301 protein-coding genes, 4 tRNA genes, 8 pseudogenes and 1 riboswitch (1 of these 314 only partly in view) are annotated in these 331,827 nt (G+C 70.8%); of the genes and pseudogenes, 108 read left to right on the top strand and 205 right to left on the bottom strand.

Annotated elements, in window-relative coordinates:
- The 4 genes and pseudogenes from F4558_RS31175 to F4558_RS31160 all read left to right on the top strand — a co-directional run.
- Positions 1 to 409, top strand: a pseudogene (locus F4558_RS31175) (sulfonate ABC transporter substrate-binding protein); the annotation flags it as partial.
- Positions 406 to 1,185: an ABC transporter ATP-binding protein gene (locus F4558_RS31170; RefSeq protein ID WP_053660362.1), complete on the top strand. Its 780-nt coding sequence runs from the start codon at positions 406 to 408 to the stop codon at positions 1,183 to 1,185. The pseudogene F4558_RS31175 and the gene F4558_RS31170, both read left to right, overlap by 4 nt.
- Positions 1,175 to 2,059: an ABC transporter permease gene (locus F4558_RS31165; RefSeq protein ID WP_053660364.1), complete on the top strand. Its 885-nt coding sequence runs from the start codon at positions 1,175 to 1,177 to the stop codon at positions 2,057 to 2,059. Before F4558_RS31170 ends, F4558_RS31165 begins: the two co-directional genes overlap by 11 nt.
- A 1-nt stretch (position 2,060) precedes the next feature.
- The gene (locus F4558_RS31160) at positions 2,061 to 2,525 is read left to right on the top strand and encodes an RrF2 family transcriptional regulator (protein WP_167947130.1); all 465 of its coding nucleotides are present in this window, start codon (positions 2,061 to 2,063) and stop codon (positions 2,523 to 2,525) included.
- Between the two features lie 125 nt (positions 2,526 to 2,650).
- Here F4558_RS31160 and F4558_RS31155 read toward each other — a convergent pair whose 3' ends face one another.
- The 7 genes from F4558_RS31155 to F4558_RS31125 all read right to left on the bottom strand — a co-directional run bounded on the left by F4558_RS31155 (position 2,651) and on the right by F4558_RS31125 (position 13,777).
- Positions 2,651 to 2,851, bottom strand: coding sequence for a hypothetical protein (locus F4558_RS31155; RefSeq protein WP_053660369.1), 201 nt, complete (start codon positions 2,849 to 2,851; stop codon positions 2,651 to 2,653).
- A 331-nt stretch (positions 2,852 to 3,182) separates the two neighbouring features.
- Positions 3,183 to 4,496, bottom strand: coding sequence for a DEAD/DEAH box helicase (locus F4558_RS31150; RefSeq protein ID WP_053660371.1), 1,314 nt, complete (start codon positions 4,494 to 4,496; stop codon positions 3,183 to 3,185).
- Between the two features lie 222 nt (positions 4,497 to 4,718).
- Entirely contained in the window at positions 4,719 to 4,922 is a 204-nt protein-coding gene (gene cspE / locus F4558_RS31145) for a transcription antiterminator/RNA stability regulator CspE (RefSeq protein ID WP_007464836.1), read from the bottom strand.
- A 227-nt stretch (positions 4,923 to 5,149) separates the two neighbouring features.
- Positions 5,150 to 8,515 carry an ATP-dependent helicase gene (locus tag F4558_RS31140; protein ID WP_167947128.1) on the bottom strand — a complete coding sequence of 1,122 codons (3,366 nt, stop codon included), beginning with the start codon at positions 8,513 to 8,515 and terminating at the stop codon, positions 5,150 to 5,152.
- A gap of 28 nt (positions 8,516 to 8,543) precedes the next feature.
- Positions 8,544 to 12,218 (bottom strand): ATP-dependent helicase, encoded by a 3,675-nt coding sequence (locus F4558_RS31135; protein WP_167947126.1) that lies wholly within the window; start codon positions 12,216 to 12,218, stop codon positions 8,544 to 8,546.
- A gap of 132 nt (positions 12,219 to 12,350) precedes the next feature.
- Positions 12,351 to 12,896, bottom strand: a complete 546-nt coding sequence (locus F4558_RS31130) for an LOG family protein (RefSeq protein WP_053660377.1) — start codon at positions 12,894 to 12,896, stop codon at positions 12,351 to 12,353.
- Positions 12,896 to 13,777 carry an LOG family protein gene (locus tag F4558_RS31125; protein ID WP_053660379.1) on the bottom strand — a complete coding sequence of 294 codons (882 nt, stop codon included), beginning with the start codon at positions 13,775 to 13,777 and terminating at the stop codon, positions 12,896 to 12,898. Before F4558_RS31125 ends, F4558_RS31130 begins: the two co-directional genes overlap by 1 nt.
- A 154-nt stretch (positions 13,778 to 13,931) precedes the next feature.
- Here F4558_RS31125 and F4558_RS31120 point away from each other — a divergent pair, with 154 nt between their 5' ends.
- Positions 13,932 to 14,096 (top strand): hypothetical protein, encoded by a 165-nt coding sequence (locus tag F4558_RS31120; protein WP_157552980.1) that lies wholly within the window; start codon positions 13,932 to 13,934, stop codon positions 14,094 to 14,096.
- A 35-nt stretch (positions 14,097 to 14,131) separates the two neighbouring features.
- Here F4558_RS31120 and dapE read toward each other — a convergent pair whose 3' ends face one another.
- On the bottom strand, positions 14,132 to 15,205 hold the full coding sequence (gene dapE, locus F4558_RS31115) for a succinyl-diaminopimelate desuccinylase (RefSeq protein WP_053660381.1): 1,074 nt from the start codon (positions 15,203 to 15,205) through the stop codon (positions 14,132 to 14,134).
- A gap of 122 nt (positions 15,206 to 15,327) precedes the next feature.
- On the opposite strand from dapE, the gene dapD reads away from it, so the two are divergent.
- Positions 15,328 to 16,287 (top strand): 2,3,4,5-tetrahydropyridine-2,6-dicarboxylate N-succinyltransferase, encoded by a 960-nt coding sequence (gene dapD / locus F4558_RS31110; protein WP_167947124.1) that lies wholly within the window; start codon positions 15,328 to 15,330, stop codon positions 16,285 to 16,287.
- 51 nt (positions 16,288 to 16,338) lie between these two features.
- Here the strand turns inward: dapD and F4558_RS31105 are convergent, their stop codons facing one another.
- Positions 16,339 to 19,704, bottom strand: coding sequence for a S8 family serine peptidase (locus F4558_RS31105; protein ID WP_167947121.1), 3,366 nt, complete (start codon positions 19,702 to 19,704; stop codon positions 16,339 to 16,341).
- 140 nt (positions 19,705 to 19,844) lie between these two features.
- On the opposite strand from F4558_RS31105, the gene F4558_RS31100 reads away from it, so the two are divergent.
- On the top strand, positions 19,845 to 20,402 hold the full coding sequence (locus tag F4558_RS31100; RefSeq protein WP_167947119.1) for a sugar O-acetyltransferase: 558 nt from the start codon (positions 19,845 to 19,847) through the stop codon (positions 20,400 to 20,402).
- Between the two features lie 16 nt (positions 20,403 to 20,418).
- Here the strand turns inward: F4558_RS31100 and F4558_RS31095 are convergent, their stop codons facing one another.
- Genes F4558_RS31095 through fdxA form a run of 5 tightly spaced genes read right to left on the bottom strand, consistent with a single transcriptional unit; the run spans position 20,419 to position 24,201 of the window.
- Positions 20,419 to 21,066 carry a nucleoside/nucleotide kinase family protein gene (locus F4558_RS31095; RefSeq protein WP_167947117.1) on the bottom strand — a complete coding sequence of 216 codons (648 nt, stop codon included), beginning with the start codon at positions 21,064 to 21,066 and terminating at the stop codon, positions 20,419 to 20,421.
- Positions 21,066 to 21,716 (bottom strand): SIMPL domain-containing protein, encoded by a 651-nt coding sequence (locus F4558_RS31090; protein ID WP_167947115.1) that lies wholly within the window; start codon positions 21,714 to 21,716, stop codon positions 21,066 to 21,068. Before F4558_RS31090 ends, F4558_RS31095 begins: the two co-directional genes overlap by 1 nt.
- 10 nt (positions 21,717 to 21,726) lie before the next feature.
- Positions 21,727 to 22,755 (bottom strand): prephenate dehydrogenase, encoded by a 1,029-nt coding sequence (locus F4558_RS31085; protein WP_167947113.1) that lies wholly within the window; start codon positions 22,753 to 22,755, stop codon positions 21,727 to 21,729.
- A gap of 16 nt (positions 22,756 to 22,771) precedes the next feature.
- Positions 22,772 to 23,878, bottom strand: a complete 1,107-nt coding sequence (dapC, locus tag F4558_RS31080; protein ID WP_053660618.1) for a succinyldiaminopimelate transaminase — start codon at positions 23,876 to 23,878, stop codon at positions 22,772 to 22,774.
- Complete coding sequence (gene fdxA / locus F4558_RS31075; protein WP_030490464.1) at positions 23,875 to 24,201, bottom strand: ferredoxin; 327 nt, start codon at positions 24,199 to 24,201, stop codon at positions 23,875 to 23,877. The genes dapC and fdxA overlap by 4 nt, the downstream gene beginning before the upstream one ends.
- A gap of 79 nt (positions 24,202 to 24,280) precedes the next feature.
- Between fdxA and F4558_RS31070 the strand changes: the two genes are divergently transcribed.
- Positions 24,281 to 25,408 carry a GNAT family N-acetyltransferase gene (locus F4558_RS31070; RefSeq protein WP_167947111.1) on the top strand — a complete coding sequence of 376 codons (1,128 nt, stop codon included), beginning with the start codon at positions 24,281 to 24,283 and terminating at the stop codon, positions 25,406 to 25,408.
- Between the two features lie 22 nt (positions 25,409 to 25,430).
- On the opposite strand, the gene F4558_RS31065 is transcribed toward F4558_RS31070, so the two are convergent.
- The 3 genes from F4558_RS31065 to mshB form a co-directional block, all read right to left on the bottom strand.
- Positions 25,431 to 25,895: a hypothetical protein gene (locus tag F4558_RS31065; protein ID WP_167947109.1), complete on the bottom strand. Its 465-nt coding sequence runs from the start codon at positions 25,893 to 25,895 to the stop codon at positions 25,431 to 25,433.
- Between the two features lie 81 nt (positions 25,896 to 25,976).
- The gene (locus tag F4558_RS31060; protein WP_369814839.1) at positions 25,977 to 26,432 is read right to left on the bottom strand and encodes a hypothetical protein; all 456 of its coding nucleotides are present in this window, start codon (positions 26,430 to 26,432) and stop codon (positions 25,977 to 25,979) included.
- Positions 26,429 to 27,346: an N-acetyl-1-D-myo-inositol-2-amino-2-deoxy-alpha-D-glucopyranoside deacetylase gene (gene mshB, locus F4558_RS31055; protein WP_053660398.1), complete on the bottom strand. Its 918-nt coding sequence runs from the start codon at positions 27,344 to 27,346 to the stop codon at positions 26,429 to 26,431. Before mshB ends, F4558_RS31060 begins: the two co-directional genes overlap by 4 nt.
- A gap of 94 nt (positions 27,347 to 27,440) precedes the next feature.
- Between mshB and F4558_RS31050 the strand changes: the two genes are divergently transcribed.
- Positions 27,441 to 29,585 (top strand): S9 family peptidase, encoded by a 2,145-nt coding sequence (locus F4558_RS31050; protein WP_053660400.1) that lies wholly within the window; start codon positions 27,441 to 27,443, stop codon positions 29,583 to 29,585.
- A gap of 270 nt (positions 29,586 to 29,855) precedes the next feature.
- Here F4558_RS31050 and F4558_RS31045 read toward each other — a convergent pair whose 3' ends face one another.
- On the bottom strand, positions 29,856 to 30,419 hold the full coding sequence (locus tag F4558_RS31045) for a TetR/AcrR family transcriptional regulator (RefSeq protein ID WP_053660402.1): 564 nt from the start codon (positions 30,417 to 30,419) through the stop codon (positions 29,856 to 29,858).
- Positions 30,420 to 30,500: 81 nt separating this feature from the next.
- Between F4558_RS31045 and F4558_RS31040 the strand changes: the two genes are divergently transcribed.
- Together F4558_RS31040 and F4558_RS31035 are read left to right on the top strand one after the other, a co-directional pair.
- Entirely contained in the window at positions 30,501 to 31,385 is an 885-nt protein-coding gene (locus tag F4558_RS31040; protein ID WP_167947107.1) for an NmrA family NAD(P)-binding protein, read from the top strand.
- A gap of 157 nt (positions 31,386 to 31,542) precedes the next feature.
- Entirely contained in the window at positions 31,543 to 31,983 is a 441-nt protein-coding gene (locus F4558_RS31035; RefSeq protein WP_167947105.1) for a nitroreductase family deazaflavin-dependent oxidoreductase, read from the top strand.
- A 112-nt stretch (positions 31,984 to 32,095) separates the two neighbouring features.
- Here F4558_RS31035 and F4558_RS31030 read toward each other — a convergent pair whose 3' ends face one another.
- A complete protein-coding gene (locus F4558_RS31030; protein WP_167947103.1) occupies positions 32,096 to 32,233 on the bottom strand; it encodes a hypothetical protein in 138 nt (45 codons plus the stop codon).
- Positions 32,234 to 32,410: 177 nt separating this feature from the next.
- On the opposite strand from F4558_RS31030, the gene F4558_RS31025 reads away from it, so the two are divergent.
- Positions 32,411 to 33,268, top strand: coding sequence for an ATP-grasp domain-containing protein (locus tag F4558_RS31025; RefSeq protein WP_167947101.1), 858 nt, complete (start codon positions 32,411 to 32,413; stop codon positions 33,266 to 33,268).
- Positions 33,269 to 33,274: 6 nt separating this feature from the next.
- On the opposite strand, the gene F4558_RS31020 is transcribed toward F4558_RS31025, so the two are convergent.
- A complete protein-coding gene (locus F4558_RS31020; protein WP_167947759.1) occupies positions 33,275 to 33,799 on the bottom strand; it encodes a YfbM family protein in 525 nt (174 codons plus the stop codon).
- Between the two features lie 281 nt (positions 33,800 to 34,080).
- Here F4558_RS31020 and F4558_RS31015 point away from each other — a divergent pair, with 281 nt between their 5' ends.
- Both F4558_RS31015 and F4558_RS31010 read left to right on the top strand, forming a co-directional pair.
- Entirely contained in the window at positions 34,081 to 34,944 is an 864-nt protein-coding gene (locus F4558_RS31015; RefSeq protein ID WP_167947099.1) for an alpha/beta fold hydrolase, read from the top strand.
- Between the two features lie 79 nt (positions 34,945 to 35,023).
- Positions 35,024 to 35,602, top strand: coding sequence for a DinB family protein (locus tag F4558_RS31010; RefSeq protein WP_167947097.1), 579 nt, complete (start codon positions 35,024 to 35,026; stop codon positions 35,600 to 35,602).
- Positions 35,603 to 35,755: 153 nt separating this feature from the next.
- Here F4558_RS31010 and F4558_RS31005 read toward each other — a convergent pair.
- From F4558_RS31005 to F4558_RS30975, 6 genes and pseudogenes are all read right to left on the bottom strand, one after another.
- Positions 35,756 to 36,440: pseudogene (locus tag F4558_RS31005) on the bottom strand (nucleoside/nucleotide kinase family protein).
- Positions 36,441 to 36,828: 388 nt separating this feature from the next.
- Positions 36,829 to 38,571 (bottom strand): ABC transporter substrate-binding protein, encoded by a 1,743-nt coding sequence (locus tag F4558_RS30995; RefSeq protein ID WP_167947095.1) that lies wholly within the window; start codon positions 38,569 to 38,571, stop codon positions 36,829 to 36,831.
- 146 nt (positions 38,572 to 38,717) lie between these two features.
- Positions 38,718 to 39,704, bottom strand: coding sequence for an ABC transporter permease (locus F4558_RS30990; RefSeq protein ID WP_053660419.1), 987 nt, complete (start codon positions 39,702 to 39,704; stop codon positions 38,718 to 38,720).
- 8 nt (positions 39,705 to 39,712) lie between these two features.
- Positions 39,713 to 40,720 carry an ABC transporter permease gene (locus tag F4558_RS30985; protein ID WP_053660421.1) on the bottom strand — a complete coding sequence of 336 codons (1,008 nt, stop codon included), beginning with the start codon at positions 40,718 to 40,720 and terminating at the stop codon, positions 39,713 to 39,715.
- Positions 40,717 to 41,823, bottom strand: coding sequence for an ABC transporter ATP-binding protein (locus F4558_RS30980; RefSeq protein WP_231640219.1), 1,107 nt, complete (start codon positions 41,821 to 41,823; stop codon positions 40,717 to 40,719). Before F4558_RS30980 ends, F4558_RS30985 begins: the two co-directional genes overlap by 4 nt.
- On the bottom strand, positions 41,820 to 42,875 hold the full coding sequence (locus F4558_RS30975; protein ID WP_053660423.1) for an ABC transporter ATP-binding protein: 1,056 nt from the start codon (positions 42,873 to 42,875) through the stop codon (positions 41,820 to 41,822). The genes F4558_RS30980 and F4558_RS30975 overlap by 4 nt, the downstream gene beginning before the upstream one ends.
- Before the next feature lie 276 nt (positions 42,876 to 43,151).
- Between F4558_RS30975 and F4558_RS30970 the strand changes: the two genes are divergently transcribed.
- The 6 genes from F4558_RS30970 to F4558_RS30945 all read left to right on the top strand — a co-directional run bounded on the left by F4558_RS30970 (position 43,152) and on the right by F4558_RS30945 (position 50,706).
- Positions 43,152 to 43,700, top strand: coding sequence for a Uma2 family endonuclease (locus F4558_RS30970; protein ID WP_167947093.1), 549 nt, complete (start codon positions 43,152 to 43,154; stop codon positions 43,698 to 43,700).
- Positions 43,701 to 43,733: 33 nt separating this feature from the next.
- The gene (locus tag F4558_RS30965) at positions 43,734 to 45,170 is read left to right on the top strand and encodes a TldD/PmbA family protein (RefSeq protein ID WP_167947091.1); all 1,437 of its coding nucleotides are present in this window, start codon (positions 43,734 to 43,736) and stop codon (positions 45,168 to 45,170) included.
- A 58-nt stretch (positions 45,171 to 45,228) separates the two neighbouring features.
- Entirely contained in the window at positions 45,229 to 46,635 is a 1,407-nt protein-coding gene (locus F4558_RS30960; RefSeq protein WP_167947089.1) for a TldD/PmbA family protein, read from the top strand.
- 262 nt (positions 46,636 to 46,897) lie between these two features.
- Positions 46,898 to 47,704 (top strand): succinate dehydrogenase subunit SdhC, encoded by an 807-nt coding sequence (sdhC, locus tag F4558_RS30955; protein WP_053660429.1) that lies wholly within the window; start codon positions 46,898 to 46,900, stop codon positions 47,702 to 47,704.
- Between the two features lie 12 nt (positions 47,705 to 47,716).
- On the top strand, positions 47,717 to 49,645 hold the full coding sequence (locus F4558_RS30950) for a fumarate reductase/succinate dehydrogenase flavoprotein subunit (protein WP_167947087.1): 1,929 nt from the start codon (positions 47,717 to 47,719) through the stop codon (positions 49,643 to 49,645).
- Positions 49,642 to 50,706 (top strand): succinate dehydrogenase/fumarate reductase iron-sulfur subunit, encoded by a 1,065-nt coding sequence (locus F4558_RS30945; RefSeq protein ID WP_167947085.1) that lies wholly within the window; start codon positions 49,642 to 49,644, stop codon positions 50,704 to 50,706. The genes F4558_RS30950 and F4558_RS30945 overlap by 4 nt, the downstream gene beginning before the upstream one ends.
- 150 nt (positions 50,707 to 50,856) lie before the next feature.
- On the opposite strand, the gene F4558_RS30940 is transcribed toward F4558_RS30945, so the two are convergent.
- Complete coding sequence (locus tag F4558_RS30940; RefSeq protein ID WP_167947083.1) at positions 50,857 to 51,297, bottom strand: (deoxy)nucleoside triphosphate pyrophosphohydrolase; 441 nt, start codon at positions 51,295 to 51,297, stop codon at positions 50,857 to 50,859.
- 183 nt (positions 51,298 to 51,480) lie between these two features.
- On the opposite strand from F4558_RS30940, the gene F4558_RS30935 reads away from it, so the two are divergent.
- The 3 genes from F4558_RS30935 (at position 51,481) to F4558_RS30925 (ending at position 53,150) form a co-directional block, all read left to right on the top strand.
- Positions 51,481 to 51,789, top strand: a complete 309-nt coding sequence (locus F4558_RS30935; RefSeq protein ID WP_053660437.1) for a 4a-hydroxytetrahydrobiopterin dehydratase — start codon at positions 51,481 to 51,483, stop codon at positions 51,787 to 51,789.
- Positions 51,790 to 51,837: 48 nt separating this feature from the next.
- Positions 51,838 to 52,200, top strand: a complete 363-nt coding sequence (locus F4558_RS30930) for a PH domain-containing protein (protein ID WP_030337500.1) — start codon at positions 51,838 to 51,840, stop codon at positions 52,198 to 52,200.
- Between the two features lie 215 nt (positions 52,201 to 52,415).
- A complete protein-coding gene (locus F4558_RS30925) occupies positions 52,416 to 53,150 on the top strand; it encodes a class I SAM-dependent methyltransferase (RefSeq protein ID WP_167947081.1) in 735 nt (244 codons plus the stop codon).
- A gap of 39 nt (positions 53,151 to 53,189) precedes the next feature.
- Here F4558_RS30925 and F4558_RS30920 read toward each other — a convergent pair whose 3' ends face one another.
- Complete coding sequence (locus F4558_RS30920; RefSeq protein ID WP_053660440.1) at positions 53,190 to 53,516, bottom strand: zinc finger domain-containing protein; 327 nt, start codon at positions 53,514 to 53,516, stop codon at positions 53,190 to 53,192.
- Between the two features lie 79 nt (positions 53,517 to 53,595).
- Between F4558_RS30920 and F4558_RS30915 the strand changes: the two genes are divergently transcribed.
- The 3 genes from F4558_RS30915 to F4558_RS30905 all read left to right on the top strand — a co-directional run bounded on the left by F4558_RS30915 (position 53,596) and on the right by F4558_RS30905 (position 56,348).
- Entirely contained in the window at positions 53,596 to 53,970 is a 375-nt protein-coding gene (locus tag F4558_RS30915; protein ID WP_167947079.1) for a VOC family protein, read from the top strand.
- A 194-nt stretch (positions 53,971 to 54,164) separates the two neighbouring features.
- A complete protein-coding gene (locus F4558_RS30910) occupies positions 54,165 to 55,379 on the top strand; it encodes a PP2C family protein-serine/threonine phosphatase (RefSeq protein ID WP_167947077.1) in 1,215 nt (404 codons plus the stop codon).
- 99 nt (positions 55,380 to 55,478) lie between these two features.
- The gene (locus F4558_RS30905; protein ID WP_053660445.1) at positions 55,479 to 56,348 is read left to right on the top strand and encodes an AraC family transcriptional regulator; all 870 of its coding nucleotides are present in this window, start codon (positions 55,479 to 55,481) and stop codon (positions 56,346 to 56,348) included.
- Between the two features lie 85 nt (positions 56,349 to 56,433).
- Here F4558_RS30905 and F4558_RS30900 read toward each other — a convergent pair whose 3' ends face one another.
- Positions 56,434 to 56,943 (bottom strand): GNAT family N-acetyltransferase, encoded by a 510-nt coding sequence (locus F4558_RS30900; RefSeq protein ID WP_053660447.1) that lies wholly within the window; start codon positions 56,941 to 56,943, stop codon positions 56,434 to 56,436.
- A gap of 640 nt (positions 56,944 to 57,583) precedes the next feature.
- Between F4558_RS30900 and F4558_RS30895 the strand changes: the two genes are divergently transcribed.
- A complete protein-coding gene (locus F4558_RS30895) occupies positions 57,584 to 58,567 on the top strand; it encodes an ice-binding family protein (RefSeq protein WP_312877421.1) in 984 nt (327 codons plus the stop codon).
- Between the two features lie 409 nt (positions 58,568 to 58,976).
- Here the strand turns inward: F4558_RS30895 and ychF are convergent, their stop codons facing one another.
- From ychF to F4558_RS30880, 3 genes are all read right to left on the bottom strand, one after another.
- The gene (gene ychF, locus F4558_RS30890; protein WP_053660625.1) at positions 58,977 to 60,062 is read right to left on the bottom strand and encodes a redox-regulated ATPase YchF; all 1,086 of its coding nucleotides are present in this window, start codon (positions 60,060 to 60,062) and stop codon (positions 58,977 to 58,979) included.
- 92 nt (positions 60,063 to 60,154) lie between these two features.
- Positions 60,155 to 60,889, bottom strand: a complete 735-nt coding sequence (locus F4558_RS30885; protein ID WP_053660449.1) for a Type 1 glutamine amidotransferase-like domain-containing protein — start codon at positions 60,887 to 60,889, stop codon at positions 60,155 to 60,157.
- A gap of 140 nt (positions 60,890 to 61,029) precedes the next feature.
- Entirely contained in the window at positions 61,030 to 61,536 is a 507-nt protein-coding gene (locus F4558_RS30880) for a hypothetical protein (protein ID WP_053660451.1), read from the bottom strand.
- Between the two features lie 135 nt (positions 61,537 to 61,671).
- On the opposite strand from F4558_RS30880, the gene F4558_RS30875 reads away from it, so the two are divergent.
- From F4558_RS30875 to valS, 7 genes are all read left to right on the top strand, one after another.
- Positions 61,672 to 62,181 carry a SigE family RNA polymerase sigma factor gene (locus F4558_RS30875; protein WP_053660454.1) on the top strand — a complete coding sequence of 170 codons (510 nt, stop codon included), beginning with the start codon at positions 61,672 to 61,674 and terminating at the stop codon, positions 62,179 to 62,181.
- The gene (locus F4558_RS30870) at positions 62,178 to 62,666 is read left to right on the top strand and encodes a hypothetical protein (protein WP_167947073.1); all 489 of its coding nucleotides are present in this window, start codon (positions 62,178 to 62,180) and stop codon (positions 62,664 to 62,666) included. Before F4558_RS30875 ends, F4558_RS30870 begins: the two co-directional genes overlap by 4 nt.
- Before the next feature lie 139 nt (positions 62,667 to 62,805).
- Positions 62,806 to 64,314: a DNA-3-methyladenine glycosylase 2 family protein gene (locus tag F4558_RS30865; RefSeq protein ID WP_167947071.1), complete on the top strand. Its 1,509-nt coding sequence runs from the start codon at positions 62,806 to 62,808 to the stop codon at positions 64,312 to 64,314.
- A complete protein-coding gene (locus tag F4558_RS30860; RefSeq protein WP_053660458.1) occupies positions 64,311 to 64,820 on the top strand; it encodes a methylated-DNA--[protein]-cysteine S-methyltransferase in 510 nt (169 codons plus the stop codon). Before F4558_RS30865 ends, F4558_RS30860 begins: the two co-directional genes overlap by 4 nt.
- A gap of 37 nt (positions 64,821 to 64,857) precedes the next feature.
- On the top strand, positions 64,858 to 66,699 hold the full coding sequence (locus F4558_RS30855) for an ABC transporter ATP-binding protein (RefSeq protein WP_053660460.1): 1,842 nt from the start codon (positions 64,858 to 64,860) through the stop codon (positions 66,697 to 66,699).
- Positions 66,696 to 68,579: an ABC transporter ATP-binding protein gene (locus F4558_RS30850; protein WP_312877420.1), complete on the top strand. Its 1,884-nt coding sequence runs from the start codon at positions 66,696 to 66,698 to the stop codon at positions 68,577 to 68,579. Before F4558_RS30855 ends, F4558_RS30850 begins: the two co-directional genes overlap by 4 nt.
- A 56-nt stretch (positions 68,580 to 68,635) precedes the next feature.
- Positions 68,636 to 71,200 (top strand): valine--tRNA ligase, encoded by a 2,565-nt coding sequence (gene valS, locus F4558_RS30845; RefSeq protein WP_167947069.1) that lies wholly within the window; start codon positions 68,636 to 68,638, stop codon positions 71,198 to 71,200.
- Positions 71,201 to 71,260: 60 nt separating this feature from the next.
- Here valS and F4558_RS30840 read toward each other — a convergent pair whose 3' ends face one another.
- From F4558_RS30840 to F4558_RS30820, 5 genes are all read right to left on the bottom strand, one after another.
- The gene (locus F4558_RS30840) at positions 71,261 to 71,905 is read right to left on the bottom strand and encodes a hypothetical protein (RefSeq protein WP_053660629.1); all 645 of its coding nucleotides are present in this window, start codon (positions 71,903 to 71,905) and stop codon (positions 71,261 to 71,263) included.
- Positions 71,906 to 71,998: 93 nt separating this feature from the next.
- Positions 71,999 to 72,709, bottom strand: coding sequence for an ABC transporter permease subunit (locus tag F4558_RS30835; RefSeq protein WP_053660464.1), 711 nt, complete (start codon positions 72,707 to 72,709; stop codon positions 71,999 to 72,001).
- A gap of 67 nt (positions 72,710 to 72,776) precedes the next feature.
- Positions 72,777 to 73,688 (bottom strand): ABC transporter ATP-binding protein, encoded by a 912-nt coding sequence (locus F4558_RS30830; RefSeq protein WP_053660467.1) that lies wholly within the window; start codon positions 73,686 to 73,688, stop codon positions 72,777 to 72,779.
- A complete protein-coding gene (locus F4558_RS30825; RefSeq protein ID WP_053660468.1) occupies positions 73,688 to 74,593 on the bottom strand; it encodes an ABC transporter permease in 906 nt (301 codons plus the stop codon). Before F4558_RS30825 ends, F4558_RS30830 begins: the two co-directional genes overlap by 1 nt.
- On the bottom strand, positions 74,586 to 75,500 hold the full coding sequence (locus F4558_RS30820; RefSeq protein WP_053660471.1) for an ABC transporter ATP-binding protein: 915 nt from the start codon (positions 75,498 to 75,500) through the stop codon (positions 74,586 to 74,588). The genes F4558_RS30825 and F4558_RS30820 overlap by 8 nt, the downstream gene beginning before the upstream one ends.
- Positions 75,501 to 75,738: 238 nt before the next feature.
- Here F4558_RS30820 and F4558_RS30815 point away from each other — a divergent pair, with 238 nt between their 5' ends.
- The 4 genes from F4558_RS30815 (at position 75,739) to galT (ending at position 80,879) form a co-directional block, all read left to right on the top strand.
- Positions 75,739 to 77,253: a glycosyltransferase family 2 protein gene (locus F4558_RS30815; RefSeq protein ID WP_167947067.1), complete on the top strand. Its 1,515-nt coding sequence runs from the start codon at positions 75,739 to 75,741 to the stop codon at positions 77,251 to 77,253.
- 88 nt (positions 77,254 to 77,341) lie between these two features.
- Entirely contained in the window at positions 77,342 to 78,871 is a 1,530-nt protein-coding gene (cysC, locus tag F4558_RS30810; protein ID WP_167947065.1) for an adenylyl-sulfate kinase, read from the top strand.
- 110 nt (positions 78,872 to 78,981) lie between these two features.
- The gene (locus tag F4558_RS30805) at positions 78,982 to 79,806 is read left to right on the top strand and encodes a DeoR/GlpR family DNA-binding transcription regulator (protein ID WP_053660475.1); all 825 of its coding nucleotides are present in this window, start codon (positions 78,982 to 78,984) and stop codon (positions 79,804 to 79,806) included.
- Entirely contained in the window at positions 79,803 to 80,879 is a 1,077-nt protein-coding gene (galT, locus tag F4558_RS30800; RefSeq protein WP_053660477.1) for a galactose-1-phosphate uridylyltransferase, read from the top strand. Before F4558_RS30805 ends, galT begins: the two co-directional genes overlap by 4 nt.
- Positions 80,880 to 81,205: 326 nt before the next feature.
- On the opposite strand, the gene F4558_RS30795 is transcribed toward galT, so the two are convergent.
- Positions 81,206 to 82,423, bottom strand: a complete 1,218-nt coding sequence (locus F4558_RS30795) for an NADP-dependent isocitrate dehydrogenase (RefSeq protein ID WP_053660478.1) — start codon at positions 82,421 to 82,423, stop codon at positions 81,206 to 81,208.
- Positions 82,424 to 82,561: 138 nt separating this feature from the next.
- Between F4558_RS30795 and F4558_RS30790 the strand changes: the two genes are divergently transcribed.
- The gene (locus tag F4558_RS30790) at positions 82,562 to 83,359 is read left to right on the top strand and encodes an MBL fold metallo-hydrolase (RefSeq protein ID WP_053660481.1); all 798 of its coding nucleotides are present in this window, start codon (positions 82,562 to 82,564) and stop codon (positions 83,357 to 83,359) included.
- Between the two features lie 78 nt (positions 83,360 to 83,437).
- Here F4558_RS30790 and F4558_RS30785 read toward each other — a convergent pair whose 3' ends face one another.
- Together F4558_RS30785 and F4558_RS30780 are read right to left on the bottom strand one after the other, a co-directional pair.
- Positions 83,438 to 84,388: a malate dehydrogenase gene (locus tag F4558_RS30785; protein WP_053660483.1), complete on the bottom strand. Its 951-nt coding sequence runs from the start codon at positions 84,386 to 84,388 to the stop codon at positions 83,438 to 83,440.
- Positions 84,389 to 84,539: 151 nt separating this feature from the next.
- The gene (locus F4558_RS30780) at positions 84,540 to 85,400 is read right to left on the bottom strand and encodes a bifunctional methylenetetrahydrofolate dehydrogenase/methenyltetrahydrofolate cyclohydrolase (RefSeq protein ID WP_053660485.1); all 861 of its coding nucleotides are present in this window, start codon (positions 85,398 to 85,400) and stop codon (positions 84,540 to 84,542) included.
- A gap of 435 nt (positions 85,401 to 85,835) precedes the next feature.
- Here F4558_RS30780 and F4558_RS30775 point away from each other — a divergent pair, with 435 nt between their 5' ends.
- The 5 genes from F4558_RS30775 to F4558_RS30755 all read left to right on the top strand — a co-directional run bounded on the left by F4558_RS30775 (position 85,836) and on the right by F4558_RS30755 (position 91,600).
- Entirely contained in the window at positions 85,836 to 87,437 is a 1,602-nt protein-coding gene (locus tag F4558_RS30775; RefSeq protein ID WP_053660487.1) for a peptide ABC transporter substrate-binding protein, read from the top strand.
- A gap of 198 nt (positions 87,438 to 87,635) precedes the next feature.
- Entirely contained in the window at positions 87,636 to 88,574 is a 939-nt protein-coding gene (locus F4558_RS30770; protein WP_053660488.1) for an ABC transporter permease, read from the top strand.
- An 18-nt stretch (positions 88,575 to 88,592) separates the two neighbouring features.
- Entirely contained in the window at positions 88,593 to 89,549 is a 957-nt protein-coding gene (locus F4558_RS30765) for an ABC transporter permease (RefSeq protein WP_053660490.1), read from the top strand.
- 7 nt (positions 89,550 to 89,556) lie between these two features.
- Positions 89,557 to 90,585, top strand: coding sequence for an ABC transporter ATP-binding protein (locus tag F4558_RS30760; RefSeq protein WP_053660492.1), 1,029 nt, complete (start codon positions 89,557 to 89,559; stop codon positions 90,583 to 90,585).
- Positions 90,569 to 91,600: an ABC transporter ATP-binding protein gene (locus tag F4558_RS30755; RefSeq protein WP_053660494.1), complete on the top strand. Its 1,032-nt coding sequence runs from the start codon at positions 90,569 to 90,571 to the stop codon at positions 91,598 to 91,600. Before F4558_RS30760 ends, F4558_RS30755 begins: the two co-directional genes overlap by 17 nt.
- Before the next feature lie 137 nt (positions 91,601 to 91,737).
- Here F4558_RS30755 and purH read toward each other — a convergent pair whose 3' ends face one another.
- Together purH and purN are read right to left on the bottom strand one after the other, a co-directional pair.
- Positions 91,738 to 93,309, bottom strand: coding sequence for a bifunctional phosphoribosylaminoimidazolecarboxamide formyltransferase/IMP cyclohydrolase (gene purH, locus F4558_RS30750; RefSeq protein ID WP_167947063.1), 1,572 nt, complete (start codon positions 93,307 to 93,309; stop codon positions 91,738 to 91,740).
- On the bottom strand, positions 93,306 to 93,920 hold the full coding sequence (gene purN, locus F4558_RS30745) for a phosphoribosylglycinamide formyltransferase (protein ID WP_053660498.1): 615 nt from the start codon (positions 93,918 to 93,920) through the stop codon (positions 93,306 to 93,308). The genes purH and purN overlap by 4 nt, the downstream gene beginning before the upstream one ends.
- Before the next feature lie 180 nt (positions 93,921 to 94,100).
- Between purN and F4558_RS30740 the strand changes: the two genes are divergently transcribed.
- Positions 94,101 to 94,397, top strand: a complete 297-nt coding sequence (locus F4558_RS30740; protein ID WP_053660500.1) for a CD225/dispanin family protein — start codon at positions 94,101 to 94,103, stop codon at positions 94,395 to 94,397.
- Between the two features lie 26 nt (positions 94,398 to 94,423).
- Positions 94,424 to 95,014 carry a DUF4190 domain-containing protein gene (locus F4558_RS30735; RefSeq protein ID WP_167947061.1) on the top strand — a complete coding sequence of 197 codons (591 nt, stop codon included), beginning with the start codon at positions 94,424 to 94,426 and terminating at the stop codon, positions 95,012 to 95,014.
- Positions 95,015 to 95,186: 172 nt separating this feature from the next.
- Here the strand turns inward: F4558_RS30735 and F4558_RS30730 are convergent, their stop codons facing one another.
- Positions 95,187 to 96,524, bottom strand: a complete 1,338-nt coding sequence (locus tag F4558_RS30730; RefSeq protein ID WP_167947059.1) for a cell division protein PerM — start codon at positions 96,522 to 96,524, stop codon at positions 95,187 to 95,189.
- A gap of 200 nt (positions 96,525 to 96,724) precedes the next feature.
- Here F4558_RS30730 and F4558_RS30725 point away from each other — a divergent pair, with 200 nt between their 5' ends.
- Entirely contained in the window at positions 96,725 to 96,994 is a 270-nt protein-coding gene (locus tag F4558_RS30725; RefSeq protein ID WP_053660506.1) for a hypothetical protein, read from the top strand.
- Between the two features lie 75 nt (positions 96,995 to 97,069).
- Here F4558_RS30725 and sucD read toward each other — a convergent pair whose 3' ends face one another.
- From sucD to icmB, 3 genes are all read right to left on the bottom strand, one after another.
- Positions 97,070 to 97,957 (bottom strand): succinate--CoA ligase subunit alpha, encoded by an 888-nt coding sequence (gene sucD / locus F4558_RS30720; RefSeq protein WP_053660508.1) that lies wholly within the window; start codon positions 97,955 to 97,957, stop codon positions 97,070 to 97,072.
- A 2-nt stretch (positions 97,958 to 97,959) separates the two neighbouring features.
- On the bottom strand, positions 97,960 to 99,138 hold the full coding sequence (gene sucC, locus F4558_RS30715; RefSeq protein ID WP_053660510.1) for an ADP-forming succinate--CoA ligase subunit beta: 1,179 nt from the start codon (positions 99,136 to 99,138) through the stop codon (positions 97,960 to 97,962).
- Between the two features lie 431 nt (positions 99,139 to 99,569).
- Positions 99,570 to 99,974: a coenzyme B12-dependent isobutyryl CoA mutase small subunit gene (gene icmB, locus F4558_RS30710; protein ID WP_053660512.1), complete on the bottom strand. Its 405-nt coding sequence runs from the start codon at positions 99,972 to 99,974 to the stop codon at positions 99,570 to 99,572.
- A 431-nt stretch (positions 99,975 to 100,405) separates the two neighbouring features.
- Here icmB and F4558_RS30705 point away from each other — a divergent pair, with 431 nt between their 5' ends.
- Positions 100,406 to 101,110: a M23 family metallopeptidase gene (locus F4558_RS30705; RefSeq protein ID WP_053660633.1), complete on the top strand. Its 705-nt coding sequence runs from the start codon at positions 100,406 to 100,408 to the stop codon at positions 101,108 to 101,110.
- 274 nt (positions 101,111 to 101,384) lie between these two features.
- The gene (locus F4558_RS30700; RefSeq protein ID WP_167947057.1) at positions 101,385 to 102,173 is read left to right on the top strand and encodes a M23 family metallopeptidase; all 789 of its coding nucleotides are present in this window, start codon (positions 101,385 to 101,387) and stop codon (positions 102,171 to 102,173) included.
- Positions 102,174 to 102,308: 135 nt separating this feature from the next.
- Here the strand turns inward: F4558_RS30700 and pcrA are convergent, their stop codons facing one another.
- Positions 102,309 to 104,714, bottom strand: coding sequence for a DNA helicase PcrA (pcrA, locus tag F4558_RS30695; RefSeq protein WP_053660516.1), 2,406 nt, complete (start codon positions 104,712 to 104,714; stop codon positions 102,309 to 102,311).
- A gap of 337 nt (positions 104,715 to 105,051) precedes the next feature.
- On the opposite strand from pcrA, the gene F4558_RS30690 reads away from it, so the two are divergent.
- Complete coding sequence (locus F4558_RS30690; RefSeq protein WP_053660518.1) at positions 105,052 to 105,420, top strand: chorismate mutase; 369 nt, start codon at positions 105,052 to 105,054, stop codon at positions 105,418 to 105,420.
- A gap of 147 nt (positions 105,421 to 105,567) precedes the next feature.
- Here the strand turns inward: F4558_RS30690 and F4558_RS30685 are convergent, their stop codons facing one another.
- The 7 genes from F4558_RS30685 to F4558_RS30650 form a co-directional block, all read right to left on the bottom strand.
- Positions 105,568 to 106,581 (bottom strand): ABC transporter ATP-binding protein, encoded by a 1,014-nt coding sequence (locus F4558_RS30685; protein ID WP_053660520.1) that lies wholly within the window; start codon positions 106,579 to 106,581, stop codon positions 105,568 to 105,570.
- Positions 106,574 to 107,602, bottom strand: coding sequence for an ABC transporter ATP-binding protein (locus tag F4558_RS30680; RefSeq protein WP_053660522.1), 1,029 nt, complete (start codon positions 107,600 to 107,602; stop codon positions 106,574 to 106,576). Before F4558_RS30680 ends, F4558_RS30685 begins: the two co-directional genes overlap by 8 nt.
- Before the next feature lie 26 nt (positions 107,603 to 107,628).
- The gene (locus F4558_RS30675; RefSeq protein ID WP_053660524.1) at positions 107,629 to 108,594 is read right to left on the bottom strand and encodes an ABC transporter permease; all 966 of its coding nucleotides are present in this window, start codon (positions 108,592 to 108,594) and stop codon (positions 107,629 to 107,631) included.
- Complete coding sequence (locus F4558_RS30670) at positions 108,587 to 109,513, bottom strand: ABC transporter permease (protein ID WP_053660526.1); 927 nt, start codon at positions 109,511 to 109,513, stop codon at positions 108,587 to 108,589. The genes F4558_RS30675 and F4558_RS30670 overlap by 8 nt, the downstream gene beginning before the upstream one ends.
- A gap of 146 nt (positions 109,514 to 109,659) precedes the next feature.
- Positions 109,660 to 111,300, bottom strand: a complete 1,641-nt coding sequence (locus F4558_RS30665) for a peptide ABC transporter substrate-binding protein (protein ID WP_053660528.1) — start codon at positions 111,298 to 111,300, stop codon at positions 109,660 to 109,662.
- A gap of 776 nt (positions 111,301 to 112,076) precedes the next feature.
- Complete coding sequence (locus F4558_RS30655; RefSeq protein ID WP_053660530.1) at positions 112,077 to 112,763, bottom strand: response regulator; 687 nt, start codon at positions 112,761 to 112,763, stop codon at positions 112,077 to 112,079.
- A gap of 2 nt (positions 112,764 to 112,765) precedes the next feature.
- Entirely contained in the window at positions 112,766 to 114,031 is a 1,266-nt protein-coding gene (locus F4558_RS30650; RefSeq protein ID WP_053660636.1) for an ATP-binding protein, read from the bottom strand.
- Between the two features lie 158 nt (positions 114,032 to 114,189).
- On the opposite strand from F4558_RS30650, the gene F4558_RS30645 reads away from it, so the two are divergent.
- From F4558_RS30645 to F4558_RS30635, 3 genes and pseudogenes are all read left to right on the top strand, one after another.
- Positions 114,190 to 116,241, top strand: a complete 2,052-nt coding sequence (locus tag F4558_RS30645) for a PspC domain-containing protein (protein ID WP_245241380.1) — start codon at positions 114,190 to 114,192, stop codon at positions 116,239 to 116,241.
- Positions 116,238 to 116,492: pseudogene (locus F4558_RS30640) on the top strand (hypothetical protein); the annotation flags it as partial. The gene F4558_RS30645 and the pseudogene F4558_RS30640, both read left to right, overlap by 4 nt.
- A gap of 631 nt (positions 116,493 to 117,123) precedes the next feature.
- Positions 117,124 to 118,377 (top strand): phosphatidylserine decarboxylase, encoded by a 1,254-nt coding sequence (locus tag F4558_RS30635; protein WP_053660535.1) that lies wholly within the window; start codon positions 117,124 to 117,126, stop codon positions 118,375 to 118,377.
- A 78-nt stretch (positions 118,378 to 118,455) separates the two neighbouring features.
- Here F4558_RS30635 and F4558_RS30630 read toward each other — a convergent pair whose 3' ends face one another.
- From F4558_RS30630 to F4558_RS30620, 3 genes are all read right to left on the bottom strand, one after another.
- Positions 118,456 to 119,394 carry a CDP-alcohol phosphatidyltransferase family protein gene (locus tag F4558_RS30630; protein ID WP_053660537.1) on the bottom strand — a complete coding sequence of 313 codons (939 nt, stop codon included), beginning with the start codon at positions 119,392 to 119,394 and terminating at the stop codon, positions 118,456 to 118,458.
- 344 nt (positions 119,395 to 119,738) lie between these two features.
- Positions 119,739 to 120,695 (bottom strand): NUDIX hydrolase, encoded by a 957-nt coding sequence (locus tag F4558_RS30625; RefSeq protein ID WP_209273453.1) that lies wholly within the window; start codon positions 120,693 to 120,695, stop codon positions 119,739 to 119,741.
- A 111-nt stretch (positions 120,696 to 120,806) separates the two neighbouring features.
- A complete protein-coding gene (locus tag F4558_RS30620; protein ID WP_053660541.1) occupies positions 120,807 to 121,757 on the bottom strand; it encodes an NUDIX hydrolase in 951 nt (316 codons plus the stop codon).
- Between the two features lie 143 nt (positions 121,758 to 121,900).
- Between F4558_RS30620 and F4558_RS30615 the strand changes: the two genes are divergently transcribed.
- Positions 121,901 to 122,293, top strand: coding sequence for a PspC domain-containing protein (locus F4558_RS30615; protein ID WP_082377705.1), 393 nt, complete (start codon positions 121,901 to 121,903; stop codon positions 122,291 to 122,293).
- Between the two features lie 7 nt (positions 122,294 to 122,300).
- Here the strand turns inward: F4558_RS30615 and guaA are convergent, their stop codons facing one another.
- Both guaA and F4558_RS30605 read right to left on the bottom strand, forming a co-directional pair.
- Positions 122,301 to 123,857, bottom strand: a complete 1,557-nt coding sequence (gene guaA, locus F4558_RS30610) for a glutamine-hydrolyzing GMP synthase (protein WP_053660544.1) — start codon at positions 123,855 to 123,857, stop codon at positions 122,301 to 122,303.
- A 142-nt stretch (positions 123,858 to 123,999) separates the two neighbouring features.
- Positions 124,000 to 125,703: an FAD-dependent oxidoreductase gene (locus F4558_RS30605; protein ID WP_167947053.1), complete on the bottom strand. Its 1,704-nt coding sequence runs from the start codon at positions 125,701 to 125,703 to the stop codon at positions 124,000 to 124,002.
- A 142-nt stretch (positions 125,704 to 125,845) separates the two neighbouring features.
- On the opposite strand from F4558_RS30605, the gene F4558_RS30600 reads away from it, so the two are divergent.
- Positions 125,846 to 126,967 carry an LCP family protein gene (locus F4558_RS30600; protein WP_053660548.1) on the top strand — a complete coding sequence of 374 codons (1,122 nt, stop codon included), beginning with the start codon at positions 125,846 to 125,848 and terminating at the stop codon, positions 126,965 to 126,967.
- Positions 126,968 to 127,063: 96 nt separating this feature from the next.
- Here the strand turns inward: F4558_RS30600 and F4558_RS30595 are convergent, their stop codons facing one another.
- Both F4558_RS30595 and F4558_RS30590 read right to left on the bottom strand, forming a co-directional pair.
- The gene (locus tag F4558_RS30595) at positions 127,064 to 128,524 is read right to left on the bottom strand and encodes a M1 family metallopeptidase (protein WP_167947051.1); all 1,461 of its coding nucleotides are present in this window, start codon (positions 128,522 to 128,524) and stop codon (positions 127,064 to 127,066) included.
- 106 nt (positions 128,525 to 128,630) lie between these two features.
- Positions 128,631 to 130,052 (bottom strand): M1 family metallopeptidase, encoded by a 1,422-nt coding sequence (locus F4558_RS30590; protein WP_167947049.1) that lies wholly within the window; start codon positions 130,050 to 130,052, stop codon positions 128,631 to 128,633.
- Positions 130,053 to 130,450: 398 nt separating this feature from the next.
- On the opposite strand from F4558_RS30590, the gene F4558_RS30585 reads away from it, so the two are divergent.
- Positions 130,451 to 131,584, top strand: a complete 1,134-nt coding sequence (locus F4558_RS30585; protein WP_167947047.1) for a sugar phosphate isomerase/epimerase family protein — start codon at positions 130,451 to 130,453, stop codon at positions 131,582 to 131,584.
- Positions 131,585 to 131,801: 217 nt separating this feature from the next.
- Positions 131,802 to 135,116, top strand: coding sequence for a ThuA domain-containing protein (locus F4558_RS30580; protein WP_167947045.1), 3,315 nt, complete (start codon positions 131,802 to 131,804; stop codon positions 135,114 to 135,116).
- Positions 135,117 to 135,185: 69 nt separating this feature from the next.
- On the opposite strand, the gene F4558_RS30575 is transcribed toward F4558_RS30580, so the two are convergent.
- A complete protein-coding gene (locus F4558_RS30575) occupies positions 135,186 to 136,304 on the bottom strand; it encodes a GuaB3 family IMP dehydrogenase-related protein (RefSeq protein ID WP_167947043.1) in 1,119 nt (372 codons plus the stop codon).
- Between the two features lie 30 nt (positions 136,305 to 136,334).
- Positions 136,335 to 137,897 (bottom strand): IMP dehydrogenase, encoded by a 1,563-nt coding sequence (gene guaB / locus F4558_RS30570; RefSeq protein WP_053660556.1) that lies wholly within the window; start codon positions 137,895 to 137,897, stop codon positions 136,335 to 136,337.
- A 186-nt stretch (positions 137,898 to 138,083) separates the two neighbouring features.
- On the opposite strand from guaB, the gene F4558_RS30565 reads away from it, so the two are divergent.
- The gene (locus F4558_RS30565; RefSeq protein WP_053660643.1) at positions 138,084 to 138,500 is read left to right on the top strand and encodes a DUF5319 domain-containing protein; all 417 of its coding nucleotides are present in this window, start codon (positions 138,084 to 138,086) and stop codon (positions 138,498 to 138,500) included.
- Between the two features lie 234 nt (positions 138,501 to 138,734).
- On the opposite strand, the gene F4558_RS30560 is transcribed toward F4558_RS30565, so the two are convergent.
- Entirely contained in the window at positions 138,735 to 139,553 is an 819-nt protein-coding gene (locus F4558_RS30560) for a helix-turn-helix transcriptional regulator (RefSeq protein WP_053660645.1), read from the bottom strand.
- 255 nt (positions 139,554 to 139,808) lie between these two features.
- On the opposite strand from F4558_RS30560, the gene F4558_RS30555 reads away from it, so the two are divergent.
- A complete protein-coding gene (locus F4558_RS30555) occupies positions 139,809 to 140,192 on the top strand; it encodes a WhiB family transcriptional regulator (protein ID WP_053660647.1) in 384 nt (127 codons plus the stop codon).
- 136 nt (positions 140,193 to 140,328) lie between these two features.
- Here the strand turns inward: F4558_RS30555 and F4558_RS30550 are convergent.
- From F4558_RS30550 to groES, 4 genes and pseudogenes are all read right to left on the bottom strand, one after another.
- Positions 140,329 to 141,396, bottom strand: a pseudogene (locus tag F4558_RS30550) (molybdopterin-dependent oxidoreductase); the annotation flags it as partial.
- Positions 141,397 to 141,471: 75 nt separating this feature from the next.
- A pseudogene (locus tag F4558_RS32430) lies at positions 141,472 to 141,942 on the bottom strand (molybdopterin-binding oxidoreductase); the annotation flags it as partial.
- 124 nt (positions 141,943 to 142,066) lie between these two features.
- Complete coding sequence (gene groL, locus F4558_RS30545; protein WP_167947041.1) at positions 142,067 to 143,713, bottom strand: chaperonin GroEL; 1,647 nt, start codon at positions 143,711 to 143,713, stop codon at positions 142,067 to 142,069.
- Between the two features lie 70 nt (positions 143,714 to 143,783).
- Positions 143,784 to 144,092, bottom strand: a complete 309-nt coding sequence (gene groES / locus F4558_RS30540) for a co-chaperone GroES (protein ID WP_007465101.1) — start codon at positions 144,090 to 144,092, stop codon at positions 143,784 to 143,786.
- Positions 144,093 to 144,399: 307 nt separating this feature from the next.
- Between groES and F4558_RS30535 the strand changes: the two genes are divergently transcribed.
- From F4558_RS30535 to F4558_RS30500, 8 genes are all read left to right on the top strand, one after another.
- Positions 144,400 to 145,596, top strand: a complete 1,197-nt coding sequence (locus F4558_RS30535) for a THUMP-like domain-containing protein (RefSeq protein WP_167947039.1) — start codon at positions 144,400 to 144,402, stop codon at positions 145,594 to 145,596.
- Between the two features lie 10 nt (positions 145,597 to 145,606).
- Positions 145,607 to 146,086, top strand: a complete 480-nt coding sequence (gene ybaK / locus F4558_RS30530; protein WP_167947037.1) for a Cys-tRNA(Pro) deacylase — start codon at positions 145,607 to 145,609, stop codon at positions 146,084 to 146,086.
- 178 nt (positions 146,087 to 146,264) lie between these two features.
- The gene (locus F4558_RS30525) at positions 146,265 to 147,359 is read left to right on the top strand and encodes a sugar ABC transporter substrate-binding protein (RefSeq protein ID WP_167947035.1); all 1,095 of its coding nucleotides are present in this window, start codon (positions 146,265 to 146,267) and stop codon (positions 147,357 to 147,359) included.
- Between the two features lie 110 nt (positions 147,360 to 147,469).
- A complete protein-coding gene (locus F4558_RS30520; RefSeq protein WP_053660566.1) occupies positions 147,470 to 148,294 on the top strand; it encodes an ATP-binding cassette domain-containing protein in 825 nt (274 codons plus the stop codon).
- Positions 148,291 to 149,553 carry a sugar ABC transporter permease gene (locus F4558_RS30515; RefSeq protein WP_053660568.1) on the top strand — a complete coding sequence of 421 codons (1,263 nt, stop codon included), beginning with the start codon at positions 148,291 to 148,293 and terminating at the stop codon, positions 149,551 to 149,553. The genes F4558_RS30520 and F4558_RS30515 overlap by 4 nt, the downstream gene beginning before the upstream one ends.
- Before the next feature lie 24 nt (positions 149,554 to 149,577).
- Complete coding sequence (locus tag F4558_RS30510) at positions 149,578 to 150,759, top strand: ROK family protein (RefSeq protein WP_053660570.1); 1,182 nt, start codon at positions 149,578 to 149,580, stop codon at positions 150,757 to 150,759.
- Between the two features lie 19 nt (positions 150,760 to 150,778).
- Positions 150,779 to 151,087 carry a DUF1707 SHOCT-like domain-containing protein gene (locus F4558_RS30505; protein ID WP_167947033.1) on the top strand — a complete coding sequence of 103 codons (309 nt, stop codon included), beginning with the start codon at positions 150,779 to 150,781 and terminating at the stop codon, positions 151,085 to 151,087.
- Between the two features lie 126 nt (positions 151,088 to 151,213).
- On the top strand, positions 151,214 to 151,954 hold the full coding sequence (locus F4558_RS30500) for a DUF4142 domain-containing protein (RefSeq protein WP_053660574.1): 741 nt from the start codon (positions 151,214 to 151,216) through the stop codon (positions 151,952 to 151,954).
- Positions 151,955 to 151,973: 19 nt separating this feature from the next.
- On the opposite strand, the gene F4558_RS30495 is transcribed toward F4558_RS30500, so the two are convergent.
- From F4558_RS30495 to tsaB, 4 genes are read right to left on the bottom strand one after another with little or no spacing between them, the layout of a single operon-like run.
- Entirely contained in the window at positions 151,974 to 152,228 is a 255-nt protein-coding gene (locus tag F4558_RS30495) for a hypothetical protein (protein WP_053660576.1), read from the bottom strand.
- Positions 152,229 to 152,242: 14 nt separating this feature from the next.
- Positions 152,243 to 153,289 carry a tRNA (adenosine(37)-N6)-threonylcarbamoyltransferase complex transferase subunit TsaD gene (gene tsaD, locus F4558_RS30490; RefSeq protein WP_053660578.1) on the bottom strand — a complete coding sequence of 349 codons (1,047 nt, stop codon included), beginning with the start codon at positions 153,287 to 153,289 and terminating at the stop codon, positions 152,243 to 152,245.
- Positions 153,282 to 153,767 carry a ribosomal protein S18-alanine N-acetyltransferase gene (rimI, locus tag F4558_RS30485; protein WP_167947031.1) on the bottom strand — a complete coding sequence of 162 codons (486 nt, stop codon included), beginning with the start codon at positions 153,765 to 153,767 and terminating at the stop codon, positions 153,282 to 153,284. The genes tsaD and rimI overlap by 8 nt, the downstream gene beginning before the upstream one ends.
- Complete coding sequence (gene tsaB / locus F4558_RS30480) at positions 153,764 to 154,441, bottom strand: tRNA (adenosine(37)-N6)-threonylcarbamoyltransferase complex dimerization subunit type 1 TsaB (protein WP_167947029.1); 678 nt, start codon at positions 154,439 to 154,441, stop codon at positions 153,764 to 153,766. Before tsaB ends, rimI begins: the two co-directional genes overlap by 4 nt.
- 782 nt (positions 154,442 to 155,223) lie before the next feature.
- Here tsaB and F4558_RS30475 point away from each other — a divergent pair.
- The gene (locus F4558_RS30475) at positions 155,224 to 155,922 is read left to right on the top strand and encodes a helix-turn-helix domain-containing protein (protein WP_167947027.1); all 699 of its coding nucleotides are present in this window, start codon (positions 155,224 to 155,226) and stop codon (positions 155,920 to 155,922) included.
- A gap of 175 nt (positions 155,923 to 156,097) precedes the next feature.
- Here F4558_RS30475 and ung read toward each other — a convergent pair whose 3' ends face one another.
- From ung to F4558_RS30450, 5 genes are all read right to left on the bottom strand, one after another.
- A complete protein-coding gene (gene ung, locus F4558_RS30470) occupies positions 156,098 to 156,799 on the bottom strand; it encodes a uracil-DNA glycosylase (RefSeq protein ID WP_053659544.1) in 702 nt (233 codons plus the stop codon).
- A 69-nt stretch (positions 156,800 to 156,868) separates the two neighbouring features.
- Complete coding sequence (gene tsaE, locus F4558_RS30465; protein WP_167947025.1) at positions 156,869 to 157,351, bottom strand: tRNA (adenosine(37)-N6)-threonylcarbamoyltransferase complex ATPase subunit type 1 TsaE; 483 nt, start codon at positions 157,349 to 157,351, stop codon at positions 156,869 to 156,871.
- The gene (locus tag F4558_RS30460) at positions 157,348 to 158,451 is read right to left on the bottom strand and encodes an alpha/beta fold hydrolase (protein WP_053659532.1); all 1,104 of its coding nucleotides are present in this window, start codon (positions 158,449 to 158,451) and stop codon (positions 157,348 to 157,350) included. Before F4558_RS30460 ends, tsaE begins: the two co-directional genes overlap by 4 nt.
- 55 nt (positions 158,452 to 158,506) lie before the next feature.
- Entirely contained in the window at positions 158,507 to 159,625 is a 1,119-nt protein-coding gene (alr, locus tag F4558_RS30455; RefSeq protein WP_167947023.1) for an alanine racemase, read from the bottom strand.
- A gap of 84 nt (positions 159,626 to 159,709) precedes the next feature.
- On the bottom strand, positions 159,710 to 161,185 hold the full coding sequence (locus F4558_RS30450) for an NAD(P)H-hydrate dehydratase (protein ID WP_167947021.1): 1,476 nt from the start codon (positions 161,183 to 161,185) through the stop codon (positions 159,710 to 159,712).
- 240 nt (positions 161,186 to 161,425) lie between these two features.
- Between F4558_RS30450 and F4558_RS30445 the strand changes: the two genes are divergently transcribed.
- Both F4558_RS30445 and F4558_RS30440 read left to right on the top strand, forming a co-directional pair.
- The gene (locus F4558_RS30445; RefSeq protein WP_053659538.1) at positions 161,426 to 161,722 is read left to right on the top strand and encodes a hypothetical protein; all 297 of its coding nucleotides are present in this window, start codon (positions 161,426 to 161,428) and stop codon (positions 161,720 to 161,722) included.
- The gene (locus tag F4558_RS30440; protein ID WP_167947019.1) at positions 161,719 to 163,314 is read left to right on the top strand and encodes an alpha/beta hydrolase; all 1,596 of its coding nucleotides are present in this window, start codon (positions 161,719 to 161,721) and stop codon (positions 163,312 to 163,314) included. The genes F4558_RS30445 and F4558_RS30440 overlap by 4 nt, the downstream gene beginning before the upstream one ends.
- Positions 163,315 to 163,317: 3 nt before the next feature.
- On the opposite strand, the gene glmS is transcribed toward F4558_RS30440, so the two are convergent.
- On the bottom strand, positions 163,318 to 165,231 hold the full coding sequence (gene glmS, locus F4558_RS30435; RefSeq protein ID WP_053659542.1) for a glutamine--fructose-6-phosphate transaminase (isomerizing): 1,914 nt from the start codon (positions 165,229 to 165,231) through the stop codon (positions 163,318 to 163,320).
- An 861-nt stretch (positions 165,232 to 166,092) separates the two neighbouring features.
- Between glmS and F4558_RS30430 the strand changes: the two genes are divergently transcribed.
- Positions 166,093 to 167,286, top strand: a complete 1,194-nt coding sequence (locus F4558_RS30430) for a pyridoxal phosphate-dependent aminotransferase (protein WP_053653858.1) — start codon at positions 166,093 to 166,095, stop codon at positions 167,284 to 167,286.
- Between the two features lie 126 nt (positions 167,287 to 167,412).
- Here F4558_RS30430 and glmM read toward each other — a convergent pair whose 3' ends face one another.
- The 7 genes from glmM to F4558_RS30395 all read right to left on the bottom strand — a co-directional run bounded on the left by glmM (position 167,413) and on the right by F4558_RS30395 (position 172,857).
- Positions 167,413 to 168,768 (bottom strand): phosphoglucosamine mutase, encoded by a 1,356-nt coding sequence (glmM, locus tag F4558_RS30425; RefSeq protein ID WP_053653860.1) that lies wholly within the window; start codon positions 168,766 to 168,768, stop codon positions 167,413 to 167,415.
- 119 nt (positions 168,769 to 168,887) lie between these two features.
- A complete protein-coding gene (gene rpsI, locus F4558_RS30420; RefSeq protein WP_053653862.1) occupies positions 168,888 to 169,361 on the bottom strand; it encodes a 30S ribosomal protein S9 in 474 nt (157 codons plus the stop codon).
- Between the two features lie 20 nt (positions 169,362 to 169,381).
- Positions 169,382 to 169,825: a 50S ribosomal protein L13 gene (rplM, locus tag F4558_RS30415; RefSeq protein WP_053653864.1), complete on the bottom strand. Its 444-nt coding sequence runs from the start codon at positions 169,823 to 169,825 to the stop codon at positions 169,382 to 169,384.
- Between the two features lie 209 nt (positions 169,826 to 170,034).
- Complete coding sequence (locus F4558_RS30410; RefSeq protein ID WP_167947017.1) at positions 170,035 to 171,414, bottom strand: MFS transporter; 1,380 nt, start codon at positions 171,412 to 171,414, stop codon at positions 170,035 to 170,037.
- A gap of 126 nt (positions 171,415 to 171,540) precedes the next feature.
- Positions 171,541 to 171,834, bottom strand: a complete 294-nt coding sequence (locus F4558_RS30405) for a hypothetical protein (protein WP_053653868.1) — start codon at positions 171,832 to 171,834, stop codon at positions 171,541 to 171,543.
- Complete coding sequence (locus F4558_RS30400) at positions 171,824 to 172,111, bottom strand: DUF6364 family protein (RefSeq protein WP_053653870.1); 288 nt, start codon at positions 172,109 to 172,111, stop codon at positions 171,824 to 171,826. The genes F4558_RS30405 and F4558_RS30400 overlap by 11 nt, the downstream gene beginning before the upstream one ends.
- 50 nt (positions 172,112 to 172,161) lie before the next feature.
- Positions 172,162 to 172,857, bottom strand: a complete 696-nt coding sequence (locus F4558_RS30395) for a class I SAM-dependent methyltransferase (protein WP_167947015.1) — start codon at positions 172,855 to 172,857, stop codon at positions 172,162 to 172,164.
- A 237-nt stretch (positions 172,858 to 173,094) separates the two neighbouring features.
- Here F4558_RS30395 and F4558_RS30390 point away from each other — a divergent pair, with 237 nt between their 5' ends.
- The 5 genes from F4558_RS30390 to F4558_RS30370 are packed head-to-tail and all read left to right on the top strand — an operon-like array spanning position 173,095 to position 180,605.
- The gene (locus F4558_RS30390; protein ID WP_167947013.1) at positions 173,095 to 175,236 is read left to right on the top strand and encodes a molybdopterin oxidoreductase family protein; all 2,142 of its coding nucleotides are present in this window, start codon (positions 173,095 to 173,097) and stop codon (positions 175,234 to 175,236) included.
- The gene (locus tag F4558_RS30385) at positions 175,233 to 176,672 is read left to right on the top strand and encodes an FAD-dependent oxidoreductase (protein ID WP_167947011.1); all 1,440 of its coding nucleotides are present in this window, start codon (positions 175,233 to 175,235) and stop codon (positions 176,670 to 176,672) included. The genes F4558_RS30390 and F4558_RS30385 overlap by 4 nt, the downstream gene beginning before the upstream one ends.
- Entirely contained in the window at positions 176,669 to 179,173 is a 2,505-nt protein-coding gene (gene nirB / locus F4558_RS30380) for a nitrite reductase large subunit NirB (RefSeq protein ID WP_053653878.1), read from the top strand. Before F4558_RS30385 ends, nirB begins: the two co-directional genes overlap by 4 nt.
- Positions 179,170 to 179,517, top strand: a complete 348-nt coding sequence (gene nirD / locus F4558_RS30375) for a nitrite reductase small subunit NirD (protein ID WP_053653879.1) — start codon at positions 179,170 to 179,172, stop codon at positions 179,515 to 179,517. The genes nirB and nirD overlap by 4 nt, the downstream gene beginning before the upstream one ends.
- A complete protein-coding gene (locus F4558_RS30370; protein ID WP_053653881.1) occupies positions 179,517 to 180,605 on the top strand; it encodes a uroporphyrinogen-III synthase in 1,089 nt (362 codons plus the stop codon). Before nirD ends, F4558_RS30370 begins: the two co-directional genes overlap by 1 nt.
- Before the next feature lie 41 nt (positions 180,606 to 180,646).
- Here F4558_RS30370 and F4558_RS30365 read toward each other — a convergent pair whose 3' ends face one another.
- From F4558_RS30365 to F4558_RS30350, 4 genes are all read right to left on the bottom strand, one after another.
- Positions 180,647 to 181,270, bottom strand: coding sequence for a GTP-binding protein (locus F4558_RS30365; protein ID WP_053653883.1), 624 nt, complete (start codon positions 181,268 to 181,270; stop codon positions 180,647 to 180,649).
- The gene (locus tag F4558_RS30360) at positions 181,251 to 181,616 is read right to left on the bottom strand and encodes a DUF742 domain-containing protein (RefSeq protein WP_007465174.1); all 366 of its coding nucleotides are present in this window, start codon (positions 181,614 to 181,616) and stop codon (positions 181,251 to 181,253) included. The genes F4558_RS30365 and F4558_RS30360 overlap by 20 nt, the downstream gene beginning before the upstream one ends.
- 86 nt (positions 181,617 to 181,702) lie before the next feature.
- A complete protein-coding gene (locus tag F4558_RS30355) occupies positions 181,703 to 182,110 on the bottom strand; it encodes a roadblock/LC7 domain-containing protein (protein ID WP_007465177.1) in 408 nt (135 codons plus the stop codon).
- Positions 182,107 to 185,277: a sensor histidine kinase gene (locus F4558_RS30350; RefSeq protein ID WP_167947009.1), complete on the bottom strand. Its 3,171-nt coding sequence runs from the start codon at positions 185,275 to 185,277 to the stop codon at positions 182,107 to 182,109. The genes F4558_RS30355 and F4558_RS30350 overlap by 4 nt, the downstream gene beginning before the upstream one ends.
- A gap of 446 nt (positions 185,278 to 185,723) precedes the next feature.
- Here F4558_RS30350 and F4558_RS30345 point away from each other — a divergent pair, with 446 nt between their 5' ends.
- Positions 185,724 to 186,905 (top strand): ABC transporter substrate-binding protein, encoded by a 1,182-nt coding sequence (locus tag F4558_RS30345; protein ID WP_053653887.1) that lies wholly within the window; start codon positions 185,724 to 185,726, stop codon positions 186,903 to 186,905.
- A 217-nt stretch (positions 186,906 to 187,122) separates the two neighbouring features.
- Here the strand turns inward: F4558_RS30345 and F4558_RS30340 are convergent.
- Together F4558_RS30340 and F4558_RS30335 are read right to left on the bottom strand one after the other, a co-directional pair.
- A pseudogene (locus F4558_RS30340) lies at positions 187,123 to 187,863 on the bottom strand (ABC transporter permease); the annotation flags it as partial.
- A gap of 219 nt (positions 187,864 to 188,082) precedes the next feature.
- On the bottom strand, positions 188,083 to 189,114 hold the full coding sequence (locus F4558_RS30335; protein ID WP_053654940.1) for an ABC transporter substrate-binding protein: 1,032 nt from the start codon (positions 189,112 to 189,114) through the stop codon (positions 188,083 to 188,085).
- 269 nt (positions 189,115 to 189,383) lie between these two features.
- On the opposite strand from F4558_RS30335, the gene F4558_RS30330 reads away from it, so the two are divergent.
- From F4558_RS30330 to F4558_RS30315, 4 genes are all read left to right on the top strand, one after another.
- Complete coding sequence (locus F4558_RS30330) at positions 189,384 to 190,169, top strand: ABC transporter ATP-binding protein (protein ID WP_053653890.1); 786 nt, start codon at positions 189,384 to 189,386, stop codon at positions 190,167 to 190,169.
- A 2-nt stretch (positions 190,170 to 190,171) separates the two neighbouring features.
- A complete protein-coding gene (locus F4558_RS30325) occupies positions 190,172 to 191,122 on the top strand; it encodes an LLM class F420-dependent oxidoreductase (RefSeq protein WP_053653892.1) in 951 nt (316 codons plus the stop codon).
- Complete coding sequence (locus F4558_RS30320) at positions 191,119 to 191,427, top strand: cupin domain-containing protein (RefSeq protein ID WP_053653894.1); 309 nt, start codon at positions 191,119 to 191,121, stop codon at positions 191,425 to 191,427. The genes F4558_RS30325 and F4558_RS30320 overlap by 4 nt, the downstream gene beginning before the upstream one ends.
- A gap of 78 nt (positions 191,428 to 191,505) precedes the next feature.
- Positions 191,506 to 194,502: a hypothetical protein gene (locus tag F4558_RS30315; protein WP_167947005.1), complete on the top strand. Its 2,997-nt coding sequence runs from the start codon at positions 191,506 to 191,508 to the stop codon at positions 194,500 to 194,502.
- Positions 194,503 to 194,507: 5 nt separating this feature from the next.
- On the opposite strand, the gene thiC is transcribed toward F4558_RS30315, so the two are convergent.
- From thiC to thiE, 7 genes are all read right to left on the bottom strand, one after another.
- Positions 194,508 to 196,100, bottom strand: a complete 1,593-nt coding sequence (thiC, locus tag F4558_RS30310; protein ID WP_167947004.1) for a phosphomethylpyrimidine synthase ThiC — start codon at positions 196,098 to 196,100, stop codon at positions 194,508 to 194,510.
- 17 nt (positions 196,101 to 196,117) lie between these two features.
- A complete protein-coding gene (thiD, locus tag F4558_RS30305; RefSeq protein WP_167947002.1) occupies positions 196,118 to 196,903 on the bottom strand; it encodes a bifunctional hydroxymethylpyrimidine kinase/phosphomethylpyrimidine kinase in 786 nt (261 codons plus the stop codon).
- Positions 196,900 to 197,541: a thiamine phosphate synthase gene (locus F4558_RS30300; protein WP_167947751.1), complete on the bottom strand. Its 642-nt coding sequence runs from the start codon at positions 197,539 to 197,541 to the stop codon at positions 196,900 to 196,902. The genes thiD and F4558_RS30300 overlap by 4 nt, the downstream gene beginning before the upstream one ends.
- A 92-nt stretch (positions 197,542 to 197,633) precedes the next feature.
- The gene (locus F4558_RS30295) at positions 197,634 to 198,413 is read right to left on the bottom strand and encodes a thiazole synthase (RefSeq protein ID WP_167947000.1); all 780 of its coding nucleotides are present in this window, start codon (positions 198,411 to 198,413) and stop codon (positions 197,634 to 197,636) included.
- A complete protein-coding gene (gene thiS, locus F4558_RS30290; RefSeq protein WP_053653902.1) occupies positions 198,410 to 198,610 on the bottom strand; it encodes a sulfur carrier protein ThiS in 201 nt (66 codons plus the stop codon). The genes F4558_RS30295 and thiS overlap by 4 nt, the downstream gene beginning before the upstream one ends.
- The gene (thiO, locus tag F4558_RS30285; protein WP_312877419.1) at positions 198,601 to 199,818 is read right to left on the bottom strand and encodes a glycine oxidase ThiO; all 1,218 of its coding nucleotides are present in this window, start codon (positions 199,816 to 199,818) and stop codon (positions 198,601 to 198,603) included. The genes thiS and thiO overlap by 10 nt, the downstream gene beginning before the upstream one ends.
- Entirely contained in the window at positions 199,812 to 200,438 is a 627-nt protein-coding gene (thiE, locus tag F4558_RS30280; protein ID WP_053653906.1) for a thiamine phosphate synthase, read from the bottom strand. The genes thiO and thiE overlap by 7 nt, the downstream gene beginning before the upstream one ends.
- A riboswitch (TPP riboswitch) is annotated at positions 200,433 to 200,541 on the bottom strand. Its footprint overlaps the gene before it by 6 nt.
- 293 nt (positions 200,542 to 200,834) lie before the next feature.
- Here thiE and F4558_RS30275 point away from each other — a divergent pair.
- Together F4558_RS30275 and F4558_RS30270 are read left to right on the top strand one after the other, a co-directional pair.
- Positions 200,835 to 206,678 carry a ThuA domain-containing protein gene (locus tag F4558_RS30275; protein ID WP_167946999.1) on the top strand — a complete coding sequence of 1,948 codons (5,844 nt, stop codon included), beginning with the start codon at positions 200,835 to 200,837 and terminating at the stop codon, positions 206,676 to 206,678.
- Positions 206,679 to 206,748: 70 nt separating this feature from the next.
- Positions 206,749 to 207,294, top strand: a complete 546-nt coding sequence (locus F4558_RS30270) for a hypothetical protein (protein WP_167946997.1) — start codon at positions 206,749 to 206,751, stop codon at positions 207,292 to 207,294.
- Between the two features lie 84 nt (positions 207,295 to 207,378).
- Here F4558_RS30270 and F4558_RS30265 read toward each other — a convergent pair whose 3' ends face one another.
- The 3 genes from F4558_RS30265 to F4558_RS30255 all read right to left on the bottom strand — a co-directional run bounded on the left by F4558_RS30265 (position 207,379) and on the right by F4558_RS30255 (position 210,734).
- Entirely contained in the window at positions 207,379 to 208,341 is a 963-nt protein-coding gene (locus F4558_RS30265; protein ID WP_312877418.1) for an aldo/keto reductase, read from the bottom strand.
- A gap of 67 nt (positions 208,342 to 208,408) precedes the next feature.
- Positions 208,409 to 210,088: an ABC-F family ATP-binding cassette domain-containing protein gene (locus F4558_RS30260; RefSeq protein WP_167946995.1), complete on the bottom strand. Its 1,680-nt coding sequence runs from the start codon at positions 210,086 to 210,088 to the stop codon at positions 208,409 to 208,411.
- A gap of 40 nt (positions 210,089 to 210,128) precedes the next feature.
- Positions 210,129 to 210,734, bottom strand: a complete 606-nt coding sequence (locus tag F4558_RS30255) for a class I SAM-dependent methyltransferase (RefSeq protein ID WP_167946993.1) — start codon at positions 210,732 to 210,734, stop codon at positions 210,129 to 210,131.
- 101 nt (positions 210,735 to 210,835) lie between these two features.
- Between F4558_RS30255 and F4558_RS30250 the strand changes: the two genes are divergently transcribed.
- Positions 210,836 to 211,894 carry a hypothetical protein gene (locus F4558_RS30250; RefSeq protein WP_245241378.1) on the top strand — a complete coding sequence of 353 codons (1,059 nt, stop codon included), beginning with the start codon at positions 210,836 to 210,838 and terminating at the stop codon, positions 211,892 to 211,894.
- Between the two features lie 56 nt (positions 211,895 to 211,950).
- Here F4558_RS30250 and truA read toward each other — a convergent pair whose 3' ends face one another.
- The 57 genes from truA to F4558_RS29965 all read right to left on the bottom strand — a co-directional run bounded on the left by truA (position 211,951) and on the right by F4558_RS29965 (position 255,825).
- The gene (gene truA / locus F4558_RS30245; protein WP_167946989.1) at positions 211,951 to 212,799 is read right to left on the bottom strand and encodes a tRNA pseudouridine(38-40) synthase TruA; all 849 of its coding nucleotides are present in this window, start codon (positions 212,797 to 212,799) and stop codon (positions 211,951 to 211,953) included.
- 68 nt (positions 212,800 to 212,867) lie between these two features.
- Entirely contained in the window at positions 212,868 to 213,425 is a 558-nt protein-coding gene (gene rplQ, locus F4558_RS30240; RefSeq protein WP_053653920.1) for a 50S ribosomal protein L17, read from the bottom strand.
- Positions 213,426 to 213,459: 34 nt separating this feature from the next.
- Positions 213,460 to 214,482 carry a DNA-directed RNA polymerase subunit alpha gene (locus tag F4558_RS30235; RefSeq protein WP_053653923.1) on the bottom strand — a complete coding sequence of 341 codons (1,023 nt, stop codon included), beginning with the start codon at positions 214,480 to 214,482 and terminating at the stop codon, positions 213,460 to 213,462.
- Between the two features lie 98 nt (positions 214,483 to 214,580).
- Entirely contained in the window at positions 214,581 to 215,207 is a 627-nt protein-coding gene (rpsD, locus tag F4558_RS30230; protein ID WP_007465229.1) for a 30S ribosomal protein S4, read from the bottom strand.
- A gap of 13 nt (positions 215,208 to 215,220) precedes the next feature.
- Complete coding sequence (gene rpsK, locus F4558_RS30225; RefSeq protein WP_030329919.1) at positions 215,221 to 215,628, bottom strand: 30S ribosomal protein S11; 408 nt, start codon at positions 215,626 to 215,628, stop codon at positions 215,221 to 215,223.
- Between the two features lie 17 nt (positions 215,629 to 215,645).
- Complete coding sequence (gene rpsM / locus F4558_RS30220) at positions 215,646 to 216,026, bottom strand: 30S ribosomal protein S13 (RefSeq protein ID WP_007465236.1); 381 nt, start codon at positions 216,024 to 216,026, stop codon at positions 215,646 to 215,648.
- Positions 216,027 to 216,292: 266 nt separating this feature from the next.
- Positions 216,293 to 216,406 (bottom strand): 50S ribosomal protein L36, encoded by a 114-nt coding sequence (gene rpmJ, locus F4558_RS30215; RefSeq protein WP_012184307.1) that lies wholly within the window; start codon positions 216,404 to 216,406, stop codon positions 216,293 to 216,295.
- A 91-nt stretch (positions 216,407 to 216,497) separates the two neighbouring features.
- Positions 216,498 to 216,719 carry a translation initiation factor IF-1 gene (gene infA / locus F4558_RS30210; protein WP_007073013.1) on the bottom strand — a complete coding sequence of 74 codons (222 nt, stop codon included), beginning with the start codon at positions 216,717 to 216,719 and terminating at the stop codon, positions 216,498 to 216,500.
- Positions 216,720 to 216,983: 264 nt separating this feature from the next.
- The gene (locus tag F4558_RS30205; RefSeq protein ID WP_053654949.1) at positions 216,984 to 217,565 is read right to left on the bottom strand and encodes a DUF1707 SHOCT-like domain-containing protein; all 582 of its coding nucleotides are present in this window, start codon (positions 217,563 to 217,565) and stop codon (positions 216,984 to 216,986) included.
- Positions 217,566 to 217,648: 83 nt separating this feature from the next.
- Positions 217,649 to 218,500 (bottom strand): type I methionyl aminopeptidase, encoded by an 852-nt coding sequence (gene map / locus F4558_RS30200; protein WP_053653925.1) that lies wholly within the window; start codon positions 218,498 to 218,500, stop codon positions 217,649 to 217,651.
- An 87-nt stretch (positions 218,501 to 218,587) separates the two neighbouring features.
- Positions 218,588 to 219,241 (bottom strand): adenylate kinase, encoded by a 654-nt coding sequence (locus F4558_RS30195; protein WP_053653926.1) that lies wholly within the window; start codon positions 219,239 to 219,241, stop codon positions 218,588 to 218,590.
- Positions 219,242 to 220,570 (bottom strand): preprotein translocase subunit SecY, encoded by a 1,329-nt coding sequence (secY, locus tag F4558_RS30190; protein ID WP_053653928.1) that lies wholly within the window; start codon positions 220,568 to 220,570, stop codon positions 219,242 to 219,244.
- A gap of 235 nt (positions 220,571 to 220,805) precedes the next feature.
- Entirely contained in the window at positions 220,806 to 221,249 is a 444-nt protein-coding gene (gene rplO / locus F4558_RS30185) for a 50S ribosomal protein L15 (protein WP_053653930.1), read from the bottom strand.
- Positions 221,249 to 221,431 (bottom strand): 50S ribosomal protein L30, encoded by a 183-nt coding sequence (gene rpmD, locus F4558_RS30180; protein WP_030329904.1) that lies wholly within the window; start codon positions 221,429 to 221,431, stop codon positions 221,249 to 221,251. Before rpmD ends, rplO begins: the two co-directional genes overlap by 1 nt.
- Entirely contained in the window at positions 221,431 to 222,045 is a 615-nt protein-coding gene (gene rpsE, locus F4558_RS30175) for a 30S ribosomal protein S5 (RefSeq protein WP_053653932.1), read from the bottom strand. The genes rpmD and rpsE overlap by 1 nt, the downstream gene beginning before the upstream one ends.
- A 33-nt stretch (positions 222,046 to 222,078) precedes the next feature.
- Positions 222,079 to 222,468 (bottom strand): 50S ribosomal protein L18, encoded by a 390-nt coding sequence (gene rplR / locus F4558_RS30170; protein ID WP_167946987.1) that lies wholly within the window; start codon positions 222,466 to 222,468, stop codon positions 222,079 to 222,081.
- On the bottom strand, positions 222,465 to 223,007 hold the full coding sequence (gene rplF / locus F4558_RS30165; RefSeq protein WP_053653934.1) for a 50S ribosomal protein L6: 543 nt from the start codon (positions 223,005 to 223,007) through the stop codon (positions 222,465 to 222,467). The genes rplR and rplF overlap by 4 nt, the downstream gene beginning before the upstream one ends.
- Positions 223,008 to 223,023: 16 nt before the next feature.
- Positions 223,024 to 223,431: a 30S ribosomal protein S8 gene (gene rpsH / locus F4558_RS30160; RefSeq protein ID WP_007465270.1), complete on the bottom strand. Its 408-nt coding sequence runs from the start codon at positions 223,429 to 223,431 to the stop codon at positions 223,024 to 223,026.
- A gap of 116 nt (positions 223,432 to 223,547) precedes the next feature.
- Positions 223,548 to 223,733 (bottom strand): type Z 30S ribosomal protein S14, encoded by a 186-nt coding sequence (locus tag F4558_RS30155; RefSeq protein WP_007465272.1) that lies wholly within the window; start codon positions 223,731 to 223,733, stop codon positions 223,548 to 223,550.
- A 1-nt stretch (position 223,734) separates the two neighbouring features.
- Positions 223,735 to 224,301, bottom strand: a complete 567-nt coding sequence (gene rplE, locus F4558_RS30150; protein ID WP_053653936.1) for a 50S ribosomal protein L5 — start codon at positions 224,299 to 224,301, stop codon at positions 223,735 to 223,737.
- On the bottom strand, positions 224,301 to 224,621 hold the full coding sequence (rplX, locus tag F4558_RS30145; protein WP_007465276.1) for a 50S ribosomal protein L24: 321 nt from the start codon (positions 224,619 to 224,621) through the stop codon (positions 224,301 to 224,303). The genes rplE and rplX overlap by 1 nt, the downstream gene beginning before the upstream one ends.
- Positions 224,618 to 224,986 carry a 50S ribosomal protein L14 gene (gene rplN, locus F4558_RS30140; RefSeq protein WP_015619002.1) on the bottom strand — a complete coding sequence of 123 codons (369 nt, stop codon included), beginning with the start codon at positions 224,984 to 224,986 and terminating at the stop codon, positions 224,618 to 224,620. Before rplN ends, rplX begins: the two co-directional genes overlap by 4 nt.
- Before the next feature lie 97 nt (positions 224,987 to 225,083).
- A complete protein-coding gene (gene rpsQ / locus F4558_RS30135) occupies positions 225,084 to 225,362 on the bottom strand; it encodes a 30S ribosomal protein S17 (protein ID WP_053653938.1) in 279 nt (92 codons plus the stop codon).
- Positions 225,359 to 225,595 carry a 50S ribosomal protein L29 gene (rpmC, locus tag F4558_RS30130; protein ID WP_007465283.1) on the bottom strand — a complete coding sequence of 79 codons (237 nt, stop codon included), beginning with the start codon at positions 225,593 to 225,595 and terminating at the stop codon, positions 225,359 to 225,361. The genes rpsQ and rpmC overlap by 4 nt, the downstream gene beginning before the upstream one ends.
- Positions 225,595 to 226,020 (bottom strand): 50S ribosomal protein L16, encoded by a 426-nt coding sequence (rplP, locus tag F4558_RS30125; protein WP_053653940.1) that lies wholly within the window; start codon positions 226,018 to 226,020, stop codon positions 225,595 to 225,597. The genes rpmC and rplP overlap by 1 nt, the downstream gene beginning before the upstream one ends.
- Positions 226,021 to 226,023: 3 nt before the next feature.
- On the bottom strand, positions 226,024 to 226,893 hold the full coding sequence (gene rpsC / locus F4558_RS30120; protein ID WP_007465294.1) for a 30S ribosomal protein S3: 870 nt from the start codon (positions 226,891 to 226,893) through the stop codon (positions 226,024 to 226,026).
- Positions 226,893 to 227,351 carry a 50S ribosomal protein L22 gene (rplV, locus tag F4558_RS30115; RefSeq protein ID WP_053653942.1) on the bottom strand — a complete coding sequence of 153 codons (459 nt, stop codon included), beginning with the start codon at positions 227,349 to 227,351 and terminating at the stop codon, positions 226,893 to 226,895. Before rplV ends, rpsC begins: the two co-directional genes overlap by 1 nt.
- Positions 227,352 to 227,392: 41 nt before the next feature.
- Positions 227,393 to 227,674 (bottom strand): 30S ribosomal protein S19, encoded by a 282-nt coding sequence (gene rpsS, locus F4558_RS30110; protein WP_007465299.1) that lies wholly within the window; start codon positions 227,672 to 227,674, stop codon positions 227,393 to 227,395.
- Between the two features lie 12 nt (positions 227,675 to 227,686).
- Complete coding sequence (gene rplB / locus F4558_RS30105; protein ID WP_053653944.1) at positions 227,687 to 228,526, bottom strand: 50S ribosomal protein L2; 840 nt, start codon at positions 228,524 to 228,526, stop codon at positions 227,687 to 227,689.
- 12 nt (positions 228,527 to 228,538) lie between these two features.
- A complete protein-coding gene (rplW, locus tag F4558_RS30100; RefSeq protein WP_007465304.1) occupies positions 228,539 to 228,841 on the bottom strand; it encodes a 50S ribosomal protein L23 in 303 nt (100 codons plus the stop codon).
- Positions 228,838 to 229,488 (bottom strand): 50S ribosomal protein L4, encoded by a 651-nt coding sequence (gene rplD, locus F4558_RS30095; protein ID WP_053653946.1) that lies wholly within the window; start codon positions 229,486 to 229,488, stop codon positions 228,838 to 228,840. Before rplD ends, rplW begins: the two co-directional genes overlap by 4 nt.
- Positions 229,485 to 230,150: a 50S ribosomal protein L3 gene (gene rplC, locus F4558_RS30090; protein WP_053653948.1), complete on the bottom strand. Its 666-nt coding sequence runs from the start codon at positions 230,148 to 230,150 to the stop codon at positions 229,485 to 229,487. The genes rplD and rplC overlap by 4 nt, the downstream gene beginning before the upstream one ends.
- 11 nt (positions 230,151 to 230,161) lie before the next feature.
- Complete coding sequence (gene rpsJ, locus F4558_RS30085; RefSeq protein WP_007073037.1) at positions 230,162 to 230,470, bottom strand: 30S ribosomal protein S10; 309 nt, start codon at positions 230,468 to 230,470, stop codon at positions 230,162 to 230,164.
- Between the two features lie 350 nt (positions 230,471 to 230,820).
- Entirely contained in the window at positions 230,821 to 232,014 is a 1,194-nt protein-coding gene (gene tuf / locus F4558_RS30080) for an elongation factor Tu (protein ID WP_167946985.1), read from the bottom strand.
- Positions 232,015 to 232,229: 215 nt separating this feature from the next.
- Complete coding sequence (fusA, locus tag F4558_RS30075) at positions 232,230 to 234,326, bottom strand: elongation factor G (protein ID WP_053653953.1); 2,097 nt, start codon at positions 234,324 to 234,326, stop codon at positions 232,230 to 232,232.
- A gap of 75 nt (positions 234,327 to 234,401) precedes the next feature.
- Positions 234,402 to 234,872, bottom strand: a complete 471-nt coding sequence (gene rpsG / locus F4558_RS30070) for a 30S ribosomal protein S7 (protein ID WP_007465317.1) — start codon at positions 234,870 to 234,872, stop codon at positions 234,402 to 234,404.
- A 1-nt stretch (position 234,873) separates the two neighbouring features.
- Positions 234,874 to 235,248, bottom strand: a complete 375-nt coding sequence (gene rpsL, locus F4558_RS30065) for a 30S ribosomal protein S12 (protein ID WP_014440718.1) — start codon at positions 235,246 to 235,248, stop codon at positions 234,874 to 234,876.
- 530 nt (positions 235,249 to 235,778) lie between these two features.
- Complete coding sequence (locus F4558_RS30060) at positions 235,779 to 236,159, bottom strand: phage holin family protein (protein ID WP_053653955.1); 381 nt, start codon at positions 236,157 to 236,159, stop codon at positions 235,779 to 235,781.
- An 875-nt stretch (positions 236,160 to 237,034) separates the two neighbouring features.
- Positions 237,035 to 237,403, bottom strand: coding sequence for a hypothetical protein (locus F4558_RS30055; RefSeq protein WP_053653957.1), 369 nt, complete (start codon positions 237,401 to 237,403; stop codon positions 237,035 to 237,037).
- 92 nt (positions 237,404 to 237,495) lie between these two features.
- On the bottom strand, positions 237,496 to 241,389 hold the full coding sequence (locus F4558_RS30050; protein ID WP_053653958.1) for a DNA-directed RNA polymerase subunit beta': 3,894 nt from the start codon (positions 241,387 to 241,389) through the stop codon (positions 237,496 to 237,498).
- Positions 241,390 to 241,510: 121 nt separating this feature from the next.
- Positions 241,511 to 244,942 (bottom strand): DNA-directed RNA polymerase subunit beta, encoded by a 3,432-nt coding sequence (gene rpoB, locus F4558_RS30045; RefSeq protein ID WP_053653960.1) that lies wholly within the window; start codon positions 244,940 to 244,942, stop codon positions 241,511 to 241,513.
- Positions 244,943 to 245,514: 572 nt separating this feature from the next.
- Complete coding sequence (gene rplL, locus F4558_RS30040) at positions 245,515 to 245,898, bottom strand: 50S ribosomal protein L7/L12 (protein ID WP_007465324.1); 384 nt, start codon at positions 245,896 to 245,898, stop codon at positions 245,515 to 245,517.
- A gap of 52 nt (positions 245,899 to 245,950) precedes the next feature.
- Positions 245,951 to 246,499 (bottom strand): 50S ribosomal protein L10, encoded by a 549-nt coding sequence (rplJ, locus tag F4558_RS30035; protein WP_053653962.1) that lies wholly within the window; start codon positions 246,497 to 246,499, stop codon positions 245,951 to 245,953.
- Between the two features lie 339 nt (positions 246,500 to 246,838).
- Positions 246,839 to 247,528, bottom strand: coding sequence for a hypothetical protein (locus F4558_RS30030; RefSeq protein WP_167946981.1), 690 nt, complete (start codon positions 247,526 to 247,528; stop codon positions 246,839 to 246,841).
- Positions 247,525 to 248,379: an ABC transporter ATP-binding protein gene (locus tag F4558_RS30025; RefSeq protein WP_167946979.1), complete on the bottom strand. Its 855-nt coding sequence runs from the start codon at positions 248,377 to 248,379 to the stop codon at positions 247,525 to 247,527. The genes F4558_RS30030 and F4558_RS30025 overlap by 4 nt, the downstream gene beginning before the upstream one ends.
- A 79-nt stretch (positions 248,380 to 248,458) precedes the next feature.
- Complete coding sequence (gene rplA / locus F4558_RS30020) at positions 248,459 to 249,175, bottom strand: 50S ribosomal protein L1 (RefSeq protein ID WP_053653968.1); 717 nt, start codon at positions 249,173 to 249,175, stop codon at positions 248,459 to 248,461.
- A 76-nt stretch (positions 249,176 to 249,251) separates the two neighbouring features.
- Positions 249,252 to 249,683, bottom strand: a complete 432-nt coding sequence (gene rplK / locus F4558_RS30015) for a 50S ribosomal protein L11 (protein WP_053653970.1) — start codon at positions 249,681 to 249,683, stop codon at positions 249,252 to 249,254.
- Between the two features lie 189 nt (positions 249,684 to 249,872).
- A complete protein-coding gene (gene nusG, locus F4558_RS30010) occupies positions 249,873 to 250,595 on the bottom strand; it encodes a transcription termination/antitermination protein NusG (protein WP_053653972.1) in 723 nt (240 codons plus the stop codon).
- 41 nt (positions 250,596 to 250,636) lie between these two features.
- Positions 250,637 to 251,032 carry a preprotein translocase subunit SecE gene (gene secE / locus F4558_RS30005; RefSeq protein ID WP_053654950.1) on the bottom strand — a complete coding sequence of 132 codons (396 nt, stop codon included), beginning with the start codon at positions 251,030 to 251,032 and terminating at the stop codon, positions 250,637 to 250,639.
- A 213-nt stretch (positions 251,033 to 251,245) separates the two neighbouring features.
- Positions 251,246 to 251,318 (bottom strand) — tRNA-Trp (locus F4558_RS30000).
- Between the two features lie 129 nt (positions 251,319 to 251,447).
- Positions 251,448 to 251,840 (bottom strand): MaoC family dehydratase, encoded by a 393-nt coding sequence (locus F4558_RS29995; RefSeq protein WP_053653975.1) that lies wholly within the window; start codon positions 251,838 to 251,840, stop codon positions 251,448 to 251,450.
- Between the two features lies 1 nt (position 251,841).
- Positions 251,842 to 252,288, bottom strand: a complete 447-nt coding sequence (locus F4558_RS29990; RefSeq protein WP_053653976.1) for a MaoC family dehydratase N-terminal domain-containing protein — start codon at positions 252,286 to 252,288, stop codon at positions 251,842 to 251,844.
- A 126-nt stretch (positions 252,289 to 252,414) separates the two neighbouring features.
- Positions 252,415 to 252,582 (bottom strand): 50S ribosomal protein L33, encoded by a 168-nt coding sequence (rpmG, locus tag F4558_RS29985; RefSeq protein WP_007073056.1) that lies wholly within the window; start codon positions 252,580 to 252,582, stop codon positions 252,415 to 252,417.
- A gap of 132 nt (positions 252,583 to 252,714) precedes the next feature.
- Positions 252,715 to 252,787 (bottom strand) — tRNA-Met (locus F4558_RS29980).
- Between the two features lie 24 nt (positions 252,788 to 252,811).
- Positions 252,812 to 252,884: transfer RNA gene (locus F4558_RS29975), tRNA-Thr, on the bottom strand.
- 93 nt (positions 252,885 to 252,977) lie between these two features.
- The gene (locus F4558_RS29970) at positions 252,978 to 255,503 is read right to left on the bottom strand and encodes a putative bifunctional diguanylate cyclase/phosphodiesterase (protein ID WP_053653978.1); all 2,526 of its coding nucleotides are present in this window, start codon (positions 255,501 to 255,503) and stop codon (positions 252,978 to 252,980) included.
- 61 nt (positions 255,504 to 255,564) lie between these two features.
- Entirely contained in the window at positions 255,565 to 255,825 is a 261-nt protein-coding gene (locus F4558_RS29965; protein ID WP_053653980.1) for a hypothetical protein, read from the bottom strand.
- A 665-nt stretch (positions 255,826 to 256,490) separates the two neighbouring features.
- Between F4558_RS29965 and F4558_RS29960 the strand changes: the two genes are divergently transcribed.
- The gene (locus F4558_RS29960; RefSeq protein WP_167946977.1) at positions 256,491 to 257,420 is read left to right on the top strand and encodes a hypothetical protein; all 930 of its coding nucleotides are present in this window, start codon (positions 256,491 to 256,493) and stop codon (positions 257,418 to 257,420) included.
- A 254-nt stretch (positions 257,421 to 257,674) separates the two neighbouring features.
- Here the strand turns inward: F4558_RS29960 and F4558_RS29955 are convergent.
- Positions 257,675 to 257,758 (bottom strand) — tRNA-Tyr (locus tag F4558_RS29955).
- A 147-nt stretch (positions 257,759 to 257,905) separates the two neighbouring features.
- On the opposite strand from F4558_RS29955, the gene F4558_RS29950 reads away from it, so the two are divergent.
- Positions 257,906 to 258,400 (top strand): YajQ family cyclic di-GMP-binding protein, encoded by a 495-nt coding sequence (locus tag F4558_RS29950; protein WP_053654008.1) that lies wholly within the window; start codon positions 257,906 to 257,908, stop codon positions 258,398 to 258,400.
- A gap of 57 nt (positions 258,401 to 258,457) precedes the next feature.
- Here the strand turns inward: F4558_RS29950 and F4558_RS29945 are convergent, their stop codons facing one another.
- Positions 258,458 to 258,985: a dihydrofolate reductase family protein gene (locus F4558_RS29945; RefSeq protein ID WP_167946975.1), complete on the bottom strand. Its 528-nt coding sequence runs from the start codon at positions 258,983 to 258,985 to the stop codon at positions 258,458 to 258,460.
- On the opposite strand from F4558_RS29945, the gene F4558_RS31840 reads away from it, so the two are divergent.
- Positions 258,984 to 260,075 carry a MerR family transcriptional regulator gene (locus tag F4558_RS31840; protein ID WP_245241377.1) on the top strand — a complete coding sequence of 364 codons (1,092 nt, stop codon included), beginning with the start codon at positions 258,984 to 258,986 and terminating at the stop codon, positions 260,073 to 260,075. The two genes, F4558_RS29945 and F4558_RS31840, sit on opposite strands and share 2 nt — an antisense overlap.
- 32 nt (positions 260,076 to 260,107) lie before the next feature.
- Here F4558_RS31840 and F4558_RS29930 read toward each other — a convergent pair whose 3' ends face one another.
- The 9 genes from F4558_RS29930 to F4558_RS29890 form a co-directional block, all read right to left on the bottom strand.
- Positions 260,108 to 261,367 (bottom strand): MFS transporter, encoded by a 1,260-nt coding sequence (locus F4558_RS29930; RefSeq protein ID WP_053654012.1) that lies wholly within the window; start codon positions 261,365 to 261,367, stop codon positions 260,108 to 260,110.
- 144 nt (positions 261,368 to 261,511) lie between these two features.
- Complete coding sequence (gene htpX / locus F4558_RS29925; RefSeq protein ID WP_053654964.1) at positions 261,512 to 262,387, bottom strand: zinc metalloprotease HtpX; 876 nt, start codon at positions 262,385 to 262,387, stop codon at positions 261,512 to 261,514.
- A 125-nt stretch (positions 262,388 to 262,512) separates the two neighbouring features.
- Positions 262,513 to 263,994 (bottom strand): NADH-quinone oxidoreductase subunit N, encoded by a 1,482-nt coding sequence (locus F4558_RS29920; RefSeq protein ID WP_053654014.1) that lies wholly within the window; start codon positions 263,992 to 263,994, stop codon positions 262,513 to 262,515.
- A 114-nt stretch (positions 263,995 to 264,108) separates the two neighbouring features.
- A complete protein-coding gene (locus F4558_RS29915) occupies positions 264,109 to 265,617 on the bottom strand; it encodes a complex I subunit 4 family protein (protein ID WP_167946973.1) in 1,509 nt (502 codons plus the stop codon).
- The gene (locus F4558_RS29910; RefSeq protein WP_167946971.1) at positions 265,614 to 267,539 is read right to left on the bottom strand and encodes an NADH-quinone oxidoreductase subunit 5 family protein; all 1,926 of its coding nucleotides are present in this window, start codon (positions 267,537 to 267,539) and stop codon (positions 265,614 to 265,616) included. The genes F4558_RS29915 and F4558_RS29910 overlap by 4 nt, the downstream gene beginning before the upstream one ends.
- Positions 267,536 to 267,907 (bottom strand): NADH-quinone oxidoreductase subunit NuoK, encoded by a 372-nt coding sequence (gene nuoK, locus F4558_RS29905; RefSeq protein ID WP_312877417.1) that lies wholly within the window; start codon positions 267,905 to 267,907, stop codon positions 267,536 to 267,538. Before nuoK ends, F4558_RS29910 begins: the two co-directional genes overlap by 4 nt.
- On the bottom strand, positions 267,904 to 268,473 hold the full coding sequence (locus F4558_RS29900; protein WP_167946969.1) for an NADH-quinone oxidoreductase subunit J family protein: 570 nt from the start codon (positions 268,471 to 268,473) through the stop codon (positions 267,904 to 267,906). The genes nuoK and F4558_RS29900 overlap by 4 nt, the downstream gene beginning before the upstream one ends.
- A gap of 37 nt (positions 268,474 to 268,510) precedes the next feature.
- Positions 268,511 to 269,110, bottom strand: coding sequence for a NuoI/complex I 23 kDa subunit family protein (locus F4558_RS29895; protein ID WP_369814776.1), 600 nt, complete (start codon positions 269,108 to 269,110; stop codon positions 268,511 to 268,513).
- A gap of 85 nt (positions 269,111 to 269,195) precedes the next feature.
- A complete protein-coding gene (locus tag F4558_RS29890; RefSeq protein ID WP_167946967.1) occupies positions 269,196 to 269,627 on the bottom strand; it encodes an ester cyclase in 432 nt (143 codons plus the stop codon).
- 86 nt (positions 269,628 to 269,713) lie between these two features.
- Here F4558_RS29890 and F4558_RS29885 point away from each other — a divergent pair, with 86 nt between their 5' ends.
- Complete coding sequence (locus F4558_RS29885; RefSeq protein ID WP_167946965.1) at positions 269,714 to 270,733, top strand: glutathione S-transferase family protein; 1,020 nt, start codon at positions 269,714 to 269,716, stop codon at positions 270,731 to 270,733.
- Between the two features lie 120 nt (positions 270,734 to 270,853).
- Here F4558_RS29885 and nuoH read toward each other — a convergent pair whose 3' ends face one another.
- Together nuoH and F4558_RS29875 are read right to left on the bottom strand one after the other, a co-directional pair.
- The gene (gene nuoH / locus F4558_RS29880) at positions 270,854 to 271,816 is read right to left on the bottom strand and encodes an NADH-quinone oxidoreductase subunit NuoH (RefSeq protein ID WP_053654030.1); all 963 of its coding nucleotides are present in this window, start codon (positions 271,814 to 271,816) and stop codon (positions 270,854 to 270,856) included.
- 236 nt (positions 271,817 to 272,052) lie between these two features.
- Positions 272,053 to 272,649 (bottom strand): annotated as a pseudogene (locus F4558_RS29875) (NADH-quinone oxidoreductase subunit C); the annotation flags it as partial.
- A gap of 117 nt (positions 272,650 to 272,766) precedes the next feature.
- Here F4558_RS29875 and F4558_RS29870 point away from each other — a divergent pair.
- The gene (locus tag F4558_RS29870) at positions 272,767 to 273,813 is read left to right on the top strand and encodes a glucose 1-dehydrogenase (RefSeq protein ID WP_197281483.1); all 1,047 of its coding nucleotides are present in this window, start codon (positions 272,767 to 272,769) and stop codon (positions 273,811 to 273,813) included.
- 15 nt (positions 273,814 to 273,828) lie between these two features.
- On the opposite strand, the gene F4558_RS29865 is transcribed toward F4558_RS29870, so the two are convergent.
- Positions 273,829 to 275,145 (bottom strand): DUF2252 domain-containing protein, encoded by a 1,317-nt coding sequence (locus tag F4558_RS29865; RefSeq protein ID WP_053654037.1) that lies wholly within the window; start codon positions 275,143 to 275,145, stop codon positions 273,829 to 273,831.
- Positions 275,146 to 275,181: 36 nt separating this feature from the next.
- Positions 275,182 to 275,763: an NADH-quinone oxidoreductase subunit B gene (locus F4558_RS29860; protein WP_167946963.1), complete on the bottom strand. Its 582-nt coding sequence runs from the start codon at positions 275,761 to 275,763 to the stop codon at positions 275,182 to 275,184.
- Between the two features lie 199 nt (positions 275,764 to 275,962).
- On the opposite strand from F4558_RS29860, the gene F4558_RS29855 reads away from it, so the two are divergent.
- Both F4558_RS29855 and F4558_RS29850 read left to right on the top strand, forming a co-directional pair.
- Complete coding sequence (locus F4558_RS29855) at positions 275,963 to 276,514, top strand: SigE family RNA polymerase sigma factor (protein ID WP_053654039.1); 552 nt, start codon at positions 275,963 to 275,965, stop codon at positions 276,512 to 276,514.
- Positions 276,507 to 277,712, top strand: coding sequence for a hypothetical protein (locus F4558_RS29850; RefSeq protein WP_167946961.1), 1,206 nt, complete (start codon positions 276,507 to 276,509; stop codon positions 277,710 to 277,712). Before F4558_RS29855 ends, F4558_RS29850 begins: the two co-directional genes overlap by 8 nt.
- A gap of 52 nt (positions 277,713 to 277,764) precedes the next feature.
- On the opposite strand, the gene F4558_RS29845 is transcribed toward F4558_RS29850, so the two are convergent.
- The 3 genes from F4558_RS29845 to F4558_RS29835 are packed head-to-tail and all read right to left on the bottom strand — an operon-like array spanning position 277,765 to position 281,093.
- Positions 277,765 to 279,309, bottom strand: coding sequence for a pyridoxal phosphate-dependent decarboxylase family protein (locus F4558_RS29845; protein ID WP_167946959.1), 1,545 nt, complete (start codon positions 279,307 to 279,309; stop codon positions 277,765 to 277,767).
- Between the two features lie 21 nt (positions 279,310 to 279,330).
- Positions 279,331 to 280,746, bottom strand: coding sequence for an MFS transporter (locus F4558_RS29840; protein ID WP_053654045.1), 1,416 nt, complete (start codon positions 280,744 to 280,746; stop codon positions 279,331 to 279,333).
- Positions 280,747 to 280,778: 32 nt separating this feature from the next.
- Entirely contained in the window at positions 280,779 to 281,093 is a 315-nt protein-coding gene (locus F4558_RS29835) for an MGMT family protein (RefSeq protein ID WP_167946957.1), read from the bottom strand.
- 61 nt (positions 281,094 to 281,154) lie between these two features.
- On the opposite strand from F4558_RS29835, the gene proB reads away from it, so the two are divergent.
- Positions 281,155 to 282,264 carry a glutamate 5-kinase gene (gene proB, locus F4558_RS29830; RefSeq protein WP_197281484.1) on the top strand — a complete coding sequence of 370 codons (1,110 nt, stop codon included), beginning with the start codon at positions 281,155 to 281,157 and terminating at the stop codon, positions 282,262 to 282,264.
- 29 nt (positions 282,265 to 282,293) lie between these two features.
- Complete coding sequence (locus F4558_RS29825; RefSeq protein ID WP_312877416.1) at positions 282,294 to 283,571, top strand: glutamate-5-semialdehyde dehydrogenase; 1,278 nt, start codon at positions 282,294 to 282,296, stop codon at positions 283,569 to 283,571.
- 9 nt (positions 283,572 to 283,580) lie between these two features.
- Here the strand turns inward: F4558_RS29825 and F4558_RS29820 are convergent, their stop codons facing one another.
- The 6 genes and pseudogenes from F4558_RS29820 to F4558_RS29795 form a co-directional block, all read right to left on the bottom strand.
- Positions 283,581 to 284,621: a prenyltransferase/squalene oxidase repeat-containing protein gene (locus F4558_RS29820; RefSeq protein WP_369814777.1), complete on the bottom strand. Its 1,041-nt coding sequence runs from the start codon at positions 284,619 to 284,621 to the stop codon at positions 283,581 to 283,583.
- A gap of 200 nt (positions 284,622 to 284,821) precedes the next feature.
- Positions 284,822 to 286,003 carry an adenylyltransferase/sulfurtransferase MoeZ gene (moeZ, locus tag F4558_RS29815; RefSeq protein ID WP_167946953.1) on the bottom strand — a complete coding sequence of 394 codons (1,182 nt, stop codon included), beginning with the start codon at positions 286,001 to 286,003 and terminating at the stop codon, positions 284,822 to 284,824.
- Between the two features lie 122 nt (positions 286,004 to 286,125).
- Positions 286,126 to 286,953 (bottom strand): DUF3152 domain-containing protein, encoded by an 828-nt coding sequence (locus F4558_RS29810; RefSeq protein ID WP_167946951.1) that lies wholly within the window; start codon positions 286,951 to 286,953, stop codon positions 286,126 to 286,128.
- Positions 286,954 to 287,056: 103 nt separating this feature from the next.
- Positions 287,057 to 287,896 carry a DUF3152 domain-containing protein gene (locus tag F4558_RS29805; RefSeq protein WP_053654056.1) on the bottom strand — a complete coding sequence of 280 codons (840 nt, stop codon included), beginning with the start codon at positions 287,894 to 287,896 and terminating at the stop codon, positions 287,057 to 287,059.
- A 5-nt stretch (positions 287,897 to 287,901) separates the two neighbouring features.
- The gene (locus F4558_RS29800) at positions 287,902 to 288,876 is read right to left on the bottom strand and encodes an alpha/beta fold hydrolase (protein WP_167946949.1); all 975 of its coding nucleotides are present in this window, start codon (positions 288,874 to 288,876) and stop codon (positions 287,902 to 287,904) included.
- 23 nt (positions 288,877 to 288,899) lie between these two features.
- Positions 288,900 to 290,597 (bottom strand): annotated as a pseudogene (locus F4558_RS29795) (hypothetical protein); the annotation flags it as partial.
- A 232-nt stretch (positions 290,598 to 290,829) separates the two neighbouring features.
- On the opposite strand from F4558_RS29795, the gene F4558_RS29790 reads away from it, so the two are divergent.
- The 6 genes from F4558_RS29790 to F4558_RS29765 all read left to right on the top strand — a co-directional run bounded on the left by F4558_RS29790 (position 290,830) and on the right by F4558_RS29765 (position 296,878).
- Entirely contained in the window at positions 290,830 to 291,399 is a 570-nt protein-coding gene (locus tag F4558_RS29790; RefSeq protein ID WP_167942858.1) for a hypothetical protein, read from the top strand.
- A gap of 119 nt (positions 291,400 to 291,518) precedes the next feature.
- Positions 291,519 to 291,773 (top strand): hypothetical protein, encoded by a 255-nt coding sequence (locus F4558_RS29785; protein ID WP_167942857.1) that lies wholly within the window; start codon positions 291,519 to 291,521, stop codon positions 291,771 to 291,773.
- A 747-nt stretch (positions 291,774 to 292,520) separates the two neighbouring features.
- A complete protein-coding gene (locus tag F4558_RS29780; RefSeq protein WP_053654060.1) occupies positions 292,521 to 293,159 on the top strand; it encodes a TetR/AcrR family transcriptional regulator in 639 nt (212 codons plus the stop codon).
- 64 nt (positions 293,160 to 293,223) lie between these two features.
- Entirely contained in the window at positions 293,224 to 293,451 is a 228-nt protein-coding gene (locus F4558_RS29775) for a DUF3107 domain-containing protein (RefSeq protein ID WP_053654062.1), read from the top strand.
- Between the two features lie 490 nt (positions 293,452 to 293,941).
- Positions 293,942 to 295,627 (top strand): DEAD/DEAH box helicase, encoded by a 1,686-nt coding sequence (locus F4558_RS29770; RefSeq protein ID WP_197281485.1) that lies wholly within the window; start codon positions 293,942 to 293,944, stop codon positions 295,625 to 295,627.
- Between the two features lie 87 nt (positions 295,628 to 295,714).
- Entirely contained in the window at positions 295,715 to 296,878 is a 1,164-nt protein-coding gene (locus F4558_RS29765) for a class I SAM-dependent methyltransferase (RefSeq protein WP_053654064.1), read from the top strand.
- 13 nt (positions 296,879 to 296,891) lie between these two features.
- Here F4558_RS29765 and F4558_RS29760 read toward each other — a convergent pair whose 3' ends face one another.
- The gene (locus tag F4558_RS29760) at positions 296,892 to 297,296 is read right to left on the bottom strand and encodes a hypothetical protein (protein WP_231640001.1); all 405 of its coding nucleotides are present in this window, start codon (positions 297,294 to 297,296) and stop codon (positions 296,892 to 296,894) included.
- Between the two features lie 279 nt (positions 297,297 to 297,575).
- On the opposite strand from F4558_RS29760, the gene F4558_RS29755 reads away from it, so the two are divergent.
- Positions 297,576 to 297,992, top strand: a complete 417-nt coding sequence (locus F4558_RS29755; protein WP_053654068.1) for a helix-turn-helix domain-containing protein — start codon at positions 297,576 to 297,578, stop codon at positions 297,990 to 297,992.
- A 17-nt stretch (positions 297,993 to 298,009) separates the two neighbouring features.
- Here the strand turns inward: F4558_RS29755 and F4558_RS29750 are convergent, their stop codons facing one another.
- The 3 genes from F4558_RS29750 to F4558_RS29740 all read right to left on the bottom strand — a co-directional run bounded on the left by F4558_RS29750 (position 298,010) and on the right by F4558_RS29740 (position 303,058).
- The gene (locus F4558_RS29750; protein ID WP_053654071.1) at positions 298,010 to 298,948 is read right to left on the bottom strand and encodes a DUF8832 domain-containing protein; all 939 of its coding nucleotides are present in this window, start codon (positions 298,946 to 298,948) and stop codon (positions 298,010 to 298,012) included.
- A 196-nt stretch (positions 298,949 to 299,144) separates the two neighbouring features.
- Positions 299,145 to 301,289, bottom strand: coding sequence for a RecQ family ATP-dependent DNA helicase (locus tag F4558_RS29745; RefSeq protein WP_053654073.1), 2,145 nt, complete (start codon positions 301,287 to 301,289; stop codon positions 299,145 to 299,147).
- A 56-nt stretch (positions 301,290 to 301,345) separates the two neighbouring features.
- A complete protein-coding gene (locus tag F4558_RS29740; protein WP_167946947.1) occupies positions 301,346 to 303,058 on the bottom strand; it encodes an AfsR/SARP family transcriptional regulator in 1,713 nt (570 codons plus the stop codon).
- Positions 303,059 to 303,201: 143 nt separating this feature from the next.
- Between F4558_RS29740 and F4558_RS29735 the strand changes: the two genes are divergently transcribed.
- Positions 303,202 to 304,011: a hypothetical protein gene (locus F4558_RS29735; protein WP_167946945.1), complete on the top strand. Its 810-nt coding sequence runs from the start codon at positions 303,202 to 303,204 to the stop codon at positions 304,009 to 304,011.
- 70 nt (positions 304,012 to 304,081) lie between these two features.
- Here the strand turns inward: F4558_RS29735 and F4558_RS29730 are convergent, their stop codons facing one another.
- The 6 genes from F4558_RS29730 to F4558_RS29705 form a co-directional block, all read right to left on the bottom strand.
- A complete protein-coding gene (locus F4558_RS29730) occupies positions 304,082 to 304,828 on the bottom strand; it encodes an SDR family NAD(P)-dependent oxidoreductase (RefSeq protein WP_053654079.1) in 747 nt (248 codons plus the stop codon).
- A 98-nt stretch (positions 304,829 to 304,926) separates the two neighbouring features.
- Positions 304,927 to 306,024: a branched-chain amino acid ABC transporter permease gene (locus F4558_RS29725; protein ID WP_167946943.1), complete on the bottom strand. Its 1,098-nt coding sequence runs from the start codon at positions 306,022 to 306,024 to the stop codon at positions 304,927 to 304,929.
- A complete protein-coding gene (locus tag F4558_RS29720) occupies positions 306,021 to 306,911 on the bottom strand; it encodes a branched-chain amino acid ABC transporter permease (RefSeq protein ID WP_053654083.1) in 891 nt (296 codons plus the stop codon). The genes F4558_RS29725 and F4558_RS29720 overlap by 4 nt, the downstream gene beginning before the upstream one ends.
- Positions 306,911 to 307,693 (bottom strand): ABC transporter ATP-binding protein, encoded by a 783-nt coding sequence (locus tag F4558_RS29715; RefSeq protein ID WP_167946941.1) that lies wholly within the window; start codon positions 307,691 to 307,693, stop codon positions 306,911 to 306,913. The genes F4558_RS29720 and F4558_RS29715 overlap by 1 nt, the downstream gene beginning before the upstream one ends.
- 55 nt (positions 307,694 to 307,748) lie before the next feature.
- Positions 307,749 to 308,492: an ABC transporter ATP-binding protein gene (locus F4558_RS29710; RefSeq protein WP_053654088.1), complete on the bottom strand. Its 744-nt coding sequence runs from the start codon at positions 308,490 to 308,492 to the stop codon at positions 307,749 to 307,751.
- A 3-nt stretch (positions 308,493 to 308,495) separates the two neighbouring features.
- Positions 308,496 to 309,695, bottom strand: a complete 1,200-nt coding sequence (locus F4558_RS29705) for a substrate-binding domain-containing protein (protein WP_167946939.1) — start codon at positions 309,693 to 309,695, stop codon at positions 308,496 to 308,498.
- Between the two features lie 335 nt (positions 309,696 to 310,030).
- Between F4558_RS29705 and F4558_RS29700 the strand changes: the two genes are divergently transcribed.
- A complete protein-coding gene (locus F4558_RS29700) occupies positions 310,031 to 311,365 on the top strand; it encodes a TrkH family potassium uptake protein (RefSeq protein WP_167946937.1) in 1,335 nt (444 codons plus the stop codon).
- 17 nt (positions 311,366 to 311,382) lie between these two features.
- Entirely contained in the window at positions 311,383 to 312,051 is a 669-nt protein-coding gene (locus F4558_RS29695; protein ID WP_053654971.1) for a potassium channel family protein, read from the top strand.
- A gap of 47 nt (positions 312,052 to 312,098) precedes the next feature.
- Here F4558_RS29695 and F4558_RS29690 read toward each other — a convergent pair whose 3' ends face one another.
- The 7 genes from F4558_RS29690 to F4558_RS29660 all read right to left on the bottom strand — a co-directional run bounded on the left by F4558_RS29690 (position 312,099) and on the right by F4558_RS29660 (position 320,794).
- Entirely contained in the window at positions 312,099 to 313,724 is a 1,626-nt protein-coding gene (locus F4558_RS29690; protein ID WP_167946935.1) for a serine/threonine-protein kinase, read from the bottom strand.
- A 71-nt stretch (positions 313,725 to 313,795) separates the two neighbouring features.
- Positions 313,796 to 315,358: a fused MFS/spermidine synthase gene (locus tag F4558_RS29685; RefSeq protein WP_209273448.1), complete on the bottom strand. Its 1,563-nt coding sequence runs from the start codon at positions 315,356 to 315,358 to the stop codon at positions 313,796 to 313,798.
- Positions 315,359 to 315,394: 36 nt separating this feature from the next.
- Positions 315,395 to 316,369 carry a coiled-coil domain-containing protein gene (locus F4558_RS29680; RefSeq protein ID WP_369814783.1) on the bottom strand — a complete coding sequence of 325 codons (975 nt, stop codon included), beginning with the start codon at positions 316,367 to 316,369 and terminating at the stop codon, positions 315,395 to 315,397.
- 226 nt (positions 316,370 to 316,595) lie between these two features.
- On the bottom strand, positions 316,596 to 317,405 hold the full coding sequence (locus F4558_RS29675) for an inositol monophosphatase family protein (RefSeq protein WP_053654100.1): 810 nt from the start codon (positions 317,403 to 317,405) through the stop codon (positions 316,596 to 316,598).
- On the bottom strand, positions 317,398 to 317,850 hold the full coding sequence (locus F4558_RS29670; RefSeq protein ID WP_053654102.1) for a response regulator: 453 nt from the start codon (positions 317,848 to 317,850) through the stop codon (positions 317,398 to 317,400). Before F4558_RS29670 ends, F4558_RS29675 begins: the two co-directional genes overlap by 8 nt.
- The gene (locus F4558_RS29665; RefSeq protein WP_209273447.1) at positions 317,847 to 319,589 is read right to left on the bottom strand and encodes a sensor histidine kinase; all 1,743 of its coding nucleotides are present in this window, start codon (positions 319,587 to 319,589) and stop codon (positions 317,847 to 317,849) included. Before F4558_RS29665 ends, F4558_RS29670 begins: the two co-directional genes overlap by 4 nt.
- Positions 319,590 to 319,594: 5 nt before the next feature.
- Positions 319,595 to 320,794, bottom strand: coding sequence for a PP2C family protein-serine/threonine phosphatase (locus F4558_RS29660; protein ID WP_231640003.1), 1,200 nt, complete (start codon positions 320,792 to 320,794; stop codon positions 319,595 to 319,597).
- Between the two features lie 276 nt (positions 320,795 to 321,070).
- Here F4558_RS29660 and F4558_RS29655 point away from each other — a divergent pair, with 276 nt between their 5' ends.
- Entirely contained in the window at positions 321,071 to 323,491 is a 2,421-nt protein-coding gene (locus F4558_RS29655) for a M28 family peptidase (RefSeq protein WP_167946931.1), read from the top strand.
- A 46-nt stretch (positions 323,492 to 323,537) separates the two neighbouring features.
- Here the strand turns inward: F4558_RS29655 and F4558_RS29650 are convergent, their stop codons facing one another.
- Positions 323,538 to 324,479: a threonine/serine dehydratase gene (locus F4558_RS29650; protein WP_167946929.1), complete on the bottom strand. Its 942-nt coding sequence runs from the start codon at positions 324,477 to 324,479 to the stop codon at positions 323,538 to 323,540.
- 40 nt (positions 324,480 to 324,519) lie between these two features.
- Positions 324,520 to 325,539, bottom strand: coding sequence for a hypothetical protein (locus tag F4558_RS29645; protein ID WP_209274858.1), 1,020 nt, complete (start codon positions 325,537 to 325,539; stop codon positions 324,520 to 324,522).
- Between the two features lie 157 nt (positions 325,540 to 325,696).
- Between F4558_RS29645 and F4558_RS29640 the strand changes: the two genes are divergently transcribed.
- A complete protein-coding gene (locus F4558_RS29640) occupies positions 325,697 to 326,056 on the top strand; it encodes a hypothetical protein (protein WP_167946925.1) in 360 nt (119 codons plus the stop codon).
- 79 nt (positions 326,057 to 326,135) lie between these two features.
- On the opposite strand, the gene F4558_RS29635 is transcribed toward F4558_RS29640, so the two are convergent.
- Entirely contained in the window at positions 326,136 to 327,584 is a 1,449-nt protein-coding gene (locus F4558_RS29635; RefSeq protein WP_053654112.1) for an ATP-binding protein, read from the bottom strand.
- A 109-nt stretch (positions 327,585 to 327,693) separates the two neighbouring features.
- Between F4558_RS29635 and F4558_RS29630 the strand changes: the two genes are divergently transcribed.
- Entirely contained in the window at positions 327,694 to 328,143 is a 450-nt protein-coding gene (locus F4558_RS29630; protein ID WP_082377423.1) for a GNAT family N-acetyltransferase, read from the top strand.
- A 24-nt stretch (positions 328,144 to 328,167) separates the two neighbouring features.
- On the opposite strand, the gene F4558_RS29625 is transcribed toward F4558_RS29630, so the two are convergent.
- From F4558_RS29625 to F4558_RS29615, 3 genes are all read right to left on the bottom strand, one after another.
- Entirely contained in the window at positions 328,168 to 328,422 is a 255-nt protein-coding gene (locus tag F4558_RS29625) for a Smr/MutS family protein (RefSeq protein WP_007465523.1), read from the bottom strand.
- 118 nt (positions 328,423 to 328,540) lie between these two features.
- Positions 328,541 to 328,909: a tetratricopeptide repeat protein gene (locus F4558_RS29620; protein WP_053654116.1), complete on the bottom strand. Its 369-nt coding sequence runs from the start codon at positions 328,907 to 328,909 to the stop codon at positions 328,541 to 328,543.
- An 89-nt stretch (positions 328,910 to 328,998) separates the two neighbouring features.
- Positions 328,999 to 329,769: an ROK family protein gene (locus tag F4558_RS29615; RefSeq protein ID WP_053654118.1), complete on the bottom strand. Its 771-nt coding sequence runs from the start codon at positions 329,767 to 329,769 to the stop codon at positions 328,999 to 329,001.
- A gap of 62 nt (positions 329,770 to 329,831) precedes the next feature.
- On the opposite strand from F4558_RS29615, the gene F4558_RS29610 reads away from it, so the two are divergent.
- Together F4558_RS29610 and F4558_RS29605 are read left to right on the top strand one after the other, a co-directional pair.
- A complete protein-coding gene (locus F4558_RS29610; RefSeq protein WP_167946923.1) occupies positions 329,832 to 331,469 on the top strand; it encodes an ABC-F family ATP-binding cassette domain-containing protein in 1,638 nt (545 codons plus the stop codon).
- Positions 331,470 to 331,507: 38 nt separating this feature from the next.
- Positions 331,508 to 331,827 carry the 5' portion of a hypothetical protein gene (locus tag F4558_RS29605; RefSeq protein ID WP_053654123.1) on the top strand. Its footprint extends 1 nt past the window's final position, so 320 of the gene's 321 nt are visible here — the first part of the coding sequence; its start codon is at positions 331,508 to 331,510; its stop codon straddles the right edge of the window (only 2 of its three bases are visible, at positions 331,826 to 331,827).

Below are 331,827 nucleotides of genomic sequence, written 5' to 3'. Positions count from 1 at the left end.
GGTGCTCGTCGACGAGCGCGACCTGTGGCCGGACAAGAAGTTCGTCATCACCAACCTGCTGGTCAGCACGAAGTTCCTCAAGGCGCACCCGGACGTCGTGCAGAAGCTGGTCGAGGGCCAGGTCGCCGCGAACGAGTTCGTCAACACCAAGCCGGACGAGGCCCAGCAGGCCATCTCCGAGGCGATCGGCAAGATCACCGGCAAGCCGCTGGACCCGAAGCTGATCAAGCAGGCGTGGCCGACGTTGGAGTTCACGAACGACCCCATCCCCTCCTCGCTCAAGGCCGGGCTCGACCACGCCGTCGAGGTCAAGCTGACCGACCCGGTGAGCCTCGACGGCCTCTACGACCTGACGTACCTCAACAACGCGCTCAAGGCGCAGGGCAAGCCCGAGGTCGTCCAGCCATGACGTCGACCACGACGACGCCGGGAAGCGCGACCACCTCGGTCGCGCTCTCCGACGTAACAAAGGTGTACGGACGCGGCGAGAGCGCCGTACTGGCTCTCGACGGGGTGTCCCTGGACGTGGCGCCTGGCGAGTTCGTCTGCCTGGTCGGCGCCTCCGGCTGCGGCAAGAGCACCCTGCTGAACCTGGTGGCCGGCCTGGACCGGCCCACCGCCGGGCAGATCGACCTCGCCGGCGACGCCAACCCCGGGCTGATGTTCCAGGAGCCGGCGCTCTTTCCCTGGCTGACCGTCGACGCGAACGTCGAGATGCCGCTGAAACTGCGCGGCCTGCCCCGGGCGCAGCGACGCGAGCGGGTGGCCGAGCTGCTGCGCACTGTGCACCTTGGCGAGTTCGGCCGCAAGCGGCCACACGAACTGTCCGGCGGCATGCGGCAGCGGGTCGCGCTTGCCCGCACCCTGGCCCTGGACACCCCGGTGCTGCTCATGGACGAGCCGTTCGGCGCACTGGACGCGATGACCCGGGACATCCTGCACGACGAGCTGGAACGCATCTGGTCCGAACGCAACCTGTCGGTGCTGTTCGTCACGCACAACGTCCGCGAGGCAGCCCGGCTGGCCGACCGGATCATCCTGCTCTCCAGCCGCCCCGGTCGAATCATCTACTCCACCGAGGTGAACATCCCGCGGCCACGGCGGATCGACTCCCCCGAGGTCGCCGCCATCGCCGCCGACGTCACCGAACGGCTCCGTACGGAGGTGGGCCGCCATGGCCAATGACACCCTGACCAGCACGGCGCGGACCGACGCGCAGATCTCCGGGCTCGACGCGCTGGAGATCGCCGGTCGGGAGAAGGAGGTCTCCCGGGGCAACCGGCTCTGGGCTGCCACCTGGCCCAAGCTGGCCGCGCTGGCCATCGTCATCGCTGCCTGGCAGCTGGTGGTCTGGTCGGGTTGGAAGCCGCCGTACTCGCTTCCCGGCCCACTTGTCGTCGGCCGCGAGCTGCTCAACCAGGCCCAGGGCCCGCAGCTCTGGGAGGGCCTGGTCACCACGCTGCGGCGGGCCGCCCTCGGGTACATCTTCTCCGTCGCCGTCGGTCTACTTGTGGGTCTGGCGGTGGCCCGGTCCAAGGTCCTCCGGGCTGCCATCGGCTCGATGATCACCGCGTTGCAGACCATGCCGTCGATCGCCTGGTTCCCGCTTGCCATTCTGCTGTTCGAGCTGAGCGAGAAGGCGATCTTCTTCGTGGTGGTGCTCGGCGCCGCGCCGTCAATCGCCAACGGGGTCATCTCCGGTGTGGACTACGTGCCGCCGCTACTGCTGCGCGCCGGCCGCAACCTGGGGGCTCGCGGGCTCAACCTCTACCGGTACGTGATCGCGCCGGCCGCGCTGCCGGCGATCGTCGCGGGTCTCAAGCAGGGCTGGGCGTTCTCGTGGCGAAGTCTGATGGCCGGCGAGCTGCTCGTGGTCGGCATCTCGCAGACCTCGCTCGGCGCCCAGCTCACCTACTCGCGCGAACTGTCCGACGCGCCCTGGCTGCTCTCCACGATGATCGTCATTCTGGTGCTCGGCCTGGTGGTGGACGCGGCGTTCGGCGCTGCGGACAAGTCGATCCGCCGGCGCTGGGGCGTACTGGATCAGGCTGGTCAGTGACGTGTACGTCTCCGCGCGCAGCGACTACGCGCTCCGGGCCATGCTCGCTGTCGCCGCCGCCGTCCAAGGCGGCGGCGACGCGGGCAGCGGTGGCGACGGGGGCGAGTTGGTGAAGGCGGCAAGCCTGGCCGAGGTGCAGGGGATCCCGCTCAGTTTCCTCCAGGGCATCCTGCTCGACCTGCGCCGGGCTGGTCTGCTGCACAGTCATCGCGGTGCCGACGGCGGGTACGCGCTGGCCCGGCCACCCGAGGACATCACCGTCGGCGACGTGCTGCGCGCGGTCGGCGGATCGCTGACCACCGTACGAGGGCTGCCCGCCGAACGGGCCGGCTACCACGGGGTGGCCGCCGGCCTCACCGACGTCTGGCTAGCCGTGCACGGGGCGATCGCCACGGTCGTCGACAGCACCACTCTCGCCGACCTGCTCGATCGCGAATCGACCGACCGCGCGACCACCGCATCGTGACCGCCTGATCTGGCGCTCCACTGGGGAGGCGGTGTGGTCGGGCCGGTGCCCCGCCGACCCGACCACACCTCGTACCGATTCGACCGGGCCTGCCCCTCCGCCGGCACCGGTCGGCCGGTCGCTGCTCAGCCCACGTGCGGGACCGTCGGGCCAGAACCCAGATCGCCGGGGCTGTGCAGCTCCACCAGGCCGGCGGGAGCGTTGCCCGCCGGGGTGGCATGCCAGGGCGTGAAGGCCGCAACCATGGCGAGCAGCAACCCGGCGAGCGCGACCGCGACCACCAGGGTCAGTTCCCGCAGCGTCCCCGAGCCGGCTTCGCCCGCCATGGCCACCCCTTCCGCGCCGGGCCCCCCGCCCGGCGTCCCCCCGGTGGTCAGTTTTGACCACATCGGGCCGGAAAACAGTCGGCCAGGCGACCCAACCGAGGCTGATTACCGACTCAGCCGAACAGCCAGATGCGCTGGCGGCGTCGGCCGCGCTGGCGGCGCCAACCCCAGGGCCAGTCGGGCACCTGCCGTCTCCCCCAGGCGCCCTCCCCCCGGGCGCCGCAAGCCGACTGCCGGTCCCGGGCACGGACAAGATCCCGGCCGCGTGAGGGCCGCAGACGAAACCGACCCGCGCCGCCGAAGCGGTGCGGGTCGGTCAGGGTCGAGAAGCTCAGACGGTACGGGGGCGACGCGGCCGGCGGGACCGACCCGACGCGCGGTGCGCCGGCCGGGCCGCGCCATCGGCGACCGGACCACCGGGGCCGCGGCCCCGGCCAACGGCCACCGGCGGGGCCACGATGGTCACCGGAACGCCGGAGGGCTCGCGAGCACCGGTCACCCGGGCCAGCGACCCGTCACCCGGGCGGACCTGGACCGATTCGGGCCGGATGCCGGCGATGGACATCAGCCGGGACACGTCCCGCCGCTGCTCGGGCAGGACCAGAGTGACCACCGAGCCGGACTCACCGGCCCGAGCCGTCCGTCCACCCCGGTGCAGGTAGTCCTTCGCCTCGGTCGGCGGGTCCACGTTGACCACCATGTCGAGGCCGTCGACGTGGATGCCCCGGGCAGCCACGTCCGTGGCGACGAGGGCAGTCACCTGGCCGTTGCGGAACTGCTCCAGGATCCGGGTGCGCTGCGGCTGGGACTTGCCGCCGTGCAGCGCGGCCGCGCGTACCCCCTTGGAGAGCAACTGGCGGGCGAGCCTGTCGGCGCGGTGCTTGGTCCCCATGAACAGGATGGTGCGGCCCTCGCGGGCGGCGATCCGGGTCAGCGCGTCGGGCTTGTCGATCGCGTCGACGTGCAGCACGTGGTGGGTCATCGCGGTGACCGTGGCGGTGCCCGGGTCGACCGAGTGGGTCACCGGGTTACTCAGGAAGCGGCGGACCAGGCGGTCCACGCCACCGTCCAGAGTGGCGGAGAAGAGCATCCGCTGCCCCTGCGGCGCGACCTGCTCCAGCAGCTTGGTCACCTGCGGCAGGAAGCCCATGTCGGCCATCTGGTCGGCCTCGTCCAACACGGTGATCTCGACGTGGTCGAGCCGTGCGTCACCGCGGTTGATCAGGTCGTGCAGCCGGCCGGGGGTCGCCACGACCACCTCGGCGCCGGCGCGCAGCGCGTCCGCCTGGCGCTGCAACGACAGGCCACCCACGACGGTGGCGCAGCGCAGTCCGACGGCGCGGGCGTACGGGGCCAGTGCGGTGGTCACCTGCTGGGCCAGCTCGCGGGTCGGCACCAGCACCAGGGCCAGCGGGCGACCCGGCCGGGCCTTCTGGCCGGCGGTACGCGAGAGCAGCGGAAGCCCGAAGGCGAGAGTCTTGCCGGAGCCGGTGCGGCCCCGTCCGAGCACGTCCCGGCCGGCGAGCGAGTCGGGCAGCGTGGCCGACTGGATCGGGAACGGCTCGTTGATGCCCTGTGCGGTCAGCGCGCTCAGCAGCGCCGGGGCCAGACCGGTGTGGGCGAAGGACGGAATAACTGTGGTCACGCAGAAGCCTTCCTCGACGCGGCACGTGTCGAGGGAGGGCGCCGAAGCCGGCGCTGTCACCAGCGGAAAAGGCCGCCAGGACTCACAAGCACGAACCGATTAGGGTACGGGCCGGCCCGCCGCCGGGCCGCCGCCTGCTAAAGCAGGTCGACAGCGGGGCGGGCCGGTCCCGTCACCGTCACACCCGGAGGGCGCGACGGGTAATACCGATCGATCCGAAGATCAGAGCGGGCGGATGTTCTCCGCCTGCGGGCCCTTCTGGCCCTGGGTCACCTCGAACTCGACCCGCTGGTTCTCGTCCAGGCTCCGGTAGCCGGAGGACTGGATCGCCGAGAAGTGGGCGAAGACGTCAGCGCCGCCGCCGTCCGGGGTGATGAAGCCGAAGCCCTTGTCAGCGTTGAACCACTTCACGGTGCCAATAGCCATGTGTTTCGTCTCCTTGACGGAACGTCGGACCCGCACTTGTTGCCGGTCCGAAGAGGAGCGCTCCGCGCGGGAATGCGCGAATCGCCTGTCGCTTCTGGTCGCCCCGCCCGGAGAGCTCCGGACACAACAAAGAGCGCCTGGGGCCACAATTCCCGCCAGGCGCACACAGAGTCTCTGGTAACCAAAACTGCAACGTGTTCAACCTACCATGGATCTCCGGGCAGGAGTCAATCTTGGGCAGAATTCTCTGGCAACTGCGCGATCAGGGCGGTGAGCCCGGTCACGTCGAGCAGGTCGGCGGGCCGGACCGTCGCCCCGTCTCGCACGTAGTGGAACGCCGCGCCCACCCGATCGACTGGCACACCCGCCAACTCCGCCCACGCCAGCCGGTACACGGCCAACTGCACAGCGGCGACCTCAGCCGCCGGGCCGACAGGCTGCGCGCCGGTCTTCCAGTCGACCACGTCGAACCGGCCACCCGGGCGGGCGAAGACCGCGTCCATCCGCCCCCGCACCACCACGCCGGCGATCACAGTGGCGAACGGCACCTCCACCTCCACCGGCACCCGGTCGGCCCACTCACTGGCCAGGAAACGTTCCTGGAGTTCGGCCAGCGCCTCGTCCGGTGCCGCGTCCGCGTCCGCCGCGCCGGGAAGCTCGTCCAGGTCGAGCAGCCGGTCGGCGCCGAAACGCTGCTCCAACCAGGCGTGGAAGGCGGTGCCCCGGCGGGCGTACGGGTTGGGCTCGGTCGGCACCGGGCGGCGCAGCGTACGGGCCAGCGCCGCCGGGTCACGGCGCAACGCCACCAACTGGGTGACGCTCAACTGCCCGGGTAGAGCCACCTCCACCGCCCCCGACAGCCGGGTCAGCTCGGCCCGCTCGGCCAGCAACAGATCCGCCTCCCGCCGCCAGCGGGCCACCTCCGGATCGTCGGGCCCACCGGCGACCACCACCTCCGCCGGGCCGTCGGACATCAACCGGCGGACCAATCCCGCCGCCTCGGCCAGCTCCGGCCGGCGCCCGCCCAGCGGATCGGCCGGCCACTCCGCACGCAGCACCACCTCCGCCGTCGGGTTCGTGGCGTCCGGCGTCGGCTCCGGCGCCCAGGCGTCGACCAGATGCCCCGGGCCGCCGTCCAGGCAGGTGTCGTACACCTCACTCAGGAAGACCGACGGGCCACGCGGGCGCTTCGTCCCCTCCCCCCACCAGTACCCGGAGCAGAGCAGCAGCCGACGTGGTCGGGTCACCGCCACGTACGTCAGCCGGCGCTCCTCCCGCTCGTCGTGCGCCCGCCACGCGTCGGTGAAGTCGGTAAGCGCCCGGGCCACAGCCCGCTGGTCCGCAGCCTCGTCGAGCGCCAATTCGGGCAACCCGTCGACGTCGCCCCGCAGCGGGAACGGCAACACACCCAGCCCGCCCAACCAGTGGTCGGAGTTGCGTACCGGCCCGGGCCACAGCCCGCGGCACAGCCCGGCCACCGCCACCACGTCCCACTCCAGCCCTTTCGCGGCGTGCGCCGTCACCACCTGCACCGCCCCGTCCACGACCTCGACCTCACCCGGGGCGAGACCACGCTCCTCGTCCTCGGCGGCGGCCAGGTAGGACAGGAAGCCGGACAGGGTCGCACCGGGCGTCTCCCCGCTGAACCGGGCCGCCACGTCGCCGAGGGCGTCCAGGTGACCCCGGGCCAGACCGGCATCGCCGGCGCCGTCCCGGCCGGCCCGCACCGCGACCTCCACATCCAGGCCGATGGTCCGCTCGATGTCCGCGATCAGGTCCGGCAGGGCCTGGTCCAGTCGGTACCGCAACAACGCCAACTCCCGGCCGTACGCGCGCAGCCGCGCGAAGCCCTCTGCCGAGTACGCCTGCGCCGGTCCGAGGTCGGCCAGCGCCTCCACCAGGGTCGCCTCGTCCAGCAGGTCAGGGCTGATCTCGGAGTTCTCGTCGGCGGCTACCTGACGCCGAGCCCTGGCGATCGCCCTCGCCCGCCGGTGCAATGCCACAAGGTCACGCGGCCCGATCCGCCACCGCGCGCCGGTGAGCAGCCGCAACAGCGCCGCCCCGTCGGTCGGATCGGCAAGCACCCGCAACGTGCACACCACGTCCCGCACCTCCGGGGTGTCCAGCAGGCCACCCAGGCCCACCACCTCCACCGGCAGGCCACGCTCACGTAACGCCGACTCGATCGCCGGGATCTGGCTACGGACCCGGACCAGCACCGCAGTGGTCGGCCGCTGCACCACCGGAATGTGTTCGGGGGCGGCACCCGGCATCCGCGCCGCGCCACGCCACGCGGCGAGCACGCTGTCGGCGATCCACGCCGCCTCGTCGGCGTACGTCGGCAGCAGCGCGCAGTGCACGGTGCCGCCGGCCGCCCCTCCGGGGCTGCGGTGCGGGATCGGGTCGCGGACGGTGAGCGCGGACCGCAACTCCGGCACGCGCGCGCCGGCCGCCCGCAGTGGCGTCGAGAGCGCGTTCGCCACCCGCAGGATCTCCGGACGGTTACGCCAACTCGTCGTGAGCCCCAACGCCACGGCCGGCTCCCCGTCGGCCCTGGCGAACTCGGTGGGAAAGCGATCGAGGGTGCCAGCACTGGCCCCCCGCCACCCGTAGATCGACTGGCACGGGTCACCCACCGCCGTCACCGGATGCCCGCCACCGAACAGCGCGTTGAGAAGCACCACCTGCGCGTGGCTCGTGTCCTGGTATTCGTCGAGAAGCACCACCCGGAACCGGTCCCGCTCGATCTCGCCCACCGCCGGATGATCCCGGGCCACCCGCGCCGCCCGGGCCAACTGGTCGGCGAAGTCCATCGCCTCGAAGTCCTCCTTGCGCCGCGCGTACGCCCGCACCAGCGGCAGCAGGCGCAGCCGGGTCTGCTGAAGGGTGAGCGCCTTGCGCACGTCCGCGTAGACCCGACCCGGTCGGGACTGCACCTCCGCGAAGAACCGACCAGTCCAGGCGGCCAACTGGTCCGGGGCGACCAGATGCTCGTCCAGCTCCCCGGCGAGCGCCAACACCGCGTCGGTGATGGTGCTCGGCATCCGGTCCACCTCGGACATGTCGCCGTCGTAGTTGCGCACCAGCAGGTCGACCAACTGCCAGCGGGAGGCCTCGGTCAGCAGCCGCGTGGACGGCTCGTAGCCGGCCCGCAACCCGTGCTCGCTGACGATCCGCCCGGCGTACGAGTGATAGGTGGAGACCGTCGGCTCACCGGCGAGCGGGTCGTCCAGTGGATCCCGCCCCTGCCGGCCGAGCCGGCGGATCAACTGGTCGAGCCGGGTCCGCACCCGATGGGCGAGCTCCCCCGCCGCCTTACGGGTGAACGTCAACCCGAGGATCTGCTCCGGCCGCACGTACGAGTTGGCCACCAGCCAGACCACCCGCGCGGCCATCGTCTCGGTCTTGCCCGACCCCGCCCCCGCGACCACGAGCAGCGGCTCCACCGGGGCGGCGATGATCGCGGCCTGCTCCCGGGTGGGCGCCGGCAACCGCAGCAGTTTCGCCAGCTCCACCGGGGTGTACCGAGGGCCGGAGTCGGCAAGCCGCGGCGTCGGCGCCGGACCGGCCCCGAAAAGGGTCGGCTGACTCACGGTGTGGTCTCGGCTCGCAACACCCGGCTCACTCCTCGCCCTCACTGCTGCGCCGGACCGTCGGAGGCTCGACGACCTGGCGCCCCTGCCCGGACACCGGGCAGCTGGTGCGCACCGGGCAGACCCGGCACTTCGAGTTGGCCACCGCGGCGAACGTGGCGGCTGCCATCGTATCGGCGGTCCGCCGGACCAGCGCCGTCGCCCAGCCGGCCGCCGGACCCTCGCCCGCCGCCGGCTGGTTCTGCTCCCGGGCGTCCTTCGCCGAGGTGCCGAGCTGCACCAGCGCAGCGCCACCGGATTCTTCGCCGAACTCGGCGAACGCCCCCGCCTCCACCGCCGCCTGGTAGGCGCCGAGCTGCGGATGCTCGGCCAGCTCGGTGCCGGTGACAGCCGTCGACTTGCCGGTCTTCAGGTCGATGACCACGAGCCGACCGTCCTCGTCGACCTCCAGCCTGTCGACCCGGCCGGTCAGTTCGATGGGCCGGGTCGGATCGTCCAGCCGCACCGCGAACTCGTGCTCGATGGCTAGCAGCCGACGCGGGTTGGTGGCCAGCCAGCGCAGCAGCTTGTCGACCATGGCCTCGGCACGCTCGCGCTCCGGGCCGGCCATCCACCGGGCGGCCAACTCGATCGCGTCGAACCGGGCCGCCACGTAGTCGAGCAACGCCCCCCGGTCGGCGCTGGCGTCCTCGGCAAGCATCGCGGCGGCGTGCACCAGGTTGCCCACCCCCTGCGCCGTGCTTGTCGGACCGCTGCCGCCGTGCCGTTCCAGCAGCCACCGCAGGCTGCACCGCAACGCGCTCTCCATGGCCGACGGGGTGACCCGGACCGGTTCGCCCTCGTCGACAAGCGGCCTGTCGTCGGAGAGCGCGCGCAGCCCCCACCAGTCGTCGGGGTGCGCGCCCGGCACGCCCGCGGCGGCGAGCCGCGCCAGCTCGGCCGCCGCCGCGCGCCGCCGGCCCGCCGGCGCAGCGGGGTCAGTGATGGCGGTACGCAGTTCCGCGACGAGCGCCGGCAGTGTGAGCGCCCGTGGTGGACGGGTCACCGGCAGTGCACCAGGCCGATCCGGCGCATCGTCGCCGTCACCACCCGCGTCACCGCCGGCCGTACCGGCCTTGTCCGGCGCTCCGCTCTTGCCCGAAGCGCCGTCCCTGCCTGGCGCACCGTCCCTGCCGGCGACGCCGCCGGGCGTGGCGTGCGGATCGTCGCCGCCGGGGGGACCAGCGGTCGGCGGGCCGGTACGCGGGCCGGGCGTCGACGGCGGATCCGCCGGCCCGGAGCCGTCCGGCGGGGCCGGGCGGTCGGTCGGGAGCAGCTCGTGGAGGAAGCGGCTCGGCTGCTCCTCGTGGTCGTCGCCGCCCACCGCCGCCGACGCCACCGCACTTACCAGCAGCCTGTGCCGTGCCCGGCTTATCGCGACGTGGAACAGTCGACGCTCCTCGTCCAGCAGCGCCGACGTCTGTCCCACCACGTTCGCCACGCGGGCGCCCCCCACGAACCGGCCGGCGAGCACGTCGACAAGCCGTTCCGAACCGAGCAGGCTGCCACGCAGTCGCAGGTCGGGCCAGATGCCCTCCTGCACTCCGGCCACCGCGACCAGGTCCCACTCCAGGCCCTTCGCGGCGTGTGCGGTGAGCAACCGGACCGCCGCGCCCCGGTCGGCGGTCGGCGCGATGGTGTCCGCCGGGAGGTCCTGGGCGAGCACGTGGTCGAGGAAGACCTCGGTACGGGCGCCGGGCAGCCGGTCGGTGAAGCGGGCCGCCGCGTCGAAGAGCACAAGCACGGCGTCCAGGTCCCGGTCGGCCGCCTCGGCGCGACGCCGCCGCGCCAGGTCTCCCTCACCGGCCTCGGGCCGCCCCTGGCCGATGGCACCCGCCCAGCGCTCAGCCAACCCGCTGCCGTGCCAGACGGCCCAGAGCACCGTCTCGGCGGTCGCCCCGGGCCGGGCAGCGGCATCGCGGGCGGTGGCGAGCAGCCCGGCCACCGCCTGGGCCGGCTCCGCCCACCGCCGGTCGATGCCGGCCAGCTCCGCCGGGTCGCTCAGCGCCTCGACAATCAACTCCCCGGATGGGCGCCGGTCGCCACCGGCGAGTGCCATCGCGCGCAGTCCCTGCCGCAGCCGCCGCTCGGCCAGCGGGTCCGCCCCGCCCAGCGGGGAGTGCAGCAGCGCTACCGCCGCCTCCTCGTCGAGCCGTTGCGGCTCCAGCGCGCAGCGCAGCAGGAGCAGCAGCGGCGCCACCGCCGGTTGCAGGTGCAACGGCAGGTCCTCGCCGTGCACCACTGTCGGTACGCCGGCCGCGTGCAGCGCCCGTTGCAGGGTCGGCAGCTGCAACACTGTGGAACGCACAAGCACCGCCATCCGCGACCACGGCACGCCGTCGAGCAGGTGAGCGGAGCGCAGCGCGTGCGCCAGCCAGGCCGCCTCACTTGTCGCCGAACGGAACGTGTGCACCTCGACCACCCCCGTCGGGGCATCGGGTAGCGGGCGCAGCCGGCGGTGCGCTGCGGGACCGCGCAGCCGGCGACCCAGCCGGGCGATCGCGGCGAGCAGGCCCGGCCCGGCCCGGTACGAGGTGGTCAGCAGCACCTGCGCGGCCGGTGCACCGGAGGCGGTGCGGAATCGGTGCGGAAAGGTGCTCACCCCGGCCGGGTCGGCACCCCGGAAGGCGTACGTGGAGGAATCGGGGTCGGCGAAGGCGACAAGCGAGGTGCCGCCGCCGGCGATCACCGACAGCAGTTCGAGCTGGGCGGGGTCGGTGTCGGCAAGCTCGTCGACGTACACGTGGGCGAGTCGGCGGCGCTCGGCGGCCAGCAGGTCCTCGTCGTCGCGGAGCAGCCCGGTGGCCGCGCGGACCAGTTCCGCCGGGTCGTACGCGATGGAGCCCCGGTTGCTGACGTCGCGCAGCGCGAGCACGGCGACGTACTCCCGCAGGAAGCGCGCGGCGGCCGGCCAGTCGGCGCGGCCGAGCTTCTCGCCGAGCCGGGCCAACTCGACGGGCCCGACACCGCGCTCGGCGGCGCGCATGAGCAGGTCGCGCAACTGACCGGCGAAGGCCCTGGTCCGCAGGGCTGGGCGCAGATCGGTGGGCCAGCCGACCGGGTCGTCCTCGGGCTCCTCGCCCACCACGTCCAGCAGCTCGCGGATGATCAGATCCTGCTCGGGGCCGGTGAGCAGTCGGGGCGACGGCTCGCCGCGTTCCGCTGCGGCACGGCGGAGCAGACCGAAGGCGTACGCCGGGAAGGTGCGCACCAGCGGCTCGCGCAGCACCCGGTGGCCGTCCTGCGCGACTCGGGCCTCGATGCGTTGGCGCAGCTCGGTCGCACCACGGCGACCGAAGGTCAGGACGAGGATCCGCTCCGGATCGACGCCCTCGGTCACCCGGGCGGCGACCGCCTCGACGAGGGTGCTGGTCTTGCCGGTGCCGGGACCGCCGAGCACCAGCATCGGCCCGTCGGTGTGCCCGATGACCTCCGCCTGCGCCGGATCGACCTGCCGCCCCAGCCCTCCGACGGCCCGCGCGGCCTCGGTGGCCCCCGCGGTGCCGCCGGCCCCGTACTTCTCCAGCTCGGACACAGCGGTGCCCTCGGAGACAGCATGGTCCGCGGGCGCACCGCTGCCGGCGGGCACGACGCCGCTGGCCGGCGCGCCCTCGCCCTCCGGTGCCGGCCCGCCGGACCGCCGCACCAACCGGTACGCCTGCATCAGCTCATCCCATCACGCCCATACGACACCCACCCACCCCACCTACTACCGGCGATCATGAAGTTAGCGGAGCGACACGCCGACAACGGCGCGGCCAACCTCATGATCGCCGGAGCGAAGGGCGGGGCGAGGTCAGATCAGGTGCGCTTCGAGGGTGTTCAGGGCTTCCGGGACGGTGGGGGTCACGGTCAGGAGGTCGCGGCCACCGGGCTTGAGGAACTGCTGGTCGGTGATCGCGTCGAGCCAGGCCAGTAGCGGGCCGTAGAAGCCGTCCGTGTCGACGAGCACCATCGGCTTGCGGTGCAGGGCGAGGGTCGCTGTGGTCCACACCTCGAACAACTCGTCCATGGTGCCCAGCCCGCCGGGCAGGGCCAGGAACGCGTCCGACTTGTCGATCATGACGGTCTTGCGGCTGGCCATCGAGTCGGTCACCAGCAGCTCGTCCGAGGCCAGGTCGGCGACCTCCAGATCGACGAGTGCCTGCGGGATCACGCCCACGGTGCGCCCTCCGGCGGCGCGGGCACCGTCGACCAGGGCGCCCATCATGCCGACACGGCCGCCGCCGCTGACAAGCGTGTGGCCGCGCCGGGCCAGCTCCGCGCCGGTCTCTGTGGCGAGGTCCAGCCAGCGCTGGTCGAGGGTCCGCGACGAGGCGCAGAAGACGCAGATGGCCGCCATCAACCCTCCTCGGCCTCGTCGGCGGTGGACTGTGCGGCGGGCGACTGCGCGGCGGCAGCCTGCTGGTCGGCGCCGGTACGCGCGACGGCCTCCTCGCGGACCGCCTCCTGCTCCACCGAGAGCGCCGCCTCGGCCTCGACGATGTGCCGTACCGCCGCGTTGACGTCGTCGGTGAGGCAGATCAGGTCCAGGTCGACCGGCCCGATCTTGCCGTCGGCCGCCATGGTGTCGCGCAGCCAGTCGATCAGGCCCTGCCAGTAGGCGACGCCCATCAGCACGACCGGGAACCGGGTGACCTTGCCGGTCTGCACCAGGGTGAGCGCCTCGAACAGCTCGTCCATGGTGCCGAAGCCGCCGGGCAGCACGACGAACGCCTGGGCGTACTTGACGAACATCGTCTTGCGGGCGAAGAAGTAACGGAAGTCGATGGCCAGGTCGACCCAGTCGTTGAGGCCCTGCTCGAACGGCAGCTCGATGCCGAGCCCCACGGAGAGGCCGCCGGCCTCGCTGGCGCCCCGGTTGGCGGCCTCCATCACGCCCGGCCCACCCCCGGTGATCACCGCGTAGCCGGCGCGGGCCAGCGCGGCACCCACCTCCTCGGCGAGCTGGCATTCGGCGCTGTCGGGGCTGCTGCGCGCGGAGCCGAAGACGCTCACCGCCGGCGGCAGGTCGGCGAGGGTGTCGAAACCCTCGACGAACTCGGAGAGGATGCGCAGCGCACGCCAGGCGTCCCTGGTCTTCCAGTCGCCCCGGCTGCGCGAATCCAGCAGCCGCTGATCGGCGGTGCTCGTCGGAATCGCCCCTCGACGTAGCGTCACCGCACCCCGGTGCCGCTCCTGACCTGGACCGCGGCCGGCCTCCCGCCCCTTGCTCTGGCTCATGCAGCAACCGTAGTGGAGCCGCACCCGCCCGGTACGCGGGGCGGGGACGCCGAGAAAAACTTCTCGATCATGGGCAACTATTTGACTTCCCCGCACGTCTTACTATTCACATACCGGGTATGCCCCGGCGCGCGCCTTCGGGGGAGGAGACAGCGTGATCAGCAACAGCGAGATGATCCGGATCCGTCGGCAGATGCAGCGACGGATCCGAGACGTGGTGGCCGAGCGTCGCCGCGCCCGTCAGCTGGACCCTGTCCTGTCGCCCGCCACCACCGGAGCCGATCAAGAGGTTCGCGCCGCCGACAACGGGCCAGGCTGACGCGAACCTCTTGATCACCGGGAGCGGGTACCCGGTCAGGCCGAGGCGAGCCAGCGGTGCAGTGTCGCGGCACCGTCGCGGATCTTGCTGATCTCGACATGCTCGTCCGGGTGGTGGGCGAGGTTGGGATCGCCGGGGCCGAAGTTCAGCGCGGGGATCCCCATGGCCGCGAACCGCGCCACGTCCGTCCAGCCGAGTTTGCCGATCGGCGCCGCACCGACAGCGGCCAGGAACTCCTTCGCCGGGGCCGCGTCCAACCCGGGCAGGGCACCGGGTGCCGTGTCGGTGACTGTCAGCTCGAAGCCGGCGAAGACCTCACGCAGGTGCGCCTCCGCCTCGGCCGGAGTGCGATCCGGCGCGAACCGGTAGTTGACCTCGATCTCGCAGCGGTCCGGCACCACGTTGCCGGCCACCCCGCCCTTGATCCGCACCGCGTTCATGCCCTCGCGATAGTCGCAACCGTCGATGGTGACCCGACGCGCCTCGTACGCCTGGAGCCGCTGCAACACCTCGGCGGCGGCGTGGATGGCGTTCACCCCGTGCCAGGAGCGCGCCGAGTGGGCGCGTACGCCGGTCGTGGTGACCACCGAACGCATGGTGCCCTGGCAGCCCGCCTCGACGATCCCGTACGTCGGCTCCAGCAGCACCGCGAAGTCCGCCTCCAGCCACTCGGGGAACGCCTGGGCGACGAGGTTCAGCCCGTTGTACCGGGACTCGATCTCCTCGGCCTCGTAGAAGAAGTACGTCACGTCGTAGCGCGGTTCGGGCAGCGTCACGGCCAGGTGCAGCGCGTACGCGACGCCGGACTTCATGTCGGAGGTGCCGCAGCCGTACATCAGGTCGCCGCGCATCGTCGACGGGAAGTTGTTGTTCAGCGGCACCGTGTCCAGGTGGCCGGCCAGCACGATGCGCTGCGATCGACCGAGGTCGGTACGCGCCATCACGGTGTTGCCGTGCCGGTGGGTGGACAGGTGCGGTACGCCCCGCAGCACCTCTTCGACGAAGTCGGCGATCGCCTTCTCGTTGAGGGACACGGACTCGATGTCGACCAGTACCCGGGTCAGCTGCACCGGATCGGCGAGGACCTCGGGGGTCAGCGGGTTCTCCATGGTTCGCACGGTACCTTCAGGTCTGTCGGCGCGAAGAGCGAGCTTACGGGCCACCGAGGCGAGCGTGAGCGCCCAGCAGTCGTGCGCAGAGGCCGACCCGGCCGCGACCGAGAGGTGAAACAGTGACGTCCGCAGATTCCGCCTGGGGCATCGGCCTGGCCACGGTGACAGCAGACGAGCAGGTGCTCGACACCTGGTACCCGACCGGCAAGCTGGGCCTGGGTGAGCTGCCGCTGGTCGCCGGTGAGGACCAGTCGGACGTGCTCGACCTGCCCCCGGCAGCGCTCGGGGACCGCCCGCTGCCCGGTCTGCGTACCGTGCAGGTGGTCACCGTGATCGGCTCGCTGGACGACCCGATCAAGGACGCCCCCGACGCGTACCTCCGGTTGCACCTGCTGTCCCACCGCCTCGTGCGACCCAACCAGCTCAACCTCGACGGCATCTTCGGCAAGCTGGCGAACGTAGCCTGGACGTCCGCCGGGCCGTGCCCGCCGGAGCGGGTGGACGAGCTGCGGGTGATCGAGCGGGCCGCCGGTCGCCACCTGGCGGTGTACGGGGTGGACAAGTTCCCCCGGATGACCGACTACGTGGTGCCCTCCGGGGTGCGGATCGCCGACGCGGACCGGGTCCGGCTCGGTGCGCACCTGGCCGCCGGCACCACAGTGATGCACGAGGGCTTCGTCAACTTCAACGCCGGCACCGTGGGCACCTCGATGGTGGAGGGCCGGATCGTGCAGGGCGTGCTGGTCGGCGACGGCTCCGACGTCGGAGGTGGCGCCTCGATCATGGGCACGCTCTCCGGTGGCGGCACCGACAAGGTGAGCATCGGCGAGCGGAGCCTGATCGGCGCGAACGCCGGCGTCGGCATCTCCCTCGGCGACGACTGCGTGGTGGAGGCGGGCTGCTACATCACGGCCGCGTCCAAGATCACTCTGCCGGACGGCCGGGTGGTGAAGGCCCGCGAGCTGTCCGGCGTCGACGGGCTGCTGTTCTGGCGCAACTCGGTGACCGGCGCGCTGGAGGCCCGCCCGCGCACCGGCCGGGGCATCGAGCTCAACGCCGCCCTGCACGCCAACGACTGACGTACCCGCCGGGTCCGTGGCCCACGACCACGGACCCGGCGAGGGTACGCGTCAGCGCAGCCGGTACGCCTGGATGATCCGTTGGGTCACCGTGTTGCCGGCGGCGTCCCGGGCGGTGGCCCGCAGGGACGCGTAACCGGGCCCGGCCGGGTGCCGGACGGTGGCCGTCCAGCCGTGCCCGCCCTTGCGGACCTGGGCGGCATGCCAGGTCTTGCCCCCGTCGTAGGAGATGTCGACTGTCAGCTTCTGCACCCGGGCGGCCGGCGCGCCGGGCTGCGGCTCCACCCGCACCGGGACGACGAAGCTCCGCCCGGCCGGAGCGCTGTTGTCGACCCGCAGCGGCGGCGCGAAGCGCACCGCCATCAGAGGCAACCGGACCGGCACGTCGCCAGCGGCGTGCCGCGACCGGAAGGTCCAACTGGACTCCACAGCGGTGCTCAGATCGGTGAAGCTGCGCGTAGCCGACGTGCTGAGCCGGTAGTCCGCCGCGCCCGGCGGCACTGCGAACTCGCCGTAGCCGGCGTACTCGCTCTCGCCGACGAGCTTCCCGTTGCGCCAGAGCGCGGTCCGCTCGGTGTCGGCGAGCGACCCGCCCGCATGCCCGGCGGCGTCACTGAACATCGGCAGCCAGACCAGGATGGTGTCACCGGTCCTGGTGACGCTCTGCTCGGGCCAGCGCGGGGCCGGGAACGACGGCCCGTACGGCGCCTGGTTCCAGTCCTCTCCGACGGTCCGTCCGGCCCGGTACGCGGTGGGTGTGGAGGAGAGCAGCGCCTTCAGGTTCAGCCAGCCGTCCTCGTCCCGCGTGCCGAAGCCGATTTCGGACTCCCACTTCACGCCCCTGGTGTTGTAGTGCTCGACCCGCTGACCGGGCACGGGAGTGGGTAGGGCCAGCGCAGAACTGCCGGTGTTGTAACCCAGCTCGGCGAACACCAACCGTTCGGCCTCCAGCCCCGGGTAGCCGCCCCGGAACCGGTGCACGACTGTGGCCAGGTCCCGCCGCGCGTAGTTCCGGACGAAGCCGGTGGGCATCCGGCCCGGGACCGCTTCGGCAAGCGCGTACAGGTACGGGCTGGGCGCTGTGCCCGGCCTGATCCATTGGCTGCTGACGGTGGCCACGAACCGGGCCGCGGAGACCGGCTTGCCGATCTGGCCGGTGGTCAGGCCGGTGAAGGTGTCCGTCCAGATCCCGATGCCGTACACGCTGCCGTCGTCGGCGCTGAAGACCGAGCTGACATCGATCAGCTCCGGGGTGGCGCCCCGTTCCGGGATTGTCGTTCGGACCGGCTTCGTCCGGCGGGCGTCGATGGTGATCCGCGTATCACGCTCCACTGTCAGCTCGGGCTGCGCCAGCATGGACAGCCCTGCCGGCTCGCCGTCCGGTTCGCCTTCGAAGATCAGGCTGCTCAGGCCGTAGCGCCCCTTGGGCAGTCGTACCGTGGCCACGCCGTCGGTGCCGTAGACGTCCCAGAAGCCGAAGCCCCCAAGCCCGACCAGGGTCGTGGAGTGGCCCGCCGTTCGCTCACCGGCGCGGTTCAGGTGCTCCACCGTCAGCGTGTAGCTCTCCACCTCCCGGTGCACGGCCAGCGGCGTGACAGCGACCGTCGACCCGGAGCGGGCCACGACCCGGCCGGTCCAGTAGCCGTCGACGTCGCCGAGCCGCGTGTCAGCTGTGACGGTGGTCGCGGCGGTGCCGCCCGCCGGCACTGTGAGCTGGTTCGTGCCGAGCTGGAACATGCCGGCCGGAAGCGCCCGCCCGTCGGGGCCCGCGCCCTCGACGCTCAGGTCCAGGATGACCGGGTCGGGACCGTCGTTGCGCCACGTCACAGTGCGGGTGATCGGGGCGTCGTCGCCATGCGGCCAGAGGGCGCGCCCGAACGAAACGCTCACCGGGTCGGTGCTGACCAGTTGGGTGATCGCGTGAGCGACGTCGACCCGACCGGCGCCCTGCTGGTAGGCGGTCTGCGTCGGGTGCGGCTTGGCGGCGGCCATCAGTGTCGCCTTGAGCCGATCGGCCCGCCAGCCCGGATGCCGCTGGGCCAGCAGCGCCGCCGACCCGGCCACGTGCGGGGTTGCCATTGAGGTGCCGGAGATCGCGACGTAGCGCTCCCCCACCGGGTCGCCGATCACGCCGTTTGCGGCCCGCGCGGCGACGATCTCGACGCCCGGCGCGGTGATGTCCGGCTTGAGCGCGTCGTCCCCGACGCGAGGGCCCCGGCTGGAGAAGTCGGCGAGCTCGTCGTCGCGGTCCACCGCGCCCACCGCCAGCGCGGCGTCCGCGCTGGCCGGGGAGCCGACCGAGCCGTCCGCGCCGTCGTTGCCAGCGGCGGTGACGAAGAGCGTGCCGGCCTGCGCGGTGAGGGTCTGCACCGCCTCCTCCAGCGGGTCGACCTCCGGGGTGTCCCAGCCGCTGAGGCTCATGTTGACCACGGATGCCTTCTTCTCCACCGCGGCCCACTGCATCCCGGCGAGGATCGCCGACTCGGAGCACCCGGAGTCCTCGCAGACCTTGCCGTCAAGCAGCGTCGCGTCCGGTGCCACGCCCCGGTACCGGCCGTCGGAGGCCGCGCCGCTGCCGGCGATGGTCGAGGCCACGTGGGTGCCGTGGCCGACCATGTCCCGACCGTCGGTGACCTCGGTGAAGTTGCGCGCCTCGGCCACCTTTCCGGCCAGGTCCGGATGGGTAGCGTCGACGCCGGTGTCCAGCACGGCCACTGACACGCCCTTTCCGGTGAGCCCGGCCGCCCACGCGGCGGGCGCACCGATCTGCGGCACGCTGTGGTCGAGGGTCACCCGACGGCGACCGTCCAGCCAGATCCGCTCGACGCCCCCCGCCGCGCCGAGCCGGGCCGCGCTGGGGCCGCTGGTGATCGTCGCCCAGACCGCGCCGAGGGAGGACTTGCCGGTGCTCAGGGCCGCGCCTCGGATCGCCGGCAGGTCGCGGGTCACCCGGGCACCGGGCAGCGCGCCGGCGGCACTTCGGGCGGTGCCCGCCGAGCCGTACGAGACGAGCAGCGGCAGGGTGTCCCGGTGGACGTCGTCGTAGCCCGCATCGACCAGCTCGGTGACGTCGAAAAGGCGCGGGTCGACCCGGCCCGCGCGCAGCAGTGGCAAGGCGTCCTGCGGCGTCACCGACAGGTGACCGCGCTCGCGTCGAACGAGGAACCGTACGTCCTCTCGGCCGACGCCCGGTCGGACGGCGGCGGCGGACCCGGTGACTGTCACCCGGTCACCGGTGATCAGTGTGACGGTGGCCGACCGGTCGGCGTTTGGCGCACCGGGGACGGCCGGGCGGGCTGACAGACCCGCTCTGTCCGGCGTACCGGGCACAGCGCTGGAGGCGGAGGCGGGGACCGGCGCGGAGAGCGCCAGCACGGACACGAGGCCGAGAGCGGCAAATCTTCTTGCGTGGTGCAACGGATCCTCCTCGATGGAACGTCATTACCACGGGAGACGCATTGACGGTCATCAGAATTGCATACCGAGTATGCAGAAGGAAGTCCCAAATATGACGATCTGAACAACCGTCGCGGACCAGGGACGGCATCATCGACCGCGTGACCTCGATGAAGGACAAGATGCTGGCCGGCGAGCTGTACCTCGCCGACGACCCGGAGATCACCGCCGACAGGGCCCGGGCCGCCCTGCTGATGGAACGCTTCAACACCAACCCCGCAACCGATCCGCAGGCGCGCCTCGCGGCGCTGCGTGAACTGCTCGGCGAGGTCGGCGAGGGCACCTTGGTCCGCCCACCGTTCTACTGCGACTACGGCTGGCAGATCCGGATCGGCCCCCGCAGCTTCGTCAACTACCAGTCGGTCTTCCTCGACGTCGCCCCGATCACCCTCGGCGCGGACGTCCAGGTCGGCCCGAACGTGCAGCTGCTCACCCCCACCCACCCGGTGGAACCCGGGCCACGGCGCGACAAGTGGGAGGCCGCCAAGCCGATCACCATCGGGAACAACGTCTGGCTCGGTGGTGGCGCGATCGTGCTGGCCGGAGTGACGATCGGCGCGAACACCGTCGTCGGCGCTGGCGCGGTGGTCACCCGGGACCTACCGGCGAACGTGGTAGCCGTCGGCAACCCGGCACGACAGGTACGCGAGCTGACCTGACAGCCGGTGCCGGCGATCAGGCCTCCGGCTGCTCGGGCAGGCGGACCACCAGGTCGGCACGATCGGCGGTGGGGGTGATCAGGGCCGTGTTGGCCTCGTCGCTGCCCAACGCCCAGGCCCGCGCCTCCTCCGGCGAACGCCCGAACGCCTCGTGCCGGGCTGTCAACCGGCGCAGGCGCAGCTCGGCGTCCAGGTCGAGGAACCACACCTCGTGCAGCAGCGACCGGACCTCCTGCCACGGGAAGTCCGGCAGCAGCAGATAGTTGCCCTCGGTCACCACCAGGCGGACCGACGGCGGCACCTCGATCGACCCCGCCACCGGCTCCTCCAGCTCACGGCGGAACTCCGGCGCGTACACCGATGTCGGCTCCAGGCGGTGCAGCCGACGCAGCAGCGAGACGTAGCCATTGGCGTCGAACGTGTCGGCCGCGCCCTTGCGGTCGGCTCGGCCCAGCCGGGCCAGCTGCGCCTGCGCCAGGTGGAAACCGTCCATCGGCACCAACCGCGCGCTCGGCCCGATCTCGGCGACGATCCGCTCGGCGAGCGTGGACTTGCCGGCACCGGGTGCCCCGGTGATGCCGAGCAGCTGACGCGGACCGGCGTCGGCCAGGTCCCGCGCCCGCGCCACCAGCTCGTCGAAGGCCAGCACCCGCGCCGGGGTCATCAGCCCAGCACCGGTTCGCTGATCGTGAACCGCGCCTGCACGGCCGCCTGCACTGTCTGCGGCTGCGGGTCCAGCTCCAGATCCGGCACACCGCCACCTCCGCCGTCACCGACCTCGAACGCCGCGCGGGCGAACATCGGCCGGTCCATCGCTCCGGTGTCGGCCAGCTCGATCAGCGCGGTGACCCGGGCGCCGAGCGCCTCGGCGTACTCCCTGGCGCGCAGCAGCGCGTCACTGATCGCGGCGTGCCGTGCCGCGCGATACGCGGGGCTGTCGGGGCGCAGTTCCCACCAGGGCCCGGCCACCTCGACCTGGTCCTGGTCGGCCAGGCGGAGCATCAGCTCACCCAGCGCGGTGAAGTCGGTGACCGTGACAGTGGTGGTGACGCTGCCGTGCCAGGCCACCACGCGCTCGCCCGAGCGTCGGGTTTCCGGCCGGACCCGCAGGTCACCGGTCTCCCGCCGGGCCACCGCCGGCTCCGCGCCGTCCAGCAGCACCCGCACGGCGGCGGCCCGTTCGGCCAGCCGGGCCAGCGTCGCTTCCCGGTCCTTGTCGCGGGCCGTCACGGTGACAGCGAAACGGGCCAGCTCGGGCGGTACCTCCTGGTGTGCCTCACCGCGTACCTGCACCACCGGGCCGTCCGTCGCCATGACTGTCAGCCTAGTCAGCCGCCGGCCGCCACGCGGTGTAGGAGACGGCACCCGAGTCGATCCGGCAGTCGGTCAGGTGCCCGCCCGCCGCGCCCAACCCGCACAGCCAGGCCACCTCGGCGGCATGGTCACCATCGGCCGGGAAAGCCTGCTCCAGATCGACGAACCGGCGGTCGCGCAGCGCGGATCGGGCAGCCCGCGCCTCCGCGTACCCGCCGGTCAGGGCCGGCGCGTCGCCGGCCCGCAGCGCGGCGGCAAGCTCATCCAGGAGTTCGCGCACCTCGGCCAACTCGTGCAGCACCCGGTCACGGTTGCCGAGCAGCATGTTCGCGGTCCGCTCAGCCGGCGTGCCGGCGACCCGGGTGCCGTCGGTGAAGCTGCCCGCGGCAAGCGCCAGCACGGCGTCCCGCAGCGGCGACCGCTGGACCGCCCCGGCCAGCGCACCGGCCAGCAGGTGCGGCACGTGCGAGGCGAGCGCGGCAACCGAGTCGTGCTCCGGCGCGGACATCGGCACCACCCGGGCACCGAACACCTCCACCAGCAGACCGGTCAGCCAGCGGAAGGCGAGCGTCGCGGGGCCCGGCGCCGGACAGAGCACCCAGGCCGCGCCAGCGAGGAGTGTCGTTGAGGCGGCCGTCAGGCCGGCGGACTCCGCGCCGGCCATCGGGTGCCCGGGGACGAACCGGTCGGTGAACCCGAGACGGTCGGCCGCCTCGGCCACCTCAGCCTTGGTGCTGCCGACGTCGGTCAGCACACAACCCGGCGCTGTCAGTTCGGCCACCTGTGCCAGCGTCCGGGGCAGTGTGGGTAGCGGGCCGCAGAGGAAGACCACGTCCCGACCGGCGACGGCCTGCTCGACCGTCTCAGGGGCCGTCAACCCGCGCTCCCGGGCCCGTTCCCGTGTCACCGGGTCCGGGTCCCAGCCGGCCACGTCCAGGCCGGCGTCGGCGAGGCGCAGCAGCACCGAACCGCCGATCAGGCCGGTGCCGAGCACCGCCGCCCGCACTCCGGCGTACCGCCCGGTCGTGCCGTCGGTCATCGCCGGCCGCCCCGGGTCAGGCCCGGAGCCGGTCGGCGACCGCGGCGACGTGCTCGTCGGACTCGGTGAGCGCCACCCGGACGTACCGCTGGGCGGTGGGACCGTAGAAGACGCCGGCCGCGACCAGGATGCCGCGCCGGGCCAGCCAGTCGACGGTCGCCCAGCAGTCCTCGTCCCGCGTGAGCCAGAGGTAGAGGCCGGCCTCCGAGTGCTCGATCGTGAAGCCGGCGCCGGTGAACGCGGCGGTCAGCACCTCACGTCGCGCGCGGTAGCGCTCGCGCTGCTCGGCGGCGTGCTGCTCGTCCCGCAGGGCGGCCACCATGGCGGCCTGCACCGGCGCGGGCACGATCATGCCGGCGTGTTTGCGGACCTTCAACAGCTCGGCGACAAGCGCCGGGTCACCGGCCACGAACCCGGCCCGGTAGCCGGCGAGGTTGGACCGCTTGGACAGCGAGTGCACGGCGAGCACGTTGGCGTAGTCACCGCCGCAGACCTGCGGGGACAGCACCGAGACCGGATCGGCGGACCAGCCCAGCGGCAGGTAGCACTCGTCGCTGGCGACAACCGCGCCGCGCTCACGAGCCCAGTCGACAACCTTGCGCAGGTGCGCCGCGGGCAGCACCTGCCCGGTCGGGTTGCCCGGCGAGTTGACCCACACCAACCGGACGCGGGAGGTCGGCCCGACAGCTGTGAGCGAGTCGGCGCGGACCACTGTGGCACCGGCCAGTCGAGCCCCGTCCTCATACGTGGGGTACGCGATCGACGGCACCACCACCACGTCGCCCGGGCCGATGCCCAGCAGTGTGGGCAGCCAGGCGACCAGCTCCTTGGAGCCGATGGTCGGCAACACGCCGAGCCCGTCGACCCCGGCACCACAGGCGCGGGCCACCCAGGCCGCGATCGCGTCACGCAGCACCGGAGTGCCGGCGGTCAGCGGGTAGCCGGGAGCGTCGGACGCGTCTGCGAGCGCCTGACGGATCACCTCGGGTACCGGGTCGACAGGCGTACCCATTGAGAGGTTGATCAGGCCCTCCGGATGCGCCGCGGCCAGGGTGGCCGCGGCGTCCAGGGTGTCCCAGGTGAACTCGGGCAGCCGCGACGAGACCGGCGCGGGCCGGTTCAGTGGCCCTCGCCGCGCGGCGGCTGCGCGGCGACGAACGTGGCGTCCTTCTCCACCTTGCCGACCTTCGAAGCGCCACCGGGCGAGCCCAGGTCCTCGAAGAACTCGTAGTTGGCGCCCGTGTAGTCCTTCCACTGCTCCGGGACGTCGTCCTCGTAGAAGATCGCCTCCACGGGGCAGACAGGCTCACAGGCACCGCAGTCGACGCACTCGTCGGGGTGGATGTAGAGCATCCGGTTGCCCTCGTAAATGCAGTCGACCGGGCATTCCTCGATGCATGCCTTGTCGAGCACATCCACGCACGGCTCGGCGATGATGTAGGTCACCGGTCTTCTCCTCCGCAAGACGCGCCGCGATCTCCCGCGACGGTAAGAGCCTAGTATCTCGCCGGGGAGGGGGTCGATCGTGCTCCGACAGCAGGATGTGGGACACCGTATCGTGGTCCGCCGTATTGTGGGGATTCGCGAAGGTCGCCCGCTGTTCTCCGATGCCCTCGGTGAGCTGGTGGAGTTGAGCGAGACCCATCTCACGCTTGCCACCGCAAAGGGCAATCTGAGAGTGCCGGTGGCGCAGGTGCACCGGGCCAAGCGCGTACCGCCGACCCGCAGGCCAACCGCCGCAGCGGTGGTGGCGCTCGAACGGGCCGCCGACGAAGCCTGGCCCGCGCCCACCCGGGGCCAGCTCGGCGAATGGCTGCTGCGCTCGGCCGAGGGCTGGACCGGCCGCGCCAACTCGGCACTGCCGATCGGCGACCCGGACCGTCCGCTGCCCGCCGCCGTGGACGCTGTCGAGCAGTGGTACGCCGAGCAGGGCCAACCGGCGATCATCAACACGCCGCTGCCGCTCGCCGCGCCCGTCGGTGCCGAACTGGACGTCCGAGGCTGGACCACCCGCCCGCCGACACTCGTCCAGACCGCGCCGCTGCCCCTGCCATCCGTCGCCGCCCCCAAAAAAGGCGACACGTCCGGTGCGGAAGGCCGGGACGACGAGCTTGCGCAGAGCGGTGCGGACGGCGGGCCCGCGCTGGACGGCGCGGACCACGGGCGGAACCCCGCAGATGGCGACGGGCGGCACCGCGCGGATGGCGACGGGCAGCACCGCGCGGATGGGGACGTCGGTGGGCTGGGCGACGCTGTCGTCGAGTTGGCGACCGCGCCGACCGAGGAATGGCTCGCCATCGCCGCCGGTCGCAAGGGCGGCCTGCCGGACGCCGCCCGACACGTACTCACCGCCGTGGACCAGGTCCGCTTCGCCCACGTGTACGCCCACGGCACGCTCGTGGCGATCGGCCGGGGCACGGTGACCGGCCAGGGGCGCTGGTTGGGCCTCAGCCTGATCGAGGTGCTCCCAGCCGTACGCCGGCAGGGGCTGGCCCGCCGCGTGATCGACGCGCTCGCCGAATGGGGGTCATCGGCGGGAGCGACGCACGCGTTCCTCCAGGTGGAGCAGCGCAACACTGCCGCAGTGGCGCTCTATCGACGGCTCGGGTTCACCACGCACCACACGTACCTGACCCGGGTCGCCCCGCACTGACCTCCGACCAGTTTGGCGGCGGTCAGCGGCGCACGACGCGGCGCGGCTTGGCGGCCTTGACCTCGGCGAACCGCTTGAGCTGCTGGGAGCGGTAGTCACGACCCAGGGCTGTGGCGACCAGGTAGCCGACAAGCGTCCCGGCACCGGTGGCGAGCAGGTAGAGCCAGATCTGGGCGAAGAACGTGCCGGCGCCACCGGCGAACGGGTTGTGGCCGACAAGCAACGGCCCGACCAGCACGGTAAGCGTCATCGCCACCAGCACCACGACGACGACGTCGCCCGCCCAGCTGCCCAGCGGCCGGCGGCACCCCCAGCGGAAGGCGACCACGGCCAGGATCAGGCCGATCAGCAGGAACATCACAAGCGACACCCGGTCGGCTGCGGCGTCGTCGCCGTCGAAACCGAACCGCGTGACCAGTCGGGCGACGACGTTGACCGCGAACAACGCTCCCGCCAGCACGCCGACGTCACGCCACCGTCTGTCCATCGGACGACCTCCTGCCGTACGCCCCGTCGCGGGGCCGCTTCCCTGGCAGGAATATCTACCACCCACACATGGGTGGCGTCATCAGCCGCCAGGGCTGGGAGGTGGAGCGAGGATCTGCCGGAAGCCCATCACGGCGAAGGTCATCGCGCCGGCCACGATCATGGCCAGGCCGACCCAGTTGTCGCCGGCCAACAGGAGGTCGCCCTCGCTGGTGCGGACCGCTGCCACCGCCATCAGGGCAAACCACGGTACGGCCGGCAGCGCCACCGCCCACCGGCGACCGACTGCCTCGTGCGCGAACCAGCTCAGCGCGATGTTCGCGCCGATGGCGAGCACAACCGAGACACCGACAAGCTGGCCGCCGATGCGGAACGTGGCGAGCAGCAACTCCAGCACGCCGGTCACCACACCGGCCACCACCGCGACGATCCCGCCGGTCAGTCGAAGGCCCAGATCCAGCAGTCGCGGCGGCGGCCCCGCCTCGGGCGGGGTCTCCTGGTACTCCACGACCGGCACCGGGGCGGCGGGCAGGGTCACCGGAGGCCGGCTGCCGCGACCGGCGACCGATCCGGGCCGGCCTCCTCGGGCAGCCCGGCGAACAGGTCGTCCTCCCAGCCGTACGGGCCGGTGCCGGGACCCTTCTCGCCGACTGCGAGGGTGAAGAACTCCACCCCCATGAACTCGCCACCGAAGTTGCCGGCGATCGAGTAGAGCCACGAGGTCGCCGGGATCTGGGTTGCATGCGCCCGCATCGCCGCTTCCTTGGCGGTGTGCTGGTCCGTGCCGTCGATCCGCGCGGCGATCTGGTCGTCAGGGGTGCCGAAGGGCAGCTCGGCGGCATCCTTGATGTTGGCGAACGGGTTGTCGGAGGACTCGGCGAAGTGCGTCAGGCCGGCTTCCAGCACGCTCAGCGGCATGGCCGTCCAGTAGACCTTCAGCGGCGCGCAGCCCTCAGCGGCTGCCAGTTCGACAGCGCGCATCGCCACCCGGTGCGCCTGGATGTGGTCCGGGTGGCCGTAGAAGCCGTTCGGGTCGTACGTGATCAGCACCTGCGGGCGTACCTCCCGCATGATCTCCACCAGGTGCCCGGCGGCCTCGTCGAGGTCGGCCTGCCAGAAGGCGCGGGGGTGCTGGTTGGTGGCGAGGCCCATCATGCCGGAGTCGCGGTAGCGGCCGGCGCCGCCGAGGAAGCGGTGGTCGGTGACGCCGAGCGCGGCGCAGGCGGCGGCCAGCTCGGCGATCCGGTAGCCGCCCAGCTGGTCGGCCTCGGCGGCGGCGAGCTGCGACAGAGCCGGTACGTGGATCTCGCCCTCCTCGCCGAGGGTGCAGGTCACGAGCGTGACGTGTGCGCCGGCCTCGGCGTAGTGGGCCATCGTCGAGCCGGTGCCGATCGACTCGTCGTCAGGGTGCGCGTGGACCAGCAGCAGGCGGCGGTCGGGCAGCGTCGTCACGCGGTCACTCTAACTGGCGGTTCCATCGGGGCATCGTCAACGCGTCCGCCCAGGTCGGCCACATCACGCCCGGCGCGGCTCTACGATTTGGTCTGTGGACTTTCCGGAACTGGCCGCCCGCACCCGCCGGTTCAGCCACGGCGCGCCACGCGCGGTCTCGGTGGCCGAGGACGGCTCCCGGGTGATCTTCCTGCGCTCCGCCGGGCCGGAGGATCCGGCGGACGCGCTCTGGCTGCTGGACGTGGCGACCGGCGAGGAGCGGCTGGTGGCCGACCCGGCGACCCTGCTCGGCGCCGACGGTGACGTCCGGGCGCTCTCCGCCGGTGAGCGGGCGCTGCGCGAGCGGCTGCGGCTCACCGCCGAAGGCATCGGCTCGTACGCGCTTGACGCCGCCGGCCGGGTGGCGGTGTTCGCGCTGGCCGGGCGGTTGTTCCGGGCCGATCTGGTGCACGGCGACGTGGTGGAGGTCGAGGCCGTCGGCCCGGTGCTCGACCCCCGTCCGGATCCAACTGGGCAGCGGCTGGCGTACGTGACCGACGCGGCCGAGGGCGTACGCCGAGGTGAGCTGCGGGTGATCGAGGCCGACGGCACCGATACCCTGCTGGCCGGCGAGGACGCCGGGGTGAGCTGGGGGCTGGCCGAGCACATCGCGGCCGAGGAGTTCAGCCGGTACCGGGGCTACTGGTGGGCGCCGGACGGCCGGATGGTGCTCGCCGCCCGGGTGGACGAGTCCCGGCTGGAGCGCTGGCACCTGCACGACCCGGCCGAGCCGGGCAGCGCGCCGACAGCCGTCGCGTACCCCCGTGCCGGTGGACCCAACGCCGAGGTCAGCCTGCACCTGCTGGACCTGGACGACGGCTGGGTCGACGTGCACTGGGACCGGGAGACCTACCCGTACCTGACCGGGGTCAGTTGGGGCGAGGGCAGCCCGCTGATCACCGTGCTGCGCCGTTCGCAGCAGCACGGGCTGGTGCTCGCCGTTGATCCGCGTACCGGTGAGACACAGGTGCACGCCGAGCTGGCCGACCCGCGCTGGGTGGAGCCGATCGCCGGCACTCCGGCGCACCTGCCGGACGGCCGGGTGCTGGTCGGCGGGGAGTTGGCCCACGACGGGTACGACGCGCGCTGCCTGTTCGCCGACGGCACCCTGCTCACCCCGCCGTCGCTGTACGTGCGGCGGGTCGTGGGTCGGCTGCCGGCGAAGAGCGGCCCGGCCGACCTGCTGGTCGAGGCGAGCGACGGTGAGCCGAGCGAGCGGCACCTGTTCCGGGTCCGCACCACGATCGGCGGCGGGGTGGACGCCCGGCGGATCACCACCGACTCGGGGTGGCACACGGCGGCCGTCGGTGGGGACGTGCTGGTGATCGGGACGGCGTCGCTGGACCACGCCGGCGTGCGGTGGACGGTGTCCCGCGCCGGGCAGCAGGTCGCCGAACTGCTGTCGCTGGCCGCCACCCCGCCGTACTCTCCGCTGCCGCTGCTGGAACGGGTGACCGACCGGCGGCTGCCGGCGGCGGTGCTCTACCCCGACAACCACGTGACGGGCCGCCGGCTGCCGGTGCTGCTCGACGTCTACGGCGGCCCCGGCCACCAGGAGGTCGTGGCCGCCCGCGCGGCCTGGCTGGAGCGGCAGTGGTGGGCCGACGCCGGCTTCGCGGTGGTCACCATCGACAACCGGGGTACGCCCGGAGTGGCCCCGTCGTTCGAGAAGGCGATCCACCGGCGGGTGGCCGACGTGATCCTGACCGACCAGGTGGACGCGCTGACAGCCCTCGCCGGCAAACACCCGGACCTGGACCTGAGCCGGGTCGGCGTGCGCGGCTGGTCGTTCGGAGGTTGGCTGGCCGGGTTGGCGGTGCTGCGCCACCCGGAGCTGTTCAAGTGCGGGATCGCGGGCGCTCCGGTGACCGACTGGGCGCTGTACGACACGGCGTACACCGAGCGTTATCTGGGGATGCCGGAGGACGGCATGGACGTGTACGCGCACCACTCGCTCATCGAGTTGGCCGCCGAACCGGTCACCAGCCGGGACCAGGCGCGCCCGTTGCTGCTGGTGCACGGCCTGGCCGACGACAATGTGGTGGCCGCGCACACGCTGCGGCTCTCGGCGGCGCTGCTCAGCACCGGCCGGCCGCACGCCGTACTGCCGCTGACCGGGGCCACACACATGGCCGCGAACGGCACCGCCGAGCGGCTGCTGCCGCTGGAGCTGGACTTCCTGCGTACCCACCTGCTGTGAGCCGGCACTGCGCTGGCTGGCCGCTACGCCGCGCCGTTCCGCGACGTGCCGCGCCGCGCCGCGCCGTGGATCTTGGACACTTTCCGTTCGCGCCTGACGGAAACTGTCCAAGATCTCCTGGTGGCGCAGCCTGGACTGGCCGATGGGCGCGTATCGCGGCCAGCGGTCAGCGCCTTGCGGCCAGCGGCCAGCGGTCAGCGCCTCGCGGTCAGCGCCTCGCGGCCAGCGGCCAGCGGCCAGCGGCCAGCGGCCAGCGGTCAACGCTCGCGGTCAGCGGTCAGCGCCGCGGATGCCGTCGAGCAGGAGGGCCACGTACCGACGCCAGTCGTCGGTGCCTGTCATGTTCGCCATGGCGCCACGGCTGATGAGGACGAAGTCGTCAGCGAGGAAGTCGGCACGGAGGTGGCCGGCGGCAACGGCGCGCTGAACGATGCGTTCGATGATCGTCGCGAACTCTGTCTTCTGGGCGTCGATGTCCGCCCAGTTCGGCTCTTCCGGACCGAGGATCGCGACACGAAACGCGGCGTCGGTCTGCGCGGCTTCCAGATAGCCCAGTAGCAGGGCCTCGAAGGCGGTCCACGGGTCCGCGACATCCTCGGCGGCGCGAGCCAGCGTTGTCATCGCCGTGAACCGGCGACCGATGATCGCGGCGAGTAGCGCCTGCTTGTCGGCGAAATGCCGGTACAGGGTTCCGACGCCCAGGCCGGCGCGTTCGGCGATCTCGTCCATCTGCACCGCGTCGCCCCGCTGGGCGAACAGTTCACTGGCGGCGTCGAGAACGGCTTCGCGGTTGCGTCGGGCGTCGGAGCGCAGCGAGCGGTCGGGAGCAGTCATGGCAGCCCCATCGTAATTGACGTTCAAGGTCGGACGGCGCTAGATTCGGAACCGGAATTCACCTTCAGCTTAGGAGTTCTCATGATCGTGGTCACTGCGCCGACCGGACAGATCGGCAGCCAACTCGTCCGACAGTTGCTCGACCGGGGCAGCCGCGTCCGAGTGATCGTCCGCGACGTCACACGCCTGGACGCCACCGTCCGCGAGCAGGTCGAGGCCATTGAGGGCTCCCACGACGACCCGACTGTGCTCGACCGGGCGCTGCCCGGAGCCGACGCATTGTTCTGGCTGGTCCCGCCGAACCCGCAGGCGCCGAGCGCCGAGGAGCACTACCTGACCTTCGCCCGAGCCGGCGCCGCCGCCATTGCCCGCCACCAGGTGGGCCACGTGGTCGGGGTGACCAGTGCCGGGCACGGCTGGTCCAACCCGGCCGGCGTTCTGTCCGCAGCCTTCGCCATGGATGCCGAGCTTGCGAAGTCGGGTGCCGCCTACCGGGCCCTGGCCATGCCCTTCTACATGGAGAACCTGCTCGGACAACTCGATGCGATCCGCGGGCAGGGCACCTTCTCTCTGACCTGCGCCGGCGACCTTCCGCTTGCCACGGTTGCGACGCGCGACATCGCCGGCGCGGCTGCCGACCTGCTCACGGACCTGTCCTGGACCAGACAGGAGACCCTCCCCCTCTTCGGACCAGACCGCCTCACCCCGGACGACATGGCCGAGGTGATCAGCCAGGAACTCGGCCGGCCAGTCACCTACCGCCGGACGGCCCTGGAGGACTTCGCGGCGATGCTGAGCTCCCGGGGCGCGAGCGATCAGGCGGTCAAGGACCTGACCGAGATGTTCACCGCCCAGAACGACGGCATCTATGACGTCGACTGGGCTCGCGCGAAGCCCGCGCCGACAGACTTCCGGACCTGGTGCAGGCAGGTGCTGACACCTGCCGTCAACTCCCGGGAATCCTGACCCGGCCGGATTCTCAATCGCCGGGGAAGGACCATCGTCTGCGACTCGAGCGCTACGTGCCGTCGTCGCCGGGCTTGCTGAAGCCCAACGCGTGGCACGTTCTGGCCGAGACTGTCAGGATTCGTTGTCGAGTGTCGATGCATGGGCAGGAGAACCGATGAGCGGCTGGAACGACAAGGTCATCGAAGAGTTTCGCGCCAACGGTGGGCAGGTCGGTGGTCAGTTCGCTGGCGCGCCGCTGCTGCTGTTGCACACCGTCGGCGCCAAGAGCGGCCAGACTCGCGTGAACCCGATGATGTACCTGAAGGTGGACGGCGGCTACGTCGCCTCCAGGTCGTCGGCGAGGCCGGCCATCGCCGTGTTCGCGTCCAAGGGCGGTGCACCCACCAGTCCCGACTGGTACCACAACCTGCTCGCCCAGCCTCGGGTGCGCGCGGAGATCGGCACGGAGACTGTCGAACTGGTCGCCAGGGTTGCCACCGGGGATGAGCGGGAACGGATCTGGAACGCGCAGAAGGCCGCGTATCCAGGCTTCGCCGACTACGAGCAGAAGACGACCCGACAGATCCCAGTCGTCGTACTCGAACCCGCGCCGTAAGACCGACAGGGCCCAAGCGCCCGCCGGCACGGGCGCGCTCCCAGGTCCTGGCGGAGCCGGACGAGTGCCGGGCCTGGCCGGACGATGTGCACGTGGTGACGGGCTCCATCGGTCAGCCGTTGACCTCCGCGGAGGTCTTCGCCGACGTGGACGCCATCTTCTTGGCCGGTGCCGTCCCTCGACTGTCGAAGCGTCGTTGGCGCTCGCCCGTGACGCCGGCGTACGGCGGATAGTGCTCCTGTCTTCCCACGGACCGGAGTACGAGCAGTGGAACCCGCACGTACGACGAATGGGTTGTCGAGAACGTTCACCTGTTCCGCTGACCAAGGGAGCAAGCCGCAGGCGGGGCGGTGCACTCTCGTGCCGCTGACGGCGCCGGGCTGGATAACCGTTGGTGGCCATGGCGTGGGTCGGGCAGCATCGGGGCATGATGCTTCTCGTTCCCTGCGACCCGCTGCGGCCGCGCCGCCCGGATGAGCATTTCGCGTCGGAGGTGCAAGCCGCTCGAGAAGCTGGCCTGACTGTCGCTGTGGTCGACCACGACGCGCTGGCCCGAGGCGACGACGTGGGACGGGCGGTGGCGTCCGTGCCCAGCGGCGGCACGGCCATCTATCGAGGCTGGATGCTGGGCAGTGAACGGTACGCCCGCTTCACGCAGATGCTCGCTGAGCGGGGCGTGACGGCCCGTACGACAGGTGAGCAGTATCGGCGGGCGCACGAGTTGCCCCGCTGGTATCCCGTGCTGGCGGCGGTCACGCCACGCTCGACATGGACCACGACCGCAGACCGGGCGGACTTCGACAAGGCCCGGCTCGCTCTCGGTGCGGGCCGGGTCGTCCTGCGCGACTACGTGAAGTCGATGAAGCACTACTGGGACGAGGCCGCTTTCATTCCGGACATCGCAGATGAGGACGCCGCGTGGAAGGTCGCCAGCCGGTTACGGCAACTGCGTGATGACGACTTCGTCGGCGGCTTCGTGCTGCGCGAATTCGAGTCGTTCACCTCAGCGGAGGTACGGACATGGTGGGTGGATGGCCGGTGCGTCCTGATCGGGCCGCATCCGGACACCCCGTACGACAAACCGCCAGGTGACGTCGACCTGCACTGGCTCACTCCATTGATCGGCGCTCTGGGCCTGCCGTTTGTGACCGCGGACCTGGCGCTGCGCGCCGACGGCGTGTGGCGGGTCGTCGAGGTGGGCGATGGGCAGGTCAGCGACAGACCCATCAGCATCGATCCAGCCATGTTCATCGCGGCAATGGTTGGAGCGGTGCGCGCGGGATGAGAAGCCTCAGTCGAGCCAGCAGATCACCGCGTCACCATCTCTGGCGGCTGCCGCGAAGAAGTTCCGGACGTCGGGCAGATAGTGGGCCGCCCACACAAGTTCGTCGGGGCTTTCCCACGGCCCGGGGTAGACGTCGGCCCGTTTCAACTCCTGCGGGTCGACACCCCGGATGAGGTCGTCTTCGGTGAGCGCGGCCAGCTGCGACGCCGCCGTCGCTACTTGGTCCGGCGTCAGGTACGAGGGCGGCCCGTAGCCCCAGTCATCTTCGAGATTCTCCAGGAAATCGAACATCTCCTCGCTGTCGGGTTCGACGTCTGGAAACTCCACGAAGCTCTCCGCGCCGAGGACCAGCGGAATCTCGAAGCCCAGCCGATCGAGGAGGAAATCAAGCGCGTTCCATGCTTTGTCGGTGCCGGCCCAGCGCTCGGAGTCGCCGTCCCGTTCCGTCATGGCGAGTTCGTATGCCCAGTTGAGGTCAGCCCTCGCCTGTTCCAGTTGATCCGGCGAAACGCGCAGCCAGTTGCCGTTCATGCTCACCCCGACAGGCTAAGTGCTTGTTACGACAGCCCTCGTTACCGACGGGTCGACACGGCCGCCAGCCAGGCGTGTCCGGGATGTACCCGCATCAAAAGGCGGGACAGCGGCGTCCAGCATCCCGCCCAACAGGCTTCGAGCGCCGGAAGGTCACCCGGCGATACCCGATACCTCCGCCTGGCAACCGGCCACTCATCGCACGAACCTGTCCGGGACCACTGCCTGCCTCGGCGCGGAGTGGACGTTTGCCTGACGGGCCTTCTGGACACTTGTCGCTCATGTTCGAGGGCTTCGCGGACGAGCGGATCGACGTCGGGGAGGTGGAACTTCGGGTCCGGCATGCGGGGCGAGGACACCCGATCCTCCTCATCCACGGGCATCCGCGTACCGGGTCGACGTGGCATCGGGTCGCACCGCAGCTGGTGGATCGCGGGTTCACAGTCGCCTGCCCGGACATGCGCGGCTACGGGCAGTCGGGGAAGGCGCGGATCCTCTCCGACCACTCTCAGCAGTCGAAGCGAACCGTCGCAGCAGACCTGGTCCGGCTGATGAACACCCTCGGCCACCCGACGTTTTCCGTCGTCGGGCACGACCGCGGTGCCTACGTCGCTCTGCGCCTGGCACTGGACCATCCCCACGCGGTCACCCGCCTGGTCGTTCTCGACGGTGTGCCCATCAGCGAGGCCCTCGCCCGATGCGACGCCACATTCGCCCGCGAGTGGTACCACTGGTTCTTCTTCGCCCAGCCGGACACGCCGGAGCGGGTGATCAACGCCGATCCCGACGCCTGGTACGCCAGCAAGGCTCGGCCCGAAATCATGGGAGCCGAGAACTACAGGGAGTTCCGGCAGGCCATTCACGATCCCGCCACCGTCCGGGCAATGCTGGAGGACTACCGCGCCGGCCTCGGCGTCGACCGGGAGCACGAGGAGGCCGACCGGCGCGCCGGCCGCACAGTCGGCTGCCCGACGCTTTTCCTCTGGTCGACGGAGGACGACATGGAGAAGCTGTACGGTGATCCGCTCGCCGTCTGGAGGCAGTGGGCCACCGATCTCAGTGGCCGCCCTATCGAGTCCGGACACCACGTCGCGGAGGAGAACCCCGACGACCTGACCCCGGCGCTGCATCACTTTCTCACCTGACCGTCCGGCCCGCCACCGTCCGCCCATGCCACTTCGCGCGGGGCACACGGAGGTATCGCGGGGATGGAATCCTGGCGGCATGACGGACCTCGACGCCAAGGCGAATCTCCATCTGTACCTACGGGAGGCACGCGAGGCGCTGCTCGGAAAGCTCGACGAGCTTTCCGAGTACGACGTACGGCGCCCGCTCGTGCCGACCGGCACGAACCTGCTCGGGCTGGTCAAGCACGTGACAGCCATGGCCGCCGGGTACTTCGGTGAGACGTTCGACAGCCCCTTTCCCGAGTTCGTCCCGGGCCTGGACGAGGACGCCGAGCCGAACGCGGACATGTGGGCCACAGCCGACGAGTCCCGCGACGATGTCGTCGGCCTGTGGCACCGAGCCTGGGCGCACGCGGACGCGACGATCGACACGCTTGCGATCGACGCGCCCGGCTCGGTGCGGTGGTGGGGCCACACACCGGTGACCCTGCACCACATCCTCGTGCACATGCTCGCCGAGGTGAACCGGCACGCCGGGCACGCCGACATCGTGCGTGAGCTGGTCGATGGCCAGGTCGGCTGGCGGCGGCCCGGCGACAACGTGGTCGAGGGCGACGAGGCGTGGTGGACCGCCTACCGAGAGGGGCTGGAATCGACCGCCCGCAAGTTCCTCTGAACGACCGGCAGGTCCGACCATTCGGGGAACTGCTCGTCGATCAGGGCGCGTACCTGCTCAACAGCCGATCATGACCGATGGCTCAGATGCCGATAACCTCCACGGCCATCAGACCATGGTCAAGAAGCTCCATGAAAGCGTAGGTGGCTCAGGTCAGCGTGTTTGGCTCTCCCAGACCGGCTGCTGGGGCTCGTCGTTGTGCACGACGATGTCGACGTGCTCGGTCGGGCGCACTGTGTCGAAGTAGAGCTGTTGGGAAGGGATGTACCGCTCGCGCCAGCGCCGTTCGATGTCGGCCCGAGATGACACCCGCCGCTCTCGGATCACGGCACGTTGCACGGTCTTCTCAAGCGCGATCGACAAGGATTCTCAGGTCCCACCGATCAATCAGCTCCGGGCGCATGAGAAAGACGCCGTCGAACACCAGCACGGCGTCGGCGGGGGCCGTGTTGACCGACGGGGACAGCACAGCATCGGCGGTGCGGTCGTACGCCGCGGGTTGGAAGTTTCGGTCTCCGCCCGGGCCGAGAGGATCGAGCAAAATACGGTTCAGCGCGCCGTAGTCGTGGGCGTCGAAGTAGCAGCCTTCGGCCGAGTACTCGCCGCGCGGATAGCGTTGCGCCCGGGGGAAGAGGAAATCGTCGATCGTGGCACGGATGACGTCGCGGCCCTGTTCGCGCAGGACGACGGCCAGTTCATCGGCGAGGGTGGTCTTGCCGGCGGCGGGCGGTCCGTCGACAGCTACCCGTACCGGGTGGGCGACGGTGACGGACCCGACGGCCTGACACAGGCGGCCGAGCAGATCCGCGCGGCGCGACCCACGCCGCTTCTCACTCACCGCAACTGGCAATCTTGGACAGTTTCCGTCATCGCTTGACGGTAAGTGTCCAAGATCTGCCCCGCTGTTCTCCCTGTGCTCGTCGAGCGACAGGTCGAGAGTCGGACTCATTCCGAATCCGTAGCCGGGGTTCGGCCCGCTGAGCCACGTGTAGTCGGTGCCGTTGCACTCGTTTCGGCGGAGAGCGAACGTCTCTCCATCGACGGCAAGAGTGAGCGACGTGGCACCTCCAGTCTCGGGGCGCAGGCCGGGCACAGCCTCCGCAGGGATCCCCTGGTCGCCGTCGCCGTCGCCGTCATCTGGGTAGATCGCCTTCACAAGGCCATCTTCACGGCAAGGTCCCCTCCCGACGACGTGTCGGGAGGGGACCCGCTTGCGGTGCGAGAATTTACGGCTTGACGTACGCGTTGACGAACGACGGGTAGCCGAAGACGCTGGAGATGAAGACACCGCCGGCCTTGGACCCGTGCACGTTGTAGGCCACGTCGACGTACAGCGGCACCACCGGCGCGTGCTCCTTCATGATCCGCTCGTCGAGCTTGGCCCACTCCGGGCCTTGCTCGGACGGGGCCAGCGCCAGGATGCGGTCCATCTCGGCGTTGATCGTCGGGTCGTTGAAGTAGGACTGGTTGCTGTTGCCCGCGGCCTTGATGGTGCGGCCGTCGTAGAGCACCGGCAGGATCGAGGCGCCGCTCGGCCAGTCCGCCGCCCAGTTACCGATGTACAGGTCCCAGGGGTTGTCCTTCTTCTTGATCTCGTCGAGCTTGGCGTCGTCGGAGATGTTCCGCAGCGTGATCTTGAAGCCGGCCCGCTCCAGGTTGGCCTTGAGCTGGGCGCCCTGCTGCTGCTCGGTGGTGTTGTCGGCGACACCGAGGACCAGCTCCGGCGTCTGCCCGCCGAGCAGCTCCTTGGCCTTGGCGACGTCACCGTTGGGGCCCGCCGGGTACGCCTCGTACGCCTTGTAGCCGATGGTGGCCGGCGGCATGAGCGTGGTCAGCGGCGCGGCGACGGTCTGCCCGCCGAGCGCCTTGATCATGCCTTCGCGGTCGATGGCGTAGTTGAGCGCCTGGCGGATCTTCAGGTCCTTGACCCGCTGGTTGTTGATGACGAGCTGGTTGGCGCTCGGCGTCGGCGACAGGATGCTGCGCGACTTCAGCGAGGCGTCACCGACCACCTTGGCGACGAGCGAGGCGGGTACGGCGTTGAAGGCGAGCGCGCTCTGGTCGGCACCGTTGTCGGCGATCACCCGGTTGTTCGCGGCGTCGGCGGTGGGGCCGAAGGTCCAGACGAACTGGTCCGGGTACTGGTGCCGCACCGGGTCGGTGTTCGGGTCCCAGTTGGGGTTGCGGTCCAGGGTGATCTGCACGCCTACCTGGTTCTTGGCGACCTTGTAGGGGCCGGACGAGAACGGCTGCTTGTCCAGGTCGACGCCGGTGTCCTTGTCCGGCGGCAGCGGCGCGGTGGTCGGCAGCGAGACCGCGAACGGCAGGTCGCAGCGGGGCTTGGCGAACTCGAAGCGCAGCGTCTTGTCGTCCGGCGTGGTCAGCCCGGGCGGCAGCGACGTCTTGTTCTTCTTGAAGTCCCACTTGGTGTCGAACTGCGGGCTGTCGGCCAGCCACTCCTGGATGTAGGTGGGGCCGCCGGACAGGTCCGGGTCGAACGAGCGGGCGATGCCGTACGCGATCTCCTTGGAGGTGATCGGCCGGCCGTCCTCGAACTTCACCCCGTCCTTGACAGTGAATTCCCAGACCTTGCAGTCGTTGTTGACGTTCTTGCCCGGGGTCTCGGCCAGGTCACCGACCAGGACCAGGCCGCCCTTGCCGTCGTCCTTCCAGGTGGTCAGGTAGCGGGCGAAGAGCGGGTTGGCCATCAGACCGGCGAACGAGTACGTCCGCTGCGGGTCCAGGTGGGAGATCGGCGACTCCCGGATGATGGTGAAGGTGCCGCCCTTCGCGGCGCCCTCGACCTCGGCCGCCGGCCCCTGCGAGTCCTTGGGGTCGGTCGCGATGACCCCGGTCTGCTTGCGCTCGGTGTCCACAGTGGTGCCCTCGCCCGTGTTCTTCGAGCACGCACCCAATGTCACAACCAGAGCGATCGCGCCGCCTGCGGCAGCCACCACGCGTGGTCTCATGAAGTACCCCCTTCACCCATGTGCCGTGCGGTTTCGTCGGGGCGAGAACCGCCGACGTCCCGAGGATCGTATGGAAGAAAACCTACGAGTTGTGTAACAGTTGTCGATAAATTTCGCCATCGGGCGGCGCGGCGGGCAGCCGACCGTCACCGCAGTCGTACCCGGGGATCGATGGCCGCGTAGAGCAGGTCCACCAGCACGTTCGCCAACACCACGAAGACGGCCGCGATCAGCACGGTGGCCATGATGGTGGGCAGGTCGCCGGAGCGGACGGCGTCCACCGCCGTACGCCCCAGCCCTTGGATGCCGAACGTCGTCTCGGTGATCACCGTGCCGCCCAGCGCCCCGCCGACGTCCATCCCGGCGATGGTCACCACAGGGGTGATCGCCGCGCGGAGCGCGTGCCGCCCGTACACCTTGGGTTTGGCAAGGCCCTTGGCCCGTGCCGTGCGGACGAAGTCCTCCGACAGCGTCTCCAGCATCTGCGCCCTGGACAGGCGGGCGTAGATGGCCGAGAACAGGAAGGCCAGCGCCACCCAGGCGAGCACCAGCCCATTGGCCCACTTCACCGGATTGTCGAAGATCGACGTGTAGCTGGGCACCGGTAGCCACCGCAGGTTGTAGACGAACACCAGCAGCAGCACCGCGCCCACGAAGTAGAGCTGCAACGAGGCGCCGGTCAGCGAGAAGCCGATGGCGGCCCGGTCAAGCCAGGTGCCCCGACGCAGCGCGGACACCATGCCCAGCCCCACACCGAGCAGCAGCCAGAGGATCGCCGCCGGGATCACGATGCTCAGCGTCACGGGCAGCACCCGGGCGATGGTGTCCGAGACAGCCTCGTTGGTGACGTACGACCAGCCCAGGCAGGGTGCGTCGCACCTGCCGCCCTGGGCGCTGCCCAGGTCCCGTCCGGTGACGATGCCCTTCATGTAGCCGGCGTACTGGCTGATCAGCGGATCGTTGAGGCCCAGGTCGTCGCGGACCCGCTCCAACCGCTCCGGGTTGCAGTTCTTCGAGCAGATGCTGCTCACCGGGTCGCGCGGCAGGGCGAAGAACATGAGGAACGTCAGCACGCTCACCGCGAAGAGGGTCAGCACCGCCGAGAAGAGTCGCTTGATCAGAAATCGCGTCATGGGGACCCCTACCGGGACGACTTCGGGTCGAGCGCGTCCCGCAACGCGTCGCCGAAGAGGTTGAAGGCGAACACCAGCGCGAAGATCGTGATGCCCGGGAAGAACACGTACGCCGGGTCGGTCTGGAGGAAGTCCAGACTGCGGTAGATCATTCGGCCGAAGCTCGGCGTCTCGTCGCTCAGACCGACGCCGATGAAGGACAGCGCGGCCTCACTGGTGATGAACTGCGGCACGGCCAGGGAGAACGACACCAGGATCGGCGCCCAGATGTTCGGCAGGAGCTGCCGGAAGATGATGTGCCCCAGCCCTGCCCCGCTGGCCTTGGCCGCCTCCACGAACTCCCGCTCGCGCAGCGCGATCACCTGCCCGCGTACCAGTCGGGCCGTGCTGGTCCAGCCGAAGACGGCGAAGACGGCGATCAGCACACCCACGCCGAAGGCCGCCGACACCTGCCCCCGCTCGCCGTAGAAGCGCAGCGTGAGCGTGGGGGTGAGGGCCAGCGCGATGATCAGGAACGGCATGGCCAGGGTCAGGTCCGTGATCCAGTTGATCACCGCGTCGAGCCAGCCGCCGAGGTAACCGGCGAGCGCGCCGAGCACGACACCTATCGTCGCGGTGATCAGGGCCGCCGCGAGCGCGATGAACAGCGATGTCCGCAGCCCGTAGATCAGCCGGATGAAGATGTCACGACCCAGCCCCGGCTCCAGACCGAACCAGTGGTCCCCGGTGACCCCGCCGGCGTACCCCAGCGGCATGCCGAAGCCGTCCAGCAGATTCTGGAACTGCTCGCGCGGGCCGACGCCGTAGGCCATCTCGATCAGCGGGGCGGACAACCCCAACACCATGAAGAAGATCAGGAGTACGCCGCTGACCACGGCAGTCCGGTCACGGCGCAGCCGCAGCCAGGCGAGCTGGCCGGGCGAACGGCCCACGACACCCTTCGCCGCGGGCTCCCCCGGGTCACCGCCGGACTCGATCTCGGCCAGCGCCACACCCTCCACCGGCGACAGGCTCACGACGACACCTCCTCGATTGCCGCTGCGGTCCCGCGACCCTGCGCGCCGGCCCCGCCGGCCGCTTTCCCTGGGCCGGCCGCCGTCGCCGGACTGGCTGCGGCCTCCGCGCCGGCTGCCTCCGGGCCGGCGCCCGGTGGTTCCGGGAAGTGGCAGGCCGTGGCCTGGTTGCCGCCGTCGCGCGGCACCAGCGCCGGCTCCTCGGTGGCGCAGATGTCCTGCGCCTTCCAGCACCGGGTCCGGAACCGGCAGCCCGACGGCGGGTCGAGCGGCGTGGGCACGTCGCCGGTCAGCCGGATCCGGCCCGCCGGGCCGAGCTGGGTGACGTCCGGGATCGCCGAGAGCAACGCCCGGGTGTACGGGTGCTGCGGGCGCTCGTAGATGTCGGCCCGATCGCCGATCTCCACGATCCGACCCAGGTACATCACCGCGACCCGCTGGCAGAAGTGCCGCACCACGGCCAGGTCGTGGGCGATGAACACGAACGCCAGGCCCAGCTCCCGTTGCAGGTCGCGCAGCAGGTTGACCACCTGCGCCTGGATCGAGACGTCCAGCGCGGAGACCGGCTCGTCGGCGACGATCAGCTTCGGCCGCAGGGCAAGCGCGCGGGCGATGCCGATGCGCTGGCGTTGACCGCCGGAGAACTCGTGCGGATACCTGTTGTAGTGCTCCGGGTTCAACCCGACAAGCTCCAGCAGCTCCTGCACCCGGGCTTTGATCCCGCCCGGCGGCTTGATCCCGTTGACCTGCAACGGCATCGCCACGATCCGGCCGACTGTGTGCCGCGGGTTCAGCGAGGCGTACGGGTCCTGGAAGATGATCTGTAGTTCCTGGCGCAACGGGCGCAGCTCGCGCCGCCCGGCGTGGGTGATGTCCCGCCCGGCGAACTCGATGGTGCCCGACGTCGGTTCCAGCAGCCGCACGAGCATCCGGCCGGTGGTGGTCTTGCCGCAGCCTGACTCCCCCACCAGCCCGAGCGTCTCGCCGGGGCGCACGTCGAAGTCAAGCCCGTCGACGGCCCGCACGAGGCCGGTGTCGCGCAGCCCCTGGCGTACCGGGAAATGCTTGGTCAGACCACGGACCCGCAGCAGCGGCTCCTCGCTCATCGCGCCACCCCCACGGATGCGACGTCCTCGGCGTAGCGCTCGGCGCGCTCCTGGGCGCTCAGGTGGCAGGCGACCAGGTGGCCGTCCGCGCCGGCCGGCAACAACTCGGGCACCTCGGTGCGGGACCTGTCGCCGTTGCGGCCCGCGTACCGGCAGCGCGGGTGGAAGGCGCAGCCGGACGGCAGGTTGATCAGGCTGGGCGGGTTGCCGGGGATGGGCAGCAGGTCCGCGTCCGCGTCGCCGTGCAACGACGGCACGCTGGAGAGCAACCCCCAGGTGTACGGGTGCTGCGGCGAGCGGAGCACCTGCTCGACGCTGCCGTGCTCGACGGCCCGCCCGCCGTACATGACAAGCACCTCGTCGGCGACCTGGCCGACCACACCGAGGTCGTGGGTGATCAGGATGATCGCGGACTGGAACTCGGCCTGGAGGTCGGCGAGCAGATCCAGGATCTGCGCCTGCACTGTGACGTCGAGCGCGGTGGTCGGCTCGTCGGCGATCAGCAGCGCCGGGTCGTTGACCAGCGCCATAGCGATCATCACGCGCTGGCGCATGCCGCCGGAGAACTCGTGCGGGTACTGGTCGAAGCGCCGCGCCGGCTGCGGGATGCCGACCCGGTCCAGCATGTCCACGGCCCGCTGGCGGGCCTCGCGCCGGTTGGCCTTCGGGTGGTGCACCCGGTACGCCTCGGCGATCTGCCGGCCCACCGTGTAGTACGGGTGCAGCGCCGACAGCGGATCCTGGAAGATCATCGCCATGTCCCGGCCGCGCAGCCGGCGTACCTCCTCGTCGGCAAGGCCCACCACCTGCCGGCCGCCGACGGAGATCTCCCCGGTGATCGTGGTGCGCTTCGGGTCGTGCAGACCGAGGATGGCCAGCGAGGTGACGCTCTTGCCGGAGCCGGACTCGCCCACGATGCCGAGGGTGCGACCGCGCTCGACGGCGAACGACACCCCGTCGACCGCACGCACCACGCCGTCGGAGGTGTCGAACCGGACCCGCAGATCACGTAACCGCAGGTAGGCGTCCTGGTCGTCGCGCTGCGCCGGCACAGCGGGATGGTCGTCCGGTCTCCCGGACGGCGCCGGAGTCGAGCTGTCCACGGCCGCCTCCCTCAGTGACGAAGAGAACTTACAGGAAGGTTCTGAGGGTGAAAATAAGCTACGGGCCGGCACGTGTCAGCGGGCCAGAGCGTAACGAGTCGGCATCGGCCCCGCAGTCCCGTCACCTCGCCATCCACGGCCGTTCATCCCGAATCCGCACCCCAGGTGCGACCATGGCGAGAGGAGCCAGCAGAGGATGCCCGTGGCACGAGGTGGAGGTGACCCATGACCGCGGCGGTGTTCGATCACGGAGGTCCGTGGACCGAAGAGGAGTTCCTCGCCCTCGGCGAGACGCAGGATCGCGTCGAACTCTTCGACTGGAGCCTCCACGTGACCCCAGGACCCACTCCACGGCATCAACGAATCTCCCGCAAGCTCGGCAACATCCTGGAAGCAGCCGCGGAGGTGGCCGACCTTGAGCTGCTGGAGGCGGTGAACGTCCGGCTCCGGCCAGGTCGAATACCAATTCCCGACCTCGTCGTGACCAACGCAATCGATCTCGACGAGCCAAACGTCGAGTCATCTGACGTGCGACTGGTGTGCGAGATCATCTCGCCGAGCAACGCGTCCACCGACAAAGTCCTGAAGATGCACTACTACGCCGCAGCCGGCATCGAGTGGTACCTGCTGGTGGAGCAGACGACGGGCGCAATGCGCCTTTACCAGCGGCAGGGCGGCCACTACGTGGAGAGGGCGACGACGAAGCGCGGCGAGGTTCTGGAGTTGACGGAGCCGGTGCGGGCCACGATCCGGCCGGAGGATCTCGTCCCCTGACGGGTGTCGGTCGGCTGGCCTAGGGTCGGTCGCATGACCGAGTTCGACGCGGCAAGCGCCGCCGTGCAGGCCGCCCTCGACGCGGGCGCCCGCTACGCCGACGCCCGGGTGATGCACCGCCGCTACGAGTCGATGACGGCTCGCAACGGCGACGTGGAGGAACTGACCCAGGACGAGAGCATCGGTCTCGGCGTCCGGGCGCTTGTCGGGTCGAGCTGGGGCTTTCACGCCGTACCCGATCTGTCGGACGCCGCCGCCCGCGACGCCGGCCGCCGCGCGGCCCGGACGGCCGCGGCGAGCGCGCGGGTGCCCGGCCCACCGGTCGACCTGGTGCCGGTCGAGGCGGTGACCGCGAGTTGGGCCTCCGACTGCCGGCTCGACCCGCTCGGGGTTCCGTTGTCCGACAAGGGCGACCTGCTTGTCGAGGCGACACGCACGATGGTCAGGCATGGCGCCGACCTGGCCGAAGGGCTCTACCAGATCTGGGACACCGCGAAGTGGTTCGTGTCCAGCGAGGGCCACCGGATCGACCAGCGGACCCGTGAGTGCGGCGGTGGCATCTCGGCCACATCGATCGGCGACGGCGAGACGCAGCGGCGTTCCTGGCCCAGCTACCGGGGGCAGTACGGCACCACCGGTTGGGAGCTGGTCGAGTCACTCGACCTTGGAGCGCACGCCGCGCAGATCGCCGAGGAGTCCCGGGCGTTGCTGACCGCACCGCCCTGCCCGGCCGGCGAGACCGACCTGATCCTCGGCGGCGAGCAGTTGGCGTTGCAGATCCACGAGTCGGTCGGGCACGCCATCGAGCTGGACCGGATCCTCGGCTGGGAGGCAGCGTTCGCCGGCACGTCCTGGCTTGACCTGGCCCAACTCGGCTCGCTGCGTTACGGCTCCGAGCTGATGAACATCACCATCGACCCGACCATCCCCGGCGCGCTGGGCAGCTTCGGCTTCGACGACGAGGGCTCCCCGGCGGTGAAGCGGGACGCGGTCCGCGACGGTCGCTGGGTGGGTGTGCTCGCCGGCCGGGACTCGGCCGCCATGGCCGGCCTCGACTACGGCGGGAGCGTCCGCGCCGACGGGTGGGCGCGGCTGCCGATGGTGCGGATGACGAACGTCGGCCTGGAACCTGGACCGCACACCCTGGAGGAGATCATCGCTGCCACCGACGACGGGGTGCTGATGGATCTCAACCGGTCCTGGTCGATCGACGACAAGCGGCTCAACTTCCAGTTCGGCTGCGAGGTCGGCTGGGAGATCAAGAAGGGTCGGCGGGGGCGGATGCTGCGCAACCCGACGTACACGGGGATCGGCCCGCTCTTCTGGCGTTCGATGGACATGCTCTCCGGCGAGACGGTGTCCTGGGGGACGCCCAACTGCGGCAAGGGCCAACCCGGCCAGACCGGGCACACAGGCCATCCGGCCGCGCCGGCGCGCTTCCGCGGTGTCCGGGTGGGGGTGTCGGCGTGAGCGCGAGGAGTGAGCCGGGTTTGCGAGCCCCGCAGTCGCGAACGAAAGGGGGCTCAGCGTGAACGAGTCGACTGAGATCGAGCTGGCGGGGCAGGTTGTCGAGCTGGTCCGGCGGCTCGGTGGGTCGGGTGCTCAGGCCGAGGCCGTCGTGACCCGGGCGGACCTGGCGCTGACCCGGTTCGCCAACTCGGCAATCCATCAGAACGTCTCCGAATCCACAGTCGGTGTCCGGCTGCGGCTGCACGTGGACGGCCGGACCGCCGCCGGCAGCGGCAGCGTGGTCACCGCGGACGGGCTGCGGGCCCTGGTGGAGCGCACCCTGACCGCGGCACGGCTCTGCCCGCCCGATCCGGGCTGGCCGGGCCTGGCCCCGCCCGTACCCGTGCCGGACGCCCCGCCTGTCGACGAGGCCACCGCGCACGCCGAGCCCGATGAGCGTGCCGATCGGGTACGCGCGTTCGTGGCCGCCGCCGGTGACCTCACCACTGCGGGTTACTGCCGTACCTCGCATCGCTCGTCTGCGTTCGCCAACTCGGCGGGGCACACCGCGTACGGCAGCTCTGTGGAGGCGGCGATGGACGGCATCGCCCGTCGCGACGGCGCGGACGGGGTGGCACGGCGCTGCGCGGACCGGCTGGCCGACCTGGACGGCGCGGAGTTGGGCGCGCACGCGGCCGCGAAGGCGCGGGCGGCGGCCGACCCGGTCGAGTTGCCGCCGGGGCGCTACGAGGTGGTCTTCGAGCCGGCCGCCGTGGCGGACCTGCTGCAGAACCTGTCCTGGTACGGCTTCAACGGCAAGCGGTACGCCGAGCGGCAGTCGTTCGCCGAGCCCGGGGTCGCCCAGTTCGATCAACAGGTGACAGTGGTGGACGACCCGTTGGGCGCGTCGGGGTTGCCGTTCGACGCGGAGGGCACCGGCCGGCGGGCGCTGACACTGGTGGACGCGGGCACCACCCGGGCGGTCGCCCACGATCGGCGGACGGCCGCCGACGCGGGTGCGGAGTCCACGGGGCACGCGATCGCGGGCGGTGCCACCTGGGGTCCGATGGCGCGCAACCTGCGTCTCGCGGGTGCCGTGGCCGGCCCGGCCAGTGCTGTGGGTCGGAGTACCACGGGCACGGCGGCCGGCGCGGTCGTCGACACGGACACTGCCGCGCTGGTCGCCGGGATGCGGCGCGGACTGCTGGTCACCGATCTGTGGTACACGCGTGTCCTCGACCCGAAGAGCCTTGTCGTCACGGGGTTGACACGTAACGGGGTATGGCTCGTCGAGGACGGCACTGTCGTGCGGGCGGTACGCGATCTCAGGTTCACCGAGTCGTACCCAAGGGCGCTCGGTCCGGGCGCGGTGCTGGCGCTCGGCGCGCGGCCCGTGCGTCAACCGGACCGGGTGGACGGTACGTGGTGGACGGCCCCGTCGGTGCGACTGGCGTCCTGGCACTTCACGGGAGGCGCCTCGGGCTGATCAGCCGGGCGGAGAGTGATCTTCTTAACATCGAGCCATTGATCGGCGTGCCAGGGCTTTTCCGCAGGCCAGACACACGGGACACTCCCTTGCGCGGACGGCCCGCAAAGATCGGCGTAACGTGTGTCACTTAGCTGCGCCGGTCATCCGGTGTGGTCGTTGGTGTGCGCATGACGTGGCAGCGGGTGCGGGTTCGCCGGGCCGCGTGCCGACCGGAAGAAGATCAGCCCGCCCGTACGGGCCCGTCGAGGAGACGACTCGAATGACTTCAACGGCAACGAGGCCGAGGGGGGCGCGGGCGCGCGCCGCCATCGCGGCGAAGACGTTGCGTACCGACCGCTGGTGGATCGCCCCGCTGATCACGGTGATCGGGCTGAGCGCCTGGGTCGCGTACGCGACGGTCCGGGTCTTCATGCACAAGTGGTACTGGGTCGACCAGTACCACTACCTGACCCCGTTCTACTCGCCCTGCGTCACCGAGCGGTGTGTCGAGAGCGCCTCACACTTCGGCCGGTTCCTGCCCGGCTGGTGGATCATCCCGGACGCGGCGCTGACCCTGCCGTTCCTGCTGCTGTTCCGTCTCACCTGCTACTACTACCGCAAGGCGTACTACCGGTCGTTCTGGCTGTCCCCGCCGGCCTGCGCCGTCCCGGACGGCCACAAGGAGTACAGCGGTGAGACCCGTTTCCCGCTGCTCGGTCAGAACCTGCACCGCTACTTCTTCTACGCCGCCGCGATCATCTCGCTGATCAACACCTGGGACGCGATACTCGCCTTCCACTCACCACAGGGCTTCGGCTTCGGGCTGGGCAACATCATCCTGTTGTTCAACGTGGTGATGCTGTGGGCGTACACGATCTCCTGCCACTCCTGCCGGCACATCATCGGTGGCCGGCTGAAGCACTTCTCCAAGCATCCGGTGCGGTACAAGGCCTGGACGTTCGTCTCGGCGTTGAACGTCCGGCACATGCAGCTCGCCTGGATCACCCTCGGCACCCTGGCGCTCACCGACTTCTACGTCATGGCGCTCGCGGCCGGCTGGTTCTCCGACCTGCGGTTCATCAACTAAAGGGCCCCCGACATGACCACTACCACTCGCATCGAACGACACCACTATGACGTCGTCGTCATCGGGGCCGGCGGCGCCGGTCTGCGCGCGGCGATCGAGGCCCGGCTCGCCGGCAAGAAGGCCGCGATCATCTCGAAGTCGCTCTTCGGCAAGGCGCACACGGTGATGGCCGAGGGCGGCGCCGCGGCCGCGATGGGCAACGTGAACAGCCGGGACAACTGGCAGGTGCACTTCCGCGACACCATGCGCGGCGGCAAGTTCCTCAACAACTTCCGGATGGCCGAGCTGCACGCGAAGGAGTCGCCGCAGCGCATCTGGGAGCTGGAGACGTACGGGGCGCTCTTCGACCGCACCAAGGACGGCAAGATCTCGCAGCGCAACTTCGGTGGCCACGAGTATCCCCGGCTGGCGCACGTCGGCGACCGCACCGGCCTGGAGCTGATCCGTACCCTCCAGCAGAAGATCGTCTCGCTCCAGCAGGAAGACAAGCGCGAGTTCGGCTCGTACGACGCGCGGATCAAGGTCTTCTCCGAGACCACGATCACCGAGCTGCTGCTCGACGGTGACCGGGTCGCCGGCGCGTTCGGCTACTACCGGGAGTCCGGGGAGTTCATCCTCTTCGAGGCGCCCGCCGTGGTGCTGGCGACCGGCGGCGTCGGACGCTCCTACAAGGTCACCTCGAACTCGTGGGAGTACACCGGGGACGGTCACGCATTGGCGCTGCGCGCCGGGGCGACTCTGATCAACATGGAGTTCCTCCAGTTCCACCCGACCGGCATGGTCTGGCCGCCCTCGGTGAAGGGCATCCTGGTCACCGAGTCGGTCCGCGGTGACGGCGGCGTTCTGAAGAACTCCGAAGGTAAGCGGTTCATGTTCGACTACGTCCCCGACGTCTTCCGCAAGCAGTACGCGGAGACCGAGGAGGAGGCGGACCGCTGGTACACCGACCCGGACAACAACCGCCGTCCCCCGGAGCTGCTGCCCCGCGACGAGGTGGCCCGCGCGATCAACAGCGAGGTCAAGGCCGGTCGGGGCTCCCCCGCCGGTGGCGTCTTCCTGGACATCGCGAGCCGGCGTTCGGCCGAGGAGATCCGGCGGCGACTGCCGTCGATGTACCACCAGTTCAAGGAACTGGCCGACGTCGACATCACGGCCGAGCCGATGGAGGTCGGACCGACCTGTCACTACGTGATGGGCGGCGTCGAGGTGGACCCGGATTCGGGTGCGGCCTTCGGCCACGTACGCGGGCTGTTCGCCGCCGGTGAGGTCTCCGGTGGCATGCACGGCTCCAACCGGCTGGGCGGCAACTCCCTGTCCGACCTGCTGGTCTTCGGTAAGCGGGCCGGTGGGCACGCGGCCAGTTACGCCGACGGGCTGGACGCCCGGCCGAAGGTCGCCGTGGACGCCGTCGAGGCGGCTGTGGAAACCGCTCTCGCGCCGCTGCAGCGGGACACCGGCGAGAGCCCGTACACCCTCCAGCAGGACCTCCAGGTGGTCATGGGGGATCTGGTCGGGATCATCCGTCGCGAGGGTGAGCTGGCCGACGCGCTCGTGCGGCTGGCCGAGCTGCGCGAGCGGGTGGCGAAGGTGAGTGCGGCCGGCGGTCGGCGCTACAACCCGGGCTGGCACCTGGCCCTGGACCTGCGCAACATGCTTGTGGTTTCGGAGTGCACCGCGAAGGCGGCGCTGGAGCGGCAGGAGTCGCGCGGCGGGCACACCCGGGAGGACTACCCGGCGATGGAGCCGAAGTGGCGGCAGGTCAACCTGGTCTGCTCGCTGGACGGCGACACCGTACAGCTGACCCGTAAGCCGCTGCCGAAGATGCGACCGGAGCTGATCGGCCTCTTCGACCGGGCGGAGCTGGCCAAGTACCTCACCGACGAGGAGCTCGCCGACTTCGACGCTCTCGTCGCCGACGCTGGAGAGGCGGACAACCGATGAGCGCGAAGCGTCAGTTCCGGATCTGGCGGGGCGACGAGACCGGCGGCGACCTGCAGGACTACATGGTCGAGGTGAACGAGGGCGAGGTCGTCCTCGACGTCATCCACCGCTTGCAGGCCACCGACGCGCCCGACCTGGCCTGCCGGTGGAACTGCAAGGCCGGCAAGTGTGGCTCCTGCTCCATGGAGATCAACGGCAAGCCGCGGCTGGGCTGCATGACGCGGATGTCGACCTTCGAGGAGACCGAGACGGTGACGGTCACCCCGCTGCGCACCTTCCCGATCATCCGGGACCTGGTCACCGACGTCTCGTTCAACTACGAGAAGGCGCGGGAGACTCCGGCGTTCGCCCCGCCGGCGGACGTCGCCCCGGGCGACTACCGGATGCAGCAGGTCGACGTCGAGCGCTCGCAGGAGTTCCGCAAGTGCATCGAGTGCTTCCTGTGCCAGACCGTCTGCCACGTGATCCGTGACCACGACGAGAACAAGCCGGCATTCTCCGGCCCGCGGTACTTCATCCGGGCAGCGGAACTGGACATGCACCCGCTGGACGCCCGGACCGACCGCAAGGAGTACGCACAGGCCGAACAGGGCCTCGGCTTCTGCAACATCACCAAGTGCTGCACGGAGGTTTGTCCCGAGCACATCAAGATCACTGACAATGGGATCATCCCCATGAAGGAACGGGTCGTCGACCGCAGGTACGATCCCCTTGTGTGGCTTGGTAGCAAGATCTTCCGTCGGGGCGAGACGCCCCAGACCAGCGTGACCACCGCCCGTCAGGGCTCGGCGACGTCGCCGGGCGCGGCAAGGGGCGGGGTTCACTCGCACGCGGGTGGCTCGCACGACCCGCAGGCCGAGGCGCAGGCGCAGAGCGGCGTCAACTGGCACCGGGAGGTGCCCCACCCGACCGCGCCAGCGGTCGACGAGCGGGGCAAGCTGCCGCTCACCGAGTTGACGTTCGACAGGCCTGCCGCGCCGTCGCCGTTCGGCGACGACGTGACCTTCCCGCTGCCTCCGGACGAGCTCAACTTCGCCCACCCGGACCAGGACAAGCACTAAACGGACAGCACGAAGGGCCGGCGGCACAGCCGCCGGCCCTTCGCTGCACCCCGCCCTACCGCGCTCCCCTGCGCCCACGCTTGCGCGCCCTGCGCCCCTGCCGTTGCGCCCGCCGGAGGAGAGCGCCGGCCCCGGAACGGTGGTGCGGAGTTACGGGGTTTCGAGTAGGGGCCGTAGGGCCGCCACGATGGGGGCGTCGGCGGGGAGCCAGGTCACCGAGTCCAACTCGTCGGCGGTCAGCCAGCGCAACCCCTCGTGCTCCAGTGCCTGCGGCTGGTCGTCGTCCACCAGGCGCGCGGCGTACACCTTCAGCACCGAACGACCGTGGGCCATCCGCACGTTGCGGCCGACCCGTTCGCCGATCTCGACGCGTACGGCCAGCTCCTCGGCGCACTCCCGGATCAGCGCGTCGGTCTCGGTCTCCCCCGGCTCGACCTTTCCACCAGGGAATTCCCACATGCCGGCCACCTCCGGCGGGGCGGCACGCGCGCACGCGAGCACCCGCCCGTCCCGGATGATCGCCGCCCCGACGATCACTTTCAGGTCCCGTCGTTCGCCCTGCCCGCCACCACTCGCCCGTTCGGTCTGCACGGGCGTCCAGGGTGCCAGATCAATCGGCGGTTTGGGTGCCGTCGTCGTCCGCAAGGCCAACAGAACACGGAAGTGTGGGCGTGGACACCTCCCACGAGCGGGGACAAACTAGAGAGCACCGACAAGACACGGGATGGCGACGATTTGGCCACAAGCCGACAACGGCGCTTGGGGGGTGCGGTCATGCGGGTGTTGTTCAACAGCCGAGCCAAGCACGATTATCTGTCCGACGCGTTGACCCTGTTATCCGGGTGGACGCGGGAAGGCGAACAGATCCGGCGAACCCTCGTGATCGACGATACCCAACATGCGGCGTTGACAGAACGGGTGAAGGTGGTTGCGGACGCACTGCACCTTCGCCCCGAAATCAGCCGTCGGTCCGACAGCACCCAGATCCGGGTCGGGCACGGCAACGGCGAGCCTCTGACCGAGGGCGAGGTCCTGCTGGCCGCCCGCATCGAGGACGCGTACCGGGCGGTCACCGAGTCCTGAGCCTGACCGCGCCACGGCGGCTGGCGCCGGTTTTCTAGCCTGGAACACATGGCGAACATCGCGTACGACCGCAAAGAGCAGGTCCAGCAGATCGAGAGCGGACTCCTCGAGGGCGAGCAGATCATCGCCGTCTACGACGCCGTGGGCACCGGCACCGGGTTCATCGGGCTGACCGACCGGCGGGTGATCATCCAGGACCGCTCCTTCGTCGGGAAGCGGTTCGCGATCACCAGCATCCCGTACTCGAAGATCACCAGCGTGAGCGTGGTCAGCAACAAGTCCTGGGGCGGGTCGTTCTTCTCCACCGGTGCGATAGCCATCCACGTCGGCACACACACCTACGAGGTGGAGTTCCGTGGCGCACAGAAGAGCCACCACGTACACAACGTGATCCTGCACCACATCTCCTGACCCACACGCGCTGCGGGGCCCGGCCGGCGTAATTGCCTTGCCGGGCCCCGGCCGTCTCTGGTGTCCTCACTCGACAGCCGCCGGAAGGGAGCAGCGACATGCCCAACACGACGAAGTCCCCCGAACCCACCGTCATCCGACTTGAGGAATCGAGACTTCGTGAGCAGACCTGCTCAGAGCACCTGTGACACCCTGACCAACCTCGGAGGCCGCTGATGTCGGTCTTCGATGATCCCGGCCTGTTCGGCCGGCTGTGGGCCGCCGACTACGACAGCGGCGACACCAACCCCGACCCGATGCCCGCCGTCGACTTCCTGGCCGACCTGGCCGACGGTGGCCCGGTCCTCGAACTGGCGATCGGCACCGGCCGGGTCGCACTGCCGCTGGCCGAGCGCGGCCTCACAGTGCACGGCATCGAGGCGTCCGAGGAGATGCTCGCCCAGATGCGTGCCAAGCCCGGCGGCGACCAGATCCCGGTGGTCGTCGGCGACATGGCGGACGTATCGGTGGCCGGTGAGTTCCGGCTCGCGTACCTGATCTTCAACACGCTGTTCAACCTGGTGGACGCCGAGCGGCAGGCGGACTGTTTCCGTAACGTCGCCCGGGTGCTGTCGCCCGGCGGCGCGTTCGTGATCGAGGCGTTCGTGCCCGACCCGCGTGACTTCGACGCCGACGAGCAGGTGCAGGTCCGTGCCGTCACCGAGGATTCGGCGACGATCCGGCTGCACTCCTACGACCGGCCGGCGCAGCGGTTCATCCGGCAGACCATCACGTTTGACGGTGACGGTGTGCACCTGAAGCCGTTCGCCATGCGGTACGCCTGGCCGCACCAGATCGACGAGATGGCGCAGCAGGCAGGGCTGCGGCTCACCGAGCGGTACGCCGACTGGCACCGGCGGCCGTTCGACGCGAGCAGCCCGACGCACATCTCCGTCTACCGCATGCGGTAGTGGCGGTTGGTCGAAGCCGGGCAGGAGAACGTCTGTGGATCAGGCGAGCGGACCGGGAAGCGGCGCTTCCCCCTTCATCGCCTTCTCCATCACATCGACGCGCTGCCGGTGCAGGACGGTGCCGTTCAGTGGTTCGCCCGGCACGTTGATGCAGCGCTGGCCAGGCACGGCATCGCAGACCGGGCAGGCGAGGAACAGCCCCCCGGCCGGCACCAGTTCGACCCCCTGAGCCAGTGCCGCTCTGCCGATCTTGACCAGCGCCCGGTAGAGGTCCTCATCCTGGTGCCGTGCCGCGGCGGCCGCGACATCGTGCATCCCTTCCCAGAACTGCTCGACGGCCCTTGGCTCGTAGATGTCGATACGCACGGCAGCGCATTCCCGTCTGCCGATCGATCAAACATTGACCCGAGCGGCTCCGTCAGACCCGAGGCGCACAATGCCGTGCATGTCTGAACCAACGCCACACGCCCACCACTCCATCGACTACGTGGAGTTCACGGTCACCGACCTCGAGCAGGCCAAGCGCTTCTACGCCAGCGCGTTCGGCTGGCAGTTCAACGACTACGGGCCGGGATACGCCGGCATCCGCAGCCCGCACGGCGAAGCCGCACCCGAGGTGGGCGGTCTGCGTGTGGACCAGGAAGTCCGGGCCGGCGGCCCGCTTGTGCTGCTCTACTCGAGCGACCTCGACCAGTCCGTGCAGGCAGTGAAGGAGGCCGGCGGTCACGTGGTGAACGGGCCGTACGAGTTCCCCGGCGGGCGGCGCTTCCACTTCACCGACCCCAGCGGCAACGAACTGGGCGTCTGGTCGGAGCAGTAGCAGCTCAGGCGGGCCTTCGCAGCGGCCGAAGGCCAGTTCGGCGATCGTCACCGGATCGCGAGGCCATCCGCGCGGCCGGTTCCGGACTGCCGGCCGGTGCCGCACCTCACGGGTGCGATGCTGTCGGCTGCCCCGGGTCCAAGCTTGACCCACACGCGACCAGCAACAGCAGACTGCACGGCTAGGATCATCGCGTGGTTTCGACCAGCGGTGTCACGGACGCGGAGCGGTTACGCCGAATTGAGGCCGTGACCGACGCCACGCTGTCCCGGCTCGACGCCGCCGACCTGTTCGACGAGCTGCTCGACCGTGTCCGTGAGCTGCTGCGCGTCGACACCGCCGCCATCCTCCTTCTCGACGTCCACGCCCGGCAGCTTGTCGCCACCGCCGCCAAAGGGCTGGAGGAGGAGGTCCGGCAAGCCTTCCGGGTCTCCGTTGGCCGGGGCTTCGCCGGTCGGATCGCCCTGACCCGTCAACCCGTGATCATCGAGGAGGTCACCGCCCAGCGGGTGATCAATCCGGTCCTGCTGCAAACCGGGGTGAAGTCCCTGCTCGGTGTGCCGATCTTCGCGCGCGGTGACCTCATCGGCGTCCTGCACGTAGGGACTCTCACGCCACGGCGGTTCGCACCCGACGACGTCCGGCTGCTCGAACTCGTCGCCGACCGGATCGGCGTGGCGAACCAGGCCCGTGCGCACAGCCTGGACCAGAGCGCCGCTCTCGCTCTGCAACGGAGCCTGCTCCCCACCGAATTGCCCAAGGTGCCGAACCTGGAGATGGCCGCCCGCTACGTCCCCGGTCACGTCTCCGGCGTGGGCGGCGACTGGTACGACGTCTTCCCCCTACCGTCGGGGTGGCTGGGTGTGGTCATCGGTGACGTGTCGGGGCACGGCCTCCAGTCGGCAGTGGTGATGGGTCGGATCCGGAGTGCGCTGCGCGCGTACGCCCTGGTGTCGCACGATCCGGCCGAGGCGCTGACCCTTCTCGACCGCAAGGTCAACCACTTCGAGACCGGCAGCCTCAGCACCGCGCTGTACGCGATGATCTCCCCGGACGGTGCGACGATAAAGGTCTCCCTGGCGGGCCACCTGCGCCCCGTGATGGTCGTGCCTGGGGAGCCCGCCGCCCTGCTCCCCGCCAAGGTCGATCCACCGCTCGGCATCCGCCACCGGATTCCGCAGCGGCGCACCACGACTGTGGACTTCCCGCCCGGCGCGGTCCTGGTCTGCTACACCGATGGGCTCGTCGAGCGCCGTGGCGAATCGATCGACACCGGCATCGACCGTCTGGCGGCAGCCGTTCCGCTCGAACCTGCCGACACCGTCTGCGCCTCAGTCATGGCGACCCTCGACACCGAGAACCCGAACGACGACATCGCCCTGCTTGTCATCCGTCGAACGGCGCCCTGACCGCTCACTGGCCACCACGGGCACCTGATCGGATCGGGCCTCTACGGTCGGGCGGGGCCGGGGTCCGTTCAGCCAAGCTCGATGGCGAAGGGAGGTCTCGTGATCGCGGCACTCAACCGACTTGTCGATCTGGTCGAGAAGCACCTCACCGAGGACGTCGACGTCAACGAACTGGCCAGGTCGCTCGGCACTACCGAATACCACCTGCGCCGGATGTTCTCGTCATTGGCTGGCATGCCGCTGTCGGAGTACGTACGCCGACGCCGCATGACAGTGGCCGCAGCCGACGTCGTACGGGGGGACGGCGATCTGCTGAGCATCGCCGTCCGGCACGGGTACGGCTCGACCGAGGCGTTCGGCCGGGCGTTCCGGGCCGTCCATGGCGCCGGCCCCGGTGACGTCCGCCGCGACGGAGGCCCCCTTCGCACACAACCGCAGCTCAGGTTCCGCCTGACAGTCGAAGGGAGCATCCCCATGGACACTCGTATCGTGGACCGCCCCGCGTTCCGGCTCGCCGGACACGCGACCCGGGTCCCGCTCATCCACGAGGGCGTCAATCCGCACATCCAGCAGCACATCTCCGGCCTGCCGATGGAGGCGCATCTCCGGTTGAAGGCCCTCAGCGACACCGACCCGGCGGGGCTGCTACAGGTGAGCGACAACGTCGAGCCCGACGCCGCCGAGGGCAGCGAACTGACGTACCTGCACGGGGTCGCGGTGTCTCAGGACACGCCGGTCCCCGACGACCTCGACGCCATCGAGGTGCCGGCCGGCAGGTGGGCGGTCTTCCGCAGCGCTGGGCCCTACCCGCAGACGCTCCAGAGCACCTGGGCCGCGACCGCCACCGAGTGGTTCCCGTCCAACCCGTGGCGCCTGCGGCCCGGCCCGTCGATCGTTTCGATAGTGGAGCGTGCGGACGACTTCAGCACCGCGACCTGCGAGCTGTGGCTACCTGTCGAACCGACCTGATCGGATCGGCAGGGCCATCCGGACGGCATCCCGGCCCGTGTGCGTGCTGTCGCAGGCACACGGGCGTCCGGGATCCGGCCGGACGTCACGACTCCGCGGGCGCGACGGGGCCGGCCAGGTCCAGGAACATCACATGCAGCCCCACCAGGCCGTGCTCTGGATGATCGAACGCTTCGGGGACGGTGGCGAGCACCTCGAAGCCCAGCGACCGCCACAGTCGCACGGCCACCTCGTTGGTCTCGACCACAGCGTTGAACTGGATGCTGCGGTATCCGCTGCGCCGCGCCCAGTCGACGACGTGCTCGCCCAGGTGCCGACCGACACCACGGCCCCCGTGCGCCGGATCGACAATGAAACTGGCGGTCGCGACGTGGGCACCACGGCCGGGCCGGTTGGGGCCCATCTTGGCGCTGCCGAGCACTGTCGAACCATCAACCGCGACGACGGTACGCCCCGGCGGAGCTTCCATCCACAGCCCACGAGCCTGGTCCAGAGTGAGATCCTCCGGGTAGGCGTACGAGTGCCCCGCTGCGACGATCTCGATGAAGAAGGGGTAGATCGCAGGCCAGTCGGCGTCCTCGGCGTCACGGATCATCACCGGATGACCGTAGGGCCGCTCGACCGGGCGGGCAACGCGATTCAGCCGGGCGTCGAGGCCGGCTGAGAAGCGGCCCGGCACTAGACGTTGAACCTGAACTAATAGCCGCTGTCCGGCCACCAGTGGAAACGTTGCTCGGCGCCTGCTCACACGGAGTCTCGGGCTTCCATCGTCAGTGGCCAGTTGCCGACGTTCGCGATGTCTTGTGCCCCGGTGTGTGCCCCGGACTGGCGGAGCAGACGGTGCCAGGTCCTGGGCGTCCTCGCCAACTCCCCTGCCTCCGCAGCCGTTGACCACCGACTTGGCTCGTAGAGCCCTCCCAGCGGCGGGTTGGGGCGTCCAGGGTGGACTCGGCTGACCCGCTCGCGCAGGTGTTTGCAGCGCAGTAGGCGGGGACCCCAGTCAGGCCCTGGGAGGAACCTTAGCAGTTTGGTCCGTTTCGCTACTTCCGCGACCAAAAGATGATGTCGTGGTCAACGCATGATTTCGCACGGTATATACCGTTTTGAGCAGGAAGCGACGCCCGAGACGTCTCCTGCGAGCAGTCCCCACGGGAGGGTGTTCTGTGAAAGTTAAACCCATTCATCGTCTTCGGCGGGCAGCCCTGCCGACGCTCGCGGCTTCCGCGGCTGCCGCCGTGGCCGCCACCTTGCTGCTCCTCAACGGGACCGCCGCCAACGCCCAGGAAGCACAGGTAGGCCTGGGAACGGCCGGCAACTTCTCCGTACTCGCCGGGGCCGAGCCCACCAACACCGGCCCAAGCTTCTTGGCCCAGAACCTCGGGCGATACCCGGGAAACACTGCGTCGGGCTTCGAGACGGCAACCATCGGCGGCGAGATCCACCTCGGCGACGCGGTGGCTCTACAAGCTCAGAGCGACCTGACGACGGCCTTCAATGACGCCGCCGGCCGGACGCCGTTCACCAACCTTCCGGCAGAACTCGGCGGCAACACCCTCAACCCCGGGGTCTACCGGATCGGGGCAGCGCAGCTGACCGGGCCGTTGACGCTCAACGCCCAAGGCGACCCCCAGGCCGTGTTCATCTTCCAGGTCGACTCCGCGCTGACAACGGCGTCAAACAGCAGTGTCGTCCTCATCAATGGCGCTTCGCCCTGCAACGTGTTCTGGAAGATCGGCAGCTCGGCGACGATCGGCACAGAAACCACCTTCGTCGGCACCATCATGGCTCAGGCGTCGATCACGATGGCCACGGGCGCGACTCTCCAAGGCCGCGCGCTGGCTCGAACCGCCGCCGTCACCCTCGACACCAACGTCATCACCGCGCCCTTGTGCGCCGGCCCGACTGGCCCGCCCGGCCCGACTGGCCCACCCGGCCCGACTGGCCCACCCGGTAGTCCCGGTGCGCCAGGAAGTCCCGGCGCCCCAGGCAGTCCCGGCGCCCCAGGCAGTCCCGGCGCTCCCGGCGCTCCCGGCGCCCCAGGCGCTCCCGGCGCCCCAGGCAGTCCCGGCGCCCCAGGCAGTCCCGGCAACAACTCCGGAATCCTGCCAGTAACCGGTAGTAGCCTGGTCCCGGCCATAACGGGCATGGGAAGCGTCATGGTCGCCCTGGGTGGGCTCATGTTCTTCCTCTCCCGGCGTCGTCGAGCACACCAGTCCTGATTGGATGCCCCGAGGGGGCGCGACAGGGGATCGAGCGACGCAACGCGAAGGCAATTGAGGTCGCCGTGGGCACCACGCAATCGGCAACCTGCCATCACTGTCTGCCGTCGGCCCGCCCTCCTGGGGAGTGCCGCCGCCCGGCCCGTCACGTCGAACGGATCTTTACACAGGTTCGGACGCTGGCGGGTCGGGCGGCAGCCTGCTCGGGTCGATGGCAGGCGGGACGAGTCATCGTGCATGTGGACCAGAGGTGGGACTACCGGATCACTGTTCTCGCTTCCGACTTCGCAACCTTCATTCGACAGCTTGTCGATGAATACGATTACGACACGGATAAGAGGACGAGCGCCCCGGACCGATGACGCCTAGCGTCATGCGGTCGGTTCAGGCAGCAGACGTTGGACCGAAATCAGACGTTAAAGCGGAACTCGACCACGTCGCCGTCCTGCATGACGTACTCCTTGCCTTCGATGCGGACCTTGCCCGCCGCCTTGGCCGCCGCCATCGATCCGTGCTCGACCAGGTCGTTGTAGGAGACCACCTCGGCCTTGATGAAGCCGCGCTGGAAGTCGCTGTGGATGACGCCCGCGGCCTCCGGCGCTGTGGCGCCGACCGGGACGGTCCAGGCGCGCGCTTCCTTGGGCCCTGCGGTGAGGTACGTCTGGAGACCGAGGGTACGGAAGCCGACCCGGACGAGCTGGTTGAGGCCGGGCTCGTTCTGCCCGATCGACTCCAGCAGCTCGCGGGCCTCGTCCTCGGGCAGGTCCACCAGCTCGGACTCGATCTTGGCGTCCATGAAGACAGCCTCGGCGGGGGCGACAAGGGCGCGCAGTTCGTCGAGGAACGTCTCGTTTGCCAGTTCGGCCTCGTCGACGTTGAAGACGTACAGGAAGGGCTTGGTGGTGAGCAGGTGCAGCTCGCGCAGGTGCTCCAGCTCGATCTGGGCGGCGGCGGCCCCGGAGTAGAGGGTCGTACCGCCGTCAAGGACCTCGATGGCTGCCTTCGCGGCGGCGACGGCGGCCAGGCGGTCCTTGCGGAGCTTGGCCTCCTTCTCCAACCGCGGCAGCGCCTTGTCGAGGGTCTGGAGGTCGGCGAGGATCAGCTCGGTGTTGATCGTCTCGATGTCGTCGGCCGGGGAGACCTTGCCGTCGACGTGCACCACGTTCGGGTCGGAGAAGGCCCGGACGACCTGGCAGATCGCCGAGGCGTCCCGGATGTTGGCCAGGAAGGCGTTGCCCCGGCCCTGTCCCTTCGACGCGCCGCGCACCAGGCCGGCGATGTCGACGAACGACACCGGGGCGGGCAGCACCTTCTGCGAGGAGAAGATCTCGGCCAGCTTGCCCAGCCGTTCGTCAGGGAGCCCGACCACGCCGACGTTGGGCTCGATGGTGGCGAACGGGTAGTTCGCCGCCAGCACGTCGTTCTTGGTCAGCGCGTTGAAAAGCGTGCTCTTGCCGACGTTGGGCAGGCCGACGATGCCGATGGTGAGACTCACGACGAGCCAGCTTACGCCGGTGCCGACCGGGCGGGTCCAGCCGGCTCCGATTCGGCCGTTAGGACGGCCCAACGATCATGATCGACGGGCTGTCAGCCGATCAGGCGTGGGGCGATGACCGTCTCCTGAACGCTGCCGTCCGTCGAGCGGCTCACCTCGTACGCGGAGACGCCCTCGCGCTCGGCGACCGCCTCAACCAGCTCGGTCCCCCGGTAGACCAGGCCGACGCCGTCATCCGTGCAGTGGCTGGTCGGCAGCGTCCCGTTGCCGACCAGCTCGTGCATCAACGGTCGCCGCTGGGCCTCGCTGTCGTAGTGCACCCCGTTGCCGTACGGGAGCCAGCCCAGCCCGTCGGTGAAGCCGCGCAGCCGCAGCCCGAAGCTGTCGGTGGCGCCGCCCACATGCCAGCAGATCGAGCCGGCGGACACGCCGCCCAGCACCACGCCGGCCTGCCAGCACTCGTGCAGGATCTCGCCGAGGCCGTGCACCCGCCACACCGCCACCAGGTTGGCGACACTGCCACCACCGACCCAGATCACGTCCTGGGCGAGCAGGTGGGCGCGGACGTCGTCGACGTTCGGCATCGGGAACAGCGCGAGGTGCGACGGCCGGAACCGGGTGTCGGCGAACGCGCCGTAGATGGCGGCCAGCGATGTGGGCTGGTCACCGACGGCCTGCCCGAGGTAGCAGATCCGTGGCTGCGGGCCGGCCTCGGCCAGCTCGGCGGCCAACTCGAAGACCGGGCCGGGACGCAGATCCATCGGACCGCGGTCTCCCCGGCTGAAACCCATGCTCGTGGCGAGGATTGTCGGTGCGCTGGCGGGCATGGGCGTCCTTCCGTTGATGCGGTGCCGTGTCCATCCTGCCCCAGCCCGCGACGGGCCGGGCGCGCACCCACACAGCGGCCGGGGCGCACCCGCACAGCGGCCGATCCCGGCACGCGGGCGCGCGATGAGCTGGTGCGGCGTCAGCTCGGCCGCCGCTGGCGGGGCACCACACCCTCGGGCCAGTGCCCCGGCGGCAACTCGTCGAGCGGCCGGTCGGTCGGGGGCAGGTGCGCGGCGGCGGCGCGGGGCAGCGTGAACCGCTCGGGGGCTGCCGGCCCGGCCCACACCGACTCGCGCAGCATCCAGCGCACCTCGTCGGCCGTCCAGCCCAGCCCGGGTCGGGCGGCGATCTCGCGGACCAGCCGCCGGCCGGGCCGGGTGTCGTCGTCGTAGAACCGCATGCACCAGTGGTGCGTCCACATGCCGAGTGCGCGTAGGCCCGCGTCGTCGAGCGACCGCACCAGCCGGCCGCAAGCAGTGTCGGCGAACGCCTGCTCGGGGTCGGCGGCCCGGTCCCGCTCGATGGCGCCGACGGCGGCCGGCGCGACGGCCCGCATCCGGCGGTAGAAGGACTGCACGACGGCCCGGGGCAGCGGCGGGAAAGCGCCAGGTGTCGACGCCGCCGCCCGATCCGCCACGCTCGCCATCGCCGTACCCCTTCTTGAGTTGGTGGCCGGACGTTACCCGCCACGACCGACACTTTCGGACGGACGACTCCGTCGAACGTGGATAGCGGCGAAGAGCTGGGGCGTCTGTAGAGGTGACAACGAAAGGGGGTGGTTGTGGACGAGGACGAACGACTCCGGCTGGCCGAGTTCGTCAGCAGCCGGACTCCGGCGCTGATGCGGGTCGCGTACCTGTTGACCGGGGACCGAACCGCAGCCGAGGACCTCCTGCAGTCGGCGCTCGCGCGAGCCATCCCGAGATGGGGAACCATCCGCCACACCGACCCCGAGGGGTACCTGCGCGTGGTGATGTACCGCCAGCAGATCAGCTGGTGGCGACGTCTGCGTCGGTGGCGGGAGACGCCGCTCAACCCGGCGGACGAGCCGGTCGGCGCCGACCCGAGCGGTGGGTCGGACGTGCGGTTGGCGATGCGCGCCGCGCTGCGGCACCTACCGCCGGCCCAACGGGCGGTGGTGGTGCTGCGCTACTACGAGGACCTGCCCGAGGCCCGGGTCGCCGAACTGCTCGGCTGCTCGGTGGGCACCGTGCGCAGCCGTACCCACCGGGCGGTCACCCGGCTGCGGGAGTTGCTGCCGGAGATCGAACTGCTGGAGGTACGGCGATGACCGATCCCTTCGAGCACCTCATCCGCTCCACCCTCACCGACCTGGCCGAGGAGGCACCGATCGTGCATGACCAGTTGAGCCGAGCGGAACGGCGGGTACGCAGGCAGCGTCGCGCCACTGTGACGATGGGGGCGGTGGGCACCGTGGCCGCCATCCTGATCGCGGCACCCATCGCCCTCGCCGCTACCGGCTCGGAGCAGCCCCGACCCGCCGCGCCCAGCCCGGTCGGCCCGGCTGCCGAGCCGCCCACCGCGCCCGGGCCGCCCGGCGTGCCGGCTCATCCAACCGCGAAACCAACTGACGTTCCCGCCGCGCCCGGCGTACCCAGTTCGGGTCGACCGACCGACGCGCCGGCCCCACCACCGCCCGACAGCCCGGCGGGACCGCCCGACAGCCCGCCCGGCGCGCCGGGCCGCCCGGCGGGACCTCCGCCGCAGGGAGTTCCGACCGCCAGTGCGAACGCGCCCGGGCAGCCAGCCCGCTGAGCTGCTTCCGGCCGGTCAGTCCGAGTACCGCTCGGGCCTGACCGGCCGGACCGCTTCGTCGACGGCGCTGCTCCCGGGTCCACAGCCAGGTCCGATTCCCGCCAGCCGATGCCCACCCGGGAGGGGCATCATCGGTGGCGTGGAGATGGACTTCGAGCGGTGCTACCGGGCCGTGGACAGCCGTGACCAGCGGTTCGACGGCTGGTTCTATACCGGCGTGACGTCCACCGGCATCTACTGCCGGCCGTCCTGTCCGGCGACCACACCCAAGCGACAGAACGTCCGTTTCTTCCCGTCCGCAGCGGCGGCGCAGGGTGCCGGGCTGCGCGCCTGCCGCCGCTGCCGACCCGACGCCGCGCCCGGCTCCCCCGAGTGGGACGTCCGCGCCGACGTGGTCGGTAGGGCGATGCGGCTGATCGCCGACGGGGTCGTGGATCGCGACGGCGTACCGGGCTTGGCCGTCCGTCTCGGCTACACCGAGCGGCACCTGCACCGGATGCTGCGCGCCGAGATGGGCGCCGGGCCGCTCGCGCTGGCCCGGGCGCAGCGGGCGCAGACCGCCCGGATCCTGATCGAGACGACCGACCTGGGAATGACCGAGGTCGCGTTCGCCGCGGGCTTCGGCAGCGTGCGGCAGTTCAACGACACGATCCGAGAGGTGTACGCGAGCGCACCCTCGGGCCTGCGCACGGCCCGGGGCCGGCCCGAGCTGGCGACCGGGGCGGGAACGATCACACTCCGGCTGGCGTACCGACCGCCGTTGCACGCCCGGGCACTCCTGGACTTCCTGGCGGTACGGGCGCTGCCTGGGGTCGACGAGGTGCGCGACGGGACGTACCACAGGGGTTTGCGGTTGCCGCACGGCTCCGGCCAGGTGGCGCTGACCCCGGCGGACGGGTACGTGGCGGCGACACTGCGCCTGACCGACATGCGTGACCTGGCGCCGGCGGTCGCCCGCTGCCGCCGGCTGCTCGACCTGGACGCGGACCCGACAGCAGTGGACGCCGCACTGGCGGCGGACCCGGCGCTGGCCCCGGTGGTGGCGGCGGAGCCAGGCATCCGGCTCCCCCGGTCGGTAGACGGCTTCGAGATGGCCGTACGCGCCATCGTCGGCCAACAGGTCTCGGTCACCAGCGCCCGCACCACAGTGACTCGCCTACTCCTAGCCGCCCGCCCTCTCCCTCGGCCCGGTGATCATGAGGTTGACGGGCCGGATGGAGATCGAACCCCCCGCCAACCTCATGATCACCGCGGCGGGGAGGCCGGTGGGGAGCCCGGTGGGGGGTTTCTTGGGGCTGAGGAGATTCTGGAGCTGCCGGAATCGGCATTTGGGATGCCTGTTCGGCGGCGGGAGACGATCCGTGGGCTGGCTCGGGCGGTTGTCGACGGGACGGTGGACCTCGCGCCCGGGGGCGACCGGGAGGAGACGGTCCGGCAGTTGCTCGCGCTTCCCGGCATCGGCCCGTGGACAGCGAACTACCTGGCCATGCGCGCCCTCGGCGACCCGGACGTCCTGCTCGACACGGATCTCGCGGTCCGGCGGGGCGCCGCCGCGCTCGGCCTGCCCGACACCACCCTTGCCGCCCACGCCGAACGCTGGCGGCCCTGGCGGTCCTACGCCACGATCAGACTCTGGAGAGCGGCATGAGCATCGACAGCACCGTACTGAGCACACCGACCGGCCCGTTGAGCATCCTCGCCGGCCCGGACGGCGACGTCCTGGCGGCCGGCTTCACACCGGACCCTGCGGCCCTGCTGCCCCTGATCCACCCGACCCTGCGCGCACCGCTGCGGCAGCGCACCGACCTCGGGCCCGTCACCGCCGCCGTCCGGTCCTACCTCGATGGTGACCTCGCCGCCATCGACGCCGTCCCGGTGCGGCAGCACACGGCAGGCGTGTTCATGGCCCACGCCTGGCAGGTGCTGCGTTCGGTCCCGGCCGGCACCCCGGTCACCTACACCGGGTACGCGGCGCTGGCCGGCCGACCACCGGCGGTACGGGCCGCCGCGGCTGCCTGCGCCCGCAACGCGGCGGCGCTTTTCGTGCCCTGTCACCGGGTCCTGCGTACCGACGGCACGCTCGGTGGCTACCGCTGGGGGCTTGACGTGAAGAGGTGGCTGCTCGGTCACGAGCAGCGATTGACAACAAACTGACAGCAACATCGACAGATATTGACGCTACCGTCGGGTAGTGCCTGTGGAGAGCGACGGCGACCCGGCCGCCCGGGCCGCCTCGGGCACCCACCCCGTGCACAACCTCTGGCGGCTGCGCCGCTACCTGCGCCCGTACGCCGCCGAGTTCGCCTGGCTGCTTGTCGCAGGGCTCGCGGGCACGGCCGCAGGGATCGCCGTACCCCTCGTGGTGCAGCGAGTGGTGGACGGGCCGATAGCCCGCCACGAGCCCGCCGGCCTGCTCCAGCTCGGCGGCCTGGCGCTGCTGCTCGGCGTGGCCGAGGCGGTGCTCATCTTCGTCCGCCGCTGGGTGCAGTCGTCCTCGGCGGTGGGCATGGAGGCGACCCTGCGCGCCGACGTCTACGCCCACCTGCAACGGCTGCCGGCGAGCTTCCACGACCGCTGGCAGTCCGGCCAACTGCTCTCCCGGATCACCAGCGACCTGTCGGTGATCCGCCGGTTCCTCTCGTTCGGTGTGTTCTTCCTGGTGCTGAACCTGGCCACCTACGTGGTGGTGGTGCTGCTGCTGATCCGCCTGCACGCCGCGCTCGGGCTGCTTGTCGCGGCCAGCGCGGTGCCACTGCTGCTGATCGCCCGACGGTTCGGCAGGCACTACCACACCGCGTCCCGCCGGATGCAGGATCAACAGGGCGATGTGGCGACGCTCGTCGAAGAGACCGCGCAGGGTCTGCGCACCATGAAGGCGTACGGCCGGGGGCCCGAACTTGCCGCCCGTTTCACCGCCGGCGCCCGGACCCTGCACGACACGGGCATCGGCAAGGGCCGGCTGCTGGCCAACACCGCGGCGCTGCTCGACCTGGTGCCCAACGTGACGCTCGGCGTGGTGCTGGTGGCCGGGGCGGCCGCCGCCGCGCGGGGTGTGCTCACCATCGGCGAGCTTGTCGCGTTCGCGAGCCTCCAGCTGATGCTCATCTGGCCGGTGCAGTCATTGGGCTGGATCATCGCCAACGGTCAGGAGGCGGCGACCGCCGCCGACCGGATCCAGGAGGTGCTGGACACCCCACCGCAGATCGTGGACGCGCCCGAGGCGCTCACGTTGCCCCGCGACGCGGTACGCGGAAGGCTCCGCTTCGAACGCGTCTCCTTCTGCTATCCGGACGCCGCCGCGCCGGTGCTGAGCGAGATCGACCTGACCATCGAGCCGGGCGAGACGCTGGCCCTGGTGGGCGCCACCGGCTGCGGCAAGAGCACGCTGCTCTCCCTCGTGCCCCGGATGCACGAGGTGACCGGCGGCCGGATCACAGTGGACGGGCACGACCTGCGTGACCTCCGGCTGGCCTCGCTGCGTCGACTGGTCGGCGTGGCGTTCGAGGAACCCACGCTGTTCTCGATGTCGGTGCGGGAGAACCTCACACTGGGCCGCCCGGACGCCGACGACGACGAGATCCGCGCCGCCCTCGCGCTCGCCCAGGCCGACTTCGCGTACGACCTGCCGTGGGGTTTGGCCACCCGCGTGGGTGAGCAGGGACTGTCGCTGTCCGGCGGTCAACGCCAGCGGCTGGCGCTGGCCAGGGCGGTGCTGGGCCGACCGGCGCTGCTGGTGCTCGACGACCCACTGTCCGCCCTGGACGTGCACACCGAGGCGCTTGTCGAGGCGGCGCTGCGGCAGGTCCTGCGCACCACCACCGCGCTGCTTGTGGTGCACCGGCCGTCGACGATCTCGCTTGCCGACCGCGTCGCGCTGCTCGACGGCGGCCGGATCGTCGCTGTCGGCCGACATTCCCAACTGCTGGCCACAGTGCCCGCGTACCGGGCGCTGCTCGCCGCCGAGCCACCAACGGGCGGAGGCGAGGGGTCCAACTCCCCCACCTCCGACGGGTGGGGTCTGGTGCGCTCGTGACAGTGCCGCAGCAGGCAGGCCCACCGCCGGAGGAGCAGGAGCCTGAGCTGACGCGCTGGCGCGGCACGGCCACCGATCCGGAGGCCGATCGCAGCCAGGCCGAGGAGAGCACCCCTGAGGCGGTGGCACGGCTGCGCCGGCACAGTCGGGCACTCCTGGCCGACCTGCTCCGCCCGCACCGGCGGTGGCTGGCCGCCGCGGTCGGCCTGCTGCTGGCCCAGAACGCCGCCGCGATGGCCGGGCCGTACCTGGTGATGCTCGGCATCGACCGGGGCATCGGGCCGTTGCGGGCCGGGGACGCCGGGCCGCTCGCCGCCGTCGCCGCCGCGTTCGCGGTCGCCGCGGTGACCGAATACGCGGCCCGCCGCGGGTTCCTGACCCTCTCCGCCCGGATCGGCCAGGCCGTCCTACTGGACCTGCGGCAGCGGGTGTTCGGGCACTTCCTGCGGCTGTCGGTGGGCTTCCACGAGCGCTACACCTCCGGCCGGATGGTCTCCCGGCTCACCAGCGACCTGGACTCGATCGCCGAACTCGTCGACGGCGGCATCGACAGTCTGGTGCTGGCCGCGCTGTCGATCCTGTCGGTGGCCGCCATCCTGCTCTGGATGGACCTGCCGCTGGCGGCGGTGACGCTGTTCGCGTTCCCGTTCCTGTTCGTGCTGTCCCGCTGGTTCGCGCGGGCGTCGGCCGGCGCGTACCGGCGGACCCGGGAGGCGGTCGCGCTTGTCATCGTGCACTTCGTCGAGTCCATGCGGGGCATCCGGGCGGTGCAGACGTTCCGCCGGGAGCCGCGCAACCAGCGGATCTTCGTGGCGCTCGGCGACGACTACAGACGTTCCAGCCTGCACGCGTTCCGGCTGATCGCCACGTACTCCCCGGCGATCAAGCTGATCGGCAACGTGACGATCGCTGTGGTGCTCTGCTACGGCGGCTGGCGGGTGCTCGGCGGGCACACGGAGGTCGGGGTGCTCGCCGCGTTCCTGCTGTACCTGCGCCGCTTCTTCGAGCCGATGCAGGAGCTGAGCCAGTTCTACAACTCGCTCCAGTCGGCCACCGCCGCGTTGGAGAAGCTGGCCGGGGTGCTCGACGAGCGGCCCGCCGTCGCCGAGCCCACCCGGCCGGTTCCGCTGCCGGCCGGCCGCGGCCGAGGGGAGCTGACCTTCCGGGCGGTCTCGTTCGGCTACCTGGCCGGCACCCCGATCCTCGACAGGTTGGACCTGACAGTGCCGGCCGGGCAGACGGTCGCGCTGATCGGGCCCACCGGCGCTGGCAAGTCGACAATCGCCAAGCTGGTCGCCCGGTTCCACGACCCGGACACCGGCACGGTACGCCTCGACGGGGTCGACCTGCGCGACGTGGGCGACGCCGACCTGCGTCGCGCGGTGGTGCTTGTCACCCAGGAGAACCACCTGTTCAGCGGCACCGTCGCGGAGAACATCCGGTTCGGTCGCCCGGACGCCGACGACGCCGAGGTCCAGGCCGCCGCGCAGGCCATCGGCGCGCACGAGTTCATCGCCGCGCTTCCCGACGGGTACGCCACGCAGGTACACAGGCGCGGCGGCCGGCTCTCCGCCGGGCAGCGGCAGCTCGTCGCGTTCGCCCGGGCGTTCCTGGCCGACCCGACAGTGCTGATCCTGGACGAGGCGACGTCCTCGCTGGACGTGCCGACCGAACGGCTCGTGCAGCGGGCACTCGGCACCATCCTGCGGGAACGGACCGCCCTGGTGATCGCGCACCGCCTCTCCACAGTGGAGACCGCCGACCGGGTACTCGTCCTCGACGGCGGACGTCTCGTCGAGGACGGCCCGCCCGCCCTGCTGGCCGAGGCCGGCGGCCGGTACGCGGCCCTGCACCGGCAGTGGCGCGACTCGCTGGTCTGAGCCCGGTGCTGCGCAACTACGTGGCCCGGCGCCCTCGCGGTGCCTACGATCGCAGGATGACCGATACGGCGAGGACCGCCCGCGCCGGCGTCCCCGAGCGTCCGACTTTGGACGGGCTCGAGGAGAGCTGGGCGCGCCGCTGGCAGGAGGAGGGCACGTACGCGTTCGACCGCTCGAAGAAGCGCGCCGACGTGTACGCCATCGACACCCCGCCGCCGACCGTATCGGGCGAGCTGCACATGGGTCACGTCTTCTCGTACACGCACACCGACACCGTCGCGCGGTACCAGCGGATGCGCGGCAAGGCGGTCTTCTATCCGATGGGCTGGGACGACAACGGGCTGCCCACCGAACGTCGCGTGCAGAACGTGTACGGGGTGCGCTGCGATCCGGCGCTGCCGTACGACCCTGTGTGGCGGCCGCCGGCGACGCCTGTCGACGACGCGGCACGCCGGGACCCCACTCCCATCTCGCGGCGCAACTTCATCGAGTTGTGCGAGCGGTTGACGGTCGCCGACGAGCAGGTCTTCGAGGCGCTATGGCGGCGGCTCGGGCTCTCGGTGGACTGGTCGTTGACGTACACGACGATCGGCAGGGTGGCCCGCGCGACAAGTCAGCGGGCGTTCGTGCGCAACCTGCTGCGCGGTGAGGCGTACCAGGCGGAGGCGCCGACGCTGTGGGACGTCGGCTTCGCCACCGCCGTCGCCCAGGCGGAGCTGGAGGACCGGGAGCGCCCCGGCGCCTACCACCGGCTGCGGTTCAGCGGCCCGGCCGGGCGTGAGGTGCTCATCGACACCACCCGACCCGAGTTGCTGCCGGCCTGCGTGGCGCTCGTCTGCCACCCCGACGACGAGCGGTACGCCGACCTGGTTGGCGGCACGGTGCGCAGCCCGCTGTTCGACGTCGAGGTGCCGGTGCACGCCCACCCGCTCGCCGACCCCGCGAAGGGCACCGGCGTCGCCATGGTCTGCACGTTCGGCGACCTGAGCGACGTGACGTGGTGGCGCGAGCTGCGGTTGGACACCCGTGTGGTGATCGGCCGGGACGGTCGTCTGCTTCCCGAGCCGCCGGCCGGTGTGCCGGCGCAGCCGTACGCGGCGCTGGCCGGGCAGACCGTCAACGGCGCCCGCCGGGAGATCGTCGGGATGCTCGCCGACGCGGGTGACCTGATCGGCGAGCCCCGCCCGATCACGCACCCGGTGAAGTTCTACGAACGCGGCGACCGGCCGCTGGAGATCGTGTCGACCCGACAGTGGTATCTGCGCAACGGCGGCCGGGATGCTGAGCTGCGGGCGACGCTGCTGGCCCGGGGTGGGGAGCTGCGCTGGGTGCCGGCGCACATGAAGCACCGCTACGACCACTGGGTGGGCGGCCTGACCGGGGACTGGCTGGTCAGCCGCCAGCGTTTCTTCGGTGTGCCGGTGCCTGTGTGGTACCGGCTCGACGACGCTGGCGAGCCGGACTGGTCCCACCCTCTCACGCCGGACGAGTCGGCGCTGCCGGTCGATCCGTCCAGTGATCCGGCACCCGGCTACGACGAGTCACAGCGCGGCCAGCCCGGCGGTTTCGTCGGCGACCCGGACGTGCTGGACACCTGGGCCACCTCGTCGCTGACCCCGCAGATCGTCGGCGGTTGGGAGACCGACCCGGCGCTGTTCGCGCAGGTCTTCCCGATGGACCTCCGTCCGCAGGGGCAGGAGATCATCCGGACCTGGCTCTTCTCCAGCGTGGTCCGCTCGCACTTCGAGCACGGGGTGCTGCCGTGGCGGGACACAGTGCTCTCGGGTTGGATCCTCGACCCGGACCGCAAGAAGATGGCCAAGTCCAAAGGGAACGTGGTCACCCCTCTGGCGCTGCTGGAGCAGCACGGCTCGGACGCGGTGCGCTACTGGGCGGCAAGCGGCAAACCCGGCATGGACCTGGCCTTCGACCCCGCACAGATCAAGGTCGGTCGACGGCTGGCCACCAAGCTGCTCAACGCGTCGAAGTTCGCCCTCGGGCTGGGCGCCGCCGACGCGTTGCGCGCCCCGGCGACCACCGCGCTGGACCGCGCCATGCTCGCCGAACTGGCCACCGTGGTCACCGCCGCGGGCACCGCCTTCGACGCGTACGACCACACTGCCGCGTTGCAGGTGACCGAGGCGTTCTTCTGGCGGTTCTGCGACGACTACATCGAGTTGGTGAAGGAGCGCGCGTACGGCACGGGCGCGGCTGCCGACTCGGCACGGGCGGCTTTGGCCTCGGCGCTGTCGGTGCAACTGCGGCTGTTCGCCCCGGTGCTGCCGTACGTCACCGAGGAGGTCTGGTCGTGGTGGCGGTACGGGTCGGTGCACCGCGCGCCGTGGCCCACCATGTACGAGGTGGCGTCGACGATCGAAGGCGCGGGCGATCCGGCGCTGCTGCGGCTGGCCGGCGACGCGCTGAGCCAGGTGCGACGGGCCAAGTCGGAGCGGAAGCTGTCGATGAAGGCTGAGGTGCCGCTGGCCGAGGCGCTCGGCCCTGCCGAACTGCTGGAGCAGCTCACGCTTGTCGCCGACGACCTGCGCGCGGCCGGTCGGATCGGCAAGCTCGACCTGCTGCCCGACCGCACCCCGGAACTCGTCATCGCCTGCGCCTTCTGACCTGCAAGGAAGGGCCCCCTGTTAACGCCTGGTGCATAAAAGGGGGCCCTTCCTAACAGCTCACCAGCCGCGCAGGAAGCGCAACCCGAGCAGGAACGCGATCACCGCCGGCCCCACCAACAGCGTGATCGCCTGGAGGCGGTACGGCATCCGGTGCCGGGTCAACTCCCCCGCGTTGCCCAGCACGATGGCCCCGGCCAGCATCAGGAACGCTCCCCACCAGCCGGTCTCCAGCCGGATCAGGTCCACCCGGATCAGTTGCAGTGTCACACCGAGCAGCACGGCGGTAAGCGCGAGCAGGGCCACCGCCCGGTGCAGGCCGCGGGCCAGCGGGTCGGCCGCCCGCCACCCGTAGGTGCCGGCGACCGCCAGGCAGGGCAGCACCACAAGTAGGGGCCAGCCCAGCCCCATCACCCCGAACATCAGCAGCGCGCCCACCGCGAACACGAGGCCACCGACGCACGCGAGCATGTAACCGCCGAAGGCCCGACCTCCGCCCCGGGCCAGCAGCGGCCCACCGCTGGCGGCCATCAACGCGGCCGGGATCAGGATGAACACCGCCCACCAGTGAAACCGGCCGATGCCCTGGGCCGCCGTGGTGACGATGGCACAGGCCAGCCCGGCGGCTGCCAGGCTGGTCAGCCAGGGCCGGCTGCTCCGGGAGTACGGCTCAGTCAACGACGTCCGCTCCGCTTCGACGATCACGTCCACCAGCCTCGCCCGGCGTGGCCCGGCCGGTCCATCCGGCCAGCCCTACCGCCGTGGGGTGGCTGGCCGGAACACCGCCTCGCACCGGCCTCAGCTCGTCTCGCCAGCCACGCTGAACGACCGCAGGCGGTCGATGGCCAGCACCGTGAAGCCGACGCTCACCAACGCGGTCATCACCGACGCCACAGGCACCGACACGCTGGTCTCCAGCAGCCCTGTGGGTGCGAGCCGGTCGGCCAGGGCGATCACGTACTGCTGGATCGAGAGCACCTTCGTTCCGCTGACGAAGTTGCCGAGCAGCCCCTCCCAGATCAGCACGTAGACCAGGCCGAGAAGCACCGGCCGCCGGGTGACCAGGCTGAGCGCGAGGAAGAACGCCGAGTACGCGAGCGCGCCGAGCGCTGCCGCCGCGGCCAGCGCCAGGCCGAGGCGTACCGAATCGGCAAGCACGCCCGCGACGTAGAGCGGCACCGCGACGGTGGCCGCTGTGACCCCGGCGGACACCGCGAGCTTCGGCAGGACGATCTGCCAGCGCGGCAGCGGCTTGGTGAGGATGTGCACCACGGTGCCGTCGTCGATCTCGGCACCGAGCACGCCGGTGCCGATGATCAGCGCGACGACCGGCAGCACGACCGCCAGACCGAGACCGACAAGCACCGGCGGACCCCACTGACCCGGGTCGACGCCCAGCGAACGGCAGAGCACGGCCAGACCGAGCAGCACCAGTGGCAGCGGGAGCAGCAGCAGGAACCGGCGCCGGCCGAACAGCCCGCGTGCGGTGATCCAGGTAATTGTCGACATCTCAGCTTCTTTCGTTCGTGACTGCGGGGCTCACTCGCTGCGCTCGTTCACTCCTCGCACTCACCGGTCAGGCCTCCACGAGATAGGAGAAAACGCTCTCCAGGGACTCATCCGACGGCACCAGTTGGCGCACCCGAATGCCCCGGGTCAGCGCGATCCGGGGCAGCGCCCGGGTGAACGCCCCGTAGTCGCCGGCCCGCACGGTCAGCCCGGTGCGGTCCAGCTCGACACCGTTCACCGACTCCTCGCCGATCAGCGCCACGGCCAACGCCCTGTCGTCGGTGGAGCGCACCGCGAAGACGTGCGGACGGTTGGTCATCAGCCTGCGGATGGTGCGGAAGTCACCGGAGGCGGCGAGCCGACCGGCCACCATCACCTGCACCGTGCCGGAGATCTGCTCGACCTCCTCCAGGATGTGCGAGCTGAACAGGATGGTCCGGCCGGCATCGCCCAGCTTGTGCAGCAACTCCATCATGTGCAGCCGCTGGCGCGGGTCCATGCCGTTGAACGGCTCATCGAGCAGCAGCACCTGCGGGTCGTGCACCATGGCGGCGGCCACCCGGGCCCTCTGCCGCATGCCCTTGGAGTACGTGCCGATCCGCCGGTCCTGCGCCGACTCCAACTCCACAAGGTCGATGGCCCGGCGGGCCGCCGCCGCCGGGTCGGGCAGCCGGTGCAGCTTCGCGCTCGCCAGCACGAACTCGTATGCGCTGAGGAAGCTCTGCACCGCCTCCCGCTCGCTGACCAGCCCCAGCCGGCGGTACACGTCGGGGTTACGCCAGGTCGGCTGGTCGTCGAGGGTCACCGTGCCGCGCGACGGGGAGAGGAACCCGGCCATCATGTGCAGCAGCGTGGTCTTGCCGGCGCCGTTCGGGCCGAGCAGACCGGTCACGCCGGGCCCGAGATCCATGCTGATGTCGTTGACGGCGACCACGTTGCCGTACCACCGGGACACCCCGGTCAGGCTCAGCGTGCTCATCAGGATGCGACCTTCCGGTAGCGGGCCAGCAGGAGGGCGGTCGCACCGGCGACCAGCAGCACCGCGGCCAGGGCGTAGACCGGACCGAAGTCACCGATCATCGCGCCGCCCTGCCCGTTCTCGACAAGCAGGTCGCCGAGCGACCAGATGCCGACGCCCTGCACGAGGGTGGAGGGCGAGGCCAGGCCGGCCAGTTCGTTTGCAGTCGTCGACGGCAGGATGCTCAGCGTGCCCACGATCGGTGTGGTCATCAGGAAGACCGCCACCACGCCTCCGGCCGCGAACGCGCGCTTGCCGGTCAGCGACGCGACAAGGAGCCCGATCGAGGCGAAGACCACCGCCCACAGCCCGGCGTAGAGCAGCCCGGGGAGCAGGTCGAGCAGTTCGTTCCAGACGCCGCTCATGCCCTCCTTGGTGGTGAACGCCGCACCGAGGAACATCACCAGCTGCGGCCCGCCCAGCAGCAGCCACAGCGCTGTGACGAGTGCCAGCAGCTTGGCCAGCGCGTAGTCGTTGCGCGGCAGCGGCCGGGAGAAGTACAGCGGCAGCACCCCGCTGCGCAGGTCCCGCGAGACCAACTCCGGCGCGGCCACCGCCACGAAGAAGATGACGAGCCAGCTCATCGAGTCGGCGAACTGGGCGTACGTGGCGACCGGCTCGCCGATCTGGCTGCGTACCGCCGTCAGGGCCACGGCCACCAGGGTGACGATCCCGACCACGAGCCACGGAAAGATCTTGGCCTTGACGCTGCGTCCGAAGCCGAACGTGGTGCGCAGGCCGTGTACGTAGAGCGCGCCGAAGACGTGCCGACGGCCCAGCCGTGGCCCCGTGTAGCGCTGGTAGCCGATGTCGTGGATGACACCTGTGGGCGTGGACCGCACTGCGGCGGATGACGGCTCAGGCATGGGAGAGCTCCCTCGTGGCGAAGAGTTCGGCCACCCGGTGCCGGCGCTGGTCCAGTCGGTGCAGTGGCAGGTCCAACTCGGCGACCGCACCGAGGATCAGGTCGTAGGTGCTGTCGTCGGCGAGCGGTACGAGCAGCAGCCGCCCGTCCCGCGCCACCGGCAGGTCGAGTGCGGCCAGCCGGGCGGCCAACTCCTCGGTGCCCTCGCTGACCTCGACGGCGAGCACGTCGGTGGCCGAGGTCATCGCGGAGATGCGGTCGGCGCGCAGCAGCCGGCCGCCGTCGATGGCGACAAGCGTGTCGCAGATCCGCTCGACCTCGCCCAGCAGGTGCGAGCACACAAGCACGGAGATGCCGAACTCGGTGCCGATGCGGTGCACAAGCGCCAGCATGGCGTCCCGGCCGGCCGGGTCCAGCCCGTTCGTCGGCTCGTCGAGCAGCAACAGGTCGGGGTCGTGCACAAGCGCCTGGGCCAGCTTGACCCGCTGCTTCATGCCTGTGGAGTAGCCGCCCACCGGACGGTAGCGCTCCTCGTAGAGCCCGACGTGGCGCAGCGCCTCGGAGGCGCGTTCGCGGGCCGTGGTGCGGGGTAGGCCACTCATCCGGCCGAGGTGCGTCACCAGTTCGGCGGCGGACAGGTCCGGCGGGAGACAGTCGTGCTCGGGCATGTAGCCGACGCGGGCGCGGACCGCCGCCGGATCGGCGGTCGGGTCGATGCCGAGCACCGAGACCTGACCGCTGGTCGGGGGAATCAGGCCGAGCAGGATCTTGATCAAGGTGGACTTGCCTGCGCCGTTCGCGCCCACCAGACCGATGATCCCGGGCTCGACGGCAACGGTGAGGTCGGCGAGTGCGGTGACCCGACCTCCGTACGTCTTGGTGAGCGACTGGGTCGCTATCAGTGTCACGACGTCAGCGTATGGAGTCGATGCCCCCGAGGGACACCGGCGCGCCCCCGGTGCTCCCCTGATCCTCGCGACAGTTCGACCCCTAAGGTCCGTCGCGTCAACACGGGACGTTTGCGCCGGTCCGGGCACGCCGTGACACCCCGCCGCGAAAATCGCCGATCCCGGATGGCACGATTCACATTCCGTTCACCGGACGGTGTCCCCGAGGACATTCGGCCGCCGACGCGGGAGGATCGCGATGGTCGAGGCTGGCGCCCCCAAGGTCAGTGTCGTCGTACCTGCCTACAACAGCGGACGGCACATCGAGAAGCTGGTGTCGTCACTGCTGCGGCAGTCGCTGCCCGCCGGCGAGTTCGAGGCGGTCTTCGTCGACGACGGATCGACCGACGACACCGCCGAACGGTTGGACCGGCTGGCCGCCACACACGAGCACATCCGGGTGCTGCACATCGAGAACTCGGGCTGGCCGTCGCGTCCCCGCAACGTGGGCATCGAGCACGCCCGCGGCGAGTACGTCTTCTTCGCCGACGACGACGACTGGTTCGCCGACCAGGCGCTGGAGCGGCTCTACGACTGCGCGAAGACGTACGACGCGGACGTGGTGATCGGCAAGATGGCCGGGCACGGACGCGGTGTGCCCCGGGAGTTGTTCCGCAAGAACCGCTTCGACGCCACCCTGTCCAACGCCCCGCTCATCGACAGCCTCACCTGCCACAAGCTGTTCCGCCGTTCGTTCCTGCTCGAGCACGGGCTGCGGTTCCCGGAGGGCGGCAAGCGGCGGCTCGAGGACCACTCGTTCGTCGTTCGGGCCTACTTCAAGTCGCGCCGCACCTGCGTGCTGTCCGACTACACCTGCTACCACCACGCCCAGCGAGGTGACAGCCGCAACGTCACTGCGGCGCTGATGGAGCCGTCGAGCTACTTCGCGAGTGTGCGGGACGCGCTGGACGTCGTCGACGCCAACACCGAGCCGGGTCCGCTGCGTGACCGGCTGCACCGGCGGTGGCTGCGCAACGAGATGACCAACCGACTGCGTGGCAAGCGGATGCTGGAGGCTCCGGAGGACTGGGTGGAGCAGGTCGCCCTGGAGGTCCAGAAGATCATCCAGGATCGGTTCGCGCCGGGTGTGGCCGCCGGCCTGCCGCCCCTGCAACGGGCCGTGGCCTACCTGGCCGGGCAGGGCCGGGTCGCTGACCTGCGCCGACTGGCCCGCTGGGAGGCGGGCGTCGCCGGGCACAGCCGGATCGACGACCTCCGGCCCAGCGAGCACGCCGTCGCCGTCACCGTCGCCGCCGAACTGCGCTCCGGAGGCCAGCCCATCGGCTTCCGCAGCGACGACGAGCGGGACGTACTGGTGCTCCCGGTCGACGAGATCGACGCCGAGATCCTCGACGCCACCCAGCAGGTCCGCAAGGCGCGGCTGGACCTGGTCGCCCGCCGCCGGGAGACCGGTGACGAGATCTTCCTCCCGGTGACCTTCGAGACCGAGCGGGTCGGTGACCAGGCCGCCGGGGAGATCATCCACCTCGTGCACCGGGCCACCACGACGATCGACTTCCGTTCCCTCAACGGCGGCCGGACCCGGGGCAGCTGGCTCATCAAGGCACGGATCACCAATGCCGGGTGGACGGAGGACTCGCCGCTGCCGTTGATCTTCGTCTGCCGCGCCGACGGTGCCCGTCCGCGCATCCGCGACGAGAGGAAAGTCTGGAACCGGCTACGGTCTGCGGTGGGTCGCCGGGTCCGCCGCTGACCGACCCGCCCGGCTCGTGGAGTGGCGGCCTCGACCGATCGGCGGTGGGCTGCGAAACTGTGTGCCAATCACCGAGTGGGGGGTGTTGATGAGCAACGGCTGGGTGCTTCCCGACGAGGTGCTCCGGGACGCGCCGGCGTACACGCCGCGTCCCGGTGAGCTCGCGGATCTGGAGCTGCTGCTGACCGGTGCGTACGCCCCCCTGACCGGCTTCATGACCCGCGCCGACCTGGTGTCGGTGAGTCGTCGTGGCCGCCTTGCCGACGACACCCCGTGGCAGGTGCCGGTGACCCTCCAGGTGCCGAGCGCGCTCGCGCAGGGCTTCGATCCGCGCGACCCGGCCCGCCGGGCTCTTGTGCTCACCGACGGCGAGGGCGCTCCGGCGGCCGCCCTGGACGTGGTGGACGTCTGGTCGGTCCGCGAGGGCGTGGCCGGAGTCGGCGGTCAGGTGCAACGGCTCGGCGACGGCGGTCACGGCCCGTTCCAGCGGCTGCGCCGCAGCCCGGAGGAGGTCCGTGCGCTGCTGCCCCCGGGCCGGGTGCTGGGTGTCATCGCCGATCGGCCACTGCACCGGCCGCAGTTGGCCCAGATCGCGCACGCCGCCCGTACGCTGGCCGCGCACCTGCTGGTGATGATCCCGGTCGGTGAGGGCGGCGTCGGTGGGCTCGCGCCGGAGGCGCTGGTGCGTGCGATCTTCGCCGCCCGGGACCGGATGCCACCGGCGACCCTTGTGGCGGTGCCCCTCTCGCACCGGCGGGACGAGATCAGCGATGCCCTGCTGCGCGCCCGGGTCTCCGCCGCGTACGGGGTGACCCACCTGCTCTCCACCGGGGAGATGCTCTCCGGCGCCGGGCTGCGGGTGCTGGTGCCCCGCGAGTTGGCGTATGACAACCGGGACGGGCAGTGGCGCTGGCGGGACGACATCCCGCCGCGTAACCGCCGCCTGGCGCTGACCCAGGGCGAGATCGACGACCTGCTCGACAGGGGTTTCCCGCTGCCCGAGTGGCACACCCCTCCCGCGGTGGCGAAGGAACTGGCCCGTGCCCGGCCGCCGCGCCGGCACCGGGGCCTTGTGGTCTTCCTGACCGGGCTGTCCGGCTCCGGCAAGTCCACGATCGCCCGCGGGCTGGCGGACGCGCTGCGGGAGAACGGCGACCGCACTGTGACACTGCTCGACGGGGACGTGGTGCGCCGGGAGCTCTCCGCCGGGCTCGGCTTCAGCAAGGCCGACCGGGATCTCAACGTGCGGCGGATCGGCTGGGTGGCGGCGGAGATCGCCCGGCATCGTGGGGTGGGCATCTGCTGCCCGATCGCCCCGTACGCGGCCGCGCGGGCGACCGCCCGGGAGATGGCGCTGGCCGCCGGGGCGGGCTTCATGCTGGTGCACGTCGCCACGCCGCTGGAGGTGTGTGAGCAGCGGGACCGCAAGGGCCTGTACGCGCGGGCCCGGGCCGGCCTGCTCACCGGGATGACTGGCATCGACGACCCGTACGAGGTGCCGACCGACGCCGATCTGGTGCTCGACACCACCGATCTGAGCGTGGCGGACGCGGTGGAGGCTGTGCTGCACCATCTCACCGAGACCGGGTGGGTGGAGCTCAAGATCCCGTCCGCCTGAGTCGTCGGCCACCCCTTTCCTCCATCACCTCGGCGTTCGCGCTAGTGTTCGTCTTTGTTGGAACACGTTCGAGCGCGTGAGAGTGCGTGGCGCCGGGGAGGAAACGCGAGATGTTCGCTCAACAGCGGCAGGCGGCCATCCTGGATCGGGTCCGCTCGGCCGGCGGGGTGCGGGTCAGTGACCTGGCCACCGAGTTCGGCGTCTCCGACATGACCATCCGGCGTGACCTGGAGGCGCTCGACGAGCGCGGCCTGCTGGCCAAGGTGCACGGCGGCGCCACCGCGACAGGCCCCAGCTCGACCGACGAGCCGGGTTTCCGCGCCAAGTCGGTGCGTCAACTGGCGGAGAAGGCCGCGATCGCGGACCGGGCGGCGAAGATGGTCCGGCCGGGTGCGGCGATCGCGCTGTCCGCCGGCACCACTACCGCCGAGCTGGCCCGAAGGCTGGTGGACGTTCCCGGCCTGACCGTGGTGACCAATTCGCTGCCGGTGGCCGAGGTCCTGCACGCCGCCGGTCGATCCGACCAGACGGTGGTGCTCACCGGCGGTGTGCGTACGCCCTCGGACGCCCTCGTCGGGCCGCTCGCTGTCGACGCCATCCGGACGCTGCACCTGGACCTGCTGTTCCTCGGGGTGCACGGCATCACCGAGCGGGCCGGCTTCACCACCCCGAACCTCATGGAGGCGGAGACCGACAGGGCGCTGGTGGCTGCGGCCGACCGGCTGGTGGTGCTCGCCGACCACACCAAGTGGGGCACTGTGGGCATCTCCTCGATCGTCGAACTGGCAGCGGCGCACGTACTGGTCAGCGACGACCGGTTGCCCCCGCCCGCACGACGGGCACTCGGCGAACAGGTGGGCGAACTGGTCATGGTGAAGGCAACGGGGGCGGGCCGCGCGACGCGCACGCCGACGAGTGAGGGGGCGGCGCAGTGAAGCGCACCGCGATCGACCTGGCCGACGGCCGGGAGCTGATCTACTTCGACGAGAACGACGACGCCGTCCGCGACCAGCCCGACCGCCGGGACCTGCCGCCACCGCCGCCCGCCTCGCAGCTGCGCTACGACCCGCTGACCGACGAGTGGGTGGCCGTCGCCGTACACCGGCAGACCCGCACCTTCCTCCCGCCCGCCAACGAGTGCCCGCTGGACCCGTCGGTCGGCGACCGGCTCACCGAGATCCCGGCCCCCGACTACGACGTGGTGGTCTTCGAGAACCGGTTCCCGTCGCTGAGTGGCCGGGTCGCCGACGAGCCCGGCGAGATCACCCCGTTCACGCCGGTCCGGCCCGGCCTGGGCAGGTGCGAGGTGGTCTGCTTCACGTCGGATCACAACGCGTCCTTCGCCAGCCTCCCCCCGCGCCGTGTCCGCACCGTCCTGGACGCGCTCGCCGACCGCACCGAGGTGCTCGGCGAGCTGCCCGGCGTGGAGCAGGTGTTCTGCTTCGAGAACCGGGGCGTCGAGATCGGTGTCACCCTGCACCACCCGCACGGGCAGATCTACGCGTACCCCTTCGTGACGCCGCGCACCCGGGCGCTGCTGGCCGCGGCACGGCGGCACGCGGAGCGGACCGGCGGGGGCAACCTGTACGCCGACGTGCTGGCCGCCGAGCGCGCCACAGGTGACCGCGTGGTCGTCGAGAACGACCACTGGACCGCGTTCGTGCCGGCGGCCGCCCGCTGGCCGTTCGAGGTGCACGTCGCGCCGCGCCGGGTGGTGCCGGACATCCCGGCGCTTGACGACGACGAGCGGGAGGCCTTCGGCCCGCTGTATCTGGACCTGTTGCGCCGCTTCGACGGGCTGTTCGACATGCCGATGCCCTACATCGCGGCGTGGCACCAGGCGCCCGTCCGAATCGACCGCGAGTTGGGCCACCTGCACCTTCAGCTGTTCAGCATCCGGCGGGCCGCCGACAAGCTGAAGTATCTGGCCGGCTCCGAGTCGGGGATGGGCGTCTTCATCAACGACATCTCCCCCGAGCGGGCCGCCGACCTGCTGCGCGCCGCCTGAAGGAAGGGCCCCCTGTTAACGCCTCATGCATAGGAAGGGTCCCTTCCTAACGCCTAACGCCTGGGGAACAGGGCGCGGGGGGCCCGGGACAGGGCCCCCCGCAGGGAAGGGACGGCTGGCTGTGCACGCCACAGCCGGGAAGGCTGCCTGATCGGCACACACGCAGCGGGTCGACCGCGGTCAACCTTCCGTGGACGCGACTGGCATCTCGTCCACCCTGGTCAACGAGGCGCGCCGGAGGCGGTGACGCGGGAGGCGTGTCCCCTGCCAGACAAGCCGGAGCCCGCCGGCTCGTGCCGGCGGGCTCCGCTTCTGGTACGGCTGGATCAGCCAGCGATCTTGCGAGCCAGGTTCTCGTCGAGCGCGTTCATGAACTCGTCGGTGGTCAGCCACGGCGCGTCGCGCGAGATGAGCAGCGCGAGGTCCTTGGTCATCTGGCCGCCTTCGACGGTGTCGACGATGACCTGCTCCAGGGTGTTGGCGAACTCGGTCACCGCCGGCGTGCCGTCCAGCTTGCCCCGGTGGGCGAGGCCCCGGGTCCAGGCGTAGATCGACGCGATCGGGTTGGTCGAGGTCTTCTCGCCCTTCTGGTACTGCCGGTAGTGCCGGGTGACAGTGCCGTGCGCGGCCTCGGCCTCGACGGTGCGGCCGTCCGGGGAGAGCAGGACCGAGGTCATCAGACCCAGCGAGCCGAAGCCCTGCGCGACGGTGTCGGACTGCACGTCACCGTCGTAGTTCTTGCAGGCCCAGACGTAGCCGCCCTCCCACTTGAGCGCGGCGGCGACCATGTCGTCGATCAGCCGGTGCTCGTAGGTGATGCCGGCGGCGTCGAACTCGGCCTTGAACTCGTTCTCGAACACCTCGGCGAAGATGTCCTTGAACCGGCCGTCGTACGCCTTGAGGATGGTGTTCTTGGTGGACAGGTAGACCGGGTAGTTGCGGTCCAGGCCGTACCGGAACGAGGCGCGGGCGAAGTCCCGGATCGACTCGTCGTAGTTGTACATGCCCATGGCGATGCCGCCGCCGGGGAAGTTGGCGACCTCCATCTCCATCGGCGCGCCGCCGTCGGCCGGGGTGTAGGTGATGGTCACCGTGCCCGGGCCGGGGACGACGAAGTCGGTGGCCTTGTACTGGTCACCGTGGGCGTGCCGGCCGATGATGATCGGCTTGGTCCAGCCGGGGACCAGCCGCGGCACGTTGGACATGATGATCGGCTCGCGGAAGACGACGCCGCCGAGGATGTTGCGGATGGTGCCGTTGGGCGACCGCCACATCTTCTTCAGGCCGAACTCCTCCACCCGGGCCTCGTCCGGGGTGATGGTCGCGCACTTGACGCCGACGCCGTGCTCCTTGATGGCGTTGGCGGCGTCAACGGTGACCTGGTCGTCGGTCTCGTCGCGGTGCTGGATCGACAGGTCGTAGTAGTGCAGGTCGACGTCGAGGTAGGGCAGGATCAGCTGCTCCCGGATCTGCTTCCAGATAATCCGGGTCATCTCGTCGCCGTCGAGCTCCACGACCGGGTTGTTTACCTTGATCTTCGCCATCGGCCGGCGCTCCTCTCGGGGGACACGTGCTCAAGCAGTACGAGCGTACTGCAAATGGGCCGGCAGCCCCCACCCGGCCTGGACCGACCGGGAAAAACCGGGCTGCACGGCGCAGGAGTTCCCTGGCACCATCACCCGATGCCTCTGAGCCGCACCCTCGGGTCTATCACGGTCACCGCACTCACCGACGGGGAGGGTCCGTTCTTCCAGCCCCGCGCCGAGGCGTTTCCGGAGGCCACTGCGGCGCACTGGCGCGAAGCCGACCGGCGCGACCCCGGCTCGGTGACCGCCGACGGGCGGTGGTGGCTGCCGTTCCGCAGCTTCGCCCTGCGGGTCGGCGACGGGCCGGTCACCCTGGTCGACGCCGGCATCGGGCCGGCGGACTCCCCCGCCGCGAGCTGGGCGCCGGTGCCGGGCCGGCTGCCGGCCGAACTGGCGGCGGCCGGCATCGACCCGGACGACGTGCACGCCGTCGTGCTCACCCATCTGCACACGGACCACGTCGGCTGGGCGGTGACCGGCACCCCGGGGCGGCCGCACTTCCCGAACGCGAGCTACCTGGTGCAGCGGGCCGAACTGGACGCCCTGGAGGTGATCAATCCCGGGCTGCGGGCCAGCCTGGTCGCGCCGTTGCGCGCCGCCGGCCAGCTCCGGGTGGTCGACGGCGAGACCACGCTCACTCCCGGGGTACGACTGTTGCCCACCCCCGGGCACACTCCCGGCCACCAGTCGGTGCTGCTGGAGGCCGCCGACGATCGGATGCTTGTCACCGGCGACCTGCTGGTGCACGCCGTGCAACTGGTCGACCCCGACCTGGCGTACGCCCACGAGGAGGATCCGGACGACGCCCGCCGCTCCCGCACCGGGCTGCTCGGCACCCTCTCCCCGGTCATCCTCGCCACGCCGCATCTGGGTGACCCGTTCACCGGGCACTGACACCTCGGGCCGTATCTGGACGAGCGAAGGGCCCGCCGGGGATGCCGGCGGGCCCTTCGTCAACGGTTGGTGCGGTTGTCACATGCTGGCGACGTCGCCCTGCTTGGCGCGGACGGCCTCGGCGGCCTCCTTGAGGCTGGCCAGCTCGTCGGCGTCCAGGTCGGTCTCGACGACCCGCTTGACGCCCTCGGCGCCGATCTCGGCCTCGACACCCAGGTAGACGCCGGAGATGCCGTACTCGCCGTCGACCCACGCGCAGACCGGCATGACCGCGCCGGAGTCCTCGGCGACGGCCTTGGCCATCCGGGCGGCGGCGGCGGACGGCGCGTAGTACGCCGAACCGGTCTTGAGCAGCGCGACGACCTCGGCGCCACCGTTGCGGGTCTTGACGACCAGCTCCTCGATCTGCGCGGCCGGCATCGCGTCACGCAGCGGCTTGCCGTTGACGGTGCTCTTCGAGGGCACCGGCACCATGGTGTCGCCGTGCGAGCCCAGGGTGAGCGTCCGTACGGACGCCACCGGGACGCTCAGCGCCTCGGCGACGAAGTTGGTGAACCGGGCGCTGTCCAGCATGCCGGCCTGGCCGAGCACCCGGTTCTTCGGGAACTGGGTGGCCAGCTGGGCCAGGGCGGTCATCTCGTCCAGCGGGTTGGAGACCACGATGACCACGGCGTTCGGGGCGTACTTGGCCACGTTCTCGGACACCTGCCGGACGATCTTGGCGTTGGTCTCGAGCAGGTCCATCCGGCTCATGCCGGGCTTGCGCGGCAGGCCGGCGGTGATCACCACGACGTCGGAGCCCTCGATGGCCTCGTAGCCCTCGCCGTTCGGGCCGGTGGTCGCGCCGACGACCTTGGTCTCGAAGCCCTCGATGGCCCGCGACTGGTTGAGGTCCAGGGCGAGTCCCGCGGGCTTGCCCTCCACGATGTCGGTGATCACGACGGTGTCGAAGACGTCGTACTCGGCCAGGCGCTGTGCGGTGGTGGAGCCGTAGAAGCCAGCCCCGACGACAGTGACCTTCTTACCCATGGTCGTCCCACTCCCTGCTACCAGTCGGTTTTCCGGACCGTATCAGTCATCCTGGCACCCATCAGGTCAGGGGCGGCGGACAACGGCGGGATGGGGCGAACGTCACCGCCGCGCGGTTCGACACCGTGCGGACGCACCTGCCCGGCGGCGGTCAACCGCGCTCTGCGCGCTCCACGACGTTGGTGAGCAGCATGGCCCGCGTCATGGGGCCGACACCACCGGGCATGGGAACCAGCCCACCGGCCGTCTCGGCCACCTCGGGATCCACGTCACCGGTGTAGCGACCCTTGCCGTCCTGGCCGATCACCCGGGTGATGCCCACGTCGACGACCACAGCGCCGGGCCGGATCATGTCGGCGGTGAGCAGACCGGGTACGCCCGCCGCGACGATCACGATGTCGGCGGCCCTGGTGTGCGAGGCGAGGTCGAGCGTGCCGGTGTGGCAGAGCGTCACCGTGGCGTTCTCGCTGCGCCTGGTGAGCAGCAGGCCGAGCGGGCGGCCGACGGTGTTGCCCCGGCCGACAACCGCCACTGTCGCGCCGCGCAGCGCCACCTCGTGCCGTCGGAGCAGCTCCACGATGCCGCGCGGGGTGCAGGGCAGCGGCCCGTCGTAGCCGAGCACGAGTCGCCCCAGGTTGACCGGGTGCAGACCGTCGGCGTCCTTGTCCGGGTCGATCAGCTCCAGCACCCGCTGGGTGTCGAGGTGGGCCGGCAGCGGCAGTTGGACGATGTAGCCGTGGCACGCCGGGTCGGCGTTCAGTTCGGCCAGGACGTCGTCGACCTGCTGCTGAGTGGCGTCGGCCGGCAGCTCCCGCCGGATCGAGGCGATGCCGACCTCGGCGCAGTCACGGTGTTTGCCGTTGACGTACGCCTGGCTGCCGGGATCCGCACCGACCAGGACCGTGCCCAACCCGGGGATGATGCCGCGTTCCGCGAGTGCCTTCACGCGTATCCGCAGCTCGTCCTTGATCTCCGCCGCGGTCGCCTTGCCGTCCAGAAGCGTCGCCGTCACGAGCAGATCGTCTCATGTCCGGCACCTGCCCTTCAGACGACCTCGCTGGACGGGCACCGGGACCCGCATTAGTAACGGATAGTGACTCACCTCTCGTCACGTTCGGTGACTTTCTGTGGACCTGGTCACGCGGCGGACCGGTCAGAGTGAGCGGTCGGGCAGAGCCCGGACGACGAACCGAGCATTGGCGAATCCGGGCCACACGAACACAGCAGGTATCTGACCCGACTCGAGTATGTCCAGCTCCGGACCTTGGAGTCCGGTTCGATTCAGCCGGCTGTCGCGTGCGTCACACGGCAAAGTATTCCGAGCGTTATGCACCCGCTACCGGGCCGTTGTCGACGACCGGTAGCGCGACCTACCGTTACCGCTTGTTGCGCAGCGTAAACCCAGCGTCGGGCCTGACTGCGCAGCGTGAGGAGATGAGGAGGCACAATGCGAGTTCGTAGACTCGCCGCCTGGACCGCCCTCCCGCTCGCGGTGACGCTGGGCCTCGCGGCCTGCGGCAGCGGCGGAGACGGTGGGTCCGGCGGAAGCGGAAGCTCAGCGGTCAGCATCCAGATCAGCGAGCCGAAGCACCTGGTTCCCACAAACACCACCGAGACGTCGGGTGCGCAGGTCCTCGCCGGCCTGTTCAGCCCGCTCGTCGACTACGACGCCCAGAACAAGCCCTACGAGGTCGCGGCAGAGTCGGTGACGTCGTCCGACAACAAGGTCTGGACGATCAAGCTCAAGGACGGCTTCACCTTCCACAACGGTGAGAAGGTGACGTCCGAGGACTACATCAACGCCTGGAACTACGGCGCGTACGCCCCCAACGGCCAGGACAGCAACTACTTCTTCGAGAAGATCGCTGGCTACGCCGACCTGCAGGGCAAGGAGCCGAAGGCCAAGGAGATGTCCGGGCTGAAGAAGGTCGACGACCTCACCTTCACCGTGACGTTGTCCGAGCCGTACATCGACTTCAAGACGACGCTGGGCTACACCGCGTTCTTCCCCCTGCCGGACGCCGCGTTCTCGGCCCCGGGCGTGGTGAAGGACTCGTACGAGCAGGCCCCGATCGGGCAGGGCCCCTTCAAGATGAAGGGCTCCTGGCAGCACGACAGCAAGATCGAGGTCGAGCGGTACGACGCCTACCCGGGCGAGAAGCCCAAGGTCAAGAACGTCGAGTTCCGGATCTACCAGCAGCTCACCGCGGCCTACGCGGACGTCCTCGCAGACAACCTGGACGTGCTGCCCACGATCCCGACCGAGAGCCTGAGCACCGCGCCGAGCGACCTGGGCGACCGCTACCAGTCCAGCCCGATGTCGTCGTTCCAGTTCCTCGCGTTCCCGACGTTCGACAAGGACTACAGCAACCCGGACGTGCGCAAGGCCATCTCGATGGCGATCGACCGTGACGAGATCACCAAGTCGGTCTTCAAGGACTCGCAGGCGCCGGCACGTTCGTTCGTCTCGCCGGTGCTGCCGGGCTACCGGGACAACACGGCGGGTGCGGCCGGGGAGTTCAACCCGACCGAGGCCAAGAAGCTCTACCAGGCCGCCGGCGGCCCGTCGAAGATCGTCATCTCCTACAACGGCGACGGCGGCCACAAGGACTGGGTCGACGCCACAGTCAACCAGCTCAAGGCCAACCTGGGTGTCGACGCCGTCGGCTCGGCCGAGCCGAAGTTCGCCGACCTACTGACCAAGGTCGAGAACAAGCAGCCGGTGGGCGCCTTCCGGATGGGTTGGGTCATGGACTACCCGACCATGGAGGACTACCTCGGCCCGCTGTACAGCACGAACGGCTCGTCGAACTACTACGGCTACAGCAACCCGGAGTTCGACAGGCTCGTCAAGGAGGGTTCCGCCGCCAAGACGCAGGACGAGGCGATCGCCAAGTACCAGCAGGCGGAGGACATCCTGGCCAAGGACATGCCGGTGATCCCGCTCCGCTTCGGCGAGAACGTGTACGGCCACTCGTCCAAGGTCAAGAACGTCGAGATGGACCTGTTCCAGCGGGTCAACCTCATCAAGATCGAAGCGGCCAGCTGAGCTGACCGAGGTGCGGGCCACCCGAGCGACGACGCCCGGGTGGCCCGAACCGCGCGGTACCCGCCGGCCCGCTGACGCGGGCACGACAGCGGCGGTGCGGACCTCCACCGGGGCCGACGGCACATCTCCGATATTTCGGGTACGACCAGAGATGCCGTCCTGCGACCCTTTCGCATATTTCCGGAGAGACTGCTAAGCATGCTCCGCTACATCCTTCGGCGCCTCCTCCAGATGGTCCTGGCGTTCTTCGGGACCACCCTGATCGTCTACGCGCTGATGTTCGCCGGCCAGGGTGACCCCATCCAGGCGCTCGCTGGCGAACGGCCGGTGACGCCGGCCCAGCGGGCCTACCTGACGGAGAAGTACCACCTCGATGCGACAGGCGTCGGCGGCTTCTTCTACCGCTACTTCGACTACGTCAAGAACCTGCTCCAGGGCGACCTCGGCCAGTCCCTGACCGGCCGGCAGATCGGCGACATCCTCCAGGCAGCCTGGCCGGTCACAGTGAAGCTCGCGCTCATCGCGCTCGCCGTGGCGATCATCTTCGGCGTCAGCGCCGGCGTGATCGCCGGCATCCGCCGGGCCAGCATCTTCGACAACTCGACGCTGGTGCTGACACTGCTGGTGCTGGGCATCCCCACAATCGTGCTGGCGCCGCTCGCCCAGTACTTCCTCGGCGTCAAGTGGCAGCTCTTCCCGCCCACCGCCGGCTCCCAACCGACGTTCTACGCCCTGCTGCTACCGGGCATCGTGCTCGGCTCGCTGTCACTGGCCACCGCGCTGCGCCTGACCCGCACCTCGGTGGCCGAGAACCTCCGCGCCGACTACGTACGTACCGCCCGGTCCAAGGGCCTTGTCAAACGTCGCATCGTCACCGTCCACGTCCTGCGCAACTCGCTCATCCCGGTGGTCACCTTCCTCGGCGTGGAGCTGGGCAACCTGATGAGCGGCGCGATCATCACCGAGGGCGTCTTCAACATCCCCGGTGTGGGCTTCAACCTCTTCCGCGGCATCCGCACCGAGGACGGCCCCCTCGTGGTGGGCATCGTCAGCGTGCTCGTCGTGGTCTACCTGGTCTCGAACCTGCTGGTGGACGTCCTGTACGCCGTACTCGATCCGAGGATCCGCTATGAGTGAGCACAGCGAGGTGCCGGCATGAGTGACTTCGAGACGGTGGCCGCCACCGAGAACCAGGCGGCACGTCGCGGCCCCTCCGGTGAGCCCGGCGCACCCAACCAGGTCGACACGCCGCAGAGACCGCGCAGCCTGGCCGGCGACGCGTGGCGCGACCTGCGCCGCAACCCGATCTTCTGGATCTCGCTGACGCTTGTCGTCGTCTTCACCCTGATGGCCCTCGCCCCCGGCCTGTTCACGGCCAACAGCCCGAACGACTGCCTGCTGTCCCGGCAGCACGCCGGGCCGTCCGGCGGAGCCATCTTCGGGTACGACTTCCAGGGCTGCGACACGTACTCCCGGGCGGTCTACGGCACGCGGGCCTCGCTGCTTGTCGGCGCGCTCGCCGCGCTCGGCACCGGGGTGATCGCGCTGACGGTCGGCATGCTCGCCGGGTACTTCGGCCGTTGGATCGACGCGGTGCTCTCCCGGGTGATCGACGTGGTGCTCGGCATCCCGCTGCTGCTGGCGGCGATCGTGCTGCTCAAGCGCGTCTCCAGCGACAGCGAGAACGCCCGGATCGCCGCGGTGATCTTCGTCCTGGCCATCCTCGGCTGGACCACGGCAGCCCGCGTCGTCCGCTCCTCGGTCATCACCGCCAAGGAACAGGACTACGTGGCGGCGGCCCGGATGCTCGGCGCCGGCAACGGCCGGATCATGTGGCGGCACATCCTGCCGAACTCGTTGGCCCCGGCCATCGTGGTGCTGACGATCGCGCTCGGCTCGTTCATCGCCGCCGAGGCCACGCTGTCGTTCCTGGGCATCGGCCTGAAAGCGCCGACCATCTCGTGGGGCCAGGACATCGACACCGGCCGGATCCACATGCGGGAGGCGGCGATGCCGCTGATCGTCCCGTCGGCCTTCCTCGCGCTGACCGTGCTGGCGTTCATCATGCTCGGCGACGCGATCCGTGACGCCTTCGACCCGAAGCTGCGGTGAGATCCTCATGACCGTCCAACCGACGCCCGCCTCCGCCACACCCGAGGGCGGCCACCTGCTGGAGCTGCGGGACCTGCACGTCGAGTTCCGCACCAACGAGGGCGTGGCCCGGGTGATCAACGGCGTGTCGTACCACCTGGACGCCGGGGAGACCCTCGCGGTGCTCGGCGAATCCGGCTCCGGCAAGTCCGTCACCGCCCAGGCGATCATGGGCATCCTGGACACGCCGCCCGCCTTCGTCCGCTCCGGCCAGATCCTCTACCGGGGTCAGGACCTGCTCACCGGCTCCGAGGAGCAGCGCAGGCAGGTACGCGGCAAGGAGATCGCGATGATCTTCCAGGACGCGCTCTCGGCGCTGAACCCGGTCTTCCCGGTCGGCTGGCAGATCGGCGAGACACTGCGCCAGCGCGCCGGCATGTCCCGGAGCGACGCCCGCCGCCGGGCCATCGAACTCATGGACCTGGTCAAGATCCCCGGGGCCGCCAAGCGGGTCGGCGACTATCCGCACCAGTTCTCCGGCGGCATGCGGCAGCGCGTCATGATCGCCATGGCGCTGGCGCTCGACCCGAAGGTGCTCATCGCCGACGAACCCACGACTGCCCTCGACGTCACAGTGCAGGCCCAGATCATGGACCTGCTGGCCGACCTGCGCCGCGACCTCAACATGGCCATGATCCTGATCACCCACGACCTGGGAGTCGTCGCCGGCGTCGCGGACCGGATCGCCGTCATGTACGCCGGCCGGATCGTCGAGCACGCCGACGTCCGTTCGCTCTACAAGGCGCCCGCCCACCCGTACACGAAGGGGTTGTTGGAATCGATCCCGCGGATGGACGTCCGCGGCCAGGAACTGTCGACGATCAAGGGGTTGCCGCCGAACCTGATGCGCATCCCCTCCGGCTGCCCGTTCCACCCCCGCTGCCCGTACGTCCAGCAGGTCTGCGTGGACGTGGTGCCGCACGACCTGGTCCTCGGCGACGGCCGAACCAGCGCTTGCCACTTCGCGCAGGAGGTCCGTGATGACAGCGCCCGCTAGCCCCACGAAGGTCCGGGGCGAGACCATCCTCTCCGTCGACAACCTCGTGAAGCACTTCCCGATCACCCAGGGCGTGCTGTTCCAGAGGCAGATCGGCGCGGTGAAGGCCGTCGACGGTGTGAGCTTCGAGCTGCGCCGGGGCGAGACGCTCGGCGTGGTCGGCGAGTCCGGCTGCGGCAAGTCCACACTCGCCCGGCTGCTCATGCGGCTGGAGACACCCACCTCCGGGCGGGCCACCCTGGAGGGCAAGGACCTGTTCAAGGCCTCCGGCGGCGAGCTACGTCGACTGCGTCGCAACATGCAGATGGTCATGCAGGACCCGTACACCTCGCTGAACCCGCGGATGACCGTCGGCGACATCATCGGCGAGCCGTTCGAGATCCACCGTGACGCGGCACCCAAGGGCAGCAAGCAGAAGCGGGTCCAGGAGTTGCTTGACGTCGTCGGGCTCAACCCGGAGCACATCAACAGGTATCCGCACCAGTTCTCCGGCGGTCAGCGCCAGCGCATCGGCATCGCCCGTGCCCTCGCGCTGCGCCCCGAGGTGATCGTCTGCGACGAGCCGGTCTCCGCGCTCGACGTCTCCATCCAGGCCCAGGTGATCAACCTGCTGGAGCAGCTCCAGGACGAGTTCGGCCTTTCCTACATCTTCATCGCGCACGACCTGTCAGTGGTGCGGCACATCGCCGACCGGGTAGCGGTCATGTACCTCGGCCGGATCGTCGAGATCGGCACCGAGGACGAGATCTACGAGCGCGCCACCCACCCGTACACCCAGGCGTTGCTCTCGGCCGTGCCGGTGCCGGACCCGGAGGTACGCGACCAGCGCAACATGATCCGCCTGGTCGGCGACGTGCCCAGCCCGGCCGACCCGCCGAGCGGCTGCCACTTCCGCACCCGCTGCTGGAAGGCCCAGGAGATCTGCGCGGTCGAGGACCCGCAAACCGTGCCCCGCGCCGCGGACCCTCACCCGTCCGCCTGCCACTTCGCAGAACTACGCCCCGCAACCCCCTAACCTGTCCGCGCCCCGCATGTCGCGTCGATCATGGAGTTGTGGTGGGCGATTTCTCAGCCGATACCCCTTTTGCGGGGCACCACAACTCCATGATCGACGAGGTGGGGGGTGGGACGGGGCAGGGTGGGGCAGCGCGGTTAGTGGAAGAAGTGGCGGGTTTTGGTTAGGTACATCGTTACGTTGGCCTTCTTGGCCGCCGCGATTACCTCTTCGTCGCGGATCGAGCCGCCGGGCTGGACGATGGCACGGACGCCGGCGTCGATGAGGATCTGCGGGCCGTCGGCGAACGGGAAGAACGCGTCCGAGGCTGCCACCGAGCCGCGTGCCCGGTCGGCGCCGGCGCGGCTGACCGCGAGCTGCGCCGAGTCGACCCGGTTGACCTGACCCATGCCGACGCCGACTGTGGCGCCGTCCTTGGCGAGCAGGATCGCGTTGCTCTTCACCGCGCGCACCGCCCGCCAGGCGAACGCCAGGTCACGCAGCAGTTCCTCGTCCGCGGCCTCGCCGGTCGCCAACTGCCAGTTGGCCGGGTCGTCACCGAGAGCGTCCACCCGGTCGGCGACCTGGGTCAGCACGCCACCGGTCACCGGCCGCCACTCGACAGTCGCCGGGGTCCACACCGGCGCGCGCAGCAGGCGGATGTTCTTCTTGCCCTGCAACACCTCGACCGCGCCCTCGTCGAAGCCGGGAGCGACGACCACCTCGGTGAAAATCTCGGCCACCTGCTGGGCCAGCTCGACCGAGACCGGGCGGTTGACCGCGATCACGCCGCCGAACGCCGACACCGGGTCGCAGGCGTGCGCCCTGCGGTGCGCCTCGGCCACGTCCGCGCCCACGGCGATGCCACACGGGTTGGCGTGCTTGATGATCGCCACGGCCGGCTGGTCGGCGAAGTCGTTCGCGGCCCGCCAGGCGGCGTCCGCGTCGACGTAGTTGTTGTACGACATCTCCTTGCCGTGCAACTGCTCTGCCTGCGCCAGCCCTGCCGGGGCGTCCGGGTCGGTGTAGAGCGCGGCGGGCTGGTGCGGGTTCTCCCCGTAGCGCAGCACCGTCGACTTCCGCAGCGCCGTCCCCGCGAACGCCGGCCAGGAGTCGTCGGCCGGGGCCAGCTCCCGGGCACACCACTGGGCCACGGCCACGTCGTACTCGGCGATGTCGGCGTACGCGCGGGCGGCCAGCGCGCGGCGCTGGGCCAGTGTGAAGCCGCCCTCGCTGAGCGCGCCGAGCAGCGCCGGGTATCCCGCCGGGTCGGTCAGCACCGCCACCGAGGCGTGGTTCTTGGCGGCGGCCCGCACCATGGCCGGCCCACCGATGTCGATCTGCTCCACGCACTCCTCGACGCCGGCGCCGGAGGCGACCGTCGCCTGGAACGGGTAGAGGTTGGAGACCAGCAGGTCGAACGCCGCCACCCCCAGCTCGTCGAGCTGCGCCACGTGGGCGTCCTTGCGCAGGTCGGCGAGAAGACCAGCGTGCACCTTCGGGTGCAGAGTCTTCACGCGGCCGTCGAGCACCTCGGGAAAACCGGTCACCGTCTCCACCGGCGTCACCGGCACCCCGGCGGCGGCGATGGTGCCCGCCGTGCTGCCGGTGGAGACGATCTCCACACCGGCGGCGTGCAGGGCCTGCGCCAGCTCGACCAGCCCGGTCTTGTCGTAGACGCTGACCAGCGCCCGCCTGATCGGGCGGCGCCCGTCCTGAGTGGAACTCACGGAACCGTGACCTTCCTTCCGGTGATGGTCCAGCCTTCGCGGACCAGGCGGCCGACCTGCTCGACGAGCTGGCGGCGCTCAGCTTCCTTGATGCGCTCGGTGAGCGCGTCCACGTCGTCGTCGTCGAGCACCGGCACCGCGACCTGCGCCACGATCGGCCCGGTGTCCATGCCGGCGTCGACGAAGAAGAGCGTGGCCCCGGTGAGCTTCACGCCGTAGGCGAGGGCGTCCCGTGGGCCGTGGATGCCGGGAAACGCCGGCAGCAGGGTGTTGTGGGTGTTGAGGTAGCGGTCACCGAAGGCGGTAAGGAAATGCTCGCCGACAAGCTTGAGGAAGCCTGCGGAGATGACCAGGTCGGGCTGGTGCTTCGCGACGTGCGCGGTGAGCGCCCGGTCCCAGTCCTCCCGCGTCTCATGGTCGCCGACCCGCTCGACGAAGGTCGGCACACCCGCGGCCTCCGCCCGGTCCAGGCCCGCAATGCCGTCGCGGTCCGCGCCGACCGCCACCACCTGCGCGCCGTACGCGGGGTCGGCGGCGGCGTCCAGCAGTGCCTGCAGGTTGCTTCCGGAGCCGGAGACGAGGACGACGAGGCGGGCGGCGGACGCGGTCACCGGGCCACCCTATCGGGCAGGTCAGGACGCTCTCCGGCTGGGCGGCGCGCCGATCTCTGACAGATTCGACGGGCATCGACCAGGTACGCTGCCGGTCGCCCGGGCTGGACACCGTGCCGGCCCCGCACCACGTCACTGTTCCGGCACGCCAGGCGTGTCGTTGGAATGAGGAGCACCCCCATGCAGCCCGATCACCACCCCCAGCAGCAACCGTCGGTCGACAACAACATGACGATGTCGATTGTCGCTGTCTTCCTCTTCTGGCCGCTGGCCATCCCAGCGATCATCAACGCGTCGAAGGTCAACCCGCTGCTCCAGCAGGGCGACTACGCCGGGGCCCAGGCCGCGGCCGCAGAATCACGCAAGTGGTCCAAGTGGGCACTTATCGTCGGCATTGCGTGGTATGTCATCGTGCTGCTGTGCTGCGCGTTGGGCGGTCTGGGCGCGATCATGAGTGAGAACAGCAGCAGTAACTAACGGAACGATTCCAAGGAGCTTCTCGAATGCAGCCCGGCAACCCCGGTCAGGACCCGTACGGCCAGCAGCCCAACCCGGACCCGACCGCACCCCAGCCGCCGCACGACCCGTACGGTCAGCCGCCGGCCGCCCCCTACGGCCAGCAGCCCACCTCGGGCCAGCCGTACGGTCAGCAGCCGACCTCGGGTCAGCCCTACGGCCAGCAGTCGCCGGACCCGTACGGTCAGCAGTACGGCCAGCAGCCCACCTCGGGCCAGCCCTACGGCCAGCAGCCGCAGGACCCGTACGGTCAGCAGCCGCAGTACGGTGGCGCTCCCGGCTACCCGAACGCCGGGTACCCGCAGCAGCAGGGCCAGAACAACACCCTCGGCCTGGTGTCGATGATCCTCGGCATCGCGTCGATCCCGCTGGTCTGCTGCCTGTACCTGGGCATCCCGGTCGGCATCGCCGCTGTGGTGACCGGTTACCTGGGCCAGCAGAAGGCCGCTCAGGGCCAGGCCAGCAACGGCGGCCAGGCCAAGGCGGGTCTCATCTGCGGCGCCGTCGGTGCCGTCCTGGGCATCCTGCTGATCATCCTGGGCATCTTCGCGAACATCAACCTGCCGAGCCAGCCCTGATCGGTCCGGTCCTGACGGGGCGCTCCGGGTTCGTCCGGGGCGCCCCGCGCCGTCCCCGGCACCTGCGGGCCGCGCCCAGCGAGCGATGTCGACCGGGACGGCACGGCGGCGGCGCGCTCCGCCAACGCCTGGGCGCCCTCGCCGACCGACAGACGGTTCACCGCCCGTTCGTCTAGGACAGGTCGCGCCGGTCCGGCTCCGGATCGCGCCGGCGTGGCTGGTTGCCCCGAGGGCTCCGGGTGAGCGTCCGGGTGGCGGCGGCCCCGAGCAGCGCGCCGGCCGTGATGACACCGGCCGTGACCACCCCGACCTGCCAGGCCACCGGCCCGACCTGCGCCAGACGGCCGGCACCGAGCGGCCCTCCGGAGACCGCGGCGGCCACACCGAGGAGTACGCCTGCCACCGGCCCGGCCAGTGCCGCCGGCGCCAACAGCCCGCCCCAGCGCTGCGGGGCCTGCTCCGGCCCGGCGAGGCGGGCCATCCGGCGGGCGAGCAACCAACCGACCACCATCCCGGCCAGCACCGGCACCGCGAGGAGCAGGGCGCCGATGCCGTCCACGGGGCCACGGGGCAGGCCGGCGAGCAGCGGGATTGCCGGCAGCGCGCCCACCGACACCTCGCTTGTGCGGACGGCGGTGTCGACGCCGACCGCGAAGCCCGGCCCCAGCAGATAGCTCGTCGACCAGATCGCGGCGTTCGGCGCGTACGCCATGCTGACCAGGGTGATTCCGGCCTGCCCGGCCACCCCGGTCTGGTACGCGCCGATCATGTCGGCGGCGTCACCGCCGCCGGTGGCCACGGCCAGGCCTGCCGCGCCTGCGCCCGCCCCGAGTAGCAGGAGCGCGGCCACCAGCCCGGTGCGCACAGCGTCCCGCAGCGCACCCGGCAGCCGGGTGCTCAGCAGTCGGGTCACAGCGGTGGTCCGGGTTGCGCCGACAAGTGCGGCGAGTGTGGCGGCCACCGCGAACGTGGCCGCCGCCCGCACCGGGGACACGTTCGGTCCTCCCGCGCCCACCAGCACCGCGGCAAGCGCGCCGAGCAGCGCGTACGCCAGGCCGACAGTGCCTGCGGCGATAAGCGCTTGTCGCGGTGAATAGCTGTCGCGCGCGCCGATCGCGCGGCTGACGTGCACGCCGGCCCGGGTCAGTCGCCAGAGCGCGAGCGCGGTGAGCGCGAGCGGGGCGAGGCCGAACGGGCCGGCGTCGGTGTGCAGCGGCACGCCGTGGCCCACCAGCCAGCCGGCCAGCGCGGTGCGCAGGGTGCCGCTCAGGGTGGTGGAGTCGGCGCCGAGCTGCACCAGGCCGAGCACGATGGCGACCGGCAGGTACGAGGTGAGGGCCGCCCAGCCCGCGGCCACCCCGGCGGCGACGGGCAGCGGTGCCCGCCTGCGCGGCGACTCGCCGGCGCGGGGCGCGGGCACCCGCCGCCGCGGTGCGGCGCGCTCGACCGACCTGTCGTCGGCGCGCACGCCGCCGGGGCGACTGGGATGGTCAGGGGTGACGGGGGACATCCGCTCTACTCTGGCACGTCATAGGGACGGTGGCAGTCCGTTAACCGGCCTGGACTGCGGCGAGTTGGGCGAACCGGGGTCGAAGCCGCCCGGCCCGGTCTAGCCTCGGCCCAGAGGAGGTGGCCTGTCGCCGCCTTCCGGGTCGGGTCCGCCGGTCACGCCCGGGTCGGCCCGCCGCCCATGATCGCCCGGAGGTAGCCGTGACGACCGCATATCCGCCGCCCCCACCCCCTCCGGCCAGGGGCCGGGACCGCACCACGCTCTGGGGCGTGCTGGGCATCGTGCTGGGTCTGATCTGTTGCGGCATTCTCGGCGTCATCTTCGGCTACCTGTCGATCCGCGACGCCCGACGGTACGGCCAGTCGCCGGTTCTCGGTTACCTCGCCATCGCGTTCGGCGTGATCAACATCATCGGCAGCGCGATCCTCCGGTCGACAGGCAACTACCCGTTCTGGAACAACAACGACTGATCCCGGGCCCGGTGGTACGCAGCAGGGGCCGACCGGTTCGATACCGGCCGACCCCTGCGCTGCTGCCTGACCGGCTCAGTTGCCGGACATGATCTCCCGCATGAGCTTGGCGGTCTCGGTCGGCGTCTTGCCGACCTTGACTCCGACCGCCTCCAGCGCCGCCTGCTTCGCCTCGGCGGTGCCGGCCGAACCGGAGATGATCGCTCCGGCGTGGCCCATGGTCTTGCCGGGGGGCGCGGTGAAGCCGGCGATGTAGCCGACCACCGGCTTGGTGACGTTGGCCTTGATGAACTCGGCGGCCCGCTCCTCGGCGTCGCCGCCGATTTCGCCGATCATCACGATGGCGTCGGTCTCCGGGTCAGCCTCGAACGCCTTCAGGGCGTCGATGTGCGTGGTCCCGATGATCGGGTCGCCACCGATGCCGACGCATGTGGAGAAGCCGATGTCGCGCAGCTCGTACATCATCTGGTAGGTCAGCGTGCCGCTCTTGCTGACCAGGCCGATGCGGCCGGAGCCGGTGATGTCGGCCGGGATGATGCCGGCGTTGGCGGCACCCGGGGAGGCGATGCCGGGGCAGTTCGGCCCGATGATCCGGGTCCGCTCGCCCTGCGCCAGGTTGTACGCCCAGAACGAAGCGGTGTCGTGCACCGGCACGCCCTCGGTGATCACCACGGCCAGCGGGATCGCGGCGTCGATCGCCTCGACCACGGCGGCCTTGGTGAACTGCGGCGGTACGAAGATGACTGTGACGTCGGCACCGGTCTCGGCCATGGCGTCCGCCACGGACGCGAAGACCGGCAGCTCGGTGCCGTCGAAGTCGACCTTCTGGCCCGCCTTGCGCGGGTTGACGCCGCCGACGACGTTCGTGCCGGCGGCGAGCATCCGCCGGGTGTGCTTGGAGCCCTCGGAGCCGGTCATCCCCTGAACGATGACCTTCGAGTCCTTGGTCAGCCAGATAGCCATGATCAGACCCCCGCAGCTGCCAGCTCGGCGGCCCGCTCGGCCGCACCGTCCATGGTGTCCACCCGCTGCACGAGCGGGTTGTTCGCGCTGTCCAGGATCGCCCGGCCAGCCTCGGCGTTGTTGCCGTCGAGGCGGACGACGAGCGGCTTGGTGACCTGCTCGCCACGCTGCTCCAGCAGGGCCAGCGCCTGGATGATGCCGTTGGCGACCTCGTCGCAGGCGGTGATGCCGCCGAAGACGTTGACGAAGACGCTCTTCACGGCCGGGTCGGAGAGCACGATCTCCAGCCCGTTCGCCATCACCGCGGCACTCGCGCCGCCGCCGATGTCGAGGAAGTTGGCAGGCTTGACGTTGCCGTGCCGCTCACCGGCGTACGCCACGACGTCGAGGGTCGACATGACAAGACCCGCGCCGTTGCCGATGATGCCGACCTCGCCGTCGAGCTTGACGTAGTTGAGGTCCTTGGCCTTGGCGGCCTGCTCCAGCGGATCCACGGCGGCCTGGTCGACAAGCGCCTCGTGGTCGGGGTGCCGGAACGCGGCGTTCTCGTCCAAGGTGATCTTGGCGTCGAGCAGCAGCAGCTGCCCGTCGCCGTTCTTCGCGAGGGGGTTCACCTCGACCAGGGTGGCGTCCTCGGCGACGAACGCCTGCCACAGCCCGACAGCTACCTCGACGACCTGGTCGGCGACCTCGGCCGGGAACCCGGCAGCGGTGACGATCTCGCGGGCCTTCGCCTCGTCGACGCCCTTGACGGCGTCGATGGGGGCCTTGACCACGCGGTCCGGGGTCTCGGCGGCGACCTGCTCGATGTCCATACCGCCGGCAACGCTGGCGATGCAGAGGAAGGTGCGGTTCGCCCGGTCGAGCAGATAAGAGAAGTAGTACTCGTCGGCCACGTCCGCGGTCACGGTGATCATGACCTTGTGGACGGTGTGGCCCTTGATGTCCATGCCGAGGATGTCGGTGGCCCTGGCCACCGCCTCATCCGGGCCCTCGGCGAGCTTGACGCCACCGGCCTTGCCTCGGCCGCCGACCTTTACCTGCGCCTTGACGACCACCCGACCGCCGAGGCGTTCGGCGATCGCGCGGGCCTCCTCCGGGGTAGTGGCGACGCCGCCGGCCAACACGGGCAAGCCGTGCCGCTCGAACAGGTCCCGCCCCTGGTACTCGTACAGGTCCACGATTGCGCGTCCCGTCCCGTCTCCGCGGCGCGCCGTCGCGCCGCCACCAGCGTTCAAAAACAGTTTGACGCCTGTCATCACTTCACACAGGCCATTGGCGGCAGCCTAGCGAGGTGGGCACGGCCGGCAACCGAGCGGGTGCGCGGTGTGCGGTAATGCACAACCGGACACCTGACGTGGGAGTTCCGGTCACGGCATGGCCGGCGTCAATCGTCCGGGCGATGTTGGCACGGGTGCGTAACCCGGCCGTGAGGGCGTCGTTGAGTCAGGTGTCGGAGCGCTGAACAGCGCGATGACGGGAGACGGCCGATGCCCTGTCGGTCGAGGGGTGGCGGCGGGGCATCGTGCATAGAGGGGCCGGACGTGTGAGGGGTGCGTCCGGCCCCTCCCCCGTGCCCGGCTCCGGTTCGACACCCCCGGCGCACCGCCTTTCAGGCGACGGGCTGTCCGACGTTCTGCCGGACCCACTCGACGATCGCCTGGGTGGTGGCTCCCGGCGTGAAGATCTTGGCGACGCCCATCTTCTCCAGCTCGGGGATGTCGCCGTTGGGGATGATGCCGCCACCGAACACGACGATGTCGCGGGCGTCCCGCTCCCCCAGCAGTTCGAGCACCCGACGAAACAGCGTCATGTGCGCGCCGGAGAGAATGGAGAGGCCGACCGCGTCGGCGTCCTCCTGGATGGCGGCTTCCACGATCTGCTCCGGGGTCTGGTGCAGGCCGGTGTAGACGACCTCCATCCCCGCGTCCCGCAGGGCACGCGCCACGACCTTGGCGCCCCGGTCATGGCCGTCCAGCCCTGGCTTGGCGACGACGACCCGAATTCGAGAGCTCATCAGCGCACACCTTTCACCGGCTACACGGCCTTCACCTGAACGAACGGTAACCCGTCCGACGGGGGGCGGGAAATCCGGGCCGGAAACCGACTGGCATTCCGGCCGCACCGACCCGGCGTCCACGCCGGAGCGCGCACCTCGGCAGGCTGCGGCGTCAAGTCGGACGACTCCGCCGGTCCGGTCACGCTCGGCGACGAACGGGCACTTACGGGGGCACCGATCGACGTCGTGATGCGTGACAATCGTGGACGCAAACGGACAGATCGACACGCCAATTATTCACTCTGGCTTGTGACTCGCCTGGGGGTTGGCTAACGTGTCCACGGTTGTCATCAGGTCCATGGACGGGTGACGACGCGGTTGGCAGACGTTCATCCGAGCTTCACGGACGTCCACCAGCCGCTTCGGAACCCCGACAACGGAGGGTGTGCGTGCGCCAGCGCCTGTCGTCTGAGCCCGATCGATATCGCGGTCGTCGCCGTGTCCCCACCCCCCCGCGTAGCCGCTACGCGGCCGTCGTCACCACCGCGTTCGTCGGTGCCGGCCTCGTCGCCCTCGGCGCGAGTGCCCTGCCCGACGCCAAGGACGTCAGCCCGTCGGTTCTCGACGAGCTCAAGCAGGCGTCGGTCAGCCAGGACGCCGCAGAGCGTGCGGGCAACGCCGAACGCGCCTCCCGGGACAGCCGTGGCAAGGAAGCGGCCGAGCCCGAGGTCTGGATGCTGCCGCTGCAGGGCTACGACTTCAACTCGCCGTACGGGATGCGTTGGGGCAAGCTGCACACCGGCGTCGACCTGGTCGTCCCCGAGGGCACGCCGTACGTGGCGGTGCACGAAGGCCTGGTCACCAAGGCCGGCTGGCTCGGCGGCTACGGCTACGCGGTGATCGTCCAGCACCCTGACGGCAGCGAGGCCATCTACGGCCACTCCTCCGCGCTCAGCGTCAAGGAGGGGCAGCAGGTCAAGGCCGGCGACCAGCTGGGCCTGGTGGGTCAGACCGGCCACGCCTACGGCACTCACCTGCACCTCGAGCTGCATGTCAAGGGCCAGCCGATCGACCCGGTGCCCTACCTGCAGAAGCGCGGAGTGGACATCAAGCTGCAAGTCGAGGCAATCTACAGCGAGGTAGCCGCGTCCTGACGCTGCGTACCGACCGTTGACCGCCCGGATCTGTCGATCCGGGCGGTTTTTCGTTGCCGGCCGCCGCCCGATGTCTGCCGAATCACAGTGGCGGGTGTGACCGACGGCACCACCCCACATGATCGCTTTTTCGGACAGACCGTTTCTTAGCGCCTCATTTCCGGGCAGCCATCGCTGCGGCCGTTGACCGGCCGCCCGGTCCCGATGCCCCCTCCAGCTCGGCCCGACACCAGTATTTCGAGGTCAAGTGCCCCCTCGACTGTGAAGGTCCGCCGTGCAGGAAGACAGCCCCGTCCAGAACGAGAACACCCCCGACACCATCACCGAACAGCCGCGACGCGCCCGCCAGCGAAACCGTCGCATCGCGCTCGGCGCGGCCGCCCTGGTGGCCCTCGGCCTGGGTGGCGTCGTCGTCGCCACCACCGGCGACGACCGTCCGGCGCCCACCGCCGTCTCGCTCGACGCGCAGTCGCGGGCCGAGGCCGCCGGCCGGGCCGACCGCTCCGACCGCGAGGCGACAGCGCCGGACTCCCCGTCGGCCACGCCCAGCGCGAGCCCGACCGTGAGCCCGTCGGCCACTGCCAGCCCCACGCCGACGAAGAAGGCCACCGCCAAGCCGAAGGCAACGGCGAAGAAGGCTGCGACGAAGACCACGAAGCCCACGGCCGCCTGGGTGAACCCGATGTCGGGTGCCGCGATCACCTCCTGCTACGGGCAGCGCTGGGGCACCCTGCACGCCGGTATCGACCTGGCGCTGCCCTCCGGCACGCCCATCCACGCCGCGGCCGCCGGCACCGTCACCAAGGCCGGCGATGCCTACGACGGGTACGGCAACTCCGTCTTCATCGACCACGGCAACGGCTACCTGACCCACTACGCCCACCAGAGCCGGCTCGCGGTCACCGTCGGCCAGAAGGTCAAGGCCGGCCAGGTCATCGGCTACGAGGGCAGCACCGGTGACTCCACAGGCCCCCACCTGCACTTCGAGGTGCACCAGGGCATGTGGAACCAGGTCGACCCCGCGCCGTTCATGCGGGCGCGCGGCGTCGACCTGGGCTGCTGAACGAGCGCACCTCGCAGGTCCGCCTGTTCACGCGACATCATGGAAAGAGTGGCCTCCGGCAGCGCCGAGGCCACTCTTTCCCTGCAATAGCGCGATGCCGGCCGGCCGAGCGGCGGCCAGCCGAGGCCGCCGTGATCAGAGCTTGTCGACAGGGGCGTGCCGCAGCACCAGCCACATGGTCTGGTCACCGAAGTCGATCTGCGCGCGGGCACCCGGGCCGTGCCCCTCGACGGCGAGCACCCGCCCCAGCCCGTAGCGCTGGTGGTTGACCCGGTCACCGGCGGACACCTTCGGCCCCTGCGGCAACTCGCTGGCCGTGGTGAGGCGACTGGCGTCCACGCCGAGCCGCTGGGCCAGTTGCGCCGCCTTCGGCGTACCCCCGGTGAAGGTGCCGCGACCGCCGGGTGCGCGGTCCGCGCGCCCGCCGACGCCGCCGCCACCGCCGGCCCACGAGGTGTACGACCCCTCGGTGCGCTCCCAGCGCACCAGCTCCGGAGGCAACTCCTCCAGGAACCGCGACGGCGGGTTGTAGGACGGCTGGCCCCAGGCCGAGCGGGTCACCGCACGGGAGAGGTAGAGGCGCTGCCGGGCGCGGGTGATGCCGACGTACGCCAGCCGGCGCTCCTCCTCCAGCTCCCGGGTGTCACCGAGCGAGCGCAGGTGCGGAAAGACGCCGTCCTCCAGACCGGTGAGGAACACCACCGGGAACTCCAGGCCCTTGGCGGTGTGCAACGTCATCAGCGTGACCACGCCCTGGTGGTCGGGGTCGTCGGAGGGAATCTGGTCGGCGTCGGCGACCAGCGCCACCTGCTCCAGGAAGCCCGCCACTGTGGCCCGCTCGCCGTCGGCACCGGTCGCTTCGATCCGCTCGGTGTACTCCCGGGCGACGCTCACCAGCTCCTGGAGGTTGTCCACCCGGCCGGCGTCCTGCGGATCAAGGCTCTCCTCCAACTCGGTGAGATAGCCCGAGCGGGTCAGCAGAGCCTCCAGCACCTCTTCCGGGGTGCCGGTCTCGGCCATCTCCCGGGCGCCGTCGAGCAGCGCCACGAAGTCGGCGATGCCGTTGGCCGCCCGGGTGGAGATGCCGGGCGCCTCCCGGGCCCGGCGCAGCGCCGCCCCGAAGGAGATCCGGTCCCGGCTGGACAGCGCCTCGACGCACGCCTCCGCGCGGTCACCGATGCCCCGGCGCGGGGTGTTCAGCACCCGCCGCAGGCTCACCGTGTCGTCGTCGTTCACCACCGACCGCAGGTACGCCAGTGCGTCGCGGACCTCCTTGCGCTCGTAGAAGCGCACACCGCCGACCACCTTGTACGGCAGACCGGCCCGGATGAACACCTCCTCGAAGACGCGGGACTGCGCGTTGGTGCGGTAGAACACGGCGACGTCGCCGGGGCGGGTCTCGTCGGCGTCGACAAGCCGGTCGATCTCCCGGCCCACCCAGTCCGCCTCGGCGTGCTCGGTGTCGGCCACGTAGCCGACGATCCGCTCGCCGTCGCCGGCCTCGCTCCACAGCCGCTTCGGCTTGCGGGAGGTGTTCCTGTCGATCACCGCGTTGGCGGCGTTGAGGATGGTCTGGGTGGAGCGGTAGTTCTGCTCCAGCAGGATCGTCCGCGCGTCGGTGAAGTCCCGCTCGAACTCCAGGATGTTGCGGATCGTCGCGCCCCGGAACGCGTAGATCGACTGGTCGGCGTCACCGACCACGCACAGCTCGGCCGGCGCCAGCCCGTCGGTGCCGGACACCAACTCCTTGATCAGGACGTACTGGGCGTGGTTGGTGTCCTGGTATTCGTCGACAAGCACGTGCCGGAACCGCCGCCGGTAGCTCTCCGCGACGTGCGGGTGGGACTGGAGCAGATGCACCGTCGTCATGATCAGGTCGTCGAAGTCGAGCGCGTGCGCCTCGCGCAGCCGACGCTGGTAGAGCGTGTACGCCTCGGCGAGCGCCCGCTCGTTGGGCCCGCTGGCCCGCGCGGCGAACTGCTCCGGGTCGACCAGCTCGTTCTTGAGGTTGGACACCTGGGCGGCCAGCCCGCGTGCCGGATAGCGCTTCGGGTCGAGGTCGAGCTCGCGGGTGACCAGTTGCATGAGCCGGCGCGAGTCGTCAGCGTCGTAGATCGAGAACGTCGACTTGAGGCCGGCGTGCTCGTGCTCGGCGCGAAGGATGCGGACACACGCGGAGTGGAACGTCGACACCCACATCAGTCGGGCCCGCGGCCCGACAAGGGCGGCGACCCGCTCCTTCATCTCGCCGGCCGCCTTGTTGGTGAAGGTGATGGCGATGATCTCTCCGGGATGCACGTCCCGAGCGGCCAGCAGGTAGGCGATCCGGTGGGTGAGCACCCGGGTCTTACCGGACCCGGCGCCGGCCACGATCAACAGCGGCGAGCCGGCGTGACTGACCGCGTCGCGCTGCGGCCCGTTCAACCCGGCGAGCAGCTCACGCGGGTCGAGGCGGGCTGAGGCCGACCCGGGGCGGTGCGGACGGGCCGGCGCGGACTCCGGCGCGGGCGGGGACGCGGGAATGTCGAAGAGAGGATGCATCGCGCGACAAGTCTATGCCGCCGGCCGGACACTTCCCGACCGCGCCGTCGCCGGGAGCGGGCACCTCTGTCGACGAGCGGTGAGCGCTCCTTTGCCGACGCCTCCGGCTGTGGCAGGGGCCGCCTTTTGCCGCGGAATCCTTGCGCACCCACCGTCGACGTGGGCATACTCGACCGCGTGATCGCTGCGCGTTACTACTTTTACTACGGCACCGGGAGTCCGGCTGCCGTAGGTCGCGCCTGATCGATCAGACCTGCGAAAGCCCCGGGCTCCTGGAGCCCGGGGCTTTTTCGTCCCGGGTTCTGGGCACCGGGCACCACAGCGCGAGAGGTACCCGATGATGACAGACGTGGTGGAGCACAGCAGCGGCCCGACCGTGCCGGAGCCGGACCAGCCCTCGGTCGAGGCCGGCGACACGGCCGGGGCCCGCACCGGCACCGGTACCGGCACCGTGGAGCCGACCGCAGCCGCACGGATCGTGCAGATCAGGGAACGGATCGACGAGATCGACCACGCGTTGATCTCGCTCTGGCAGGAGCGGGCCGCGCTGTCGCAGGAGGTCGGGGTGACCCGGATGGCCTCCGGCGGAACGCGCCTCGTGCTCTCCCGTGAGCGGGAGATCCTGGAGCGCTTCCGAGGTGCGCTCGGCGCGGACGGCACCCAACTGGCACTGCTACTGCTCCGCGCGGGTCGCGGCCCGCTGTGACCACCCCCGGCGTCCCGCCGGGCGCCGGAGGGCACACCGGGTGCCGGTCGGGCGTCTGAGGTCGCACCGGCCCGCTGAGGGGCCACCGGACAGACGAAACCGCCTGCCGGCGTCGTGGTGACGTCGGCAGGCGGTTCCGGTGGCCTGTTACGCCTCGTGGGTGGCGACGATCTCGCGTCGCTCCGCGAAGTGGCAGGCGCTCGGGTGGTCCGAGTCGCGTCGGACCTCCAGCAGCGGGACCTGCTCGGCGCAGACGTCCTGCGCCTTCCAGCAGCGGGTCCGGAACCGGCAGCCCGAGGGCGGGCTGATCGGCGACGGCACGTCACCCGTGAGCCGGATGATCGTCTTGTTGTTCCGCTGCGTCGGGTCCGGCACCGGCACCGCCGAGAGCAGCGCCTGAGTGTACGGATGGGTCGGCCGCTCGTAGATCTCGTCCTCGGTGCCGATCTCGACGATCTTGCCGAGGTACATCACCGCGACCCGGTCCGACAGGTGGCGGACCACCGAGAGGTCGTGCGCGATGAAGACGTACGACAGCCCGAGCTCGCTCTGCAGCTTCTCCAGCAGGTTCATCACCTGGGCCTGGATGGAGACGTCGAGCGCCGAGACCGGCTCGTCGCAGACGATCACCTCGGGGCGCAGCGCGAGCGCGCGGGCGATGCCGATGCGCTGGCGCTGACCGCCGGAGAACTGGTGCGGGTACCTGTTGATGTGCTCCGGGTTGAGGCCCACCAGGTCCAGCAACTCCCGGACCTTCGCCCGGCGGCTGCCCTTCGGTGCCACATCGGAGTGGATCTCGAAGGGCTCGCCGATCAGGTCACCGACGGTCATCCGCGGGTTCAGCGAGGTGTACGGGTCCTGCATGACCAACTGGATCTGCCGACGCAGCCGCCGCAGCGCCCCACCGGAGAGCTTGGAGATGTCCTGGCCCTTGTAGACCACGCTGCCGGCGGTCGGCTTCTCCAGGTTCATCAGCACCCGGGCGAGAGTCGACTTGCCGCAGCCGGACTCGCCGACCACGCCGAGCGTCTCACCAGTACGCAGACCGAACGAGACCCCGTCGACGGCCTTGACCTGACCGACGGTCTTCTTGAACACCACACCCTGGGTGACGGGGTAGTGCTTGACCAGGTCACGGACCTCGAGGATGTTCTCAGACACGGTTCACCAGCTCCTCGGCGAAGTGGCAGGCGCTGGCCCGGGCAGGACCCACCTGCAGCAGCGGGGGGATCTTCTCCCGGCATACCGGCTGAGCCATGGGGCAACGCGGGTTGAACGGGCAGCCCGGCGGAATGTTCATCAGGTTCGGCGGCAGACCCTTGATCGTCCGGAGCTGCTGCCCCTTCTCGTCCATGCGCGGGATCGAGTCGATCAGACCCATCGTGTACGGGTGCGCCGGCTTGGCGTACAGCTCGTACACGTCGGCTTCCTCGACGATCCGACCCGCGTACATGACAGCGATCCGGTCCGCGACGTCGGCGACCACGCCGAGGTCGTGGGTGATCAGGATCATGCCCATCTGCCGCTCACGCTGGAGCTCGGCGAGCAGGTCCATGATCTGGGCCTGCACCGTCACGTCGAGCGCGGTGGTGGGCTCGTCGGCGATCAGCACCTCCGGGTCGAGCGCCAGCGACATCGCGATCATCGCGCGCTGCCGCATACCGCCGGAGAACTGGTGCGGATAGTTGCTGAACCGGCTCTTGGCGTTGGGGATCTTGACCTGGTCGAGCATCTCGATCGCGTGCTTCTTGGCCTCGGCGCGACCCATGCCCCGCCGGACCCGGAACTGCTCGGCGATCTGGAACCCGACGGTGAAGACCGGGTTCAGCGCGGAGAGGGCGTCCTGGAAGATCATCGCGATGCCCTCGCCGCGGATGCGGCGGCGCTCCTCCTGGCCCATGCTGAGCATGTCCTTGCCATGGAAGCGGACCTGCCCACCGGTGACGAAGCCGGGCGGCGTGTCGAGGATGCCCATGATGGTCTGTGCCGTGACGCTCTTACCGGAGCCGGACTCGCCGAGCACGGCAAGGGTCTCCCCCGCGTCGACGTGGTACGTGACCCCGTTGATGACCTTTGCGACGCCGTCCCGGGTACGGAACTCCACCCGCAGGTCGTCGACCTCGAGCAGCCGGCCGGAGGGACGTCCGGATCCGCCGGTTCCCGGCGCGGACTGCTCGGACACGAGAATGTCGGACAACTGGATCTCCCCTAGCGGAGTTTCGGATCGAGGGCCTCGCGGACCGCCTCACCGAGCATCACGAAGCTCAGCACTGCGGTGACGAGGAACGCGGCGGGGAAGAACACCAGACCCGGCGCGACCCGGATGAACTGCTGCCCGTCGCTGATCATGATGCCCCAGGACACCACCGGCGACTTCAGGCCGACGCCCAGGAACGACAGCGTTGCCTCGGCGCCGATGAACGAGCCGACCATGATCGTGCCGTAGACCAGCAGCGGGGCCAGGCAGTTCGGCAGCAGGTGCTTGAGGATGATCCGCCCGGTGCCGGCACCCAGTGCGCGGGCCGCCACGATGTAGTCGGCCTCCTTGGTGGCGAGCACCGAGGAACGCATCAGGCGCATGACGACCGGCCAGCTCAGCACGATCAGGGAGACGGTCACCAGGCCCATGATCTCGGCCTTGCTGTTGCTGGTGCCCGAGCCGTTGAACGTGGTCAGGATGACGATCGCACCAAGCACGAACGGCAGGCCGAAGAAGACGTCGGCGATGCGGCTGAGCAGGCCGTCAACCCAGCCACCGCGGTAGCCGGCGATGATGCCCATGGTGCCACCGACGAGCAGGGTGCCGACCACGGAGAGCACGGCGACCACGATGGAGGCGCGTGCGCCGTAGATGACCCGGGCGTACACGTCGCGGCCCTGCACGTCGTAACCGAACCAGCCGTCGGCGCCCGGCTTGACCAGGCTGCGGGACAGCGCGCCGTTGACCGCGTCGCCCGGGGCGAACAGCGCCGGGAAGGCGGCCATCAGCAGGAAGATCACGATCAGCGTGGACGAGATCCAGAACAGTGGCTTGCGTCGCAGGTCACGCCAGGCGTCTCCGAGCAGGCCACGCGGCTTCTCGTTGCTCTGCGGCGCGCCGGTGGCAGGGGTGCCCGCCTCGGTCGGCTGCGCGGCAGGGGTACTGACGATCGATGCGGTACTCGGGTCACTCATAGCGGATCCTCGGGTCCAGGGCGGCGTAGAGCAGGTCAACCAGCAGGTTCATCACGAGATAGACCAGCACCAGGACAACCACGATCCCTACCACGGTAGCGCTTTCCTTGGTGACGATCGCACGGAAGACCTGGCGCCCGATTCCGTTGATGCCGAAGATGCCCTCGGTGACGATCGCGCCGCCCATCAGGGCGCCGAGGTCGGTGCCGAGCAGGGTGACCACGGGGATGAGCGAGTTACGCAGCAGGTGCACACCCACAACCCGCCGCATCGGAAGGCCCTTGGCGATGGCGGTACGCACGTAGTCGGCACGGCGGTTCTCCGCGATGCTCGTTCGTGCCACCCGCGCGATGTACGCCACTGACGCGCTACCGAGCACGAAGCCCGGCACGATCAGTTCGGAGAGCCGCATCTCGGAGGAGACGGTCGGCTTGATGATGCCCCACTGCACGCCGAGCAGCCACTGGAGCACGAAGCCGATGACGAACACCGGCAACGCGATCAGGAAGAGGGTCGACACCAGAACGAGGTTGTCGAGGAAGCCGTTGCGTCGCAGACCGGTCAGCACGCCGGCGCCGAGGCCGATCACGGCCTCGATGGCGAGCGCCACCAGGGCCAGCTTCAGCGTGTTCGGGTACGACGTGAGGATGATGTCGCTGATCTCGCGCTGCGAGAACGTCTGACCGAAGTCGCCCTGCAGCAGGTTCTTCATGTAGCTGCCGTACTGGACCACGACGTTCTGGTCCAGGTTGTACTTCTCGGTCATGAAGGCGATGTACTGGTCCGGGCAGCGGCGCTCACCGCACTTGCCGGCGAACGGATCGCCCGGAACGGCCCAGACGAGGGCGTAGATCAGGAACGTCGTCCCGATGAAGACGGGCACGAGTTGGAGCAGCCGCCTCAACAGATAACGGCCCATGGGGTGGTCCTCCAGACAGGGGGCGCGTCGGACGGCCGACACGGGGTGACAACGTGCGAGTGCGTGTGGTGACACCCACTCGCGGAACGGCCCCGGGTCGGGCTCACCGGATGTGGCGAGCCCGACCCGGGGTCAGACCGTTCGGATCAGAGCTCGACCGAGGTGATGTCGAGTTCGCCGACGTTGTTCAGCTCGAGCTTCTTGATCTTCTCCGAGTGGCCGGACTGCTGGCCGTAGAAGTAGACCGGGATGCTCGGGACGTCCTTGTCGACCAGCTCGACGGCCTTGGCGAACGCCTCGTGGGAGGCCTCCAGGCTCGGCGCGGCGCTGGCCTGCTTGGCAAGGGCGTCGACCTCCTTGTTGCTGTAGAGGCCGTCGTTCGAGGAACCACCGGTGATGAAGAGCGGGTTGACCCAGTTCTCCACGTCCGGGTAGTCCTGCTGCCAGGCGGCGCGGTACAGGCCGGTCATCTTGTGGGCGTTGATGTTCTGGCGGAAGACCGCGAAGGTCGGCACGCCCTCAGCCCGAGCCTCGATGCCGAGGTTGGTCTTGATCTGCTGGGCAACGGCGTCCATCCAGTCCTTGTGGCTGGAGTCGGCGTTGTAGTAGAGAACCATCTCGCCACTGAAGCCACCGGCCTCGGTGAGCAGCTGCTTCGCCGTGGTCGGGTCGAACTTGCAAGCGGTGCAGTTACCCGGCTTGGCGCCCGGGGTCAGCGGGTTGGCCCAGCTGTCGGCCGGCTTGCGGGTACCGAAGAAGATCTTGTCCGAGATCTCCTGCCGGTTGATCGACAGCGACACGGCACGACGCAGGCGCGCGTCCTGGAAGCGCTTGTCGTAGATCGGGAACGCGATGAACGCGGTCGACGGCGTGACGGTCGACAGGCCCCGGTCACCGAGATCGGTCTTCCACTTGTCACCGGCGAGCGCCGAGGTGGGGACAACCTCCATGAAGTCGAGGTTGTTCGCCAGCAGGTCGTTGTAGGCCGCCGTCTCGTCCTGGTACAGCTTGACGTCGACGTCCTTGATCTTCATCTTGTCGCGCAGGTTGTAGTCATCGAAGCGCGTGAGCTTGATGAGGACGTTGTCGTCCCACGACACGAACTTCACCGGGCCGTTACCGATCGGCTTCTTGCCGAACTCTTCGGGCTTCATGGTGAAGAAGGCGTCCGGCAGCGGCATGAAGGCGCTGTAGCCGAGCTTGGTCGGGAAGACCGCGGTCGGGGCCGCCAGGGTGACCTCGAAGGTCTGGTCGTCGACGACCTTCAGGCCGGACATCTCCTTGGCCGTCGGCTCCGGGGCCTTCTGCGGGCCGTCCGGGCCGTCCGGGTCCGAGGTGTAGGTCTTGTCGAAGCCGTCGATGTCCGAGAAGAAGGTGCCGTTCTGCGCACCGTTCGGGGAGTAGGCGGCCCAGTTCCAGGCGTCGACGAAGTTCTTCGCCTTCACCTCGGTACCGTCGTGGAACTTGGTACCCTTCTTGATCTTGATCGTGAAGACCTTGGAGTCCTTGGTGTCGATGGACTCGGCCAGCGCGTTGCGCGGGGCCCCACCGTCGTTCGGGTACTCGACCAGGCCGGTCCACAGCCAGTCGATGACCTTGCCACCGCCGGTCTCCGTGGTGTTGGACGGGACCAGCGGGTTCTCCGGCTGGACGCCGTGGATGACGATCGAGCCGTCCTTGCTGGTGGCGGCGTCGCCGTCACCGTCACCGCTCGAGCAACCACTCGCGACAAGCGCGGCAGCCGCGCTGAGCGCGATCGCGCTCGTCGCCCGCTTCGAGACTCTCATTCCGAGGGGCCTCCTCTTTCTAACCTGGTTCCGTCGTGGGTTTCACGCACGTTTTGGGGGTGACACCGCCCGACCACCTCGGGGCGGAGGTCGCCGGGACCACAGGGAAGCTGGGGACACCCCTGATGTTCCGATCCGCCGGGCTCCTCACCCGACGGGGCACGACTCTACGCAGGCATCACGACCACGAATCGCCGGGAAACAGCGGAGGTCGTGGTCGCGAGCCGTGCGGAGTGCCCTACACCGAGGGTGAGGTGCTGCCACTGTGACACCTACCTGCCGGTTCCGTGAAGGTGCCGTTATCAAGACGTTAGTTGCCCGCCACGTTGCCGATACTTGAAAAATGATCATAAAGTCGACCAACCAAACAGCTCTGACCAGGAGAAACGTGGCTAGCCGGACGCCGCCGCGCGACCTGGGATCGGGCGTTCTGTGAGCTTTCCCGCGTCCAGTCGCGGCGCATTCGACGTCAGCGCGCAGCCCTGCTAACTGACCATCCGGACGATGTCGCCGTCGTCTGCACGGGTGCCATCACCGGCTGGGCGGATGAAGACGCCGAGGTCGACTGTCTGATCATCAGCGGCGGCAGCGCCGCCGCCCTCGATCGACGCCCGCAACCGAATTACCTCCACCGGGCCGTCGCCCAGCAGCCGGGGCCATGGCCGTCACGGGCGCAGAAAAAATCGACCGGAGCCGTCATCGTCACGAGCGCGGAAGACATCGGCCCCGGCACCGCGAGAGCGGGCCGGGGCCGAAGGTGAAACAGGCAGGACGGATCACACCAACCGACGGTCCGCCGCCCAGCGGGAGAGTTCGTAGCGGTTGGACATCTGGAGCTTGCGCAGCACGTTCGACACGTGCGTCTCCACCGTCTTGATGGAGATGAACAGCTCCTTGGCGATCTCCTTGTACGCATAGCCCCGCGCCAGCAGCCGCAGCACCTCCCGCTCCCGGTTGGTGAGCTGGTCCAGCTCCGGGTCGGCCACCGGCGCGTCCGGTCGGGCCGCGAAGGCGTCCAGTACGAACCCGGCCAGCCGTGGGCTGAACACCGCGTCACCGTCGGCCACCCGGCGGATCGCCGCCGCAAGCTCGTCCGGCGAGATGGTCTTCGTGACGTACCCCCGGGCACCGGCCCGGATCAACCCGATCACGTCCTCCGCGGCGTCGGACACGCTCAGCGCCAGGAACTTGACCTGCGGGTGGCTCCGCCGCATCGCCTCCAGCACCGCGCGGCCACCGCCGTCGGGCATGTGCACGTCGAGGAGCACCACGTCCGGCCCGACGGCGGCGATGCGGGTGACGGCCTCGGCCACTGTGCTCGCCTCGCCCACCACCTCCACGTGGGCGCCCAGCTCCGCGCGTACGCCGGCACGGAACATGGCGTGGTCGTCCACCAGGAACACCCTCAGCCGCTCGGGGCGGGTGTTCGCCGGGTCCAGGTGCTCCGCCGGCTGCTCGGACATGGTCATTTGTTCCTCTCCGCTGCGGACGAGTCCCGGGAGATCGGCAGGATCAACCGGACCTCAGTCCCCTCCCCCGGACCGGACCGTATTTCGGCCCGTCCGCCGTGCCGCTTCATCCGCCCGATGATCGAGCCGCGTACGCCGTGCCGGTGGTCCTCCACGGTATCCGGGTCGAAGCCCGCGCCCCGGTCCCGGACGAAGACGCTTACCTGGTCGGGCTCCACCTCGGCGTAGAGCGACACGGTCTGCACGCCGGCGTGCCGTGCGGCGTTCACCAGTGCCTCCCGCGCGGCGGCGACGAGCGCGCCGACCCGCTCGTCGGTCTCCCGGTCCCCCACCACGACCGTCTCCACGGTGATGGCGAAGGTGTCCTCGACCTCGGCGGCGGCCTGCTCCAGGGCGGCGGCGAAGCGCTCGTTCGGCGACGCGGTGGGCTTGTAGAGCCAGTTACGCAGCGAGCGCTCCTGCCCACGGGCCAGCCGCTGCACCGTCTTGACGTCACTGGCGTTGCGCTGGATCAGGGCCAGCGTGTGCAGCACCTGGTCGTGCACCATCGCCGCCAGCTCGGCCCGTTCCTGCTCGCGGATGCGGCCCTCCCGTTCCGAACGGAGCTGGCTGTACGTGCGCCACAGCACCGGCGCCGCGACCACACCGACCCCGGCCAGACCGACCAGCGCGAAGATCACGCCGTTGATCACCGCGTCGAAGTTCTGCGCCGGCGAGTACACGGCCGCGACGCCGATGATGCCGACCGCGACAAGTACCCCGCCGCCGATGAACCGGAGGACGAAGGCCCGCCGGTCACTCTCCTCGACGACCGCGCCGAGCCAGGGCACCGGCATGGTGTCGCCCCACTGCCGCCGCCGCTCGGGCGCGGACTGGTGCCAGATGACTCCCGCGCCGACCGCGATGATCGCCACCAGCCAGCCGGCGGTACCGGCCGCCCCCACCGAGTCGAAGACCATCACCTGAATCAGCAGGACGCCGAGCCCGATCCCGACGAACGGCAGAAGCTGCCCCACGTCGCGCCGAGGTGGCACGGCGGTGTCACCGGGCCGCAGCGGCACCACCGCCCAGAACGCCGCGTAGAGCAGCAGGCCGAGACCGCTCAGCCCGAGCAGCACCATGAAGGCGACACGCACCCGCAGCACCGAGATGCCGAGGTGGTCGGCGATGCCGGCGGCGACCCCGGCGGCCATCCGATGCTCGGGTGCGCGGTAGAGGCGCGGTGGCGTGGTCACGGTGCTGATCGGAGGCTCCCTGGTCACGGTGTGGTGGGCGGCGAGGTCGGTGCGTCCGATCGTCACACGCTGCGGTGTCCCGCGACCACGGGGAGCCCCCCGACATTCCGGCCGCCCGGATCTCAGGGTGGGGTCAGGGTCGGGTCCTGAGGTCGCTCGGGCGCAGCGGGCAGCAGGATCGAGGTATGACCGAGGAAGCTGCCCCGTCGCCCCACCCCGGGTCGTCACCGCCGGGCGGTTCAGCACCGCCCCCACCAGCCACGACACCCGCCGGCTGGGCCGAGCCCGCCACGTTCGGCCCGCCCACCGGCGCCGGCCCGACCGGCGGGCCACCACCGGGCGCCCCGTCCGGCACGTATGAAACCGCCGCCCCTCAGCCAGGCGGCACGGGCCATCAGCCCGGTGGCGGCGGCTACCCGCCGGGCGCGACCGGCCCCGGGCCCGCTGCCGGGTTCGCGGCCGGCACGGGATACGGACCCGGGTACGGAGCGGGCGGAGGCCCCGGCACGCCGCCACCCGGGCCGGGAGGACCGTCCGTCGGCCCACTGGGGGGCAACGGCTTCACCTCGCGGTACGGCCTGGTCCGGCCCCGCGACGGCCGCTACCTGGCGGGCGTCTGTGCGGCGATCGGACGGGCCACCAACACCGATCCGGTGCTCTGGCGGGTGCTGCTGGCTGTCCTCGGCTTCTTCGGCGGCATCGGCATCCTCGTGTACGTCGCCGCCTGGCTGATCATCCCGAACGAGGGCGACACCGCGTCCCCGGTGGAATCCATGCTGGGCCGCGGCCGTTCCAGCATGTCGCCGGTGACCGTCATCGTGCTGAGCATCCTGGTCGCGGCAAGCTTCGGCTACATCGTCACGGACGCATTCCGCGCGGTCCTGCTCGGCGTGGCCATCCTGATCGGCGGCGCGCTGCTGCTCAACCGAGACGGCCGGGGGCCACAGCCCGGCACTCCGGTTGGTACCCCGCCCGGCCCGTCCGGTACTCCACCCGGGCCGGTCCCGCCGGTTGCCTGGCCGGCCCCGGCGCACGGTGCGGCACCGCCCGCCGGCCCGCTCGCGACGGCACCGCTGGCCGACGGCGGCCCGGCGTACGCCACCGTGGCGGCACCCGAACCACCGACCCTCCCCGCCTACGCGGCGCAACCCTCGACCGCCGCACAATCCGCGACCGTGCAGCCCACGACCGGCCAACCGACGGCCAAGCAGCCGGCGTACGAGCAACCGGGGTACGAGCAACCGACCGAGCAGCCGGTGTACGAGCAACCGACGACCGAGCAGCCGGTGACCGGGCAGCCGGTGACCGGGCAGCCGGTGACCGGGGCGCCTGCCGACTCGACGGCTCCTCAGCCGGCGGGCTTGTCGGCTCCCGCGCCGACCTGGCCGAGCACCGCGCCGACCTGGCCCAGCACCTCGCCGACCTGGCCCAGCACGGGCACGCCGAGCACCGGCACGTCGAGCGCCAACTGGCCGTCGGCTCCGGTGACCGGCGCACCGACCGGTCACCGGAGCGCGGCGACACCGGGCGGATACCGTCCACCGTTCGCGCCGCACGGCCCGTACGCTTCGGCGACTCCGGCCGCGTCCCCCCCGCCCAAGCCACCGAAGCCGCCGAAGCGGCCCCGGGAGCGTTCGCCGCTCGGCGCGGTGACCTTCTCGCTGATCTTCCTGGCCCTCGGCCTGGTCGGTCTGCTCGACCTGCTGGACGTCTTCACCTTCGGCGCGTCGGCGTACTTCGCGGCGGCGCTGGCAACGGTGGGGCTGGGGCTGTTGGTCGGCACCTGGTTCGGCCGGGCCCGCTGGCTGATCGCACTCGGTCTGGTGACCGCAGCCGCGCTGGGAACGGCGACGATCGCCGAGTCCTACGACCGGATCCGCGGCGTCGACGGCGCGGTCACCTGGGCACCTACCACACATCGTGACCTCGCGAACCGGTACGAGAACAGCTTCGGCGACGCCGTGCTCGACCTGCGGGGGATCGACTTCACGAAGCAGGAGAGCGAGGTGACCGTGCAGGTCAACTTCGGTCACGCGACAGTTGTCGTTCCCCCCAACGTGGACGTGACGACGGTGGCCGACGTCAACGCGGGCGACGCCATCATCTTCGGCAAACGCTCCGGCGGGCTGGACGGCGAGCTACGGGAGTCCACCGACCTCGGTGCGGACGGCGCCGGCGGCGGAACACTGCGCCTGTACATCCATGTCAACGCCGGCAACCTGGAGGTGACCCGATGAAGGCTCACCGCACGGATCTGGTCTCGTTCGCCTTCGGGCTGCTCTTCCTGGCCCTCTCGGCATGGTGGCTGCTCGCCCAACTGCTCGGTCTCGTGCTGCCGCCGGTGGGCTGGTTCCTGGCCGGCGCGCTGATCCTGATCGGCGTTTTCGGACTGGTCGGCGCGCTGCGCTCCGGCCAGTCGGGGCGCCCGACGCCGGACGACGTCGCGCCGACCACAGCCGGCACCGAGCCCGGGGAGCCGACCTCCGGGGCACCCACCCTGACCTTCGGCTCGACGCCGACCTGGGACATTCCCCCGGCCCGATCGATGCCGGAGGCCCCGGCCTGGGACGCTTCCCCATCTCGGCCGATGCCCGAGACCCCCGCCTGGGACGCTTCGCCGGCTCGACCGATGCCGGAGGTCCCCGCCTGGGACGCTTCCCCGGCTCGACAAGCGGCGGAGTCTCCGACCGCAGAGTCGCGGACGCCGACGTCGACCCTGGAACCGTCGACGGCGGACATGATCCACCCCGCTTGGCTGGCCCACTCGGCGACGGAACCGGAACCACCGACGGCGGCGGCGGAACCGTCGACGGAGGCAGAGCCGCCGACGGAGACGGCAGGTGCGCCGGTCTCCGGTCCGCCCGGTGCTGACGAGCCGACAGGGGTCGACCTCCGGCAGCCCGACGTCGACCCGACAGATGAGCGGGAGGGTCGGCAGCCGAAATCGTGACAGTGGTGTCACCGCCGACCGCACTGCCGCACCACCACGGCAGTGCGGTCGGCGCGCGCAGGCGCATATGCTGGCCGCTGGAGAGATTTCGCCTCCGCCGGCCGGCCCGTCCCGCCGTGACGGCCCCGCCGCGATTCCCGTCTCTACCCCCGTCAGGAGCCCGCCCGACATGACGCAGTCCCCCGCCGTGCGTACCACCGGCCGGTCCGGTCCGGTCCGCATCGGCGAGCGAGCCGCCCGTACGCTCGTGACCGAGCTGGCCCGGATGAACGACCCCAAGGCCGCCCTGCTGGTCGGCGCCAGCCCGGAGTCCGCGGTGCTGGCCGCGGCCATCGAGGCACTGCTCCCCGGTGACCAGCTCACAGTGGTCCCCGCCGAGGCGTCCGACGCCACAGCGCTCCGCGAGCACGTCACCGCCCAGGGCCGGTGGGTCGCCGACCGGGTACGCGTGGTCGACTCGCTGCCCGAGGCGGAGGCCGCCGCGGTGGTCATCGCCGGCGAGGCGTTCACCGGCACCGCCGAGGAGACCCGCAGCGCCATCGACGGGCTGGCCAAGCACCTGACCGACGGCGCGGTGCTCAGCGTCGCCACCCCGGCGACACCGGGCCGGACCACCGGCGCCGCCGCCGAACTGGCCCGGCAGGACGCCCTCTACGGTGTCGGCGCCGACCTCGTGGTGCGCAACGTGCCCCCGGTGCGCGTCTACCGGCTGCGTTTCACCACTGCCGCTCCCGCTGCGGCCGACCGGCTGGCTCCGGCGTACCGGCCGTCGAGTGTGCCGCTGGTCCGAGGCATGCACATCGACTCCAACGGTGTGGCCGCGGCGGGCATCACGCTGGGCCTGGCCGCACTGGCCCGGGTGGCGCGTCCGTCCTCCAAGCTGTGGCTGCTGCCGGCACTGGCCGCAGGGCCGGTCGCCGCGTTCTTCCGCGACCCGGAGCGGGACGTACCGGAGGATTCGAACGCCGTGGTGGCAAGCGCGGACGGCAAGGTCCTGTCGGTGCAGCGACTGTACGACGAGCGGTTCGGCGACGCCGAGTGGCTGCGCGTCGCGGTGTTCCTGTCGGTGCTGGACGTGCACGTCAACAGGTCTCCGGTCGCCGGCAAGGTGGTCGACTACTTCGTGGCCGACGGCGGTTTCGTCAACGCGATGAAGCCGGACGCCGAGCACAACGTCGCCGCGTACACAGTGCTGGACACCAGCCACGGCACGGTGGTCGTCGCGCAGCGGACCGGCCTGATCGCCCGGCGGATCGTGCAGCGCGCGCCGATCGGCGCGCTGCTGGCCAAGGGCGAGCGCTTCGGGCTCATCCGGTTCGGCTCGCGGACGGACGTCTACCTGCCGGCCGACGCCGCCGAGCCGCTGGTCGGGCCCGGCGACAAGGTCGTCGGCGGCTCCACGGTCATCGCCCGCTGGCGCTGACCCACGACGAGCGAAACGGGGCGCCGCTGTCAGCGGCGCCCCGTTTCGTGTGCTCGGATGTTTCGGGTGATCGGGGGGTCAGGCGGTGCGACGCTGGCGCAGCCAGAGCACCGGCCCGCTGACCAGGTAACCCACCACGATCAGGACGAACGTGAGCTGGACGTCGACAAGCGCGCCGACCACCGGGGCCAGCCACAGCCACGGCGGCAGCTTCATCAGGCGGGCGAGCTTGGCGTACGGGAAGCTGGACACCATCGCGAAGGCGAGCAGAGCCACCCCGGCGACCAGCACGGGGCCGGACACCGGCACGCCGATCGCCACTGTCACGGCGAGCACCGCCGCCGCCATCGTGGTGGGGACGCCGGAGAAGAACCGGCCGTCCTTCGGCGAGACGTTGAAGCGGGCCAGCCGGATCGCGGCACAGGCTGCGACCAGTGCGCAGGCCACCGCGGCCGCAGCCGTCGGAGCGGAGCCGGCGAGCGACGCGTAGACCACAACGGGTGCCGCGAGGCCGAACGAGCACATGTCGGCGAGCGAGTCCATCTGGGCGCCGAACGGGCTGGCCACGCCGAGCCGGCGAGCCAGAGCGCCGTCGAGACCGTCGAAGGCGACGCAGGCGATCAGGCAGAGCGCGGCAATCTGCACCTCACCCTGCATGGCCAGGAAGATCGCCAGCATGCCGAGCATCAGGCTGGCCAGCGTGCAGGCGTTGACCAGGGCGAACTTCATCCGGCGGGCGACAGTGCGCTCGCCGGGCAGCAGCGGGATCGTGCCGGACGACGCCTCGTCGGCGTACGCGGTGGGCGGCAGTGCCGGGCTGACCGGCGTCACCGCCTCGATCTCCGCCCGGCTGGCGGCAAACGACTGCCGGTTGAGCCGGTCCAGGCCGTAGCGGCGACGCTGCCGCTCGGCGTACCGGTGCTCGGGCAGCGCGAGGTCGGTGGGTCGCAGGTCGCCGTCGCGGCGGCCCACGCGAACCAGAAGCACCTGGCGGGCGAACGTGCTGCTGCGGCGCAACCGGCCCGCCCAGCGACGCCCAGCGGGGCGCGGACTGTCAGTCGTACGACGCCGGCGCCATGGGGCTCTCGGCACGTTTCCTCCATCACCGGATCGGCTTACCGCCGTGAGGGCGGGTGTCCGGTCATCTAGTGCCGGACCTTGCGTGGGCCCGGCAGCCGTTCTGCGGAGTACACCATCGCATAGGGGAATGTGGCTTGGCGATAGCTGCCGGCGGTACTTGTAGGCTTAAACCGCACGAATCGCTGTCTTATTCCCATCCTGGGCCTCATCGCCCGTTTCCTCCATCATTCCCACCTCTGACTGTACCGGAGGGTCACCATCTCGGCTCGCCGAGCGGAGGGCTATCGACCCAGCTGTCCGATTGCCATCGCCGCAACCCCGGTCAACGACAGGCCGGAGATCTCGGCCCGGGTGAACCAGCCGGCCCTGGCAGTCGAGCCGCCAGCGGATTCCGTCACCACCGCGTCGGTAGGTACGTCCACGAGCACCCGATAGATCACCCGAACGCCGTGCCAGTCCAGTGGACGGCCTTCCGGGCCGAGCGCGGCGGGATTGTGCAGGTTGTCCACCCCGAGCAGTTCCACCACCCGACCCAGCTGACCGCACTCCTCGACCAACTCACGGAGCAGCCCTGTGGTCGGCTGCTCGCCGTGATCGGTGCCGCCACCCGGCAGGTGCCACTTGCCGGCCCCCGGGTAACCGGGGGCGATCTGGGTGAGCAGGATTCGCCCGGCCGGATCGGTGACAAGCCCGTACGCCCCGAAGCGGAGGCGGCGGTCGGCGTTCGGGGCCGGATCGGGCGGCGGCACCCGGGGAAGACCGGCGGGCAGAGGTGACACCGGCAGCCCGAGCATCTCGGCGGTGAACGGCATCAGCGGTAGGGCCGCCGCCTCATCGGGACTGAACCAACCCAACTCGTCGCTGCCACCGGCGGGCTCGGACCGAAGGTCACCACCCGTCGCCTCGACCTCGAAGACCAGCCGGTCGGTGTGCGCCCTGACATCGGCGGCGGGGAAGCTGGCCACATCGGCGACGGCCGCGCGGATCGCGCCCACCGCGACGGTCAGCCCGGTCCCCACAGCGAACTCGCGCTCGACAGCCCGGGCCGGGTGCTCAGCGTGCTCGACCCCGCCCCCGGGAAACTGCCACACCCCCGGACACGGGGAGTTCTCCGACCCGCGCGCCAGCAACACCCGCCCGCGCTCGTCCCGCAGCACTCCGTACGCCCCGACCTGTCGCCACTCCCGCACCTGCCCGCTCCCCCGCCCACGCGCTTCCCGCCCACCCGCCAATGTCATCGATCATGAGGTTAGCGGGGCCGGGACAGACATATCACCCCGTCAACCTCATGATCAACGGCGCAGGGCGGGGGCAGGGCGGGGCGCAGGGCAGGGGCGGGGCGCAGGCGGTCAGGTCAGGCGGGCTGCTTGCACCGCTTCTGCTGTCACCTCGGTGAGGCGGTCGGTGGGGAGGGCACCCAGCTCGTCGCGGCCGAACCAGCGAGCCTCGCAGGTGGAGCCGCCCACGTCGGCGATGGTCAGCGGGTTGGGCTGGTCGACGACCACGCGGTAGAAGGCGCGGACGCCGTGCCAGTCGATCGGGTAGCCCTCCGGGCCGAGCGAGGCGGCGTCGCGGTGGCTGGCCACACCGAGCAACTCGACGAGGCGACCGGTCTGGCCGGTCTCCTCGACCAGCTCACGGATCAGCGCCGCGCCGGGCTGCTCTCCGTAGTCGGTGCCACCGCCGGGCAGGTGCCAGCAGCCGGCGCCCGGGTAGCCGTCGGAAACCCGGGTGAGCAGCACCCGACCGGCCGGGTCGGTGCACACGGCGTACGCGGCGAAGCGCTGCGCCCGGTGCAGCCCGTCGGGGCCGGGAACCGCGTAGAAGGAGGGGAACTCGGGTGCCTCGTCGGGCACCACGTCGGCCGAGGAGGCGGGCAGCCCGAGGGCACGCGCTGTGAACGAGCGCAGCGGCAGCAGACGCGCCTCGTCGAGGGTGTACCAGCGGGCCAGGTCGGTGGGGCGATCGCCAGCCCGGTCGGCGAGCGTCCCGCCGCGCACCGCGACCCGGTAGATCAGCCGGTCGGTGTGGATGGTGATGCCACGCTCAGGCAGTGCCCGCATGTCGGCGAGCACGTCGGCCAGGCCCGCCACGGCGACGGACAGGCCCGTCTCGGCCGCGGTCTCGCGGACCACAGTGTGGTTGGGGTCCTCGCCGTGGTCGACCGCCCCGCCAGGCAGCGACCAGGTGCCGGGGGTGCCGGAGCGCTCCGATGCGCGGACCAGCAACACTCGGCCGTCTGAATCAGCACAAACTGCGTATGCCGCGATCCTGCGAAGCGGCTCCAGCATGGTGGTCACGGAAGCAAATTCTCCCCGGGTCGGGTTACCGGAACGGAAAAGAGTCGGATTCCTGACTTTATGGCCTCGCTCAGGGATCGGTCAGGGTAAGGATCCGGGCGGTCACCGAGGTCGGACAGGGCGCCAGCGCGGACTGTGGAGGCATGACAACCACCGCCACTCCCCGCGCCCCGTACAAGCAGCTCCGGCGACCCACGACCGACCGCATGGTGGCAGGTGTCGCCAGCGGTCTCGGTCGCTACTTCGACGTCGACCCCACACTGGTCCGGGTGATCTTCGCGGTCACCGGTCTGCTCACCGGCGGGCTGGCGCTGTTCGCGTACCCGATCATGTGGTTCCTGATGCCCGAGGAGCCCACAAGCGCGCCCGCGTGGCCGCACCCGGCGGGCACCGCGCCGCAGGGTCCGCCCACCATGGGCGGCCAGCAGGGGTACGCCCCGACGCAGCCCTACCCGCCGACGGCCCCGCCTAGCGCGACGACGACCCTGCCGAGCATGCCGCCGTCGACCCCGCCCAGCATGCCGCCGGCGGCCTGAGCGGCGCTCACTCCCACTCGATGGTGCCCGGCGGCTTGCTGGTGACGTCCAGCACCACCCGGTTGACCTCGGCCACCTCGTTGGTGATCCGGGTCGAGATCCGGGCGACCACCTCGTAGGGGAGGCGCGACCAGTCGGCGGTCATCGCGTCCTCGCTGGAGACCGGGCGCAGCACCACGGGATGCCCGTAGCTGCGCCCGTCACCCTGCACGCCGACGCTGCGGACGTCGGCGAGCAGTACCACCGGGAACTGCCACACGCCCCGGTCGAGCCCTGCCGCGGTCAGCTCCTCACGGGCGATCAGGTCGGCACGGCGCAGCAGGTCGAGCCGCTCCTGGTCGACAGCGCCGATGATGCGGATGGCCAGGCCGGGGCCGGGGAACGGGTGCCGCCAGACCATCGCCTCGGGCAGACCGAGTTGCAGGCCGAGCGCCCGGACCTCGTCCTTGAAGAGCGTGCGCAGCGGCTCGACAAGCGCGAACTTCAGGTCCTCCGGCAGACCGCCGACGTTGTGGTGGCTCTTGATGTTGGCGGTGCCGGTGCCGCCGCCGGACTCGACGACGTCCGGGTAGAGGGTGCCCTGGACCAGGAACTCCACGTCGCCGTGGGAGGCGATCTCGCGGGCGGCGGCCTCGAAGACCCGGATGAACTCCCGCCCGATGATCTTGCGCTTCTGCTCCGGGTCGGTCACCCCGGCCAGCGCGCCCAGGAACCGGTCCGCCGCGTCGACCACCTTGAGCTTGATGCCGGTGGCCGCCACGTAGTCCTTCTCCACCTGCTCGGCCTCGCCCGCGCGCAGCAGGCCGTGGTCGACGAAGACGCAGGTGAGCTGGTCACCGACGGCCTTGTGCACGAGCGCGGCGGCGACAGCCGAATCCACCCCGCCGGACAGGCCGCAGATGACCTCCTTGTCGCCCACCTGGGCGCGGATCCGGGCCACCTGCTCGTCGATGATGTTCTCGGGCGTCCAGGTCGGCTCGATCCCGGCGATCTCGTACAGGAAGCGCTGGAGCATCTCCTGGCCGTGCGCGGTGTGCCCGACCTCCGGGTGGAACTGCACACCGGCCCGGCGACCGGCCAGATCCTCGAACGCCGCCACCGGCGCGCCGGCCGACTCGGCGGTCACCGTGAAGCCCTCCGGGGCCTCGGTGACGCAGTCGCCGTGGCTCATCCACACCGGCAGGTCGGCCGGCAGGTCACGCAGCAGCACGCCCGGCTCGAGGAGGCGGGGGCGCAGCGGCGTGCCGCCGTACTCACGGTTGCCGGTCTTCGCGACGGTGCCGCCCAGCGCCTGGGCCATGGCCTGGAAGCCGTAGCAGATGCCGAAGACCGGAACGTCGGACGTGAACATGCCGGCGTCGATCTGCGGGGCGTCCGGCGCGTAGACGCTGGACGGGCCACCGGAGAGGATGATCGCGGCAGGGTTCTTCGCAAGCATCTCGGCGACCGGCATCGAGTGCGGCACGATCTCGGAGTAGACCCTCGCCTCGCGAACCCGGCGTGCGATGAGCTGGGCGTACTGGGCTCCGAAGTCCACCACGAGGACTGGGCGAGGCAGGCTCATGTGCACAAAGCCTACCCAGGGCCACCTCCACCCGTGCCACCGGCACGCCGTCCACCGCGGCCTCCCGCGATCTTGCACTTGCTGCCTCGACAAAATTCGCACATGCCGCGTAAGGGCGACCGAAACTGCAAGATCGACGAGATCAGGAGGTGCGGCGCAGAGCTGCGGGGGCGCTTGGCGGGACTGCCGGATTGTTCGGGGGTACGGGCGGGAGCCTGCGGTACGGGGTGCCGAGGGGCGGGCGGGGGTCGTCGTCGCCCTTGTTCGGCCAGAAGGACATCGCCCGCTCCGCCTGCGCGGTGATCGTCAGCGAGGGGTTCACCCCGAGGTTGGCCGAGACCGCGGCCCCGTCCACCACGTGCAGCCCTGGGTGGCCGTACACCCGGTGCCAGGGGTCGATCACCCCGTCGGCAGGGGTGGCGCCGATCGCCGCCCCGCCCAGGATGTGCGCTGTCACCGGAATGTCGAACGGCTCGGTGACCGAGCCGCCGGGCGTACCGCCGATCTCGTCGGCGAGCAGCCGGGCTGCGGTGTTGCCGGCCGGGATCCAGGTCGGGTTCGGCGCGCCGTGGCCGGGGCCGGTGACCAGCCGGCGGCCGAACACGCCCCGCCGCCGGCGGGTGGTCAGCGAGTTGTCCACCGACTGCATCACCAGGGCGATCACCGTCCGTTCCGACCAGCCGCGCACCGACAGCATCCGGGCGGCCAGCCTCGGCTGGCGCGCGATGCTGCCCAGCCAGCGCCGGACCCGGTGCGGGCCACCGTCGACAAGCAGCGACTGGAGCAGACCCATGGCGTTGGAGCCGCGCCCGTAGCGGACCGGCTCGATGTGGGTCTGCGGGTCGGGGTGGAACGAGCTGGTGATCGCCACCCCGTCGGTGAAGTCCAGCCCTTCGGACCGGGCCTGCTGGCGGGCCACCGAGGCGCCCAGGATCGCCTCAGAGTTGGTCCGGGTCAGCTCGCCGACGCGGGCCGAGAGCTTCGGCAGCACGCCGTCGTCCCTCATCGCGTGCAGCAGCCGTTGGGTGCCCAGCGCCCCGGCGGCGAACACCACCTCGTCGGCGTGGATCACCTGACGGCGGTGACGCACCCAGGCGCCGGTGCGGACGGTGTGCACGTCGTACCCGCCGCCTGCCGCCGGTTTGACGGCGGTCACGGTAGTCAGTGGGTGCACCGTGACACCCAGCCGCTCGGCGAGCCACAGGTAGTTCTTCACGAGCGTGTTCTTGGCCCCGTGCCGGCAGCCGGTCATGCACCCACCGCAGTGCGAGCAGCCGGTGCGCTCCGGGCCGGCGCCACCGAAGTACGGGTCGGCAACCCGCTCGCCGGGCCTACCGATGTGCACACCCACCGGGGTGGCGTGGAAGGTGTGCCCAACCCCCATCCGCTCGGCCACCGCCCGCATGGCGCGGTCCGCGCCGGTGTCCACCGGGTACGTGGTGACGCCGAGCATCCGTTTCGCCTGGTCGTAGTGGCGGGCCAGCTCGTCGCGCCAGTCGGTGATGTCCCGCCACTGCGGGTCGGTGTAGAAAGCCGGCAGGGGTTCGTAGAGGGTGTTCGCGTAGACGAGCGATCCGCCGCCCACCCCGGCGCCGGAGAGCACCAACACCCCGTTCCCGGAACGCCGGTCGGCGGGGCGGAGCAGGGTGAGCCGCTGGATGCCGTAGCAGCCCAGCTTCGGCGCCCACAGGAACCTGCGGAACCGCCAGGACGTCTGCGGGAACTCGTCGTCGGCGAAGCGCCGGCCGGCCTCCAGCACGCCGACCGTGTAGCCCTTCTCGGCGAGGCGGAGCGCGGTGACGCTGCCACCGAACCCGGATCCGATGACGAGCACGTCATACCGCATACACGCATCATTACTCGCGAGTAGCGCTCGCGCTAGCGGCAGTTTTCGCGCGACCATGCTCCGGCCAACCGACCCGGAGCCGTCCGGCCGCAACCCGGAGCACCCGTCGGAGCGTTGTTCCGATACGGGGAAGGAAGCAGAGATGGTTCTGGGGTCGATGGCACCGCGCCGACGATGGTTGTTGTTCGGGTTGACCGCCCTGGCGATCGTGGCTCTTGTCGTGGCCGGGACGGTGGTCATCAACCGGCTGGCCGGTGACGACACGCCACAGCGCGCGGCGCCGGCGGCCGGTTCGCCGAGCCCGTCGCCGGTCAGCACGCCCACCCCGAGCCCCACCGGTCCGCCGCCGGGCGCCGACATCACCGGCCCGCTGAACCTGCTGCTGGTCGGGGTCGACACCCGTGTCAGCGTGCCCGGCTGGGAGCCGCACTCCGACGCCGTACTCGTGCTGCACGTACCGAAAGGGCTGGGTAAGGCGTACCTCTTCTCCCTGCCCCGCGACCTGGTGGTGGACATCCCGGCGTTCCCCAAGGCCGGCTATCCGGGCGGCCGGACCAAGCTCACCCACGCCATGAGCTACGGAAGCCGGGTGCCGGGCAAGCCGAAGCAGCCGAACACCGCCCAGGGGTACGAGCTGCTGCGCAGCACCGTCAGCGGCTACACCGGGCTGCGCATCGACGCTGGCGCGGTGCTCACCTTCAACGGGTTCGACCGGCTGGTCGACTCCCTCGGAGGGGTGGACATCTACGTCGACCAGCGGGTCGCCTCGATGCACCGCCGGCCGGACGGCAAGCACCGGCAGAGCGCGCCCGGCGGCTACACCGGGCCGCAGATGGTCTACGAGAAGGGCGAGCGGCACCTCAACGGCTGGCAGGCGCTGGACTACGCGCGGCAGCGCTACATGACGGGCGGGGACTACGCCCGGCAGCGCCACCAGCAGCAGCTGATCCGTGCCCTGACCCGCAAGATTCTCGACGAGGGCCTGGCCCGGCAGCCGGAACGGGTCGACCAGGTGGTCGCCGCGCTGGGCAACACCCTGATCTACGTGGGTGGTCGCCGGATCGTCGACCTGGCGTACGCGCTCAGCAATGTGCCGGAGAACCGGTTCGTACTCGTCGGCCTGCCCGGCTCGGGCGTCGGCAGGGGCAGCGCCTACCGCGGCGAGCAGCTCACCGCGACCGGCCGAGGGTTCCTCACCGAACTCCGCGCAGGCCGAGCCGACGCCTACCTGACAAAACACCCGACCCTGCAGGTAAAAACGTAACCCGGCCTCCCCCGCGATCTTGCACTTGCGGTCCTCGGCTTGTGGCGATTCGCCCCTTCCGCCCCGGCAGAAAGTGCAAGATCGCGGGTTGGAGGGTCAGAGGGGTTTGGGGGCTGGGGGCTTTTTGGTGCCGTAGAGCCAGGCGTCGAAGAGGGGCTTGAGCTTCTTGTCGGAGATGCGCTCCGCCAGGGCCACGAACTCCGCCGTGGTGGCGGTGCCGTTGCGCTTCTCGGCCAGCCAGGTCTTGATGATCTCGAAGAACGCCTTGTCGCCGACGGCCACCCGCAGCGCGTGCACCGTCATCCCGCCGCGCTCGTAGACCGACTCGCTGAACAGCTTCGTCATCCCCGGCCGGCCCGGCGGCGTCCTCCACACCTCGGCAGGCACGCCGGCGTACCGGGCCTGGAACGCCTGCTTGGCTGTGGACTGCCGGGTGTGCTCGGCCCAGAGCCACTCCGCGTACGTCGCGAAGCCCTCGTTGAGCCAGATGTCCTCCCACTTGGCGAGCGCCACACTGTTGCCGAACCACTGGTGGGCCAACTCGTGGGCGACCACATCGGTGTTCTCGCCACGCCTGAAGAAGCCTGCGGAGTAGACCGGCCGGCTCTGGGTCTCCAGCGCGTAGGAGATCCGGCTGTCGGAGACCACCACACCGCCGTACGCGTCGACCGGGTACGGCCCGAAGACGCTCTCCAGGTAGTCGGCCACCTTGACGGTCTGCGCGATCGACGCGTCCGGGGCGCCCTTGGCCACTGTCGAGGTGACCGCGCTGTAGACCGGCCGCCCCTTGTGCTCGCCTGTGGTGATCCGGAACTTGCCGATCACCACAGTGCTCAGGTAGCTGGCCATCGGCGACTTCTCCGACCACTTCCAGGTGGTCCAGCCGTCAGTGGTTGTCGAGCCACCCGGCAGACCGTTGCTGATCGCGGTGAGCCCCTTCGGGACGGTGATCTCGATGTCGTAGGCGGCCTTGTCGGACGGGTGGTCGTTGACCGGGAACCAGGTGCTCGCCGACTCGGGCTGGCCCAGCGCGATTGCGCCGTCGGGGGTGTGCAGAAAGCCGCCGCTGCCGAGCGCCTCGTTCTCCAGCGGCTTCGGAACGCCGGAGTACGCGATCTCGGCGACGAACCCGTTGCCGGTGATCAGGCCGGCGGCCGGCTTGATCACCAGCTCGTTCCCGTCCCGGCTGTGGGTGGCCGGTGCCCCGTCCACCGTCACCTCCCTGACGGTCAGGCCGGCCAGGTCGAGGTTGAACGTCGACAGGTCGGCCGTAGCTGTGGCCTGCACTGTGGCGGTGCCGGTAAGCCGGTCCTTCGCCGGGTCGTAGCGCACCTTGATGGTGTACTGCCCGACGTCGTAGCCGCCGTTGCCGTAGGTGGGGAAGTAGCTGTCGCCGACTCCGGCCGCACCGGCGGTGAACACCCGCGACGGCTTCGGGGACGCGCTCGGTGCCGGTGTCGCCGCGTCCGGCGCGGTCGAGTCGCACCCGGACGTCACGAGCGCCCCGGTCACCAGCAGTGCTGCAGCAACCAGCAGCCTGCGCGGCGTTCCCCGCATCACGAACCCTCCCCGTACGGCAGCGCGGAGGCATCGACCGCCCGCGCGCGACCGGTGCCCGTGCCGATCGCAGGCGGCAGCCTATCGACAGGGCATCACGGGCCCGTCACGGCAGGGTGGGCGCTGTGCCGCCGACAAGCCAGGCGTCCAGGAGTGGCCGCAGCTGCCGGTTCGACACCCGCTCGGCCAGCGCCACGAAGTCCCCGGTGGTGGCGTTTCCGCCAGCCCGCTCGGTGGTCCAGGTACGCAGGATGCGGAAGAACGTGTCGTCACCGACGGTCCGGCGTAGCGCGTGCACGGCGAGCGCACCGCGCTTGTAGACGGCGGTGCCGAACATCCGTTCCCGGCCCGGCTCGACCGACGGCTGCGACCAGTCCGTCACCGCGTACTGGAGTTCGAAGTTGCGCTGCGCCGTCCGGCCACCGTCGTGCTCCTCCCACAGCCACTCTGCGTAGCTGGCGAAGCCCTCGTTGAGCCAGATGTCGCCCCACCTGCTGAGGGAGACACTGTCGCCGAACCACTGGTGGGCCAACTCGTGCGCGACAACGCCCGGGTTGAGCCTGTCGTCGGTGAAGAAGGCGGGTCCGTAGACCGGCCGGGACTGGGTCTCCAGCGCGTAGGAGATCCGGTCGTCGGCAACGGCGATGCCCCCGTACGAGTCGAACGGGTACGGGCCGAAGCGGCTGGCCAGGAAGTCCGCGATCTCGCCGGTGCGGGCCAGCGAGCCGGCCGCGCCACCTGTCGCCGGCAGGCTCGCCGCGACGGCGGTGACCATCGGTCGTCCGGCGTGCTCGCCGTCGACCACCCGGTAGTTTCCGATCACGAGGGTGCTCAGGTAGCTGGCCATCGGGGTGCGTTCCGACCAGCGCCAGGTGGTCCAGCCGTCGGCGCTGCTCCGCGGGCCGGGCACGCCGTTGCTGAGTGCGGCCAGTCCGTCCGGAACGGTCACGGCGATGTCGTAGCTGGCCTTGTCCGACGGGTGATCGTTGACCGGGAACCAGGTGGCTGCGGAGTCGGGCTGACCGAGTGCGATCGCGCCGTCGTCGGTGTGCAGGAAACCACCGCTGCCCAGCGCACCGTCGGTGACGGCGCTGGGCACACCCTGGTAGTCGACAACCACTGTGAACTGCCGGCCGCGTGGCAGCCGGTCGCGTGGGGTCACCACCAGTTCGCCGGCGTCGCGGCGGTGCTCGGCCCGCGCCTGGTCGACGGTGACCGCTCCTACGTCCAGGCCGGCGAGGTCCAGGTTGAACCGGGACAGATCCTGGATGGCGGTGGCAGTGATGGCGGCCCGGCCGCTGAGCCGGTCGGTCGTCGGGTCGTAGCGGACGTCCAGGCCGTAGTGCGTGACGTCGTAGCCGCCGTTGCCGCGTCCGGGCACGTACGGGTCACCGGCGTCGGCGGCACCGGGCCGGAACCCGTCGTTGTCAGCGCCCGTACATCCGGCGGCACCGAGCGCGACGGCGCAGGTGAACGCGGTGACGATGGCCAGCCGGTGGCGGCGCGACGTCCGTCCGGTAAGGACCATGCACGTCTCCTTTCGCCCGGCCGCCCGGGTCACGACGAGCGTAGCCGGCACGGCCGTGCCGGAGGTGTGTATCGACGATCGTCAGTTACTTTCGTTGAAACAAGCAAAAGTTGGCTCACATTGACACTTTCTTTTGGCCACCGCCGACGTTACTGTCTGACCCCAAGATGTAACGCGTTCGGAACATCCCAGTCGATCGCGTCCAGGAGCGGGACTTCGCGTCCCACACCGACACGCCGTGGCGGCGGCGTGCAGTTGTCCCTTCGATGTCACGACACCGCAGGCTTCCGGCCCCGCCGGAGACGCGGACAAGGCGCTCGGCGGCGCCCTGCGACGGACCCTCGTCGCACCCTTGCTGATCGTTATCGACGGCATACGCCGTCGCGAAAGGTGGGACCATGCCAGACCACACCGACGCCACACCGACCAACCGGATCAACCGCCGGTCCCTGCTCGCCGCCTCCGCAGGCGTCGCCGCCGCACTCGGCGCGGCCGGCCTGCCGGTCCTCGCCACCGGCTCCCCAGCCCTCGCCCACCCCAAGGACAAGGGCAAGGACAAGGACAAGGGCAAGAGCAAGCTGCGGGTCGAACCGCTGATCCCGGAGAAGAACCGCGGGATCATCCTCTACAGCGTCCGGGACCGGATCACCGCAGCGCCCGACGACAGCGGAGTGCCGTACGGCTTCGAGCGCGTCCTCGCCCGACTCGCCGAGATCGGCTACAAGGAGATCGAGTTCGCCGGCTACACCCAGCACACCTCGATCCTCGGCCGGCAGATCACCCCGCGCGAGATCCGCAAGATCCTCGACGACAACGGCCTGGTCGCCAACGGCACCCACGCCTCGATCCAGGCGGCCACCTTCCAGCAGCAGCTGGACATCGCCGAGGAACTCGGCATGAAGAACATCGGCACCGGCAGCGACCCCACGAACAGCGCCTACAAGGCCGACTGGGACGCCGCAGCCGACCTCTGGAACGAGCTGGGCCGGCAGGCCCGCGCCCGGGGCATGCGGCTCTACACCCACAACCACGACGTCGCGTACAGCTTCCTGCTCGACTCCGGCCCGCTGGACGCGCAGGGCCGGCCCACCCGCTCGTCGGGCGTCCGGCGGCTGGAGTACTTCTTCGGCAAGACCGACCCGAAGTACGTCTTCTTCGAGTTCGACATCTACTGGGGCTACGTGGCCCGCTACAAGCACCAGAAGTACGTCGACCCGGCCGGCCGTGAGGTGACCGACCTGTTCGACCCGATCCTCAACGTGGCCGACCGGACCACCCGGTTCCCGCTGTTCCACGCCAAGGACGGCGACCGCGACACCAGCGTGCCCAACGGCCACCAGATGGCCCCTCTCGGCGAGGGCGACATCAACTTCCAGCAGTTCTTCCAGACCATCGGCGAGCGGGACTTCCACCACGCCAACTGGGAGATGGACACCGCCCCCGGCGGCACCGCCAACCAGGGACAATCGCTCGACCTCGCGGCGCTCAGCTACCGCAACATGTCCGACCTGACGATCTACCTCAAGAAGTAACACCTCGCACGGCCGGCGTCCGCTCGACGCCGGCCGTGCCCACACTCCGCCGGCCGTCGAGCCGGCGGCGGTGACGGGCGCGGACAACAGCCGTCCCCCGATCACCTTCGCGCTCCCGTACGGCGACGGGACGCGCACGGTCCATCCCCCACCGCAGTCGCGCGGCCGGCCCCACCGGGCCGGGGATGCCGCGCGCCCGCCGAACACCGGAGGAACGATGATCCGACCGACCGGACGACGATGGTTCGCCGTCGCCGCTGGGCTCATCCTGAACGTCTCCCTCATCTCCGCCGCACCCGCCACTGCGGCACCAGCCGACCCACCCCCGACCGGGGCAGCCGTCGTGGAGAACGGCCCCGCCGCCCTCCGCTCCCCCCAGCGCGCCCCGAAGAGCTACCAGGTCCTGGTGTTCACGAAGACCGCCGGTGAGCGCCGCGCGTCCATCAACGACGGCGTCGACACGATCCGGAAACTGGCCAAGGCCAACAAGTTCACTGTCACTGTCACCCGGGACGCCGCGGTGTTCACCCCCACCGAGCTGGCGAAGTACCGGGCCGTGGTCTTCCTCAACACCACCGGCGACGTCCTCAACGCCAGCCAGGAGGCGGCCTTCGAGGCGTACGTGAAGGCCGGCGGCGGCTACGTCGGCGTACACGCCGCGGCGGAGACCGAGCCGGACTGGACCTTCTACCAGGACCTGGTCGGCGCGAAGGTGGCAAGCGCCTCGACGGTCACCCGTGGCGTGGTCGACGTCGCCGACCGCGCCCACCCGGCGTCGGAGACGCTTCCCCGCACGCTCACCCTCACCGAGGAGTGGTACAACTTCGACCGCAACGTCCGGGGCACCTCGCACGTCCTGGCCACTGTGGACGAGAAGACCTACACCGGCGGCACGATGGGGTACGACCACCCGATCACCTGGTGCAAGGACTACCAGGGCGGGCGCTCCTTCTACACGGGCCTCGGGCACAGCATCGAGACGTACCGCTCGGCGAAGTTCCGTGAGCACCTGCTCGGCGGCATCCAGTGGTCCGCCGGCGTGATCGAGGGCGACTGCGGCGCGACAGTGCTCGGCAACTACGAGAAGGTCACACTCAACGGCGAGCCGGGCGAGCCGATGTCGCTGGCAGTGCTCCCCGACGGCCGGGTGCTGCACAACACCCGTGGCGGCGAGGTACGGCTCTACGACCCCGCCACCGGCGCCAGCCCGGTGATCACCACCGTCGACGTGTACCAGCACGACGAGGACGGCCTCCAGTCGGTGGCGATCGATCCGGACTTCGCGAAGAACAAGTGGGTCTACATCTACTACGCGCCGAAGCTCAACACCCCTGTCGACGACCCGAGCACCCCGGGCGTCAACGAGGGCGACGCGCCCGCCACCTCGAACGACCCGACAGTGTGGGACAAGTTCAAGGGCTACAACCTGCTCTCCCGGGTCAAGCTCGTCGAGACCCCCACCCCGCACCTGGACATGAGCACCGAGCAGCAGATCCTCCGGGTCGACGCCGACCGCGGCATCTGCTGCCACGTGGCCGGCGAGATCAAGTTCGACGCCAAGGGACTGCTCTACCTCGTCACCGGCGACGACACCAACGCGGGCGGCTCCGACGGGTACACCCCGATCAACGAGTCGCCGACCCAGGGCCCCGGGTACGACGCGCAGCGCTCGTCGGGCAACACCAACGACCTGCGCGGCAAGCTGCTGCGGATCAAGGTACGACCGGACGGCACGTACTCCATCCCGAAGGGCAACCTCTTCGACGAGGCGAAGGACCAGGCCGGCAAGACCAGGCCGGAGATCTTCCTGATGGGGCTGCGCAACCCGTTCCGGTACGACGTGGGCGCCGACGGCACCGTCTACGTCGGTGACTACTCGCCGGACTCCCGCGTGCCCAGCGCCACCCGGGGCCCGGACGGCACCGGCCGCTGGTTCGCCACCAAGAAGGCCGGCAACTACGGCTGGCCGTACTGCTATTCGCCGAGCCTGCCGTACGTCGACTACGACTTCGTCACCCGGACCTCCGGCGCACCGTTCAACTGCGGCGCCCCGGTCAACGACTCGCCGCGCAACACCGGCCTGCGGGTGCTGCCGAAGGTCGAGCAACCGCAGTTCTGGTACACGTTCGACGCCCGTACCCCGTGCGCCGGGGCGTACCTGGAGAACCCGCCGGTCGCCTGCGACTTCGCGTGGCCGGTGATCGGCACCGGCGGCGTCGGCCCGATGGGCGGCCCGATCTACTCGTACGACCCGAAGTCGACCTCCGAGGTGAAGTTCCCCGAGTACTACCAGAACGCTGTGGTCTTCGGTGAGTTCACCCGCGACAAGATCTTCATGATGCGTACCGACGGCAAGGGCAAGCTGACCGGCGTGGAGCAGTTCCTGCCGGGCTTCGTCTTCGACAACCCGATGGACATGGAGTTCGGGCCGGACGGCTCGCTCTACCTGCTGGAGTACGGCGACGGCTTCTTCCGGGCCAACCCGGACGCGCAACTGTCGGTGATCCGGTACGTCAAGGGCCAGCGGTCACCGGTGGCGAAGCTCGACGCCACACCCACCTCCGGGACGACACCGCTGACCGTGCAGTTCTCCTCGGCCGGCAGTTACGACCCGGACCCGGGCGAGTCCATCTCGTACGCCTGGGACTTCACGAACGACGGCACCGTCGACTCGGCCGACCCGAACCCGTCGTTCACCTACACGGCGAACGGCACCTACAGCGCCAAGCTGACGGTTACCGACTCCAGCGGCAGGACCGCCGTACTCACCAGGGAGATCGTGGTCGGCAACACCGCGCCCACCGTGACAGTCACCTCCCCGGTGTCCGGCAGCTTCTTCAACTGGGGTGACGCGGTGCCGTTCACCATCACGGTGACCGACCCGGAGGACGGGCCGGTGGACTGCTCGCGGGTGACGGTGACGTTCGTCCTCGGCCACGACAGCCACGGGCACCCGGACAGCTCCACCACCGGCTGCACGGGCATCCTGGCCACCCCGGCCGACGGCGGTGACCACGCCGGTGGCTACCTGTACGGCGGGATCAGCGCCTCGTACACCGACCTCGGCGGCGGCGGGCAGGCCCCGCTCACCACCGTCGGCCAGGCGATCATCCAGACGCCTCGCCAGCAGGCCGAGAACGCCCAGGTGAAGGAGGGCGTCACGGTCGCCAACACCGGTGACACCGGCGGCGGTGAGCACGTCAGCTCGATCGACCCGGGCGACCACATCGCCTTCGACCCGATCAACCTGGGTGGGGTGTCCAGCGTGACGCTGCGGCACTCCGGAGGCTCGGCCGCTACCGCGGGCACTCCCCGCGCGGCGGTGGAGCTGCGGCTCGACTCGCCGACCGGCCCGCTCGTCGCCACGGCGACGCTGAACGCGACCACCGGCAACGCGGCCTTCACCAGCACCTCGGTGCCGGTGAACCAGCCGGCCGGGGCGCACCGGCTCTACCTGGTCTACACCGCCGTACCGGGCGGGCCGACCAGCGGCCTGGGCAACCTGAACTGGGTCGAGTTCACAGTGGGCTGACGCCCCGGGAACGACGGAGGCCGGCCCCGCAACGTGGCGGGGCCGGCCTTCCGGCGTGCAGGAGGTAGGTCAGCGGTCGAGGACCAGGCCCACCTTCTGGAACTCCTTGAGGTCGCGGTAGCCGCACTTGGCCATCGCCCGGCGCAGGCCGCCGAACAGGTTGAGCTGACCGTCGGCCTCGTCGGCCGGGCCGAACAGCAACTGCTCCATCGACCCGAGCGGCTCGCCGGAGACCTCGAACGCGCCGCGGGGCAGCGACGGGTGGCTCGCCGCCGAGTGCCACCAGGCGCCACCGGCGGGCGCCTCCTCGCAGAGCGACAGCGGCTCGCCGAGCATCACCGCGTCGGCACCGCAGCCGAGCGCCTTGGCGATGTCGCCGGAGGTCTGGATGTCGCCGTCGGCGATCAGGTGCACGTACCGGCCGCCGGTCTCGTCGAGGTAGTCCCGGCGGGCCGCCGCGGCGTCGGCGATCGCGGTGGCCATCGGCACCCGGATGCCCAGCACCGACTCGGTGGTCGACCACTCGTCGCCGCCGATGCCCACGATCACACCGGCCGCGCCGGTACGCATCAGGTGCAGCGCCGTCTTGTAGTCGGTGCAACCGCCGACGATCACCGGCAGGTCGAGGTCGGCGATGAACTCCTTGAGGTTCAGCGGCTCGTCGGTCGTCGACACGTGCTCGGCGGAGACGATGGTGCCCTGGATGACCAGGATGTCCACCCCGGCGTCCAGAATCACCGGTGCCAGCGCCAAGGTGTGCTGCGGGGACACCCGCACCGCCACAGTGCCGCCGCCGGCCCGCAGCTCACGGACCCGCTCGGCGATCAGGTCCGGGCGGATCGGCTCGGCGTACACCTCCTGGAGCCGCTTGGTGGCGCGGGCGTCCTCGTCGAGGCCTGCCAACTCCTCAAGCACCTTCGTCGGGTTCTCGTAGCGGGTCCACAGCCCTTCGACGTTGAGCACGCCGAGACCGCCGAGCTGACCCAGCCGCACCGCCGACGACGGGCTCATCGTGGCGTCGGACGGATGCCCGACGCAGGGAATACCGAACGGGTACGCGTCGAGCTGCCAGGCGGTGGAGACGTCGTCGACGTCCCTGGTCCGGCGGCTCGGCACGATGGCGATGTCGTCCAGGTGGTAGCCGCGCTGCGCGGTCTTGCCCAGCCCGATCTCGACCACGTCACGCATGGGGGACTCCAGGTGGTTGGGGGTGGTGGGTCAGCGGGTGTGGTAGTTGGGCGCCTCGACGGTCATCTGGATGTCGTGCGGGTGGCTCTCCTTGAGCCCGGCCGCGGTGATCCGGATGAGCTGGCCCCGGTGGTGCAGGTCGGGGATGTTCTCCGCACCGGCGTACCCCATCGCCAGTCGCAGCCCACCGACGAGCTGGTGGGCCACCCGCGACAGCGGCCCCCGGTAGGGCACCTGGCCCTCGACGCCCTCGGGCACCAGCTTGTCGTCGCTGAGCACGTCCTGCTGGAAGTAGCGGTCCTTCGAGTACGACTTGGCCTGACCACGGGACTGCATCGCGCCGAGCGAGCCCATCCCCCGGTACGTCTTGAACTGCTTGCCGTTGACGAAGATCAGCTCGCCGGGGCTCTCCTCGCAGCCGGCCAGCAGGCTGCCGAGCATCACCGTGTCGGCGCCGGCCACAATGGCCTTGGCGATGTCACCCGAATACTGGATGCCGCCGTCGCCGATCACCGGCACACCGGCCGGACGGGCGGCGCGGGCCGCCTCCATGATCGCGGTGATCTGCGGCACGCCCACCCCGGCGACGATCCGGGTGGTGCAGATCGCACCCGGACCGACACCCACCTTGACCCCGTCGGCGCCGGCGTCGACAAGCGCCTTCGCACCGGCGTAGGTCGCCACGTTGCCGCCCACGACGTCGACGCTCACGTCCTTCTTGAGCCGACGGACCATGTCCAGCACGGCCCGCTGGTGCCCGTGCGCCGTGTCCACGATCAGCACGTCGACGCCCGCGTCGACAAGTGTGCGCGCCCGCTTGTAGGAGTCCTCGCCGACACCGATCGCGGCGGCCACCCGGAGCCGTCCGGCGGCGTCCTTGGTGCTCTCCGGGTACTGCTCGCTCTTGGTGAAGTCCTTCACGGTGATCAGCCCGCGCAGCCGACCCGCCTCGTCCACGATCGGCAGCTTCTCGACCTTGTGCTGGCGCAGCAGCGCCAACGCGTCGTCCTTGCTCACCCCGACCCGGGCGGTGATCAGCGGGGTACGGGTCATGATCTCGTGAACCGGGGTGCTCGGCTCGGACACGAAACGCATGTCGCGGTTGGTGACGATGCCTACCAACTGGCCGTCACCGTCCACCACCGGCACGCCGGAGATCCGGTACCGACCGCACAGCTCGTCGACCTCGCGCAGCGTGTCGTCCGGGCTGGCCGTCACCGGGTTGGTGATCATGCCGGACTCGGAGCGCTTGACCAGGTCGACCTGGAGCGCCTGGTCGTCAACGGAGAGATTGCGGTGCAGCACGCCGATGCCACCCTGACGGGCCATGGCGATCGCCATCCGCGCCTCGGTGACGGTGTCCATGGCGCTGGACAGCAGCGGAATGGTCAACTCGATGTTGCGGGTGAGCTTCGTACGGGTGTTGACCCGACTGGGCACCACGTCCGACTCGCCCGGCTGCAACAACACGTCGTCGAAGGTGAGCCCGAGCGGAACCACCCGCGCCGAGCCTGCCGGCAACTCGGGCAGGTGGCCGCCCAGGTCGGCGTGTTCGGCGCCGGCCGGAAGATCGGTGCTGGGCGAATTTTCCACGATTGCTCCCCTGAGCTGCTCGGATGGGCTTCAGCGAGGTGGCGCGGGCGGACACTGGGACACGCCGCGGTGCCGGCCGGTCGTCCCATCGTACCCAGTGAGCTGGGCGACCTCCGGCGGCGGCGGCACTCCCGGCGCGGTGCCGGGGGGCGGACGTTCACCCCGCGTTGGGTCTACGGTGAGGGGGTGCACGACGAGCCCATCGACCCGTTCAACGGCGACCCGGCCGACCCGACTGCGGGGCTTGACGATCCGGGCGACGACGCGACGCCGGATCCGCTGACCGACGTCGAGCGGCAGGACGTGCTCGAAGACCTCGCCGACCTGGAGATCTACCAGGCTCTGCTGGCACCGATCGGGGTGCGCGGGCTGGTGATCGAGTGCGAGGACTGCCGGGAGCCGCACTACTTCGACTGGGACCTGCTGCGGGGCAACCTGCGGCACCTGCTCAACTCGGGGCGTCCGCGCGTGCACGAGCCGGCCTACGACCCCGACCCGGACCACTACGTGACCTGGGACTACGCCCGTGGGTACGCCGACGGGGTGCACGACACCCTGACCGAGGGCACCGAGGACGAGCCAGGCACCCCCACGAACGACTGACTGCCGCGGACTGATCGTGCCGTTCAGGCGACGGGGCGAGCCTGCTCCCGCCGTCAGGCGACGAGGTCGGCTTGTTTCCGCCGTCAGGCGACGAGGTCGGCTTGTTTCCGCCGTCAGGCGACGAGGTCGGCTTGTTTCCGCCGTCAGGCGACGAGGTCGGCTTGTTTCCGCCGTCAGGCGACGAGGTCGGCTTGTTTCCGCCGTCAGGGCGACCAGGCCGGCCTGATCGCGCCGTCAGGCGACGAGGCCGGCTCGGAAGCCTGCGGCCACCGCGTGTGCCCGGTCCCGGGCGCCGAGCTTGCGGAACAGCCGCCGGGCGTGGGTCTTGACCGTGTCCTCGGACACGAACAGCTCCCGGCCGATCTCCGCGTTGCTCTTGCCCTCGGCCATGCCGAGCAGGACCTGCAACTCCCGCTCGGTGAGCCCGATCGACGCCCGGGTGGGGCGGGTGTTCGGGGCCGGTCGGGCGGCGTCGTTCTGGCCGGTCGCCTGCTCGTCGGTGGCCGGGTCGACCTCGTCCTCGCCCCGCTGCACGGGCACGGACGGCATGCCCGCAGAGCCCTCGCCCGTCGCGGCGGTCCAGCCCGGCTCGGCGGAGCCGCGCAGGGACGGCGCCGAGCGGCCCGATCCGCCGACCGACGCGGTGTCCCGGGCCGGGTCGGTGACCCGCTGCCGGGAGGCCCGGCCGGGCGCGGTGAGCAGCAGCAGGGCCTTGGCCACCGCACTGGTCAGGTCATGGTCGACGTTCTGGATCAGGCCCCGGGCGCCGGCGCTGATGGTGGCCGCCGCGGCCTCGGGTTCCTCGGTGCCGAGCAGCAGGACAGCGGCCTGCGGCGCGCGGGCGAGCACCCGGCGAACGAAGCCCGCGCTGTCCGGCCGGGTGAGGGCCGTGTCGGCGAGCACCACGTCGACCGGCCGTTCGGCGAGCCGGAGCATCACCTCGGGATCGGAGACGGCGGTACGGACGATCGCGGACAACCCCAGCCGCGCGGCAGCGGATGTCAGGTGCTGGGCCGCGAGTGGTGTCCGAACGCACACAAGAACAGTACGCACTGTGGTGGTCTCCTCTCCGCACACGAGCAGACCATGACGAGGTCGGCCCCGGAGGGGGTTCCGGGCAATCATCTGAACTTTTCCGACAACTAGGGCAAAAGCCCTAAGTTGCCGAGCGTTTTCGATCACAGGTGTGTGAGTCGGCAACAGCCGGGGTACCGGAGGGGCCAGGCCGGGAACGGTGCGCCTGCGCGGCCCGCCGCCCGGAAGCCGGCCACAAGGATCTCGCGGTGCCGCGCGGGAGGAGGGGTGCTGATGTCGAACGTACGTAGACTGCCCGGACCCATCGTCGACCTCTGGGACTGGCAGCGGCTCGGTGCCTGCCGAGGCCGCGACAGCGCCCAGTTCTTCCACCCCGACGGCGAGCGGGGCTCATCCCGGCTGCGTCGGGAGTCGTCCGCAAAGGCGGTCTGCCGGGCATGCCCCGTCCGCGCCGAGTGCGCGGCGCACGCGCTGTCGGTCCGTGAGCCGTACGGCGTGTGGGGTGGCTTCAGCGAGTCGGAGCGGCTGCGGCTGCTCGCCCTCGGCTGGGAGGACGTCGCGGACCGCCGGCACGCCCGGGTCGACGTCGCACGGCTGGAGGCCCGACTTGGCAGCACGCACAAGTCTGCTTTCCCGGCCCAGCGCAACGTCGCCTGACACCGACACTCTCAAGACAACGCGCGAACCGCGCCCTCGCATCGGAGGGCGCGGTTCGCGCGTTGTCGCGCGCAGATCTTGGACAGTTACCGTTCCGCGCGAACGGTAACTGTCCAAGATCTGCGTGAGCGGGTGCTCAGCGGACCAGGACGGGGACCGTGTGCCAGCCGGTGGCGCCGTCGGGGACGACACCCTGCGTACGCTCGGTCTGGGTCTCGCCTGTCGCGTCGGTGGCCCGGACCTGGAGTCGGTGCTCGCCCGGCGTGGCGTCCCAGCGCCAGGACCACTGCACCCAGGTGTCCACCGACACCGTGGGCGCCAACTCCGCCTCCTGCCACTCGCCGTCGTCGACGCGCACCTCGACCCGTCGGATGCCCCGATGCTGCGCCCAGGCCACCCCGGCGACGGTCACCGGCCCGGCGGTCAGCCGGTTGCGCCTGCGGGGCGCGTCGATCCGCGACTGGGTCTTGATCGGCCCCTCGACGGACCAGCCGCGCGGCACCCAGTACGCGTCGAAGTCCGCGAACCGGGTCAGCTCCAACTCGGTCACCCACTTGCACGCCGACACGTAGCCGTAGAGGCCCGGCACCACCATCCGGGCGGGGAAACCGTGGTCGACCGGCAAGGGTTCACCGTTCATGCCGATGGCCAGCAGCGCGTCGCGCCCGTCGCGCAGAGCCGCCGTGGGGGTGCCGCAGGTCCAGCCGTCGACCGACCGACCGACGACCTGGTCGGCGTCGTCGTCCGGGTCGACCTCGTCGAGCAGCTCCCGAAGGGGTACGCCCAGCCAGCGGGCGTTGCCGATCAGGTCGCCGCCCACCTCGTTGGAGACGCAGGCAAGCGTCACGTAGCGCTCGACCAGCGGCCGGGCCAGCAGGTCGGCGTACGTGTAGGTGCGTTCGGTGCCGACCCGCCCGTGGATGCGCAGCCGCCACGTGTCCGGGTCCACCTGCGGCACCACGAGCGCGGTGTCGATGCGGTAGAAGCCGAAGTTCGGGGTGACGTACGGCGCGAGCTGCGCCAGCGACAGGTCCGCGCCCGCCGGCACCGCCGCCGCGGGTACGGCAGGCGCGGGCAGGCGAATCGCGTCCCGGGCGGCCGACACCCCGCGCCGCCCGGCCAGCCAGCGCCCGCCCAGACCGGCCACCGCGGCCGTGCCGAGCAGCACCCCGGTGCCGGTGAGGAACCGCCGTCGCGACTCCGGGTCGACCGCCTCCGGCCGCTCCGACCCGGCCAGGTTCGAAGGCCCACCCGGAGGCGGCGAGGCGGCCGGGGGCGGCGCGGGTGGGGTTGGTGGCGACCAGGGCCAGGGGTCCATCTCGAACGGGCCGGCGATGAACAGCCAGAGCACCAGCGCGCCCAGCCCACCGCCGACGAGCGACGGCAGGGCGTCGGCGAGGTCAGCGCCGGGACGGGTCAGCGCGGCGGCCACCCCGACGGCGCCCAGCGCGGCGATACCGGCCAGCCCGATCGCCAGTCGACGCGCCGCGAGCACTCCGATGAGCGCCGCGAACCCGCCCAGCAGCAGGGCCGTGCCGACCAGCAGGGCGATCTTGTCGGCGGTGCCGAAGACGTCGATGGCGAATTGCTTCAGCGGCTCGGGAACGGCGTCGACGACCACCCCGCCGACCGCTACCAGCGGCGCCGACCGGGGTCCGGTCAGTACGGCCACCGGTTCGGCGACTCCGATGGCGACGGTGGCGGCGGTGACTCCGGCCAGCGCGGCGTACCGCCGCGACGTGGTGCTCATCGACCCAGTGTGCGCGGTCGGCTCGCCGGGCTGCCAACCGTGACGGCGCTCGATGGCGGTTTCGGGAACAAGCCGGGGCACACCGTCGTGGACGGTGTGCCCCGGAAAGGGTGGTGCTAGCGGGTCAGAAGCCCGGGCCGTGCTGGTGACCGTGACCGTGGCCGTGGCCGTGCCCACCGGCGCCGGCCTGCTCGGCCTGCTCCGGCTTCTCCACCACGAGGCTCTCCGTGGTGAGCAGCAGGCCGGCGATCGAGGCGGCGTTGGTGACCGCGTTGCGGGTCACCTTCACCGGGTCGATGATGCCGGCCTTGACCAGGTCGCCGTACTCGCCGGTGGCGGCGTCGAGGCCGTGGCCCCACTGCATCTCGGCGACCTTCTGGGTCACGACGTAGCCGTCGTGGCCGGCGTTCTGCGCGATCCAGCGCAGCGGCTCGACGAGCGCCTTGCGCACGATCGAGACGCCGACCTTCTCGTCACCGGTGAAGCCCAGGTCGTCGTCGAGCACCGGAAGGATCTGCACCAGGGCGGCGCCGCCGCCGGGCACGGTGCCCTCCTCGACCGCGGCCTTGGTCGCCGCGATGGCGTCCTCGATGCGGTGCTTGCGCTCCTTCATCTCGACCTCGGTCGCCGCGCCAACCTTGATCACGGCGATACCGCCGGAGAGCTTCGCGAGCCGCTCGGCCAGCTTCTCCCGGTCCCAGTCGGAGTCGGAGGCCTCGATCTCCTTGCGGATCTGGGACACCCGGTCCTCGACGTCGGCCTTCTGGCCGCCGCCGTCGACGATCGTGGTGTTCTCCTTGTCGACCACGACGCGCCGAGCGGTGCCCAGCACCTCAAGGCCAACCTGGTCGATCTTGTAGCCCAGCTCCGGGGCGACCAGTTCGGCGCCGGTGGAGATGGCGATGTCCTGGAGCAGCGCCTTGCGCCGGTCACCGAAGCCCGGGGCCTTCACCGCGCAGACCTTGAGGGTCTTGCGCAGCGAGTTGACCACGAGGGTGGAGAGCGCCTGGCCCTCCACGTCCTCGGCGATGATCAGCAGCGGCTTGCTGTTCTGGAGGACCTTCTCCAGCAGCGGCAGCAGCTCCTCGATCGCGGAGATCTTCTGCGTGGTGACCAGGATGTAGGCGTCCTCGAGGACGGACTCCTGGCCCTCCAGGTCGGTGACGAAGTTGGGCGAGATGAAGCCCTTGTCGAACTGGAGACCCTCGGTCACCTCCAGCTCGGTGGTGAGCATCGAGCCCTCTTCGACGGTGATGACGCCGTCGCGGCCGACCCGCTCCATCGCCTCGGCGATCAGCTCGCCGATCGTGGAGTCCTGCGCGGAGATCGTGGCAACGTTCGCGATCGCCTTCTGGTCGGCGACCTCGACGGCCCGACCGAGCAGCGCCTCGGAGATCTTGGTGGCTGCCGCGTCGACGCCCCGCTTGAGGCCAGCCGGGTTGGTGCCGGCGGTCACGTTGCGCAGGCCCTCACGGACCATCGCCTGCGCCAGCACGGTCGCGGTGGTGGTCCCGTCGCCGGCGACGTCGTTGGTCTTGGTCGCCACCTCCTTGACCAGCTGCGCGCCGAGGTTCTCGTAGGGGTTGGTGAGCTCGATCTCCTTGGCGATGGTCACACCATCGTTGGTGATCGTCGGCGCACCGAATTTCTTGTCCAGGACGACGTTGCGCCCGCGCGGGCCGAGGGTGACCTTGACCGCGTCAGCGAGGGCGTTGACACCGTGCTCCAGCAGGTGTCGGGCGTCGTCCGAGAAGCTCAGGATCTTCGCCATAAATGTCCCTTCGAAGCGACGTTGCCCCGGCCCGGCGAGCCGGACCGGGGCAACGACACTGATCGGTTGCTTACTTCTCGATGACCGCGAGGACGTCGCGGGCGGAGAGCACCAGGTACTCTTCGCCGGCGTACTTGACCTCGGTGCCGCCGTACTTCGAGTAGAGGACGGTGTCGCCGACCTGCACGTCAACCGGAACCCGGTTGCCGTTGTCGTCGACGCGCCCCGGGCCCACAGCGAGGACAGTGCCCTCCTGCGGCTTCTCCTTGGCGGTGTCGGGGATCACGATGCCCGACGCCGTGGTGGTCTCAGCCTCGTTCGCCTGGACCACGATGCGGTCCTCGAGCGGCTTGATCGCAACCTTGGTCGCGGTAGTCACGGGCATACCCTCCTGGGGTACTGGTTTCGTTACCGGCCGGCGGGGCCGGCCAGCGTCAATTGCCACATGCCACCGGGCGGGGCCGTCGTCGCGGGTGCCGGTCCGCCTGGCGTTGCGCACCCGGGTCGCGAGACCCGGAAGCTGGCACCCTCGGGGTGAGAGTGCTAATCGCAGGTTATTCCGTGGCTGGCACTCCGTCAAGGAGAGTGCCAACGCACGGCCTGTCGTGTCGCCACAATCTCGGCGCGCCGGCGTCGGTCATCAACCCGGACCGGCCGCCACTGCCGCTGGTCGGGACAATGCTCGGGTGGATCTCGATCAGCTGGCTGCGCTGCGTACCCCCGAGGGGTCGGCCGCACTCGCGGCGGCGGCCGGGCTGGCCGGCGGCGACCCGCTGGCGGCGGCGTCGGCCCTTCGATCGGCCGGGGTGCCACCCGCGCTCGCGGCGGCGGCGCTCACCCAGGCGGAGCTGCGCCACCGGGCGGTCGGCAAGTTCGGCCCGGCCGCCGCCGGGATGTTCCTCACCCGCGCCGGCCTGGAGCAGGCCACCCGCCGGGTCGTCGCGGACCGCCGCGCCGAACGGCTGCACGCGGCCGGCGTCCGCACGCTGGCCGACCTGGGTTGCGGCCTCGGCGCCGACGCGCTCGCCGCCGCCCGCGCCGGCATCCGGGTGTACGGGGTGGAGGCCGACCCGGTGACCGCCGAGATGGCAGCCGCCAACGCCGCAGCGGCGGGGCTGGCCGAGCGCTTCACTGTCGAGTGCGGCGACGCCACAGCGTTCGACGTCTCCCGGGTCGACGGCGTCTTCTGCGACCCGGCCCGGCGTCGGGCCGGCACCGGCCGTCGGATCTTCGACCCGCGTGCCTACTCACCACCGTGGGACTTCGTGACCGGGCTTGCCGAACGGGTGCCCCGCACTGTGGTGAAGGTGGCGCCGGGGTTGGATCACGCGCTCATCCCGCCCGGCGCGGAGGCGGAGTGGGTGAGCGTGGACGGCGACCTCGTCGAGGCGGCGCTCTGGTGCGGCGAACTGGCCCGGGAGCCCCGCCGCGCCACCGTCCACCGCCAGGAGGGCGCCGGGTTCCGCCGCCACGAGCTGACCGGCTCGGGTGCCGTCGAGGCCCCGGTCGGGCCACCACGCCGCTACCTGTACGACCCGGACGCGGCGGTGGTACGCGCGCACCTCATCGCCGAGCTGGCCGGTGAGCTGGACGCCACCCTCGGCGACCCGAGCATCGCCTACCTCTACGGCGACCAGCCGACCCGCACCCCGTACGCGCGCTGCCTGGAGGTCACCGACGTGCTGCCGTTCTCGCTCAAGCGCCTGCGGGCGCTGCTGCGGGACCGCAGGGTGGGGCGGGTGGAGATCCTCAAGCGGGGTTCGGCGCTCACCCCGGAACAGCTCCGCAAGGATCTGCGGCTGGCCGGCGACCAGGCGGCGAGCCTGGTGCTGACCCGGGTGGCCGGGTCGCCGACGGTGCTTGTCTGCCGGCCTGTCGACTAGGTTCTCAGGCGTGGCGGGACAGGGCACTCCGGCGACGGCACTGCTGGTCAAGCATGGCGTCGCGCATCGCATCCATCCGTACCGGGTGTCTCCGGACGCGCCGAACTACGGCGCGCTGGTGGCGGCGGCGCTCGGTGTGGCACCGGAGCAGGTGTTCAAGTCGTTGGTGACCGAGGTCGACGGTGCGCTCACGGTGGCAGTCGTTCCGGTCACCGGAGAACTGGACCTCAAGGCTCTCGCCGCCGCTGCCGGAGGCAAGCGGGCGACGCTCGCCGACCGATCGGTCGCCGAGCGGGCCACGGGCTACGTACGGGGCGGTATCAGCCCGCTCGGGCAGCGTCGGCGGCTGCCCACGGTGCTTGACGAGTCCGCACTGGACCTGCCGACGATCTACGTCTCCGCTGGCCGGCGCGGTCTGCAACTGGAGCTGGCGGCGGCTGATCTGGTGGCCCTGACCGAGGCCCGCACCGCGGCGTTGCAAGCCCACTGAGGGCTTTCATGACGGTCGACGTCTGGCGGATGAGCGATGAGTAACAACCACGTTGCTGAATTGTTATCGCTATCAACAAACTCTGCACCTACGCGGTCTTGTGGACTCGGCGCGCAGCGCAATACGTTGCCGGGCACAACAAACTACACCTCCTCCACCTTCCGAAAGGACCCTGCACATGCGTAAGGGGATCCTCACCATCGCCGCCGTGGGCCTGCTCGCGACCGGCGGCTTGACCGCCTGTGGCGACGACGACTCCGGCGGCCAGGCCAGCTCCGCCAAGACTCCCAAGATCGGCGTGATCCTCCCGGACAGCAAGTCGTCCGTCCGCTGGGAGACCGCGGACCGCAAGTTCCTCAAGGAAGCGTTCGAGGCCGCCGGCGTCCAGTACGACATCCAGAACGCCCAGAACGACAAGACCGCCTTCCAGACCATCGCCGACCAGATGATCACCGGCGGCGTCACCGTTCTGATGATCGTCAACCTGGACTCCGGCACCGGTAAGGCCGTCCTCGACAAGGCCAAGTCGCAGGGCGTCGCGACCATCGACTACGACCGGCTCACCCTGGGCGGCTCGGCCCAGTACTACGTCAGCTTCGACAACGAGACCGTCGGCAAGCTCCAGGGCGAGGGCCTGGCGAAGTGCCTGACCGCGCAGGGCGCCAAGAACCCCGTCGTGTCGTACCTGAACGGCTCCCCCACCGACAACAACGCCACCCTGTTCAAGAACGGCTACGACTCGGTGCTCAAGCCGAAGTTCGACGCCAAGGAGTACGTCAAGGGCCCCGAGGACGCCGTACCGGCCTGGGACAACGCACAGGCCACGACGATCTTCGAGCAGCAGCTCACCAAGGCCAACGGCAAGATCGACGGTGTGCTGGCCGCCAACGACGGCCTCGGCAACGCGGCCATCTCGGTGCTCAAGAAGAACAAGCTCAACGGCAAGGTCCCGGTCACCGGGCAGGACGCCAGCACCGAGGGCCTGCAGAACATCCTCGCCGGCGACCAGTGCATGACCGTCTACAAGGCGGTCCGGGAAGAGGCCAAGGCTGCCTCCGACCTGGCCATCGCGCTGGCCAAGGGCGAGAAGAAGGACACCGGCCAGACGGTGAAGGACCCCGAAGGCGGCCGCGACGTCCCCTCGGTGCTGCTCACCCCGAAGGCCATCTACAAGGAGAACGTCAAGGACGTCATCGCCGACGGCTACGTGACGAAGGAAGAGGTCTGCGCCGGGACGTACGCCAAGCTCTGCGCCGACGCCGGCATCAGCTGACCGACGACGCAGTACCCGCCGGGACGACACCCGCCGCCCGGCACGGGAGCCACCCTCCCGTGCCGGGCGGCGCCCGCCGGCCAGGCCCCGACCCTCCTAAGGAGACCCCCGTGTCCGCGACCCCCCTGCTGGAACTACGCGGGATCGACAAGAGCTTCGGTCCCGTCCAGGTGCTCCGCGATGTCGCCTTCACCGCCCACCCGGGCGAGGTGACGGCCCTCGTCGGCGACAACGGCGCCGGCAAGTCGACCCTGGTCAAGTGCATCAGCGGCATCTACCCCACCGACGCCGGCGAGTTCCTGTTCAACGGCGAACAGGTGAGCATCAGCAGCCCGCGGGACGCCGCCGACCTCGGCATCGAGGTCGTCTACCAGGACCTCGCCCTCTGCGACAACCTCGACATCGTGCAGAACATGTTCCTCGGCCGGGAGAAGCGCCGCGGCATCGTCCTGGACGAGCCCACGATGGAACAGCTCGCCGCCGAGACGCTCGCCGGGCTGTCCGTGCGCACCGTCACCTCGCTGCGCCAGCACGTCTCCAGCCTCTCCGGCGGCCAGCGACAGACCGTGGCCATCGCCAAGGCGGTGCTGTGGAACAGCAGACTGGTAATCCTGGACGAGCCCACCGCCGCCCTCGGCGTCGCGCAGACCGCCCAGGTGCTCGAACTGGTCCGCCGGCTCGCCGACAACGGCCTCGCCGTGGTGCTCATCTCGCACAACATGAACGACGTCTTCGCCGTCTCCGACCGCATCGCCGCGCTGTACCTCGGCCAGATGGTCGCCCAGGTGAAGACCACCGACATCACCCATTCCCAGGTGGTCGAGCTGATCACCGCAGGGCGCTCGGGCGGGCTCGGCCTCGCCACCGACCCGGGTACGGGCGGCAACGGCAACGGCAACCAGCTGGCCGACTCGACCTCAGGAGGCGACCGATGACCACCACCGCCGTGCGGAAGGACGGCCCCGCCGCCGTCACACCGCCGCCGACAATCGAGGGCCACGTCCGCACCTACGTGAGCCGGGTACGCGGCGGCGACGTCGGCGCGCTCCCTGCCGTTCTCGGCCTTCTCGTGCTCTGCACCGTCTTCGCGATCATGCAGCCGTCGTCGTTCCTGTCCGCCGGCAACTTCGCCAACCTCTTCACACAGGGTGCGGCGGTCACGCTCATCGCGATGGGGCTCGTCTTCGTCCTGCTGCTCGGCGAGATCGACCTCTCCGCAGGCTTCGCCAGCGGCGTCTGCGCAGCCGTACTCGCCAACGTGGTCACAGTTCTCGGCTACCCCTGGTGGGTCGCCGTGCTCGCCGCCGTCGCCACCGGCGTCGTCATCGGCACCACTCTCGGCCTGCTCGTCGCGAAGATCGGCATTCCGTCCTTCGTGGTCACCCTCGCCGGGTTCCTCGCCTTCCAGGGCATCGTGCTGATGCTCATGAAGGAGGGCACGAACATCTCCGTACGCGACGACGTGCTTGTCGCCATCGCCAACCGCAACCTCAGCCCCGCCCTGGGCTGGGTCCTGGCCATCCTCGCCGTCGCCGGCTACGCCGCTGTGCAACTGCTGCGCCACCGCAACCGGGTGGCCCGCGGCCTCATCACCGACCCGCTGGCAGTGGTGGCCGTCCGGATCGGCGGCCTCGCCGTCATCCTCGGCGCGGCGGTCTACATCCTCAACCTGGAGCGCAGCCGCAACGTCCTCATCAGCTCCCTCAAGGGCGTGCCGATCGTCGTACCGGTCATCGCCGTTCTGCTCATCATCTGGACCTTCGTGCTCCAGCGCACCAGCTACGGGCGCCACATCTACGCTGTGGGCGGCAACAGGGAAGCTGCCCGACGCGCCGGCATCGAGGTGGACCGCATCCGGATCTCGGTATTCGTCATCTGCTCCTCGATGGCTGCCGTCGGCGGCATCGTGGCGGCCAGCCGAGCCAACTCGGTCGACCCCAACACCGGGGGCAGTAACGTACTGCTCTACGCCGTCGGCGCGGCGGTGATCGGCGGCACCAGCCTCTTCGGCGGCAAGGGCCGGGTCTTCGACGCCGTCCTCGGTGGAGCGGTGGTCGCGGTCATCGACAACGGAATGGGCCTCATGGGTTACAGCGCGGGAGTCAAGTACGTGGTCACCGGCGTCGTACTCATGCTCGCCGCCAGCGTCGACGCCTTCTCCCGCCGCCGGGCAGCCGCCACCGGCACCCGCTGATCACGCGGGGGGAGGTGACACCACATGCGCCCGGCACCAAGCCAGGACGAGGTCCGGCGGCAGAACCTGGGGGCTCTGCTGCGACACGTACACGTCCACGGGGCGACCACACGGGCCGAACTGACCACCACCCTGAGGCTGAACCGCAGCACCATCGGGGCCCTCACCGCCGACCTGACCGCAGTGGGTCTGGTCAGCGAGGGCACACCGAAGGAGACCGGCCGGGCCGGACGTCCGTCACTGGTCGTCCGGCCCGAATCCAACCGGGTGTACGCGTACGCGTACTCCGTCGAGGTTGACCGGCTGCGCGCCGCCCGCGTCGGGCTCGGCGGCGCGGTGCTGGACCGCCGCGACCTGGACCGACCGCGCGGCCTGTTGGCCGCCGAGGCCGCGCCGCTGCTGGCCGGCGCGGTCAAGGAGATGCAGCAGACGGTGCCCGCCGACGCGATCTGCGTCGGCGCGGGCGTGGCCGTCTGCGGCATGGTCCGCCGCGACGACGGCCTGGTCCGGCTCGGTCCCACCACCGGCTGGGTGGACGAGCCGATCGGCGCGGCGCTCGGCGCCGAACTCGGCATCGACGTACCGATCACCGTGGGCAACGTGGCCGACGTGGCGGCGTTCGCCGAGCACACCCGGGGCGTCGCGGCCGGCTGCGACAACGTCATCTACCTGTACGGCGATGTCGGGGTCGGCGCCGGCATCATCGCCGGTGGACGAAGGCTCACCGGGCACGGCGGATACGGCGGCGAGGTCGGCCACATGAAGGTGGTCCGCGACGGCCTGCCCTGCGAGTGCGGGGCCCGGGGCTGCTGGGAAACCGAGATCGGCGAGCACGGCCTGCTGCGGGCCGCCGGGCGCTCCGACGCCCGGGGCCGCGAGGCGCTGCTGGCCGTCTTCGACGCCGCCGACCGGGGTGACGCACGAGCCCAGACGGCGGTACGCCAGGCCGGCGACTGGCTCGGCTTCGGAATCGCCAACCTGGTGAACGTCTTCAACCCCGAGATGCTCATCTTCGGCGGCACCATGCGCGACCTCTACCTCGCCTCGGCAGCCCAGATCCGCAGCCGCCTCAACTCCAACGCGCTTGGCGCGTGCCTGGAGCACGTCCGGCTGCGCACCCCCCAACTGGGCGAGGACGCGCCCCTGATCGGCGCCGCCGAGCTGGCCTTCGAGCGGCTCCTCGCGGACCCCCTCGACGTGGGCTGACGCGCGTACCCTGTCCGGCGTGGATGTCGAGCTGCGCGCCTCCGACGACGACCGCCATCGGGTGGTCGCCGAGCTGCACCGGCACACCACAGCGGGCCGGCTGACGCTCGACGAGTTCTCCGAACGGGTAGGTGCTGTATGGACGGCCCGTACCCTCGGTGACCTCGCCGTGCTGACCCGTGACCTGCCAGCTCTACCCGGCGCCGGCGCCAGCACCCCGGCCGGCGCCGAGCACCTGGGGCACGGCCGCCGGGAGCTGCTGGTGCTCTTCGCCGTCGCCGCTGTGACCCTGCTGCTGCTCGGTGGTCTCCTCGCCATCACCCGCTGATCCGCGCCCGCGCCGATGAACTGATCGAGCGGAAAGTCCGTACCAGTGGGCGGACGGGCAGCCGGTAGGCAACGGCTGCCCGGTCCAGACGCGCGTTTCGGTCCGGACCGAGGAGGCACCCCAGACATGGCACCGCTCAGATCCGCCCGTCGCCAGCCGGGCAACCGGACCCACCGGGCGGCGCTGCTGCTCATCGCGATCGTCGCGGGGATCGGTGTGCTGCCCGGCGTGGCCGTCGCCGCTCCCGCCGGTGGGCAACAGCTCAACGCCGCAGACATGACGTTGCTCAACGGGGTGCGGCTGGCCGGGCTGTGGGAGATGCCCGCCGGCCAGATGGCCGCCGAGAAGGGGCAGTCGGCAAAGGTCCGGGAGATCGGTGCGGGCATCGCCAACGAGCACCAGAAGCTCGACCAGCTCGTCGTGGATGCCGCAAACAAGCTCGGCGCGACCATCCCCAGTGAACCGACCGCCGAGCAGAAGGGCTGGCTGGCCGAGATGCAGAAGGCATCCGGCGCCCGGTTCGACCAGATCTTCGTCACCCGGCTCCGGGTGGCCCACGGCAAGATCTTCCCGGTGATCGGTGCGGTGCGGGCCAGCACCCGTGACGCGACGGTCCGCAAGCTCTGCGACGACGCCAACGGCTTCGTCATGCACCACATGCAGATGTTGGAGAGCACCGGCCTGGTCCGTTGGCCGGAACTGCCGCCGGCCGCCCTGCCCGCTCCGGGCTCAGACGGGCTGCTGGCCGCCGCCGCAGCCAACACCGGCCCACAGGTCGGTGTCAGCAGCACTGTCGTCTGGCTGGTCTTCCTCGCCGCACTGGGCACCGGCGGGATCGCCACCTACCGCATGTTGCGCCGCAACTGACAGTCGTTGGTGGCCCCGTTCAGCGGTCGACCTGGGTGAAATCCCAGGAGTGCGGGGCGCGGGCCACCAGCAGGGCGGGCGGATCGGGCAGCGGGCGCGGGTTGCTGCGCCACTTGGAGATCACCACCACCCGGTGGTCGGTGGAGGAGAAGACCTCACTGGACACGTGCAACGGGTCGTGCTCCAACTCGGGCAGGGCGGTGTCGCACACCCACGTGATCAGGTCCGCGACACCGTACGCCTCGGCCCGCGCCTCCCACATCCGCACGATCATCTCCGGTGCCCCCGTCACACGCTGACCGTTGTCAGCGGCAGCGCCGAGTCGGCCGGCAGGTCCAGCCGGCTCGGCGCGACCCCGGCGGCGACCAGGTGCGAACCGAGCGCCGCCACCATCGCCCCGTTGTCGGTGCACAGTTTCGGCCGGGGCACCCGGACCCGGATGCCGTACTTCTCGGCCCGCTGCTCGGCAAGCGCCCGCAGTCGGGAGTTCGCCGCCACTCCCCCGCCGATCACCAGCGTGTCGATGCCGTTCGCCCGGCAGGCGGCGAGCGCCTTGCTGGTCAGCACGTCGCAGACCGCCTCCTGGAAGGAGGCTGCCACGTCGGCCACCGGCACCGGCTCACCGGCGCGCTGCCGCGCCTCGACCCAGCGGGCGACGGCGGTCTTGAGCCCGGAGAACGAGAAGTCATACCTATGGGCGGCGAGGTCCTTGGCTGCGGTGAGGCCGCGCGGGAAGGCGATCGAGGCGGCGTCACCGGCCCGTGCCTCCCGGTCGATGGGCGGGCCACCCGGGAACGGCAACCCGAGCAGCCGGGCAACCTTGTCGAACGCCTCACCGGCCGCGTCGTCGATTGTCGCGCCGAGTGGGGTCACGCCCCGGGCCAGGTCGTCGACGAGCAGCAGGGACGAGTGCCCGCCGGAGACGAGCAACGCGATGGCGGGTTCCGGCAGCGGCCCGTGCTCCAACGTGTCCACCGCGACGTGTGCGGCGAGGTGGTTCACGCCGTACACCGGCTTCTCGGCGGCCAACGCGTACCCCTTGGCTGCGGCGACGCCGACCAGCAGGGCACCGGCGAGACCGGGCCCGGAGGTGACCGCGATGGCGTCGATGTCGGCCAGGGTGACGCCGGCTTCGGTCAGAGCCCGCTGCATGGTCGGCACGATGGCTTCCAAGTGGGCGCGGCTGGCCACCTCGGGTACCACGCCACCGAAGCGGGCGTGCTCCTCGACGCTCGACGCGAGCGCGTCGGCAAGCAGGGTGTGCCCCCGCACGATGCCGACACCGGTCTCGTCGCAGGAGGTTTCGATGCCCAGGATCAGCGGTTCGTCAGCCATTGTCGTGTGGTCCGTTCCCGGTCGGCTCGGCGACGCGTTGCATGACCAGCGCGTCGGTGTTGCTCGGTTGGTAGTAGCCGCGCCGCACCCCGATCGGCTCGAAGCCGTACATCGCGTAGAGCCGCTGCGCGGCGACGTTGTCCGCGGCGACCTCAAGCAGGGTGTTGCGGGCACCGCGCCGGGCTGCCTCGGCGAGCAGGTCCTCCAGCAGGGCACGTCCCACGCCGCGTCGCTGGGCGTCCCGGCGGACTGCGATGTTCTGCACCCACACCTCGTCCGGCGGGGCTCCGGCGAGCCCGGCGTAGCCGAGAATGGTGCCGTCGGCGTCGACCGCGACACGGTAGTAATGCCCGTTGGCCAGTTCGTTCCAGAACATCGCCGGCGACCATTGTTCGGCACCGAAGAGGTCCGCCTCGATCGGCAGCACCTCGTTGACGTGCCACCAACGGAACGGTTCCAGCCGGACGGTCGTGCTCACGGGAGGACCGGTTTGCGGGCGGTCGCCGCCACCGCGTCCGGTCGGCGCAGGTAGAGCGGGGTGAGTCGTTCACCGGGCGCGCCGGCCCGGATCCGCTCGCCGGCGAGCAGCGCCAGCACTGTGGCATCCGGGTAGCGGGGCTCGACCCGGACCGGCATCTCCAGGACCTCGGCGTACCGGTGTGCTCCGTCGCCCACCGCGACAGTTGCCCCCAACTCCCGGGCGCGTGCGGCGGCCACAGCCGGCGTGGACACCTCTGGACCGACGATTCGCTGGCCCGCGCCGTCGTAGACGGCCCAGTACAGTTCCCGCCGACGGGCGTCGCTGGCCGCCAGCACCGGCTCACCGACGGCCGCCGGGTGGCCGATCCCGTCGAGGGAGCAGACGCCGTACGTGGGGATGCCGAGCACCTGACCCATCGTGGCGGCGGTGACCAGCCCGACCCGCAGCCCCGTGAACGGCCCCGGACCGAGCCCGGCGACGATGGCGGCCAGGTCACCCGGACGCGCGCCGACGTCGGCAAGGACCGCCTCGATCTGGGGCGCGAGCAGTTCACCGTGCGCGCGGGCGTCGACCGTGCACCGGTGCGCACGGGACGTCACGCCGGCAGCCGAGACCTCCACCAGCGCTGCGGTCACCGCGGGGGTTGAGCTGTCCACCACGAGTACGAGCACGGTAAGCCAGCCTAGCCGCCCCACCGCCACCACCCGGTCACGCCCCGCCCCTCCCGCCCGCCCCTCCCGGCCTTGGCCCATTTCCCCCCGACCCGCCCCCGCCGCCGTCCAGCCCTCACCCATCCGCCGACCACACCACCGGCACCACCCGCCTCGCCCGCACCGCCGAGCACTACCGGCACCGCCGGGCACCGCCGGGCACCACCAGGCGCCACCGGCACCGCCAGGCGCCACCGGCACCGCCGAGCACCGCCGAGCACCACCAGGCGCCACCGGCACCGCCGAGCACCGCCGAGCACCGCCCGGCGGCGCGCCGGCTAACTCCGCCGCTCGGACGCGCCAACCGCCGCCAGGCCCGTCGGCAAACGCCGGCTGCCCCGCAGCTCGGACCTACCCATCGCCGCCCGGGCCTGTCGGCAACGCGGCCTCACCTCGCAGCTCGGACTCGCCCACCGCCGCCACCGTTCGGCAGCGCTGCCCTGACTGCCAAGCTCGGCCCTGCCCACCGCCTTCCGGGCCGGCGGGCGGCGCATTCGCTCGTGAGCTTGATACCTGTGAGTCATATTGATGACTCACAGGTATCAAGCTCGTCAGAGTGAGGCCGCAGGCAGGCAGGCCGCCATCGAGTCTGACCAGGCGGCCGCCGGCCACACGGATACCGGTCGGATGGATGCCTGCCCCATGGATGCCGGCCTCACGAACACACCTGCCCACCATGCTGGCGAGTCAGCAATGTGCCACAGCGGTATCGCAGGCAACTCGGGCCGGTCCACCATGCCGGAATGTCATCCACTCGCCTCGGCACCCTGCTGGGCGCCACAGTGCGTCAACAACGGCACCTACGCGAGCTGAACCAACGTCAGCTCGCCGAGATGGCCGGGGTCAGCCAGGCGGCGGTTGCCCGGGTCGAGAGCGGCAGCCGCACTCCCAGCATCGCCATCCTCGAAACGTTGCTCGCTGCGATGGATATCCAGCTGACCGTCGGGGTCGAACCTCTCGACGCGCACCTCGACGCCCGGATCGACGACCTGGCCGCCCGACCGATCGCCGAGCGGATCGATGAGCTGGATCTAGGCCGGTTGCTCGACCGGCTCCCCGATCTCCCGAAGGTGATCACCGGAAGCACTGCGGCGCTGTTGCAGGGCGCGCCGGTGCCGGTCGACGCGCTGGAAATCGCCCTGCGCTGGCAGGACTCGAAACCGTTCACAGGCTGGCTGGAGGCGAACTACGGCCAGCGGTGGAACGCCCGCTGGGGTGAATTCGGCGGGGTGTGGCTGGATCCTGAAGAACCGGGCGAGCACCGTTGGTCGACCCGCTACGGCGAGATCCGGGCCACGATGTGCGACGAGCTGCCCGCAACCATTGAGGTACGCCACGGCGGGCGGGGTTACCAGGTGGTGCCGCTGGTCGAGCTGGAGTTGACCGAACCGCGGGCCGCCGAGCTGCTACGCCGCTACCGGGCCCGACAGCTGGCCAGCTGAGATTGACCCACCGACCGGCAGCCGGGCGCACCTGCACGACCGGCCACACGAAACGGCACTGCCAGCCCGGCGCGGCCAGCCCAGCCCGGGCGCGGCGCGGCCAGCCCAGCCCGGGCGCGGCCAGCACGGCGCGGCGGCACGGCGCTGCGGCGCGGTCAGCAGACGGCAGGCGCGGTCAGCTGGCGGTGCGCTCCCAGTCGATGGTGGGAAGGCCAGCGTCGGCTAGGGCCTTGTTGGCCGCGCTGAACGGGCGGCTGCCGAGGAAGCCTCGGGGGTTCATCGGGCTGGGATGACCGGCCTCCAGCACGACGTGCTGCGGGTTGGTGACCAGGGCCGCCTTCTTACGGGCGTAGCCGCCCCAGAGCAGGAAGACCACCCGGTCCGTCGAGGCGTCCAGCGCACGGATGGTGGCGTCGGTGAACTCTTCCCAACCGGCGTTGGCGTGCGAGCCCGGTGTGGCCTGGCGCACGGTCAGCACCGCGTTGAGCAGCAGCACGCCCTGCGCGGCCCAACCTGCGAGGTTGCCGCCACTCGGCTTGGGCACGCCGACGTCCTCGGCCAGCTCCTTGAAGACGTTGCGCAGGGACGGCGGCACCGCCACCCCGTCGCGGACGCTGAAGCTGAGCCCGTGTGCCTGCCCGGCCCGGTGGTACGGGTCCTGCCCGAGGATCAACACCCGGGTGCTCTGCGGCGGGCAGAGCCGGTATGCCGAGAACAGGTCCTCCAGAGGCGGGAAGACGGTGTGTGTCGCGTACTCCCGGGTGACGAACTCGGCCAGCGCGGCGGTGCGGGCCGGATCCAGGTGGGGAGTGAGCACGGCACGCCACGGCTCCGGCAACAGGGCCAAAAGATCCAGGGCGGGAGCGTCGTCGGGCATCAGGAACCTCTTCCAGCGCGGGTCGGTCCCCCGCACTCTAGGCACCGCGTACGACAGCGGCCCGTCGGCCTAACCCAAGTCGGCGAGCCGCCTGGCCCAGTCGCCGCCCACCGGGTCCAGCTCGATGATCCGAGTGTCGTCGTCGCGGCGGTCGATGCGGACCCGCAGGTGCGCGTCGACCAACTGCTCCACCAGGCCCTCGCCCCACTCCACAACGGTCACCGACTCGTCCACCGAGGCGTCCAGGTCCAGATCGTCGATCTCGGCACGGGGGTCGCTGGCGTCGCCCAAGCGGTACGCGTCGGCGTGCACCAACGACACCTGGCCACCCCGTGCCGGGTCCGGCCGGTGCACCCGGGCGATCACGAACGTCGGTGAGGTGATGTCGCCAAGCACGCCAAGCCCGGCGCCGATGCCTTGGGTGAGTGCCGTCTTGCCCGCGCCCAGCGGCCCGGTCAACAGCACCAGGTCACCGGCGCGCAGCAGACCGGCCAGCCGGCGACCGAACTCGCGGGTGTCCTCGACGGTCGGCAGTTTGACGACGTGACTCACCGGTCCTCCACGCTCTCCAGTGACTCGAGAAACCGCTCCAGCGCGGCGTTGACCTCGTCGGCGTGCTCCAGCATCACCACGTGCCCGCTGTCCTTGATCTTGACGAACTCGGCATGCGGCAACCGCCGGACGATCTCCTCCGAATGAGTCACCGGAGTGATCATGTCCTTGTCGCCGACGACCACCAGCACCGGGGCGTTCGCCAACGCGGCAAGTGCCGGGAATCGCGAGTGCGTGGCAATGGTCCGCAGGTAGCGGGTCACCGTGTCAGCCGACGTTCGGGAGTTCATCATCTCCACGTAGGACACCAACGCAGGGCTGGGCTTACGGGTGCCGAAGCCGTACTTGCGGGTGAGCAGCCAGGCCACGTTCGACGTGGACCTGCGGGCTCTGTCGATCACCTGGCCGCCGTACCGGGTGGCGTTGCTGGCCATGTACAGCACCGGGCCACCGACCCGGCCCAGCAGCGCCGGCGCGACAAGCTTGGTCTCCGCGATCAACCCGCCCGAGGTGGCCATCAGGACGGTGCCGACCACCCGGTCACCGAACAACTCCGGGAACAACTCGGCGAACGCCATGATGGTCATGCCGCCCATCGAGTGGCCGACAAGCACCAGTGGCCCGTCCGGGGCGGTCCGGTCGATCACCTGACGCAGCGTCCGGCCCAGCACCGCGAGGTCGTACTCGCCGGTCTCCAACCGGCCGGACCGGCCGTGACCCGGCTGGTCGTACGCGACGATCCGGTAGTCGCCGCGGGCGGCGAGCATCTGGCGCTGGAAGTGGAATGTGCCCATGTCCAGGCAGAAGCCGTGCACGAGCACCACCGTGGGATGCCCGGGCACCGGGCGGGTCGGCTCCACCACCTCGACGTGGATGTCGGTGCCGTCCGGCAGTTCCAGCCGGAACGCCTCGTCGCACGGCTGCTCGTCGAACCTCTCATGCGCGTAACGGTCGGCGGGGTCGGCCTTGAGCCGCCGCACCAGGGTGCGTTCGGTCGCGACACCGGCGGCCAGACCGGCCGCGGCGACACCCACCGCAGCGCCCAGCAGGCCGGCGACCCGGCCGGCGGCCGTCCGCGGACGAGGGATGCGGTAGCTCATGACGCCAACCCTGTTCGCGACTGCGGGGCTCGCAAACCCGGCTCACTCCTCGCGCTCACGGTCGTTCGCCGTCGTAGACGCGGGGCACCCGGGTGCTGCCGAACCGGGTGACGATCTCGTAGTTGATCGTGCCGGCCGCCTCGGCCCAGTCGTCGGCGGTCGGTGCGCCGTCCCTGCCGTCGCCGAACAACGTCGCGACGTCACCGTCGACCACCGGGTCGTCGCCACAGTCGATCACGAACTGGTCCATGCAGACCCGCCCGGAAATGGTCCGGCGTGCCCCGGCGAGCTGCACTGGCCCGGTGTTGGACGCGTGCCGGGGTACCCCGTCGGCGTAGCCGAGAGGCACCAGGGCCAGATTCGCGTCCGCGTCCGTGGTGTAGGTGTGCCCGTAGGAGACGCCGGTGCCGGCGGGCACCCGCTTGGTGAGCATCACCCGGGCGCGGGCGGTCATCGCCGGTCGCAGCCCGTACGTCTCGCCGGCCACCGGGGACAGGCCGTAGACGGCCAGTCCGGGGCGGACCAGGTCGAAGTGCGTGTCGGGGCGGGTCAGGGTGGCCGCCGAGTTGGCGAGGTGCCGCCAGCGGGGGCGCAGCCCGGCCTGCTCGACCATGGCCAGGCCCTCGTGGAAGACGGCCAACTGGCGGTCGGTGGTGGGGTGGCCGGGCATGTCCGCGTACACGAAATGGCTCCACACACCGACCACCTCGACCATGCCGTCGGTCTGCGCCTTCGCGGCGGCGTCCAGCAGCTCCGGCCAGTCGGCGACGGTGGCGCCACCTCGGGAGAGCCCGGTGTCGATCTTCAGGTGCAGCCTGGCCGGACGTTCAGCGCGGCGGCTCGCCTCGATCATCTCGTCCAGTTGCGGCAGGCTGGCCGCGCTCAGGTCCACCCCCGCGCTGACCCCCTCGTGCAGGGGCAGCCCGGGTGCGAGCAGCCAGGCCAGCACCGGCGCGGTGATCCCGCCCCGGCGCAGCGTCAGCGCCTCGTCGAGGGTGCACACGCCGAGCCAGTCGGCGCCGGCGTCCAGGGCGGCACGGGCGGCCGGGAGCATGCCGTGGCCGTACCCGTCGCCCTTGACGACCGCCATCACCTCGGCGGTCGTGCCGGAGCGGAGCCGGCTCACGTTCTCGCGGATCGCGTCAAGGTCGACACGTACCTCGGCCTGCCACATGTACCCAGCCTACTTTCCGCGCTGATCACCGCGGGCGGCGACGCACGGCCCCGACCCGTCAACCCGACAGTCGACCCGAAACGGTCACGACCCGCTCAACTGGGCGATGACCGGGCGCAGGCCGGCCACCACGTCGGTCGCGGTCACCGGGCCACTCCGGGCCGCCTCCCGACCGGCCAGCCCGTGCAGGTACGCGGCCGCGGCTGCGGCCCGGTCCGCCGGCACCCCGGCCGCCAGGAACGAGCCAAGCAGGCCGGCCAGCACGTCACCAGTGCCGCCGGTGGCAAGCGCCGGGGTGCCGGTCGGGTTGACGTACGCCCGGCCGTCCGGCGTGCCGATCACCGTGCGGTCCCCCTTGAGCAGCACCACCGCGTTCATCCAGGCGGCCAGCCGCAGTGCGGCACCGACCCGGTCGGCGCCGGGCTCCTCCCCACAGAGCCGGGTGAACTCCCTGTCGTGCGGAGTGACCACGATCGGCGCATCCCGGCCGCGCAGCCGGTCGGCGAGGGAGCCGTCCACGAGCAGGGTCAGCGCGTCGGCGTCGAGCACCACAGGCACCGGTGCGGCCAGGACCGCCCGCAGCTCGGCTGCCGCGTCCTCGCCGGTGCCCAGCCCGGAGCCGCACACCCAGGCCTGCACCCGGCCGGCCCCGGCGACCCGACCGGTGGCGATCACCGAGGGGTGCTGGTGCAGCACCTCGCCCCGGGCGCCCCCGGCGTAGCGGACCAGGCCGGTCGGCCCCGCGAGGGCGCCGCCGACGGAGAGCACTGCCGCACCCGGGTACGTCGCCGAGCCGGTCGCCACCCCCACCACACCCCGGGTGTACTTCTCCGACGCCGCGCCCAGCTCCGGCCACCACTGCACGACGTCGGACCACTCGGTGACCTGCAGCGCCGGTGTGCCCCGCAGCCATGGCCGCAGCCCGATGTCGACAAGTTCCACCTGCCCGGCCAGCGCGGCTGCCGGCCCGACCACCAGGGCGGGCTTCAGCGCGCCGAACGTCACAGTCACGTCGGCGCGTACCGCTGTGGGCCGGTCGGACACGGCCGGCGGGACGTGCCCGGTGTCCACGGCCACCCCGCTCGGCACGTCCACGGCCAGTACTGTGGCCCGTCCGCCGTCGCGGCCGCGCAGCTCGTCGAGGCGCTGGACCATCCCGTCGGCGTTCGCCCGCAACCCGCCCGTGCCCCCGATGCCGACGATGCCGTCGAGGACCAGGTCGGCGGGGCCGCTCGGGCGGTTGACCAACCGACCACCAGCGGCTCGCAGCGCGGCCAGGCCCGCGGCATGCGCCCGCCCGGGGGCGATCAGCAGGGCGGACACCTCGACGCCCCGGCGGGCCAGCCGCTCCCCGGCGTAGAGCGCGTCGCCACCGTTGTCGCCGGAGCCGACCAACAGCAGCACCCGTCCGCCGTACACCCCGCCCCGCTCGGCGAGCAGCAGCGCGGCCCGGCGGGCCAGCCCGGCGGCGGCGCGCTGCATAAGCGTGCCGCTCGGCAGCGTGCCCATCAGGCCCGCCTCGGCCGCCCGCACGTCGGCCACCCGCCACACCGGTCTCATGTCACCGTGCTCCGTCCGTTCACGGGTGGGCCGGCGCGGCCCACCCGGCCGATGCCGACGATCACCGCTTCACCCTACCGGCGGCGGGGGCCGCAGATTAGCCGTCGGGCACGCGGTGGGCAACGCCTGTGGACACCCCTGGGGTACGCCGTCAGCCGGCTGTCCACAGGGCACCTCGCCGCCCTCCGACCAGGCCTAGCGTCAGCGCGTCGATGCCGATCGTCCAACGGGGGTGGGGTCATGACCGAGGAGCCGTTCGCCGTCCAGCCGCAGGAGTTGCGGGCCGTGGCCGGCGCGCTCGACGACGAGGCGTACCGGTTGGTGCTGGGTCTGGCCCGGGTGCCCGGCCTGCTGGTGCCGGCGGAAGGCTGGCGGGCCGCCACGGCGCTGGCCGGGCTGGAGGCGGCCGGGCACTCCTGGTTCTGTCGGCTGGGCGCCCAGGTGGCGGCGACCTCGGGTGGGGTGCGGGCGTCGGCCGAGGCGTACGAGACGGTGGACGACCGGGCTGCCGGCCGGTTCACTGGCCTGCCCCGATGACCGGCGTCGGCTACCGGCAGCTCTGGGCCGCCGACCCGGGCGGGTGGCGGGCCGCCGGGGCGGCCTGGGCCGGGTTGACCGGGCCGGTGCAGCAGCGCGTCGACGGCCTGGGATCGACCGCCGGACGGTTGCGGGGCGGCTGGTCCGGTGCGGCGGCCACCGCTGCCGGTTCCCGCCTCAACGGTCTTCGCGACGAGCTGACATCTGTCGCGCCCGCGCTGATCGAGGCCGATCAGGTGCTGGCCGAGCTGGCCGGGCGGCTGACGGTGGCGAAGGCCCGGCTCGCCGAGGCGGTCAGACTGGCCGACGCGGCCGGTCTGGTGGTGGACCGGACGGGCGCGGTGCGGGCCGACCCGTCCCGGGCTGCGCCGACCGAGCGTGCCGGCGTCGCGGCGGCCGGGGCCACGGCGGCGCTGCGGGACGCGCTCGACCGGGCCGGCGCTGCGGACCGGCTGGCCGCCGACCGGCTGGACGAGCTGGCACGGGCCGCCGGGTCCGGTTGGGTGTCCCCGCCGCCGCCCGGCCGGCCCGGTCCCGGTGCCTCGCCGGCCCTGGTGCGCGCCTGGTGGGCCGGTTTGACTCCGGCCCAGCGACGGTGGCTGGTGGTGCGCGAGCCAGCTCTGGTCGGCCGGCTTGACGGGTTACCGGTGTCCGCCCGGGACCAGGCCAACCGGCTGTTGCTCGGGTCCAGGCGTGCGGAGTTGCTCGCCGAGCGGCGGCTGCTGCTGCTGGCGCGGGTGCCTCCCGGGCCGATCGCGTCGGCGCGGCTGCGGGCGGTGGCGGCCCGGCTGGCCGGCCTGGACGCGCTTGTCGAGCGCCTGACGGCATCCGGGGAGCCGCGGGCGTACCTGCTGGGGCTGGACCCCGCAGGCGACGGCCGGGTGGTGGTGGCGCTCGGCGACCCGGACCAGGCCGACCGGGTGTTGACGTACGTGCCGGGGACGGGCTCCGGTCTGGACGACGCCCCCGGCGAGCTGGGTCGCGCGGGGCGGGTGCTGGACCGGTGCGCGGCACTCGCGCCGGGTGAGCGCAGCGCAGCCGTGCTCTGGCTCGATTACGACGCGCCCGATTTCCTCACCGACGCGGCGTCGGCCGGCCCGGCCCGGGATGCCGGCTCGGCGCTGCACCGCTTCCAGGAAGGGCTACGCGCCAGCCACGAGGGGCCGCCGGCCCGGCAGACCGTGCTCGGGCACAGCTACGGGTCGCTGGTGGTGGGGATGGCCGCCCGGGAGCACGGGTTGGCCGCCGACGCGCTGGTGTTCGTCGGCTCGCCCGGGGTCGGTGCGGCACACGCCGGCGAGTTGGGCGTACCGGCCCGGCAGGTGTGGGCCAGCCAGGCCCCCGACGACGTGATCCGCCTGGCCCAGCCGGTGGACGAGTTCGGCCGGCGGGCACTCCTGGGGTCGGCGCCGCTCGCCGCCGTTCTGGGCTGGCCCGACCGCACCGGTCACGAGCTGTGGTTCGGTCACGACCCGGCCGATCCCGGGTTCGGCGGTCGGGTCTTCCGCAGCGGGCGAGGCGGGCACTCCGGTTACTGGGACCCGGGCAACCCCGCACTGGACGGGATGGCCCGGGTCGTGCTGGGCCGCTGAGGGCTACTCGACGGTGACCGACTTGGCCAGGTTGCGGGGCTGGTCCACGTCGTGCCCCCGGGCGGCGGCGATCTCGGCGGCGAGCACCTGCAACGGGACCGTGGTGACAAGCGGCGCCAACAGGGTCGGCGTACGCGGCACGTAGATCAGGTGGTCGGCGTACCGGACGACTGCCTCGTCGCCCTCCTCGGCGATCACGATGGTGCGGGCACCGCGCGCGCGTACCTCCTGGATGTTGGAGACGACCTTGTCGTGCAGCATGCCCCTGCCGACCGGCGAGGGCACCACGCAGATCACCGGGGTGCCCTTGTCGATCAGAGCGATCGGGCCGTGCTTGAGTTCGCCGGCGGCGAAGCCCTCGGCGTGCATGTACGCAAGCTCCTTGAGCTTCAGCGCGCCCTCCAGGGCCACCGGGTAGCCGACGTGCCGGCCGATGAACAGGATGGTGGGCTCGGACTTCAGCTCGCGGGCCAACTCGCGGACGGGCTCGATCCGGGCTAGCAGCTCGCGCAGCTTGCCCGGCATCTCCTGCAGCTGGGCCACGACCGCGCCGACCTCGTCGGCGAACTTGATGCCGCGTACCTGGGCCAGGTGCAGCCCGATCAGATAGCAGGCGACGAGCTGGGTGAGGAACGCCTTTGTGGAGGCGACGGCGATCTCCGGCCCACCGTGGGTGTAGAGCACGGCGTCCGACTCGCGCGGGATCGTCGAGCCGTTGGTGTTGCAGATCGCCAGCACCCGGGCCTTCTGCTCCTTGGCGTGCCGCAGCGCCATCAGGGTGTCCATCGTCTCGCCGGACTGTGAGATCACCACGATCAGCGTGGACCGGTCGAGCACCGGATCGCGGTAGCGGAACTCGCTGGCCAGCTCCACCTCGCACGGGATCCGGGTCCAGTGCTCGATGGCGTACTTCGCGACCATCCCCGAGTGGTACGCCGTGCCGCAGGCCACGATGAAGATCTTGTCGACGTCCCGCAGATCCTGGTCGCTGAGGCGGACCTCGTCCAAGGCGATCTCACCGGTCTCGGTGAGCCGGCCGAGCAGCGTGTCGGCGATGGCCTGCGGCTGCTCCTCGATCTCCTTGAGCATGAACCAGTCGTAACCGCCCTTCTCGGCGGCCGACGAGTCCCAGTCGATGTGGAAGTCCTTACCGCTTGCGGGCTGACCGTCGAAGTCGGTGATCTCGATGCTGTCGCCGGTGATCAGGACGATCTGGTCCTGGCCCAGCTCCACCGCGTCCCGCGTGTGCTCGATGAACGCGGCCACGTCGCTGGCCAGGTAGTTCTCCCCGTCGCCCCGGCCCACCACCAGCGGCGAGTTGCGCCGGGCACCGACGACCGCACCGGGCACCGCAGCGTCGACCGCCAGCAGCGTGAAGGCGCCCTCCAGCCGCTGGCAGACCACCCGCATGCCGGCGGCGAGCAGTTGCGGGCTGTCCGGCTGACCGGCGGCCCGCAGGTCGGCCAGCGCGGCGGAGAGCAGATGCGCGGCGCACTCGGTGTCGGTGTCGCTTGTGAACTGGACGCCGTCATCCTCCAGCTCCGCGCGAAGCTTGGCGAAGTTTTCGATGATGCCGTTGTGGATGACCGCGACCCGGCCGTCGGGGGCGACGTGCGGGTGCGCGTTGCGGTCGGTGGGACCGCCGTGGGTGGCCCAGCGGGTGTGCCCGATGCCTGTGGTGCCGTCACCGATGCCCAACGGGCTGGCCGCGCAGGAGGTCGGATCGTCGGCGGCCCGCTCGGAGAGCACCTTCTCCAGGTTGGCGAGCTTGCCGGCCTTCTTCTCGGCCAGCAGCTGACCGTCACAGACGATCGCGACGCCCGCCGAGTCATAGCCGCGGTATTCCAGCCGCCGCAGCCCATCGAGCACGATGCCCAGTGCGGGGCGCGCGCCCGCGTATCCCACGATTCCACACATGGCCCGCAGCCTAACCCAGTTTCGCTCACCATGGGTGCTCGAAAGTCGGCCTATCAATCACGGAATCTGAGCGATCAGCGGGTAGAGCGACCAGACCGGACAACCCGAGCCACTCAAATACAAGAGCCAAGCCACCCACAGCTCACAACCAGTACCCCTTCCCACTCACCTCACCCACCCCGCTCCAGCCCGACCCAGCCCCAGCCCCAGCCCCAGCCCCAGCCCCAGCCCCAGCCCCAGCCCCAGCCCCAGCCCCAGCCCCAGCCCCAGCCCCAGCCCCAGCCCCAGCCCCAGCCCCAGCCCCAGCCCCAGCGATCATGCAGTTCGTGCCGCCCTTATGAGTGGAATGACCGCTATGCCGAGGCAGCAAGTGCAAGATCGCGCAGGAGGAAGGCCGGAACCGCCGTCCCCACAAGCCCACCCCGTCGATCATGGAGTTGTGGTGCCCAGGAAGTGGTGTTATGTCGCTTTCGCCTACCACCACAACTCCATGATCGACGGGAGGGCGGGATCGGAGCGAAGCTAGGCGGGCCGTGGACAGGGCCGGGGGTGGAGCTAGGCGGGACCGGGCGGAGCTAGGCGGGACCGGGCGGAGCTGGGCGGGACCGGGACAGGGCCGGGGGTGTAGCTCGGCGGGACCGGGCGGAGCTGGGCGGGACCGGGCGGAGCTGGGCGGGACCGGGCGGAGCTGGGCGGGACCGGGCGGAGCTGGGCGGGACCGGGAGTCGATCTGGGCGGCCGGGGACGAGGGCAAGCCGGGCCTGGGACGAGTTGTGGGCTGGGCTGGGCTGGGTTTGCCGGGCAGGCCGTGCCCAATCTCTCTTGTATCGGGGAGACTGGGGTGGCCGTAGGCTGGCGCAGGTGACGAGCACCGATGTCGACCCGCTGGTGGCCCGGATGCGGCCGTTCGGCACGACGATCTTCGCTGAGATGTCCGCTCTCGCCGTGCGTACCGGGGCAGTCAATCTGGGCCAGGGCTTCCCGGACACCGACGGCCCACCGGAGATGCTGGCCGCCGCGGCTGAGGCGCTCCGCACCGGGCAGAACCAGTACCCGCCCGGTCCGGGAATCCCCGCCCTCCGTGCGGCGGTCGCGGCCCACCAGCGGCGGTTCCACGATCTGGAGTACGACCCCGACGGCGAGATCGTGATCACGGCGGGCGCGACGGAGGCGGTGGCGGCGAGCATCCTCGCTCTCTGCGAGCCGGGCGACGAGGTGGTGTGCTTCGAGCCGTACTACGACTCGTACGCCGCATCGATTGCCCTGGCCGGCGCGGTCCGGCGGCCGGTCACGTTGCGTCCCGTCGACGGCGGCCGGTACGCCTTCGACCCGGCGGCGCTGCGCGCGGCGTTCGGCCCGCGCACCCGCCTCGTGCTGCTCAACTCGCCGCACAACCCGACCGGCAAGGTGTTCACGCCGGCCGAGCTGGCGCTTGTCGCCGAGCTGTGCCAGGAGTTCGACGCGTACGCGGTCACCGACGAGGTGTACGAGCACCTGGTGTTCAGCGACGCGTCGAGCGCACACGTGCCGCTGGCCACCCTGCCGGGGATGCGCGAGCGGACGTTGCGGATCTCCTCGGCCGGCAAGACCTTCTCCTGCACGGGCTGGAAGGTCGGCTGGGCCAGTGGTCCGGCCGCCCTCGTGTCGGCCGTGCTGCGGGTGAAGCAGTTCCTCACCTTCGTGAACGCCTCCCCGCTGCAACCGGCCGTCGCCGTGGCCCTGGCGCTTCCGGACGACTACTTCACCGGCTTCCGCGACGGGCTCCAACAGCAACGTGACCAACTCGTGGGTGGCCTGACCGACGCCGGGTTCGAGGTGCTGGTGCCGGAGGGGACGTACTTCGTCACCGCCGACATCACGCCGCTCGGCGGCTCGGACGGGGTGGAGTTCTGCCGATCGCTGCCGGAGCGCTGTGGCGTGGTGGCGGTGCCGACGCAGGTCTTCTACGACGACGTCGAGGCAGGCCGGCGGCTGGTGCGGTTCGCCTTCTGCAAGCGTCCGGAGGTGCTGACCGAGGCGGTCAACCGGCTACGCGCGCTGACCCCGGCCCGCTGACCCGAACCAGCTCGGCCAGCCCTGAATCAGCCCAGCCAGGCCGAACCAGCCGGCCAGCCCAGGCCGAGCCAGCCCAGGCCGAGCCAGGCCGAGCGGGCCGGCCGGGGCACGGCCGTGGGTGCGCTCCTAGCTAGCGGGGCTGGCGGTGCGGACGAGATCCGCGATGCGCTCGGCCACGGACCGCGCCGTCGCCTCGGTGGCCGCCTCGACCATGACGCGGACCAGCGGCTCGGTGCCCGAGGGGCGCAGCAGCACCCGACCGGTCTCGCCCAGCTGCGCCTCGGCCCGTTCGACCTCGGCGCGGACGGCCGGCGCGTTGGCGCCGACGGTCCGGTCGCCGACGGGCACGTTGATGAGCACCTGGGGCAGCTTGGTGATCACGGACGCCAGTTCGGCGAGGGACTGGCCGGTGGCTGCCATGCGGGCCATCAGGTGCAGGCCGGTGAGGACGCCGTCGCCCGTGGTGGCGTGCGCGGGCATGACGATGTGCCCGCTCTGCTCGCCGCCGAGCGCCAGGCCGGAGGCGCGTAGCTCCTCCAGGACGTACCGGTCGCCGACCTTGGTCTCGATCAGCCGGATGCCCTGCGCGGACATCGCGAGTCGCAGGCCGAGGTTGCTCATCACGGTGGCCACCAGGGTGTCCTGGGTGAGCGTGCCGGCCTCCCGCATGGCAAGCGCGAGGATCGCCATCACCTGGTCGCCGTCGACCTCGTCACCGTCGGCGGTGACCGCCAGGCAGCGGTCGGCGTCGCCGTCGTGGGCGATGCCCAGGTGGGCGCCGTGCTCGACAACGGCTTCGCGCAGCGCCTCGATGTGGTTGGAGCCGCAGTCGTCGTTGATGTTGAGCCCGTCGGGCTCGGCGTGGATGGCGATGACCTCGGCGCCGGCCTCCCGGTAGGCGACGGGGGCGACCTCGGCGGCGGCGCCGTTTGCGCAGTCGACGACGACCTTGATCCCGTCGAGCCGGTGCGGCAGGGTGCCGACCAGGTGTTGGACGTAGTGGTCCGCTCCGTCGAGCAGGTCGTGCACGCGACCGACGCCGGCGCCTGTCGGCCGGTCCCAGGCGGTGGTGGCGTTCGTCTCGACGGCCGCCTCGATCCGCATCTCGATCTCGTCGGGCAACTTGTGGCCACCGGCGGCGAAGAGCTTGATGCCGTTGTCCGGCATCGGGTTGTGTGACGCGGACAGCATCACCCCGAGGTCGGCCTTGGCCTCGGCGGTGAGGAACGCCACGGCCGGGGTGGGCAGCACGCCCACCCGCACCACGTTCGCGCCGGCACTGGTGAGCCCTGCCACGACGGCGGCTTCCAGCATCTCGCCGCTGGCCCGGGTGTCGCGGCCGACGACGGCGAGCGGCGGATGGCTGCGATCCGTCTCGGCGAGCGTGTGCGCAGCGGCCACGGCGAGCGCGAGCGCCAACTCGGGTGTGAGATCCGCGTTCGCCCGCCCGCGTACGCCGTCCGTGCCGAACAACCGACCCATACCCGCCAACCTCCGATGAGCACTGCTGATGAGGAGAAAGCGGAACGGCCGGTCCACCTCCCCCGTTTCGAGGGGAGGCGGACCGGCCGTCCGTCAGAAGTACAACGCGCTGGGAAAGATCAGCGCTTCGAGTACTGGGGAGCCTTACGGGCCTTCTTGAGGCCGTACTTCTTGCTCTCCTTGACCCGGGCGTCCCGGGTGAGGAAGCCGGCCTTCTTGAGGGCCGGGCGGTCGTCGGGCTCGTTGATGATCAACGCGCGGGCGATGCCCAGCCGGAGCGCACCGGCCTGGCCGGTGGTGCCGCCGCCACGCAGGTTGGCGATGACGTCGAACTGCTCGAGCTTCTCGGCGGTGACCAGCGGGTCCTTGATGAGCTGCTGGTGCACCTTGCTCGGGAAGTACGCCTCGAGGTCCTGGCCGTTGCACGTGATCTTGCCGGTGCCCGGGACGATACGAACCCGGACGATGGCCTCCTTGCGGCGGCCCACGGTCTGGATCGGCCGGTCACCACGAGGCGCGCGGGCGACGGGCGCCGGCGCCTCGGTGGCCTCAGGGGCTTCCGGGGCGACCTCGGTCTCGGTGATGTCGGTCATGCTGCTTCCTTCGCCCGCGCTCACTGCGCGATCTGCTTGATCTCGAACGGCACCGGCTGCTGCGCGAGGTGCGGGTGCTCGGCACCGGCGTAGACCTTCAGCTTCTTGATCAGCTGACGGCCGAGCTTGTTGTGCGGGAGCATTCCCTTCACAGCGAGCTCGATGGCCCGCTCCGGGCGCTTGGTCAGCAGCTCGTCGTAGCCGATCTGCTTCAGGCCACCCGGGTAACCGGAGTGGCGGTAAGCGACCTTGGTCTGGCGCTTGTTGCCGGTCAGCGCAACCTTGCCCGCGTTCACGATGACGACGAAGTCGCCCGTGTCGACGTGCGGCGCGAAAGTCGGCTTGTGCTTACCACGCAGCAACGTGGCGGCGTGGGTGGCCAGGCGGCCCAGCACGACATCAGAGGCGTCGATGACGTGCCACTGACGCTCGATCTCACCCGGCTTCGGGCTGTACGTACGCACAGGTCTACCTTGTCTCGTCGTCGGTCTGGGGTCGCGCGCCGAGGTGACCAGATCTTGCAGGCCGGACCAGCGCGCACGAACGACCAAGCGTACCTGATAGGGCACGCCTCTGGATGTCGTACAACAGCAGGCAACGATACCCGGCGCCCCGTCCGCAGGTCAAAACGGGGGTGCGGTCCCGCGCGCCGACGCGCCGGCCGTGGTTCAGCTCACACTCCGGCGAGCTGCCCGGCACGTGGACGACGGTAGACGACCCAGGTGACTGCGAAACAGAGCGCGTACCAGCCGATGAAGACCAGGTAGGCGGCGTCGGCGTTGCCGGAGCCGAGGAACGACTGGCGGAACGAGATGTTGACGAGCACCCCACCGGAGGCGCCGACGGCACCGGCGATGCCGATCAGCGAGCCGGTCATCCGCCGCGCCCACCGTGCCGCGGCCTCCGGGTCGCGTCCGGCTACCACCGCGTCCGCAGCCCGGGCCCGGAAGATCGCCGGGATCATCTTGTAGGTGGAGCCGTTGCCGATGCCGGAGAACACGAAGAGGGCGATGAACCCGGTCAGGTAGAGCCCGAAGGAGCGTTCCCGGGCCGCGTACAGCACGGTGCTGGCGCCGGCCGCCATCGCCACGAAGTTCCAGAAGGTCACCCGGGCGCCGCCCAATCGGTCGGCGAGGTGCCCGCCCAGTGGCCGGATCAGCGAACCCACGAGCGGGCCGAGGAAGGTCAGCCAGGCCGCGTCGACGGGGGTGGGGAACCGCTCGGCGAACTGGAGTTGCAGCACCTGACCGAAGGCGAAGCCGAACCCGATGAACGAGCCGAACGTGCCGACGTACAGCAGGGACATGACCCAGGTGTGCGGATCGCGCGCGGCCTCGCGCAGCGCGCCGGGCTCGTTGCGCGCGCCGGGCACGGTGTCCAACCAGCGGGCCGCCGCCAGCGCGGCCAGCACGATCAGCGGCAGGTAGACCGCCGGGACCAGCCGGGGGTACGCGGCACCGGCGGTCGCGAGGACCGCGAGCCCGACCAACTGCACAGCGGGTACGCCCAGGTTGCCGCCGCCCGCGTTGAGCCCGAGGGCCCGCCCCTTGAGCCGGGACGGGTAGAACAGGTTGATGTTCGCCATCGAGGAGGCGAAGTTGCCGCCGCCGACCCCGGTGAGGCAGGCGAGCACCATGAGCGTGCCGTAGGACACCCCGGGTTCCAGCAGCACCGCCATCGGCACCGTCGGTACGAGCAGCAGCAGTGCGCTGATGATCGTCCAGCGCCGGCCGCCGAAGCGGGCAACCGCCAGCGTGTACGGAAGCCGGAGCACCGCGCCCAGCGCGGCGGGTACGGCGGTGAGCAGGAACTTGCCGGCCGGGTCGATGCCGTACTCGGGGCCGAGGAAGAGCACTGTCACCGACCAGAGGCTCCACACGGAGAAACCGACGTGCTCGGCGAAGATCGACACCCAGAGGTTCCGTCGGGCGATCGGCGCGCCAGTGGTCCGCCAGAATTCGGGGTCCTCGGGTCTCCAGTCGTCGAGCCGGTGCCGGGTCGCGGTGGCGGCCGGTGCGCCGGCGGTGACTGCGGTGCTGGTGAGCGTGCTCACGGCGGCTCCTCCTCGTCGATGTGACAGGGAGGAACGCTAGGAACACCGGATTACCCGGCAGTGCCCGTCGCGGGTCGGCCGGGATACGGGGACCGCACCACGGGGCGACGACGATGGTGAGCGCGGTCAGAGTTGCTGGAGGATGCGCAGCGCGCGGCCGACCCGCAGCATGGTGTCGGTGTCGGCGACGTCCACGCAACTGGTGAACCACTTCTTCATGGGTGACGAGATCCGGTCGGGCATCACCACGTACCGGCCCATGGAGACGGCGAGCGGGGAATCCCGCAGCAGCGACTCCTCGACAACCTCGACGACGATCACGATGGGCACGTCGGTGGAGTTGTAGACGTCTGAGCTGATCACCAGGCCGAGGCGTTCCCGGGCACCCTCGATGCGCCAGACCTCACCCCTACGCAGCACGCGGCCGTCCGTCGGCGAGGAGGTCGTTGACCATGCCTGCCTCGCGGGCGTCGGCGAGGGCTGCGGACTCCAGGTCGAGGCTGGCGCGGCCCACTGCGGCGGCGTGCGCGGTGAAGACCTCGCGCAGCGCCTTTTCCCGGGCGGCCTGGTCCATCCACGCCGAGAGCGACAGCCCTTCACGCTTGGCGAAGCGTCGAGCGTCCTCGATTGTCTCGTCCGTGAACGACAACGTCACCTTGGCAGTCATGCCGATGAGACTACCCAGCGGTATGACCATCAGTCATCCGCACAACCGGCGGCTTGCCACTGGCGGCCGAAAGGCGCAATTCACCGGGCCCGGCCGCCGAACACAGCGAAGCGCCACTCCTTGAAGAAACAGTCGACGTCGACCAGACCCGCCTCTTCGAGCCACCGGCACTGGTCGGCGACGGTGGCGGGCCGGTCGTGCCGCATCCGCTCCCGGGCGGCGGCGATCTCGTCGGGAGACGAGCCCAGCTCGGTGATCCGCGCCGTCCACACCTCGTCGTAGCGCCGGTCCAGGGCGGGGGTCGGCCCGGCCACCTGCTCGGCGTTGACGAAGACCCCGCCGGGTGCCAGCGCGGCGGCAGCCCGCCGGTAGAGCCCGCGCTTGCCGTCGTCGTCCAGGTGGTGGATCGCCAGCGCGCTGACCACGGCGTCGTACCGTCCGGCCGGCAGTTCGTCGGCCAGGTCGGCCCGGACGGTCCGGTGCGGCACTGCGCGGGCGCGCAACTGGTCGGCGGCGCGGGACAGCATTGCCGGCGCGGCGTCCACCAGGGTCAGCCGCACTCCCGGCACCGCGGCGGCGAGCAGGAGCGAGAGCAGGCCGGTGCCGGCGCCCAGGTCCAACACCTCTGGGGTACGGCCGGCGGCCAGCGCGGCGCGCAATGGTGGCGCGGCCACCTGGACGGCGGTGCCGTAGAAGGCATCGAAGCAGGGCACCAGCCTGCGGCGCGCCTCGTCGTAGGTGCCGGCCACCGCGTCGAACGCTTCTGCCACACTCATCGCGTCTCCCAGCCTTTGAGACAACTTTCCCAAATAATAGGCTTCCCGAGGTCGGTTCGCGTACCCATTACCGCAACGTGGGACACCCGCCGAACACCTTCCGTGGGGCGGCCGGCAGGTCGGCGGTCAGGACCCAGCCGTCACGTCCGATGCCCCCGTGCGGTGTGAGCCGTACTTGACAGGACCGAAACAGAAGGGACGCCGACGCGAAACCGCCCGGCGGCACGCTTTCCCGACATGACAGACGGTGCATGGTCGGCAACTCGACCGGGGCGGACGCCCCGGGAGGCAGCCACACACTGCCCGTACTGCGCACTCCAGTGTGGGATGACACTGCGGGAGGACGACGACGGAGTGACGGTGCTCCCCCGCCAGTTCCCCACCAACCGGGGCGGCCTCTGCCAGAAGGGCTGGACCGCCGCCGACCTGCTCGACCATCCGGAGCGGCTGACCAGCCCGCTGCTACGCGACCCGGCCACCGGCGACCTGCGCCCCGCGAGCTGGGACGACGCGCTGGGCCGGATCGTCACCGGCATCCGCGCCATCCAGGCCAGCGCCGGCCGGGACGCCGTCGCCGTCTTCGGCGGCGGTGGGCTCACCAACGAGAAGGCGTACGCGCTGGGAAAGTTCGCCCGCGTCGCGCTGCGCACGCGGCACATCGACTACAACGGACGGTTCTGCATGTCCTCGGCGGCGGCGGCCGGGATGCGCGCCTTCGGCGTCGACAGAGGGCTGCCCTTTCCGCTGGCCGACCTCGGCCGCGCCGACACCCTGCTGCTGGTCGGCGCGAACCCGGCGGAGACCATGCCGCCGCTGATGCGCTGGCTGACCGAGCAGCGACGCGGCGGCGGCCGGCTGATCGTCGTCGACCCCCGGCTCACCGCCACCGCCCGTCAGGCCGACCTGCACCTGCAACCACTGCCCGGCACCGATCTCGCGGTTGCCAACTCGCTGCTGCACATCGTGCTCACCGAGGGCTGGGTCGACAAGGCGTACGTCGCCGACCGCACGATCGGCTTCGACGCGGTTCGCCGCAGCGTCGCCGCCTGGTGGCTGGCCCGCGCCGAACAACTCTCCGGTGTTCCGGTGGCCGACCTGGAGGCGACCGCCCGCGCGTTGGGCACCGGCGGACGGGTGATCATCCTGACCGCTCGCGGTGCCGAACAGCATGCCAAGGGCGTCGACACTGTCACCGCGTACGTCAATCTGGCCCTCGCCCTCGGTCTGCCCGGCCGGGAGGGCTCCGGGTACGGCTGCCTCACCGGCCAGGGCAACGGCCAGGGCGGGCGTGAGCACGGGCAGAAGGCCGACCAGCTCCCCGGCTACCGGCGGATCGACGACCCTGCGGCCCGGGAGCACGTGGCGGGGGTCTGGGGCGTACCGGCCGACGACCTGCCCGGTCCCGGCGTGCCGGCCCTGCAACTGCTCGACTCCCTCGGCACTCCCGGCGGCCCCCGGGCGCTGCTGGTGTTCGGCTCGAACCCGGTGGTCTCCGCTCCCCGCGCGAGCAGGATCGAGGGCCGACTGCGCGACCTCGACCTGCTTGTCGTCGCCGACCTGCTGCTCTCCGAGACGGCCGCGCTGGCCGACGTGGTGCTGCCCACCGCGCAGTGGGCCGAGGAGGACGGCACCATGACCAACCTGGAGGGTCGGGTCCTGCGCCGACGCGCGCTGCGTCCACCCCCGCCGGACGTCCGCACCGACCTGGCCATCATCGCCGACCTCGCGGCCCGGCTGTCAGCTGCGGAGGAAACGGGCACCGGCCCGACCGCCTCGGCGACGCGGTTTCCGAGCGACCCGGCCGCCGTGTTCGCCGAGTTACGCCGCGCCTCGGCGGGCGGAACCGCCGACTACGCCGGCATCAGTTGGGAACGGATCGACGCCGCCGACGGCGTCTTCTGGCCCTGCCCCACCGAGGACGGGCCGGACACGCCGCGACTCTTCGCCGACCGGTTCGGCACCCCGGACGGCCGTGCCCGCTTCCATCCCGTGGACCACCGGCCGGCCGCCGAGGAGGTCTGCGACGCGTACCCGCTGCACTTCACCACCGGTCGGGTGCTGGCGCAGTATCAGTCCGGCACCCAGACCCGCAGGGTGGACGCGCTGCGCCGGGCCGCCGGTGAGGCTTTCGTCGAGCTGCACCCCGACCTGGCCGCCCGGTTGGGCATCGACGACGGCGACAGAGTGCGGGTGACCTCGCGCCGAGGTGAGCTGCACGCCCCGGCCAGGCTCAGCCCGGGGATCCGGCCGGACACTGTCTTCGCGCCGTTCCACTGGCCCGGTGCGGCCCGGGCCAACTCGGTGACAAACGACGCGGTGGACCCGATCTCCGGGATGCCCGAGTTCAAGATCTGCGCGGTCCGGGTGGAGAAGGCATGAGCGGCCGCGTCGTGATCGTCGGCAACGGGATGGCCGGTGCCCGTCTCGCGAGCGAACTGCACACCCGTGAGGGCGACCGGAAGGTCACGGTGCTCGGGGCGGAACCGCATCGTGCGTACAACCGGATCATGCTCTCCACCCTGCTGGCGGGCCGGATCGGCGAGCCGGACGTGGAGTTGACCGAGGCCGCCGGGCACGGCATCGACAGGCGTACCGGCGTGCGGGTGACCGCTGTGGACCGGTCGGGCCGCGAGGTCCAGACCGCCGACGGCGAACGCATCTCCTACGACCATCTGGTGCTTGCCACCGGCAGCCGGCCGGTGCTGCCGGCGCTGCCCGGCCTCGACCCGGCCCACCTGCCGGACCGTGTGGTCCCGTTCCGGACCCTTGACGACTGCCGCCGGATCCTCGCCGTGGCCGACGGCGCCGGCACCGCACTCGTGCTCGGCGGCGGGCTGCTCGGCCTGGAGGCCGCCCGAGGGCTCGCCACCCGAGGGCTGGTCACCACAGTGGTGCACCCGAGGGAGCACCTGATGGAACGGCAACTCGACACGGCGGCCAGCGCGGTGCTCGCCGGCACGCTCGCGGGGCTCGGCGTCACAGTCGAGCTCGCGGTGCCGGCGACCGGGGTCGAAGCGGACGCCGACCATGTCCGCCTCGACCTGGCCGACGGCCGGACGCTCACCGCCGACCTGCTGGTGCTCTGCTGCGGTGTACGCCCCGACACCGCCCTCGCGACGGCCGCCGGGCTGACAGTGCGACGCGGCGTGGTGGTGGACGACAGGCTGCGCACCAACGACCGGCGTGTCTCGGCGATCGGCGACTGCGCCGAGCACGACGGCGTACTCACCGGGCTCGTCGCACCCGCCTGGTCGCAGGCCCGGGTGCTCGCCGACGTGCTGACCGGAACCGACCCGCTGGCCCGCTACCGGCCCCGGCCGGTGGTGACCCGACTCAAGGCGGCCGGGATCGACCTGGCGGCCATGGGTGACCCGGTGGGCGTCGGGCCGGGCGAGGTGCTGACCTTCGCCGATCCGGCCCGGGGCACGTACGCGCGGCTGCGGATCCACGACGAGCGGCTTACCGGCGCGATCCTGCTGGGCGACAACCCGGCAGTCGGCACGGTGATCCAGCTCTTCGACCGTGGCCACCCGGTGCCGGCCGACCGGCGGGCGCTGCTGCTGGGCCGAGCGCTCGGCGGCGGCGCCACGGCTCCGGCCGCAACACCTGCGCTCATGCCGGACGCCGCAGTCGTCTGCCAGTGCAACGCCGTCACCAAGGGAACGCTTGTGCGGTGCTGGCGGGCCGGTGCGCGAACTGTCGACGCGGTGGTGGCGTCCACCCGCGCCGGCACCGGATGCGGGGGGTGCCGGGACGCCGTCGCCGGCATCGTCGACTGGCTGTCCCAAGCGGAATCGGTGGAGGTGACGCGATGAGCGGCGGTGACCTGGTCGTCATCGGCAACGGCATGGTGGGGCAACGGTTCGTCGACGCGCTTCGCGCCCGCGATCCCCGGGGGCGCTGGCGGGTGACAGTGCTGGCCGAGGAGCGGCGTCCGGCGTACGACAGGGTGCGGCTCTCGGCGTTCTTCGACGGGGTGGGCGAGGACGAACTCAACGTGCACACCCCGCACGACGGGGTACGGCTGCGTCTCGGCGAGCCGGCCACCGCCATCGACCGTGACCGGCGGGTGGTGACCACCGTCGACGGCGAGTACCCCTATGACGCGCTGGTGCTGGCCACCGGTTCGTACCCGTTCGTGCCTCCGGTGCCCGGCGCCGACCTGCCCGGGGTCTTCGTCTACCGCACCCTTGACGACCTGGCGGCGATCCGGGCGTACGCGCAGGGCCGGCGGGTCGGCGCGGTGATCGGCGGTGGGCTGCTCGGGCTGGAGGCGGCGAACGCCCTGCGACTGCTCGGCCTGAGCACCGACGTTGTCGAGTTCGCGCCCCGCCTCATGCCGGTGCAGGTCGACCAGGCCGGCGCGGCGATGCTCCGCCGGTACGTCGAGGAGTTGGGTGTGCGTACCCACCTCGGGGTGGGCACCACGGCGATCCGGGCCGGGGCGGACGGAGCTGTCGCCGCCCTGGAGCTCTCCGACGGCCGTACTGTCGACGCCGACCTGGTGGTGGTGGCCGCCGGCATCCGACCGCGTGACGAGCTGGCGCGGGCCGCCGACCTGCCACGCGGCCCGCGCGGCGGGGTGCTCGTCGACGCGACCTGCCGCAGCGCCGACGAGCGGATCTGGGCTGTCGGTGAGTGCGCGGCGGTCGACGGCACCTGTCACGGTCTTGTCGCCCCCGGGTACGCGACGGCCGAGGTGGTGGCCGACCGGCTGGTCGGTGGCGCGGCGACCTTCCCGGGCGCGGACACCGCCACGAAGCTGAAGCTGCTCGGCGTGGACGTGGCCTCGTTCGGCGACGCGCACGGCACCACCGAGGGCTGCCTGGACGTCACGTTCACCGATCCGGCCACCCGGGTCTACGCGAAGCTGGTCCTGTCCGACGACGCGCACACCCTGCTGGGCGGGGTGCTTGTGGGTGACGCCAGCGCGTACCCGACGTTGCGGGCCAGTGTGGGCGGCCCGCTGCCGGCCGCGCCGCTTGCGTTGCTCGCACCGGACGGCGGTGGCGCGGACGCCGGCGCGCTGCCCGCCACCGCGCAGGTCTGCTCCTGCAACGCGGTGACCCGTGGCGACGTGGACGCCGCAATCGCCGACGGCTGCGCGGACGTGCCAGCGTTGAAGGCGTGCACCAGAGCCGGCACGAGCTGCGGGTCCTGCGTGCCGATGCTCAAGCAACTGCTGGACGCGGCCGGGGTGGCGCAGTCCGCCGCGTTGTGCGAGCACTTCGACGTCGGCCGGCGGGACCTGTTCGAGATCGTTCGGGTACGCGGCATCCGCACGTTCTCCCGGCTGGTCGCCGAGCACGGCCGGGGGCGCGGCTGCGACATCTGCAAGCCGGTGGTGGCGTCGATCCTCGCCTCGCTGGGCAACGGGCACGTGCTCGACGGTGAGCAGGCGTCGTTGCAGGACACGAACGACCACTTCCTTGCCAACCTGCAACGCGACGGCAGCTACTCGGTGGTGCCCCGGATCCCCGGCGGCGAGATCACCCCGGAGAAGCTGATCGTGATCGGTGAGGTCGCCCGGGACTTCCAGCTCTACACGAAGATCACCGGCGGGCAGCGGATCGACCTGTTCGGCGCACGGGTGGAGCAGTTGCCGCTGATCTGGCGGCGGCTTGTGGACGCCGGCTTCGAGTCCGGCCACGCGTACGGCAAGGCGCTGCGCACAGTGAAGTCCTGCGTCGGTGAAACCTGGTGCCGGTACGGGGTGCAGGACTCGGTGGGCCTGGCCGTGGCACTGGAGTTGCGTTACCGCGGGCTGCGCGCCCCGCACAAGCTCAAGTCGGCGGTGTCCGGCTGCGCCCGCGAGTGCGCCGAGGCGCGCAGCAAGGACTTCGGCATCATCGCCACCGAGACCGGCTGGAACCTCTACGTCGGTGGCAACGGCGGTTTCCGGCCCCGGCACGCCGACCTGTTCGCCACCGACCTGTCGACCGATGAGCTGATCACCCTCATCGACAGGTTCCTCATCTACTACATCCGTACCGCCGACCGGCTGCAACGCACCGCCGGCTGGATCGAGTCGATGGACGGCGGCCTCGACCACCTGCGCTCGGTGATCGTCGACGACTCCCTGGGCCTGTGCGCCGACCTCGACGCGGCGATGGCCCGGCACGTGACCACGTACTCCGACGAGTGGCGCGACGTGCTGAACGACCCGGACCGGCTGCGCCGCTACACCTCCTTCGTCAACGCGCCCGACGTGCCCGACCCGTCGATCACCTTCACGCAGGAACGCGGCCAACCGGTGCCGGCGCACGGTCAGCGCCGGCAGCCGGTGACGCTCGGCCTTCCGGAGGTACGGCGATGAGCCAGCACAGCACACTGGAGTGGACAGTGGTCTGCCCCCTCGACCGGCTGGACCCCGACCGGGGCGTGGCCGCCCTTGTCGACGGCGTTCAGGTCGCCCTCTTCCGCACCGCCGACGGGCTGTTCGCGATCGACAACCGCGATCCGGTGTCCGGCGCGTACGTGCTGTCCCGGGGCATCGTGGGCAGCCGCGCCGGGGTGCCGACTGTCGCCTCGCCGCTGCACAAGCAGGTGTACGACCTGCGCAGCGGCGCCTGCCTCGATCTGCCCGGGGTGGCCGTGACCCGGCACGACGCTCGCTGCCGTGACGGGCTGGTCGAGGTGCGGCTGCGACGGGAGGACTGATGCGGGAGGAACTGGCCGGCTTCACGATCGGAGTGACCGCCGACCGGCGGCGCGACGAGTTGGCCGCGCTGCTCGAACGTCGGGGCGCCCGGGTGGTGCTCGCCCCGGCGCTGCGGATCGTTCCGCTGTCCGACGACACCGAGTTGCGCGAGGCGACGCGCGCCTGCCTGGACCAGCCGCCGGACATCCTGATGGCCAACACCGGGATCGGCATGCGCGGGTGGTTGGAGGCGGCCGAAGGTTGGGGGCTGGCGGAGCCGCTGCGCTCGGTGCTGGGCCGCTCGTACGTGGTGGCGCGGGGCCCGAAGGCACGTGGCGCGATCCGGGCGGCAGGGCTGCACGACCAGTGGTCACCGGATTCGGAGAGCTGCGACGAGGTGGTCGACCACCTGCGTCGGCGCGGTGTGGCCGGGCAGGTGATCGCCATGCAGTTGCACGGGGAGCGCCAGCCGGAGTGCACACTCGCGCTGGAGGCGGCCGGCGCCACTGTGATCGAGGTTCCGGTCTACCGCTGGGCGCCGCCCACCGACCTGGCGCCGCTGCACCGGCTCATCGACCTGATCGCCGGCCGGCTTGTGGACGCGGTGACGTTCACTTCGGCGCCTGCGGCCGAGGCGCTGCTGCGGGCGGCCGGCGACCGTACCGACGCGGTGGTGTCCGCGTTCCGCAGCGACGTGCTCGCCAGCTGCGTCGGCGCGGTGACCGCCGAACCCCTGCTGCGGCACGGGGTGCCGGTGAGCGCGCCGGGACGGGCCCGGCTGGGCGCGCTGGTGCGGACAATCGTCGACGAGCTGCCCCGCCGGACCGTCACGTTCAAGGCCGGCGGTCACCTGCTCACCCTGCGCGGGCACGCAGCGGTGATCGACGGCGAGCTGCGTCCCCTGGCGCCCGCGCCGATGGCGGTGCTGCGGGCGCTGGCCCAGTCCCCCGGACGGGTGCTGTCGCGTACGGCGCTGCTGCGGACCCTGCCCCGGGGCGCGGACGAGCACGCCGTGGAGATGGCGGTGGCCCGGCTGCGGGCCGGCCTGCGCGCGCCACGTGTGGTGCAGACAGTGGTCAAACGCGGCTACCGGCTCCGGGTCGACTGAGCTGTCCGGCCGGCCGGTGTACGCCGGCCGGCCGGGACTTCTCAGCCGACCGGCGTGGGGAACCCGCGGCCGTGCTCGGCCTGCAACCGGAGCATGGCGTGCTCGACAACGGTCACCAGCACCTGCTTGACCGAGTCCCGGTGCCGGGCGTCGGTCATCACCAGCGGCACCTGCGGCGAGATGGCCAACGCCTCGCGGACCTCGTCCAGCTCGTACTGGGGAGCGCCGTCGAAGTGGTTGAGCGCCACCACGTACGGCAGGTTGCGGTTCTCGAAGTAGTCGAGCGGGGCGAACGCGTCGGTGATCCGCCGGGTGTCCACGAGCACCGCGGCACCCACCGCACCCCGGATGATCTCGTCCCACATGAACCAGAAGCGGGTCTGACCCGGTGTACCGAAGAGGTACAGGATCAGGTCCTGGGCCATCGTGATACGGCCGAAGTCCATGGCGACCGTTGTGGTCTCCTTGCCCGGCACCTTGGACGGATCGTCGATGCCGACACCGGCCGCGGTCATCACCGCCTCGGTCGTCAGCGGTTGGATCTCGGAGATCGAACCGACAAGGGTCGTCTTACCGACGCCGAACCCGCCCGCGACAACGATCTTCGCGGAGACGATTCCCCGGCCCGGCCGCCCCCCAGCGGGGTCATAGCCTGCGAAGTCCACTTAGCACCCTTCCAAGCAGTTCCATCCGCTCCTCGAACCCCTCGGCGGGAGCAGCAGTGTGTAACGTCAGCAGGCTCTCGGCCACCATGTCGGCGACCAGCACCCGGGCGACGCCGAGCGGCATCCGGGTGTACGCGGCGATCTCCGCCAGCGACTGCGCCCGGCCCTCGCAGACCGTGGCGATGCGGTGCTTGTCGTGCCCCGCGAAGCGGGACTCGGCAACCTGGGTGGGAGAGGCCGTGAGGACCGCCTCGAGGGCGATGTCCTGCCGGGGCTCGGTACGACCACGGGTGACCGCGTACGGACGTACCAGAGCGCCGCGCGGGTCAGCGCGTCGTTGGTCCATCCCCGATCACCTCCTCGTCGTCGCGGAGTCGGCGCACACCGCCTCCCATCCCTGTTCCGGCACGCGGTCCGCGTCCGGTATCGGCGCTACGAGCGCACCGCGTCTCGCGGCAGCGGCACCAGCGCGGCACCCACCCGCTCCACCAGCAGCGCCATCTCGTAGCCCACCTGGCCCACGTCGCAACTGCGCGCCGCGAGCACGGCCATCGACGAGCCGTCGCTGATCGACATGAGGAACAGGTAGCCGCTGTCCATCTCGATGACGGTCTGCAACACCCCGCCCGCGCTGAACATCCGCGCCGCGCCCTCGGTCAGGCTCACCACGCCGGAGGTGATGGCGGCGAGCTGGTCCGCCCGGTCTCCCGGCAGGTCCCGGGAGGAGGCGAGCAGCAGCCCGTCGGCGGACACCGCCACCACGTGGGCGATCCCCGCCACGCTGTCGGCGAAGTTGGTGAGCAGCCAACCCATGTCCTGCATGGCAGCTGGCCTGTTCATCGGCTCTCCTTGGTCGAGGTGCTGTTCAGGTCCGTGCCGGCCGACCGGCCGCGCTGCACGCCGCGGTGGTAGGCCGACAGCAGGCCGCGTACTTCATCGGGGGTCCGCCGGCTGCGGTCCCGGCCGCCCTTGGGTTCGATGCCGCCCGGCACGAGCTGCGCCTGCGGCACCCGCTTGGGCAGACCCGAGCGGGTGGTGCCCGCCGGCGCCGGCTCGGCGGCCCGGCTGGCGCGGGACCAACCCTCGTCCGCCGCGGTCCGCCAGGCGTCCGGGTCGGGGGCGGGGGGCGGGGGCGGAGGGGTGGCCGCTGCCGGCACCGGCCGGGCGGCCGGCGGCGGCGTGTACGACGGTGGTGGCGTCGACGGCGCGGCGTCGCGGCCGCTGTTGCTTCCGCTGCCGAACCCGTCCATGCTCCCCCCGCCTACCGTTCCGGTGCCGTCGCCGGAGCTACCCGGGGTACGCGTCGGCAGCGGCGGCCGGGCCGGTGTCACCGTCGGCGCGGACGCGGCGGCCGACTGGCCTGCGGTGCTCGCACGCATCCCGGCGTTGGCCAGGCTGGCGTCGGCGGGTGCCGGCGGCGTGTCGAACTGCGGCCGGGTGAAGATCGCGGTGGCGTCGTCCCCGTGTGACCGGAACCAGACCGCCTCCATCTCCCGGAAGATCGGTGCCTCGGCCGGGAAGTCGGGCCGGTTGGTCACCGGGGCGGGTGGCGTCGGCGGCGCGACCGGCGGGGCTGGTGGGGCGGCGGGCGGCGCGACGGCACCGGGGCCGGCGACCGGTCCGACCGGCAGCACCGGCACGTTCCGACCGTCGGCGGGGTCGGCCGTCGCGCTGCGCCGGGGCAGCGGGGCGATGGTCGGGTACGCCACTGTCGGGCTGCCCATCGAGGCGCCCGCGCCATTGCTGTACGCGGGCCGGGCCGGCGGAAGCGGGGCTGCGGGCGGGGCTGCGGGCGGGGCCGTCGGGCGTGCTCCGGCGTAGCCACCGGCCTGCACGGCAGGAGTGGTGTCCCGCGTGTCGAGCGGAGACTGCCACTGTGCCGGTGCCGGCGCGCTGGTCCGCCACTGGTCGGGCAACGTCGGGGCCGAGGTGGTGGCTCCGGCGTACGACTCGGCGTGGCCCACAGGGGTGAGCGGCGTCTGCTCGACTGCCATCGCCTGGCGCGGCCGGGTGAGCACCTGATCGCGGCCCCGGTTGGTGGGCAGCACCACTGTTGCGGCGGGCAGGGTCACCTGGGCGACGGTGCCGCCCTCGACGTTGCGGCGCAGCTCCACCCGGATGCTGTAGCGGGCGGCGAGCCGGCTCACCACGGCGAGACCCATCAGGCGGAACGCGGCGACGTCCACGCTCGGTGGCGCGGCCAACCGCCGGTTGAGCGATTCGAGCTGCTCGTCACTGAGGCCGAGACCACGGTCCTCGATCTGGATCAGCACATAGTCGCGGATGCGGCGACCGTCGGCGACGACAGTGGTGTTCGGCGGCGAGAACCGGGTGGCGTTGTCGAGCAGTTCGGCGACGAGCCGTACCACGTCGTTGACGGCGTGCGCGGCCACCGAGATGTCGGTGTCGACGGTGCCGAACTCGATGCGGTTGTACAGCTCCACCTCGGACTGGGCGGCGCGCAGGACGTCCACGACAAGCGCGTCGTCGCGGCGCGGTACGGCGGAGTCCGCGCCGGCCAGGACCAGCAGGTTCTCGTCGTTGCGGCGCATTCGGGTGGCCAGGTGGTCCAGCTCGAAGAGCTGCGCCAGCCGCTTCGGGTCCTCCTCGCCGCGCTCGATCGCGTCCAGCTCGCCGATCATCCGGTCGACGAGGGTCTGACTGCGGCGGGCCAGGTTGAGGAACATCGCCGAGACGCTGGTACGCAGCGCTGCCTGCTCGGCCGCGACCCGTACCGCCTCACGGTGGACGACGTTGAAGGCCAACGCCACCTGGCCGACCTCGTCGCGGGTGTTGAGCTGGATGGGGTCCCGGACCTGCCGGACGATCTCCTCCACCCCGCCGTCACCGACGCTGCCCATGTTCTGCAGGCGCTGCACGGCGTCGGGCAGGTCGTGGTTGGCTACCGATAGCGCGCCTTCGCGGAGGCGGCGCAGCGAGTGGTTGAGCGAGCGGGCCAGCACCACGGCCAGCGAGACGGCGATGATGAGGGTGAGCAGCACCAGGATCGACTCGACCACTGCCTGCCGGATGACTGCCGCACGCGCCTCGTCGGCCTGCGCGAGCAGTCGGTCCTGAAGTTGGATCTCGGCCCAGCGCATCAGGTCGTTCACGGCGCCGATGGCGGCGGTGGCGTCCTGGGCGCTCACCAGTGGGCGCTGCCCGACCGAGCGGGTGATGTCGCTCGCCACCCGGTCGGCCAGGCCGACCGCGTCACCGGAGACGGTGTTGTTGACAAGGGCCCGCTGCGTGGGGTCGGCGGCGAGCGAGAAGGCGACAAGGGCCTCCTGCTGGCTGGTCAACGTTGCCACGAAGGACGAGAACTGCTCCGGGTCGAGCTGGCCGGCGGTAAGCGCCGAGAAGGCGACCGCCTCCTCCTCGGCGACGGCCGCCTTGGCGCGGGCAAACGCGGCGACCGCCCGGCGGCTGTCCGAGAGGCCTTCGTCGCCGGGCAGCTGAGCCAGCCCGTCACCGTAGGCGACCAGGTCGGTGAGGATGACGCCGTAGCGCAGCACCGCCTCGGCGACCGCCATCTGCCGGCGGTCCAACACCTCCTGGCGGGTGCCGTCCAATGTGGACAGGTGGTCGTCGATGGCCTTGAGCCGGCCCTGTAGCGCCGCGGGCACCTCGCCGATCCGGGCGCGCTCGGCGCGGTACTCGTCCGCCCGCTGCTGCGTCTGCCGCACCCGCAGGTTGTAGGCGTCGGCCGGCTGCTGCGGAGCGGCCAGGTAGGCGGCTGCGGCCATCCGCTCGGCGTGGAGGTCCTGGGTCAGCGCGCTGACGTCGATGGAGAGCGCGGTGAGCGACCGCGCCCGGGTGGCGTCGAAGGCGCCCTCGCCCACCGAGATGAGCCGGACGGTGGCCAGCGCGATCACCGCGGCCACCGGAACGACCAGGATCAGCGCCAGTTTGGACCGGATCCGGGCGTCCCGCAGTCTCGGCAGCCTCCGGCGCGTACGCCCAGCGGCGTCGCCGGGCGCGGGCAGGGTCGTCGGTCCGGTGCTCACGACATCGCCTCCGTCGTTTCTTCCCCGCTTGACCCGCCGAACCATGCCGTAAGCGGAGGGGACCACGCGCGGCACGGCCGCGATTTCATCAGAGAAGATCCTGTTTGGGAAGCCGCAGGGCGGTAGGAAAGGGTCGGACGGCGCGGAACCCGTGATCCGGTCAACTGATACCTTCATTTCCGCAAGCCCCTGAACAGGGCATGTAACTCCAGAGTGGTCACGCGTGTATGCAAAGTGAGCTTTTGCAAACATTGCGCTACCCCAGCATGTGGGATGGCCGTCCCGAAAATGCGACCGGGGTCCGCGCTTGACCACAGCGCCAGCCATTGGCAAGGTTTTGCACGCTTCGCGCACACACCGTACGGCAGAGGAGATCCCGTCCTCCACTGAGGACGGATTAGCGGCGGTGACCGGGCAGCGCCCGCGCCCGCACCTGGAGGACTGAGTTGAGCCCCATCCGCTCCGCGACCATCGCGGCGCTCGCATCGGCCGTAGTGGCCACCACGCTCACCGGCTGCCAGTTCGGCGGAGCGGAGCGGGACACGAGTCCGATCGTGATCGCCGCCGACCTCGAACTGTCCGGCGCCGCCGCACCCGTCGGCCGGGCATACCAGCGCGCACTGGAACTCAAGAGAGACCAGTTGAACTCCTCCGGAGCACTGAATGACCGGAAGATCGAGCTGAAGGTGAAGGACAACCGTTCCGACGCCGCCGAGTCACTGCGCAACATCGCCGACTTCAGCAGCGATTCCCGGGTCAGCGCCATCATCATGGGCGGCTGCAACGAATGCGCTGTCGGCGCGGTCGGCGTCATCAACGAGAAGCGGATTCCCACCATTGCGCTAGCCGCTTCCGGGGCGATCGCCAGCCCGGTCGCCCAGCGACGTTACGTGTTCAAGCTCGGCCCGAACGCCGCCGACAGCGCCGCCGCGCTCACCTCCGAACTGCGCCGCAAGAACATCCGCAAGGTCGGCCTGCTCTACAGCGACGACGATTACGGCCGGGAGGGCGTGGTCGCGCTGCGCCGCGAACTGACAAAGGCCAACATCAAGGCCGCCGGTGAGGAGTCGGTGAAGACCACCGACACGGAGGTCGGCCAGCAGGTCGGCAAGCTCAACCGGCTCAAGCCCGACGCCCTGATCGTCTGGACGCCGCCGGAGCAGGCAGCCCTCACCGCCACCAGCGCCCAGCAGGTCGGCTTCCGGGGGGCGCTCTTCTTCGACGCCGCAGCGGCCGGCGACCTCTTCCTCGGCGCGGCGGCCCGGGCCACCGAACGAGCCACGTTGATCTTCACCCAGACCATGGTGATCGACGACGTGATCGCCACCACACCGGCGAAGGCGGCCCGACGCCAGTGGTTCCAGGACTACACGGCGCGCTTCGGCGGATACAACGGGTCCTCGTCCTTCGCCGCCGACGCGATCCAGCTCATCGCTGACGCCGAACAGCGTGCCGGCGGCCCGATCGGCCAGGTCGACCGCGACGGCATCCGTGACGTGCTGGAGACGTCCCAGATGGACGGCCTGTCCGGCCCCATCAGGATGACGCCCGACAACCACTCCGGCCTGATGCCGCAGGCGCTCACCACGCTTGTCGCCCGCAACGGCCGCTGGCGGTTGGCGGGGTAGGCGCTTCGGGCCTCCTTGGTTCTTGTCGTCCGGCTTTGCTCTCGTCGTGTGCCGGGTGGGGTGTGGCCTACCGTGCCCGGCTCCGGGCGGTCAGGCTTGATCCCTGCGCCGGGCACGGTAGGCCACACCTGCTTGCGCGGCAGCGGTCGAACGGAAGGGCCGGCCCCCTGGTTGGGGCCGGCCCTTCGCGTTATCAGATATTGATCTTGCGTCCGCGTCAGTGGCTGCTTGTTGTTTCGCGGACCCAGGGCAGGGCGATCCGCTCGACGAGCAGCAGCGCCGAGTAGAGCAGGATGCTCACCAGCGCCACCAGCATGATCGCCGCCCAGGCCGTGGCGGTGTCGCCGACACCCGCGTACTGGAGGATCACGTAGCCCAGGCCGTCCTCGCCGGCCTGGAACTCACCGATCACCGCGCCGATCGCGGCCAGCGGCATTGCCACCTTGAGCCCGACGAAGATCTGCGGCAGCGCGGCCGGGAACCGTACCTTGCGGAACGCCTGCCAGCGGGAGGCGTTCCAGGAGCGGACCAGCTCGGCCAGGTCGGCAGGCGTGGTGGTCAGCCCGGTCGCCGTGGAGAGCACGATCGGAAAGAAGCAGAGCAGGAACACCATGGTCAGGATCGGCTTCTGACCCCACCCGAGCGCCACCACAAGCAGCGGACCCAACGTGATCTTGGGTACGGCGTTCACCGCGACAAGCAGCGGCGTGAACATCTGCTCCACGGTGCGGGAGCTGGCCAGGGAGAGTCCGATCAGGACACCGGCCACCGCCGAGAGGGCGAAGCCGATCAGGATCTCCAGCAACGTGGCCCAGGTGTGCTCCAGCATCTGGGCAGGCTTGTCGACGAACGCGGTGAGCACGTCCCCCGGCGGCGGCAGCGCGGCCGGGTGCACCAGCTCCAGCCGGGCGATCAGCCACCACACCGCCAGGGCGATCAGGAGGCCGGCCACGGGCAGCAACGCCGCTCCGGTCCCGGCACGTAGGCCGGAGCCCCGACCCGTCGACCCCGCCACCGGCCCGGTGCCCGGGGATGGGGCCGCCGACACCGCCGGCTCCGCTGACCGGACGTCGGCCATCTTTCCTCCTCGATATTCGAAGGCCCGTGGGGCCGACGAGCGACGGGGGTACGTCGCACCGAAGCCGGCGCGACGTACCCCCTGGTGACGACCGAACGATCAGGCCTTCGGCGCGAGGCTGAAGTCGATGATCTGCTCGGGGGTGATGTTCTGCTTGAGCGCGCCGGCGCCCTGCAGGATCGCGATGCTCTTCGCGACGCGGCCGCTGTCCAGCGTGCCGATCGCGGTGCCGGAGTTGCCCGAGCGGACGTAGGCGGCCATCAGGTCCAGCTCCGCGGCGGCGGCGGCCGGGTTGGCGGCGTCGACGTTCTTCTTCAGGATCTCGCCGGCCTCCTTGGAGTTCGCCAGGCTGTACTCCAGGCCCTTGAGCAGCGCCGCGGTGAAGCGCTTCACCATGTCGGGCTTCTCCTTGGCGATCTTCGAGGAGGTGATCAGCACGTTGCCGTAGAGGTCCTGCATCACGTTGCTGTACGGCAGCATGACGGCCTTCTTCTTGGACACGGCCTCGATGGTCGGCTGGCCGACGACGAACTGGCCGATGCCGTCCACCGAACCGTTGGCAAGCGTGCCGATCAGCGCCTGCGCCTCACCGTTGACCCAGGTCACCTTGTTGACGTCCACACCGGCGAGCCGGGCGTACGTCGGGAACAGGTTGCGGACCACCGAGCCGGGCGTGTCGGCAAGCTTCTTGCCTTCGAGGTCCTTCGGAGAGTTGATGTTCTTGCCCTCGACGGTGGCGATGGCGGCCATCGTGCGCTGCTGGATCGCGGCCACCGCCACGAAGTCCTTCGCCTGCCCGTTGCCGAGCTGGAGCAGACCGCCGGTGAGGTCGATCGGCCCGAAGTCGGCCTGGCCGCCGACGACGGTCTGGATCACGCCGCCGGTGCCCTGACCAGCCTTGATCTCGACGTCGAACCCGGCGTCCTTGAAGAAGCCCTTCTCCTTCGCCACCCAGGCGTAGGAGTCGCGGCCGAAGTTGCCGAAGGAGGTGAGGTAGGTCACCTTCTCCAGCGTCCCGCCGTTGCCGCCCTTGGCGTCGTCCGACGAGTCCGACCCGCTACTGCAGGCGGAGACGAGGGCGAGGGCAGTGGCCAACGCGGCCGTAGCGACCGTACGGGTCAGCCTTCTCATCAGTAGCACCATGTCCTTTCCGACCGGGGCCGCAGGCCACGGAGGGGTTGTCGCGACGGAACCGGCAGGAGGGGTAGAAGCCGGGCACCGCCATCGTGAGGGGACTCTTCGCGGGCACAGCGTACGAGAAACCCACAGTTGCGACGCCAGGCATATCGGGTTGCGGAACGGAAACAACATGACGACCACCCCGGACGGTGCGATACCAAGACGCGACCGCTAGCCTTTGTCGGATTCCTGACCGTCCACTCAGCGGAGGTCCGCCGGAGATGATCCGACTGTCCGGGGTGTCGCGTACCTTCGAGGGCCGGTCCGGCCGTGTGGAGGCGCTGCGCGGCATCGACCTCGACGTCGCCGAGGGTGAGTTCGTCGCCATCCTCGGGCGCTCCGGCTGCGGCAAGTCCACGCTGCTGCGGCTGATCGCCGGGCTGCTCCCGCTGACCGCCGGCGAGATCACAGTGGCCGGTACGCCGATCACCAGGCCCCGCCGCGACATCGCCATGCTGTTCCAGAAGCCAGCCCTGCTGCCCTGGCGCTCAGTGCTCGACAACGTCCTGCTGCCGGTGGAGATCTTCGGCTGGAGCCGCGCCAAGCACCGCGAGCGGGCCCAGCAACTGCTCGACGTGGCCGGGCTGGCCGGGTTCGAGAAGCGGCTGCCGCACGAGCTTTCCGGCGGCATGCAGCAGCGGGTGTCGCTGTGCCGGTCGCTGATCGGCGACCCCCGGGTGATGCTGATGGACGAGCCGTTCTCGGCGCTTGACGCGCTCACCCGCGAGGAACTCTCCGGAGAGCTCCAGCGCGTGCACATGGAGAACAAGCCCACGATCGTCTTCGTCACCCACTCGATCGACGAAGCGGTCCTGCTCGCCGACCGGGTGGTCGTGCTGAGCCCTCGCCCCGGACGGATCCGCAAGATCGTCGAGGTGAACATCCCCCGACCCCGCACCCTGGGCCGCAACGCCCACCTCGCCGACGTGGCCCAGGTCAGCGCAGACCTGCACGAACTGTTGATGGAACGCGACCAGCCGGCCGCAGCCGGCGCGGAAGGACGATGACAATGCGGGTGTCGGTGTTCACCGAGCCGCACCGGGGCGCCAGCTACGACGACCAACTGCGGTTCGCCCGCCTCGTCGAGGCCGCCGGCTACGAGGGTTTCCTCCGCGCCGACCACTACCAGGCGATGGGCGACGACCCGGGTCTGCCCGGCCCCACGGACGCCTGGCTGACCCTCGCCGCGCTGGCCCGCGAGACCGAGCGGATCCGCCTCGGCACCCTTGTGACGTCGGCGACGTTCCGCCTGCCCGGCCCGCTGGCGGTGATGGTCGCGCAGGTCGACCAGATGAGCGGTGGCCGGATCGAGCTGGGCATCGGCGCCGGCTGGTACGCCCGCGAACACACCTCGTACGGCATCCCGTTCCCGGCCGTCGGCGAGCGCTTCGACCGGCTTGCCGAGCAGCTTGAGGTGCTCACCGGCCTGTGGTCCACCCCGCTGGGCGAGACGTACAGCTTCACCGGCGACCACTACCAGCTGGTCGACGCGCCCGCCCTGCCCAAGCCCGTGCAGGTGCCCGGCCCGCCGATCATCGTGGGCGGACGCGGCCCCAAGCGCACCCCCGATCTGGCCGCCCGCTACGCGACCGAGTTCAACATGCCCTTCAAGTCCGTGGCGGAGACCTCCGGCGCGTACGACCGCGTACGCGAGGCGTGCGCCCGTACCGCCCGTGCCGAGTCGGGGCGTCCGCCGCTGGTGCTGTCGGCAGGGATCGTGGTGGCCATCGGGCGTACCGACGCGGAGGCACAGCGGCGGGCCGCGCCACTGCACGAGAAGAGCGCGCTGCCGCCGGAGGACCCGGTGGTCGGCTCGCCCGCACAGCTCGTGCAGCGGATCGGTGAGTTCGCCGAGATCGGCACCACCCGGGTGCACCTGCGCATGACCGACCTCTCTGACCTCGACCACCTCGAGCTGATCGCCGCCGAGGTGCTCCCGCAACTGGACGGTGCACGATGAGCGAAACGATCGACGCAACCGAGCTCGGGCCGGTGGGCCAGGAGATCGTGTACGAGAATGACAGGGTCCGGGTGTGGCACATCCGGCTCGAACCGGGCGAGCGGCAGCCCCTGCACCGGCACGACCACCCCTACCTGGTGATCGCCGTCCAGGGCGCCAAGAACATCGTGCAGACCATCGACGGCACCCGGATCGACGCGGACGAACCCACCGGCGGAGTCGTCTACCGCGACCCCGGAGCGGTGCATATGCTCACCAATGTCGGGGACACGACATACCTGGCTCGGCTGGTCGAACTCAAGTAGACCCGCCGTGGCGCGCCTCGGCGCGCCGCGCGGCGCGCCGGTGGCGATCGGGTGTACCGGGTGCGTAACGTGCCCGACATGGCCTATCGGACCTGGGGCAAGCTCCTGCTCACGGCGCTCGGGGTGAGCGTGCTGGCCGGAGCGGGCCAGCTCGGCGTCGCGTACGGCTTCGGCATCGTCCGACTCACCGGCGCGTTCACCGGCACGACCGTCAACCAGTGGCCGGCCCAGCTCGTGTGGGTCGGCTGGTTCGCCGCGAACGCGGCAGTTGCCGGCGCCGTCCTGACCGGTCGCCTGGCCCGCCGGGACGCCCCGGCAGCCAGCACCGGCCGGCAACTGGCCATCGGCGGTGCCGCCGCCCTCGGCGCCACGGTGGTCGCCCCGCTCTGCATGCAGCCCGCACGGGCCGCCGAACTGATCTCCGTCGACCCGGTCTGGGCGGTCGGCATCTGCGCCGTGCTCGGCGCGGTGATCGGAGCCGGTGCGGCGATCGCCGTCCTGCTCCGGCCCGAACTGGGCTGGAACATGGCGGCCGTGGCCGGTGCGGTCTGGCTCCTGGCGCTGATCTCCGTCCTGCCGTCACTCGGCACTGTCGGCCCGCTGCCAACGGTCCGACTCGGCGTACTCGAACCGAGCTGGCTGGACGACGCCGCAGCGCAACGGCTGGCGCTCCTCCTGCTGCCCATCGTGGCGCTGCTCGCGGGAGCGGCGACAGCCGCTCTCGCCCGCTCGCGCGGCCAGGTCCCGCTGGTCAGCGGCGCGACAGGGGTGGCCGGTCCGGTCCTCGTGGCGTTCGCCTACCTGACCGCCGGCCCCGGCGACGCCGTGGACCGCTACCAGGCAACCCCCTACTACGGCGCGTTGATCGCGGTCCTCGCCGGCGCGCTCGGAGCCGCTGCCGCCGCCCTGTTGCGCTGGCCCAGCGCTGCCGGCAGCGCCACCGGTCGACAGGCGATCGAGCCCACCGACATCCTGCGCCCGCTCGCCGTCGGCCCGGCGCTGCCGGGCACCACGCCGGCGACATCGGCAGATCCGGCAGGCGACGGCGACACCACAGCACCCACCGGCCCGACCACCGTCGGCGCCGAGCTGGCCGGAGCCCGTCCGGGCCCGCGCGTCACCGACGACATCGCCGCCGTACGCACCGTCCCCGCCCACTGGGACTGGCCGACGACCACGGCCAGCGGTCAGTACGGGCCAGCCACCACCAACCCGGAGCGGACGGGCGTGTCGACCGAGGTTTCCCCACCAACCGGTACGGCAGGCGACGACCTCCCCGAGCCGGCCGGAACGGCCACCACCGAGATCATCGGCTCGACCGGCACCACCTCGACGTCCAGCGTCCCGGCCGGCCGTATCAGCGCCACAGGCCGCATCGAAGACACGATCCGCACTGGAGACGCGGGCCCAGTGGACGGCATGGCCGATGGCGGCGGCCTCACCGCCAGCCCGGCGACGGCCACGAGGGACGCGGCCCAGTCGACCGGCGACCGGGCGCTGACAGGCGACCGGACCACTGGCAGCGCAGGTGCCGAAACAGGCACTGGCACAGGTACGGCGGGCGTGGGCGCGGTCTCGACGAACGCGAGCAAGCCCGGCGCGAGCAACGCTGACACGGGCACACCGGGGACGGGTGCAGCCGACACAGGTACACCGGGCACGGGCACGACGGGCACAGGCACGACGAGCGCGGGCACAGCCGGCACGGATGCGACGGGTGCGAGCGCGACCACCGGGAGTGCGGGCGACGGGCCGGCCCCCAAGCCGCGTCGGACCCGCAAGCCGAAGGCCGCCGCTTCCGGCACCGAGGTCGCGACGTCCGGCACCCCGAAGGCCGCAGCGCCCGACGTCACCGACGGCAGTGCTGCCGCTGGCCCGGCCGGCGGCAGCGCGTCGGACTCGACCGTGCGGGCGTCCCGCTCCCGAGCCTCGGACGATGTCCCATCTGCTTCCGATGAGCCGGGGGCGGGCGTCACCGAGAGCGCCACGCAGGACGGACCGGCTGTCGCGGCGGCACCGGCTGCCAGCCGCGCCCGCAGGTCCGCCCGGTCCGCCAAGGTGACCGAGAGCATCAGCGCCGACGCCCTGGCCGAGGGTGGCAACGCTCGCCCCGGCGAAGAGGCCGACGCTCGCCCGGCCGGCGAGAGCCAGGCCACGCCGACCCACGACAAGGCGGGCCGGGCCAGCACGACCGGCCGGAAGGGTCAGCGGGCCATGACCGTTTCCACCACCAGTGCTACCGCAGGCACCTCCGCCACAGGGACGGCAGCGCAGCCGGACGCCGCAGCCGGGCCGACGAGCGAGCCCGCGATCGCCGACGCGTCCAACGTGGGCCGCGCCGACCAGCCCGCGACCGAAGCTGCTGCCGGCGGCTCGCTGTTCGGCACGCCGGCCGCCGCAGATCCGGAGGCCGACCGCTGGACGCCGGCTCCGCCGGCCTGGCCGGTGACCTCCGCGTGGACGACGTCACATCAGGTCGGTGACACCGCAACGCCTGCTCCAAGCACGTCGGGAACCCCCGAGGAGTCGACCGGGTGGACGCCCCGGCCCCGGCACCGGGCACCGCTGCCGGACCTGAGCCGGGTCAGCAGCTGGGACGCCTTCAAAACGGCCCGCCGCACCGGCCCGACGGATTCACAGTCCGGCCCGGCGGATTCGCAGCCTGGTTCGACGGCAGTCCCCCGGACTCCCGGCCAGGCCGCAAGGGTCACTGACGACTCCGACCGGGGCACCGCCTTCGAGACGACAGCCTCGGCCGGACCAGGCGCGGCCGCTGCGGTGCCGGAGCAGCCCGGCACCACGGACGGGCCGACAATCGGCGACGCCCGGACGTCCAACGGCGACGCGGAGCAGCCCAGCCGGCGCGAACGGCTCGGCAGCCTGTTCCGGCGCGGCCGGTCCCGGGCCGAGGCGGAGAAGCGGCCCGGGACGGCTGCGGCGGACCCGCTGCCCACGCAGGACGAGGAGTTTGTCGACTGGGTCGCCGGTCTCGGCAAGCCCGTCGCGGACAACGACCCGGAGCAGGAGGACGGCCGGCGCTCCCTGCGCTCCACCGGCCGCCACCACCGCGACTGAGCCGATCAGGCCAGAGGGAGGTACACCCGCCCACCGCCGGAGACGAACTCCTCCGACTTGTCCTTCATGCCGCGTGCCGCGTACTCCTTGAGTTCCTGGGTGATCTTCATGGAGCAGAACTTCGGGCCGCACATTGAGCAGAAGTGCGCCGTCTTCGCCGGCTCGGCGGGCAGCGTCGCGTCGTGGTACGAGCGCGCCGTCTCCGGGTCCAGTGAGAGGTTGAACTGGTCCTCCCAGCGGAACTCGAACCGCGCCTTCGACAGCGCGTCGTCCCACGCCTGCGCGCCCGGGTGGCCCTTGGCCAGGTCCGCCGCGTGGGCCGCGATCTTGTACGCGATCACGCCGGCCTTGACGTCGTCCCGGTCGGGCAGGCCGAGGTGCTCCTTCGGGGTGACGTAGCAGAGCATCGCGGTGCCGAACATGCCGATCATGGCGGCGCCGATGGCCGAGGTGATGTGGTCGTACGCGGGCGCGATGTCAGTGGTCAGCGGGCCGAGCGTGTAGAACGGCGCCTCGTGGCACCACTCCTGCTGGAGATCCACGTTCTCCTTGATCTTGTGCATGGGTACGTGCCCCGGACCCTCGATCATCACCTGTACGTCGTGTTCCCAGGCGACGGTCGTCAGCTCGCCGAGGGTACGCAGCTCGGCGAACTGCGCCTCGTCGTTGGCATCGGCGATCGAGCCGGGGCGCAGCCCGTCACCGAGGGAGAACGTCACGTCGTAGCGCGCCAGGATCTGGCACAGCTCGGCGAAGTTCGTGTAGAGGAAGTTCTCCTCGTGGTGGGCCAGGCACCACGCCGCCATGATCGAGCCGCCCCGGGAGACGATCCCCGTGACCCGGTCCACGGCCAACGGCACGTACGGCAGCAGCACGCCCGCGTGCACTGTCATGTAGTCCACGCCCTGCTCGGCCTGCTCGATGACGGTCTCGCGGAAGACCTCCCAGCTCAGCTTCACCGGGTCGCCGCCGACCTTCTCCAGGGCCTGGTAGATCGGAACAGTGCCGATCGGCACCGGCGAGTTCCGCACGATCGCCTCGCGGGTCTCGTGGATCCGCTTGCCGGTGGACAGGTCCATCACTGTGTCCGCGCCCCAGCGGGTGGCCCAGGTGAGCTTCTCCACCTCCTCGGCCACCGACGAGCTGACCGCCGAGGTGCCGATGTTGGCGTTCACCTTCACCAGGAACGCCTTGCCGATGATCGCCGGCTCGCACTCCGGGTGGTTGACGTTCAGCGGCAGCACCGCCCGGCCTGCGGCGATCTCGGCACGGACCAGCTCCGAGTCGACGTTCTCCCGGATCGCCACGAACTCCATCTCCGGCGTCACCACCCCGGCCCGCGCGTACGCGAGCTGGGTGGGCCGGCGACCGTCCGCCCCGGCGAGCGGCGTGCCCGCGCCCCGCACCGGCGCCACGTCACCGCGCTCGGCGATCCACGGCCCGCGCAGCGGCGGAAGCCCCACCTCCGGGTCGGAACCGGGGCCGGACGTGTCGTAGAGGCGCACCGGCGGGTGATCACCGGTAAGCGTCACCTCGGCGAACGGCACCCGGACATCGGGGCGTGCCCCTTCGACGTACACCTTGCCTCGTGCCTGCATGACAGCCTCCCGTGTGATCAAGCGGACCAGCCGAAGTGATCAAGCGGCCCGCGGCCAGCACCCAGCTCCCAACCCCGCCCGCCGGTCAGCGCGCGGAGCACGTACTCCTTTGCGGTCCCGACCGCCGCCGGCACCGGATCGCCGAATGCGAGCCGCACGGCGATCGCCGCCGAGAACGAGCACCCGGTGCCGTGGGTGTGCCGGGTGTCCACCCGCGGCCCGCGCAGCACTGTGGTGACGCCACCGCCGCACAGCACGTCGACCGCCTCGTCGCCGTCCAGGTCGCCGCCGGTGACGACGACGTGTTCCGGGCCGCCGGCCGCGAGGGCCTCGGCCGCCACGACCATCGCGGCCACGTCGTCCACAGGGCGTCCGGTGATCGCCGCGGCCTCCACGCAGTTAGGCGTCGCCACCCTGGCGTACGGCAGCAGCCGCTCCACCGCCTCCACCACGCCGAGCCGGTGGCCACTCGTGGCGACGAGCACCGGATCGACGACGAGCTGTGGCAACCGGCCGTCGCGGGCAGCCTGCGCCACCGCGTCGGCGACGGCGGGTGTGCCGAGCATTCCCGTCTTGACAGCGCTCACCGTGAAGTCGGCGAGCACGCTGTCCATCTGCTCGGTGATCGTGCGCGGTGGCAGCGGCAGTACGGCGTCGACACCCTGGGTGTTCTGCGCGGTGACCGCCGTGAGGACGCTTGTGCCGTACGCGCCGAGCGCCGCGAAGACCTTGAGGTCGGCCTGGATGCCGGCGCCGCCGCCCGAGTCGGAGCCGGCGATGGTGAGGACTGTGCGCGGGGTCATCTCGCCTCTTCGGTCGCTGTTGAGAGCCGCGTGGGGACCGGGCCTGGCGTGACCGCCTCGGTGAAGGCCCTGGTCAGGGTCGCGGCTGTTCCGGCGGGGTCATCTGCTCGCATGAGCGCGCCCAGCACCGCCACTCCGGCGGCTCCCGCCCGAACGCACGCGGCCACCTGGTCCGGGGTCTCCACTCCCCCCAGCGCCAACACGGGCACGGGACTGGCCTGGATCAGATCCCGCAGCCCTGCGATACCGAGCGGCGGGCCGTAGCCCGGCTTCGTCCTGGTCGGATGGACGGGCGAGACGGTGGCGTAGTGCTCGGTGGTCAGCCGGGCCAGTTCGGCACAGTCGTGGCAGGAGCGGCCGACGAGGGTGTGGGTCGGTGGCGGGTACGGGCCGGCGGCGGGCAGGTGGACGGCGTCACCGTCGAGCGGGTCGGGACCGGCCACGATGAGGGTTCCGCCGACGTCGGCGAGGATCGCGCGCAGGTCGCCGGCGAGGGCGACGCGCTCGACGCGAGGCAGGTCCTTCTCCCGCAGGACGACCCACCGCACTCCCCCGGCCACCGCCCGAGCGACAACAAGGTCGAGTGGTCCCGACGCGACAAGCCGATCGGTGAGCAGCACGACACCCGACGGCACGATCCCCGCCGAGATCTTGGAAGGATTCGGCCCCTTGAGGGGCAGTTCGCTTCCAAGATCTACACGTGGGTGATCAGCGGCGAGCGGGTGGGGGGTCACAGGTCGGGTCTTCCCTCGTCCGGGGTGGAGGGCAGGGCGTGCAGGCGGCGGGCTATCCGGCCCGCTCCGGCGGCCAGGCGGCCCGCCTCGACCGCGTACCGCATCGCCGTCGCCATCGCCACCGGGTCGGCGGCCCGGGTGACAGCGCTGGCCAGCAGGACACCGTCGCAGCCCAGCTCCATGGCCAGGGCCGCGTCGGACGCGGTGCCGATGCCGGCGTCGAGGATGACGGGCACGTCCACGCTCTGCCGGATCAGCCGGATGTGGTGCGGGTTTCCGATGCCGAGCCCGGACCCGATCGGCGAGCCGGCGGGCATCACTGCGGCGCAGCCCACGTCGGCGAGCCGGCGGGCGAGCACCGGGTCGTCGCTCGTGTACGGCAGCACTGTGAAGCCGTCGGCGACGAGTTCCTCGGCGGCGCGGAGCAACTCCACCCCGTCGGGCAACAGGGTCCGCTCGTCGCCGATCACCTCAAGCTTGATCCAGTCGGTGTCGAAAGCGTCCCGGGCCAGCCGGGCCACCTTCACCGCCTCGGTAGCGGTGTAGCAGCCGGCGGTGTTCGGCAGCAGGCGTACGTCGCACCGCTCCAACAGGTCCAGCAGCCCACCGGCGGTGCCCGGTGCGGTGTCCACGCGGCGCAACGCCACTGTGACCAGCTCGGTGCCGGAGGCCCGGATCGCCTGCTCCAGCACGTGCAGGTTCGCGGCGCCGCCGGTGCCGAGGATCAACCGCGAGGTGAACGTGACCCCGCCCAGTTCGAACGGCACGCCGCTCACCCGCCCTGCGCGGCGGTGAGCACCTCGACGCGGTCGCCGTCGCGCAGCTCCGTCGCCGGCCAGCCGGTCCGGGGCACCACCTCGCCGTTGACAGCCACCGCCACCCCGCGGTGCTGCCCGGCGATGTCGCCGACGAGGTCGGCCACCGACGTACCGCCGGCCACGCTGCGGCCGGCCCCGTTCACCGTCAACTCCACCGGTCCTCCTCCATCGTCGGTTCGAATCCGCCCACCGCGCCCACACCGACCGCTCCGGCGGGAACGCGCACCCCGCCGGCAACGCGGATTTGGCGGTCCGAGGTGTCGAACCGGTCCGCCCCGAAGGGCGCGAGCAGCGGGTCGGGCACACCGGTGACCACCAGGTCGGCGATCAGGTCGGCGGTGATCGGGGTGAGCACGATGCCGTGCCGGTGGTGACCGGTGGCGGCGAGCACGTCGGGCCGTCCGGGCAGCGGCCCGAGGATCGGCGCGTTGTCAGGGGTGCCGGGGCGCAGGCCGGCGACGGCCTCGACGAGGTCGTACTCGGCCAGCTCGGGCAGCAGGTCGACCCCGGCGCGCAGCAGCCGCTGCACGGCACCGGCGGTGACGCCCGTGTCGGAGCGCTCCTCGACTGTCGCGCCGAGCACCACCTCACCGTCGGTGCGGGGCACCAGGTAGACGGGCTCCCCGTCGGCGTACCCCCGGATCACGTGCCGGAAGCCCGGCGCGACGCCGCCGGGCGCGCGTAGCCGGAGGATCTGGCCCTTCACCGGCCGCACGGGCAGGCCGGTGAGTGCGGCGGAGCCGCAGCCGGCGGCGACCACGACGAGGTCGGCGTCCACGTCGGACAGACTGTCGACGGCGCGCGGCACGAGGGCCACGCCGGCCCGCTGCGCGGCCGTCCGCAGCGCCGGCACCAGCATCCGTGGGTCGACCTGGTGGTCGGTGGGCGCGAGCGCGCCGCCGCGCACCCGTGGCGCGAGCGCCGGCTCGTGGTGACGCAGCTCGGTGGGGCGCAGCGCTGTCACCGGCAACCCCAACCCCTGTTGGTACGCCCACAGCCGGCGTGCCTCGGCCAGGTCGTCGCCGGTCAACCCGACAAGCAGTGTGCCGTCGGTCCGATAGCCGAGGTCGGCGCCTGTCGCCTCGGTCAGCTCGGCGGCGAACGCGGGCCAGCGGGCGGCGGAGGCCACCAGCAGGTCGGTGAGCTGCCGCTCGCCGAAGTACGCCTCGGAGACCGGGGCGAGCATCCCGGCGGCCACCGCGGATGCGCCCGACCCGGGTGCCGGGTCGTGCAGCGCCACCCGCAGGCCGCGCACGGCGCACCGCCAGGCGATCGCCAACCCGATCGGCCCGGCGCCGATCACCGCCACGTCCGGCCGGGCCCGCTCGACGGATTCCGTTGACGGGGACCGGCCGGTCAGCACGTCAGCGCCCGCAGCAGCTCGGCGGTGGCCTGAGCGGGATCGGCGGCTGCGGAGACCGCGCCGACGACAGCCACCCCGTACGCCCCGGCGTCCCGCAGTGCCGGCACCCGGGCGGCGGTCACCCCGCCGATCGCGATGACGGGTACGTCGACGGCGTCGACGACGGCGCGTACCCCTGCGGGGCCGATCGGGTCCGGCAGCCCGGTCTTGGTGGTGGTGGCGTGGCACGGGCCGACGCCCAGGTAGTCGGCGCCCGCCGCGATGGCCGCGGTCGCTGTTTCCGGTGCCCGGGCGGTGGCGCCCAGCACGCCTGTGGGGCCGAGCACCCGGCGTCCGGCGGCGACCGGCAGGTCGTCGGCACCGACGTGACCACCGGCGGCTCCCACCGCGAGCGCCACGTGCAGGCGGTCGTTCACCAGGCACGTCGCCTGGTACGGCGCGCAGAGCGCGAGGACCCGGCGGGCCAGGTCGTACGCCTCACGGTCGGTGGCGGAGTCCTCGACGCGCACCTGGACGACCAGGTCGGCGCGGGCCGCGGTGAGGGCGGCGTGGACCACTGTGAGGGGGTCCTGCCCGGGGCGGGTGTCGGTGATCAGATGCAGTCGACCGAGGGACGGCACGGCAACTCTCCTCCCTGCGCCGGCATTACCCGGATCAGGTTCGACGGTCGGGGGCTTCAGCCCCCCTCTCAGCCCGGTACACCGGGCTCCCGTGGGTTACTTGCACATCACCGTACGACAGTTCTGTGGACGTGCCAAGGGCGGGATGCCCCGGCTCAGATGGCGGGATCCGTCGGGCGCTTCATCCCGGTCCTGCCAGGAATGTCGCCCGCCGTTGCAGAACCGTTACCCGCCGGCATCTTGCCCGACATAGATCCAACGGAATTAATTTGTTCAGCGATTCGACAAAAATGCCGGCGCGGGCACCCTGGCACGGTGCCCCACCCGGCTCCATCTGGGACGGTCTTCGGCGAGCCGCCCCCCGCAATTCCTGTCCACCGCGACATAGGAGGCGGCGTGTCACGATCTCGTCGTGCCCGCGTACCACTAACCGCAACCCTGCTCTCCCTGGCCCTCGTCTCGACGACTCTGTTCTCCCTGCCCGCACAGGCAGCCAAGGCCCCCGCGCAGGTCCCCCCGAACGACGCGCAGGCAGTCACACCCGTCAGCCAGGTGGTGCCGAAGGCACCGAAGGCCGCCGCCGCCGATCCCTTCTCGGTCCTGGTCTTCTCCAAGACCGCCGGATTCCGGCACGACTCCATCCCCACCGGCGTCGCCGCCATCCAGCAGCTCGGCGCGACGAACGGGTTCACGGTGGACACCACTGAGGACGGCGCGGCGTTCAACGACGCCAACCTCGCCAAGTACAAGGCGGTGATCTGGCTCTCCACCACCGGCGACGTCCTCAACGCCGAACAGCAGGCGGCGTTCGAGCGGTACGTGCAGGCCGGCGGCGGATACGTCGGCATCCACGCCGCCTCGGACACCGAGTACAGCTGGGCCTGGTACGGCGACCTGGTCGGCGCGTACTTCGCCAACCACCCGGCGAACCAGCAGGCCACCGTCAAGGTGGAGGACCACGCCCACCCGTCCACCGCGGAGCTGCCGGACCGCTGGTCCCGCTTCGACGAGTGGTACAACTTCCAGACCAACCCCCGGCCGGACGTGCACGTGCTGGCCAGCCTGGACGAGAAGAGCTACAACCCGGGCGCCGGCGCGATGGGCGCCGACCACCCGACGGCCTGGTGTCAGGACTTCGACGGCGGCCGTTCCTGGTACACCGGGGGCGGGCACACGCGTGAGTCGTTCGCCGAGCCGGAGTTCCTCAGCCACCTGCTCGGTGGCATCCAGACGGCTGCCGGCGTCGTCGACGCCGACTGCGGCGCCTCGAAGACCTCCAACTTCGAGAAGATCACGCTCGACAGCAACACCAGCAACCCGATGGAGCTGGACATCGCCCCGGACGGGCGGGTCTTCTACATCGAGCGCGACGGTCGGGTCCAGATCATCAAGCCGGACACCGGCAACACCGTCACCGCCATCGACCTCGACGTCTTCACCGGCAACGAGGACGGCCTGATCGGCATCCGGCTCGACCCGGACTTCGCCACAAACAACTGGGTGTATCTCTACTACGCCCCGAACGACAACGTCACCCGCAACCTGCTGTCCCGGTTCACTGTGACCGGCGACACCATCAACCCGGCCAGCGAGAAGCAGGTGCTGCGGGTCGACACGCAGCGCAACACCTGCTGCCACGCGGGCGGCAGCATGACCTTCGACGGTGACGGCAACCTGTACCTGGCCACCGGTGACAACACCAACCCGTTCGAGTCGAGCGCGTACACGCCTATCGACGAGCGGCCGGGCCGCCAGGACTACGACGCGCAGCGCACCTCCGGCAACACCAACGACCTGCGCGGCAAGGTGATCCGGATCCACCCGGAGGACGACGGGACGTACACCATCCCGGCGGGCAACCTCTTCGCACCGGGCACCGAGAAGACCCGCCCGGAGATCTACGCGATGGGCTTCCGCAACCCGTTCCGGATCGGCACCGACCCCAAGACCAACACGCTGTACGTGGCGGACTACGGGCCGGACGCCAACGCGGACAACCCGAACCGTGGCCCCCGTGGTCTGGTCGAGTGGAACGTCGTCACCCCCGGCAACTACGGCTGGCCGTACTGCACGGGCACGAACGAGGCGTACAACGACTACACGTTCCCGTCCGGCCCGAGCGGAGCGAAGTTCGACTGCGCGGCGCCGGTGAACAACTCGCCGAACAACACAGGCCTGACCAACCTCCCGCCTGTCGTTCCGGCCACCGTCGACTACGGCTACGCCGGTGACTCGCGGTACCCGGAGATCGGCGGCGGCGGCGCCCCGATGGGCGGCCCGGTCTACCGGTACGACGCGGACCTCAACTCGACGCGGAAGTGGCCGGCGTACTACGACGGCAAGGCGCTGCTCGGCGAGTGGAACCAGAACAAGATGTACACGATGCAGATGAGCGCCGACGGCAAGTCGTTGGTGGACATCAACCAGTTGCTCACCGGCATGAGCATGATCCGGCCGATGGACTTCGAGTTCGGTCCGGACGGCGCGCTGTACCTGATCGAGTGGGGCAGCGGTTTCGGTGGCAACAACGACAACTCCGGCGTCTACCGGATCGACTACACCGCCGGGGACCGCGCACCCATCGCGGCGGCGTCGGCCACCCCGACCTCGGGTCCGGCACCGCTGACCGTCACCTTCTCCAGCGCCGGGTCCCGCGACCCGGACGGCGGCACGCTCACCTACGCCTGGGCCTTCGGCGACGGGCAGACCTCCACCGAGGCGAACCCGACGCACACGTACGCGACGGCTGGCGACTACACCGCCCAGCTCACAGTGACCAACCCGAAGGGCCGTACCGCGGTGGCCAACGTGCCGGTCACCGTGGGCAACACCGCTCCGACGGTGACCATCGAGTTCCCGCCGGACGGCGGGTTCTTCGACTGGGGTGACCAGGTCCGCTACACGATCAAGGTCACGGACCCGGAGGACGGGCAGATCGACTGCGACGAGGTGCAGTTGCAGGTGCTGCTCGGCCACGACGAGCACGCTCACCCGTTGGAGCAGCACACCGGCTGCACCGGCACCGTCCAGACGTCGCTCGCCTCCGGGCACGGCGCCGAGGCGAACGTCTTCGCGGTCTTCGAGGCCACCTACACCGACAAGGGCGGCAACGGCGGCTCCGGCGCGCTCACCGGCCGGGCGATCGAGATCCTCCAGCCGAAGCGCAAGCAGGCCGAGTACTTCACCGCGACCGGCCGCGCGCCGGTGAGCACGGGCGGCGGAGACGCCGGCGTGCAGCGGGAGACCGGCTCCGACACCGCCGGTGGCGGTCAGAACATCGGGTTCATCGAGGACGGCGACTGGTGGTCGGTGGCCCCGGCGGACCTGACGAACATCAGCGAAATCCGGTTCCGGGCCGCGTCGGCCGCCGCTGGCGGTCGGATCGAGGTCCGTGCGGGCGCTGTCGACGGACCGGTGGTCGCCACTGCCACAGTGCCGGCGACCGGCGCGTGGCAGACGTACACGGACGTGAGCGCGCCGGTCACCGGTGCCGCGAGCGGCTCGCTGTTCTTCCTTGCCCGCGACCCGAACGGCGGGACAGGCTCGCTGTTCAACGTCAACTGGATGGACTTCGTCGGGCGCGGCGTCACCGAGAACGCGCCGCCGGTGGTCACCGCCACCGCCACCCCGGCGACCGGCACCGCGCCGGTCACCGTCGCCTTCGACGGCACGGCGACCGATGCCGAGGGCGACACCCCGCTGACGTACGCCTGGGACTTCGGTGACGGCGGATCGGCGTCCACGCTGGACGCCAGCCACACCTACACCAGCCCTGGCACGTTCACGGCAACCCTCACGGTGACCGACAGCAAGGGTGCCAAGTCCTACGCCACGGTGCCGGTGCGGGTGGACGCTCCGGACACGTCCTGCTTCGGGGCGCGTTCGGACGACTTCAACGGCACCAGCCTCGACAAGGACCGCTGGACCGTGGTCCGGGAGAACCAGCTCTACTCGGTCAGCGGCGGCGCGCTGCGGCTGCCGACCGGCGTGGGCGACCTCTACGGCGCCCGCAACGACGCCACGAACCTGGTGCTCCAGGCGGCGCCGACCGGTGCCTGGGAGATGACCACCAAGGTCACCTTGCCGGTGACTGCCAACTACCAGCAGGCCGGCCTGTTGGTCTACGGCGACGACGACAACTACGCCAAGGTGGACCTGCTCTACAACGGCAGCCGTCGGGTGGAGTTCATCCGGGAGACGGCCGGCACGCCTCGCAACGAGTCTGCCGACAGCGCCGCCGCGCCGGCGGGTGACACCGTGTACCTGCGGATCACCAGTGACGGGACGAACCTGACCGCCGCCGCCTCGGCTGACGGTCAGACGTTCACCCAGGTCGGCCGGTCGGCCGACCTGGCCGGGATCACCAACCCGCGGATCGGGGTCTTCGCGCTCAACGGTGGCACCGAGGCACCTGTGGTCGACGCGGCCTTCGATTCGTTCCAGGTCACGCCGGACGCCCCGGCTGGGCCGGTCGACCCGTCGGACGAGTTCACCGGCAGCACGCTGGACAAGTGCCGCTGGGACGCGATCCTGCGGGAAGACCCGGCGGGTTACCGGGTGACCGGTGGCGCGCTGCGGATCGACGTGCCGAACGGTGACATCTACGGCACCGACAACACCGGGCCGAAGAACTTCATCCTCCAGACCGCGCCCTCGGGCGACTGGACCCTGGAGACGAAGGTCGACGGCAGCCTGCTGAACGAGCAGTACCAGCAGGCCGGTCTGATCGTGCAGGCGGACGACGACAACTACCTGAAGTTCGACTTCATCGCGGACAACCAGGCCGGCCAGGCGGTGACGCGGCGGATCGAGTTCCGCAGCGAGATCGGTGGGACGGTCCAGAACCCGCAGCCGGAGGCGGGCAACCTGACCGATGCCGTGTGGCACCTGCGGCTGGCCCGCAGCGGCGACACGTTCACGGCGTCGTACTCGGCCGACGGGACGACCTGGACGGCGTTGGAGTCGTTGACGAACAGCGCGGTCGGGGCCACCCCGAAGGTCGGTCTGTTCACCCTCGGCGCCAACCAGACGGCGTCGAAGACGGCCTCGTTCGACTACTTCCGGCTCAGCACCAGGGCGGTCGACGAGACCGCCCCGGTGACGACGGCGGCGGTGTCGGGCACTCCCACCGAGGGGTGGTACACCGGCCCGGTGACGGTCACGCTGACCGCCGCCGACGAGGCCGGTGGCAGCGGCCTGGCCGGTACGTCGTACCAGCTGGACGGTGCCACCGCGTGGACGCCCTACACCGAGCCGGTGACGGTAAGCGGTGACGGCGAGCACGAGCTGCGGTTCCGCTCGACGGACCAGGCGGGCAACGTGGAGTCGACCAAGACCGTTGCGGTCAAGATCGACGCCACGGCACCGGTGACCTCGGCGACGTTCGCTCCGGCGAACGACGAAGGCTGGCACAACGGGACCATCCCGGTCGTGCTGACCTCGACCGACGCCGGTTCCGGGGTCAAGTCGGTGGAGTGGTCGCTCGACGGTGGCGCGTGGACGCCGTACTCGGAGCCGATCGAGGTGACCGGTGACGGGCAGCACGAGCTGCTGTTCCGCTCGACCGACAAGGCTGGCAACGCCGAGACGCTGAAGTCGGCGGTGCTGCGCATCGACGGCACCAAGCCGACGCTGCTGGTGTCCGGCATCGCCGACGGCCAGCTCTACGGGGACAGCCAGGACGTACGGGTGTCCTGGCAGGCCGTCGACCCGACCTCGGGCATCGCGTCCGTGGTCGGCACGCTGGACGGCAAGGCGTACGCCAGCGGCACCTTGCAGGCCATGTACGAGCTGCCGCTCGGCCTGCACGAGCTGACCGTCACCGCGACCGACAAGGCGGGCAACAAGACCACCTCAGCGGTCCGGTTCTTCGTCACCACCTCGTTCCGGGACATGCAGAACCTGCTGGACCGGTTCAAGGCGACGGGGCGGCTCTCGGCCAAGGCCCACAAGGATCTGACGAAGAAGCTCGACGCCGTCCGCAAAGCTGAGGCGGCCGGCAACGACAACAAGGCGCTCAAGGAGCTTGACGCCTTCCGGAAGCTCGCCGCGGACACCAAGTTGGTGACCGAGGCGGAGATCCGGGACGTGCTGGTCCGCGACGCCGATGCCATGACGGTGCGGCTGGGCGGAACGCCGGCCAGCAACGCCGGGGTCAAGGCGAACAAGGGCAAGCCCGTAAAGGGTGCCGGGCGACTGGGTGACGACGTCACGCGGCTCGCTCCGGGTCGCCAGCTCTGATCCATCCGAGGCCCCTTCCCGACACCTCGGTGTCGGGGAGGGGCCTCCTCAGCTCAGTGAGGAGACGTCCGTGACTCATATCCGTGCGGTGTTCACCGCCGTGGTCGTCGGGTTGGTCCTGGCGCTGCTCTCCACCGCCCCTGCGGCGGCGCACACCGGCAAGCTGAAGCTTGAGGTCGCCGGTGACGGCGCCGAAGGGGTGACCATCCAGGCCACCTACAGCGACGGGCACCGGCTGGACAAGCCGGTGCGGTTGGTCCTCACCGGCACTGGTCCGGACGGGCAGCGGATCGGCCCGGTGCAACTGGAGCCGGCACCCGAGGGGCAGGGCTTCTACAGCAGCGGCCCTCTGCTCTCCCCCGGTAAGTGGCGGGTGACGGTGACCGCTCCGGCACCGAATCCCGGCAAGGCGACCGCCGACATCCAGGCGAAGGTCGCACAGACCGCGCCGGCTCCCGCGCCGGTGGCCGTGACGGCGGACACGAACCGTGCCTCCGGAAGTGAGGCGGGTGGCGGTTGGTGGCCGATCGCGGCTGCCGGCCTGGTGCTCACCGCCGCCGCGATGGGTGTGGCGATGCTGTTCGGTCGCCGCCGCACCGGCACCCAGAACGACTGATCGGCCCCTGAAGTCGGGGTGTTCCGGCCCCGGACCACCCCGACTTCAGGGAACGCGAGTCATGCCGCGTTCGAACGTCCGGGATCAGCCGATGGCGCGCAGCGCCGCCAGGTCCTCGTCGCTGGGCTCCCACGTGCCGGCCGCGGCGTTGGCGTGCACCTGATCGGGCGTGGTGGCACCGGCGATCACCGAGGTCACCGCCGGCTGAGCGGCCAGCCCGCCGATCGCCACCTGGAGCATCGTCAGACCCCGCTCGGCGGCGTACGCCTCAAGCGCCTCGATGGTGTCCCAGTTGGCTGCGGCGAGGCGCTCGGCGTACCGGCCACCGCCGGAGAGCCGACTGCCCGCAGGAGGCTGCTCACTGCGCTTGTACTTGCCGGTGAGCAGGCCGTTGGCGAGCGGGAAGAACGGCAGCATGCCGAGGCCGAACCGCTCGCAGGCGGGGATCACCTCGGCCTCGACCGAGCGCTCCAGCAGGTTGTAGTGGTTCTGCGCGCTGATGAAGCGGGACCGACCGTTGGACGAGGCCACCCAGTCGGCGTCGGCGATCTGCCACCCGGAGAAGTTGGAGTTGCCCAGGTAGCGCACCTTGCCGTCGCGGACCAGGTCGTCGAGAGCGGCGAGGGTCTCGTCGATCGGGGTGCCCGGGTCGGGCTCGTGCATCTGGTAGAGGTCGATGTGGTCGGTGCCGAGCCGGCGCAGCGACGCCTCCACTGCGCGGGCGATGTAGCGCCGCGCGCCCCGGGCACCGAAGTCCGGCCCGTTGAGGCCGTTCATGTCCATGCCGAACTTGGTGGCCACCACGACGTCGTCGCGACGACCCTTGAGGGCCTGCCCGAGCAGTTCCTCGGAGCTGCCCTGCGGCTCGCCGTAGATGTCGGCGGTGTCGAAAAGGGTGATCCCGGCGTCCAGGGCGGCGTCCACCACCGCGCGGGTGCCGTCGAGGTCGAGCTTGCGGCCGAAGTTGTTGCAGCCGATGCCGACGACGGACACCACGAGCCCGGAGTCGCCCAGCCGGCGATAGGTCATCTCAGTCACGAGATCCACCCTATGCCCAGCGAAGGAAGGGCCCCTTACTAACGCCTGGCGTTAGTAAGGGGCCCTTCCTTCGCTCTCAGCCCACGTCCCAGACCGGCTCCGGGGTCTCCACCACCTCGCTGTCGCCCCGGAACAGCACGAACCGGTCGAACGAGCGGGTGAACCAGCGGTCGTGGGTGACGGCCACCACCGTCCCCTCAAAGGCGTTCAGGCCCGCCTCCAGTGCCTCCGCGCTGGCCAGGTCGAGGTTGTCGGTGGGTTCGTCGAGCAGCAGCAGGGTCGCCCCGGACAGCTCCAGCAGCAGCACCAGGAATCGGGCCTGCTGCCCGCCGGAGAGAGTGCCGAAGCGCTGGTCGCCCTGCGCGGCCAGTTCGTAGCGGCTGAGCACCCCCATCGCCGCGTGCCGGTCCATCCCGGTGCGGTGCTCGTCGCCCCGCCACAGGATCTCGACAAGCGTCCTGTCCGTCAGCTCCGGCCGGTCGTGTGTCTGGGAGAAGTGCCCGGGGCGGACCCGGGCACCCAGCCGGGCAGTGCCCTCGTGCGCCACCGGGGCGAGCGCGCCCGCACCGTCGACCGGCCCGTTGGCCGGGTCGGGGTCGGTGCCGCCCCGGGCCAGCAGCCGCAGGAAGTGCGACTTGCCGGTGCCGTTGGCACCGAGCACCGCCACCCGGTCGCCGTACCAGATCTCCAGGTCGAAGGGGAACGTCAGGCCGTCGAGCTCCAGCTGGTCGCAGATGACCGCGCGCTTGCCGGTCCGCCCGCCGGTCAGCCGCATCCGGATGTCCTGGTCCTTCGGGGGTACGGGCGGCGGCCCGGCCTCCTCGAACTTGCGCAACCGGGTCTGCGCGGCCTGGTAGCGCGAGGCCAACCCGTCGTTGTACGCCGCCTTCTGCTTGTACATCAGCATCAGCTCGCGCAGCTTCTGGTGCTCCTCGTCCCAGCGTCGACGCAGCTCGTCGAGGCGTGCGTGCCGGTTCGTCCGGGCCTCGTGCCAGCTGGCGAAGCCACCCGGGTGCACCCAGGCGCTGCCACCCTCCACGGCGACCACCCGGTCGGCGGTCTGTGCCAGCAGTTCCCGGTCGTGCGAGACGTAGAGCACCGATTTGACCGACTCGCGCAGCCGCGCCTCCAGCCAGCGTTTGCCGGGTACGTCGAGGAAGTTGTCCGGTTCGTCGAGCAGCAGCACCTCGTCCGGGCCGCGCAGCAGCAACTCCAACGCGAAGCGCTTCTGCTGCCCGCCGGAGAGGGTGCGCACCGGCCGGTCCCGGACTGCGTCCCAGGGCTTGTCGAGCACGATGGTGGCGACGGTGTCGAAGAGCACCTCGGCGTCGTAGCCGCCGGCTTCGCCCCAGGCGCCCAGCGCGTCGGCGTACGCCAACTGTGCCTTGCCTGCGGCGCTGCTGAACTTGCCGCGGACCTCGGCCGCCCGCATGGCCGCCTCGGTCTCGGCGAGCCGGCGGCCGGCGTCGCGCAGCAGTGGCGGGGCGAGCGACAGCGCCAGGTCGGCGAGTGTCGTCTCGTCGCCGATCATGCCGATGAACTGGCGCATCACGCCCAGCCCGCCGGCGCGCGCGACGGCGCCGGTACGCACCGGCAGGTCACCGGCGACCATCCTCAGCAGCGTCGTCTTTCCCGCGCCGTTCGGCCCGACAAGGGCGACCTTGCTGCCCTCACCGACCCGGAACGACACGTCGGCGAAGAGTTCCCGACCGTCGGGCAGGATGTGCCCGACCGCTGCCACGTCCACGTATCCCACGCCGGGATACTGCCCCAGCGCGGGCCGGGGGGACATCCAATTACCGGGTGACCCGCAGCACCCGGAACCCCTTCTGGCTGGCGTACCGCTCGACCTGCCAGCCCTCGTCGGTGAGCCAGCGGTGCAGCGAGTCGCCGCCGAGGTGGCGGGCGACGACAAGCCAGCCGACGCCGTCCGGAGCGAGCCGGGGAAGCCAGCGCCGCAACAACTCGTGCAGGTCGTCCTTGCCGATCCGGATGGGTGGGTTGGACCAGAGCTGGGCGAATCGAACCTCCGCCGGCACGTCGTCCGGCGCGCGGACCAGGACCCGGTCGGCGGCGTTAACCCGGGCCGCGTTGGCTTCGGTGAGTTCGCGGGCGCGGGCGTTGACGTCGACCGCCCAGACGGTGCTCGCCGGTGCCAGGTCGGCGAGCACGCAGGCGATCGGGCCGAACCCGCAGCCGAGGTCGAGCAGGTCACCTGTGGTGTCGGCGGCGGGAAGGTCTGCCTTGCGCAGGAGTACGGCGGTGCCGGGGTCGAGGCGGCTGGCGGAGAAGACCCCGCCGGCCGAGCCGAGCCGGTAGTCGCGGTCGGCGACGGTGAACTCGACCTCGCGCGCCGGGGCTTCGCTTGCGGGTTGAGCGCTGAAGTAGTGGTCGCCGGTCACGTCGGCAATTCTCGCACCGGCTCGGCATGCTCACGACACGGCCCACATGCACATTCCCCATTATTGCCCCTAAAGGGACAATGGCTCCTACTCTGGGCAACATGGTGTATCGGTACGAGTCCGATGAGGACGCATTCGAGGAGTACCCGGAGCCCGGGTCCGACCTGCCCGCGCTCGGTGCCGGGCCACCGCCGGCGGCCGGGCCTTCCCCGTCGCGCTTTCCGGCCCCGTCGCTGCCCCGGCCGAACCAGTTGATGCTGCCCTCGACGCAACCACCACAGGCCGCCCGCGCCGCCACCCCGGCCAGCCCGCCGCTCGGTCAGGTCTACACCTCCGCCCAGCCGGTGGATCCGTCCACCCGACGCAGCGGCGGACGACTCTGGCAGGCGGTCGTCGGCGGTGCCGCCGTCCTGGTCCTGCTCGCCCTCTGCGGCCTGGGCGCCGCCGCTCTGCTGGCGGACCGCAACCAGGAGCCCCAGACCACCCCGACGCTCCAGCCGAACGCCGCCGCGCCCACCCCCGCCCAGCGACAGGACCTCGACTCCCGGGACACCGACCAGGCCCCGCTCACCGCCAAGGAACTCTTTCCCGGCAAGCAGCTGAAGCTCGCCGACGGCCAGCCCGCCTACCAGGTGCTCAAGACGCAGTCCAGCGGCAGTTGCGCCGTCGCCGCCACCGGCGAGGTGGCCGACCTGCTGGTCCGCCTCGGCTGCAACCAGGTCGTACGGGCCACCCTGCGATCCCCGAGCGGCGACCACCTGGTCACCACGGGCCTGTTCAACCTCACCGACAAGGTCAGCGCGGAACGGACCCGCGACCGGCTCCGGCAACTGCTCGACGAACGGCAGGGCCGCTTCCGGGGTCTGACCACCGGCGACGACGACGGCACCGACGCGCTGACAAGCGCACCGGCGCGGGTCGGCTGGCAGGTCCGCGGGCACTACCTGGCGTACGCCCTGGTGGTCCGCGCCGACGGGGCCGCCGTGAAGTCCGGCGACGCCAAGATCCGGGAGGTGCTGTTCGACATGATCGAGGTGCACCTCAGCCGGGGCGTGCTGCAACGCCGGGCCGACACCGCGATGGCCGTACAGCCGACGCCGGCGCCCACCGAGGGCAGCGGCAGCCAGAGCGGCGACGACGACGAGTTGCCGGGCGACTGACGCGAGCCCGTTTGACGGGTGTGCCGCCGACCGGTGGCACACCCGTCGTCGTTTGGTCAGCCTTCGACCGGTGCCGAGGCTTCGGCGGCGACACGCAGGCGGCGGGTGAGGTCGGCGCGGCGGGCGTACTCGGTCGGGTCGGCCGGGTAACCGACCGCCACCAGTGTCAACCCGTGCGCGGGCGCCACAGTCACCTCGCTGGAGCGTTCCTGGCGGGTCAGCAGACTGCCCGGCCACTCGACCGGGCGGCGGCCGTCCCCGGCCACCAGCATCGCCCCCACCAGGCTGCGCACCATCGCCTGGCAGAACGCGTCCGCCTGCACGGTGGCGACCAGGATGCCGTCCGGCTCCCGGCGCCAGTCCAGCCGGGTCACCTCGCGCAGCGTCGTCGCGTTCTCCTTGCGCCGGCAGTACGCGGCGAAGTCGTGCTCTCCCACCAGGCCGGTCGCCGCCGCGTTGAGCGCGGCCAGATCCAGCGGCCTCGGCCAGGCCAACACCTCGTGCCGGCGCAGCGGCTCGGCACCGAACACCGCGTCGGTGACCCGGTACTCGTAGCGCCGGAAGGTGGCCGAGAAGCGGGCGTCGAAGTCGGCGGGCACCTCGGTCATCGCCGTCACCCGCACGTCGGTGGGAAGCAGCCGTGCCAACCGACGCAGCAGCCGTCCCTCGTGCTGCCGCCACACGTCGACGGGAAGGTCGAGGTGGCAGACCTGACCTGTGGCGTGCACCCCCGCGTCGGTCCGCCCGGCCACCGTCAATCCGGTTGCCGTGCCGGCGCCGAGGACCAGGTCCAGGGTCTCGACGAGCACCCCGGCGACGGTGCGCCGGGTCGGCTGGGCAGCCCAGCCGGAGAAGTCCGCACCGTCGTACGAGACGTCCAGCCGCAGCCGGATCCGCTCGTCCACCTCGTACCTCCTGTCATGGGTCGGGCCCGGCACCCCGATGGGGGTGCCGGGCCCGACGTTGCCCTTGATCAGGCCTTGTTCTCGGTGGCTTCGTCGCTGTCCTCGCGGGCGGCGTCGGTGTCACCGGACGCCGACACCGGCGCCTCGGAGTCCTGGTCGGCCGGGGCCGACTTCGGGGCCTCGTCGGCCGGGGCGAGCGCCTCGACCTTGTCCTGCTGCGCAGCCTTGCGGGCCGCGGTCTTCTTGTTCACCTTGGGCTCGGCGACCTGAAGCTCCTCGACCAGCTCGATGATCGCCATCGGCGCGTTGTCGCCCTTGCGGGGACCGGTCTTCACGATCCGGGTGTAACCGCCGGGGCGGTTGGAGTACCGGGGCGCGATCTGGTCGAACAGGGCGTAGACAACGTCCTTGTCCTTGACGACACCCAGCACCCGCCGCCGCGAGGCGAGGTCACCGCGCTTGGCCTTGGTGATGAGCTGCTCGGCCAGCGGGCGCAGCCGCCGGGCCTTCGTCTCGGTGGTCTGGATCTTGCCGTGCTGGAACAGCGCGGTGGCCAGGTTCGCCAGCATCAGCCGCTCGTGCGAGGGGCTGCCGCCGAGGCGGGGGCCCTTGGTGGGCGTGGGCATTTTTGGTGCTCCTCAGTTGTGGCGGCAGCGCGGACTAGAGCTGCTCGGTCTCGCGGTAGTCGTCGGTGTCGTAGTCGGCCTCGCCGAAGGTGTCCACGACGTTCGCCGGGTCGAAGTTCGGGGCCGAGTCCTTCAGCCCAAGACCCATCCCGGCGAGCTTCATCTTGACCTCGTCGATCGACTTCTGACCGAAGTTGCGGATGTCGAGGAGGTCGGCCTCGGTACGCCCGATGAGCTCACCAACGGAGTTGATGCCCTCGCGCTTGAGGCAGTTGTAGGAGCGGACGGTGAGGTCCAGCTCCTCGATCGGCAGGGCGAGGTCCGCCGCCAGCTGAGCGTCCTGCGGGGACGGCCCGATGTCGATGCCCTCGGCGGTCTCGTCAAGCTCCCGAGCCAGACCGAACAGCTCCACAAGCGTCGAACCGGCCGACGCCAGGGCCGTACGCGGACCCATCGACGGCTTGGTCTCGACGTCGATGATCAGCCGGTCGAAGTCGGTGCGCTGCTCGACACGGGTCGCCTCGACGCGGTACGTCACCTTCAGCACCGGCGAGTAGATCGAGTCGACAGGGATCCGGCCGATCTCGGCGCCGGACTGCTTGTTCTGCGCAGCCGTCACGTAGCCCCGGCCCCGCTCGACGGTCAGCTCCATGTCGAGCCGGCCCTTGCCGTTGAGGGTGGCGAGCTTCAGGTCCGGGTTGTGCACCGAGACGCCGGCCGGGGGCTGGATGTCGCCCGCGGTGACGTCGCCCGGACCCTGCTTGCGCAGGTACATGCTGACCGGCTCGTCGTGCTCGGAGCTGACGCACAGCTCCTTGATGTTCATGACGAGCTCGACCACGTCCTCCTTGACACCGGGGATCGTGGTGAACTCGTGCAGCACGCCGTCGATCTTGATCGAGGTGACCGCCGCACCCGGGATCGACGACAGCAGCGTGCGCCGCAGCGAGTTGCCCAGGGTGTAGCCGAAGCCCGGCTCCAGCGGCTCGATGGCGAACCGCGACCGGGTCTCGTTGATCGACTCCTCGGAGAGGGAGGGTCGCTGGCTGATGAGCATCTTTTCTCTTCTCTTCCGGGACGCCCGCTATTTGACGTCCACGACACAAACCGTTCCGGTGGCCCGCCCCGAAGGGCGGGCCACCGCACGAGCTCGGACTACTTGGAGTAGAGCTCGACGATCAGCTGCTCCTGGACCTGCGTGTCGATGACCTGCCGGGCCGGGAGGGAGTGCACGAGCACCTTCATCTGGCTCGGGATGGCCTCAAGCCACGCCGGAACCGTCTTCGAGCCGGCCTGAGCCTGCGCGACGACGAACGGGGTGAGCTCCTTGCTCTTGCCCCGAACCTCGATGATGTCGTGCTCCTTGACGCGGTACGACGGGATGTCGACCTTCTTGCCGTTCACCGTGAAGTGACCGTGCTTGACCAGCTGGCGGGCCATGTCCCGCGAGTGGGCGTAGCCGGCCCGGTAAACGACGTTGTCCAGCCGCGACTCGAGGATCTGCAGGAGGACCTCACCGGTCTTGGCCTGCTTGCCAACGGCTTCCTCGTAGTAACCGCGGAACTGCTTCTCCAGCACGCCGTAGACACGACGGGCCTTCTGCTTCTCACGGAGCTGGAGCAGGTACTCCGTCTCCTTGGTGCGGCCGCGGCCGTGCTGCCCGGGCGGGAACGGCCGGGACTCGAACGGGCACTTCGGACCATCGCACTTGCTGCCCTTGAGGAACAGCTTCATCTTCTCCCGCCGGCAACGGCGGCAGTCTGCACCGGTGTAACGAGCCATCTCTCTCTACCTCTCAGACCCGACGACGCTTAGGCGGACGGCACCCGTTGTGCGGCTGCGGGGTGACGTCGGCGATCTGGCCGACCTCGAGGCCCACGGCCTGCAGCGAACGGATGGCGGTCTCCCGGCCGGAGCCGGGGCCCTTGACAAACACGTCGACCTTGCGCATGCCGTGCTCCATGGCGCGACGCGCGGCGGCCTCGGCGGCCAGCTGCGCGGCGAACGGAGTCGACTTGCGGGAGCCCTTGAAGCCCACCTGGCCAGCGGAGGCCCAGGAGATGACCGCACCGGTCGGGTCCGTGATGGACACGATGGTGTTGTTGAACGTGCTCTTGATGTGCGCCTGCCCGTGGGCGACGTTCTTGCGTTCCTTGCGCCGGACCTTCTTTACAGCGGCTCCGGCACGAGCCTTCGGTGGCATAAGTCTGTGCGCTCCTATTACTTCTTGCCGGGCTTCTTCTTGCCGGCGACGGTCCGCTTCGGGCCCTTGCGGGTCCGTGCATTGGTCTTGGTCCGCTGGCCACGCACGGGCAGGCCCCGGCGGTGCCGGATGCCGGCGTAGCAGCCGATCTCGACCTTGCGGCGGATGTCAGCGGCGACCTCGCGGCGCAGGTCGCCTTCAACCTTGTAGTTGCCCTCGATGTGGTCGCGGAGCTGCACGAGCTCCTCGTCCGTGAGGTCCCGAGCGCGCTTGTCCGGCGAGATGCCGGTGGCGGCGAGTGTCTCCAGGGCGCGGGTGCGACCGACCCCGAAGATGTAGGTGAGCGCGATTTCCATCCGCTTCTCGCGGGGGAGATCCACGCCGACTAGACGTGCCATGTGCGGGCGTACTCCTCGTGATGTGTGGCGGAGGTGTGGACCCGTCCCACCCCGCTACCGGCCGTCCCGTCTTTCCGACGCTGTAAGCGCCGGTGACCGGGATCGGTCGCTGCCCGAGCGGGCCCCGGCCTCCGACCGGGGGTCAGCCACGAAAGGAGTACGTCTTCACGTACCGCTCGCGGCTGGGACGAGCATGTGTCTTGTGTGTCGCTGAGGATCTGCCTGGGCCAACGCCACCCGGCCGTGTCCGGCCGGACGGGCTGAGATCAGCCCTGGCGCTGCTTGTGGCGCGGGTCGGTGCAGATGACCATGACCCGGCCGTGCCGGCGGATTACCCGGCACTTGTTGCAGATCCTCTTGACGCTCGGCTTGACCTTCACGGTTGCCTTACTTCCCATCTGGCCCGGGGACGCGCGAGGCGCGAGACCGGACGTCGAAGACGGACACGGGACTTCCCGGCCGTCGTCAGGACTACTTGTAGCGGTAGACGATGCGCCCGCGGGTCAGGTCGTACGGCGAGAGTTCGACGACGACCCGGTCCTCCGGCAGGATGCGGATGTAGTGCTGCCGCATCTTGCCGCTGATGTGAGCCAGCACCTTATGGCCGTTCGCGAGCTCCACCCGGAACATTGCGTTCGGCAGGGGCTCGATGACTCGACCCTCGATCTCGATGGCTCCGTCTTTTTTCGGCATGTCCTCCGCTGTCCTGACGTCGATTGCTCCGGGCGGCCCACAACGTCTTACACGGGAACTGACCAAGATCAGATGCCCGCGCCAGCCGCGGCTCCAGCTCCCACCGAAGCGCAGGGTGGGCATGCCGGAGTGGACGCTGTGCGCCGAACAGAAAGTGTACGCCGGCCTGCACGCCGTCGCCAAACCGGCCGGCACCCGAGCACCGTGTCGGGTACGACCCCGCCTCCCGGAGACCCGATGATCTCCCAAAGCGGCCGCTGGTGGTCAGCTCGCAGGCGAGGGATCGTCTCGTTCGTCCGATTCACCGGCGCGCAACTCGCGCCGCCGCTCACGCTTCAGGCGCTTGCGCTCCCGTCGGCGCTCCCGCTCGATCGCCCGGCGTCGCGGCTCTCCCCCGGCCAACCCGGTGACAGTGCGAACCGCCAGCACCGCACCCCACGGCCCGGCCACCCAGGCCGGCCAGAAGTAGAGCAGCTCGCCGCTGAGCATCGACGTGACGCCCCACACGGCCACCACGATGCCGATCACCTGGAGGTAGGGCAGCCACACCTCGGCCAGCCAGCGGGCGGTGACGCCACCTGCCACCGGCTGGTCGCCCACCACCACGCTCGGCGGCTCGGCGGGCAGGCTGGCCGGCACCACAGCGGAGCGCTCGGCGGGCGCCACCGGGGGCAGGTCGACCAGCAGGGCATCCAAATCGGCGTACGTGCGCGCCGCGTACGCGTTCTGCACCCGCTCGTCGTACTCGTGCAGGTCGAGTCGACCCTCGCCGAGGGCGGCCCGCAAACGCTCGGCCACCGCCTCGCGATCCGCGTCCGCCGCTCGCATCCCGTCGCGCCCGTCCATGCCGGCAAGCATGCCACCCGGAAACAAAAACCGTCTCACCCGTCCGACCCCCTGACGCCCGGCGCGCCAGAGCGGTGCGGGGTCTAGGAGGCTGCCGAGACTGCCGGTTGGCGGGCCGTCACCAGGTCGCCCAGACGGGTCCGGCCGCCGTCGAAGGCCGTGAGCACCCAGACGCCGTCCGGCAACAGCGCCATCGAATGCTCGACGTGCGCCGCGACCGACCCGTCCCGGGTGACGACCGTCCAACCGTCGGCCAATTCGACGGTACGCGGCGACGCCATGGTGATCATGGGCTCGATGGCAAGCGCCATACCGGGGACCAGGCGTGGACCCTTGCCCGGTCGGCCGTGGTTGAGCACGTGCGGGTCCTGGTGCATCTCGGTGCCGATGCCGTGCCCGCCGTACCCGTCGACGATGCCGTACCTGCCGCCCTTGCGGACCGCGCTCTCCACAGCGTGAGAGATGTCGGTGAGGCGGCCCTTCCCGCTGGCCGCACCCCGTGCGGCGGCAGCGATACCGGCCCACATCGCGTCCTCGGCCACCTCGGCCATCCGCAGCAGCGCCGGGTCGACGTCGCCGACGCCCACTGTGATGGCGGCGTCGCCGTGCCAGCCATCAAGCACCGCACCGCAGTCGATCGAGATCAGGTCACCGTCGGCGAGCACCTGCTCTCCAGAGGGGATGGCGTGCACGACCTGCTCGTTCACCGAGGAGCAGATCGACGCCGGGAAGCCGTGGTAGCCCTTGAACGACGGGACGCCGCCCGCCTCGCGGATCGTCGACTCGGCGATGGCGTCCAGATCGGCGGTGGTCACCCCGGGGGCAACCGCCTCGCGCATGCGGCGCAGGGCCTCGGCGACCACCAGCCCGGCGGCCCGCATCTTCTCGATCTGGTCAGGGGTCTTCAGCTGGATATCCAGCTGGGGACGACGCATGGAGCGTTTACCTTTCGTGGCCGTTCAGCGGGGCACGTCATGCGTACCCCGCTGTTCGCACTCTATCCGCCGTGATGCGGCCGGACCTCAGCCGCCGTACGACCGCAGGGCGTCGATGGCCCGGGTGGTGACGTCCTCCACCGGCCCGGTGGCGTCGATCCCGACCAGCTTGCCCTGGGCGCCGTAGTAGTCGACAAGCGGCGCGGTCTTCTCGCCGTACTCCCGCAGGCGGGTGGCGATCGTCTCCGGCTTGTCGTCGTCCCGCTGGAACAGCTCGGCGCCACAACGGTCACAGACGTCCGGCCGGGTGGTGGCGTCGAACTCGACGTGCCAGATCTTGCCGCAGCCCCGGCAGGTGCGCCGGCCGGACAGCCGCCGGATCACCTCGTCGTCGTCGACCACAAGCTCCAGGACCAGGTCCAGCGCGGTGCCCAGGTCGGCGAGGAGCTTGTCCAGAGCGGCGGCCTGCGGAGTGGTCCGCGGAAAGCCGTCGAGCAGGAAGCCCTCGCTGGCGTCGGGCTCGGCCAGCCGGTCCCGGACCATGTTGATGGTCACCTCGTCCGGGACCAGCTCACCGGCGTCCATGTAACGCTTCGCCTCGACCCCGAGCGGCGTGCCCTGGGTGACGTTCGATCGGAAGATGTCACCGGTCGAGATCTTCGGCACCGAGAGGTGGGCGGCGATGAACTCGGCCTGCGTGCCTTTGCCCGCTCCCGGCGGGCCAACCAGAACGAGTCTCATCTACCGCAGGAACCCTTCGTAGTTCCGCTGCATGAGTTGGCTCTCGATCTGCTTCACGGTCTCCAGACCGACGCCGACCATGATGAGCACAGCGGTGCCGCCGAACGGGAAGTTCTGGTACTGCTGGTTGTCCAGCCAGATGAAGAAGAAGTTCGGCAGGATGGAGATGACACCCAGGTACAGAGCGCCCGGCAGAGTGATCCGACTGAGGATGAAGTCCAGGTAGTCGGCGGTCGGCTTACCGGGGCGGATGCCCGGCACGAAGCCGCCGTACTTCTTCATGTTGTCCGCGACCTCGGTCGGGTTGAACGTGATCGAGACGTAGAAGTACGTGAAGAAGATGATCATCAGGAAGTAGACCGCGATGTAGATCGGGCTACTCGGGTTGACCAGGTTGTTCTGGATCCACGCCTGGGTTTTGCCCGGGTCGGTCTGATCGAAGAACTGCAGCGCCAACTGCGGCAGGTAGAGCAGCGACGAGCCGAAGATGACCGGGATGACACCGGCCTGGTTGACCTTCAGCGGGATGTAGGTCGAGGTGCCGCCGTACATCCGCCGGCCGATCATCCGCTTGGCGTACTGCACCGGGATCCGGCGCTGCGCCTGCTCGATGAAGGTGACCGCGGTGATGACCACCAGGACCAGCGCGATGACCAGGGCAAACATGTCCCAGCCCTTGCTGGTCTTGATCTGCCAGCCCTCGCTGGGCAGCCGCGCCGCGATCGAGGTGAAGATCAGGACGGACATGCCGTTGCCGACGCCCCGGTCGGTGATCAGCTCGCCGAGCCACATGACCATGCCGGTACCGGCGGTCATCGTCATCACCAGGATGGTCAGGGTCAGCCAGTCCGGGATGCCAGTGCCGGTGGGGATGATCGGGAACTGGTCGCAGCGGTTCTGGAAGAGTTGGCCGGAACGGGCCAGCGCCACGAACGCCGAAGCCTGAAGCACACCCAGACCGAGAGTCAGGTAGCGGGTGTACTGGGTGATCTTCGCCTGGCCGGCCTGGCCCTCCTTGCGGAGCTGCTCCAGGCGCGGAATCACGACGGTCAGCAGCTGCAGGATGATCGACGCTGTGATGTAGGGCATGATGCCCAGCGCGAAGACCGAGAGCTGTAGCAGCGCTCCGCCGGAGAAGAGGTTGAGCAGGTTCAGCACACCCGTCGACTCACCCTGGAGGGTGTCGAGGCACTTCTGCACGTTGCCGTACGAGACGCCCGGGCTGGGCAGCGTGGCGCCCAGTCGGTAGACCGCGATGATGCCTACTGTGAACAGCAGCTTCTTGCGCAGGTCAGGCGTACGGAACGCACTGAGAAAGGCGGACAGCAACTTCTTCCTCCTGCGCGAGGCGGGCCGCCGGTGATCCCTGGCGGGTCGGGGTGGATCCGGGCGAGTGCCCGGATTCCATGGCTGGGATGGGACTCTAACAGCCCTATCCCCCTCCGGGCAGATGCGCCCGGCTACATAAACCGATTCCGATATTACCGGGCGCACACGCGCCCAGGCAGACCATGGCGCCCGTCCAGTTGCTCACAACCGGACGGGCGCCATGTCTCTTACGTCCTTACAGCTCGGTGGCGGAGCCACCGGCAGCGGCGATCTTCTCCTTGGCCGACGCGCTGAACGCGTGCGCCGACACCTGGAGCGCCACCCCGCCGAGATCCCCGGTGCCGAGGACCTTGACCGGGTGGCCCTTGCGGACCGCCCCAGCCTCGACCAGCTCCAGCGGGCCAACCTGGCCGCCGTTCGGGAACAGCTCGGCGAGCCGGTCCAGGTTGACCACCTGGAAGACCACCTTGAACTTGTTCTTGAAGCCCTTCATCTTCGGCAGGCGCATGTGGATGGGCATCTGCCCACCCTCGAACGCCGCCGAGATGTTCTTGCGGGCCTTGGAACCCTTGGTACCGCGACCAGCGGTCTTGCCCTTGGAACCCTCACCGCGACCCACACGGGTCTTCGCGGTCTTGGAACCAGGCGCCGGGCGCAGGTGGTGCACCTTGATCGTCATTACTCGACCTCCTCGACCTTCACGAGGTGGTTGACCGTGAAGATCATGCCACGGATCTCGGGCCGGTCTTCCTTGACCACCACGTCGTTGATCCGCTTGAGACCGAGCGAACGCAGCGAATCACGCTGGTTCTGCTTGGTCCCGATGCCGGACCGGAGCTGGGTGACCTTCAGACGTGCCATCAGCGAGCCACCCCCGCACGCGACGCCAGCATGGCGGCCGGCGCGACGTCCTCGACCGGCAGACCACGACGCGCAGCGACCTGCTCCGGGGACTCGAGCCCCCGCAGAGCCGCCACGGTGGCGTGCACGATGTTGATCGGGTTCGACGAGCCGAGGCTCTTGGAGAGCACGTCGTGGATCCCGGCGCACTCCAGCACGGCACGCACCGGACCACCGGCGATGACACCCGTACCGGCCGAGGCCGGCTTGAGCAGCACCACACCAGCGGCGTCCTCACCCGTCACCGGGTGCGGAATCGACTGGCCGATACGCGGCACCTTGAAGAAGTGCTTCTTGGCCTCCTCGACGCCCTTGGCGATGGCCGCGGGCACCTCCTTGGCCTTTCCGTAGCCCACGCCGACCGTGCCGTCGCCGTCGCCCACGATCACCAGGGCGGTGAAGCTGAAGCGACGACCACCCTTCACGACCTTGGCGACGCGGTTGATCGCGACGACCCGCTCAAGGTGCGGGGTCTTCTCGACGGGCGCGTTTCCGCGGCCGCCCTCACGGCGGTTGTCGCGGCGACCACCCTCGTTGCCACCGGACCCGCCGCCACGGCGCTGTTGACCTGGCATCAGCAGCCTTCCTTATCTCTCGTGACGGGGTTGTTAGAACTCGAGCCCGGCTTCGCGGGCGGCGTCGGCAAGCGCGGCGACTCGCCCCGCGTACCGGTTGCCACCGCGGTCGAAGACGACCTTGGAGACGCCGGCGGCCTTGGCCCGCTCGGCGAGCAGGGTGCCCACCTTGCCGGCGAGGGCGCTCTTGTCGCCCTCCGCACCGCGCAGCGAGGCGTCCAGGGTCGACGCCGACGCCAGGGTGTGACCCTTGGTGTCGTCGACGATCTGGGCGACCATGTGGCGCAGCGAACGGGTGACGACCAGGCGCGGACGCTCGGCCGTACCGCTGACGTTCTTGCGGACGCGGAAGTGCCGACGCGCACGCCCAACGGCGCGCTTGGCGGCGACGCCGCGGCGGCGCTTGAGCAGCGTGGCGCTCACTTCTTACCTGCCTTTCCGGCCTTGCGGCGGATGACCTCGCCCTGGTACTTGACGCCCTTGCCCTTGTAGGGCTCCGGCGGGCGGATCTTCCGGATGTTGGCGGCGACCTCACCGACCTGCTGCTTGTCGATGCCGGCCACGTGGAACAGGGTCGGCCGCTCCACAGTGAAGGTGATACCCGCCGGCGCCGGAACGAGCACCGGGTGCGAGAACCCGAGCGCGAACTCGAGGTCCGAACCCTTGGCGGTGACCCGGTAACCGGTGCCTGCGATCTCCAGGCTCTTGCGGTAGCCCTCGGTCACGCCGACGATCATGTTGGCCACCAGCGTACGGCTCAGGCCGTGCAGTTCCTTGGCCTTGCGCTCGTCGTTCGGGCGGTTGACGCTCAGCTGCCCGTCCTCGCCACGCTCGACCGTGATCGGCTCGGCGATGGTGTGCTGGAGCTCGCCCTTCGGGCCCTTGACCTTGACGGTCTGCCCGTCGATCGTGATATCGACGCCGGACGGTACCGGGATCGACTTACGTCCAATTCGCGACATTTCTACCTGTCTCCCGTTACCAGACGAAGGCGAGGACTTCCCCGCCAACGCTCCGCTTGCGGGCCTGCCGGTCGGTGAGCAGCCCCTGGGACGTCGAAATGATCGCCACGCCCAGCCCGCCGAGCACCCGCGGGAGCCCGTCCGACTTGGCGTAAACCCGGAGACCGGGCTTGGACACGCGCTTGATGCCGGCCAGGCTCCGCTCCCGGTTCTGGCCGTACTTCAGCTCGACGACCAGTCGCTTGCCGACGGCACCCTCTTCGGGCTCCTCGACCGACCAGGTGGCGATGTAACCCTCTGCCTTCAAGACCTCGGCGATGTTCGCCTTGATCTTGGAGTAGGGCATCTTCACCTGATCGTGGTACGCCTGGTTGGCGTTACGCAGACGCGTGAGCATGTCTGCGATCGGGTCGGTCATCGTCATGGATTTCGTCAGCCTTTCTCGCCGGGGTTCCCGGGGCACCAGCCCCGGGCCTACGGCGAAGAGCAATACCTAAACGGTGCAGGAGTTCCCGGCCGGCAGCCGGGACGCGGTCACCCTTACCAGGAAGCCTTGGACACACCCGGCAGCTCACCGCGGTGGGCCATCTCCCGGATGCAGACCCGGCACAGCCCGAACTTGCGGTAGACCGCCTTCGGACGCCCGCACCGCTGGCAGCGGGTGTACGCGCGAACCGAGAACTTCGGCTTCGCGGCCGCCTTGATGATCAGCGCCTTCTTGGCCATCTCAGTTCTCCTTGAACGGGAAGCCCAGGAGCTTGAGCAGCGCCCGGCCCTCGTCGTCGGTCGTGGCGGTGGTGACCACCGTGATGTCCATGCCCCGCTGGCGATCGATCTTGTCCTGATCGATCTCGTGGAACACCGACTGCTCGGTCAGACCGAACGTGTAGTTGCCGTGCCCGTCGAGCTTGCGCCCGTCCAGACCGCGGAAGTCGCGGATACGCGGCAGCGCGATGGACAGCAGCCGGTCCAGGAACTCCCACATCCGGTCACCGCGAAGGGTGACCTTCGCGCCGATCGGCATGCCCTCGCGGAGCTTGAACTGCGCGATGGACTTGGTCGCCCGCCGCACCTGCGGCTTCTGGCCGGTGATCGTGGCGAGGTCGCGGACCGCGCCGTCGATCAGCTTGGCGTCGCGAGCAGCCTCGCCGACACCCATGTTGACGACGATCTTGACCAGCCGCGGCACCTGCATGGGGTTGCCGTAGCTGTTCTGCTCACGCAGCTGGGCCACGATCTCGTTGCGGTACCGCTCCTTGAGGCGCGGCATGGTCTTTTCGGTAGCCGTGGTCATCACAGGTCCTTACCGGTGCTACGCGCGATGCGGACCTTCTGGCCGTTGTCGTCGATCCGGTAACCGACGCGCGTCGGCTTGCCGTCGGAGTCCAGGACCTGCACGTTCGAGACGTGGATCGGGGCCTCCTGGGTGACGATGCCGCCGGTCTTGGCGCCACGCTGGGTGGTGCTGATGCGGGTGTGCTTCTTGACCCGGTTCACGCCCTCGACCAGGACCTTGTCCTGCCGCGGGTAGGCCGCGATGACCTTGCCCTTGGCACCCTTGTCCTTGCCGGCGATGACGACGACCGTGTCGCCCTTCTTGACCTTCACGGTCACAACACCTCCGGCGCGAGGGAAATAATCTTCATGAACCGCTTGTCCCGCAGCTCCCGACCCACCGGGCCGAAGATGCGGGTACCGCGCGGGTCCCCACCGTCCTTGATGATGACGGCGGCGTTCTCGTCGAAGCGGATGTACGAGCCGTCCGGACGCCGCTTCTCCTTCGCGGTGCGGACGATGACCGCCTTGACGACGTCGCCCTTCTTGACACCGGCACCCGGGATCGCGTCCTTGACGGTGGCCACGATGACGTCGCCGATACTCGCGTAGCGCCGACCGGAGCCACCGAGAACCCGGATGCACAGGATCTCCCGAGCACCCGTGTTGTCGGCGACGCGCAGTCGCGACTCCTGCTGAATCACGTCTATCTCCTATGTCTGCCGGTTCTCCGGCCGCCATGGCGGCCGGAGCCTGGCGGAACCAACGCCCGACGCAACGCCGGGCGAGCTCGAGCCTTCGCTACTTGGCCTTTTCCAGGATCTCCACGATCCGCCAACGCTTGGTGGCGCTCAGCGGCCGGGTCTCCATGATCAGGACCCGGTCGCCGGTGCCAGCGGCGTTTTGCTCGTCGTGCACCTTCAGCTTGCTCGTACGGCGCATGATCTTGCCGTACAGCGCGTGCCGAACCCGGTCCTCGACCTCGACAACGACGGTCTTGTCCATCTTGTCGCTGACCACCAGGCCCTCGCGAACCTTGCGGCGCGCGCGGGTGGCGTCAGTGGTGGTGTTCTCGGTCATGATGCAGTCACCTCAGTCGGCGCGGCCGAGAGCCCCAGCTCGCGCTCGCGCATGATCGTGTAGATCCGGGCGATCTCCCGACGGATGACCTGCAACCGCCGGTTGTTGTCCAGCTGCCCGGTTGCGGCCTGCACGCGGAGGTTGAACAGCTCCGCCTTGGCCTCCCGCAGCTTCGTGACCAGCTCCTCCTCGGAGAGCTCACGCAGCTCGGTCGCCTTAACGCCCGCTGCCATCAGGATTCACCCACTTCGCGCGTAACAATGCGGCACTTCATCGGGAGCTTGTGGATCGCGCGACGCATGGCCTCTCGCGCGGTCTGCTCGTTGGGGAAGGACATCTCGAAGAGAACCCGCCCCGGCTTGACGTTGGCAACCCACCACTCCGGCGAGCCCTTACCGGAACCCATCCGGGTCTCGGCGGGCTTCTTGGTGAGGGCCTGGTCCGGGAAGATCGTGATCCAGACCTTGCCACCACGCTTGATGTGGCGAGTCATCGCGATACGTGCCGACTCGATCTGTCGGTTCGTCACGTACGCCGGCTCGAGAGCCTGGATCCCGAACTCGCCGAACACCACCCGGTTACCACCCTTGGACGCGCCACTGCGGTCCGGGTGGTGCGGCTTGCGGAAGCCCTTCGGGGGCTTGCGCGGCATCAGCATCTGTCAGCCCTCCTGCTGCGTTTCTGCCGGAGCAGCAGCGGCGGCGACAGCAGCGCTGTCGACCGGCTCGCCGCTCGGCGTCTCGGCCTGCTGCGCGATGGTGGTCGCAGCAGCCCGACCGGCCTCGGTGCCACCAGCCGTGGTGCCGGACGAACCCGACCGGCCACGGCGCGGACGCTCGGGACGGTCGCCGCGCTCACCACGACGCGGACGGGACGGACCGGCCTCGGCCGGAGCCTCCCGGCCCGGGACGGCGTCACCCTTGTAGATCCAGACCTTCACACCGATCCGACCGAACGTGGTACGGGCCTCGAAGAAGCCGTACTCGATGTTGGCCCGCAGCGTGTGCAGCGGAACCCGGCCCTCACGGTAGAACTCGGTCCGGCTCATCTCGGCGCCGCCGAGGCGACCCGAGACCTGAACCCGGATGCCCTTGCAGACCGGGTTCTTCATGGCCGACTGCATGGCCTTGCGCATCGCCCGACGGAAGCTGACCCGGCTGGACAGCTGCTCGGCCACGCCCTGCGCGACGAGCTGTGCGTCCGACTCGGGGTTCTTCACCTCGATGATGTTCAGCTGCACCTGCTTGCCGGTGAGCTTCTCCAGCTCGCCGCGGATCCGGTCGGCCTCCGCACCCTTACGGCCGATGACAATGCCCGGCCGGGCGGTGTGGATGTCGACCCGGACGCGGTCGCGGGTGCGCTCGATGTCGACCTTGGAAATGCCGGCACGCTCGAGGCCCTTGGACATCATCCGGCGGATCTTGACATCCTCGCCGATGTAGTCCTTGTAGAGCTTGTCCGCGAACCAGCGGGACTTCCAGTCGGTCGAGATGCCGAGCCGGAACCCAGTGGGGTGAACCTTCTGACCCATTACTCGGCGTCCTCCGTCTTGCTCTGCGCTTCGGCCGGTGCGGCCTCCGTGGCCGGGGCGGCCTTCTTCGCCGCGGCCTTCCTCGGCGCTGCCGGCGCAACCGCTTCGACCACCACGGTGATGTGGCAGGTGCGCTTGCGGATCCGGTACGCCCGGCCCTGCGCCCGCGGCTGGAACCGCTTCATCGTCGGGCCCTCGTCCACGAACGCCTCGCTGACGAGCAGCGCGCCGGGGTCCAGCCGCTCGTTGTTCTCCGCGTTGGCGATCGCGCTAGCGAGCACCTTGTACACCTGCTCGCTCGCAGCCTGCGGCGCGAACTGCAGCACCGTGAGAGCCTCCTTCGCGGGCAGGCCGCGGACGAGGTTGACCACCCGGCGCGCCTTCATCGGCGAGATGCGCACGTGCCGCGCAACCGCCCGCGCGCCCGGAAGCACCGGAGCGTCGCCCTTTCCTGGCATCGCTGTAACCCCTTGTTCCCTCTATCCGTATGCCCGCGGCGTCAGCGCCGACGGCTCTTCCGGTCGTCCTTCTCGTGACCCTTGAACGTGCGGGTCAGCGCGAACTCGCCGAGCTTGTGCCCGACCATCGCCTCGGTCACGAACACCGGGACGTGCTTGCGTCCGTCGTGCACGGCGATCGTGTGCCCCAGCATCTCGGGGATGATCGTCGAGCGCCGCGACCAGGTCTTGATCACGTTCTTCGAGCCCTTGTCGTTCTGAACTTCCACCTTCTTGAGCAGGTGGTCGTCTACGAACGGGCCCTTCTTCAGGCTGCGAGGCATGTCTTATCTCCCTCAGCCGCGCTTACGCGTGGCGTAGCGACGGCGGACGATCAGCCGGTCACTCGGCTGGCCCTTACGGCGGGTGCGGCCCTCGGGCTTACCCTGCGGGTTGACCGGGTGGCGACCACCAGAGGTCTTACCCTCACCACCACCGTGCGGGTGGTCGACCGGGTTCATGGCGACACCACGGACGGTCGGGCGCTTGCCCTTCCACCGCATACGGCCGGCCTTACCCCAGTTGATGTTCGACTGGTCGGCGTTGCCGATCTCGCCGACGCTTGCGCGGCAGCGCACGTCCACACGCCGGATCTCGCCGGACGGCATACGCAGGGTCGCGTACGCGCCCTCACGGCCGAGCAGCTGGATGCCGACGCCGGCGGAGCGGGCGAGCTTGGCCCCGCCACCCGGACGCAGCTCCACGTTGTGGATCGTGGTACCGACCGGGATGTTGCGCAGCGGCAGGTTGTTACCCGGCTTGATGTCGGCGCCCGGACCGGACTCGACGCGGTCGCCCTGCTTCATGTCCTTCGGCGCGAGGATGTACCGCTTCTCGCCGTCGGCGTAGTGCAGCAGCGCGATACGCGCCGTGCGGTTCGGGTCGTACTCGATGTGAGCGACCTTCGCCGGCACGCCGTCCTTGTCGACCCGCTTGAAGTCGATCAGACGGTACTGGCGCTTGTGACCGCCACCGTGGTGCCGCGTGGTGATCCGGCCGTGGGCGTTACGCCCGCCCTTCTTCGGCAACGGAGCCAGCAGCGACTTCTCCGGCGTGGACCGGGTGATCTCGGCGAAGTCGGCAACGCTGGAGCCACGTCGGCCCGGCGTCGTCGGCTTGTATTTACGGATAGCCATTGTCTACACCCCTCAGCTGACCGGGCCGCCGAAGGCCTCGATACGGTCACCGTCAGCCAGCTTCACGATCGCCCGCTTGGTCGCCTTGCGCTGACCGAAGCCGGTCTTGGTGCGCTTGCGCTTCCCTTGGCGGTTGAGCGTGTTGACCGTCAGGACGCGGACGTTGAAGATCTGCTGGATAGCGATCTTGATCTCGGTCTTGTTCGCGTCCGGGTGCACCAGGAAGGTGTACCAGTTCCGGTTCAGCTCGCTGTAGCTCTTCTCCGAGACGACCGGCGCCACGATGATGTCGCGCGGGTCGGCGATCGTGCTCACTTGCCACCCTCCTCGGTGGTCTCGGCGGGCACGCCCAGGAACTCGTCCAGGGCGTCCTTGGTGAAGACCACGTCGTCGGCCACCAGCACGTCGTACGTGTTCAGCTGGCCGGACTCGATCAGGTGCACCCGCGGCTCGTTGCGCAGCGACACCCAGTTCAGCTCGTCGGTGCTGCTCAGCACGACGAGAACCCGACGGGCCTCGGTGAGCTTGGTCAGCGTGGCAAGGGCCGCCTTCGTCGACGGCTTCTCGCCCGAGACGAACGCCTCGACAACGTGTACCTGCCCGGCGCGGGCCCGGTCGGAGAGGGCACCGCGCAGCGCGGCGGCCTTCATCTTCTTCGGGGTCCGCTGGCTGTAGTCACGCGGAACGGGACCGTGTACCACGCCACCGCCGGCGAACTGCGGTGCGCGGATCGAGCCCTGCCGGGCGCGACCGGTGCCCTTCTGCTTGTACGGCTTCTTGCCGCCGCCGGCGACCTCGCCGCGGGTCTTGGTCTTGTGCGTGCCCTGTCGGGCCGCCGCGAGCTGGGCCACCACGACCTGGTGCATCAGCGCGACGTTGGCCTGCACGTCGAAGATGTCAGCCGGCAGCTCGACGGAGCCGCTGGTGCTGCCTTCGACGGTGCGCACGTCAACGGTGGTCACTTGGCCGCACCGCCCTTCTTGACCTTGCTCTTCGCCGCGGTACGGACCAGAACCAGCGCGCCCTTGGGGCCAGGAATGGCACCGCGGACGAGCAGCAGGTTGTTCTCGGTGTCGACCGCCTGGACGGTGAGGTTCTGCACGGTGTAGCGCACGCCACCCATGCGGCCGGCCATCCGGGTGCCCTTGAAGACACGACCCGGGGTGGCGCAGGCGCCGATGGAACCGGGCGAGCGGTGCTTGCGCTCGACACCGTGGCTGGCGCGCAGACCGTGGAAGCCGTGCCGCTTCATCGGGCCGGCGTAGCCCTTGCCCTTGGTCTTTCCGGTGACGTCGATCGTGACGCCGGCCGGGAACTCCTCGACCGTGACCTCCTGGCCGAGCGAGTATTCCCCAGCGTCGGTGGTGCGCAGCTCGACGATGTGCCGGCGCGGCGCCACGTCCGCCTTGGCGTAGTGGCCGCTGATCGGCTTCTTGACCTTGCGCGGGTCGATCGTGCCGTACGCCAGCTGGACCGCTGAGTAACCGTCCTTCTCGGCGCTACGAACCTGGCTGATGACGCACGGGCCGGCCTCGACCACGGTCACGGGAACAACCTTGTTGTTGTCCCAGACCTGGGTCATGCCGAGCTTGGCGCCCAGGATCCCCTTGACTTGCCTGTCCATTTGTCCGGTCCCTACAGCTTGATCTCGATGTCGACGCCAGCCGGCAGGTCGAGGCGCATGAGCGAGTCGACCGTCTTCGGGGTCGGGTCGATGATGTCGATCAGCCGCTTGTGCGTGCGCATCTCGAAGTGCTCGCGCGAGTCCTTGTACTTGTGCGGCGAGCGGATAACGCAGAAACGGTTGATCTCCGTGGGCAGCGGCACCGGGCCCGCGACCTGCGCCCCGGTGCGCGTCACCGTCTCGACGATCTTCCGAGCCGAGGAGTCGACGACCTCGTGGTCATAGGCCTTGAGCCGGATGCGGATCTTCTGTCCCGCCATGGTGGCTTCTGTTCCTTCTCTCGATGCCGCTGTGTTGCGGGCGCCTGTACCGGCTGGCACAGGCCCACTTCGCCGACCCCCGCGGTCGGGCGTGTCGCGCCCTCGGGCCGGGCTCCGCCCCGTGGTTCCGGAGTGGTGCTGACCGCGCGGTGGGTCAAGGCGCCGATCGCATTACCGCGACCTGAACGCCGTGCGAGGGTGGTTGGCGACTGGGCCGCCAACCACCCCACGCTCGACTGTCTCGCCACCCGGAGGTTCAGCGAAAGCCGAACACAGGCGACGAACTGTCGTTACGCAACCTGACTAGTATGCCGCACGACCGGCGGCGGGTCTAATCGGGGTTACCTAGTTCACTTAACGATCTTGTTGACGAACCCGGCGCCGACGGTGCGGCCACCCTCGCGGATCGCGAACTTGAGGTTCTCCTCCATGGCGATGGGCTGGATCAGCTTCACCGACATGGTGGTGTTGTCGCCCGGCATGACCATCTCGGTGCCCTCGGGGAGGGTGACGACACCGGTGACGTCCGTGGTCCGGAAGTAGAACTGCGGGCGGTAGTTCTGGAAGAACGGGGTGTGCCGGCCGCCCTCCTCCTTGGAGAGGATGTAGACCGTCGCCTCGAACTCCGTGTGCGGGGTCGTGGTGCCCGGCTTGATGACCACCATGCCGCGCTCGACGTCCTCGCGCTTGGTGCCACGCAGCAGGAGACCGACGTTCTCGCCTGCGCGCGCGTCGTCCAGGGTCTTCCGGAACATCTCGATCGCGGTGACCTTGGTCTTGAAGCCCTTCTCGCGGATGCCGACAACCTCGACGTCCTCGTTCGGGAGCAGCACGCCGCGCTCGACACGACCGGTGACGACCGTGCCACGACCGGTGATCGTGAACACGTCCTCGACGGGCATGAGGAACGGCTTCTCAGTCTCGCGCTCCGGCTGCGGAATCGCGGTGTCGACTGCGGTCATCAGCTCGAGCAGCTTCTCGGTCCAGACCGGGTCGCCCTCGAGCGCCTTCAGCGCGGAGACCTGGACGACCGGAAGGTCGTCACCCGGGTACTCCTGCGACGAGAGCAGCTCACGGACCTCGAGCTCGACGAGTTCCAGGAGCTCCTCGTCATCGACCATGTCGCTCTTGTTGAGCGCCACGACGATGTACGGCACGCCAACCTGACGGGCCAGCAGCACGTGCTCGCGGGTCTGCGGCATCGGGCCGTCGGTCGCCGCGACCACCAGGATCGCGCCGTCCATCTGCGCGGCACCGGTGATCATGTTCTTGATGTAGTCCGCGTGGCCGGGGCAGTCGACGTGCGCGTAGTGCCGCGCCTCGGTCTGGTACTCGACGTGCGCGATCGAGATCGTGATACCGCGGGCCTTCTCCTCCGGCGCCTTGTCGATCTCGTCGAACGGCGTGTAGGGGTTCAGGTCGGGGTACTGGTCGTGCAGGACCTTCGTGATGGCCGCCGTCAGCGTCGTCTTACCGTGGTCGATGTGACCAATGGTGCCGATGTTGACGTGCGGCTTAGTCCGCTCGAACTTAGCCTTCGCCACTGGTGTCCTCCTGTGGACTTCTTGGTTCGTACGCCCGGCGCGCCAGGTCGGCGCTTAGGACTCTGTCGACAGCCTTTCCGGCCTGGCGGCCGGAGAGCTTTTGTGGGTTCTGCGGCGATGAAGCCTACAGGCCCGGTCTCACGCGATCCGATCGTGGTGGCCGCGGGCGGGTGAAACCACCCGCGACCGACCACGAATCACCTGCTCGGGGAGAGTTACTCGCCCGTTGCCTTGGCGATGATCTCCTTCGCGACGCTCTGCGGAACCTCGGCGTAGGAGTCGAACTGCATGCTGTAGCTAGCCCGGCCCTGGGTCTTCGACCGCAGGTCGCCGACGTAGCCGAACATCTCCGACAACGGCACCAGAGCCTTCACGATGCGGGCGCCGCTGCGCTCCTCCATCGCCTGGATGATGCCCCGGCGGGAGTTGAGGTCGCCGATGACGTCACCCATGTTCTCCTCAGGAGTGGTGACCTCAACGGCCATCATCGGCTCAAGGAGTGCGGGGTCGGCCTTGCGGGCCGCCTCCTTCATCACCATCGAGCCGGCGATCTTGAATGCCATTTCCGAGGAGTCGACCTCGTGGTACTGGCCGTCCAGCAGCGTCAGCTTCACACCGACGAGCGGGAAGCCCGCCAGGATGCCGTACTGCATGGCGTCCTGGGCACCGGCGTCGACCGACGGGATGAACTCCCGCGGGATGCGACCACCGGTGACGGCGTTTGCGAACTCGTAGGTCGGCGAGTCGTTGTCAAGCGGCAGCGGCTCGACGCTCACGATCACGCGGGCGTACTGGCCGGAACCACCGGTCTGCTTCTTGTGGGTGTACTCGATCTTGTCCACCTTGCGGCGGATCGTCTCGCGGTACGCCACCTGCGGCTTACCGATGTTCGCCTCGACGTTGAACTCGCGGCGCATCCGGTCGACCAGGATGTCCAGGTGCAGCTCGCCCATGCCGGCGATGACCGTCTGACCGGTCTCCTCGTCCAGCTTGACGCGGAAGGTCGGGTCCTCCTCAGCGAGCCGCTGGATGGCGGTGCTGAGCTTCTCCTGGTCGGCCTTGGTCTTCGGCTCGATGGCGACCTCGATGACCGGCTCCGGGAACGTCATCGACTCCAGGATGACCGGGTTCGCCGGGTCGCACAGCGTGTCACCGGTGGTGGTCTGCTTGAGACCCTGCACCGCGATGATGTCGCCAGCGTGGGCCGAGCCGCGCTCTTCCCGCTTGTTGGCGTGCATCTGGTAGATCTTGCCGATGCGCTCCTTGCGGTCCTTGGTGGAGTTGACCACCTGGGTGCCGGTCTCGACCACGCCCGAGTAGATCCGGACGTAGGTGAGCTTGCCAAGGTGCTTGTCGGTCTGGATCTTGAAGGCCAGGCCGGAGAACGGCTCCTTGGTGGAGGGCTGGCGCTGCAACGGCGTCTCGCCGTCGGTCGCCGTGCCCTCGATCGCCGGGATGTCCAGCGGCGACGGCAGGTACGCCACGACGGCGTCCAGCATCGGCTGGATGCCCTTGTTCTTGAAGGCGGTGCCCGTGAGGACCGGGTTGGCCTTGCCACCGATGGTCGCGCGGCGGATGGCGGCCCGGATCTCGTCGGTGGAGATCTCCTCGCCTTCGAGGTACTTCTCCATCACCGCGTCGTCGACGTCGGCGAGGGTCTCCATCAGCTTCTCGCGCCACTCAGCGGCCGAGTCGGCGAGGTCGGCCGGGATGTCCTCGACCGCGTAGTCCTCACCCTTCTGGGTCTCGCCGCGCCAGGTCAGGGCGCGCATCTCGACCAGGTCGACGACACCGATGAAGTCGGCCTCGGCACCGATCGGGATCTGCAGCACCAGCGGGGTGGCGTTCAGCCGGTCGATCATCATCTGCACGCAGCGGAAGAAGTCGGCACCGGTCCGGTCGAGCTTGTTGACGAAGCACATCCGGGGGACGTCGTACTTGTCCGCCTGCCGCCAGACGTTCTCCGTCTGCGGCTCGACACCGGCCACGCCGTCGTACACCGCGACCGCACCGTCCAGCACCCGCAGCGACCGCTCCACCTCGACCGTGAAGTCGACGTGGCCGGGCGTGTCGATGATCTGGATCGTGTGGCCCTTCCACTCGCACTTCGTGGCGGCGGAAGTGATCGTGATACCGCGCTCCTGCTCCTGCTCCATCCAGTCCATGACGGCAGCGCCCTCGTGGACTTCACCGATCTTGTAGGTGATGCCGGTGTAGAACAGGATTCGCTCGGTGGTAGTGGTCTTACCGGCATCGATGTGCGCCATGATGCCGATATTGCGTACGTTGGCGAGCGCGTCTGCGGCGGCCACTTCAATCCCTACTTATCGTCGTCTCGACTCAACTGGTGGCGGTTCCGGCGTCCGTGGGACGCCGGAACCAGGGTGTTACCAGCGGTAGTGCGCGAAGGCCTTGTTCGACTCGGCCATCTTGTGCGTGTCCTCGCGCCGCTTGACGGCGGCACCGAGGCCGTTGCTCGCGTCCAGCAGCTCGTTCATCAGCCGCTCGACCATGGTCTTCTCGCGGCGGGCGCGGGAGTACGTCACCAGCCAGCGCAGACCCAGGGTGGTCGCCCGGGTCGGACGAACCTCGACCGGAACCTGGTAGGTGGCGCCACCGACACGACGGCTGCGCACCTCGAGGGTCGGCTTGACGTTGTCCATCGCCCGCTTGAGGGTGACGACCGGGTCGGTGCCGGACTTCTCGCGGCAGCCCTCGAGGGCCGCGTACACGATCGATTCGGCGAGCTGGCGCTTGCCGCGCAGCAGGATCTTGTTTACCAGCTGGGTGACCAGCGGCGAGTTGTACACCGGGTCAGCGACCAGCGGCCGCCGCGGAGCGGGTCCTTTACGCGGCATGTCAGCTCTTCTCCTTCTTCGCGCCGTAACGGCTGCGCGCCTGCTTGCGGTTGCGGACACCCTGGGTGTCCAGCGAGCCGCGGACGATCTTGTAACGCACGCCGGGGAGGTCCTTCACCCGGCCGCCGCGAACGAGCACGATCGAGTGCTCCTGCAGGTTGTGACCGACGCCCGGGATGTAGGCGGTCACCTCGATCTGGCTGCTGAGCTTCACACGAGCGACCTTGCGCAGCGCCGAGTTCGGCTTCTTGGGGGTGGTGGTGTACACGCGGGTGCACACGCCGCGCCGCTGAGGGGAACCCTTCAGCGCCGGGGTCTTGGTCTTGCTCGTCTTAGCCTGGCGGCCCTTTCGGACCAGCTGCTGGATCGTGGGCACCGGGTTTCTCCGCTCCCTTCGGCCGCGCTGTCGCGGCCGCGCCGTCTGCTCGTTAGCCGGCCTGATGACCGGCTCTCCTACATTCCGACCAGGGCCGCCTTGCGGAGGCCCCGGTACCCGCGGTCGGGCGTGTCGCCCCACTCACGGTCCCGGTGCGGACGCTTTCGCGGCGTACCGGGGTTTGTCACCGGCACGCGGGTCGCCCCGCCCCGGATCTCTGGCTTGTCGTGCCGCCGCCCGGACTATCAGATCCAGCGCACGCACGAGTTGCCCGGGCACGCCCGGGCACAAGGGGAAAGAGTACCTACCACAGCCGCCCAGGTCAAAACGGAATGGCCCGGCGAACGTCTCACGCTCGCCGGCCGGATCTCGTCCTGCCTCGTCGCCCGCGAAGGGCACCTACGAATACAAGTGTACCGGCTTGCCCGCCGCACCACCCGTCGCCCCCGGACCAGGCACCGCAGACCTGGTCCGAGAGCTGCGACGAAGCTCGCGTCGGTGACCGTCCTCACGTGGCCCGGTCGCCGCCCTCACGCGAAGGTGAGCAGCAGCGCCAGACCCAGTCCGAGGAGGCTGAGCAGCGCCCCCACAGCCCCGCAGCTGATCCCGGCCACCGCCAGCCCTCGGCCGGTGAACCGCACCGCAGGTGGCTCGGTCGGCCGCCGGATCTGGCGCTGGCCGAGCAGGCCGGCGACGATCGCCGCCACCCCCGCCAGCACCCCGACCACCGTGAACGCACCGGATGCCCAGGCCCCGCCGTCGTTGACGAACGCCACCCCGAAGCAGAGCACCAGCAGCGAGATCAGGATCGACGCGATCCCCGCGACGAGCGCACCGATGGCCAGCCCGGAGGTGACCGGCGGCACGTCCAGGTGCACCACACCGAACGGCGTGCCGGACACCGCCTCCACCCGCTTCGGCGGCCGGCGCTGATCATCACTGGGCGGCGGCACCGGCCGAGCGGGCGCCATCCCCCACCCCGGCCCACCCGACTGCGGCTGCCCCCACCCCTGCGGTCCACCAGAGCCCGGAGCTTGCGCCCACCCCTGCGGCGCACCGGGCCCGGACGGCGACGACCACCCCTGCGGCCCACCAGGCCCAGGCTGCGCCCAACCTTGCGGCTCACCGGATCCCGGCGCCTGCGCCCACCCCTGCGGCCCACCAGGCCCGGACTGCGGCTGCGCCCAACCTTGCGGCGCGCCGGATGCCGGCGGCTGCGTCCACCCTTGTGGCGCACCTGGCTCGGACGACGGCGGACCCCACCCCGGCGGTGTCGAGGCACCGGAACCCGGGTCGGGTTGGCCGGAGCCGGGGGCCGTAGCCCAGCCGGCGGGAGGGGCACCCCAACCTGGCGCGGGCGCACCCCAACCGGACACCGGCGCCGAACGGGGCGCGTCGCCCCAAACCGAAGGCGGCGACGAGAGAGGCGGCTCGCCCCACCCGGACGGTGGTGACGAACGTGGCGCATCGCCCCAGGCGGGCGGGGACGACTCGTTCCCGGCCGACGCGCGGTCGGGTGAGGGCGCCGGCGACGTACCCGAATCGGGAGAGGCCGCGGAGGCGCCTGGCTGGTCGGCCGGGTCGGGTCGTGCCCAGCCACTCGGCTCGGACGGGGCCGGGCCGGAGGCCGGCGCGCCAGGATGCCCGGCCGGCTCGTCCGCCGGGGGCCGCGCCGGTTCCGTCACGAGGTCCTCCTGTCGACAGGGCCACCACCGCCGCACGGCGGACACCGGCCAGGCTACCGGCCGGGCGCGACGCCGCCCGCGCCGACGCGACCGCGGCCGGATCAGTCCATGTTCGCCGGGTAGTCATGGCCGAACGGCATGTCCGCCAACCGGACCACGCCGATCACCACGGCGGCGACCACGCTGACCGCGACCAGCACCAGGCCGATCCACGCCATCCGCTCTCCGCGCCGCAACCAGGCGCCACCGGTGAGGAAACCCCCCGAGGAGTACGCCTCCCGGCGAGCCTGCCGCGCCAACTGGAGTGCCACCGTCGCCGGCACCACCCCGCCGATGAACAGGCCGGTGAGCATGCCGAGCAGCCCCAACGCGAATACCGCCCGTGCCTTCGTGGCGCGGGCCGGATCGGGATCCAGCGGGTGGCGCACGCCCTGAAACGCGACGGGCACCTGCCCGGGTGCTGTCGTCATGCCTCCATCATGCCGAACCCCGCCCGTGGCCGGGGCGGTCCGGACACGACGAGGCCCCCGGCAGGTGCCGGGGGCCTCGTCGGTACTGGTGCTTAGCGGTACGACCCGAAGTCGAAGTCGTCCAGCGGCACAGCCTGCCCGCTGGCCGGCCCGAACCCGTAGTCGGTCTCCGGGTAACCGGTCATCGAGTAGACCTTCGCCTTGGCCTCCTCGGTCGGCTCCACCCGGACGTTGCGGTACTTGCTGATGCCCGTACCGGCCGGGATGAGCTTACCGATGATCACGTTCTCCTTGAGGCCGACCAGCGAGTCGCTGCGCGAGTTGATCGCAGCGTCGGTCAGCACCCGGGTGGTCTCCTGGAAGGAGGCCGCGGAGAGCCAGGAGTCGGTGGCCAGCGATGCCTTGGTGATACCCATCAGCACCGGGCGGCCGGCGGCGGGCTCGCCACCCTCCGACACGAGCCGGCGGTTCTCCGACTCGAACAGCGCCCGGTCGACAAGCACACCCGGCAGGAACTCCGTCGAGCCGGAGTCGATGACCGTCACCCGCTTGAGCATCTGGCGAATGATGATCTCGATGTGCTTGTCGTGGATGAGCACGCCCTGCGAGCGGTAGACCTCCTGGACCTCACTGGTCAGGTGGACCTGGACCGCCCGCGGACCCATGATCCGCAGAAGCTCGTGCGGGTCGATGGTGCCCTCGGTGAGCTTCTCGCCGACCGCGACGTGACCACCGTCGTGGGTACGCAGACGCACCCGCTTGGAGATCTTGTCGTAGACGATCTCCTCGCTGCCGTCGTCCGGCACCACGATGATCTTCCGCGAGCGCTCGCCGTCCTCGATGCGGATCCGGCCGGGGGTGTCGGCGATGGGCGCCTTACCCTTCGGGACCCGGGCCTCGAAGATTTCCTGGACACGCGGCAGACCCTGGGTGATGTCCTCACCCGCGACGCCACCGGTGTGGAAGGTACGCATCGTCAGCTGCGTACCGGGCTCACCGATCGACTGGGCGGCGATGATGCCGACCGCCTCGCCGACGTCCACGCTCTTGCCGGTCGGCAGCGACCGCCCGTAGCAGGCACCGCAGACACCCAGCTTCGACTCGCAGGTGAGAACGCTGCGCACCCGGACCGTCTCCACGCCAGCGGCGACGATCTTGTCGACGCCGATGGAGTTGATGTCCTGACCCCGCTCGGCGACGACGGTGCCGTCCGGCCCCTTGATGTCGTCGGCCAGGGTACGGGCGTGCACGCTGGTCTCGGCGTGCTCGTGCACGACAAGCCGGCCGTCCTCCAGGCGCTCGCCGATCTGCATCGGGATCGCCCGGTCGGTGCCGCAGTCCTCCTCGCGGATGATCACGTCCTGGGAGACGTCCACCAGACGACGGGTCAGGTAACCCGAGTCGGCGGTCCGCAGCGCGGTGTCGGCGAGACCCTTACGGGCACCGTGCGTGGAGATGAAGTACTCCAGCACGGACAGACCCTCCCGGTAGCTGGCCTTGATCGGCCGCGGGATGATCTCGCCCTTGGGGTTGGCCACCAGACCACGGATCGCCGCGATCTGCCGGAGCTGGAGCAGGTTACCGCGGGCACCCGAGTTGATCATCTTCCACAGTGGGTTCTCCTGCGGCAGCGCGGTGTCCATCTCCTTGGCGACCTCGTTGGTCGCCTTGGTCCAGATCTCGATGAGCTCGCCGCGACGTTCCTCGGCGGTCATCAGACCACGCTGGTACTGCTTGTCGATCCGGTCGGCTTCCTTCTCGTACTTCGCCAGGATCTCCGCCTTGCGCGGCGGAGCGATGACGTCCTCCATGCCGATCGTCACGCCGGACCAGGTGGCCCAGTGGAAACCGGCCTCCTTGAGTCCGTCCAGGGTGGCCGCGAGGGCCACCTTGGGGAAGCGCTCGGCGAGGTCGTTGACGATCGCGGAGAGCTGACCCTTGCGGATCTCGTAGTTCACGAAGCGGTAGCCCTGCGGCAGCGTCTCGTTGAACAGCACCCGGCCCAGCGTGGTCTCCACGGTCAGCGGGTCACCCTCGACCCAGCCCTCCGGGGCGGTCCACGGCTCGGCACCGGCGCCGTTGTCGACCTCGGTCACGCCACGCAGGCGGATCTTCACGAGCGCCTGCAGGTGCAACTCGCGGTTGTCGAATGCCATCCGCGCCTCGGCGTCCGAACTGAACGACCGGCCCTCACCCACCTTCTCACCGGCGGTGCGGTGGGTGAGGTGGTAGAGACCGATGACCATGTCCTGGGTGGGCATGGTGACCGGCTTGCCGTCGGCCGGCTTGAGGATGTTGTTCGACGACAGCATCAGGATCCGTGCCTCGGCCTGGGCCTCGGCGGACAGCGGCACGTGCACCGCCATCTGGTCACCGTCGAAGTCCGCGTTGAACGCGGTGCAGACCAGCGGGTGGATCTGGATGGCCTTGCCCTCGACCAGCTGCGGCTCGAAGGCCTGGATGCCCAGACGGTGCAGGGTCGGCGCCCGGTTGAGCAGCACGGGGTGCTCGCCGATGACCTCTTCCAGCACGTCCCACACGACCGGGCGCTGACGCTCGACCATCCGCTTGGCGGACTTGATGTTCTGCGCGTGGTTGAGGTCGACCAGCCGCTTCATGACGAACGGCTTGAACAGCTCCAGCGCCATCTGCTTGGGCAGACCGCACTGGTGCAGCTTGAGCTTCGGGCCGACGACGATGACCGAACGGCCGGAGTAGTCGACGCGCTTGCCCAGCAGGTTCTGGCGGAACCGGCCCTGCTTGCCCTTGAGCATGTCGGACAGCGACTTGAGGGGACGGTTACCCGGACCGGTGACCGGCCGACCGCGACGGCCGTTGTCGAACAGCGCGTCGACGGCCTCCTGGAGCATCCGCTTCTCGTTGTTGACGATGATCTCGGGCGCGCCGAGGTCGATCAGTCGCTTGAGGCGGTTGTTCCGGTTGATCACGCGGCGGTACAGGTCGTTCAGGTCCGAGGTCGCGAAGCGGCCACCGTCGAGCTGCACCATCGGGCGCAGGTCCGGCGGGATGACCGGGACGCAGTCCAGCACCATGCCGAGCGGCGAGTTGCGGGTGTTCAGGAACGCCGCCACGACCTTGAGCCGCTTGAGCGCCCGGATCTTCCGCTGGCCCTTGCCGGAGCGGATGGTCTCGCGCAGGCTCTCGGCCTCGGCGTCGAGGTCCATGTTCTGGACCAGCGCCTTGATCGCCTCGGCGCCCATCGAGCCGGTGAAGTACTCACCGAAACGGTCGCGCAGCTCGCGGTAGAGCAGCTCGTCGGTGACCAGCTGCTTCGGCTCCAGCTTGCGGAAGGTGTCCAGGACCTCGTCCAGGCGGTCGATCTCGCGCTGGGCCCGGTCGCGGATCTGGCGCATCTCGCGCTCTCCGCCCTCCTTGACCTTGCGCCGGACGTCCGCCTTGGCACCCTCGGCCTCCAGCTCGGCCAGATCGGCCTCGAGCTTGGCGGCCCGCTTCTCGATCTCCGAGTCGCGGCTGTTCTCGGACTGCCGCTTCTCGGCGAGGATCTCGTTCTCGATGGTCGAGAGGTCACGGTGACGCGACTCGGCGTCAACGCTCGTCACGACGTACGAGGCGAAGTAGATGATCTTTTCGAGATCCTTGGGGGCGAGGTCCAGCAGGTAACCCAGCCGGCTCGGCACGCCCTTGAAGTACCAGATGTGGGTCACCGGAGCGGCGAGCTCGATGTGCCCCATCCGCTCACGACGGACCTTGGAGCGGGTCACCTCGACGCCGCAGCGCTCACAGATGATGCCCTTGAACCGGACGCGCTTGTACTTACCGCAGTAGCACTCCCAGTCCCGCTGCGGACCGAAGATCTTCTCGCAGAAGAGCCCGTCCTTTTCCGGCTTCAGGGTGCGGTAGTTGATGGTCTCAGGCTTCTTGACCTCGCCGTGCGACCACTGACGGATGTCGTCGGCGGTGGCGAGACCAATGCGCAGCTCGTCGAAGAAGTTGACGTCGAGCACTATGTCCCCTATGTCGTCGTCTTTACAGCTAGATCATGGGCGAGGTTGGGGGCCGTCCGACCCGCGTCGGGATCAAGCTTGACCGCCCAGAGCGGGTCGGTCGGCCCCCAACCCTCACCACTTACACCTCTTCGACCGAGCTCGGCTCGCGCCGGGACAGGTCGATGCCCAGCTCCTCGGCGGCCCGGAACACCTCGTCGTCGGTCTCGCGCATCTCCAGGGCCACACCGTCGCTGGACAGCACCTCAACGTTGAGGCACAGCGACTGCAGCTCCTTGAGCAGCACCTTGAACGACTCCGGGATGCCCGGCTCCGGGATGTTCTCGCCCTTGACGATGGCCTCGTAGACCTTCACCCGGCCGAGAACGTCGTCGGACTTGATCGTGAGCAACTCCTGCAGGGCGTAGGCAGCGCCGTACGCCTGCATCGCCCAGCACTCCATCTCACCGAAACGCTGACCACCGAACTGCGCCTTACCACCCAGCGGCTGCTGCGTGATCATCGAGTACGGGCCGGTCGACCGAGCGTGGATCTTGTCGTCGACCAGGTGGTTGAGCTTCAGGATGTAGATGTAGCCAACCGCGATCGGGTCCGGCAGCGGCTCACCGGAGCGGCCGTCGTACAGCTGCGCCTTGCCACTGGAACCGATCAGCTGGTTGCCGTCACGGTTGGGCAGCGTCGACGCCAGCAGGCCCGAGATCTCGGCCTCGCGGGCACCGTCGAAGACCGGGGTGGCCACATTCGTGTCACCCTCGGACTCGTGCGCGTCGATCGAGCGCAGCTGCCGCTTCCACTCCGTGTCGTCGCCCTCGACCTTCCAACCGGTCTTGGCCACCCAGCCGAGGTGCGTCTCCAGCACCTGGCCGATGTTCATCCGGCTCGGCACACCCAGCGGGTTGAGCACGATGTCGACGGGGGTGCCGTCCTCCAGGAACGGCATGTCCTCGATCGGCAGGATCTTCGAGATGACGCCCTTGTTGCCGTGGCGGCCGGCGAGCTTGTCGCCGTCCTGGATCTTGCGCTTCTGGGCGACGTAGACCCGGACCAGCTCGTTGACACCCGGCGGCAACTCGTCGCCGTCCTCGCGGGAGAACGTGCGCACACCGATGACCGTGCCGGTCTCGCCGTGCGGCACCTTCAGCGAGGTGTCCCGAACCTCACGCGCCTTCTCACCGAAGATCGCGCGGAGCAGCCGCTCCTCCGGGGTCAGCTCGGTCTCGCCCTTGGGCGTGACCTTGCCGACCAGGATGTCGCCGGGGACTACCTCGGCGCCGATCCGGATGATGCCGCGCTCGTCGAGGTCGGCGAGCATTTCCTCGCTGACGTTCGGGATGTCGCGGGTGATCTCCTCCGGGCCGAGCTTGGTGTCCCGGGCGTCGACCTCGTGCTCCTCGATGTGGATCGAGGTGAGCACGTCCTGCTGCACGAGGCGCTGCGACAGGATGATCGCGTCCTCGTAGTTGTGGCCCTCCCAGCACATGAACGCCACGAGCAGGTTGCGCCCGAGCGCCATCTCGCCTTCGTCGGTGCACGGCCCGTCGGCGATGACCTGACCGGCCTCGACGCGGTCGCCCTCGAAGACCACCGGCTTCTGGTTGACGCAGGAGCCGGCGTTGGAGCGGCGGAACTTGTGCAGCAGGTACGTCCGGCGGTGGCCGTCGTCCTGGTGGATGGTGACGTAGTCGGCGCAGAGATCCTCGATCACACCGCCGACCTCGGCGACCACCACGTCGCCAGCGTCGACCGCGGCCCGGTACTCCATGCCCGTACCCACGAGCGGCGCCTCGGCCTTGACCAGCGGCACAGCCTGGCGCTGCATGTTCGCGCCCATCAGTGCCCGGTTGGCGTCGTCGTGCTCGAGGAACGGGATCATGGCGGTCGCCACGGAGGTCATCTGCCGGGGCGAGACGTCCATGTAGTCGACGGCGCTGGGGACGACGTCCTCGGTCTCGCCGCCCTTACGGCGACACAGGACCCGGTCCTCGGCGAACGTGCCGTCGGCCTTCAGCGGCGCGTTGGCCTGGGCCTTGACGAACCGGTCCTCCTCGTCCGCGGTCAGGTAGTCGATCTGGTCGGTGACCCGACCGTCGACGACCTTCCGGTACGGCGTCTCGATGAAGCCGAACGGGTTGACCCGGGCGAAGGTGGACAGCGCGCCGATCAGGCCGATGTTCGGGCCTTCCGGCGTCTCGATCGGGCACATCCGGCCATAGTGGGACGGGTGCACGTCGCGGACCTCGAAGCCGGCCCGCTCCCGGGACAGACCACCCGGGCCGAGCGCGCTCAGCCGGCGCCGGTGGGTCAGGCCCGCCAGCGGGTTGGTCTGGTCCATGAACTGGGACAGCTGCGACGTCCCGAAGAACTCCTTGATCGCCGCCACCACCGGGCGGATGTTGATCAGGGTCTGCGGGGTGATCGCCTCGACGTCCTGCGTGGTCATCCGCTCACGGACGACCCGCTCCATCCGGGACAGGCCGACCCGAACCTGGTTCTGGATCAGCTCGCCCACGGTCCGCAGACGACGGTTGCCGAAGTGGTCGATGTCGTCGGCCTCGTAGCCGTCCTCGCCGGCGTGCAGCCGGCACAGGTACTCCACGGTGGCGACGATGTCGTCCTCGGTCAGCGTGCCTGTGGTGATCGGCACGTCGACTTCGAGCTTCTTGTTGAACTTGTAGCGCCCGACCTTGGCGACGTCGTACCTCTTCGGGTTGAAGAAGAGGTTGTCGAGCAGGGTCTGGGCGTTCTCGCGCGTCGGCGGCTCGCCAGGGCGCAGCTTGCGGTAGATGTCTAGCAGGGCCTCATCCTGGCCGGCGATGTGGTCCTTCTCGAGCGTGGTCATCATCAGCTCGGACCAGCCGAACCGCTCACGGATCCGCTCGGCCGACCATCCGATGGCCTTGAGCAGGACGGTGACGGCCTGCCGGCGCTTACGGTCGATACGTACGCCGACCGTGTCGCGCTTGTCGATGTCGAACTCCAGCCAGGCACCCCGACTCGGGATGACCTTGACGCTGGAGAGGTCACGGTCGGAGGTCTTGTCCGGCTGCTTGTCGAAGTACACGCCCGGGGACCGGACGAGCTGGCTGACGACGACGCGCTCGGTGCCGTTGATGACGAAGGTGCCCTTGGGCGTCATCATCGGGAAGTCACCCATGAACACCGTCTGGCTCTTGATCTCGCCGGTGGTGTTGTTGGTGAACTCCGCGGTCACGAACAGCGGAGCGCAGTAGGTCAGGTCCTTCTCCTTGCACTCCTCGATCGAGGCCTTGACCTCGTCGAAGCGCGGCGCTGAGAAGGACAGCGACATGGTGCCGGAGAAGTCCTCAATGGGACTGATCTCTTCAAGGATCTCCGCGAGACCCGAGCGTGCGTGCGGGTCGTCCGCCGACCGGCCCTGCCAACCCTCGTTGCCGACGAGCCAGTCGAAGGACTCGTTCTGAATGGCGAGGAGGTTGGGGACCTCGAGGTGTTCGGTGATCCTGCCGAATGAAACTCGGCGGGGAGCGAATGCGCTCGACGTACGACTGGTCTTCGCAGGGCGGGAAGCTGCCAAGATGCGTCCTTCCGAGGACCGGTGCTGCAGAACGGCTGGTACGCGTGCACTCCAATGACCCCACCAGAAATATCCATAACCGGACATTTCCGAGCAGGGGTCTAGTCGGAAGGCAGCGCAAACTAGCAGTGTAGCCGAGAGGCTAACCGCTGTCCAGCCCAACCCGCAGGTCGTTGCGGAACGCGCCCTGGCCCCCGGAAAACCGGGGCTGCCGGGCCGCTCGGAACGCAACGTTCCCGTCGGGCCGCTCGGGATGTTGCTGCGGCGATGGTGCCGCCGCTGACATACCCACATCGTGGCCGTCGCAAGCGCGGTGTCTTGCTGGTGTCAGCGTGCCTGGCAGGCCGGGGCCGCGTCAAGGCCCGGTATCCGGGTCGTCCTCTCTTTCCCACCTGAGGGCGACCGTCGACGCTCGTCCGGATGGTCGGCGACCCCGATCGGCGCCCAGCTCAAGGCAGCTGTCACACCGGTACACCAACACGGCGGGCGGCGATCCCTGTCGGATCACCGCCCGCCGTGACGCGATGGTGCCCCGGCTCACGAACCGGAACGCAGCGCTAGTGGAGCTCAGGTCACTTGAGGGTGACCTTGGCGCCTTCGCCCTCGAGCTTGGCCTTGGCCTTCTCGGCGGTCTCCTTGTTGACCTTCTCCAGGATGGCCTTCGGCGCGGACTCGACCGCGTCCTTGGCCTCCTTGAGGCCCAGGCCGGTCAGCTCGCGCACGACCTTGATGACCTGGATCTTCTTGCCACCGTCAGCCTCGAGGACGACGTCGAACTCGTCCTTCTCCGGCTCGGCCTCGGCGGCGGCCGGAGCCCCACCGGCGGCGGCCACGGCGACCGGGGCCGCAGCGGTGACCTCGAAGGTGTCCTCGAACTGCTTCACGAACTCAGAGAGCTCGATCAGCGTCATCTCCTTGAACGCGTCGAGCAGCTCGTCGGTGCTGAGCTTCGCCATATCTGGCGTCCTTTCTAAAGGTTGTCTAAGAACGTGGGTGCGCCGCGGGGCCTCAGGCCGCCTCGGCGCCCTCCTGCTCGCGCTTCTTGTCCGCCAGGGCGGCCGCCGCGCGGGCGGCCTTGGAGAGCGGAGCCTGGAACAGGGCCGCGGCCTTGCTCAGGTTGCCCTTCATCGCGCCGGCCAGCTTGGCCAGCAGCACCTCACGGGACTCCAGGTCGGCAAGCTTCGTGACCTCGGCCGCGGAAATGGCCTTGCCCTCGAAGACACCGCCCTTGATGACGAGCTTCGGGTTGGCCTTCGCGAAGTCGCGAAGGCCCTTCGCCGCCTCGACGACGTCGCCCGAAACGAAAGTCAGCGCGGTAGGACCGGAGAACAGCTCGTCGAGGCCGGTGATGCCTGCGTCCGTCGCAGCACGCTTCGCCAGCGTGTTCTTCGCGACCGTGTAGCTGGTCTCGGCACCGAGCGAGCGCCGCAGCTGGGTGAGCTGGGAGACCGTCAGACCCCGGTACTCGGTCAGCACGGTAGCGCCCGCGCTGCGGAAGCTCTCGGTCAGCTCAGCGACGGCCGTGGCCTTGTCGGCCCGGATCGGCTTGTCCGCCATGTCCCTCCTCTCTCGTTACTCGAGGCTGATCCCCGTACCGTCCGAAGCCGGACGTCAGGCGGAGGCGGCGACAACGAAAAAACCCCGGCGCAGGGCGCACGGGGCGAGGGCCGGCGGATCGACACGGTCGGCGGACCATGCTCACTGCCGAGTTACGCTTGCCGCCCTACGCGGGTCGCCCGTGTCGCGGGACCTTCGACCGTGCCGGAGCACGGTGACCAGCGGTCTCTGGGTGGTTCCTCATCCGTGACAACACGGATGACGTTTGAAGAGTACGCGCCCTGTCCCACCAGCGCCAAATCGCCCCCGGTGAGCCGGGTCACCTGCACTCTGGCGTGGTCAGCCCTGCGCCCGCCGCCGCCACAGGTAACCGCCGACGGCCGCGGCACTCCAGGCCAACGCCCACACGGTAAGTCCGACAAGTGTGAGCGCGGCGGCGTCGCCAGCGGTCGTCCGGGCCGCGGCCATGATCGGCGGCGCCAGCCAGGGGACCACCGAATCGCTCAGCCCGAGCACCACCGCGCCGACGCCACCGACGGCAAGCACCGCGACGCCGTACGCGGCGCCGCCCACCGACGCCCGGCTGGCCAGCGCGCCAAGGGCAACCGCCGACGGTACGACCAGCAGGTGCGCCCACAGCCCCAGCGTGAGCCCGGCCAGCAGTGACCGGTCCCCCGGGTCGGCCGGACCGGTGACCCCGCCCACCAGCCACGGAAAGACAAGCGCCACGGACACCGCCACAAGCGCCGTGACACCTGCAGCGAGCAGCCCAGCCGCCCGCTCCCGGGCCACCCCTACCGTCACCTGGGCGAGGCGGCGCTGCACGTCCGGCTCGATGTCCAGCAGGATCTTGGTCTGCCAGGCGAGCACCGGAAAGAGCACCACGGCCGAGACGCCGTACGCCTCCGCCGGCTGGGCCCGGCCGCCGCCGTACAGGATGCCGAGCGCGACGAGGCCGGCGAGCAGCGGTGCCAACGCCCGCCCGGTACGCAGGAAGCCGGCAAGCCGCAGCCGGACCAGGGCGTTCACTGCGCCTCCCCCGCCGCCGGCTCGACCACTGCAGTGGCGCCGCCGGGCTGCTCGGATGCCGACCCAGCAGCCGGTCGGATCGCTGGCACAGCGGGTTGGAGCTGGGCTGTGGCGATGGAGGTGTCGGCGCGTACCCGAAGAATCTGGTGGCCGTCGGCGCGCAACCGGGCGACGGTGCCGGCGACCCGCGCGGCCGGCACCGCGACCTCGACCACAGCGAACGTCTCGTCTGCAGGCGGCGTCTCCTCGGTCAGCGAGCCGTCGGCCACCGACAAGCGTCGCGCGCCCGGCAGCCGGACCGTCTCCCCCCGGTGGTCACTGACCAGGACGCTGCCGCCGCCGGCCAGCACCTCGTCGATCAGCTCGGGAACCAGCTCGCGTGTCGCGGCGTCCAGGCCCTCCCACGGTTCGTCGAGGACCAGCAGGCCCGGCCGTCGCAGCATCGCCTGGGCGAGGCCCACCTTCTGCGCGGTGCCCTTGGACAGCTCCGGAAGTCGCACCGTCTGCATCGCGCCCAGCCCGAGCCGTTGCGTCCAGGCCGTCACCGCCTCGTCGGCGGCCGCCCGGCCCAGGCCGGCCATCCGTGCCATGCCGGTCAGGTAGCGGGCCACTGTGAAGGGCTGGTCGGCAGGGAAGCGTTCCGGCACCCAGCCCACCCGGGCGGGTCGGTCGGCGACGCGGCCCCGGCCCGGCCGGAGCACGCCGGCGGCCACCTGGAGAAGCGTCGATTTGCCCACCCCGTTGCGGCCCAGCACGACTGCTACCTCACCCGGGCCGATCCGCGCGTCCACGCCCCGCAGCACCCACGGGCCACGCCGGTGGTACCGCAACCAGACGTTCTCCAACCGCATGGGCCGAGACTGCCACAACACAGACGCGCCGGGGCGCCGCCACAGTGGTGGCGGCGCCCCGGCGGAGCGAACTGTCGGCTCAGGCCTCGGCCGAGTCCTCAGTAAGGTTCTTCACCAGGTTCGGGTCGACCGGAACGCCCGGGCCCATCGTGGTGGTGAGGATGACCTTGCGGAGGTACTTGCCCTTGGCCGCGGACGGCTTGGCCCGCAGGACCTCGTCGAGCACCGCCGCGTAGTTGTCCACCAGCTGGGTCTCCGTGAAGGAGGCCTTGCCGATGATCAGGTGCAGGTTGGAGTGCTTGTCCACCCGGAAGGTGATCTTGCCGCCCTTGATGTCCTGCACCGCCTTGGTGACGTCCATGGTCACCGTGCCGGTTTTCGGGTTCGGCATGAGACCGCGCGGGCCCAGGATCCGCGCGATCCGGCCGATCTTGGCCATCTGGTCCGGCGTGGCGATCGCCGCGTCGAAGTCGAGCCAACCACCCTGGATGCGGGCGACCAGCTCGTCGGTGCCCACCTCGTCAGCACCCGCCGCGACAGCCTCTTCGGCCTTCGCGCCGCCGGCGAAGACGATCACGCGGGCGGTCTTACCGGTGCCGTGCGGCAGGTTGACCGTGCCGCGGACCATCTGGTCCGCCTTGCGGGGGTCGACGCCGAGGCGCATGGCGACCTCGACCGTGGCGTCGAACTTGACGTTGGTGGTCTCCTTGGCCAGCTTCACGGCCTCGGCGGGGGTGTACAGCTTCGACCGGTCGATGACGTCGGCGGCCTTGCGGTAGCTCTTGCTGCGCTGCATTGCTGAATACTCCTGTGGTCTCTGGCGGGCCGCTCGGAGCGGCCCTCCCACGGTCGGGTCTTCGAAAGGGCCGACGTCAGTCGTTGACGGTGATGCCCATCGACCGGGCGGTGCCGGCGATGATCTTCTCGGCCTGGTCCAGGTCGTTGGCGTTGAGGTCGGCCATCTTCTTCTCGGCGATCTCACGCAGCTGGGCGCGGCTGACCGAGCCGACCTTCTCGCTCTGCGGAACGCCCGAGCCCTTCTGCACACCGGCAGCCTTGATCAGCAGCCGGGCGGCGGGCGGGGTCTTCAGCACGAAGGTGAAGGACCGGTCCTCGTACACGCTGATCTCGGCGGGGACGATGTCGCCCCGCTGGGACTCGGTCTGCGCGTTGTAGGACTTGCAGAACTCCATGATGTTCACGCCGTGCTGGCCGAGCGCGGGGCCGACCGGCGGCGCCGGCGTGGCCTGGCCCGCCGGCAGCTGAAGCGTGAACGTCTTGACGAGCTTCTTCTTCGGAGGCATGTCACTTCCTGGGGCTTGGAGCTGGGAAAATGCGGCTGACGCCACAGCGAGCGGGCGCGCACGGTCAGCGCGACGCGACAGCGGCGACGTTCAAGGGTAGCGCAGGCCGCTGCCCGCTCGTCCGCCGAGGTCGAGCGGGAGGGCGTACGCCGACGTCGGCGGCGGGTCGACCCGCCGCCGACGACCGGGTCAGATCTTGGCGACCTGGTTGAAGTTGAGCTCCACCGGGGTTTCCCGACCGAAGATCGACACCAGCACCTTGAGCTTCTGCTGGTCGGCGTTGATCTCGCTGATCGTGGCCGGCAGCGAGGCGAACGCGCCGTCGGTGACGGTGACGGAGTCGCCGACCTCGAAGTCGAGGACCTTGACCTCCGGCTTCGCCTTCTTCTGTTCGGTCTCGACCGCCGGCGCCAGCCACTTCAGCACCTCGTCGAGCGAGAGCGGCGCGGGCCGGTCAGCCCGGTCCGTCGCGCCGACGAAGCCGGTCACACCCGGGGTGTTGCGGACACAGGAGTAGGACTCGGCGGTCAACTCCATCCGGACCAGGATGTAGCCCGGGAAGACCTTGGCCTGGATCTGGGAACGCTTACCGTTCTTGACCTCGACCTCTTCCCGGGTCGGCACCTCGACCTGGTAGATGAAGTCCTCCATGTCGAGGCTCGTGATCCGGGTCTCGAGGTTGGTCTTCACCTTGTTCTCGTAGCCGGCGTACGAGTGCACCACGTACCAGTCGCCCGGGGCGTAGCGCAGCTTCTGCCTCAACTCGGCGACCGGGTCGTACTCCTCGTCCGGCGCTGGCTCGGTGGTGGGGAACTCCGGCTCGCTGGCGGCCTCAACCGACTCGTCACCAGCCGCCGTCGCGACGGTGGACTGCTCGTCCACCGGTCCGGCGGTCTCGTCGTACTCAGGCACGCTCGCTCACTTCCGTCACTATCGGCTCTGGAGGCAGCCGGTCAGTCCGAGTTGCCGAAGACAAACAACACGACCTTGGCGAACCCGTAGTCCAGCAGGGCCACGATCGTCAGCATCACCGCGACGAACGTCACCACCACTCCGGTGTAGGTCAGCAGCTCCTTGCGCGTCGGCCAGATGACCTTACGCAGTTCGGCAACGACCTCGCGGAAAAACCGGGCGATGCGGCCGAACACGCCTACCCGAGACGTTTCCGACCGGGTGGTCGGCCGGCTGTCCGCCGACTCGGCCCGGGCGCGGGACCGCGTTGCGGTGCCACCCCGGGAGACCGGCTCGTCCTCCGCGCTGGTGGCGTCGTCGTCGGCTGCCTCGTCGACGATCTCGTCGTCCAGACGATCGTCGCCGTCGTCGTCGCCGCGCCGCTTGTTGTCGGCCACTTCGCCCTCCGTCGCGGAATCTCGGGTCGCACGCCGGGTGGCGTACGCGGCGCTGGTCACGCCGGCCGGGCCCAACCGTCCCGCGACGGGCCGCGGCCGGTGGATCAACCGGGGTGCCCGAATGCCTCGGACCCACCCCGCCGATGCCACCACCACGGGCCGGACGCCGCCATCTCGGCGGCGCGACCCACGGGAACGGTCAGGCCTGAGGCGCAGGGGTGACAGGACTTGAACCTGCAGCCTGCGGTTTTGGAGACCGCTGCTCTGCCAATTGAGCTACACCCCTGTGCGGCAACACTCGCCCCACGCGGTCACAGACGACCGAGCAGGGGTCACTTGCCCCACGGCGGACCAGTGTACGGGTAGCCGCCCGACTTTCCCAACCGGTCTACCCGCCACGCGTGGCGGGTCTGTTTCAGCGTGCCGTCCGGATGGTCGCCCGCGCCTGCGCGAGCACCTTCTCGCCCAGACAGGTGGCGGTCACATCGAGCCGGGTGAGGCCGTCCTCGGTCACCTCGCGGACCACCGCGGACACCTCGATCTCGGTCCCCTCGTCGTCGTCAGGGACCACAACGGGCCGGGTGAACCGCACGCCGTACTCGACCACCGCGTCGGGCGCGCCGGCCCACTCGGTGACCGCCCGACCGACAAGCGCCATGGTGAACATGCCGTGCGCGATCACACCGGGCAGCCCCACCTTCGTGGCGAACCTGTCGCTCCAGTGGATCGGGTTGAAGTCCCCCGAGGCGCCCGCGTAGCGGACCAGGTCGGCACGGGTCACCCGGAACGTCTTGGCTGGCAAATCCATCTCAGGCCTCCCCGCGTACGACGATCTTGGTCCAGACGGCGACCACCGGCTCGCCGGCGACGGTGCTCACGTCGGTGCGGGTGGTCAGGAAGCCGTGCCCGCCCCGGGTGGTGACGTCCTCGATGGTGCTCGTGCAGACCAGCTCGTCGCCCGCCACGACCGGCCTGGTGTACGCGAAACGCTGGTCACCGTGCACCACGCGGCTGTAGTCGACGCCCAACGCCGGGTCCTCGAAGATCTGCTGGTTCGCCGCTCCCGCGACGATCACCGGGAAGGTCGGCGGGGCGACCACGTCCGGATGGCCCAGGGCCTGGGCAGCCGCTGGGTCGTGGTAGGCCCGATCGGTGGCGCCGATGGCGGTGGCGAACTCACGGATCTTTTCTCGGCCCACCTGATAGGGGGCCGTCGGCGGATACGTCCGGCCGACGAAGGAAGGGTCCAGAGACATGCCGCGAACCTACACGTACAACACGATCGCCGACCTGGGCGGTCGACGGCGGTCAAGCCGCGTCGGACCGGTCAGATCGGCGATCGGAAAGCTTGCGACGGTGGCCGGCGCGAAGCCGGCCACGAGTCAGCGGGTCTCGCGGTGAACGGTGTGCCGACCGTCACGCGGGCAGAACTTCTTCAGCTCGATGCGGTCGGGGTCGTTCCGGCGGTTCTTGCGCGTGATGTAGTTGCGCTCCTTGCACTCCACACACGCCAAAGTGATCTTCGGCCGGACATCGGTAGCCTTCGCCACGGCGGAGTGCCTTCCTCGCTAACGGAAACAACTACGACGCGTCAGCCTAGACGCTGACTGCGCGGACATGCAAAGTGGGCGCCATTGGCGCCCGGGTTCACGACCACCGGGAACGAGCCCGGAAGACGAGAGTAGCGGTGGCCGGACTTGAACCGGCGACACAGCGATTATGAGCCGCTTGCTCTGCCATCTGAGCTACACCGCCGCGGTGGGTCCAGCTGAACCCTCGAGCCCCCTTACGGAATCGAACCGTAGACCTTCTCCTTACCATGGAGACGCTCTGCCGACTGAGCTAAGGGGGCCTGCGCGATCTCCCCGTGGGGCGCGCAGAAGTAAGAGTACACGGCACCTGCCGGCAGGTGAAATCGGATCCCCGGTGACCCTCTACGCCCAGCTCAGGGCACGACACGAAGGCGCGGAAGCTCCGTGCCGGAGGTCGCTTCCGGGTCGGCCTGGGCGCCGAACCAGGCTGCCAGCCGCTCGTACGGCAGCGGCCGGCTGAACAGGAAGCCCTGACCTATCTCACAGCCGATGTCCTGGAGAAGCTCCAAGGTCAGCTCGCTCTCCACGCCCTCCGCGACCACGGCCAGGCCGAACTGCTGGGAGAGCGTCACCACCGCGTTGACGATCGCCAGGTCGCCCGGGTCGGTCGCCATGCCCTGCACGAAGGAGCGGTCCACCTTCACCTCGTGCACGGGCAGCCGGCGTAGGTGGGCGAGCGACGAGTCGCCGGTGCCGAAGTCGTCCACCGACAGCCGGACGCCGAGATCGCGCAGCCGGTGCAGTGTCGGAATGGGCCTGTCGGTGCCGTCCAGCACCCCTGCCTCGGTGATCTCCAGGGTGAGGCGCTGCGCCGGCACGCCGTACTCGGTCAACAGCTCCTGCACCCGATCCGGGAAGTGCCGGTCGGTGAGCGTTCGGGCGGCGAGGTTGACAGCGATGGGCAGCGCCTGGTCGGCCTGGGCCCAGTCCCGGCTCCGCCGCAACCCCTCGCGGAGCACCACCTCGGTGAGCCGGCTCAGCTGGCCGGTGTGCTCCGCCACCGCCACGAAGTCCTCGGGGGCGACAGTGCCGTGGGTGGGATGCTCCCACCGGGCCAGGCACTCCACGCCGACCAGCCGCCGGTCACGCAATGTCACCTTGGGCTGGAAGTAGACCTCCAGCTCGTTCTGGTCCAGTGCCCGGCGCAGGTCGCCGGCGAGGCCCAACCGGCGCAACGACCGGGACTCCAGGGCCGGGTTGAACAGCTGCACGCTGCCCGGCACCGACTTGGCGGCCGTCGCCGCCAAATCGACCCGCAGCAGCAGGGTCGCGGCATCGCTGCCATGATCCGGGTGTACGGCGACACCGACCGCCGTGTTCACGTCGAGGGTGAGCGCGTCGAAGACCATTTCGTCGCGGATCTGGTCGCGCAGTTGACCGGCCAACTCCAACGCCGCTTCGGCGCTCTCCAGACGCAGCGTCACCAGGAACTCGTCACCGCCGACCCGGCCGACCAGGGCCGACGACGGCGCACTGGCCCGCAACCGGTTGGCGACCTCGACGAGAACCTTGTCGCCGGCCGCGTGGCCGAGGGATTCGTTTACCTGACGCAGCCCGTCGACGTCGAACAGCAGCAGCGCCACCACCTCGTCGGGCGCCCCGATCTTGGCCGACTCGTCAAGCGCCGCGATGATCCGGCGGCGGTTGGGCAGCCGCGTCAACGTGTCGTGGTAGGCGTCGTGCCGCAGCCGGTCGACAAGCCGCGAATTTTCCAGCGCGACCGCCGCGTGCGCCGCCACCGTCTCGAAGATGGGGATGTCGCCGGGGGCGAAGTGGCCGATGTCGCTGAGCCGGTTCGCCACCTCCAGGGTGCCGATCACGGCCTGCCCGGAGCGCAGCGGCACCACGATCACGTCTTTGATCTCGCGGGCGCTGATCTCGCGGCGCAGGGCGCTCTCGTCGCCGAGCAGACGCCCCATCGACAACGTCTTCGCGAGATCCCGCGCCCGTACCCGCAGGATCGCCGGCGTCGGAGCGACGTCCAGCAACCCCGGTGTGTCGACCCGGGCCGTCAACAGCACCTCCGGATGCCGGCCCTGAGCGGGCAGCCAGAGGGTGGCGGACTCCGCCTGCATGAGGGCACGAACCCGGTCGAGCAGGACATCGGCGAGTGCCGCGTCGGCACCGCTTGTGGTGATCAGCCGGGCCAGGTCGTACATGCCGGTGAGGGTGCGGTGCTGCCGGAAGAACTGGGCGTAGGACCGGTAGACCAGGGCAAGAGCGGCGAAGAGGGCAGCCAGCAGCAACGCCGACCACCACGTCGCTTCCAGCGCGATCAGGACGAGCAGACCGACGGACGCGTTGATCGAGGTGGTGAGGAACACCGACGGTGTGGTCCGCAGTGCCTCCCGGCCCGCCTGCCAGCCCTGCAGGAGCACATGGACGCCGACAACCGAGATAAGGCTGACCAGGGTGATGGTGTTCACCGCGAGGAAGAGGCTGCCCCAGGTGCCGGGGCCCACGTCGTCAAGTGACGGCAGCCGCAGGAGCAGCAGGCTGGCAATCGACGTGGCCGCTGCGGCCTTTGCGACGTTGAACCAGAACTTCGCCGGTGGGAAGCGCTGCGTGGCGCTCCAGATCAACGAGGCGAGCGTGTAGATCAGGACAACGGTCAGCGGCGGCAGGAAGAACAACGCCACGACGAGGGGGATCTCGGTGAGCGTCACGCCCACCGACTGCCGGCGGACGACGAAGTTCAGCACCGGAATGCTGATGCCCGCCATCGCCAGGAAAATCAGGAACGCCAGGCCCCAGTTGCCGAACGGCTCATCGGAGATGACGCTGATGGCAGTGCAACAGAGGACGGCGAGCAGAGCCAGCGGGCCGGTGATGAGCCAAGCGTGGTCCGTGGACTTGCGTCGCTGGTCACGCCTGGCCATACCGCTCCCTCGAAGAGACGCCGCCCGCTGGTGCTGCCCTCACGGGCGGCGACCTCGCCAGTTACCGGAGGGCGTCGACGCCCCAGACGACGTCACCCTGGCTCGAACCCCAGACAACGTCACCGTCCTGGCCTGCGCCCCAGACAACGTCACCGTCCTGGCCTGCGCCCCAGACAACGTCACCGTCCTGACTCGCGCCCCAGACAACATCGGCCAGTTGAGCCTTACCGCCGGCCAGGGAACCGGCGCCCTGCAGTCCACCGAGGACAGCAGCGAGCAAGAGGAGCGAGCCGAGCAGCCGGCCCAGCCTTCGACCAGACATGTTTGCTCCTGTCGGGGAAGTGTCACAGGGATGGTGGAGATTCCACGATCGTGCCACACGGTCGGTACGCAGAAAAGCGGTGAGGGCTGGACCCGTCCGAGCGTTCGCGAGGTTGCACCCTTCGGCCCACTCCGCCTCGACAAGCTGGGCCAGATCAGGGCCCCTTCCTGCAACATCAGCGCTTCATAGAGCGCTTGATGCGACCTTCAGCACAATTCACCCAGGGCACTGGAGCACCCGCCGGCCTCATCACAACCGGTTACGTTCCGTGATTTCCGGAACGGCATGGAGGCGCATCGACGCGGGTCCACGCATCGACCACCATACCTTTTAACGGGCTCGACACAAGCAAGCGAGCGAACCCGTTCAGCGCGATATGTGGATCTTGGCTGCGACCAGGAACGACGCGGCCCACCTCCTTCCCGCCCTTCGATAAAAAGGCCGTGCTCGTGGCGGCCGGTGCGGGGATCATCGACGCCCCGAGACCAGCCGCCGTCTCGTCGGCGGGCGCGCGTGTCCTCCGCGCAAGTGGACAGGCGCGGCAGCACCGCGAGTTCAACCTCTGCGAGTTGCTGTCCGCTACGTGACGGCAACCCGCCGGAACGGCAGGACGCGCCTACGCTGAGCGCACTTCGCCCGGCGATGCTCTGAAAGGAGCCGTCCCCGTGCCATCGATCCTCGCCAGCGCCCTCCTCGCGGCCGCCTTGACGGCCGCACCCACCCAGGTACCCACCGTCGCCGCGCCCGGCTATCGCATGGTGGTCCTCGGAACCCTCGGCGGCGACAACAGCTTCGCCAGCGCCATGAACGACCGCGGCGACGTGGTCGGCCGCTCCCAGGTCGCCGACGGCACCTACCGCGGGTTTTTCTGGCACCGCGGCCAAATGGTCGACCTCGGCGCCTTCACACCCACCGACGTCAACAACCAAGGCCAGGTCATCGGCACCCGTGACGGAGGCTTAGGCGCCCACGTCTGGCACCAGGGTGTCCTGCGGCCACTGGCCGGCCTGCCCGCCGCGCCCGTGGCGATCAACGACCGCGGCCAGATCGTCGGCAGCGGCGATGCAGGCCCCGTCCTGTGGACGAACGGTCACGCCCGGCCCTTGCCCCTGGCCACAGTGTCCGACATCAACGAGAGCGGCCAGGTCTCCGGCGGGATACACGTGCCGGACGGCTTCCACGCCGCCCTGTGGCACCTTGGCCGCGGCACAGACCTCGGCGCGGGCCCCTTCAACCGCAGCAACACGTACGCCCTCAACGACCACGGCTGGACGATCGGCTGGCAGTTCTCGGCCCAGCAGTACCCGCGCGGAATCCTCTGGCGGCACGGCCGCGCCCTGGACATCGGCACCCTCGGCGGCAACACCACCGAGCCGCGGGCAATCAACAACAACGGCGAAATCCTGGCCATGTCCACGGCAACCGACAATCTTGCCCGCCCAGCGCTGTGGCGGCGCGGCGTCCTGCACGACCTCAGCCTCGCCGGGGTCAGCATGCAAGGCGAGGTCGTCGACCTCGACGACCTCGGTCGCATCGCCGGGTGGATCCGCCAGGATTCGGGGATCGTCCGCGCGGTCGTTTACGAACCGCGGTGACGGGCCGGCCCCGTGCGGCTATCGGTCGCGACCGGCGGGCCATGGCCTGGCCGGCACCTCGCTCCGGCTCTGGCCGGCAGACCGCTCCGACTCCGGCCGCCAGGCATCGACGCGCACGACGCCCAGTCCAGTTGACCTGGCGACGCAGCTACGCCATAGCCAGCGAGAATCGAGCAGGCTAGGGGATTTGGGCGAGGCTAATGGAAGAGGCCCCTGACCGGCGTTCGCGCTGGTCAGGGGCCTCTTTGCGCACCTGGTGGCGGGTAGAGGATTCGAACCTCTGAAGCTTTCGCGACGGATTTACAGTCCGCTCCCATTGGCCGCTCGGGCAACCCGCCAGGGCACCCCACCGCGTCGCAACGCGGCGGCGGAAGCAAGGATAGCGGCTCACCCCGGGACCGGCGCAACCGGGTACGGTCAGGGGGTCGTGCCGCTGGTCGGCGGCCGATGGTAGGACCAGACCGCCGGACAGCAGGAGCAGACGCATGCCAGCGAACCCGTCTTTCGACATCGTGAGCAAGGTTGACCGCCAGGAGGTCGACAACGCCCTCCGTCAGGCGGAGAAGGAGCTCTCGACGCGGTTCGACTTCCGCGGTACGGGCGCGGAGATCTCCTGGTCAGGTGAGGAGGCGATCGGCTTGCAGGCGGAGACCGAGGAGCGGGTTCGTGCCGCGTTGGACGTCTTCAAGGAGAAGCTGGTCAAGCGGAACATCTCGTTGAAGTCGCTGGATGCCGGCGAGGCTCGACCCTCGGGCAAGATCTTCAAGATCGACTGCAAGGTGATCCAGGGCATCGAGACCGACAAGGCCAAGGCGATCAGCAAGAAGATCCGTGACGAGGGCCCCAAGGGCGTCCAGGCCCAGATTCAGGGCGACCAGCTGCGCGTCACCGGCAAGAAGCGCGACGACCTCCAGGCGGTCATCTCGCTGCTCAAGGGTGAGGACTTCGGCGTCGCCCTCCAGTTCACCAACTACCGCTAGTCAGGTCCGGCCGCCGCCGGAGGCGAAGCACGCTGGACGGCGGGTCGGGCCGCTCTGTCAACGGACGACGCTGTACCAGTGCGCGGTTTCGCCGGGAACCGGCGCCAGTCGCACCTGCGCGCCGCCCGGGTCGTCGAACATGCGCACGCCGTCTCCGAGCAGCACCGGCGCAAAGAAGATCAGCACCTCGTCGAGCAGTCCGGCACGCAGGCACTGTCTGGCGACGTCCGCGCCGAGGACGTTCACGTACCTGTCGCCGGCAGCGTCCTTGGCCTGCGCGACGGCGCTGTGCAGGTCACCGACGAACGTGACGTCCTCGGGTGGTTCGGCCGGCGGCCGGTGGGTGAGCACGAACACCGGTCCGTGGTACTGGCCTCCGAACGCTCCCTCACTGTCGGTGCCGCGGTTGGGGTCGTCGCCGCCGAAGGTGCGGTTGCCGGCCAGGATGGCGCCGACGTTCGCCAGCAGACGTTCGGCTGTCGCGTTCTCGCCGGTGAGGTGCTCGGTCAGCCACGACATGTCTCCGCCCGGCCCGGCGATGTAGCCGTCGAGTGACGCGGTCGCTGAGTACAGCAGCTTGGCCATGGTGGCCAGTCTGCTGGACCGGCTCAAGGCGGCAGATCAGCGGCACGCCGGCAACCGGAACACCGACACCACGGCCGCCGTCGCCAGTATTCGCAACATGGGGTACGTCGACGGCGACGGGCTAAGGCTTGCATCCGGTACCCGGGTACGGGCTTACCGTCGGATGGTGACCGACGAACACCCAGCGGCCGGCGACACGTGGGTTCCCGAGTCCTGCCGCCTGCCCACATTCGAGCAACCCGTCCGCCTCGCCGAGTTCGACAAGTTCTTCGCCGAGTCCGTCCGGCGGCTCGACCGGCCGTCGGCGCGACACCTGCGACTACACCTGACCGGCACGGCGGAGGCCGAGCACGCCGCGCGGGACCTGAGCGCCCGAGAGTCGGCGTGCTGCTCGTTCTTCACCTTCGACGTCACGCGGCACGGCCCGGACGCGGTGACCTTCGACGTTCAGGTGCCAGAGTCGCGCGTCGGCATCCTCGACGCCCTCTCCAACCGGGTACGCGCAGCCGGCAGAGCCACACCCGACGGCACGCCCTCAGCCGAACCCAGCACGCACGCACCCGACGGCACGCCTCCACCCGAAAGCAGCGCACAGGCGCCCGACGCCGCAGCCGCCCCCGACAGCAGCGCGCCGACACCCGCAGACCCGCCCGCGACCACGCGCCCACGCGACGGGTTGCGCAGTGGTCAACTCGCGGACGCTGCCGGGGTGAATCCGCAGACCTTGCGCTACTACGAGCGTCGTGGGCTCCTCGCCGCGCCCAGGCGCTCGCCGGGCGGGCATCGACTCTACCCTGCGGAGTCGGTCACCCGGATCCGGGTCATCAAGACGGCGCAGCGTCTCGGCTTCACGCTCGACGAGGTGACTGACCTGCTCAGCGCGGGCCGGCGTCCCCACGCACGTACCGGCCTGTCGGCCCGGGCCACGGCGAAGCTGGCCGAGGTGGAACGCAGGCTTGCCGACCTCACCGCCGTCCGGGACTCCCTGCTGGCGGCGATCTCGGCCGGCTGTGACGATCTGGTCGCCTGCGCGGGCAGCGCCTGCTGTCCGCTGCCCTTCGCTGAGGCTCAGCCAGCCCCGCGTGGGTGAGATCGGCGACCACAACACGAGCCGGCGCACGGTCAGACGGTGATCGGCTCTTCGACGCGTACCGTCGCGGTTTCCGCTCGGGCGATGGGCCCGGCGGGCAGGGCGGCTACCACGGCCGCGACGGCGACCGCCGCACCGGCGAACACGAAGGCCCACGGCACCCCACCGGCGTGATCCACGATCAGGCCGGCTCCCGCGCCGCCGACGGCGCTCGTCGCCACGGCCACGGTGACCACCCAGGTGTACGCCTCGTTCAGCATGCCGGTCGGGGCGATCCGGCCGACAAGGGTGTTCTCCAGGGTCAGCGCGGGTGCGATGGTGGCCCCACCGATGACAAGCGCGACGCCCAGCGCCAAAGGTGTGGGCATCAACGCGAACACCACGAACGAGCCGGCCACCGCGGCGAGCAGCAGCGCGAACTGTCGGGTCATGTTCGCCGCCGGCCGGCGGACACCGAACCAGAATCCGCCGATCGCGCTGCCGACACCCCAGACCGCCAGCAGGATCCCGGCGAGGCTCTCCGGGTCGTCGGCGGTGGAGTTGCCGGCGTACGCGGGGACTGTCACACCTGCGGCGCCGAACGCGATGCCGAGGCCTGCCACGCAGACCAGCAGTGCCGGGAAGCCGGCTACCCGCAGCGGGCCGAGCCCTCGGGCATGGTGCTCACGCGGGTGCGGTCGCCAGCCGCGCATGACCCGACCGAGGGCCACGGCGGTCGTGCCGACAAGGGTGACCACTGCCGCTCCGATCAGCGCGGCGGCGGCGTCGGCGAAGATGACGAAGCCGGCCACGAGCAGCGGCCCGAGCACGAAGACGATCTCGAAGAGCGAGGTCTCGGCGGCCAGTGCGGTGTTGCGCAGGGCGTATCGGCCGGAGTTGAGGCTTGTCAGCTCGTTCCAGGCCCCGCGGATGGCGGCGCTGAGCGGCGGGTACGTCGCACCGGCGACGCCGGCCGCCAGGTAGATGACCGGCAGGCCGTCGTCGCCCGCCCGGCTGGCCAGCAGCAGCCCGGTGAGCGCCAGCGGGTGGGCGACGGCGGTGACCAGCAGGACGGGGGTCGGGCCGACCCGGTCGGCGATCCGCCCGGCCACGGGGCTGAGCGCAGCGCCGGAGACGGCGTAGATCCCGCCCGCCGCGGCGGCGAGGGCGTACCGCCCGGTCACCTGCTCGACCACAAGCAGCAGCGCCAGCGGGGTCATGCCGATCCCGAGCCGCCCGATGATGCCGGCGACCAGCAGCATGGGAGCACCGGGAATCCGCCAGACGCCCAGGTACTGACGCAGCGCTGCCACCGTGGAACCTCCGAGATTGTAATGAGCGTGAGCCGTTACGACCCTAACGCCGCCGATCGGTGGGCTGGTACCGGATATCGGGCCGCGACACAGCTCCGCCCGCACCCGGTGATGGGTGCGGGCGGAGTGTCGAACGTCAGCGGGTCAGCGCTGGAACTGCACAGGCCCCGAGTTGGCGGCCATCTTCTCCAGCCGGGCGACCCGGTCCTCCATCTTCGGGTGGGTGGCGAAGAGCGCCGAGACACCACCACCCCGGAACGGGTTGGCGATCATGAGGTGTGCGGTGCTGGTGAGCTGCCCCTGGGCCGGCAGCGGTCGACGCCGCGCCACCGCATCGATCTTGCGCAGGGCGCTGGCCAGCGCCAGCGGGTCACGGCTCAGCGCCGCACCCGAGGCGTCCGCCTGGAACTCGCGGCTCCGGCTGATCGCCAGCTGGATGATGCTTGCCGCGATCGGGCCCAGGATCAGGGTGAGCAGCAGCACAGCCGGGTTGGGCCTGTCCTCGTCGTCCCCGCCGCCCAGCGGGAGGAAGAACGCGAGGTTCGCCAGCAGCGTGATGATGCTGGCCAGGCCCGCCGCCACACTGGAGATCAGGATGTCCCGGTTGTAGACGTGTGACAGCTCGTGCCCGATCACACCGCGCAGCTCGCGGTAGTCGAGGATCTCCGTGATGCCCTGGGTGACGCAGACAGCGGCGTTCTGCGGGTTACGACCCGTGGCGAACGCGTTGGGCTGTGCCGTGGGGCTGATGTAGAGACGCGGCATCGGCTGCTTTGCCTCCGCCGCCAGCTCCCGCACCATCCGGTACAGCTCGGGGAACTGTGCCTCGCTGACCGGTTGCGCCCCCATCGAGCGCAGTGCGATCTTGTCGGAGTAGAAGTAGGAAACGCCGTTCATGACGAGCGAAACGACGACAGCGATGACCAGGCCGCCACTGCCGCCGAACCAGTAGCCCACCACGAGGATCAGCGAGGTGAGCAGGCCGAGCAGCGCGGCGGTCTTCAGACGGTTGTGGTGCACGATCTCTCCTTCGGTGCACGGATCGCCGGGATCCGTCGACCGGTTCAACAACCCGGTACCCACCAACCATCCATCTCAACGCTGAGAGTTCACTGAGACATGCCCAGGTCGGAGCAGGTTTCGGGTCAGCGACCGGCCAGGTCGAGCACCAACTGAGGGGCGAAGCCGAGCACCACGGCGGCCACCGTCGCCACCGCCAGCACCACGCCCACCACGGGTACGGCCGCCACGCCGCTCGGACCCGCGGGTGCGGCCAGGCGCGGCGGCGCCCAGAGCGCGGCGGTCACCCGCAGGTAGTACGCCAACCCGATCACCGCGTTCACCGCCACCACGAGCGCCAGCCACGCGCCGCCGCCGTCCAGCAGCGACCGGACCACAGTCACCTTCGCGAACAACCCGGCCAGCCCTGGCGGTAGGCCGGCCAGACCCACAAGCGCGAGACCGAGAGCAGCGCCCCGCCACGGGTGCCGGCGGGCCGCCCCGCGCAGATCCTCAAGCGTGCCGCCGTCCGCCCCCACCGGGCGCAACGCGACCACCCCGGCGAACGCCGCCAGCTCCAACACCACGAAGAAGACCGCGTACGCCATCGCGGCGGCGTACGCGGCGGACCGGGCCTCGTCCGTGCGGCCGGCGACCAGGGCCAACGCGCCGAGCGGGGCGAGGATGTAGCCGGCCTGGGCCACCGACGACCAGGCGAGGAGCCGGACGGTACGCCGCTGGCGCAGCGCCACCAGGTTGCCGACGGTCATCGTGAGCACCGCCAACAGGGCGAGCACCGGGCCGGTCTGGTCCGCCGGCAACGCCCGCTGCACCACTGCCAGCAGCGCCACCAGGCCACCCAGCTTCGACGCCGTCGACAGGTACGCGGCCACCGGCAGCGGCGCCCCGTCGTACGTTGCCGGCGCCCATGCGTGGAACGGCACCGCCGCCACCTTGAACGCCAGCCCCAGCAGCAGCAACGCCACGGCCGCGGTGGTCAGCGGCAGGTCCCGCAACTCCTGCCGCTCGGCGAGCAACGCGCCGAGCCGGTCCAGGTGCAGCCCGCCGGTCACCGCGTACAGCAGGGCCGCACCGAGCAGGGTGAGGGTGGTGGCCACCACACTGACAACGAAGAACGTCACCGCCGCCTCGGCACTGGCGAGGCTCCCCCGACGCAGGCCGACAAGCACGTACAGCGGCAGGGTCAGCGTCTCCAGTGCCACGATCAGGGTGATCAGGTCACCGGCAGCGCCGAGCACCACGCCGCCGGTCATCGAGCAGGCGAGCAGGAAGCAGAACTCCCCCACCGGCGACCGCCCGGCCCGAAGCGCCGGCACCGACAACCCGAGCACCGCAAGGGTGAGCAGCGCCACCACCGCGCCGACCAGAGCCGCCCGCCCGCCGAAGATCCAGGAGCAGTCGGCGCCGACGCAGAACGTCCGCCGCGGCTCCCCCGCGCCGACCAGAGCGGAGCCGACGGCGGTGCCTGCCGCGCCGAGCGCTGCCACCACCATCGTCGCCCGTGGCCGGGCCAGCAGCAGATCGGTGAGGAGGACGAGCACGGCGGTGCCGGCCGCCAGGTACGCCGGCAGCAGCGCCACGCTGTCCACGCTCTGCACCATGGTCACTGAGCCACCTTCGTTCGCGACTGCGGGGCTCGCAAACCCGGCTCACTCCTCGCGCTCACGGAGCCACCTTCGTTCGCGACTGCGGGGCTCGCAAAACCGGCTCACTCCTCGCGCTCACCGGGCCACCACCGCGATCAGCGCGTCGACCGGCGCCTCGGCGACGCCCAGGACCAGCGCCGGGACCAGCCCGATGGCCAGGGCGAGCAGCACCAGCGGCGCCCACGCTGTCACCTCCGCGCCGGCCAGGCCGGGACCGGCGCGACCAACCGCCGGACTCGGCCGGCCGTGGGTGACCTGACGCAACAACCGCAGGAAGTACGCGGCAGTGAGCGCGCCACCGACCGCCGCCAGCACCCCGAGGGTGGTCCACAGCGGTCCGCCCACCTGCACCGCCGCGACCACAGCGAACGCCTCCCCCCAGAAGCCGGCCAGCCCGGGCAGGCCGAGCGACGCGACCGCCGCGAACGCGAGCAGACCGGCCAGGCGGGGCGCGGTCTCCCGCAGCCCGGACAGGTCGGCGAGAGTGCCAGTGCCGGTACGGTCCTTCACCGCCCCGGCCAGGAAGAACAGCAGGCCGGTGATCACCCCGTGCGCGATGTTGCCGATCAGCGCCGCCTGGATGCCAGTGGCCGTCAACGTGGCGACGCCCAGCAGCACGAAACCCATGTGCCCCACGCTGGAGTACGCGATGAGCCGCTTCACATCGGTCTGGGCCAGGCAGACGAGCGAACCGATCAGGATGGCGGCGACGGCAAGCACGCCCAGCGCCGGCGCCGCCCACCGCGCACCCTCCGGTGCCACCCCCACCGCCACCCGGATCAGGCCGTAGGTGCCCATCTTGAGCAGCACCCCGGCCAGCACGACGCTGCCCACAGTCGGCGCCTGCGTGTGCGCGTCGGGCAGCCAGGAGTGCAGCGGCCAGAGCGGGCTCTTCACAGCGAACGCCAACGCGAGCAGCGTGAACGCGGCCAACTGGGTGCCCCGGGACAGCCCGCCGCCACCGGTCAACGCCACCACGTCGGCGGTGCCGGCGGCGGCGACCACGACGTACACGCCGACCAGCAGCAGCACTGACCCGAACAGCGTGTAGAGCGCGAACTTACGGGCTGCCCGCCGCCGGTCCGCGCCGCCCCAGCCGGCGATGATCGCGTACATCGGCAGGAGGACGACCTCGAAGAACAGGAAGAACAACACCAGGTCCAGGGCGAGGAACGTGCCCAGGATGCCCACCTCGACCACCAGCAGCAACGCCACGAGCGCCCGGCCGCTGCCGCCGTCGGGCACCCGCCACATCGTGTACGCGCAGCACAGCACTGTGAGCAGCGCCGTCAACACCACGAGCGGCCAGGAGATCCCGTCGACGCCGATGTGGAAGCGCAGGTCCAGGCCGGGCACCCAGGGCAGGTCCACCTGATGCCACGGGCGCACCGCGGGCGTGCCCGCCGACCAGGCGAACCACCCCCGGCCCCCGAACACCAGCGGCACCGCGGCCAGCAGTGTCAGCGCCGCCGCGACCGTACCCACCAGCCGGGCCGCCCGGTCCCGGGGCGTCGCCGCCACCGCGACCGCGCCGAGCGCCGGCACCACGAGCACCGCAACAAGCAACACCTGGCCAATGCTCATCGGGTAACCCCCATCAGGGCCGCCGCCAGGCCGATCAGCAGCGCACCGGCAAGCACCCCGGCGGCCGCTCGGGGCAACGCCGCGCGGTGCAATGCGGCCAGCCCGGCACCCAGCCCGGACGCGGCCCGCCCACTGCCCTCGACAGCGCCGTCCACTACCGACTCGTCACCGGTACGCGCGGCGCGCGTCAGCGCCCGGACCGGACGTACGACAAGGGTGTGCTGGACGTCGTCGAGCCGGAACGCGCTGGCGAAGACCGGCCGCAGCGGACCCAGCGCGCCCGCCGGGTCGGCTGTGGTGTCCCGCCGCCAGCCCAGCCACACCAGCCCCGCCCCGACCAGCAGCAGCGCCAGCGGCAGCAACAGCCCCGGCCCGATGTGGACCAGACCGTCCTCGGCGCCGGCCACCGGCACCGTGGCGAACCGCAGCCGGTCGGCGAACGCCCCGACGAACCCGGCGAGGCCGAGCAGCGCGGCCGGCACGGCCAGCAGCAGCACCGGCCACCGCATGACGGCCGGCGGATCGTGCGGCTGGACCAGCGGCAGCCGGGGAGCGCCGAAGAAGGCTCGCAGCAGCAGTCGGCCGGCGTACCAGGCGGTGATCGCCACGCCCACGAGCCCGGCGAGCCAGACCAGCCAGCCCACCCACGACGGCGCCGGGCCGGTGCCCTCCAGCGCGGCCGACTCGGCGACCGCAAGCACGCCGTCCTTGCTCCAGAAGCCGGCCAGCGGAGGCACCCCGGCCAGCGCGCCCAGGCCCACCACGGTGCACCAGAACGTCACAGGCATGCTGCGGCGCAGCCCACCCATCTCCGACATGAGGGTGCTGCCCACCGCGTGGATCACCGCGCCGGCCGCGAGGAACAGCAACGCCTTGAACGCCGCGTGCGTGAGCAGGTGGAACAGCGCCGCCGACGGCGAACCGACAGCCAGCGCGCCAGTCATGTAACCCAGTTGGGAGACCGTCGACCAGGCCAGCACCCGTTTGATGTCGTCCTGCGCGGTGGCTGCCAGCGCGCCGAGCAGCAGGGTGATCGAACCGATCACGCCGAGCACCGTCAGCGTCACCGGCGCGGCGGTGAACAGCGGGTAGAGCCGGGTCACCGCGTACACCCCGGCGGCGACCATCGTCGCGGCGTGGATCAGCGCGGAGATCGGCGTCGGACCGGCCATCGCGTCCGGCAGCCAGGTGTGCAGCGGGAACTGGGCGCTCTTGCCGGCCACCCCGGCCAGCAGCAGCAGACCGGCGGCGGTCACTGTCGCGCCGGAGTGGTCGTGGGCGAGCACGTCGGCGATCCGGAAACTGCCCGCCGACACGCCGAGCAGCGCGATGCCGAGCAGGAAGCCCACATCGCCGACCCGGGTCACCAGGAACGCCTTCATGGCGGCGGCCGGCGCGCCGGGCAGTCGCCGGTCATGGGCGATGAGCAGGTACGAGCAGAGGCCCATCACCTCCCAGCCGACAAGCAGCATCACCAGGTCCCCCGCGACCACCACAAGCAACATGGCGGCGGTGAAGAGACTGATCTGCGCGGCGTACGGCGGGTAGCGGTGGTCGACGTCGACGTCGTCGTGTGGACCGCGCCGCAGGTAGCCGATCGAGTAGACCTGCACTGCCAGCGCGACGGCTGTGACAGCGAGGGCGACGAGCGCGGCGGCGCCGTCCAGCCGTACGCCGAGGGTCACCGTCAACCCGCCGAGGTCGATCCAGGTCGTCGACGTCTCCGTCGGAGAGTCGACTGTGACAAGCAGCGCGACGGCCAGCGCCAGCGCGCCGGCAGCACCGGCGACCCCGAGCGCCACTGCCACCCGCCGCGCCCGGTCGCCTCCGCCCGGGTCGCGCGGGGCCGGCGGCAGCAACAGCCCGACCAGACCCGCCACCAGCGGTACGGCGGGCAGCAACGCCCCGAGCAGCCCGCTCACCGCCCCACCTCCGGGCCTGCGGTGGCCTGCTCCCGCCCAGCGCCGACCTCCGGCGGGTCAGCGGGCTCGCCAAGCGGCACCTCGTCCACCGCCACTGTCGCCCGCAGCCGGTAGAGCTGAAGGACGATCGCCAACCCCACTCCGATCTCCGCGGCGGCGAGAACGATGACGAACAGCGCGAAGACCTGACCCGAGTGCGGCAGCACCGCGCGGGCAGTCGTGTCGGCGGTGACGAGGATGAGATTCACCGCGTTGAGCATCAGCTCCACCGACATCAGCACCAGCACGGCGTTGCGACGGCGCAGCACGCCGTACACGCCGAGGCCGAAGAGCAGCGCGGCGGTGACGTACGGGATGACCGGCCTCACCGGCGACCCCCGGAGTCCACCTCGGCCGCCGTGCGGGTCGGCGTACCCATGTCGTCTACGCGTTGGGCCGGTCGGCCGATGTCCGGCCGGGACAGCACCACAGCGCCGACGAGAGCGGACAGCAGCAGCACGGACAGCACCTCGAACGGCAGCACCCATGCCCCGAAGATCTGCTCGCCGAGCCGTTCGGCAGTACCAGTGTCGGGAAACTCGACAGTGCTCCACCGGTACGCGTCGACGAGCAGGACGCTCAGGCCCAGGCCGGCGCCACCGCCGATCAGCGCGGCCGGCCAGCCGGGCCGGTCCAGATCGTCGGACGCGCCGATCGGAGCCCGGGTCAGCATCACCGCGAACAACAGCAGCACCACCACCGCGCCCACGTAGATCAGCACCTGCACCCAGGCGACCAGCTCGGCACCGAGCACCAGGTAGTCGCCGGCCAGCGCGCCCAGACACACCACAAGGTAGAGCCCGGCCCGCACCAGGTGTTTCGTGGTCACCACCAGCACCCCGGCACCGACCGCGACCGCGCCCAGGGCGAGCAGCAGCACGTCCGCCCCGGTCACCGGGCCACCCTCCTGCCGCCATACCCCGTCTGCGGTGTCACGACGCGGAACCCGGCTCGGGGCGTACGGCGGAAGGGGCCGGACGCACGGCGGCCTTGCGGGCCGCCGCGGTCTCCTCCTTGGCGGGCTCGCCGTTGGGGTCGTGCGCGGGCGGCGGCGGAACCGTGGCCATCCACTGGCCGAGGTGGTCCTTGTCGTGCAGCAGGTCCTTGATGTCGTACTCGGCGTACTCGAACTCCGGCGACCAGTAGAGCGCGTCGAACGGGCAGACCTCGATGCAGATGCCGCAGTACATGCAGAGGGAGAAGTCGATGTCGAACTTGTCGAGCACGTTGCGCTGGCGGGGGCGGGCGGCGCCGGGCACCGCCACCTCCTCCTTGTGCGAGTCGATGTAGATGCACCAGTCCGGACACTCGCGGGCGCAGAGCATGCAGACCGTGCAGTTCTCCTCCGACAGGGCGATCACCCCACGCGAGCGGGGCGGCAGCTCGGGGGCGACGTCGGGGTACTGCTGGGTGGTCGAGCGGCTGGTCATCGTCTTGAAGGTGACCGCCAGCCCCTTTACCAGGCCCGCGCCGGGCATGCCGCGCTCGCTGGCGCCACCGGCCGGGTCGCCGTGCTCGCTGGGGTCGGTCATGTCGACCATCCTGCCCTGTGGCCCGGGCGCGCGCGACCACCCCCCGCAGGTCTGCGGCGGGACTGTGGCCGACGCCGAGAGCGGCTCACGCCCCGGGGGCGGTGAGCCCGCCGATCGGCGGCAGCATCTCGACGCCGAGTTGCTGGAGCAGTTGGAACAGCTCGGTGCAGCTCCAGACCTCGACGATCCGGCCCGTCGCGTCGAACCGCAGGAACGTCGCGCCCGAGTAGCTGACCACCTGACCGGTCGGAGGCACCGGCCCGAACTGGCCCGCGTTGGTGCCGGCCGCCCGCCAGTGCACGGCCACCCGCTCGCCGGCGGCCACCACGTCCACGATCTTGTAACGCAGGTCCGGGAAGGCCGCCCGCCGCTCGTGATGCCAGGCCAGCGTCGCCTCCGGCCCGGTGCCGCCCAGCCCGGGGCACTCGTCGGCGATCAACTCGTACGCCGATTCCTCCTGGCGGGCGTTCCACACGTCGGCGACGAAGCGGCGCGCGGCCGCCTCCACATCCGTCATGACGGCAGGGTAGCCGGGCTCACCGCATCGGCAGGTTGGAGATCCGTAAGGATAGGGACAGACACTGACCTGACCAGGAGGGTGACGTGGGCGAGGAAGCAGGCGGCAAATACGTCGAGCCGGGCGGCGAGTTCACCCGGGACCAGCGCTACATCGCCACCCGGATCACCATGGACGGGCGGGACGGCTACCCGGTCGAGCCGGGCAGGTACCGGTTGGCGGTCAGCCGCGCCTGCCCGTGGGCCAACCGCCTGATCATCGTGCGGCGGCTGCTCGGCCTGGAGGACGCCATCTCGATGGCGGTTGCCGGCCCGACCCACGACGCCCGCAGTTGGACCTTCGACCTCGACCCGGGCGGGCGGGACCCGGTGCTCGGCATCGAACGCATCCAGGAGGCGTACTTCAAGCGCTTCCCCGGCTACGAGCGGGGCATCACGGTGCCGGCGATCGTCGACGTGCCGACCGGGCAGGTGGTGACGAACGACTACGCGCAGATGAGCCTCGACCTGTCCACCGAGTGGACCGCGTACCACCGCGACGGCGCACCGCAGCTCTATCCCGAGCACCTGCGGGCGCAGGTCGACGAGGTCAACGACGTGGTGTTCGCCGACGTCAACAACGGTGTCTACAGGTGTGGCTTCGCCGGCAACCAGGAGGCGTACGACAAGGCGTACCACAGGCTCTTCGACCGGCTGGACTGGTTGACCGCGCGGCTGACCGACCAGCGGTACCTGGTCGGCGACACCATCACCGAGGCCGACGTGCGGTTGTTCACCACACTGGTTCGCTTCGACCCGGTCTACCACGGCCACTTCAAGTGCAACAGGCAGAAGCTGAGCGAGATGCCTGTGCTGTGGGCGTACGCCCGGGACCTGTTCCAGACCCCCGGGTTCGGCGACACCATCGACTTCGACCACATCAAGAGGCACTACTACGAGGTGCACAGGGACATCAACCCGACCGGCGTCGTGCCGCTCGGTCCTGACCTGTCCAACTGGCTCACCCCGCACGGTCGGGAAGCCCTCGGTGGCCGCCCCTTCGGCGACGGCACCCCACCTCCACCCCCCGCCGAGCCGGTAGACCCGGCACACACCCCGCTGCGCTGAGCCACCCCGGGCCCCCGACCCCGCCACCCCCGGGATCTTGCACTTTGTGACGCCGGTATGCCCGGTTAGCCACGTTCGTCGGGGCAGAAAGTGCAAGGTCGGCGCGGTGGGGGGCGGGCTCTACAGGGCGACGCGGACCGCTGCCGTGAGGACCAGTTGCGCCAGGGCGGCCGGCACCAGCACCAGCCAGCAGAGCCGCTGGAGCTGGTCCTCACGCAGACGCGGGTAGGACACCCGCAGCCAGATGATCACGAACGCGACGGCGAACACCTTGAGCAGGGTCCAGAGCCAGCCCAGCTGATCGTCGGCGAACGGGCCCTGCCAGCCGCCGAGGAACAGCACCGTGGTCAGCGCGGCGATCACCACGATGCCCACGTACTCGGCGAGCAGGAAGAACGCGAAGCGCAGACCCGTGTACTCGGTCATGTAGCCGAACACCAGCTCCGAGTCGGCCACCGGCATGTCGAACGGCGGCCGGCGGATCTCGGCCAGCCCGGCCACGAAGAAAATGATCATCGCGGGTGCCTGCCAGATGAGCCACCACGGCTGCCACGCCTCGACGATCCCCGACAAGCTGAGCGTGCCCGCAGCCATCGCCACCGACGCCGCCGCCAGCACCAGCGGCAACTCGTAGCCGAGCAACTGGGCGGCACCGCGCAGCCCACCGAGCAGGCTGTACTTGTTTGCCGACGCCCACGCCGACATGAGCACCGCCACCACACCCACGCCGACGACGGCCAGCACGAAGAACAGGCCGATGTCCAACGGTTGCCCGACAAGGTCGTTCGGGCCGAGCGGGATGACAAGCAGCACCAGCAGGTAGGGCACGAGCGCCACCGCCGGCGCCAGCCGGAACACCGCCCGGTCCGCCTCGCGCGGTGTGATGTCCTCCTTCTGGACGAACTTGACGCCGTCGGCCACGAGCTGCGCCCAGCCGTGGAAGCCGCCCGCGTACATCGGGCCCAGGCGACCCTGCATGTGCGCCATCACCTTGTGCTCGGCCTGACCGACGAGCAGCGGCAGCGTGAGGAACGCGACCACCACACCGCCGATCCGGAGCACCAACTCCACCCAGAGCGGCATCAGGGCGTACCCCCGTCTTGGTCGCCCGTCGCGGGCCGGCCGGCCGGGCCGGCGTCGGGCGCGGGCTCATCGGTCCGAGCCGGGCCGTCGGCGGGCGCGGCCTTGTCGGTCCGAGCCGGGCCGTCGGCGGTGCCGGCGACCCGGGGAGTACGCGCCGGACGGGCCCCCGGTGCCGGACGGGCGGGACGCTCACCGGCCGGACGCGCCGGGGTGCCACCTCGCGGCCCCTCCCCCATGCCGCCCGCACCCGCGGGCGTGGGAACCGTCCCCCACTCGCCCGGGGCGGGCACGCCCGGCGGGCGGATCGGTCGACGGCCACCGCCTGCTTCCGACTCGCCCGGTTCCTTCGCGCCCGGCCAGGGCTTTGCCACCCGCGAGGCGAGTACGAACTCCTTGCGCAGCGGATGGCCCTCGAACTCCGGCGGCAGCAGCAGCGGTCGCAGCTCCCCGTGGCCGTCGAAGCCGATGCCGAACATCTCGTGGGTCTCCCGCTCGTGCCACGCGGCACCCGGGTAGACGTCGACCACCGAGGCCACAGTCGGCGCGCCGCGCGGCAACCGGGTGCGCAGCAGCACGCCGTGCCGCAGCCGCGTCGACCAGAGGTGAACCACCACGTCGAAGCCCTCGGCCAGCTCGTCCACCGCCGACAGCCAGTCGAAGTAGTCGCAGGCCAGCTCGGTGTCGTCGCGTGCCGCGCGCACCGCGGCCGACCAGCTCGACGGGGGGACGTCGACGGTGGCCCGGGCGTACTGCTGCCCGCCGGAGACCGACGGGGTCGCCTCGACCGGCGCGAGCAGCGCGACCAGCCGAGCGCCGACCTCTTCGGGAGTCATGCCGCTGATCCTAGGGCGTCGGTCCGGCACTGGCCCGGCCCGCGCCGCACCACAAGCGCCCCGGCGATCTGCAGGCTTTGCCGGGCGATGCGACGACCGACGGGGAAAGATGAGGGTGTGCGCGCTGTGACTGTGGAACCCGGAGTCGCCAACTCGCTGAGTCTCATCCAGGATCAGCCGGAGCCGGCGCCCGAAGAGGGCGCGGTCCTCGTCGAGGCGCTGTCGGTAGGCATCTGCGGCACCGACCACGAGATCATCGCCGGCCTGTACGGCGAGGCGCCGCCCGGCGCGGACCGGCTGGTCATCGGGCACGAGTCGTTGGGCCGGGTGCTGGAGGACCCGACAGGCACCCTGCAGCCCGGCGACCTGGTGGCCGGGATCGTCAGGCATCCCGATCCGGTCCCCTGCTCCAACTGCGCGGCCGGCGAGTGGGACATGTGCCGCAACGGCCTGTTCACCGAGCACGGCATCAAGGCGCTGGCCGGCTTCGCCCGCGACCGGTGGCGGATCCAACCCCACTTCGCCGTCAAGCTCGATCCGGCGCTGTCCAGCGTCGGCGTGCTGTTGGAACCCACGAGCGTCGTGGCCAAGGCGTGGGACCACATCGAGCGCATCGGGCACCGGGCCGAGTGGCAGCCGCAAACCGTCCTGGTGACCGGGGCCGGGCCGATCGGGTTGCTGGCCGCTCTGCTCGCCACCCAGCGCGGCTTCACCGTCCACGTGCTGGACCGGACGACCGGCGGGCCGAAGCCGGAGCTGGTCGCCGCGCTCGGCGCCACCTACCACACGGTGTCGGTGAACGACCTTCAAGTCGAGCCGGACGTCGTGGTCGAGTGCACCGGCGCACCCACCGTGGTCCTCGACGTGATGTGCAAGGCCGCCCCGACCGGCATCGTCTGCCTTGCCGGGGTGTCCAGTGGTGGTCGGCGCATCAACTTCGACGCGGGCGCCCTCAACCGGGAGTTGGTGCTGGAGAACAACGTGGTGTTCGGCTCGGTCAACGCCAACCGCCGGCACTGGGACCTCGCCGCGCAGGCGCTCGCCCAGGCCGACCAGAACTGGCTCAGCTCGCTGATCACCCGGCGGATGCCTGTGGAGAGGTACGCCGAGGCGTACACCGCCGGGCCGGACGACATCAAGGTGGTGCTGGACTTCGCCTCCTGAACGGCGGGCTGCCGCTCAGATGCCGGGCAGCCGACCGTTGCGGAACAGGTCCACGAAGAGCTGGTGATCCTGCCGGGCACGCACCCCGTACGCGTGCGCGAAGTCCACCAGGTGGGTGACGAACCCCGACTCGTCGGAGCCCACCGCCGCCACGATCGCCTCCTCGGTGGAGTAGTCCACCAGGTCGTGACTGGACTCGTCGTCGGCGACCGAATGCATCCGGGCCACCGCCCGGCCCAGGTCGGCAAGGATCCCGGTCAGCTCCTCCGGCTCGTTGACGTCCGCCCAGTCAAGGTCGGCGGCGTACGGGGAGACCTCCGCGACGAGCTGGCCCACCCCGTCCAGCTCGGTGAAGCCCAGCCACGGGTCGGCGTGCGCCTGCAACGCCCGCTGCGACTCGGCGGTCCGGTGCCCCTGGTGCCGGAAGTAGTTCCGCACCGACTCGTCGGTGCTGTACCGGGCCACCGCCGGCACCTGCGCCTGCTTCATGTAGATCACGACGTCGTTCTCCAGCGCCTGGGTGTGCCCCTCCAGCAGCAGGTTGTACGACGGCAGCCCGGCCGACCCGATGCCGACACCCTTGCGCAGCACCACGTCCTTGATCTGTGCGGCAAGCGGGCGGGGCCGGGTCGACGTGGCGGGCAGGGTGCCCAGGTACTCCTGGAAGGCCGCCACGACCTTGCCCCGGGTGTCGCCGTCGACCTCGAAGACCCCGTCGCCGATCGAGAACCGCCGCTCGTAGTTGTCGACGGTGGTCTGCGTGGCCAGCAGGTCGACCCGCGTGTTGAGCCGGGCCTGCTGGAGCACCCGACGCAGCACACCGTCGGCGTTGTCCAGGGTGATCGAGCCGATCGCGTCGTCCCCGCCGTCGGCGATCGCCCGCAGCTCGGTCAGGTACGACCCGGCGAAGCCGGCCACCAGCTCACCGATCACCGCATCCGAGAGCGCCTTGCTGTAGCCCAGCAGCGCCACGCTCGCCGCGAACCGCCGCAGGTCCCAGGTGAACGGCCCCACGTACGCCTCGTCGAAGTCGTTGACGTTGAACACGAGCTGCCCGGAGGCGTTCATGTAGGTTCCGAAGTTCTCCGCGTGCAGGTCACCGTGGATCCACACCCGGCCGGTCCGCTCGTCCAGGAACCGGTCGTCGGCGAAGTCGCCGCGCTGGTCGGCGTAGAACAGCGCGGCGCTGCCCCGGTAGAAGGCGAACGGTGACGCGGCCATCTTGCGGAACTTGCGGCGGAAGGCGGCCGGGTCCATCGCCATCGACGCGCCGAACTCCTCGGTGAGCACGTCGATGATGTGGGCGGATCGCTTGTCCACGGAGTTGCTCATGCTGCGCAGGCTAGCCCCGCCCAGCCACCCTTGGCGTCAATCAGCCGTTGGTGGGCGTACCGGCGGGGCGGTGAGCGAGTCGACGGAGCGCGGCGCGGCGGCTTCGCGGGGTGCGGTGTCCAGTGGCGCGGCGAGCAGGTCTGGGCGGGACACGCCGCCGATGCCGGCCTGCTCGGCGGCGATCTTCTCCTGAAGGCGCAGGATGCCGTGCAGCAGCGCCTCCGGCCGGGGCGGGCAGCCGGGCACGTACACGTCGACGGGGATGATCTGGTCGACGCCCTTTGTCACCGAGTAGGAATCCCAGTAGGGACCGCCGCAGTTGGAGCAGGCGCCGAACGAGATGACGTACTTCGGCTCGGGCATCTGGTCGTAGAGCCGCTTGATCGCCGGAGCCATCTTGTCGGTCACCGTGCCGGACACCACCATGAGGTCGGCCTGCCGGGGGCCGTGGGCGAACGGGATCACCCCGAGGCGCATGAAGTCGTGCCGGCCCATGCTGGTGGCGATGAACTCGATGGCGCAGCAGGCCAGGCCGAAGTTGAACACCCAGAGCGAGTAGCGTCGCCCCCAGTTCAGCACGAACCGGATCGGCTCGCCGAGCACTGCCGGTAGCTGCACGACCGCCTCCCTCATGTCCTCACGGACAGTCAACCACAGCTCGGGCCCCGGACCCCCGGGGGCGCTGTCGGCACCGGCCGATGGTCGGAACAGTCGGGTTCGCGGCAGGAAACCACGCAACCACACCCGCTGCTGTGGAGTGTTACCGGCGCCTAGGGCATCGGCCCGACGGCTACGGGGAGGGGCAGTGACAGCAACGATGGGAGCCCGTGCCAACGAACCACCTGCGGCGTTGACCGCCAGCAGGCTGGACGCGGTGACGATCACCTTTGACGACTTCTACCACGCGCACTTCCGGAGCGTCACCACACAGCTGTGCGCGTACACGGGGGATCTGGGCCACGCGCAGGACCTGACCCAGGAGGCTTTCTGCCGGGCGTTGGCCCGCTGGGACCGCCTCGTCCGCTACGACGATCCGGTGGCCTGGGTGCGGCGGGTCGCCTGGAACCTGGCCCGCAGCCGCTGGCGCCGCCTGCGTACCGCCCGGGACCACCTCATGCGGCAGCGCCGGGTGGAGGCCGAGGTCGACGGCCCCACCCCGGACCGGGTAGCCATCGACGCGGCGCTGGCGAAGCTCCCCGCCAACCATCGGCGGGCCGTCATCCTGCACTACCTGGCCGACCTGTCGGTCAACCAGATCGCTCTTCAGGAAGGGGTGGCCGAGGGCACCGTCAAGTCCTGGCTGCACCGTGGCCGGACAGCCCTGGCCGGACTGCTCGACGAGAACACCGAGGGGGTGTCCGATGTCTGATCTCGAACCCCGACTGCGCGAGCGGTTCACCGCGTACCGCGTCGATGTCACCACCCAGGTCGCCGGTCCCGGCCCCGACCAGGCCCGGCGCACCCTGCGTCGACGTCGGCAGACGAGGGCGGTGGCCGTTGCCGCCGCAGCCGTCGTCCTGGTGCTGGCGCCGGTCGTCGCGAACGCCGCGCTCAACAGTGAGCGGAGGACACCGACCCCGGCGGAGACGGTGAGTCCGACGGACCCGCCGACGACCGGGCCGCTGCCGACGCCATCGATCACCGGGACACCGAGCGCGACACCGTCGACGGCTCCCAGCGCGCCGGACGGCCGGATCAGCCGGGCGCAACTGCTCGCCGCCCGCGTCGACCTGCCGAAATGGCCGTCGGAGACACCCGAGCGATGCACCACCTCGGACGTGCGGCTCCGGGGCGACGCGAAGCCGACCGACGTTCCATGGTTGAGCGGCGTCGCGATCAAGCACGGAGACCTCGACGGCGACGGCGCCGACGAGACGGTAGCCCTCATCGGCTGCCGTGGGTACGGCGAGACGTGGGCGAAGCAGGTAGTCGCCTTCGACCGGGATCGGGACGGCCGGATCGTGACGATGGGCCGGGTGGTACGCACCGGCGACGGCTTCGACGACATCCTCGGCACCGAGATCGCCTCCGGGGCGGTGCAGGTGCGGGTGGGCGACATCCAGCCGTGTTGCAGCACCCCCAAACACCTGGTGCGGGAGCAGGTGCGGACGTACCGGTGGACCGGGGAGGAGTTCCGCCAGACCGACGGCCCCACGAAGTTCGGCAAGGATCCCCGCCTCACCGACCTGCGGTTGACCATGACCCACGAGTTCGTCGACGCCCCGGGTGGTCGCAAGTTGACCACCGTCCTCACGGTCACCAACGCGGGGCCGGTAGACGCTCTGAAGATCCAGTTCAACGGCCTTGACGTGGGCGAGCGGGCCGGTGGTGACTGGTCCAGGTGCGAGCGGGACGCGGCGGCGGCGGATGACAACCTGTCGTGCCGGCTACCGGGGGTGCCGGCCGGTGAGTCGCGGCGCTACACATTCGTCTACCTGGTGCCCGACCGCTCGGGTGCCGACGCGAGGGCCCGGAGCTTCTTCGTCTTCCACTACGACGACCAGGGTCGGGAGTGGCCCGACCTCAAGAAGGACGACAACAGCGCGAAACTGCCCGGCCTGCTCTGAGAACGACACGACCGGTGCCCCACCCCGTTCGGGGCGGGGCACCGGCGTTTTTTCAGTCGTCCAACCCCCACGCGGGGCGTTGCAGCAGGCCGACGAACTCGACGAGCAGCCGCTCACGCAGCGCGGGGGGCGCGGCGTCGAGAAGCGTGTTCACGAGCGCCATCCGTTCCGGCAGCGGCCCGGAACCCGCCCCGCCCGCGCTAGGCCCGCCGCCCGCGCCCGGCTCGTTGCCCGCGCCTAAGCCCAGTCCGGCGGCCAGGCCGACGACCAGTTCCGGGGTCAACACCTCCGGGGTCAGGGCGCCGACCAGGGCTGCCAACTCGGCCGGCAGCCGCACCGGGCCGGCCGCCCGCGCCGCCGCCACGGCTTCGGCGAGGTCCGGGCCGAACTCGGCCACCCGGGGGGCCACAGCGGCCGTCACCGTGAGGTGCACGCTTGCCGGCAGGCCGGCGTACGACAGTTGGGGTTGGGTGTGCCAACCACGCTCGGTCAACTCGTCGACCAGGACGAACAGGTCAGGCCCGCCCTCGGTGGCGGTGAAGCAGACCACTGTGGACTCCGGCTCGGCCATCAGCCGCAGGCCGTCGACGGCGCGGACGGCGTCGGCGAGGCTGGCGACAGCGTCCCGGGTGACGGTGGCCAACCGCAGGTAGCCGGCGTCGCCGATGTGCCGCAGGGTCGCGTACGCGGCGGCGATCGGCCCGCCCGAACGGGTGGACGCGATCACCGGATTGATCATCGTGTAGCCGGGCCAGTCCGCGTACGCGAAGTACTGCGGAGCGCGTAGCGCGGCATTCCGGTGCAGCAGCACCGACACGCCCTTCGGGGCGTACGCGTACTTGTGCAGGTCCACCGAGATCGAGGTGACACCGGGTACCGCGAAGTCGAACGCCGGCACCGGCTCACCGAGGCGGCGCAGGTACGGCAGGGTCCAGCCACCGAAGCAGGCGTCGACGTGGCAGCGCACCCCGGCGTCGGCGGCCACTGCGGCGATCTCGGCGACCGGATCCACCACCCCGTGCGCGTACGACGGCGCGGAGCAGGCCACAAGCACCGTCTCCGGGCGGATCGCGGCGGCCATCGCGGCCGGATCGGGGCGCAGCGTGGCCACCGGTACCGGCACCACGTCCAGCGCCACCCGCAGGTAGTGAGCCGCCTTGGCGAACGCGGCGTGCGCGGTCGACGGCACCACGATCCGAGGTGCGGTGATCTCCGGGTGCGCGTCCCGGGCCGTCTTGACGGCGAGGATCAGCGACTCGGTGCCGCCACTGGTGACGCTGCCGACCACGTCCGGCGCTGTCGTTCCCGGCCCACCACCGAGCACCCGCCCGGCGGCGCCGACCAGCGCGTTCTCCATGGCCAGCAGGGACGGGAACGCGGTCGGGTCGAGCCCGTTGACGTGCGCGCTCTCCCGGTGCGCGGCGGCGGCCAGCTCGTCCAGCCCCGGCACGGCCGGGTCGTAGACGTAGGCGAACAACCGCCCCCCGTGCGTAGGCCGATCAGCAGAACGCAACCGACGAACCGAAGCCAAAACGTCCTCAGCAGCCACCCCGTCAGGCGACAGTGCCCCGCCCGCAACCCTGCTCTCGTCGATCATGGAGTCGTGGTGCCTTTCTTGTCATCGTTTACCGCTTTCATCCCCCACCACAACTCCATGATCGACGCCCTCGTGGGGAATGGCGGCGGCTAGGACTTCGGCAGTCAGGTTGTAGCGGCGTAGTAGCAGGAGAGGTGGGGCTATCAGTAGTGCTGGCAGGACTGTGAAGCCGAGCAGGACGCCGAGCCTCGCTGTGTCGGACTGGCTCGCCGCCGTGCCGGTGTCGGACGAGACGTAGCCGGAGAGCTGGAGCACCAGCCCGTAGATGCCGGGGCCGAGGGCCAGACCGAAGGTCTCCCCGGCGGTCCAGAGGCCCGTGAAGACGCCAGCCTGTCGCCGGCCGGTACGCGCCGTGTCGTACGCGATGCAGTCCGGCAGCATGGCCAGCGCGAACACCTGCTGACCCGCGTACCCGACGCCGATCACCGCGACCACAAGGTAGACGGCGACCGCTGGCAGCACCGGTGCGGCGACCAGGCCGAGCGCCCCCGCGGCGAGGATCAGCGCGGCGGCGACCAGCGCTGCCCGCTTGCCCACCCGGGCGCCGACGCGGGACCAGAGCGGCATCACCAGCAGCGCCGGCCCGACGAAGCAGACGAACAGCAGGGTCGGCCCGCTCCGCTCGTCGCGCAGGATCTGCCCGGCGAAGTAGTTGACCCCAGCGAGGATCGTCGCCACCCCGGCGGACTGCACAACGAAGCAGATCAGCAACGCCCGGAACGGTCGATTGGCGCCGGCCACGGCTAGCTGGGCGCGCAGTGTCGGCTCGCTCGCCCCCACCACACCGCTCGGCGCGGACCGGGTGCCGAGGAACGCGCCGACCGCGCCGACGGCGATGAGCACCGCCACGAACAGGCCCATCCACCGGTGCCCGGGTACCCCGTCGCCGCCGGCGGTCACCACAAGCGGGGCCACCGCGCCGGAGACCAGGATGGCGAGCGCCAGTACGGCGATCCGCCAGGTCATCAGCCTGGTGCGCTCGGTGTAGTCGTCGGTCATCTCGGCCGGCATCGCCACGTACGGCACCTGGAAGAAGGCGAACGCGGTGGCCGTGGCCAGGAAGGCGAGCGCCACGTACGCCACGGCGGCCGGGCCGTTGCCGAACGGTGCGGCGAAGATGCCCGCGAACAGCACGGCGAGCGCGAGGCCTGCCACGAGCAGGTACGGCCGGCGGGCGCCCCAGCGCGACCGGGTGCGGTCGGAGATCCGTCCGGCGACCGGGTTGACCAGGACATCCCACGCCTTGGGCAGCAGCACCAGCAGGGCGGCCAGGCCGGCGGCCACACCCAGTGTGTCGGTCAGGTACGGCAGCAGCAGCAGACCGGGCACGGTGCCGAACGCGCCGGTGGCAAGCGATCCGAGCGCATATCCGGCGTGCACCGGACGAGGCAGCGGACCTGCGGCGGGCGGGCTTGCGTCACCCGGCGGCTGGTTCATGAGGCCGAATGTTACTCACGTTATGGCGCGCGTCACATCCCCTCATCCGGCGACCAGCCCGCCGCCGCGATGTCCACACCTTCGCCGCGCAACGGCGCCCCCTCGGCCCGCAGCCGCGCCCGCGCCTCCCGCTCGTGCCCCGGCGGCAACCGACCGGACGAGGTCACCACACGGTGCCAGGGCACCGAGCCACCGTGCCGGGCCATGATGTTGCCCACCAGCCGGGCCGAGGCTCGCCCCGACCGCTCGGCCAGGGCGTCGGCGACCGCCCCGTACGACATCACCCGACCCTGCGGGATCCGCTCAACCAGGTCGAGCACCGCCTCGACGTACTCGTCAGGTGTCACAATCGGCCACCATATGGGAAGGCCGCCGGGCGACGCTGCCCTGACCACGCAGAATGGGCGGGTGCGTGACGCAGTCACGGCGGCCCGGCGGGTCGTCGTCAAGATCGGTTCCTCCTCGTTGACCACCGCCACGGGTGGGCTGGCCGACGAGCGCGTCGACGCGTTGGTCGACTCCCTCGGCGGGCTGGCCGCCCAGGGCCGCGAGGTGGTGCTCGTCTCCTCGGGCGCGATCGCCGCCGGCCTCGTCCCGCTCGGGCTGACCCGACGCCCGCGCGACCTGGCCACCCAGCAGGCCGCCGCCAGCGTCGGCCAGGGCCTGCTGATCGGCCGGTACGCCGCCAGTTTCGCCCGCCACGGCCTGACCGTCGGGCAGGTGCTGCTCACCGTCGACGACGTGACCCGGCGGGCGCACTACCGCAACGCGTACCGCACGCTGCGCAAGCTGCTCGACCTGCACGCCGTGCCGATCGTCAACGAGAACGACACTGTCGCCACCGACGAGATCAGGTTCGGCGACAACGACCGGCTGGCCGCGCTTGTGGCCGCGCTTGTGCACGCCGACCTGCTGGTGCTCCTCTCCGACGTGGACGCGCTCTGGACCGGCGACCCGGCCCGCCCGCAGTCGACGCGGATCGCGGAGGTCCGCGGCGACGAGGACCTCGCCGGCATCACCATCGGCGGCGCCGGCCGGTCCGGGGTCGGCACCGGCGGCATGGTGACGAAGGTCGAGGCGGCCCGGATCGCCACCGGCTTCGGCATTCCGGTGGTGCTCACCTCCGCCGACCTGGCCGGACCGGTGCTGGCCGGCGAACCGGTCGGCACGCTGTTCCATCCGCAGCGCCAGCGCCCGACGGCCCGGCTGTTCTGGCTTGCCCACGCCACCTCGCCACGCGGCCGGCTGCACCTCGACCCGGGTGCCGTGGCCGCCGTCGTCGGGCGACGCAAGTCGCTGCTGCCCGCCGGCATCACCGCCGTGGACGGCACGTTCACCGCCGGCGACCCGGTCGACCTTGTCGACACCGCTGGCGCTCCGGTCGCCCGTGGGCTGGTCAACTACGACGCGGTGGAGTTGCCCGGGCTGCTCGGTCGCTCCACCTCCGAACTCGCCGCGGCGCTCGGCCCGGCCTACGAACGGGAGGTCGTCCACCGCGACGACCTCGTACTGCTGTAAGCAAGGGCACCTTGTTAACGCCTGGCGTTGTGAAGGGGCCCCTTCCTAACACCGAGGAGTGCAGAATGAGCGTCGCCGAGCAGGCTCGACGGGCGCGGGACGCCGCCGCGACCTTGGCAGTGGCCACCCGTACCGCCAAGGACGCCGCGCTTGTCGCGATGGCCGACGCGCTTGTCGCGCGTACACCGGAGATCCTGACCGCGAACGAGGCGGACCTGGCGGCCGGACGCGACGCCGGGCTGAGCGCGGCCGTGTTGGACCGGCTCGCGCTCGACGCGGGCCGGGTGGCCGGCATCGCGGACGCGCTGCGCCAGATGGCCGCGCTGCCCGACCCGGTCGGCGAGGTGGTCCGGGGCTCGACACTGCCCAACGGCTTGGAGCTGCGCCAGATCCGGGTGCCGTTCGGGGTGGTCGGCATCATCTACGAGGCGCGCCCCAACGTCACGGTGGACGCCGCCGGGATCTGCCTGAAGTCCGGCAACGCCGCCCTTCTGCGCGGGTCGTCCTCGGCCGCACACTCAAACGCCGCGCTGGTCGCGGTGCTGCGGAACGCCGTCGCCGAGGCAGGGCTGCCCGCCGACGCGGTGCAGCTGCTCGACGCCAGCTCCCGCGAGTCGGTAAAGGAGCTGATGCGCGCCCGAGGGCTCGTCGACGTGTTGATCCCGCGCGGTGGCGCGTCGCTGATCCGCACTGTGGTCGAGGAGTCGACCGTGCCGGTGATCGAGACCGGGGTGGGCAACTGTCACGTCTACGTCGACGCCGCAGCGGACGTCTCGCAGGCCGTGGCCGTGACGCTGAACGCCAAGACCCAGCGGCTGTCCACCTGCAACACCGCCGAGTCGCTGCTGGTGCACGCCGACGTCGCCGACGCGTTCCTGCCGCCGATGCTCGCCGCGTTCGCCGAGGCCGGGGTGACGGTGCACGGCTCCCCCGAGGTAGCCGCGTACTCCCCGGCGGTGGTCCCGGCCACCGAGGAGGACTACACCACCGAATACCTGTCGGCCGACATCTCCGTCGCGGTGGTCGACTCGCTGGACGCGGCGGTCGCGCACATCCGCACGTACGGCACCGGGCACACCGAGGCGATCCTCACCGACTCGGCGAACGCCGCCCGCGACTTCGTGGCCCGTGTCGACGCGGCGGCGGTGATGGTGAACGCCTCCACCCGGTTCACCGACGGGGGCGAGTTCGGCTTCGGCGCGGAGATCGGCATCTCGACGCAGAAGCTGCACGCCCGTGGCCCGATGGGGCTGCCGGAGCTGACAAGCACCAAGTACGTCGTCACCGGCAACGGCCACCTGCGCTGACGCGGCGGCTCAACCGGCGGTCTCGGCCAGCCCCGGCGGCGCGGTCTCCTGCCAAACGGGCGGCACGGCAGCCTGGCGGGCCGGCGGCACCGCAGCCGGGCGGACGGGCGGCACGCCTGTCTGATGGACAGGCGGCACCGCAGCCGGGCGGGCCGGTGGCCTGGCCTCCGGACGGACGGGTGGCCCGCCGGCCTGGAGGGCGGGCCGCTTCTGGCCGGGCACCGTCGCCGGACGGCAGGCCCGGATCGCCGACAGCGTCGAGTGCACGTCGAACTGGTGGCCGTCCTCGCTCTCCCAACCGCCGTCGCTGCGCTGGGTCTCGGCCAGTCGCCGCAGGGCGCGGACCATGATCCAGTCCTGGAGGTCGATGCCGACCCGGCGCAGCGTGGCCGCCAGCCAGGCGACGTCGCCCGGGGACATCTTCGGCATCCGTTCGGCGAGCACCACCTGGATCCGCGCGGACTCCTGGAACATGTCCTGCCGGTGCAGGACGGCAGCGCTCAGCCACCCGGCGGCGAGGAACGACGGCCAACTGCCGTCCGGTCGCAGCCGCGCGGCGATCGAGTGGGCCGCCGCCTGCACCACCCCGGCGTACGCCCCGCCGACGCGGTGATCGAGCGGGCCGGAGGCTCGGGCGTCCAGGCCGGCGACAGTGAGCCAGAACCCGGCGTTGCTGGTGAGGAAGAGCTTGGCCTCCGGGTCGCCGGGGCGGGCCCACTCCGGCGCCGAACCGGCAAGCGAGGCGTCCTCGTCCCAGCCGCCGTCGGCCTGCTGCCGGGACGCCAGCCAGTCGAGGGCGCGGCGTGCGGCGGGGCGGGCGAGCGCGCCCAGGTCGTCCAACTCGGCGAGCCGGAAGCAGGTGGCGTCGACTGAGGCGATCTCGCCGCCCCACGTCGCGGGCCATCCGCCGTCGGGCGACTGGCCGATCTCAGCGGTGTCCAACACCTCCGGAGGCGGGGGTGTGCCGTTGCGCAGCCAGGAGAGGCGGGCACGCTCCACCGCATCCCCATGCGCCACGACGAACCCGATCGCGGCATTCAAGTCGACCACGGCAGAGACGCTACCTGCGCAGACGTGATACCGCCTCGGGGAATCGGCCAGGCCGGTATGGCTGCGACGCTCCGGTCACAGGGCTGCTCGGAGCGCTTTCGCGTCGATTTGCCGCACTGTCGACGGGCTTGCCGTGCGGGCGCTCGTCGTACCGGGGGCGGCTCGGGGCGCGGCGTGCACCGCAGCCCCGAGCCGGCCGGTCAGTACGCGGGCAGCGACGGGTCGATCTGCTTGATCCAGGACAGCACGCCACCCTGCACGTGCACGGCGTCACGGAACCCGGCCGCCTTGAGCGCGGCGAGAGCCTCCGCCGAGCGGACACCGGACTTGCAGTGCAGCACGACCTGCCGGTCCTGCGGCAGCTTCGCGAGGGCCTCACCGGAGAGGATCTCGCCCTTGGGGATCAGGGTGGAGCCGGGGATCCGGACGATCTCGTACTCGGCCGGCTCGCGCACGTCGACGAGGAAGATGTCCTTGCCGGCGTCCTGCCACTCCTTGAGCTCCAGGGCGGTGATCGTCGAGTCGAGGGTGGCCTCCTGGGCCTCCTCGGAGACCGCGCCGCAGAAGTCCTCGTAGTCCTCCAGCAGGTCGGTGACCGTCGGGTTCTCGCCGCAGAGCACGCAGTTCGGGTCCTTGCGGACCTTGATCTTGCGGTACTCCATCTCCAGGGCGTCGTAGACCATCAGGCGGCCGACAAGCGGCTCGCCGACGCCGGCGAGCAGCTTGATCGCCTCGTTTACCTGGATCGACCCGATCGACGCGCAGAGCACCCCGAGCACGCCGCCCTCGGCGCAGGACGGGACCATGCCCGGCGGCGGGGGCTCCGGGTAGAGGCACCGGTAGCAGGGGCCGTGCTCGGCCCAGAACACCGACGCCTGGCCGTCGAACCGGTAGATCGAGCCCCAGACGTACGGCTTGCCGAGCAGCACCGCCGCGTCGTTGACCATGTAACGGGTGGCGAAGTTGTCGGTGCCGTCCACGATCAGGTCGTACTGGGCGAAGATCTCGCGGACGTTCTCCCGGTCCAGGGCGGTGTTGTGGATCTCCACGTTGACCAGCGGGTTGATCTCGCGGATCGACGCGGCGGCGGACTCGGCCTTGGACCGGCCGATGTCGGACACGCCGTGGATGATCTGACGCTGGAGGTTCGACTCGTCGACGGTGTCGAAGTCGATGATGCCGAGGGTGCCGACACCCGCGGCAGCGAGGTACATGAGGGCGGGCGAGCCGAGGCCACCGGCGCCGACACAGAGCACCCGGGCGTTCTTCAGCCGCTTCTGCCCGGTCACCCCGACGTCCGGGATGATCAGATGGCGTGAGTAGCGGCGGATCTCGTCAACGGTCAGCTCGGCGGCGGGTTCGACGAGCGGGGGCAACGGCACGGTGGACTCCCCGGGATCGGCGGTGCGAACCGCGCCATTGTTGCTCGCCGGAGCCCGTGTCGGCCATGAGGGAGGACACTGGCCCGCGATGCGGGAGCGGGAATAACGACGACCGGGGTCGATCAGGGCACGATGTCGCCCGAATAGCGGCGGCCGTCCAGGTACGGCCAGGCGTTCGCCACACAGCCCTGCAGCCCGTACGTCTGCTGCTGCATCACCGGCGCGGGCTCCCCCGGGCCGGGGCACGCCTCGTGCTCCTCACCGAACTCGTGGCCGACCTCGTGGTTGATCACATATGTGCGATACGCCTCCAGCGGTGCCCCGTAGTCAGGCACCGCCTCCTGCCAGCGGGCGAGGTTGATGATGACCTGGCCCGGCAGCCGACAGGACGTGTAGCGCTCGGTGGTCAACCCGCCCTCGGCGCACATCCGCTCGGAGGTGACAGGCGTGGCCAGGTAGATGGTGAAGTCGGCGGCTCCGGCGTCGGCGACCCGCTGGATCCGCAGCTCACCGGAGGCGATCCAGCTGCGTGGGTCGGTGAGCACCGCGTCCACCCGGGCGGCGAACGTAGCGGCGTCCTGGCCGGTCCCGCGCTCCACGACCACCCGGTAGCGGCGCAACGGCCCGTCCTCGCCGTGCACGGGGGTCTCACCGTCGGCGGCTGTGAACCGGCCCGCGCCGACCGACGGATACCCGGTGGGCTCCGGGTGGGCGCCCAGCCCGCCGCCGTGCCCCATCCCGCCCTGGGTGGTGGCCGGCGCCTCGACCGGGTCTTCACCGCCGCGGCTCACTGTCACGCCGATGGCGGTGGCGAGCAGGAGTACGCCGAGCAGCAGGCTGCGGCGTCGCCGCCGTCGCATCCGGACGAGCGTGGGACGCGCGCCCTCGTACGCCGGCTGGTCCGCTGGGTCGTGCGGCTCGGGCGGGCCGTAAGGGGCAGACGGCATCATGGTGTCAGCCTGCCAGATTATTCGGGCATATCTCCGCTTTTGCCGCTATTTACGCAAGACGACCTGAAGGCGGCGAACCCGGTCGGCCTATCGGAGCAGCAGCTCAGAGCGGAGGGCCGGAGTAGCGCCGACCGTTCAGGTACGGCCACGGGTTGGCGCGGCACCCCTTGAGGAAAATGGTCTGCTGCATCATCACCGGCGCCGGCCGGCCCGCACCCGGGCAGCGCTCATGCCGGTGCCCGAGCTGGTGGCCCACCTCGTGATTGACCACGTACGTCCGGTAGACCGAGAGCGGCACACCAGCCGACACGAAGTGCGGCACGGACAGCCGCCACCGATCCAAATTGATGATCACCTGACCGGCCGCACGGCACGACGTGTACGGCCGCCCGCCGATGGAGATGTTCACCCCACCGGCGGCACACATCCGACCCGCAGTACGGGCGGTAGCCAGGTAGACGGTGAAGTCCCGGGGCCTGTCCCCCGGCACCTGCCGCAACCGCAGCCGACCGCTGTCGACCCAGCTGCCCGGCCCGGCCAACGCCGTCTCGACCGCCTGCCCAAACGCGGCGACGTCCTCGTTGCTGCCCGCCTCGACCGCCACCCGGTAGTTGCGCAGCACACCCGCACGGCCCAACACGGGACCGGTGCGGTCGTCGTAGCCGAACCGGCCGGTGCCCGCTGTCGGCACCGGCCCGGGCATCCGCAGCACCGGCGCCGGGCTCGACGGAGTCACCGCCGTCACGGACGGGGACGGCTCGACAGACGGTGGCAACGGCCCGGCCACGAGCGGCGGCGGGCCGACCTCCTCGGCGGACAACTGGTCGGGCTTGCGGCCCGGCCCCTCGGCGACGACTGTCACCGCCGCGACGACAGCCACCACCACCGCCACCAGCTGGGCGATCAACGCGAAGCGCCGGCGACGGCGAGCAGACGTGGGCATCCGGCTCAGCCTGCCAGATCAGACCTCCGCCCGGACTCCTCCGTTTCGGCGAGCAGACCGACCACCGCGCGGGCGACCAGCCGGGGCACCTCCAACTGCGCCACGTGACCGACCCCGTCAAGCATCAGCAGCCGACTGTCCGGGATGACACGGGCGGTCTGCGGCGCGACACGTACGTCGACAAGGCGATCCGCCCGGCCACCCACAATGAGCGCCGGCGCGCGTACCGACGCGGCGAGCCGCCACAGCGAACCCGGCCCCGGCAGGTACGACCGCAGGAAGCTCGACACCAGACCCCGGAACGTCCGGACGTACGCGGCCGCGTAGTGCGCCGCCTCGTAACGCACCCGGATCTCCTCCAACGCCTCGGCGCGGCGCTGCGCACCGATACGGCTCAGGTCGGCGACACACGCCTCCAGCACCTGCTGGGCCATGATCTCGGGCGCGAGCTGGGTGAGGTACCGGGCGACCAGCCGCTCGCCGCCGGGAATCGCCAGCACCGGCAGCATCCGACCCTGCAACGAGCGCCGGAAGTCCAGGAACGGCAACGCCGGAGAGATCAGCGTGAGGGTACGGACCAGGTCGGGTCGGAGCCCGGCCACCTGCACCGCGATCGCGCCGCCCAGCGAATTGCCGAACAGGTGGACCGGCCCCCGGTCGGAGTGCTCGATCCATCTGATGACCAGGTCCGCGAAGGCCGGAATCGTGTAGCGGCGACCCGGCTCACTACGGCCGAAACCCGGCAGGTCGATGGCCTGACCGTCCAACCGGTCGGCCAGCAGCCCGGCCAGGTCCGTCCAGTTCTGCGACGAGCCTCCCAGCCCGTGCACGTACAGCGCCGGCTCCGCACCGGCGGACGTGGCGGGGGTGTCCCGGACGTACAACGCCGAACCGCCGAAGCGGACCTCCCGGCCCGGCCACGGCGGCGGAAGGTCGGCCTCGGGAAGGAGATGGTCCGGCCAGAGGGTCGCGCGCTTCATACCTCCAGTCTGCCCCGGACCGTTCAGGACAGCAGCGCCTCCAGCCGACGGTTGACCGCCGCGAGCGTGGCCCGTACCACCGCCTGCCGGGGGTCGCCTGCCACAAGGGCCGAGCCGGCGAGCTGCTCGACCCAACCGTCGCAGACCAGCAGCACCACAACGGTTGCCACCTCGCAGTTGCCGAACGGCACCACTGCGGCGTGCTCGACGAAACAGCGCCCACGCTCAGCGTTCTCGGCGCCGCTCAGCAACTCGTCCACGGCGGCGCCCGCAGCCACCGCGCAGAGACGCAGCACGTAGCCGTCGACCGCCGGACCGGTGGCGTACCCGGCGGCGCTGTCGTCGCCGGCCAGCAGCCGGACCTCCACATTGGCGTCCAGGCCGAAGGTGCTGACCTGCACATGGTCGATGACCACCCGCGGCCCCGGCGTACCGCCGGTGTCCAGCGGGCGGGAGGGCGCCGACTCCGTCGTGGTCACCTGACCACCGGAGTACGACGTACCCACCGTCGCCGGACTGCCGGTGGCTGCTCCGGTGGGCGCGGACGAGACCGAGCCGGGCTCCTCGACTGTGGCGCGGCCCCGGTGCGGGGCGGCTGCCCGCCGTCGACGCGCGGCGTCCGGGCCGGACCACCGCTCCGGTGCCGCAGGCGTGGCCTCGACCCTGCTCCCCGTTGGGCGACCGGCCGCCGCCTCGGTGGCCGGTCGCGCCTGCGCGAGGGTGTCGCGCGGCTCGATGCCAGTGGGTTCGACGGCACGCGGGTCGGCCGCACGGCGGCGGACCGGTGGCGGCGGGGCGGTTGGCAGGCCTGGCACGTTCTGTGGGGCGGCGGCAAGCCCCATCCGATCCTGGAGCAGCCGTGCGACCTGCCGACTCACCTCGGCCGGGTCGGCTCCGTCAGCCAGGTCCAGTCGCAGGCTGTGCGCGCCCGCCGGGGTACGGCGCAGCGCGGCATCGCGGACGCCGGCCACCTCCCGTACGGCGTCCAGGATGGCGTTGACGTCGAACCCTTCGGGACGCTCCCGCAGCGGTGCGGGCTCGTCGTCGCGTCGCAGGTGGGTGGCGATACGGGCGAGTTCGGGAGTTTCGGCAGGTGGTTCCACGGCTGGCGGCTCCGGCACGACGGGCACGTCCGGTTCCGCGGGGACGCGCTGCGGCAGCACCGCGGTGTCCGGCAATCGGCCGCTGCCGGAATCGGCCGGCGACGCCAGGTCGGGGGCGGATCGGCGAGCGGCGTAAGGAGGGACGGACGTGGATGAGGGCCGGTCGTGACGCCCGGACCCACTGTTGGCAGAGGCCGGAACGGCACCGGCCGAGGGCTGCGGGCCGGCGGACGGACCGGTCGCCGGGAAAGCGGTGCGGGACGACTCGGCGGAAGGCGGACCGGACGGCTCGGGCGGCTCCGGCCTGAGCCGGAACGGTGCGACCGGGCGTGCCTCCGGCCGGAGCGGCCCGGCCGACTCCCCCGCGTCGCTCGCGCGGGGTGCGCCGGGCAGACGGGCAGCCGGCCAGGACGGCCGATCGGTCGAGGTCGTTGGTAGACGCCCCTCGGACCAGTCAGGCCGGTCGGTGCCTGCGCTCGCCGGGGTCGTCGGCGCTCCGCCGGCCCAGGAGGGGCGCTCCGCCGGTGGTACGGGTTCCCCCAGCGGCGGAGTCGCCGGCGGTGCGATCGGTGGTGGTGGCGCGTCGGTAAGCGTCGGCGGTGGGCCGGCGGGCGCAGACGGCAGGTCGGCCGGCGTTCGGTTGCCGGTCCGCACGGGGCCGTCGGTCCGCACGGGGCCGTCGGTCCGCACCAGGCTGTCGGCTTGCGGTGCGATGTCGGTTCGCGCTGGACCGTCGGTCGGCGCTGGGCCGTCGGTTCGCGCTGGGCCGGCCCAGGACGGCCGCGTACCGGCAGGCGGGCTGACGGGGGTCGGGTCGCCGGGCCACGCCGGACGGGACGGGGGACCGCTGGTGGGCGCCGGGTCCGAACCGGACCAGGGCGGACGGGACGGGGGACCGCTGGTCGGCGCTGGATCCGGACCGGACCAGGGCAGCCGGGATGGCGGGCCGCTGGTGGGCACCGGGTCCGACCCGGACCAGGGCGGACGCGACGGCGGACCACTTGTCGGCGCCGGGTCCGAACCGCCAGCCCAGGACGGCCGGGGCGGGGACGGGATGGTCGACGCCGGGCCGGCCCACGACGGGCGAGGAGGCGGACTGACCGGGGCCGGATCGGACCCACCGGTCCACGACGGGCGGGACGGCGGAGCACTGACCGGTGCCCGATCCGAACCACCCGCCCACGACGGACGGTCGGCCGGCGGGCCGCTGGTGGGGGCGGGGCCGTCTGCCCAGGGCGAGCGGGCGGCCGCGCCGGACTCGGTCGCATCCTCGGCGTCCGGGTCGTCCCGGGTCGTGTCGTACGCCTGCGGCAGGTCGGCACGCACCGGCTCGTACGGGCGCGGTGACTCGACAGGCACCGGCTCGTACGGGCGGTTGGGCTCGGCGGCCCAGCCCGGCGCGGACTCGTCCCGGGCCTGACGACCGGCAGGCTCACCGGCCTGGCGTGACCAGGGCGGCTCCCAGCCACTGCCCCGACTCGGGTGGTTCCAGCTCGGCCCGGACCAGTCCGGTTCGATGGTCGCCGACTCCCCGGCCCGGTGCGTGTCCCCAGCGGGGCGGTCGGGCGGACCGTCGAGACCACGTTCAGCATCGAACCCGCGCTCATCGTCAAAGCCGCGCTCAGCGTCAAGCCCGCGCTCATCGTCAAAGCCGCGCTCATCGTCAAAGCCACGCTCAGCATCGAACGCACGCTCGGCGTCGGCGGCTTGCCGCTCGCCGGTCGGCGCGTGGAGTCCGGGCGGCACCTCGAAGCCCGAGGCGGCGGTGCCGACGGGCGGCACCTGGACGGGTGACGGCGTCGAGGTGGGCAGCCCGGGGTCGGCCCAGCGGGCGCTACGCGGGCCCGTCGGATCGGCCGTGGAGTGCCGCACGGCGTCGGTGTCGCCGGCGGTCTGCTCGCCCGGCGGCGCGGGGCGCTGGGCCGGCACCACCAGACGGTCACCGGAGGCGTCGGACCGGGCCTCCGCGGTCAGCCCGGGCGGCGCGCTCACCGGCGCGGGACGGCTCGACGGAAGATCGGCGCCGGGAGGGCGTACACCGTGGGTTTCGGCGTCGGCGCGTCCCACGCCGTTGGTCTCCAAGTCGGCGCGGCGGACGCCGTTGGTGTGGTGACCGTTGACCCGCGCCGGGGGCTCGGGCTCGGGCTCCCCGGGCCTGCCGCCCAGCGGGGCGGGCAGATCGCCGTGCCGCGCGGAGGCGGCCCGCCAACCGGACGCGGGGTCGGGCTGCCAGCGTGCCGCCTGCTCCCGGGCGGCCTCGCGCTCGGCGGCTCGGGACCACCCGCCCGCCGGGGGCGCCCACCCGTCGCCGGAACGGCCCGGGTCGTCGTGCTGACCCGTTCCGTCACCGTGCTCTCCCGGGGTGGCGGCTCCGGGTTGCCCTGTTTCACTCACCGCGCGCTCCTTGGTCGCCCCCGCTGAGGCTACCGTGTGGGGAGAGTGGCGATAAGTTACAGCGGCGGGCCATTTCCACGACGCGATCGCGGGCCGCCCCGTCTTGGGGGGAAAATGCCGGCTCGTACGGAGAACTCGGAGGATCCCATGACCGCTGTGGGGAACGGTGCACAGACCGCTGGCAGGCCCACCCGCCTGCCCCGTTCGGCGCGCCGTAAGCAGCTGCTCGCGGCGGCGCAGGAGGTGTTCGTCGCGCAGGGTTACCACGCTGCGGCGATGGACGACATCGCCGAGCGGGCCGGGGTTTCCAAGCCGGTGCTCTATCAACACTTCCCGGGGAAGATGGAGCTCTATCTCGCCCTGCTCGACACGCACTGTGATGCCATCGTTGCCAAAGTGCAGGACGCGATGCACGGCACGAGCGACAACAAGGAGCGGGTCAGCGCGTCGGTGCGGGCGTACTTCGACTTCGTCGACCACGAGAGCGAGGCGTTCCGCCTCGTCTTCGAGTCGGATCTGCGCAACGACCCGGCCGTACGGCAGCGGGTGGAGCGGGTCGAGCAGGGCTGCATCGCGGCGATCACCGACACGATCATCTCGGACACCGGCGTGAGCAGGTCGCACGCCGAGTTGCTCGCCTCCGGCCTGGTGGGCGCGGCGGAGACGGCCGCGCAGTTCTGGCTGGCCCGGGGCCGGCAGGTGCCCAAGGCCGAGGCCGAGGCGTTGGTGGCGGCGTTGTCGTGGCGGGGCATCGCGAGCTTCCCGCTGCAAGGTGAGTCAGCCTGACCACCGCCCCCGTGATCGGATAGCCTTCGCAGGGCGGTTCTTTCGCCCCAGTTGAGGAGGCACAGTGGAGGTCAAGATCGGCGTGCAGTACGCGCCGCGCGAGCTGGTTCTGGACAGCGCGCAGTCGCCGGCCGAGATCGAGCAGATCGTGACCGACGCCTTCGCCGGCGATGGCGGCACGCTCTCCCTGACCGACGAGAAGGGCCGGCGGGTAATCGTTCCGGTCGAGAAGGTCGCCTACGTCGAGATCGCCGAGGCGTCCCCCCGATCGGTCGGTTTCACCGTCCGCTGACTGGTCCGGCCATTGCGGCAGGTCGGCGTCGCCCACCTGCCGCGGGCCGGGACCGCACCATCCGGCGCGTAGGTCGCCTGCTCAGCCCGACGGTTGCCATTCGTCCGGTGTGCGCCGCAGTGAGCCGCCTGGACAACCCGACACATCCGGCCCGGACGCCCTGCGCGATGAGCGCAGTGAGCGCGGGCCGCTCGACAGCCTGGGGCAACGCGTAGCCGACCCAGGAAGCCGTTCGACAGGCCCTGTGGCGCAGGTCACAATCAATGCCCCCGCGTGGCGGCTGGCCGCCCGGGAATCGGGACGTGAGCTTGCCTGTTCAGGTAGCATGGAGCAGTTGCCGTGGGCGCCGATCTGATCGAAGCTCAGCCCGCGGCGCGCGTGCGGCCCGGTCCGGCTCGGCAGTCTGCCCCCGACCGTGTGGCCCGCGTCATACCGAACGCGCCCTGAGGACATGACGGGCGCACCCACGAGAGGGCACCCCCAAATCCACATGAGCGAACTGATTGAAGAACTGATGGACGGCCAGGAACTGGCACCCACAGCCCCGGTTCGGCCGGAGGCCCCCACCTTCGCCGCGCTCGGCGCCCGCGACGAGACCGTCGAGGCCCTGGCAGCGGCCGGCATCACCCGCGCGTTCGCCATCCAGGAGTACGCGATCCCGATCGCCCTGCGCGGCGTCGACCTCATCGGCCAGGCCCCCACCGGCACCGGCAAGACCCTCGGCTTCGGCGTTCCGCTGCTGGAGCGGGTCTTCGCGCCGAGCGAGGGCAGCGACGGCGTCCCCCAGGCGCTTGTCGTCGTCCCCACCCGTGAGCTGGGCATCCAGGTCGCCAAGGACCTCGCCGCCGCCGGCCGCACGCGCGGCATCCGGGTGCTGCCGATCTACGGCGGCGTGGCGTACGAGCCGCAGATCGACGCGCTGCGCAAGGGCGTCGAGATCCTGGTCGGCACCCCCGGCCGTCTGATGGACCTCCAGAAGCAGAAGCACCTCCGACTGGACCGGGTGCGCGCGCTCGTCCTCGACGAGGCTGACCGGATGCTCGACCTGGGCTTCCTCGACGACGTCGAGAAGATCCTCGCGATGCTCCCGGAAGACCGGCAGACGATGCTGTTCTCGGCCACCATGCCGGACCCGATCGTCACCCTGTCCCGGCGCTTCCTGCGCCAGCCGATGACGATCCACGCCGGGCACACCGCCGAGACCGGCCCGTCGCCGCAGACCCAGCAGCTGGTCTACCGCACCCACTCGATGAACAAGGTCGAGGTGGTGGCGCGCATCCTCCAGGCGGAGGGTCGCGGGCTGACCATGATCTTCACGCGTACCAAGCGGGCTGCCGACCGGGTCGCCGAGGACCTCGACTTCCGTGGGTTCGCCGTCGCCGCGGTGCACGGTGACCTGGGCCAGGGTGCCCGCGAGCGGGCGCTGCGGGCCTTCCGGGCCGGCAAGATCGACATCCTGGTCGCCACCGACGTGGCGGCCCGAGGGCTGGACGTCACGGGCGTCACCCACGTCATCAACTACGACTGCCCGGAAGACCAGGACACCTACACCCACCGGATCGGCCGGACCGGCCGGGCCGGAGCGACGGGCGTCGCGGTGACCTTCGTCGACTGGGACGACATGCCCCGCTGGCGGATCATCGACAAGACCCTCGGTCTGGACATGCCCGAGCCGCCGGAGACGTACCACACGTCGCCGCACCTCTACACCGACCTGCACATCTCCACCGAGGTCAGCGGCACGCTGCCCACGGCGGAGCGCACCCGGGCCGGGCTGTCCGCCGAGATCGAGGAAGACCTGGGTGGGACGACCCGTTCCCGCCGGGGCGACAGCGGTGGTCGCGGTCCGCGTCGCGGTGAGAGCCGTAGCGAGGGGCGGGGCGAGCGCCGTGGTCGCAGCGACGGCCGCCGCGACCGCACCGACGCCGCCGCGCCGGCCGCCGAGGTGCCCGTGGACGCGGCTGGCGACGAGGCCACCCGTACTCCCCGCCGCCGTCGTCGCCGCCGGGCCGGCGAGCCGGTCGCGGGCGAGGCCACCGCGGTGATCTCCGCCGACGCGGCACCGGCCGAGCCGTCCGCGGCCGCGGACGGCGACCCGTCCAAGCCGCGTCGCCGCCGGCGCCGCCGTTCTGGCGGTTCCGGCGCGGGTACGCCGGCCGAGGCGACCGCGGACTGACTCACAGACCCACCCGACATCCCCCGGACCGCCTGAGCGCGGTACGGGGGATGTTCCCTTCCCGCCCCACCTGCCGAAGATGGAACGATGCCGGAACCACTGGACGCCGCCCTCACCGAGGTCCGCACCCTGCTCCTCGACCCCACCCTGACCCGGGCTGTCGCCGCCGGCCGCCGACGGGGTCGCCGTCCCACTGTGGCCCGCGCCGAACTGCGGCCGGTGACGCTCAAGGCCGGGCCCCGGCTCCAGATCGCCACCTCCGACGGTGTACGCCCGTACACCCGCAATGTCGCCCCCGGTGCGGAGTCGGCAGCGGCGGTCGACGAGTTGCTGGCCGAGCCGTTCGGCAACTGGCACGTCGAGACGGCCGACGCGACGCTCCAACTGCGGGTGACCAAGTCCGGCGAGGCGCAGGTGCACCGGGCGGCGACGGCCCGACCAGCGGCGGCGCCAGCCGGGCACGACCGGGCGAAGGAATACCTGCTGGACCCGGGTGACGAGATCTTCGCCGAGATCGGCGGCTCGGCGGCCAAACGCCGCCAGGTGGACGCGTTCCTGCGGGCCCTGGCCGCGACCCTGCCCGACGAGCTGACCGGCTCGTTGCGGGTTGTCGACCTGGGCTGCGGCAACGCCTACCTGACCTTCGCCGCGTACCGGTACCTGTCCAGGCGGGGGCTCGACGTCGAACTGATCGGCGTCGACGTCCGGGAGGACCAGCGGCGGCGCAACACCGAGCTGGCACAGCGAATGGGCTGGGCCGACAAGGTCAGCTTCGTGGCCGGGACGATCGCCGACGCGGTCGTCGATCCCGCCCCGGATCTGGTGCTGGCGCTGCACGCCTGCGACACCGCCACCGACGAGGCGCTGGCCCGCGCGGTGCGCTGGGAGGCCCGCTGGGTGCTTGCCGCGCCCTGCTGCCACCACGACCTCGCGAAGCAGCTACGCGCACAGCCCGCACCAACCCCGTACGACCTGCTGACCCGGCAGGGCATCCTGCGCGAGCGCTTCGCTGACGTGCTCACCGACGCGCTGCGCGCCGGGCTGCTGCGGGTACACGGCTATCGGTCCGAGGTGGTGGAGTTCGTGGACTCCCAGCACACCCCGCGCAACCTGCTGATCCGTGCCCGCCGTACCGGCACCGAGGCAACCGGGGCCCAGCGTGCGGAGTACCGCGAACTGGTCGACCAGTGGCGGGTCACGCCCCGCCTGGAGACCCTGCTGGCCACCGCCGAGCAGCCGCCCGTCGCCTGACCGGTACGGCGGTTCAGCGTCGCCGGCCGCCGTTGCTGCCCCGGTCCCGACCGCCGAGACCACGGCCGAACGCCGACGCCCGGTCCCCGTCGGGCCGTTGGCCAGCGCGGTCGCCCCCGACCGGGCTGATCGGGAAGGGCACCACCTTGCCCGCGCCCTCGGCGTTGCCGGCCGCCGCGAAGGCGTTCCACGAAATGTCGACGAGCAGCTTCTTCGTCTCGGCGTGCCGGATGGCGGCGTTACGCTGCAACGCCATCCGGGCACCCAGCACGACGGTGACAAGCGTCGTGGTGATGGCACCGGTGGCGGCGAGCACGTCCGCACCTGTCGCCTCGTGGGTGCGGAGCACCATCCACAGCAACCAGATCCAGAACGCGGCGGCGAAGACGCCAGCATTGGCAACGAAGAAGAGGCTCACCGCACCAGGTTGGTACGGCCGCGGACGACTCGATTCGGCCATGGTGCTCCTCGGCGGTGGTCCGATCGGAGGCGACAGGCGAACAAACGCCCTGCCGGGACGGGCACCGAGCTTAGTAGAAGAACGACGATGATCGCTCGGTGGTGGTACGGGTACAGCGGGAGACGGAGTCTCATCGATGGGACGGTTTGTGTGGTCAGTCAGTGGTTTCCGCCTGCGGGCGTACTACTCTCGTGATGCATCGCCCAGTGCCCAGCCGGGAGGGATCAACACACACGGATGGGTTCCTCAGACGTTACACCGCAGATGGCCTTCGCCCGCTTCGTCCGTCGCGCCATCGACGACGCGCGCGACGAGCGCGGCTGGACCGTGACCGATCTTGCCTCACACACGGGCGTGGGTCGCTCCACGGTGTTCCGTTGGCTGGCTGGCGACTGGCAGGATTACCCCGAGCTGGCAAAGGTGCGCGGTTTCTGCGCCGCACTGGATCTGCCGGTGGCCGCCGCGTTCCGGGCACTCGGGCTGCCCGACGCGGGGCCGGCACCCCGCAAGCGCGGCGACGACGGTCCGGTAGAGGCGGACGTCCGCGTCATCCTGGACCGGCTGGCCGACCCCACGGTCCCGGCCGAGGAGAAACACCACATCCGCGACCTTCTCCGCTACCTGGCCCGCCGCCCCATCCGCCGAGCCGGCTGACCCCGCCGCGAGGCGGGTCAGGGGATCGTCAGTGTGAACTCGGCGGTGTGCACATTCGCGCCGACCTGGAAGTCCAGGTAGAGGCGGTAGCGCCCCGGGTCGGGAACGGTCAGCCAGAACTTCACCTGGCCGTCCACCAGTTCGAGCTCCGGGTGCACGTGCAGGTAGCCGAGGTCGCCCTCGCGCAGCGCCACCAGGTGCCCGTACGCGCCGAGGTAGCGCTCCAGCGCCGCGACACCGCCGACGCCGTCGACCCGGAACGTCAACGGCACAGTCGCCCCGGCCTGCGGGCTGCCCTGGTAGCTGACGGTGAACCCGTCCACAGTCGTCGACGTGGCAGGCTTCGGCAGCGGGCGCGGCTGGTAGCCGCCTGGCGCGACGAGGTCCACGCCGACGGTCACGGCCGTCTGGCCGCCGTCGTCGGCCACCGCTGTGAAATCGGCGTACGCCCGCCAGACGCCCGGCTGGGCGAGGGTCAGCGGCACCGACCAGGTGCCGTCGGGCGCCATTGTCGGATGCAGGTGCTGGTAGCCGGTGAGGTCCCGACGGACCACGATGAGGTGCATGGGCTTGTCGTGCACGACGGCGAAGCGGGTGACCGGCCGGCTCTGCGCGTCCCGCACCTGGAAACGCAGCTGCCCCGGCTGGCCGGCCGGGAACTCGGTGGCCAGCGGCGCGAACGTGTAGCCGGACGAGCTGACCGACAGGCCGCCAGCTTCGGCGCCCGCCTGCCCGTCGGTGCCCGTCACGGCACCGTGATCGTGGACTCCGGTGCCCGGCGGGTGGGTGTGCCCGCCGGTCGAGGACGACACACCGGCGGTGGCGGTGCCGCCGGTCCCACCGCCGTTGAGACGGCCGAGGCCGAACCCGAGCAGCACGGCGAGCACCAGGCCGCCGACCACCAGGGCCAGCCGGATCGTGCTCCGGTCCGCCACGGCGGAGACCTGGTCAGACACCGCAGGCGTCCAGCACGTGGCCCGTCGCGGCGGCACCGGCGTCCAGCGGGCGCGCGCGGGGGACGGGGTGCGGATCGGTCATGTCGCCCACGGTACCGTCGCCGCTGGCCAGCCCTGGTCGACGTCGCGACGGCGTGGCGACCGTCGCAATCCGCCCGCCTCGGGAACTTTTCCGCTCCGGCCGGGGAGCGACAGGTCAGCCGGCCACCGCGAGGGCGAGGGGCAGCACGTCCGGTGCGCCGGCCCGGCGCAGAGCCCGGGCCGCGATCGTCATCGTCCAGCCCGAGTCGACGAGATCGTCGACGAGCAGCACCGGGCCGTCCAGGGCGGTCAGTGCGTCGGCCAGGTCGGCTGGCACCGTGAAGGCGTCGTGCAGCGCGCGTACCCGCTGGGCGCTGTTGCCGCGCGGCCCACCGGGGCCACCCGGACCTGTCGAGGCAATCTCGCCCAGCAGTGGCAGCCGACCCACGGCCGCGATCCGCTCGGCCAGCGAGCCGACCAGCCGGGGCCGTCGCCGGGACCCGACCGCGACCACCGCCACCGGCCGGCGGGGCCACGGGTCGTCGCCGTGCGCCCACGCCTTCAGCACCTCCACGACGGCCCCGGCCACGTCGTCGGGCACCGCCGTGTCGAGGGCCTCCGGGCCGACCAGCTCGCGCAGCCGGCCACCCCAGCCCAGGTCGGAGAGGCGGCCCACGGCGCGGCCCGGCAGCGTCTGGTCCGCCGGGGCGATCCGGCCCTTCAGGGGTACGCCCACAGCCTCCAACCCGGTCGGCCAGAGCTTCTTCGGCGCGATCTCTACGCCGGGGCGGCCCAGGAACGCCTGCGCGGCGGTGAGCGCGGCTGTGGACACGTCGGCGGAGAACAGCGGCTCGGCGCACGTGTCGCACCGGCCGCAGTCGGTCGCCCCGGTGTCGTCCAGGCGCTCCCGCAGATATCGCATCCGGCAGTCGGGTGTCGACGCGTACTCCCGCATGGCCTGTTGCTCGACGGTGCGCGCCTCGGCGACGCGGCGCAACCGGCCCTCGTCGTAGACCCAGGGCTCGCCCGTGGCGAGCCAGCCACCGCGCACCCGGCGGACCGCGCCGTCCACGTCGAGGACCTTGAGCATCAGCTCCAACCGGGCGCGGCGCAGGTCGACAAGGGGTTCGAGAGCCTGGGTGGAGAGCGGGCGGTCGGTGTGCAGGGCTGCCAACACGGCCCGGACCTGCTGCTCGGGCGGGAACGCCAGCGAGGCGAAGTAGCGCCAGATCGCGGCGTCCTCGGCGCCGGGCAGAAGCAGCACCTCGGCGTGCTCGACGGCGCGGCCGGCGCGACCGACCTGCTGGTAGTACGCGATCGGTGAGGGCGGCGCGCCGAGGTGGACGACGAAGCCCAGGTCGGGCTTGTCGAAGCCCATGCCCAGCGCACTGGTCGCCACCAGCGCCTTGATCTTGTTGTCCAGCAGGTCCTGCTCGGCGGCTCGTCGGTCGGCGTCCTCGGCCTGCCCGGTGTAGGACGCGACCGGATAGCCCCGGGAGCGCAGGAACTCGGTCGTCTCCCCCGCTGCCGCCACGGTGAGCGTGTAGACGATGCCGGAGCCGGGCAGCTCGTCCAGGTGGTCGGCGAGCCAGGCCAGCCGGTGCGCCGGTGTGGGCAGGTCGAGCACACCGAGGCGCAGCGACTCGCGGTCCAGGGTGCCGCGCAGGACGAGCGCGTCGCCCAACTGCTCGGCCACGTCCTGGGTGACCCGGGCGTTCGCGGTGGCGGTGGTGGCCAGCACCGGGGTGCGCTCCGGCAGCTCGGCGAGGAACGTGCGCAGCCGCCGGTAGTCCGGCCGGAAGTCGTGCCCCCAGTCGGAGACGCAATGCGCCTCGTCGACGACCAGCAGGCCGGTGGTCGCGGCAAGCTTCGGCAGCACGCCGTCGCGGAAATCGGGGTTGTTGAGCCGCTCCGGGCTGATCAGCAGCACGTCCACAGCGCCGGCCTGGATCTCGGCGGTGATGGCGTCCCACTCGTCGAGGTTCGCGGAGTTGATCGTGCGCGCCCGGATGCCGGCCCGAGCTGCCGCCTCCACCTGGTTGCGCATCAGCGCCAGCAGCGGCGACACGATGACGGTCGGGCCGTGCTGGCCGCCCTGTGCGCCGCCCTTGTCGCTGTCGCGCAGCAGCGCGGTGGCCACGAAGTAGACAGCCGACTTGCCCCAGCCGGTGCGTTGCACGCAGAGCACCCGCCGCCGGTCGACGACAAGCGCCTCGATGGCCCGCCACTGGTCCTCACGCAGCCGGGCGTGCTCACCGGCCAGCCGGCGCAGCACCGCCTCGGCCCGCTCCCGTACCGCCGCCCGCTCTGCTGTCTCCACCCGACATGTCTACCAGCGCCGTGCGTCAGAACCCCGGCCCGCGCGGGAGGTGGCGGTCACGATCCGTGCGCCCGCGCCTCGTCGGCCAGTACGGCTGGAGGGAGGAACAGCAGCAGGTCGCGCAGGGGCTCGGTGGCCGTCGGCTGCAGCAGGCAGCGCGCGGCAAGTTCTTCCATCGATGTGTACGGGCCGCGCAGCCACCGGTCCACAGCGATCTGCCGGCACTGCTCGGACGTCAGGCCGGGCAGGCCGGTGAGCACCTGCTCCGGGACCGCGTTGACGTCGATCAGACCGCCGTCGTCGAAGGTCCGGGGAAGGTCGGGCCGCCCGACGCGCAGTTCGTCGCGGGCCGCCGGGTGGTGGTAGAGCAGGTAGCGGGCGTGCTCACGACGGATGCGCCGCTCCTCCTGGGCGCGTTGCTTCGCGCTGCCGCCCAGGTTTCCGGTGATCGCCGCCCAGAGCCCTCGGCTGAGCAGGATCACGTGCACCGCTCCGAGGATCCAGGTGACGACGGCCAGCCCGAGGAACGTCACCGCCTCAAGGCCGGGCACCTCGGCGTCCGGGTGCTCGATGTCGAGCAGTGCCACCTCGACGACGACTATCGCCAGGTAGCCGATGCCGGCGACGGCGAGACGCCAGCTACGCCGCCAGACCGCGTAGGCCAGGATCACCAGCCAGGTCAGACAACCGAAGGAGAACAGGACGAGCACAGTACCGGCGAAGGTGGCGGCCCTGCTCGCCCAGGGCGGCGACTGCGGTCTCGCAGGCCGGCTGTCCGCCACCGGTTGCGGGAGCAGGATCGGCGGCGGATAGCCGACGTCGCTCGGGAACCGATCCGACGTGGTCGGCGACTCCCAGGGGCCGGACCTGAGGCCGGCGGTCGGGGACGGCGCCAACGCGGGCGGCTGCCGATCGTCCGACGGCTTCGCCGGTGCTGCGAGCGCCTCCGCCGGTGCCGTGAGCGGCATCGCCGGTGCCGTGAGCGGCATCGCCGGTGCCGTGAGCGTCGGGTCGGAGCGCAGGATGCGCCTGTGCAGTTCCTGGAGGGCTTCGCCAGGCTCGATGCCGTACTCCTCCCGGAGCAGGCTGCCGAACTCCCGGTAGGCGGCGAGCGCCTCGGCCTGCCGCCCGCTGCGGTGGAGCGCGAGCATGAGGTGGTGCCGCAGCCGTTCCCGAACGGGGAACTCCGCCACCAACTCCCGCAGCTCGCCGATCACCTCCCGGTGCCGGCCGAGGTCCAGTGTCAGCTCGGCCCGGGTCTCCAGCGCCACGGCCCGCAACTCGACAAGCCGCTGGCGCGCGGCATCGAAGATCGGCCCGGTGAACCCGACGAACGGCTCTCCCTGCCACAGCTCCAAAGCTGCGGCCAACTCGCTCAGCGCCTCGGTGGCGCAGCCCTCCGCGTGGCGTTGCCGGGCGCGGTGCACCGCCCGCTCGAAGCGGACCGCGTCCACCCCCTCGGGGTCGACCCGCAGCAGGTAACCGGCGTCGGTCAGGCTGAGCACCTGCCCCGGCGTACGCGGTGACCGCTCCGGCTCCAACACCCGGCGCAACCCGGCGACGTGCTTCTGCACCACGTTGGGGCCGTTCGCGGGTGGATCCTCCGGCCAGACCGCCTCGACGATCTGCCCCGTGGGCACCGGACGGCCGACGGAGAGCAACAGGACGGCAAGCACGGCACGCTGCTTGCCGGGGCCGAGGTCGATCTCCCGGTCGGCGTACCAGGCCCGCTGAGGCCCGAGGATCTCGAAACGCAGCGTTCCTGACATGCGAGTTTCCGCTCCTGATACCCCCGTGGGGCACCGGACGGCAGTGCCCGGCAGCCGGACGGCAGCATATCGGCAGTCGGACCGCCGCGGCGGCCGGCAGCATCGTCGTCGGCAAGAGCCACGCATCGAGAAAGAGAAGTGTGATGACACAGGCAACGGGCACCGCCGGCACCATCCGACGGACGTTCGGCACGGTCGCCGCTGTGCTGGCCACGGCCAGCCTGCTCGCGGGTTGCGGGTCGAAGGACGAGCCCGCAGCGGCGCCGCAGGACGCCCCGAGCGTCAGCCCCAAGGAGGCGCTCGTCGACGCCGTACCCGACGGCACCGAGGGGACGTTCCGGTTCAGCGGCAAGGATGCGTCCAGCACGCTCACCGGCCTGATCGACCACGAGTCGAAGGCGTTCGAACTCAACACCACGCTGCCGCCGGACTCCGACGGCATCGCCGTGAAGATGTCGTTCCTCGTGATCGGCGACGACACCTGGATGAAGGCGAAGTTCACCGGCCGCCCGGGCCTGCCGAAGCTCCCGGACAAGTGGATGAAGCTGGACCCCGCGAAGCTGACCGACGCCGCCTCCATCCCCACCTACGACGGCGCGGACCAGGGCAACGCCGGGCCGCTCCTTGAGGCGGCCACCTCGGTGGAGGAGCAGAGCCCCGGACGGTACGTCGGGTTCATCGACGTGAGCGGGGGAGAAGCGGCGAAGTCGCTTGAGGACGGTGAGGCCGCGGCGCTCGGCGAGGCCGCCAAGAAGGTGCCGTTCACCGCAGTGGTCGGCGCGGACAAGCACCTGACCTCGCTGACGCTGAAGATCCCGGCCGCAGGCAAGGCGAAGGCGTACGACTACGTCGTCAAGTACACCGACTACGGCACCGCGCCGAAGATCAGCGTGCCGACCGGTGCCGCCGCCATCAAGGCACCAGCGATGGCGTACGAGTTGCTGAACGGCTGAGTCACGACGTAGGGGGCGGCGGTCGCACGGGGGGCCGCCGCCCCTTCGTCGTGTCTGGACGGTCGCGTGCTCAGCGACCGAGGACCGAACCCCCGTTGACGCCGAGCACCTGACCGGTGACGTAGCCGGCGGCCGGACTGGTGAGATAGCGAACGGCTTCGGCGACGTCGTTCGGCACGCCGGCTCGCCCCACGAGGGTCGCCGCCACCCGCTTCGCATGCCCCTCGGCTGTCATCCGGTCGCCGAAGAACTCGGTTTCGGCGACATAGCCGGGGCTCACCACGTTCACCGTGATCTGCTCTGGGCCGAGCTGCGCTGCCAGGTCGTACGACCAGCCGTGCAGGGCCGCCTTCGCCGCCGAGTACGGCCCACCGCCGCCGCGTTGGGCGGAGATCGAGCTGATCAGGATCACCCGGCCGCCCGGTCGGCGAAGGGCAGGCCGCAGCGCCTCGGTGAGCAGCACTGCGGTGAGCACGTTGGCGTCCAGGTTGGCCCGCCAGTGCGCGGCGGTTCCGGCGAGCGTGCTCGTGTCACCGGCGAGGTAGCCGCCGGCGTTGTTGACCACCACGTCGACCGGCCGGTCACCGATCGCCGCGAGAACCCGGTCGAGGTGCGCCGGGTCGGTCAGATCGGCGGTGACGGCGGTCACGGCGTCGGTACGACCACATTCGACAGAGAGTCGCTCCGCGGTATCGGTCAACACGTCCGCCCGTCGGCCGACGATCAGTACGTCGTAGCCGTCCCCGGCGAGCACCCCCGCGACGGCGGCGCCGATCCCGGTCCCGCCCCCACTGACAACCGCAAGTCGCCCAACCATGTCCCCGACCTCCCCGTGCAGAGAATCCCGTCGATCATGAAGTTACCGCCCTCAACCACGGCGTGGCGTAGCAATAACTTCATGATCGACCGGAAGCCCTAGCGGGAGCGGAGGGAGCGGGTCAGGTGGGATACGCGGGGGGCCAGGCTGGTCAGGCCTCCTGGGAAGAAGTAGACGGCCAGGATGAAGACAGTGCCGAGGACGAAGAGCGGCTGGCTCAGCGGGTTGCTGAGGAAGGCCGGCAGGTTGTCCACCGCGTCGCTCGTGCCGAACGCGGTGAGCCGGTGGTCCAGGTACATGTAGAGGACGCCACCGAGCACCGGCCCCCACCGGGTGCCCGGGCCGCCGAGCACCACCATGACCAGCAGCGACAGGGTCAGCTCGGACGACGTGATGTGCGGTGACGCGCCGCCGACGATGAGGACGTAGACCACCCCGCCCGCCGACGCCAACCCGCCGGCCAGGGTGAACGCCACAAGCTTGTAGCGGTACGGGTCGAGCCCGAGCACACCGATCCGCCGCTCGTCGTCGCGGAGGCCGGCGAGCACCCGACCGGTGGGTGAACCGCTCACCCGGTGCACCACGAAGACCACGAGCGTCAGGTACGCCAGCGCCAGCCAGTACAGGTTCACCGTGTTGGTCACCCCGACCAGCCCGGCGGGCAGCCCGGACACGTCCAGCGGCAGACCTTCCTCGCCGCCGGTGAGCCCACCGAAGTCCCGGGCCACCAGGATCGCCCCCACCTGGGCGAAGGCCAGCGTCACCATGGCGAACGCGATGCCCACGGTCCGCAGCGCCACAGCGCCGAGCAGCGCGGCGAGAATCGTGCCGCCGGTGATGGTCAGCAGCGCCGCCTGCCACAGCGGCAGGCCGGCCCGGGTGATGAGGATGTCGGTGCCGTACACGCCTGCCGCGAAGTAGAGCGCGTGCCCGAAGGAGAGCATCCCGGTCCGGCCGAAGAGCAGGTCGTACCCGGCGGCCAGCCCGCCGAAGATCAGGCAGATGGCGAGCAGTTGCAGGGTGCCCGGTGAGTTGATCGGCCCCTCGAAGATCCCCGGCAGGGAGAGCGTCGAGTACGGCAGGGCCACCAGCACCGCCAACGCCACGAGCGGCAGGAACGGGCGTACGCGGTGCACACGGCCCGGTTTCGGAGCGGGAGGTGCTGCCGCCGCCGGGGTCACGTCGAGGAGCGTCATGCCGTTGCCACCTTTCCGGCGATGCCCTGCGGGCGCAGCAGCAGCACCACGGCCAGCAGCCCGACCACGCAGATGTCGCCGAGCCCGGACGTGCCGTAGTAGTTGACGAACTGCTGCACCAGCCCGACGACGACCGCCGCGTACGCGGAGCCGACCACCGAGCCCATCCCGCCGATCACCACCACGATGAACGCGAAGATCAGCAACGAGCCGCCCTGACCGGGCGAGACGGTGCCGAAGTAGACACCGCCCAGCGCGCCGGCGAGCGCGGCGGCCGCCCCACCGATCGCGAAGACAAGCGTGAACGCCTTGCGGACGTCGATGCCGAGCGCCGTCACCATCTCCCGGTTCTCCACGCCGGCCCGGATCACCAGGCCGTACCGGGTCCAGCGCAGGAAGGCGAGGATCGCGCCGAGCACCAGCACCGCCGCAATGATCAGCAGCAGGCCGCCGTTCGGCACCTGCGCGCCGAGGATCCCGGTGACCTGTCGGGTCCAGTCCGGGCGCGGGAACGGTCGGGCGTCAGCACCCCAGGTGGCCTGCAACAGCGCCACCCCGGCCAGCGACAGGCCGACGGTGACAAGCACCTGCTCGATGGTGCGGGAGTAGAGCGGGCGGATCAGCACCAGCTCGACCAGGATCGCCACGAGCGTGCCGGCGGCCACCCCGAACGCGACAGCGAGCACGAAGCCCCAGCCGTCGCCGCTGGCGCCCGGCAGGTTGCCCGCCGCCCACCAGGTGCCGTAGGCGCCGACACCGAGGAACAGCCCGTGCGCGAAGTTGAGCACGTCGGCCAGGCCGAAGACCAGTGACAGGCCGGAGGCGACGAGGAAGTACAGCGCCGCCAGGCCGAGCCCGGTCAACGCCAACAGGATCACGGTCCCCATCAGCCTGCGTCCTTCCCGGCCACGGCAGCCCGGTCCGCGCCGGTCGGACGGTGCGCCTCACCGGTGCCCACGCCGAGCAGCGACTTGGTAAGTGCCGTCTCCAGCAGCAACTCGCGGGCGTCGCCGGTCCAGGCCACCTTTCCGGCGGCGAGCACCACGGCATCGCGGGCCAACCGTCGTACCACCGCCAGGTTCTGCTCCACGAGCAGCACCGGCACCGACTCCGCGACCCGTTCCAGGACCTCGGCCACCTCGGTCACCACCTTTGGTGCCAACCCCTTGGTCGGCTCGTCGATCAGCAGCAGCCGGTTGTCGTTGAGCAGCACCCGCCCGATCGACAGCATCTGCTGCTGCCCACCGGAGAGCGACCCCGCCCGTTGCCGTCCGCGCCGGTCCAGCTCCGGAAAGAGCGCGAAAACCTTGTCGTACGCGGGAGTCGTGCCGCGCCGCTCGGCGAGCCGCAGGTTCTCGGCGACGGTGAGACCGGCGAACACGTCCCGGTCCTCGGGCACGTAGCCCAGCCCACCGCGGACCAGCCGGTGGGTGGGGCGGGCCAGCAGGCTCTGCGCGCCCATCCGGATGCTGCCGCGCACCTCACCGGCCGGCGGTGTGAGGCCGAGGATCGCGCGCAACGTGGTGGTCTTGCCGACGCCGTTGCGGCCGAGCAGGACCGTCACGCCGCTCGGGGCGACAGTGAAGGACACCCCCTGGAGGATGTGCAGCCCGGAGATCCGGACCGACAGGTCCTCCACACTGAGGACCGGCTCACTCCTCGCGCTCACAGAGCCACCTCCGTTCGCGACTGCGGGGCTCGCAAACCCGGCTCACTCCTCGCGCTCACAGCGACTCCCCCAGGTAGGCCTCTTGCACAGTGGCGTTGGCCATCACCGTCTCCGGGGTGTCGCAGGCCAGCAGCGCGCCGTGGTGCATGACGGCGATGCGGTCGGCCAGTTCCAGGATGACGTCCATGTGGTGCTCGACCATCAGCACCGCCCGGTTGCTGTCCCCGGTCAACGACTTGATCACCGCGACCAGTTCGGGTACGTCCTCGGCGCTGACCCCTGCCATCGGCTCGTCCAGCAGCATCACCCGCGGTTCACCGGCGAGCAGCAGGGCGATCTCCAGCTTGCGTTTTTCGCCGTGGGCCAGGGTGCCGGCCAGCGCCGTACCCCGGTGGGCGAGGCCGACCCGGTCGAGCGCCGCGTCGGCGGCGGCGGCCACCTCCCGGTCGGCCGCCGCCCGCCGCCACAGTGCCATCGAGCCCCCGCGGTGCGCCTGCACGGCGAGCCGGACGTTCTCCCGCACGCTCAGCGAACCGAAGACCGAGGATGCCTGGAAGGTACGGCCCAGACCGAGGCGAGCCCGCCGGTGCGGCGGGAGCGCCCCGATGTCCTGCCCGTCCAGGGTGATCCGGCCCTCCGTGGCCCGGCGCAGGCCGGTGATCAGGTTGAACAGTGAGGTCTTGCCTGCGCCGTTCGGCCCGATCACGCCCAGGAACTCTCCGGGCGCGAGGTCGAGGTAGACGCTGTCGACGATGGCGACCTCACCGATCCGCCAGGTCAGACCGCGGGTGGCGAGCATTTCTCAGCCCTTCATCGCCACGGCCGGCGGCGCCGACTCGTCACCGGTGAGGCTCTTCTGCGCGGTGGCCGAGAAGGCGGTGCCGCTGCCGCTGAGCTTGGCCTGGTACATCGGCTGGAGCAGCGCGTGGTCCTCGGCTCGGATGGTCATCTTGCCCTTGACCCCGTCGAAGCTCCAGCCCTCCAGGACGGTGACCATCTTGTCGACGTCCTCCCCGCCCTCCTGCACGGCGCGGACCACCATCTGCGCCGCGGCGAAGCCGTCCGGGTGGAACAGGTCGACGGTGCCGACCTTGGCCTTCAGCGCCTTGCTGGCCTCGGTGTCGGAGGCGCCGTCGAAGTAGTGCGACAGGAAGGAGATCTTCGTGCCGGCCGCGCCGAACGTCGGCCAGGAGGCGCGGATGTCGAGGCCGGTCACGACAGTGGTCGACGAGAGCACGCCCTGCTGGTCGAGGGTCTGCCACATGGCCGGGGCGGTGGTGCCGGCCCAGGCCACGAAGAGCAGATCCGGCTTCGCGGTCTTGATCTGGCTGGCGAACGGCGTGAACTCGGTGGCGCTGGCCGGTGCCCGTACGCTGCTGACGGTGGCACCCGCGCCGCCGATGACCGCCTTGACGGCTGCCTCGTTTGCGTCGCCGAACGCGCCGTCCTGGGCGAAGACAACCACCTTCTTGCCGGTGGGGTCGCCGATGAACGACTTGGCGGTCACCACGTCCTGGTAGGACTGCCGGCCGGAACGGAACGTGTACTTGTTGGCGCCGGTCACCGCGTCGGTGGCGGCCGGCCCGGAGATGAACAGGACCTTGTTCTGCGCCGCGATCGGGGCGACCTGCAGCGCCACGCCGGAGGCGGTGGAGCCCGCGATGATCTTCGTACCCTTGCCGATCAGGTCCTTGGCGGCGGACACCGCCTTGGCGGGGTCTCCCGCGTCGTCGACCTCGCTGACCTCGATCGTGCGGTCACCGACCTTGCCGGTGCCCTGGGTGGCGAAGTCGAGCCCCGCCTTGAACCCCTCGATGTACTGCTTTCCGTAACTGGCCAGCGCACCCGACTGGGAGTACACCAGGCCGACCTTTACCGGCGCGGCGCTGTCGCCGCCGCCGGTGGCGGTGTCCTGCGGGCTGCCACAGGCCGTGGCGGCCAACGCCGCGGCCATCATCGTGGCGGCGGAGAGGAACACCCGCCGCGTCGTCCGGACCGTCATTGCGACTCCACATGAGGACTCGGAGGGAGAGAACTTCTTTGTGACGGCCCACGCTAGAAGTGACGTCACCCACGAGCTATGTGGCAGAAACACACAAGTAACAGGAATGAGGTGGCCAGAGGTTACAACGGGCCGCCCTGCCACCCTCGGACCCGCCCTTCCGATGGCGCCGACCCCCACGGCCCGCCCAGCGCCTGTGTCGCCCCACGCCATCCATCAGCAACCTTCAAGATCGTGCTCGATCCTGGAACGGTGGCAGGGGGCCGCGCGGCGGGCGTGTCCTTGGAATGGGCCGTTCTCACTCGGGAAGTCGCCCGGAAACGGAAGATTGTCTGGTGCGCCGGTTCTTCCGCAACCCCGTGCGGCTGGTGCCGTTCGCCTTCCTGGTGCCGATCCTGCTCGGCACCGGACTGCTGATGACGCGCTGGGCGACAGTGCAGCACCAGCGCCCGCCCCTGACCACCGCGCTGTTCACCGCCACGTCGGCGGTGTCGGTCACCGGCATGGCCGTCACCGACACCCCCAACTACTGGTCCGGCGGGGGCCTGCTGGTGATCACCCTGCTCACCCAGCTCGGCGGTCTCGGCATCCTCACCGCGGCGGCGCTCGTCATCCTCGTGGTCTCGCGCCAGTTGGGGCTGCGCAACCGACTGCTCGTGCAGGCCGAGACGGCGGAGTTCGGCCTCGGTGACGTCGGGCGGCTGCTTCGCCGGATCGCGGTGACCGTGTTCGCCTGCGAGGCCGTGATGACAGCGGTGGTCGCCGGCCGGCTCTGGCTGACCTACGACTACAGGCCGGGGCGAGCGCTCTGGTCGGGCGTCTTCCACGCAGTGCAGGCGTTCAACAACGGCGGCTTCGCGCTCTACTCCGACGGTCTGATTGCCTTCAATCGCGACCCGTGGGTGTCGCTGCCGTTGGCGTTCGGCGCGATCGTCGGCGGGCTCGGGTTTCCGGCCCTGTTCGAGGCGGCCCGCGAGTGGCGTCAGCCGACCCGTTGGGCGGTGTCGACAAAGCTGACCATCTGGGGCACTGTCGTGCTGCTGCTGCTCGGCTTCGCCGGCCTGCTCGCCGCCGAGTGGACAAACGCCGAGACAATCGGCGCGTACGACGCCCGGGGCAAGGCGCTCGCGTCGTTCACCCAGATCGCGATGAGCCGCACCGGCGGCTTCAGTGTGCTGGACATCAGCGCGTTGCAGGAGGAGAGCTACCCACTGCTGATCGTGCTGATGTTCATCGGGGGCGGCAGCGCCAGCACGGCCGGTGGAATCAAGGTCTCCACGTTCTTCCTGCTCGGGTTCACCATCTGGGCGGAGCTGCGCGGCGAGCCCGACGTGACGGTCGGGCACCGCCGGGTGGCCACCGCCAGCCAGCGGCAGGCCGTCACTGTTGCCCTGCTCAGCGTCGCGCTCGTCACTGTCGGAACGATGGCGCTTCTGCTGCTCACCGAGGGCGTCCCCTTCGTCTCTGCCCTGTTCGAGATCACGTCCGCGTTCAGCACCACCGGCCTGACCGTCGGGCTGGCCGGCACGCTGCCGGAAAGCGGCCAACTGGCGCTGACCGTGCTGATGTTCATCGGCCGGGTCGGGCCGCTCACCCTCGGCTCGGCGATCGCCCTGAACACGCGGCGCCGGCTCTACCGCTACCCCCAGGAGCAACCCGTTGTCGGCTAGGAGTGGGAGAGGCCGAGGTGTCGACTAGGCGCGCGGACGGCGAAGGCGTCGTGGTGATCGGGCTGGGTCGGTTCGGGTGCCACCTGGCTGGCTCGCTGACCCGGATGAACTACGAGGTGCTGGCCATCGACAAGCACCCGGAGCGGGTGCAGCGCTGGTCGGCACAGCTCGACCGGGTGGTCCAGGCCGACGCGACCGAGGACGGGTCACTGCGGCAACTCGGTGTCGCGGGCTTCGGGCGGGCCGTGGTGGCCATCGGCGCCTCGGTGGAGGCAAGCGTGCTCACCGTGCTGGCGCTTGTCGAGCTGGGGGTGCCGCAGGTCTGGGCGCGGGCCACCTCACAGAAGCACGCGAAGATCCTGTCGTCGGTGGGCGCGCACCACGTGATCTTTCCGGAGGCGGAGACCGGCGAACGGGTGGCACACCTGATCGTCAGTCAGCTGCTCGACTTCGTCGAACTCGACGACGACTTCGCGATCGCCGCCGTCCGGGTGCCGGAGTCCCTTGCCGGGCGGACCCTGCTCGACCTGCGCCCGGACGACCGCTACGGAGTCCGCGTGGTCGGCCTCAAGGTGCCGGGGGAACACTTCCGGTCCGCAGCGGACGACACACCACTGCCCCGGGAAGGGGTGCTCGTCGTGGAAGGTGGGATCGACCAGGTACACCGGTTCGCGAGGCTCCGCTGAGGCTGCTCACTTCTTTCCGCCGCCCGGCCCCTTCCGTTCACCCTTCGTCACCTTTCCGCTTTTCCCGGGCCACCACCCGGCCCCTTCCCCTTGCCGGGCTTCTCGGGCTTCGGCGCGGCCTTCTTCGGTGCCTTCGGCGCGGTATTCGTCGTCTTGGCCGGAGTCTTAGTCGTCGCCTTGGGTGCCGGCGCCTTGCTCGGCGGGACGACGGCCGGGGCCGTGCCCGCCACACCGGAGACGCGTACCCCGCAGGGCGCGTCGCCGAGGCGGAACTCCACAGGCAGCGGGTTCGACCCGCTGTACGAACCGGTCAGGGTGACCTTCTCGGCCGCGCCCGGCGCCAGGCTCGTGCTCTGCTCTGCCGGCCGGATCTGCACCTCGCCGCCGTCCTGCCGCACCGGGGCCGGCTCCGCCTTCGTCACCTTCTGCTGACCGGGAAAGGTGAAGCTCATCGTCCAGTCGCGCAGCTCACGCTCCCCGGTGTTGGTAAGCGTCAGCTCGGCGGTGAAGTCCTTGCCGGAATCCGTGCGCAGCGCGTACGACACCTCGCACGGCGCGACCTGCGGCAGACCCATCCGCGCCTCGGTGGGGCGCTCCTCGCCGCTGGCCGGGCTGCGGGAGGTGAACCCCCACATCGCCCCGGTGACAGCGATCAGCCCCACGGCGGCCACCGAGGCCTCCACCTGCCGGCGCCGGCTCACCCGCCGAGCCCGGTTACGGGTACGCGACAGCGGCAGCGCGTCGGTCGCCGCCGACCAGGGCAGGATCGTGGTGCCCGCGCTGGCCAAGGCGGCCGGGTCCAGATGGGCCGCCGGTGACACCGGCACGGCCGCCGGCATTCCGGCCGCCTCGGCGAGGGTACGGGCCAGCTCGGCGGTGGCCGGCCGGTCACCGGGTCGCTTGGCGAGGCAGCGGCGCACCAGGTCGGTCACCTCGTCGGGCAGCCCCGGCACCGACGGCATCGGGTCCGGGTCGCTGTACATGTGCGCCCGCAGCATCTGCGTGGTGGTGGTCGCCTCCCACGGCAGCCGGCCCGTGAGCATCCTGTAGAGCAGCAGCCCGACTGCGTACACGTCGGTGGCCGGGGAGACCTGGCCGTTGTCGAGCCGCTCCGGTGCGAGGTACGCGGGCGTGCCAAGCAGTGCGCCGTCAGGGCCCTTCTCGCTCTCCCCCACCAGCGCGGAGATGCCGAAGTCGACGACCTTCACCCCGGTCGGGGTGAGCATCACGTTGCCCGGGGTGACGTCGCGGTGCACGACTCCACGGCTGTGCGCGGTGGCAAGCGCCGAGCTGACCTCGGCACCGATGGCCACCGCCTCCCGCCACGGCAGCTGCCCCTCGCGGCTGAGCCGGCCGGCAAGTGAACCGCCGTCGACGAGCTCCATCACCACGTACGGCACTGTCAGGCCGACCTGCTGGGACTCGCCGTAGTCGTACACGTTGGTGATGTTGGGGTGACACAGCCGCGCGGCGGCCTGCGCCTCGATCCGGATCCGGTGCCGGAAGGCCCGGTCGCTGGCCAGCCGGGAGGCCAGCACCTTCACCGCGACCTGGCGGCCGAGCACCTCGTCGTAGCCACGCCAGACCACCGACATGCCGCCCGCACCGAGCTGCTCGACCAGCCGGTACCGCTCATCGAGGAGTTGTGCACCGTTCCGATCCTCACCACCCATGGTGGCCGTTGTTGCCCGTACGCCACCGGACTACACCTGACCGATCGGAATCGGTCACGAGTTTCACCCGATCAGGCGGTCGCCAACAGTTGGTCCACCGGGGCGTAGTCGTCGGTCAACACCAGCGCCCCGCCGACGAATTCCGTCAGCTCCGCGCCGGAGATCAGGCTGACGGTGCGGTCGACCTGCTCCAACCGGGCGCCGATGGCGGCCAGCGGCAGCGGCGCTTCCGAGGCGACGATGAGGAAGTTGCTGCCGCGCTCCTCGGCGAGCGCCTCCGGCGGGGCCACCAACGCGACGTGCGGAAACTCGGCGGCGACAGTGGCCAGTTCGGCACGGATGAACCGCAGCGGCGGATAGTCGATGACGTTCTGCACGTACACGCCGCCGGGGCGGGTCACCCGGCGGACCTCGGCGGCCATCTCCCGGGTGGCCAGGTGCCAGGGCACCACGAGATGCCCGAACGCGTCACCGACGACCAGGTCCCGGCTGTCCGCCGGCTCGCCGACGACAAGCATCCGGGCGTCGCCCACCTCGGCCCGCAGGCCCGGCCCCGGGCGTACGCCCAACTCCCGCTTGCCCAGCTCGACGAGCCCGCCGTCGATCTCGAACACGACATTGTCGGTGCCCGGTCGGGTGGCGGCCAGGTACATCGGCACCGTGAATCCGCCGCCGCCCAGGTGCAGCGCGTCCAACCGCTGCCCGGCCGGCGCGGCCACGTCGGCGACCGCGCCGATCCACTTGGTGTACGCGTACTGAAGGTGCTTCGGGTCGGCCAGGTCCACGTACGAGTGCTGGGCCGAGTTGAGCAGCAGGACCCGACCGCTGGGCCGGTCCGGGTCCGCTGTCACCTCGGCACAGTGGTAGGCCGTCTCGATGTCGCACGGGTTCGGCGCGACGGTGCTCAGTCCCGCCCCGATCAGGCCGAGCACGGCCAGCGCGGCCCGGGTGCGGGCCGGACCGGGCAGTTCGGTGGGCGCCTGGCGGCGCAGGTACCAGCCGAGGCCGACGCCGACAAGCCCGAGCGACACCGCCAGTGCGAGCAGGATGACAGTGCTGCGCAGTGCGGCGACCAGCACGAAGCCGGTGAGCAGGGTCGCGGTGATGCCGCCGAGCGTGCCGATGCCGGACAGCCGGCCGACCACCTGGCCGGTGCGGCGCAGGTCGGCGAGTTGGAGTTTCACCACAAGCGGGGTGACAGCGGCCAGGAGTGCCGCCGGCACGAACACGGCGAGCGCCACAAGCAGCAGGATGGCGCTGGCCGCGCCGCCACGCAGCACCTCACCTGCGTACCGGACCACCGGCAGGGTGATCGCGGTGGCGATGCCGGCCAGCACCAGCGCCGGCGCCAGCAGGCCCCGCGGGTCGCGTCGGTCGGCCAACCAGCCGCCGGACCACGCCCCGTACGCGATCGCGGCCAGGGCGATGCCGATGACCGAGCTGGTCACCTGGAGGGTCACCCCGACGTAGGGGCCGACAAGGCGCAACGCGACGGTCTCCAGCACCAGCACGGCGCCGCTGGAGAAGAAGACCAGGAACGCGGCCAAGCCGTTGGGCAACGCCCGGCCGGTGACCGGCACGGGCGGGGCCGCGGGGGCCGGCGGGGTCGCGATTTCGGACGGTGGGGAGCTCATCGTCGCGATGGTACGCAGCGAAGCTGGCGTTCCGGGTCAGTACATCGAGAGATGAACATGGTTCGTGTGGCTCGCGGCAGGGCTGCCGCTGCCGCTGTACGACCGCCACCCCGTCCCCGGATGCCAGATCTGCCGATACCAGATCACGTAGAGCACGCCCAGCCGGTCGGCGTTGCGCACGTGCCAGGCTGCCAGGCTGTCCCCGTACGCCTTGTCGCCGCCTGTCGCGTTGCGGTCCTCGAAGCCGTTCGTGGCGGCCGAGAAGTCGCAGGCCCGACCCTTCGGGTGCTCGCCGCTGCCGCCCTCGCGCTTGCAGGAGACGTGCCGCTTGTAGCCGGCCGCCTGGGTCTGCTTGAGCGCGTTGAGGGTGCGCGGGGTGATGCAGCCGGAGGTCGTCGGGTCCTTCACCGAGCAGGACTCCGACGGCCAGGACCCGTCGGAGTTGCGCGGCGCAGGCTTCGCCGAGGCGGAACTGCCGCCGCTGAAGCCACCGCTGCCACCCGAGCTGACCTCGGCGAGGGCCGCCTCGGCCTCCTTCTTCTTCTTCGCCATCACGGCGAGCTGCTTCTGCTGCTCGCGGACCTCGGCGTCCACAGCGAGTTTGGCCTGCTGTGCCTGCTGCTGAGCCTCGGCGAGATCACGCAACCGCTTGCTGTCGCGCTGGGCCATCAGGTCCAGGTCGGCGGCGCGTTGCAGGAACGCCTGCGGGGTGGCGGTGTTGAGCAGCATCGCCGTCGGAGTGATCCGACCGACGCGGTACGACTGCGCGGCCACCTCGCCGACCTGCTCGGTGAGCCCGACGAGCCGCCCCTCGACGGCCTTCAGCTCGCCGGCCAGCGCGGTCTGCCGACGCTTGGAGGTGTCCAACTTGGCCTTGGCCTCGATGTGGCCCTTGGCCGTCGACTCCAGCGCGTCCTGGAGCTTCTTGCTGCCACCCTCGTTGGGCTCGGCGTACGCGGGTACGGCCGTACCGGTGAGCACCAGCAGCACGGCGAGCAGCGGGAGCAGCACGCGGCGACCGCGCTGGGCGAGCCTGTTCCTGGGCACGAAAGCGTCCTTCCGTCGACCGCCGGCCCCCGGTGAACCTCGCGCGGCGGCGTCCCCGCCGGCGCCGGTCGGCGGCCTGCTGGCGGAGACCGCCGGTCACGATACCGGAACACGCCCGGGTGGCCAGCCCTGTGACCGCCCGGCCGCTTCGATGTCGACGCAGCGTGTCGCAGTCGTCGCCGTACGCCGGTCAGGCGCTGAGCAGGGCGTCGTGCACGTCGGCCCAGACCTGCTCGTTGGCGGCGACAAGCAGCCCGCGACCCTCGTCGGCGGGGTGGTAGTCGACGCCGTCGAACCGGCGGGCGACACCACCGGCCGCGCGGACCAGCAGGGTGCCCGGGGCGTGGTCCCAGGGCAGGGTGCGCCAGAAGAGGGTGAACTGCTGCTCGCCGGTGAGGATGTCCAGGTATTCCCGGCCGGCGCAGTGCTGGCCCGGCAGCAGTTCGCCGAGTCGCCGGCCACCGGCACGGACCCGCTCCCGGGCCTCCGGCGGCAGGAACCGGGTCATCGCCGCGCCGCGCAGGTCGCCCACCGGCGGCACCGTCGCGGCGGCGCCCACCGGCCGACCGTTGAGCAGGGTGCCGTCCTCGGCCCGCCCGACGGCAATCGTCTCGGCCAGCGGGTCGAGGATCCAGCCTGCGGTCGGGCGGCCGTCGGTAAGCAGCGCCACCATCAGGGCGAACGGGCGGCGGCCTGCGGCGAAGTTGGCGGTGCCGTCGACCGGGTCGACCAGCCAGACGTCCCCGCTGTCGCGCAGGTGCCGCAACAGCCCCGGGTCGTCGGCGACGCCCTCCTCACCGACGACCACCGAGCCGGGCCGGAGCCGGCGCAGCCCTGCCGAGATCAGCTCTTCGGCGCGACGGTCGGCGACGGTCACCACCTCGCCGGGTGCCTTCTCCGACACGTCAGCCTCGTCGAGCTTGCGGAACAGCGGCAGCACGACCTGGTCGGCGGCCTCCAGGAGCAGGTCGCCGACGTCGTCGAGCAGGGTGTCAGCCACGAGGCGGCAACTTGACCACGCTGACGAAGAACTCGTCGATCTGCCGGACCACCGAGATGAAGCGCTCGAAGTCGACAGGCTTCGTCACGTAGGCGTTGGCGTGCAGCTGGTAGCTGCGCAGGATGTCCTCGTCGGCCTGCGAGGTGGTGAGCACGACCACCGGGATGCGGCGAAGCTCATCGTCCTTCTTGATCTCTTCGAGCACCTCCCGACCATCCCGGCGGGGCAGGTTGAGGTCGAGCAGGATCAGATCGGGCATCACCACGTCCGCGTACTGACCCTCCCGCCGCAGGTAGGCGAGCGCCTCAGCGCCGTCGGAGACGACTGTCAGCCGATTGCGCAGCTTGTGCTCCTCGAACGCCTCCTGGGTCATCAACACGTCACCCGGATCGTCCTCCACGAGCAGGACCTCGATCGGGCTCTTGCCGTCGGCCGGCGCGGTCATCCCACCGTCTCCCTCATGTCACCCGTTCTACCGCCTTCCGGCGACCCGTCGGCCCCGTCCTTCCGGTCCGACCCGGCGGACTGTTCCGGCAGGGCATCCGGCGACTCGTCTGCGGCTTTTGTCTCGTCAGTAGCGATCGACTCCGGCTGGTCCGACTGCTCCGGCTGCTCCGCCGGGTCGGCGGCGACGGTCGCCTCCAGGTCCTCGGGCCGTACCGGCAGGGTGAACCGGATCGCCGTACCCTCCGGCACGTCGGTGTCCACCCAGACCCGGCCGCCGTGATATTCCACGATCTTCTTGACGATCGCCAACCCGATGCCGGTGCCCGGGTACGCGTCCTTCGAGTGCAGCCGCTGGAAGATGACGAAGATCTTGTCGGCGAATTCGGGCTCGATACCGATGCCGTTGTCCTGACAGGTGATCTCCCACTCGCCGTCGACCAGGCGGGACGAGATGTGCACCTTCGGCGGCACGTCCGGACGACGGAACTTGATCGAGTTGCTGACCAGGTTCGCCAGCAGGTTGGTGAGCAGGGGCTCCTCGCCCCGGATCACCGGCATCTCGGTCCAGGTCAACTCCGCGTCGGCGTACTGCCGGGCGGCCTCGGTCTGCCCGGCCACGTCCCCCATCACCTTGTTCAGGTCGACGTCGACGAAACCGGTGGTGAGCCGACCGATCCGGGAGAACGCGAGCAGGTCGTTGATCAGGCGCTGCATCCGCTGCGCGCCGTCGACCGCGAAGGCGATGTACTGGTCGGCCCGCTCGTCGAGCTGCCCCGAGTAGCGGCGTTGGAGCAACTGGCAGAAGCTGGCCACCTTGCGCAGCGGCTCCTGGAGATCGTGCGAGGCGACGTACGCGAACTGCTCCAGGTCGCGGTTGGACCGGGTCAGCTCCTCGGCCTGCTTCTGGAGCTGGGTGTTGACCCACTCGATGCGCTCGCGGGCCTCCCGCACCTCGGCCAGGTCGGCGGCGATCTTCTGGCGCATCGCGTCCACGTCCTCGCCGAGCCGGACGAACTCCGGTGGGCCGGTGGTGGCGATGCGGTGCTGGTAGTCACCGTCGGCGACCTCACGGACCTGGGCGGCCAGCCCGATCAGTGGCCGGATCACCATCCGGTCCAGGGACAGCAGCAGGGCCGAGCCGGCCACGACCACCACCAACGCGGCGACGATCAACAGCACGACCAGCAGGTTGCTGCTGCGACGTACGTCGCCGGCGGACTGCTCCCGGGCGCTCAGGATCTCCTCCTGGAGATCGCCGACCGCAGCCCGCAACTCGTCGAACTGCTGCCGAGCGCCGTCGGTGACCAGTTCCTGGCCGGCCCTGGTGCCCCTCTCCTTGGTTGCCGTGATCACCGGCTCGGCGACCGACCGCCGCCACTGCTCGGTACGCTCCTCGACTATCCGCAGCTCCTGGCCGATCTGCGGGTAGTCGTGGAGCAGCATCTGCATCGAGGCGATGGTGTCCCGCTCCTGGTCGAGCCCGACCTGGTACGGGCCGAGGTCGGCCGGGTCACCGCTGACCGCGTACCCGCGGACCGCCGTCTCCTGGTCGAGCAGCGCGTTGAGCAACTCCTGCGACTGCACCCGCAGCGGGGCGGTCTTGTTGAGGATCGCGTCGATCTGCGTGCGGTTGCGGGCGGCCACCGCCGCCTCCGCGCCGGCCAGTCCGATCAGCAGCAGACCCACGACGACGAGCATGGTCATGACCCGGCGGCGCAGATTCCAGCCGCCAACCATCGACTTCACCTGCCACCGCCCCGGCTGACCAGCAGCATGGCCACGTCGTCAGCGAGCGGGCCGCCGTTGATCTGCTCGGCCCGACCCACCAACCAGGCCGGCAGCTCGGGCAGCGGCACCTGACGGTTGGCCGGCTCGTCGAGCAGCCCGCTCAGGCCCGGCACGTCGAGCCGATCGTCGCTCGCGCCCACCCGCCCCTCGATCAGGCCGTCGGTGTACATCAACAGGGACCAGTCATCGGTGTCGAACTCCAGGTCGTAGGCGATCGGCCGGCGGGGTCGTACGCCCAGCAGCAGGCCGCCGGGCGCGGGCACCGGAGTGACCCGCCCGCCGGAAAGCAGCAGCGGTGGCGGATGCCCGGCGAGCCGAACGGTCGCCCGGTTGGCATCCAGGTCCAGGCGGACGGCGGCCACCGTCGCGAAGATCTCCTGAAGGCGGCGCTCGCTCATCAGCACCTGCTCCAGCGCGGGCAGCACCTCGTCGTCCGGCACCCTGGCGAGCACCAGTGCCCGCCAGGCCACCCGCAGCTCCACGCCGAGCGCGGCCTCGTCGACCCCGTGCCCGCAGACGTCGCCGACGATCAGGTCGAGACGGTCCGGGTGGGTCTGCACCACGTCGAAGAAATCTCCACCGATCAACGCGGCGTGCCGGCCGGGTCGGTAGAAGGTGTGCACCGCCACCTGGTCGGTCGTCATCAAGGGCTGGGGCAGCAGGCCACGTTCGAGCCGGGCCGACTCGGCCTGGCGCAACTCGACCTCGCGCAGCCGGCGGGCGTTCACGTCGGCGCGCTTGCGCTCCACCGCGTAGCGCAGCGCCCGGGTCAGCAGGACACCGTCCACCTGACCCTTGACCAGGTAGTCCTGTGCACCCTCGGCGACCGCCACGATGCCCAGGTGTTCGTCTGAGCGGCCGGTCAGGACGCACACCGCGGCGCCGCTGGACATCTCCAGCACCTGGCGCAGCCCGTCCAGGCCCTGCGCGTCGGGCAGGCCGAGGTCGAGCAGGACGCAGTCGACGTTCGTGATCCGCTGACGCGCCTCGCTGAGGCTGGTGGCGACCAACAGGTCGATCATCGAGTTCGTCTCGGCGAGCAACTCACCGACGAGGAAGGCGTCGCCCTCGTCGTCCTCCACCAGCAGCACCCGCAACCGTTCACCGGGCGGCAGGCTGGCGTGTCGCCCCAGGCCACCGTGGGGGTACGGCACCACAGGGGAACCGGCAATGCCGGCTCCCCGCTGCGGCCGGGTCACCGCCGCGAGACGCGGGAGTTCGCTGGTGATGTCGCTCTCCTTCCGAGTGCCCCGCTGATCCTGTATTAGACAACGGTCGCACACAACACGATGGGCGCGGCACGGGTGGGCATGGGCCGGGTCACTGCTCGCCGCCGGGCCGAAGATAGATGGACGTTCGGCCGTGCCATCCGGGGAGTCGGAAGGCAGGATGATGCCACCCTCAGGTCCCACCATCCCCAAGGAGTTCCCGTGGGCGCACCTTCCACAGCCGCCACGGCCGACACACCGACCCGCCCGAAACGCGGCGTACCCGCTGCCGACCGTGCGTTGGCGCGACCGCGCCGGCGGCTCCTGGCTGCCGCCGCGGCGCTCGTCGCGCTGGTCGCCGTCGGCGCCAGCAGCCTGCTCGACCTGCGCACGCCGACGCCACGGCCGGCGGACGCTCCGACGGGCGAGTTCAGCGCCGCCCGCGCGTTCGAGGACGTGCAGGTGATCGCTGCCCGGCCGCACGCCGCCGGCAGCCCGGCCAACGACCAGGTCCGCGCGCACCTTGAGCAGCGGCTACGCGGGCTGGGCCTGGAGACCGAGGTGCAGGACACCGTGGCACCGGAGGCAGGTGAACTCAGCGGGGCGGCGGGCGGGACGGCCCTGGCCCGGGTCCGCAACGTGGTGGCCCGGCTGCCCGGCACCGACCCGACGGGCCGGGTGTTCCTGGTGTCCCACTACGACTCGGTGCAGACCGGGCCGGGTGGCAACGACGCCGCCGCCGGCACCGCTGCCGTCCTGGAGGTGGCCCGCGCCCTCAGCGTCGGCCCGCGGCCGCGCAACGACATCGTCTTCGTGCTCACCGACGCCGAGGAGGCGTGCCTCTGCGGCGCTGTGGCGTTCTCCGCCAGCCATCCGCTGGCCGCCGACGGCGGGGTGGTGCTCAACCTGGAGGCGCGCGGGTCCACCGGCCCGGTGATCATGTTCGAGACGTCGCAGGACAACGCGAAGCTCGTGGACGTCTTCAGCCGGGCCGCCCCGCACCCGGTCGGCACCTCGTTCGCAGTGGAGATCTATCGAGCGCTGCCCAACGACACCGACTTCACCGCCTTCCTCGACCAGAAGTTCGTCGGGTTGAACTCGGCGTACATCGACGGCGGCGCGGTCTACCACACGCCGCTGGACACGCCTGCGGCGGTGAGCCAGGGCAGCCTCCAGCAGCACGGGGACAACGCGCTGGGCCTCGCCCGGGAATTCGGCAGCACAGACCTGACCGCCCTGCGTGCGGGCGACGACGCGACCTACTTCCCGGTCCCCGGCGGGCTGGTCCGCTATCCCGGCTGGCTCACCCTGCCGCTGGCCCTGCTCGCGGTGCTCGCGGTGGCCGCGCTGGGCTGGCTGACCCGCCGCCAGGGCCGGGCCAGCACCGGCCGCCTGGCCGCCGGCTTCGGGCTCGCCCTCGTGCCGATCGTGGCCGCGCCGGCCGCCGCGCAACTGCTCTGGCTGGCGATCAGGGCCATCCGACCGGGGTACGCCCAACTGCTCGACCCGTACCGGCCGATCTGGTACCGAATGGCAGTGCTGGCGCTCGCCGCCGCGATCCTGTTCACCTGGTACGCGCTGACCCGCCGCCGGGTCGGCCCGGCCGCGCTCGCCTTCGGCGGGCTGGCCTGGCTGGCAGTGTTCGGGGTGCTGCTCGCCGTCGCGGTGCCCGGTGGGGCGTACCTCACCACACTGCCGGCCCTGGCCGGTGGCATCGCCGGGCTCGTCGCGCTGCGGACCCGGCAGACCGGGCCGTGGCCGGTGGTCGCGACGACCGTCGCCGCAGCGGTCGGCGTGATCATCCTGCTGCCCACGGTGACTCTGCTCTTTCCCGCGCTGGGCATGGCGAAGGGCGGAGTTGCCGCGCTTGTCGCGGTGCTGCTCGGTCTGACCGCCCTACCGGTGGTCGACCTGCTGCACCCGCAGGCCGGCGGTCAGCGGGGGCTGGTGGCCCTGCGCGCCCGACGGCTCGCCGTCCTGCCGGCCGTGGCCGCCGCCCTGGCGGCCGTGGTGCTCGCCGGGGTCGGGCTCGTCGTGGACCGGTTGGACGCCGACCACCCCGCGCCCACCCACCTGATGTACGCCCTGGACGCCGGCACCGGCCAGGCCCGCTGGCTCAGCCGCGAGCCCGATCCGCAGCCGTGGACCGACGGCTACGTGGGCGGGTTCACAAGCGTCGAGGACGACTTCCCCGGGCTGGGCAAGGCCAAGCTGCGAACCGGGCCGGCACCGGTGACGAACCTGCCGGCGCCGAAGGTGGACGTGCTTGCCGACAGCACCTCCGGCACCGAGCGCACCCTGCGGCTGCGGCTCACCCCGCAACGGCCGGCCCGGCTGGCCACCCTGCACGTCGACACGTCGACCGCCACGGTGCTGCGCGCCGAGGTCGCCGGCCGACCGGTGCCGATGGAGCCCAGGAAGGGGAAGTGGGGCTTCGGGCTGGTCTTCCACGCCCTGCCGCCGGAGGGCTTCGAGGTCACCCTGACAGTGAGCCCGAAGGGCGGGCCGGTAGTGGTGCGGGCCATGGACGCCAGCGACGGCCTGGACGCGCTGCCCGGCTTCCGCCCCCGACCGCCGGACGTCGGCATCGTCGGGTCGCACAGGTCCGACATGCTTGCGGTCGCCCGCACCTATCCCCTCTGACCCACCCGCCGCTGGTCCGGCGGGGGTTGCTCCCCGCCGGGCCAGCTCAGTGCGGCGCGGCCGGTCCCAGGTCACTCGGATCGGTGTTGCCGCCGCAGACGATCACCGCCACCCGCTCCCCCGCCTGCGGCACGTACGCCCCGCCGACCAGCGCGGCCAACGCGGCAGCACCACCGAACTCGGTGGCGACCCGCAGCTCCGACCAGAGCAGCCGACGCGCCCGCACCAGATCCTCGTCGCGGACCAGCACCGAAACCACCCCGGTACGGCGGGCGGTGTCGAAGGCGATCTCACCGATCCGTCGGGCACCCAATGAGTCGGTGGCGACGCCGCCCACAGCGATGTCGACCGGCCCGCCCGCCTTGAGAGCGGAGTGCAGCGTGGGGATCTGCTCGGGCTCGACGGCGACGACACGTACCGACCCGTCGAACCAACTGGCGATGCCGGACACCAACCCACCACCGCCGACCGCCACCAACACGGTGTCGACGCCGTCCACCTGCCGTTCCAGTTCCCGCCCGACGGTGCCCTGACCGGCCACCACCTCCGGCTGGTCGTACGCGTGCACGACAAGCGCGCCCGTCTCCTCCGCCCGTCGGGTGCTCGCCGCCAACGCCTCCGCGTAGTGCTGACCCACCTGCCGCACCTGGGCACCCAGCCCGGCGAGCCGCTGCACCTTCACCGGCGAGGAGGTCACCGGCACGAAAACCTCCGCCGGTACGCCCAGCGACCGGGCCGCGTACGCGACAGCGAGACCGTGGTTTCCGCCCGAGGCGGCGATCACCCCAGCCGGCGGCAGCGGCCCCTGGAGCATCCGGTTGAACGCGCCGCGCGGCTTGAACGAGCCGGTGTGCTGGTGCAACTCCAGCTTGAGACTGAGCTGCCCGGCCACGCCCAGGTCTGCCCCGTCGACGGCGATGACCGGGGTTTCCCGGACCCGCCCGGCGACCAGCGCGGCGGCCGCTTCGATGTCGTTCCTGTCCACCATGGAAACGCCCCCTCACTAGGACCGTGGTCGGTGAGCCATCCTAGGGAGCGCCGAGGAGGGCACCCTGGTCGGCGGCGCGCCGCAACCGGCGGTGCTCGGCGGTGACCACCCCCAGCAGGGCCAGGTCGATCGCGACCACGGCGACCGCACTGAACTGGTTGACAGTGAAGTTGAAGATCTGCCCGAACAGCAGGTCGACGAGCAGTGCGAGCTTGAACAGCCGGAACGCGTCGAGCCGGTTCGGGCGCAGCAGCCACGCTGCCCGCAGACCGAGCACCGCCGTGACAAGCGCGGTGGCGGTGACACCGAGCACCGCGCCCCACTCGCGTTCCTGGTCCAGCTCTCCGGTCACACCGTCCAGCAGCACCGCCACCACGACCAGCACCGGCTCCAGCACCAGGTAGACCACCACCAGCCAGACCAGCCAGCGCTGCCGGGTCGCCCAGGCGGCAAGACGCCGGGCCCGGTCCGCCGCCCGCTGCCAGAACCGGACCGGAGGCGGCTCCCGTCGCGGCATCGTGTCCAGCAACTGCTCCACGGCCGCCTCGTCGGCAGGCCCGGTGCCCCGCACGAGACGCCGCACGTCCGCCCGACGCCGGTCGGTCAGCCCGGCGGGCTGACCGCTGAGCACCATGTCCAGCGCGTTGGCCGTACGCTCGGCCGGGGTCAACTGGGATCGGCCGGTACGCCCACGTACCGCCTGGGTGAGCAGGACGAGCAGGGCGAACGCGACGTAGATGATGGCGGCGGCCGGGGCGTAGAAGTAGTCGGTGCCGGTGGTGACGAACTTGCCCACCTCGTCGATGAACAGCCCGAACCCGATGCCGCCGACGATCGCCCCGGCTGTGCGTGGCCCTTCGCCAAGGAAGACCAGCGGGATCCCGAGGCCGACAGCGAGCAGCAGGCCGCCCCAGAGCACATGGGCGATGTGCAGCCCGCCGCCGCCGATCTGCGGATAGTCGGCCGCCTCAAGGTACGCCCGCACGGCCAGCACCGTGACCACGCCGGAGAGCACGAAAGCCTGGAGGTGGGACGCCGCCTCGACCGCCCGGGTCGGCAGCCGGCGAACCAGCCAACCAACTCCGGGACGGTGGCGCGAAGGTCCAGATGACATGTTCCGAACCTAGTAGCCACACCACTCCCCGCGGACGTGGTCATCGACAAGGCCCGGCGCACTCGGGGCTGACGCCGCTGGCACGACGTCGGATACTTCGGGCATGACGCTGTCGCCGCCACGCCCCGCCCCCGCCGGCACTGGCAGGGCCAACCCACGCGCCGCGTTCCTGGTGCTGGTCGGCTGGTACGTCGCAGTCGTCGTGGCGTTCGGCCTGTTTCTCGGCACGCTCTCCGGATCGGTCCCGGCGGACTGCGGCGAGGGGTGCGACTCCGAACGCTCCCGCACGCTGATCTTCGGGCTCTACGTGGCCGCGCCGGCGATGTTCCTCGCTCTACTGGTCAGCCTGGCGATGCTCGCGGTGCTCGTGTCCCGTACCCGGATCCGCTCGTCGGTCCTGGTGGGCACGCTGAGCGCGGTGCTGCCGCTGGCCGCGTGCGGCGTCCTCACCACGAGCCTCTGACCGGTGGATGCTGGCCTTCGTCGCGTCCATGCGACCGCTGGCGGGGAGAACGTCGCACCCATCGCAACGTCTGCCTGCATCAGGCCGACCACGTCTGGACGATGTCGTCAGGTCCCCAAACAAGATCCACAGAGTCCGCCGGGAGGTCGACTCCAGAACGGCTGACGACGACCAGGCCGCTGACGCCGAGCTGAAAACCCGGGATCAGCGGGGCGTCGCGCCGCAGTTCGTCGAGATGGCGCCTGTCGAACGGGCCCTCCTGCCATTTGATGGAGCCGGCGAACGCGATGCGGGAGGCGACCGGGGTGCGGTCGACTCCCACAAGATCGATCTCCGGGTTGAACTGCCGGTTCCACCAGGCGCCAACTTCCCACGTGTCGGCCCAGGGCAGGCGTCCGGCACCGGCGGAGATGGCCAGCGCATCGCGAATGATCGGCTCGACGGCGTTGCCCCGCCAGGTGGACCACCGACTGTCAAGGACAGCGCGGGCGGCCGCTGTCCGGTCGCGCAGAACCAGTTGATGCACGTCGCGCAAGATGGCCAGGTAAAGGCGCAGGTTGCTGTCGGCGATTCGGTACTGGGCCAGTTTGCTGGGCTTGGTGGACAACGGCTTGTCGACGGTGAGGATCTGCTTCTCCTCGACGAGCCTGTGCAGCAGCGGGGACAGGGTGCCGGAACTGACCGGGCCGCCGCGGTCGCCGGCGGCTGCGGCGATGTTGCTGAACGTGCGACCGCCTGCGCCGCCGACCGCTTCCAGAATGCGCCGGGCGGTGTCCGGTGCGGGAAACTCCGACGCCAGGGACTGCTCGGGGACGGTGAACAACGCCGAGGTCTTGTTGGAGATCTCCTGTCGCAAGAAGTCGGCGGGGGGCGTTCCCGGGGCCCATTCCAGGGCGACACCGGGCAAGCCACCAGTGATCAGGTGCGCATCGATCGCATCGGCGCCGCTCAGCCCGGTCACGGCGGCGGTTTCGCCAAGGTTGAACGGGCCGAGGACCATGTTCGTGGCCCTGCCGTAGAACGGCCGGTCGTACTCGGTGAACCGCTGCATCATGTGCAGATCACTGCCCAGCAGCAGTAGTAGCACCGGCTTGCTGGAGAGGAGCCTGTCCCAGGCGACCTGGAGGTGCCCGTCGAACGTCGCGTCCTGCTCGGAGATCCAGGGCAACTCGTCAAAGACGACCACACTCGGCGTGTCGGGCAGGACGCCCGCCAGGACCCGCAGCATGTCGCCCCAGCCACCGGCCGTCGGTTGGGACGGCAGGAGGTCACGACCGCCGGAGGTGAGCAGCGACGAGTCGCGCAGCGCGCCGAGAAAGTGGCCGACCGCTTCGACGCTCGACGCGCCCTTGACGGCGGTGTAGAAGCAGTACGGCAGTTCGACCTGATCGCACAGCTCCTGCACGAGCCGCGACTTGCCCACCTGCCGCCGCCCGCGGATAGCGACAGAGCGGCCACCGCCGGTGCGCTTCACATGATCAAGCTGCTTGGTGAGCAGGTCAAGTTCAGTGCGCCGACCGACGAACATAGCCTCTCCAAAGCTAGATCGGATCTTACTTCGATCCAATCTACCAGCCGGGAGCCGCTCCGGCCTAACCCAGTCGCTTGTCCAACCTCCGCCCGCTATGGTCCGCGACATGCGGCTGGAGAAGATCACCCCGGAGAACTACGAGGCGGCCCTCGAACTGTCGGTGCGCCCCGATCAGGAGGATCTGGTCGCGCCGGTGGTCCAGTCGCTGGCCGAGGCGTACGTCTTCCCTGACCACGCCTGGCCCAGGCTGATCTACGACGGCGACCGGCTGGTCGGCTTTCTCATGGCCTTCCTCGACATCCCGTGGGGCGACAATCCGGACGACCTGCGCTCCGGTCTGTGGCGGCTGAACATCGCGGCCGACGCACAGGGGAAGGGTTACGGCCGGTTCGCCACCGCGGCCGCCTGCGGGGAGATCCGCGCCCGGGGCGGCACCCAGGCATACGTCACCTGGGAGCCCCGGGCAGGAGGGCCGGAGGAGTTCTATCTGAAGCTGGGCTTCCGGCCGACAGGCGAGCAGAGTGGCGGCCAGACGGTTGGCGTCCTGGACCTCTGAACCTGCCTCGCGGGCAGCACGACACTACTTCCAGCGGAAGTGCACGAAGAGGCGGCCGAAGTTCTTCGAGTCCTTCTCCACCCGGTGGTAGAGCTGCTTGACGTCCTTCTGGTCGAGGAACCGCAGCACCCGCTTCTTGAGCTGCCCCGACCCCTTGCCGGGGATGATCTCGACGAGGGTGGCCTTCTTCGCCACCGCCTCGTCCATGATCCCGCGCAGCGCCCGGTCGATGTCCTGGCCCTTGTTGAAGATCTCGTGCAGGTCCAGCTTGAGCTTCATGCCGCAGCCCCCGGCCGGTCAGGTCCCATGCCCGCCATCCTAGGCATGCTCGGCGGGCACCCCGCCGTACGACGAAGGGCGGCCCCGCAGGACCGCCCCTTGCTCGTCGCCGGTTCGTTCAGCGCGTGCCGCCGACACGGGCCTCGACCCGATCCAGCGCCACCCGATAGTCGTCGTTGGCCGCGTACATGGCGGCGGCGATCCGCAGGTGCCGCAGCGCGTCGGTGTGCCGGTTCAGCCGCTCCAGCGTCCGCCCAAGCACGTGGTGCGCGTAGTGGTCGCTCGGGTCCCGGTCGACCAGCTCCCGCAGGTGCGCCTCGGCCCGGTTGAGCTGGGCCGACTGGAAGTATGCCCGGGCCAGCAACTGCCGGACCGCCGCGTTGCCGGGCTCGGCGTCCACGATCGGCTCCAGCAGTCGGGCCGCCCCGCTCGGGTCGCCGGTCTCGAAGAACATGGTCGCCCGCCGGTAGTCCGCCAGAAGATCCATCTGTCCACCTCCTCGGGTCGTACCGTCACCTGTCCCGACGCTGGCACAACGCTGTGAGTTTGGCGACTGTTCCCGATGTCGAGATCGGGTCAGGTTCGGGCGTTCCGGCGGCCGGTGGACAGCTCCCAGGCGCGGACGCCACCGACGATGCCTGCGGTGTTCGGCACCACCACCACGTCGTCGCCCATCCGGGCCAGTTGCTCGGGCCGGATCAGCCGCGAGTTGCCTCCGCCCAGATAGAGGCGGTCCCAGCGGAACACGGGACGGAGCCCGTCCACCACCTGTCGGATCCGGCGGGACCAGAACGCGTCGCCGAGTCGCCGACGCTCCGGCTCACCGACGTACGTGTCGTAGGTGGTTCCCCACCGCACCGGCGCGTGGGACAGCTCAAGGTGCGGCGCGAGCCGACCGCCGTCGAAGAGGGCGCTGCCCAGCCCCGTCCCCAGGGTCAGCACCAGCTCGCAGCCGGTGCCGGCGACCACCCCGGCGCCGTGCACCTCGGCGTCGTTGAGCACCAGCGCGGGCACCCCGAACGCGTCGGCCAACGCGCCGCGGGCGTCCCAGCCGGACCACTCGGCAAGCAGGTCCGGGTCGACGCGGGTGCGCGGACCGTTCCTGGTTACGTAGTGCGGGGTGGCGACCACCACTCCGTGCCTGATCATGCCGGGTACGCCTACGGTCAGCCGGTCCGCCGTCGGCAGCCGCGCGCCCAGGTCCAGCAGCGTCTGGACGAACAGTGCGGGCGGCAGCGGGTACGGAGTCGGCACGCGCAGCGGCCGGGCGCGCATCGTGCCGGCCTCGTCGAGCACCGACGCCTTGATGCCGCCGCCACCGCAGTCGATCGCCAGTGTGGTCACCACGCTGTTGAGTCTGCCCGCTGCCGTCGGTTCGTATGCGGGCAGCCGGATAGGCTGCCGTCCTGATGAGCGCCACGATGATCGTCAAGGACCTGGCCGCCGGGCACGGCGACCGACCACTGTTCGCTGGCCTGGACCTGGTGGTCGCCCCCGGCGACGTGGTCGGCCTGGTCGGGCCGAACGGCGCCGGCAAGTCGACGTTGCTGCGTACCCTCGCGGGGTTGCTTCCGGTGGAGGCCGGCAGCGTCCGACTCAGCCCGCCCACCGCGAGCGTCGGGCACCTGCCGCAGGAGCCGGAGCGGCGGCCGGGCGAGACGGTACGTGACTTCCTGGCCCGCCGGACCGGGGTGACCGCCGCGCAGGCCGCGTTGGACGCGGCGGCCGAGGCGCTGACCGCCGGGGCGGTAGGGGCCGACGACGCGTACGCCGATGCCCTGGAGCGCTGGCTCGCCCTCGGCGGTGCGGATCTGGAGGAGCGCGCCGAGCAGGTAAGCGCCGACCTGGGGCTCGCGGTCGACCTGGACCATCCGACGACCGGGCTCTCCGGTGGTCAGGCCGCCCGGGCCGGGCTCGCGTCGCTGCTGCTCAGCCGGTACGACGTGTTCCTGCTCGACGAGCCGACGAACGATCTGGACCTGGCCGGGCTGGAGCGGCTGGAGGAGTTCGTCACCGGGCTGCGGGCCGGCACGGTGCTTGTCAGCCACGACCGGGAGTTCCTCACCCGCACAGTGACCCGTGTGCTGGAGCTGGACCTGCCCCAGCAGCAGATCAACCAGTACGGCGGCGGCTACGCGGCCTACCTGGAGGAGCGCGAGGTGGCGCGCCGGCACGCCCGCGCCGACTTCGAGGAGTACGCCGACACCCGCGCCGGTCTGGAGGCGCGGGCGCGTACCCAGCGCTCCTGGATGGAGAAGGGCGTGAAGAACGCCCGGCGCAAGGCCACCGACAACGACAAGATCGGCCGGAAGTTCCGCAGCGAGGCGACCGAGAAGCAGGCCTCCAAGGCGAAGCAGACCGAACGGCTGATCGAACGGCTCGACGTGGTCGAGGAGCCCCGCAAGGAGTGGGAGCTGCGCATGGAGATCGCCGCCGCACCCCGCGCCGGCGCCGTCGTGGCCACGCTTCGAGGTGCCGTGGTACGCCGTGGCGGCTTCACCCTCGGCCCGATCGACCTCCAGATCGACTGGGCGGACCGGGTCGCGGTCACCGGGGCGAACGGCTCCGGCAAGTCCACCCTGCTGGCCGCGCTGCTGGGCCGGCTGCCGCTGGACGAGGGCACCGCCTCGTTGGGGCCGGGTGTGGTGGTCGGCGAGGTCGACCAGGCCCGAGGGCTGTTCCTCGGCGACGCCCCGCTGATCGACGCGTTCCACGCGGCCGTACCCCACATGTCGCCGGCGGACGCGCGGACCCTGCTGGCCAAGTTCGGATTGCGGGCGGCGCACGTCCCGCGGCCGGCAGCCACCCTCTCCCCCGGAGAGCGGACCCGCGCGGCGCTGGCCCTGCTCCAGGGTCGGGGCGTCAACCTGCTGGTGCTCGACGAGCCTACGAACCACCTGGACCTGCCCGCCATCGAGCAGCTCGAATCGGCCCTTGCCAGCTACCCGGGCACACTGCTGCTGGTCACCCATGACCGGCGGATGCTTGCCGCCATCGAGACGAACCGTCGACTGCGGGTGGACGCCGGGCGGATCGCCGAGGATTGATCCGTGCCGGCGGACCGTCGCGGGGTGAGAATGTCGCCATGCTCAAGTGGGAGTACGCCCTGCTGGTCCGCCGCCGTCAGGCCGCGACCACCGACCTCGGCTGGGAGGTCGTCTTCGTCTGGTACGGCCCGGACGGCTCGATGGTCGACGTGACGCCGTACGGCGACACCTCGCTGGCCCACCTCAACAGGGCCGGGGACCAAGGCTGGGAACTGGTCTCCATGAGCGAGGACCCGTCCCTGCCCGGCAACAACGAACTGCACCGGTACCACCTCAAGCGGCCGAAGGCCACCGATCCCCCACCCCGGCAGCGGATGCGCGGCGCGGGCCGACCGGGCCGCCGTACCCTCTCGGGCTG

Source organism: Micromonospora profundi (assembly GCF_011927785.1).
Taxonomy (GTDB): Bacteria; Actinomycetota; Actinomycetes; order Mycobacteriales; family Micromonosporaceae; genus Micromonospora; species Micromonospora profundi.
This window is presented reverse-complemented; position numbering and strand designations above follow the sequence as displayed.

Coding starts and splice junctions, on each gene's coding strand:
- F4558_RS31170 (WP_053660362.1), top strand. CDS start 406: ATGACGTCGACCACGACGACGCCGGGAAGCGCGACCACCTCGGTCGCG.
- F4558_RS31165 (WP_053660364.1), top strand. CDS start 1,175: ATGGCCAATGACACCCTGACCAGCACGGCGCGGACCGACGCGCAGATC.
- F4558_RS31155 (WP_053660369.1), bottom strand. CDS start 2,851: ATGGCGGGCGAAGCCGGCTCGGGGACGCTGCGGGAACTGACCCTGGTG.
- cspE (WP_007464836.1), bottom strand. CDS start 4,922: ATGGCTATTGGCACCGTGAAGTGGTTCAACGCTGACAAGGGCTTCGGC.
- F4558_RS31135 (WP_167947126.1), bottom strand. CDS start 12,218: ATGCAGGCGTACCGGTTGGTGCGGCGGTCCGGCGGGCCGGCACCGGAG.
- F4558_RS31130 (WP_053660377.1), bottom strand. CDS start 12,896: ATGGCGGCCATCTGCGTCTTCTGCGCCTCGTCGCGGACCCTCGACCAG.
- F4558_RS31125 (WP_053660379.1), bottom strand. CDS start 13,777: ATGAGCCAGAGCAAGGGGCGGGAGGCCGGCCGCGGTCCAGGTCAGGAG.
- dapE (WP_053660381.1), bottom strand. CDS start 15,205: ATGGAGAACCCGCTGACCCCCGAGGTCCTCGCCGATCCGGTGCAGCTG.
- F4558_RS31095 (WP_167947117.1), bottom strand. CDS start 21,066: ATGACCCCGGCGCGGGTGCTGGCCTTCGACGAGCTGGTGGCGCGGGCG.
- F4558_RS31090 (WP_167947115.1), bottom strand. CDS start 21,716: ATGGCGACGGACGGCCCGGTGGTGCAGGTACGCGGTGAGGCACACCAG.
- F4558_RS31085 (WP_167947113.1), bottom strand. CDS start 22,755: ATGACCGACGGCACGACCGGGCGGTACGCCGGAGTGCGGGCGGCGGTG.
- F4558_RS31065 (WP_167947109.1), bottom strand. CDS start 25,895: ATGGACAGACGGTGGCGTGACGTCGGCGTGCTGGCGGGAGCGTTGTTC.
- F4558_RS31045 (WP_053660402.1), bottom strand. CDS start 30,419: ATGACTGCTCCCGACCGCTCGCTGCGCTCCGACGCCCGACGCAACCGC.
- F4558_RS31040 (WP_167947107.1), top strand. CDS start 30,501: ATGATCGTGGTCACTGCGCCGACCGGACAGATCGGCAGCCAACTCGTC.
- F4558_RS31035 (WP_167947105.1), top strand. CDS start 31,543: ATGAGCGGCTGGAACGACAAGGTCATCGAAGAGTTTCGCGCCAACGGT.
- F4558_RS31025 (WP_167947101.1), top strand. CDS start 32,411: ATGATGCTTCTCGTTCCCTGCGACCCGCTGCGGCCGCGCCGCCCGGAT.
- F4558_RS31020 (WP_167947759.1), bottom strand. CDS start 33,799: ATGAACGGCAACTGGCTGCGCGTTTCGCCGGATCAACTGGAACAGGCG.
- F4558_RS31015 (WP_167947099.1), top strand. CDS start 34,081: ATGTTCGAGGGCTTCGCGGACGAGCGGATCGACGTCGGGGAGGTGGAA.
- F4558_RS31010 (WP_167947097.1), top strand. CDS start 35,024: ATGACGGACCTCGACGCCAAGGCGAATCTCCATCTGTACCTACGGGAG.
- F4558_RS30995 (WP_167947095.1), bottom strand. CDS start 38,571: ATGAGACCACGCGTGGTGGCTGCCGCAGGCGGCGCGATCGCTCTGGTT.
- F4558_RS30990 (WP_053660419.1), bottom strand. CDS start 39,704: ATGACGCGATTTCTGATCAAGCGACTCTTCTCGGCGGTGCTGACCCTC.
- F4558_RS30980 (WP_231640219.1), bottom strand. CDS start 41,823: ATGAGCGAGGAGCCGCTGCTGCGGGTCCGTGGTCTGACCAAGCATTTC.
- F4558_RS30970 (WP_167947093.1), top strand. CDS start 43,152: ATGACCGCGGCGGTGTTCGATCACGGAGGTCCGTGGACCGAAGAGGAG.
- F4558_RS30965 (WP_167947091.1), top strand. CDS start 43,734: ATGACCGAGTTCGACGCGGCAAGCGCCGCCGTGCAGGCCGCCCTCGAC.
- sdhC (WP_053660429.1), top strand. CDS start 46,898: ATGACTTCAACGGCAACGAGGCCGAGGGGGGCGCGGGCGCGCGCCGCC.
- F4558_RS30950 (WP_167947087.1), top strand. CDS start 47,717: ATGACCACTACCACTCGCATCGAACGACACCACTATGACGTCGTCGTC.
- F4558_RS30945 (WP_167947085.1), top strand. CDS start 49,642: ATGAGCGCGAAGCGTCAGTTCCGGATCTGGCGGGGCGACGAGACCGGC.
- F4558_RS30935 (WP_053660437.1), top strand. CDS start 51,481: ATGCGGGTGTTGTTCAACAGCCGAGCCAAGCACGATTATCTGTCCGAC.
- F4558_RS30930 (WP_030337500.1), top strand. CDS start 51,838: ATGGCGAACATCGCGTACGACCGCAAAGAGCAGGTCCAGCAGATCGAG.
- F4558_RS30925 (WP_167947081.1), top strand. CDS start 52,416: ATGTCGGTCTTCGATGATCCCGGCCTGTTCGGCCGGCTGTGGGCCGCC.
- F4558_RS30915 (WP_167947079.1), top strand. CDS start 53,596: ATGTCTGAACCAACGCCACACGCCCACCACTCCATCGACTACGTGGAG.
- F4558_RS30900 (WP_053660447.1), bottom strand. CDS start 56,943: ATGATCCGTGACGCCGAGGACGCCGACTGGCCTGCGATCTACCCCTTC.
- F4558_RS30885 (WP_053660449.1), bottom strand. CDS start 60,889: ATGCCCGCCAGCGCACCGACAATCCTCGCCACGAGCATGGGTTTCAGC.
- F4558_RS30880 (WP_053660451.1), bottom strand. CDS start 61,536: ATGGCGAGCGTGGCGGATCGGGCGGCGGCGTCGACACCTGGCGCTTTC.
- F4558_RS30870 (WP_167947073.1), top strand. CDS start 62,178: ATGACCGATCCCTTCGAGCACCTCATCCGCTCCACCCTCACCGACCTG.
- F4558_RS30860 (WP_053660458.1), top strand. CDS start 64,311: ATGAGCATCGACAGCACCGTACTGAGCACACCGACCGGCCCGTTGAGC.
- valS (WP_167947069.1), top strand. CDS start 68,636: ATGACCGATACGGCGAGGACCGCCCGCGCCGGCGTCCCCGAGCGTCCG.
- F4558_RS30835 (WP_053660464.1), bottom strand. CDS start 72,709: ATGTCGACAATTACCTGGATCACCGCACGCGGGCTGTTCGGCCGGCGC.
- F4558_RS30830 (WP_053660467.1), bottom strand. CDS start 73,688: ATGAGCACGCTGAGCCTGACCGGGGTGTCCCGGTGGTACGGCAACGTG.
- F4558_RS30825 (WP_053660468.1), bottom strand. CDS start 74,593: ATGCCTGAGCCGTCATCCGCCGCAGTGCGGTCCACGCCCACAGGTGTC.
- F4558_RS30815 (WP_167947067.1), top strand. CDS start 75,739: ATGGTCGAGGCTGGCGCCCCCAAGGTCAGTGTCGTCGTACCTGCCTAC.
- cysC (WP_167947065.1), top strand. CDS start 77,342: ATGAGCAACGGCTGGGTGCTTCCCGACGAGGTGCTCCGGGACGCGCCG.
- F4558_RS30805 (WP_053660475.1), top strand. CDS start 78,982: ATGTTCGCTCAACAGCGGCAGGCGGCCATCCTGGATCGGGTCCGCTCG.
- F4558_RS30795 (WP_053660478.1), bottom strand. CDS start 82,423: ATGGCGAAGATCAAGGTAAACAACCCGGTCGTGGAGCTCGACGGCGAC.
- F4558_RS30790 (WP_053660481.1), top strand. CDS start 82,562: ATGCCTCTGAGCCGCACCCTCGGGTCTATCACGGTCACCGCACTCACC.
- F4558_RS30785 (WP_053660483.1), bottom strand. CDS start 84,388: ATGGGTAAGAAGGTCACTGTCGTCGGGGCTGGCTTCTACGGCTCCACC.
- F4558_RS30775 (WP_053660487.1), top strand. CDS start 85,836: ATGCGAGTTCGTAGACTCGCCGCCTGGACCGCCCTCCCGCTCGCGGTG.
- F4558_RS30770 (WP_053660488.1), top strand. CDS start 87,636: ATGCTCCGCTACATCCTTCGGCGCCTCCTCCAGATGGTCCTGGCGTTC.
- F4558_RS30765 (WP_053660490.1), top strand. CDS start 88,593: ATGAGTGACTTCGAGACGGTGGCCGCCACCGAGAACCAGGCGGCACGT.
- F4558_RS30760 (WP_053660492.1), top strand. CDS start 89,557: ATGACCGTCCAACCGACGCCCGCCTCCGCCACACCCGAGGGCGGCCAC.
- F4558_RS30755 (WP_053660494.1), top strand. CDS start 90,569: ATGACAGCGCCCGCTAGCCCCACGAAGGTCCGGGGCGAGACCATCCTC.
- F4558_RS30740 (WP_053660500.1), top strand. CDS start 94,101: ATGCAGCCCGATCACCACCCCCAGCAGCAACCGTCGGTCGACAACAAC.
- F4558_RS30735 (WP_167947061.1), top strand. CDS start 94,424: ATGCAGCCCGGCAACCCCGGTCAGGACCCGTACGGCCAGCAGCCCAAC.
- F4558_RS30730 (WP_167947059.1), bottom strand. CDS start 96,524: ATGTCCCCCGTCACCCCTGACCATCCCAGTCGCCCCGGCGGCGTGCGC.
- sucD (WP_053660508.1), bottom strand. CDS start 97,957: ATGGCTATCTGGCTGACCAAGGACTCGAAGGTCATCGTTCAGGGGATG.
- icmB (WP_053660512.1), bottom strand. CDS start 99,974: ATGAGCTCTCGAATTCGGGTCGTCGTCGCCAAGCCAGGGCTGGACGGC.
- pcrA (WP_053660516.1), bottom strand. CDS start 104,714: ATGCATCCTCTCTTCGACATTCCCGCGTCCCCGCCCGCGCCGGAGTCC.
- F4558_RS30690 (WP_053660518.1), top strand. CDS start 105,052: ATGATGACAGACGTGGTGGAGCACAGCAGCGGCCCGACCGTGCCGGAG.
- F4558_RS30675 (WP_053660524.1), bottom strand. CDS start 108,594: ATGAGTGACCCGAGTACCGCATCGATCGTCAGTACCCCTGCCGCGCAG.
- F4558_RS30670 (WP_053660526.1), bottom strand. CDS start 109,513: ATGGGCCGTTATCTGTTGAGGCGGCTGCTCCAACTCGTGCCCGTCTTC.
- F4558_RS30665 (WP_053660528.1), bottom strand. CDS start 111,300: ATGAGAGTCTCGAAGCGGGCGACGAGCGCGATCGCGCTCAGCGCGGCT.
- F4558_RS30655 (WP_053660530.1), bottom strand. CDS start 112,763: ATGTCCGAGCAGCCGGCGGAGCACCTGGACCCGGCGAACACCCGCCCC.
- F4558_RS30645 (WP_245241380.1), top strand. CDS start 114,190: ATGACCGAGGAAGCTGCCCCGTCGCCCCACCCCGGGTCGTCACCGCCG.
- F4558_RS30635 (WP_053660535.1), top strand. CDS start 117,124: ATGACGCAGTCCCCCGCCGTGCGTACCACCGGCCGGTCCGGTCCGGTC.
- F4558_RS30625 (WP_209273453.1), bottom strand. CDS start 120,695: ATGACATTGGCGGGTGGGCGGGAAGCGCGTGGGCGGGGGAGCGGGCAG.
- F4558_RS30615 (WP_082377705.1), top strand. CDS start 121,901: ATGACAACCACCGCCACTCCCCGCGCCCCGTACAAGCAGCTCCGGCGA.
- guaA (WP_053660544.1), bottom strand. CDS start 123,857: ATGAGCCTGCCTCGCCCAGTCCTCGTGGTGGACTTCGGAGCCCAGTAC.
- F4558_RS30605 (WP_167947053.1), bottom strand. CDS start 125,703: ATGCGGTATGACGTGCTCGTCATCGGATCCGGGTTCGGTGGCAGCGTC.
- F4558_RS30600 (WP_053660548.1), top strand. CDS start 125,846: ATGGTTCTGGGGTCGATGGCACCGCGCCGACGATGGTTGTTGTTCGGG.
- F4558_RS30595 (WP_167947051.1), bottom strand. CDS start 128,524: ATGCGGGGAACGCCGCGCAGGCTGCTGGTTGCTGCAGCACTGCTGGTG.
- F4558_RS30590 (WP_167947049.1), bottom strand. CDS start 130,052: ATGGTCCTTACCGGACGGACGTCGCGCCGCCACCGGCTGGCCATCGTC.
- F4558_RS30585 (WP_167947047.1), top strand. CDS start 130,451: ATGCCAGACCACACCGACGCCACACCGACCAACCGGATCAACCGCCGG.
- F4558_RS30580 (WP_167947045.1), top strand. CDS start 131,802: ATGATCCGACCGACCGGACGACGATGGTTCGCCGTCGCCGCTGGGCTC.
- F4558_RS30575 (WP_167947043.1), bottom strand. CDS start 136,304: ATGCGTGACGTGGTCGAGATCGGGCTGGGCAAGACCGCGCAGCGCGGC.
- F4558_RS30555 (WP_053660647.1), top strand. CDS start 139,809: ATGTCGAACGTACGTAGACTGCCCGGACCCATCGTCGACCTCTGGGAC.
- groL (WP_167947041.1), bottom strand. CDS start 143,713: ATGGCGAAGATCCTGAGCTTCTCGGACGACGCCCGACACCTGCTGGAG.
- F4558_RS30525 (WP_167947035.1), top strand. CDS start 146,265: ATGCGTAAGGGGATCCTCACCATCGCCGCCGTGGGCCTGCTCGCGACC.
- F4558_RS30515 (WP_053660568.1), top strand. CDS start 148,291: ATGACCACCACCGCCGTGCGGAAGGACGGCCCCGCCGCCGTCACACCG.
- F4558_RS30510 (WP_053660570.1), top strand. CDS start 149,578: ATGCGCCCGGCACCAAGCCAGGACGAGGTCCGGCGGCAGAACCTGGGG.
- F4558_RS30500 (WP_053660574.1), top strand. CDS start 151,214: ATGGCACCGCTCAGATCCGCCCGTCGCCAGCCGGGCAACCGGACCCAC.
- F4558_RS30495 (WP_053660576.1), bottom strand. CDS start 152,228: ATGATCGTGCGGATGTGGGAGGCGCGGGCCGAGGCGTACGGTGTCGCG.
- tsaD (WP_053660578.1), bottom strand. CDS start 153,289: ATGGCTGACGAACCGCTGATCCTGGGCATCGAAACCTCCTGCGACGAG.
- F4558_RS30475 (WP_167947027.1), top strand. CDS start 155,224: ATGTCATCCACTCGCCTCGGCACCCTGCTGGGCGCCACAGTGCGTCAA.
- ung (WP_053659544.1), bottom strand. CDS start 156,799: ATGCCCGACGACGCTCCCGCCCTGGATCTTTTGGCCCTGTTGCCGGAG.
- F4558_RS30460 (WP_053659532.1), bottom strand. CDS start 158,451: ATGAGCTACCGCATCCCTCGTCCGCGGACGGCCGCCGGCCGGGTCGCC.
- alr (WP_167947023.1), bottom strand. CDS start 159,625: ATGTGGCAGGCCGAGGTACGTGTCGACCTTGACGCGATCCGCGAGAAC.
- F4558_RS30450 (WP_167947021.1), bottom strand. CDS start 161,185: ATGAGACCGGTGTGGCGGGTGGCCGACGTGCGGGCGGCCGAGGCGGGC.
- F4558_RS30445 (WP_053659538.1), top strand. CDS start 161,426: ATGACCGAGGAGCCGTTCGCCGTCCAGCCGCAGGAGTTGCGGGCCGTG.
- F4558_RS30440 (WP_167947019.1), top strand. CDS start 161,719: ATGACCGGCGTCGGCTACCGGCAGCTCTGGGCCGCCGACCCGGGCGGG.
- glmS (WP_053659542.1), bottom strand. CDS start 165,231: ATGTGTGGAATCGTGGGATACGCGGGCGCGCGCCCCGCACTGGGCATC.
- glmM (WP_053653860.1), bottom strand. CDS start 168,768: ATGGGTCGGTTGTTCGGCACGGACGGCGTACGCGGGCGGGCGAACGCG.
- rpsI (WP_053653862.1), bottom strand. CDS start 169,361: ATGACCGACATCACCGAGACCGAGGTCGCCCCGGAAGCCCCTGAGGCC.
- F4558_RS30400 (WP_053653870.1), bottom strand. CDS start 172,111: ATGGTCATACCGCTGGGTAGTCTCATCGGCATGACTGCCAAGGTGACG.
- F4558_RS30395 (WP_167947015.1), bottom strand. CDS start 172,857: ATGAGTGTGGCAGAAGCGTTCGACGCGGTGGCCGGCACCTACGACGAG.
- F4558_RS30390 (WP_167947013.1), top strand. CDS start 173,095: ATGACAGACGGTGCATGGTCGGCAACTCGACCGGGGCGGACGCCCCGG.
- F4558_RS30385 (WP_167947011.1), top strand. CDS start 175,233: ATGAGCGGCCGCGTCGTGATCGTCGGCAACGGGATGGCCGGTGCCCGT.
- nirB (WP_053653878.1), top strand. CDS start 176,669: ATGAGCGGCGGTGACCTGGTCGTCATCGGCAACGGCATGGTGGGGCAA.
- nirD (WP_053653879.1), top strand. CDS start 179,170: ATGAGCCAGCACAGCACACTGGAGTGGACAGTGGTCTGCCCCCTCGAC.
- F4558_RS30370 (WP_053653881.1), top strand. CDS start 179,517: ATGCGGGAGGAACTGGCCGGCTTCACGATCGGAGTGACCGCCGACCGG.
- F4558_RS30360 (WP_007465174.1), bottom strand. CDS start 181,616: ATGGACCAACGACGCGCTGACCCGCGCGGCGCTCTGGTACGTCCGTAC.
- F4558_RS30355 (WP_007465177.1), bottom strand. CDS start 182,110: ATGAACAGGCCAGCTGCCATGCAGGACATGGGTTGGCTGCTCACCAAC.
- F4558_RS30335 (WP_053654940.1), bottom strand. CDS start 189,114: ATGAGAAGGCTGACCCGTACGGTCGCTACGGCCGCGTTGGCCACTGCC.
- F4558_RS30330 (WP_053653890.1), top strand. CDS start 189,384: ATGATCCGACTGTCCGGGGTGTCGCGTACCTTCGAGGGCCGGTCCGGC.
- F4558_RS30325 (WP_053653892.1), top strand. CDS start 190,172: ATGCGGGTGTCGGTGTTCACCGAGCCGCACCGGGGCGCCAGCTACGAC.
- F4558_RS30320 (WP_053653894.1), top strand. CDS start 191,119: ATGAGCGAAACGATCGACGCAACCGAGCTCGGGCCGGTGGGCCAGGAG.
- F4558_RS30315 (WP_167947005.1), top strand. CDS start 191,506: ATGGCCTATCGGACCTGGGGCAAGCTCCTGCTCACGGCGCTCGGGGTG.
- thiC (WP_167947004.1), bottom strand. CDS start 196,100: ATGCAGGCACGAGGCAAGGTGTACGTCGAAGGGGCACGCCCCGATGTC.
- thiD (WP_167947002.1), bottom strand. CDS start 196,903: ATGACCCCGCGCACAGTCCTCACCATCGCCGGCTCCGACTCGGGCGGC.
- F4558_RS30250 (WP_245241378.1), top strand. CDS start 210,836: ATGGTGTATCGGTACGAGTCCGATGAGGACGCATTCGAGGAGTACCCG.
- rplQ (WP_053653920.1), bottom strand. CDS start 213,425: ATGCCCACGCCCACCAAGGGCCCCCGCCTCGGCGGCAGCCCCTCGCAC.
- F4558_RS30235 (WP_053653923.1), bottom strand. CDS start 214,482: ATGCTCATCAGCCAGCGACCCTCCCTCTCCGAGGAGTCGATCAACGAG.
- rpsD (WP_007465229.1), bottom strand. CDS start 215,207: ATGGCTCGTTACACCGGTGCAGACTGCCGCCGTTGCCGGCGGGAGAAG.
- rpsK (WP_030329919.1), bottom strand. CDS start 215,628: ATGCCACCGAAGGCTCGTGCCGGAGCCGCTGTAAAGAAGGTCCGGCGC.
- rpsM (WP_007465236.1), bottom strand. CDS start 216,026: ATGGCACGTCTAGTCGGCGTGGATCTCCCCCGCGAGAAGCGGATGGAA.
- infA (WP_007073013.1), bottom strand. CDS start 216,719: ATGCCGAAAAAAGACGGAGCCATCGAGATCGAGGGTCGAGTCATCGAG.
- F4558_RS30205 (WP_053654949.1), bottom strand. CDS start 217,565: ATGGACGGGCGCGACGGGATGCGAGCGGCGGACGCGGATCGCGAGGCG.
- map (WP_053653925.1), bottom strand. CDS start 218,500: ATGCGTCGTCCCCAGCTGGATATCCAGCTGAAGACCCCTGACCAGATC.
- F4558_RS30195 (WP_053653926.1), bottom strand. CDS start 219,241: ATGAGACTCGTTCTGGTTGGCCCGCCGGGAGCGGGCAAAGGCACGCAG.
- rplO (WP_053653930.1), bottom strand. CDS start 221,249: ATGACGATCAAGGTGCACCACCTGCGCCCGGCGCCTGGTTCCAAGACC.
- rpmD (WP_030329904.1), bottom strand. CDS start 221,431: ATGGCACGTCTGAAGGTCACCCAGCTCCGGTCCGGCATCGGGACCAAG.
- rpsE (WP_053653932.1), bottom strand. CDS start 222,045: ATGCCAGGTCAACAGCGCCGTGGCGGCGGGTCCGGTGGCAACGAGGGT.
- rplF (WP_053653934.1), bottom strand. CDS start 223,007: ATGTCGCGAATTGGACGTAAGTCGATCCCGGTACCGTCCGGCGTCGAT.
- rpsH (WP_007465270.1), bottom strand. CDS start 223,431: ATGACGATGACCGACCCGATCGCAGACATGCTCACGCGTCTGCGTAAC.
- F4558_RS30155 (WP_007465272.1), bottom strand. CDS start 223,733: ATGGCCAAGAAGGCGCTGATCATCAAGGCGGCCGCGAAGCCGAAGTTC.
- rplE (WP_053653936.1), bottom strand. CDS start 224,301: ATGACCACGGCTACCGAAAAGACCATGCCGCGCCTCAAGGAGCGGTAC.
- rpsQ (WP_053653938.1), bottom strand. CDS start 225,362: ATGACCGAGAACACCACCACTGACGCCACCCGCGCGCGCCGCAAGGTT.
- rpmC (WP_007465283.1), bottom strand. CDS start 225,595: ATGGCAGCGGGCGTTAAGGCGACCGAGCTGCGTGAGCTCTCCGAGGAG.
- rplP (WP_053653940.1), bottom strand. CDS start 226,020: ATGCTGATGCCGCGCAAGCCCCCGAAGGGCTTCCGCAAGCCGCACCAC.
- rpsC (WP_007465294.1), bottom strand. CDS start 226,893: ATGGGTCAGAAGGTTCACCCCACTGGGTTCCGGCTCGGCATCTCGACC.
- rplV (WP_053653942.1), bottom strand. CDS start 227,351: ATGCCAGGAAAGGGCGACGCTCCGGTGCTTCCGGGCGCGCGGGCGGTT.
- rpsS (WP_007465299.1), bottom strand. CDS start 227,674: ATGCCTCGCAGCCTGAAGAAGGGCCCGTTCGTAGACGACCACCTGCTC.
- rplB (WP_053653944.1), bottom strand. CDS start 228,526: ATGGCTATCCGTAAATACAAGCCGACGACGCCGGGCCGACGTGGCTCC.
- rplC (WP_053653948.1), bottom strand. CDS start 230,150: ATGGACAGGCAAGTCAAGGGGATCCTGGGCGCCAAGCTCGGCATGACC.
- rpsJ (WP_007073037.1), bottom strand. CDS start 230,470: ATGGCGGGACAGAAGATCCGCATCCGGCTCAAGGCCTATGACCACGAG.
- rpsG (WP_007465317.1), bottom strand. CDS start 234,872: ATGCCGCGTAAAGGACCCGCTCCGCGGCGGCCGCTGGTCGCTGACCCG.
- F4558_RS30055 (WP_053653957.1), bottom strand. CDS start 237,403: ATGACGACAGCACCCGGGCAGGTGCCCGTCGCGTTTCAGGGCGTGCGC.
- rplL (WP_007465324.1), bottom strand. CDS start 245,898: ATGGCGAAGCTCAGCACCGACGAGCTGCTCGACGCGTTCAAGGAGATG.
- rplJ (WP_053653962.1), bottom strand. CDS start 246,499: ATGGCGGACAAGCCGATCCGGGCCGACAAGGCCACGGCCGTCGCTGAG.
- F4558_RS30025 (WP_167946979.1), bottom strand. CDS start 248,379: ATGCGGTTGGAGAACGTCTGGTTGCGGTACCACCGGCGTGGCCCGTGG.
- rplA (WP_053653968.1), bottom strand. CDS start 249,175: ATGCAGCGCAGCAAGAGCTACCGCAAGGCCGCCGACGTCATCGACCGG.
- rplK (WP_053653970.1), bottom strand. CDS start 249,683: ATGCCTCCGAAGAAGAAGCTCGTCAAGACGTTCACGCTTCAGCTGCCG.
- F4558_RS29995 (WP_053653975.1), bottom strand. CDS start 251,840: ATGGATTTGCCAGCCAAGACGTTCCGGGTGACCCGTGCCGACCTGGTC.
- F4558_RS29990 (WP_053653976.1), bottom strand. CDS start 252,288: ATGTCTCTGGACCCTTCCTTCGTCGGCCGGACGTATCCGCCGACGGCC.
- F4558_RS29970 (WP_053653978.1), bottom strand. CDS start 255,503: ATGGCCAGGCGTGACCAGCGACGCAAGTCCACGGACCACGCTTGGCTC.
- F4558_RS29965 (WP_053653980.1), bottom strand. CDS start 255,825: ATGTCTGGTCGAAGGCTGGGCCGGCTGCTCGGCTCGCTCCTCTTGCTC.
- F4558_RS29950 (WP_053654008.1), top strand. CDS start 257,906: ATGCCAGCGAACCCGTCTTTCGACATCGTGAGCAAGGTTGACCGCCAG.
- F4558_RS31840 (WP_245241377.1), top strand. CDS start 258,984: ATGGTGGCCAGTCTGCTGGACCGGCTCAAGGCGGCAGATCAGCGGCAC.
- F4558_RS29945 (WP_167946975.1), bottom strand. CDS start 258,985: ATGGCCAAGCTGCTGTACTCAGCGACCGCGTCACTCGACGGCTACATC.
- F4558_RS29915 (WP_167946973.1), bottom strand. CDS start 265,617: ATGAGCATTGGCCAGGTGTTGCTTGTTGCGGTGCTCGTGGTGCCGGCG.
- F4558_RS29895 (WP_369814776.1), bottom strand. CDS start 269,110: ATGACCGACCCCAGCGAGCACGGCGACCCGGCCGGTGGCGCCAGCGAG.
- F4558_RS29890 (WP_167946967.1), bottom strand. CDS start 269,627: ATGACGGATGTGGAGGCGGCCGCGCGCCGCTTCGTCGCCGACGTGTGG.
- nuoH (WP_053654030.1), bottom strand. CDS start 271,816: ATGCCGCTCTGGGTGGAGTTGGTGCTCCGGATCGGCGGTGTGGTGGTC.
- F4558_RS29865 (WP_053654037.1), bottom strand. CDS start 275,145: ATGAGCAACTCCGTGGACAAGCGATCCGCCCACATCATCGACGTGCTC.
- F4558_RS29855 (WP_053654039.1), top strand. CDS start 275,963: ATGGGAGCCCGTGCCAACGAACCACCTGCGGCGTTGACCGCCAGCAGG.
- F4558_RS29850 (WP_167946961.1), top strand. CDS start 276,507: ATGTCTGATCTCGAACCCCGACTGCGCGAGCGGTTCACCGCGTACCGC.
- F4558_RS29845 (WP_167946959.1), bottom strand. CDS start 279,309: ATGATCGACGAGAGCAGGGTTGCGGGCGGGGCACTGTCGCCTGACGGG.
- F4558_RS29840 (WP_053654045.1), bottom strand. CDS start 280,746: ATGAACCAGCCGCCGGGTGACGCAAGCCCGCCCGCCGCAGGTCCGCTG.
- F4558_RS29810 (WP_167946951.1), bottom strand. CDS start 286,953: ATGATGCCGTCTGCCCCTTACGGCCCGCCCGAGCCGCACGACCCAGCG.
- F4558_RS29805 (WP_053654056.1), bottom strand. CDS start 287,896: ATGCCCACGTCTGCTCGCCGTCGCCGGCGCTTCGCGTTGATCGCCCAG.
- F4558_RS29800 (WP_167946949.1), bottom strand. CDS start 288,876: ATGAAGCGCGCGACCCTCTGGCCGGACCATCTCCTTCCCGAGGCCGAC.
- F4558_RS29780 (WP_053654060.1), top strand. CDS start 292,521: ATGACCGCTGTGGGGAACGGTGCACAGACCGCTGGCAGGCCCACCCGC.
- F4558_RS29770 (WP_197281485.1), top strand. CDS start 293,942: ATGAGCGAACTGATTGAAGAACTGATGGACGGCCAGGAACTGGCACCC.
- F4558_RS29765 (WP_053654064.1), top strand. CDS start 295,715: ATGCCGGAACCACTGGACGCCGCCCTCACCGAGGTCCGCACCCTGCTC.
- F4558_RS29755 (WP_053654068.1), top strand. CDS start 297,576: ATGGGTTCCTCAGACGTTACACCGCAGATGGCCTTCGCCCGCTTCGTC.
- F4558_RS29740 (WP_167946947.1), bottom strand. CDS start 303,058: ATGTCAGGAACGCTGCGTTTCGAGATCCTCGGGCCTCAGCGGGCCTGG.
- F4558_RS29735 (WP_167946945.1), top strand. CDS start 303,202: ATGACACAGGCAACGGGCACCGCCGGCACCATCCGACGGACGTTCGGC.
- F4558_RS29730 (WP_053654079.1), bottom strand. CDS start 304,828: ATGGTTGGGCGACTTGCGGTTGTCAGTGGGGGCGGGACCGGGATCGGC.
- F4558_RS29725 (WP_167946943.1), bottom strand. CDS start 306,024: ATGACGCTCCTCGACGTGACCCCGGCGGCGGCAGCACCTCCCGCTCCG.
- F4558_RS29720 (WP_053654083.1), bottom strand. CDS start 306,911: ATGGGGACCGTGATCCTGTTGGCGTTGACCGGGCTCGGCCTGGCGGCG.
- F4558_RS29710 (WP_053654088.1), bottom strand. CDS start 308,492: ATGCTCGCCACCCGCGGTCTGACCTGGCGGATCGGTGAGGTCGCCATC.
- F4558_RS29705 (WP_167946939.1), bottom strand. CDS start 309,695: ATGACGGTCCGGACGACGCGGCGGGTGTTCCTCTCCGCCGCCACGATG.
- F4558_RS29690 (WP_167946935.1), bottom strand. CDS start 313,724: ATGGGTGGTGAGGATCGGAACGGTGCACAACTCCTCGATGAGCGGTAC.
- F4558_RS29685 (WP_209273448.1), bottom strand. CDS start 315,358: ATGAGCTCCCCACCGTCCGAAATCGCGACCCCGCCGGCCCCCGCGGCC.
- F4558_RS29670 (WP_053654102.1), bottom strand. CDS start 317,850: ATGACCGCGCCGGCCGACGGCAAGAGCCCGATCGAGGTCCTGCTCGTG.
- F4558_RS29665 (WP_209273447.1), bottom strand. CDS start 319,589: ATGGTTGGCGGCTGGAATCTGCGCCGCCGGGTCATGACCATGCTCGTC.
- F4558_RS29650 (WP_167946929.1), bottom strand. CDS start 324,479: ATGGTGGACAGGAACGACATCGAAGCGGCCGCCGCGCTGGTCGCCGGG.
- F4558_RS29640 (WP_167946925.1), top strand. CDS start 325,697: ATGACGCTGTCGCCGCCACGCCCCGCCCCCGCCGGCACTGGCAGGGCC.
- F4558_RS29635 (WP_053654112.1), bottom strand. CDS start 327,584: ATGTTCGTCGGTCGGCGCACTGAACTTGACCTGCTCACCAAGCAGCTT.
- F4558_RS29630 (WP_082377423.1), top strand. CDS start 327,694: ATGCGGCTGGAGAAGATCACCCCGGAGAACTACGAGGCGGCCCTCGAA.
- F4558_RS29625 (WP_007465523.1), bottom strand. CDS start 328,422: ATGAAGCTCAAGCTGGACCTGCACGAGATCTTCAACAAGGGCCAGGAC.
- F4558_RS29620 (WP_053654116.1), bottom strand. CDS start 328,909: ATGGATCTTCTGGCGGACTACCGGCGGGCGACCATGTTCTTCGAGACC.
- F4558_RS29610 (WP_167946923.1), top strand. CDS start 329,832: ATGAGCGCCACGATGATCGTCAAGGACCTGGCCGCCGGGCACGGCGAC.